This is a genomic window from Micromonospora coerulea (assembly GCF_016598485.1).
Classification (GTDB): Bacteria; Actinomycetota; Actinomycetes; order Mycobacteriales; family Micromonosporaceae; genus Micromonospora; species Micromonospora coerulea.
On record NZ_JAEMUW010000001.1, the window covers coordinates 1 to 455912 of the forward strand.

At 73.0% G+C, this 455912-nt stretch carries 434 protein-coding genes, 7 tRNA genes, 8 pseudogenes and 1 riboswitch (1 of these 450 running past the window's edge); of the genes and pseudogenes, 284 read left to right on the forward strand and 165 right to left on the reverse strand.

The genetic code is table 11. The features are described from left to right. The first annotated feature begins 176 nt into the window (after positions 1-176). Positions 177-1052 carry an aldo/keto reductase gene (locus tag I8N68_RS00005; RefSeq protein ID WP_200206910.1) on the forward strand — a complete coding sequence of 292 codons (876 nt, stop codon included), beginning with the start codon at positions 177-179 and terminating at the stop codon, positions 1050-1052. Between the two features lie 740 nt (positions 1053-1792). Here I8N68_RS00005 and I8N68_RS00010 read toward each other — a convergent pair. Then, a complete protein-coding gene (locus I8N68_RS00010) occupies positions 1793-4204 on the reverse strand; it encodes a M28 family peptidase (RefSeq protein WP_307812424.1) in 2412 nt (803 codons plus the stop codon). A gap of 311 nt (positions 4205-4515) precedes the next feature. Between I8N68_RS00010 and I8N68_RS00015 the strand changes: the two genes are divergently transcribed. The 7 genes from I8N68_RS00015 to I8N68_RS00045 all read left to right on the forward strand — a co-directional run bounded on the left by I8N68_RS00015 (position 4516) and on the right by I8N68_RS00045 (position 13358). Next, positions 4516-5733 carry a PP2C family protein-serine/threonine phosphatase gene (locus tag I8N68_RS00015; protein WP_234038287.1) on the forward strand — a complete coding sequence of 406 codons (1218 nt, stop codon included), beginning with the start codon at positions 4516-4518 and terminating at the stop codon, positions 5731-5733. Then, a complete protein-coding gene (locus I8N68_RS00020; RefSeq protein ID WP_200206086.1) occupies positions 5730-7586 on the forward strand; it encodes a sensor histidine kinase in 1857 nt (618 codons plus the stop codon). The genes I8N68_RS00015 and I8N68_RS00020 overlap by 4 nt, the downstream gene beginning before the upstream one ends. After that, positions 7583-8035, forward strand: a complete 453-nt coding sequence (locus I8N68_RS00025; RefSeq protein ID WP_200206088.1) for a response regulator — start codon at positions 7583-7585, stop codon at positions 8033-8035. Before I8N68_RS00020 ends, I8N68_RS00025 begins: the two co-directional genes overlap by 4 nt. Further along, a complete protein-coding gene (locus tag I8N68_RS00030) occupies positions 8028-8837 on the forward strand; it encodes an inositol monophosphatase family protein (protein ID WP_200206090.1) in 810 nt (269 codons plus the stop codon). The genes I8N68_RS00025 and I8N68_RS00030 overlap by 8 nt, the downstream gene beginning before the upstream one ends. Positions 8838-9063: 226 nt before the next feature. Continuing rightward, positions 9064-10095, forward strand: a complete 1032-nt coding sequence (locus tag I8N68_RS00035) for a coiled-coil domain-containing protein (RefSeq protein ID WP_200206091.1) — start codon at positions 9064-9066, stop codon at positions 10093-10095. 87 nt (positions 10096-10182) lie between these two features. Continuing rightward, on the forward strand, positions 10183-11685 hold the full coding sequence (locus I8N68_RS00040) for a fused MFS/spermidine synthase (RefSeq protein WP_200206914.1): 1503 nt from the start codon (positions 10183-10185) through the stop codon (positions 11683-11685). A 71-nt stretch (positions 11686-11756) separates the two neighbouring features. Continuing rightward, complete coding sequence (locus I8N68_RS00045; RefSeq protein ID WP_200206093.1) at positions 11757-13358, forward strand: serine/threonine-protein kinase; 1602 nt, start codon at positions 11757-11759, stop codon at positions 13356-13358. A gap of 53 nt (positions 13359-13411) precedes the next feature. Here I8N68_RS00045 and I8N68_RS00050 read toward each other — a convergent pair whose 3' ends face one another. Then, positions 13412-14080, reverse strand: coding sequence for a potassium channel family protein (locus I8N68_RS00050; protein WP_200206094.1), 669 nt, complete (start codon positions 14078-14080; stop codon positions 13412-13414). Then, a complete protein-coding gene (locus I8N68_RS00055; protein ID WP_200206095.1) occupies positions 14070-15404 on the reverse strand; it encodes a TrkH family potassium uptake protein in 1335 nt (444 codons plus the stop codon). The genes I8N68_RS00050 and I8N68_RS00055 overlap by 11 nt, the downstream gene beginning before the upstream one ends. Before the next feature lie 106 nt (positions 15405-15510). Between I8N68_RS00055 and I8N68_RS00060 the strand changes: the two genes are divergently transcribed. Further along, a complete protein-coding gene (locus I8N68_RS00060; protein ID WP_200206096.1) occupies positions 15511-16635 on the forward strand; it encodes a glycerophosphodiester phosphodiesterase in 1125 nt (374 codons plus the stop codon). Between the two features lie 314 nt (positions 16636-16949). Here the strand turns inward: I8N68_RS00060 and I8N68_RS00065 are convergent, their stop codons facing one another. Further along, positions 16950-17219, reverse strand: a complete 270-nt coding sequence (locus I8N68_RS00065) for a GntR family transcriptional regulator (RefSeq protein ID WP_234038289.1) — start codon at positions 17217-17219, stop codon at positions 16950-16952. Positions 17220-17469: 250 nt separating this feature from the next. Here I8N68_RS00065 and I8N68_RS00070 point away from each other — a divergent pair, with 250 nt between their 5' ends. The 7 genes from I8N68_RS00070 (at position 17470) to I8N68_RS00100 (ending at position 22958) form a co-directional block, all read left to right on the forward strand. Continuing rightward, positions 17470-17790, forward strand: a complete 321-nt coding sequence (locus tag I8N68_RS00070; protein ID WP_200206097.1) for a DivIVA domain-containing protein — start codon at positions 17470-17472, stop codon at positions 17788-17790. Beyond that, positions 17787-18041, forward strand: coding sequence for a hypothetical protein (locus tag I8N68_RS00075; protein WP_200206099.1), 255 nt, complete (start codon positions 17787-17789; stop codon positions 18039-18041). Before I8N68_RS00070 ends, I8N68_RS00075 begins: the two co-directional genes overlap by 4 nt. 237 nt (positions 18042-18278) lie before the next feature. Beyond that, a complete protein-coding gene (locus I8N68_RS00080; protein WP_200206101.1) occupies positions 18279-19481 on the forward strand; it encodes a substrate-binding domain-containing protein in 1203 nt (400 codons plus the stop codon). Positions 19482-19484: 3 nt separating this feature from the next. After that, positions 19485-20228 carry an ABC transporter ATP-binding protein gene (locus I8N68_RS00085; RefSeq protein ID WP_200206103.1) on the forward strand — a complete coding sequence of 248 codons (744 nt, stop codon included), beginning with the start codon at positions 19485-19487 and terminating at the stop codon, positions 20226-20228. Then, on the forward strand, positions 20225-20956 hold the full coding sequence (locus I8N68_RS00090) for an ABC transporter ATP-binding protein (protein WP_200206106.1): 732 nt from the start codon (positions 20225-20227) through the stop codon (positions 20954-20956). The genes I8N68_RS00085 and I8N68_RS00090 overlap by 4 nt, the downstream gene beginning before the upstream one ends. Further along, a complete protein-coding gene (locus tag I8N68_RS00095) occupies positions 20953-21843 on the forward strand; it encodes a branched-chain amino acid ABC transporter permease (RefSeq protein ID WP_200206107.1) in 891 nt (296 codons plus the stop codon). Before I8N68_RS00090 ends, I8N68_RS00095 begins: the two co-directional genes overlap by 4 nt. Next, positions 21840-22958 carry a branched-chain amino acid ABC transporter permease gene (locus I8N68_RS00100; protein WP_200206108.1) on the forward strand — a complete coding sequence of 373 codons (1119 nt, stop codon included), beginning with the start codon at positions 21840-21842 and terminating at the stop codon, positions 22956-22958. Before I8N68_RS00095 ends, I8N68_RS00100 begins: the two co-directional genes overlap by 4 nt. Before the next feature lie 69 nt (positions 22959-23027). Here the strand turns inward: I8N68_RS00100 and I8N68_RS00105 are convergent, their stop codons facing one another. Beyond that, a complete protein-coding gene (locus I8N68_RS00105) occupies positions 23028-23837 on the reverse strand; it encodes a hypothetical protein (protein ID WP_200206109.1) in 810 nt (269 codons plus the stop codon). 142 nt (positions 23838-23979) lie between these two features. On the opposite strand from I8N68_RS00105, the gene I8N68_RS00110 reads away from it, so the two are divergent. The 4 genes from I8N68_RS00110 (at position 23980) to I8N68_RS00125 (ending at position 29365) form a co-directional block, all read left to right on the forward strand. Further along, positions 23980-25857 (forward strand): AfsR/SARP family transcriptional regulator, encoded by a 1878-nt coding sequence (locus tag I8N68_RS00110; RefSeq protein ID WP_234038291.1) that lies wholly within the window; start codon positions 23980-23982, stop codon positions 25855-25857. 38 nt (positions 25858-25895) lie between these two features. Beyond that, a complete protein-coding gene (locus I8N68_RS00115) occupies positions 25896-28019 on the forward strand; it encodes a RecQ family ATP-dependent DNA helicase (RefSeq protein ID WP_200206110.1) in 2124 nt (707 codons plus the stop codon). A gap of 124 nt (positions 28020-28143) precedes the next feature. Beyond that, a complete protein-coding gene (locus tag I8N68_RS00120; protein WP_200206111.1) occupies positions 28144-28374 on the forward strand; it encodes a heavy-metal-associated domain-containing protein in 231 nt (76 codons plus the stop codon). A 31-nt stretch (positions 28375-28405) separates the two neighbouring features. Further along, a complete protein-coding gene (locus I8N68_RS00125; RefSeq protein ID WP_200206112.1) occupies positions 28406-29365 on the forward strand; it encodes a DUF8832 domain-containing protein in 960 nt (319 codons plus the stop codon). A 4-nt stretch (positions 29366-29369) separates the two neighbouring features. Here I8N68_RS00125 and I8N68_RS00130 read toward each other — a convergent pair whose 3' ends face one another. From I8N68_RS00130 to I8N68_RS00140, 3 genes are all read right to left on the reverse strand, one after another. Next, complete coding sequence (locus I8N68_RS00130; protein ID WP_200206114.1) at positions 29370-29786, reverse strand: helix-turn-helix domain-containing protein; 417 nt, start codon at positions 29784-29786, stop codon at positions 29370-29372. A 288-nt stretch (positions 29787-30074) separates the two neighbouring features. Continuing rightward, on the reverse strand, positions 30075-31241 hold the full coding sequence (locus tag I8N68_RS00135) for a class I SAM-dependent methyltransferase (RefSeq protein ID WP_200206120.1): 1167 nt from the start codon (positions 31239-31241) through the stop codon (positions 30075-30077). Between the two features lie 213 nt (positions 31242-31454). Further along, complete coding sequence (locus I8N68_RS00140; protein ID WP_200206122.1) at positions 31455-33137, reverse strand: DEAD/DEAH box helicase; 1683 nt, start codon at positions 33135-33137, stop codon at positions 31455-31457. A gap of 297 nt (positions 33138-33434) precedes the next feature. Here I8N68_RS00140 and I8N68_RS00145 point away from each other — a divergent pair, with 297 nt between their 5' ends. After that, complete coding sequence (locus I8N68_RS00145; RefSeq protein WP_200206124.1) at positions 33435-34088, forward strand: ferritin-like fold-containing protein; 654 nt, start codon at positions 33435-33437, stop codon at positions 34086-34088. A gap of 63 nt (positions 34089-34151) precedes the next feature. Here the strand turns inward: I8N68_RS00145 and I8N68_RS00150 are convergent, their stop codons facing one another. Together I8N68_RS00150 and I8N68_RS00155 are read right to left on the reverse strand one after the other, a co-directional pair. Further along, positions 34152-34379 (reverse strand): DUF3107 domain-containing protein, encoded by a 228-nt coding sequence (locus tag I8N68_RS00150; RefSeq protein WP_200206126.1) that lies wholly within the window; start codon positions 34377-34379, stop codon positions 34152-34154. 64 nt (positions 34380-34443) lie between these two features. Continuing rightward, entirely contained in the window at positions 34444-35082 is a 639-nt protein-coding gene (locus tag I8N68_RS00155; protein WP_074472473.1) for a TetR/AcrR family transcriptional regulator, read from the reverse strand. A 1483-nt stretch (positions 35083-36565) separates the two neighbouring features. Between I8N68_RS00155 and I8N68_RS34140 the strand changes: the two are divergent. From I8N68_RS34140 to I8N68_RS00185, 6 genes and pseudogenes are all read left to right on the forward strand, one after another. After that, a pseudogene (locus I8N68_RS34140) lies at positions 36566-38026 on the forward strand (hypothetical protein); the annotation flags it as partial. 44 nt (positions 38027-38070) lie between these two features. Further along, positions 38071-39045: an alpha/beta fold hydrolase gene (locus tag I8N68_RS00165; RefSeq protein ID WP_200206129.1), complete on the forward strand. Its 975-nt coding sequence runs from the start codon at positions 38071-38073 to the stop codon at positions 39043-39045. Between the two features lie 5 nt (positions 39046-39050). Continuing rightward, positions 39051-39950 carry a DUF3152 domain-containing protein gene (locus I8N68_RS00170; RefSeq protein WP_200206131.1) on the forward strand — a complete coding sequence of 300 codons (900 nt, stop codon included), beginning with the start codon at positions 39051-39053 and terminating at the stop codon, positions 39948-39950. An 87-nt stretch (positions 39951-40037) separates the two neighbouring features. Then, a complete protein-coding gene (locus I8N68_RS00175) occupies positions 40038-40856 on the forward strand; it encodes a DUF3152 domain-containing protein (RefSeq protein WP_200206134.1) in 819 nt (272 codons plus the stop codon). A gap of 70 nt (positions 40857-40926) precedes the next feature. Beyond that, positions 40927-42147, forward strand: coding sequence for an adenylyltransferase/sulfurtransferase MoeZ (moeZ, locus tag I8N68_RS00180; protein ID WP_200206137.1), 1221 nt, complete (start codon positions 40927-40929; stop codon positions 42145-42147). Between the two features lie 114 nt (positions 42148-42261). Further along, positions 42262-43089 (forward strand): annotated as a pseudogene (locus I8N68_RS00185) (hypothetical protein); the annotation flags it as partial. Between the two features lie 85 nt (positions 43090-43174). Here the strand turns inward: I8N68_RS00185 and I8N68_RS00190 are convergent. Then, positions 43175-44416, reverse strand: coding sequence for a glutamate-5-semialdehyde dehydrogenase (locus I8N68_RS00190; protein ID WP_200206139.1), 1242 nt, complete (start codon positions 44414-44416; stop codon positions 43175-43177). A gap of 52 nt (positions 44417-44468) precedes the next feature. Beyond that, a complete protein-coding gene (proB, locus tag I8N68_RS00195; RefSeq protein WP_234038292.1) occupies positions 44469-45626 on the reverse strand; it encodes a glutamate 5-kinase in 1158 nt (385 codons plus the stop codon). A 13-nt stretch (positions 45627-45639) separates the two neighbouring features. Between proB and I8N68_RS00200 the strand changes: the two genes are divergently transcribed. Genes I8N68_RS00200 through I8N68_RS00210 form a run of 3 tightly spaced genes read left to right on the forward strand, consistent with a single transcriptional unit; the run spans position 45640 to position 48989 of the window. Then, positions 45640-45951 carry an MGMT family protein gene (locus tag I8N68_RS00200; protein WP_200206144.1) on the forward strand — a complete coding sequence of 104 codons (312 nt, stop codon included), beginning with the start codon at positions 45640-45642 and terminating at the stop codon, positions 45949-45951. Between the two features lie 32 nt (positions 45952-45983). Continuing rightward, the gene (locus I8N68_RS00205; RefSeq protein WP_200206145.1) at positions 45984-47480 is read left to right on the forward strand and encodes an MFS transporter; all 1497 of its coding nucleotides are present in this window, start codon (positions 45984-45986) and stop codon (positions 47478-47480) included. A 27-nt stretch (positions 47481-47507) separates the two neighbouring features. Next, complete coding sequence (locus I8N68_RS00210; RefSeq protein ID WP_200206146.1) at positions 47508-48989, forward strand: pyridoxal phosphate-dependent decarboxylase family protein; 1482 nt, start codon at positions 47508-47510, stop codon at positions 48987-48989. A 63-nt stretch (positions 48990-49052) separates the two neighbouring features. On the opposite strand, the gene I8N68_RS00215 is transcribed toward I8N68_RS00210, so the two are convergent. The 3 genes from I8N68_RS00215 to I8N68_RS00225 form a co-directional block, all read right to left on the reverse strand. After that, on the reverse strand, positions 49053-50003 hold the full coding sequence (locus I8N68_RS00215) for a hypothetical protein (RefSeq protein ID WP_200206147.1): 951 nt from the start codon (positions 50001-50003) through the stop codon (positions 49053-49055). A gap of 278 nt (positions 50004-50281) precedes the next feature. Beyond that, positions 50282-51523 carry a hypothetical protein gene (locus tag I8N68_RS00220; RefSeq protein WP_200206148.1) on the reverse strand — a complete coding sequence of 414 codons (1242 nt, stop codon included), beginning with the start codon at positions 51521-51523 and terminating at the stop codon, positions 50282-50284. Then, on the reverse strand, positions 51516-52082 hold the full coding sequence (locus I8N68_RS00225) for an RNA polymerase sigma factor (RefSeq protein ID WP_200206149.1): 567 nt from the start codon (positions 52080-52082) through the stop codon (positions 51516-51518). The genes I8N68_RS00220 and I8N68_RS00225 overlap by 8 nt, the downstream gene beginning before the upstream one ends. 141 nt (positions 52083-52223) lie before the next feature. Here I8N68_RS00225 and I8N68_RS00230 point away from each other — a divergent pair, with 141 nt between their 5' ends. The 3 genes from I8N68_RS00230 (at position 52224) to I8N68_RS00240 (ending at position 55899) form a co-directional block, all read left to right on the forward strand. Next, positions 52224-52799, forward strand: a complete 576-nt coding sequence (locus tag I8N68_RS00230; protein ID WP_200206151.1) for an NADH-quinone oxidoreductase subunit B — start codon at positions 52224-52226, stop codon at positions 52797-52799. Positions 52800-52930: 131 nt separating this feature from the next. Next, positions 52931-54535, forward strand: a complete 1605-nt coding sequence (locus I8N68_RS00235; protein WP_200206153.1) for a D-glucuronyl C5-epimerase family protein — start codon at positions 52931-52933, stop codon at positions 54533-54535. A gap of 47 nt (positions 54536-54582) precedes the next feature. Further along, positions 54583-55899 (forward strand): DUF2252 domain-containing protein, encoded by a 1317-nt coding sequence (locus I8N68_RS00240; RefSeq protein WP_200206156.1) that lies wholly within the window; start codon positions 54583-54585, stop codon positions 55897-55899. Positions 55900-55919: 20 nt separating this feature from the next. On the opposite strand, the gene I8N68_RS00245 is transcribed toward I8N68_RS00240, so the two are convergent. Further along, entirely contained in the window at positions 55920-56966 is a 1047-nt protein-coding gene (locus tag I8N68_RS00245) for a glucose 1-dehydrogenase (protein WP_200206158.1), read from the reverse strand. Positions 56967-57083: 117 nt separating this feature from the next. Here I8N68_RS00245 and I8N68_RS00250 point away from each other — a divergent pair, with 117 nt between their 5' ends. After that, on the forward strand, positions 57084-57839 hold the full coding sequence (locus tag I8N68_RS00250; protein WP_200206160.1) for an NADH-quinone oxidoreductase subunit C: 756 nt from the start codon (positions 57084-57086) through the stop codon (positions 57837-57839). Further along, complete coding sequence (nuoH, locus tag I8N68_RS00255) at positions 57839-58801, forward strand: NADH-quinone oxidoreductase subunit NuoH (protein WP_200206162.1); 963 nt, start codon at positions 57839-57841, stop codon at positions 58799-58801. Before I8N68_RS00250 ends, nuoH begins: the two co-directional genes overlap by 1 nt. Positions 58802-58811: 10 nt before the next feature. On the opposite strand, the gene I8N68_RS00260 is transcribed toward nuoH, so the two are convergent. Further along, positions 58812-59858 carry a glutathione S-transferase family protein gene (locus I8N68_RS00260; protein ID WP_200206164.1) on the reverse strand — a complete coding sequence of 349 codons (1047 nt, stop codon included), beginning with the start codon at positions 59856-59858 and terminating at the stop codon, positions 58812-58814. 93 nt (positions 59859-59951) lie between these two features. Here I8N68_RS00260 and I8N68_RS00265 point away from each other — a divergent pair, with 93 nt between their 5' ends. From I8N68_RS00265 to I8N68_RS00310, 10 genes are all read left to right on the forward strand, one after another. Next, on the forward strand, positions 59952-60386 hold the full coding sequence (locus I8N68_RS00265) for an ester cyclase (RefSeq protein WP_200206166.1): 435 nt from the start codon (positions 59952-59954) through the stop codon (positions 60384-60386). 169 nt (positions 60387-60555) lie between these two features. Then, positions 60556-61134: a NuoI/complex I 23 kDa subunit family protein gene (locus I8N68_RS00270; protein WP_200206169.1), complete on the forward strand. Its 579-nt coding sequence runs from the start codon at positions 60556-60558 to the stop codon at positions 61132-61134. After that, positions 61131-61673: an NADH-quinone oxidoreductase subunit J family protein gene (locus I8N68_RS00275; RefSeq protein WP_200206170.1), complete on the forward strand. Its 543-nt coding sequence runs from the start codon at positions 61131-61133 to the stop codon at positions 61671-61673. The genes I8N68_RS00270 and I8N68_RS00275 overlap by 4 nt, the downstream gene beginning before the upstream one ends. Next, positions 61670-62110 (forward strand): NADH-quinone oxidoreductase subunit NuoK, encoded by a 441-nt coding sequence (nuoK, locus tag I8N68_RS00280; RefSeq protein ID WP_307812429.1) that lies wholly within the window; start codon positions 61670-61672, stop codon positions 62108-62110. Before I8N68_RS00275 ends, nuoK begins: the two co-directional genes overlap by 4 nt. Continuing rightward, positions 62110-64062: an NADH-quinone oxidoreductase subunit 5 family protein gene (locus tag I8N68_RS00285; RefSeq protein WP_200206171.1), complete on the forward strand. Its 1953-nt coding sequence runs from the start codon at positions 62110-62112 to the stop codon at positions 64060-64062. The genes nuoK and I8N68_RS00285 overlap by 1 nt, the downstream gene beginning before the upstream one ends. Continuing rightward, positions 64059-65561, forward strand: coding sequence for a complex I subunit 4 family protein (locus tag I8N68_RS00290; RefSeq protein WP_200206172.1), 1503 nt, complete (start codon positions 64059-64061; stop codon positions 65559-65561). Before I8N68_RS00285 ends, I8N68_RS00290 begins: the two co-directional genes overlap by 4 nt. Before the next feature lie 43 nt (positions 65562-65604). Continuing rightward, positions 65605-67146: an NADH-quinone oxidoreductase subunit N gene (locus tag I8N68_RS00295; protein WP_200206173.1), complete on the forward strand. Its 1542-nt coding sequence runs from the start codon at positions 65605-65607 to the stop codon at positions 67144-67146. A 131-nt stretch (positions 67147-67277) separates the two neighbouring features. Next, positions 67278-68156, forward strand: coding sequence for a zinc metalloprotease HtpX (gene htpX, locus I8N68_RS00300; RefSeq protein ID WP_200206174.1), 879 nt, complete (start codon positions 67278-67280; stop codon positions 68154-68156). Between the two features lie 138 nt (positions 68157-68294). Continuing rightward, positions 68295-69554, forward strand: coding sequence for an MFS transporter (locus I8N68_RS00305; protein WP_200206175.1), 1260 nt, complete (start codon positions 68295-68297; stop codon positions 69552-69554). Positions 69555-69638: 84 nt separating this feature from the next. Beyond that, positions 69639-69896 (forward strand): hypothetical protein, encoded by a 258-nt coding sequence (locus tag I8N68_RS00310; protein ID WP_200206177.1) that lies wholly within the window; start codon positions 69639-69641, stop codon positions 69894-69896. A 764-nt stretch (positions 69897-70660) separates the two neighbouring features. On the opposite strand, the gene I8N68_RS00315 is transcribed toward I8N68_RS00310, so the two are convergent. Beyond that, complete coding sequence (locus I8N68_RS00315; RefSeq protein ID WP_200206179.1) at positions 70661-71155, reverse strand: YajQ family cyclic di-GMP-binding protein; 495 nt, start codon at positions 71153-71155, stop codon at positions 70661-70663. Positions 71156-71303: 148 nt separating this feature from the next. On the opposite strand from I8N68_RS00315, the gene I8N68_RS00320 reads away from it, so the two are divergent. Next, positions 71304-71387, forward strand: a tRNA-Tyr gene (locus I8N68_RS00320). 379 nt (positions 71388-71766) lie between these two features. Here the strand turns inward: I8N68_RS00320 and I8N68_RS00325 are convergent. After that, positions 71767-72993 (reverse strand): acyltransferase family protein, encoded by a 1227-nt coding sequence (locus tag I8N68_RS00325; RefSeq protein WP_200206181.1) that lies wholly within the window; start codon positions 72991-72993, stop codon positions 71767-71769. Positions 72994-73169: 176 nt separating this feature from the next. On the opposite strand from I8N68_RS00325, the gene I8N68_RS00330 reads away from it, so the two are divergent. The 60 genes from I8N68_RS00330 to truA all read left to right on the forward strand — a co-directional run bounded on the left by I8N68_RS00330 (position 73170) and on the right by truA (position 117999). Continuing rightward, a complete protein-coding gene (locus I8N68_RS00330) occupies positions 73170-73526 on the forward strand; it encodes a hypothetical protein (RefSeq protein ID WP_200206184.1) in 357 nt (118 codons plus the stop codon). Next, positions 73523-73972 (forward strand): MerR family transcriptional regulator, encoded by a 450-nt coding sequence (locus I8N68_RS00335; protein WP_200206185.1) that lies wholly within the window; start codon positions 73523-73525, stop codon positions 73970-73972. The genes I8N68_RS00330 and I8N68_RS00335 overlap by 4 nt, the downstream gene beginning before the upstream one ends. Continuing rightward, positions 73956-74264: a hypothetical protein gene (locus I8N68_RS00340; protein WP_200206186.1), complete on the forward strand. Its 309-nt coding sequence runs from the start codon at positions 73956-73958 to the stop codon at positions 74262-74264. The genes I8N68_RS00335 and I8N68_RS00340 overlap by 17 nt, the downstream gene beginning before the upstream one ends. 329 nt (positions 74265-74593) lie before the next feature. Beyond that, the gene (locus tag I8N68_RS00345; protein WP_200206187.1) at positions 74594-74743 is read left to right on the forward strand and encodes a hypothetical protein; all 150 of its coding nucleotides are present in this window, start codon (positions 74594-74596) and stop codon (positions 74741-74743) included. Between the two features lie 62 nt (positions 74744-74805). Next, positions 74806-77352 carry an EAL domain-containing protein gene (locus tag I8N68_RS00350; RefSeq protein ID WP_200206193.1) on the forward strand — a complete coding sequence of 849 codons (2547 nt, stop codon included), beginning with the start codon at positions 74806-74808 and terminating at the stop codon, positions 77350-77352. A 108-nt stretch (positions 77353-77460) separates the two neighbouring features. Beyond that, positions 77461-77533: transfer RNA gene (locus I8N68_RS00355), tRNA-Thr, on the forward strand. A gap of 25 nt (positions 77534-77558) precedes the next feature. Next, positions 77559-77631: transfer RNA gene (locus I8N68_RS00360), tRNA-Met, on the forward strand. A 129-nt stretch (positions 77632-77760) separates the two neighbouring features. Continuing rightward, positions 77761-77928, forward strand: coding sequence for a 50S ribosomal protein L33 (gene rpmG, locus I8N68_RS00365; protein WP_200206195.1), 168 nt, complete (start codon positions 77761-77763; stop codon positions 77926-77928). A 122-nt stretch (positions 77929-78050) separates the two neighbouring features. Beyond that, the gene (locus tag I8N68_RS00370; RefSeq protein ID WP_200206198.1) at positions 78051-78497 is read left to right on the forward strand and encodes a MaoC family dehydratase N-terminal domain-containing protein; all 447 of its coding nucleotides are present in this window, start codon (positions 78051-78053) and stop codon (positions 78495-78497) included. A 1-nt stretch (position 78498) separates the two neighbouring features. After that, positions 78499-78891 carry a MaoC family dehydratase gene (locus I8N68_RS00375; protein WP_200206200.1) on the forward strand — a complete coding sequence of 131 codons (393 nt, stop codon included), beginning with the start codon at positions 78499-78501 and terminating at the stop codon, positions 78889-78891. Positions 78892-79018: 127 nt separating this feature from the next. Further along, positions 79019-79091 (forward strand) — tRNA-Trp (locus tag I8N68_RS00380). A 212-nt stretch (positions 79092-79303) separates the two neighbouring features. Continuing rightward, positions 79304-79696: a preprotein translocase subunit SecE gene (secE, locus tag I8N68_RS00385; RefSeq protein ID WP_200206201.1), complete on the forward strand. Its 393-nt coding sequence runs from the start codon at positions 79304-79306 to the stop codon at positions 79694-79696. A 38-nt stretch (positions 79697-79734) separates the two neighbouring features. Then, the gene (gene nusG / locus I8N68_RS00390; RefSeq protein ID WP_200206202.1) at positions 79735-80457 is read left to right on the forward strand and encodes a transcription termination/antitermination protein NusG; all 723 of its coding nucleotides are present in this window, start codon (positions 79735-79737) and stop codon (positions 80455-80457) included. Positions 80458-80640: 183 nt separating this feature from the next. Beyond that, positions 80641-81072 carry a 50S ribosomal protein L11 gene (gene rplK / locus I8N68_RS00395; protein WP_200206203.1) on the forward strand — a complete coding sequence of 144 codons (432 nt, stop codon included), beginning with the start codon at positions 80641-80643 and terminating at the stop codon, positions 81070-81072. Positions 81073-81154: 82 nt separating this feature from the next. Next, on the forward strand, positions 81155-81871 hold the full coding sequence (gene rplA / locus I8N68_RS00400) for a 50S ribosomal protein L1 (RefSeq protein ID WP_200206205.1): 717 nt from the start codon (positions 81155-81157) through the stop codon (positions 81869-81871). Between the two features lie 78 nt (positions 81872-81949). After that, positions 81950-82825, forward strand: coding sequence for an ABC transporter ATP-binding protein (locus I8N68_RS00405; protein WP_200206213.1), 876 nt, complete (start codon positions 81950-81952; stop codon positions 82823-82825). Continuing rightward, positions 82822-83511: a hypothetical protein gene (locus tag I8N68_RS00410; protein ID WP_200206217.1), complete on the forward strand. Its 690-nt coding sequence runs from the start codon at positions 82822-82824 to the stop codon at positions 83509-83511. Before I8N68_RS00405 ends, I8N68_RS00410 begins: the two co-directional genes overlap by 4 nt. Positions 83512-83822: 311 nt before the next feature. Further along, positions 83823-84368, forward strand: coding sequence for a 50S ribosomal protein L10 (gene rplJ, locus I8N68_RS00415; RefSeq protein ID WP_200206219.1), 546 nt, complete (start codon positions 83823-83825; stop codon positions 84366-84368). A 54-nt stretch (positions 84369-84422) separates the two neighbouring features. Beyond that, positions 84423-84806, forward strand: coding sequence for a 50S ribosomal protein L7/L12 (gene rplL / locus I8N68_RS00420; protein ID WP_200206220.1), 384 nt, complete (start codon positions 84423-84425; stop codon positions 84804-84806). Between the two features lie 574 nt (positions 84807-85380). Further along, positions 85381-88812, forward strand: a complete 3432-nt coding sequence (gene rpoB, locus I8N68_RS00425) for a DNA-directed RNA polymerase subunit beta (RefSeq protein ID WP_200206221.1) — start codon at positions 85381-85383, stop codon at positions 88810-88812. A gap of 80 nt (positions 88813-88892) precedes the next feature. Next, the gene (locus I8N68_RS00430; RefSeq protein ID WP_200206223.1) at positions 88893-92780 is read left to right on the forward strand and encodes a DNA-directed RNA polymerase subunit beta'; all 3888 of its coding nucleotides are present in this window, start codon (positions 88893-88895) and stop codon (positions 92778-92780) included. Between the two features lie 146 nt (positions 92781-92926). Further along, positions 92927-93295 (forward strand): hypothetical protein, encoded by a 369-nt coding sequence (locus tag I8N68_RS00435; RefSeq protein WP_200206225.1) that lies wholly within the window; start codon positions 92927-92929, stop codon positions 93293-93295. A 358-nt stretch (positions 93296-93653) separates the two neighbouring features. Then, positions 93654-94109: a hypothetical protein gene (locus tag I8N68_RS00440; protein WP_234038380.1), complete on the forward strand. Its 456-nt coding sequence runs from the start codon at positions 93654-93656 to the stop codon at positions 94107-94109. A gap of 537 nt (positions 94110-94646) precedes the next feature. Continuing rightward, entirely contained in the window at positions 94647-95021 is a 375-nt protein-coding gene (gene rpsL / locus I8N68_RS00445; protein WP_007465318.1) for a 30S ribosomal protein S12, read from the forward strand. Position 95022: 1 nt separating this feature from the next. After that, positions 95023-95493, forward strand: coding sequence for a 30S ribosomal protein S7 (gene rpsG, locus I8N68_RS00450; RefSeq protein WP_091242043.1), 471 nt, complete (start codon positions 95023-95025; stop codon positions 95491-95493). Between the two features lie 74 nt (positions 95494-95567). Next, entirely contained in the window at positions 95568-97664 is a 2097-nt protein-coding gene (fusA, locus tag I8N68_RS00455) for an elongation factor G (protein WP_200206228.1), read from the forward strand. Between the two features lie 220 nt (positions 97665-97884). Further along, positions 97885-99078: an elongation factor Tu gene (gene tuf, locus I8N68_RS00460; protein WP_200206230.1), complete on the forward strand. Its 1194-nt coding sequence runs from the start codon at positions 97885-97887 to the stop codon at positions 99076-99078. A gap of 355 nt (positions 99079-99433) precedes the next feature. Then, positions 99434-99742: a 30S ribosomal protein S10 gene (rpsJ, locus tag I8N68_RS00465; RefSeq protein ID WP_007073037.1), complete on the forward strand. Its 309-nt coding sequence runs from the start codon at positions 99434-99436 to the stop codon at positions 99740-99742. A gap of 11 nt (positions 99743-99753) precedes the next feature. Beyond that, positions 99754-100419 carry a 50S ribosomal protein L3 gene (rplC, locus tag I8N68_RS00470; RefSeq protein ID WP_200206233.1) on the forward strand — a complete coding sequence of 222 codons (666 nt, stop codon included), beginning with the start codon at positions 99754-99756 and terminating at the stop codon, positions 100417-100419. Then, the gene (gene rplD, locus I8N68_RS00475) at positions 100416-101066 is read left to right on the forward strand and encodes a 50S ribosomal protein L4 (RefSeq protein ID WP_200206239.1); all 651 of its coding nucleotides are present in this window, start codon (positions 100416-100418) and stop codon (positions 101064-101066) included. Before rplC ends, rplD begins: the two co-directional genes overlap by 4 nt. Further along, entirely contained in the window at positions 101063-101365 is a 303-nt protein-coding gene (rplW, locus tag I8N68_RS00480; RefSeq protein WP_091317975.1) for a 50S ribosomal protein L23, read from the forward strand. Before rplD ends, rplW begins: the two co-directional genes overlap by 4 nt. A 12-nt stretch (positions 101366-101377) precedes the next feature. After that, positions 101378-102217 (forward strand): 50S ribosomal protein L2, encoded by an 840-nt coding sequence (gene rplB / locus I8N68_RS00485; RefSeq protein ID WP_200206242.1) that lies wholly within the window; start codon positions 101378-101380, stop codon positions 102215-102217. Between the two features lie 12 nt (positions 102218-102229). Continuing rightward, entirely contained in the window at positions 102230-102511 is a 282-nt protein-coding gene (rpsS, locus tag I8N68_RS00490) for a 30S ribosomal protein S19 (RefSeq protein ID WP_200206245.1), read from the forward strand. Positions 102512-102551: 40 nt separating this feature from the next. Next, complete coding sequence (gene rplV / locus I8N68_RS00495) at positions 102552-103010, forward strand: 50S ribosomal protein L22 (protein ID WP_200206249.1); 459 nt, start codon at positions 102552-102554, stop codon at positions 103008-103010. Further along, a complete protein-coding gene (rpsC, locus tag I8N68_RS00500) occupies positions 103010-103882 on the forward strand; it encodes a 30S ribosomal protein S3 (RefSeq protein ID WP_200206251.1) in 873 nt (290 codons plus the stop codon). The genes rplV and rpsC overlap by 1 nt, the downstream gene beginning before the upstream one ends. Before the next feature lie 3 nt (positions 103883-103885). Continuing rightward, the gene (gene rplP, locus I8N68_RS00505) at positions 103886-104311 is read left to right on the forward strand and encodes a 50S ribosomal protein L16 (protein ID WP_200206260.1); all 426 of its coding nucleotides are present in this window, start codon (positions 103886-103888) and stop codon (positions 104309-104311) included. Then, on the forward strand, positions 104311-104547 hold the full coding sequence (rpmC, locus tag I8N68_RS00510) for a 50S ribosomal protein L29 (RefSeq protein WP_013288628.1): 237 nt from the start codon (positions 104311-104313) through the stop codon (positions 104545-104547). Before rplP ends, rpmC begins: the two co-directional genes overlap by 1 nt. After that, entirely contained in the window at positions 104544-104819 is a 276-nt protein-coding gene (gene rpsQ, locus I8N68_RS00515) for a 30S ribosomal protein S17 (RefSeq protein ID WP_200206262.1), read from the forward strand. Before rpmC ends, rpsQ begins: the two co-directional genes overlap by 4 nt. A 97-nt stretch (positions 104820-104916) precedes the next feature. After that, positions 104917-105285, forward strand: a complete 369-nt coding sequence (gene rplN / locus I8N68_RS00520; protein ID WP_007465279.1) for a 50S ribosomal protein L14 — start codon at positions 104917-104919, stop codon at positions 105283-105285. After that, the gene (gene rplX / locus I8N68_RS00525) at positions 105282-105602 is read left to right on the forward strand and encodes a 50S ribosomal protein L24 (RefSeq protein WP_200206264.1); all 321 of its coding nucleotides are present in this window, start codon (positions 105282-105284) and stop codon (positions 105600-105602) included. The genes rplN and rplX overlap by 4 nt, the downstream gene beginning before the upstream one ends. After that, positions 105602-106171: a 50S ribosomal protein L5 gene (rplE, locus tag I8N68_RS00530; protein ID WP_200206266.1), complete on the forward strand. Its 570-nt coding sequence runs from the start codon at positions 105602-105604 to the stop codon at positions 106169-106171. Before rplX ends, rplE begins: the two co-directional genes overlap by 1 nt. Before the next feature lies 1 nt (position 106172). Then, positions 106173-106358, forward strand: coding sequence for a type Z 30S ribosomal protein S14 (locus I8N68_RS00535; protein WP_074314593.1), 186 nt, complete (start codon positions 106173-106175; stop codon positions 106356-106358). A gap of 96 nt (positions 106359-106454) precedes the next feature. After that, entirely contained in the window at positions 106455-106862 is a 408-nt protein-coding gene (gene rpsH, locus I8N68_RS00540; RefSeq protein WP_007465270.1) for a 30S ribosomal protein S8, read from the forward strand. 16 nt (positions 106863-106878) lie between these two features. Beyond that, positions 106879-107421, forward strand: coding sequence for a 50S ribosomal protein L6 (rplF, locus tag I8N68_RS00545; RefSeq protein ID WP_200206268.1), 543 nt, complete (start codon positions 106879-106881; stop codon positions 107419-107421). Continuing rightward, the gene (rplR, locus tag I8N68_RS00550) at positions 107418-107807 is read left to right on the forward strand and encodes a 50S ribosomal protein L18 (protein ID WP_088960261.1); all 390 of its coding nucleotides are present in this window, start codon (positions 107418-107420) and stop codon (positions 107805-107807) included. Before rplF ends, rplR begins: the two co-directional genes overlap by 4 nt. A gap of 33 nt (positions 107808-107840) precedes the next feature. Further along, a complete protein-coding gene (gene rpsE, locus I8N68_RS00555; protein WP_088960262.1) occupies positions 107841-108455 on the forward strand; it encodes a 30S ribosomal protein S5 in 615 nt (204 codons plus the stop codon). Beyond that, positions 108455-108637 carry a 50S ribosomal protein L30 gene (gene rpmD / locus I8N68_RS00560; RefSeq protein WP_007073018.1) on the forward strand — a complete coding sequence of 61 codons (183 nt, stop codon included), beginning with the start codon at positions 108455-108457 and terminating at the stop codon, positions 108635-108637. Before rpsE ends, rpmD begins: the two co-directional genes overlap by 1 nt. Continuing rightward, positions 108637-109080, forward strand: a complete 444-nt coding sequence (rplO, locus tag I8N68_RS00565; RefSeq protein WP_200206269.1) for a 50S ribosomal protein L15 — start codon at positions 108637-108639, stop codon at positions 109078-109080. The genes rpmD and rplO overlap by 1 nt, the downstream gene beginning before the upstream one ends. Before the next feature lie 230 nt (positions 109081-109310). After that, a complete protein-coding gene (secY, locus tag I8N68_RS00570) occupies positions 109311-110639 on the forward strand; it encodes a preprotein translocase subunit SecY (protein ID WP_200206270.1) in 1329 nt (442 codons plus the stop codon). Next, the gene (locus tag I8N68_RS00575) at positions 110640-111293 is read left to right on the forward strand and encodes an adenylate kinase (protein ID WP_200206271.1); all 654 of its coding nucleotides are present in this window, start codon (positions 110640-110642) and stop codon (positions 111291-111293) included. Between the two features lie 90 nt (positions 111294-111383). After that, positions 111384-112235, forward strand: coding sequence for a type I methionyl aminopeptidase (gene map, locus I8N68_RS00580; RefSeq protein ID WP_200206273.1), 852 nt, complete (start codon positions 111384-111386; stop codon positions 112233-112235). A gap of 208 nt (positions 112236-112443) precedes the next feature. Then, the gene (locus I8N68_RS00585) at positions 112444-112980 is read left to right on the forward strand and encodes a DUF1707 SHOCT-like domain-containing protein (protein WP_234038294.1); all 537 of its coding nucleotides are present in this window, start codon (positions 112444-112446) and stop codon (positions 112978-112980) included. Between the two features lie 260 nt (positions 112981-113240). Continuing rightward, positions 113241-113462: a translation initiation factor IF-1 gene (gene infA, locus I8N68_RS00590; RefSeq protein WP_007073013.1), complete on the forward strand. Its 222-nt coding sequence runs from the start codon at positions 113241-113243 to the stop codon at positions 113460-113462. 93 nt (positions 113463-113555) lie between these two features. Beyond that, positions 113556-113672, forward strand: a complete 117-nt coding sequence (rpmJ, locus tag I8N68_RS00595) for a 50S ribosomal protein L36 (protein ID WP_014687778.1) — start codon at positions 113556-113558, stop codon at positions 113670-113672. Positions 113673-113933: 261 nt separating this feature from the next. Further along, entirely contained in the window at positions 113934-114314 is a 381-nt protein-coding gene (gene rpsM / locus I8N68_RS00600) for a 30S ribosomal protein S13 (protein WP_200206277.1), read from the forward strand. 18 nt (positions 114315-114332) lie between these two features. After that, positions 114333-114740 carry a 30S ribosomal protein S11 gene (gene rpsK, locus I8N68_RS00605; RefSeq protein ID WP_014440747.1) on the forward strand — a complete coding sequence of 136 codons (408 nt, stop codon included), beginning with the start codon at positions 114333-114335 and terminating at the stop codon, positions 114738-114740. Positions 114741-114753: 13 nt separating this feature from the next. After that, complete coding sequence (gene rpsD, locus I8N68_RS00610) at positions 114754-115380, forward strand: 30S ribosomal protein S4 (protein ID WP_200206283.1); 627 nt, start codon at positions 114754-114756, stop codon at positions 115378-115380. A 96-nt stretch (positions 115381-115476) separates the two neighbouring features. After that, on the forward strand, positions 115477-116499 hold the full coding sequence (locus I8N68_RS00615; RefSeq protein WP_007073009.1) for a DNA-directed RNA polymerase subunit alpha: 1023 nt from the start codon (positions 115477-115479) through the stop codon (positions 116497-116499). 34 nt (positions 116500-116533) lie between these two features. Further along, positions 116534-117091: a 50S ribosomal protein L17 gene (gene rplQ / locus I8N68_RS00620; protein WP_200206285.1), complete on the forward strand. Its 558-nt coding sequence runs from the start codon at positions 116534-116536 to the stop codon at positions 117089-117091. 74 nt (positions 117092-117165) lie between these two features. Further along, positions 117166-117999 carry a tRNA pseudouridine(38-40) synthase TruA gene (truA, locus tag I8N68_RS00625; protein ID WP_200206287.1) on the forward strand — a complete coding sequence of 278 codons (834 nt, stop codon included), beginning with the start codon at positions 117166-117168 and terminating at the stop codon, positions 117997-117999. Positions 118000-118137: 138 nt separating this feature from the next. Here truA and I8N68_RS00630 read toward each other — a convergent pair whose 3' ends face one another. Beyond that, positions 118138-119349: a hypothetical protein gene (locus I8N68_RS00630; protein ID WP_200206289.1), complete on the reverse strand. Its 1212-nt coding sequence runs from the start codon at positions 119347-119349 to the stop codon at positions 118138-118140. 127 nt (positions 119350-119476) lie between these two features. Between I8N68_RS00630 and I8N68_RS00635 the strand changes: the two genes are divergently transcribed. The 10 genes from I8N68_RS00635 to thiC all read left to right on the forward strand — a co-directional run bounded on the left by I8N68_RS00635 (position 119477) and on the right by thiC (position 129023). After that, positions 119477-120082 carry a class I SAM-dependent methyltransferase gene (locus I8N68_RS00635; RefSeq protein ID WP_200206926.1) on the forward strand — a complete coding sequence of 202 codons (606 nt, stop codon included), beginning with the start codon at positions 119477-119479 and terminating at the stop codon, positions 120080-120082. 41 nt (positions 120083-120123) lie between these two features. Then, entirely contained in the window at positions 120124-121803 is a 1680-nt protein-coding gene (locus I8N68_RS00640) for an ABC-F family ATP-binding cassette domain-containing protein (protein ID WP_200206291.1), read from the forward strand. Positions 121804-121857: 54 nt separating this feature from the next. Then, complete coding sequence (locus I8N68_RS00645) at positions 121858-122802, forward strand: aldo/keto reductase (RefSeq protein WP_234038401.1); 945 nt, start codon at positions 121858-121860, stop codon at positions 122800-122802. Positions 122803-123096: 294 nt separating this feature from the next. Beyond that, positions 123097-123206, forward strand: a riboswitch (TPP riboswitch). Further along, positions 123201-123827 carry a thiamine phosphate synthase gene (thiE, locus tag I8N68_RS00650; RefSeq protein WP_200206295.1) on the forward strand — a complete coding sequence of 209 codons (627 nt, stop codon included), beginning with the start codon at positions 123201-123203 and terminating at the stop codon, positions 123825-123827. It overlaps the preceding riboswitch by 6 nt. Further along, a complete protein-coding gene (gene thiO / locus I8N68_RS00655) occupies positions 123821-124915 on the forward strand; it encodes a glycine oxidase ThiO (RefSeq protein ID WP_200206301.1) in 1095 nt (364 codons plus the stop codon). Before thiE ends, thiO begins: the two co-directional genes overlap by 7 nt. After that, the gene (gene thiS, locus I8N68_RS00660) at positions 124906-125106 is read left to right on the forward strand and encodes a sulfur carrier protein ThiS (protein ID WP_200206303.1); all 201 of its coding nucleotides are present in this window, start codon (positions 124906-124908) and stop codon (positions 125104-125106) included. Before thiO ends, thiS begins: the two co-directional genes overlap by 10 nt. A gap of 5 nt (positions 125107-125111) precedes the next feature. After that, positions 125112-125882 (forward strand): thiazole synthase, encoded by a 771-nt coding sequence (locus tag I8N68_RS00665; RefSeq protein ID WP_372433654.1) that lies wholly within the window; start codon positions 125112-125114, stop codon positions 125880-125882. 107 nt (positions 125883-125989) lie between these two features. Next, on the forward strand, positions 125990-126628 hold the full coding sequence (locus tag I8N68_RS00670) for a thiamine phosphate synthase (protein WP_372433655.1): 639 nt from the start codon (positions 125990-125992) through the stop codon (positions 126626-126628). Beyond that, positions 126625-127413, forward strand: a complete 789-nt coding sequence (gene thiD, locus I8N68_RS00675; protein WP_200206305.1) for a bifunctional hydroxymethylpyrimidine kinase/phosphomethylpyrimidine kinase — start codon at positions 126625-126627, stop codon at positions 127411-127413. The genes I8N68_RS00670 and thiD overlap by 4 nt, the downstream gene beginning before the upstream one ends. Before the next feature lie 17 nt (positions 127414-127430). After that, positions 127431-129023, forward strand: coding sequence for a phosphomethylpyrimidine synthase ThiC (thiC, locus tag I8N68_RS00680; RefSeq protein WP_200206306.1), 1593 nt, complete (start codon positions 127431-127433; stop codon positions 129021-129023). A gap of 48 nt (positions 129024-129071) precedes the next feature. Here the strand turns inward: thiC and I8N68_RS00685 are convergent, their stop codons facing one another. The 4 genes from I8N68_RS00685 to I8N68_RS00700 form a co-directional block, all read right to left on the reverse strand. Further along, entirely contained in the window at positions 129072-131936 is a 2865-nt protein-coding gene (locus tag I8N68_RS00685) for a hypothetical protein (protein ID WP_200206308.1), read from the reverse strand. 74 nt (positions 131937-132010) lie between these two features. Continuing rightward, on the reverse strand, positions 132011-132319 hold the full coding sequence (locus I8N68_RS00690) for a cupin domain-containing protein (RefSeq protein ID WP_200206309.1): 309 nt from the start codon (positions 132317-132319) through the stop codon (positions 132011-132013). Beyond that, positions 132316-133266, reverse strand: a complete 951-nt coding sequence (locus I8N68_RS00695; protein ID WP_200206310.1) for an LLM class F420-dependent oxidoreductase — start codon at positions 133264-133266, stop codon at positions 132316-132318. Before I8N68_RS00695 ends, I8N68_RS00690 begins: the two co-directional genes overlap by 4 nt. Before the next feature lie 2 nt (positions 133267-133268). Next, complete coding sequence (locus I8N68_RS00700; protein WP_200206311.1) at positions 133269-134066, reverse strand: ABC transporter ATP-binding protein; 798 nt, start codon at positions 134064-134066, stop codon at positions 133269-133271. 285 nt (positions 134067-134351) lie between these two features. On the opposite strand from I8N68_RS00700, the gene I8N68_RS00705 reads away from it, so the two are divergent. Both I8N68_RS00705 and I8N68_RS00710 read left to right on the forward strand, forming a co-directional pair. Next, on the forward strand, positions 134352-135383 hold the full coding sequence (locus I8N68_RS00705) for an ABC transporter substrate-binding protein (RefSeq protein WP_200206315.1): 1032 nt from the start codon (positions 134352-134354) through the stop codon (positions 135381-135383). Positions 135384-135484: 101 nt separating this feature from the next. After that, on the forward strand, positions 135485-136333 hold the full coding sequence (locus I8N68_RS00710; protein ID WP_200206316.1) for an ABC transporter permease: 849 nt from the start codon (positions 135485-135487) through the stop codon (positions 136331-136333). Positions 136334-136413: 80 nt separating this feature from the next. On the opposite strand, the gene I8N68_RS00715 is transcribed toward I8N68_RS00710, so the two are convergent. Beyond that, positions 136414-137595 (reverse strand): ABC transporter substrate-binding protein, encoded by a 1182-nt coding sequence (locus tag I8N68_RS00715; protein WP_200206317.1) that lies wholly within the window; start codon positions 137593-137595, stop codon positions 136414-136416. 445 nt (positions 137596-138040) lie between these two features. On the opposite strand from I8N68_RS00715, the gene I8N68_RS00720 reads away from it, so the two are divergent. The 4 genes from I8N68_RS00720 (at position 138041) to I8N68_RS00735 (ending at position 142588) form a co-directional block, all read left to right on the forward strand. Further along, positions 138041-141151: a sensor histidine kinase gene (locus I8N68_RS00720; RefSeq protein ID WP_200206318.1), complete on the forward strand. Its 3111-nt coding sequence runs from the start codon at positions 138041-138043 to the stop codon at positions 141149-141151. Then, positions 141148-141555, forward strand: coding sequence for a roadblock/LC7 domain-containing protein (locus I8N68_RS00725; RefSeq protein ID WP_007465177.1), 408 nt, complete (start codon positions 141148-141150; stop codon positions 141553-141555). Before I8N68_RS00720 ends, I8N68_RS00725 begins: the two co-directional genes overlap by 4 nt. Before the next feature lie 66 nt (positions 141556-141621). Continuing rightward, the gene (locus I8N68_RS00730; RefSeq protein WP_200206319.1) at positions 141622-141984 is read left to right on the forward strand and encodes a DUF742 domain-containing protein; all 363 of its coding nucleotides are present in this window, start codon (positions 141622-141624) and stop codon (positions 141982-141984) included. Continuing rightward, positions 141965-142588 (forward strand): GTP-binding protein, encoded by a 624-nt coding sequence (locus tag I8N68_RS00735; protein WP_200206321.1) that lies wholly within the window; start codon positions 141965-141967, stop codon positions 142586-142588. The genes I8N68_RS00730 and I8N68_RS00735 overlap by 20 nt, the downstream gene beginning before the upstream one ends. 90 nt (positions 142589-142678) lie before the next feature. Here I8N68_RS00735 and I8N68_RS00740 read toward each other — a convergent pair whose 3' ends face one another. The 5 genes from I8N68_RS00740 to I8N68_RS00760 all read right to left on the reverse strand — a co-directional run bounded on the left by I8N68_RS00740 (position 142679) and on the right by I8N68_RS00760 (position 150312). Continuing rightward, positions 142679-143767, reverse strand: a complete 1089-nt coding sequence (locus I8N68_RS00740) for a uroporphyrinogen-III synthase (protein WP_200206322.1) — start codon at positions 143765-143767, stop codon at positions 142679-142681. Next, a complete protein-coding gene (gene nirD / locus I8N68_RS00745) occupies positions 143767-144114 on the reverse strand; it encodes a nitrite reductase small subunit NirD (RefSeq protein ID WP_200206323.1) in 348 nt (115 codons plus the stop codon). The genes I8N68_RS00740 and nirD overlap by 1 nt, the downstream gene beginning before the upstream one ends. Beyond that, positions 144111-146642, reverse strand: coding sequence for a nitrite reductase large subunit NirB (gene nirB / locus I8N68_RS00750; RefSeq protein ID WP_200206928.1), 2532 nt, complete (start codon positions 146640-146642; stop codon positions 144111-144113). The genes nirD and nirB overlap by 4 nt, the downstream gene beginning before the upstream one ends. A gap of 110 nt (positions 146643-146752) precedes the next feature. Next, the gene (locus I8N68_RS00755; RefSeq protein WP_200206324.1) at positions 146753-148201 is read right to left on the reverse strand and encodes an FAD-dependent oxidoreductase; all 1449 of its coding nucleotides are present in this window, start codon (positions 148199-148201) and stop codon (positions 146753-146755) included. After that, positions 148198-150312, reverse strand: coding sequence for a molybdopterin oxidoreductase family protein (locus tag I8N68_RS00760; RefSeq protein WP_200206325.1), 2115 nt, complete (start codon positions 150310-150312; stop codon positions 148198-148200). Before I8N68_RS00760 ends, I8N68_RS00755 begins: the two co-directional genes overlap by 4 nt. A gap of 147 nt (positions 150313-150459) precedes the next feature. Between I8N68_RS00760 and I8N68_RS00765 the strand changes: the two genes are divergently transcribed. The 7 genes from I8N68_RS00765 to glmM all read left to right on the forward strand — a co-directional run bounded on the left by I8N68_RS00765 (position 150460) and on the right by glmM (position 155938). Beyond that, the gene (locus tag I8N68_RS00765) at positions 150460-151155 is read left to right on the forward strand and encodes a class I SAM-dependent methyltransferase (protein WP_200206326.1); all 696 of its coding nucleotides are present in this window, start codon (positions 150460-150462) and stop codon (positions 151153-151155) included. A gap of 155 nt (positions 151156-151310) precedes the next feature. Further along, positions 151311-151568 (forward strand): DUF6364 family protein, encoded by a 258-nt coding sequence (locus I8N68_RS00770; protein WP_130340046.1) that lies wholly within the window; start codon positions 151311-151313, stop codon positions 151566-151568. Next, positions 151558-151851, forward strand: a complete 294-nt coding sequence (locus I8N68_RS00775; protein WP_200206327.1) for a type II toxin-antitoxin system PemK/MazF family toxin — start codon at positions 151558-151560, stop codon at positions 151849-151851. Before I8N68_RS00770 ends, I8N68_RS00775 begins: the two co-directional genes overlap by 11 nt. Positions 151852-151975: 124 nt before the next feature. Continuing rightward, on the forward strand, positions 151976-153349 hold the full coding sequence (locus I8N68_RS00780) for an MFS transporter (RefSeq protein WP_307812441.1): 1374 nt from the start codon (positions 151976-151978) through the stop codon (positions 153347-153349). A 192-nt stretch (positions 153350-153541) separates the two neighbouring features. After that, positions 153542-153985: a 50S ribosomal protein L13 gene (gene rplM, locus I8N68_RS00785; protein ID WP_200206329.1), complete on the forward strand. Its 444-nt coding sequence runs from the start codon at positions 153542-153544 to the stop codon at positions 153983-153985. Between the two features lie 20 nt (positions 153986-154005). Further along, positions 154006-154470, forward strand: coding sequence for a 30S ribosomal protein S9 (gene rpsI, locus I8N68_RS00790; protein ID WP_089012546.1), 465 nt, complete (start codon positions 154006-154008; stop codon positions 154468-154470). A 112-nt stretch (positions 154471-154582) separates the two neighbouring features. After that, on the forward strand, positions 154583-155938 hold the full coding sequence (gene glmM, locus I8N68_RS00795; RefSeq protein WP_200206330.1) for a phosphoglucosamine mutase: 1356 nt from the start codon (positions 154583-154585) through the stop codon (positions 155936-155938). A gap of 49 nt (positions 155939-155987) precedes the next feature. On the opposite strand, the gene I8N68_RS00800 is transcribed toward glmM, so the two are convergent. Next, positions 155988-156743, reverse strand: a complete 756-nt coding sequence (locus tag I8N68_RS00800) for an ABC transporter ATP-binding protein (protein ID WP_200206332.1) — start codon at positions 156741-156743, stop codon at positions 155988-155990. 2 nt (positions 156744-156745) lie between these two features. Beyond that, a complete protein-coding gene (locus tag I8N68_RS00805; RefSeq protein WP_200206334.1) occupies positions 156746-157102 on the reverse strand; it encodes an FtsX-like permease family protein in 357 nt (118 codons plus the stop codon). A gap of 41 nt (positions 157103-157143) precedes the next feature. Here I8N68_RS00805 and I8N68_RS00810 point away from each other — a divergent pair, with 41 nt between their 5' ends. Continuing rightward, entirely contained in the window at positions 157144-157584 is a 441-nt protein-coding gene (locus I8N68_RS00810) for a hypothetical protein (protein WP_200206337.1), read from the forward strand. An 83-nt stretch (positions 157585-157667) separates the two neighbouring features. On the opposite strand, the gene I8N68_RS00815 is transcribed toward I8N68_RS00810, so the two are convergent. The 3 genes from I8N68_RS00815 to I8N68_RS00825 are packed head-to-tail and all read right to left on the reverse strand — an operon-like array spanning position 157668 to position 160517. After that, positions 157668-158777: a threonine aldolase family protein gene (locus I8N68_RS00815; protein ID WP_200206338.1), complete on the reverse strand. Its 1110-nt coding sequence runs from the start codon at positions 158775-158777 to the stop codon at positions 157668-157670. Next, positions 158774-159970 (reverse strand): pyridoxal phosphate-dependent aminotransferase, encoded by a 1197-nt coding sequence (locus tag I8N68_RS00820; protein ID WP_307812444.1) that lies wholly within the window; start codon positions 159968-159970, stop codon positions 158774-158776. The genes I8N68_RS00815 and I8N68_RS00820 overlap by 4 nt, the downstream gene beginning before the upstream one ends. Before the next feature lie 43 nt (positions 159971-160013). Beyond that, positions 160014-160517 carry an MmpS family transport accessory protein gene (locus I8N68_RS00825; RefSeq protein WP_200206340.1) on the reverse strand — a complete coding sequence of 168 codons (504 nt, stop codon included), beginning with the start codon at positions 160515-160517 and terminating at the stop codon, positions 160014-160016. 500 nt (positions 160518-161017) lie between these two features. Between I8N68_RS00825 and glmS the strand changes: the two genes are divergently transcribed. Beyond that, on the forward strand, positions 161018-162931 hold the full coding sequence (gene glmS / locus I8N68_RS00830) for a glutamine--fructose-6-phosphate transaminase (isomerizing) (protein WP_200206342.1): 1914 nt from the start codon (positions 161018-161020) through the stop codon (positions 162929-162931). Positions 162932-163015: 84 nt separating this feature from the next. Here the strand turns inward: glmS and I8N68_RS00835 are convergent, their stop codons facing one another. Continuing rightward, entirely contained in the window at positions 163016-164716 is a 1701-nt protein-coding gene (locus I8N68_RS00835; protein WP_200206344.1) for an alpha/beta hydrolase, read from the reverse strand. Continuing rightward, positions 164713-165009, reverse strand: a complete 297-nt coding sequence (locus I8N68_RS00840) for a hypothetical protein (RefSeq protein ID WP_200206346.1) — start codon at positions 165007-165009, stop codon at positions 164713-164715. Before I8N68_RS00840 ends, I8N68_RS00835 begins: the two co-directional genes overlap by 4 nt. 237 nt (positions 165010-165246) lie before the next feature. On the opposite strand from I8N68_RS00840, the gene I8N68_RS00845 reads away from it, so the two are divergent. The 6 genes from I8N68_RS00845 (at position 165247) to ung (ending at position 170659) form a co-directional block, all read left to right on the forward strand. Further along, entirely contained in the window at positions 165247-165615 is a 369-nt protein-coding gene (locus tag I8N68_RS00845) for a holo-ACP synthase (protein ID WP_200206348.1), read from the forward strand. A gap of 46 nt (positions 165616-165661) precedes the next feature. Beyond that, positions 165662-167131 carry an NAD(P)H-hydrate dehydratase gene (locus I8N68_RS00850; protein WP_200206350.1) on the forward strand — a complete coding sequence of 490 codons (1470 nt, stop codon included), beginning with the start codon at positions 165662-165664 and terminating at the stop codon, positions 167129-167131. 80 nt (positions 167132-167211) lie between these two features. After that, positions 167212-168330 (forward strand): alanine racemase, encoded by a 1119-nt coding sequence (gene alr, locus I8N68_RS00855; protein ID WP_200206352.1) that lies wholly within the window; start codon positions 167212-167214, stop codon positions 168328-168330. Continuing rightward, on the forward strand, positions 168327-169424 hold the full coding sequence (locus I8N68_RS00860; RefSeq protein WP_200206354.1) for an alpha/beta fold hydrolase: 1098 nt from the start codon (positions 168327-168329) through the stop codon (positions 169422-169424). Before alr ends, I8N68_RS00860 begins: the two co-directional genes overlap by 4 nt. Continuing rightward, positions 169421-169903, forward strand: coding sequence for a tRNA (adenosine(37)-N6)-threonylcarbamoyltransferase complex ATPase subunit type 1 TsaE (gene tsaE / locus I8N68_RS00865; RefSeq protein ID WP_200206363.1), 483 nt, complete (start codon positions 169421-169423; stop codon positions 169901-169903). Before I8N68_RS00860 ends, tsaE begins: the two co-directional genes overlap by 4 nt. A gap of 54 nt (positions 169904-169957) precedes the next feature. Further along, positions 169958-170659 carry a uracil-DNA glycosylase gene (gene ung / locus I8N68_RS00870; protein ID WP_200206365.1) on the forward strand — a complete coding sequence of 234 codons (702 nt, stop codon included), beginning with the start codon at positions 169958-169960 and terminating at the stop codon, positions 170657-170659. On the opposite strand, the gene I8N68_RS00875 is transcribed toward ung, so the two are convergent. Then, a complete protein-coding gene (locus I8N68_RS00875; RefSeq protein WP_200206367.1) occupies positions 170648-171343 on the reverse strand; it encodes a helix-turn-helix domain-containing protein in 696 nt (231 codons plus the stop codon). The two genes, ung and I8N68_RS00875, sit on opposite strands and share 12 nt — an antisense overlap. Before the next feature lie 220 nt (positions 171344-171563). On the opposite strand from I8N68_RS00875, the gene tsaB reads away from it, so the two are divergent. The 4 genes from tsaB to I8N68_RS00895 all read left to right on the forward strand — a co-directional run bounded on the left by tsaB (position 171564) and on the right by I8N68_RS00895 (position 174128). Further along, positions 171564-172241, forward strand: coding sequence for a tRNA (adenosine(37)-N6)-threonylcarbamoyltransferase complex dimerization subunit type 1 TsaB (gene tsaB / locus I8N68_RS00880; RefSeq protein WP_200206375.1), 678 nt, complete (start codon positions 171564-171566; stop codon positions 172239-172241). A gap of 114 nt (positions 172242-172355) precedes the next feature. Then, positions 172356-172808 (forward strand): ribosomal protein S18-alanine N-acetyltransferase, encoded by a 453-nt coding sequence (rimI, locus tag I8N68_RS00885; protein WP_307812446.1) that lies wholly within the window; start codon positions 172356-172358, stop codon positions 172806-172808. Between the two features lie 5 nt (positions 172809-172813). Then, positions 172814-173860, forward strand: coding sequence for a tRNA (adenosine(37)-N6)-threonylcarbamoyltransferase complex transferase subunit TsaD (tsaD, locus tag I8N68_RS00890; RefSeq protein ID WP_200206384.1), 1047 nt, complete (start codon positions 172814-172816; stop codon positions 173858-173860). Between the two features lie 13 nt (positions 173861-173873). After that, positions 173874-174128 carry a hypothetical protein gene (locus I8N68_RS00895; protein WP_200206387.1) on the forward strand — a complete coding sequence of 85 codons (255 nt, stop codon included), beginning with the start codon at positions 173874-173876 and terminating at the stop codon, positions 174126-174128. Between the two features lie 18 nt (positions 174129-174146). Here the strand turns inward: I8N68_RS00895 and I8N68_RS00900 are convergent, their stop codons facing one another. Both I8N68_RS00900 and I8N68_RS00905 read right to left on the reverse strand, forming a co-directional pair. Further along, complete coding sequence (locus tag I8N68_RS00900) at positions 174147-174299, reverse strand: hypothetical protein (RefSeq protein ID WP_200206389.1); 153 nt, start codon at positions 174297-174299, stop codon at positions 174147-174149. Then, positions 174251-174613 (reverse strand): YbaB/EbfC family nucleoid-associated protein, encoded by a 363-nt coding sequence (locus I8N68_RS00905; RefSeq protein WP_200206391.1) that lies wholly within the window; start codon positions 174611-174613, stop codon positions 174251-174253. The genes I8N68_RS00900 and I8N68_RS00905 overlap by 49 nt, the downstream gene beginning before the upstream one ends. A 191-nt stretch (positions 174614-174804) precedes the next feature. Here I8N68_RS00905 and I8N68_RS00910 point away from each other — a divergent pair, with 191 nt between their 5' ends. Continuing rightward, entirely contained in the window at positions 174805-176511 is a 1707-nt protein-coding gene (locus I8N68_RS00910; protein ID WP_200206393.1) for an ABC transporter ATP-binding protein, read from the forward strand. After that, positions 176508-178256, forward strand: a complete 1749-nt coding sequence (locus tag I8N68_RS00915) for an ABC transporter ATP-binding protein (protein WP_200206395.1) — start codon at positions 176508-176510, stop codon at positions 178254-178256. Before I8N68_RS00910 ends, I8N68_RS00915 begins: the two co-directional genes overlap by 4 nt. Positions 178257-178294: 38 nt before the next feature. Here I8N68_RS00915 and I8N68_RS00920 read toward each other — a convergent pair whose 3' ends face one another. From I8N68_RS00920 to I8N68_RS00950, 7 genes are all read right to left on the reverse strand, one after another. After that, positions 178295-179035 carry a DUF4142 domain-containing protein gene (locus I8N68_RS00920; RefSeq protein ID WP_200206397.1) on the reverse strand — a complete coding sequence of 247 codons (741 nt, stop codon included), beginning with the start codon at positions 179033-179035 and terminating at the stop codon, positions 178295-178297. 131 nt (positions 179036-179166) lie between these two features. Continuing rightward, positions 179167-180351 carry an ROK family protein gene (locus I8N68_RS00925; RefSeq protein WP_200206399.1) on the reverse strand — a complete coding sequence of 395 codons (1185 nt, stop codon included), beginning with the start codon at positions 180349-180351 and terminating at the stop codon, positions 179167-179169. Positions 180352-180359: 8 nt separating this feature from the next. Next, a complete protein-coding gene (locus I8N68_RS00930; RefSeq protein WP_200206400.1) occupies positions 180360-181625 on the reverse strand; it encodes a sugar ABC transporter permease in 1266 nt (421 codons plus the stop codon). Next, positions 181622-182428, reverse strand: a complete 807-nt coding sequence (locus tag I8N68_RS00935) for an ATP-binding cassette domain-containing protein (protein WP_200206401.1) — start codon at positions 182426-182428, stop codon at positions 181622-181624. Before I8N68_RS00935 ends, I8N68_RS00930 begins: the two co-directional genes overlap by 4 nt. 65 nt (positions 182429-182493) lie before the next feature. Then, positions 182494-183582: a sugar ABC transporter substrate-binding protein gene (locus I8N68_RS00940; protein ID WP_200206405.1), complete on the reverse strand. Its 1089-nt coding sequence runs from the start codon at positions 183580-183582 to the stop codon at positions 182494-182496. Between the two features lie 222 nt (positions 183583-183804). Continuing rightward, a complete protein-coding gene (gene ybaK, locus I8N68_RS00945) occupies positions 183805-184284 on the reverse strand; it encodes a Cys-tRNA(Pro) deacylase (RefSeq protein WP_200206413.1) in 480 nt (159 codons plus the stop codon). Positions 184285-184328: 44 nt separating this feature from the next. Beyond that, positions 184329-185510: a class I SAM-dependent methyltransferase gene (locus tag I8N68_RS00950; RefSeq protein WP_200206414.1), complete on the reverse strand. Its 1182-nt coding sequence runs from the start codon at positions 185508-185510 to the stop codon at positions 184329-184331. A 372-nt stretch (positions 185511-185882) separates the two neighbouring features. On the opposite strand from I8N68_RS00950, the gene groES reads away from it, so the two are divergent. The 3 genes from groES (at position 185883) to I8N68_RS00965 (ending at position 189770) form a co-directional block, all read left to right on the forward strand. After that, positions 185883-186191: a co-chaperone GroES gene (groES, locus tag I8N68_RS00955; RefSeq protein ID WP_504739812.1), complete on the forward strand. Its 309-nt coding sequence runs from the start codon at positions 185883-185885 to the stop codon at positions 186189-186191. 70 nt (positions 186192-186261) lie between these two features. Beyond that, entirely contained in the window at positions 186262-187902 is a 1641-nt protein-coding gene (gene groL, locus I8N68_RS00960; RefSeq protein WP_200206415.1) for a chaperonin GroEL, read from the forward strand. Between the two features lie 122 nt (positions 187903-188024). Next, positions 188025-189770: a molybdopterin-dependent oxidoreductase gene (locus I8N68_RS00965; RefSeq protein WP_200206416.1), complete on the forward strand. Its 1746-nt coding sequence runs from the start codon at positions 188025-188027 to the stop codon at positions 189768-189770. A 131-nt stretch (positions 189771-189901) separates the two neighbouring features. On the opposite strand, the gene I8N68_RS00970 is transcribed toward I8N68_RS00965, so the two are convergent. The 3 genes from I8N68_RS00970 to I8N68_RS00980 all read right to left on the reverse strand — a co-directional run bounded on the left by I8N68_RS00970 (position 189902) and on the right by I8N68_RS00980 (position 192231). Continuing rightward, positions 189902-190645, reverse strand: a complete 744-nt coding sequence (locus tag I8N68_RS00970; protein ID WP_200206418.1) for an SDR family NAD(P)-dependent oxidoreductase — start codon at positions 190643-190645, stop codon at positions 189902-189904. Between the two features lie 143 nt (positions 190646-190788). Next, positions 190789-191694 (reverse strand): LysR family transcriptional regulator, encoded by a 906-nt coding sequence (locus I8N68_RS00975; protein WP_200206421.1) that lies wholly within the window; start codon positions 191692-191694, stop codon positions 190789-190791. Between the two features lie 153 nt (positions 191695-191847). Beyond that, the gene (locus I8N68_RS00980) at positions 191848-192231 is read right to left on the reverse strand and encodes a WhiB family transcriptional regulator (RefSeq protein ID WP_200206423.1); all 384 of its coding nucleotides are present in this window, start codon (positions 192229-192231) and stop codon (positions 191848-191850) included. Between the two features lie 255 nt (positions 192232-192486). On the opposite strand from I8N68_RS00980, the gene I8N68_RS00985 reads away from it, so the two are divergent. Further along, positions 192487-193305, forward strand: coding sequence for a helix-turn-helix transcriptional regulator (locus I8N68_RS00985; RefSeq protein WP_200206425.1), 819 nt, complete (start codon positions 192487-192489; stop codon positions 193303-193305). 43 nt (positions 193306-193348) lie between these two features. On the opposite strand, the gene I8N68_RS00990 is transcribed toward I8N68_RS00985, so the two are convergent. Beyond that, on the reverse strand, positions 193349-193759 hold the full coding sequence (locus I8N68_RS00990) for a DUF5319 domain-containing protein (RefSeq protein ID WP_200206427.1): 411 nt from the start codon (positions 193757-193759) through the stop codon (positions 193349-193351). 196 nt (positions 193760-193955) lie between these two features. Here I8N68_RS00990 and guaB point away from each other — a divergent pair, with 196 nt between their 5' ends. The 4 genes from guaB to I8N68_RS01010 all read left to right on the forward strand — a co-directional run bounded on the left by guaB (position 193956) and on the right by I8N68_RS01010 (position 199725). Next, positions 193956-195518 (forward strand): IMP dehydrogenase, encoded by a 1563-nt coding sequence (gene guaB / locus I8N68_RS00995; protein ID WP_200206429.1) that lies wholly within the window; start codon positions 193956-193958, stop codon positions 195516-195518. A gap of 28 nt (positions 195519-195546) precedes the next feature. Further along, complete coding sequence (locus I8N68_RS01000; protein WP_200206432.1) at positions 195547-196665, forward strand: GuaB3 family IMP dehydrogenase-related protein; 1119 nt, start codon at positions 195547-195549, stop codon at positions 196663-196665. A gap of 115 nt (positions 196666-196780) precedes the next feature. Continuing rightward, entirely contained in the window at positions 196781-198175 is a 1395-nt protein-coding gene (locus I8N68_RS01005; RefSeq protein ID WP_307812452.1) for a M1 family metallopeptidase, read from the forward strand. A 95-nt stretch (positions 198176-198270) separates the two neighbouring features. After that, the gene (locus I8N68_RS01010; RefSeq protein WP_200206941.1) at positions 198271-199725 is read left to right on the forward strand and encodes a M1 family metallopeptidase; all 1455 of its coding nucleotides are present in this window, start codon (positions 198271-198273) and stop codon (positions 199723-199725) included. A 5-nt stretch (positions 199726-199730) separates the two neighbouring features. On the opposite strand, the gene I8N68_RS01015 is transcribed toward I8N68_RS01010, so the two are convergent. Beyond that, entirely contained in the window at positions 199731-200858 is a 1128-nt protein-coding gene (locus I8N68_RS01015) for an LCP family protein (protein ID WP_200206435.1), read from the reverse strand. A gap of 144 nt (positions 200859-201002) precedes the next feature. On the opposite strand from I8N68_RS01015, the gene I8N68_RS01020 reads away from it, so the two are divergent. Then, complete coding sequence (locus tag I8N68_RS01020) at positions 201003-202700, forward strand: FAD-dependent oxidoreductase (RefSeq protein WP_200206437.1); 1698 nt, start codon at positions 201003-201005, stop codon at positions 202698-202700. A gap of 72 nt (positions 202701-202772) precedes the next feature. After that, entirely contained in the window at positions 202773-204326 is a 1554-nt protein-coding gene (gene guaA, locus I8N68_RS01025) for a glutamine-hydrolyzing GMP synthase (protein WP_200206439.1), read from the forward strand. Positions 204327-204333: 7 nt separating this feature from the next. Here guaA and I8N68_RS01030 read toward each other — a convergent pair whose 3' ends face one another. Further along, positions 204334-204735, reverse strand: a complete 402-nt coding sequence (locus tag I8N68_RS01030; protein WP_200206442.1) for a PspC domain-containing protein — start codon at positions 204733-204735, stop codon at positions 204334-204336. Positions 204736-204879: 144 nt separating this feature from the next. On the opposite strand from I8N68_RS01030, the gene I8N68_RS01035 reads away from it, so the two are divergent. The 3 genes from I8N68_RS01035 (at position 204880) to I8N68_RS01045 (ending at position 208107) form a co-directional block, all read left to right on the forward strand. Further along, the gene (locus tag I8N68_RS01035) at positions 204880-205827 is read left to right on the forward strand and encodes an NUDIX hydrolase (protein WP_200206445.1); all 948 of its coding nucleotides are present in this window, start codon (positions 204880-204882) and stop codon (positions 205825-205827) included. Positions 205828-205945: 118 nt separating this feature from the next. After that, on the forward strand, positions 205946-206845 hold the full coding sequence (locus I8N68_RS01040) for an NUDIX hydrolase (protein WP_200206448.1): 900 nt from the start codon (positions 205946-205948) through the stop codon (positions 206843-206845). Between the two features lie 347 nt (positions 206846-207192). After that, positions 207193-208107: a CDP-alcohol phosphatidyltransferase family protein gene (locus I8N68_RS01045; RefSeq protein ID WP_200206451.1), complete on the forward strand. Its 915-nt coding sequence runs from the start codon at positions 207193-207195 to the stop codon at positions 208105-208107. Between the two features lie 57 nt (positions 208108-208164). On the opposite strand, the gene I8N68_RS01050 is transcribed toward I8N68_RS01045, so the two are convergent. The 3 genes and pseudogenes from I8N68_RS01050 to I8N68_RS01060 form a co-directional block, all read right to left on the reverse strand. Continuing rightward, entirely contained in the window at positions 208165-209412 is a 1248-nt protein-coding gene (locus tag I8N68_RS01050; protein WP_200206453.1) for a phosphatidylserine decarboxylase, read from the reverse strand. 593 nt (positions 209413-210005) lie between these two features. After that, positions 210006-210278: pseudogene (locus I8N68_RS33805) on the reverse strand (hypothetical protein); the annotation flags it as partial. Continuing rightward, a complete protein-coding gene (locus tag I8N68_RS01060) occupies positions 210275-212077 on the reverse strand; it encodes a PspC domain-containing protein (protein ID WP_234038303.1) in 1803 nt (600 codons plus the stop codon). The gene I8N68_RS01060 and the pseudogene I8N68_RS33805, both read right to left, overlap by 4 nt. A gap of 79 nt (positions 212078-212156) precedes the next feature. Between I8N68_RS01060 and I8N68_RS01065 the strand changes: the two genes are divergently transcribed. Then, positions 212157-213506: an ATP-binding protein gene (locus I8N68_RS01065; RefSeq protein WP_234038305.1), complete on the forward strand. Its 1350-nt coding sequence runs from the start codon at positions 212157-212159 to the stop codon at positions 213504-213506. A 2-nt stretch (positions 213507-213508) separates the two neighbouring features. Next, positions 213509-214189 carry a response regulator gene (locus I8N68_RS01070; protein ID WP_200206456.1) on the forward strand — a complete coding sequence of 227 codons (681 nt, stop codon included), beginning with the start codon at positions 213509-213511 and terminating at the stop codon, positions 214187-214189. A gap of 84 nt (positions 214190-214273) precedes the next feature. On the opposite strand, the gene I8N68_RS01075 is transcribed toward I8N68_RS01070, so the two are convergent. Continuing rightward, entirely contained in the window at positions 214274-215008 is a 735-nt protein-coding gene (locus I8N68_RS01075) for a PIG-L deacetylase family protein (protein ID WP_307812455.1), read from the reverse strand. Between the two features lie 430 nt (positions 215009-215438). Here I8N68_RS01075 and I8N68_RS01080 point away from each other — a divergent pair, with 430 nt between their 5' ends. The 5 genes from I8N68_RS01080 (at position 215439) to I8N68_RS01100 (ending at position 221225) form a co-directional block, all read left to right on the forward strand. After that, complete coding sequence (locus I8N68_RS01080) at positions 215439-217082, forward strand: peptide ABC transporter substrate-binding protein (protein WP_200206458.1); 1644 nt, start codon at positions 215439-215441, stop codon at positions 217080-217082. Between the two features lie 185 nt (positions 217083-217267). Beyond that, complete coding sequence (locus tag I8N68_RS01085) at positions 217268-218194, forward strand: ABC transporter permease (RefSeq protein WP_200206460.1); 927 nt, start codon at positions 217268-217270, stop codon at positions 218192-218194. Continuing rightward, positions 218187-219164: an ABC transporter permease gene (locus I8N68_RS01090; RefSeq protein ID WP_200206462.1), complete on the forward strand. Its 978-nt coding sequence runs from the start codon at positions 218187-218189 to the stop codon at positions 219162-219164. The genes I8N68_RS01085 and I8N68_RS01090 overlap by 8 nt, the downstream gene beginning before the upstream one ends. A 26-nt stretch (positions 219165-219190) precedes the next feature. Next, positions 219191-220219 carry an ABC transporter ATP-binding protein gene (locus I8N68_RS01095; protein WP_200206954.1) on the forward strand — a complete coding sequence of 343 codons (1029 nt, stop codon included), beginning with the start codon at positions 219191-219193 and terminating at the stop codon, positions 220217-220219. After that, complete coding sequence (locus tag I8N68_RS01100) at positions 220212-221225, forward strand: ABC transporter ATP-binding protein (protein WP_200206465.1); 1014 nt, start codon at positions 220212-220214, stop codon at positions 221223-221225. The genes I8N68_RS01095 and I8N68_RS01100 overlap by 8 nt, the downstream gene beginning before the upstream one ends. Before the next feature lie 96 nt (positions 221226-221321). On the opposite strand, the gene I8N68_RS01105 is transcribed toward I8N68_RS01100, so the two are convergent. Beyond that, positions 221322-221675 carry a chorismate mutase gene (locus I8N68_RS01105; RefSeq protein ID WP_200206468.1) on the reverse strand — a complete coding sequence of 118 codons (354 nt, stop codon included), beginning with the start codon at positions 221673-221675 and terminating at the stop codon, positions 221322-221324. A 306-nt stretch (positions 221676-221981) separates the two neighbouring features. Between I8N68_RS01105 and pcrA the strand changes: the two genes are divergently transcribed. Further along, positions 221982-224486 carry a DNA helicase PcrA gene (gene pcrA / locus I8N68_RS01110; protein ID WP_234038307.1) on the forward strand — a complete coding sequence of 835 codons (2505 nt, stop codon included), beginning with the start codon at positions 221982-221984 and terminating at the stop codon, positions 224484-224486. A gap of 54 nt (positions 224487-224540) precedes the next feature. Here the strand turns inward: pcrA and I8N68_RS01115 are convergent, their stop codons facing one another. Both I8N68_RS01115 and I8N68_RS01120 read right to left on the reverse strand, forming a co-directional pair. Then, positions 224541-225314, reverse strand: a complete 774-nt coding sequence (locus tag I8N68_RS01115) for a M23 family metallopeptidase (protein ID WP_200206470.1) — start codon at positions 225312-225314, stop codon at positions 224541-224543. Positions 225315-225575: 261 nt separating this feature from the next. Next, the gene (locus I8N68_RS01120) at positions 225576-226286 is read right to left on the reverse strand and encodes a M23 family metallopeptidase (protein ID WP_200206472.1); all 711 of its coding nucleotides are present in this window, start codon (positions 226284-226286) and stop codon (positions 225576-225578) included. Between the two features lie 388 nt (positions 226287-226674). Between I8N68_RS01120 and icmB the strand changes: the two genes are divergently transcribed. The 4 genes from icmB (at position 226675) to sucD (ending at position 230755) form a co-directional block, all read left to right on the forward strand. Next, entirely contained in the window at positions 226675-227079 is a 405-nt protein-coding gene (gene icmB / locus I8N68_RS01125) for a coenzyme B12-dependent isobutyryl CoA mutase small subunit (protein ID WP_200206474.1), read from the forward strand. Positions 227080-227975: 896 nt separating this feature from the next. Further along, positions 227976-228506: a hypothetical protein gene (locus I8N68_RS01130; protein ID WP_200206476.1), complete on the forward strand. Its 531-nt coding sequence runs from the start codon at positions 227976-227978 to the stop codon at positions 228504-228506. Between the two features lie 180 nt (positions 228507-228686). Next, positions 228687-229865, forward strand: coding sequence for an ADP-forming succinate--CoA ligase subunit beta (sucC, locus tag I8N68_RS01135; RefSeq protein WP_200206478.1), 1179 nt, complete (start codon positions 228687-228689; stop codon positions 229863-229865). Between the two features lie 2 nt (positions 229866-229867). Continuing rightward, positions 229868-230755, forward strand: coding sequence for a succinate--CoA ligase subunit alpha (gene sucD, locus I8N68_RS01140; protein ID WP_200206481.1), 888 nt, complete (start codon positions 229868-229870; stop codon positions 230753-230755). Between the two features lie 58 nt (positions 230756-230813). Here sucD and I8N68_RS01145 read toward each other — a convergent pair whose 3' ends face one another. Continuing rightward, positions 230814-231080: a DUF4190 domain-containing protein gene (locus I8N68_RS01145; RefSeq protein WP_200206483.1), complete on the reverse strand. Its 267-nt coding sequence runs from the start codon at positions 231078-231080 to the stop codon at positions 230814-230816. Between the two features lie 160 nt (positions 231081-231240). Here I8N68_RS01145 and I8N68_RS01150 point away from each other — a divergent pair, with 160 nt between their 5' ends. After that, on the forward strand, positions 231241-232572 hold the full coding sequence (locus tag I8N68_RS01150) for a cell division protein PerM (protein WP_200206486.1): 1332 nt from the start codon (positions 231241-231243) through the stop codon (positions 232570-232572). A gap of 142 nt (positions 232573-232714) precedes the next feature. Here I8N68_RS01150 and I8N68_RS01155 read toward each other — a convergent pair whose 3' ends face one another. Both I8N68_RS01155 and I8N68_RS01160 read right to left on the reverse strand, forming a co-directional pair. Further along, positions 232715-233341 (reverse strand): DUF4190 domain-containing protein, encoded by a 627-nt coding sequence (locus tag I8N68_RS01155; RefSeq protein WP_200206491.1) that lies wholly within the window; start codon positions 233339-233341, stop codon positions 232715-232717. 36 nt (positions 233342-233377) lie between these two features. Next, on the reverse strand, positions 233378-233674 hold the full coding sequence (locus I8N68_RS01160; protein ID WP_200206494.1) for a CD225/dispanin family protein: 297 nt from the start codon (positions 233672-233674) through the stop codon (positions 233378-233380). 180 nt (positions 233675-233854) lie between these two features. Between I8N68_RS01160 and purN the strand changes: the two genes are divergently transcribed. The 4 genes from purN (at position 233855) to I8N68_RS01180 (ending at position 239622) form a co-directional block, all read left to right on the forward strand. Next, on the forward strand, positions 233855-234475 hold the full coding sequence (purN, locus tag I8N68_RS01165) for a phosphoribosylglycinamide formyltransferase (protein WP_200206495.1): 621 nt from the start codon (positions 233855-233857) through the stop codon (positions 234473-234475). After that, positions 234472-236043, forward strand: coding sequence for a bifunctional phosphoribosylaminoimidazolecarboxamide formyltransferase/IMP cyclohydrolase (purH, locus tag I8N68_RS01170; protein ID WP_200206497.1), 1572 nt, complete (start codon positions 234472-234474; stop codon positions 236041-236043). The genes purN and purH overlap by 4 nt, the downstream gene beginning before the upstream one ends. Positions 236044-236308: 265 nt before the next feature. Continuing rightward, positions 236309-236788, forward strand: a complete 480-nt coding sequence (locus I8N68_RS01175; protein ID WP_200206499.1) for a hypothetical protein — start codon at positions 236309-236311, stop codon at positions 236786-236788. Positions 236789-236988: 200 nt separating this feature from the next. After that, positions 236989-239622 carry a beta propeller repeat protein gene (locus I8N68_RS01180; protein WP_200206501.1) on the forward strand — a complete coding sequence of 878 codons (2634 nt, stop codon included), beginning with the start codon at positions 236989-236991 and terminating at the stop codon, positions 239620-239622. Positions 239623-239683: 61 nt separating this feature from the next. Here I8N68_RS01180 and I8N68_RS01185 read toward each other — a convergent pair whose 3' ends face one another. From I8N68_RS01185 to I8N68_RS01205, 5 genes are all read right to left on the reverse strand, one after another. Further along, complete coding sequence (locus tag I8N68_RS01185; RefSeq protein WP_200206503.1) at positions 239684-240715, reverse strand: ABC transporter ATP-binding protein; 1032 nt, start codon at positions 240713-240715, stop codon at positions 239684-239686. Further along, entirely contained in the window at positions 240699-241736 is a 1038-nt protein-coding gene (locus I8N68_RS01190; protein WP_200206505.1) for an ABC transporter ATP-binding protein, read from the reverse strand. The genes I8N68_RS01185 and I8N68_RS01190 overlap by 17 nt, the downstream gene beginning before the upstream one ends. A 7-nt stretch (positions 241737-241743) precedes the next feature. Then, positions 241744-242700: an ABC transporter permease gene (locus I8N68_RS01195; protein ID WP_200206507.1), complete on the reverse strand. Its 957-nt coding sequence runs from the start codon at positions 242698-242700 to the stop codon at positions 241744-241746. After that, on the reverse strand, positions 242693-243631 hold the full coding sequence (locus tag I8N68_RS01200) for an ABC transporter permease (RefSeq protein WP_200206509.1): 939 nt from the start codon (positions 243629-243631) through the stop codon (positions 242693-242695). Before I8N68_RS01200 ends, I8N68_RS01195 begins: the two co-directional genes overlap by 8 nt. A 197-nt stretch (positions 243632-243828) precedes the next feature. Then, positions 243829-245433, reverse strand: a complete 1605-nt coding sequence (locus I8N68_RS01205) for a peptide ABC transporter substrate-binding protein (RefSeq protein ID WP_200206511.1) — start codon at positions 245431-245433, stop codon at positions 243829-243831. A 413-nt stretch (positions 245434-245846) separates the two neighbouring features. Here I8N68_RS01205 and I8N68_RS01210 point away from each other — a divergent pair, with 413 nt between their 5' ends. After that, a complete protein-coding gene (locus I8N68_RS01210) occupies positions 245847-246707 on the forward strand; it encodes a bifunctional methylenetetrahydrofolate dehydrogenase/methenyltetrahydrofolate cyclohydrolase (protein WP_200206513.1) in 861 nt (286 codons plus the stop codon). Between the two features lie 151 nt (positions 246708-246858). After that, a complete protein-coding gene (mdh, locus tag I8N68_RS01215) occupies positions 246859-247809 on the forward strand; it encodes a malate dehydrogenase (RefSeq protein WP_200206515.1) in 951 nt (316 codons plus the stop codon). A 161-nt stretch (positions 247810-247970) separates the two neighbouring features. On the opposite strand, the gene I8N68_RS01220 is transcribed toward mdh, so the two are convergent. After that, positions 247971-248780 (reverse strand): MBL fold metallo-hydrolase, encoded by an 810-nt coding sequence (locus I8N68_RS01220; RefSeq protein ID WP_200206517.1) that lies wholly within the window; start codon positions 248778-248780, stop codon positions 247971-247973. A gap of 135 nt (positions 248781-248915) precedes the next feature. Between I8N68_RS01220 and I8N68_RS01225 the strand changes: the two genes are divergently transcribed. Further along, positions 248916-250133, forward strand: a complete 1218-nt coding sequence (locus tag I8N68_RS01225; protein ID WP_200206519.1) for an NADP-dependent isocitrate dehydrogenase — start codon at positions 248916-248918, stop codon at positions 250131-250133. Between the two features lie 376 nt (positions 250134-250509). Here I8N68_RS01225 and galT read toward each other — a convergent pair whose 3' ends face one another. The 4 genes from galT to I8N68_RS01245 all read right to left on the reverse strand — a co-directional run bounded on the left by galT (position 250510) and on the right by I8N68_RS01245 (position 254817). Beyond that, entirely contained in the window at positions 250510-251583 is a 1074-nt protein-coding gene (gene galT / locus I8N68_RS01230; RefSeq protein WP_200206521.1) for a galactose-1-phosphate uridylyltransferase, read from the reverse strand. Then, entirely contained in the window at positions 251580-252383 is an 804-nt protein-coding gene (locus I8N68_RS01235) for a DeoR/GlpR family DNA-binding transcription regulator (RefSeq protein WP_200206958.1), read from the reverse strand. Before I8N68_RS01235 ends, galT begins: the two co-directional genes overlap by 4 nt. Positions 252384-252607: 224 nt before the next feature. Beyond that, positions 252608-254137 carry an adenylyl-sulfate kinase gene (gene cysC, locus I8N68_RS01240; RefSeq protein WP_200206523.1) on the reverse strand — a complete coding sequence of 510 codons (1530 nt, stop codon included), beginning with the start codon at positions 254135-254137 and terminating at the stop codon, positions 252608-252610. A 119-nt stretch (positions 254138-254256) separates the two neighbouring features. Next, a complete protein-coding gene (locus I8N68_RS01245) occupies positions 254257-254817 on the reverse strand; it encodes a DM13 domain-containing protein (RefSeq protein ID WP_200206525.1) in 561 nt (186 codons plus the stop codon). Positions 254818-254957: 140 nt separating this feature from the next. On the opposite strand from I8N68_RS01245, the gene I8N68_RS01250 reads away from it, so the two are divergent. Genes I8N68_RS01250 through I8N68_RS01265 form a run of 4 tightly spaced genes read left to right on the forward strand, consistent with a single transcriptional unit; the run spans position 254958 to position 258415 of the window. Continuing rightward, positions 254958-255872, forward strand: a complete 915-nt coding sequence (locus tag I8N68_RS01250) for an ABC transporter ATP-binding protein (RefSeq protein ID WP_200206527.1) — start codon at positions 254958-254960, stop codon at positions 255870-255872. Then, positions 255865-256749: an ABC transporter permease gene (locus tag I8N68_RS01255; protein ID WP_200206529.1), complete on the forward strand. Its 885-nt coding sequence runs from the start codon at positions 255865-255867 to the stop codon at positions 256747-256749. The genes I8N68_RS01250 and I8N68_RS01255 overlap by 8 nt, the downstream gene beginning before the upstream one ends. Continuing rightward, the gene (locus I8N68_RS01260; RefSeq protein ID WP_200206531.1) at positions 256746-257705 is read left to right on the forward strand and encodes an ABC transporter ATP-binding protein; all 960 of its coding nucleotides are present in this window, start codon (positions 256746-256748) and stop codon (positions 257703-257705) included. Before I8N68_RS01255 ends, I8N68_RS01260 begins: the two co-directional genes overlap by 4 nt. Next, the gene (locus I8N68_RS01265) at positions 257705-258415 is read left to right on the forward strand and encodes an ABC transporter permease (protein ID WP_109800677.1); all 711 of its coding nucleotides are present in this window, start codon (positions 257705-257707) and stop codon (positions 258413-258415) included. The genes I8N68_RS01260 and I8N68_RS01265 overlap by 1 nt, the downstream gene beginning before the upstream one ends. A gap of 106 nt (positions 258416-258521) precedes the next feature. Here I8N68_RS01265 and valS read toward each other — a convergent pair whose 3' ends face one another. The 5 genes from valS to I8N68_RS01290 form a co-directional block, all read right to left on the reverse strand. Further along, a complete protein-coding gene (valS, locus tag I8N68_RS01270; protein ID WP_200206533.1) occupies positions 258522-261086 on the reverse strand; it encodes a valine--tRNA ligase in 2565 nt (854 codons plus the stop codon). 94 nt (positions 261087-261180) lie between these two features. Then, positions 261181-263052: an ABC transporter ATP-binding protein gene (locus I8N68_RS01275; protein ID WP_307812507.1), complete on the reverse strand. Its 1872-nt coding sequence runs from the start codon at positions 263050-263052 to the stop codon at positions 261181-261183. A 26-nt stretch (positions 263053-263078) separates the two neighbouring features. Beyond that, entirely contained in the window at positions 263079-264893 is a 1815-nt protein-coding gene (locus I8N68_RS01280; RefSeq protein ID WP_200206537.1) for an ABC transporter ATP-binding protein, read from the reverse strand. Between the two features lie 37 nt (positions 264894-264930). Continuing rightward, on the reverse strand, positions 264931-265443 hold the full coding sequence (locus tag I8N68_RS01285; protein WP_200206539.1) for a methylated-DNA--[protein]-cysteine S-methyltransferase: 513 nt from the start codon (positions 265441-265443) through the stop codon (positions 264931-264933). After that, complete coding sequence (locus tag I8N68_RS01290) at positions 265440-266882, reverse strand: AlkA N-terminal domain-containing protein (RefSeq protein WP_200206541.1); 1443 nt, start codon at positions 266880-266882, stop codon at positions 265440-265442. Before I8N68_RS01290 ends, I8N68_RS01285 begins: the two co-directional genes overlap by 4 nt. Positions 266883-267321: 439 nt before the next feature. Between I8N68_RS01290 and I8N68_RS32620 the strand changes: the two genes are divergently transcribed. After that, positions 267322-267780: a hypothetical protein gene (locus I8N68_RS32620; RefSeq protein WP_234038310.1), complete on the forward strand. Its 459-nt coding sequence runs from the start codon at positions 267322-267324 to the stop codon at positions 267778-267780. 77 nt (positions 267781-267857) lie between these two features. Here I8N68_RS32620 and I8N68_RS01295 read toward each other — a convergent pair. After that, positions 267858-268628: pseudogene (locus I8N68_RS01295) on the reverse strand (EamA family transporter); the annotation flags it as partial. A 91-nt stretch (positions 268629-268719) separates the two neighbouring features. On the opposite strand from I8N68_RS01295, the gene I8N68_RS01300 reads away from it, so the two are divergent. The 3 genes from I8N68_RS01300 to ychF all read left to right on the forward strand — a co-directional run bounded on the left by I8N68_RS01300 (position 268720) and on the right by ychF (position 271219). Further along, positions 268720-269220, forward strand: coding sequence for a MarR family winged helix-turn-helix transcriptional regulator (locus I8N68_RS01300; protein ID WP_307812461.1), 501 nt, complete (start codon positions 268720-268722; stop codon positions 269218-269220). 103 nt (positions 269221-269323) lie between these two features. Continuing rightward, the gene (locus I8N68_RS01305; RefSeq protein WP_200206547.1) at positions 269324-270058 is read left to right on the forward strand and encodes a Type 1 glutamine amidotransferase-like domain-containing protein; all 735 of its coding nucleotides are present in this window, start codon (positions 269324-269326) and stop codon (positions 270056-270058) included. Positions 270059-270133: 75 nt separating this feature from the next. Then, a complete protein-coding gene (gene ychF, locus I8N68_RS01310; RefSeq protein ID WP_200206549.1) occupies positions 270134-271219 on the forward strand; it encodes a redox-regulated ATPase YchF in 1086 nt (361 codons plus the stop codon). A gap of 48 nt (positions 271220-271267) precedes the next feature. Here ychF and I8N68_RS01315 read toward each other — a convergent pair whose 3' ends face one another. From I8N68_RS01315 to I8N68_RS01325, 3 genes are all read right to left on the reverse strand, one after another. Next, the gene (locus I8N68_RS01315; protein ID WP_307812463.1) at positions 271268-271696 is read right to left on the reverse strand and encodes a VOC family protein; all 429 of its coding nucleotides are present in this window, start codon (positions 271694-271696) and stop codon (positions 271268-271270) included. A gap of 250 nt (positions 271697-271946) precedes the next feature. Beyond that, complete coding sequence (locus I8N68_RS01320) at positions 271947-272219, reverse strand: hypothetical protein (RefSeq protein ID WP_200206551.1); 273 nt, start codon at positions 272217-272219, stop codon at positions 271947-271949. A gap of 23 nt (positions 272220-272242) precedes the next feature. Then, positions 272243-272413 carry a hypothetical protein gene (locus tag I8N68_RS01325; protein ID WP_200206553.1) on the reverse strand — a complete coding sequence of 57 codons (171 nt, stop codon included), beginning with the start codon at positions 272411-272413 and terminating at the stop codon, positions 272243-272245. A gap of 195 nt (positions 272414-272608) precedes the next feature. Here I8N68_RS01325 and I8N68_RS01330 point away from each other — a divergent pair, with 195 nt between their 5' ends. From I8N68_RS01330 to I8N68_RS01340, 3 genes are all read left to right on the forward strand, one after another. Continuing rightward, a complete protein-coding gene (locus tag I8N68_RS01330; RefSeq protein WP_200206555.1) occupies positions 272609-273166 on the forward strand; it encodes a dihydrofolate reductase family protein in 558 nt (185 codons plus the stop codon). A gap of 172 nt (positions 273167-273338) precedes the next feature. Then, the gene (locus I8N68_RS01335; RefSeq protein ID WP_234038311.1) at positions 273339-273842 is read left to right on the forward strand and encodes a DUF4265 domain-containing protein; all 504 of its coding nucleotides are present in this window, start codon (positions 273339-273341) and stop codon (positions 273840-273842) included. Positions 273843-274315: 473 nt separating this feature from the next. Continuing rightward, complete coding sequence (locus I8N68_RS01340) at positions 274316-274540, forward strand: hypothetical protein (RefSeq protein ID WP_200206558.1); 225 nt, start codon at positions 274316-274318, stop codon at positions 274538-274540. 130 nt (positions 274541-274670) lie between these two features. Here I8N68_RS01340 and I8N68_RS01345 read toward each other — a convergent pair whose 3' ends face one another. Both I8N68_RS01345 and I8N68_RS01350 read right to left on the reverse strand, forming a co-directional pair. Further along, positions 274671-275327 carry a GNAT family N-acetyltransferase gene (locus I8N68_RS01345; protein WP_200206560.1) on the reverse strand — a complete coding sequence of 219 codons (657 nt, stop codon included), beginning with the start codon at positions 275325-275327 and terminating at the stop codon, positions 274671-274673. A 104-nt stretch (positions 275328-275431) separates the two neighbouring features. Then, a complete protein-coding gene (locus tag I8N68_RS01350; RefSeq protein WP_200206562.1) occupies positions 275432-276172 on the reverse strand; it encodes a class I SAM-dependent DNA methyltransferase in 741 nt (246 codons plus the stop codon). A gap of 138 nt (positions 276173-276310) precedes the next feature. Between I8N68_RS01350 and I8N68_RS01355 the strand changes: the two genes are divergently transcribed. The 6 genes from I8N68_RS01355 (at position 276311) to I8N68_RS01375 (ending at position 279071) form a co-directional block, all read left to right on the forward strand. Beyond that, positions 276311-276787, forward strand: a complete 477-nt coding sequence (locus I8N68_RS01355) for a GNAT family N-acetyltransferase (RefSeq protein WP_200206564.1) — start codon at positions 276311-276313, stop codon at positions 276785-276787. 69 nt (positions 276788-276856) lie between these two features. Next, positions 276857-276982 (forward strand): hypothetical protein, encoded by a 126-nt coding sequence (locus I8N68_RS33495; RefSeq protein WP_267909497.1) that lies wholly within the window; start codon positions 276857-276859, stop codon positions 276980-276982. Between the two features lie 69 nt (positions 276983-277051). Then, on the forward strand, positions 277052-277507 hold the full coding sequence (locus I8N68_RS01360) for a hypothetical protein (RefSeq protein ID WP_200206566.1): 456 nt from the start codon (positions 277052-277054) through the stop codon (positions 277505-277507). 70 nt (positions 277508-277577) lie between these two features. Further along, positions 277578-277895: an ArsR/SmtB family transcription factor gene (locus I8N68_RS01365; RefSeq protein WP_200206567.1), complete on the forward strand. Its 318-nt coding sequence runs from the start codon at positions 277578-277580 to the stop codon at positions 277893-277895. Beyond that, positions 277895-278383, forward strand: a complete 489-nt coding sequence (locus tag I8N68_RS01370) for an SRPBCC domain-containing protein (protein ID WP_200206569.1) — start codon at positions 277895-277897, stop codon at positions 278381-278383. The genes I8N68_RS01365 and I8N68_RS01370 overlap by 1 nt, the downstream gene beginning before the upstream one ends. A gap of 25 nt (positions 278384-278408) precedes the next feature. Further along, positions 278409-279071, forward strand: a complete 663-nt coding sequence (locus I8N68_RS01375) for a DUF998 domain-containing protein (protein ID WP_200206570.1) — start codon at positions 278409-278411, stop codon at positions 279069-279071. On the opposite strand, the gene I8N68_RS01380 is transcribed toward I8N68_RS01375, so the two are convergent. From I8N68_RS01380 to I8N68_RS01390, 3 genes are all read right to left on the reverse strand, one after another. Beyond that, complete coding sequence (locus I8N68_RS01380) at positions 279058-279858, reverse strand: class I SAM-dependent methyltransferase (protein ID WP_234038313.1); 801 nt, start codon at positions 279856-279858, stop codon at positions 279058-279060. The genes I8N68_RS01375 and I8N68_RS01380 overlap by 14 nt on opposite strands. 18 nt (positions 279859-279876) lie before the next feature. After that, the gene (locus tag I8N68_RS01385) at positions 279877-280239 is read right to left on the reverse strand and encodes a PH domain-containing protein (protein ID WP_200206574.1); all 363 of its coding nucleotides are present in this window, start codon (positions 280237-280239) and stop codon (positions 279877-279879) included. A 75-nt stretch (positions 280240-280314) separates the two neighbouring features. Further along, positions 280315-280629 (reverse strand): 4a-hydroxytetrahydrobiopterin dehydratase, encoded by a 315-nt coding sequence (locus I8N68_RS01390; RefSeq protein ID WP_200206576.1) that lies wholly within the window; start codon positions 280627-280629, stop codon positions 280315-280317. Positions 280630-280814: 185 nt separating this feature from the next. Between I8N68_RS01390 and I8N68_RS01395 the strand changes: the two genes are divergently transcribed. Continuing rightward, positions 280815-281255: a (deoxy)nucleoside triphosphate pyrophosphohydrolase gene (locus I8N68_RS01395; RefSeq protein WP_200206578.1), complete on the forward strand. Its 441-nt coding sequence runs from the start codon at positions 280815-280817 to the stop codon at positions 281253-281255. A gap of 86 nt (positions 281256-281341) precedes the next feature. Here I8N68_RS01395 and I8N68_RS01400 read toward each other — a convergent pair whose 3' ends face one another. The 7 genes from I8N68_RS01400 to I8N68_RS01430 form a co-directional block, all read right to left on the reverse strand. Further along, positions 281342-282412 (reverse strand): succinate dehydrogenase/fumarate reductase iron-sulfur subunit, encoded by a 1071-nt coding sequence (locus I8N68_RS01400; RefSeq protein ID WP_200206580.1) that lies wholly within the window; start codon positions 282410-282412, stop codon positions 281342-281344. Next, positions 282412-284325 (reverse strand): fumarate reductase/succinate dehydrogenase flavoprotein subunit, encoded by a 1914-nt coding sequence (locus I8N68_RS01405; protein WP_200206582.1) that lies wholly within the window; start codon positions 284323-284325, stop codon positions 282412-282414. The genes I8N68_RS01400 and I8N68_RS01405 overlap by 1 nt, the downstream gene beginning before the upstream one ends. An 11-nt stretch (positions 284326-284336) precedes the next feature. Continuing rightward, the gene (gene sdhC / locus I8N68_RS01410; RefSeq protein ID WP_200206584.1) at positions 284337-285143 is read right to left on the reverse strand and encodes a succinate dehydrogenase subunit SdhC; all 807 of its coding nucleotides are present in this window, start codon (positions 285141-285143) and stop codon (positions 284337-284339) included. 232 nt (positions 285144-285375) lie between these two features. Then, entirely contained in the window at positions 285376-286707 is a 1332-nt protein-coding gene (locus tag I8N68_RS01415; RefSeq protein ID WP_200206585.1) for a BtrH N-terminal domain-containing protein, read from the reverse strand. A gap of 190 nt (positions 286708-286897) precedes the next feature. Further along, on the reverse strand, positions 286898-288349 hold the full coding sequence (locus tag I8N68_RS01420) for a TldD/PmbA family protein (RefSeq protein ID WP_200206586.1): 1452 nt from the start codon (positions 288347-288349) through the stop codon (positions 286898-286900). Further along, positions 288346-289782, reverse strand: coding sequence for a TldD/PmbA family protein (locus I8N68_RS01425; protein ID WP_200206591.1), 1437 nt, complete (start codon positions 289780-289782; stop codon positions 288346-288348). Before I8N68_RS01425 ends, I8N68_RS01420 begins: the two co-directional genes overlap by 4 nt. 33 nt (positions 289783-289815) lie before the next feature. After that, positions 289816-290364, reverse strand: a complete 549-nt coding sequence (locus tag I8N68_RS01430) for a Uma2 family endonuclease (protein WP_200206593.1) — start codon at positions 290362-290364, stop codon at positions 289816-289818. A gap of 286 nt (positions 290365-290650) precedes the next feature. On the opposite strand from I8N68_RS01430, the gene I8N68_RS01435 reads away from it, so the two are divergent. From I8N68_RS01435 to I8N68_RS01455, 5 genes are all read left to right on the forward strand, one after another. After that, complete coding sequence (locus I8N68_RS01435; protein WP_307812470.1) at positions 290651-291709, forward strand: ABC transporter ATP-binding protein; 1059 nt, start codon at positions 290651-290653, stop codon at positions 291707-291709. After that, positions 291706-292788 carry an ABC transporter ATP-binding protein gene (locus I8N68_RS01440; protein WP_307812471.1) on the forward strand — a complete coding sequence of 361 codons (1083 nt, stop codon included), beginning with the start codon at positions 291706-291708 and terminating at the stop codon, positions 292786-292788. The genes I8N68_RS01435 and I8N68_RS01440 overlap by 4 nt, the downstream gene beginning before the upstream one ends. Then, complete coding sequence (locus I8N68_RS01445; protein ID WP_200206597.1) at positions 292785-293792, forward strand: ABC transporter permease; 1008 nt, start codon at positions 292785-292787, stop codon at positions 293790-293792. Before I8N68_RS01440 ends, I8N68_RS01445 begins: the two co-directional genes overlap by 4 nt. Before the next feature lie 9 nt (positions 293793-293801). Continuing rightward, positions 293802-294788: an ABC transporter permease gene (locus tag I8N68_RS01450; protein ID WP_200206599.1), complete on the forward strand. Its 987-nt coding sequence runs from the start codon at positions 293802-293804 to the stop codon at positions 294786-294788. A 107-nt stretch (positions 294789-294895) separates the two neighbouring features. Next, entirely contained in the window at positions 294896-296632 is a 1737-nt protein-coding gene (locus I8N68_RS01455; RefSeq protein WP_200206601.1) for an ABC transporter substrate-binding protein, read from the forward strand. Between the two features lie 46 nt (positions 296633-296678). On the opposite strand, the gene I8N68_RS01460 is transcribed toward I8N68_RS01455, so the two are convergent. Beyond that, positions 296679-298820: a S9 family peptidase gene (locus I8N68_RS01460; protein ID WP_200206603.1), complete on the reverse strand. Its 2142-nt coding sequence runs from the start codon at positions 298818-298820 to the stop codon at positions 296679-296681. Positions 298821-298906: 86 nt separating this feature from the next. On the opposite strand from I8N68_RS01460, the gene mshB reads away from it, so the two are divergent. From mshB to I8N68_RS01475, 3 genes are all read left to right on the forward strand, one after another. After that, on the forward strand, positions 298907-299830 hold the full coding sequence (mshB, locus tag I8N68_RS01465; protein WP_200206611.1) for an N-acetyl-1-D-myo-inositol-2-amino-2-deoxy-alpha-D-glucopyranoside deacetylase: 924 nt from the start codon (positions 298907-298909) through the stop codon (positions 299828-299830). A 17-nt stretch (positions 299831-299847) separates the two neighbouring features. Next, positions 299848-300285: a hypothetical protein gene (locus tag I8N68_RS01470; protein WP_200206612.1), complete on the forward strand. Its 438-nt coding sequence runs from the start codon at positions 299848-299850 to the stop codon at positions 300283-300285. Between the two features lie 85 nt (positions 300286-300370). Then, positions 300371-300835 (forward strand): hypothetical protein, encoded by a 465-nt coding sequence (locus I8N68_RS01475; RefSeq protein ID WP_200206613.1) that lies wholly within the window; start codon positions 300371-300373, stop codon positions 300833-300835. Positions 300836-300868: 33 nt separating this feature from the next. Here I8N68_RS01475 and I8N68_RS01480 read toward each other — a convergent pair whose 3' ends face one another. Continuing rightward, positions 300869-301828 (reverse strand): GNAT family N-acetyltransferase, encoded by a 960-nt coding sequence (locus I8N68_RS01480; protein WP_200206614.1) that lies wholly within the window; start codon positions 301826-301828, stop codon positions 300869-300871. A 79-nt stretch (positions 301829-301907) separates the two neighbouring features. On the opposite strand from I8N68_RS01480, the gene fdxA reads away from it, so the two are divergent. From fdxA to I8N68_RS01505, 6 genes and pseudogenes are all read left to right on the forward strand, one after another. Beyond that, entirely contained in the window at positions 301908-302234 is a 327-nt protein-coding gene (gene fdxA, locus I8N68_RS01485) for a ferredoxin (protein WP_007464872.1), read from the forward strand. Continuing rightward, a complete protein-coding gene (gene dapC, locus I8N68_RS01490; RefSeq protein ID WP_307812509.1) occupies positions 302231-303337 on the forward strand; it encodes a succinyldiaminopimelate transaminase in 1107 nt (368 codons plus the stop codon). Before fdxA ends, dapC begins: the two co-directional genes overlap by 4 nt. Positions 303338-303352: 15 nt before the next feature. Continuing rightward, positions 303353-304390: a prephenate dehydrogenase gene (locus I8N68_RS01495; RefSeq protein ID WP_200206615.1), complete on the forward strand. Its 1038-nt coding sequence runs from the start codon at positions 303353-303355 to the stop codon at positions 304388-304390. Positions 304391-304441: 51 nt separating this feature from the next. After that, a pseudogene (locus I8N68_RS01500) lies at positions 304442-305008 on the forward strand (SIMPL domain-containing protein); the annotation flags it as partial. Further along, positions 305009-305095, forward strand: a pseudogene (locus tag I8N68_RS34145) (SIMPL domain-containing protein); the annotation flags it as partial. Beyond that, positions 305095-305742: a nucleoside/nucleotide kinase family protein gene (locus I8N68_RS01505; RefSeq protein WP_200206619.1), complete on the forward strand. Its 648-nt coding sequence runs from the start codon at positions 305095-305097 to the stop codon at positions 305740-305742. The pseudogene I8N68_RS34145 and the gene I8N68_RS01505, both read left to right, overlap by 1 nt. Here I8N68_RS01505 and I8N68_RS01510 read toward each other — a convergent pair. Genes I8N68_RS01510 through dapD form a run of 3 tightly spaced genes read right to left on the reverse strand, consistent with a single transcriptional unit; the run spans position 305719 to position 307474 of the window. Continuing rightward, positions 305719-305889, reverse strand: coding sequence for a hypothetical protein (locus I8N68_RS01510; protein WP_200206620.1), 171 nt, complete (start codon positions 305887-305889; stop codon positions 305719-305721). The genes I8N68_RS01505 and I8N68_RS01510 overlap by 24 nt on opposite strands. A 22-nt stretch (positions 305890-305911) precedes the next feature. Further along, on the reverse strand, positions 305912-306469 hold the full coding sequence (locus I8N68_RS01515; protein WP_307812477.1) for a sugar O-acetyltransferase: 558 nt from the start codon (positions 306467-306469) through the stop codon (positions 305912-305914). Between the two features lie 45 nt (positions 306470-306514). After that, the gene (gene dapD, locus I8N68_RS01520; protein ID WP_200206622.1) at positions 306515-307474 is read right to left on the reverse strand and encodes a 2,3,4,5-tetrahydropyridine-2,6-dicarboxylate N-succinyltransferase; all 960 of its coding nucleotides are present in this window, start codon (positions 307472-307474) and stop codon (positions 306515-306517) included. A gap of 24 nt (positions 307475-307498) precedes the next feature. On the opposite strand from dapD, the gene dapE reads away from it, so the two are divergent. Beyond that, entirely contained in the window at positions 307499-308572 is a 1074-nt protein-coding gene (dapE, locus tag I8N68_RS01525; protein WP_200206624.1) for a succinyl-diaminopimelate desuccinylase, read from the forward strand. Positions 308573-308657: 85 nt separating this feature from the next. Here the strand turns inward: dapE and I8N68_RS01530 are convergent, their stop codons facing one another. Then, positions 308658-308825 (reverse strand): hypothetical protein, encoded by a 168-nt coding sequence (locus tag I8N68_RS01530; RefSeq protein WP_200206626.1) that lies wholly within the window; start codon positions 308823-308825, stop codon positions 308658-308660. Positions 308826-308980: 155 nt separating this feature from the next. On the opposite strand from I8N68_RS01530, the gene I8N68_RS01535 reads away from it, so the two are divergent. From I8N68_RS01535 to I8N68_RS01565, 7 genes are all read left to right on the forward strand, one after another. Further along, positions 308981-309835, forward strand: coding sequence for an LOG family protein (locus tag I8N68_RS01535; RefSeq protein ID WP_200206628.1), 855 nt, complete (start codon positions 308981-308983; stop codon positions 309833-309835). A gap of 4 nt (positions 309836-309839) precedes the next feature. Further along, positions 309840-310385 (forward strand): LOG family protein, encoded by a 546-nt coding sequence (locus I8N68_RS01540; RefSeq protein ID WP_200206630.1) that lies wholly within the window; start codon positions 309840-309842, stop codon positions 310383-310385. 148 nt (positions 310386-310533) lie between these two features. Continuing rightward, positions 310534-314160, forward strand: a complete 3627-nt coding sequence (locus tag I8N68_RS01545; RefSeq protein ID WP_200206632.1) for an ATP-dependent helicase — start codon at positions 310534-310536, stop codon at positions 314158-314160. A 50-nt stretch (positions 314161-314210) separates the two neighbouring features. Beyond that, positions 314211-317561, forward strand: coding sequence for an ATP-dependent helicase (locus tag I8N68_RS01550; RefSeq protein WP_200206634.1), 3351 nt, complete (start codon positions 314211-314213; stop codon positions 317559-317561). A gap of 234 nt (positions 317562-317795) precedes the next feature. Continuing rightward, positions 317796-317999, forward strand: a complete 204-nt coding sequence (gene cspE / locus I8N68_RS01555) for a transcription antiterminator/RNA stability regulator CspE (protein ID WP_007464836.1) — start codon at positions 317796-317798, stop codon at positions 317997-317999. A gap of 217 nt (positions 318000-318216) precedes the next feature. After that, the gene (locus tag I8N68_RS01560) at positions 318217-319632 is read left to right on the forward strand and encodes a DEAD/DEAH box helicase (protein WP_200206636.1); all 1416 of its coding nucleotides are present in this window, start codon (positions 318217-318219) and stop codon (positions 319630-319632) included. 244 nt (positions 319633-319876) lie between these two features. Continuing rightward, entirely contained in the window at positions 319877-320068 is a 192-nt protein-coding gene (locus tag I8N68_RS01565; protein WP_200206638.1) for a hypothetical protein, read from the forward strand. A gap of 26 nt (positions 320069-320094) precedes the next feature. Here I8N68_RS01565 and I8N68_RS01570 read toward each other — a convergent pair whose 3' ends face one another. Genes I8N68_RS01570 through I8N68_RS01585 form a run of 4 tightly spaced genes read right to left on the reverse strand, consistent with a single transcriptional unit; the run spans position 320095 to position 323254 of the window. Next, positions 320095-320538, reverse strand: a complete 444-nt coding sequence (locus I8N68_RS01570; RefSeq protein WP_200206640.1) for an RrF2 family transcriptional regulator — start codon at positions 320536-320538, stop codon at positions 320095-320097. 4 nt (positions 320539-320542) lie between these two features. Beyond that, entirely contained in the window at positions 320543-321427 is an 885-nt protein-coding gene (locus I8N68_RS01575) for an ABC transporter permease (protein ID WP_200206642.1), read from the reverse strand. After that, positions 321417-322196: an ABC transporter ATP-binding protein gene (locus I8N68_RS01580; protein ID WP_200206644.1), complete on the reverse strand. Its 780-nt coding sequence runs from the start codon at positions 322194-322196 to the stop codon at positions 321417-321419. Before I8N68_RS01580 ends, I8N68_RS01575 begins: the two co-directional genes overlap by 11 nt. Then, positions 322193-323254: an ABC transporter substrate-binding protein gene (locus I8N68_RS01585; protein ID WP_200206647.1), complete on the reverse strand. Its 1062-nt coding sequence runs from the start codon at positions 323252-323254 to the stop codon at positions 322193-322195. The genes I8N68_RS01580 and I8N68_RS01585 overlap by 4 nt, the downstream gene beginning before the upstream one ends. Positions 323255-323515: 261 nt before the next feature. Here I8N68_RS01585 and I8N68_RS01590 point away from each other — a divergent pair, with 261 nt between their 5' ends. Genes I8N68_RS01590 through nudC form a run of 3 tightly spaced genes read left to right on the forward strand, consistent with a single transcriptional unit; the run spans position 323516 to position 327163 of the window. Further along, positions 323516-324826: a M16 family metallopeptidase gene (locus I8N68_RS01590; protein WP_200206648.1), complete on the forward strand. Its 1311-nt coding sequence runs from the start codon at positions 323516-323518 to the stop codon at positions 324824-324826. A gap of 55 nt (positions 324827-324881) precedes the next feature. Then, entirely contained in the window at positions 324882-326219 is a 1338-nt protein-coding gene (locus I8N68_RS01595) for a M16 family metallopeptidase (protein WP_200206649.1), read from the forward strand. Beyond that, positions 326216-327163 (forward strand): NAD(+) diphosphatase, encoded by a 948-nt coding sequence (nudC, locus tag I8N68_RS01600; RefSeq protein WP_200206650.1) that lies wholly within the window; start codon positions 326216-326218, stop codon positions 327161-327163. The genes I8N68_RS01595 and nudC overlap by 4 nt, the downstream gene beginning before the upstream one ends. A gap of 198 nt (positions 327164-327361) precedes the next feature. Here the strand turns inward: nudC and I8N68_RS01605 are convergent, their stop codons facing one another. The 4 genes from I8N68_RS01605 to I8N68_RS01620 form a co-directional block, all read right to left on the reverse strand. Beyond that, the gene (locus I8N68_RS01605) at positions 327362-327631 is read right to left on the reverse strand and encodes a hypothetical protein (RefSeq protein ID WP_200206651.1); all 270 of its coding nucleotides are present in this window, start codon (positions 327629-327631) and stop codon (positions 327362-327364) included. Positions 327632-327849: 218 nt separating this feature from the next. Beyond that, positions 327850-328089 carry a DUF397 domain-containing protein gene (locus I8N68_RS01610; RefSeq protein ID WP_200206652.1) on the reverse strand — a complete coding sequence of 80 codons (240 nt, stop codon included), beginning with the start codon at positions 328087-328089 and terminating at the stop codon, positions 327850-327852. A gap of 79 nt (positions 328090-328168) precedes the next feature. Continuing rightward, positions 328169-329152 carry a helix-turn-helix domain-containing protein gene (locus I8N68_RS01615; protein ID WP_200206653.1) on the reverse strand — a complete coding sequence of 328 codons (984 nt, stop codon included), beginning with the start codon at positions 329150-329152 and terminating at the stop codon, positions 328169-328171. A 459-nt stretch (positions 329153-329611) separates the two neighbouring features. Further along, on the reverse strand, positions 329612-329854 hold the full coding sequence (locus I8N68_RS01620; RefSeq protein WP_200206654.1) for a mycoredoxin: 243 nt from the start codon (positions 329852-329854) through the stop codon (positions 329612-329614). 91 nt (positions 329855-329945) lie between these two features. Between I8N68_RS01620 and I8N68_RS01625 the strand changes: the two genes are divergently transcribed. The 3 genes from I8N68_RS01625 (at position 329946) to I8N68_RS01635 (ending at position 332987) form a co-directional block, all read left to right on the forward strand. Next, positions 329946-332105, forward strand: a complete 2160-nt coding sequence (locus I8N68_RS01625) for an ATP-dependent DNA helicase UvrD2 (protein ID WP_200206657.1) — start codon at positions 329946-329948, stop codon at positions 332103-332105. A 158-nt stretch (positions 332106-332263) separates the two neighbouring features. Continuing rightward, the gene (locus I8N68_RS01630; RefSeq protein WP_200206967.1) at positions 332264-332491 is read left to right on the forward strand and encodes a hypothetical protein; all 228 of its coding nucleotides are present in this window, start codon (positions 332264-332266) and stop codon (positions 332489-332491) included. Between the two features lie 130 nt (positions 332492-332621). Beyond that, positions 332622-332987 (forward strand): WhiB family transcriptional regulator, encoded by a 366-nt coding sequence (locus tag I8N68_RS01635; protein WP_200206659.1) that lies wholly within the window; start codon positions 332622-332624, stop codon positions 332985-332987. 315 nt (positions 332988-333302) lie between these two features. On the opposite strand, the gene I8N68_RS01640 is transcribed toward I8N68_RS01635, so the two are convergent. The 3 genes and pseudogenes from I8N68_RS01640 to I8N68_RS01650 form a co-directional block, all read right to left on the reverse strand. Next, on the reverse strand, positions 333303-334649 hold the full coding sequence (locus I8N68_RS01640) for an ABC1 kinase family protein (protein ID WP_200206662.1): 1347 nt from the start codon (positions 334647-334649) through the stop codon (positions 333303-333305). A 153-nt stretch (positions 334650-334802) separates the two neighbouring features. After that, a pseudogene (locus I8N68_RS01645) lies at positions 334803-335874 on the reverse strand (hypothetical protein); the annotation flags it as partial. Positions 335875-336079: 205 nt separating this feature from the next. Beyond that, on the reverse strand, positions 336080-336247 hold the full coding sequence (locus tag I8N68_RS01650) for a DUF5679 domain-containing protein (protein WP_200206664.1): 168 nt from the start codon (positions 336245-336247) through the stop codon (positions 336080-336082). A 523-nt stretch (positions 336248-336770) separates the two neighbouring features. Here I8N68_RS01650 and I8N68_RS01655 point away from each other — a divergent pair. Further along, positions 336771-337301 carry a M48 metallopeptidase family protein gene (locus tag I8N68_RS01655; RefSeq protein WP_200206666.1) on the forward strand — a complete coding sequence of 177 codons (531 nt, stop codon included), beginning with the start codon at positions 336771-336773 and terminating at the stop codon, positions 337299-337301. Positions 337302-337366: 65 nt separating this feature from the next. After that, positions 337367-337984 (forward strand): hypothetical protein, encoded by a 618-nt coding sequence (locus tag I8N68_RS01660; protein ID WP_200206668.1) that lies wholly within the window; start codon positions 337367-337369, stop codon positions 337982-337984. A gap of 119 nt (positions 337985-338103) precedes the next feature. Here the strand turns inward: I8N68_RS01660 and I8N68_RS01665 are convergent, their stop codons facing one another. Next, positions 338104-339336, reverse strand: a complete 1233-nt coding sequence (locus I8N68_RS01665) for a zinc-dependent metalloprotease (RefSeq protein WP_200206669.1) — start codon at positions 339334-339336, stop codon at positions 338104-338106. A 184-nt stretch (positions 339337-339520) separates the two neighbouring features. On the opposite strand from I8N68_RS01665, the gene I8N68_RS01670 reads away from it, so the two are divergent. The 6 genes from I8N68_RS01670 to I8N68_RS01695 all read left to right on the forward strand — a co-directional run bounded on the left by I8N68_RS01670 (position 339521) and on the right by I8N68_RS01695 (position 345080). Then, on the forward strand, positions 339521-340534 hold the full coding sequence (locus I8N68_RS01670) for a YlbL family protein (protein ID WP_200206670.1): 1014 nt from the start codon (positions 339521-339523) through the stop codon (positions 340532-340534). 125 nt (positions 340535-340659) lie between these two features. Further along, on the forward strand, positions 340660-343641 hold the full coding sequence (locus I8N68_RS01675; RefSeq protein WP_200206671.1) for a UPF0182 family membrane protein: 2982 nt from the start codon (positions 340660-340662) through the stop codon (positions 343639-343641). Positions 343642-343903: 262 nt separating this feature from the next. Beyond that, a tRNA-Met gene (locus tag I8N68_RS01680) sits at positions 343904-343980 on the forward strand. A 133-nt stretch (positions 343981-344113) separates the two neighbouring features. Beyond that, positions 344114-344187, forward strand: a tRNA-Met gene (locus tag I8N68_RS01685). Between the two features lie 136 nt (positions 344188-344323). Then, positions 344324-344746 carry a hypothetical protein gene (locus I8N68_RS01690; RefSeq protein ID WP_200206672.1) on the forward strand — a complete coding sequence of 141 codons (423 nt, stop codon included), beginning with the start codon at positions 344324-344326 and terminating at the stop codon, positions 344744-344746. An 85-nt stretch (positions 344747-344831) separates the two neighbouring features. Next, on the forward strand, positions 344832-345080 hold the full coding sequence (locus I8N68_RS01695; protein WP_200206673.1) for a hypothetical protein: 249 nt from the start codon (positions 344832-344834) through the stop codon (positions 345078-345080). Positions 345081-345175: 95 nt separating this feature from the next. Here the strand turns inward: I8N68_RS01695 and I8N68_RS01700 are convergent, their stop codons facing one another. After that, positions 345176-346498 (reverse strand): ABC transporter substrate-binding protein, encoded by a 1323-nt coding sequence (locus tag I8N68_RS01700; RefSeq protein ID WP_200206677.1) that lies wholly within the window; start codon positions 346496-346498, stop codon positions 345176-345178. Positions 346499-346629: 131 nt separating this feature from the next. Here I8N68_RS01700 and I8N68_RS01705 point away from each other — a divergent pair, with 131 nt between their 5' ends. After that, a complete protein-coding gene (locus I8N68_RS01705; RefSeq protein WP_200206678.1) occupies positions 346630-347463 on the forward strand; it encodes a phosphoribosylaminoimidazolesuccinocarboxamide synthase in 834 nt (277 codons plus the stop codon). Here I8N68_RS01705 and glpK read toward each other — a convergent pair whose 3' ends face one another. Beyond that, complete coding sequence (glpK, locus tag I8N68_RS01710) at positions 347464-348948, reverse strand: glycerol kinase GlpK (RefSeq protein ID WP_200206685.1); 1485 nt, start codon at positions 348946-348948, stop codon at positions 347464-347466. A gap of 64 nt (positions 348949-349012) precedes the next feature. Between glpK and I8N68_RS01715 the strand changes: the two genes are divergently transcribed. Next, on the forward strand, positions 349013-349951 hold the full coding sequence (locus I8N68_RS01715; RefSeq protein WP_200206687.1) for a ribose-phosphate diphosphokinase: 939 nt from the start codon (positions 349013-349015) through the stop codon (positions 349949-349951). Between the two features lie 92 nt (positions 349952-350043). Here the strand turns inward: I8N68_RS01715 and I8N68_RS01720 are convergent, their stop codons facing one another. After that, entirely contained in the window at positions 350044-350511 is a 468-nt protein-coding gene (locus I8N68_RS01720) for an ATP-binding protein (RefSeq protein ID WP_200206689.1), read from the reverse strand. A gap of 121 nt (positions 350512-350632) precedes the next feature. Between I8N68_RS01720 and macS the strand changes: the two genes are divergently transcribed. Together macS and I8N68_RS01730 are read left to right on the forward strand one after the other, a co-directional pair. After that, a complete protein-coding gene (gene macS / locus I8N68_RS01725) occupies positions 350633-351757 on the forward strand; it encodes a MacS family sensor histidine kinase (RefSeq protein WP_200206691.1) in 1125 nt (374 codons plus the stop codon). After that, a complete protein-coding gene (locus I8N68_RS01730) occupies positions 351754-352413 on the forward strand; it encodes a response regulator (RefSeq protein WP_234038327.1) in 660 nt (219 codons plus the stop codon). The genes macS and I8N68_RS01730 overlap by 4 nt, the downstream gene beginning before the upstream one ends. On the opposite strand, the gene I8N68_RS01735 is transcribed toward I8N68_RS01730, so the two are convergent. From I8N68_RS01735 to I8N68_RS01745, 3 genes are all read right to left on the reverse strand, one after another. Continuing rightward, the gene (locus I8N68_RS01735; RefSeq protein WP_200206693.1) at positions 352410-352982 is read right to left on the reverse strand and encodes a DUF5709 domain-containing protein; all 573 of its coding nucleotides are present in this window, start codon (positions 352980-352982) and stop codon (positions 352410-352412) included. The genes I8N68_RS01730 and I8N68_RS01735 overlap by 4 nt on opposite strands. A 94-nt stretch (positions 352983-353076) precedes the next feature. Continuing rightward, positions 353077-353808 (reverse strand): ATP-binding protein, encoded by a 732-nt coding sequence (locus tag I8N68_RS01740; protein ID WP_234038328.1) that lies wholly within the window; start codon positions 353806-353808, stop codon positions 353077-353079. A gap of 59 nt (positions 353809-353867) precedes the next feature. Continuing rightward, on the reverse strand, positions 353868-354866 hold the full coding sequence (locus I8N68_RS01745) for an SDR family oxidoreductase (RefSeq protein ID WP_200206699.1): 999 nt from the start codon (positions 354864-354866) through the stop codon (positions 353868-353870). 251 nt (positions 354867-355117) lie between these two features. Here I8N68_RS01745 and I8N68_RS01750 point away from each other — a divergent pair, with 251 nt between their 5' ends. After that, positions 355118-356368, forward strand: a complete 1251-nt coding sequence (locus tag I8N68_RS01750) for a glycosyltransferase (protein ID WP_200206700.1) — start codon at positions 355118-355120, stop codon at positions 356366-356368. A gap of 37 nt (positions 356369-356405) precedes the next feature. Here the strand turns inward: I8N68_RS01750 and I8N68_RS01755 are convergent, their stop codons facing one another. Genes I8N68_RS01755 through aroA form a run of 4 tightly spaced genes read right to left on the reverse strand, consistent with a single transcriptional unit; the run spans position 356406 to position 360600 of the window. Continuing rightward, the gene (locus I8N68_RS01755) at positions 356406-357272 is read right to left on the reverse strand and encodes a hypothetical protein (RefSeq protein WP_200206971.1); all 867 of its coding nucleotides are present in this window, start codon (positions 357270-357272) and stop codon (positions 356406-356408) included. 60 nt (positions 357273-357332) lie between these two features. Further along, a complete protein-coding gene (gene hisN, locus I8N68_RS01760; protein WP_200206707.1) occupies positions 357333-358142 on the reverse strand; it encodes a histidinol-phosphatase in 810 nt (269 codons plus the stop codon). Between the two features lie 28 nt (positions 358143-358170). After that, complete coding sequence (gene rsgA, locus I8N68_RS01765) at positions 358171-359238, reverse strand: ribosome small subunit-dependent GTPase A (RefSeq protein ID WP_200206710.1); 1068 nt, start codon at positions 359236-359238, stop codon at positions 358171-358173. 60 nt (positions 359239-359298) lie between these two features. Further along, the gene (aroA, locus tag I8N68_RS01770) at positions 359299-360600 is read right to left on the reverse strand and encodes a 3-phosphoshikimate 1-carboxyvinyltransferase (RefSeq protein WP_200206711.1); all 1302 of its coding nucleotides are present in this window, start codon (positions 360598-360600) and stop codon (positions 359299-359301) included. A gap of 102 nt (positions 360601-360702) precedes the next feature. On the opposite strand from aroA, the gene I8N68_RS01775 reads away from it, so the two are divergent. The 5 genes from I8N68_RS01775 to rsrA all read left to right on the forward strand — a co-directional run bounded on the left by I8N68_RS01775 (position 360703) and on the right by rsrA (position 364102). Further along, positions 360703-361413, forward strand: coding sequence for an SOS response-associated peptidase (locus tag I8N68_RS01775; RefSeq protein WP_200206712.1), 711 nt, complete (start codon positions 360703-360705; stop codon positions 361411-361413). A gap of 208 nt (positions 361414-361621) precedes the next feature. Then, complete coding sequence (locus I8N68_RS01780; RefSeq protein WP_200206713.1) at positions 361622-362014, forward strand: WhiB family transcriptional regulator; 393 nt, start codon at positions 361622-361624, stop codon at positions 362012-362014. A gap of 157 nt (positions 362015-362171) precedes the next feature. Continuing rightward, a complete protein-coding gene (locus I8N68_RS01785) occupies positions 362172-362786 on the forward strand; it encodes an alpha/beta hydrolase family protein (protein ID WP_200206714.1) in 615 nt (204 codons plus the stop codon). Positions 362787-362999: 213 nt separating this feature from the next. Then, positions 363000-363812: a sigma-70 family RNA polymerase sigma factor gene (locus I8N68_RS01790; protein ID WP_200206719.1), complete on the forward strand. Its 813-nt coding sequence runs from the start codon at positions 363000-363002 to the stop codon at positions 363810-363812. 2 nt (positions 363813-363814) lie between these two features. Next, the gene (gene rsrA, locus I8N68_RS01795) at positions 363815-364102 is read left to right on the forward strand and encodes a mycothiol system anti-sigma-R factor (protein ID WP_200206721.1); all 288 of its coding nucleotides are present in this window, start codon (positions 363815-363817) and stop codon (positions 364100-364102) included. A gap of 119 nt (positions 364103-364221) precedes the next feature. Here the strand turns inward: rsrA and I8N68_RS34150 are convergent, their stop codons facing one another. Further along, positions 364222-364296, reverse strand: a complete 75-nt coding sequence (locus I8N68_RS34150; protein ID WP_372433660.1) for a 50S ribosomal protein bL37 — start codon at positions 364294-364296, stop codon at positions 364222-364224. A 231-nt stretch (positions 364297-364527) separates the two neighbouring features. Between I8N68_RS34150 and I8N68_RS01800 the strand changes: the two genes are divergently transcribed. Together I8N68_RS01800 and I8N68_RS01805 are read left to right on the forward strand one after the other, a co-directional pair. Further along, positions 364528-364743 carry a biotin/lipoyl-binding carrier protein gene (locus I8N68_RS01800; RefSeq protein ID WP_200206722.1) on the forward strand — a complete coding sequence of 72 codons (216 nt, stop codon included), beginning with the start codon at positions 364528-364530 and terminating at the stop codon, positions 364741-364743. Next, positions 364740-365252, forward strand: coding sequence for a GNAT family N-acetyltransferase (locus tag I8N68_RS01805; protein WP_200206723.1), 513 nt, complete (start codon positions 364740-364742; stop codon positions 365250-365252). Before I8N68_RS01800 ends, I8N68_RS01805 begins: the two co-directional genes overlap by 4 nt. Positions 365253-365270: 18 nt before the next feature. On the opposite strand, the gene I8N68_RS01810 is transcribed toward I8N68_RS01805, so the two are convergent. Continuing rightward, positions 365271-365840: a TetR/AcrR family transcriptional regulator gene (locus I8N68_RS01810; protein WP_307812484.1), complete on the reverse strand. Its 570-nt coding sequence runs from the start codon at positions 365838-365840 to the stop codon at positions 365271-365273. A gap of 112 nt (positions 365841-365952) precedes the next feature. Here I8N68_RS01810 and I8N68_RS01815 point away from each other — a divergent pair, with 112 nt between their 5' ends. Next, complete coding sequence (locus I8N68_RS01815; protein ID WP_200206725.1) at positions 365953-367542, forward strand: MDR family MFS transporter; 1590 nt, start codon at positions 365953-365955, stop codon at positions 367540-367542. 184 nt (positions 367543-367726) lie between these two features. Here the strand turns inward: I8N68_RS01815 and I8N68_RS01820 are convergent, their stop codons facing one another. Beyond that, positions 367727-369559, reverse strand: coding sequence for a tetratricopeptide repeat protein (locus I8N68_RS01820; protein WP_307812485.1), 1833 nt, complete (start codon positions 369557-369559; stop codon positions 367727-367729). 184 nt (positions 369560-369743) lie between these two features. On the opposite strand from I8N68_RS01820, the gene I8N68_RS01825 reads away from it, so the two are divergent. After that, the gene (locus tag I8N68_RS01825; protein ID WP_200206972.1) at positions 369744-370775 is read left to right on the forward strand and encodes an SIS domain-containing protein; all 1032 of its coding nucleotides are present in this window, start codon (positions 369744-369746) and stop codon (positions 370773-370775) included. Positions 370776-370800: 25 nt separating this feature from the next. Beyond that, complete coding sequence (locus I8N68_RS01830; RefSeq protein ID WP_200206728.1) at positions 370801-372345, forward strand: sensor histidine kinase; 1545 nt, start codon at positions 370801-370803, stop codon at positions 372343-372345. 9 nt (positions 372346-372354) lie between these two features. Here I8N68_RS01830 and I8N68_RS01835 read toward each other — a convergent pair whose 3' ends face one another. After that, positions 372355-373917, reverse strand: a complete 1563-nt coding sequence (locus I8N68_RS01835) for a glycosyltransferase family 39 protein (protein WP_307812486.1) — start codon at positions 373915-373917, stop codon at positions 372355-372357. A 467-nt stretch (positions 373918-374384) separates the two neighbouring features. Between I8N68_RS01835 and I8N68_RS01840 the strand changes: the two genes are divergently transcribed. The 4 genes and pseudogenes from I8N68_RS01840 to I8N68_RS01855 form a co-directional block, all read left to right on the forward strand. Then, positions 374385-376097: a nitrite/sulfite reductase gene (locus tag I8N68_RS01840; protein WP_200206730.1), complete on the forward strand. Its 1713-nt coding sequence runs from the start codon at positions 374385-374387 to the stop codon at positions 376095-376097. After that, complete coding sequence (locus I8N68_RS01845; RefSeq protein ID WP_200206731.1) at positions 376094-376252, forward strand: IS1 family transposase; 159 nt, start codon at positions 376094-376096, stop codon at positions 376250-376252. The genes I8N68_RS01840 and I8N68_RS01845 overlap by 4 nt, the downstream gene beginning before the upstream one ends. Then, positions 376249-377010: a phosphoadenylyl-sulfate reductase gene (locus tag I8N68_RS01850; protein WP_200206732.1), complete on the forward strand. Its 762-nt coding sequence runs from the start codon at positions 376249-376251 to the stop codon at positions 377008-377010. The genes I8N68_RS01845 and I8N68_RS01850 overlap by 4 nt, the downstream gene beginning before the upstream one ends. Beyond that, positions 376992-377759: pseudogene (locus tag I8N68_RS01855) on the forward strand (sirohydrochlorin chelatase); the annotation flags it as partial. The gene I8N68_RS01850 and the pseudogene I8N68_RS01855, both read left to right, overlap by 19 nt. Before the next feature lie 67 nt (positions 377760-377826). Here the strand turns inward: I8N68_RS01855 and I8N68_RS01860 are convergent. Beyond that, positions 377827-378084, reverse strand: coding sequence for a WhiB family transcriptional regulator (locus I8N68_RS01860; RefSeq protein ID WP_089012725.1), 258 nt, complete (start codon positions 378082-378084; stop codon positions 377827-377829). A gap of 446 nt (positions 378085-378530) precedes the next feature. Continuing rightward, positions 378531-379481, reverse strand: coding sequence for a diacylglycerol/lipid kinase family protein (locus I8N68_RS01865; protein WP_200206734.1), 951 nt, complete (start codon positions 379479-379481; stop codon positions 378531-378533). A 43-nt stretch (positions 379482-379524) separates the two neighbouring features. Between I8N68_RS01865 and I8N68_RS01870 the strand changes: the two genes are divergently transcribed. After that, positions 379525-379914, forward strand: a complete 390-nt coding sequence (locus tag I8N68_RS01870; protein ID WP_200206735.1) for a hypothetical protein — start codon at positions 379525-379527, stop codon at positions 379912-379914. Positions 379915-379965: 51 nt separating this feature from the next. Here the strand turns inward: I8N68_RS01870 and I8N68_RS01875 are convergent, their stop codons facing one another. The 3 genes from I8N68_RS01875 to sodN all read right to left on the reverse strand — a co-directional run bounded on the left by I8N68_RS01875 (position 379966) and on the right by sodN (position 381385). Further along, entirely contained in the window at positions 379966-380373 is a 408-nt protein-coding gene (locus I8N68_RS01875) for an ATP-binding protein (protein ID WP_200206736.1), read from the reverse strand. A 32-nt stretch (positions 380374-380405) separates the two neighbouring features. After that, positions 380406-380915 (reverse strand): GNAT family N-acetyltransferase, encoded by a 510-nt coding sequence (locus I8N68_RS01880; RefSeq protein ID WP_200206973.1) that lies wholly within the window; start codon positions 380913-380915, stop codon positions 380406-380408. A gap of 65 nt (positions 380916-380980) precedes the next feature. Beyond that, entirely contained in the window at positions 380981-381385 is a 405-nt protein-coding gene (gene sodN, locus I8N68_RS01885) for a superoxide dismutase, Ni (RefSeq protein WP_109804409.1), read from the reverse strand. Positions 381386-381469: 84 nt separating this feature from the next. On the opposite strand from sodN, the gene I8N68_RS01890 reads away from it, so the two are divergent. The 3 genes from I8N68_RS01890 to I8N68_RS01900 all read left to right on the forward strand — a co-directional run bounded on the left by I8N68_RS01890 (position 381470) and on the right by I8N68_RS01900 (position 384182). Next, on the forward strand, positions 381470-381820 hold the full coding sequence (locus tag I8N68_RS01890; protein WP_200206737.1) for a S24/S26 family peptidase: 351 nt from the start codon (positions 381470-381472) through the stop codon (positions 381818-381820). Positions 381821-381960: 140 nt separating this feature from the next. Further along, positions 381961-383136, forward strand: coding sequence for an NAD(P)-dependent malic enzyme (locus I8N68_RS01895; protein ID WP_200206739.1), 1176 nt, complete (start codon positions 381961-381963; stop codon positions 383134-383136). Between the two features lie 83 nt (positions 383137-383219). Continuing rightward, positions 383220-384182 carry a zinc-binding dehydrogenase gene (locus I8N68_RS01900; protein WP_200206740.1) on the forward strand — a complete coding sequence of 321 codons (963 nt, stop codon included), beginning with the start codon at positions 383220-383222 and terminating at the stop codon, positions 384180-384182. Positions 384183-384276: 94 nt separating this feature from the next. Here I8N68_RS01900 and I8N68_RS01905 read toward each other — a convergent pair whose 3' ends face one another. Together I8N68_RS01905 and I8N68_RS01910 are read right to left on the reverse strand one after the other, a co-directional pair. Then, on the reverse strand, positions 384277-385242 hold the full coding sequence (locus I8N68_RS01905) for an alpha/beta hydrolase family protein (protein WP_200206741.1): 966 nt from the start codon (positions 385240-385242) through the stop codon (positions 384277-384279). 213 nt (positions 385243-385455) lie between these two features. Next, positions 385456-386400, reverse strand: coding sequence for an alpha/beta hydrolase family protein (locus I8N68_RS01910; RefSeq protein ID WP_200206742.1), 945 nt, complete (start codon positions 386398-386400; stop codon positions 385456-385458). 156 nt (positions 386401-386556) lie between these two features. Between I8N68_RS01910 and I8N68_RS01915 the strand changes: the two genes are divergently transcribed. After that, the gene (locus tag I8N68_RS01915; protein WP_200206744.1) at positions 386557-386727 is read left to right on the forward strand and encodes a hypothetical protein; all 171 of its coding nucleotides are present in this window, start codon (positions 386557-386559) and stop codon (positions 386725-386727) included. A gap of 12 nt (positions 386728-386739) precedes the next feature. On the opposite strand, the gene I8N68_RS01920 is transcribed toward I8N68_RS01915, so the two are convergent. From I8N68_RS01920 to I8N68_RS01955, 8 genes are all read right to left on the reverse strand, one after another. Beyond that, positions 386740-387861: an acetate/propionate family kinase gene (locus I8N68_RS01920; protein WP_200206745.1), complete on the reverse strand. Its 1122-nt coding sequence runs from the start codon at positions 387859-387861 to the stop codon at positions 386740-386742. Then, positions 387858-389930: a phosphate acetyltransferase gene (gene pta, locus I8N68_RS01925; protein ID WP_200206746.1), complete on the reverse strand. Its 2073-nt coding sequence runs from the start codon at positions 389928-389930 to the stop codon at positions 387858-387860. Before pta ends, I8N68_RS01920 begins: the two co-directional genes overlap by 4 nt. Before the next feature lie 69 nt (positions 389931-389999). After that, positions 390000-390743 (reverse strand): DUF998 domain-containing protein, encoded by a 744-nt coding sequence (locus tag I8N68_RS01930; RefSeq protein ID WP_200206747.1) that lies wholly within the window; start codon positions 390741-390743, stop codon positions 390000-390002. A gap of 91 nt (positions 390744-390834) precedes the next feature. Further along, on the reverse strand, positions 390835-391014 hold the full coding sequence (locus tag I8N68_RS01935) for a DUF6104 family protein (protein ID WP_091570976.1): 180 nt from the start codon (positions 391012-391014) through the stop codon (positions 390835-390837). A gap of 90 nt (positions 391015-391104) precedes the next feature. Then, positions 391105-394842, reverse strand: a complete 3738-nt coding sequence (locus I8N68_RS01940; RefSeq protein WP_200206752.1) for a multifunctional oxoglutarate decarboxylase/oxoglutarate dehydrogenase thiamine pyrophosphate-binding subunit/dihydrolipoyllysine-residue succinyltransferase subunit — start codon at positions 394840-394842, stop codon at positions 391105-391107. A 255-nt stretch (positions 394843-395097) separates the two neighbouring features. Further along, positions 395098-395910 (reverse strand): ABC transporter permease, encoded by an 813-nt coding sequence (locus tag I8N68_RS01945; RefSeq protein WP_200206753.1) that lies wholly within the window; start codon positions 395908-395910, stop codon positions 395098-395100. After that, positions 395907-396845, reverse strand: a complete 939-nt coding sequence (locus I8N68_RS01950) for an ABC transporter ATP-binding protein (protein ID WP_200206756.1) — start codon at positions 396843-396845, stop codon at positions 395907-395909. The genes I8N68_RS01945 and I8N68_RS01950 overlap by 4 nt, the downstream gene beginning before the upstream one ends. Positions 396846-397007: 162 nt before the next feature. Beyond that, positions 397008-397664 carry a hypothetical protein gene (locus I8N68_RS01955; protein ID WP_200206757.1) on the reverse strand — a complete coding sequence of 219 codons (657 nt, stop codon included), beginning with the start codon at positions 397662-397664 and terminating at the stop codon, positions 397008-397010. 271 nt (positions 397665-397935) lie between these two features. On the opposite strand from I8N68_RS01955, the gene I8N68_RS01960 reads away from it, so the two are divergent. The 16 genes from I8N68_RS01960 (at position 397936) to I8N68_RS02035 (ending at position 416203) form a co-directional block, all read left to right on the forward strand. Next, the gene (locus I8N68_RS01960) at positions 397936-398712 is read left to right on the forward strand and encodes a GNAT family N-acetyltransferase (RefSeq protein WP_200206758.1); all 777 of its coding nucleotides are present in this window, start codon (positions 397936-397938) and stop codon (positions 398710-398712) included. After that, positions 398709-399734: a lysophospholipid acyltransferase family protein gene (locus I8N68_RS01965; RefSeq protein ID WP_200206759.1), complete on the forward strand. Its 1026-nt coding sequence runs from the start codon at positions 398709-398711 to the stop codon at positions 399732-399734. The genes I8N68_RS01960 and I8N68_RS01965 overlap by 4 nt, the downstream gene beginning before the upstream one ends. Positions 399735-399842: 108 nt before the next feature. After that, on the forward strand, positions 399843-400685 hold the full coding sequence (locus I8N68_RS01970) for a DUF4097 family beta strand repeat-containing protein (protein ID WP_200206761.1): 843 nt from the start codon (positions 399843-399845) through the stop codon (positions 400683-400685). Beyond that, complete coding sequence (locus tag I8N68_RS01975; protein ID WP_200206762.1) at positions 400682-401305, forward strand: PadR family transcriptional regulator; 624 nt, start codon at positions 400682-400684, stop codon at positions 401303-401305. Before I8N68_RS01970 ends, I8N68_RS01975 begins: the two co-directional genes overlap by 4 nt. Positions 401306-401401: 96 nt before the next feature. Then, a complete protein-coding gene (locus tag I8N68_RS01980) occupies positions 401402-402103 on the forward strand; it encodes a response regulator transcription factor (RefSeq protein ID WP_200206763.1) in 702 nt (233 codons plus the stop codon). Further along, positions 402100-403656, forward strand: a complete 1557-nt coding sequence (locus I8N68_RS01985) for a HAMP domain-containing sensor histidine kinase (RefSeq protein ID WP_200206764.1) — start codon at positions 402100-402102, stop codon at positions 403654-403656. The genes I8N68_RS01980 and I8N68_RS01985 overlap by 4 nt, the downstream gene beginning before the upstream one ends. A 62-nt stretch (positions 403657-403718) precedes the next feature. Then, positions 403719-405287 (forward strand): S1C family serine protease, encoded by a 1569-nt coding sequence (locus I8N68_RS01990; protein ID WP_200206765.1) that lies wholly within the window; start codon positions 403719-403721, stop codon positions 405285-405287. Positions 405288-405449: 162 nt separating this feature from the next. Next, entirely contained in the window at positions 405450-406121 is a 672-nt protein-coding gene (locus I8N68_RS01995) for a BON domain-containing protein (protein WP_200206766.1), read from the forward strand. Between the two features lie 88 nt (positions 406122-406209). Next, positions 406210-407313, forward strand: a complete 1104-nt coding sequence (locus I8N68_RS02000) for a glycosyltransferase family 4 protein (protein ID WP_200206767.1) — start codon at positions 406210-406212, stop codon at positions 407311-407313. Positions 407314-407474: 161 nt separating this feature from the next. Further along, positions 407475-408308, forward strand: coding sequence for a patatin-like phospholipase family protein (locus tag I8N68_RS02005; protein WP_200206774.1), 834 nt, complete (start codon positions 407475-407477; stop codon positions 408306-408308). After that, positions 408308-409330 carry a 1-acyl-sn-glycerol-3-phosphate acyltransferase gene (locus tag I8N68_RS02010; RefSeq protein ID WP_200206779.1) on the forward strand — a complete coding sequence of 341 codons (1023 nt, stop codon included), beginning with the start codon at positions 408308-408310 and terminating at the stop codon, positions 409328-409330. Before I8N68_RS02005 ends, I8N68_RS02010 begins: the two co-directional genes overlap by 1 nt. Positions 409331-409387: 57 nt before the next feature. After that, positions 409388-409708, forward strand: coding sequence for a divalent-cation tolerance protein CutA (gene cutA / locus I8N68_RS02015; protein WP_200206780.1), 321 nt, complete (start codon positions 409388-409390; stop codon positions 409706-409708). Positions 409709-409755: 47 nt separating this feature from the next. Next, complete coding sequence (locus I8N68_RS02020; protein WP_200206782.1) at positions 409756-413340, forward strand: SCO7613 C-terminal domain-containing membrane protein; 3585 nt, start codon at positions 409756-409758, stop codon at positions 413338-413340. Positions 413341-413468: 128 nt separating this feature from the next. Beyond that, positions 413469-414518 (forward strand): fatty acid desaturase family protein, encoded by a 1050-nt coding sequence (locus I8N68_RS02025; protein ID WP_200206784.1) that lies wholly within the window; start codon positions 413469-413471, stop codon positions 414516-414518. A gap of 246 nt (positions 414519-414764) precedes the next feature. Beyond that, positions 414765-415058, forward strand: a complete 294-nt coding sequence (locus tag I8N68_RS02030; RefSeq protein ID WP_200206786.1) for a 4a-hydroxytetrahydrobiopterin dehydratase — start codon at positions 414765-414767, stop codon at positions 415056-415058. Next, positions 415055-416203 carry an FHA domain-containing protein gene (locus I8N68_RS02035; protein WP_200206787.1) on the forward strand — a complete coding sequence of 383 codons (1149 nt, stop codon included), beginning with the start codon at positions 415055-415057 and terminating at the stop codon, positions 416201-416203. The genes I8N68_RS02030 and I8N68_RS02035 overlap by 4 nt, the downstream gene beginning before the upstream one ends. A gap of 60 nt (positions 416204-416263) precedes the next feature. Here I8N68_RS02035 and rocD read toward each other — a convergent pair whose 3' ends face one another. The 3 genes from rocD to I8N68_RS02050 all read right to left on the reverse strand — a co-directional run bounded on the left by rocD (position 416264) and on the right by I8N68_RS02050 (position 419381). Continuing rightward, positions 416264-417478, reverse strand: coding sequence for an ornithine--oxo-acid transaminase (gene rocD / locus I8N68_RS02040; protein WP_200206788.1), 1215 nt, complete (start codon positions 417476-417478; stop codon positions 416264-416266). After that, positions 417475-418290, reverse strand: a complete 816-nt coding sequence (ddaH, locus tag I8N68_RS02045; RefSeq protein WP_200206974.1) for a dimethylargininase — start codon at positions 418288-418290, stop codon at positions 417475-417477. Before ddaH ends, rocD begins: the two co-directional genes overlap by 4 nt. A 368-nt stretch (positions 418291-418658) precedes the next feature. Further along, positions 418659-419381: a DMT family transporter gene (locus I8N68_RS02050; RefSeq protein WP_200206789.1), complete on the reverse strand. Its 723-nt coding sequence runs from the start codon at positions 419379-419381 to the stop codon at positions 418659-418661. Positions 419382-419564: 183 nt separating this feature from the next. Here I8N68_RS02050 and I8N68_RS02055 point away from each other — a divergent pair, with 183 nt between their 5' ends. Then, positions 419565-420374 carry an Fpg/Nei family DNA glycosylase gene (locus I8N68_RS02055; protein ID WP_200206790.1) on the forward strand — a complete coding sequence of 270 codons (810 nt, stop codon included), beginning with the start codon at positions 419565-419567 and terminating at the stop codon, positions 420372-420374. Between the two features lie 9 nt (positions 420375-420383). On the opposite strand, the gene I8N68_RS02060 is transcribed toward I8N68_RS02055, so the two are convergent. From I8N68_RS02060 to I8N68_RS02075, 4 genes are all read right to left on the reverse strand, one after another. Continuing rightward, positions 420384-421256 (reverse strand): aminoglycoside phosphotransferase family protein, encoded by an 873-nt coding sequence (locus I8N68_RS02060; RefSeq protein ID WP_200206976.1) that lies wholly within the window; start codon positions 421254-421256, stop codon positions 420384-420386. 110 nt (positions 421257-421366) lie between these two features. Beyond that, positions 421367-422788: a WGR domain-containing protein gene (locus I8N68_RS02065; protein WP_200206791.1), complete on the reverse strand. Its 1422-nt coding sequence runs from the start codon at positions 422786-422788 to the stop codon at positions 421367-421369. Positions 422789-422888: 100 nt separating this feature from the next. Next, complete coding sequence (locus tag I8N68_RS02070; protein ID WP_200206792.1) at positions 422889-424265, reverse strand: FAD-dependent oxidoreductase; 1377 nt, start codon at positions 424263-424265, stop codon at positions 422889-422891. Positions 424266-424322: 57 nt separating this feature from the next. Continuing rightward, the gene (locus I8N68_RS02075; protein WP_234038337.1) at positions 424323-425462 is read right to left on the reverse strand and encodes a carboxylate-amine ligase; all 1140 of its coding nucleotides are present in this window, start codon (positions 425460-425462) and stop codon (positions 424323-424325) included. 269 nt (positions 425463-425731) lie between these two features. Here I8N68_RS02075 and I8N68_RS02080 point away from each other — a divergent pair, with 269 nt between their 5' ends. The 4 genes from I8N68_RS02080 (at position 425732) to I8N68_RS02095 (ending at position 430254) form a co-directional block, all read left to right on the forward strand. Continuing rightward, positions 425732-426028 (forward strand): DUF6412 domain-containing protein, encoded by a 297-nt coding sequence (locus I8N68_RS02080; RefSeq protein ID WP_307812496.1) that lies wholly within the window; start codon positions 425732-425734, stop codon positions 426026-426028. A 90-nt stretch (positions 426029-426118) separates the two neighbouring features. Next, positions 426119-426862: a YidC/Oxa1 family membrane protein insertase gene (locus I8N68_RS02085; RefSeq protein ID WP_200206796.1), complete on the forward strand. Its 744-nt coding sequence runs from the start codon at positions 426119-426121 to the stop codon at positions 426860-426862. A gap of 76 nt (positions 426863-426938) precedes the next feature. Beyond that, entirely contained in the window at positions 426939-428360 is a 1422-nt protein-coding gene (locus tag I8N68_RS02090; protein ID WP_200206797.1) for a carbohydrate-binding protein, read from the forward strand. 331 nt (positions 428361-428691) lie between these two features. Continuing rightward, a complete protein-coding gene (locus I8N68_RS02095; protein WP_200206800.1) occupies positions 428692-430254 on the forward strand; it encodes a cellulose binding domain-containing protein in 1563 nt (520 codons plus the stop codon). Between the two features lie 30 nt (positions 430255-430284). On the opposite strand, the gene I8N68_RS02100 is transcribed toward I8N68_RS02095, so the two are convergent. Both I8N68_RS02100 and I8N68_RS02105 read right to left on the reverse strand, forming a co-directional pair. After that, positions 430285-430956, reverse strand: a complete 672-nt coding sequence (locus I8N68_RS02100) for a DedA family protein (protein ID WP_200206801.1) — start codon at positions 430954-430956, stop codon at positions 430285-430287. Positions 430957-431044: 88 nt separating this feature from the next. Beyond that, the gene (locus tag I8N68_RS02105) at positions 431045-431656 is read right to left on the reverse strand and encodes a DUF1349 domain-containing protein (protein ID WP_200206802.1); all 612 of its coding nucleotides are present in this window, start codon (positions 431654-431656) and stop codon (positions 431045-431047) included. Positions 431657-431745: 89 nt separating this feature from the next. Between I8N68_RS02105 and I8N68_RS02110 the strand changes: the two genes are divergently transcribed. Together I8N68_RS02110 and fabG are read left to right on the forward strand one after the other, a co-directional pair. Further along, positions 431746-433398 carry an alpha-amylase family protein gene (locus tag I8N68_RS02110; protein WP_200206803.1) on the forward strand — a complete coding sequence of 551 codons (1653 nt, stop codon included), beginning with the start codon at positions 431746-431748 and terminating at the stop codon, positions 433396-433398. A gap of 133 nt (positions 433399-433531) precedes the next feature. After that, positions 433532-434290 carry a 3-oxoacyl-ACP reductase FabG gene (gene fabG / locus I8N68_RS02115; RefSeq protein ID WP_200206804.1) on the forward strand — a complete coding sequence of 253 codons (759 nt, stop codon included), beginning with the start codon at positions 433532-433534 and terminating at the stop codon, positions 434288-434290. A 135-nt stretch (positions 434291-434425) separates the two neighbouring features. Here the strand turns inward: fabG and I8N68_RS02120 are convergent, their stop codons facing one another. Then, positions 434426-434878 (reverse strand): hypothetical protein, encoded by a 453-nt coding sequence (locus tag I8N68_RS02120; protein ID WP_372433656.1) that lies wholly within the window; start codon positions 434876-434878, stop codon positions 434426-434428. Then, positions 434871-435266, reverse strand: coding sequence for a hypothetical protein (locus I8N68_RS02125; RefSeq protein WP_200206805.1), 396 nt, complete (start codon positions 435264-435266; stop codon positions 434871-434873). Before I8N68_RS02125 ends, I8N68_RS02120 begins: the two co-directional genes overlap by 8 nt. Positions 435267-435436: 170 nt before the next feature. Between I8N68_RS02125 and I8N68_RS02130 the strand changes: the two genes are divergently transcribed. Continuing rightward, on the forward strand, positions 435437-436336 hold the full coding sequence (locus tag I8N68_RS02130) for a Gfo/Idh/MocA family protein (protein WP_200206807.1): 900 nt from the start codon (positions 435437-435439) through the stop codon (positions 436334-436336). Between the two features lie 167 nt (positions 436337-436503). Here the strand turns inward: I8N68_RS02130 and I8N68_RS02135 are convergent, their stop codons facing one another. Next, on the reverse strand, positions 436504-436695 hold the full coding sequence (locus tag I8N68_RS02135) for a DUF2795 domain-containing protein (RefSeq protein ID WP_200206809.1): 192 nt from the start codon (positions 436693-436695) through the stop codon (positions 436504-436506). A gap of 148 nt (positions 436696-436843) precedes the next feature. Here I8N68_RS02135 and I8N68_RS02140 point away from each other — a divergent pair, with 148 nt between their 5' ends. Further along, the gene (locus tag I8N68_RS02140) at positions 436844-438100 is read left to right on the forward strand and encodes an erythromycin esterase family protein (protein ID WP_200206810.1); all 1257 of its coding nucleotides are present in this window, start codon (positions 436844-436846) and stop codon (positions 438098-438100) included. Between the two features lie 84 nt (positions 438101-438184). Here I8N68_RS02140 and I8N68_RS02145 read toward each other — a convergent pair whose 3' ends face one another. The 3 genes from I8N68_RS02145 to I8N68_RS02155 all read right to left on the reverse strand — a co-directional run bounded on the left by I8N68_RS02145 (position 438185) and on the right by I8N68_RS02155 (position 441623). Continuing rightward, on the reverse strand, positions 438185-440365 hold the full coding sequence (locus I8N68_RS02145) for an MMPL family transporter (protein WP_200206813.1): 2181 nt from the start codon (positions 440363-440365) through the stop codon (positions 438185-438187). Positions 440366-440395: 30 nt separating this feature from the next. Further along, positions 440396-440941 (reverse strand): TetR/AcrR family transcriptional regulator, encoded by a 546-nt coding sequence (locus I8N68_RS02150; RefSeq protein WP_200206815.1) that lies wholly within the window; start codon positions 440939-440941, stop codon positions 440396-440398. A gap of 79 nt (positions 440942-441020) precedes the next feature. Next, entirely contained in the window at positions 441021-441623 is a 603-nt protein-coding gene (locus I8N68_RS02155) for a PadR family transcriptional regulator (protein ID WP_200206816.1), read from the reverse strand. Between the two features lie 57 nt (positions 441624-441680). Between I8N68_RS02155 and I8N68_RS02160 the strand changes: the two genes are divergently transcribed. Further along, complete coding sequence (locus tag I8N68_RS02160) at positions 441681-442880, forward strand: FAD-dependent oxidoreductase (protein ID WP_200206818.1); 1200 nt, start codon at positions 441681-441683, stop codon at positions 442878-442880. 1 nt (position 442881) lies between these two features. On the opposite strand, the gene I8N68_RS02165 is transcribed toward I8N68_RS02160, so the two are convergent. Then, a complete protein-coding gene (locus I8N68_RS02165) occupies positions 442882-443256 on the reverse strand; it encodes a winged helix-turn-helix transcriptional regulator (RefSeq protein ID WP_200206820.1) in 375 nt (124 codons plus the stop codon). Positions 443257-443356: 100 nt separating this feature from the next. Here I8N68_RS02165 and I8N68_RS02170 point away from each other — a divergent pair, with 100 nt between their 5' ends. The 3 genes from I8N68_RS02170 to ligD all read left to right on the forward strand — a co-directional run bounded on the left by I8N68_RS02170 (position 443357) and on the right by ligD (position 446398). Further along, positions 443357-444796 (forward strand): MFS transporter, encoded by a 1440-nt coding sequence (locus tag I8N68_RS02170; protein WP_200206822.1) that lies wholly within the window; start codon positions 443357-443359, stop codon positions 444794-444796. 100 nt (positions 444797-444896) lie between these two features. Then, positions 444897-445376 carry a cupin domain-containing protein gene (locus I8N68_RS02175; RefSeq protein ID WP_200206824.1) on the forward strand — a complete coding sequence of 160 codons (480 nt, stop codon included), beginning with the start codon at positions 444897-444899 and terminating at the stop codon, positions 445374-445376. A 62-nt stretch (positions 445377-445438) separates the two neighbouring features. Continuing rightward, positions 445439-446398: a non-homologous end-joining DNA ligase gene (gene ligD, locus I8N68_RS02180; RefSeq protein WP_200206826.1), complete on the forward strand. Its 960-nt coding sequence runs from the start codon at positions 445439-445441 to the stop codon at positions 446396-446398. A gap of 119 nt (positions 446399-446517) precedes the next feature. Here the strand turns inward: ligD and I8N68_RS02185 are convergent, their stop codons facing one another. From I8N68_RS02185 to I8N68_RS02220, 8 genes are all read right to left on the reverse strand, one after another. Then, complete coding sequence (locus tag I8N68_RS02185) at positions 446518-447723, reverse strand: ROK family transcriptional regulator (protein ID WP_234038652.1); 1206 nt, start codon at positions 447721-447723, stop codon at positions 446518-446520. 169 nt (positions 447724-447892) lie between these two features. After that, positions 447893-448999, reverse strand: a complete 1107-nt coding sequence (locus tag I8N68_RS02190; protein ID WP_200206828.1) for a substrate-binding domain-containing protein — start codon at positions 448997-448999, stop codon at positions 447893-447895. 53 nt (positions 449000-449052) lie between these two features. Next, complete coding sequence (gene mmsB, locus I8N68_RS02195; protein WP_200206829.1) at positions 449053-450351, reverse strand: multiple monosaccharide ABC transporter permease; 1299 nt, start codon at positions 450349-450351, stop codon at positions 449053-449055. After that, the gene (gene mmsA / locus I8N68_RS02200; protein WP_200206830.1) at positions 450348-451895 is read right to left on the reverse strand and encodes a multiple monosaccharide ABC transporter ATP-binding protein; all 1548 of its coding nucleotides are present in this window, start codon (positions 451893-451895) and stop codon (positions 450348-450350) included. Before mmsA ends, mmsB begins: the two co-directional genes overlap by 4 nt. Before the next feature lie 493 nt (positions 451896-452388). After that, positions 452389-452460: transfer RNA gene (locus I8N68_RS02205), tRNA-Arg, on the reverse strand. Positions 452461-452634: 174 nt separating this feature from the next. Further along, positions 452635-453330 (reverse strand): winged helix-turn-helix domain-containing protein, encoded by a 696-nt coding sequence (locus I8N68_RS02210; RefSeq protein ID WP_200206831.1) that lies wholly within the window; start codon positions 453328-453330, stop codon positions 452635-452637. A 181-nt stretch (positions 453331-453511) separates the two neighbouring features. Beyond that, entirely contained in the window at positions 453512-454180 is a 669-nt protein-coding gene (locus I8N68_RS02215; protein WP_200206833.1) for a DUF305 domain-containing protein, read from the reverse strand. 9 nt (positions 454181-454189) lie between these two features. Then, positions 454190-454999, reverse strand: a complete 810-nt coding sequence (locus tag I8N68_RS02220; RefSeq protein ID WP_200206835.1) for a thioredoxin-like domain-containing protein — start codon at positions 454997-454999, stop codon at positions 454190-454192. A gap of 99 nt (positions 455000-455098) precedes the next feature. On the opposite strand from I8N68_RS02220, the gene argS reads away from it, so the two are divergent. Continuing rightward, on the forward strand, positions 455099-455912 hold the beginning of the coding sequence (argS, locus tag I8N68_RS02225; protein WP_200206836.1) for an arginine--tRNA ligase. Its footprint extends 854 nt past the window's final position; the window shows 814 of its 1668 coding nt (coding positions 1-814); it begins with the start codon at positions 455099-455101; the stop codon falls past the right edge of the window.

The following is a 455912-nucleotide window of genomic DNA, read 5'->3' on the forward strand; positions in this document are numbered from 1 at the left end:
CGCGACGCCGACCTGCCCCTGCCTCGGGCGCCTTGCCACCTGGGACACGCACGCAAGCACGGGGCAACACCCTCGCAGTGCTCACCGACGATAAGTAACGTAACAGTGATCTTGGCGTGGCACCATCGGGCACACGACCGACTGCGCAGGTCAGCGGCCATGACTATGTTCGTCCGATGCCTACTGACAAGATCACTGCGGCTTCGGCGGGTAAATGGCGGCTCGGCGACTTGACCATCAACCGGATCGGCTTCGGCGCGATGCGACTGACGGGCAGCGCCGCCTTCGACCTCGGCACGCCAAGTGACCGCGACCGGGTCATCGGCGTGCTGCGCCGTGCCGTCGAGCTGGGCGTGAACCACATCGACACTGCGGCCTTCTACTTCTCCTCGCTGCGCTCGGCCAACGAGCTGATCAACCGGGCGTTGGCGCCGTACCCCGACGATCTGGTCATCGCCACGAAGGTCGGTCCCGGCCGGGATCCGTCCGGCGATTGGTTGCCACTGGCCCGGCCGGATCAACTACGCGGGCAGGTGGAGGAGAACCTGCGCCAGCTCGGCCGCGACCACCTGGACGTGGTGTACCTGCGCCAGCACGGCCTCGACTCGATCGCCGAGCACTTCGGTGCGCTTGCCGACCTGCGCGACGCCGGCCTGATCCGGCACCTGGGCATCTCCAACGTCCGCCCGCAACATCTTGCGCAGGCCCAGGCGATCGCCCCCGTCGTGTGCGTGCAAAACGCGTACGGCATCGACAAGCGCATCAGCGACAAAACCCTCCGCACCTGCGGCGAGCAGGGCATCGCGTTCGTGCCGTTCTATGCGATCACCGGCGACAGACGTGAGGCCGGCGGTGTCGCCGCCAACGACGCCCTCCTCGCCGTCGCACGTGCACACCGCGCCACGCCCGCGCAGGTCCGGATCGCCTGGACGCTGAGCCGCGGGCCGCACGTGTTAGCCATCCCGGGTACGGGCAACCCGGATCACCTGTTCGAGAACGTGGCCGCCGGGGCGCTTCGCCTGTCCGCAGACGAGCTGGCCAGCCTCGAATAGCGCCACCCGGGCAGGCGACATCTCACTTACAAGGCGTTTGCCAAAGGTCGCAGCGTCCGCTGGCGTCCGCAGGGTTCGGCTCCGAGGCGACACCCGACGATACGCAGTCTCATCGCTGCCCTCCGGGTGGTATCCGATCGTGCCCGAGGCAGCGGATGCAGGCAATCGCTTGCCATCGGTCAAGCTCCGCAAATGGCGCGACAGGACGCCGAGCGGCCCAACCCCCGTACTCGCTCCCGCGGAACCATCGGCGCGGCCAGTGCCAGCCGCGGGTCCGCGCGCGGTGTGGTGTTGCGTCGCAGGTCAAATGCCGCGTCTGCTCCGATTCGTGCATGCCCGCCGGAAGTAGCGACGGCACGGCCCATGTTGGTCGAGTCTCGGCGGCCGACGCTCATGAATGACCGTTGCCTCCTCGGGTACCCGGGCTGCGAACGCGAGAAGGGAGGCTTGGGATGAAGGACCGAATCCTGCAGCGGTTGAGGAAGAAGGCAAGCACGATTGTGGTGCGACGTAGGCGCCAGGATGCCGTAATCAACAAGCCGACAAGCGCCAGAAGGCCCGGCAGGCGCTTTCAGTGACAGCAGGGCCTTGCTCCGCCCGCTGAGCACCGCCACCGGCAGCTTCTTCGCGGCCTGAGCCGTCCCGCGGTCGGCCGGAAGCTGACCCGCTCGGCCGCAAGGCGCCAGCGGGCGTTGCGCGGCGGCGGCCCCCGGTTCATCCCCGAGGACCGCCGCTGCCCGTCACAGCGGGTAGGTGCGAGCCACCGCCAGCATCTCGGAGGTGTGGGAGCCGACGATGCCGACGTCCGGTGGGCGGGGGCGGAAGCCGGGCACCCCGTCCAGGCCGTCGCTGGCGTCCATCGCGCGCAGGTTCACCTGGCCCGCCTTCGGGGTCAGGGTCAGCGTCACCTCGACGCCCTCGGGCGGCGGGGCGTGGAAGACGATCCCGAAGCCCCACCGGCCGTCGCGGGCCTTGACCGGTACGTCGCGGCCGGCCACCGTCGCCGACCGCACCGCCGCGGTGGTCGTGTCCACATGCAGCGAGGCGAGGCGGACGGGGCGCTGCGGGATCAGCCGGACCCGCAGCACCCGTTGGTCACCGGAGCGGGTGTCGGAGAGCACTTCCAGCTTCGGCGCGGGCAGGTTCGCCGCCTGCGCGGGTCCGGTCCGCAGCTCCGCATCGCCCAGGCCCGGGAAGTCGTCGGCGACCGACACCCGGCCGTCGACGTACCCGTCGGTCCACGGTTGCGGCTCGTCCTCGTGGCTGAGCCAGCGGGCCTGATCGGTGCCGGCGTCCAGGGCGTACATGAGGTGAGTGGGCGCCGGGTGGGCGGCGTCGAAGCGGTCCACCCGGAGCCCGACCCCGGCGAGGACCACGGCGGCCAGCGCCGCGGCGACGGCCGGCAGCGCGCCCAGCCGGCGGGCCCGCAGCGCGACCAGGCCGCGCTGCCCGCCGGCCTGCGGGTGCAGCAGGTCCACCACCGGCAGCGCCGCCAGCCCGAGCAGCACCGCGAAGAGCGCGGCGACGCCGCCCATCGCCATGCCGAGCGCGGGGAAGAGCAGCACCACGGTGGGCAGCAGGATCACCACGCCGACCGCGCCGGCCAGGGTGACCGCGAGCACCGGCCAGGGCCCGTCGATCCGGGTGGCCAAGGCCGCCAAGCCGGCGAGCGCGCCGGCCAGGGCGGGCAGGGTGGCGAGGTACGCCCCGCCGGGCACCAGCACCGCGAGCAGCACCCCGAGCAGGGCCAGCCAGGCCAGGCCGCCGAACGCGAGGGCGGCCGGGCCGGCCCAGCGGCGGGTCAGCGCGTACCAGGTGAAGAGGATTGCGGCGGCGAGCGCCACCACGGCCAGCCGGTACCAGACCGGCCGGTACGGGTCGAGCAGCTCGGCGTAGCCGGGGCGCAGCGCGGTGATCGCCGCCCAGAGCGCCGACGCGGCCAGCGGGGCGGCGACGACCGGCACGAGTGCCAGCCCGAAGCCGGCGGCGAGCCGGCCGGCGGTGCCCCGACCGCGCCGGCGCAGCAGCCAGCCGAGCACGCCGACCGCCGCCAGGGCGAGCAGCGCGAGCGGCAGGGTGAGCCAGCCGGGGTAACGGACCAGCCCGCCCGGCACCGGGAAGTAGGTGGCGTCGTGGCCGGAACGCAGCGCCTTCAGGTCGGTCCGGCCGAACTCGCGGGCCAGCCCGAGCGCGTTGTCGCCGTGCTGTTGGAGGCTGCCCCGGTCCATCGCCGCCGGGGTGTCCAGCGGGGTGTGGTAGACCGCGCCCCCGTCGATGTACGCGGAGTTCAACCCGACGAACTTCCGGTCCAGGAACGCGGTGAAGTCGGTGTCGTTCGGCAGCGCCCGGTAGATCTCCACCGCGAAGGAGGTGCCCACCGGGTGCGGGGCGGCCCGGCCGAAGACCTCCACCAGCTTGGCGTTGTTCCGGGACGTCTCGAACATGATCACCGGGCCGGTCGCGCCGCGGGCCTCGAGGTTGAGCACCACCCCGCCGTCGGCGGCCAGCGGATGGCTCGACGCGAACGCCGAGGCGCCGCAGAGGCACGCCTCCTCGGCGTCGGTGAGTACGAAGACGACGTCGTTGCGCGGCCGGGGACCGGCGGCCAGCGCCCGGGCCACCTCCAGGATGGTGGAGGTGCCGGCGCCGTCGTCGTTACCGCCCGGCCCCGACTGCACCGAGTCGTAGTGGGCGACCAGGAAGACCCGGCCGGTCGGGTCGGTGCCGGGCAGCCGGGCCACCACGTTGCGGACCCGGGCCAGGGTGGCCCCGCCCGCGGCCCCGCTGAGTTGCCCGGCCTCCGGGGCGACGGTGTCCTGCACCTCGGTCTCCAGGCCCAGGCCGCGCAGCACGCCCACGAGGTGCTCCCGGACCTGGTCGTTGGCCGGGCTGCCGGCGACGTGCGGCCGGGCCGCGATCACCGTGACGTTCCGGTACGCCCGGGCGGCGCTGAAGTCGGCGGCCGGCGCGTCGGCCGGGCGGGGCGCCGGGGTACGCAAATCGACCAGCACACCGGCGCCGACGGCAAGCAGCGCGGCGAGCGCGGCGACGGCGGCGAGCGGCCGGCGGCGGGGCCGGGCCAGCGCCCGGTCGGCCGGGCGGGCGGGCCAGGCCAGCGCCCGGTCGGCCGGGCGGGTGGGGGTTGCGCCCACGGGAACTCCTCGGGGGTGGGGCCAGGGGTGGCATCATCCTGCACCCCGCCGGCCCCGAACGGGACTCCGCCGTCCGCAGGTGGCCGGCGCGCGGGGCGGTGACCGGGCCCACACGTAACACCAGCCGCCCGCTTTGTCGCTATGCGGGTGGCGCGCCGGACCCGTCCCGCCGGTGCTGCCCGCGCTGGCACCGCCGTGTTGTGTGCGACCGTTGTCTAATACAGGATCAGCAGGGCACTCGGAAGGAGCCCGACATCACCAGCGAACTCCCGCGTCTCGCGGCGGTGACCCGGCCGCACCGGGGGGCCGGCATGGCCGGCTCCTCCGTCGTGCCCTATCCGCACGGCGGGCTCGGGCGGCATGTCAACCTGCCGCCCGGCGAGCGGCTGCGGGTGCTGCTGGTCGAGGACGACGAGGGCGATGCCTTCCTGGTGGGCGAGCTGCTCGCCGAGACCAACTCGATGATCGACCTGCTGGTCGCCACCAGTCTCAGTGAGGCCCGGCAGCGGGTGATGGGCGTGGACTGCGTCCTGCTCGACCTGGGCCTGCCGGACGCGCAGGGCCTGGACGGGCTGCGTCAGGTGCTGGAGATGGCCAGCGGCGCCGCGGTCTGCGTACTGACCGGCCGCTCCGACGAGCACCTGGGCATCGTGGCGGTCGCCGAGGGCGCCCAGGACTATCTGGTCAAGGGGCAGGTCGACGGGGTCCTGCTGACCCGGGCGCTGCGCTACGCCGTGGAGCGCAAGCGGGCCGACGAGAACGCCCGCCGGCTGCGCGAGGTGGAGCTGCGCCAGGCCGAGTCCGCCCGCCTGGAGCGGGGCCTGCTGCCCCAGCCACTGATGACCACCGATCAGGTGTCGGTGCACACGTTCTACCGCCCCGGCCGGCACGCCGCGCTGATCGGCGGCGACTTCTACGACGTGGTCCAGACCCGGCCGGACCGGGTCGACCTGATCGTCGGCGACGTCTGCGGGCACGGCGTGGACGAGGCCGCCCTCGGCGTCGAGCTACGGGTCGCCTGGCGGGCCCTGGTGCTGGCGGGCGTGCCGGACGACGAGGTGCTACCCGCCCTGGAACAGGTGCTGATGAGCGAGCGCCGGCTCCAGGAGATCTTCGCCACGGTGGCCACCGTCCGGCTCGACCTGGCCGCCAACCGGGCCACCGTGCGGCTCGCCGGCCATCCGCCGCCGCTGCTGCTCAGCGGGGACAAGGTCGCGCCGGTGCCAGCCAGGGGCGGTCTGCTGCTCGGCGTACGACCGCGCCGGCCCGTTGCCTTCGATCTGGAGTTCGACAGTGATGACTGGTCCCTGCTGATGTACACCGACGGCCTGATCGAGGGTCGGGTGGGCAGCGGCGACGACCGGCTGGATGTGCCGGGACTGACCGACCTGCTCGCCGACCCGGCCAACCGGGCGGTGCCCCTGGCCGAGTTGCCGGCCTGGCTGGTCGGCCGCGCGGAGCAGCTCAACGGTGGCCCGCTGGCCGACGACGTCGCGATGCTGCTGGTCGCCCGGGGCGGTGGCCGGTGACGCCGGATCGCCAGGGGTGGACCCTGCGTCGTCGCGTCGTCGCGCTGCTCACCGTGGTGCTGGTGCTGCTGCTCGGGCTCGCCGCGGCGGAGGCCGCGGTGGCGGCGAAGAACCGGCAGAACATCGACGCCGTCCTGCTCAAGACCGGTCCGTTGCGGGTGCAGGGTCAGGAGCTGCTGAGCGCGCTGCTCGACCAGGAGACCGCCGTCCGCGGGTACGCGGTGAACGGCGACCGCAACGACCTGGCCCCGTACGAGTCCGGTCTGCGGCGGGAGCGGGACACGGTCGCCGCGATGGAGAAGGTGGCCGCCGGCTACCCGGGTGTCCTGCGGGAGCTGCGGGTCGTCGAGGAGCAGGCGGCGCAGTGGCGGACGAAGGTGGCCGAGCCGGTCATCACGACGACCCAGCGCAGCGGCCCGGCCGCCGGGCAGGCGCTGATCACCGACCAGACCCGGCAGCAGTTCGACGGCATCCGCAACGCGGTGGACGAGCTCCAGGACGAGATCCTCGTCGTCCGGCAGCAGACCGCCGACCGGGTCAACCGGACCGGCAACATCCTGGTCGTCCTGCTGATCGTCGCGGCCCTCGTGGTGGCGGTCGCCGGCGCGGTCATGCTGCTCTCGCTGGACCGGATCCTGATCCGGCCGCTGGCCGGGCTGGCGGGGCAGGTGCGGGAGGTCGCCGCGGGCAACTACCAGCACCACATCGAAGGGTCGGGGCCGCCGGAGTTCCGCCAGCTCGCCGACGACATCGACGGCATGCGGCAGAAGATCGCCCTGGAGCTCGCCGAGGTTCGCGAGGCCCGGGAACGCATCGAGTGGGTCAACAGCCAGCTGCAGAAGCAGGCCGAGGAGCTGACCCGGTCCAACCGTGACCTGGAGCAGTTCGCCTACGTCGCCTCGCACGACCTGCAGGAGCCGCTGCGCAAGGTGGCCAGCTTCTGCCAGCTGCTCCAGCGCCGGTACGCCGGCCAGCTCGACGAGCGGGCCGACCAGTACATCGCCTTCGCCGTGGACGGCGCCCAGCGGATGCAGCGCCTGATCAACGACCTGCTCGCGTTCTCCCGGATCGGCCGGCTCACCACCGGCTTCACCGAGGTCGACCTGAACAAGGTGATGGGCGACGTGGCCGGTCAGACCGAGGCCGCCCGGCAGTACACCGACGCCGAGCTGACCTGGGAGGGTCTGCCGGTGATCCGCGGCGAGGAGCCGCTGCTGACCAACCTGCTGGCCAACCTGGTCAGCAACTCGATCAAGTTCCGCCGTCCCGACGTGCCGCCGAAGGTGCACGTCTCCGCCCGGCTGGTCGGCGACGAGTGGGAGATCAGCTGCCAGGACAACGGCATCGGGATCGAGCCGGAGTTCGCCGACAAGATCTTCGTGATCTTCCAGCGGCTGCACGCCAAGGACGCGTACCCGGGCACCGGCATCGGCCTGGCCATCGTCAAGAAGATCGTCGAGTACCACGGCGGCCGGGTGTGGGTGGACACCGGCACCGCGGAGGGTACCGCGATCCACTTCACGCTGCCCGCCCTCCCCGAGGACGTCGAGGCGGCCCGTGCGGCGACGGAGTCGGGCGCGACGGCGGCGGACGAGGCGGACGGAGCGGACGCGACCGTGGCGGGCGCGGCGGACGGGACCGTGGCGGGCGCGGCGGAGGGCACCGCGGCGGACGCGACGACGGCCGGCGCGACCACGGCGGGCGCGGGGTCGACCGTGGCCGCGGGCGGCGACGGCGCGGACGAGGAGCCCACCCCGGTCGGTCGGCAACCGGGCGGGTCGGTACGCGGCGAAATGGCCGGCGGCACCGCCGGAGACGGTACAACGGGTGGCATGAAGGAGGCGGTGGGATGACCGCGCCGGCAGACGGCAAGAGCCCGATCGAGGTCCTGCTCGTCGAGGACGACCCGGGCGACGTGCTGATGACCCAGGAGGCGTTCGACGAGCACAAGCTCCGCAACCGGCTGACCGTCGTCTCGGACGGCGCCGAGGCCCTGGCGTACCTGCGCCGGGAGGGCCAGTACGTCGACGCGGTGGTCCCCGACCTGGTCCTGCTCGACCTCAACCTGCCCCGGCGGGACGGGCGGGAGGTGCTCGAGGAGATCAAGAAGGACGAGCAGCTCTGCCGGATCCCGGTCGTGGTGCTCACCACCTCGCAGGCCGACGAGGACATCCTGCGCAGCTACCAGCTGCACGCCAACGCCTACGTGACCAAGCCGGTGGACTTCGAGCGCTTCATCTCGGTGGTCCGCCAGATCGACGAGTTCTTCGTCAGCGTGGTCAAGCTGCCGCCGCGTGGGTGACCCGCTGCTCGACGACGTCGGCGAGCTGCTGCGGCAGGCGGCGGCGCAGGTGGTGGTGCCACTGTTCCAGCGGCTCGACGCGGCCGACATCGCCGAGAAGGCCCCCGGCGAGGTGGTCACCGTCGCCGACCGCCGGGCCGAGGAGCTGATCTCCGCCGGGCTGCGAAAGCTGCGCCCCGGCTCCATGGTGGTCGGCGAGGAGGCCGTCGCCGACGACCCGGAGCTGCTGCGGCACCTGCGCGGCGCCGGTGACGTCTGGCTGGTCGACCCGGTCGACGGCACCTCCAACTTCGCCGCCGGTCGACGGCCGTTCGCGCTGATGGTGGCGCTGCTCACCGACGGCGTGCAGGTGGCCTCCTGGGTGTACGACCCGCTGGCGGACAACCTCGCCAGCGCCCTGGCGGGGGAGGGCACCCGCCTGGACGGCACGCGGGTGCGGACGGCGGGCCCGGTGCCGGCGGTCGACGCGCTGCGCGGCACGGCGATGACCCGCTTCCTGCCGCCTGACGCGCGGCGGGCCGTCGAGGCGGGCGGCCGCCGGATCGGCGAGCTGCTCCCCGGCCAGCACTGTGCCGGCCGGGAGTACCTCGACATCCTCACCGGCGAGCAGCACTTCGTCCTCTTCTGGCGGACCCTGCCGTGGGACCACGCGCCGGGCACCCTGCTGGTCCGGGAGGCCGGCGGGGTGGCGCGCTGCTTCGACGGCACCGACTACCACCCGGCCGACGACGGCCGGGGCCTGCTGGTGGCGGCGAGCGATGAGGTCTGGACCGAGGTCCGGGCCGCCCTGCTCGACGGCTGACCGGCCCGTCCGCCCGGCCGGCGGGGCAGCGCCGGTGACGCCTCCGCGACAGTGCCGACACGCTGTGTCGATGGTTCGCGTCGGGGGAGGTCGGGGGCCTGGCGCAACCGGCGCGGTCCGGTATCGTGACCGGCGGTTTCCGCCAGCAGGCCGCCGTCCGGCGCCGGCGGAGCCGCCGCCGCGCAGTGGTCCCCGGGGGGCCGGCGGTCGACGGAAGGACGCTTTCGTGCCCAGGACCAGGCTCAACCGGCGGCGGGTCCGCCGGTCGTTGCTCGCCCTGCTCGCCGCGACGGCCGTGCTGCTCGGCGCGGGCCTCGCCCCGGGCGCGGCCACCGCCGCGCCGGGCAGCACGCCCGACGAGGGCGGGAGCAAGCAGCTCCGCGCGGCGCTCGACGCGGCCGCCCGGGGCCACATCGAGGCCAAGGCCCGGCTGGACAACTCGAAGCGCCGGCAGGTGGCGCTGACCGGGCAGCTCAGGCAGGTCGAGCTCCGTCTGACCGAACTGAACTCGCAGGTCGCCCAGGTGGCCGCGCAGTCCTACCGGGTGGGCCGGCTGACCCCGGTGTCGATGCTGCTCGCCAGCGCCGACCCGAACGCGTTCCTCAAGCGGGCCGCCGAGCTCGACGTGATGGCCCAGCGGGACAGCAAGCGGCTGCACGCGCTCGCCGACGCCAAGGCCGAGGCGGCCCGGGCCAAGGCGGCGATCGACATCGAGGTGCGCGAGCAGCAGAAGCAGCTCGCCGTGCTGGCGAAGAAGAAGCGGGACGCGGAGATCGCGCTGGCCAAGGTCAGCTCGGGCAGCAGCTCCGGGTTCAGTGGCGGCTCGGCGTCGGCCCGGCCTGCGCCGCGCAACTCGGACGGCTCCTGGCCGTCGGAGTCCTGCTCCGTCAACGACCCGACCACCTCGGGCTGCATCACCCCGCGCACCCTGCACGCGCTCCAGCAGGCCCAGGCGGCCGGCTACAAGCGCTACGTCTCGTGCTTCCGCAGCGGCGGCGACGGCGAGCACCCGAAGGGCCGGGCCTGCGACTTCTCCGCCGCCACCGGCGGCTTCGAGGATGTGTCGGCCACCGGCGGGGACAAGGCGTACGGCGACAGCTTGGCCAACTACTTCAAGAACAACGCGAGCCGGCTCGGCGTGATGTACGTGATCTGGTACCGGCAGATCTGGATGCCGAACACCGGCTGGCGGTCGTACAGCGGCGGGGGCAGTCCCGCCGCCGACCACACAAACCATGTTCATCTTTCGATGTACTGACCCGGTCCGCCGGGCACGCTGCGTAGCATCGCGACGGTGAGCAGCTCATCCCCCGAAGTCGTGGCGGGGTCCGCGCCGACCGCGCCGATGCCGTCCACAGCCCTGCCCAACGGGCTCGCCGCGTTTCTGGTGTTCCTCTCCAGTGGGGCCGTGCTGGTCCTGGAGACCGTCTCGCTCCGCCTGGTCGGCCCGTACGTCGGGGTGACCCTCCAGGTGACCAGCTCGGTCATCGGCATGGCGCTGGCCGCGATCGCGTACGGGGCCTGGATGGGCGGGTTCCTGGCCGACCGGCGGGACCCGCGCGCCCTGCTGGCCCCGGCCCTGGTGCTGGCGGGCGTCGCCACCGCCGTCACCCTCCCCGTCGTCCGCTACGCCGGTGAGGTGCTGCGCGGAGGCGCGGCGAGCGCCGTACTGCTGCTCACCGCGGTGGCGGTGCTGGTGCCGGCGGCGCTGCTCGCCGGGATCACCCCGCTGGTGGTGAAGCTCCAGCTCGCCGACCTGCGCCGCACCGGCCAGGTGGTCGGTCGGCTCTCCGGAATCGGCACGCTGGGCGGCATCACCGCCACCCTGGTCACCGGCTTCGTGCTGGTGGCGGCGCTGCCCAGCACGGTGATCGTGCTCGGCCTGGCGGTGCTGCTCGGGGCCACCGGGCTGGCGCTCGGGGTGTACCTGCGGCGGCGGGCGGGGACCGGGCTGCCCGGTCCGTCCCGGGCGAAGGCGGCCCTGGCGGCGCTCGGCCTGGCCGGCGCGGGGCTCGCCGCCGTCGCGCCGAACCCGTGCGACGTGGAAACCGCGTACCACTGCGCGAAGGTCGAGGTGGACCCGCAGTGGGCGCAGGGGCGCACCCTCTACCTCAACTCGGCCGAGCACTCGTACGTGGACCTGGCCAACCCGACGCACCTGAAGTACGCGTACACCCAGTGGATGGGCCTGGTGGCCGACGCGGCGGCGCCGAAGGGGCAGCGGCTGGACGCGCTGCACCTGGGCGGCGGCGGCTTCACCATGCCGCGCTACCTGACCGCCACCCGGCCGGACACGGACAACCTGGTGTTCGAGATCGACGGCGGCCTGGTCGAGCTGGACCGGCGGGAATTGGGCGTGCGGACCGGCCCGCGGCTGCGCGCGGTGGTCGGCGACGCCCGGGTGCTGCTCGACGCCGAGCCGGCCGACAGTCGGGACCTGATCGTCGGTGACGCCTTCGGTCATCTGGTGGTGCCCTGGCACCTGGCCACCCGGGAGATGGCCGCCGAGATCCGCCGGGTGCTCCGGCCGGGCGGGATCTACGTGCAGAACGTCATCGACTACCCGCCGGGCCGCTTCATCCGGGCGGAGCTGGCCACCGTGGCCGCCGAGTTCCGGCACGTCGCGCTGATCGCCCCGCCGGGCGCGATCGCCGGCCAGTACGGCTCGAACTTCCTCATCGTCGGCTCGGACGCGCCGTTGCCGCTGGACCGGATCCGGCTCGGACTGCCGATGCTGCCCGAGCCGGCGGGACTGCTGCATGACACCGAGCTCGCCGCGTACGTCGGGGACGCGCTGGTGCTGACCGACGACTACGCCCCGGTGGACCAACTGCTCGCGACCGCCTGATCGGGTGACTTATGTGACCGATTCCGACTGGTCAGGTGTAGGTGGGACCACCCCGGGCAACTGGACTGACCATGGGTGCAGCACAGAGGGGCGGCGCGCAGCTGCTGGATGAGCGGTACCGGCTGATCGAGCAACTCGGTGCGGGCGGCATGTCGGTGGTGTGGCGCGGCTACGACGAAGTGCTCGGCCGCCAGGTGGCGGTCAAGGTGCTGGCCTCCCGGCTCGCCGCCGACAAGGCGTTCCGGCACCGGATCCGGATCGAGGCGCAGGCCGCCGCACGGCTCTGCCACCCCAACATCACCAACGTGTACGACTACGGCGAGTCCGAGCAGGGCGGCCTGACCGTGCCGTACGTCGTCATGGAGCTGGTCGACGGCGGCCCGCTGAGCAGCCGGCTGGGCCGCGGCGGGCAGCTGCCCTGGCGCGAGGCGGTGGTCATCGGCGCGGAGGTCGCCTCGGCGCTGGCCGCCGCGCACGCCCGCGGCGTCGTGCACCGGGACGTCACCCCGGGCAACGTCATGCTCACCCCCACCGGCGTGAAGGTCGTCGACTTCGGCATCTCGGCGCTGGTCGGGGAGAGCGAGAAGGGGCCGGACGGCGCCCTGCTCGGCACTCCCGCCTACCTCGCCCCGGAGCGGCTCGACAACGGCCAGGTCTCGCCGGCCACCGACGTCTACGCGGTCGGTCTGCTGCTGTACCGGATGCTCACCGGCCGGCTGCCCTGGCAGGCCAGCACCACCACCCAGATGCTCCGGGCGCACATGTACAACGACCCGGACCCGATGCCGCCGGTGGTCGGCCTGCCCGCCGAGGTCGAGGAGCTGGTCCGGCGCTGCCTGGCCAAGCGTCCCGCGGACCGGCCACCGACCGCCGAGGTGGCCCGGACGCTCGCCGACGTGGCCGGCATCGCGGCGATCGTGCCGGTCTCCCCGGCGCTCGGCCAGTTCGACCCGACGCTGCTGGAGAACGCCGGAACCACGATTCTGCCCTGGTCCTCGGCGACCGACGCGCTGCCCTTCTCGATCGGGCGGACGCGCACCCGCCGGGCGGCGGCGCGGCGGCGCAAGGTCGAGGCCGGGGTGGCCGCGGCGGGCCTGGTCGCGGTCACCGCCGCCATGTGGGGGCTGACCGCGCGGAGCCCGGCCAGCGGTGGGGCGGAGCCCATCGAGGCCCGGATGGGGCTGCCCCAGCCGGCGCCGTGCGAGGTCGACTACGCGCTGCGCCGGGACTCCGGGCGGGACTTCTCCGCCGAGCTGACCCTGACCAACACCGGTGACCGGGAGCTGCGGGACTGGCGGATGAGCTTCACCTTCCCCGGCCGGCAGACCGTGACCAGGGCCGAGCCGGCAGTGCGGCAGCAGGGGTCGGACGTGCTGGTGCAGCCGCCTGCCGCGGACGCCGCACTGGCCCCGGGGGCGTCGAAGAAGGTCGCGCTCAGCGGCCGTTACACCGGGAACAACCCGCTGCCGGTCGAGTTCAAGGTGGGCGAGACCGCCTGCCGGGTGCAGGTCTCCGGGGTGGCCGGGTCGACGCCCACCACCGCGCCGCCGACGACCAAGCCGTCGCCGAAGACCAGCACGGCGAAGAGCGGCGGCGGGTCGGGAAGTTCCGGTGGCGGGAAGGCCGATAGGCCGAGCAAGGGCAGGGACGGTGGCAAGGGAAAAGGAAAGTGACCAAGGGGAAGGGGGGTGACGGCGGCAAGGGCAGGTGACGGTACGCCCGGTGGTCAGCCCAGCCCGGCGAAGCGCTGCACCTGGCCGATGCTGCCCTCGACGATGAGCACGCTCTCGCGTTCCAGTACGGTGTCCGGCCCGGCGTAGCGGAACCGCTCGCCGGGCAGTTTCGCGCCGACCACCATCACGCCGTACCGCTCCGTCGGGGCGAGCTCGCGCAGCGGCCGGCCGACCATCGCCGCCGGTACGCGCACCTTGGCGATGGCGAAGTCGTCGCCGAACTCGATGAAGTCGAGCATCTTGCTGACGATCAGGTGCGCCACCCGTTCACCGGTCTCCGCCTCCGGGAAGATCACGTGGTGGGCGCCCACCGACGCGAGGATCTTCGCGTGCTTCTCGGAGGTGGCCCGGGCCCAGATCTGTGGGATGCCCAGCTCGGTCAGGGCCAGCACGGTGAGCACGCTGGCCTCCACCGAGCCGCCGATGGCCACGACCACCCGCTTGAAGTCCGCGACGCCGAGCTGGCGCAGCGCTCCCTCCTCGGTGGAGTCGGCCTGCATTACCCGGTCCAGCTGTTCGGACCAGCGCTGCACCCGTTCCGGGTTGCGGTCGACGGCGAGCACCTGATGGTCGAGCTGGAGCAGCGAGCCGGCCAGATGGCAGCCGAACCGGCCCAGGCCGATCACCACGATGCCGCTGTCGTTCGTCTTCCTAGCCGACAATGGGTTGCTCCTCCGGGTAGCGGTACAGCCGTCGCCGGGTGTTCAACGCGATCGCGGATCCGAGGGTGAGGGGGCCGACCCGGCCGATGAACATGAGGGCGGTCAGCACGTACTGGCCGGACGCCGGTAGCTGGGGGGCGAGGCCGACGGAGAGGCCGGTGGTGCTGAACGCCGAGGTCACCTCGAAGAGCGCGACGTTGGCGCGCACCCCCTCGGTGTCCAGGATCAGTCCCACCGTGCCGCCCACCACCAGCGCGACGCTGAGCAGCGCGACCGTCAGCGCCTGGCGCTGGCTGGCGGTGGACACCCGCCGGTGGCCGACCGTGACGTCCGGCTCGCCGCGCAGTTCCGCCCAGATGGCGAAGGCGAGCAGGAAGAACGAGGAGACCTTGATGCCGCCGGCGGTGCTGGCGCTGCCACCACCGATGAACATCAGCACGATCAGCAGCGGATAACTTTCCTCACTGAGATTCTCGACGTTGATCACGTCGAAGCCGCCGGTGCGGCTCAGCGCGATCTGGGTGAAGGCGGCCAGCACCTTTCCCGGCGCGTCGTACGTGCCGATGCTGGCGGGGTTGGTCCACTCCGCGAGCAGCAGGTAGCCGAAGCCGAACCCGATGAGCACCAGGCTGCCCCAGATGGTGAGTTTGGTGGCGACCGCCCAGCGGCCCGGCCGCCGCCACTCGCGGACGGCCTCGAAGAGCGCCGGGAACCCGAGTCCGCCGATGATCGCGCCGAGGGCCAGCGGCAGTGCGACCCAGGGGTCCCGGGAGAAGGCGAGCAGCCCCTCGGAGTAGAGGGTGAACCCGCCGTTGTTGAAGGCCTGGATGGAGTGGAACGAGGCGGACCAGAGCGCCCACCCCGGCGGGTAGTCGTAGACCAGCCAGAGCCGGCCGGTGATGACCGCGGTCATCACCGCCTCGGTGGCGAAGACGGTCGCCGCGATCCGGACCAGCAGCCGCCCCACGTCGCCGATGCCGAACTCGGCGGTCTCCGCCTGCACCAGCATCCGGTTGCGGAGGCCGAGCTGGCGGGAGACCACCAGTATCACCAGGGCGGCGATGGTCAGGATGCCGAGGCCGCCGAGCTGGGTGAGCACGGTGATCATGGCCAGGCCGAAGCCGTTCCAGTAGTTCGGGGTGTCGTTGACGGCCATGCCGGTGACGGAGACGGCCGAGGTGGCGGTGAAGAGCGCGGTGACGAACGGGGTGTACTCGTCTTCGCTGGTCGCCCACGGCAGCATCAGCGTCCCGGTGCCGAGCAGGATCGCCGCCAGGAACCCGAACGGCACCAGGCGCACGGGGTGACGGAGCAGCCGACGCACCAGGCAATCTTCCGCCCGGAGATTCACCGGGAGGTCAGGAACCGACCAACTGGTGGTCAACCGGAACCGGTCTGCTGGGCGCATCCCTCAACGACAGGAGACGGCGTTGCGACGTACCCTTTCGGCTCTCGGCCTGGCCGGCGCGCTGCTCGCGGCGGCCGTGGTGGTGCCGGCCATGGCCGCCCAGGCCGACCCGGAGCCCGACGCCGACGGGTCCCGCACGGCCCAGCGGCCCATCGTGATCGGTCACCGCGGGGCGAGCGGCTACCGCCCGGAGCACACCCTGAAGTCCTACCGCCTGGCCATCAGGATGGGCGCCGACTACGTCGAGCCGGACCTGGTCTCGACAAAGGACGGCGTGCTGGTCGCCCGGCACGAGAACGAGATCTCCGGTACGACCGACGTGGCCGCGCACCCCGAGTTCGCGGCCCGCAAGGCGACGAAGACCATCGACGGCGGGTCGGTGACCGGCTGGTTCACCGAGGACTTCACCCTGGCCGAGCTCAAGACGCTGCGGGCCAAGGAGCGGCTGCCGCAGGTGCGGGTGGCCAACACCGCCTTCGACGGCAAGTTCGAGGTGCCGACCTTCCAGGAGGTCATCGACCTGGCTCGCGCGGAGAGCAAGGCGCGCGGGCGGACCATCGGCATCTACCCGGAGACCAAGCACCCCAGCTACTTCGCCTCGATCGGGCTGGCGCTGGAGGAGCCGTTGGTCGCCGTGCTCCGCACGAACAAGCTGACCCACCGGCACGACCCGGTCTTCATCCAGTCCTTCGAGACGGCCAACCTGCGCAAGCTCGACGGCCTGATCGACGTGCCGCTGGTGCAGTTGATGGACGCCGCCGGCCGCCCGTACGACTTCGCCGCCGCCGGCGACGCCCGCACCTACGCCGACCTGGCCACGCCGGCGGGCCTGGCCTGGATCGCTGCGTACGCCGACGGGATCGGCGCGAACAAGAACCTGATCGTCCCCCGGGACGCGGCCGGCAGGCTGCTCGCCCCGACCACCCTGATCCCCGACGCGCACCGGGAGAAGCTGGTCGTGCACGCCTGGACGTTCCGCGCGGAGAACCAGTTCCTGCCGGTGGACTTCCGGATCGGCGCCGACCCGAACGCCCGCGGTGACATCACGTCCGAGTACGAGCTCTTCTTCGGCCTCGGCCTGGACGGCGCCTTCGCCGACCAGCCGGACACCGCCGTCGCCGCCCGCGCCGGCCTGTCTTCCCGATAACCCACCGGATCCCGTCGCTGGCCCGCCGCCCCGATCCCGGGGTAGCGGGCCGGTGAGCGTCTGTGCGCCCTGCGGACCCGAACAGCCGTCCCGTTGGCGCGGGCGGTTCCAAAGGACTTCCGGTCAGGTCCGGTTGGCGGATTCGACGGCGCCGGGTCTCGTCGCGGTGAGCTCAACCTCGACGAGGGTCCCGGTTCGGGATGTGTCGTCGCGGTCCTTTGGAGCTGATGTCGTAGATGAATCAGCCGGTGGGCCGGTTGCTGGGCGGGCCGCCTGATTCGTTTGCGACATCAGCTCCATAGGAGCTTGGCGGGTTACTGCCGGAGGGAGGGCCCGGCGACGTAGGTGCCGCGACCGGGCTGCCCGATGATCAGCTCCCGGTCGTGCAGCAGCGAGAGCGCACGGTAAACAGTGCCGGTGCTGACGTCGTAGATCTTGGCGAGTTCGCTGGTCGAGGGCAGCTTGTCGCCAGGCTTCAGTTCGCCGCTCTTAATCTTCGAGGCGATTTCCTCGACGATGCGTCGGAATGTTGGCTGTGCTGTGGGCATGGTGAGGACTCCGGTTGGTTCGGCACCTCCGATCATGCCCGACTTGCTAGAGCTACTGCAATAAGTAGAGGCCGCGTGACGCTGCGGGGTCGTCTTGCTGTAGCTGCTGTAGTAGGTTGCTCGATGTCCGGCTCCGGTTGGTTCGGCAAACCGCGGGGTCGGACCTCGGATTGGCTCCGGGGCCGTACCGCCGATGCGGGCTGCGGTCGCGAAGCCAGCGGTCCGGCCCGCGTCCCCTTTCCGCGGACCGGGCCGCCTTCCAGGGCGACTGCGGGAGGAAGGTGTCATGCGCAACGTGCTCAACGTGTTCCGGCCGGCGCGGAGGCGGCCGGCGTCGAATCGGCCGGCGTCGAGTCGGCCGCCGAACGGTGGCTGGTACCGGTCGGAGTCCTGCCGGCCGCTCAGCGTGGGGCAGATCCGCGACCGGCATTTCCGCACCGTGCGGCACGGCCTCGACCCGGCCGAGGTGCACGCCTTCCTCTACCGGGTGGCCGGCGACCTGGCGATCGTCCGCCGCGAGCTGGCCCGTACCGCGGAGGAGAACGTCCGGATCAAGCGGGCGCTGCGGAGCTGGCAGTCCCGGTTCGCCCCGGGTGCGCGCCGGTGAGCCGGGAGCGGTTCGTCGTCCACCTGCCGGTGCTCGCGGGCGACCTCGACGGGGCCCGGCGGTTCGCCCGGACCATCTGTCGAGCGCTCGGCTTCCTGGCCGACGTGGACCACGCCGAGACGACTGTCTCCGAGGAGGACGCCCAACACGTACGCCATCGGGTCTACTGCGACCTGTTGCTGGACGGCGGCCGGCGCTGCCCGCTGCCGGCCGACCACGACGGCACCTGCGGCCCGCGTCCACAGTCATAGCCGCGAAAGACCCGGTTTCCCAGCATGGCGGTGGCGGACCGCGACACACCGCCGTTGCAGGCGGTAGGGGTGGGGGCCATCAACCACCGGCCGTATCACCAGGGGGCGCAGCTGCTTGTTACAGTCGGCCACCCCATCACGATTACTTGTGTGTTTCGGCCACATAGCCCGTGCGTGACGTCACTTCTAGCGTGAGCCGACAACTGAGTTAGCTTCCTGTCCTCACCTGGAGTCGCGATGACGGTCCGGCACACGCGGCGGGTGTTTCTCTCCGCCGCCACGATGATGGCTGCGGCGCTCGCCGCCACGGCCTGCGGCAGCCCGCAGGACACCGCCTCCGGCGGTGGTGACACCGCCCCGGTCAAGGTCGGCCTGGTCTACTCCCAGTCCGGCCCGCTGGCCAGCTACGGAAAGCAGTACATCGAGGGGTTCAAGGCCGGCCTCGACTACGCCACCAAGGGCACCGGCAAGGTCGGTGACCGGAAGATCGAACTCACCGAGGTCGACGATGCGGGCGACCCGGCCAAGGCGGTCTCCGCGGCCAAGGACCTGATCGGCAAGGGCTCGAAGATCATCGCCGGGTCCACCGCGTCCGGCGTCGCTCTCCAGGTCGCCCCGATCGCCGCGCAGAACAAGGTCCTCTTCATCTCGGGCCCGGCCGCCACCGACGGGGTGACGGGCGCGAACAAGTACACGTTCCGGTCGGGGCGGCAGTCGTACCAGGACGTGGTGACCGCCAAGTCGTTCATCGGCGACGCGACCGGCAAGAAGGTCGTCGTCTTCGCCCAGGACGGCGCGTTCGGCGACGCCAACGACGCCGCGGTCAAGAAGGTCATCGGCGGGGCCGGCGCCACCGTCAGCAGCGTCCGCGCCCCCGCCAGCGCCACCGAGTTCACCCCGTTCGCCAGCCAGATCAAGGCCGCCAAGCCGGACCTGCTCTTCGTCGCCTGGGCCGGCACCACCGCCCCGGCCATGTGGCAGAACCTCGACCAGCAGGGCGTGCTCGCCTCCACCACGGTGGTCACCGGCCTGGACATCCGCGCCTCCTGGCCCACCTTCGGCGCCGCCGGCAGCAAGATCTCCTTCCTGTCGCACTACTTCGACGGGGCCAGCGACACCGAGGCCGCCAAGGCCGCCAAGGCCAAGATCCCCGGCGGGAACCTCGACCTGTTCCACCCGGACGGCTTCGCCGCCGCCCAGATGGTCGTCCGCGCCGCGTCCGAGGGCGGCGATGACGTCGACAAGATGATCAAGGCCCTCGAAGGCTGGCAGTTCGACAGCATCAAGGGCCCGATGACCATCCGCGCCGAGGACCACGCGCTGCTCCAGCCGATGTACCAGGCCAAGCTCTCCGGCAGCGGCACCTCCTTCACCGCGGCCGCCCAGAAGAGCCTGACCGGTGACGAGACCGCGCCGCCGGTCTCCCAGATGAAGGGCTGACCAGTGCTCGCCACCCGCGGTCTGACCTGGCGGATCGGTGAGGTCGCCATCGTCGACTCCGTCTACCTCGACCTCGCGCCCGGGGAGTTCCTCGGCGTGATCGGGCCGAACGGCGCCGGCAAGACCTCCCTGTTCAACCTGATCACCGGCCTGCGCCGGCCCACCGAGGGGCGGATCCTGCTGGACGGGAAGGACGTCACCGAGCTGCCGCCGCACCGGCGGGCCCGGCTCGGCCTGGGGCGTACCTTCCAGGCGTCCTCCGTCTTCGGGTCGCTCACCGTGCGGGAGAACGTCCGGCTGGCCGTACAGGCGCACCGGGGTGGCTCGATGAAGCTGTGGCGGCGGGCGGCGGCCGACCGGGAGGTCGCCGCCGCCGCCGACGCGGCGCTCGACCGGGTCGGGCTGCACCACCGGGGTACGGCGCTCGCCGGCACCCTGGCTCACGGCGAGAAGCGCAAGCTGGAGATCGCCCTGCTGCTCGCCGGGGAGCCCCGGGTGATGCTGCTCGACGAGCCGATGGCCGGCGTCAGCGCCGAGGACGTGCCCGAGCTGGTCGAGGTGATCAAGTCGCTGACCGGGGACAGTGGCCGGTCGGTGCTGATGGTGGAGCACCACATGGACGTGATCCTGGAGCTGGCCGACCGGATCGCCGTGATGCACCACGGCGCGCTGCTCGCCTGCGACACCCCGGACACGGTGATGGCCAACGCCACCGTCCAGGAGGCGTACCTGGGGGAATCGCTATGAGTGTGGAACCCGTCCTCGCCGTCGAGGACCTGTCGGTGCGGATCGCCGGGCTGCACATCCTCCAGGGAGTGTCGTTCACGGTCGCCCCGACCGGGGTGACCGTGCTGCTCGGCCGCAACGGCGTCGGCAAGACCACCACGCTGCGCGCCATCGTCGGGCTGACCCCCCGCAACGGCGAGGTGCGCGGCACCATCCGGATGGGCGCGCAGACCCTGCTCGCCCGCCCCACCCACCGGCTGGTCCGCGGCGGGCTCGGCTACGTGCCCGAGGACCGCTGCGTCTTCGCCGGCCTCACCGTCGCGGAGAACCTGCGGCTCGCCGAACGGCGGGGCACCACCCCGGCGTACGACAAGGTCTTCGCGCTCTTCCCGGAGCTGGACCGGCGCGGACGGCAACGGGCCGGTTCGCTCTCCGGCGGGCAGCAGCAGATGCTCGCGATCGGCCGGGTCCTGCTCAACGACAACCGGCTGCTGCTGGTGGACGAGCCGACGAAGGGGTTGGCGCCGAAGGTGGTGACCGAGGTGGCCGAGGTGCTGGAACGGGTGGCCGAATCCGTGCCGGTGCTGCTGGTCGAGCAGAACCTGGCCGTGGTCCGCCGGCTGGCCCGGGACGCGGTGGTGCTCTCCGCCGGCAAGGTGGCCTGGACCGGGAACGCACAGGAACTGCTGCTGGAGACCGCGCTGACCAAGTCGCTGCTGGGTGTCGGCTCCGGCGAGGTGCACGCATGAGCGCGGTCGTCCTGCTGACGCTGACCGGGCTCGGACTGGCGGCGCTCTACTTCCTGGTCGCCTCCGGGCTCTCCCTGGTCTTCGGCCTCGCCGACGTGCTCAACTTCGCGCACGGCCTCTTCCTCGGCGTCGGGGCGTACGCGACCTGGTGGGCGGCGGCCAACCTGCCCGGCGCCGGCTCGGACGGGTTCGGGTTCGTGGTCGCGGTGGCCTTCGGCGTGCTCGCCGGTGCCCTGGTCGCGGTGCTGGTGGAGCTGGTGCTGATCCGGCCGCTCTACACCCGAACCATCGAGCAGGTGCTGGTCACCGTCGGCCTGTCGCTGGCCGGCGTGGCGCTGCTCCAGGCCACCTGGGGCGCCGACGCGCGGCCGTTCCCCCGGCCGTCGTGGACCCGGGACGTGACCGGGGTGCTCGGCGCGAACGTGCCGAACGCCGGGCTGCTGCTGATCGTCGCCGCCGCGGTGGTGCTCGGCGGGCTGCTCGCCTTCCTCCGCTGGACCCGGTACGGCCTGGTGATCCGGGCCGGCGTGGAGAACCGGGAGATGGTGACCGCGCTCGGCATCGACGTCCGCAAGGCGTTCACCCTGGTCTTCGCGCTCGGCGGGGCGGCCGCCGCGCTGGCCGGCGCCCTCGGCGGGGTCTACTTCGGCACCGTGTCGCCGGGGCAGGGCGGCTCGCTGCTGATCTTCGCCTTCATCGTGGTGGTGATCGGCGGGATGGGCTCGGTGGTCGGGTCCGCGTACGCGGCGGTCGCGGTGGGGCTGCTGCAACAGTTCGTCAACTACTACGGCACGTCCGGCCTGGGTGATCTCTGCGTCGTCGGGCTGCTCGCCGTGGTGCTGCTGCTGCGTCCGCAGGGCCTGGCCGGAAAGGTGGCGACGGCATGACCGAGGTCAAGAGTCCGGAGGTTCCGGCGCCGCCGGCGGCGGTGCCCGACGAGCTGACCCCGGGGCACGCCCGCTGGCACGGGCTGCGGCCGTACCTGCCGCTGGTCGCGCTGGTGCTGGCGGCGATCGTGCCGTACTCGACGGCGAACCTGCCGGGGATCTTCGAGGGCCCGCTGAACTCGCCGGGCACCCTGCAGCTGCTCGCCATCTGCCTGGTCTTCGGCGGCCTCGCGGCCGGCTACGACCTGCTCTTCGGCCGCACCGGCATGCTCTCCTTCGGGCACGCTCTCTACTTCGCCGCCGGCGTCTACGGCACCGACGTCCTGGTCACCCGGGCCGGGCTGCCGCTGTGGCAGGCCGCGCTGTTCGCGGTGGCCGGCGGGACGATCCTCGCCGCGCTGCTCGGCGCGGTCGCGCTGCGGACCGTCGGGATCGCCTTCGCCATGGTGACCCTCGCCTTCGCCCAGGTCGGCGCGATCCTGGTGGCCCGGGACTTCGGCGGCTGGACCGGCGGTGAGGAGGGCCTGCCGCTGGACGTCTCCGGGCTGCCGTCAGCGCTGGTCGGGGTGACCAACACAGTCAACCTGTACTGGCTGGCGCTGGCGTACCTGGCGGTGGTGGTCCTCGTGGTGCACCGGGTCAGCGGCTCGCCGACCGGCCGGGTGCTGGCCGGGTTGCGCGACGACGAGCGGCGGATCGGGGTGCTGGGGCTGGACCCGTACCGGTTCAAGCTGGTCGCGTTCACCCTGGCCGGCGGGCTGGCGACGGCCGGCGGGGTGGTCTACTGCCTGATCGTCGGCGGCGCCTCCCCGCACGTCACCTCCTCCGAGCTGACCCTGTCGCTGCTGGTCATGGTGGTGCTCGGTGGTCCCGGTACCCGCTGGGGACCGGTGCTGGGCGGCATCCTCTACATGTACCTGGACCACCGCCTCACCGCCTTCGGGACCAGCGACGCCGTCGACAACCTCCCGGCCGTGCTCAGCCGCCCCCTCTCCCAGCCCCTCTTCGTCCTCGGCACCGTCTTCATCCTCGCCGTCTACTTCTTCCCCGGCGGCCTGGCCAGCCTCCGGACCCGCCTGAGTCCCCTTCTCACCTCGCTCCGCCGCCCCTCCTGACCCCTGCCCCGCCGGGTACGACGAAGGGGCGGCGACCCCCCGTGTGGCCGCCGCCCCCCGCGTCGTTGATCAGCTGTTCAACATCTCGTACGCCGTCGCCGGCGCCGTCGTCGCCGCGCTCCCGGTCGGCACGGTGATCTCCGGCGTGCTGCCGTAGCCGGTGTAGCTGACCACGTAGTCGTACGCCTTCCGCTTGCCGGCCGCCGGAATCTTCAGCGTCAGCGAGGTGAGGTGCTCGTCCGGCCCGACCAACGCCGTGAACGGCACGTGCTGGCCGGCCGCGCCGAGCGCCGCCGCCTCGCCGTCCTCCAACGCCTGGGCCGCGTTGCCGCTGGTGAGATCGATGAACCCCACGTACTTCCCGGGGCCCTGCTGCTCGACCGAGGTCGCCGCCTCGATGAGCGGCCCGGCGTTGCCCTGGTCCGCGCCGTCGTAGCTGGGCACGTCCCCGCCGCCGGTCAGCTTGGACCGGTCCAGCGCCATCCACTTGTTCGGGAACTTCGGCAGCCCGGGGTGCCCGGTGAACTTCGCCTTCATCCAGAGCTTCTCCTCGATCACCAGGAACGACATCTTCACCGTGATGCCGTCCGAGTCCGGAGCCATCGCGGTGTTGATCTCGAAGGCCTTCGACTCCGGGTCGATCCGCCCGGTGAGGGCGCTGGACGCGTCCTTGCCGCTGAACCGGAACGCGCCCTCCGTGCCGTCGGGAACCGCGTCGAGGAGGGCCTCCTTCGGGCTGGCGGTCGGGCTGGTCCCGGGCGCGGCGGCCGGTCCGGTCTTCGGCCCGCAACCCGCGAGGAGGGTGGTCGCGGCCAGTACGGCGGCGGCCGTGCCCATCGCCCGTCGGATGGTGCCTGCGCTGCCCGTTGCCTGTGTCATCACACGTCTCTTTCTCGCTGCCTGGCGTCTGCCGAGGATCATGCTGCGGGCCGCCACGGCCGTCTCGCTGCCGATATGCTGCCGTCCGGCTGCCGGGCAGTGCCGCGCGGCGACGGTGGGGGTGTCAGGAGCGGGAAGTCGCATGTCAGGAACGAAGGTGCCGCCGGGCGGGCCGGCCGGCATGCGCCCGCCGGGACCTTCGCAGCTGCGTTTCGAGATCCTCGGGCCGCAGCGGGCCTGGTACGCCGACCGGCAGCTCGACCTCGGCCCCGGCAAACAACGCGCCGTGCTGGCCGTGCTGCTGCTCTCCGCCGGCCGCCCGGTCCCCACCGGACAGATCGTCGAAGCGGTGTGGCCCGACGAGCCGCCCGCGAACGGCCCCAACGTCGTGCAGAAGTACGTCGCCGGGCTGCGCCGGGTGCTCGAACCGGAGCGCTCCCCGCGTACGCCCGGACAGGTGCTGAGCCTCACCGACGCCGGTTACCTGCTCCGGGTCGCCCCGGAGTCGGTGGACGCGGTCCGCTTCGAGCGCGGCGTCCACCGGGCCCGGCAGCGGCACGCGGCGGGGCGTACGGCGGAGGCGCTGGCCGAGGTCACGGCGGCCCTGGAGCTGTGGCAGGGGGAGCCGTTCACCGGGTTCGCCGGGCCGGTCTTCGACGCCGCCCGGCACCGGCTGGTCGAGCTGCGGGCCGTCGCCCTGGAGACCAGGGCCGAGCTGGGGCTGGAGACCGGCCGGCACCGCGAGCTGGTCGGCGAGCTGCGCGAACTGGTGACCGAGTTCCCCGTGCGGGAGCGGCTGCGGCACCAGCTCATGCTGGCGCTGTACCGCAGCGGCCGGCAGGCGGAGGCGCTCGCCGCGTACCGCGAGTTCGACGACCTGCTCCGCGAGGAGTACGGCATCGAGCCGGGGGAGGCGCTCCGGGAACTGCACCGACGCATCCTCCGCTCCGACCCGGCGCTGGCGCCCGCCTCCGGTACGACCGCCGGGCCTCCTTCCCCGGGCGTCGAGCCGGCGTCGGAGAGCGGCCAGCCGCCGTCCCCCGGGCCGGGTCCGCACTCCGGGCCAGGGCCGGACGCCGCCGCCCCGCCCGCGCCCGCCACTGCGCCGCCCGCGCCCGCCGCCCCGTCGCCCGCGCCTGCCGCCGCCGCGGCCCCGCCGAGGCCCGTACCGGCCGTCGCCCCGATCCCGTCGGCGCGGGCCCCGCACGCCAGCCCACCGCCGTACCTCGGGCCGCCCGTGCAGAGCGGGTTCGCCGCCACCATGCCGCTGGCGCTGTCGGCCCCGGCCCCCGCCCGGACCCGGGAGCCGCTGCCGACCTGGGTGAGGACCACGCTGACGGTCGCCGGGACCCTCCTGGTGCTGCTGTCGTTCGGTCTCGCGACCTGGCTGGTGATCCTCGGGTACGCGGTGCGGCGGCGCAGTTGGCGGCTCGCCCTCGCCACCGTCGGATACCTCGGCTCCGCGTCGTCGCTGCTGTACCTGTTCGGCCGGGGCGACCCGGAGGCCGAGCCGCCGGCCTCGGAGGCGTTCCTGGCGCTCGGCCTGATCGCCGTCTGCTGGCTGGTGGGCGCGGTGCACGTGATCCTGCTGAACGATCGGGTCTGGGGGGTGATCACCGGACGGCCGGTCGGGCTGCGGGCTCGCGACGCGGAGCAGCGGGTGCGCCGCGAGCAGGCCCGCTATCTGCTGCACCATCATCCGGCGGCCCGCCACCAGCTCGGCATCGGGCGACCCGACCTGCCGCGGCTGTTCGACGACGGCGGGCTGGTCGACATCAACGCCGTGACCGAACCGGTGCTCGCGACCCTGCCCGGACTCACCGACGCCCAGCGCCGGCAGGTCGCGATGGACCGCTGGCTGCGCGGGCCGTACGGGTCGATGGAGGAGTTGGCGGCGCGGTGTCCGCTACCGCCCTCGGTGACCGACGCGCTCCGCGACATCCTGGTCTTCCTGCCGCCCGACGGACCGCCCCCGGCCGCCGCCCCGCCGGGCGGGGTCGACCCCGCCGGGCGCTCATGATCGACGGAAGGGTCCGCCCGGGCTGGTAGAAATGCCGGATGGGTCAGGATCGGGTGGCGGTACGGGAACAGGCCGAGGCGGTGCTGCGGCGGTTGGCCGGCGAGCACGCCCGGCTCCGCGAGGACCAGTGGCGGGCGATCGAGGCGCTGGTGGTCGACCGGCGTCGGGTGCTCTGCGTCCAGCGCACCGGGTGGGGCAAGTCCGCGGTCTACTTCGTGGCGACCGCCCTGCTGCGCGAGCGCCCCGACGCCGCCGGCCCGACCGTGATCGTCTCCCCGCTGCTGGCGCTGATGCGTAACCAGGTCGAGTCGGCGGCCCGGGCCGGCATCCGGGCCCGCACCATCAACTCCGCCAACCTCGACGAGTGGGACGAGATCACCGCCGAGATCCACGCCGGTGCGGTCGACGTGCTGCTGATCAGCCCGGAGCGGCTCAACAACCCGGACTTCCGGGACACGGTGCTGCCGAAGCTGGCCGCCACCACCGGCCTGCTGGTGGTGGACGAGGCGCACTGCGTCTCCGACTGGGGGCACGACTTCCGCCCGGACTACCGCCGGCTGCGGACCTTCCTGGGCAACCTGCCGGAACGCACCCCGGTGCTGGCCACCACCGCGACGGCGAACGAGCGGGTGACGGCCGACGTCGCGGAGCAGCTCGGTGACGCCCTGGTGCTGCGGGGCACCCTCGACCGGGAGTCGCTGCGGCTGGGCGTACTCGAGCTGCCGAGCCCGGCCCACCGGCTGGCCTGGCTCGCCGACCACCTGGACCGGCTCCCCGGCTCGGGGATCATCTACACGCTGACCGTCGCGGCGGCCGTTGAGACCGCGGAGTTCCTCCGGGCCCGGGGCTGGTCGGTGGCCTCCTACACCGGGCAGGCCGAGGACGCCGACCGGCGGGCGGCCGAGCAGGACCTGCTCGACAACAAGATCAAGGCGCTGGTGGCCACCTCCGCGCTGGGCATGGGCTTCGACAAGCCGGACCTGGGCTTCGTGGTGCACCTCGGCGCGCCGCCCTCGCCGATCGCCTACTACCAGCAGGTCGGCCGGGCCGGACGCGCCGTCGAGCACGCCGAGGTGCTGCTGCTGCCGGGGGTTGAGGACGCCGCCATCTGGCGCTACTTCGCCTCGCTGGCCTTCCCACCCGAGGAGCAGGTCCGGGCCGTGCTGGCCGCCCTGCGCACCGACCGGCCGCTCTCCACCCAGGCCCTCGAGCCCCTCGTCGACCTGCGCCGGGCCCGGCTGGAGCTGATGCTCAAGGTGCTCGACGTGGACGGCGCGGTCCGCCGGGTCCGCGGTGGCTGGCTCGCCACCGGTGAGCCGTGGGTCTACGACGAGGCCCGGTTGCGCCGCGTCGCCGAGGCGCGCACCGCCGAGCAGCAGGCCATGCGGGAGTACGCGACCACGCCCGGCTGCCGGATGCGGTACCTGCGTGAGTGCCTTGACGACGCCGGGGCGGGCGACTGCGGCCGCTGCGACCGGTGCGCCGGCCCGCTCTTCGCCGCCGAGGTGTCGGACGCCGCGCTGGCCGCCGCGCAGACCTTCCTGGGCCGCCCCGGCGTGGAGATCGCGCCGAAGAAGCTCTGGCCGACCGGCCTGGAGGCGGTGGGCGTACCGCTGAAGGGGCGCATCCCGCCCGCGGAGCAGGCGCTGTCCGGGCGGGCCGTGGGCCGGCTTTCCGACCTGGGCTGGGGTGGGCGGCTGCGCGGCCTGGTCGGGCCGGACGCGGCGGACGGCCCGGTCCCGGACGACGTGGCCGCGGCCGTGGTGGAGGTGCTGAAGGCCTGGGCGCACGGCGACGACCCGTGGCCGCGCCGCCCGGTCGGCGTGGTCGCGGTGGGCTCCCGCACCCGCCCCGCGCTGGTCGCGTCGCTCGCCGAGCGGATCGCCGCGGTCGGCCGGCTCCCGCTGCTCGGCCGGGTCGTCCCTCACGGCCCGGCCGGTCCCGGTGGGCCGCGCGGCAACAGCGCCCAGCGGGTACGTGCGCTGGATGACGCCTTCGCCGTCCCCGACGAGTTGGCCGACGCCCTCGGCGGGCTGGACGGGCCGGTGCTGCTCGTCGACGACCTGGTCGACTCCGGCTGGACGATGACCATGGTGGCCCGGCTGCTGCGCCGGTCCGGCGCCCCCGACGTGCTGCCGCTCGCCCTCGCGGTGGCCGGCTGACCCGGTCGCGTCCGGGGGTCGTCGGTGACCGGCGAAAAGTTCCCCGGCGAACCGGAATGCGAGCGTCGCCACCGTTACCCGCCGGCCGGGGGGCGGCACCCCGTCCGGCGGTACCGTGGGGCCCATGAGCGAGCAGCGACCCGTCACCCAGACGTACGCCGTCACCGGGATGACCTGCGAGCACTGCGTGCGGGCGGTCACCGACGAACTGTCTGCGCTGCCCGGCGTGCAGGACGTCCGGGTGGACCTGGCGGCCGGCAGCGCCACCGTCACCAGCGCCGCCCCGCTGCCGGTGGAGTCGGTGCGGGCCGCCGTCGACGAGGCGGGCTACGAGCTGGCCGGCGGCGTTGCCTGAGTCGCTGCCCGCCGGACCGACGGCTCCGCGCATGCCCCCCGCGCCAGCGGCGGAGCCGGGCCTCGCGGTGCGGGAGGCGGCCGTCGGGCCGGACCGGAGCACCCTGCGGCTGGCGCTGGTCGTCGGCGGGCTGGTGCTCGCCGTGCTGCTCGGCTTCGGCCTCGGCCGGCTGAACCCGCCGCTCAGCACCGGGGCCGGCGCGGTCCCGGCGGGCGCGGGCCACACCCACCCGCCCGGCACCGGCGCGCACGCGCACGGCGGGGTGACCGTCGACCAGGGCGCGGCGCTGGACGCCGGCGGCCTGTCGGTCAGCGCGGCCGGCTACACGCTCACCCCGTCGACCGTGCAGTTCCCGGTCGGCCGGGCCGACGAGCTGCGGTTCCAGATCCGGGACGAGCGGCGCCGGGCGGTCACCCGGTTCGCCGTGGTGCACGACAAGCCGCTGCATCTGATCGTGGTCCGCCGGGACCTGACCGGCTACCAGCATCTGCACCCGACCATGGCGGCGGACGGCACCTGGTCGGTGCCGCTGACCCTGGCCGAGCCGGGGGTCTGGCGGGCGTACGCGGACTTCACCGCGGTCGCCGACGACGGCCGGCAGGCCGCCGTCACGCTCGGCGTCGACCTGACCGCACCCGGCGGGTACGCGCCCCGCCCGCTGCCGGCCGCCGCCACCACCAGCACGGTCGACGGGTGCACCGTCGACTACGCGGGCACCCCGAAGCCGGGGGAGTCGGTCCCGCTGCGCTTCCGGGTCCGGGCCGGTGCCGCCGCCGCGCCGCTGGAGCGCTACCTCGGCGCGTACGGCCATCTGGTCGCGCTCCGCGAGGGCGACCTGGGCTACCTGCACGTACACCCGGACAGCGGGCGGGACGGCGACGCCGTGGCGTTCCAACTCACCGTGCCCGGTCCCGGCCGCTACCGGATGTTCCTGGACTTCCAGGTGGCCGGCGCGGTGCACACGGCCGCCTTCACCCTGACGGTGCCCTGACCCCTCAGCCGGCCCGGCGGATCGGGCGGCGGGCCAGGTAGCGGAGCAGGTCGCGGATGTGGTGCTTCTCCTCGGCGGGAACGCTCGGATCGGCCAGCCGCTCCAGGATCACCCGGACGTCCGCCTCGACCGGGCCGTCCTCGGCACGGCGGCGCGGGCTGGGTCCCGCGTCCGGCAGGCCCAGGGCCCGGAAGGCGGCGGCCACGGGCAGATCGAGGGCGGCGCAGAAGCCGCGCACCTTGGCCAGTTCGGGGTAGTCCTGCCAGTCGCCGGCGAGCCACCGGAACACGGTGGACCGGCCCACACCGGTGTGCGTGGCCAGGTCGGTCACCGTCCACCCGCGCTCTTCGCGGGCGTCGTCGATGGCCCGACGCACGAAACGCGCGAAGGCCATCTGTGGCGAAACCTCTGCGGAACCCATCCCTGCGGGATCTTCCCTTTCCCGGCCCTCGCACCGGACGGTGCGCCTAAGAGGGTAGTACGGCTCGAGGCGGAGACAACTGACTGATCGGTCCGAAGGTCTCGTGGGCGGGACCGGCCCGGCGGCGCGCCTTCGCGGCCGCCGGCAACGCCGAGTACCAGGGCACCGTCGTGCCCCTCCCACCGCTTCGCCGGAGCACGAACGTGCCGGGAACCAGGGGCACGGCCAGCGGGTCTCCGCCTTCCAGCGGAGCGCCGCGGAGCGCAACCGCGGCACCGACCGGCGCCGCTAGGCGGCCGGCCCCTCGGCGGTCGCGTCGGACAGCAGCGTCGCCAACCGCGGCGTGATCCGCCACTGGTCGACCAGCTCCCGGTACTCGGCCTGCTGGGCCTCGGTCGGGGCGGTACCGGTCCGGCGGGCCCGGATCAGCAGGTTCCGTGGGGTGTGCCGGGAGTCGACGAACTCGACCACCTCGGCCCGGTAGCCGTGCAGCCGGAGCAGCCCGGCCCGCAGCGCGTCGGTGAGGACGTCCGCGAAGCGCTCCCGCAGGATGCCCTGCCGGGTGAGCAGCTCGTACGGCGGAGGCGCCGGCTGCGCGCGCAGCTGGGCCGCGATGTCGTGGTGGCAGCAGGGCGCGGCGAGCACCCAGCGGGCACCCCACCGGACGGCGCGGGCCAGCGCCTCGTCCGTGGCGGTGTCGCAGGCGTGCAGCGCGAGTACCAGATCCGGCGCGGGCTCGACCACCGCGTCGGCGATGGTGCCGGCGACGAAGCCGACCTGCCCCGCCCAGCCCAGCCGCTCGGCCAGCTCGGTGTTGCGCCGCCGCTGGTCCTCGCGCACGTCCACCCCGACCAGCTCCACGTCGAGCCCGCGTGCGGTGAGGTACCGGTGGGCCGCGAAGGTCAGGTAGGCGTTGCCGCAGCCCAGATCGACCACGCGCAGCGGGCCGGTCAGGTCGTCGGGGAGGGTCGCGGCCAGCGCCCGCAGGAATGCGTCCACCTGGCGGCGCTTCGCCGCCGAGCCACCGATCTCGGTGAAGATCGGGTCGCCCGGGTCGAGCAGGTAGTCCTTCTCCCGGTCGTGTCCGCCCGGCTCCGCCACCGGCCGGGTCGCCGCCGCCCGGTGCACCTGCGCCTCACCCGACTTGGTCACCCGCAGTTGCAGCGTCGCGTCGGCCGTCTCCACGTGCCAGTTGCCGAACGGCTCAGCGAGCAGTGCGTCGACCGCCGCGGCGGCCTCCGCGCCGGGCGCCACGTTCCGCGTGTACGGCCGGGCGCCGTCGGAGGTGGAGATCTGCAGGCGCGGGCCGGTCTTCAGGGTGACCTGCCGCAGCTCGGCCCGGACCACCGAGGGGTGCTGCCCCCGGCGCCGTCCGGCGGCGACCGCCCGGGTCAGGGCGGGGTCGAGCAGCAGTGCGCGCACCTCGGTCAGGGCCGCGTCCAGCGGTTCCGGCATCGTTCCATCATCCTTCCGGTCGCCGGTGCTCCGGCGCGTGCGGCGTGTGTGGGCCAGGTGTTCGGGTGGTCCTTTGCTCTGCCCGGCCGACGCGACACCGGGTGGGCGGCGGTGTCGGCGCAGAGCAGGGCGTGCGCATGGCTGCGGCCTGCCCGACAGACGACGTCCCCCGTACCGGCTCACCGGTGCGGGGGACGTCGAATGTCGTACGGGTCAGTCGGCGGTCGCCTCGGCCGGTGCACCGGCGCCCGCACCGCCACCACGGCGGCGCCGGCGGCGACGCGGCTTCGGCGTGCCCTCGCCCTCGCCGGTGGAGGTCGCGGCCGGCTCGGCCGGACCGCCCTCGGCGGTGATCACCGCGGTCGCCTCGCCGGCCATCGGCTCGCCGGCCCGGCGGCGCCGCCGCCGGCGCGGCGTCCGGGTGCCCTCTTCGGCCGACGCCTCGGCGGGCGTCTCCGCCTCGGGCGCGTCGCCCCCGTCGCGGCGACCGCCCCGACGGTCGGTCCGACCGCGGCCCTCGCCACGGCCCTCGCCGCGACCCTCGCCACGGCGCGGGCCACGGACCTCGCCGCGCCGCGGCCGGCCACCGAGGTCCTCCTCGACCTCCGCCGACAGTCCGGCGCGGGTGCGCTCGGCGGTCGGCAGGGTGCCGGTCACGTCCCGGGAGATGTCCAGGTCGGTGTAGAGGTGCGGGGAGGTGTGGTACGTCTCCGCCGGCTCCGGCATTTCCAGCCCGAGGGTCTTGTCGATGATCCGCCAACGGGGCATGTCGTCCCAGTCCACGAAGGTCACCGCGACGCCGGTCGCCCCGGCCCGGCCGGTACGACCGATCCGGTGGGTGTAGGTGTCCTGGTCCTCGGGGCAGTCGTAGTTGATGACGTGGGTGACGCCGGTGACGTCGAGCCCACGGGCCGCCACGTCGGTGGCGACCAGGATGTCGATCTTGCCGGCGCGGAACGCCCGCAGGGCCCGCTCCCGGGCGCCCTGGCCCAGGTCCCCGTGGACGGCGGCGACCGCGAAGCCGCGGAAGTCGAGGTCCTCGGCGACCCGGTCGGCGGCCCGCTTGGTCCGGGTGAAGATCATGGTCAGGCCCCGACCCTCCGCCTGGAGGATCCGCGCCACGATCTCGACCTTGTTCATCGAGTGGGTGCGGTAGACCAGTTGCTGGGTCTGCGGCGACGGGCCGGTCTCGGCGGTGTGCCCGGCGTGGATGGTCACCGGCCGGCGCAGGAAGCGCCGGGACAGGGCGACGATCGGGTCCGGCATGGTGGCCGAGAAGAGCATGGTCTGCCGGTCCTCCGGCAGCATCGCCAGGATCTTCTCGACGTCGTCGAGGAAGCCCAGGTCGAGCATCCGGTCGGCCTCGTCGAGGACCAGCGCGCGGACCCGGTCGAGTCGCAGGTGCTTCTGCTTCTGCAGGTCCATCAGCCGGCCGGGCGTACCGACCAGGATCTCGACGCCCTTGCGCAGCGCGTCGATCTGCGGCTCGTACGCCACGCCGCCGTAGATCGGCAGCACCCGCACGCCCCGGGTCTTGCCCGCGGCGGCGAGGTCCTTGGCGACCTGGATGCCCAGTTCGCGGGTGGGGACGACGACCAGCGCCTGCGGCACGCCGTCGCTGCCCTCGGCGGGGGCGAAGACGCGCTCCAGCAGCGGTACGCCGAAGCCGAGGGTCTTGCCGGTGCCGGTCGGCGCCTGGCCGATCAGGTCGACACCGCGCAGCGCGATCGGCAGCGCGTACTCCTGGATGGCGAACGCGCGGATGATGCCGGCGGCGGCCAGCGCCTCGACGGTCTCCTGGCGGGCGCCGAGCTCGGTGAAGGTGGGAGCTTCCGGACGGACCGGAGCGGTGGGGGCCAGTTCCTGGCCCGTGTTGTCCTGAATCTGCTCGCTCATGTGGATTTGGGGGTGCCCTCTCGTGGTGCGCCCCGTCATGTCCTCAGGGCGCGATCGGTATGGCGCGGGCCACACGGTCGGGGGCGGAATCGCCGAGCCGGACCGGGCCGCACGCGCGCCGTGGGTCGGATAACTCAGAATCGGACCGACGCCCACGGCAACTCTTCCATACTACCTGAACCCCCTATTGGCCCTCCCGATTCCGGTGACGGGCCGGCATCCGGGTGTGACCGGTGTGACCTGCGCCACAAGAAGCTCGGCGCTCGCCGCTTGCGGGCGGGCGGTACCCTGCCGCTCGTGCCCGCCCCCACCGCGCCCGAGCCCGCCGTCGTCGACCTGCTCGGCCTGGTGGCGTACGGGGAACTGCTCGCCTTCGACCGGCTGGCCGCCGACGCCCGCCTCGCCCCCGACCTGCGTCGCCGGGCCGCGCTGAGTGAGATGGCGGCGGCCGAGATGGGCAACTACCGGCGGATCGCCGACCGGATCGCCGCGCTCGGGACGCCACCCGACGACGCGATGGCACCGTACGTCGAGGCGCTCCAGGCGTACCACGACTCGACCGAGCCGAAGGACTGGCTGGAGGCGGTCACCAAGGCGTACGTCGGGGATGCCATCACCGACGACTTCCTTCGGGAGATCGCGGACGGCCTGGCCGAGCCCGACCGGCAGCTCGTCCTCGACGTTCTGCACGACTCCCGGTACGCCGAGTTCGCCGCCGCCGAGATGCGGGCCGCGATCGCGGCCGACCCGCGGGTGGCCAACCGGCTCTCGATGTGGGCCCGTCGGCTCGTCGGGGAGGCGCTCTCCCAGGCCGGGCGGGTCGCCGCCGCGGACCGGGGCGCACTCACTGCGCTGATCACCCGGCGGGAGGGTGTGGACGTGCCGGCGTTGTTCCGGCGGCTGACTGCCGCGCACACCGCGCGGATGACCGCCGTCGGGCTGAACAACTGAGCCGCCCCCGGCGTGCCGCGCGGCAGGGACGCCGGCGCGTCGCCTGCCGCGGCAGCCGGATCGTCAGCGGACGGTGAAGCCGACCGCGCGGGGCGAGGCCTCAGCGATCTCGACGTAGGCGACCTTGCCGATCGGCACGATCACCCGCCGGCCCTTCTCGTCGGTCAGGGAGAGAGTGCCCTCGGCCTTGGCCATCGCGTCGGTCACGATCTGCTCGATCTCGGCCGGCGACTGCGCGCTCTCCAGAACCAGCTCGCGCGGCGCGTACTGCACGCCGATCTTGACCTCCACTGTGCCTCCTCAACTGGGGCGAAAAAGCCGCCGTGGGAAGGCTATCCGATCTGGCTGCCGATGTTCAGGCTGACTCACCTTGCAGGGGAAAGCTGGCGATACCCCGCCAGGAAAGCGCGGCCACCAGGGCCTCCGCCTCCGCCTTCGGCACCTGCCGGCCGCCGGCCAGCCAGAACTGCGCCGCCGTCTCCGCCGCCCCGACCAGGCCGGAGGCGAGCAGCTCCGCGTGCGCCCGGCTGACGCCGGTGTCCGAGATGATGGTGTCGGTTATCGCGGCGATGCAGCCCTGCTCGACCCGCTCCACCCGCTGCCGGACGGCCGGGTCGTTGCGCAGGTCCGACTCGAAGACCAGGCGGAACGCCTCGCTCTCGTGGTCGACGAAGTCGAAGTACGCGCGTACCGACGCGCCGACCCGCTCCTTGTTGTCGTTGGTGCCGCGCATCGCGTCGTGCACCTTCGCCACGATGGCGTCGCAGTGCGTGTCCAGCAGCGCCAGGTAGAGCTCCATCTTGCCCGGGAAGTGCTGGTAGAGCACGGGCTTGGAGACGCCGGCCCGCTCGGCGATGTCGTCCATCGCGGCGGCGTGGTAGCCCTGGGCGACGAACACCTCCTGCGCGGCCGCGAGCAGCTGCTTGCGCCGGGCTGACCGGGGCAGGCGGGTGGGCCGGCCGGCGGTCTGTGCACCGTTCCCCACAGCGGTCATGGGAGCCTCCGAGTTCTTCGTACGAGCCGGCACTTATCACCCGTACCGGTCCGGGTTCGTGCACCCGTCCCGGAATTGGCCCGCCGCTGTAACTTATCGCCACTGTCACCACACGGTAGCCTCAGCGGGGGCGACCAAGGAGCGCGCGGTGAGTGAATCAGGGCAACCCGGAGCCGCCACCCCGGGAGAGCACGGCGACGGGACGGGTCAGCAGGACGACCTGGCCCGTTCCGTCAGCGGGTGGGCGCCCCCGGCGGCCGGCTGGTCGCGCGGCGGGGAGGCCGGCCGCGAGCCCGCGCTCGTGTGGCGGTCGCCCGACCCCGCCACCGGCTGGGGCGCCTCATCGTCCCGCCACGGTGACCTGCCGGCCCCGCTGTCCGGGCGGCCCACCGACGAGCCGCCCGGCCGGGTCAACGGCCGTCCCCACGTAAACGGCGTGCGGCACGCCGAGGAGGAGCCGCCCGTGACCCGCCCGGCGCCGGTCAGTGCCCCGCCCGCCGACGAGCCGCGCCGGGATCTCGACGCCGACCGACTGGCGGTACCGGCCCCGCGGCCGGTGCCCGCGGTGGAGCAGCCGTCCGCCGAGGCGGAGCCGGGCCCGGCCCGGCACTCCTCGGACGATCCACCCGCCCCTCGCGCGCCGCGCTGGGCGGAGGGGAACATCCCGTCGTCCGCGCCGCCGGCCGTGCAGGTGCCGCCCGTCGGCACCGCCGCCTCCGGGTTCGAGGTGCCGCCCGGCTTCCACGCGCCGACCGTCGAGCGGGGCGCCCCCGAGCCGATCCCGTCGCTGTCGGGCGGCTGGGCCGACCGGCGGCCGCCGGAGCCGCCCGCCGCCGAGCCGGTCGACGAACGCCGCGCCGCCCCGGCCGAGCAGCCGGAGTGGCCGGGCCCGAGCTGGAACCGGCCGAGCTGGGGCAGCGGCTGGGCGCCGCCCTGGTCCCGGCAGGACGAGCCGGTCGGCCGCCGCGCCCGGGACGAGCGGGCCGCCGAGTGGGCACCCGAGCCGACCCGGCCGTACGAGCCGGTGCGCGCCGAGCCGACGTCGGCGTACGAGGCGGCGCGGGTCGAGCCGGCCCGGCCGTACGAGGCCGCCCGCGGCGACGCCGAGCCCCGTCCGGCGTACGAGCGGGACGCCGACCGACCCCCGTGGGCCGGTGGGGCGCCCGCCGCCACGCCGTTCAGCGCCCCGCCGCACACCGTCCCGGCCAGTGCCCCGCCGATGCCCCGCGAGGCATCCGCCGGCGTCCGGCCGGCCAGCTCGCCGCCGTACCCCCCGCCGACCAGCGCCCCGCCGGCCAGTGCCCCGCCGTACGCCGCGCCGGCCAGTGCACCGCCGGCCAGTGCCGCGCCGTACGCCGCGCCGGCCAGTGCACCGCCGGCCAGTGCCGCGCCGTACGTCGCGCCGGCCAGTGTCCCGCCGTACGCCGCGCCGGCCAGTGCGCCGCCGGCCAGTGCCGCGCCGTACGCCGGGCCGGTGGCCCCGCGGGAGGCGCCCGCCGGCGCACCGGCGTACTCGGTACCGGCCAGCGCCCCGCCCGTCGCGTACGACCCGACGCCCGCCGGATCCGACCCGGCCTTCCCCGGCCGGTCGACCGAGGAGCCGGTGGTCCGGCCGTTCCGACTGCGTCCGGAGCCCGAGGAGGTCTTCGCGACGCCCCCCGCCGACCCGGGCGGTCATCCGCCGCCCACCACCGGCCCGGGCCCCGCGACCGCCACGAGCGGAGTGACCCGCTTCGACCGCACCCCCGCGCCCGCCCCGACGAGCGCACCTCCCTACGCGGCCCGCCGGTCCGCGCCCGAACCGCTGCCGACGGCCGAGCCGGCCGCCGACACCCGGCCCGACGACCGGGCGACGGCGATGCTGCCGCAGCGCGTCCCCGCCGAGCCGGACGTGCCCGTCGTGCCGGAGCCGCCAGCCGTGGAGCCATCCGCCGAAACTCCGGAACTCGCCCGGATCGCCACCCACCTGCGCCGCGACGACGAGCCCGCGCCGCTGCGGGAGCGGCCCGAGGGTTTCGACGTCAACGCCATCCTCGACGCCGTCCGGGAGGTCGCGGGCGTGCGCGACGCCGCCCTGCGCCGTACCCCGGCCGGTGCGCACAGCCTCCGGCTCGACCTGGCCGACGGCGCAGACCCGGCCGAGGTGAGCCGCCAGGTGGCGCGCCTGCTCCAGGAGCGGATGGGGCTGGCCGCCGCCCCGCAGAACCTGCCGGGGATGCCGGCGACTCCGCCGCCCCCGGTCCGCCGGCGCTCCGCCGAGCGGGGCGCCGAGGCCCGACCCGCGGAGGAGCGGGCCGGGCGTTCCGCCGAGGCGCCCCCGAGCGGTGCCCGGGAGCGGGCCGAGCCGGAGTCGCCGCGCCGGCGCCGTCAGGTCGCACCCCACCGGGGTCGGGCCACGGTGGAGGAGACGTCGCTCGCCGCCGCGCCGGCCGGTGCGCCCACCGGCAGCCCGGCGACGCTCGGCACGTCGTACTCCGGTGGCCAGATGACCACGACGGAGACCGCGCCCTCGCGACCGCTGGACACCGGCGGCGCACCGGGGCCGCGGGTGGTGATCGACCACGTCCAGGTGAGTACCTTCGGCCTCGACGCCACCGTCGAGGTACGCCTGATCGCCGGCGACGGGACGGCCGAGGGCCACTCGACCGGCCCGGCCGTCGACGGCTACGTGCTGCGGCTCTGCGCGGTGGCCGCGGCGGCAGCGGTGGACCAGTTGCTGCGCGGCGCGGCCCAGCCGTCGGACCGGGGGCGATGCTTCGTCGAGCACACCGCCCTGGTGCCGTTCGGCAACTGCGAGGTCGCCACCGTGGTGGTGCTGCTGGTCTGCGACGGGTGGGTGGAGCAGCTCGCCGGTTCCGCGCTGGTCGCCGGCGACCCCCGGCAGGCGGTGGTCCGGGCGACCCTGGCCGCGGTGAACCGCCGGCTCGAGGCGTTGCTGGCCTGATCCGTACCGGTGTCGGTCGGTGGTGGGGTGGGAACACTGGGAGCATGAAGCGCGCCACCCTCGGGCCGGACCATCTCCTGCCAGCGCACCACGTACCGCGGCCGTGGCCCGGCCGCGAGGTGCGCCTCGACGGGACGGCCACCTACGTACGGGAGACCCGGGCCACCGCGCCCGGCGCCGAGCCGGCGCTCTACGTGCACGGCCTCGGGGGTTCGGCCCAGAACTGGACGGACCTGGCCGGCCTGCTGGCGGACCGGCTGGACGGGCAGGCGATCGACCTGCCCGGCTTCGGGCGCAGCGAGCCGGGCCGGCGGTACACCATCCCGTCCTTCGCCGACCGGGTGGTGCGCTGGATCGAGCACAGCGGCCGGGGGCCGGTGCACCTGTTCGGCAACTCGCTCGGCGGGGCGATCTCGGTGCGGGTCGCGGCGCTGCGGCCGGACCTGGTGCGGACGCTGACCCTGATCTCCCCAGCCCTGCCGTTCCTGGACTTCCGGCGCTCGCTGCAGGGGCGGATGCTGCCGCTGCTGGCGATCCCCCGGGGCGAGCGGCTCGCCGCCTGGCGGCTGGCCCAGCTGGCCCCCGAGGTGATGGCGCAGCAGGTGATGGAGGCGTGCATCGCCGACCTGACCCGGATCAGCGAGCAGCGCCGGCAGGAGGCCGTCGAGGAGATCCGGATCCGCTACGAGGCCACGCACTACGCCGCCGCGTACGTCCGCACGTTCCGCGGCCTGGTCTCCAGTTTCCTGCGGTCGTACCTGCCCGGGTCGGGCTCGCTGTGGCGGCTGGCCGCCACCGTGCGGGCGCCCACCCTGGTCGTCGGCGGACGGCAGGACCGGTTGGTCGACGTCCGGGTGGCCTCGCAGGCTGCCCGGGTGATCCCGGACAGCCGGCTGCTGATGCTCAACGGGGTCGGCCACGTGGCGCAGCTGGAGGTGCCGCGGACGGTGGCGCGGGCGGTCGTGGGGCTGCTCGCCGAAACGGAGGAGAGCGCCCGGGGCCACGACATGGCAGGCTGAGCCGGATGCCCGCTCCTCCTCGCCCGCGCCACGGCTCCGCGCGGCCCGCTCCCGCCCCGAACGGTCGATCCGGCGCGTCCCGCTGGCGCCCGGCCATCGTGGTGCTCTCGTTCCTGCTCGCTGCCGGTGTCGCCGTCACCGTGGCGGTGCAGCGGCCGTCGGCCAGCGCCGGGGTACTGGCCGACGGCCGGTCGACCGCCCCACCGGTCGGCCAGCCGGCCGCCCAGGCCGCCCAGGCCGTCCTGCCGCCACCCCCGCCACCGTCCGTCGCGCCGCGCCCGGCCCGCCCCGCTCCGGTATTGAGCCTGCCCGGCCCGGTGCCCGCGACGGGGCGGGGCAGCTTCGGGTACGACGACCGGCAGGGCGCCGTGCTGGGCCGGTCGGGCACGCTGCGCCGGTTCCGGGTGGCGGTGGAGAGCGGGTCGGGGGAGGACGTGCACGCCTTCGGTGACGCCGTTCAGACGGCGCTCGCCGGGCCGGGGAGCTGGGTGGACAGCGGCCAGTTGCGGTTGCAGCGGGTGCCGACCGGGGCCGGCCACGACTTCACCATCTACCTGGCGACGGCCAGTACGGCGGGTCGGATGTGCCTGGCCGGGGGCATCGACATCCGGGTGGGCGGGCGCCCGTACACCTCGTGCCGGGCGCCGGGCAAGGTGATCATCAACCTGGACCGCTGGCGGCTGTCAGTGCCGCACCTGGTGAAGGCGAAGCTCCCGCTGGAGCGGTACCGGCTCTACGTGATCAATCACGAGGTGGGTCACGAGTTGGGGTACCACCACGAGCGCTGCCCGGGCGCGGGGCGGCCGGCGCCGGTGATGCAGCAGCAGACGCTCTTCCTGAACGGCTGCACGCCGAATCCGTGGCCGTACGTCGAGGGTCGGCGGTACACCGGGCCGGCGGTCTGACCATCCTGAAGAGGGCAACCCGGAGTATTTCGCGGTAAGAGCGGCAAACACGGCTGAATGCCCGAATTGACCTGGCACGCTGGTGTCATGACGCCGTCGTCCCCTTACGGCCCGCCCGCCGACCCCGGTCCGCCCGTCCGCTCGAGCCGGCGCCGGATGCGGCGGCGCCGGATGCGGCGGCATGCCGTACTGCTGCTCGCCCTGCTGGCGGTCGGCGGCGCGGCGGTCGGCCTGACCGGGCTGGTCCAGCCGCCGGCGAGGCAGCCGGCGGCGTCACGCGGTCACCTGACCGACGGGTCCGGCGCGGGCGCCCACCCCGAGCGCGGTGGTTACCCGGCCGAGGGCACCGGCAGCTTCGCCGCCGCCGACGGCCGCTCCCCCGTCCGGGGGTACGAGGGGCCGCTGCGCCGCTACCGGGTCGTGGTCGAGCAGGGCGCCGGGCAGGACGTGGACGCCTTCGCCGCCACAGTGGACGACGTGCTGGGCGACCGGCGCAGCTGGATCGGCTCCGACCAGTTGCGGATCCAGCGGGTGCCCGAGGAGGCCGCCGCCGACTTCACCATCTACCTGGCCACCCCGGCCACCTCCGAGCGGCTGTGCGCCGAGGGCGGGCTGAGCACCGAGGGGTACACCTCCTGCCGGATCCCCGGCCGGGTCATCATCAACCTGGCCCGCTGGATGGACTCGGTGCCCGACTACGGCGCGCCGCTGGTGGTCTACCGGACCTACGTGATCAATCACGAGGTCGGCCACGAGTTCGGGGAGGAGCACCAGGCCTGTCCCGGGCCGGGCGAGCCGGCGCCGGTGATGCAGCAGCAGACGTACGGCCTGGACGGCTGCGTCGCGAACGCCTGGCCGTACGTCGACGGCCAGCGGTACGCGGGCGAGTTGGTCGACGGGATCTGAGTTATTCCCGCTCCCGCATCTCGGGCGAGGTGTCCCTCCTCATGGCCGATGGCGGTGGTGGCGAGCGACAATGGCGCGGTTCACCACCGCCGATCCCGGGGAGTCCACCGTGTCGTTGCCCCCGCTCGTCGAGCCCGCCTCCGAGCTGACCGTTGACGAGATCCGCCGCTACTCGCGCCACCTGATCATCCCGGATGTCGGGGTCGAAGGGCAGAAGCGGCTGAAGAACGCCCGGGTGCTCTGCGTCGGCGCCGGTGGCCTCGGCTCGCCGGCTCTGATGTACCTCGCCGCCGCCGGCGTCGGCACGCTCGGCATCATCGACTTCGACACCGTCGACGAGTCCAACCTCCAGCGCCAGATCATCCACGGTGTCTCCGACGTCGGCCGGTCCAAGGCCGAGTCCGCCGCCGCCTCGATCCGCGAGATCAACCCGCTGGTCAACGTGGAGATCCACAACACCGCGCTGGACCGGGAGAACGTCCGGGAGATCTTCTCCCAGTACGACCTGATCGTCGACGGCACCGACAACTTCGCCACCCGCTACCTGGTCAACGACGCCGCGGTGCTGCTCGGCAAGCCGTACGTCTGGGGCTCGATCTACCGCTTCGACGGCCAGGCGTCGGTGTTCTGGGCCGAGCACGGCCCCTGCTACCGGTGCCTCTACCCGGAGCCCCCGCCGCCCGGCATGGTCCCGTCCTGCGCCGAGGGCGGCGTCCTCGGCGTGCTCTGCGCCTCGATCGGCTCGATCCAGGTCAACGAGGCGATCAAGCTGCTCACCGGCATCGGCGAACCGCTGGTCGGCCGGCTGATGGTCTACGACGCCCTGGAGATGGAGTACCGCAAGATCAAGGTCCGGAGGGACCCGAACTGCGCGCTCTGCGGCGAGAACCCGACGGTCACCGACCTGCTGGAGGACTACGAGGACTTCTGCGGCGCGGTCTCCGAGGAGGCGCAGGAGGCGGTGGTCGACGCGACCATCACCGCGCAGGAGCTCAAGGAGTGGCAGGACGCCGGCAAGGACATCTTCCTGGTCGACGTCCGCGAGCCCGCCGAGTACGAGATCGTCCGGATCCCCGGCGCGACCCTGATCCCCAAGGGCGAGATCATCTCCGGCGAGGCGCTGGCCACGCTCCCGCAGGACAAGCAGATCGTGCTGCACTGCAAGTCCGGCGTCCGCTCCGCCGAGGCGCTCGCCGCGCTGAAGGCGGCCGGCTTCCGCGACGCGGTGCACGTCCAGGGTGGCGTGCTCTCCTGGATCAAGCAGATCGACCCGTCGCTGCCCGCGTACTGAGTCGTCGGTCGAAGGGGCCCGTCCGCCGCCGGACGGGCCCCTTCGCGTACCCGCCGGTGGGCCGCGACACGTTGGCCGAGCTACCGAGGCGTAACCGGTGTTTGCGCCGGTAGCGTGTCTGTCGTGGTCGACTTGGATGCCGCGATCGGCTTCGTCGTGGCGCACGGTGACGCGGTCGACCGCGCCCGCCTCTCCCGGCTGCGCACCGGCGCCCCGGTGCCGGTCGAGCTCCTCGACGCCGCCGAGACCGGGCAGACGCCCGACGGCGGCTGGCCGGCCACGCTGGGCAGCGAGATCCCCTCGGTCGACGCGACCTGCTTCCGGCTGGGCGAGCTGGACGACCTCGGCGCGCTGGGCCGTCCGGCGGCCCGGCACGCCCTGGACTGGCTCGCCACCCGGCAGCTGTCCGACGGTGGCTGGGACGAGGACGCCGCGCTGGCCGGGTTCGCCCCCGAGTGGGCCCGCCCGGGCGACCCGGAGGCCCGCCTCTACCTGACCGCGAACGCCGGATTCTGGCTGACCGTGGCCGGGCTGGACGCCCGCGCCGCCGGGCCGCTCGACCACCGGGTCGGCGGGGCGTACGCCGGCGTGGTGCACGCGGCGGCGCAGGCGCTGGCCGCCCAGCTCGCCCCGGACGGGAGCTGGCCGTCGTTCCTCCCGGCCGGCTGGCTGAGCGCGGCGGTGCTGCACCGGCAGCAGATGTACTACGAGTCGGCGCGGATCCAGGCGGTGCTGGCCGATCGGATCCCGGAGCTGTCCCCGGCCGACGTGGCCTGGCTGGCCGCGACGCTGCGCCGGGTCGAGGTGGGCGAGGAGCAGTGGCTGCTGGTGTCGGCGCGCAAGCGGCTCACCGAGACGCAGCGCAGCGACGGCGGCTGGGACAGCGACGACGGGCACCAGTTCGACGTGCACACCACCCTGCGGGCGATCCGGGCCTGCCGGCCGGAGGTCACCGTCGCCGTCCCGCGGCAGCGCACCGCCGGGCCGTCCCAGCCCGCCGAACCGACCGCCTGAGGGCCCGCCCGGGTCAGCGCAGGTGCGCGTCCCCGGTGACCACGTACTTGGTGCTGGTCAGCTCGGGCAGCCCCATCGGGCCGCGGGCGTGCAGCTTCTGGGTCGAGATGCCGATCTCCGCGCCGAAGCCGAACTCGCCGCCGTCGGTGAACCGGGTGGAGGCGTTCACCATCACCGCCGCCGCGTCGACCCGGGCCACGAACTCCCGGGCCGCGCGCTGCGAGTCGGTGAGGATCGCCTCGGTGTGGCCGGTGCCGTACCGGCGGATGTGCGCGACCGCCGCGTCGAGCGAGTCGACCACGGCGACCGAGATGTCGGCGGACAGGTATTCGGTGCCGAAGTCCTCCTCGGTGGCGGGGAGCACCGCGGCGGAGTGGGCAGCGACCCGGGCGTCGCCGTGCACGGTCACCCCGGCCTCGGCGAAGGCGGCCAGCATCGGCGGCAGGAAGGCGTCGGCGATGCCCGCGTGCACCAGCAGCGACTCGGCGGTGTTGCAGGTGGACAGGCGCTGGGTCTTGGCGTTCAGGGTCACCGCGACCGCCTTGGCGACGTCGGCGGCGGCGTCCACGTAGACGTGGCAGTTGCCCACCCCGGTCTCGATCACCGGCACGGTGGACTCCTCGACCACGGTGCGGATCAGCGACGCGCCACCGCGCGGGATCAGCACGTCGACCAGGCCGCGGGCGCGCATCAGCTCCTTGACCGAGTCGCGCGAGCTGGCGTCGAGCAGTTGCACCGCGTCGGCCGGCAGGCCGGCGGCGGCGACCGCGTCCCGGAGCACCGCGACCAGGGCGGCGTTGGAGTGCGCCGCCGAGGAGGAGCCACGCAGCAGCGCCGCGTTGCCGGACTTCAGGCAGATGCCGGCCGCGTCGACGGTCACGTTCGGCCGGGCCTCGTAGATGATCCCGACCACCCCGAACGGCACCCGGACCTGGCGCAGCTCCAGGCCGTTGGGCAGGGTCGAGCCGCGGACCACCTCGCCGACCGGGTCGGGCAGCGCGGCCATCTGGCGCAGCGCGTCGGCGATGCCGGCCACCCGGGCCGCGTCGAGGGCCAGCCGGTCCAGCACGGCCGCGGTCAGCCCGGCCTCCCGCCCGGCCGCCAGGTCCGTCGCGTTGGCGGCCAGGATCTCCGGGGTACGCGCCACCAGCGCGTCGGCCATCGCGACCAGCGCGGCGTCCTTGACCGTACGGGTGGCGACGGCCAGCGCCTCCGCCGCGTCCCCGGCCCGCCGGGCCTGCTCGACGACGCTCATCCTGCACTCCTCGGGTGTCGGTAGGGGATCCCGTGCGGCACGGGGTTCCGGTTCACAGCAGCACCAGGTCGTCGCGGTGGACGACCTCGCGTTCGTACGCCGGGCCGAGTGCCGCGGCGAGTTCTCCGGTGGAGCGGCCGAGCAGCCCGGGCAGCTCCACCGCGTCGTAGTTGACCAGGCCACGGGCCACCGGCGCCCCGTCGGTGTCGACCAGGTCGACCGGGTCCCCGGCGGTGAACGCGCCGTCCACGGCGGTGATCCCGGCCGGCAGCAGGGACTTGCGCCGGCCCACCACGGCCTGCACCGCCCCCGGGTCCAGGTGCAGCCGCCCGCGCGGGGTGGTGGCGTGGGCGAGCCAGAAGAGCCGGGCCGCGGGCCGCCGCCGTTCCGGGTGGAAGAGCGTGCCGACCGGCTCGCCGACCAGTGCCCCGGCGGCCAGTGGGGCGGCGGTGAGCACCACCGGGATGCCGAAGCCGGTGGCGATCCGGGCCGCCTCGACCTTGGTCACCATGCCGCCGGTGCCCACCCCGGCGCGGCCCGCGCCGCCGATGTCGATGCTGGCGAGGTCCCGCTCGCAGTGCACCTCGCCGATCCGCGTGGTCTCCGGCCGGGACGGGTCGCCGGTGTAGAGGGCGTCCACGTCGGAGAGGAGGACCAGCAGGTCGGCGTGGACGAGCGCGGCCACCAGCGCGGCGAGGCGGTCGTTGTCGCCGAACCGGATCTCCTCGGTGGCCACCGTGTCGTTCTCGTTGACGATCGGCACCGCCCGCAGGTCGAGCAGCTTGCGCAGGGTCCGGTACGCGTTGCGGTAGTGGACCCGCCGGGTCACGTCGTCGACGGTGAGCAACACCTGCCCGACGGTCAGGCCGTGCCGGGCGAAGCTGGCCGCGTACCGGCCGATCAGCAGGCCCTGGCCGACACTCGCGGCGGCCTGCTGGGTGGCCAGGTCGCGGGGGCGCCGGGCCAGCCCGAGCGGGGCGAGGCCGGCGGCGATGGCGCCGGAGGAGACCAGCACCACCTCGCGGCCGTCGGCGGCGAGCGTGCCGAGGGTGTCGACCAGCGCGTCGACCCGGGCGTCGTCCAGCCCGCCGGCCGAGGTGGTCAGCGAGGATGAGCCGATCTTGACGACGATCCGCCGGGCCGCCGTGACTGCTTCGCGCACCCGACCATTCTGCGCGGTCGGGTCCGCCGCGCCCGCCGCCGTTCCCATATCGTGGCAGCTCGTGACACCTGACGAGTACGTGGAGGCGGTGCTCGACCTGGTCGAGCGGATCCCGCCGGGCCGGGTGATGTCGTACGGGGCGGTGGCCGACGCGCTCGCCGAGCGGTCGGGACGGGCGTCCGCCCGGTTGGTCGGCTCGATCATGGCCCGGCACGGGGGCGGGGTGCCCTGGCACCGGGTGGTCAACTCCGCCGGGCGGCTGCCGCCGGGGCACGAGGTGGAGGCGCGGGCCCGGCTGCGGGCCGAGGGCTGCCCGCTGCGCCCGTCCGGGGTGGACATGGCGGCGGCCTGGTCGCCGGAGGAGGGGATGTGACCCGGACCATAACGTGAGTAACATTCGGCGCCATGAACAGGCCGCCGGGAAGCCCCGCCTCATCGGATCGGCAGCCTGGTCCGTCCCCGGCCGAGGTGCCGGTGGTGCCCGCGCCGCGCGCGGTCGCCGATCCGAACGCCACCCCGATCCCGCCAGTTGCCGGGCTGCCCCGCCGGGTGCACGCCGGTTACGCGCTGGGTTCGCTGGTCACCGGCGCCTTCGGCACCGTGCCCGGGCTGCTGCTTCTGCCGTACCTGACCGACACGCTGGGCGTCGCCGCGGGCGTGGCCGCCCTGCTGGTGCTCCTGCCGAAGGCGTGGGACGTGCTGGTCAACCCGGTCGCCGGGCGGATCTCCGACCGGACCCGGTCGCGGTGGGGGGCCCGCCGGCCGTACCTGCTGCTGGGCGGGCTCGCGCTGGCCGTGCTCTTCGCCGGCATCTTCGCCGCGCCGTTCGGGACCGGGCCGGAGGCCGGGGCGTACGTGGCGCTGGCGTTCCTCGCCACCGCGACCGCGTTCGCCTTTTTCCAGGTGCCGTACGTGGCGATGCCGGCCGAGCTGACCGGTGACTACGCGGAGCGTACCCGGCTGATGAGCTGGCGGATCGCGGTGCTGGCGCTGGCCATCCTGGTCTCCGGGGCGGTGGCCCCGGCGGTGGTGACCGCGGGCGGCGACGGCGTGGCCGGGCACCGCTGGATGGGGCTCTTCGTGGCCACGCTGATCGTCGTCGGCGCGGTCGGCACGTTCCTCGGCACCCGCTCCGCCCCGACCGGCCCGGTGGGGGAGAGCGAGCCGAGCCTGCGGGCGCAGCTCAGGGTCGCCGGTCGGAACCGGCCGTTCCGGGCCCTGCTGACCTGCTTCGTGGTGCAGGCCGCCGGGGTGGCGACCGTGCTGGCCGGGGTCAGCTACTTCGCCGACCAGGTGCTGCGCGAACCGGAGACCGGACCCACCCTGCTCTTCGCCTGCTTCGTCGGGCCGGCGCTGCTGGTCATGCCGCTCTGGACCCGGGTCGGTGCCCGGGTGGGGAAGCTCGCTGCCCTGGTCGCCGCGTCGCTGATCTTCGCGGCCGGCGCGCTGGCCCTGGTCGCCGCGCCGGTGCTGCCGGCCGTCGGGATCTACCTGCTGGTCGCGTTGATCGGCGTCGGGTACGCCGGCCAGCAGGTCTTCGCGCTGGCCATGCTCCCGGACTGCATCGCGTACGACACCGCGCGCACCGGCCGCCGCCAGGCCGGCGTCTTCACCGGCCTGTGGACCGCGGGGGAGACCTTCGGCCTGGCGCTCGGCCCCGGCCTCTTCGGCCTGGTCCTCCAGCTCAGCGGATACGTCTCGTCCTCGACCGGCGTCGCCGCCACCCAGTCCGCCGGTGCCCGCCTCGGCGTCCTGCTCGGCTTCACCGTCCTCCCCGCCCTGCTGGTCGCCGCCCCCCTCGCCCTCCTGCGCCCCTACGACCTGACCCCCTCCCGCCTCGCCGCCGCCACCCCCACCCCCTCCGCCGAGCATGGAGCTGTGGTGGGGGAGGAACGCCGCTGACCGTCCCAAGAAAGGCGCCACAAGTCCATGATCGACGAGGAGAGGGCGGGTGCGCTGCCCGCCGAGGGGGTGCCTGCGGAGCGGGTGCTCGAGGAGGTCCGGGGGTTGCGTGCGCTGGACCGGCCGACGCATGGCGGACGGCTGTTCGCGTACGTGTACGACCCGGGGGTGGCCGGACTGGACGAGTTGGCGCACGCCGCGTACGCGGCGAGCGCGCACGTCAACGGCCTCGACCCGACCGCCTTCCCGTCGCTGCTGGCGATGGAGAACGCCCTGGTCGGGGCGGCGGCCCGGCTGCTCGGCGGCGGGCCCGGCACGAGCGCGCCGGACGTGGTCGGCAGCGTCACCGGCGGCGGCACCGAGTCGCTGATCCTGGCCGTGAAGGCGGCCCGGGACGCCCGGCCGGAGCTCGCCGAGCCACGGCTCGTGGTGCCGGTCAGCGGGCACGCCGCCTTCGCCAAGGCGGCTCACTACCTGCGGGTTGCCCTCGACCCGGTGCCGGTGGACCCGGTCACCCTCCGCCCGACCGCCGCCGACGTGGCCGCCGCGATCCGTCCCGAGACGGTGCTGGTCGTCTGCTCCGCCCCCTCGTACGCGCACGGCGTGGTGGACCCGGTCGCCGAGATCGCGGCGGTAGCCGCCGCGGCCGGGGTGCGCTGCCACGTGGACGCCTGCTTCGGTGGGTGGGCGCTGCCCTGGCTACGGCGCCTCGGTGCGCCGGTGCCGCCGTTCGACTTCGCCGTGGACGGGGTCACCTCGATCTCCGTCGACCTGCACAAGTACGCGTACGCCCCGAAGGGGGTGTCGGTGCTGCTGCACCGGGAGCCGGCGCTGCGCGCCCCGCAGTACTTCGCGTACGCCGACTGGCCGGGGTACACGATGATCAACTCGGTGATCGCCTCCACCCGGTCCGGCGGGCCGATCGCCGCCGCGTACGCCACGCTGCGGCACCTCGGCGAGGACGGCTACCTGCGGCTCGCGGCGCTGACCCGGGAGGCGGTGGCCGGGCTGGCCGACGCGGTGCGCCGGGTCGACGGGTTGCGGCTGATGGCCGAGCCGGAGTCCACCGTGGTCTGTTTCACCGGCACCGACCCGGGGCTGGACCTCTTCGTTCTGGTCGACGAGCTGACCGCCCGGGGCTGGCACACCCAGCCCCAGCTGTCGTACGCCGACCTGCCGGCCAGCGTGCACCTCACGGTGACCGCGGCGGTGGCCCCCCGGGTGGCTGAGTTCGGCCCGGCGCTGGCCGACGCGGTCGCCGCGGCCCGGGCCGCCGGCCCGGTTCAGCTCCCGCCCGAGCTGCTGGCGCTCGCCGGCAGCCTCACCCCGGAGGCGCTCACCCCCGACCTGATCGCCGGGCTGGCCGCCGGGCTCGGAATCGGCGGCGGCCCCGGTCCGCTGCCGGATCGGATGGCGGCCGTCAACACCCTGCTCAACGCGGCCCCGATCCGGCTGCGGGAACGGCTGCTGGTGGAGTTCGTCGCGCTGCTCCAACGCCCGACCTGGTGACATCCGCCCAGCAGACGAACGCGTCGCCCGGCCGGGCACGATTGCGGCCGGGCGACGCGTCGCTCAGCTGGCGTCCGCCGCCGTCACGGTGAACGTGGCGACGTTGTCCGTCGGGTCCGTGTCGGCCACCACGTAGCCGTCCCACTGCGTACTGAGCTGGAACGTGGCGCCGCCCAGCGCACCCGGGACGGTGCCGGGCTCGGCGCGGAGCAGCACGTCGAAGTTCCGCTGCTCGCCGGCCATGAACCGACCACCCGGCACCACAAAGTTGGTGAAGAAGCTGGGCAGGTCCTCCGGGTCGGTACCCCAGATCGCCACCCCTGCTGGCAGCGCGGTCGCGTCGACGAAGAGCAGGTCGTGCGCCGCGTCACCGGCCCACCGGACGGTCACCGGCAGCCGTCCCAGGTAGCTGCCGTCCTCCTGCCGGACCAGGGTCGCCGCGCCCGCCGTGCTGATCGACGCCCGGGCCTGGGTGTCCTGGACGTACGGCACGGGGTTGCGCAACGACCCCGAGGTGGAGCGGAAGAGCGCGGCGAAGCTCTCCTGGTCCGCGACCTCCGGGCTGCCGTCGCCGGGGTTCACCGAGACCTGGCCGCCCTGCGCGATCATCGCGACGTCCCGGGGCGTGGTCAGCGCCTGGAAGGCCACCGAGAACGACCGTCGCTCCCCCGGCCGCAGGTCGGGCCCGGGCACCAGGCAGTTGACGACCCGCCGGTTCTCCACCAGCCCCTGGAAGCCGCACGCGCTGTCCGGGGAGAGGTTGCCGATCGAACCGGCCACCGGCTCGACGATGGTGACGCTGAAGTAGGTCCCGGTCGTGCCCCTGTTGGTCACCGTGACCGGCAGCGTGCCCCGGTAGCCGCGCTCGGTCGGGTCGAGCACCAGCCGACCGACCGAGACGTCGGCGTCGAAGGTGGCGGCGGGCGCGGCCGCCGCGGGTGCGGCGAGCGCCAGCACCGCCGCGGCCGGGCCGAGCAGGACGGTCGCCAATCGCCGTCCGGTACGTGTGGTCATCTGGATGTCCTCCCGTGATTACCGTCGGCGCGACGGGTTTCCGTCGCGCTGTCGTCGGGCAGCGTCCGGCGTCGGTGCCCGATCGCGCGGCCCGCTGTCGTACTGACGGTGACGACGGCCGCTCGTCGCGGCCGGCGCCACCGTCAACCCCCGATCACGCCACCAGCGCCCGGATCCAGCACCGGAGTCCGTTCTGGTCGCGCGGAACGGACACGCGCGGGACCCGGGACCGGTTGCGCCGCCCGGGAGAAATATTCACGCCGGTCACGACACTCGGGTCAGCCGCTGAACAGCACCGGGTACGTCGTCGAGGCGACCTTCGTGCCGGGCACCTGCTCGGTGAGGTCGCCGGTGCCGGGTGCCACCTCCACAGTGGCCGCCCCGTCCGGGCCGTCGGCGGTGGTGAGGAACGGAAGGACGACGCTCCGACGCTCCCCGGGGCGCAGCGGGTACAGGGTGCAGACCGCCGCGTCGCTGCGGAAGTTGCCCACCGCGCACTCCGCCGGCCAGATGGCGTGCTCCGCGTCGTCCCGGCCGTTCATCAGCATGATCACCATCGGGTACTGGACGGTCGCGCCGCCGGTGTTGGTGACGGTGACGGTGCTGGTGCCCCGCCGCAGCCCGTCGGAGTTCGGCGCGCCGTACACCAGCTTGGTGGCGCTCACGCCCAGCGAGAGCGTCTTCGGGCCGGCGCTGGGCGTCGATGGCGGTGTCGCCGCCGGGTTGGGCGGAAAGCTGGTCGGCCCGGCGACTTGCCGGAAGCCGTCGCCGGTCCACCGGTAGGTCCGCCACTGCATGATCGACTGCTCGATCGGCCAGCCGCCGCCCGGCGCGTGGTCGGCCACCCGTACCCGGACCGCGCCGTCGTTCCGGACGGCGAGCTCCGCCAGCCACTGCGGCTTCTCCAGCTGGGTCCGGACCACCCGACCCATCGCCACGATCCGCCCCGCGGCGTCCCGGTCGAACGCCACCACCTGCGCCGGACCGCCCGTACCCAGCACGCAGCGCAGCAGGGCCACCGTCTCCGTGGCGCCGTCGCCGTCCACGTCGCCGTAATCGACGGCCGCGAGCACCACGTCCCCGTCGTCGCGCACGGCGGCGCGCAGCCGGACGTCGCCGGCGAAACAGCCGGACCCCGGCAGCCAGGCGGGGAGGTCGAGCGGGACGGTGAGCAGCTGGGCCCGGCTGATCCGCCCGTCCGGCGCGGCCGGGCTGCCGCTCGGCGTGACGGACGCGCTGGGCGCGCCCGGCGTGGGGCTGGCCGGGGCCGTCGGCGCGGGCGACGGCGATGTCGTGCCCCCCGGTGCGGGTCCGGCCTCGCGCCCGGCCGCCGCCCAGCCGGCCACCGGCACGGCGATCGCCAGGACGACCACCGTGGCGACCGTGATCGCCGCCCGCCGTCGACGCCGTCGTACCGTCTCCCGGACCGCGGTCGGGCCGGCCGGCTCGACCGCGGCGAGCAGCACGTCCCGGTACGCCGCGAACTCACCGCCCAGCAGCGCGTCCGTGGGCTCACCCATGGTCGGTCACCTCGTTCGTCACGCTCAGGTGGGTCGCCAGTGCCGCGCGGCCCCGGTGCAGCCAGGACTTCACGGTGCCCTCGGGCACCTGTTCCTGTTCGGCGATCTGGTTGACGGACAGGTCGGCCAGGTAGTGCAGGACGACCGCCCGTCGCTGGTTCGGTGGCAGTAGCCGTAACGCGGCGTGCAGCGCCACCCGGTCCGGGCTCGGGCCGGGTACGTGCTCCTCGCGCTGGCGGCGCAGGAACGACTGGGCCGTCCGGACCCGCCGCCACCGGCTCGTGGCCAGGTTCCAGGCCACCCGGCGCACCCAGGCCACCGGATCGTCGTAGCGGGACACGGCCGACCACCGGGTGAAGGCCCGGCAGAACGCCTCCTGGACCAGGTCCTGGGCCTGGGCCAGGTCCCCGCAGTAGGCCGTGAGCTGCACGGTCAGCGACCGGAAGTGGGCGTGGTAGAGCTGGTCGAACTCCACACCGAGCCGGTCGCGTGCGACGGGACGGGACGCGCCCCGCCGCGGGGGAGGCTCATCGAGCCTCGGATCCGTGGTCACCGCCACCTGTTCCTCCCCGTGAACGTCGTCGGCGTCCGCCGGCGACGCTCCTCACACGCCTGGGGGCCGGCCCAGGTTGCACGGGTCGAGGAACGGCCGCTGTGGTTGACTGACAGATCTCCGGACACGCGAGAGGGAGGCGGCGAGGTGCAGCTACCGGCGGTGCTCGGCGAGCCGATCCGGTTCGTGCTGAACTGGGGACGTCGCTATTCCCTCTGGGTGTTCAACTTCGGGCTGGCCTGCTGCGCCATCGAATTCATCGCCACCAGCATGGGCCGGCACGACTTCATCCGCCTCGGCGTGATCCCGTTCGCCCACGGGCCCCGGCAGGCCGACCTGATGGTGGTCTCCGGCACGGTGACCGACAAGATGGCCCCGGCCATCAAGCGGCTCTACGACCAGATGCCCGAGCCGAAGTACGTCATCTCGTTCGGCGCCTGCTCCAACTGCGGCGGCCCGTACTGGGACTCGTACTCGGTCACGAAGGGGGTCGATCAGATCATCCCGGTCGACGTCTACGTGCCCGGCTGCCCGCCCCGGCCGGAGGCGCTGCTGCACGGCATCCTCCGCCTCCAGGAGAAGATCGCCGCCGAGCAGTCCGGCATCGGCGGGGTCAGCCGTCCGGACCGGCTCGCCTCCCCGGTCGACGCCGGCCCCGCCGAGGCCGCGCCGCGCCCGGTCGCCTCCCTCACCGCGCCACCGGTACGCCCCCCGACCAGCTGAGGTCGATGGGCCGGCCGCCGGCGACGGCTGATCCGTTGCTCAACTGATCGGCTGCTCAAGCCAACCGTCCCGCCGCACAGTCCGGCCTTTCGCGGTCCCGCGGCGCGTCGTGCGCTCGGTAACGTGCGGTCATGTCGATGACACGGGGGGTTATCCACATGGCGCCTGTCAGGTTACTGCGCGCCCGGCGGGCGCCGGCCGTTCTCGCCGCCGGGCTACTGCTCGGTCTGGCACCCACCGCACCCGCCCAGGCGGCACCGGCCGGCCCGGACCGGTCGCCGGACGTTTCCGTCGAGGACCCGGAGTGGACCCCGGACCCGGTCGCGGAGGGCACCCCACGCCCGCCGTCCCGGGATGTCAAGAAGGTCAAGGAGCGGCAGCGGTCGTTCGGCGCCGCCGAGAGCGCCGAGCAGGCCGGGTACGTCCGGGACGGGCACCAGCCCTGGACTGTGCCGGTGGAGGCGTTGCCCTTCAACGACGAACCGGCCCGGCTGGTCGACAACGGGCTGCACGACGCGCAGGGCGTGCGGATGTTCAGTTTTCTCGGCCGGACCTGGGACCACCCGGTCGCGCAGGCGCAGTGGGGCCTGAAGAACCTCGCCAGCTACCGGTTGACCAAGGACCGGACGTACCTCGACCGGGCGATCGCCAACGCGCAGCGCAACGTGGACCGCAGGGTCGAGTCGCGCGGCGCCTGGTTCTACCCGTACGACTTCGACCTGACCCGGTGCGCGAACCGGGCCGTGCTCCAGGCGCCGTGGTACAGCGGGATGGCGCAGGGACAGCTGCTCAGCCTCTTCGTCCGGCTGTACGAAGTCACCGGCGACGCGAAGTGGAAGACGGCGGCGGACAGCACGTTCCTCAGCCTGACGCTGTCCGCCAGCTCGGCGGCGCCCTGGGCCAGCTGGACGGATCCGAACGGCTACCTCTGGCTGGAGGAGTACCCGGCCAGCGCCGGGACCACCGGTGAGCGGGTGCTCAACGGCCACATCTTCGCCCTCTACGGCGTCTACGACTACTGGCGGCTCACCGCCGACGCCCGGGCGGTCGCGGTCTTCGACGGCGCGGCGAGCACCGTCCGCCGGTACCTGCCGACCCACTTCCGGATGCCCCGGTGGGCGAGCAACTACTCCATGGGCTGCCCGACTCCCCACCTGACGTACCACCAGATCCACACCACGCAGCACCTCAAGGTCTACGAGATGACCCACTCGGCGATCTTCGTCACCAACGCCTACCTGCTGCGTTCCGACTACCCGGCACCGGCGGTGTACGGCACGGTGTCGTTCTCGGCCGGCACCCACGTCGGTTACAAGTTCAGCAGCACGGGCACCGTCACCGCCCAGAAGCCGCTGAGCCTGGGCCGGGCCTCCGGAGCCCTCGCCGACCAGCGGATCCGGGTGTACGGCCGGGGAATCTACTACCGGATCACCAACGGTGCCCTGGCCGGCTACCTGGTGTCCGAGGCGTACGGCCAGCGGATCCTGCTCGGCAAGGTGGTGGAACACCGGTACACCCCGAACCGGACGCTCTTCTTCCAGCCCGGCAGCTACACCGGATACGCCTACGACAGCAGTGGCAACGTGACGGCGTCCAGGCGGCTCAGCTTCGTGACCGCGACCTCGGCTCCGCTGGGTGCCACGGCCTGGGTGAACGGCCGGCTCAGCTACCAGGTGACCGCTGGCGCCTATCTCGGCTACTGGTTGCCGTACACCACCGGTCTCTTCTTCTCCTGAACCGCGACCGAGGCCGGCGGTGGCGGCCGGCGATTAGCCTGCGGACCATGACCGAGTCCGCGGAGAAGCGCTCCGCCTTCATCGTCGACGTGCTGACCGAGGAGTTCGGGGCGTCGATGGCGCTCGACCCGGCGGCGTTCCGCCGTAAGTTCCGGAAGATGGCCGCCTCTCCGTTCGCCTTCTACCGGGGCAGCGCCTCGCTCTTCTACGCCGACCAGCGCGCTGGGTTCGCCGACGACCGGTTCCTCGACGAGCGGACCAGCCGGGTCTGGATCCACGGCGACCTGCACGCGGAGAACTTCGGCACGTACATGAACGCCTCCGGGCAACTGGTGTTCAACGTCAACGACTTCGACGAGGCGTACGTCGGGCCGTTCTCCTGGGACCTGAAGCGCTTCGCGGCCAGCGTGGCCCTGCTCGGGTACGCCAAGGCGCTCTCCGACCAGGTGATCGGTGACCTGGTTGCCGCCTTCGCGCGGTCGTACCTGACCGAGCTGCGGGCCATCGCCGCCGGCGGGGACGACGCCATCGGCTCGATCACCCTGGAGAACGCCGACGGGGTGCTGCACCTGGTGCTCCAGCGGGCCCGGCTCAACACCCGGGTCGACCTGCTCGCCACGCAGACCACCATCGACAACTACGACCGCCGGTTCTCCCTCGGCGACGGCGTCCACACCATCGACGGCGAGACTCGGGAGAAGGTCTGCGCCGCCTACGAGGCGTACCTGGACACCCGGCCCGCGTCGGCCGCCCGGCTGCGCCCGGTGGCGTCCCGGATCAAGGACGTGGTGCTGCGTAAGGGCGTGGGCATCGGCTCGGCCGGCCTGCCGTCGTACAACCTGCTGCTGGAGGGGCACACCCAGGCGCTGGAGAACGACGTCGTGCTGTACATGAAGCAGGCGCAGGTGCCGGCGGTGGCCCGGCACATCGACGACGAGCGGGTCCGCGGCTACTTCCGGCACCAGGGGCACCGTACGGCCGAGTCGCAGCGGGCACTCCAGGCGTACGCCGACCCGTGGCTGGGCTTCACCGAGCTGGACGGCGTCGGCCAGCTGGTCGCCGAGGTCTCCCCGTACGCCGCCGACCTGGACTGGGCCGACGTCAACGAGCCGGAGGAACTGACCGGGGTGCTCACCGACCTCGGGCGGGCGGTGGCCCGGATGCACTCGGTCGCCGACGACGAGTCCAGTCACGACCTGGTCGACTACTCCACCGAGGAGGCCATCGTCGCCGCCGTGGACGCCGACGCGGCGGGGTTCGTGACGTACCTGGTCGACTTCGCGCACGCGTACGGCATCCAGGCCCGCCAGGACCACCAGCTCTTCGTGGACCTGTTCCGCAACGGCCGGCTGCCCGGCATCTGAGCCCGCGCCGGCGGAGGCGCTCAGGCGGTGAAGTCGAGCACCACCTTGATGTCGTCCGGCGTGGGGGTGTACGCCTCGGCGTACCCGCTCACCGGCACCCGGCGGGTGATCAGCGAGCCCAGCCAGGTCCGGTCGGCCCGGGCCAGCGCCTGGGCGGCCAGGTCCCAGTGCCGCCGGTTCGCGTTGACCGAGCCGAACACGACGTTGTTCTCCAGCACCAGGGCCCGGTTCAGGGCCCCGGCGTCGAAGTCCATAGTCCGGCCGCCGCTGGAGACCCCGGCCAGGCAGACGATCCCGGTCGGCGCGGCCTTGCACATCACGTCCAGCACGACCGTGGGCGCGCCGGTCGCCTCGATCACGATGTCCGGCTCGATGTCGAGCTGGTTGACCGGCACCGCGTGGTACGTCGCGCCGAGCGCGGCGACGAGTTCCGGCTTGGGCCCGCTGGTGGCCCGGTCGAGCACGTGCACGACGAGCCCGCGCTGGCTGGCGAGCAGCGCGGCCAGCAGGCCGACCGGCCCGGCCCCGGTGACCAGGACGGTCTGCGGCTTCCACTCGGCCCGGTGGCCGATCCGCTCGATGTGGTCCCAGGCCTTCGCCACCACGCTGGTCGGCTCCAGCAGCATGCCGACGTCGGTCAGCGCCGGGTCGAGGCCGACGGCGAACCGGGGCTGGACCCGCCACCGGTCCCGGGCGAAGCCGGGCAGCATCTTGATGCCGTGCTCGGTGTACTGCCCGTTGCGGCACATGTCCCATTCGCCGACGGCGCAGTTGGTGCAGGGAACCGGGTCCGGGTGGCGCACGATGCCGGCGACCAGGTCCCCCGGTTGCAGGGTGCCGGTCGGGTCCTCCAGCACCTGGCCCAGCGACTCGTGCCCCATCACCAGCGAGTCCGTGCCGGGCGGGGCTATCCCGAACTCACCCGCGATGATCTCGTGGTCGGTGCCGCAGATCCCCACCGCGAGCGCCTCGACGAGGATGGCGCCCTCCTCGGTGGCCGGCTCCGGGTGGTCGTCCTCGAGGCGCAGCGAATTGGGGACTCCGGCGGTCACACTCACAGCGCGCACGTTGCCCATCTTTCCCTGGCGCGCGGCCCACCGTCGGGAAAAGCCGGGAGTTGAAAGCGGAAGCCGGCGGCGGACTGGCCGACGCGGCCACCCACCGCCGGCCCTAGGATCAGCGGCATGACTCCGGAAGAGGTCGGCCGGCGGGTGGTCGCGCTGCTTGCGCCCGTCGAGGTCACCGCGTCGGTCTCCGGCGGTCAGGGGTACGCCCGTGCGACGGTGGACGTACCCCCGGCGAGCTGGCGGGACGCGGTGCGCGCGGCCCGCGACGACGCCGAGCTGGCCTGCGACTTCTTCGACTGGTTGTCGGCGGTCGACGAGCTGGCCGACGGTTTCGACGTGGTGGTCCACCTCTGGTCGACCCGCGGGCGGCACGGCCTGCTGCTGCGCACCCGGGTGCCCCGGGAACCGGCGACCGTGGCGTCGGTGGTCGACCTCTACCCGGGTGCCGGCTGGCACGAGCGGGAGACGTACGAGATGTTCGGCATCTCGTTCGACGGGCACGGCGAGCTGAAGCCGCTGCTGCTGCCGCCGGAGTTCGAGGGCCATCCGCTGCGCAAGGAGTTCGTCCTCGCCTCCCGGGTGGCGAAGCCGTGGCCGGGCGCCAAGGAGCCCGGCGAGTCCGAGGCCGGCGGCGGGCGCCGGCCGATCCGGCCGCCGGGCGTACCGGCCCCGGGGGAGTGGGGGACCACGCCGACCCCCGCCGGGGCGGCCGGGGCGGGCGAGGGCCCGCGCGGCGGTACGCCCGCCCGACCGGTCCGGGAACGTCCCGCCCGACCGGCACCCGGCGACCGCCCGGCCCGTCCCGCCGCCGGCGAGCGCGCCGCGCGGCCGGCGCCCGGTGCGCAACCGACCTCCGAGGAAGGCACCGCCTGATGCCCGCCTGGTTGGAGCTGATCGTCCGGGTGGTGGGCGTGCTGGTCGCGTTCCTCACCCTGCCCCTGATCGTCGGGCAGGTCGAGCACAAGGTGATGGCACACATGCAGGGCCGGCTCGGCCCGATGTACGCGGGCGGCTTCCACGGCTGGGCGCAGCTGATCGCCGACGGCGTGAAGTTCGTGCAGAAGGAGGACGTCACCCCGCGCGACGCGGACCGGCCGGTCTTCCGGCTGGCGCCCGCGGTGGCGCTGGTGCCGTACCTGCTCGCGCTGCTGGTGATCCCGCTCGGGCCGGGCGATTTGGTGGGGCAGCCGCTGGACATCGGCCTCTTCTTCGTCCTCGCCGTGGTGGGCATCGGCGTGGTGGCGGTGCTCATGTCGGCCTGGGCGTCGGCCAACAAGTACAGCCTGCTCGGCGGGCTGCGCGGCGCCGCCCAGCTGCTCGGTTACGAGCTGCCGCTGGTGCTGGCCGCCGCGTCGGTGGCGATGGCGGCGGGCACGCTCAGCCTCTCCGGCATCGTCGAGGCGTGGCGGCCCTGGTGGCTGCTGTGGCAGGCGCCCGCGATGGTGATCTTCTTCGTCGCCGGGCTCGCGGAGATCCGGCGGCCCCCGTTCGACATGCCGGTGGCCGACTCGGAACTGGTCTTCGGCTACATGACCGAGTACACCGGCCTGCGCTTCGCCTTCTTCCTGCTCGCCGAGTACGTCGGCATCGTGGTGATCGCCGCGCTGACCACCGTGCTGTTCCTCGGCGGCTGGCACGGCCCGTTCGCCGACGCCCAGCTCGGGTGGCTCTGGACCCTGCTCAAGGTCTTCGCCGTCGCCTTCGTGATCATCTGGCTCCGGGTCTCCTACCCCCGCCTCCGCGAGGACCAACTCCAGCGCCTCTGCTGGCTCGTCCTGGTCCCCCTCTCCCTCGCCCAGCTCGTCCTCACCGCCGCAGTCCGCCTCGCCCTCTGAGCGGGGCGGGTCAGCGCAGCGGCGTGTGGGCGGGGTCGACGCGCTCGGCCGGCGGGGGCGGCGGGGGTGGGGTGCCGTCGCCGAACGGACGCCCGCCGAGCTGCTCGCGGTCGTGCGGGGTGAGCCAGTTGGACAGGTCGGGGCCGAGGGGGACCACACCGGTCGGATTGATGTCCCGGTGCACCTCGTAGTAGTGCCGCTTGATGTGGTCGAAGTCGGCCGTGTCGCCGAAGCCCGGGGTCTGGAACAGGTCCCGCGCGTACGCCCAGAGCACCGGCATCTCGGCCAGCTTCTGCCGGTTGCACTTGAAGTGGCCGTGGTAGACCGGGTCGAAGCGGGTCAGCGTGGTGAACAGCCGCACGTCCGCCTCGGTGATCGTGTCACCGACCAGGTAGCGCTGCCCGGCCAGCCGCTCGGTCAGCCAGTCCAGCCGGTCGAAGAGCCGGTGGTACGCCCTCTCGTACGCCTCCTGGCTGCCGGCGAAGCCGCACCGGTAGACGCCATTGTTCACGTCGGCGAAGACCACCGCGTTGACCTCGTCGATCTCGTCGCGCAGCCGCTCCGGGTACAGCTCCGGCGCGCCCTCGCGGTGGTACGCCGTCCACTCGGTCGACAGGTCGAGGCTCATCTGCGCGTAGTCGTTGGTGACCACCTGCCCGGTCGGTACGTCCACCAGCGCCGGCACGGTGATGCCGCGCTCGTACCCCGGAAAGCGGCGGAAGTACGCCTCGGCCAGCCGCTCGATGCCGAGCACCGGGTCGCGCCCGCCCGGGTCCAGGTCGAACGTCCAGCTCCGCTTGTCGTGCGTCGGGCCGGCCACCGCCATCGAGATGGCGTCCTCCAGCCCGAGCAGCCGGCGGACGATGATCAGCCGGGTCGCCCATGGGCAGGCGCGGCTCACCGCCAGCCGGTACCGGCCGGGCTCCACCGGCCAGCCGTCCCGGCCGTCGGCGGTGATCCGCGTGGCGATGTAACGCTGGTCCCGGGTGAACTCGCCGCCCGGCTCGACGTACTTCCCGCCGGTCCGCGCCAGGATCTCGTCGCTGTCCGTACTCACGCCGCCTCCCGAGGATGTCGTCCCGGTCCATCATTGCCGCTCCGGCCGCCGCCGGCAGGCCGACCGTGGGGACCGCAGGGCTAGGCTGCCGCGGTGACCGATCTCGAGGCGGCGGCCCGACGCTTCATCGCCGACGTGTGGAACGCCGGCAACGAGCAGAGCGCGTACGACCTGGTCGCCGAGGACTGCCCGGGGCTGGGCGGGACCGGGCCGGCGGCCATGCTGGCCTGGCACCGGGACCGGCGGGCGGCCTTTCCCGACCTGCGGTACAAGCTCGTCGAGCTGGTGGCGGCCGGGGACCGGGTGGCCGTGCACTGGCGGGCGGCCGGCACCCAGGCCGGCCAGTTCGGCCCGGTGCCGCCGACCCATCAGGTGGTCAGTTACTCGGGGGCGACGTTCCTGCGCTTCGACGACACCGGCCGGATCATCGACGTGTGGAGCGTCAACGAGCTGTTCCAGCTCCTCCAGCAGCTCGGCGTGGAGATGCTGCCCCCGCTTCCCGGCGGGCTCAGCGCGACCGGGGAGTGACCCGACCGGGCGGAAGGTCGATCCGGCACGGCTCCGGCAGCGGGATGCCGTGGGACCACCGGGGCCTGCTGGCCGTGGACCCCGCCGCCCGCCGCCCGCGGCCGCCGTACCGCCGGGAAGAGCCGGGTGGTGGTCGCGCGCGCCGGGGGCACAGGGCAGGATGGGCGGCATGAGCGACCGCAGCGGTATGCCCGGCGAAGGGCTGGTGAAGGGGCTGGCGGTCACGTTGAAGACGATGACCAGCCGCTCGACCACCCAGCAGTACCCGGATGTCGCCCCCGAGCTGCCACCCCGCTCCCGCGGCGTGATCGCGTTGCTGGAGGAGAACTGCACCGTCTGCATGCTCTGCGCCCGCGAGTGTCCGGACTGGTGCATCTACATCGACTCGCACAAGGAGGAGGTGGCGGTGCCCGGCGCCGCCCGCCCCCGCCAGCGCAACGTGCTCGACAAGTTCGACATCGACTTCTCGCTCTGCATGTACTGCGGCATCTGCGTCGAGGTCTGCCCCTTCGACGCGCTCTACTGGACCCCGGAGTTCGAGTACGCCGAGTACGACATCAAGGACCTGCTGCACGACAAGGACCACCTCGGCGAGTGGATGGCCACCGTCCCGCCGCCGCCGGCGCACGACCCGCACGGCGACCCGTCGAAGGAGGAGACCACCGCCGCCCGCAAGGCCGTGGCTCCGGCCCGCCCCGCCGCCGTACGCCCCAAGCCCGGTCCCGCCGCCGGAGGCACGACCCCATGACGGGTGCGGACCTGCTGCTGCTCGCGCTCGGCGCGGTCGCGGTCGGGGCGGGTGTGCTCGTGGTGGGCACGAAGCACCTGGTCCGGGCCGGCCTCTACCTGGTGGTCTGCCTGGGCGCGCTGGCCGGCGACTACCTGGTGCTGACCGCCGAGCTGGTGGCCTGGGTGCAGGTGCTGATCTACGTCGGCGCGGTGGTGGTGCTGCTGCTCTTCGCGGTGATGCTGACCCGCGCCCCGATCGGCGCCTCCGACGACCTGGACCGGCCCGGCTGGCCGGCCGCGCTGATCGGTGGAGGCAGCGGGCTGGGCCTGGCCGTGCTGCTGGTCGACGCGTTCCGCTGGTCCCGGGTGGAGCTGCCCGCCGCGGGCACCGCCGACCGCCTCGGCGAGCAGGTCTTCCGCTCGTGGGTGCTGCCCTTCGAGGTGCTGTCGGTGCTGCTGCTCGCCGCTCTGGTCGGCGCGATCGTGCTGTCCCGCCCCGACATCGGCCGGTCGGGCCCGACTGCCGGATCCGCCGTCGAGGAGGGTGGTCGCGGGTGAGGCCCGTCGTCCCGTACGTCACCGCGGCCGTCCTCTTCGGCCTGGGCGTCTACGGCGTGCTGCGCCGCCGCAACGCGGTGCTGGTGCTGATGGCCGTCGAGCTGATGCTGAACGCGGTCAACCTGATCCTGGTCACCGCGGACACCACCGTCCGGGCGCAGCTGCCGCACGCCGGCCAGGTCTTCGCGCTCTTCGTGATCGTGCTGGCCGCCGCCGAGATCGGCGTGGGGCTGGCCATCGTGCTCCAGCTTTACCGGCTGCGGGCCAGCGTCGCCGTCGACGAGGTGCCGCTCACCGAAGCCCCGGCCGAGGCGGGGTCGCCCTCGGCGGGCCCCTCCGCCAGCTCGACCCCGGTCGGCGCGGCCGCCGGTCCCGCCGGAGCGCTCGTCGACGGTGGTCACCGTCCCGGTTCCAGCGACGGGTCGGAGGTGCGCTGATGAGCGAGGGTCTGGGGCGGCTGGCGTGGTTCGTACCGCTGCTGCCCGGCCTGCCCCTGGCTGCCGGGCTGATCGGGTTGCTGCTGCCGCCGTCGCCGCGCGGCGCGGCGACCGGCGAGGACCGGGCCCGGAAGGTGGCGATCGTCCTCGGCGTGGCCGGGGCGGCCGGGGCGCTGCTGGTGGCGCTCGCCCTGCTCAGCCGGGTTGATCACCTGGTCGAGGGCTCGACCAGCTGGGTCGACCTGGGCGGTCTGCAGGTCACCCTCGGCTACCGGCTGGACGGGGTCGCCGTGCTGGTCGCCACGGCGGTGGCCACGGTGGCCCTGGCCGTGCAGGTCTATTCGATCGGCTATCTGCGGCGCGGGCCGCACGACGACGTCGAGGTGGACCACCGCTATCCGCCGTACGCGGCGCAGATCAGCCTCTTCACCGCCGCGATGCTGGTGGTGGTGATCGCCGGCGATCTGATCATGCTGCTGGTCGGCTGGGAGGTGATGGGCATCTGCTCCTACCTGCTCATCGCGCACGACCGCCGGCTGCCCGAGGCGCCCGCCGCCGCGGTGAAGGCGTTCCTGGTCACCCGGGTGGGTGACGTCGGCTTCCTGCTCGGCATCGCGTTGCTCGGCGTCTCCGCCGGCAGCTTCAAGATCGCCGACGTGCTGGCCCACGACCACTCCACCGGTACGCTCACCGCCGCCTGCCTGCTGCTGCTCGCCGGGGTGGCCGGCAAGAGCGCCCAGTTCCCGCTGCACACCTGGCTGCCCGACGCGATGGCCGGCCCCACTCCGATCTCCGCGCTGATCCACGCCGCCACCATGGTCGCCGCCGGCGTGTACGCGGTGGCCCGGCTCTTCCCGCTCTTCGAACGCGCCCCGGTCGCGCTCGCGGTGCTCGGGGTGATGGCGGCGATCACCCTGCTGCTCGGCGCCCTCGCGGCCACCGCGCAGGACGACATCAAGCGGGTGCTGGCCTGGTCGACGGTCTCCCAGATCGGCTACATGACCGGCGCGCTCGCCGTCGGCGCCCCCACGGCCGCGCTGTTCCACCTGCTCAGCCACGCCGCGTTCAAGGCGCTGCTCTTCCTCGCCGCCGGCGCGGTGATCCACGCCGTGGGCACCACGCTGATGTCCCGGATGGGCGGGCTGCGCGCCACCATGCCGGTGACCTTCTGGTGCACGCTGGTCGGGCTCGGCGCGCTCGCCGGGCTGCCCCCGCTGTCCGGCTTCTGGAGCAAGGACGGCGTGCTCGCCGCCGCCGAGGCCGCCGCGCTGGACGGCGCCGGCCCGGCCCCGCAGTGGGTCGGCTGGCTGGTCTGGCTGGCCGGGCTGCTCGGCGTCGCCGTCACCGCCTGGTACGCCACCCGCCTGCTGCTGCGCACCTTCTTCGGCACCACCCGGATCCCGTTGGCCCACCCGCACGACCCACCCGGGTCGATGCGCTGGCCGGTGCTGCTGCTCGCCGTGCCGGCCGCGCTGCTCGGGCTGGCCGCCTTCTGGCCGCCGTTCGCCGACCGGATCTCCGCGCCGATCACCGCGGCCGAGGGGAACGACTTCGATGTCTCCCTGGTCCACCTCGGTCCGGCGCTGCTGCTGCCGCTCGTCCTGCTGCTCGTCGGCGCGGGCGTCGCCGGGGCCGGCTGGCGCCGGGACCCGGTCGCCGACCCGGCCCGCTTCCTGGGTCCGCTGCGGCCGGTCTTCGCCCGGGCGTTCCGGCTCGACGACGTCCAGCACACCCTCGTCGTACGCCCGACGACGGCGCTCGCCCGGGCCGCGCGTACCGGGGACGAGCTGGGGGTGGACGGCCTGGTGGAGGGCACTGGTCGCGCTGCGGTGGGGCTGGGCGGCGGGCTGGCCGCGCTGCACCGGGCGGCCCTGCCCCGGGCCGCGGCCGGCGTGCTCGCCGGGGCGCTGCTCATCGGCCTGGCCGTGGCCCTGATCGGAGGGGCGTCGTGAGGTTCGGACAGTTCCTGCTGGTCGCCGTGCTCGCCGTGCCGGCGCTCGGCGCGGTCGCGGTGGCGGCCATCCGGCCCGACCGGGTGGCCCGGGTGGTCGGCACGGTCGCCGCCGCGCTGACCCTGCTCGGCACTCTGCCGCTGGCCGGCGGCGACCACGGCTGGTTCGGCTACGGGCCCCGCCCCGCCGTGCAGCCCTGGCACCAGCTCGACCTGCCCTGGGTGCCCGGTCTGGACCTGCGCTTCCACCTCGGCGTGGACGGGATCTCCTGGCCGCTGGTGGTGCTCACCGCCCTGCTGACCCTGCTCTGCTGCGGGTACACGCTGTGGCGGGTCCCCGACGGCGGTAGCGGGCGGGCCCTGGTCGCGCTGCTGCTGGTGGTCGAGGTCGGCATCCTCGGCACCTTCCTCGCCCTCGACCTGGTGCTGTTCTTCCTCTTCTTCGAGGTCGTCCTGCTCCCGATGTACGTGATCATCGCCGGCTGGGGCGGCGACGACCGGCGGCGGGCCGCCCGCAAGTTCGCCCTCTACACGCTCTTCGGCTCGGTGCTGCTGCTGGTGGGCGTCTACGTGGTGGTCGCCGCGGCCGGCACCGCCGACCTGGTCACCCTGACCGGCGGGGCCGGGCTGTCTCGGGGCACCCAGCTCGCCGCGTTCACCCTGCTCGCGCTGGCCTTCGCGGTGAAGAGCCCACTGTGGCCGCTGCACTCCTGGCTGCCCGACGCGCACACCCAGGCCCCCACCGTCGGCAGCGTCATCCTCGCCGGCGTGCTGCTCAAGATGGGCACGTACGGCCTGATCCGGGTGGCGGTCGGGGTGGCGCCCGAGGGCGCCCGCTGGGCCGCCCCGGTGCTGGGGGTGCTCGCGGTCACCGCGATCCTGATCGGCTCGCTGGTCTGCCTGGCGCAGGACGAGCTGAAGCGGCTGATCGCGTACTCCAGCGTCGGGCACATGGGCTTCGTGCTGCTCGGGGTGGCCACGCTGACCGCCACCGGCATCCAGGCGGCGCTGATCGGCAACATCGCGCACGGCGTGATCACCGGCCTGCTCTTCTTCCTGGCCGGCGCGGTCAAGGACCGGACGCACACCGGCACGCTCGCCGAGCTGTCCGGGCTGCGGGAGACCGCACCCCGGCTCGCCGGGCTGCTCGGCTTCGCGGCGGTCGCCTCGCTGGGGCTGCCCGGGCTGGCCGGCTTCTGGGGTGAGGCGTTCGCCGTGGTGGCCGCCGTCCGGCGGGGCGGCGGGCTCTGGACCACCCTGGCCGTGCTGGCCGCGATCGGCGGGGCGCTGACCGCCGCGTACTTCCTGCGGTTGCTGCGGCAGGTCACCCACGGGCGGCCCAGCTCGGCGGTCGGGCGGCTGGCACCCGGGTTGGCCGGGGCCGAACTGACCGCCTGGGCCCCGCTGGTGCTGCTGGCGCTGGCCGTCGGCCTGGCCCCCGCGCTGGTGCTCGGCTACGCCTCCGGTCCGGTGGACGCCCTGGTGGGGGTGCTCCGGTGAGTGCTCGGACGAAGGACCGCCAACCCCGTGGCGAGGTGACGGCATGAGCCTGGTGCAGAGCGTGAACAACGTGGCGCTGCTGCCGGCGTACCTGGCCGCCGGCACGGCCGTACTCGTTCTCCTGGCCGACCTGCTGGTGGCCCGCGCCGGCGCGACGGTGGCCGTGGCCGCCGCGGGCGCCGTCGCCACCGCCGTCGGCGCGGCGGTGGTCGGGGCGGGCGGCGAGCGGCGCACCTTCTGCGTCGGCGCGGACTGCTCCTGGGTGTACGGCGGCCGGGCGGCCCTGGTCGCGGCGGTCTTCGCGCTGCTCACCCTCGGCGTGCTGGCGCTCTCCGGCCCGCTGCTGCGGGCGGGTCGGGCGCCGGTGGGGGAGTACGCCTTCCTGCTCGCCTGTTCGCTGACCGGCGGCGTGGTGCTCGGTGCGGCCGGTGACCTGATCACCCTGATCGTGGCGCTGGAGACGCTGACCCTGCCGCTCTACGTCCTGGTCGGGCTGCGCCGGGGCAGCCTGGCCAGCGCCGAGGCGGCGGTGACCTTCTTCGTGGTCAGCGTCGTGGCGACCACGCTCACGCTGCTCGGCGCGGCGCTGCTCTACACGGTGACCGGCGGACTGCACCTGGACCGGCTCGGCACCACCCTCACCGGGCGGCCGGAGCTGCTGGACCTGCCGCTCACCACGGTCGCGGTGGCGCTGGTGGTGCTGGGGCTGGCGTTCAAGGTGGCGGCGGTGCCGTTCCACGCCTGGGCCCCGGCCACGTACGACGGCGCGCCGCTGCCGGTGGCCGCGTACCTGTCGACCGCGTCGAAGCTGGGCGGGGTGGTGGCCCTGCTCGCCGTGGTCCAGCGGGCGCTGCCGGCGACCGTCACCGGTCCGGTGCTGGCCCTGCTCGCCGTGCTCACCATGACCGTCGGGAACCTGGTGGCGCTGCGTCAGCGGCGGGCCGTCCGGCTGCTCGCCTGGTCCTCGGTGGCCCAGGCCGGCTACATCCTCGCCCCGCTGGGCGCGCTCGCGCTGGCCGGCGGGCGCACCGCCGACGCCCGCGCCGGGGCGTACGCGGCGGCCGTCGCGTACGCGGTCTTCTTCGTGGTCCTGGAACTGGCCGCCTTCGCGGCGGTGGTGGCGCTGCGCCCAGCGGACGCCGACGGCGGCACCCTGGACGACCTGCGCGGCGGGGCCCGCCGGCACCCGTGGGTCGGCGCCGCGTTCGCCCTCGCGCTGATCGGGCTGGCCGGGCTGCCGCCCGGGCTGGCCGGCCTCTTCGCCAAGGTGACCGTGGTCCGGTCGCTGCTGGACGGCGGCGCCGGCTGGCTCGCCCTGGTGGTGGCGCTGAACGCGGTGCTCGGCCTCGCCTACTACCTGCGCCTGGCCGCCACCCTGTACGCGGCCCCGGCACCGGACGCGGCCCCGGCCCGGGAGCGCTCCGGCACCCCGGTCGCCGCCGCGGGCGCGCCCGGCGGTGCGGTTTCGGCCGTCGTGGTCGGTTCCCGCCCGGCCTGGCTGGTATCGGTGGTCCTGGCCGCGGCAACCGCCGTGGCCGTGGTCATCGGCTTCGCGCCCCAGCTCGTGCTGGACCTCGCCCGCTGACCGGGCCCGCGCACAGCGGGCGCACAGAAATCCCCAGCCAACTTTCAGTCATGAGCAGGATGGTTGACGGGTACCGGGTTGTTGAACCGGTCAGCGGCCCCCGCGCGGGTCCGCGCACCGAAGGAGCGATCGTGCATCACAACCGTCTGAAGACCGCAGCGCTGCTCGGCCTGTTGACCTCGCTGATCCTCGCGGTCGGCTACTGGTTCGGCGGGAGCGGTGGCCTGGTCATCGCCGTCGTCGCCTCGTTGCTGATGAACGGCGTCACCTACTTCTACTCCGACAAGCTCGCGCTGCGCTCGATGCGCGCGCAACCGGTCAGCGAGGCGGAGTTCCCCGAGCTGTACCGGATGGTCCGTGAGCTGGCCACCGAGGCGCGGCAGCCGATGCCCCGCCTGTACGTCAGCCCGACCTCGCAGCCGAACGCGTTCGCCACCGGCCGCAACCCGCAGCACGCGGCTGTCTGCGTCACCCAGGGCATCACCGAGATCCTCGACTACCGCGAGCTGCGCGGGGTGATCGGGCACGAGCTGTCGCACGTCTACAACCGGGACATCCTGATCTCCAGCGTGGCGGCCGGGCTGGCCGGGATCATCACCTTTCTGGCGAACATCGCCTTTTTCATCCCGCTCGGCTCCTCCGACGACGAGGACGCCCCGAACCCGGCGGTGCTGCTGCTCACCCTGATCCTCGGCCCGATCGCGGCCACCGTCATCCAGCTGGCGATCAGCCGGAGCCGGGAGTTCCAGGCGGACCAGTCGGGCGCCGAGCTGAGCCGGGACCCGCTGGCCCTGGCCAGCGCACTGCGGAAGATCCACGCGGGCACCCAGGCGCGTCCGCTGCCCGCGCAGGGTCAGCTGACCAGCACCGCCCACCTGATGATCGACAACCCGTTCAAGCGGGGTGGCGGCATCGCCGCCCTGTTCTCCACCCACCCTCGGATGGAGGAGCGGGTCGCCCGGCTGGAGCAGCTCGCCCGCAACGCCGGCCCGGTGCAGTTCCAGCGCTGACCCACGCCGACACCTCCGCCCGCGTCCGGTTCCGGACGCGGGCGGAGTTGTGTGCGGGGAACTAAACCTTTTCCCTCCCGCCGCGCGCGGCGTTAGGGTCGAAACGTCTCTCACCCGTTACACCCTCGGAGGTCGACCGTGGCCGCACTGCGCCAGTACCTGGGCGTCTGGCGGATCCCCGGCGCGCCGATGCTGCTGATCCTCGGCGTCATCGGCCGGCTCGGGATCGGCATGACCCCGCTGGCGCTGCTGCTCGTCGTCGAGCAGGTGACCGGCCGGTACTCCCTCGCCGCGGTGGCCGGGGGCATCTACGCGCTCGCCGGCGCCGCACTGAGCCCCGTCGCCGGGCGGGTCGCCGACCGGGTCGGCCCCACGCCCGTGCTGCTGGCCACCGCCGTCGCCCACCCCCTGGCGCTGTTCGGGCTGCTCGGGGCCAGCCGGTCCGCGGCCGGCAACCTCCCGCTGATCTACCTGGCCGCCGGGGTGGCCGGGGCGACCTACCCGCCGCTGACCGCCGCCATCCGTGGCGCCTGGAACGACCTCACCGGCCCAACCTCCGGCCGGTACCACCTGCGCAACACCGCGCTCGCCGCCGAGACCTCGCTGTTCGAGATCGTCTTCGTCCTCGGTCCGCTCCTGGTGGCCGCGTTCGTGCTGGTCGCCGACGCCGCCGCCGCGCTGGTCGGCGCCGCCGTGGTCACCCTGGTCGGCACCGGCGCGGTGGCGCTCGGCCGGGTGATGCGCGGCTGGCGGCCGCACCCGCGCGAGCACCACGCCAAGGGTCTCGGCCCGCTGCGGGTAGGTGGCTTTCCCGCGCTGCTGGTCTGCGTCGCCAGCCTCGGCATCGCCTTCGGCGCGGCCGGAGTGATCGTGCCGGCCTTCGCCGGCAACGCCACCGCCGACGACCCGGAGAGTCTCGCCGGCCTGCTGCTGGCGGTCTGGGGCATCGGCAGCGCAGCGGGTGGCTTCTGGTTCGGCGTACGCCGGCCGGCGGCCAACATGACCCGCCAGTTCGCCGCCCTGCTCGGCGCGGTGGCCGCCAGCTTCGCGGTCTTCGCGGTGATGCCGGGCCCGGCGGCGCTGGGCGTCGCGCTGGTGCTCGGCGGCGCGACCATCGCACCCGCGCTGACCCTGGAGAACACCCTGGTCGGCCGGATCGCCCCGGCCGGCATGCTGAACGAGGCGTACACCTGGGTGGTCACCATGTCGGTGGCGGCGAGCGCCGTCGGCGGCGCGGTGGCCGGTCTGATCGTCGACCACGCCGGCGGCGTGCCGTGGGCGTTCCTCTTCGCCGGGGCGGCGGTCGCCGTCGGGGCCGCGGTCGCCGCGCTCCCCGCCGGCCCCATCGCCCGGGCCGAGGCCACCGCGGTACGCGCCGAACAGCCCGTCGCCGCCTGACCGGCGACCAGCCCGCCCCACTTCCCGCTGGTCTACTTCACCGGCCTCCACCTCGTCGCCGGGGCGTACGCGCTGGTCTACCGGATGCTGCGGCACGACGGCCTGTGGCTGTACGCGCTGCTCGGCACCTTCTTCTACATCCTGTTCTCGCCGCAACTGCTCTGGGCGGTCGTGCGGATCAGGGACGGCAGCTGGGGCACCCGCGGCGCGGCGCCGCCGCCCCCGACCGGCACCGGTTGTCCCCCCACGCCGCCGGCCGGCGCCGGAGCCGGCGCGGTCGGTCTGCGCGGGGACAACTGCGAGTTCGAGTTCGACCAGGTCGGCGTCGTCGCGACCGAGTGATCCTGGAGGGTCTCAACCACCCTCGACGGGGTACCTCTGCGCGATGTTCCTCTTCTTCTCGAACCGGATCGGCTGTCTGGGCTCGATCCTGATCAGCGCCATCCTGACCGTCATCCTGCTGTTGATCTTCTCCCGCTGACCCGGCGCGCTCGGCACTGGCCAGATTCGTTCGCATGCGCACCATCACCAGCCAACGCCTGCGAGGAGATCGGCCTGTCGCGGGTTCTGGCCGCCAGGCGTCACGGCGAACTGCTGCGGCAGTGGCGTCAGCACCGCGGCGGCCTGGAACGCGGCAAGCTTCCGTCGAAGCGAACACAATTCGGAAGGCTCATCGGTTCCCGTGCGGAGCGCTAACGTACTCACCCGCCCGCAAACGCGGACGGCCTTCGCGGTACCAGATTGGTGCGCACCTTGAACGGAACGAGCATTCCGATCGCCGATGCGCGATCTGGGCGGGCTCGCCACAAGCTCTGGTTCTTCGTCGCATTTGCGGTGCTTGGCGTGATCGCAATTCTTGCGTCAGACGGTGCGGGCGCAAAGCCTCCGGGCGACGAGCTCAAAACGGGCGGAGGAGCGTACGGCTGGTCCACCTCGAAAGACGTCGGTTCGAAAAATTCACCGATGGGCTCAACCCTCGCGATGGGCCAGGCCGTCGCCAGGCCGTCGGACGTCAGACGGGCATGACGAACGACGGCCAGCGGCGACCACGTTTGCGCACTTCACCGCGCGTGGCTAGCTCTCCGGCCAGCGCCACGGCTTCTGGCTCAGCGGTAGTTGGTGAACTGCAGAGCGACCCCGAAGTCCTCGCCCTTCAGCAGCGCGATAACGGCCTGGAGGTCGTCCTTCTTCTTACCGGTAACCCGGAGCTGGTCACCCTGGATCTGCGCCTGCACGCCCTTCGGGCCCTCGTCGCGGATCTTCTTGCTGATCGACTTCGCCTTGTCGGTCTCGATGCCCTGGATGACCTTGGCGTCGATCTTGAAGACCTTGCCCGACGCGCGGGGGTCACCGGCGTCCAGCGACTTCAGCGAGATGTTCCGCTTGACCAGCTTCTCCTTGAACACGTCCAGAGCGGCCCGGACCCGCTCCTCGGTCTCCGCCTGGAGGCTGATCGCCTCCTCGCCCGACCAGGAGATCTCGGCCCCGGTGCCGCGGAAGTCGAACCGCTGCGCGAGCTCCTTCTCCGCCTGACGGAGGGCGTTGTCGACCTCCTGGCGGTCGACCTTGCTCACAATGTCGAACGACGGGTTCGCTGCCATACTCATGCTCCTGCTGTCCGGCGGTTTGTGGTCCTGTGTCCCCCGCTGACCAGCGGTACGACCCCCTGACGGTACCCGCTTGCACCCGTCCCGGGGGGAGCCGCTATCCTTGCTTGCGCCGCCGCGTTGCGACGCGGTGGGGTGCCCTGGCGGGTTGCCCGAGCGGCCAATGGGAGCGGACTGTAAATCCGTCGCGAAAGCTTCAGAGGTTCGAATCCTCTACCCGCCACCAGGCAGAGGCAAGGCCCTTGACCTGCGGAAACGCGAGTTAGGGGCCTTTGTCGTCTCCTGCCACGGTTGACCGTTGTTGCCTCTCCTCGACCGGCCGATCGGGCACGCGACGGGCAGGTTGGATCTTGGGGTTCCCGACAATCCTGGGTCACGCACTGGTCCTCGGGCTCGCGCGTGGCGGGGGGTGGGTCGCGGTTGACTTCCTTATCCAGTCCATCCTGTTACCCCTCGCCGTCGACGTCCTTGCCGACGACCCGCTCACCGGCCGCCGGGCGGCAGGCAACGTGGCGCAACCAGCGCGCCAAAACCGAAAACGTCATTCGCCGCCCGCTCCAAGATCCGCCACCCCGATTACCCGTTCAAGGTTGCGTGGCGTGGCACTAGGTCGTCCCGGCCGCCACCGGCTGCGGGGCCGCCGAAGCCGCCTTCTCCCCGCCCGGCCGCGGCGGCACCGCGCCTGGACCGTCGGCCGGAGTACCCACAGCAGACCGGCGCCTCCCACCGGTGAGCAGCCGCATCATCGGCAGCTCCACAACGTGATGCAGCACCATCGCCGCGGCCAACGCAAAGCAGAACGTAGCCAGGACCAACACCCCGGCAGCCACCGTCGGGCGATGAGGGTGGTCGTCGCCGAACGTGTGCCGCACCGCGTACAAGCAGATCTCGTGAACCATGTAGAACGCGAACGACACCTCACCCAGGTACACCAGCCGCCGCGCCCGCCAAATCGACCGTGACCGCCGCACGTCAGCCAGGGCACACGCCGGAAGTAGAAGCGAGTAGCCCAGCGCCGTGCACGCGGCGTCCCGGGCCAGCCCGTACTCCTCCGGCAGGAACGCCGCCACGGCCATCCCGGCAAGAACCACCACGATGCTGACCGTCATGCCGGGACCGCGCCACCAGCCGCCCCGCACCAGCAGCGCGAGGCACATGCCGAGTAGGAACTCGACCATCCGGACCGGCGGCAGGTGGTACACGATGAAGTGCTCGGACCAGCCGAACGGCTCGTGGAACACCTTGATGCCGAACGGCAGAACCGCGACGAACAGGACCGACGCCCCAGCGATGAGCCACCAGGCGGCCGGTCGGAGCCGCCGCAGCCCGGCGTACAGGAGCGGGAAGCACAGGTAGAAGAACGCCTCGCAGCTCAGCGACCACGATGGTGCGTTGAACGAGTACCAGACGTCGGCCTGTCCGGGCGGCCAGGAGTGCAGCAGCGTGAGGTTGTAGAACATCCGCTCGAAGTCGATGACCTCCATGCCCCGCCATGACAGTAGGAGGCAGGCGATCAGGAACGTGACGAAGTGGTTCGGGTAGATCTTGGAGAAGCGGCGCCACCAGAATCGGCTGGCGGTGTCCGTCGGTCGCACGGACCAGGCCAGTACGAAGCCCGACAGGATGTAGAAGAACGACACCCCGGACCGGCCCGCGGCCAGGAGCGAGTTCAACGCCTCCTGCGCGCGGCTGTCGGCGATGAAGAAGTTGCTCTCGCTCTGGATGTGCAGGCAGAAGATCATCAGGGCTGCGATCCACCGGAGCCCGGTCAGGGAGTCCAGGCGGGCCGCCGCAGACGGCGTGCTGCGGATCGTGGCGGGGGCGCTCGTCATCATCGTCCTTTGGCGGCGGGGAGACAGGGGCCGGTATCACCACGCCGGCAGGGGAGATGGCGCATCGTAGCCGGACGTCAGTTGACCTGGGGACGGCGGTGGAAGCGGTTCCACGCCTGGGCTCGACTCCTGCAGGGCTTGCATCCGGTACCTAGGTACACGCTTACCGTCTGGGTATGAGCGACCAGCAGATCACGACGGATAGCGCCTGGGTGCCGGATGCCTGCACCTTGCCGACGGCTGACCGGCCGCTGCGGCTCACCGAGTTCGATCAGTTCTTTCGCGATGCGGTGCGGGGCGTCGATCGGCTGTCGGCGCAGCATCTGCGGTTGCAGCTCGCTGGTGCCGGGCAGGTGGAGGAGACGGCGCGGGACCTGATGGCCCGTGAGTCGTCTTGCTGCTCGTTCTTTGCTTTCGCCCTTTCCCGGTCCGGCCCGGATGCGCTGACGTTGGACGTGCGGGTACCGGCGGCACACGTCGACGTGCTCGATGGCCTCGCCGATCGTGCCGCGTCAGATCAGGGCGAGCGATGACCGAATCAGGGCTACGCAGCGGCCAACTGGCCGACGCGGCCGGGGTGAACGTGCAGACCCTGCGCTACTACGAACGCCGCGGCTTGCTCACCTCTCCGCAGCGGTCCCCCGGTGGGCACCGGCTCTACCCGTCCGAGTCAGTGACCCTGCTGCGGGTCATCAAGACTGCGCAACGCCTCGGCTTCACCCTCACGGAGGTCGCCGACCTGCTCGACACCGGCGGTCACCACCACGGCAGTCGACCGGACAGGGGCCTACAAACACGGGCTGGGGAAAAGCTGGTCGAGGTGGAGCAGAAGTTGGCGGACCTGACCGTCATCCGCGACACCCTGCGCGCCGCCATCTCGGCCGGCTGTGACGACCTGGTCGCCTGCGCGGGCAGCCCCTGCTGCCCCCTGCCGTTCGCTGAACTCGCCGAAAGGAACGACCGTGCCGACCATTGCTGACCGGCTGCGCCGCCTGCTCCCTTCCGGGATGACCGGACTCGCGGCCACCGCCTGCGCCGCCTGCTGCGTGCTGCCGCCCCTGCTCGCCGCCGGGATCCTCGGCGGTGCCGGCTGGGCTGCGGCCAACCGCTTCATGCCCGGCGTCGCCGTCGCCCTGGCCGTGCTCGCCGGCCTCGCCTGGTGGTGGGCCAGCAAGCGCCTCCGCACCGCCGGCTGCGCTGGCGGCAACTGCTCCTGCGGCCGGCCCGACCAGCACGACCGGGAGGTGCTTCCGCTACGGTCCGGCGCATGAGCGGCCCGCTCGATCCTGCTGTTCCGGGCGAGGGCCGGAGGGCTGTCGGAGATCGGCCAGAGCGATCGGTGGACGACGGGTTGCGTGTCCGCTACGGGTGGTAGAGGATCTAGATGCCAATTCTGACGCTAGGTCGGATTTTGGGACTACGGCCGACGGGGGAACCGACAAAGATTCTGGCCACACGACTGACGCGGCCAACCGGACGGCTTGAGCCGTCCCTGCCAGCGTCTTGAGCGCCCTGCCGCAGCTTTCCAGGCTGAGCGGGCTGTGGCACCATCATGGAATCTCCATCGTTTTCTGCACCCCCTGCCGACAGGAGCACACTGATGTCTGGTCGTAGGTCCGGCCGGCTGCTCGGCGTGACGCTGGCCCTCGTTGCCCTTGCCGCCGTCTTCGGCGGCGTGATCGGTGACCTCGAATACCACCAGTTGGAGTACGACTGGTCCGCCGCGATCGTCACCGCGCTCGTTCCGTAACCGCCCGGGGCGCACTCGCGTCCCTGGCGGTTCGGGCCAGGCGTCACTGTCTGAGGAGCGGGATGGCAACGAGTCGACCGCCGACGCGGAGGACGACGGATTCAGCCTGGCTGATCACCGGTCCGCTCGCGCTGATCACCGTCGTCGGCCTGATCATCCTCAGCCTCGCCAGCCCGCCGACGGTGGGGGACGCCCTGGCGGCTCCCATACTGCTCTTCGCGCTGGTGGCCGCGGGCACTCAGGTTCTCCAGTTCATCGTGCTGCGGCAGGGCCTCTCCGTCACGTTGACGGAGATCCCACTCGTGCTCGCCTTTCACTATCTCCAGCCGGTGACCGTCGTCCTGGTGGCGGCGCTCGCCGCGTTGATCGGCCAGATGAGACGCCGGCTGACGCCGACCAAGGTGTGGTTCAACGTGGCGAAGGCCGGGGCCGCGGCCACGGTCGCTAGCCTGGTGCTGCTCGCCATGCCGCCGGTCGAGGGCGTCGGCCCACCGGCCTGGGGCGTGCTCTTCGTCGCGGTGAGCACGTTGACGCTGGTCACGCTCGCGGCCGTCGGGGGTGTGATCAGCCTGCTGCAGGGGTGGCAGGCCGGCTGGCAGGTGGTCCGGTCGGCGGCGCCCACGCTGCTGGCCGCGGCGGTGAACGTCGCCATCGGCCTGGTCATCCTGATCGTGCTCAGCAGCAGCGGCTGGGCGATCCTCCTGCTCGCCGCGGTGGCGGTGGCGGTGGCGTTCGTCTACCGGTCCTACTCGCGGTTCTTCCGGCAGCACCGCACCCTGGCCGACCTGTACGACCTGACCAAGGCGGTGAACCAGAGCGGCCAGGACGGCACCCTGGTCGACGCGCTGCTCGGCCGGATCCGCAGCCTGATGCAGGCCGAGTACGCCACCCTCTGGCTGCCGTCGCAGGGGCGGCATCCGGAGGTCCTGCTCACCGCCCGGGTCGACGACCCGGGCCTGCTCGACTTCGCGCCGGGGCCGACGGCGATCCGGCAGCGGGTGCTGGAGTCGGGCCAGCGCGTGGCGGCCGGGCGGAAGCTGGGCGACGACCCGGATCTGCCCCGGACCGGCGCCGGCCCCGCCAAGGACGTCCTGGTCGTGCCGCTGCGTTCCGGTCAGGCCGTGATCGGCACCCTGGAGATCGTCAACCGGCTGGGCGACACCAACCATTTGACCTCGGCCGACATCCCGGTCTTCGAGACGGTGGCCGCGCACGTCGCCGTGGCCCTGGAGAATTCCCGGCTGGTGGACCGGCTGCGCCACGACGCGTACCACGACGCGCTGACCAAGCTGCCCAACCGGCGGCGGATCACCGGCGCGCTGGACGAGGCGGTGAAGATCCGGGCGCCCGGCGAGGTGGTCGCGGTGCTGGTCTTCGACGTCGACGGGCTGCGCCAGGTCAACGAGTCACTGGGGCACGCGGCGGGCGACAAGGTCCTGGTCGAGGTGGCCGAGCGGCTGCGCGCCTGCGCCCCTTCCTCGGCCCTGGTGGGGCGGGCCGGGGGCGACGAGTTTCTGGTGACGCTGCGGCTGGAGAACGCCGAGGCCGCCCTGGAGCTCGCCGCCGAGCTGCGCGAGCAGATCCGCGACGAGATGGTCTTCGACGCGCTCACCCTGGACGTGGACACCGCCGTCGGGGTGGCCGTTCACCCCGATCACGGCAGCGACGCGGCGAGCCTGCTGCAACGGGTCGACCTGGCCGCGACGGCGGCCAAGTCGGTGCCGGGCAGCGTGCAGCTGTTCAATCCGGCGCTGGAGTCCCGGTCGCTGCGCCGCCTCGGCCTCGCCGGCGACCTGCGCCGCGCTCTTGACCAGGGCGAGCTGGAGGTCTACTTCCAGCCCAAGGTGACGTTGCGGGACCGGCGGCTGCTCGGGGTCGAGTGCCTGGCCCGCTGGGAGCACCCGACGCACGGCACGGTCGCCCCGGAGGACTTCGTCGCGGTGGCCGAGCACACCGGTCAGCTCGGCCGGCTCACCGAGGTGGTGCTCCGGGAGGGGCTGCGGCGCAGTCGGGACTGGGCCCACGCCGAGCAGCCGCTCGCCGTCGCGGTCAACCTTTCCGCGCGTACGCTCACCGACCCGGGCTTTCCGGACCAGGTTCGCGAGCTGCTCGACGAGTACGGCGTGCCGCCGCAGCGGCTCACCTTCGAGATCCGGGAGGCCGGGGTGCTGGACGGCACCGACCGGCCGATACCGACCCTGCGCCGGCTGCGGGACCTCGGTGTCCGGCTGTCGGTGGACGACTTCGGGACCGGCTCGTCCTCGCTGGCCTACCTGCGCCGGCTGCCGGTGCACGAGGTGAAGGTGGACCGCGCGTTCGTGCAGGGCATGGCGACGGACCCGGGCGACCTGGCGATCGTCAACGCGGTGGTGACCCTGTCGCAGCAGTTCGGCCTCGCGGTGGTCGCCGAGGGGGTGGAGAGCGAGCTGACCCTCGAGCTGCTCCAGGACATCGGCTGCGAGATCGGCCAGGGCTTCCTGTTCAGCCGGCCGCTGCCGTACGAGCGACTGGAGGCGTGGTTCGGCGCCCAGGTGGAGCCGGAGGCCACGGCCGCCGCGGAGGCGCCCCGGCTGCGGGTCGTGCCGGACCGCTCGGCCACCCTGCTCTGACCTGGGGGAACGCGGAACACGGCCGGTATGGGGGGATCCGATTTCACCTCGGCGAGCCCGGTCGTGTACTGTCTTTTCTGCGCGACACCCCACGGGGTGATCGGGTAGGCCCCCTTAGCTCAGTCGGCAGAGCGTCTCCATGGTAAGGAGAAGGTCTACGGTTCGATTCCGTAAGGGGGCTCACAGGGTCCGGCTGGACCCGCCACGGCGGTGTAGCTCAGATGGCAGAGCAAGCGGCTCATAATCGCTGTGTCGCCGGTTCAAGTCCGGCCACCGCTACTCTCGTCCTCTGGGCCAGCCCGGAGGTCGGTGGGATGGGCGCCACAGGCGCCCACTTTGCATGTCCGCGCGGTCAGCGCGTAGGCTGGCGCGTCGTAGTTGTTCCGTTAGCGAGGAAGGCACTCCGCCGTGGCGAAGGCGACCGATGTCCGGCCGAAGATCACTTTGGCGTGTGTGGAGTGCAAGGAGCGCAACTACATCACGCGCAAGAACCGCCGCAACGACCCGGACCGGATCGAGCTGAAGAAGTTCTGCCGCCGGGACGGCAAGCACACCATCCACCGCGAGACCCGCTGACCCGCGGCCGGCTTGGCCGGCCCGGTTCCACAGCATCCCCGAACGCCGATCCGCGCGGACGGCGGCCCCGAGTGGCCGCCCCGTACGGATCGGCGTTCGTGTCTTCCGTGTAGGTTCGCGGCATGTCTCTGGACCCGTCCTTCGTCGGCCGGACGTATCCGCCGACCGCCCCCTACCAGGTGGGCCGAGAAAAGATCCGCGAGTTCGCGACCGCCATCGGCGCCACCGACCCGGCGCACCACGACCCGGACGCGGCCCGCGCGCTGGGGCACCCCGACGTGGTGGCCCCGCCGACCTTCCCCGTGGTGGTCACCATGGCCGCCAGCCGGCAGATCATCGAGGATCCGGCCCTCGGCGTGGACTACAGCCGGGTGGTCCACGGTGACCAGCGGTTCGCGTACACCCGGCCGGTGGTGGCCGGTGACGAGCTGGTGTGCGTGAACACCATCGAGGACATCAGCAGCCGGGGCGGGCACGGCTTCCTCACCACCCGCACCGACGTGCGCACCGCCGCCGGCGAGCCGGTGGTCGCCGTCTGGTCCAAGATCGTCGTACGCGGGGAGGCCTGAGATGGAACTGCCCACCCAGACGTTCCGGGTGACCCGGGCGGATCTGGTCCGCTACGCGGGCGCCTCCGGCGACTTCAACCCGATCCACTGGAGCGACCGGTTCGCCACCAAGGTCGGCCTGCCCGGGGTGATCGCCCACGGCATGTTCACCATGGCGCTGGTCGGCCGGGCGGTGACGGCCTGGGCCGGCGCGCCGGACGCGGTGGTCGACTTCGGGGTGCGGTTCACCCGTCCGGTGGTCGTCCCGGACGACGACCAGGGCGCCGAGATCGAGGTCTCCGCGGTGGTCAGGGAGGTCACCGAGGAGGGCCTGACCAGGCTGGACGTCACCGCGACCTGCCTGGGTGAGAAGGTGCTCTCGCAGGCCCGGGCGACCATCCGGACGCCCCGCTGAGAGGTCTTCCGACGCGCAGGAGGTGGACCGGTTGGGAAAGTCGTACGACTACCCGTACACTGGTCCGCCGTGGGGCAAGTGACCCCTGCCGGGCCTGCATGGCTGGGTGGGGCGTGAGTTGTCGCACAGGGGTGTAGCTCAATTGGCAGAGCAGCGGTCTCCAAAACCGCAGGCTGCAGGTTCAAGTCCTGTCACCCCTGCGCCTCAGGCCTGACCGTTCCCGTGGGTCGCGCCGCCGAACGGCGGCGTCCGGCCCGTGGTGGTGGCACCGGCGGGGTGGTTCCGAGGCATCGGTCCCTCCCGGTCGATCCGCCGGCCGCGGCCCGTCGCGGGACGGTTTGGTCCGGCCGGCGTGACCAAACGCCGCGCACGCCTATCGGCGTGCGACCCGATACCCCGCACGGAGGGCGAAGTGGCCGAGAGCAAGCGGCGCGGCGAGGACGCCGGCGACGAGCGCCAGCGCGAAGACGCGGTCGTCGACGACGTGGCCGACGACGACGCCACCGACGCGGAGGAGCCGGTAACCCGGGGCGGCACCGCGACCCGCGCACGGGCCCGGGCCGAGTCGGCCGACGGTCGGAAGACCCGCAAGGACACCGACCGGGTGGGGCTCTTCGCCCGCATCGCGCGGTTCTTCCGCGAGGTGGTGGCCGAGCTGCGTAAGGTCATCTGGCCGACACGCAAGGAGCTGCTGACCTACACCGCCGTGGTGGTCACCTTCGTCGCGGTGATGCTGACGATCGTGGGCCTTCTCGACTTCGCGTTCGCGAAGGGCGTGCTGTGGGTCTTCGGCAACCCCAGCTGACCGGCTGACTGTGCCGATAGTGACGGAAGTGAGCGAGCGTGCCTGAGTACGACGAGACCGCCGAGACCACGGACGAGCAGTCCACGGTGGCGACGGCGGCCAACGATGAGTCGGTCGAGGCCGCCAGCGAGCCGGAATTCCCGACCACCGAGCCCGCGCCGGACGAGGAGTACGACCCGGTCGCCGAGCTGCGCCAGAAGCTGCGCTACGCGCCCGGCGACTGGTACGTGGTGCACTCCTACGCCGGCTACGAGAACAAGGTCAAGACCAACCTCGAGACCCGGATCACCTCCCTCGACATGGAGGACTTCATCTACCAGGTCGAGGTGCCGACCCGGGAAGAGGTCGAGGTCAAGAACGGCAAGCGGTCCCAGGTCCAGGCGAAGGTCTTCCCGGGCTACATCCTGGTCCGGATGGAGCTGACCGCCGAGTCCTACTCCTGCGTCCGGAACACCCCCGGGGTCACCGGCTTCGTGGGGGCGACCGACCGGGCCGACCGGCCGGCACCGCTGAGCCTCGACGAGGTGCTGAAGTGGCTGGCCCCGGCGGTCGAGGCCGTGGAGAAGAGGGCGAAGCCCGAGGTCAGGGTCCTCGACTTCGAGGTCGGCGACTCGGTCACCGTCACCGACGGCGCGTTCGCGTCGCTGCCGGCGACGATCAGCGAGATCAACGCCGACCAGCAGAAGCTCAAGGTGCTGGTGTCGATCTTCGGCCGGGAGACGCCGGTCGAGCTGAACTTCAACCAGGTCGCCAAGATCTGACGTACGGTCGCACCGGCGGTGGGGCTCCGGCCCGCCGCCGGTGCGTCGTTTCACCCGGCCGTCGGACCTCGGCGGCGAGGGTGGCGGATGTCTGCGCTACCCTAGAACGTCGGCTGTCGCACCGCGCTGACCGTGCGCGCCCGCTGCCGGCATCTTTCCCAGTTCCAAGCCCCAGGAAGAGACATGCCTCCGAAGAAGAAGCTCGTCAAGACGTTCACGCTTCAGCTGAAGGCGGGCCAGGCCACGCCGGCACCGCCGGTCGGCCCCGCGCTCGGTCAGCACGGCGTGAACATCATGGAGTTCTGCAAGTCCTACAACGCGCAGACCGAGTCCCAGCGGGGCGACATCGTCCCCGCCGAGATCAGCGTGTACGAGGACCGGACCTTCACCTTCGTCCTGAAGACCCCGCCCGCGGCCCGGCTGCTGCTCAAGGCCGCCGGCGTGGAGAAGGGCTCGGGCGTCCCGCACACCCAGAAGGTCGGCTCCGTGACCCGCGCCCAGCTGCGTGAGATCGCCGAGAAGAAGATGGTCGACCTCAACGCCAACGACGTCGACCAGGCTGCGAAGATCATCGCCGGCACCGCCCGGTCGATGGGTCTGACCGTCGCCGACTGACGTCGGACATCACTCACCCGATCAGTTCGTGGGAGGGCGCGCGGTGACCGCGGCCCGCCATAGACCACAGGAGTAAGCAGAAATGCAGCGCAGCAAGAGCTACCGCAAGGCCGCCGAGGTCATCGACCGGGCGAAGCTCTACACCCCCGCCGAGGCCGTCAAGCTGGCCAAGGACACCACCAACACCAAGTTCGACGCCACGGTCGAGGTCGCGATGCGCCTCGGCGTCGACCCCCGCAAGGCGGACCAGATGGTCCGCGGCGTGGTCAACCTGCCGCACGGCACCGGTAAGACCGCCCGCGTGATCGTCTTCGCCGCCGGCGCGAAGGCCGAGGAGGCCGCCGCCGCGGGTGCGGACGAGGTGGGCACCGACGAGCTGGTCGCTCGGATCCAGGGCGGTTGGCTGGACTTCGACGCGGCGATCGCCACCCCCGACCAGATGGCCAAGATCGGCCGGATCGCGCGGATCCTGGGCCCGCGCGGCCTGATGCCGAACCCGAAGACGGGCACGGTGACCATGGACGTCACCAAGGCCGTCTCGGACATCAAGGGCGGCAAGATCACCTTCCGGGTGGACAAGCACTCCAACCTGCACCTGATCATCGGCAAGGCCTCGTTCTCCGAGACCCAGCTGATCGACAACTACGCCGCCGTCCTCGACGAGGTGCTCCGCGCCAAGCCGTCCGCGGCCAAGGGCAAGTACCTCAAGAAGGTCGTCCTGACCACCACCATGGGCCCGGGCGTTCCGGTCGACCCGAACGTGGTGAAGAACCTGCAGGAGACCTCGACCGAGGGCTGAGCACGCCTGACGTAACGGGGCCCCGCCACCACAGGTGGCGGGGCCCCGTTCTGCTTTCCGCTGTGGCAGGCTCGCGGCATGCGGCTGGAGAACGTCTGGTTGCGGTACCACCGGCGCGGCCCGTGGGTGCTGCGAGCGGCGGACGTGCGGATCGACCCGGGTGAGGTCGCGGTGGTGCTCGGCCGTAACGGGGTCGGCAAGTCCACGCTGCTCCAGCTCGCCGCCGGAGTGCTGCGGCCGACCCGCGGGCGGGTGCTCGGCCGGCCGGCCGCCGTCGGCTGGGTGCCGGAGCGCTTTCCGGCCGACCAGCCGTTCACCGTGGACCAGTACCTCGGGGCGATGGGGCGGGTGGCCGGGCTCGCCGGCCCGGCGACCGACCGCGCCGTGGCCCACTGGGTGGACCGGCTCGGCCTCACCCCGGTCCGCGGGGTCCGGCTGCCCCAGCTGTCGAAGGGCACCGCCCAGAAGGTGGGCCTGGCTCAGGCAATGCTGCGCCCGCCGGGGCTGCTGGTGCTGGACGAGCCCTGGGAGGGGCTGGACGCCGCGGCCCGCGAGCTGGTGCCGGCGGTGATCGACGAGGTGCTCGCCGACGGGGGTGCGGTGCTGGTCAGCGACCACCGGGGCGAGACGGTCCGGCTGCCCGCCGCGCGGCGGTGGGCGGTCGCCGACGGAGCGGTCGCCGAGGAGTCCCCGTCCGGGCCGGAGGCGATGGCGGTGGTGGAGCTGGTGGTCCCGGCCGCGCGGGTGTCCGGCACCGTGGCCCGGTTGCGCGCCGACGGCCACCACATCCTCCGGGTACGCGCCGCCGCGCCGCCGGCTGCGGCGAGCATTCCTGATGGCGTTGCCGCGTCGTCGGCCGTGCCGAGCAGGGCCGAGCCCGGGGCGCCGTCGCTGAGCCTCGGCGACGGCGTCGAGCCGGGCGCGACCGGTCCGGCCCGGGAGGCCGCCCGGTGACCGCGCTGGTCCGGCTGCGGCTGGCCGGCTTCCTGCGTACCGGACGAGCGCTGGCGCCGGTCCTGGCCGGCCTGCTGACCCTCGGCGTCCTCTACGGCGGCGGTCGGGCCCAGCCGGCGGAGGCCTACGGCGTCTCGGCGGTGGTGCTCTTCCCCGTGCTGGCCTGGCAGACCAAGATCCTGCTGGACGTGGAGCCGGATGTGCAGCGCCGGCTGGCCCAGGTGGCCGTCGGTCCGGCCCGGGAGCGGGCGGCCGGGCTGCTCGCCGCGGCCCTGGCCGGGCTCGGCACGGTCGGCGTCGCGCTGATCTTCCCGTGGCTGGTCGGCGGGGTGACCGGCCCGGTCGGGCCGGGGGACCGTTCGATCGTCGCCGGGGTCGGCCTCGGCCTCTGGGCGCACCTGCTGGCGCTGCCGGCGGCGGTGGCCCTCGGCGCCCTGGCCAGCCGGGCGGTCACCGGCAGCGCCGGGTACGGCATCGCGGTGCTGGCCCTCGGCGCGGTCGGCGCCCTGGTGCTCGGCCTGAGCGACTCGGTCGCGCCGTGGCTGGCCCCGCCGGTGATGCCGACCGCCCGGGCGCTGACCGGCCCGCTGGCCGCGCCGACGGCGCTGCTGCTGTCGCTCTGGGCGGCCGCGTGGGCCGCGGTGGCGCTGGGCAGCTACGCCTGGCGACGTCGCTCGCGGGCCTGAGGGAGTGATCGGGCGCACGCCGGGGCCGATTTGGCGGTACGCGGACCCGTCGCGTAGCCTGGGGCGGTAGTTCCACCCAGAGACCGCTGGTCACCGTGCTCCGGCACGGTCGAAGGTCCCGCGATGACGGGCGACCCGCGCAGGGCGGCAAGCGAAATTCGGTTCCTCCCGTGGTCCGGACCATGGTGATCGCCGGCCCTCGCCCCGTGCGCCCTGCGCCGGGGCTTTTCGTTGTCGTGATGCCTCCGGCGCCGTCACCGAGCATCCGCTCGTCGGCGGCGACCAGCCTCGAGCAACGAGAGAGGAGGGACATGGCGGACAAGCCGATCCGGGCCGACAAGGCCACGGCCGTCGCTGAGCTGACCGAGAGCTTCCGCAACGCGGGCGCTGCGGTGCTGACCGAATACCGTGGTCTGACGGTTTCCCAGCTCACCCAGCTGCGGCGCTCGCTCGGCAACGAGACCACCTACACGATCGCGAAGAACACGCTGGCGAAGCGTGCGGCGACCGAGGCGGGGATCTCCGGGCTCGACGAGCTGTTCACCGGTCCTACCGCGCTGACTTTCGTTTCGGGCGACGTCGTCGAGGCGGCGAAGGGGCTTCGCGACTTCGCGAAGGCCAACCCGAAGCTCGTCATCAAGGGCGGTGTCTTCGAGGGCAAGGCCATTTCCGCGGCCGAGGTCACGAAGCTCGCCGACCTGGAGTCCCGCGAGGTGCTGCTGGCCAAGCTGGCCGGCGCCATGAAGGGCAACCTGAGCAAGGCCGCGGCCCTGTTCCAGGCTCCGCTCTCCAAGACCGCCCGTCTGGCGGCCGCACTGCAGGACAAGCGCGAGAAGGAGGGCGCCGAGGCGGCCTGAGGCCTCCCGGCGCACCCACGTTCTTAGTTTTCACTTTGAGAAAGGACGCCAGACATGGCGAAGCTCAGCACCGACGAGCTGCTCGACGCGTTCAAGGAGATGACGCTGATCGAGCTCTCTGAGTTCGTGAAGCAGTTCGAGGAGACCTTCGAGGTCACCGCCGCGGCCCCGGTCGCGATGGGCGTTGCCGCCGCGGGTGCCGCGCCGGCCGAGGCCGAGCCGGAGAAGGACGAGTTCGACGTCATCCTCGACGCCGACGGTGGCAAGAAGATCCAGGTCATCAAGGTCGTGCGTGAGCTGACCGGCCTGGGCCTCAAGGAGGCCAAGGACCTGGTCGAGGCCGCGCCTAAGGCCGTCCTGGAGAAGGCCAACAAGGAGACCGCCGAGAAGGCCAAGGCCAAGCTCGAGGGCGAGGGCGCCAAGGTCACCCTCAAGTGACCTTGCGTACGACCCTGACGCGCATCCGGCTCACGTGAGCTGGGGCACACCGCGTCGTGGCGGGCGGTGATCCGGGAACGGATCGCCGCCCGCTGTGGTTGTTGGGTTCCGGTGGCGGCGGCGTGAGCAGGGCGTCCGGGTCGGGCCTACCGCTCCACAGCGGGTCCTGTCGGTAGTCCGTCGGTGGGAAAGACACCCCGACCGGTAACCGGCCCTTGACGCGACACCCGGCTGACAGGCACGCTGACACCAGCAAGACCTCCGCGCTTGCAACGGCCACCTCTCGGGTAATGGCAACGGCAGCACCACCGCCCGCGACACCCGAGCGGCCCGGCAGGAACATCGCGTTCCGAGCGGCCCGGTAGACCCGGTTTTCCGAGGTCCCGAGGCGAGTTCCGCGATGACCTGCGGGGTGGGCTGGACAGCGGTTAGCCTCTCGGCTACACTGCTAGTTTGCGCTGCCTTCCGACTTGACCCCTGCTCGGATATGTCCGGTTACGGATAATTCTGGTGGGGTCATTGGAGTGCACGCGTACCAGCCGTTCTGCAGCACCGGTCCTCGGAAGGACGCATCTTGGCAGCTTCCCGCCCTGCGAAGACCAGTCGTACGTCGAGCGCTTTCGCTCCCCGCCGAGTTTCTTTCGGCAGGATCACCGAACACCTCGAGGTCCCCAACCTCCTCGCCATTCAGAACGAGTCCTTCGACTGGCTCGTCGGCAACGAGGCTTGGCAGGGCCGGTCGGCGGACGACCCGCACGCACGCTCGGGTCTCGCGGAGATCCTCGAGGAGATCAGTCCCATTGAGGACTTCTCCGGCACCATGTCGCTCTCCTTCTCGGCTCCGCGCTTCGACGAGGTCAAGGCCTCGATCGAGGAGTGCAAGGAGAAGGACCTCACCTACTGCGCGCCGCTTTTCGTGACCGCGGAGTTCACCAACAACACCACTGGCGAGATCAAGAGCCAGACGGTGTTCATGGGTGACTTCCCGATGATGACGCCCAAGGGCACCTTCATCATCAACGGCACCGAGCGCGTCGTGGTCAGCCAGCTCGTCCGGTCCCCGGGCGTGTACTTCGACAAGCAGCCGGACAAGACCTCCGACCGCGACCTCTCCAGCGTCAAGGTCATCCCGAGTCGGGGTGCCTGGCTGGAGTTCGACATCGACAAGCGCGACACGGTCGGCGTTCGCATCGACCGCAAGCGCCGGCAGGCCGTCACCGTCCTGCTCAAGGCCATCGGGTGGTCCGCGGAGCAGATCCGCGAGAAGTTCGGCTGGTCCGAGCTGATGATGACCACGCTCGAGAAGGACCACATCGCCGGCCAGGACGAGGCGCTCCTCGACATCTACCGGAAGCTCCGCCCTGGCGAGCCGCCGACCCGTGAGAACGCCCAGACCCTGCTCGACAACCTCTTCTTCAACCCGAAGCGGTACGACGTCGCCAAGGTCGGGCGCTACAAGTTCAACAAGAAGCTCGAAGTCGACGTGCCGATCACCACCGGCACGCTCACCGAGGACGACATCGTCGCCACCGTGGAGTACCTCTGCCGGCTGCACGCCGGCGAGGACGGCTACGAGGCCGACGACATCGACCACTTCGGCAACCGTCGCCTGCGTACCGTGGGTGAGCTGATCCAGAACCAGGTCCGGGTGGGTCTTTCCCGGATGGAGCGGGTCGTCCGCGAGCGGATGACCACCCAGGACGTCGAGGCGATCACGCCGCAGACCCTGATCAACATCCGCCCGGTGGTGGCGGCGATCAAGGAGTTCTTCGGCACGTCGCAGCTGTCCCAGTTCATGGACCAGACCAACCCGCTGGCGGGTCTGACCCACCGGCGCCGGCTGAGCGCGCTCGGCCCGGGTGGTCTGTCCCGGGAGCGGGCCGGCTTCGAGGTCCGTGACGTGCACCCGTCCCACTACGGCCGGATGTGCCCGATCGAGACGCCGGAAGGCCCGAACATCGGCCTGATCGGCGCCCTGTCCACCTTCGCCCGGGTCAACCCGTTCGGCTTCATCGAGACGCCGTACCGGAAGGTCGTCGAGGGTCGGGTCACCGACCAGATCGACTACCTGACCGCGGACGAGGAGGACCGGTACGTCAAGGCCCAGGCCAACGCGCCGCTGAAGGCCGACGGCACGTTCGCCGAGGACCGGGTCCTCTGCCGCCGTAAGGGCGGCGAGACCGAGGACGTGGTTCCCGGCGCCGTCGACTACATGGACGTCTCGCCGCGGCAGATGGTCTCGGTCGCGACCGCGATGATCCCGTTCCTCGAGCACGACGACGCCAACCGCGCCCTGATGGGCGCGAACATGCAGCGTCAGGCGGTGCCGCTGGTCAAGGCCGAGGCTCCGCTGGTCGGCACCGGCATGGAGTACCGCGCGGCGGTCGACGCCGGTGACGTGGTCGTCGCCGAGGTCGGCGGTGTCATCGAGGACCTCTGCGCCGACTACATCACGATCCACCAGGACGACGGCCACCGCCGGACGTACCTGCTGCACAAGTTCCGCCGCTCCAACGCCGGCTCCTGCGTCAACCAGAAGCCGGTCGTCTTCGAGGGCGACCGCGTCGAGGCCGGTCAGGTCATCGCCGACGGTCCCTGCACCGACGAGGGCGAGATGGCGCTCGGGCGCAACCTGCTCGTGGCGTTCATGTGCTGGGAGGGCCACAACTACGAGGACGCGATCATCCTGTCGCAGCGCCTCGTGCAGCAGGACGTGCTCACCTCGATCCACATCGAGGAGCACGAGGTCGACGCCCGGGACACCAAGCTCGGCCCGGAGGAGATCACCCGCGACATCCCGAACGTCAGCGAGGAGATGCTCGCCGACCTCGACGAGCGCGGCATCATCCGGATCGGCGCCGAGGTCGTCCCCGGCGACATCCTGGTCGGCAAGGTCACGCCGAAGGGCGAGACCGAGCTGACCCCGGAGGAGCGGCTGCTCCGCGCGATCTTCGGTGAGAAGGCGCGTGAGGTTCGGGACACCTCGCTGAAGGTGCCGCACGGCGAGACCGGCACGGTCATCGGCGTGCGTACCTTCTCCCGTGAGGACGGCGACGAACTGCCGCCGGGCGTCAACGAGCTGGTCCGGGTCTACGTCGCCCAGAAGCGCAAGATCCAGGACGGTGACAAGCTCGCCGGCCGGCACGGCAACAAGGGCGTCATCTCCAAGATCCTGCCGGTCGAGGACATGCCGTTCCTAGAGGACGGCACCCCGGTCGACATCGTGCTCAACCCGCTGGGTGTGCCCTCCCGGATGAACATCGGCCAGGTCCTGGAGACCCACCTCGGCTGGGTCGCCAAGACCGGCTGGAGCGTGGAGGGCGACGACGCGGCGTGGAAGAAGCAGCTGCGCTCGATCGACGCCCACGAGTCCGAGCCGGACACCAACGTGGCCACTCCGGTCTTCGACGGTGCCCGCGAGGAGGAGATCTCCGGTCTGCTCTCGTCGACCCTGCCCAACCGGGACGGCAAGCAGCTGATCGGTTCCTCCGGCAAGGCGCAGCTGTTCGACGGTCGCTCCGGCGAGCCGCTGCCGGACCCGATCGCGGTCGGCTACATCTACATCCTGAAGCTCAACCACCTGGTCGACGACAAGATCCACGCCCGGTCGACCGGCCCGTACTCGATGATCACGCAGCAGCCGCTGGGTGGTAAGGCGCAGTTCGGTGGCCAGCGCTTCGGTGAGATGGAGTGCTGGGCGATGCAGGCGTACGGCGCCGCCTACGCCCTGCAGGAACTGCTGACCATCAAGTCCGACGACGTCCTCGGCCGGGTCAAGGTCTACGAGGCGATCGTCAAGGGCGAGAACATCCCCGAGCCGGGCATCCCGGAGTCGTTCAAGGTGCTGCTCAAGGAGCTGCAGTCGCTGTGCCTCAACGTCGAGGTGCTCTCCAGCGACGGTGTGGCCCTGGAGATGCGCGAGACCGACGACGAGGTGTTCCGGGCCGCGGAGGAGCTGGGCATCGACCTGTCCCGGCGCGAGCCGAGCTCGGTCGAAGAGGTCTGAGGTGAGCGGTCGGGAGCCGGTCCGCCGGCTCCTGACCCCACCCACTAGCTAGCAGTACAGACGACGACATAGGGGACATAGTGCTCGACGTCAACTTCTTCGACGAGCTGCGCATCGGCCTCGCCACCGCCGACGACATCCGTCAGTGGTCGCACGGTGAGGTCAAGAAGCCCGAGACGATCAACTACCGCACGCTCAAGCCGGAAAAGGACGGGCTCTTCTGCGAGAAGATCTTCGGCCCGCAGCGGGACTGGGAGTGCTACTGCGGTAAGTACAAGCGGGTCCGCTTCAAGGGCATCATCTGCGAGCGCTGCGGCGTCGAGGTGACCCGTTCCAAGGTCCGTCGTGAGCGGATGGGGCACATCGAGCTGGCCGCTCCGGTGACCCACATCTGGTACTTCAAGGGCGTGCCGAGCCGGCTGGGCTACCTGCTGGACCTCGCCCCCAAGGACCTCGAGAAGATCATCTACTTCGCCTCGTACGTCGTGACGAGCGTGGACGCCGAGTCGCGTCACCGTGACCTCTCGACCATCGAGAACGAGATCCTGGCCGAGAAGCGGCAGGCCGAGAACAGCCGCGACTCGGAGATCGAGAAGCGGGCCGCCAAGCTCGAGGCCGACCTGGCCGAGCTGGAGGCCGAGGGTGCCAAGGCGGACGTCCGGCGCAAGGTCAAGGAGGGCGGAGAGCGCGAGATGCGCCAGATCCGCGACCGGGCCCAGCGCGAGATCGACCGCCTCGACGAGGTCCTCGACACCTTCCGCAAGCTCGAGCCGAAGCAGCTGGTCACCGACGAGCTGCTCTACCGCGAGCTGCGCGACCGCTTCGGCGAGTACTTCACCGGCGGCATGGGCGCCGAGGCCATCAAGGCCCTGGTCCAGAACATGGACCTGGATGCCGAGGCCGACAGCCTGCGCGAGACCATCCGCTCCGGCAAGGGCCAGCGGAAGATCCGGGCGCTCAAGCGGCTGAAGGTCGTCGCGGCGTTCCAGAACACCCGCAACTCGCCGCTCGGCATGGTGCTGGACTGCGTCCCGGTCATCCCGCCGGACCTGCGTCCGATGGTGCAGCTGGACGGTGGCCGCTTCGCGACCTCCGACCTGAACGACCTGTACCGCCGGGTGATCAACCGGAACAACCGCCTCAAGCGGCTGATCGACCTCGGCGCGCCCGAGATCATCGTCAACAACGAGAAGCGGATGCTCCAGGAGGCCGTCGACGCGCTGTTCGACAACGGCCGCCGCGGCCGGCCGGTCACCGGCCCGGGTAACCGCCCGCTGAAGTCGCTCTCCGACATGCTCAAGGGCAAGCAGGGCCGGTTCCGCCAGAACCTGCTGGGCAAGCGCGTCGACTACTCCGGCCGTTCGGTCATCGTGGTCGGCCCGAAGCTCAAGCTGCACCAGTGCGGCCTGCCCAAGCAGATGGCGCTGGAGCTGTTCAAGCCGTTCGTGATGAAGCGGCTGGTCGACCTCAACCACGCGCAGAACATCAAGTCCGCCAAGCGGATGGTCGAGCGGCAGCGGCCGGTCGTGTGGGACGTGCTGGAAGAGGTCATCGGCGAGCACCCGGTGCTGCTGAACCGCGCGCCGACCCTGCACCGACTGGGCATCCAGGCCTTCGAGCCGCAGCTGGTCGAGGGCAAGGCCATCCAGATCCACCCGCTGGTCTGCACCGCGTTCAACGCCGACTTCGACGGTGACCAGATGGCGGTCCACGTCCCGCTGTCCGCCGAGGCCCAGGCCGAGGCGCGGATCCTGATGCTGTCGTCGAACAACATCCTCAAGCCGGCCGACGGCAAGCCGGTCACCATGCCCACGCAGGACATGGTCATCGGTCTCTACCACCTCACCCACCTCACCCCGGGTGACAAGGGCGAGGGCCGGGCGTTCAGCTCGGACGCCGAGGCGCGGATGGCGTTCGACGCCGGTGAGCTGCACCTGCAGACGCCGGTCAAGATCCGGCTGCGCGGCGTCACCGATGTCGACAACGGCGCCGGCGCCGAGCCGTGGGTCGCGCCGGAGGGCTGGGTCGAGGGTGAGCCGCTGACCGTGGAGACCACCCTCGGTCGGGTGCTGTTCAACGAGACGCTGCCGCAGGGCTACCGCTTCGTGAACTACGAGATCCGCAAGGGTCAGCTCTCCGCGATCGTCAACGACCTCGCCGAGCGCTTCCCGAAGGTGGCCCTCGCGGCCACCCTGGACGGGCTCAAGGAGGCCGGCTTCCACTGGGCCACCTGGTCCGGCGTCACCATCGGCATGGAGGACGTCATCGCGCCGCCGCGCAAGCGGGAGATCCTGGCGCGGTACGAGGCCGAGGCCGACCGGATCGACAAGCAGTACCAGCGTGGTCTGATGACCGCCGAGGAGCGCCGCGGCGAGCTCATCGAGATCTGGACCAAGGCGACCAACGAGGTCGCCAAGGAGATGGACACCGCGCTGCCGCAGGAGAACCCGCTGTGGAAGATGATCAACTCGGGTGCCCGCGGTAACCTGCTCCAGCTCCGGCAGATCGCGGCGATCCGTGGTCTGGTGGCCAACCCGAAGGGTGAGATCATCCCGCGGCCCATCAAGGCCTCGTACCGGGAGGGTCTGTCCGTGCTGGAGTACTTCATCTCCACGCACGGTGCCCGTAAGGGTCTCGCGGACACCGCCCTGCGTACCGCCGACTCGGGTTACCTGACCCGTCGTCTGGTGGACGTCTCGCAGGACGTGATCATCCGCGAGGAGGACTGCGGCACCGACCGGGCCATCCCGATGCAGATCGGCGAGCGGCTCGACGGCAAGCTGGTGGTCCACACCCACGCGGAGACCAGCGTGCACGCCCGGACCCTGGCCGACGACATCAAGGGGCCGGACGGCACCGTGGTCGCCGAGCGGGGTCAGGACATCAACTCCATCGGGGTCGACAAGATCGTCGCGGCCGGGGTGGAGACGGTGCGGGTGCGCAGCGTGCTCACCTGCGAGTCGAAGCTGGGCGTCTGCGCGGCCTGCTACGGCCGTTCGCTGCCGACCGGCAAGGCGGTCGACATCGGTGAGGCGGTCGGCATCATCGCCGCCCAGTCCATCGGTGAGCCGGGTACCCAGCTGACGATGCGTACCTTCCACACCGGTGGTGTCGCGGGTGAGGACATCACCCAGGGTCTGCCGCGTGTCCAGGAGATCTTCGAGGCCCGGGTGCCGAAGGGTAAGGCGCCCATCGCCGACACCCCCGGCCGGGTCCGGATCGAGGACGGCGAGCGGTCGCGGAAGATCATCGTGGTGCCGGACGACGGCACCGACGAGATCGTCTACGACAAGATCTCCAAGCGGGTCAAGCTGCGGACCCACGACGGCGGTCACGTCGAGGTGGGCGAGAAGCTCACCGAGGGCACCATCGACCCGCACGAGCTGCTCCGCATCCTCGGCCCGCGCGCGGTCCAGGTCCACCTGACCCAGGAGGTCCAGGAGGTCTACCGCTCGCAGGGTGTGCTCATCCACGACAAGCACATCGAGATCATCATCCGCCAGATGCTCAAGCGGGTGACGGTCATCGACTCCGGCTCGACCGAGTTCCTGCCGGGTGTGCTGGTCGACCGGGCGCTCTTCGAGTCGGAGAACCGCCGACTCGTCGGTGAGGGTGGCGAGCCCGCCGCCGGTCGCCCGGTGCTGATGGGTATCACCAAGGCCTCGCTGGCCACCGACTCCTGGCTCTCGGCGGCCTCCTTCCAGGAGACCACCCGGGTGCTGACCGACGCGGCGATCAACTCGCGCAGTGACTCGCTGGTCGGCCTCAAGGAGAACGTGATCATCGGTAAGCTCATCCCGGCCGGTACGGGCATCAGCAAGTACCGCAACGTCCGGGTCGAGCCGACCGAGGAGGCGAAGGCCAAGGTCTACTCGATGACCGGCTACCCGGAGACCGACTACGGTTTCGGGCCGGCCAGCGGCCAGGCGGTGCCGCTGGACGACTTCGACTTCGGGTCGTACCGCTAAGCAGTAGGAAACGACGAGGCCCCCGGCAGCCGCCGGGGGCCTCGTCGCGTTTCGGTCGGTCCGCACCGGTTCCGGTGGCGGAGGCGGCCACCGCGACGGCGGCCGGGTCGGGCCTGCCGTCCCGGCCGGCGGGGCATGATGGAGCCATGACGATCCCACCCGGGCCGGCGCCCGTCGCCCAGCGCGGGCCGCGCCATCCGCTCGATCCTGAGCCGACCCGGTCGACGAAGGCCCGCGCGGTCTTCGCCCTGGGCCTGATCGGTGCGTTGACCGGGCTCTTCGTCGGCGGGGTGGTGCCGTCGACGATCGCCCTCCAGTTGGCCCGGCAGGCCCGCCGGGAGGCGTACGCCTCCGGTGGTTTCCTGACCGGTGGGGACCGGCTGCGGCGGGGGGAGCGGCTGGCCTGGACCGGTCTGGTGCTGGCCGCCGTGGCGGTGGTGGTGGCGGTGGTGATCGGCGTGGTCCGGCTCGCCGACGCCCCCTTCGGGCACGACTACCCCCCGAACGTCGACTGATCGCGGGGGAGCCGCCCGCGCCCGGGCCCGCTGGCAGGAGCGGCGACGGTAGCCTGGCCGGTGTCCGCCGTGCGGCGGCCACGCACGTCGACAGGAGGACCTCGTGACGGAACCGGCCCCGCCGCCGGGAGGCGACCCGACCCGGTCCGCCGCCGCGCCGGACCCCGCCGGACCGACACCGGGCACCCGCCCCGCCAGCCCCTGGGCGATGCCGGGGGCCCGGCCCGACGAGGGGCCGAGCGCGCCGCCGGAACCCGGCGGATGGGCGACGCCGGGGGCGTACCCGGGAAACGCGCCGGCACCCGGCGGCGGGTGGGCGACACCGGGGAGCCCGCCGGTGGGCGGTGGCTGGGCCCCGATGTCGCCGGCGGCGGGTCCCCGGCCGGGGCCGGTGCCGCCGCCCCCGCGCGAGCCGGCCCGCCCACCGAAGCGCGTCGACCCGGTCCCCGGCACGCCCTTCGGCGTGGTCCATCTGGACGTGCCGCCGGTGACCTCGGGTCTGGCCGTGGGCTCGCTGGTGACCGGCATCGCCGCGATCCTGGTCTCGTTCCTGGTGCTCTGCTTCGGGATCGCCGGTCCGGACTATGGCGGCGCCTGGGCCGCGGGGGCGTTCACGGTGCTCGGCGGGCTGGCCGGGACGGCGGCGATCGTCGGCGGACTGCTGGCCCGTCGGCAGATCCGGCGGCCGGCGCCGCCGCCCGCGGTTCGCTTCACCGGTCGGGGGCTCGCCGTCGCCGGCCTGAGCTGCGGCGCGGTGGGACTGTTGCTCAGCGTGCTGGGGCTCGGTGTGGCACTGCTCGTGCAACTGACGTGACCCGAGTCACCTTTTCGCCGGGTACGTCGACGACCTCGTCGGCCCGGTGCGCCCGCGGATTCGGACGCCCGGCGGAACCGGGCCCGCCGGGCCGCCTCGTGGGGAAGCCGGTACACTTGTTCCCGTAGGTGCCCATCGCGGGTGGGCAGGCACGAGGGGTCAGGCCGGCAGGCTGCGACGCAGTTCTCCCGGACCGCTCCGTTTTGACCTGCGCGGCTGTGGTAGGTACTCTTTCCTCTTGTGCCCGGGCCAGCCCGGGCAATGTGTGCGTGCGCTGGAACCGGTCCGCCGGTGATCGCGCGGAGCACGATCAAAGCCAAAGAACCGGCGCTCGGTGATCCGCGTGCCGGGGACACACACCCGGTACGACGCGTGAGCGGCGGCATCGGGACCGTGATCCGGGCGACACGCCCGACCGCGGGTGCTGGGACCGCCGTCAGGTGGCCCTGGTTGGAATGTAGGAGAGCCGTCCATCAGGCCGGCTACGAGCAGACGGCGCGGTCGCTTCGCAGCGGCCGAAGGGAGCGGAGAAACCCGGTGCCCACCATTCAGCAGCTGGTCCGAAAGGGCCGCCAGGCCAAGACGACCAAGACCAAGACCCCGGCGCTGAAGGGATCCCCTCAGCGGCGCGGTGTGTGCACCCGCGTGTACACCACCACCCCGAAGAAGCCGAACTCGGCGCTCCGCAAGGTCGCTCGTGTCAAGCTCAGCAGCCAGATCGAGGTGACCGCCTACATCCCGGGCGTGGGTCACAACCTGCAGGAGCACTCGATCGTGCTCGTCCGCGGCGGCCGGGTGAAGGACCTCCCCGGCGTGCGGTACAAGATCGTCCGCGGTTCGCTGGACACCCAGGGTGTCCGCAACCGCAAGCAGGCGCGCAGCCGTTACGGCGCGAAGAAGGAGAAGAGCTGACATGCCGCGTAAGGGACCCGCTCCGCGGAAGCCGCTGGTCGCTGACCCGGTGTACAACTCGCCCCTGGTCACCCAGCTGGTGAACAAGATCCTGATGCGCGGTAAGCGTCAGCTCGCCGAGCGCATCGTGTACGCCGCCCTGGAGGGCTGCCGCGAGAAGAGCGGCACCGACCCGGTCGTCACCCTGAAGCGGGCGATGGACAACGTCAAGCCGACCCTCGAGGTGCGCAGCCGCCGTGTCGGTGGCGCCACCTACCAGGTGCCGGTCGAGGTGCGTCCCGCCCGGGCGACCACCCTCGGGCTGCGCTGGCTGGTGACGTACTCCAAGGCCCGTCGCGAGAAGACCATGATCGAGCGGCTGATGAACGAGCTGCTGGACGCGAGCAACGGCCTCGGCGCCGCCGTCAAGCGGCGCGAGGACACGCACAAGATGGCCGAGTCCAACAAGGCCTTCGCGCACTACCGCTGGTAACACCTCGGTTCCGGCGTCCACGAGGCGCCGGAACCCCACCAGTTGTGTCTAGACGACGATAAGTAGGGATTGAAGTGGCCGCCGCAGACGCGCTCGCCAACGTACGCAACATCGGCATCATGGCGCACATCGATGCCGGTAAGACCACGACCACCGAGCGGATCCTGTTCTACACCGGTATCACGTACAAGATCGGTGAGGTCCACGAGGGCGCTGCCGTCATGGACTGGATGGAGCAGGAGCAGGAGCGTGGTATCACCATCACCTCCGCTGCTACCAAGTGTGAGTGGAAGGGCCACACGATCCAGATCATCGACACGCCCGGTCACGTCGACTTCACGGTCGAGGTCGAGCGGTCGCTGCGGGTGCTGGACGGTGCGGTCGCGGTCTACGACGGTGTCGCCGGCGTGGAGCCGCAGACGGAGAACGTCTGGCGTCAGGCCGACAAGTACCACGTCCCGCGGATGTGCTTCGTCAACAAGCTCGACCGGACCGGTGCCGACTTCTTCCGCTGCGTGCAGATGATGATCGACCGGCTCAACGCCACCCCGCTGGTGCTCCAGATCCCGATCGGGCTCGAGGGCGACCACATCGGCGTCGTCGACCTGATCGGCATGCGCGCCCTCACCTGGCGCGGGGAGACCCAGAAGGGTGAGGACTACGCCATCGAGGAGATCCCGGCCGAGCTGGCCGACTCCGCGGCGGAGTGGCGCGAGAAGCTGATGGAGACCCTGGCCGACGTCGACGACTCGGTGATGGAGAAGTACCTGGAGGGCGACGAGATCTCCGACGCGGAGATCAAGGCCGCCATCCGGCGCGCCACCATCGCCAGCAAGGCCAACCCGGTCCTCTGCGGCTCGGCGTTCAAGAACAAGGGCGTCCAGCCCATGCTCGACGCCGTGGTCGACTTCCTGCCGTCGCCGCTGGACGTCCCGGCCATCGAGGGCACCGCCACCGATGGCGAGACCCCGCTGCAGCGGAAGCCGGCGAAGTCGGAGCCGTTCTCGGGCCTGGCCTTCAAGATCCAGACCGACAAGCACCTTGGCAAGCTCACCTACGTCCGGGTCTACTCCGGCATGGTCGAGACCGGTACCCAGGTGGTCAACTCCACCAAGGACCGCAAGGAGCGGATCGGCAAGATCTACCAGATGCACGCCAACAAGCGGGAAGAGCGCGGCTCGGCCCAGGCTGGCGACATCATCGCGGTGCAGGGTCTCAAGCAGACCACCACCGGTGACACCCTGTGCGACCCGGCGAACCCGGTCATCCTGGAGTCGATGACCTTCCCGGAGCCGGTCATCGAGGTCGCCATCGAGCCGAAGACCAAGGCCGACCAGGAGAAGCTCAGCACCGCCATCCAGCGGCTGGCCGAGGAGGACCCGACCTTCCGCGTCAAGCTGGACGAGGAGACCGGTCAGACGGTCATCTCCGGCATGGGCGAGCTGCACCTGGACATCCTGGTCGACCGGATGCGCCGCGAGTTCAACGTCGAGGCGAACATCGGTAAGCCGCAGGTGGCGTACCGCGAGACGATCCGCCGCAAGGTGGAGAAGATCGAGTACACCCACAAGAAGCAGACCGGTGGTTCCGGCCAGTACGCCCGGGTGATCGTGAGCATCGAGCCGCTGCCGCTGGACAACGACTCGCCGACCTACGAGTTCGCCAACGCCGTCACCGGTGGCCGCATCCCCCGGGAATTCATCCCGTCGGTGGACGCGGGCGCCCAGGACGCCATGCAGTACGGCATTCTCGCCGGCTTCCCGCTGGTGGGTGTCAAGCTGACGCTGCTGGACGGCCAGTACCACGAGGTCGACTCGTCGGAAATGGCATTCAAGATCGCCGGCTCGATGGTGATGAAGGAGGCGGCCCGCAAGGCCGACCCCGCTCTCCTCGAGCCGATGATGGCCGTTGAGGTCACCACTCCTGAGGAGAACATGGGTGACGTCATCGGCGACCTCAACTCCCGCCGCGGGATCATCCAGGCGATGGAGGAGCGCAGTGGCGCCCGCATCGTGAAGGCTCTGGTGCCGTTGTCGGAGATGTTCGGCTACGTCGGCGACCTGCGGTCGAAGACCCAGGGCCGGGCTAGCTACAGCATGCAGTTCGACTCCTACGCAGAGGTTCCGCAGAGCGTCGCGAAGGAGATCATCGCCAAGGCGACGGGTGAGTGAAACTCACCTGAGTTGATCCGATGATTTGAGGCTGGTCGCGGGAGGGTGCTCCCCGCCCGCGGCCACCTCGGTCGGGATGCGTGAGACCGGGCCTGTAGGCTTCATCGCCGCAGAACCCACCAAGCTCTCCGGCCGTCAGGCCGGAAAGGCTGTCGACAGAGTCCTAAGCGCCGACCGGCGCGCCGGGCGTACGAACCAAGAAGTCCACAGGAGGACACCAGTGGCGAAGGCGAAGTTCGAGCGGACTAAGCCGCACGTCAACATCGGCACCATTGGTCACATCGACCACGGTAAGACGACGCTGACGGCGGCCATCACCAAGGTCCTGCACGACAGGTACCCGGATGTCAACCCCTACACGCCTTTCGACGAGATCGACAAGGCGCCGGAGGAGAAGGCCCGCGGCATCACGATCTCCATCGCGCACGTCGAGTACCAGACCGAGGCGCGGCACTACGCGCACGTAGACTGCCCCGGTCACGCCGACTACATCAAGAACATGATCACCGGTGCCGCGCAGATGGACGGCGCGATCCTGGTGGTCGCGGCGACCGACGGCCCGATGCCGCAGACCCGCGAGCACGTGCTGCTGGCCCGCCAGGTCGGTGTGCCCTACATCGTCGTGGCGCTGAACAAGAGCGACATGGTCGACGACGAGGAGCTCCTGGAGCTCGTCGAGCTCGAGGTCCGCGAGCTGCTGTCGGCGCAGGAGTACCCGGGTGACGACCTGCCGGTCGTCCGGGTTTCGGCGCTGAAGGCCCTCGAGGGTGACCCCGAGTGGACCGAGAAGCTCATGGACCTGATGAACGCCGTCGACACCGCGATCCCGCAGCCGGAGCGCGAGACCGAGAAGCCGTTCCTCATGCCGATCGAGGACGTCTTCACGATCACCGGTCGTGGCACCGTCGTGACCGGCCGCGCCGAGCGTGGCATCCTCAAGCCGAACGAGGAGGTGGAGATCGTCGGCATCCGCGAGAAGTCGCAGAAGACGGTCTGCACCGGCATCGAGATGTTCCGCAAGCTGCTCGACGAGGCCCGCGCGGGTGAGAACGTCGGTCTGCTGCTGCGTGGCATCAAGCGCGAGGACGTCGAGCGCGGCATGGTCGTCGTCAAGCCGGGCACCAGCACCCCGCACACCGAGTTCGAGGCGACGGTCTACATCCTCTCCAAGGAGGAGGGCGGCCGGCACACCCCGTTCTTCCAGAACTACCGTCCGCAGTTCTACTTCCGGACCACGGACGTTACCGGCGTCGTCACGCTGCCCGAGGGCACCGAGATGGTCATGCCGGGCGACAACACCACGATGACCGTGAAGCTGATCCAGCCCATCGCGATGGAGGAAAACCTCAAGTTCGCGATCCGGGAGGGTGGCCGTACGGTCGGCGCGGGTCGCGTCACCAACATCATCAAGTGAGCTGGGTAACCCCGATTAGCGTCGCCGTCGGTCGTACGGCATACTAGTCAGGTTGCGTAACGACGGTTGGTCACCTGCGTCCGGTGAATGCTGGACCTCCGGGAGACGAACAGTCGCGCGTTGGGTGGTTGATCGCCACTAGGCGGTCAACCACCCTCGCACGGCGTCCAGGTCGCGGAAACGCGATCGGCGCCTTGACCCACCGCGTGGTCAGAGAATCGCTCCGGAGTCCCGGGGCGGAGCCTGGTCCGAGGGCGCGACACGCCCGACCGCGGGGGTCGGCGGAAGTGGGCCTGTGCCAGCCGGTACAGGCGCCCGCAACACAGCGGCATCGAGAGAAGGAACAGAAGCCACCATGGCGGGACAGAAGATCCGCATCCGGCTCAAGGCCTATGACCACGAGGTCGTCGACTCCTCGGCTCGGAAGATCGTCGAGACGGTGACGCGTACCGGGGCGCAGGTCGCTGGCCCGGTGCCGCTGCCCACGGAGATCAACCGTTTCTGCGTCATCCGCTCGCCGCACAAGTACAAGGACTCGCGCGAGCACTTCGAGATGCGCACGCACAAGCGTCTGATCGACATCATCGACCCGACCCCGAAGACGGTCGACTCGCTCATGCGCCTCGACCTGCCGGCTGGCGTCGACATCGAGATCAAGCTGTAGGGACCGGACAAATGGACAGGCAAGTCAAGGGGATCCTGGGCGCAAAGCTCGGCATGACCCAGGTCTGGGACAACAACAAGATTGTCCCCGTGACCGTGGTTCAGGCCGGCCCCTGCGTCATCAGCCAGGTTCGTAGCGCCGAGAAGGACGGTTACTCCGCGGTCCAGCTGGCGTACGGCACGATCGACCCGCGCAAGGTGAAGAAGCCGATCAGCGGGCACTACGCGAAGGCGGACGTCGCGCCGCGCCGGCACATCGTCGAGCTGCGCACCAGCGACGCCGCGGACTACTCGCTCGGCCAGGAGATCACGGTCGAGGAGTTCCCGGCCGGTATGCCGATCGACGTCACCGGCAAGACCAAGGGCAAGGGCTTCGCCGGTGTGATGAAGCGGCACGGCTTCCACGGCCTGGGCGCCGGCCACGGTGTCGAGCGCAAGCACCGGTCGCCGGGCTCCATCGGCGGCGCCTCCACGCCGGGTCGCGTCTTCAAGGGCGTCCGGATGGCCGGCCGCATGGGTGGCGTGCGCTACACCGTGCAGAACCTGACCGTTCAGGCGGTCGACACCGAGAACAACCTCCTGCTCGTCCGTGGTGCCATCCCTGGCCCCAAGGGCGCGCTGGTCCTGGTCCGTACCGCGGCCAAGACCAAGGTGAAGAAGGGCGGTGCGGCCAAGTGACCACCGTTGACGTCCGCAACGTCGAGGGCGCCAAGAGCGGCTCCGTCGAGCTGCCGGCCGACATCTTCGACGTGCAGGCCAACCTCGCGCTGATGCACCAGGTCGTGGTGGCCCAGCTCGCGGCGGCCCGCCAGGGCACGCACAAGGCCAAGAGCCGCGGCGAGGTCTCCGGCGGCGGCCGGAAGCCGTACAAGCAGAAGGGCACCGGTCGTGCCCGCCAGGGCTCGACCCGCGCGCCGCAGTTCGCCGGCGGTGGCGTGGTCCACGGCCCGGTGCCGCGCGACTACAGCCAGCGGACCCCGAAGAAGATGAAGGCTGCCGCCCTGCGTGGCGCCCTCTCCGACCGGGCCCGCGCCGGCCAGGTGCACGTCGTCGAGGCGTTCGTCTCGGGCGAGAAGCCGTCGACCAAGGCCGCGCTGGCCACGCTGGCGAAGCTGACCGAGGCCCGTCGGGTGCTGGTCGTGCTGAGCAGCACCGACGAGCTGAACTGGGTGTCGCTGCGCAACGAGCCGCGGGTGCACCTGATCGAGGCCGGCCAGCTCAACACGTACGACGTGCTGGTGGCCGACGACGTGGTCTTCACCAAGGACGCCCTGGACGAGTTCCTGGGTGTTCCCGCCGAGACCACCGAGGAGGGTGGCAAGTGAGCACGATCGCCGATCCGCGCGACATCATCGTCGCGCCGGTCGTCTCGGAGAAGAGCTACAGCGAGCTGAACCGGAACTGGTACACCTTCCTGGTGCACCCGGACGCGAACAAGACCGAGATCAAGATCGCTATCCAGCAGATCTTCAACGTCCGCGTCCTGACGGTCAACACGCTCAACCGCGAGGGCAAGCGCAAGCGCACCAAGACCGGGTTCGGTCAGCGCAAGTCGACCAAGCGGGCGATCGTGAAGCTGGCTGACGGTGACCGTATCGAGGCCTTCGGCGGCCCGGTCAGCTGAGGGGTGTAGACAATGGCTATCCGTAAGTACAAGCCGACGACGCCGGGCCGGCGTGGCTCGAGCGTCGCCGACTTCGCCGAGATCACCCGGTCGACGCCCGAGAAGTCGCTGCTGGCTCCGCTGCCGAAGAAGGGCGGACGCAACGCCCACGGCCGGATCACCACGCGACACCACGGTGGCGGTCACAAGCGCCAGTACCGTCTGATCGACTTCAAGCGGGTCGACAAGGACGGCGTGCCGGCGAAGGTCGCCCACATCGAGTACGACCCGAACCGCACCGCGCGCATCGCGCTGCTGCACTACGCCGACGGCGAGAAGCGCTACATCCTCGCGCCGAAGGACATGAAGCAGGGCGACGCCGTCGAGTCCGGTCCGGGCGCCGACATCAAGCCGGGCAACAACCTGCCGCTGCGCAACATCCCGGTCGGTACCACCATCCACAACGTGGAGCTGCGTCCGGGCGGCGGTGCCAAGCTGGCCCGCTCGGCCGGCGTCGGCATCCAGCTGCTCGGCCGTGAGGGCCCGTACGCGACCCTGCGCATGCCGTCCGGTGAGATCCGGCGGGTCGACGTGCGCTGCCGCGCCAGCATCGGCGAGATCGGCAACGCCGACCAGTCGAACATCAACTGGGGCAAGGCGGGCCGGATGCGGTGGAAGGGCAGGCGCCCGACCGTCCGTGGTGTCGCGATGAACCCGGTCGACCACCCGCACGGTGGTGGTGAGGGTAAGACCTCCGGCGGTCGCCACCCGGTCAACCCGCAGGGTAAGCCCGAGGGCCGCACCCGTCGTAAGGGCCAGCCGAGTGACCGGCTGATCGTCCGCCGCCGCTACGCCACGCGTAAGCGCGGCTGAGGGAGATAAGACATGCCTCGCAGCGTGAAGAAGGGCCCGTTCGTAGACGACCACCTGCTCAAGAAGGTGGAGACGCAGAACGACAAGGGCTCGAAGAACGTCATCAAGACCTGGTCGCGGCGCTCGACGATCATCCCGGAGATGCTGGGTCACACGATCGCCGTGCACGACGGACGCAAGCACGTCCCGGTGTTCGTGACCGAGGCGATGGTCGGGCACAAGCTCGGCGAGTTCGCGCTGACCCGCACGTTCAAGGGTCACGAGAAGGACGACCGGAAGAGCCGTCGGCGCTGACGCCGCGGGCATACGGATAGAGGAACAAGGGGTTACAGCGATGCCAGGAAAGGGCGACGCTCCGGTGCTTCCGGGCGCGCGGGCGGTTGCGCGGCACGTGCGCATCTCGCCGATGAAGGCGCGCCGGGTGGTCAACCTCGTCCGCGGCCTGCCCGCGAAGGAGGCGCTCACGGTGCTGCAGTTCGCGCCGCAGGCTGCGAGCGAGCAGGTGTACAAGGTGCTCGCGAGCGCGATCGCCAACGCGGAGAACAACGAGCGGCTGGACCCCGATGCGCTGCTCGTCAGCGAGGCGTTCGTCGACGAGGGCCCGACCATGAAGCGGTTCCGGCCGCGGGCGCAGGGCCGGGCGTACCGGATCCGCAAGCGCACGTGCCACATCACCGTGGCGGTCGAGGCGGTCGCACCGGCCGCGCCGAAGAAGTCCGCGGCGAAGAAGGCCGCCCCGGCGCAGCAGGCCGAGGCCGCTGAGCCGGAGAGCAAGACGGAGGGTGCCGAGTAATGGGTCAGAAGGTTCACCCCACTGGGTTCCGGCTCGGCATCTCGACCGACTGGAAGTCCCGCTGGTTCGCGGACAAGCTCTACAAGGACTACGTCGGCGAGGATGTCAAGATCCGCCGGATGATGTCCAAGGGCCTCGAGCGCGCCGGCATCTCCAAGGTCGACATCGAGCGCACCCGGGACCGGGTCCGCGTCGACATCCACACCGCCCGGCCGGGCATCGTCATCGGCCGTAAGGGTGCGGAGGCCGACCGGATCCGCGGCGAGCTGGAGAAGCTCACCGGCAAGCAGGTGCAGCTGAACATCATCGAGGTGAAGAACCCCGAGTCGGACGCGCAGCTGGTGGCCCAGGGCGTGGCCGAGCAGCTGTCCAGCCGGGTCAGCTTCCGTCGGGCGATGCGCAAGGCGATGCAGTCGACCATGAAGAACCCGGTCAGCAAGGGCATCCGGGTGCAGGTCTCGGGTCGCCTCGGCGGCGCCGAGATGAGCCGGACCGAGTTCTACCGCGAAGGCCGGGTTCCGCTGCACACGCTGCGGGCCAACATCGATTACGGCTTCTTCGAGGCCCGTACCACCTTCGGCCGGATCGGTGTGAAGGTTTGGATCTACAAGGGTGACGCGGTTCCGGGCCGGGAGGCTCCGGCCGAGGCCGGTCCGTCCCGCCCGCGTCGTGGTGAGCGTGGCGACCGTCCGGAGCGTCCGCGCCGTGGTCGGTCGGGTTCGTCCGGCACGACGGCTGGTGGCACCGAGGCCGGCCGGGCTGCCGCGACCACGATCGCGCAGCAGGCCGAGACGCCGAGCGGCGAGCCGGTCGACAGCGCTGCTGTCGCCGCCAAGGCTTCCGCTCCGGCAGAAACGCAGCAGGAGGGCTGACAGATGCTGATGCCGCGCAAGCCCCCGAAGGGCTTCCGCAAGCCGCACCACCCGGACCGCCACGGCACGTCCAAGGGTGGTAACCGCGTGGTGTTCGGCGAGTTCGGGATCCAGGCTCTCGAGCCGGCGTACGTGACCAACCGGCAGATCGAGTCGGCGCGTATCGCGATGACCCGTCACATCAAGCGTGGCGGCAAGGTCTGGATCACGATCTTCCCGGACCAGGCGCTGACCAAGAAGCCGGCCGAGACCCGGATGGGTTCCGGTAAGGGTTCGCCCGAGTGGTGGGTCGCCAACGTCAAGCCGGGGCGGGTTCTCTTCGAGATGTCCTTCCCCAACGAGCAGATCGCGCGAGAGGCGATGCGTCGCGCGATCCACAAGCTCCCGATGAAGTGCCGCATTGTTACGCGCGAAGTGGGTGAATCCTGATGGCAGCGGGCGTCAAGCCTTCCGAGCTGCGTGAGCTCTCCGAAGAGGAGCTGGTCACGAAGCTGCGTGAGGCCAAGGCGGAGCTGTTCAACCTCCGCGTGCAGGCCGCAACCGGGCAGCTGGACAACAACCGGCGGCTGCAGGTCATCCGTCGGGAGATCGCCCGGATCTACACGATCATGCGTGAGCGCGAGCTGGGTCTCTCTGCCGCGCCGACTGAGGTGACTGCATCATGAGCGAGAACACCACCGCCTCCGCGCGGGCCCGCCGCAAGGTGCGTGAGGGCCTCGTGGTCAGCGACAAGATGGAAAAGACCGTTGTGGTCGAGGTCGAGGACCGGGTCAGGCACGCGCTGTACGGCAAGATCATGCGCCGGACCAGCAAGCTGAAGGTGCACGACGAGCAGAACTCCGCCGGGATCGGCGACCGGGTCCTGATCATGGAGACCCGGCCGCTCTCCGCCACCAAGCGGTGGCGGCTCGTGGAGATCCTCGAGAAGGCCAAGTAGCGAAGGCTCGAGCTCGGCCGGCATGGTCGGGCGCAGGTTCCGCCAGGCTCCGGCCGCCTCCGGGTGGCCGGAGAACCGGCAGACATAGGAGATAGACGTGATTCAGCAGGAGTCGCGACTGCGCGTCGCCGACAACACGGGTGCCCGGGAGATCCTGTGCATCCGGGTTCTCGGTGGCTCCGGTCGGCGCTACGCGAGCATCGGCGACGTCATCGTGGCAACCGTCAAGGACGCGATCCCCGGTGCCGGTGTGAAGAAGGGCGACGTCGTCAAGGCGGTCGTCGTTCGCACCGCCAAGGAGAGGCGGCGGCCGGACGGGTCGTACATCCGCTTCGACGAGAACGCCGCCGTCATCATCAAGGACGGTGGGGACCCGCGCGGTACCCGTATCTTCGGCCCCGTGGGTCGTGAGCTGCGGGACAAGCGGTTCATGAAGATCATCTCTCTCGCGCCGGAGGTGTTGTGACCGTGAAGGTCAAGAAGGGCGACACGGTCGTCGTCATCGCCGGCAAGGACAAGGGTGCCAAGGGTAAGGTCATCGCGGCCTACCCGCGGCAGGACAAGGTCCTGGTCGAGGGCGTGAACCGGGTCAAGAAGCACACCCGTATCAGCACCACCCAGCGTGGCGCCAAGACCGGTGGCATCGTCACCCAGGAGGCCCCGATCCACGTCTCGAACGTGCAGGTCGTGGACTCCGACGGAAAGCCGACCCGGGTCGGTTACCGGATCGACGACAACGGCCAGAAGGTCCGCATCGCGCGTAGCACCGGTAAGGACCTGTGATGACCACGGCTACCGAAACCAAGACCATGCCGCGCCTCAAGGAGCGGTACCGCAACGAGATCGTGGCCGAGCTGCAGAAGCAGCACAACTACGGCAACCCCATGCAGGTGCCGCGGCTGGTCAAGATCGTCGTCAACATGGGTGTCGGCGAGGCCGCTCGCGACGCCAAGCTGATCGATGGCGCGGTCCGCGACCTGGCCACGATCACCGGTCAGAAGCCGCAGGTGCGGAAGGCGACCAAGTCCATCGCGCAGTTCAAGCTCCGCGAGGGCATGCCGATCGGCGCGAAGGTCACCCTGCGCGGCGACCGGATGTGGGAGTTCCTGGACCGGCTGCTCTCGATCGCGCTGCCGCGTATCCGTGACTTCCGCGGTCTGGACGGGCGCAAGCTCGACGGGCACGGCAACTACACGTTCGGTCTGACCGAGCAGTCGGTGTTCCACGAGATCGACCAGGACAAGATCGATCGCCAGCGGGGCATGGACATCACGGTGGTCACGACCGCCACGACCGACGACGAGGGCCGGGCGCTGCTCAAGCTCCTGGGCTTCCCGTTCAAGGAGAACTGAGATGGCCAAGAAGGCGCTGATCATCAAGGCGGCCGCGAAGCCGAAGTTCTCGGTTCGCGCGTACACCCGCTGCCAGCGGTGCGGGCGTCCGAAGGCGGTCTACCGCAAGTTCGGTCTCTGCCGGGTGTGCCTCCGGGAGATGGCCCACCGCGGTGAGCTGCCCGGCGTGTCCAAGGCTTCCTGGTAATAGCCCGGCGCGCTCCGGCGCGTCAGCTGAACTGTCTCTTCGCCGTAGGCCCCGGGCCGTGCCCGGGGAACCCCGGCGAGAAAGGTTGACGAATTCATGACGATGACCGACCCGATCGCAGACATGCTCACGCGTCTGCGTAACGCCAACCAGGCGTACCACGACCAGGTGAAGATGCCCTACTCGAAGATCAAGGCGAACATCGCCGAGGTCCTCAAGGCCGAGGGTTACATCGCCACCTGGTCGGTCGAGGAGCCCGAGGAGGGCGCCGTCGGCAAGCGACTGGTCGTCGAGCTGAAGTACGGCCAGAACCGCGAGCGGAGCCTGGCCGGCATCAAGCGCGTGTCCAAGCCCGGTCTCCGGGTGTACGCCAAGTCGGACGGGCTCCCGCGGGTGCTCGGCGGGCTGGGCGTGGCGATCATTTCGACGTCCCAGGGGCTGCTCACCGACCGGCAGGCCCGCAAGCGGAGCGTTGGCGGGGAAGTCCTCGCCTTCGTCTGGTAACGGGAGACAGGTAGAAATGTCGCGTATTGGACGTAAGTCGATCCCGGTGCCAGCCGGCGTCGAGATCACGATCGACGGCCAGACCGTGAAGGTCAAGGGCCCGAAGGGCGAGCTGAGCCACGTCCTCGCTGAGCCGATCAAGGCGGAGCGGGGCGAGGACGGCGAGCTGCACGTCAACCGGCCGAACGACGAGCGCAAGGCGAAGGAGCTGCACGGCCTGAGCCGTACGCTGGTCGCCAACATGATCGTCGGGGTGACCGAGGGCTACCGCAAGAGCCTCGAGATCGCCGGTACCGGTTACCGCGTCACCGCCAAGGGCAAGGACCTGGAGTTCGCGCTCGGGTTCTCGCACCCGGTCCTGGTGCCCGCCCCGGAAGGCATCACCTTCACGGTGGAGAGGCCGACCCTGTTCCACGTGGCCGGCATCGACAAGCAGCAGGTCGGCGAGGTCGCCGCCAACATCCGGAAGATCCGCCCGCCGGAGCCCTACAAGGGCAAGGGCGTGAAGTACCAGGGCGAGGTCATCCGCCGCAAGGCTGGAAAGGCAGGTAAGAAGTGAGCGCCACGCTGCTCAAGCGCCGCCGCGGCGTCGCCGCCAAGCGCGCCGTCGGGCGTGCGCGCCGGCACTTCCGGGTCCGCAAGAACGTCAGCGGCACCGCCGAGCGTCCCCGCCTGGTCGTCACCCGTTCCCTGCGGCACATCGTCGCCCAGATCGTGGACGACACCAAGGGTCACACCCTGGCGTCGGCCTCGACCCTGGACGCCTCGCTGCGCGGCGCCGAGGGCGACAAGAGCGCCCTGGCCGGCAAGGTCGGCGCTCTGCTGGCCGAGCGGGCCAAGGCCGCCGGCGTCTCGAAGGTCGTCTTCGACCGCGGTGGCAACCGGTACGCGGGGCGGGTCGCCGCGCTTGCCGACGCCGCCCGCGAAGCCGGGCTCGAGTTCTAGAAACCCCGTCACGAGAGAGAAGGAAGGCTGCTGATGCCAGGTCAACAGCGCCGTGGCGGCGGGTCCGGTGGCAACGAGGGTGGTCGCCGCGACAACCGCCGTGAGGGCGGTCGCGGAAACGCGCCCGTCGAGAAGACCCCGCACCTCGAGCGGGTCGTCGCGATCAACCGCGTCGCCAAGGTCGTGAAGGGTGGTCGTCGCTTCAGCTTCACCGCCCTGGTGATCGTGGGCGACGGCGACGGCACCGTCGGTGTGGGCTACGGAAAGGCCAAGGAGGTGCCCGCGGCGATCGCCAAGGGTGTCGAGGAGGCCAAGAAGCACTTCTTCAAGGTGCCGCGGATCGGTCAGTCGATCCCGCACCCGGTGCAGGGCGAGGCTGCGGCCGGCGTGGTGCTGCTCAAGCCGGCCTCGGCCGGTACGGGCGTCATCGCCGGTGGTCCGGTGCGTGCCGTGCTGGAGTGCGCGGGCATCCACGACGTGCTCTCCAAGAGCCTCGGCTCGTCCAACCCGATCAACATCGTGCACGCCACGGTGGCGGCGCTGAAGGGGCTCGAGTCCCCGGAGGCCGTCGCGGCCCGTCGTGGTCTGCCGGTCGAGGATGTCGCGCCGGCCGCCATGCTGGCGTCGCGGGCGGGGGTGGCTTCCTGATGGCTCGCCTGAAGGTCACCCAGGTCCGGTCCGAGATCGGGACCAAGCAGAACCAGCGTGACTCGCTGCGTTCGCTCGGTCTCAAGCGGATCAACGACGTGGTGGTCAAGGAGGACCGTCCGGAGATCCGTGGCATGATCTTCGCGGTCAACCACCTCGTGAAGGTCGAGGAGGTCGAGTAATGACGATCAAGGTGCACCACCTGCGCCCGGCACCCGGTGCCAAGACCGCGAAGACCCGTGTGGGTCGCGGTGAGGGCTCCAAGGGCAAGACCGCCGGTCGCGGTACCAAGGGTTCCAAGGCCCGCAACAACATCTCGCCGGCGTTCGAGGGTGGGCAGATGCCCATCCACATGCGCCTGCCGAAGCTCAAGGGCTTCAAGAACAAGTTCAAGGTCGTCTTCCAGGTGGTCAACCTGGACCGGCTCGCTGAGCTGTTCCCGAACGGCGGCCAGGTCGGTCCGGCCGAGCTGGTCGACGCCGGCGCGGTCCGCAAGGGCCACCCGGTGAAGATCCTCGGCACCGGCGACCTCGGCGGGGTGGCCCTCCAGGTGTCGGCGCACGCGTTCAGCGCGTCGGCCAAGGAGAAGATCACCACCGCCGGTGGCTCCGTCACCGAGCTGTAAGGCAGACCCATGGCGCCCGCTCAGTTGTCCGCGACTGGGCGGGCGCCGTGGTCTACCGGCCCATGTGCGCCGGGTAACATCGGATTCGGTTTATGTAGCCGGGCACATCTGCCCGGACCGGGATCGGGCTGTTAGAGTCCCTTCCCAGCTATGGATATCGGGCACTCGCCCGGCACCCACCCCGCCCCGCCAGGGATCACCGGCGGCCCGCCTCGCGCAGGAGGAAGAAGTTGCTGTCCGCCTTTCTCAGTGCGTTCCGTACGCCTGACCTGCGCAAGAAGCTGCTGTTCTCAGTAGGCATCATCGCGGTCTACCGGCTGGGCGCAACGCTGCCCAGCCCAGGTGTCTCGTACGGCAACGTGCAGAAGTGTCTCGACACCATCCAGGGCAGTGGCACCGGCGTGCTGAACCTGCTGGACCTGTTCTCCGGTGGCGCGCTGCTGCAGCTCTCGGTCTTCGCGCTGGGCATCATGCCGTACATCACCGCGTCGATCATCCTGCAGCTGCTGACGGTGGTCATCCCGCGGCTGGAGCAGCTCCGCAAGGAAGGCCAGGCCGGCCAGGCGAAGATCACCCAGTACACCCGCTACCTGACGCTGGGCCTGGGCATCCTCCAGTCGTCGGCGTTCGTGGCGCTGGCCCGCTCCGGGCAGCTGTTCAACAACCAGTGTGACCAGTTCCCGATCATCCCCAAGGGCATCGGGATCCCGGACTGGCTGACCCTGACCATCGTGGTCATGACCATGACCGCGGGCACCGGCATGGTGATGTGGCTCGGTGAGCTGATCACCGACCGGGGCGTCGGCAACGGCATGTCCGTCCTGATCTTCACCTCGATCGCGGCCCGGCTGCCCAGCGAAGGCTGGAAGATCAAGACCACCTCGGGCTGGGGCAAGTTCGTCCTGGTGCTGCTCCTGGTCCTGGTGGTCATCACCGCGGTCACCTTCATCGAGCAGGCGCAGCGCCGGATCCCGGTGCAGTACGCCAAACGCATGATCGGCCGGCGGATGTACGGCGGCACCTCCACCTACATCCCGCTGAAGGTGAACCAGGCCGGTGTCATCCCGGTCATCTTCGCCTCGTCGCTGCTCTACCTGCCGCAGCTCGCGCTCCAGTTCTTCGACCCGACCAACCCGGGCAAGACCCAGGCCTGGATCCAGAACCACATCGTCAAGGCGAGCGCGCCGGAGCACATCGCGATCTACTTCCTGCTGATCATCTTCTTCACGTACTTCTACGTGTCCATCACGTTCAACCCGACCGAGGTCGCGGACAACATGAAGAAGTACGGCGGCTTCGTGCCGGGCATCCGCCCGGGCAAGCCGACGGCGGAGTACCTCGACTTCATCCTCAGCCGGATCACCCTGCCGGGCGCGCTGTACCTGGGCATCGTCGCGATCCTGCCGAACTTCTTCTTCATCTGGCTGAACAGCCAGCAGTTCCAGAACTTCCCGTTCGGCGGCACCGCTGTGCTCATCATGGTCGGCGTCGGTCTGGAGACCGTGAAGCAGATCGAGAGCCAACTCATGCAGCGGAACTACGAAGGGTTCCTGCGGTAGATGCGACTCGTTCTGGTTGGCCCGCCGGGCGCGGGCAAGGGCACGCAGGCGGAGTTCATCGCCGCCCACCTCTCGGTGCCGAAGATCTCGACCGGTGACATCTTCCGGGCCAACGTCTCCCAGGGCACGCCGCTGGGAGTCGAGGCGAAGCGGTACATGGACGCCGGCAAGCTGGTCCCGGACGAGGTCACCATCAACATGGTGCGGGACCGGCTCGCCGAGCCGGACGCCGCCGAGGGCTTCTTGCTCGACGGCTTCCCGCGCACCACGCCGCAGGCCGCGGCGCTGGACAAGCTCCTCGCCGACCTCGGCACCGCGCTGGACCTGGTGCTGGAGCTGGTCGTCGACGACGACGAGGTGATCCGGCGGCTCTCCGGCCGGCGTACCTGCCGGGGCTGCGGCAAGATCTGGCACGTCGAGTTCGACGCCACCACCCGGGAAGGCATCTGCGACCGCTGCGGCGCCGAGCTGTTCCAGCGCGACGACGACAAGCCGGAGACCATCGCCGCCCGGCTGCGGGAGTACGCGGAGAAGACCGCGCCGCTCGTCGACTACTACGGCGCCCAGGGCAAGCTCGTCGGCATCGACGCGACCGGGCCGGTGGAGGACGTGACCGTCCGCGCCATCGACGCCCTGCGCTCGTACGGCGGCTGACGTCCCGCCGGCACCCCGACGGATAGAGTGCGAACAGCGGGGTACGTCCGACGTGCCCCGCTGTTCCGCGCGACGAAAGGTAACGGCTCCATGCGTCGTCCCCAGCTGGACATCCAGCTGAAGACCCCCGACCAGATCGAGAAGATGCGGGCCGCCGGTCTGGTGGTCGCCCGCGCGCTGCGTCGGATGCGGGAGGCGGTCGCCCCCGGGGTGAGCACCGCCGACCTGGACGCCATCGCCGAGTCGACCATCCGCGAGGCCGGCGCGATCCCGTCGTTCAAGGGCTACCACGGCTTCCCGGCGTCGATCTGCTCGTCCGTCAACCAGCAGGTCGTGCACGCGATCCCGGCGTCCGCGCAGGTGCTCCAGGAGGGGGACCTGATCTCGATCGACTGCGGCGCGGTGCTGAACGGCTGGCACGGTGACGCGGCGATCACGGTCGGCGTCGGCGAGGTCGACCCGGCCCTGCTGAAGATGGCCGCGGTGGCCGAGGACGCGATGTGGGCCGGCATCGCCGCCGCCGCCCGCGGCGCCGCGAGCGGCAAGGGACGGCTCACCGACATCTCGCACGCGGTCGAGAACGCGGTCCGCAAGGGCGGCCGGTACGGCATCGTCGACGGCTACGGCGGGCACGGCATCGGCACCGAGATGCACCAGGACCCGCACGTGCTCAACCACGGCCGGCCGGGCAAGGGCCCCCGCCTGGTCCCCGGGCTGGCGCTGGCCATCGAGCCGATGATCACCATGGGCTCGCCGCGCACCGTGGAGCTCGGTGACGGCTGGACCGTGGTGACCCGGGACGGGTCGATGGCGGCGCACGTCGAGCACTCCATGGCGCTGCTGGACGACGGCGTCTGGGTGCTGACCGCCGAGGACGGCGGCCGCGCCCGGCTCGGCGACCTGGTGACCTCACGTCAGTCGGCCGACTCCCCGACGCACTGACCCCGTCCCTCGCCGACGACACGTTGAGGTCGAGGCCCCCCGCCCGCTGTTCGTGCCGGACGCTGTGGGGCTGATCACGTGAAAGAATCAGCGACCCCGGGGAAGTAACCCGGCGACACCCCCCGCCCGAGGCGGGCGTCCCCGTCCTCCGGGTCCGGCCCCGCCGGCGGGCTGGGGAAGGTGGCGCACCGGTGGCATGCTTGCCGGCATGGAGGGGCGGGACGGGATGCGGGCGGCCGACGCGGACCGGCAGGAGACGGCGGACCGGCTCCGGGCGGCGCTCGACGAGGGCCGGATCGACCTGTACGAGTACGACGAGCGGCTGCAGCGGGCCTACGGCGCGAAGACGTACGGAGAGCTGGGCGAGGTCCTGGCCGACCTGCCCGGACCGGCCCCGGCGGAGCGGTCGGCACTGGCGCCGCGCCAGCCCGGCCCGGCCGGCGTCGCGCCGGCGCCGGTCGCCCCGGCGTCCGGGGCGCCCGGCGCCGGCACCACCGGTTGGCTGCTCGAGGTGTGGACGCCCTGGCTGCGGGTGGCGGCGATCCTGACCGCGATCTGGGTGCTCTCCGCCGTCGGCGCGCGGGAGCTACTCTTCTACTGGCCGGTCTGGGCGATCGGGCCGTGGGGTGCGGTGCTGCTGATCCGGACGGCGAATGGCCTGGCGGGCGGTGAGCCGCGTCACCGGGACGAGCGGCGGGAGCGGCGCCGGGCCCGCCGGCAGGCCCGCCGGGCGGGGGAGCGGTAGCGTCCTGGCCCGTCGCGGCGGGGATGCGTGCGGGGTGTCGGTTTTCCTCGCGCGGGTGACGTGCGGGGTGGCCGGTTTGGCGACGGCCCGCAGGCGGGCGTACACTTTCTGATCGGCGCACAGCGTCCACTCCGGCATGCCCATCCTGCGCTTCGGTGGGAGTCGGAGCCGCGGCTGGCTCGGGTTCGACGACTCCCGTCGGAGCCCGTGTAAGACGTTGTGGGCCGTCCGGAGTAACCGACGTCAGGACAGCGGAGGACATGCCGAAAAAAGACGGAGCCATTGAGATCGAGGGTCGGGTCATCGAGCCCCTGCCGAACGCCATGTTCCGGGTGGAGCTCGCGAACGGTCACAAGGTGCTGGCTCACATCAGCGGCAAGATGCGGCAGCACTACATCCGCATCCTGCCGGAGGACCGGGTCGTCGTGGAACTCTCGCCGTACGACCTGACCCGCGGGCGCATCGTCTACCGCTACAAGTAAGCCTGACGGCGGCCGGGACGTCCCCGTGTCCGTCTTCGACGTCCGGTGTCGCGCGTGGTCGCGTCGCCGGGCCAGATGGGAAGTAAGGCAACCGTGAAGGTCAAGCCGAGCGTCAAGAGGATCTGCAACAACTGCCGGATTATCCGCCGGCACGGCCGGGTCATGGTCATCTGCTCCACTGACCCGCGCCACAAGCAGCGCCAGGGCTGAACCAGTCCCACCGGTCGTGACGGCCGGTCGGATCGGTCCCGGCCGCAGATCCAGACAGCACATCATCAGCTCGTTCCAGCCACGAGCGGTACGCAGCGCGTACTGAATCGTGGTTGACCCCCGGTCGGAGGCCGGGGCCCGCTCGGGCAGCGACCGATCCCGGTCGCCGGCGCGAATCGCGCCGGAAGGACAGGGACGGTCGGTAGCGGGGTGGGACGGGTCCACACCTCCGCCACAACATCACGAGGAGTACGCCCGCACATGGCACGTCTAGCCGGCGTGGATCTCCCCCGCGACAAGCGGATGGAGATCGCGCTCACCTACATCTTCGGGGTCGGCCGTACCCGCGCCCTGGAGACGCTCGCCGCCACCGGCATCTCGCCGGACAAGCGCGCTCGGGACCTCACGGATGAGGAGCTGGTCCAGCTCCGCAGCCACATCGAGGGCAACTACAAGGTTGAAGGCGACCTGCGCCGCGAGGTCGCCGCTGACATCCGCCGCAAGGTCGAGATCGGCAGCTACGCGGGTATCCGGCACCGCCGGGGCCTACCCGTCCGTGGCCAGCGGACCAAGACCAACGCGCGGACCCGGAAGGGCCCGAAGCGGACCGTCGCCGGCAAGAAGAAGCCCGGCAAGAAGTAACTAGGAGCGCACAGACTTATGCCACCGAAGGCTCGTGCCGGAGCCGCCGTCAAGAAGGTCCGGCGCAAGGAACGCAAGAACGTCGCCCACGGGCAGGCGCACATCAAGAGCACCTTCAACAACACCATCGTGTCCATCACGGACCCGACCGGTGCGGTCATCTCCTGGGCCTCCTCCGGCCAGGTGGGCTTCAAGGGCTCCCGCAAGTCGACTCCGTTCGCCGCTCAGCTGGCCGCCGAGGCCGCCGCGCGTCGGGCGATGGAGCACGGCATGCGCAAGGTCGACGTGTTCGTCAAGGGCCCCGGCTCCGGCCGGGAGACCGCCATCCGTTCGCTGCAGGCCGCCGGGCTGGAGGTCGGGCAGATCTCCGACGTCACCCCACAGCCGCACAACGGATGCCGTCCGCCGAAGCGTCGCCGGGTCTGAGAGGTAGAGAGAGATGGCTCGTTACACCGGTGCTGACTGCCGCCGTTGCCGGCGGGAGAAGATGAAGCTGTTCCTCAAGGGCAGCAAGTGCGATGGCCCGAAGTGCCCGTTCGAGTCCCGGCCGTTCCCGCCCGGACAGCACGGCCGCGGCCGCACCAAGGAGACGGAGTACCTGCTCCAGCTCCGTGAGAAGCAGAAGGCCCGCCGTGTCTACGGCGTGCTGGAGAAGCAGTTCCGCGGTTACTACGAAGAGGCCGTGGGCAAGCAGGCCAAGACCGGTGAGGTCCTCCTGCAGATCCTCGAGTCGCGGATCGACAACGTGGTCTACCGGGCCGGCTACGCCAGTTCCCGGGACCAGGCACGCCAGCTGGTCAAGCACGGCCACTTCACCGTGAACGGCAAGAAGGTCGACATCCCGTCGTACCGCGTCAAGGAGCACGACATCATCGAGGTCCGGGGCAAGAGCAAGGAGCTCACCCCGTTCGTGGTGGCGCAGGCGCAGGCCGGTTCGCGGTCGGTGCCGGCCTGGCTGGAGGCTATCCCCAGCCAGATGAAGATCCTTGTGCACTCGCTCCCGGCCCGTCAGGTGATCGACACCCAGGTCCAGGAGCAGCTGATCGTCGAGCTCTACTCCAAGTAATGGCTCGTTGCGGTGGCCCGCCCCCCGGGGCGGGCCACCGGAACAGTTTGTGTCGTGGGCGTCAAATAGCGGGCGTCCCGGAAGAGAAGAGAAGAAATGCTCATCAGCCAGCGACCGTCTCTCTCCGAAGAGTCGATCAACGAGACCCGCTCCCGGTTCACCATCGAGCCGCTGGAGCCGGGCTTCGGCTACACCCTGGGCAACTCGCTGCGGCGCACGCTGCTGTCGTCCATCCCGGGTGCGGCGGTCACCTCGATCAAGATCGACGGTGTCCTGCACGAGTTCACCACCATCCCCGGTGTCAAGGAGGACGTGGTCGAGCTCGTCATGAACATCAAGGAGCTGTGCGTCAGCTCCGAGCACGACGAGCCGGTCAGCATGTACCTGCGCAAGCAGGGCCCGGGCGACGTGACCGCGGGCGACATCCAGCCCCCGGCCGGTGTCTCGGTGCACAACCCGGACCTGAAGCTCGCCACCCTGAACGGCAAGGGCCGGCTCGACATGGAGCTGACCGTCGAGCGGGGTCGTGGCTACGTCACGGCGGCGCAGAACAAGCAGGCCGGCGCCGAGATCGGCCGGATCCCGGTCGACTCGATCTACTCGCCGGTGCTCAAGGTGACGTACCGCGTCGAGGCGACCCGGGTCGAGCAGCGGACCGACTTCGACCGGCTGATCATCGACGTCGAGACCAAGCCGTCGATGGGCCCGCGTACCGCGCTGGCCTCCGCCGGCTCGACGCTGGTGGAGCTCTTCGGGCTGGCCCGGGAGCTGGACGAGACCGCCGAGGGCATCGACATCGGGCCGTCCCCGCAGGACGCCCAGCTGGCGGCGGACCTCGCTCTGCCGATCGAGGAGCTGGACCTCACCGTCCGCTCCTACAACTGCCTCAAGCGCGAGGGCATCAACTCCGTTGGTGAGCTCATCGGGCGTACCGAGGCCGACCTCCTCGACATCCGGAATTTCGGTCAGAAGTCGATCGACGAGGTCAAGATGAAGCTCGCCGGGATGGGTCTCGGGCTGAAGGACTCGGCTCCGAACTTCGACCCGGCGCACGTCGTGGACGCCTTCGGCGAGGCCGACTACGACACCGACGACTACCGCGAGACCGAGCAGCTCTAGTCCGCGCTGCCGCCACACCTGAGGAGCACCAAGCATGCCCACGCCCACCAAGGGCCCCCGCCTCGGCGGCAGCCCCGCGCACGAGCGGCTGATGCTGGCCAACCTGGCCACCGCGCTGTTCCAGCACGGCAAGATCCAGACCACCGAGACGAAGGCCCGGCGGCTGCGTCCGCTGGCCGAGCAGCTCATCACCAAGGCCAAGCGCGGCGACCTCGCCGCGCGGCGGCGGGTGGCGGGCGTCGTCAAGGACAAGGACGTGGTCTACGCCCTGTTCGACCAGATCGCGCCCCGGTACACCAACCGCAACGGTGGCTACACCCGGATCGTGAAGACCGGTCCGCGCAAGGGTGACAACGCTCCGATGGCGATCATCGAGCTGGTCGAGGAGCTTCAGGTCGCCGAGCCCAAGGCGAACAAGAAGACCGCCGCTCGCAAGGCCGCCCAGCAGGACAAGGTCGAGGCGCTCGCCCCGGCCGAGGAGACCCCGGAGTCGACCCCGGTCGACCAGGACTCCGAGGCGCCGGTGTCGGCGTCCGGCGACACCGACGCCGCCCGCGAGGACAGCGACGAGGCCAACGAGAACAAGGCCTGAGCACAGGCACCATCGTCGGGCCCGGTATCCCTTCCTGGGGTGCCGGGCCCGACGCCGTGAACGGGAGGTACTAGGTGGACGAGCCCACCCGGCTGCGGCTGGACGTCTCGTACGACGGCACCGACTTCTCCGGCTGGGCCGCCCAGCCGACCCGGCGCACCGTCGCCGGGGTGCTGGTCGAGGCGCTGGACCTGGTCCTCGGGGCGGGCACGGCGACCGGGCTGACCGTCGCCGGCCGGACCGACGCCGGGGTGCACGCCACCGGCCAGGTCTGCCACCTCGATCTGCCCGCCGCCGTGTGGCGGGAGCACGACGGTCGGCTGCTGCGCCGGCTGGCCCGGCTGCTCCCCGCCGACGTGCGGGTCCGCGCGATGACCGAGGTGCCGGCGGACTTCGACGCCCGCTTCTCGGCGACCTTCCGCCGGTACGAGTACCGGGTGACCGACGCCCCGTGGGGCGCCGAGCCGCTGCGCCGGCGGGACACCCTGGCCTGGCCCAAGCCGCTGGACCTGGCCGCGCTGAACGCCGCGGCGGCCGGGCTGGTGGGTGAGCACGACTTCGCCGCGTACTGCCGGCGGAAGGAGAACGCCACCACGCTGCGCGAGGTGACCCGGCTGGACTGGCGGCGGGACCCGGACGGGATCCTGGTCGCCACCGTGCAGGCCGACGCGTTCTGCCAGGCGATGGTGCGCAGTCTGGTCGGCGCGATGCTGGTGGCCGGGGACGGCCGACGGCCGGTGGAGTGGCCGGCCAGCCTGCTGAGCCGCCGGGAACGGTCCAGTGCGGTGACGGTGGCCGCCGCGCACGGACTGACCCTGGTCGCGGTCGGCTATCCCGACGACGCGGCCGAGTACGCCCGCCGCGCCGACCTGACCCGCCGGCTCCGGGTGCCGGTGGTCGAGGGCTGACCCCTTCCGGCAGCTCGCGGCCCGGTACCGGCCTGGCCCGGTACCGGTCGCGCCGGTTGCCGCCGGTCGCCGCCGGACAGGGAACGACCCGCCACCCCGGTCGCGTGAGCGAGGAGCGGCGGGTCGCCGGGAAGTCGGTCAGTTCCCGGGCAGTTCCTGGCTGCCGCCCTGGCTGGCGGTGCCGTCCGCCGGGGCGTCGGTGGGCTGGCTGGCCACGCCGGCGTTCGCCCGTCGCTCCAGCACCCCGCGGTTGAGGTGGACCTCGATCAGGTCGTACAGGATGTCCCGGACCTTGGCGTCGTTGGCGCTGATCCGCTCCCCGTTGGCCCGGGTCACCACGCAGTACGCCAGGTAGTGGCCGCGAACCTGCCAGCCGACCCGGGCGGCGGCCTGGGCCACCGCCTCGGTGTCGTCACCGGCCGCCATGCCGCGGAGGCGGCCCTGCCGCTCGTCGAGCATCTGCCGGATCCGGTCCCGGGCCCGCTGGGCGCTGGCCAGGTCGGTCAGGTTGAACAGCCCGGCGGTGAGCAGGTAATCGCCGTCGGGGGAACGGAGGGTGGCCCGGACCACCTGGTTGCAGCCGAGCCGCACCAGCAGGTCGGCGATCTCACCGGTGGCCGCGATCGCGCAACTGCCACTGGAGTGCGTCTTGAGCACCTGGTAGGCCGGCTGCCCGTCGGTGACCACCACGGACTTGCCGGGGAAGACCTCCTTGACGGTCAGCGCCAACTGGTCGGTGTCCCGGGAGTTGAGGTCGGTCCCGTCCGGCGCGGCCGACTGCTCCGCCACGGTCTGACCGGTGGGAGCGGCCCCCTGCGGCGTGGCGGTCCGGTCCTGGAGCACGGCCGCGGCGGCCAGCCCGCAGAGGGCGAGCAGGACCAGGACGGCGGCACCGCCGATCAGCACCTGCCAGGCCCGTCCGCCGCGACGGTCGCGGTCGGCGCGCCGGGGCCGGGACAGGCCCGGCGGCTCGCCCGCGACGTAGACCTGGCTGCGGGGCGCCGAGGTGGGAATGCCGGACTCGGTCGCCGGCGCGGGTGGCCCGGCCGTGGGCACGGGCTGCGGCACCGGGATGGTGGGCCGGGGCGTGGCCGGGTCGACCGAGGGTCGGGCCGGGCTCGGGGCCGCCTCCGCCGCCGGCCGGGTGGGTCGGGCCGGGGCCGGGGCCGCCTCGGCGGCCGGCCGGGTCGGTCGGACCGGCCGGGCGGGCGGAGGCAGCGACGGCGTGGGGAAGCGGGACCGGGAGGGACCTGTGTGCGGAGGCGCACCGGCGCCGAGCACCGACAGGTCGGACCCGGACTCCGGGTACTCCAGGAAGGCGTCCTCATCGGACTCGTACCGATACACCATGTGGCCCACAGTAGGGCCGGTTGTCCCTTTAGGGGGTAATATTGGGAAATTCCGGCGTACGTGGCGTGGGTTGCTGTTCGTCACTCCGTTGACGGGCCGCCCCCGGGCCGGTGCGACAATGCCGGACGTGACCGGCGACCACTACTTCACCGCTGAACCAACGACCGCCGCCCAGCCGCGCGAGGTCCAGTTCTCCGCCGCCGGGCGCGACTTCACCCTCGCCTCGGCCAGTGGGGTCTTCTCCGCCAACCGACTCGACCCCGGCACCGCGGTACTGCTGCGCAAGGCCGAGCTGCCGGCCGGCGAGGTCACCGGCCCGCTGCTCGACATCGGCTGCGGATTCGGCCCGATCACCTGCGTACTGGCCACCATCGCGCCGTCCGCCACCGTCTGGGCGGTCGACGTCAACGGGCGGGCCCGCGAGCTGGCCGCCGCCAACGCCGAGCGGGTCGGCGCCGCCGAACGGGTCCGGGTCGTCGCGCCGGACGACGTGCCGGCGGACGTCACGTTCGCGCAGATCTGGTCCAACCCGCCGATCCACATCGGCAAGGCCGAGCTGCACGACCTGCTGCGCCGCTGGCTGCCCCGGCTCGCCCCGGACGGGGTCGCCTGGCTGGTCGTCGCGCGGCACCTCGGCGGCGACTCGCTGCACCGCTGGCTCGTCGACGAGGGCTGGCAGGTGGAGCGGCACGCCAGCCAGAAGGGCTACCGGGTGCTGCGGGTCACCCGGTAATCAAGTGTCGCCCGCCCCGGTCCCTCGGGCAGGATGCCGGCGTGGGATACGTGGACGTGGCAGCCGTCGGGTACATCCTCCCGGACGGCCGGGAGCTCTTCGCCGACGTGTCGTTCCGGGTGGGCGAGGGCACCAAGGTGGCCCTGGTCGGGCCGAACGGCGCCGGTAAGACCACCCTGCTGCGAATGGTCGCCGGTGACCTGCCGGTGAAGGCCGGTGCGGTCGCCCGGGCCGGTGGCCTCGGGGTGATGCGGCAGTTCATCGGCATGATCGGGGACGACTCCACGCTCGCCGACCTGGCGCTGTCGCTCGCCCCGCCGGCGCTGCGCGACGCCGGCCGGCGGCTGGTCGCCACCGAGGCGGCCATGCGGGACGCCGAGGTCCGCGGCAAGTACAGCACCGCCGCCGGCAAGGCCCAGCTCGCGTACGCGGACGCGCTCGCCGCGTGGGGTGAGGTCGGCGGGTACGACGCCGAGGTGCTCTTCGACACCGTCGCCACCATCGTGCTCGACCTGCCGTGGGACGCCGCCCGGGACCGTCCGGTGCGGACCCTCTCCGGTGGCCAGCAGAAACGCTTCGCCCTGGAACTGCTGCTCCGCGGCACCGACGAGGTGCTGCTGCTCGACGAGCCGGACAACTTCCTCGACGTGCCCGGCAAGCGCTGGCTGGAGGCCCGGCTGCGCGAGTCCGGCAAGTCGGTGCTCTACGTCTCGCACGACCGGGAGCTGCTGGCGCAGACCGCCGACCGGGTCGTCGCCGTCGAGGGCGGCAGCGCCTGGATCCACCCGGGCGGGTTCGCCAGCTGGCACGCCGCGCGGGTGGCCCGGCACGCCCGCCTCGACGAGCTGCGCCGCCGCTGGGACGAGGAACACCAGAAGCTGCGCGAGCTGGTGCTGATGTACAAGCAGAAGGCCGCGTACAACGACGGGATGGCCTCGCGGTACCAGGCCGCGCAGACCCGGTTGCGCAAGTTCGAGGAGGCCGGGCCGCCGCCCGTACCGCCGAAGGACCAGGACATCCGGATGCGCCTGACCGGCGGGCGGACCGGCAAGCGCGCGGTGGTCGCCGAGCAGCTTGAGCTCGACGGCCTGACCTACCCCTTCGACCTGGAGATCTGGTACGGCGACCGGGTCGCCGTGCTCGGCGCGAACGGTACGGGGAAGTCCCACTTCCTCCGCCTGCTGGCCCGCGGCGGCACCGACCCCGAGCCGGCCAACACCCCGGTGGACGGGGCCGGCGCGCTCGCGCCCGTCGTCCACGACGGCGTGGTACGGCTCGGCGCCCGGGTCCGGCCCGGCCACTTCTCGCAGACCCACGACCGGCCCGAGCTGATGGCGAAGACCCTGGTCGAGATCCTGTGGCGGGGCGACGAACACCGGGCCGGGATGGATCGACACGCGGCGATGGCGGCGCTCAGCAGGTACGAGCTGGCCGGCCAGGGCGACCAGCGGTTCGGCACCCTCTCCGGCGGGCAGCAGGCGCGCTTCCTGGTGCTGCTGCTGGAGCTGTCCGGGGCGACCCTGCTGCTGCTCGACGAGCCGACGGACAACCTCGACCTGGCCTCCGCCGAGGCGTTGGAGGCTGGGCTGACCGCCTTCGCGGGGACGGTGATCGCGGTCACCCACGATCGCTGGTTCACCCGCTCCTTCGACCGGTTCGTGCTGTTCGGGAGCGACGGTGAGGTGGTGGAGACGCCGGAGCCGGTGTGGGACGTGGGGTGACGGCTCCCCGGACCGGCCGTCCCCGGCCGGCATAGGGTGGATCTCGTGACTGAGATGACCTACCGCCGGCTGGGCGACTCCGGGCTCGTGGTGTCCGTGGTCGGCATCGGCTGCAACAACTTCGGCCGCAAGCTCGACCTCGACGGCACCCGGGCGGTGGTCGACGCCGCCCTCGACGCCGGCATCAACTTCTTCGACACCGCCGACATCTACGGCGAGCCGCAGGGCAGCTCCGAGGAGCTGCTCGGCCAGGCGCTCAAGGGCCGCCGGGACGACGTGGTGGTGGCCACCAAGTTCGGCATGGACATGCACGGCCTCAACGGCCCGGACTTCGGCGCCCGCGGCGCCCGCCGCTACATCGCCCGCGCGGTCGAGGCGTCGCTGCGCCGGCTCGGCACCGATCACATCGACCTGTACCAGATGCACGAGCCCGACCCGGGCACCCCGATCGACGAGACCCTCGCCGCCCTGGACGACCTGGTCCGCGCCGGCAAGGTGCGCTACCTCGGCAACTCCAACTTCGCCGGCTGGCAGATCGCCGACGCCGACTGGACCGCCTCGTCCCAGGGGCGGGCCCGCTTCATCTCCGCGCAGAACCACTACTCGCTGCTGGAGCGGTCCGTCGAGGCCGAGGTGATCCCGGCGTGCGAGCGGTTCGGCCTCGGCATGCTGCCGTTCTTCCCGCTCGCCAACGGGCTGCTCACCGGCAAGTACAAGCGTAACGAGACGCCGCCCGCCGGCAGCCGGCTCTCCGGCGGCGGCCGGTACGCCGAGCGCCTGGCCGCCGCGGACTGGGACACCATCGAGGCGATCGAGGCGTACGCCGCGAAGCGCGGGATCACCATGCTCCAGGTGGCCATCGGCGGGCTGGCCGCCCGTCCGGCGGTGACCTCGGTGATCGCCGGCGCCACCACGCCCGAGCAGGTGCGCGCCAATGCCGAGGCGGGCATCTGGCAGCCGACCGACGAGGATCTCGACGCCCTCGACGCCCTCTTCTGACCCGTCCGTACCACCCGCTCCCGACCCGATGCCCGGCCGCCCATCCGTGGGCGGCCGGGCATTGCGCTCTCCCCGGGCATCGCGCCCGCCTTGGCGGGGCCACTGTGGGCGGCCGGTGAGCGTCCGGCGATCGCAGCTCGACAGCCGTCGGGGAAGGCGCGGGGTCGAGGGCATCCGGACAGCATCGCGTGACCGGGCCGTCACGCGCTGCCCCGGCCGTCGCCTTCGGACGGTCAGTGGGAAAAGCCGGTCCCCGCCCTTGGCGGATCCGCTCCGACGTCGTACGGTAGGCCGCAAGTGACCCACGGGAGCCCGGTACACCGGGCTGAGAGGGGGGCTGAAAGCCCCCGACCGTTGAACCTGATCCGGGTAATGCCGGCGCAGGGAGGAGTGTTGCCGTGCCGTCCCTGGGACGACTGCATCTGATCACCGACACCCGGCCGGGGCGCCATCCGCTCGCCGTGCTGCGCGCCGCCCTGCCGGTGGCCGGCCCCGAGCTGGTCGTCCAGGTGCGGGTGGAGGATGACGCCACCGACCGGGAGGCGTACGAGCTGGCCCGCCGGGTGGTCGCGCTCTGCGCGCCGTACGGGGCCACGTGCCTGGTCAACGACCGGCTGCACGTGGCGCTGGCGGTCGGCGCCGCCGGCGGGCACGTCGGCGCGGACGACCTCCCGGTACGGGCCGCCCGGCGGGTGCTCGGCTCCACGGCGGTGCTCGGCGCCACCACCCGGGAGGCGGAGAGCGCCGCGGCGGCGGTCGTCGCCGGGGCCAGCTACCTGGGCGTCGGCCCCTGCCACGCCACCAGCACCAAGACCGGCCTGCCCGCGCCGATCGGCCCGGCCGGGGTGCGCGCGGTCGCCGAGGCGGTGGCGGTGCCGGTGATCGCGATCGGCGGGGTGACCGCCGCGTCGGTGCCGGCGTTGCGGGCCGCCGGGGCGTACGGGGTGGCGGTGGTCGGGGCGCTCTCGGGGGCGGCCGATCCGGCGCGGGCCACCGCGACGCTGCTCGGGGCACTGACGTGCTGACCCGACCGGACGTCGCCATCGTGGGGGCGGGACCGGTCGGGCTGGCGATCGCCTGGCGCTGCGCGTCGCGCGGGCTCCGCGTCGCCGTCCACGATCCCGCGCCGGGCTCCGGGGCGTCGCAGGTCGCCGCCGGGATGCTGGCGCCGGTCGCCGAGGCGTACTTCGGGGAGCCCGAGTTGATTGGGCTGCTCGCCGAGTCCGCCGCCCGCTGGCCGGGCTTCGCGGCCGAGCTGAGCGAGGCCAGCGACCAGGAGTTCGGCTACCGCACCGAGGGCACCCTGGTGGTCGGGCTGACCGGGGACGACCTGGCCGAGGCGCGCCGGCTCTGGTCGTACCAGGAGGGGCTGGGGCTGCCGATCACGCCGCTGCGCCCGTCGCAGCTGCGGGAGCGCGAGCCGGCGCTGGCGACCCGGGTGCGCGGCGGCGCGGTCGCCCCCGGTGACCACCAGGTCGACCCGCGACGGCTGGTCGCCGCGCTGCGGGTGGCCGCCGGGCGGGCCGGCGCGACGCTGGTGCCCGGCGCGGTCAGCCGGCTCTCCGACGTGGACGCCGGCGTCACCGTGGTCGCCGCCGGGTGCGGGGCGGCGGCACTGACCGGGCTGCCGGTCCGGCCGGTGAAGGGCCAGGTCCTCCGGCTCCGCGCGCCGGGTCGCGGCGCGCCGGGCTTCCGGCACGTGCTCCGGGGGTACGCCGACGGCGAGTCGGTCTATCTGGTGCCCCGGGACAGCGGCGAGGTGGTGGTCGGGGCGACCGTCGAGGAGCGCGCCGACACCGAGGTGACCGCCGGCGCGGTGCTGCGGCTGCTCCGCGCCGCCGTCGACCTGGTCCCCGAGCTGGCCGAGTACGACCTGGTCGAGGCCGCCGCCGGACTGCGCCCCGGCACCCCGGACAACGCGCCGATCCTCGGCCCGCTGCCCGGCCGGCCCGGGGTGCTCGCCGCCACCGGGCACCACCGGCACGGCATCGTGCTCACCCCGGTCACCGCCGACCTGGTCACCGACCTGATCGTGACGGGCCAGTCGGCCCCGCTGCTCGCCCCCTTCACCCCCGACCGGTTCACCGCCGAGGAGGAGCGCACGTGGAACTGACCGTGAACGGGGCCGGGCGGTCCATGCCCGGCGGGTCGACGGTGGCGGACCTGGTCCGCGCGGTCACCGACCAGCAGCGCGGCCTCGCCGTGGCGGTCAACGGCGAGGTGGTGCCCCGCGGCGGGTGGCCGGCGAGGCTGCTGCGCGACGGCGACCGGGTCGAAGTGCTCAGCGCCGCCCAGGGCGGGTGACCGGGGTGCTGCTCACCATCGGCGGTGAGACCTTCGGCTCGCGGCTCATCCTCGGCACCGGCGGCGCGGCCAACCTGCACGTCCTGGAGCAGGCGATCCGGGCCTCCGGTACGGAGCTGGTCACCCTCGCGCTGCGCCGGGTCGACACCGCCCCCGGTACCGGCGGTGGCCTGCTCGACCTGCTGGACCGGTGCGGGGTGCGGCTGCTGCCCAACACCGCCGGCTGCCACACCGCGACCGAGGCGGTGAAGGTCGCCCACCTGGCCCGGGAGGCGTTCGGCACCGACTGGGTCAAGCTGGAGGTGATCGGCGACGAGCGGACACTGCTCCCCGACGGGGTGGAGCTGCTGTGCGCCGCCGAGGAACTGGTCGACGACGGGTTCACCGTGCTGCCGTACACCTCGGATGACCCCGTGCTGGCCCGGCGGCTGGCCGACGTGGGCTGCGCTGCGGTGATGCCGGCCGGCGCGCCGATCGGCTCCGGGTTGGGCGTGACCAACCCGCACCACATCCGGCTGATCCGGCAGGCCGTGGACGTCCCGGTGATCCTCGACGCCGGCATCGGCACCGCCTCCGACGCGGCGCTGGCCATGGAGCTCGGCTGCGACGCGGTGCTGCTGGCCAGCGCGGTCACCCGGGCCGCCGACCCGGTGGCGATGGCCACCGCCATGCGGTACGCGGTCGAGGCCGGGCGGCTCGCGTACGGGGCGGGGCGGATCGCCCGCCGCTTCCACGCCCTCGCCTCCACCCCGGACGACGGAAGGCCCGACCTGTGACGGCGCCGTCGCCGGTGCTGGGGCGTGGCCCGGCAGATCTTGGAAGGGGGCGGCCCCTGGAGGGTCCCGATTCTTCCAAGATCTCGTCGGGCACGCGATCCGGCCTCGTGCCGTCGGGGGTGGTGGTGCTGACGGATCGATGGGTGGCGCGGAGGCCGCTGCCGGAGGTGATCGCAGCGGCCGTGGCCGGGGGAGTGCGCTGGGTGGTGCTACGGGAGAAGGACCTGCCCCGCGCCGAGCGGGCCGCCCTCGCCGCCGAGCTGCGCGCGGTCCTCACCGAGGCGGGAGGCGCCCTGATCGTCGCCGGCCCCGACCCCCTGGACGGCGACGCCGTCCACCTCCCCGCCGCCGGCCCCTACCCACCGCCGACCTGCGGACTGGTCGGCCGCTCCTGCCACGACGCGGCGGAGCTGACGAGACTTACTACTGAGGACTACGCCACCCTCTCGCCCGTCTTCCCCACCCGAACCAAACCCGGCTACGGCCCGCCCCTGCACCACGAGGAACTGCGGAAGCTGATCCGGATCAGCCCGGTGCCGGTCCTCGCCCTCGGCGGAGTGGAGAGCCCGGACCAGGTGCACGCCTGCGTCGAGGCGGGGGCCGTCGGAGTTGCGGTGCTGGGTGGCGTCATGCGCGCCGAGGACCCTACCGAGGCGGCCACCACGCTGACCAGGGCTTTCGAGCAGGCGTTCACCCCGGTGCCGCAGAGCCGGCAGCCCGCAAGCGAAACGGAGGGGGAGAAGTGACGCCGAGAACGGTCCTCACCATCGCCGGCTCCGACTCCGGCGGCGGTGCCGGCATCCAGGCCGACCTGAAGGTCTTCGCCGCCCTCGGCGCGTACGGCACCAGCGTCATCACCGCCGTCACCGCGCAGAACACCCGGGGCGTCGACGCCGTCCTGCCGCTGCCGCCCCGGACCGTCACCGACCAGCTCGACAGCGTGCTCGGCGACTTCACCGTGCGGGCGGTGAAGACCGGGATGCTCGGCACCCCGGCCGTCGCCGAGGCGGTGGCCGACGCGGCGAAGGCGGGGCGACTGCCGTACCTGGTGGTCGACCCGGTGCTGGTCGCCACCAGCGGACACCGGCTCGGCGTGGTGGAGGCGGTCGAGCGGCTGCTGCCGTACGCGATGGTGGCGACGCCGAACCGCGCGGAGGCCGCGGCCCTCACCGGACGCCCGGTGACCACGGTCGAGGAGATGGTCGCCGCGGCCGAGGCCCTCGCGGCCGGCGGCCCGGCGCACGTGGTGGTGACCGGCGGCGACGTGGACGCCGCCGGCGAGTCGATCGACGTGCTGGTCGGCGGCGGCGCGACCACGCTGCTGCGCGCGCCCCGGGTGCCGACCCGGCACCACCACGGCACCGGCTGTTCGTTCTCGGCGGCGATCACCGTCCGGTTGGCGCTGGGCGACCCGGTGCCGGTCGCGGTCGCCGCCGCCAAGGAGTACGTCACCCGCGCGCTGACCGGCGCGCGGGACTGGGAGCTGGGCGCGGGACACGGCCCGCTGGACCACTTCGGCTGGTCCCGTTGACCATCAGGGAGGCTGTCATGCAGGCACGTCGCAAGGTCTACGTGGAGGGGGCACGTCCGGACGTCCGGGTGCCGTTCGCCGAGGTGGAGCTGACCGGGGACAACCCGCCGCTGCGCCTCTACGACACCTCCGGCCCGGGCTCGGACCCGGCGGTCGGGCTGCCGCCACTGCGCGGTCCGTGGATCGCGGCGCGCGGCGACGTCGCACCCGTACGCGGTGCCGGCACGCCGCTGGCCGGGGCGGACGGGAAGCGGCCGACCCAGCTCGCCTACGCCCGGGCCGGGATCGTCACGCCGGAGATGGAGTTCGTGGCGATCCGCGAGGGCGTCACGCCGCAGTTCGTCCGGGACGAGATCGCCGCCGGGCGGGCGGTGCTGCCGCTCAACGTCAACCACCCCGAGTGTGAGCCGGCGATCATCGGCAAGCCGTTCCTGGTGAAGGTGAACGCCAACATCGGCACCTCGGCGGTCACCTCCTCGGTGGCCGAGGAGGTGGAGAAGCTGACCTGGGCCACCCGGTGGGGCGCGGACACCGTGATGGACCTGTCCACCGGCAGGCGGATCCACGAAACCCGCGAGGCGATCGTGCGGAACTCGCCGGTGCCGATCGGCACCGTGCCGATCTACCAGGCCCTGGAGAAGGTCGGCGGCGACCCGGTGAAGCTGAGCTGGGAGGTCTTCCGGGAGACCGTGATCGAGCAGGCCGAGCAGGGCGTCGACTACATGACCGTGCACGCCGGGGTGCTGCTCCCGTACGTGCCGCTGGCGGTGGACCGGGTCACCGGGATCGTCTCCCGGGGCGGCTCGATCATGGCGGCCTGGTGCCTGGCGCACCACGAGGAGAACTTCCTCCACACCAACTTCCGTGAGCTCTGTTCACTGCTCGCGCAGTACGACGTGACGTTCTCGCTCGGTGACGGGCTCCGGCCGGGGTCCATCGCGGACGCCAACGACGAGGCGCAGTTCGCCGAGCTGCGCACCCTCGGCAAGCTGACCAAGGTCGCCTGGGAGTACGACGTGCAGGTGATGATCGAGGGCCCGGGGCACGTGCCGATGCACAAGATCAAGGAGAACGTGGACCTCCAGCAGGAGTGGTGCCACGAGGCGCCCTTCTACACCCTCGGCCCGCTGACCACGGACATCGCGCCCGCGTACGACCACATCACCTCGGCGATCGGCGCCGCGATGATCGGCATGTTCGGCACCGCCATGCTCTGCTACGTCACCCCGAAGGAGCACCTGGGGCTGCCGGACCGGGACGACGTGAAGGCGGGCGTGATCGCGTACAAGATCGCGGCGCACGCGGCCGACCTCGCCAAGGGCCACCCCGGGGCGCAGGCCTGGGACGACGCGCTGTCCAAGGCCCGGTTCGAGTTCCGTTGGTCCGACCAGTTCAACCTGTCGCTCGACCCGGAGACCGCACTGTCGTACCACGACGCGACGCTGCCGGCCGAGCCGGCGAAGACCGCGCACTTCTGCTCGATGTGCGGGCCGAAGTTCTGCTCGATGAAGATCACACAGGAGCTGAAGGACTACGCGGCGCGCGGCATGAAGGACAAGTCCGCCGAGTTCATCTCCTCCGGCGGCCGGGTCTACCTGCCGCTCGCCTGAGGCCCCGTCGGCCGGGCCGCCCCGCGAGATGGGGCCGGGCCGTTCGGCTCAGTCCCGGTGGTGCCGGCCGGTACGCAGCGATCCGGAGTCGCTGTCCGGGGCCGGCCGGCCCAGGCCGGTGACCCAGTCGACGTACTCCTCGTCGTGCGCCGGCACCGGCTCCGACTCGCGGCTGTCGCGATCCGTCGCCGTCTCCTCGCCGCCCTTGGCCCGGTTCCGCCGGAACAGGCCGCGCCGGGGCTTGCCGGCTGGCGCCTCCTCGCGGTCGGCGACCGTCGGCGGCGTCTGGTCGCCCGCCGCCTGGCCGTCGGCGTCCGGCGCCCCGCCCCGATCGTCGGGGGAGGCGGTCGGGTCGACCGGGTCCGGCGCGGTGCGCCGGGCGGTGGCGGAGGCGGCCGGTTCGACCGGGTCCGGCGCGGTGCGCCGGGCGCTGGCCAAGGCGTTCCAGCTCGCGGCCCGGCCCAGGTCGGGCAGCGCACGGTGCCGGGGGCGCGGGGCCGGCTCGACCGGGCCGTCGCCGTCCGCGGTGACCGGGTCCGGGGTGGACGCCGCCGGGTTGGCGGTCTGCCGGGGCGCGGGCGGCCGGGCCGGCGCCGGGGCGATCGGCCACGCCGGCCGGACCTCGCCACGGCGGTCGGCGTCGTCGGCGAAGATCGGGAGTCGGGGGCGCGGTGAGAAGCCGTGCCCGGGCTGGGCGGCAGCGCCAGCGGTGTCCGGGTCGGCACCGGCGGGCGCCGGGGCGTCGGCCGGCGCGGGAGTGCCGGCGGGCGCCGGGGTCTCGGCTGTGGCCGGCGCGGTGACGTCGAGGGAGCTCGGCGCGGTGACGTCGGGGGAGGTCGGGGTGCCGGCGGTCGCCGTGGTGGTCTCCCCCGGCGCCGCGGTGGCGGGGACCGTCTCGGCCGGCGCTGCGGTGCCGGGGAGCGTCTCGGCCGGCGCTGCGGTGCCGGGGAGCGTCTCGGCCGCAGGGGTCGCCGCCGAGCGGGACTTGCGGGTCCGCTTCGGTCGACCCGTCGCGGGCGGCGCGGCCAGGGGTGCGGATGTCGACCCGGCCGGCGAGCCGGCCTTGTCGGCCCCGGTGCCGGCCAGTCCGGACCGGGCGGCGGCCGGCGGCGCCTGGGCTTCCGGTGCGGTCACCGCCGGCGGCTGGGTGGCCGGTTCGCGCGCGTCGTCCGCCGGCGCGCCGGCCGGGACGTCGGTGCCGCGCGTACCGGCGCCGGGCGCGGTGGCCGGCCGCCTGCCCTGCCGGCGGGATGCGGACGCCCCGCCGCCCGCGGTGCGGGCCGCCGCGACGTCCGCGGTGGATGTCGTGGTCCCGGCCGTGCCGGTCGGTGTCGCCGGGGGAACCGGCGTCCCGGCCGGGGGTGCGGGGGCCGGGGGCGCCGGAGGTGCGGCTGAGGCGGCCAGTGCCGGATCCGGTGCGGTGGTCATCGCGGGCCGCGGCGCGGCCGGCGTCCGGCCGGCGGCGACCACGTCGATGGCGGAGATGCGCCGCGCCGGCGAGAGCGGGGCCGACGCCGGCAGGCTCTGGATCGGGTCGTCGTGGTCGAACAGTGGGGCGGCCCCGCCGGGCCGGACCGGGGCCGGCGTACCGCTGGCACGGTCGCCGCCGAGAGCGTCGAGCGCCGCGGAGCCGGCGGGGCGGCCCGGGTCGTCACCGGCGGCACCGGACGCGGTTGCGGTGAGCTCGCGGCCGTCGGCGGGTACGGCGGTCGGGCTGGCGAGGGGGCGGTCGCTGTCGGGTCCGGCGCTCGGCCCGGCGACGCCGTCGTGGTCGGCGGAGCTCGCCGGCGTGCCGGCGGTGGGGTGGAACACGGTGGCCGGTGCCGGGGTGGGGGTGCCGCTCGACGTCGCCGGCCAGTCCCAGTGTGCGGGGGTGGGACGGCCGGCCCCGGCGGCTTCGGTGTGCCGGGCGGCCGGGAGATGGCCGGGATCGGCGTGGCTCGGATCGGCCGTGGTCGGGCCGTCCGCCGCCCGATCGGTCGGGCCGGCCGGCGTGGTGGCGGGACCGGCGGGAAGCGGCTGGAGGATGTCGGTCGGCTCGATGGCGTCGGTCGCCGGCGCCTGCGACGGCCGGGGCAGCACCGTGGTGGCCGCCGAGCCGAGCAGGCCGGCGGCGACCGCGATCAGCGCCCCGTAGTACGGCGCGAGCTGGTAGCGGTCCGCGGCGACGCCCGGGCCGGCGGTCAGGTAGGCGAACGCCACCAGGACCGGGCCGGCCGCGCCGGCCGCGCCGCCGACCAGCGGCGGGTGACCGCGCCGGCGGGCCAGTGCGCCGACCGCCGCGCCCGCGAGCAGGGCCACCGTGGGCAGGATCAGCATGGCCAGGGACTGCGCCGTGGCCGCGTCCAGCCAGGACGGTTCGAGCACCCCGAGGCGTACGGTGGGCAGCTGCCCGGTCGAGGCGAGCGCCGGCGCCACGGAGACCAGCGCGAGCAGCCAGACGACGCCGGCGGTGAGCGCGATGTTCCAGCCCAACGGCGGGTTCAGCAGTACGGCGAGCGCCGTCCCGGCGCCGACCACCGCGCCGAGGATCGCGCAGATGCCGACGGCCCACACCGGGTCGACGGTGCCGCCGAGTTCGGCGGCCCGGGCCGGCTGCATGCACAGCGGTGCGACGACGATCGCGCCGAGCGCGGCGGCTCCGGCGACCGAGAGCTGTTCGCCGGTGCCGCCGGAGAACCCGTCCCGGCGGGCGAGGCGTTCGGTGCCCACGGCACCGGCCACCGCGGCGACCGCCGCGAACCAGGCCACCCAGACGAGCTGGGCCGGCCACCGGTTGATCGAGCTGTCGGTGAACGCGCCGCCCAGGTGCACGATGCCGAACCCGTACGCGACGCCGAGCTGGCCGGCCCCGGCCAGCACGCTCACCCCGAGCGCCGTGAGCAGCAGCCTGCCCCACGTCCGAAAGGCCATGTCGGGCACGTTACGGCCCGGTGCGCCCGATCGCCACCTTGACGCAGCCCGGCGCGGCGTGGTTCCCTGCGGGGCTACTTCAGCTCGACCAGGCGGGCCAGATACGTGGTGTCCCCGACGTTGGTGAGCATGTGCACGGCGCCCGGGTCGCGGTAGACCACCCCGCCGGTCGGCTCGTCGGCGTCGATCCGGGTGCCGTCGATCGTCTGCACCACGTTCTTCGCGCCCTGGATCGCCACCACCAGGTACGGGTGGTCGTGCCGGTGCAGCGGCTGCCGCTCGCCCGGCTCCAGCCGGATGTGCCAGACCCGGACCCGGTCGTTCTCGTACACGATCTCCTGCCCCACCGGGCCGAGTTCGAGGTCCTGCGACAGTTCGGTCATCGGATTCCGTCCAGCTGAGGGAGCACCTCGGCGGCGATGAGCTCCAGGTGGTCGAGGTCGGCGAAGTCGATCAGCCGCAGGTGCACCCGGGTGGCGCCGATCGCGCCGAACTCACCGAGCCGGTCGACCAGCTGGGCCGGGGAGCCGACCACCGGGTCCTCCGGCGGAAGGGCGCTCTTGACGTGCAGCGGCGCGGCCCGGCGCTGCGCCTCCGCGTCGGTCCGGCCGATCGCCACCACGATTCCGGCGGAGAGCACCAGCGGCGCCCGCCCGGACTCGGTACGGCCGGTGCGGGCGCACGCCTCGGTCACCCGCTCGTACGCGGCCGCCGTCTGGGCGACGCTCTTGAACGGCATGTTGAACTCGTCGGCGTACCGGGCGGCCAGCTCGGGGGTGCGCTTGGGGCCGCGCCCGCCGACGATCACCGGCGGCCCGGGCCGCTGTACCGGCTTGGGCAGCGCGGGCGCGTCCACCAGCCGGTAGTGCTCGCCGGTGAAGCGGTAGGTCTGCCCGGGCGGGGTGCGCCACAGCCCGGTGATGATCTCCAGCTGCTCGGCCAGCCGGTCGAACCGCTCGGCCACCGGGGGGAAGGGGATGCCGTACGACAGGTGCTCCCGCTCGTACCAGCCGGCGCCGATGCCCAGCTCGACCCGGCCGCCGCTCATCTGGTCGACCTGGGCCACCATCACCGCGAGCGGACCGGGGAGCCGGAAGGTGGCCGAGCTGACCAGCGTCCCGAGCCGGATCCGGGAGGTCTCCCGGGCCAGCCCGGCCAGGGTCAGCCAGGCGTCCGTGGGACCGGGCAGCCCGGGGTCGTCGCCCATCGACTGGTAGTGGTCGGCGCGGAGGAAGCCCTCGAACCCGCCCGCCTCGACCAGCCGGGCGAACCGGAGCTGGTCGTCGTAGCTGGCGCCCCGGTGCGGCTCGGTGAAGATCGACACCCGCATGGTCAGCGTCCTCCCGTGCCGGACGCCGCCGGCGTCCCCGCCGGGCCGTCCCGTTCCATCAACAGCTCGTGCAGCTCGGCGCTGACCCGGGCGACCTCGGCCAGGTGGGCGTTGCGGCCGAGGGTGCGGGGCCGCGGGATGTCCACCTCGAGGATGTCGCGGATCCGCCCGGGACGCGGGCTGAGCACGACCACCCGGTCGGCGAGGAGCACCGCCTCGTCGATCGAGTGGGTGACGAAGACGATGGTCGCCTTCGTCTCCATGTGCACCCGCTGGAGCTCGCCGGAGAGCTCCTCCCGGGTGAGCGCGTCGAGCGCCGAGAAGGGCTCGTCCATCAGCATCACCCGGGGTTCCCCGATCAGCGACCGGCACAGCGAGACCCGCTGCTGCATGCCGCCGGAGAGTTCGTGCGGCAGGCGCTTCTCGAAGCCGCCGAGGCCGGTCAGGTCCAGCAGCTCCCGGGCCCGCTCGCGGTGCTTCGACCGGCTCCAGCCGAAGATCTCGACCGGGAGCAGGACGTTGTCCAGCACCGAGCGCCAGGGCAGCAGGGCGGGCCGCTGGAACAGCATGGCGATGTCGCGGCGGGGCCGGGTGATCGGCGCGCCGGCCACGGTGATCTCGCCCTCGGTGACCGGCAGCAGCCCGGCGATCATCCGGAGCAGCGTCGACTTGCCACAGCCGGAGCGGCCGAGGACGGCGACGAACTCGCCCTCCGCGACGTCGAGGTCGATGCCGCGGAGCGCCTCGACCCGTCCGGACCGGCCGTCGAAGGTACGGGACACCGCGGCCAGCTTGATCATGTTCCGCCGTCTCCCTCCGGTCCCGCCGATCACGAGCCCGGCAAGGGTAACCGGCGCCCGTCCCTATAGCACCGTCCGGGGTGGACGGCTGTCAGTTTCCATCACGCAACTTCGTTTCCGTTCCGCAACCGATACGCCCGGGCTGACCGAGCTGGCCTTCTCGTACGCTGTGCCCGCGAATAGTCCCCTCACGACGGTCCCGTCAGCTGTCCCCTCCTGCCGGCACCGTCGGACCCACGACCCGTCCGGGTGGCATGACCTGGTCGGAAAGGACATGGTGCACTGATGAGAAGGCTGACCCGTACGGTCGCCGCCGCCGCGCTGGCCACCGCCCTCGCCCTGGTCGCCGGGTGCAGCAGCGGCTCGGACAAGTCGGACGAGGCCAAGGGCGCGAACGGTGCCGCCCTGGAAAAGGTGACGTACCTCACGTCGTTCGGCAACTTCGGCCGGGACTCCTACGCCTGGGTGGCGAAGGAGAAGGGCTTCTTCTCCGACGCCGGCTTCGACGTGGAGATCAAGCCCGGTCAGGGCACCGGCACCGTCATCCAGACGGTCGTCGGCGGTCAGGCGGACTTCGGGCCGATCGACCTCACCGGTGGCATCCTCCAGCTCGGCAACGGCCAGGCCAAGGACTTCGTCGCGGTGGCGGCGATCCAGCAGCGCACCATGGCCGCCATCGTCTCGGTCGAGGGCAAGAACATCGCCACCCCGAAGGACCTGGAGGGCAAGAAGCTCGCCGACACCCCCAGCTCCGTCGTGCGCAACCTCTTCCCCACGTACGCCCGGCTGGCCGGCATCGACGCCAGCAAGGTGACCTGGGTCAACGGCGAGGCGCAGACGCTGATGGGCACGCTCGCCTCCGGCTCGGTCGACGGCATCGGCCAGTTCGTGGTCGGCCAGCCCACCGTCGAGGCGGTGACCAAGAAGAAGCCGGTCGTGCTCCCGTACAGCAACGTGATGCAGGACCTCTACGGCAACGTGCTGATCACCTCCACGAAGATCGCCAAGGAGAAGCCGGAGATGGTCAAGCGCTTCACCGCGGCGCTGCTCAAGGGCCTGGAGTACGCCCTGGCCAACCCGCAGGAGGCGGCGGACATCCTGAAGAAGAACGTGGACGCCACCAACCCGGCCGCGGCCGCCGCCGAGCTGCAGCTGATGGCCGCGTACGTCCGGTCCAGCAACTCCGGCACCGCGCTGGGCACCCTGGACAGCGGCCGGGTCGCCAAGAGCATCGCCCTGCTGCAGGGCGCGGGCGCGCTCAAGCAGAACCTGACCCCCGACCAGATCATCGACTTCAACCTCGCGCCGAAGGCCTGACCGGTCGACTCGGACAACGGGGGTGCGGCCCGCCGGGGTTCCGGTGGGGCGCACCCCCTTCCCGTGCCGGTCGTGGGGCCGGTCGAGCAGAGGAGGACACGTTGACGGAGTTCACCTGGACCGGGGCCGGTACGCCGGCGCCGGACCAGTCCGCGCCGGCGCCGGTCGGGTCGCGCCGGGCCGGCGTACGCCCGGCGGCGGTGGCGCTGCCGGCGCTCGGGCTGCTGATCGCGGTGACGGTCTGGTGGACGGTCACGTCGGGCCTGCACCTGGTCCATCCGGCGTCGCTGCCGCCGCCGCAGGTGGTGTGGCGCGCGCTGACCGGCACGAGCGACGTGCTGCTGCCGGCGCTGGGGATCACCACCGCGATGACCGTGCTCGGCTTCCTGCTCTCCTCGGTGGCCGGGGTGCTGATCGGCATGGCGCTGGCCGCCTCCCGGCCGGTCGAGCGGATGTTCGCGCCGCTGCTGGTGGCGGTCAACGCGGTACCGAAGATCGCGTTGGGCCCGCTGCTGGTGGTCTCGGTGGGTTGGGGCCAGAAGCCGATCCTGACCATGGTGTTCCTGCTCTGCTTCTTCCCGATCGTGCTCTCCACCGCGACCGGGCTGACCACCACCCCGGCCGACCTGGCCGAGCTGGCCCGGTCGCTGAACGCCTCGTGGTGGCAGTCGTTCCGCAAGGTGCGCTTCCCGGCCGCCCTGCCGCAGATCTTCGTCGGGTTGAAGGTGGCGATGCCGCTCGCCGCGATCGGCGCGGTGATCGGGGAGTTCTACTCGGACAAGCCCGGCCTGGGCTACCAGATCCTGCAGTACAACGGCATCGGGGACACCGCGACGGCCTGGGCGGCGATCGTGCTGATCGCGGTGATGAGCATCCTGCTCTACTCCGCCCTCGGCCTCGTCGAGCGCCTCGCCCTGCCCTGGGTCCGCGCCACCACGTCGTCCCGCTGACCCGGCGTCGGCCGGGGACGCCGGAGCTCACCCCGAAGTGTGGCCCGCCCGTCCCGGCGGGCCACACCGCACTGCCCGCCTCAGCCGGCCAGGCGCCAACGCCCGCCGCGGGCCACCAGGGTCGTCAGCGCCTGGGGCATCAGGCCGGAGTGGTTGTCCGGGGTCATCCGGATCGGGCCGGAGAGCCCGTCGAGCTGCGACGTCTCCAGGACATCGCGGAGGCCATCCCGGTTGATCCGGCCGGGCTCGCCGCCGGAGCGCAGCTCGGCGTCCGCGATGAGCTGCACCGCGTCGGCGGCGAAGGAGGAGTAGCCGTGGTAGCCGCCGAAGCGGGCGGTGTAGTCCTGGAACCACTGCCGGCGGGCGGCCTTGGCGGGGGTGGTGGCGATGACGTCGTCGATCACCATGGTCTGGGTGAAGATCAGGGTCGCCTTCTCGGTGGTCCGCGCCGACGCGCCGAGGAAGAGGTCGCCCGCGGCCGACGAGTCGAAGAAGAGCGATGGGGCGGACCTGTTCTGCCCCGCGCTGGCCGCGGCGAGCGCCGCCTGCTCCGGCGGTGTCCAGACGACCAGCGCCTGCGGCTTCCGGTCGACCAGCGCCCCGACCTGGCTGGCGACGTCGGTGTCGGTGGGGCGGACGGCCTCGGTGCGGAGCAGCCGGATGCCGGCCTTGTCGAACTCGCGGCTCAGCGCGGTCAGCCCCTCCCGGCCGTAGTTGTCGGCGCTGTGCAGCACGGCCACCTTGCGGATGTTGCGGCGGGTCAGCTCGGTGGTGAGTGCGCCGGCGCTGTCGGCCGCGTTGGGGGCCAGCTTGAACACGTACCGGCGCTGGGCGACCGGCTCGGTCACGCCCCCGGAGGAGGCGAGCGCGATGGTGGGAATGCGCTTCTCGTTGATCGTGCGGACGGCGCCCACCGCGCATTCGTTGCAGCCGCCCATGATGATCGCGGTGACCTTCGAGTCGTTGCTGAAATCGTTGATGTTGCGCAACGATTCGGCGGCGTCCGAGCGGTTGTCCTTCACCTTGAGCTCGATCTTCCGGTCGCCCAGTGCGCCGGAGGAGTTCAACTGCTCGACCTTCAGTTCCAACGCCCGCTGGTACACCTTGCCCAACGGTGCCGAGGCGCCGGAGAGTTCCAGGTCGGCGGCGATGACGATCGGGCTGGTGTCCTGCTGCTCCTCGCCGATCTGGCAGCCGGTGAGCGTGGTGGCCAGCACGGCCGAGGCGAGCGCCGCGATACTCGCGGAGCGGATGGGGCTCAACTTGGTCCTCCAGGTGCGGCGCGGGCGGGGCCCGATCACCGCCGCTTATCCGTCCTCAGTGGAAGACGGGATTGGTCTGCCGTACGGTGTGCGCGAAGCCTGCAAAACCTTGCCAATGCCGGGCCCTGTGGTCAAGCGCGGAAGCCGGGAGCTGTTTCGGGACGCTCATCCCACATGGTGGGGACGCGGAATGTTCACCGTTGCTCACTTTGCAGATTCAACCGACCACTCTGGATGCACATGCCCTGTTCAGAGGGCTGGGGAAAAGAAGGTAATAGTTGACCGGAGCCCGGGTTGAGCGCCCGCCGATCGTTTCCTGCCTCACTGCGGCTTCCCAAACAGGATCTTCTCTGATGAAATCGCGGCCGTGCCGCGCGTGGCGCTGGCCGCTGTACCAGGCACGGGTCGGCGGGTCAGGCGTGGAAGAAACGACGGAGGCGATGTCGTGAGCACCGGACCTACGACCCTGCCCGAGATTCCCGGCGCCGCCTCGCGGAACCGGCGACGACGGCTGCCCCGGCTGCGGGACGCGCGGATCCGGTCCAAGCTCGCCCTCATCCTGGTCGTACCGGTCGCCGCGGTCATCGCGCTGGCGACTATCCGACTCGTCTCGGTCGGCGAGGGCGCCTACGACGCCACCCGGATCCGGTCCCTCACCGCGCTCTCCATCGACATCTCCGCGCTCAACCAGGACCTGCACAAGGAGCGGATGGCGGCGGCGGTCTACCTGGTCGCGCCCGACCAGAAGCCGGACGACTACAACCTGCGGGTCCGCCGCACCGACGAGCGGATCGCGGCGTACCGCCAGGAGCGGGGGCAGCTCGACAACCTGCCGGCCGCGGTCCAGGACCGGCTCGAGGTCATCGACGATCACCTGGCGACGCTGAACGGCACCCGCCAGGAGGTGCTCGACCGGCAGCAGATGCCGGTGGCCGAGGCGAGCCTGCGCTACGGCGTCATCCTCGCCGACCTGGTCTCGTACGGCGACACGCTCGCGCAGCAGTCCGGCGGCGAGAGCCTCGCCGACGCCCGACGGGCGGTGGCCGCGTTCGCCCACGCCAAGGCCGCGGTCGCCGAGGAACAGGCGGTCGCCTTCACCGCGCTGGCCGCCGGTCGACTCGACGAGGAGCAGTTCTCCTCCTTCCTCGCCACCCTGACCGGACAGCAGGAGGCGCTGCTCTCCTTCGCCCGCTCCGCCGAGCCGGCACAGCGGGCCCTGGTGGACAGCACGGTCTCCGGCGACGCGGTGCAGCTCTCCGACCGGGTCGCGGCGGACCTGTCCCGCTCGGTCGGGCAGGCTCCGGTGGGGCAGGCTCCGCTGGTCACCCGGGACGACGCCGCGGCCGCCATCGGCGCGGTCGACGACCTGATGCGGTGGGCCGAGATCCAGCTCCAGGACCAGCTGCTCGCCGACGCCGACGCCGCCCGGACCGACGTCATCCGGCAGGCGATCATCGAGTCGGTGCTCGTCCTGCTCACCCTCATCATCGCGGTGTCCCTCGCTGTGGTCCTGGCCCGCTCGCTCAACCACTCGCTGCGCCGGCTGCGGGAGGGCGCCCTCGCGGTGGCCAACCACGACCTGCCGGAGGCGGTGAGCCGGCTGCAGAACGTCAACGCCATCGGCGACGGCGGCGTGGAGGCGATCGTCGAGCAGGTCCGCGACCCGATCCAGCTCAGCAACCGCGATGAGGTCGGCCAGGTGGCCGTCGCCTTCAACGTGGTCCACCGCGAGGCCGTCCGGGTGGCCGCCGAGCAGGCCGCGCTGCGGACCAGCGTGTCCGCGATGTTCCTCAACCTGGCCCGGCGCAGTCAGACCCTGGTCGACCGGATGATCGGCGAGCTGGACGCCATCGAGCGCACCGAGGAGGACCCGAAGCGCCTCGCCCAGCTCTTCGAGCTGGACCACCTGGCCACCCGGATGCGCCGCAACGACGAGAACCTGCTGGTGCTGGCCGGCGCCGACTCGGCCGTGCCGCGCCGCGACGACGCGCTCCTGGTGGACGTGCTCCGCGCCGCCCAGTCCGAGGTGGAGCTCTACAACCGGATCGAGTTCGGCACGGTCGACACCGACGTCTCGGTCGCGGCCCACGCGGTGAACGACGTGGTGCGGCTGGTCGCCGAGCTGCTGGACAACGCCACCCGGTTCTCCCCGCCGAACACCACGGTGGTGGCCGACGGCCGGCGGATCCGGGACTACGTGCTGATCCAGGTCGAGGACCGCGGTCTGGGCCTGACCGACGAGCAGTTCGACTCGCTGAACCGGCGGCTGGCCGCCCCGCCGACGGTGGACGTGGCGGCCTTCCGGCTGATGGGCCTCGCCGTGGTGAGCCGGCTCGCGTCCCGCTACGGCGTCCGGGTCGAGCTGCGGCGCAACGTCGAGGGCGGGACGGTCGCCCAGGTGACCCTGCCCAATTCGACGGTGGTGCTGCCGGCGAACCGGGGCCACGACCCGACGCCGCTGACCCGGCCGCGCCAGCCGCTGGCCGTCGAGCAGACGCCGCTGGCCACGGTGGGTCACGCGGACCCGCTGGCCGGCGCCGGGCGGGCCGGGGCGGCCACCCTGACCGACCAGTGGCGTACCTCGACGCCCGCGCCGGCCCGCTGGCAGGGGGCGACCGAGGCCCGGGACACCACCTCCGCCGTGCAGGCCGGCGGTGCGACCGGTGCGCTGCCGACCCTGCCCCCCATGCCGGCGCCCGCGCCGCCGGCCCACGTCTCCAGCGGCGGCCTGTCGGTGGGTACGCCCACCGGCGCCTACCCCACCCTCGCCCCGCTGCCCAAGCGGACCCCGGGCGGCGAGGCGGCCGATCCGGGTACCTCGGGACTCCCGGTCGGCCCGCTCACCGGGCTGGGCGGCGTCGCCACGGCCGGCCCGGCCCCGGTGGCGCCGGTGACCGCGCCCGTCGCGGCGACCCCGCCGGCCGCGGCCGTCCCGGTGGTGGCCCGACCGGCCCAGCCGGCCGAGGCGCCGATCTTCCGGGAGATGGAGGCGGTCTGGTTCCGCTCCCACGGCGACGACGAGACGACGATCTTCACCCGCCCGCGGTTCGACGACGAGCCGGCCCCGGCCGCGCCGCAGCCGGTCGCCGCGGCGTCCCGACCGCCGCTGCCGACCCGCACCCCGGGTGCCCAGGCGGCGGCCGTGTCGTCCCCGCCGCCGTACAACCCGCCGGCCGCGCCCACCGTGCCGCCCGCCGCGGCCGTACCCCCGCCGGTGCCACCCGCTGCCCCGCCGCCGTCGGCCCCCGCGCCGGCGTCGGCGCCGCCCAGGACGGACCCGGACGCGTGGCGGACGGCGGCCGACGACGGCTGGACCCGGGCGTCCCGGGCCGCCGAGCCGGCCACCGGCGGCACCACCCGCTCCGGTCTGCCGAAGCGCGTGCCGCAGGCCCAGCTCGTCCCCGGCGGCATCGAGCCGAAGGGAGGCCGGTCCCAGAGCCGGCGCACGCCCGACGAAGTACGCGGCCTGCTGTCGGCCTACCACCGCGGTGTGCAGCGGGGCCGGACGGCCGGCGCGGACCTGAACAGCACCTCTAACAAGGAGACGAACCGATGAACAGGCCAGCGGCCATGCAGGACATGGGTTGGCTGCTCACCAACTTCGCCGACAGCGTGGCGGGCATCGCCCACGTGGTGGCGGTGTCCGCGGACGGGCTGCTGCTCGCCTCCTCCCGGGACCTGCCCGGGGACCGGGCGGACCAGCTCGCCGCGATCACCTCCGGCGTGGTGAGCCTGACCGAGGGCGCGGCGCGGATGTTCAGCGCGGGCGGCGTGCTCCAGACCGTGATCGAGATGGACAGCGGCTACCTGTTCCTGATGTCGATCAGCGACGGCTCCTCGATGGCGGTGCTCGCCGCCCGCAGCTGCGACGTCGGCCAGGTGGGCTACGAGATGGCGCTGCTGGTGGAACGGGTGGGTGCGGCCCTGGTGCCGTTGCCCCGGGATGCCGTCCGGTCCTGACCGGAACCGACGTGACCAGGTGATCCGGAGCCGGCCCGGCTCCGTACGGAGGGAGGTGATCGCGAGATGGAACCACGGCGGGACCCGCGCGGGGCGCTGGTGCGACCGTACGCGGTCACCCGTGGCCGTACGGAGCCGTTGCAGAACATCGCTCTGGAGGCGGTGCTGTCGTGCACGCCCACCCAGGTGGCCGAGGCGCGGTTCGCCGGGCACGACAAGTACCGCATCGCCTCGGTCTGCGAGGGCCGGGCACAGTCACTCGCGGAGATCGCCGCGTACACCCGGATGCCGCTGGGCGTCACCCGGGTGCTGGTCGCCGACATGGTGGCCGAGGGCCTGCTGACGCTACACACCGCCGCTCCCCCCGAGGGATTCGAGGAGCGGATGAACCTGCTTGGAAGGGTGCTAAGTGGACTTCGCGAACTATGACCCCGCCGGGGCGCGCCGCAGCCGGGAGATCATCTCCGCGAAGATCGTGGTCGCGGGTGGCTTCGGCGTGGGCAAGACGACCCTGGTCGGAGCGATCTCCGAGATCACTCCGCTGACCACCGAGGCGTTGATGACGGCCGCCGGCGTGGGCATCGACGACCCGTCGAAGGTGCCCGGCAAGGAGACCACCACGGTCGCCATGGACTTCGGCCGGATCACCATGGCGCAGGACCTGATCCTGTACCTGTTCGGCACGCCGGGCCAAACGCGCTTCTGGTTCATGTGGGACGAGATCATCCGTGGTGCGGTGGGGGCGGCCGTCCTGGTCGACACCCGGCGGATCACCGACGCCTTCGCTCCGCTGGACTACTTCGAGAACCGCAACCTGCCGTACGTGGTGGCGCTGAACCGGTTCGACGACGCGCCGCATTACGAGCTGGAGGAGGTACGCGAGGCGCTGGCGATCCCGCCGGACGTGCCGCTGGTCTCGTGCGACGCCCGGCACCGGGAGTCGGTCAAGCAGGTGCTGGTGACCGTCGTCGAGCACGCCATGCTCCGCCTCCAGGCCGAGCACGGCCGCGGCTTCCCGACTCCGGTCGGCTGACGCAGTCCGCCCCGGTGTGGGGCGGTCCGGGTACGTGTCGACAGGGCGCCGTCTCCGCCACCGGAGACGGCGCCGCAGGGCCCCTCCGGTTTATTCCACCCGGAGCCGGTAGCCGCGCTTGACCACGGTCTGCACCACGCGGGGGGCGCGCAGGCCGGCCCGGAGCCGGGCCACGGCCATCTCCACCGCGTGCTCGTCGGCGCCGCGCGGCAGCGTCCGCAGCAGGGCCGTGCGGGACAGCACCCGCCCCGGCGACCGGGCCAGCGCCCGCAGCACGGCCATCGGCGCCGGGGCGAGCGGGCACAGCTCCCCGTCCACCACGGCCGCGTGCCCGCGCAGGGTCAGCAGGTGGCCCCCGGCCTTGACGCTCACCGTCCGGCGCGGCAGCTCGTCCACGATCGTACGGACCAGCGCGCCGAGCCGGGCCCGGTTCGGCGCGCTCACCGGCACCCCCCGCCGGACCAGCGGCTCGGCGGTGACCGCACCCACGCAGCTGGCGAGCACGTCGCCGCGGAGCGCCTCCAGCACCGTCTCGGTCCGGTCCCCGGCAGCCCGCAGCAGCGCCTCCGCGGCCGGCGCGGAGGTGAACGTGACGGCGTCCACCAGCCGGCCGGCGACCAGGTCAATGAGCCGGTGCAGCGGGGCCGGGTCGGTCGGCGCCGCCCAGCGGTACACCGGCACCTCGATCACGGTGGCCCCGGCGTCCTCCAGCGCGGCGGTGCACTCCGGTTGCCGGTCGCCGTGCAGCTGCATGGCGATGACCTGCCCGGCCACCCCGCGCCGGCGCAGGTGCTCGACCACCTCGTCGCAGCTCTCCGAGGCCGGCGACCACTGGTCGTGCAGGCCGGCGGCCCGGATCGCGCCGCGCGCCTTGGGGCCGCGGGCCACCACGTACGACCGGGCGAGCACCGACCGCAGCGGCTCGGCCAGTCCCCAGCCCTCGGCCGCCTCCAGCCAGCCGCGCATCCCGATGCCGGTGTTCGCCATCAGGATGTCCGGCGGCCGGTCGAGGCAGGCCCGGGTGGCCTCGCGCAGGTCGGTGTCGTCGGCGAGCGGGACGATCCGCAGCGCCGGGGCGAGCACCACCCGGGCGCCGCGCCGCTGGAGCAGCGCGGCCAGCTCGTCCCGCCGCCGGTCGGCGGTCACCCCGATCGTGAAGCCGGCCAGTTCGTCGGCCATCACTCCTCCTGTCGCAGCCGCACCTCGACCACCCCGGCCCGACAGCGCGCCTCGTGCCGCCGCAGCGTCACGTCGGGGAGGTCCAGGCAGCGCCCGGTGCGCAGGTCGTAGACCTGCTTGTGCAGCGGGGAGGCGAGCGTGGGCACGCCGCCGCGGCTGCCCACGATGCCCCGCGACATCACGTACGCGCCGCCGACCGGGTCGAGGTTGTCCACCGCGTACAGCTCGCCGCCGGTGGCGAAGAGCGCCACCTGCACGCCGTCGACCAGCGCGGCGACGCCCCGGTCGGGGTCCAGCCGGTCGAGGGGGCAGACCGGGGTCCAGTCCAGCGTGCTCGTCGGGCTCATCGGCGTACCTCCGGCAGGCCGAGCGCGACCGGCTGGCGGCGGCGTTCGGCGCCGGCCGCCAGCGGTGCCCCGCGGGCCGGTACGGGCTGGCCGCGTTCGAGGGCGAAGGTGATGGACGGGTCGGGCACGTCCGGGGCGTTGACGAAGGAGGTGAACCGGCGCAGCCGGTCCGGGTCGTCGAGGACGTCCCGCCACTCGTCCGAGTACGACGCGACGTGCCGGGCCATCGCCGCGTCGAGGTCGGCGCAGAGCCCGAGCGAGTCGTCCACGATGACGGCGCGCAGGTGGTCGAGGCCGCCCTCCATCGCCTCGATCCAGGCGGCGGTGCGCTGCAACCGGTCGGCCGTGCGGATGTAATACATCAAGAATCTGTCGATTAGCGGAATCAGCGCCTCGGTGGATAGATCAGTGGCGAACAGGTCGGCGTGCCGGGGCCGGAAGCCGCCGTTGCCGCCGAGGTAGAGGTTCCAGCCGGTCTCGGTGGCGATGATCCCGAAGTCCTTGCTGCGCGCCTCGGCGCACTCGCGGGCGCAGCCGGAGACCGCCGACTTGATCTTGTGGGGGGCGCGCAGGCCCCGGTAGCGCAGCTCCAGCGCGATGGCCAGCCCGACGGAGTCCTGCACCCCGTACCGGCACCAGGTCTCGCCGACGCAGGACTTCACCGTGCGCAGCGCCTTGCCGTACGCGTGGCCGGACTCGAAGCCGGCGTCGACCAGCCGGCGCCAGATCTGCGGCAGTTGGTCGACCCGGGCCCCGAACAGATCGATCCGCTGCCCACCGGTGATCTTCGTGTAGAGCCCGAAGTCCCGGGCCACCTCGCCGATCACGATCAGCTTCTCCGGGGTGATCTCGCCGCCGGGGATCCGGGGCACCACCGAGTAGCTGCCGTCGCGTTGCAGGTTGGCCAGGAAGTGGTCGTTGGTGTCCTGCAAGGACGCCCGCTCGCCGTCGAGCACGTGCCCGGTGCCGAGCGAGGCGAGGATCGAGGCCACCACCGGCTTGCAGATGTCGCATCCGCGCCCCCGCCCGTGCTCGGCGATGAGCTGCGAGAAGGTGCGGATGCCGCGGACCTGGACGATCTCGAACAGCTGTTGCCGGCTGGCGTCGAAGTGCTCGCAGAGGGCCGTCGACTGCTTCACCCCGGCCGCGTCGAGGAGCTGCTTCAGCATCGGCACGCAGGAGCCGCAGCTCGTGCCGGCCCGGGTGCACGCCTTCAGCGCGGGCACGTCCGCGCAGCCGTCGGCGATCGCCGCGTCGATCTGCTCGCGGGTCACCGCGTTGCAGGAGCAGACCTGCGCCGCGCCGGGCAGCGCGGCCACGCCGCCGCCGGTCTCGCCGGCCGGGGCCAGCAGCGCCAGCGGGGGAGCGGGCAGCGGCCCGCCGACGCTGGCCCGCAGCGTCGGGTAGGCGGTCGCGTCCCCGACCAGCACGCCGCCGAGCAGCGTCCGCGCGTCGTCGGAGAGGACCAGCTTCGCGTACGACCGGGTGGCCGGGTCGGTGAAGGTGACGTCCAGGCAGCCCGGGGTGGTGCCGTGCGCGTCGCCGAACGACGCCACGTCCACGCCGAGCAGCTTCAGCTTGGTGGCGGTGTCCGCGCCGGGGAAGGTGGCCGCGCCGCCCAGCAGCCGGTCGGCGACCACCTCGGCCGTCGCGTAGCCCGGAGCGACCAGCCCGTGGCAGGTGCCGTCGACCGCCGCGCACTCGCCGATCGCCCAGATCCGCTCGTCCTCCGTGCGGCACGTCGCGTCCACCAGCACCCCGCCGCGCGGGCCGAGTGCCAGGCCGGCCGCCCGGGCCAGCTCGTCCCGGGGCCGGATGCCGGCCGCCACCACGACCAGCTCGGCGGCGATCGAGCCGCCGTCGGAGAGCGCCAGCTCGGCCACCGTGCCGTCCGGGCCGGGGCGCAGCGCGTTGGTCGCCACCCCCAGGTGGGTCGTCACGCCCAGCTCCTCGACGTAGCGCCGGAGCATCGCCCCGCCCGCCGAGTCCACCTGCACCGGCATCAGCCGGGGCGCGAACTCGACCACATGGGTGGCGAGGCCGAGCAGCCGCAGCGCGTTCGCCGCCTCCAGACCGAGCAGGCCGCCCCCGATCACCGCGCCGGTCTCCCGGCCCCGGGCGTGCTCGCGGATCGCCGCCAGGTCGTCCAGCGTCCGGTAGACGAAGACCCCCGGCAGGTCCGTGCCGTCGACCGGCGGCACGAAGGCGGACGACCCGGTGGCGAGCACCAGCGCGTCGTACGGATGCTCGCCGGCCGCCGTGGTGACCACCCGCCGGACCCGGTCGATTCCGGTGGCCGGCTCGCCGAGCCGCAGCGCCACGCCGTCGTCGGGGCTGTGCAGGTTCAGCTCCTCGGCGCTGACCCCGTCGAAGAAGGCCGAAAGCCGCACCCGGTCGTACGCGGGCCGAGACTCCTCGGCCAGCACCGTGACCCGCCAGCGTCGCTCGTGGTCCCGGGCGCGCAGCGCCTCGACGAAGCGCTGCCCCACCATGCCGTTGCCGATGACGACCAGCTCGCCGTCCATCACGTCACCTCCACCGCCTCGCGGTCCCATCCCGTCACCTCCGCCGGCCCGCACCGGGTCACCGCCGGCCAGCGCGTCGCTCCCGCCGGCTCCCGGGCGCGCACCGCCGGCCGTCATCGCGTCGCCTCCGCCGGTTCCGCCCCGGCGAGCCAGTCGACGATGCCGGCGAGCGCGTCGCGGCAACCGCCGCAGCCGGTGCCGGCCCGGGTCGCCCCGGAGAGCGCCTCGACCGTCCGGGCGCCGGAGCGCCAGCAGGCCACCAGTGCTCCCTTGCTGACGTCGTTGCACTGGCAGACCGTGGCCGCGTCCGGCATCAGTGCCGGGGACGCGGCGGGCGCGGCCGGCACCGTGCCGAACGCCCGGCCCAGCAGCAGCGACCGCCGGTCCGCCGGCACCGGGGCGCCCCGGTCGAACAGCTGCACCACGGTGCCGACCGCCGGGTTGTCGCCGAGCAGGATCGCCCCGGTCAGCCGCTCGTCGCGGATCCGCAGCCGGGCGTACGTCCCCCGGGCCGGGTCGGCGAAGGTGAGCTCCTCCACCGGCGGCCCGTCGGGCGCCGGACCGTCGACCGCGTCGCCCATCGCCGCCAGGTCGATGCCGGCCGCCTTGAGCCGGGTCACCACCGGCCGGGGCCGGTAGCGGGCCAGCGGGTCGTCCCCGGTCAGCACCTGCGCCAGCACCCGCGCCTGCGCCCAGGCCGGGGCGACCAGTCCGGTCAGCGTGCCGTCGTGCTGGACGCAGTCGCCGATCGCCGAGATCCGCCGGTCGCTGGTGCGCATCCGGTCGTCCACCACCACACCCCGCTCGACGGCCAGCCCGGCGGCGGCGGCCAGCGTGGTGTCGGGGCGCACCCCGCAGGAGAGGACCAGCAGGTCGGCGGTGAGGGACCGGCCGTCGGCCAGGTCGAGGCGCACCCCGCTGCCGTCGGCGGCCACCCCGGTCGCCGGGACCGCCAGCACGGTCCGCACGCCGAGCCCCTCGAGGGTGCCGGCGAGCACCGCCCCGGCCGCCGGGTCGAGCTGCCGCTCCATCAGCCAGCCGGTGGCGTGCACCACGGTCACGGCCAGCCCGCGCGCGGCCAGCCCGCGGGCCGCCTCCAGGCCGAGCAGCCCGCCGCCGAGGACCAGGGCGCTGCGGGCGCCCTGGGCGGCCGCCAGGATGCGCCGGCAGTCGTCCAGCGTCCGGAACGGCACCACCCGCTCCGGCAGCGGGTCCAGGCCGGGCAGCGGCGGCACCAGCGCCCGGCTGCCGGTGGCCAGGACCAGGTGGTCGTAGCGGTGTCCGTCGCCGTCGTCGGTGCGTACCACCCGGTTGGCGCGGTCGATCGCGGTGACCGCCACGCCGGTCCGCACGTCCACGCCCTGTCCGGCGACCTCGGCCAGCTCCACGTCCGGCTCGGCGATCTTCCCGGCCAGCAGGGTGGAGAGCATGATCCGGTTGTACGCCCGGTGCGGCTCCGCCCCGAGCACGGTGACCTTGCGATCCCCGTCCCGGGCGTGCAGCTCGGCGGCGAGCCGCGACCCGGCCATGCCGTACCCGACGATCACGACCCGCTCGCTCACGATTCGACCCTCTCCACCCGTACCGCACAGATCTTGAATTCGGGCATCCCGGAGACCGGGTCGACGGCGTCGTTGGTGACCGAGTTGGCCCGGGCGGCGCCGGCCCAGTGGAACGGCGCGAAGACGGTGTCCGGCCGGATCGTCGGGGTGACCCGGGCGGGGGCGCGCAGCTCGCCGCGGCGCGAGACGACCCGGACCTCGTCGCCGTCGGCGACGCCGAGCCGGGCGGCCAGGTCGGGGTGCAGCTCGACGAAGGCGCCGGGTGCGGCGCGGCGCAGCGCGCCGACCCGCCGGGTCTGGGTGCCGGACTGGTACTGCGCGAGGACCCGCCCGGTGGTGAGGTGCAGCGGGTAGTCGGCGCTGACCTCCTCGGCCGCCGGCCGGTGCGTCACCGGGTGGAACCGGGCCCGCCCGTCCGGGGTGGGGAACCGGCCGGCGAAGAGCCGGGGGCTGTCCGGGCCGGCCGGGTCGGGGCAGGGCCAGAAGACGCCGGTGTCGGCGTCGATCCGCTCCCACGTCACGCCGGCGTAGTCGGCCGGCCCGCCGGCGGAGGCCCGGCGCAGCTCGGCGAAGACGGTCCGCGGGTCGGTCGGGAACTCCACCGGCGCGGCGAGCCGGGTGGCGAGGTCGGCGAGGACCGCCAGGTCGGTGCGGACGCCGGGGGGCGGTTCGCGCAGCGCCCGGCGGCGCAGCACCCGACCCTCCAGGTTGGTCATCGTGCCGTCCTCCTCGGCCCACTGGGCGACCGGTAGCACCACGTCGGCCAGCTCCGCCGTCTCCGAGCGCAGGAAGTCGGCGACGACCAGCAGGTCCAGGTCGCGCAGCCGGGACTCGATCCGGGCCGCCCGGGGGGCCGACACCACCGGGTTGGAGCCGAAGACCAGCAGCGCCCGCGGGCCGTCCGGTGTGCCGAGGGAGTCCAGCAGCCGGTACGCCGGCACTCCCGGCCCGGGCAGGTCGTCGGCCGGTACGCCCCAGACCCGCGCGACGTGCTCCCGGGCGGCCGGGTCGTCGATCCGGCGGTACCCGGGGAGCTGGTCGGCCTTCTGCCCGTGTTCCCGGCCGCCCTGGCCGTTGCCCTGCCCGGTGAGGCAGCCGTACCCGGAACCGGGGCGGCCGGGCAGGCCGAGGGCGAGCGCCAGGTTGATGAAGGCGGTGACCGTGTCGACGCCCTTGGCGTGCTGCTCGGCGCCCCGGGCGGTGAGGATGATCGCGCTGCCGGCGGTGCCGAGCGCCCGGGCGGTCGCCTCCAGGTCGGCGACCGGCACCCCGGAGAGGCGTTCCACCTCGGCGGGCCAGCAGCCGGCGACGGTGCGACGGACGGCGTCGAAGCCGTCGGTGCGGGCGGCCACGTAGTCGCGGTCGATGAAGCCCTCGGTGAGGGCGATGTGCAGCAGCGCGTTGGCCACCGCCAGGTCGGTGCCGGGCAGCGGCTGCAGGTGCAGGTCGGCCTGACGGGCGGTCGCGGTGACCCGGGGGTCGATCACGATCAGCCGGCCGCCGCGTTCCCGTTGGTCGGCCAGGTGGCGCATCAGCGGCGGCATGGTCTCCGCCGGGTTGGCGCCGACCAGCAGCAGGGTCTCCGCGCGGCCGAGATCCGCCAGGGGGAAGGGCAGCCCCCGGTCGACGCCGAGGGACCGGATGCCGGCCGCCGCCGCCGAGGACATGCACCAGCGGCCGTTGTAGTCGATGTGCCGGGTGCGCAGCGCCACCCGGGCGAACTTGCCCAGGGCGTACGCCTTCTCGTTGGTCAGCCCGCCGCCGCCGAAGACGGCCACCGCGTCCCGGCCGTGTCCGCCCTGGACGGTGCGGATGCCGGCCGCCACCCGGTCGAGCACGGCGTCCCAACTGGCCGGGCGCAGTTCGCCGCTGGCCGGGTCACGCAGCAGGGGCGTGGTCAGGCGCTCGGGGTGGTCCAGCAGCTCGGCGGCGGTCCAGCCCTTCTGGCAGAGCCCGCCACGGTTGGTGGGGAACTCCCGGGGCAGCACCTCGATCCGGCCCCGCGCCTCCCGCAGCACCATCCCGCACTGGAGGGCGCAGTACGGGCAGTGGGTGGCCGCCTCGCGGGGGGCGACCCCCGGTCGTGTCGCCAGCCGTGCACCGTCTGTCATGCCGGCAAAGCGTGCCGCCGGGCGGTTTCCGGTCCGGGTCCCTTCTGTTTCGGTCCTGTCAAGAGCGCCTCACACCGGACGGGACCACCGGGCCGGACCTCACGGTTTAGAATATGGGACAACGATCCTACATTTCGGGAGGCCGGCATGACCGTGGCGGACGCCTTCGACGCCGTGGCGGGCAGCTACGACGAGGCCCGGCGACGGCTGGTGCCCTGCTTCGACGCCTTCTACGGCACCACGGTCGAGGCCGCCGCCCCGCCGCTGCGGGCGGCGCTGGCGGCGGGGCGTACCCCGGAGGTGCTGGACCTCGGCGCGGGCACCGGCCTGCTCTCCCTGCTGCTCGCCGCCGCCGTGCCCGGGGTCCGGCTGACCCTGGTCGACGCCGCGCCCGCGATGCTCGCGGTGGCCGCCGACCAGCTCCGCGCCCGGGGCGTGCCGCACCGGGTGGTCCGCGCCGACCTCGCCGACCCGCTGCCGCCCGGGCGGTACGACGCGGTGGTTTCCGCGCTCGCCATCCACCACCTGACCGACGCCGGCAAGCGGGCCCTCTACCGGCGTGCCGTGGCGGCCCTCGTCCCCGGCGGGGTGTTCGTCAACGCCGAGCAGGTGGCCGGCCCGACGCCGGCCCTGGATCGCCGTTACGACGAGGTCTGGACCGCTCGGATCACCGAGCTGGGCTCGGACGCGACCGAGATCGCCGCCGCCCGGGAGCGGATGCGGCACGACCGCCCGGCGCCGGTGGCCGATCAGTGCGGCTGGCTCACCGAGGCGGGGCTGGTCGACGTGGACTGCTTCTTCAAGGAGTGGCGCTTCGCCGTCTTCGGTGGCCGGGCGGCCTGACAGCTCGTCCGGGCCGCAGCAGACCTGGTGACGTCGGTGCGTCCCGGCGGACGGTCTCGCCGGGAATGTCGGCGGTGGGCGTTCTTGCGCGGGGACGCGGGCGGGCGGCCCGCCGGGGATGACCGCCGGTCATACCGAACGGTAGTCTGGGCGGCATGACTGCCAAGGTGACGCTCTCGTTCTCCGACGAGACGATCGAGGAGGCACGCCGGTTCGCCAAGCGCGAGGGGCTGTCGCTCTCCGCCTGGATGGACCAGGCCGCCCGGGAGAAGGCGCTGCGCGAGGTCTTCACCGCGCACGCCGCCGCCGTCGGTCGCGCCGGGCTCGACCTGGAGTCCGCCGCACTCGCCGACGCCCACGAGGTCGCCATGGTCGACGACGTGCTCTTCGGCGGACGCCCGCGTGCTGCGTAGGGGAGAGATCTGGCGCATCGACGGCGCCCGGGAACGCCTCGGACTGGTGATCAGCTCCGACGTCTACAACTCCACCGACGTGCCCATCGTGATGGTGGCCGAGGTGGTCGACGAGTCGCTGCTGCGCGACTCGCCCCTCGCGGTGACGATGGGCCGCTGGGTGGTGATGCCCGACCGGCTCTCCTCGCCGATGAAGAAGTGGTTCACCGAGTGCGTGGACGTGGCCGACACGGAGACCATGCAGCGGGTCGGCCGGGCGCTGCGCATCCTGCAGGAGATCTGACCGCCTCACCACCGGCCCCGGGGCGACGTGCGATTCCCGTTTCCGGAACGACCCCCGACGGGCACCGCGGGGAAACCCCGTGTTCCTAGCGTCCCCCTCGTCGCAACGACGAGGAGGAGCCGCCGTGAGCACACTCGCCCCCGCCGCCACCCGGACCCCGGCCGCCGCCGGGCACCGACGGCCGATCACCGACTGGCGCCCCGAGGACCCGGAATTCTGGCGTACGACCGGCGCCCCGATCGCCCGCCGCAACCTGTACGTCTCGATCTTCGCCGAACACGTCGGCTTCTCGGTGTGGAGCCTCTGGTCGGTGATGGTGCTCTTCCTCGGCCCCGCGTACGGCATAGACCCCGCCGGGAAGTTCCTGCTCACCGCCGTGCCGGCCGCGCTGGGCGCGGTGCTGCGGCTGCCGTACACCCTGGCGGTGGCCCGGTTCGGCGGCCGGAACTGGACCATCGTCAGCGCGCTGCTGCTGCTGGTGCCGGCGGTGCCGATGGCGCTGCTGCTCGAACCCGGGGTGTCGTACGCCACGCTGATGGTGCTGGCCTGCCTGACCGGGGTGGGCGGGGGCAACTTCGCCTCCTCGATGGCGAACATCAACCTCTTCTATCCGGACCGGCTCAAGGGGCGGGCGCTGGGGCTCAACGCCGGCGGCGGCAACCTCGGCGTACCGGCGGTGCAGCTGGTCGGGCTGGCGGTGCTGGCCACCGCCGGGGCCGCGTACCCCCGCCTGGTGCCCGCGGTCTACCTGCCGCTGATCGTGCTGGCGGCGCTGGCCGCGGCGCGCTGGCTGGACAACATCCCCGGTGCCCGCAACGAGCCCGGCGCCCTGCGCGAGGCCGCCCGGGACCCGCATACCTGGGTGATGTCGCTGCTCTACATCGGCACCTTCGGCTCGTTCATCGGCTTCGGCTTCGCCTTCGGCCAGGTGCTCCAGCTCCAGTTCCACGACCGGTTCCCCACCCCGGTGGACGCCGCCTGGCTGACCTTCCTCGGGCCGCTGATCGGCTCGCTGATCCGGCCGCTCGGCGGTCAGCTCGCGGACCGGCTCGGCGGGGCCCGGGTGACCTTCTGGAACTTCGTCGCCATGGCGGCCGGTGCCGGCCTGGTGCTGTACGCGGCCCGGGAGCGGTCGTTGCCGCTCTACCTGACCGGGTTCCTCTCGCTCTTCGTCTTCTCGGGCGTCGGCAACGGGTCGACGTACAAGATGATCCCGGCGATCTTCCGCGCCCGGGCCCGCGCCGAGGCGGAGCTGACCGGCGACCGGGAGGCGGCCGACCGGCGGGCCCGCCGGCTCTCCGGGGCGCTGATCGGCATCGCCGGTGCGGTCGGCGCCTCCGGCGGCGTGCTGGTCAACGTCGCCTTCCGGCAGTCGTTCCTGACCTCCGGGAACGCGGACGCCGCCTACCTGGCCTTCATCGGCTGGTACGCGCTCTGCTTCCTGGTGACCTGGGCGGTCTACCTGCGGCCGGGGCCGCGCCGGCTGGCCGGCGTGTGACCTGTACCATCGGCATGTCGCGAGCCGCGCTGGGGTGACCCCCCGTTTTGACCTGCCGACCGGGCGGCGGGTAACGTTGCCTGCTGTTGTACGACATCCAGAGGCGTGCCGCATCAGGTACGCTTGGTCGTTCGTGCGCGCCTGGTCATCTCGGCGCGCGACCCCAGACCGACGACGAGACAAGGTAGACCTGTGCGTACGTACAGCCCGAAGCCGGGTGAGATCGAGCGTCAGTGGCACGTTATCGACGCCTCTGATGTCGTGCTGGGCCGCCTGGCCACCCACGCCGCCACGCTGCTGCGCGGCAAGCACAAGCCGACTTTCGCGCCGCACGTCGACACGGGCGACTTCGTCGTCATCGTGAACGCGGGCAAGGTGGCGCTGACCGGCAACAAGCGGCAGACCAAGGTCGCCTACCGCCACTCGGGTTACCCGGGTGGTCTGAAGCAGGTCGGCTACGACGAGCTGCTGACCAAGCGTCCCGAGCGGGCCGTCGAGCTGGCCGTGAAGGGCATGCTCCCGCACAACAAGCTCGGCCGTCAGCTGATCAAGAAGCTGAAGGTCTACGCCGGTGCCGAGCACCCGCACGGCGCGCAGCAGCCGGTGCCGTTCGAGATCAAGCAGATCGCGCAGTGAGCGCGGGCGAAGGAAGCAGCATGACCGACATCACCGAGACCGAGGTTGCCCCCGAGGCCGCCGAGGCGCCGGCGCCCGTCGCCCGCGCGCCCCGCGGTGACCGCCCGATCCAGACCGTGGGTCGGCGCAAGGAGGCCATCGTCCGGGTGCGCATCGTCCCCGGCAGCGGCAAGATCACCTGCAACGGCCGGGACCTTGAGGCCTACTTCCCGAGCAAGGTGCACCAGCAGCTCATCAAGGACCCGCTGGTCACCGCCGAGAAGCCCGAGGCGTTCGACGTCATCGCCAACCTGCGGGGCGGCGGCACCACCGGCCAGGCCGGTGCGCTGCGGCTGGCCATCGCCCGGGCGCTGATCGTCAACGAGCCGGACGACCGCCCGGCCCTGAAGAAGGCCGGCTTCCTGACCCGTGACGCCCGGGTCAAGGAGAGCAAGAAGTACGGCCTCAAGAAGGCCCGCAAGGCTCCTCAGTACTCGAAGCGCTGATCACCACCAGCACGTTGTACTTCTGACGGACGGCCGGGTCCGCCTCCCCGAACGGGAGGTGGCCCGGCCGTTCGCCTTTCCCCTGGGACCGTTACATCGGAGGTTGGCGGGTATGGGCCGGTTGTTCGGCACGGACGGCGTTCGCGGGCGGGCGAACGCAGATCTCACCCCGGAGTTGGCGCTCGCGGTGGCGGTGGCCGCCGCCCACACGCTCGCCGAGACGGACAGGAGCCATCCGCCGCTCGCCGTGGTGGGCCGGGACACCCGGGCCAGCGGCGAGATGCTGGAGGCGGCCGTGGTGGCCGGTCTCACCAGCGCCGGCGCCAACGTGGTCCGGGTCGGCGTGCTGCCCACCCCCGCGGTGGCGTTCCTCACCGCGGAGGCGAAGGCCGACCTGGGCGTGATGCTCTCCGCGTCGCACAACCCGATGCCCGACAACGGGATCAAGCTCTTCGCCGCCGGCGGGCACAAGCTGCCGGACGAGATCGAGATGCGGATCGAGGCGGCGGTCGAGGCGAACGCCACCACGGCGTGGGACCGGCCGATCGGGGCCGGCGTCGGCCGGGTGCACGACCTGCTCGACGGTGCCGACCACTACGTCCAGCACCTCGTCGGCACGGTGCCGCACCGCCTCGAGGGCATCAAGGTCGTGGTGGACTGCGCGAACGGCGCCGCCGCCGAGGTCGCCCCAGTGGCGTACCGGGAGGCGGGCGCCGAGGTGATCGCCATCCACGCCGAGCCGGACGGGCTCAACATCAACGACGACTGCGGCTCCAACCACATCGACGCGCTCCGCGCCGCCGTGGTCGAGCACGGCGCGCACCTGGGGATCGCGCACGACGGCGACGCCGACCGGTGCGTCGCGGTCACCGCCGACGGCGAGGAGGTCGACGGCGACCAGCTGATGGCGATCCTCGCGCTGGCCATGCGCGAGGCGGGCGAGCTGACCCAGGACACCCTGGTCGCCACCGTGATGAGCAACCTCGGCCTGCGGCTGGCGATGTCCGCGCAGGGCATCCGGCTGGTCGAGACCAAGGTCGGCGACCGCTACGTGCTGGAGGAGCTGCGCGCCTCGGGCCTGGCGCTGGGCGGGGAGCAGAGCGGCCACATCGTCATGCCGGCGTTCGCCACCACCGGCGACGGCGTGCTGACCGGGCTGCACCTGATGTCCCGGATGGCCGCCACCGGCAAGTCGCTGGCCGAACTGGGCTCCGTGGTGACCAAGCTGCCCCAGGTGCTGATCAACGTGCCGGTGGGCGACCGCACCGTGGGCGCCGCCGCGCCGGCCGTCCGCGCCGAGGTGGAGCGGGCCGAGGCCGAGCTGGGCGAGACCGGCCGGGTGCTGCTGCGCCCGTCGGGCACCGAGCCGCTGGTTCGGGTGATGGTCGAGGCGGCCACCGAGGCGACGGCCCGCGAGGTGGCCGAGCGCATCGCCGAGCAGGTCCGCGCCGCCAGCCCGACCGCCTGACAGGTCGGCCCGGCCGCGCGCTCGAAGTCGCGGCCGGGCATCCCGCCGTTCAGAGGCGCAGGCGGGCGGCCCGGTCGAAGGTGTCGGCGGGGTCCTCGCCGTCGGTGAGGTCGACGTCCTCCACGACCCGTCCGTCGCCGAGCCGGACCAGCCGGTCGCACCTGGCAGCGATGGACCGTTCGTGGGTGGCCAGCAGGATCGTCATGCCGTGCCGGTCGCGCAGGTCCAGCAGCAGGTCGAGGATCTGGGCGCCGGTGGTCGAGTCGAGGTTGCCGGTGGGTTCATCGGCCAGCAGCAGCCCGGGCGCGCCCATCAGCGCCCGGGCGATGCCGACCCGCTGCTGCTGGCCGCCGGAGAGCTGTGCCGGCAGGGCCCGCTCCCGCCCAGCGAGGCCGACCGCGTCGAGCAGCTCCCGGGCGCGGGTGACGTGGTCGTCCCGGCCGCGCCGCGGCAGCACCGGTGCGATCACGTTGTCCAGCACGGTCAGCGCGGGCAGCAGGTGGTAGCGCTGGAAGACGAACCCGACCCGCTGCCGGTAGCGGGCGAGGGCGGCCCGACGCAGGCCGGTGACCTCCACGTCGTCCACCGTCACGGTGCCCTGGTCGGCATGTTCGATGGCGCCGATCATGTGCAGCAGCGTGGACTTGCCGGAGCTGCCGGAGCCGCTCGCCCCGGTCAGCGCCACCACCGACCCGGCGGCGACGTCCAGCGTCACGTCGTCGATCGCGGTCAGTCGCTCGGCGCCCGTGCGGAACTGCCGGACCAGCCCGGAGATCCGGACCGTGCTGCCCCCCGTTGACTCCATCGTTACTCCTCTGCCAGTAGTCGTGCCGTCGGGATCCGCCGCAGCAGCGCGGCCGGCACCAGCGCGGCGACGCAGGTGACCAGCACACCGGTTGCCGCCACCAGGGCGGCGACCAGCACCAGCGCGGCCGGGAGGTCGCCGACCAGCCAGGCCGCCCCGGCCAGCCCCAGCGCCGCCCCGGAGAGCGCGCCGAGCAGACCGAGGGTGAGCCCCTCGTACCCGATCAGCCGGCCCAGCGCGGCGTCGGTCCAGCCGATCGCGCGCAGCGTCGCCAGCTCCGCGGCCCGGTCCCGGATGTTGAGGTAGAGCACGTCGGCGACGGCGGCGGCGCCGAGCAGCACCGTCGCGACGGCGGCCATGGTGTCCGGGCCTCGCACACTCAGGGAGACGGGACGGCCTGGTGGTCGCCGAGCGGCAGGCCCAGGCGGTGAAGCCCGACCGGGTGGTCTACGAGATCACCCAGGCGGGCCGGGCCGAGCTCGACCGGTGGCTCGGCGAGCCCAGCCCCCGCAGCGGCGGCTTCCGGGACGACTTCTTCCTCAAGGTCACCGCCGCGGCCCGCTCCGGGCAGCCGGCCACCGTCCGGACGGTGCTCGGCAACCAGCGCGGGCACCTGATGCGCGAGCTGTGCAACCTCGACGGGTTGCGCCGCCGCACCGAGGATCCCGTGGTCGGTCTGCTGCTCACCGCGGCGAGCCGGCACGTCGAGGCGGATCTCGCCTTCGTCGACGACGCCGAGGCGGTGCTGCTCGCCGATGGCGGCGCACTGCTCGACACGCTTCAGGCGGGCCGGCCCGAGGCTGCCGACCGGCGGCCCGGCCCGATCCGGGCGACGGGCTGACCGGCGGGGGTACCCCGTTCCGCCCGCCGCCTAACAGTTGGTCGAACGGCTGGGGATCCAGATCCTGTCGGCTCGCGGGTGGTTCAGGCGGCCTGGACCCGGTGCAGGAACCGCTCGGCCAGCGCGACCACCTGCGCGGCGTCCAACTCGCCCGCCGGGCCGGCCACCGTCACCTCGGCCATGGCCAGGCCCGGCACGTCGGTGTCCTGCCAGCCGCCGACGAACCACGCCTTCTCCTCCGCTGCGAGGGCGAGGTTGGCGTCGTTCAACGCGCGGGCCGGATGCGGCAGCCAGAGGCGGAACTGGTGGGTGTGCGGCGGCGCCGGATGCACCCGGGCGCCGGGCAGGGTGGCCAGCACCGCGGCCACCTCCTTCGCGTGCGCCACGTGGCCGGCCAGCCGGGGCAGCTCCCGGTCCAGGCCGGCGAGCGCGGCGAGGGCCGCCGGCCACTGCTGGAACACGTTGCCGCCGTAGCGGTGCCGCCAGGCCCGGGCGTAGCGGGCCAGGTCGGCGGAGCCGGCCAGCGCGGCACCGGAGTGGCCGCCGAGGGACTTGTAGAAGGAGACGTAGACGCTGTCGGCGAGGCCGGCGACCTCGGCCAGGGACCGACCGAGGTGGACGGTGGACTCCCAGAGCCGGGCGCCGTCGAGGTGCACCCGCGCCCCCCGGCCGCGGGCCGCCGCGACCACCGCCACCAGCTCGTCCCAGGTCGGCAGCACGAAGCCGGCGTCGCGCAGCGGCAGTTCGAGCAGCAGGGTGCCGATCGGTTCGTCGAGCGCGTCCACCTCCTCCGCCGTCGGGTTGCGCGGGGCCTGCGTGGTGAGCACCGCCCGCAGCCCGCCGAGCATCGCGTACGCGTCCCGCTCGTGCACCAGCGGGTGGCTCAGCGGGTGCAGGCCGACCGCGCTGCGGCCGGTCACCTCCGTGCCGTAGCGCATCGCGAGCTGCTGGGCCATGGTGCCGGTGGGGAAGAAGACGGCGGCCTCCGTGCCCAGCAGCCCGGCGACCCGGCGTTCCACCGCCTCCACCGCGCCGCCCTCGCCGTAGATGTCCGGCAGCAGGTCGTCGGGGACGGCGGCCCGGATCGTGTCGAGCTGCTCGGCGACCGAGGCCGGCCGGATCCCGGAGAGCACGGTGTCGCAGCCGCGCAGCGCCGTCACCCGGCGGATCCGGTCGACGTACGCGTCGGTCATCGGGGCTCCTTCAGTCGGCGCAGCCGGGTGACCGCCTGGGTCAGCACCTCCGGGCGCTTGCAGAACGCGAACCGGACCAGCCTCCGGCCCGCCTCCGGGTCGTCGTAGAAGACCTGGGTGGGCACCGCCACCACGCCGCACCGCTCGGGCAGCGACCGGCAGAACTCCACCCCGTCCCGGCCGCCCAGCGGCGTGACGTCGGCGGTGACGAAGTACGTCCCCTCCGGGGCGTACACCGCGAAGCCCGCGTCGGTGAGCCCGGCGACGAGCTGGTCGCGCCGCCGCCGCATGCCGTCGGCGAAGTCGGCGAAGTAGGTGTCCGGCAGGGCCAGCGCCACCGCCACCGCCGGTTGCAGCGGGCCGGCGTTGACGAAGGTGAGGAACTGCTTGACCCGCAGCACGGCGGAGACCAGCGGCGCCGGCCCGCTCACCCAGCCGACCTTCCAGCCGGTGCAGGAGAAGGTCTTGCCGGCCGAGGAGATCCGCAGCGTGCGCTCCCGCATCCCGGGCAGCGTGGCCAGCGGCACGTGCGGCGCGGCGGCGTCCGGGAAGACCAGGTGCTCGTACACCTCGTCGGTGACCGCGTAGGCGTCGTGCTCGTGGCACAGCTCGGCGACCAGCGCCAGCTCGTCGGGGGTGAACACCTTGCCGGTCGGGTTGTGCGGTGAGTTCAGCAGCACCAGCCGGGTCCGCGGGCCGAACGCGGCGCGCAGCTCCGCCGGGTCGAAGGCGTACCGGCCGTCGGCGGCCGGGCGCAGTGTGACCGGGCGGCGGGCCGCGCCAGCCAGCGCGATCGAGGCGGCGTACGAGTCGTAGTACGGCTCGAAGCAGACCACCTCGTCGCCCGGCTCACAGAGGGCGAGGATGCTGGCGGCGATCGCCTCGGTGGCGCCGGCCGTCACCACGATCTCGCCGTCCGGGTCGTACGCCAGCCCCCAGAACCGGCGCTGATGGTCGGCGACGGCCGCGCGCAGCGCCGGGATCCCGGGGCCCGGCGGGTACTGGTTGTGGCCGGAGCACAGCGCCTCGGCGGCCGCGGCCAGCATCTCCGGCGGGCCGTCGGTGTCGGGGAACCCCTGGCCGAGGTTGACCGCGCCGGTACGCACGGCGAGCGCGGACATCTCGGCGAAGATGGTCGTGCCGAACGGCCGCATCCGGGCCACCAGCGGGTCGACATCGGGGAGTGTCGTCACCTGCGTCAGCCTACGGCCCGGGCGGGACACCTCAAGTCCGCCGTCAGCCGCCGCAACTGACCCGCCAGGCGTGGTCGTCGGCCGACTCGGTGACGGGCCGGCCACCGCTCACCGTCATCGCGCAGGCGATGGTGCGCCCGCCCTTGTCGTCGCCCTTGTTCGCCCACACGGACGCCCGGCCGGGGTCGTCGGTGCTGATCTTCGTACGCCAGGGCAGCCGTACGCCGTGGAGTTCTACGGGAAAGCCGTCCGCGTCGTAGTACAGGATGTTGGCCGGCCCCTGACCGGTCACCTCGTACGCGACGAGGAACCGGCCCGGCCCGCTGGACGGCGTGGCGGCGGGCTTCCGGGTGGGCGTCGGGTCCGCTGCCGGCGGCCCGCCCTGGTCCGCCTCCGCGTCCGGGTCCTCGGACTCGTCCGCGGTGGTCGGCTCCTCCTGCCGCGGCTCGGCGGCCCTCGGCTCGCCGAACGGGTGGGCCGGCAGGTTGACGAGGAGCCCGGCGACGCCGAGGAACCCGCAGACCGCCAGCACGACGGCGGCGAACACCGAGAGGACGATGGTGGTCGTCCTGCCGTCCCGGCCGCGTCGGCGTCCGGCGGGTTCGGCGGGTTCCGCGAGGGGGGCGGGAGACCCGGGCGCGGGCTGGGCCACCCCGGTCGGCGGCAGCCAGGGATCGGGCCCCGGCCTGGACGGCGCCGGGGCCGGCCGGTCCGGCTGCACCCACGGCTCGGGCGCGGCCGCCGGGTCGGGCGGGACCGCGCCCGTCGACCACTGTCGGTCGGGGGGTGGCGTTGCTTCGGACATCAGCTCCGCTCGCAGGGGACGGGCCGCGGAGGCGGCCGCGGCCGGCGGCGTGCCGGGGATCGGTCGTCGCCCCGGCGTGGAAGCCTGAATCTACGTGGCCCGCCGCACCCGCCGGTGACCTGGACGGGGCCGGGTGGTATGTCCGATCCTTCGGTGGTGTTCACCTGAACGCTCAAATTCAGTGATCGATTACCGCACTTCCGAGCACGCGCGATGAGCGAAACTGGGTTAGGCTCGGGGCCATGTGTGGAATCGTGGGTTACGCCGGCGCGCGCCCGGCGCTCGGCATCGTGCTCGACGGTCTGCGGCGGCTGGAGTACCGCGGCTACGACTCGGCCGGCGTCGCCATCGTCTGCGACGACGAGCTGCTGACCGAGAAGAAGGCCGGCAAGCTGGCCAACCTGGAGAAGGTCCTCTCCGAGCGGGCCGCCAGCAACCCGGCCGACTGCGCCGCCAGCCCGATCGGCATCGGTGACGGCACCACCGGCATCGGCCACACCCGCTGGGCCACCCACGGCGGTCCGACCGACCGCAACGCCCACCCGCACCTGGCCCCCGACGGCCGGGTCGCCGTGATCCACAACGGCATCATCGAGAACTTCGCCAAGCTCCGCACCGAGCTGGAGGCCGACGGCGTCGAGTTCACCAGCGACACGGACACCGAGTGCGCCGCGCACCTGCTCTCCGCCGCGCTGGCCGACCTGCGCGCGGCCGGTGAGGTGGACAGCCCGCAGCTGCTCGCCTCCGCCATGCGGGTGGTCTGCCAGCGGCTGGAGGGCGCCTTCACCCTGCTCGCCGTCGACGCCGGCATCCCCGGCGCGGTGGTCGGCGCCCGGCGCAACTCGCCGCTGGTGGTCGGTCGCGGCGACGGCGAGAACTTCCTGGCCAGCGACGTGGCGGCGTTCATCGAGCACACCCGGGACGCGGTCGAGCTGGGCCAGGACCAGATCGTCCTGATCACCACGGACAGCATCGAGATCACCGACTTCGCCGGGCAGCCCGCCACCGGCAAGGACTTCCACATCGACTGGGACGCCTCGGCCGCCGAGAAGGGCGGCTACGACTGGTTCATGCTCAAGGAGATCGAGGAGCAGCCGCAGGCGATCGCCGACACGCTGCTCGGCCGGCTCACCGAGACCGGCGAGATCGCCCTCGACGAGGTCCGCCTCAGCGAGCAGGACCTGCGCGACGTCGACAAGATCTTCATCGTCGCCTGCGGCACCGCGTACCACTCCGGTCTGGTCGCCAAGTACGCCATCGAGCACTGGACCCGGATCCCCTGCGAGGTGGAGCTGGCCAGCGAGTTCCGGTACCGCGACCCGGTCCTCGACCGGTCCACGCTGATCGTGGTGATCTCGCAGTCCGGCGAGACCATGGACACCCTGATGGCGCTGCGGCACGCCAAGGAGCAGAAGGCCCGGGTGCTGGCCATCTGCAACACCAACGGCTCCACGATCCCGCGCGAGTCCGACGCCGTGCTCTACACCCACGGTGGCCCGGAGATCGCCGTCGCCTCCACCAAGGCGTTCCTGACCCAGCTCGTCGCCTGCTACCTGATCGGCCTGCACCTGGCCCAGGTCCGCGGAATCAAGTTCGCCGACGAGGTCGGCGCGGTGGTGGCCCAGCTCCAGGAGATGCCGGGCAAGCTGCGCGAGCTGCTCGACCGGATCGAGCCGGTCCGCGAGCTGGCCCGCGAGCTGAAGTCCGAGCCGACCGTGCTCTTCATCGGCCGGCACGTCGGCTACCCGGTGGCACTGGAGGGCGCGCTGAAGCTCAAGGAGCTGGCGTACATGCACGCCGAGGGCTTCGCCGCCGGTGAGCTGAAGCACGGCCCGATCGCGCTGATCGACCAGGGCACCCCGGTGATCTGCGTGGTCCCGTCGCCGGTCGGCCGGGGCATGCTGCACGACAAGGTCGTCTCCAACATCCAGGAGGTCCGCGCCCGGGGCGCCCGGACCATCGTGATCGCGGAGGAGGGCGACGAGGCGGTGGTCCGCTACGCCGACCACCTGATCTACGTGCCGCGGACGCCGACGCTGCTGGCCCCGCTGGTGACCACCGTGCCGCTCCAGGTGCTCGCCGCCGAGATCGCCGCGGCCCGCGGGCACGACGTCGACCAGCCGCGCAACCTGGCCAAGTCGGTCACCGTCGAGTAACCGACCGGGCCCGCCCGGCATCCGGAGCCCCCTGCGCCGCCCACGGCCAGGGGGTTCCGCCGTCTTCCGACCTGCCGCCCCTGATCACCGGCCGAGCACGATCCGGGCCATCCCGTCGAGCGCCGGGTTGCCGGGCTCCCAGTAGCCGGTGTGGCCGTACCGGCCGCTGGGGAAGCGCCGGCCGCCGAAACCCGGATCGCTCGGGTCATGCCCGAACCACAACTCGTGGTCGCCCGAATGGAGCAGCGCCGCCGCTGCGCCGAGCGGCGTGGCGCCGAGCACCGCCCGGCGGGCCAGCTCGTCGGGGGGCCGGGCCAGCCGGATCACGTCGTCCGGCGCGGTGCTCGCCCACACCTGGCCGGCCGGCATCCGCAGCTCGGCGGCGTGCGCCACCCCCACCCCGGGCGAGCCCACGAAGACCAGCGCGTCGGCAGCCAACCCGTGATCGCGGGCGGCCGTGCCCACCACCACCGACCCGTAGCTGTGCCCGAGCACGGTGTGCCGGGCCGGCGGCCCCTCGTGCGAGGCGCGCAGCCCCTCGGAGAACCGGTGCAGCGCCGGCCCCGCGTCCCGGGCCTGCCCGCCCCGCGCCGCCTCGGGCAGGAAGTCCGGGGCGTCGTAGTCGAGCCAGAGCACCGCCGCCGTCTGCTCGGTAGGGGCGAGCGCCGCGCAGCGGTCCAGCACCCGGGCCGCGCGGCCCAGCTCGCCCGGCGCGTCGGCCAGGTCGGCGGTCATCCCCGGCACGTACGTCAGCACCGCGCCCGCCCGGTCCGGATTGCCCAGCGCCACGATCGCCCGCCCGTCGCCGGCCGGGTCGAGCCCGAGCAGGTACGCCCGGGGCGGCGCCGACCTTGCCAACCGCTCGGCGAGCCCGTCCAGCCCGCGGCGGGCCGCCGCCACCCGGGCCAGCGCGGCCAGCTCCAGCGGACCCCGTGGCACCCGAGCCAGCAGCGCCCGCTCGCGGGCCAGCAGGGCCGCCTGCCGGCCGGCCAGCAGCAGCCGGTTGGCCTGGTCCCGCGCCGACACCGGCACCCCGTCGAGGCGACCGACCAGGGCCGGCTCGTGGATCACCAGCCAGCGGCGCTCGGCCGGCGTCAACCCCGCCCACCAGCGCCCCACCTCGGCCGGACCGGCACCGCCCGACGGCCGCCAGGCGGGCGGGACGCGCACCCAGCCCGCCCGGGCCGCCGCCGACAATTCGGCCAGCCGGCCGGCCGCCTCCCGGTCCGCCGCCCCGGCCAGCGCCAACGCCTCGCGCACCGCCGCCGCCACCTGGGCCACCGTCGGCCCGACCCGGTCGGCGGGACGCGGCACGGCCGGGTCGGCCCGCACCCGGCCCGACCGGTCGACCAGCAGCCGGCCCTGGTCGGCGCGGGCCACGGCGGCGGCCAGCCGGGCCTTCGCCGCGCCGAGCCGGGCGGCGAACTCGGCGAGCACCTGGTCGACCTCGATCAGCGCGGGCAGCACCTCGGTCAGCTCGCCGCGCAGCGCCGTGACCCGCGCCCGCGCTGCGTCGCCGGCCGCGCCGGACCAGGCGGGGCGGAGGGTGGCCACCCGGGCGTCCAGGGCGTCGGCCCGCCGCCGCACCGGGCCGGCCAGCCCGCGCCAGGCCGCCCCGGCACCGGCCCAGGCGGCCGGGTCCGCGGACCAGAGCTGGGCGTACCCGACCGGCTCCGGCGCACCGGGCCCGCCCACCGACGGTGCGGGCCCGCCCACCGACGGCGCGGCGGGTAGCGCCGGCGAGGCGGCGTGCCGGGCCGCCGGACGCCCGGGACGGTGGCTCATCGGGGCACCCCGGCCAGGCGGCGGGCGGCCCGGTCGTCGACCGCCTCGTAGCCCGCCGCGGCGAGTCCGACCGCGTCGGCGGTGGCCGCCACCCGGGCCGCCAGCGCCCCGCACCAGCGGTGCACCGCCGACTCCAGCTCGGCCAGCGTCACGCCGGTCCGCCAGCCGTCGGCCGTCGGCAGCAGCCCCGGCGCCCCGGCCACCCCGTGCGCCAGCGCGTACCCGTCGTCGCCCAGTGCCCGGGCGACCGCGCGGAGCAGCGCGGGCTGGACGGTGAACGGCTCCTCGGTCATCGGTGGACCCCCGGGCTCGGCCGCCGTCGGCGCGGGACGTCGGCGGCGGATCGACGGCCGACCCGGGCGGCGGGCCCGGGTCGGCGGACTACGGGGGCGACGCTAGGTGGCCCGGCGGCGGGTACGTCGGCCCTGTGGACGACGGGCGGTGGCCGTACCCCCGGGTTGTGCACAGGCGTTGCCCACCGCGGAGCCGGTGGCTAATCTGCGACCCCGGCCGCCGGTAGGGTGTGTGCCGTGATCGTGGCTGTCGGCATCGACGTCGTGCTGGTGGACCGGTTCGCCCGGGCCCTCGCGCGGACGCCGCTGCTCGCCGACCGGCTCTTCACCGAGGCCGAGCGCTACACCCGCTCGGGCAACCCGCGCTCGCCGGAGTCGATGGCCGCCCGCTTCGCGGCCAAGGAGGCGGTGGCCAAGGCGCTCGGCGCCCCCGCCGGGCTGAGCTGGCACGACTGCGAGATCGTGCCCGACCCGGACGGCCGGCCGTGGCTGACCGTCTCCGGCACGGTGGCCGCCGCCGCGGCCGAGCGCGGGATCAACCGCTGGCATCTGTCGTTGTCGCACGACGGCGGCATCGCGTCGGCGATGGTGGTGGCGGAACGGTGAGCTGACCGGCGGGCCGGCCGGCCCGCCGTCGAGGGGACGGGGTGGCATGGAACCGGTGTGGCGGGTCGGGGACGTACGCGCGGCGGAGGCGGGCCTGATGGCCACCCTCCCGCCCGGGACGCTGATGCAGCGGGCCGCCGCCGGGCTGGCCCGCCGCTGCGCGCTGCTCCTCGAAGACCGGGGCGGGGTCTACGCCGCCCAGGTGCTGCTGCTGGTCGGCGCCGGTGACAACGGCGGCGACACCCTGTACGCGGGCGCGCGCCTGGCCCGGCGCGGGGCGGCCGTCTCGGCCCTGCTGCTCACCCCCGGCCGGGCGCACGCCGAAGGGCTGGCCGCGCTCCGGGCCGCCGGTGGGCGCCTGGTCGACCGGCCGCCGGCGGTGGTCGACCTGGTGCTCGACGGCATCGTCGGGATCGGTGGCACCGGTGGGCTGCGAGAGACCGCCGACCAGTTGGCGGCGAGCCTGGTCCGGCACTGCGGGCGGGACGGCGACCGGGCCACCGTGGTGGCGGTGGACGTGCCGAGCGGCGTCGCCGTGGACACCGGGCACGTCCCGCTGACCGCGTCCGGCCGGCCGAGCGCGGTGCGGGCCGACGTGACGGTGGCCTTCGGCGCGCTGAAGCCCGCGCTGGTGGTCGGGCCGGCCGCCGAGCTGGCCGGGCACGTCGAGCTGGTCGACATCGGGCTGCGCCCCTGGCTGCGCGGGTCGCCGGCGCTGCGGGTCACCGAATGGTCGGACGTCGTCGAGTGGTGGCCGCGGCTCGGCGCGTCCTCGGAGAAGTACGCCCGGGGCGTGGTGGGGGTGGCGACCGGCTCGGCGACGTATCCGGGGGCGGCGGTGCTCTCGGTCGGCGGGGCGCTGGCCGGGCCGACCGGCATGGTGCGCTACGCCGGCGGGGCCCGGGCCGAGGTGCTGCACCAGCACCCGTCGGTGATCGCCACCGGCCGGGTCGCGGACGCCGGCCGGGTGCAGGCCTGGATCTGTGGCTCCGGGCTGGGCACCGGCGACGACTCCGCCGCCGAGCTGCGCGCGGTGCTGTCGGCGCCGGTGCCGGTGGTGCTCGACGCGGACGCGCTCACCCTGCTGGTGGACGGCAAGCTCGCCGACCGGCTGCGCGACCGGGACGCCCCGATCGTGGTCACCCCGCACGACCGGGAGTACGCCCGGCTCTGCGGCGAGACCCCGGGCGCGGACCGGGTGTCGGCCGCCCTGCGGCTGGCCGCCTGGATGAACGCGGTGGTGCTGCTCAAGGGGGATCGCACGATCATCGGTACGCCGGACGGCCGGGCGTACGTGAATCCGACCGGCACCCCCGTGCTGGCCACCGGCGGCACCGGCGACGTGCTGGCCGGGCTGCTCGGCTCGCTGCTCGCGGCGGGGCTGCCGGCGGACCGGGCGGCCGCCGCGGCGGCGTACCTGCACGGGCTGGCCGGCCGGGAGGCGGCCCGGAGCGGGCCGGTGACCGCGCCGGACGTGGCCACCGCGCTGCGCCCGGTGCTGGCCCGGCTGCCCTGACCGGCGGGCCGGGCCGCGTCCGGCGGTCCGACCGTGCGGCTGCGACCCGGCGTGATCACCGGCGGAAGTAGGCTGGGGACATGTGGCAGTCGGAGGTACGCGTCGACCTGGACGCGATCCGGGAGAACGTGACCCGGCTGAAATCGGGCACCAGCGCCGAGCTGATGGCGGTGGTGAAGGCCGACGGGTACGGCCACGGCATGGTCCCGTCCGCTCGGGCCGCGCTCGACGCGGGTGCCGACTGGCTCGGCGTCTGCACCCTGGACGAGGCGCTGAGCCTGCGCCGGGAGGGCATCAGCGCACCGGTGCTGGCCTGGCTGCTCAGCCCGGGGCTGCCGCTGCACGACGGGGTCGCCGTCGGGGTGGACCTCGGTTGCGCGAGCCTGCCGCAGCTCGACGAGATGATCGAGGCGAGCCGGCGGGCCGAACGCCCGGCCCGGGTGCACCTGAAGATCGACACCGGGCTGTCCCGGGGCGGGGCCACCGTCGCCGACTGGCCCACCCTGCTGGAGGCCGCGGCGAAGGCACAGGCCGACGGCCTGGTCGAGGTGGTCGGGGTGTGGAGCCACTTCGTGTACGCCGACTCGCCCGGCCACCCCACCACCGACCGGCAGTTGGCCGTCTTCCACGAGGGGCTGGCCATGGTCGAGCGGGCCGGGCTGCGCCCGCGCTACCGGCACCTGGCGAACTCGGCCGCCACGCTGACCCGCCCGGACACCCACTTCGACCTGGTCCGCCCGGGGCTGGCGAGCTACGGCCTCTCCCCGGTCGCGGGTGAGCGGTACGGGTTGCGCCCGGCGATGACCGCCCGGGCCCGGGTGATGCTGACCAAGCGGGTGCCGGCCGGCACCGGCGTCTCCTACGGCCACACCTACCTGACGGAGCGGGAGGCGAACCTGGCCGTGGTGCCGCTCGGCTACGCCGACGGGGTGCCGAGGCACGCCTCCAACACCGGTCCGGTGCAGCTCGGCGGCAAGCGCCGCACCATCTCCGGCCGGGTCTGCATGGACCAGTTCGTGCTGGACTGCGGCGACGACGAGATCGCCGCGGGCGACGTGGCGACGCTCTTCGGCAGCGGCGCGGACGGCGAGCCGACCGCCGACGACTGGGCCGACGCGGTCGGCACCATCAACTACGAGATCGTGACCCGGTTCGGCGGCGTGCGGGTGCCCCGCGTCTACGACGGCGAGCGGCCGTGAGCTCGTCACCCCGGTTCCGCATTCCCCGGCCCCGGACCGCGGCCGGCAAGGTCGCCGGCGTGGTCGGCGCCGCCGTCGGCGTTGCCGCCGCCGGGCTCGCCGCGGGCGTGGTGAGCGAGCGGGTCCTGGTCCGCCGGCTCAAGTCCGACCCCACCGATCCGTACGCGCATGAGGTCTTCGAACAGCTGCGGTACGACGAGTCGTACCGGTTCGAGATGCCGGACGGCACAGACATCCACGTCGAGGTGGTCGAGCCCACCCGACCGGTCGCCGGCCATCCGACCGTGCTCCTGGTGCACGGCTTCTGCCTGGACATGGGGACCTTCCACTTCCAGCGCAAGATGCTCGCCGAGCGGGGCGACTACCGGGTCGTCGCGTACGACCAGCCGGGGCACGGGCGCTCCGGCCGGCTGGAGAGCGGCGAGTACGACCTGGCCGCGCTGGGCCGCACGCTGCGCCGGGTGATCGACGAGACCGCGCCGGAGGGGCCGCTGGTGCTGGTCGGCCACTCGATGGGCGGGATGACCATCATGGCGCTCGCCGAGCTCTACCCGGAGATGTTCGGCGACCGGGTGGTCGGCACGGTGCTGATGGCCACCTCGGGCGGCCTGCTCGCGGAGACCAAGCTGGTGGCGCCCGCGCTGATCGGCCGGGTCAGCGGGCCGGTGCTCTACATGGTGAGCAACGCCACCCGGTACGGCGGCACGGTGATCGACAAGGCGCGGAAGTCGACCACGAACGTCTCCTGGCTGCTGACCCGCAAATACGGCTTCGGCACCCCGAAGCCCAGCCCGGCCCTGGTCTCGTACGTGGAGAGGATGAACTCGCGGACCTCGGCCGACACCGTGACCCGCTACCTGCGGACCCTGGCCACCCACTCCCGGTTCCCGGCGCTGGCGGCGCTGGCCGGCACGCCGGTGCTGGTGATCGTGGGGGACAAGGACATGATCACCCCCGTGACCCACTCCGAGGAGATCGTCCGGCGCCTGCCGCACGCCCAGTTCGTCAAGATCCAGGACAGTGGGCACGTGGTGATGCTGGAGCACGCCGACGAGGTCAACGCGGCGATGGAGCGGTTCTTGGAGGGGTTGTGACCGTCGTCGTCGAGCTGAAGACGGTGGACGACACCCACGAGTTCGGCCGCCGGCTGGCCGGCGTGCTGCGCGCGGGCGACCTGGTGCTGCTCAGCGGCCCGCTGGGTGCCGGCAAGACCGCGCTGACCCAGGGCATCGGCGCCGGCCTCGGGGTACGCGGCGGCATCACCTCGCCGACCTTCGTGATCGCCCGGGTGCACCGGCCGGATCCGGCCCGGGGCGGCACGGTGGCGCTGGTGCACGCCGACGCGTACCGGCTGGGGGAGTCGGCGGACCCGCGCGCCGAGATCGACGACCTGGACCTGGACGCCTCGGTGGACGAGGCGGTGACCGTGGTCGAGTGGGGCGAGGGGATGGTCGAGCAGCTGGTCGACGCCCACCTGCGGGTGCGCCTCGACCGGCGCGACGACGACACCCGGGTGGTGACCCTGGAGCCGGTCGGCGGCGACTGGGCGCAGCGGGTCGCGACCCTCGACTGACGGCTGTCGTACCCGCTGCCTACAGTGCCCGGGACCGACTGCGAAAGGCTGCCGATGCGCGACAACGCCCCGACCCTCGACCTGCTGGCGCTCCTCCCCGACGAGTGGCGGGCGGTGCTCACCCCACATCTGGACCCGGCCCGCACCGCGGCGCTGGCCGAGTTCGTCGCCCGGGAGTACGCGACGCAGACCGTCTTCCCCCCGGTCGAGGACCTCTTCTCCGCCTACCGGCTGTGCGGGCCGGCGGGGTGCCGGGTGCTGATCCTGGGGCAGGACCCGTACCACCGGGCCGGGCAGGCGCACGGGCTGAGCTTCAGCGTGCGCGAGGGGGTGACGGTGCCGCCGTCGCTGCGCAACGTCTTCAAGGAGCTGGGCGAGGACGTGGGCGTGCCGAAGCCGCGCAGCGGCAACCTGAGCGGCTGGGCGGCGCAGGGCGTGCTGCTGCTCAACTCGGTGCTCACCGTCCGCCAGGCCACCCCCGGCTCGCACGCCAACGCCGGCTGGGAGGAGTTCACCGACGCCACGATCCGCGCCCTCGACGCCCTCGACCAGCGGGTGGTCTTCCTGCTCTGGGGTGGCTACGCCCGCAAGAAGGCGGCCCTGGTCACCAACCCCCGGCACGTGGTGCTGGAGGCTGGCCACCCCAGCCCGATGAACCCGCGTGGCTTCATCGGCAGCCGGCCGTTCAGCGCCGCGAACAAGGCCCTCGCCGACGCCGGCCTGCCCACCATCGACTGGGAGCGCTCAGCCGGCTGACCGCCGCCGGTGGCGGCGGAGGAGATCGGCGGCGCGCGGGTCGGTCAGCTCCACCTGGAGCAGCGGCACGACCCGGTAAAGACGGTCGCCGTGCCGGACCTCGATCGACTCGGGCAGCTCGTCGCAGAGCTGCGCCCGGATCTCGCCGTACCGGGTCCGCCAGCGGTGCTCGCCCGGCTCCTCCGGTTCGAGCTGCAGGCCGCCGAACTCCTCCCACCGGGCGTTCCAGCGTTGCCCGTACCCGGCCCTCAGCCAGGCGGTGAAGCGGGACGAGTCACGCCAGCGCAGGGCGATCTCCACCGCGTCCACGGGGACCGGTGCGCCTTGGAGCAGCGCGGCGGTGCTGCCGGTCAGCAGGTGGGGCAGGTCGCCGAGCCGGTCGATCAACCGGTCCAGCCCGAGCTGCTCGATCCGCTCGGGGAGCGGCCGGGCGGCCAGCTCGGCCATCCTGGTGTCGAGGTGCGCGTCCAGCGGCTCGACGGCGACGGCGAGCTGGAGGTCGAGCGCGGCGAACAGCCGCTCGACGAGGGTGAGGCTGGGTAACCGGTCGCCCCGCTCGACCCGGGCGATGGCAGCCTGGCTCGTGCCGACCTGGTCGGCCAGCGCCTGCTGGGTCAGCAGCCGACCGCCCCGCTCCCGACGGAGAGCGGCGGCGATCTGCGTGGCAAGGCGACTCTCGGGCACCTCCGGATGATGAAGCACCGCATTGAGCGATATACGTGAGAGTCATATTTATGCCTCACAGGTATATCGCTCGCGGTGGTGCCGTGCCGTCCCGGATCGACACCGGCGGTGCGGGCCGGCGTCGCGGTTGACCGGCTGGCCGGCAGAACGGACCGGTCGGGTGCGTCCCGACCCGGGGGGTGACCGGGCGGGAGCGGGGTGCCGGCTAGGCTGGTTCACCGTGCTCGTACTGGTGGTGGACTCCTCGACGCCCGCGGTGACCGCGGCGCTGGTCGAGGTCTCGGCGGACGGTGTCCTGGCCCGCGCGCAGCGGTGCACGGTCGACGCCCGGGCCCACGGCGAGCTGCTCGCGCCGCAGGTCGACGCGGTGCTGGCCGACGCCGACGCCCGCCCCGCCGACCTGGCCGCGATCGTCGCCGGGCTCGGTCCCGGGCCGTTCACCGGGCTGCGGGTCGGCCTGGTCACCGCCGCCACCATGGGCCAGGTGCTCGGCATCCCCACGTACGGCGTCTGCTCGCTGGACGGCATCGGCCACCCGGTCGCAGCCGGCGAGCCGGTCCTCGCGGCCAGTGACGCCCGCCGCCGGGAGGTCTACTGGGCGGTCTACGACGGCGCCGGCCAGCGGATCGCCGGGCCTAACGTCGACGCGCCCGCGGTCGCCGCCGAGCGCGCCCGCGCGCTGGCCGTCACCGTGGCCGTGGGCGACGGGGCACACCGGTACGCCGACGTCCTCGGCCTGCCGGTCCGGGCCGAGCCGCGCTACCCGGACGCGATGGCGCTGGCCGGGCTCGCCGCCGAGCGGATCCGGGCGGGCGCGCCCGGCGAGCGGCTCACCCCGCTCTACCTGCGCCGCCCGGACGCGGTGGCGGCCACCGGCCACAAGCCGGTCCTCCCGTGAGCGCGAGGAGTGAGCCGGGTCTGCGAGCCCCGCAGTCGCGAACCGAGGCGACACCGTGAGCGCGAGGAGTGAGCCGGGTCTGCGAGCCCCGCAGTCGCGAACCGAGGCGACACCGTGAGCGCGGTCCGGGTCGGTCGGTTCCGTTGGTGGCACATCGACCGGGTGATGCCGATCGAGGCGGACCTCTTCGGCGCCGAACAGTGGTCCCCGGCGATGTTCTGGAACGAGCTGGCCAACGGCCACCACTACCTGGTCGCCACCGACGCCGCCGGTGAGCTGCTCGGCTACGCCGGGCTGGCGGTGGCCCCGCCCGACGAGGCGTGGGTGCAGAACATCGCGGTCCGCCGGGACGCCCAGCGTCGGGGCGTCGGCCGGCTGCTGCTGGAGGCGCTGCTCGCCGAGGCGGCCCGGCGCGGCGCCCGCAGCACGCTGCTGGAGGTGGCGGCGGACAACGCGCCTGCGCAGCGGCTCTACGCGACGTACGGCTTCGAGCCGATCGGGGTGCGGCGCGGCTACTACCAACCCAGCAACGTCGACGCGCTGGTCATGCGGCGCACCGAGGACTGATGAGCATGGCTGACGAACCCCTGATCCTCGGCATCGAGACCTCCTGCGACGAGACCGGCGTGGGCATCGTGCGCGGCCACACCCTGCTCGCCGACGCGCTGGCCTCCAGCGTCGAGGAGCACGCCCGGTTCGGCGGCGTGGTGCCCGAGGTGGCCAGCCGGGCCCACCTGGAGGCGATCGTCCCCACCATGGAGCGGGCGCTGGCCGAGGCCGGCGTGACCATCGCGGACATCGACGCGATCGCGGTGACGTCCGGGCCGGGCCTGGCTGGCGCGCTGCTGGTCGGCGTGGCCGCCGCCAAGGGCTACGCCGTGGCGGCCGAGAAGCCGGTGTACGGGGTCAACCACCTCGCCGCGCACGTCGCCGTGGACACCCTGGAGCACGGGCCGCTGCCGGAGCCGTCGATCGCCCTGCTGGTCTCCGGCGGGCACTCGTCGCTGCTGCGCGTCGACGACCTGGCCCGTGGCGTCACCCCGCTCGGCTCGACCATCGACGACGCCGCCGGTGAGGCGTTCGACAAGGTCGCCCGGCTGCTCGGGTTGCCCTTCCCCGGCGGCCCGTGGATCGACCGGGAGGCCCGGGCCGGCGACGGCGGTGCCATCGCCTTCCCGCGCGGCCTGACCGCCGCCAAGGACCTGGCCGCCCACCGGTACGACTTCTCCTTCTCCGGGCTGAAGACCGCGGTGGCCCGCTGGGTGGAGGCGCGGCAGCGGGCCGGCGAACCGGTGCCGGTGGCCGACGTGGCGGCGTCCTTCCAGGAGGCGGTCTGCGACGTGCTGGTCGGCAAGGCGCTGGACGCCTGCCGGACCAACGGCATCGGGACGCTGGTGATCGGCGGGGGCGTGGCCGCCAACTCCCGACTGCGGGCGATGGCCGAGCACCGGGCGGCGAAGCACGGCATCCGGGTCCGGGTGCCCCGGCCGAACCTCTGCACGGACAACGGGGCGATGGTCGCCGCGCTCGGCTCGCACCTGGTGTCCTCGGGCGTCGCGCCCAGCCGCCTCGACCTGCCGGCCGACTCGGCGATGCCGCTGACCACGGTCAGCGTCTGACGGGGGAGGGCCGATGATCGTACGGATGTGGGAGGCGCGGGCGGAGCCCTACGGCTTCGCGGAGCTGATCACCTGGGTCTGCGACACCGCGCTGCCCGAATTCGAGCACGACCCGCTGCACCTGTCCAGCGAGGTCTTCTCCTCCACCGACCACCGGCTGGTGGTGATCTCGAAGTGGCGCAGCGGCCCGCGGGACCTGCCGGAGCCGCCGATGCGGCTGGTGGCCCGGCCGCCGCACTCCTGGGACTTCACTCAGGTGGACCGCTGACCGGACGGCGGGTGCGGGTCAGCCGCCCAGCCGGCCGTGCAGCGAGGTGAAGAGCGCGTCGGACACCCGGTCGGCCTCGACCACCCGCTCCGCCCAGTCGGCCAGCCCCTCGGCGGCGGTGATCAGCAGCTGGACGTGCGAGCCGTACGTCTCCAGCGCGTGCGACAGCACCGCGGGCGCTGGGCGCCGAAGCCGAGGTCGTTGAGCAGCGGCCCGAGCCCCTGCGGCAGGGTCACCGGCTGCGCGGCGAACTGCTCCTGAAGGGCGGCCTGCAACTCGGCCCGGGCGGTGCCGAACGCCTCGCGGATCGCCGCCGCCAGGTCCTCGGAGGGCAGCCGCATGACCCGCGGGTCGAGGTCGAGGGCGAGCAGGTCACCGGTGCCGTCCAGCTCGACGTGCACGAGGCCACCCGCCGCGTCGCCGGCAGCCCGGACGGCGGTGAGGCGGCCCAACGGGCCGTCCGGTCGGTCGTACTGGTCGGTCACTGTGGCCACCCCGTTCCCGGTCGACTGTGGCGGGACCTGGACCGGCCACGCCCCGCCGGAAGCCTAGCGATCGCCGGTCGCCGGGGTGGCCCCGCCGCCGAGGCACCCGGTGCGACCTGCGTCGCAATGGCGCTGACCGGCGGGAATTGGGATGCGTGACGCGGTCGTCGCCGCCTAGCGTCGCAGGCGTCATGCGCTTCGAACCCGCCGGCGATCCCGGCACCCCCGACGCCCGGTCCGCCACCCGCTACCTGGTGTGGCTGGCCGGCCGGCACCCGTTCCTCTTCACCGCCGGCATCGGGCTGGGCATCGCCTGGATGGTCGCCCAGGCGCTGATGCCGGCCGCCGTGGGCCGGGCGATCGACGCCGGCCTCGCCCACCGCGACCCGGACGCCCTGCTGACCTGGGGCGCCGTGCTGCTGGGGCTGGGCGTGTTCCAGGCGGTGGCCGGGATCCTGCGGCACCGCTGCGCGGTGCACAACTGGCTGGCCGCCGCGTACCGGACCGTGCAGGTGACCGTCGAGGCCACCAACCGGCTGGGCGCCGCGCTGCCGCGCCGGGTCGCCGCCGGCGAGGTGGTGAGCATCGGTACGGCCGACATCGAGCACATCGGCAGCGCCGTCGACATCACCGCGCGGGGCGCCGGTTCGATCGTCGCCGTCGTCACGGTCGCGGTGATCCTGCTGGACGCCTCGGTGCCGCTCGGGCTGGTGGTGGTGCTCGGCGTACCGCTGCTGATGGGCCTGGTCGGGCTGCTGATCCGGCCGCTGCACCGGCAGCAGCAGGCGTACCGGGACTCGGAGGGGCGGCTGACCGCCCGGGCCGGGGACATCGTCTCCGGGCTGCGGGTGCTGCGCGGCGTGGGCGGCGAGCCGCTGCTCTCCGCGCGGTACCGGGCGCAGTCCCAGGCGCTGCGCGCGGACGGCCTCCGGGTGGCCCGGGTCGAGTCGCTGCTGGAGGCGGCCCAGGTGCTGCTCCCCGGCGCGTTCGTGGTGCTGGTGACCTGGCTCGGGGCGCGGTTCGCGCTGCGCGGTGAGATCAGCGCCGGCCAGCTCGTCGCCTTCTACGGCTACACCGCCTTCCTGATCAGCCCGCTGCGCAACCTCACCGAGGCGGCCGACAAGCTGACCCGGGGGCATGTCGCCGCCCGGCGGGTGGTCCGGCTGCTCCGGCTCACCCCGGAACTGGTCGACCCGCCCCGCCCGGCGACGCTGCCCGCCGGACCGGGCGAACTGGTCGACGTCCAGTCCGGGCTGGTGCTGCGGCCGGGGCGGCTCACCGCGCTGGCCGCGACGGCGCCGGAGGACGCGGCGACGATCGCCGACCGGCTCGGCCGGTTCGTCGACGGCGACGTGACGCTGCACGGCGTACCGCTGCGGGACCTGGCGGTGGCGACGGTGCGCGAGCGGATCGTGGTGGCCGACAACGACGCGCATCTCTTCACCGGCCCGCTCCGGTCGGAGCTGGACCCGCACGACGCGGCCGGCCGCGACGCGGTCGAGGCGGCCCTGGTGGCGGCGAGCGCGACGGACATCGTCGACGCCCTGCCCGACGGCTTGGCGGGCCAGGTGGCCGAGCGAGGCCGGGAGTTCTCCGGCGGGCAGCGGCAGCGGCTGCGGCTGGCCCGCGCGCTGGTCGCCGACCCGGAGACGCTGGTGCTGGTGGAGCCGACCAGCGCGGTGGACGCGCACACCGAGGCGAGGATCGCCGACCGGCTGAGCGCGGCCCGGCGGGGGCGGACCACCCTGGTCTGCACCACCAGCCCGCTCGTGCTGGGCCGGGCCGAGCACGTGGTCTTCGTGGAGGACGGCAAGGTGGTGGCCGAGGGCCGGCACGACGAGCTGCTCGCCGCGGAGCCGCGCTACGCGGCCACGGTGAGCCGGGAGGAGGAGCGATGAGCGCCGCGCTGCCGGTCGCCGACGCCGACCAGGTCCGCCGGTACGCCCGCACGCTGGTCCGCCGGCACCCGCGCGGCCTGGCCGTGGCGCTCGGGCTGCACGCCCTCGCCGCGGCGGCCGGCCTGGTGGCGCCCCGGCTGCTGGGTGACCTGGTGGAGGGGATCTCGCGGGGGGTTGCGGCGGTCACCGTCGACCGGGTCGCGCTGGCTATCGCCGGGTTCGTGGTGGTCCAGTCGGTGCTGGTCCGGTTCGCCCACCTGGCCTCGGCCCGGCTCGGCGAGCGGGTGCTCGCCGAGCTGCGCGAGGACTTCGTCGACCGGGTGCTCGCCCTGCCGCTGTCCACGGTGGAGCGGGCCGGCACCGGTGACCTGCTCACCCGCACCTCGCGGGACGTCTCGGCGCTGTCCCGCACGGTCCGGTTCGCGGTACCGGAGACGCTGATCGCGGTGCTGACGGTCGTGCTGGTCCTCGGCGCGCTGCTGCTGACCGGTCCGCTGCTGGCGCTGCCCTGCCTGCTCGCGGTCCCGGTGCTCTGGGCCGGCACCCGCTGGTACCTGCGCCGCGCCCCCGAGGGCTACCTGCGGGAGAACGCCGCCTACTCGGACATCACCGACGGGATCAGCGAGACGGTGGCGGGGGCGCGCACCACCGAGGCGCTGCGCCAGCAGGCCCGCCGGCGGGCCCGCAGCGACGCCGACATCCGGCGGTCGTACGCCGCCGAGCGCTACACCCTCCGCCTGCGTACCGTGTTCTTCCCGATCGCGGAGATCGGGTACGTCGTGCCGGTGGTCGCCACCCTGGTGATCGGCGGCTGGTTCCACCTGCGGGGCTGGGCCAGCCTCGGTCAGGTCACCGCGGCCACCCTCTACGTGCAGCAGCTGGTGGACCCGATCGACCGGCTGCTCTCCTGGCTGGACGAGCTCCAGGTCGGCGGCGCCTCGATGGCCCGGCTGCTCGGGGTGGCCGCCGACGGGGCGCCGGCACCGGCGACGCCCGCCGCGCCCGTCCCGCCGGGCGGGGAGCGTCGGCTCGCCGCCCGCGACGTCCGGTACGCCTACCGGGAGGGCCACGACGTGCTGCACGGGGTGACCCTGGTGCCCCGGCCGGGGGAGAAGCTGGCCATGGTCGGCCCGTCCGGCGCGGGGAAGTCCACCCTGGGTCGGTTGCTGGCCGGGGTGCACGCGCCGCGCTCCGGCGCGGTGACGGTGGACGGTCGGCCGCTGGCCGAGCTGCCCCTGGCCGAGCTGCGCAGCCACGTCGCGCTGGTCAGCCAGGAGCACCACGTCTTCATCGGCACCGTGGCGGAGAACGTGGCGATGGTCCGGCCGGCGGCGGACGACGCCGAGGTCCGGGCCGCGCTGGCCGCTGTCGACGCGCTGGGCTGGGCGGAGGCGCTGCCGGCAGGGCTGGCCACCCAGGTCGGTTCGGGCGGGCACCCGCTCACCCCGGCGCAGGCCCAGCAGCTCGCGCTGGCCCGGCTGGTCCTCGCCGACCCGCACACCCTGGTGCTGGACGAGGCCACCTCGTTGATCGACCCGCACGCCGCGCGGGAACTGGAACGCTCCCTCGCCGCCGTGTTGCAGGGGCGGACGGTGATCGCGATCGCGCACCGGCTCTTCTCCGCGCACGACGCGGACCGGGTGGCGGTGGTGGAGGACGGCCGGATCACCGAGCTGGGCTCGCACGACGAGCTGGTCGCCGCGGGTGGCTCGTACGCCGCCCTGTGGCGGTCCTGGCACGGCTGACGGCACGCCGGCCCCCGCGGGGCCCCCGGCGACGGGCGTCAGTTGCGGCGCAGGATGCGGTAGGTGGCGATGCCGCCGGTGCCGAGGGCGATGAGGAAGACCAGCCAGACGACGGTGGTGCTGACCTCGGTGCGGCCGCCGCTGCCGACGTTGGCCGCGGCCGCGGCGACCAGCGAGTCGCTCTGCGCCGGGGGCAGCGCGGCGGGGGGCAGCTGTTGCCAGCGGACCAGCCCGGTGCTCTCCAGCATCGCCATGTGGTCGGTGACGAACTTGTTGGCCTCGTCGGCGAGCTTGCGCACGGTGGCGTCCCGGGTGCTGGCCCGTACCGCCCCGATCACCGGGAAGATCTTGCCGTGGGCGACCCGGAGCCGGGTGACGAAGATCTGGTCGAAGCGGGTGCCGGTCGCGTTCTGCATCTCGCCCAGCCACCCCTTCTGCTCGCTGGTCGGGTCGGTCGGCAGGGTGGCGCCCAGCTTGTTGGCGGCGTCCACCACGAGCTGGTCGAGGACGCCGTGCTGCCGGGCGATCTCCGCCCCGATCTCGCGTACCCGCGGCGACCGGCCCTTCTCGGCGGCCAGCTGCCCGGCCGGCATCTCCCAGAGCCCGGCCAGCCGTACCCCGTTGAGCAGGGTCATGTCGGCGGCGTTCAGTTGCGATCCGGGCGCGGCCAAAGCGGTGCCGGGAAGGACGCCGAGCCCCGCGACGAGCGTGATGAGCAGCAGCGCCACCCGGTGGGTCCGGTGCGCTGGCCGGCGGCGTGCGGATTCCAGCGGTGCCATCGTTGCGGTGCCTCCTCGGTCCGGACCGAACGCGTGTGTCGCCGGGCGGCCGCACCTCGCCGGCCGCCCGTTCGGACACTGGTACGGATCACCGGCGCGATCGGTTCACCGGGGGCCGACAGCCCTCGTGGTCAGGAGGCGTCGAGCGGATCCGCGAGCAGCCGCTCGAAGGCCAGCTCGGCCGCCCCGATCAGCGCGGCGTCGTTGCCTAGTTGCGGGGTGCGCAGCCGGACGTGCTCCAGGCACGCCGAGAGCGCGACCGAGTTGAGCCGGCTGCGCACCTGCGCCGCCGCGGCGAGGTACAGGTCCCGCATCGTCCCACCGAAGATCACCATCTCCGGATTGAAGAGGTTGACCAGGTTCCCCACGCCGAAGCCCAGCCAGTCGCCGACCTGCCGGACCGCCGTCTGGGCGCGGGCATCACCGCGGTCGGCGGCGTCGAAGACCGCCAGCACCGCCTCCCGGCCGAACGCCTCCGGCCGGTCGGCGGCCTTGAGCAGGGCGTACTCCCCGATCTCGGTCTCCCAGCAGCCACGGGACCCGCACTCGCAGGGGGAGCCGTGCCGGTTGACCACCATATGGCCCACCTCGCCGCCGTAGCCGCCGTGCCCGGTCAGCCGACGGCCGCCGGCGATGATGCCGGCGCCCACGCCGACGTCCCCGTACAGGTAGATGACGTTGTCGCAGCCGGCCGCGGCACCGCGGGCGTGTTCGGCGAACGCGCAGACGTCGGCCACGTTGGCCACCACCACGGGCGTGTCCGCGCCCAGCTCGGTGGCGAGGGTGGCGCCGATCGGCTCGTTCACCCAGCCCGCGTGGGGGCTGAGCCGGACGAGGCCGTCCTCACGGCGCACCATGCCGCAGACCGCGATTCCGGCGCCGACGCCGATCGTCCCCGGCGGCACCGCCCGCCGCATCTCCTTGAGCGCCCCGGCCAGCAGCGGCGCGGTCTCCGCGGCGACCAGCCCGCGCGGCCGGCCCAGCTCGCGGCGGTCGAGCACGACACCGCCGAGCCCGATCCGGGCGGCCTGCAACCGGTCCACCTCGATGCTGAACGCCCAGGCGTGGACCCGGGCCGACTCGGGCCGGACGACCAGCGACGGCCGCCCGGCGCCCCGCCCGCGCTGCTTCGGGATCGCCTCGCTGACCAGGCCGGCGCTGGCCAGGTCGGCGGTCAACGCACCGATGGTGCTGCGGTTGAGCCCGAGGGCGGTGGTGAGTTCGGCCCGCGACATGGCGCCGCGGAGGTGGACGTGGCGCAGCAGCGCACCGAGATTCTGCCGGCGAATCTCCTCCTGGCTCGGCCCCGTGCGCATCAGCGGGCTCAGCGGTTCCCGGTCGCGGCGGCCCGACGCCGGGACAGCGCGTCGACCCCGGCGGCCAGCAGCAGCACCAGCCCGGTGAACAGGTACTTCACCCCGGAACTGGCGTCCATCAGCCCCATCCCGTTGTCGATCACCGCGACCACCGCGCCGCCGAGCACGGCGTCGACCACCCGGCCCTTGCCGCCGAAGAGGCTGGTCCCGCCGATCACCGCCGCGCCGACCGCGTACAGCAGGACGTCGCTGCCGCCGGTGGTGGCGTCCACCGAGCTGAACCGGCTGGCCGCCACGATGCCGCCGACCGCGGCCATCGAGGAGCAGATCACGAAGACCGAGATCCGGATCCGGTCGACGCTGATGCCGGCCCGGTGGGCGGCCTCCCGGTTCCCGCCGACCGCCTGCAGGTGCCGCCCGTACGCCGTGCGGGACAGCACGAAGCTGAGCGCGACGAACAGCACCGCGATCAGCGGCACCACGACCGGCATGCCGCGGTTCGAGCTGATCAGGCTGTTCAGGCTGCGCTCCACGTTGAGCACGTACACGGCGGCGCCGACGACCGCGGCGAGGCCGCCGATCCGGATCAGCACCACCGACAGCGGATCGGTCGCCAGGTCCCGGGTCCGCCGGGTGTGGTACCGGCGCAGCTGGGTGACGCCGTACCCGGCGACGGCGACCGCGGCCAGCAGCCAGCCGACCAGCGGCGACAGGTTCCGGTTCTCGATCGCGACGATGGGGGCGGCCTGCACCGCGACGGTGGTGCCGCCCTTGATCAGCATCAGCATGATGCCCTGGAAGGCGAGGAACGCGGCGAGCGTGACCACGAAGGACGGGATGCCGACCTTGGCCACCAGGAAGCCGAGCACCAGCCCGATGGCCGCACCGGTGGCCAGCGCGGCGGTGGTGGCCAGGTACCAGGGCCAGCCCTGGAGGGTGAGCAGGTTGGCCAGCACGGCCGCGCAGACCCCGCTGGCGAAGCCCGCGGAGAGGTCGATCTCGCCCAGCAGCAGAACGAACACCAGCCCCATCGCGATCAGCACGACGGCCGCACCCTGGGTGAACAGGTTCGCGAAGTTGCCGGCGGTGAGGAAGTTGGGCCGCAGCACCGAGAAGAACGCGCAGAGCACGACCAGGCCGAGGATCGCCGGCAGGGCACCCATGTCGCCGCCCCGCAGGCGGGCGAGGTAGCTGCGCACGTGGCCGTCGAGGGTGGTCCGGGCGGGGACGGCCGACCAGGTCTCCGGGTGGTCCGTCCGAGATTGCGTGATCATTCCAGGCCCCCCACTGTCCCGTTGCGTCGGCGACCGCCGTCGTTCCTGCCGTTGGCGCCGAGCGAGTCGCTGCGCCCGGACGTGATCAGCTCGACCACCTGGGCGTGCGTGACGTCGGTGGTCCGCACCTGGGCGACCATCTGACCCAGGTAGAGCGTCGCGATCCGGTCGGAGACGGCGAAGACGTCGTTCATGTTGTGCGAGATGAGGACGACCGCCAGCCCGTTGTCGGCGAGCCGCCGGACCAGTTCGAGGACCTGGGCGGTCTGCGCCACGCCGAGGGCCGCCATCGGCTCGTCGAGGATGACCAGCCGGCTGTTCCAGAGCACCGCCTTGGCGATCGCCACCGTCTGCCGTTGACCGCCGGACAGGCTGGACACGTGCTGGCGCAGGGAGCCGATCGTCCGGACCGAGAGCTCGGCGAGGGTCCGGGCCGCCAGTTCCTCCATGGTCGGCTCGTCGAGCACCAGGCCCGAGCGCCGCTCCCGGCCGAGGAACATGTTCTGCACGATGTCGAGGTTGTCGCAGAGCGCGAGGTCCTGGTAGACCACGTCGATGCCGAGACCGGCGGCGTCCCGGGGACCGTTGATGGTCACCGGCCGTCCCTCGAAGAAGAACTCGCCGGCGTCGGTGCCGTAGATGCCGCTGATGCACTTGACCAGGGTCGACTTTCCGGCGCCGTTGTCGCCGACCAGCGCGGTCACCTCGCCCGGGTACACCGCGAAGTCGACGTCGCGGAGCACCTGCACGGGACCGAAGCTCTTGTCGACTCCACGCAGCTCCAACAGGGGTGTCTCGGACACGGGTGTCTCCTTACTGGGTGTCCGGATGCCGGTTCGCCGGTCCGGGCCGGCCGGCCGCGGCCGGCTCAGCTGATGCCCGCCCGGGCGCAGAGCGCGGCGTACTCCGCGGTGCACACGTCGGCCTTGTCGACGAAGCCGTCGGCGATGACGTTCTTCACGGTGTCCTTGGTGATCGGTTCCGCGCCCAGCAGCACGGCGGGCACGTCCCGGCCGCCCTGGGGGTCGTGGAACCGCTGCTCGGTCTTCTTCCGCTCGCCCCGGGCCAGGCCGATCACCAGGTCGGCGGCGGCCTCGGCCTCCGCCTTGATCGGCTTGTACACGGTCATGCACTGGTCGCCGGCGAGGATGTGCCGCAGGGCCTGGGCGTCGGCGTCCTGGCCGGTGACCGGGACGCGCCCGTTGAGCTTGTTCTTCCGCAGCACCGAGATGACCGCGTTGGCCAGCCCGTCGTTGGCGGCGACGACGCCGTCGATCCGGCCGTTCGTCTGGGTCAGCATCTGCTCGAAGATCGTGCCACCGGTGGTGTTGTTCCAGCCGGGCACGTCCTGGTCGGGGCCGGCGACGTACTGACGCGCGGCGTACTTCGGCTTCAGGACCGAGTCGTAGCCCTCCTTGAACTGGGCCGCGTTGTTGTCGGTCGGCGCGCCGTTCAGCTCCGCGATCACCGGGCGCCGTACGCCCCGGTCGGCGAGGCAGGTGACCAGGCCCTCGCCCATCATCCGGCCGACGGCGACGTTGTCGAAGCTGACGTAGTACTGCGCGGAGCCGCCGAGGGTGGGCCGGTCGTAGTCGATGGTGGCGACGCCGCGCTGGGTGGCCTTGTCCAGGACCGCCTTGCCGGTGCCCGAGTCCAGGTTGGTGATCATCAGTACGGTCACCCCGTTCGTGATCATCTGCTCGGCGATGGTCACGAAGCGCGCCTTGTCGTTCTGGGCGTTCTGGATGTCGTACTCCACGCCGGCGGCCTTGAACGCCGCCTCCAGGTACTTGCGGTCGGCGGTCTCCCAGCGATTCGACGAGGCGCTGTCGGGCAGGATCACGCCGATCTTCGCTCTGGGCTGGCTCCCGGCAGCGTCGCCGGCGGCGTCGCAGGCGGTCAGGCTCCCCGCGGTCAGCACACCGACCGCGGCGAGGGTGAGGATCCCTCTGCGCATGTGCACGGTTCCTTTCGAGGGAGACGGAACTCGAGGGGGAGCGTGAAGGGGAGGTACGCGCCGGTGGGCTGCCGCATGCCGCCTCACCTGCGATTTGTTGTTCCGGGCAACGTATTGTTCACCGCCCGGTCGCACAAGAGCCGGGTCGGTCAGGACCTCGTCACCAGCGATAACAATTCCGCAACGCGGCCGACATCGATGCCGCCGCCGCGCCCCCGGCGCTCAGCGGGCGGCGAGCGGAGCGGTCACCGCGGCCGTGAGCGCGATCAGGTCCGTGGGGCTCAGCTGCACCTGGAGCCCGCGACGCCCGGCGGAGACGTACACGGTCGGGTGGTCCAGCGCCGAGGCGTCGACCACGGTCGGCAGGCGTCGGCGCTGGCCGAGCGGGCTGATGCCGCCGCGCACGTACCCGGTGGCCCGCTCGGCGGCCGTCCGGTCGGCCAGGGCGGCCCGCTTCCCGCCCGTCGCGGCGGCGAGCGCCTTGAGGTCCAGCTCGCCGGTGACCGGCACGACCGCCACCGTGAGTCCACCATCGACCTCGGTGACCAGCGACTTGAACACCCGCTCCGGCGGCACCCCGAGGGCCGCCGCGACCAGGGCGCCGTAGTTCGGCGCGTCCGGGGAGACGTCGTACGGGTGGGTGCTGTGCGCGATCTTCCGCCGCGCGAGCAGCGCGGTCGCCGGAGTGCCCTGTCCCGCCATGCCGACAAGCTAGCGCCCGGCGGGCGCCCGGGCGAGCCGGAATGTCAGGCCGGCTGGCCGATCAGCACGGTGGGCGCGCCGGCCACCCGGGTCAGCACCAGGCTCGCCGCCGCGTCACCGGAGAGCCGCAGGTCCCGGCGCAGCCGCTCCGGCTCCAGCGCCGAGCCGCGCTTGAGGATCTCCACCCGGCCGACCCGACGGTCCCGGAGCAGGGCCCGCAGCCGCTTCAGCGAGAACGGCAGCACGTCGGTCACCGCCAGGCAGCGGGCGTACGGGGTCGCCCTGGCGGTGTCGGCGTACAGGTAGGCGATGCTCGGGTCGGCGAGGGTCGCATCCAGCTCCCCGGCCAGCTCGGCGACCAGGTGCGCGCGGACCACCGCCGGGTCCGGGTCGTACAGGAAGCGGCGGGTGGGCCCGACCGGCGCCTCCGCGTCGCCGGAGCCGGTCAGCACGTGCGGGACGTCGCCGCGCAGCACGGTGGCCCGGTGGGGCACCTCGGCGAGCGGGCCGCACCAGAGCGCAGCCTCCACCAGGTCGCCGTCGACGCTGACCCATTCGGCCTCCGCGCCGGCCGGAATCAGCGCGTGGTCCAGCCCCGGGGCCACCTTGACCACGGTGCGCGGCACCCGCTCGGCCAGCCCGGTGACGAAGTCCCACGGCGGCGAGTAGGCGTTCGGGTCGAAGATCCGCCGGCCGGTACCGGCCCGGCGCCGGGCCGGGTCGCAGAAGACCGCGTCCACCCGGCGCACGTCGAAGGCGGTCGCGTCGCCGCACTCCACCGTGAACTCCTCGGCCAGCCCGGCCGCCTCGGCATTGGCGGCGGCCATCGCGGCGGTGACGGGGTCGGCCTCCACGCCGTACACCCGGATGCCGGCGCGGGCGGCGGCCAGCCCGTCCGCGCCGAGTCCGCAACCCAGGTCGGCCAGGGTGCGTACTCCGGCGGCGCGCAGCCGGGCGGCCCGCCGGTCGGCGACCACCCGGCGGGTGGCCTGCTCCAACCCGGCGCGGGTGAGGAACATGCCGGCCGCGGCGGGCCCGAACTTGCCCACGGCCCGGCGGCGCAGCTCGGCCTGGGTGAGCGCGGCGGCGGCCAGCCCGGCCGGCACGCCGGCCGAGCGGAGCGCGGCCGCCGCGGCCAGCGGGTCGCCGCCGGCCACCCGGGCCGCCGCGGCGAGCGCGGCCGACCCCTCGGCGGTACGCAGCGCGGCGAGCTGGTCGAGGTCCATCGGGCCATTCTCCCGGCCCGACCGCGACCGGGCCGGCCGGGTGTCGGCACGCCACCGACGTGGCGTGGTCCGCGAGGTCCCCGAGGCCGCGAGGTCGCGCTGTGGCGGGGATCGCGACCGGTCGGGCCGGCCGGTCCGTGGCGACGCGCCGGGTGTCGGGCTGGCACTCTCCTTGACGGAGTGCTAGCCGAGGCATAACCTGCGATTAGCACTCTCCCATCGAGGGTGCCAGCTTCCGGGCCTCGGCCCGGTCGCTGAACGCCAGGCGGACCGGCACCCGCGACGACGGCCCCGCCCGGTGGCATGTGGCAGATTGACGCCGTTCGGCTTGCCGTCCGGCAACGAAACCAAGTACCCCAGGAGGGTATGCCCGTGACTACCGCGACCAAGGTTGCGATCAAGCCGCTCGAGGACCGAATCCTGGTCCAGGCGAACGAGGCTGAGACCACCACGGCGTCGGGCATCGTGATCCCCGACACCGCCAAGGAGAAGCCGCAGGAGGGCACCGTCCTCGCTGTCGGCCCGGGCCGGATCGACGACAAGGGCAACCGGATCCCGGTTGACGTCTCCGTCGGCGACACCGTCATCTACTCGAAGTACGGCGGCACCGAGGTCAAGTACGCCGGCGAGGAGTACCTGGTGCTCTCCGCCCGCGACGTCCTCGCGGTCATCGAGAAGTAAGCAACCGATCAGTGTCGTTGCCCCGGTCCGGCTCGCCGGGCCGGGGCAACGTCGCTTCGAAGGGACATTCATGGCGAAGATCCTGAGCTTCTCGGACGACGCCCGGCACCTGCTCGAGCATGGTGTCAACGCCCTCGCGGACACGGTCAAGGTCACCCTCGGCCCGCGCGGGCGCAACGTCGTCCTGGACAAGAAATTCGGTGCGCCGACGATCACCAACGATGGTGTGACCATCGCCAAGGAGATCGAGCTCACCAACCCGTACGAGAACCTCGGCGCGCAGCTGGTCAAGGAGGTGGCGACGAAGACCAACGACGTCGCCGGCGACGGGACCACCACCGCGACCGTGCTGGCCCAGGCGATGGTCCGCGAGGGCCTGCGCAACGTGACCGCCGGCGCCAACCCGTCCGGTCTCAAGCGGGGCATCGACGCGGCGGCCGCCAAGGTCTCCGAGGCGCTGCTCGGCCGGGCCGTCGAGGTGGCCGACAAGGAGTCGGTGGCGCACGTCGCGACGATCTCCGCGCAGGACGCCACCATCGGCGATCTGATCGCCGAGGCGATGGAGAAGGTCGGCCGCGACGGCGTCATCACCGTCGAGGAGGGCTCCGCCCTGCACACCGAGCTGGACGTGACCGAGGGTCTCCAGTTCGACAAGGGCTTCATCTCCCCGAACTTCGTCACCGACGTGGAGGGGCAGGAGTCGGTCCTGGAGGACCCGTACATCCTGATCACCACGCAGAAGATCTCGGCGATCGAGGAGCTGCTGCCGCTGCTGGAGAAGGTCCTCCAGAACAACAAGCCGCTGCTGATCATCGCCGAGGACGTCGAGGGCCAGGCGCTGTCGACCCTGGTCGTCAACGCGATCCGCAAGACGATCAAGGTCTGCGCGGTGAAGGCCCCCGGCTTCGGTGACCGCCGCAAGGCGATGCTCCAGGACATGGCGATCCTCACCGGCGCCGAGCTGGTCGCCCCGGAGCTGGGCTACAAGCTCGACCAGGTCGGCCTGGAGGTGCTCGGCACCGCCCGGCGGGTCGTGGTCGACAAGGAGACCACCACCGTCGTCGACGGTGGCGGCCAGGCCTCCGAGGTCGCCGACCGGGTCGCCCAGATCCGCAAGGAGATCGAGGCCTCGGACTCCGAGTGGGACCGGGAGAAGCTGGCCGAGCGGCTGGCGAAGCTCTCCGGTGGCATCGCGGTCATCAAGGTGGGCGCGGCCACCGAGGTCGAGATGAAGGAGCGCAAGCACCGCATCGAGGACGCCATCGCGGCGACCAAGGCCGCCGTCGAGGAGGGCACGGTCCCGGGTGGCGGTGCCGCCCTGGCCCAGATCATCCCGGCGCTCGACGACGACCTCGGCTTCACCGGTGACGAGAAGACCGGCGTCTCGATCGTGCGTAAGGCCCTGGTCGAGCCGCTGCGGTGGATCGCCCAGAACGCCGGCCATGACGGCTACGTGGTGGTGCAGAAGGTCGCCGGCAAGGAGTGGGGCAACGGCCTCGACGCCGCCACCGGCCAGTACGTCGACCTGGTCAAGTCCGGCATCATCGACCCGGTGAAGGTGACCCGCAACGCGGTCACCAACGCCGCCTCGATCGCCGGCCTGCTGCTCACCACCGAGAGCCTGGTGGTGGAGAAGCCGGAGAAGGCCGAGCCGGCCGCCGCCGGCGGGCACGGCCACGGCCACGGCCACCAGCACGGCCCGGGCTTCTGACCCGACGCCGTACGGCATCGTCAGGGCACACCGTCACGCCGACGGTGTGCCCTGATCCGTATCTGGTTACGGAACGCTGACGCGGCTACCGGTCCGGCCCGGTGATCGACAAGACTGGCCCGATGACCACCACGTCCCGCGGGTACGCCGCGCTGGCCGGGATCACCGCCGCCGCCGTGGCGATCGGCGCCGCCGAACCGGTGGCCGTCCTCACCGGTGCCCGTTCGGCACCGCTGATCGCCGTCGGCGGGTTGGTCGTCGACGTCGTGCCCGCGCCGCTGAAGCAGTTCGCCATCGCGGTCTTCGGCACGTACGACAAGATCGCCCTGCTGGTCGGGACGGCCGTGCTGCTCGGGGCGTTCGCCGCGGCGCTCGGTGTGCTGGCCGCCCGCCGGCTCGGGATCGGGCTGGCCGGCATCGCCGCCTTCGCCGCCCTCGGGGTGGCCGCCGCGCTGACCCGGGCCGGCGCCAACCTCTTCGACGCGCTGCCCTCGCTGGTCGGCGGTGCGCTCGGCGCGCTTGCCCTCTGGCTGCTCCTGGCCGGTCCGCTGCAACCCCAGCTCTGGTCCTGGTCGCCAGCCGCCCCGGCCGCACCGCCGGTGCCACCCGGCCGCGAGCCCTCCCCGGAGGCGTCCGAACGCCGGCCCGTCGAGCCGTCCGGGCCCGTCGAGCCGGCCGCCGCGGAGGCTCGGTCCGCCGAGCCGGCGGTGTCGGCGGCCCGGCCCGTCGAGCGAGCCGCGCCGGAGGCCCGGCCCATCGAGCCGGCGGTGCCACCCGCGCCCGGTCGCGACGAGGTCGACCCGGAGGGACGGCGGCGGTTCCTGACCGGGGTCGGGACGCTGCTGGGTGCGGCCGCCGTGGCCGGGCTCGGCGGGCACTGGCTGGCCGGGCGGCGGGGCGTGTCGGCGGCCCGCCGGGCCGTCGCCCTGCCCACCCCGTCGGCCGCCGCGCCGGCGGTGCCGGCCGGCGCGGACCTCTCGCTGGCCCAGCTCGCCCCGTACGTGACCCCGACCTCGGGCTTCTACCGGATCGACACCGCGCTGGTGGTGCCGCAGGTGGACCCGGCGACCTGGCGGCTGCGCATCCACGGCCGGGTCCGTCGGGAACTCGAGTTGAGCTTCGACGACCTGCTCGCCCGGCCGATGGTGGAGCGGTACGTGACGCTGGCCTGCGTCTCCAACGACGTGGGCGGCGACCTGATCGGCAACGCGCGCTGGCTGGGCGTGCCGATCAAGGAGCTGCTCGACGAGGCCGGGCCGGAGGAGGGGGCGGACCAGGTGGTCGGCCGCTCGGTCGACGGCTGGACCTGCGGCACCCCGACGGCGGTGCTGCGGGACGGTCGGGACGCGCTGCTGGCGGTCGGGATGAACGGCGAGCCGCTGCCCGTCGAGCACGGCTTCCCGGTGCGGATGGTCGTGCCCGGTCTCTACGGCTACGTCTCGGCGTGCAAGTGGGTCACCGAGCTGGAGCTGACCAGCTTCGCCGACTTCGACGCGTACTGGGTGCCGCGCGGGTGGTCGGCGCAGGGTCCGATCAAGACCCAGTCGCGGATCGACGCGCCGCGGCCGCGCAACCGGCTCACCGCCGGTCCGGTCATGGTGGCCGGGGTGGCCTGGGCGCAGCACCGCGGCATCCGCAAGGTCGAGGTCCGGGTGGACGGCGGCCCGTGGCGGGAGGCGACCCTCGCCCCGACGGTCTCGGTGGACACCTGGGTGCAGTGGTCCTGGCGGTGGGACGCCACGCCGGGCGAGCACACCCTCCAGGTGCGGGCCACGGACGCCGACGGCGTCACCCAGACGCCGCAGCGCCGGCCGGTCGAGCCGGACGGCGCCACCGGCTGGCACAGCGTGCCGGTCACCGTCCGCTGACCAGCGGCGGTATCCGCGTCCGGTCGGGGTCCTCCGGTGAACCGGGCCGTGGCCCGCGCCAGCCCGGCCGGGCGGCGGCCCGCTCCCCGACAGAGCATCGGGAAGCGGGCCGCGCGGTACGGGCAACCGGCTCAGACGGCGACGCGTCCACCGTCCACCGGCAGGATCGCGCCGTGTACGAAGCTCGACCGGTCGGTGGCCAGGAAGGTGATCGCCTCGGCGATCTCCTCGGCGGAGCCGGGACGGCCGGCCGGGATCGAGGCCGCGAGCTGGTCGAGGTCCGCGCCCATCCCGGCGGTGCCCTCGGTACGGGTCGGGCCCGGGCTGACCGCGTTGACCCGGACGCCGTGCGGCCCGTACTCGGCGGCCCAGGACTTGGTGAGCAGCACCAGCGCCGCCTTGCTCGCCCCGTACAGGCCCATCCCGGCCAGGCCGAACTCGGCGACCATCGTGCTCACGTTGATGATCGCGCCGTGGCCGCGCTTCGCCATCTCCGGCGCGAGCTCGGCGACCAGGAAGTACGGCACCTTCACGTTCAGCGTGAAGACGGCGTCGAACGTCTGGTCGCTTGTCTGGTCGGTGGGACCGAACGGATAGATCCCGGCGTTGTTGACCAGGATGTCGACGTCACCGACCAGCTCCCTGGTCCGCGCGGCGAGTTCTCGGGCCGACGCCTCGTCCCGCAGGTCGACGGCCACGAAGTCCGCCCGGCCGCCGCCCGCCCGGATGTCCCGGACCACCTGGTTGCCCCGGGCCTCGTCCCGGCCGGAGATCACCACGTGTGCGCCGAGGTCGGCGAGGGCGATCGCCGTCGCCCGGCCGATGCCGCTGTTGCCACCGGTCACCAGGGCCGACCTGCCTCGCAATGCTGTCATCGTTGTGCACCCACATCTCTGAGAGAACGGTTTCGGTCGGGCGTGCCCCGACCAGTGAGTGCAAGTCGCGCGGGGGCGCACGGGTTCCCGCCGAGCTGATCGAGCGACTTATGGCCGCCATAAGCGACCCCGGCCGGCGAGGGTCAGACCCGGTCCGCTCCCCGTATCTCCAGAGCGGCGATGAGATGGCCAAGGTCGCGCCGGTGGGAACTGGCCGGCCACGCCGCCCAGGTACGCCGGACGAGGGGATGCCCGACCAGCGGCGACCAGGTGACCGAGTCCGGGATCGGCTGCGGCCAGCTGGGCGGTGCCAGCGCGAAGGCGCGACCGGCGGTGACGGCCGCGAGCTTCACCTCGGGGATCAGCTCCTGCCCTTCCGGCGCGCCGGCTCCGAGGTCCAGGCCGTGGCTGCGCAGGATCGCGGTCAGCTCGTCGTACCAGGCGGGGCTCCCGGAGCGGGGGAAGCCGACCCAGTCCAGCCCGGCGAGGGCGTCCAACCGGATCCCGTCGGGTCCCGCGAGGGCCGCGGCCGGTTCGGCGGCCAGCAGCACGCCCAGCGGCTCCGCGACGACCAGTACGGCGTCCAGGTCGGGACCGATCGGGTGTTCCCGCACGAGGCCGACGTCGATGTCGCCGGCGCGCAGCGCGGCGAGCTGTGCCGCGGTGGACAGGTGGCGGGCCTGGACCCGCGTGCCCGGGTAGGCGGTGGCGAGTTCGGCCAGCGGCCCGGACAGCAGGTCGGTGGGGAGCTCGAGCGGGATCCCGAGCCGCAGCACGCTGTCGCCCGCGCCGGTGTGCCGGGTCACGGCGGCCACCGCCTGGTCGTGCCGGGCGAGCACCGCACGAGCCTCGGCGAGCAGCGTCAGGCCAGCGTCGGTGGCTTGCACACCGGTGCTTCGGCGGGTCAGCAGCTGCACACCGAGCTGCCGCTCCAGCGCGTTCATGGTCTGGGAGAGCGCGGGCTGGCTGACGTGCAACCGCCGTGCCGCGGCGGACAGGCTGCCCTGCTCGACGACCACCACGAACGCCCGCATCTCTCGCAGTTCCACCCGCCCATCACAGCATGCGCGTCCCCGACCGGCGGCGGGGAAGCCGGCGGCCCGAGGGGTCTGCTCACCGGAGCCCGCGGGACGGCGCGGCCGGGCAACGAGACGGCGCCGCGCCCCCGAGGGGACGCGGCGCCGGTATGTCAGTGACCGGGATCAGGCGACCTTGCGCTGGTCCGGCACGGTCGACTTGTGTGGACGGCCGAGGCGGGCCTCCAGCCGGGCCACGTCGACCCGGCTCTGCCGGCGGTCGGCCAGGTCCTCCCAGCCGAGGGCGAGCAGCCGCAGCCGCTCGGACTCGCTGAACCCGCCCCACACGCCGTACGGCTCGCGGACGGAGAGGGCGTGCGCGGCACACTCGGCCCGGACCGGGCAGGTGCGGCAGACGGCCTTGGCGCCGGACTCGCGGCGCAGCCGCGACGAGCCCCGCTCGCCGTCCGGGTGGAAGAATTGGGCGCTGTCGCGGCCCCGGCAGGCACCGAGTCGCTGCCAGTCCCAGAGATCGACGATGGGTCCTGGCAGTCTACGTACGTTCGACATCAGCATCCCTCCTCCCGCGCGGCACCGCGGAGAATCCTTCGTGGCCAGCTACCGGGCGGCGGTCCGCGCAGGCGCACCGTTTCCGGCCTGGCGTCTCGGTACCCGGGCTTTCCCGCGCTCACACATCTGTGATCGAAAACCTCGGACAACATGCGCCATATGCCCCAACTGTCGGAAAAGTTCGGATGATTGACCGGAACCACCTCGCGGCGCGAGCCGGCCGTGGTCTGCTCTGAGACGGAGAGGAGACCAACTGTGCGTACCGTTCTCGTGTGCGTTCGGACACCGACCGCGGCCCAGCAGCTGACCTCCGCGGCGGCCCGACTGGGGCTGTCCGCGATCGTCCGGACAGCCGTCTCCGATCCCGAGGTGATGCTGCGGCTGGCCGAGCGTCCGGTGGACGTCGTACTCGCCGATACCGCCCTCACCCGGCCGGACAGCGCCGGCTTCGTACGCCGGGTGCTCGCCCGCGCGCCGCAGGCCGCGGTGCTGCTGCTCGGCGCCGAGGAGTCCGAGGCCGCCGCGGCCACCATCAGCGCCGGGGCGCGGGGGCTGATCCAGGGGACCGACCACGACCTCACCAGCGCGGTGGCCAAGGCGCTGCTGCTGCTCACCGCCCCCGGACGGTCGGCCCGGCACCGGGTGACCGACCCGGCCCGGGACGCCGCGGCGGTCGGCGGGTCGGCCCGGTCCACCGCGGCGGGGCGTACCCCGGGCGGGCCGGCACAGCCCTGGGTGGAGGGGGCCGGGGGTGGACCCACCGTGGTCCCGGTGCAGCGCGGCGACGACGAGGCCGAGTCGGCCGGCGGCGAGCCGGAGCCCGCCGCGCCGAGCGGTCAGCCGCGCACCGGCGTGGGCGCCCGCACCGGGCGGACCCCGGTCGGGCTGACCGAACGCGAGCTCCAGGTGCTGCTCGGCATGGCCGAGGGGAAGAGCAACGCGGAGATCGGCCGGGAGCTGTTCGTCTCTGAGGACACCGTCAAGACCCACGCCCGGCGGCTGTTCCGCAAGCTCGGCGCCCGGGACCGGGCGCACGCGGTGGCCGCCGGCTTCCGCGCCGGACTGGTCGCCTGACCCGCTCCCGACCACCGGGCCGCCGGGCGGGCTCGGCAGTCGGTCAGGCGTCGGCGGAGTCGTCCTCGTCGGTCCCCTCGGTCAGCGTGTCGTGCACGCCGTCGGCGTAGCCCCGGGCGTAGTCCCAGGTGACATAGTGGTCCGGGTCCGGGTCGTAGGCCGGCTCGTGCACCCGCGGCCGGCCTGAGGTGAGCAGGTGGCGCAGGTTGCCGCGGAGCAGGTCCCAGTCGAAGTAGTGCGGCTCGCGGCAGTCCTCGCACTCGATGACCAGCCCGCGCACCCCGATCGGCGCCAGCAGGGCCTGGTAGATCTCCAGGTCGGCGAGATCCTCCAGGACGTCCTGGCGCTCGACCTCGGTCAGCGGGTCCAGCGCGTCGTCCTCGCGCGGATCCTGCAGACCGGCGGTCGGATCGGCCGGGTCGCCGTTGAACGGGTCGATGGGCTCGTCGTGCACCCCCTCACCGTAGTCCCAACCGGCGGGGGAAGTCCGCCCCCGGCGCTCACGGTGGCGCCGCTCTCCCGCGCCGCCACTGCCGGGGCCGGCCCAGCTCAATGGGTACGATGAAGCGACGCGCCGTCACTTCGGCCTGCGTCGGTGCCCGCGCGCGCCGCCTCGCTGAAGCCCGTCCGACCAGCTCAGGAGAGCAATCGTGGAGAATTCGCCCAGCACCGACCTTCCGGCCGGCACCGACGGCGGCGAGCTGGGCGGTCACCTGCCCGAGTTGCCCGCCGGTTCGGCCCGCGTGGTGCCGCTCGGGCTGACCTTCGACGACGTGCTGCTCCAGCCGGGTGAGTCGGACGTCGTGCCCAGCCGGGTCAACACCCGCACGCGGCTCACCCGCAACATCGAGCTGACCGTGCCGCTGCTCTCCAGCGCGATGGACACCGTCACCGAGGCGCGGATGGCGATCGCCATGGCCCGCCAGGGCGGCATCGGCGTGCTGCACCGCAACCTCTCGCTGGAGGACCAGGCGCTCCAGGTCGACCTGGTGAAGCGCTCCGAGTCCGGCATGATCACCAACCCGGTGACCGCCAGCCCGGACGACACCCTTCGCGAGGTCGACGAGCTCTGCGGCCGGTACCGCATCTCCGGCGTGCCGGTGGTCGACGCCAACGGCCAGCTGGTCGGCATCGTCACCAACCGGGACATGCGCTTCGTCTCCGACCCGGCCACCCCGGTCCACTCGATCATGACCCGGACGCCGCTGGTCACCGCACCGGTCGGGGTGAGCAAGGACGCCGCGCTCGACCTGCTGCGCCGGCACAAGGTGGAGAAGCTGCCGATCGTCGACGAGTCGGGCCGGCTGCGCGGGCTGATCACCGTCAAGGACTTCACCAAGAGCGAGCAGTACCCGAACGCCACCAAGGACGACGCGGGCCGGCTCCGGGTCGCCGCCGCGGTCGGCGTCGGCGAGGACGCGTACAAGCGGGCCCGCTCCCTGGTCGACGCGGGCGTGGACGTCCTGATCGTGGACACCGCGCACGGGCACCAGCGGGCCGTGCTGGACATGGTCCGCCAGCTCAAGTCCGACGTCAGCATCGACATCGTCGGCGGCAACGTCGCCACGTACGCCGGCGCGAAGGCGCTGGTCGACGCGGGCGCGGACGGCGTCAAGGTCGGCGTCGGCCCGGGTGCCATCTGCACCACCCGGATCGTCGCCGGCGTCGGCGTACCGCAGATCACCGCGATCATGGAGGCGGCGCGGGCCGCCCGCCCGGCCGGCGTGCCGGTCATCGGCGACGGTGGCATCCAGTACTCCGGCGACATCGCCAAGGCGCTGGTGGCCGGTGCCGACACGGTGATGCTCGGCAGCCTGCTGGCCGGTTGCGAGGAGAGCCCCGGCGAGCTGATCTTCATCAACGGCAAGCAGTACAAGGCGTACCGGGGGATGGGTTCGCTCGGCGCGATGCAGTCGCGCGGCCAGGCCAAGTCCTACTCCAAGGACCGCTACTTCCAGCAGGACGTGCTCGCCGAGGACAAGCTGGTCCCCGAGGGCGTCGAGGGCCAGGTGCCCTACCGGGGCCCGCTCTCGGCGGTCGCCCACCAGCTCATCGGCGGACTGCGGGCCGCGATGGGCTACGTCGGCGCGGAGAGCATCCCCGAGCTGCACCGGCGGGGCCAGCTCATCCGGATCACCGCGGCCGGCCTCAAGGAGAGCCACCCGCACGACATCCAGATGACGGTCGAGGCGCCCAACTACCACTCCCGCTGACCATCACCCCCAACCACCTGGAGTCCCCATGCGTGACGTGGTCGAGATCGGGCTGGGCAAGACCGCGCAGCGCGGCTACCACCTGGACGACATCGCCATCGTGCCGAGCCGCCGCACCCGGGACGTCGACGACGTCTCCACGGCGTGGCAGCTCGATGCGTACCAGTTCGGCATTCCCTGCGTCGGGCACCCGTCGGACGCGACGATGAGCCCGTCGTCCGCCGTCCGGCTCGGCCAGCTCGGCGGGCTCGGCGTGCTCAACGTCGAGGGCCTCTGGACCCGGTACGAGAACCCGGCCAAGGTCCTGGAGGAGCTGGCCGGCCTCGGCGAGGACGCCCGCGCCACCAAGCGGCTGCAGGAGGTGTACGCCGAGCCGATCCGCCCCGACCTGATCGCCGAGCGGGTCCGCGAGCTGCGGGCCGGCGGCGGCACGGTGGCCGTGCGCGTCTCCCCGCAGCACACCCTGGCGCTCGCCCCGGTGATCCTCGACGCCGGCGTGGACATCCTGGTCATCCAGGGCACCATCGTCTCCGCCGAGCACGTCTCCACCACCGAGGAGCCGCTGAACCTCAAGGAGTTCATCGCCGACCTCGACCTGCCGGTCATCGTCGGCGGCTGCACCGACTACAAGACCGCGCTGCACCTGATGCGCACCGGCGCGGCCGGCGTGATCGTCGGCATCGGCGGCGACGACTGGTCGACCACCGACTCCGTGCTCGGCATCCGGGTGCCGATGGCCACCGCGATCGCCGACGCGGCCGCTGCCCGCCGGGACTACCTCGACGAGACCGGTGGCCGGTACGTCCACCTGATCGCCGACGGCGACATCCAGACCTCCGGCGACATCGCCAAGGCGCTCGGCTGCGGCGCGGACTCGGTGATGCTCGGCGAGCCGCTCTCCCTCTGCGCGGAGGCCCCCGCCGGCGGCGCCTGGTGGCACTCGGCCGCCAGCCACCCGTCGCTGCCCCGGGGCGCGTTCGAGGTGGCCGGCGAGCCGCTCGGCTCCATGGAGCAGCTCCTCTTCGGCCCGGCCGACGAGCCGGACGGCCAGCTCAACCTCTTCGGCGGCCTGCGCCGCGCGATGGCCAAGTGCGGCTACCGCGACCTCAAGGAGTTCCAGAAGGTCGGCCTCGTCCTCGACCGCTGACCGCACACCCCGCCGTCGATCATGGAGGTGTGGTTCCCGGATCGCCCCGGTGCTTCCGGTTCGCCATCTGCCACAACTCCATGATCGGCCCGGGCTGTCGGCTTAGGCTCGGCTGGTGAGGTGGCGGCGGGGCGGGGCGGCGGCGGTGCTGGGGGTGGTGCTGCTGGTCGGGGGCGGGTGCACCCACGGCGACCGGGGGTTCCGGGCGGGGGCGGCTGACGCGGGGGATCCGTATGTGCCAGGAGCCGGCAACGGCGGGTACGACGTCCAGCACTACCGGCTGAAGGTGCGCTACGACCCGGGCAGCGACCGGCTCACCGGCGAGGCCACCGTCACCGCCACCGCGACCGCCGGGCTGTCCCGGTTCAACCTGGACCTCGCCGGCCTGACCGTCGACCGGGTCCGCGTCGACGACGCCCCGGCCCGGCACCGCCGCGACGACGCCGAGCTGGTCGTCACTCCGGCGCGCGGGCTAGCCGCCGGGGCCCGGTTCACCGTCGACGTGGCGTACGGCGGGGTGCCCCAACCGCTGTCCAACGGGGAGCTGGGCAGTGGCGGCTTCCAGGCCACCGCGGACGGGGCGATCGCGCTCGGCCAGCCCGGCTCGGCGAGCACCTGGTTCCCGGTCAACGACCACCCCTCCGACAAGGCCACCTACCAGGTCGAGGTGACCGTCCCGGACGGGCTGGTCGCGCTGGGCAACGGCGTGCCGGGCGAACGGACCAGCCGGGACGGCTGGACCACCTGGCGCTGGTCGGAGGGCGCGCCGATGGCGAGCTACGTGGCCACCCTGGTGATCGGGGACTATCGGGTGGCCACCGGCACCCACGCCGGGAAGCCGATGGTCACCGCGGTGGCCGCCGCGCTGCCCGCCGACGGGCCGGCCGCCGCCTCGATCGCCCGCACCGGCGAGATCGCCGACTTCCTGGCCGGCCGCTTCGGCCCGTACCCGTTCGACGCGTACGGCGGGATCGCGGTCGCCGACGCGCGCATCGGGTACGCCCTGGAGTCCCAGTCCCGGCCGGTGTACGGGCCGGGTTTCTTCCGCTCCGGCCGGCCGGACACCGAGGTGGTCGCGCACGAGCTGGCCCACCAGTGGTTCGGCGACAGCGTCTCGGTGGCCCGGTGGAGCGACATCTGGCTGAACGAGGGCTTCGCCACGTACGCCGAATGGCTCTGGGCCGAGCACGATGGCGGTCGCAGCGTGCCGCGGACCGTGGCCGCCGAGTACGCCGCCACCGACTGGGCGCAGCCCGTGCTGGACCCGGGTCCGGCGGACCTGTTCGGCACCGCCGTCTACAAGCGTGGCGCGCTCGCTCTGCACGCGCTGCGCCGGGCCGTCGGCGACCCGACGTTCTTCCGCCTCCTGCGTGGCTGGGTCACCGAGCGCCGGGGCGGGACCGCCACCACGGCCGACTTCGTGGCGTACGCCGAACGGGTCGCCAGCCGGCCGCTGCGCCCGCTGCTCGACGCCTGGCTGGTCGGCGGCACCGCGCCGGCCCTGCCGTGAGGCGTCGCTGAGCGCCGCTCGGTAGGCTGCCGCGGGCGGAGCGGCCCGGGCGGGCCGCTGGCGGTCGTTCCCGGGAGGTCGAAGCGATGACGCGGATGCGGCGGGGCCCGTTACGGGGGCTCGGGCTGCTGGTGGTCGGGACGCTGGCGCTGGCCGGCTGCGACTCGGCCGGCCAGGAACGGACGACAACCGCGCAGGTGTCGCCCTCGCCGACAGCCTCCCGGACGTTCGCGCCCGGCGCGGCCGGTGCCGGCGACCCCTACTTCCCCAGCTACGGCAACGGCGGCTACGACGTCGCCCACTACACCGTGCGGGTCCGTTACGACCCGGCGAGGGACCGGTTGACCGGCACGACCACCGTGCGGGCCACCGCCACCGCGAACCTCTCGGCGTTCCACCTGGACCTGGCCGGGCTGACCGTGCGCTCGGTGACCGTGGACGGCGCCCCAGCCACCCACGCCCGGGCCGACGACGAGCTGATCGTCACTCCGGCCACCGGCCTGACCGCCGGCAACGGCTTCGCCGCGGAGGTCCGGTACGACGGCGTGCCGGCCGCGCTGCGCAACGAGGCGCTGGGCGAGGGCGGCTGGCTGCACACCGCGGACGGCGCGATCGCGCTGGGCCAGCCGGAGTCGGCCAGCACCTGGTTCCCGGTCAACGACCACCCGTCGGACAAGGCCACCTACGACATCGAGATAACCGTGCCGAAGGGGCTCACCGCGATCAGCAACGGGGTGCCGAAGGGGCGGACCACCCGGGACGGGTGGACCACCTGGAGCTGGTCCGAGGGCGCGCCGATGGCCAGCTACCTCAGCACCGTGGTGATCGGCCGGTTCCGGGTCACCACCGGCGAGCACAAGGGACGCCCGGTGTTCAGCGCGGTCACCACGAAGGTGGCCAAGGGCGCCCCGGACCGGTCGATCGACCGGACCGTCGAGGTGGCCGACTACCTGGAGAGCGTCTTCGGGCCGTACCCGTTCGACGCGTACGGCGGGGTGGTCGTCGCCGACGACCGGATCCGGTACGCGCTGGAGACCCAGACCCGGCCGGTCTACTCCGCCGGGTTCTTCCGGCCGGGCGACGACACCGGGGTGGTCGCGCACGAGCTGGCCCACCAGTGGTTCGGCAACAGTGTGTCGCTGCAACGGTGGCAGGACATCTGGCTCAACGAGGGGCTGGCCACCTACGCCGAGTGGCTGTGGGCCGAGCACACCGGAGAGTCCACCGTGCAGCGCGCCTTCGACCAGAGGTACGCGACGGCGTCCGGGCAGGTCTGGCGTACCCCGCCGGGCCGGCCGGGGGTGGACGATCTGTTCAGCGAGTCGGTCTACCAGCGGGGTGCGATGACCGTGCACGCGCTGCGGGTGGCCGTGGGCGACACCGCCTTCTTCCGCATCCTGCGTACCTGGGCGGCGGAGTGGAAGGACGGCAACGCCACCACCGCCGACTTCGTCGCCCTCGCCGAACGGGTCTCCGGCAGGAAGCTGGACACGCTCTTCGACGCCTGGCTCTACGGCACCGAACGCCCCGCCGAGCCGAAGCCCCGCTGAGCCGCTCAGGTCTTGACGCGCAGGGTGGGGTGCGCGGTGAGGAACGCGTCGGCGCGGCCGGCTCGCAGCTCGCTGATGAACTGTCGGCCGATCGGGCGGAGCTGCTCGCCGCGGTACGCGCCGCCCGTGCGGACCCCGTCGCCGGGGAGCCCGACCAGCACCAGGCCGTCGGCGGGCATCCCGCCGAGGGCGTACGCGAAGTCGATCACCCGCCGGCCACCGCCGACGAACACCATGGTCCTGCCGAGGGTGCGGACCACCTGCTGGACCTGGTCCGGGTCCCGGGCCAGCCCCTGGTCGAGGATCTTGCGGACCAGCGCCCGGATCAGCTGCTGCTGGTGGCGCTGCCGGGCGTAGTCGCCCCCGGCGATGTAGCGCTGCCGGGCGTAGTCCCGCGCCTGCCAGCCGTTGAGGTGCCGCTTGCCCTTCTCGTAGACCATCTGCGGCCCGACGTAGCCGCTGGCCGTGTGCGGCCGGTACTGCCCGTCGGGGCGCCGGTGGATCGAGGCGACCCGCTGGTCGATGTAGAGGTCCACCCCGCCGAGGGCGTCGACCAGCCGGTCGAAGCCGAAGAAGGTGAGCACCGCGCCGGCGTCGATGCGCAGCCCGGTGTATCGGCTGACCGTGGTGCGCAGCAGCTCGTACCCCTGGGCGGTGCTCGGGTGGAGCTTGTCGCCGGGCACCCGGCTGCCGTAGCTCATCGCGTGGGTGAGCTTGGTCCGGCCGCCGGGGTAGCCGGACTTCGGGAAGGCCGGGATGTCCACCACCAGGTCGCGGGGGAGGGAGAAGAGGTACGCCCGCTTCAGCCCCGCCTCCACGCGCATGACCATCACCGCGTCGGCGTGCGGCTCCCAGCCGGGCACCGTGACCCGGGTGTCCACCCCGACGATGAGGAAGTTCAACGGCCCCTTCAGGCCGGCGCCCGGGGGCGGGGGCGGGGTGGGGCTGCTGGTCACCGGGGCGCCCGTGGTGAGCGAGGGCGTCGGCGTCGCCGAGGCGGCGACCGGGCCCGGCCCGGACCGCGAGACCAGCCGGGTGGCCACCACCGCGCCGGCGGCGACCAGGGCCACCGCGACCAGGGCCGCCAGCCCCAGCAGCCAACGTCGACGTGGTCTTGCCGCGTCCTGCGTCATTCGATGTCCCCTTCCCCCGTACCCGGACAACGCTCCGACGGGCACTTCGCGTTGCGGCCCGCGGCGTCCGGATCGTCGAGCGTTCTGCATGATCGCGGAAAACTCGTGCTGGCGCGACCGCTACCCGTCGGTAATGATGCGTCCATGCGGTACGACGTGGTCGTCATCGGGTCCGGCTTCGGCGGCAGCGTCACCGCGCTCCGGCTGGCCGAGAAGGGCTACACGGTCGGCGTGCTGGAGGCCGGGCGGCGCTTCGCCGACGACCAGTTCCCGCAGACGTCCTGGCGGGCCCGGCGCTTCCTCTGGGCGCCGAAGCTCGGCTGCTACGGCCTGCAACGGATCACCCTGCTGCGCTCGGCGGACCGGAAGGCCGGCGGGGGAGTGATGGTGCTGTCCGGGGCCGGGGTGGGCGGCGGCTCGCTGGTCTACGCGAACACCCTCTACGAACCCCTCGACGCGTTCTACGCCGACCCGCAGTGGCGGGACATCACCGACTGGCGGGACGAGCTGGCCCGCCACTACGACCAGGCCAAGCGGATGCTCGGCGTCACCACGTACCCGATCCAGACCGGCGCGGACCGGGCGATGCGGGCGGTGGCCGAGCGGATGGGGGTGGGGCACACCTTCCACGCCACCCCGGTCGGGGTGCACATCGGCCGGCCCGGCGAGCGAGTGCCCGACCCGTACTTCGGCGGGGCCGGCCCGGAGCGGACGGGCTGCACGCACTGCGGGTCGTGCATGACCGGCTGCCGGCACGGCGCGAAGAACACCCTGGTCAAGAACTACCTCTGGCTGGCCGAGCGGCTCGGCGCGCAGGTCCAACCGCTGACCACCGTCACTGCGGTCCGGCCGGCCGCCGGCGGCGGCTACGACGTGCACACCGAGCGCACCGGGGCCTGGCTGCGCAAGCGCCGCCAGGTGATCCACGCCGACCAGGTGGTCTTCGCGGCCGGCGCGCTCGGCACCCAGCGGCTGCTGCACGAGATGAAGGCGACCGGGGCGCTGCCCGGGCTGTCGCCGCGCCTCGGCGAGCTGACCCGGACCAACTCGGAGGCCATCCTCGGCGCCTCGGTGCCCCGCCAGCGGGCCCGCGAGCGCCGGGTGGACTTCACCGAGGGGGTGGCGATCACCAGCTCGTTCCACCCCGATCCGCAGACCCACATCGAGCCGGTCCGCTACGGCCGGGGCTCCAACGCCATGGGGCTGCTCCAGTCGCTGCTGGTCGACGGCGGCCCGCACCGGGTGCGGCGCTGGCTCGGCAGCATCGTCCGCCAGCCCGGCCTGGCCGCCCGGATGTTGTCGGTACGCGGCTGGTCGGAGCGGACGGTGATCGCGCTGGTGATGCAGTCGGCGGACAACTCGCTCACCACGCGCTGGCGGCGCGGACCGCTCGGCCGCCGGTTGGTTTCCGGCCCCGGGCACGGTGCGCCGAACCCCACCTGGATCCCGGCCGGCAACCACGCGGTCCGGCTGCTCGCCGAGGAGATCGACGGCACGCCGGGCGGCGCGTTGACCGAGCCGTTCAACATCCCGATGACCGCGCACATCCTCGGCGGGGCGGTGATCGGGGCCACCCCGGCCGACGGGGTGATCGACCCGTACCACCGGGTGTACGGGCACCCGGGGCTGCACGTGGTGGACGGTGCGGCGGTGTCGGCGAACCTCGGGGTGAACCCGTCGCTGACCATCACCGCGCAGGCGGAACGGGCGATGTCGGGCTGGCCCAACAAGGGCGAGCCGGACCCGCGACCGCCGCTCGGGCGGCCGTACCGGCGGGTGGAGCCGGTCGCCCCGCACCGGCCGGCGGTCCCGGCGCACGCCCCGGCCGCCCTGCGCCCCTAGATCGTGGCGCGCCGCGCCCAGCGGCCGGCCCGCGCCCCGGGCCGGCGGTGACGGTCGGTAGGCTTTCTGCACATGAGCACGCCTCGCCCCGTCCTCGTGGTGGACTTCGGAGCCCAGTACGCCCAGCTCATCGCGCGCCGGGTGCGGGAGGCGAAGGTCTACTCGGAGATCGTCCCGCACACCATGCCGGTCTCCGAGATGCTGGCGAAGGAACCCGCCGCGATCATCCTGTCGGGCGGCCCGTCCAGCGTCTACGCACCCGACGCCCCGCAGATCGACGCCGGCATGTTCACCGCCGACGTCCCGGTCTTCGGCATCTGCTACGGCTTCCAGGCGATGGCCCAGGCGCTCGGCGGCACGGTCGCGAAGACCGGCAACCGGGAGTACGGCGGCACCCCGTTGCACGCCCGCGCCGAGGCCGGCGTGCTGCTCCGCGACCTGCCGGACGACCTGCCGGTCTGGATGAGCCACGGCGACTGCGTGACCGAGGCGCCGCAGGGCTTCACGGTGACCGCCGAGTCGGCGGGCGCCCCGGTGGCCGCGTTCGAGGACCTGGCCGGTCGCCGGGCCGGCGTGCAGTTCCACCCGGAGGTCGGGCACACCGCGCACGGCCAGGAGATGCTCACCCGCTTTCTGTACGACATCGCCGGCATCGAGCCCACCTGGACGCCGGAGAACATCATCGACGAGCAGGTGGCCCGGATCCGGGAGCAGGTCGGCGACAAGGAGGTCATCTGCGGCCTCTCCGGTGGCGTCGACTCCGCGGTCGCGGCCGCGCTGGTGCACGAGGCCGTCGGTGATCAGCTCACCTGCGTCTTCGTCGACCACGGCCTGCTGCGGGCCGGCGAGGCGGAGCAGGTGGAGAAGGACTACGTGGCCGCCACCGGCATCAAGCTCAAGGTGGTCGACGCCCAGGAGCGGTTCCTCGGGGCGCTGGCCGGGGTGACCGATCCGGAGCAGAAGCGCAAGATCATCGGCCGGGAGTTCATCCGGGTCTTCGAAGCCGCCGCCCGGGAGATCGCCGCGCACGGCGACGTCGAGTTCCTGGTGCAGGGCACCCTCTACCCGGACGTGGTGGAGTCCGGTGGCGGCACCGGTACCGCCAACATCAAGAGCCACCACAACGTCGGCGGCCTGCCGGAGGACCTGAAGTTCGCCCTGGTCGAGCCGCTGCGCACGCTGTTCAAGGACGAGGTCCGGGCGCTCGGCCTCCAGCTCGGCCTGCCCGAGGCGATGGTCTGGCGGCACCCGTTCCCCGGCCCCGGCCTGGCCATCCGGATCATCGGCGCGGTCGACCGGGAGCGGCTCGACCTGCTCCGCAAGGCCGACCTGATCGCCCGGGAGGAGTTGACCGCCGCCGGCCTGGACCGGGGTGTCTGGCAGTTCCCGGTGGTGCTGCTGGCCGACGTGCGCAGCGTCGGCGTGCAGGGTGACGGGCGCAGCTACGGGCATCCCGTGGTGCTGCGCCCGGTCTCCAGCGAGGACGCCATGACCGCCGACTGGTCCCGGCTGCCCTACGAGGTGGTCGCGCGGATCTCCACCCGGATCACCAATGAGGTGGCCGAGGTGAACCGGGTGGTCCTGGACGTCACCAGCAAGCCGCCGGGCACCATCGAGTGGGAGTGACGCCGGGTCAGGCGGCGGCCGGCGGCTGAGGCTCCGGTCGGGGCGCCGGCTCGGGCGTGGCCGCCGGTCCGGCGGTCGCGGCCGGGCGGACCGCCGGGTCGGGCGCGGGCTGCGGCCAGCCCTGCGGCGCCGGGCCGGCGGGCGGCCAGCCGAGCGGCGCGGTGCCCGCCGGGTGCGGCCAGGCGGGCGCGCCGGCCGGCTCCTCGGGCATCAGGAACCACATGATCGGGTACGCCAGCGCGGCGATGCCGCCGGTGAGCAGGGTGGCGACGGCGAAGACCACCCGGACGAGGGTGGGGTCGACGGCGAGGTAGCGGCCGAGGCCGCTGGCCACGCCGGCCAGCATGCGGTCGGTGGTCGGTCGGCGGAGCTGCTTGTACGGGGCCTGAGGAGTGCTCGTGGAGGTCATGTCCCCACGGTCGCTCGCCGGCCGGCGGATGGCCTCGGTGACCGCCCGGACTCCTACCCTGATCGATCCCTGAGGCGCCAGCGATGAGTCAGGAATCCGACTCTTTTCGATGGAGGTAACCCGGCGCGGGGAGAATTGCCTCCCGTGACCACCTTGCTGGAGCCGCTCCGCAGGATCGCGGCATACGCAGTTTGTGCTGATCAAGACGGCCGAGTGTTGCTGGTCCGCGCATCGGAGCGCTCCGGCACGCCCGGCACCTGGTCGCTGCCCGGTGGGGCGGTCGACCACGGCGAGGACCCGAAGCACACCGTCGTCCGCGAGACCGCGGCGGAGACCGGCATCTCGGTCGCCGTCTCCGGGCTGGCCGACGTGCTCGCCGACATGCGAGCGCTGCCCGAGCGCGGCATCACCCTGCACACCGACCGCCTGCTCTACACGGTCTCGGTGCGCGGCGGGACGCTGACCGACCGGGTGGACCGCCCGACCGACCTGGTGCGCTGGGTGACCCTGGACGAGGCCCGGGGGCTGCCGCTGCGGTCGTTCACCGCGCGCGCCCTGGGGCTGCCCGCCTCCTCGGCGGACGTGGTGCCCGAGGAGGTCCCCGAGTTCCCCTCCTTCTACGCGGTGCCCGGCCCGGACGGGCTGCACCGGGCGCAGCGCTTCGCCGCGTACGCCGTGGTCACCGACCCCGAGGAGCGGGTGCTGCTGACCCGGGTCTCCGACGGGTACCCGGGCGCCGGTTGCTGGCACCTGCCCGGCGGCGGCACGGACTACGGCGAGCAGCCGGATGCGGCGCTGATCCGGGAGCTGGTGGAGGAGACCGGGCAGACCGGTCGCCTGGTCGAGCTGCTCGGCGTGGCGAGCCACCGGGACGCCGCCTCGCTCGGCCCGGAGGGCTACCCGATCGACTGGCACGGCGTACGCGCGTTCTACCGGGTGGTTGTCGACCAGCCCGCCCCGCCCACGGTGGCCGACGTCGGTGGCTCCACCTGTGAGGCCCGCTGGTTCCGCCGGGAGGAGCTGACCGCCCTGTCCACCGACCGTCTCACCGAGGTGACGGCGGAGGCCGTCCAAGCCGCCCACCTCCTCTGACCCGCCCCACCCACCGGCCCACCCCGGTGCTCATGAAGTTGTTGCCCGCACGCCGCGCCGGGGGGCAATAGATTCATGATCGACGGGTGGGCCGGTTCGGTGTGGGGAGCGGGAGCTGATGGACCAGCGGCGGCGGATCGGGGCGTACGGGGTGTGCCGGGACGGCGAGCGGGTGCTCCTCGTCCGGGGGGCGGCCGGCGCGGATTTTCCCGAGGCGTGGCAGCTGCCCGGGGGCGGGCTGGAGCACGGCGAGCATGCCGAGGTCGCGGTGGTCCGCGAGGTCGCCGAGGAGACCGGGCTGACCGTGACGGTGGCCGGCCTGCGCGACGCGGTGGCGGACGTGACCCGGTACCCCGAACTCGACGTCGCCCTGCACACCGACCGGATCATCTTCGACGTCACGCCCACCGGCGGCACGCTCCGGGACGCCGCCGGCGGCACCATCGACCGGGCCGGCTGGTTCACCCCCGCCGAGGCGGCCGGGCTGCCGCTGCTGCCGTTCACCGCCGAGCTGCTCGGCCTGCCCGCCACCCCGCTGCCGGCGCGGGCCGGCCGGGAGCCGTTCGGGCCGGCGCCGACCGACCGGCGGCAACGCTTCGCCGCGTACGGGCTGGTCACCGACCCCGCCGGGCGGGTGCTGCTCACCATGATCGCGGACGGGTATCCGGGCGCCGGCAAGTGGCACCTGCCCGGTGGTGGCACGGACCACGGCGAGCAGCCGGCCGCCGGGCTGCTCCGCGAGCTGGTGGAGGAGGCCGGCCAGCTTGGTCGGGTGGTCGACCTGCTGGCCGTGGACAACCTGCACAACCCGGCCGCGCTCGGCCCGGAGCGGCGGCCGCTGGACTGGCACGCCGTCCGGGTGATCTACCGGGTACGGGTGGACGCACCGACCGAGGCGGTGGTGACCGAACTCGCCGGCGGCTCCACCGCGCGGGCCGCCTGGTTCGATCCTGAGCAGGTCAGCGGCCTGTGGCTGACGGATGTGGCCAGGTTGGCAACCGGACGCCGGGGCCGATAGCACCCGCTTCCCGAGCCGCCGTGGTGACCCTCCGGTACAGTCGTTGATTGGGGTTGGTGGAAGAAACGGGCGATGAAGCCCGAGATGGGAATAAGAGAGCGGTTCGTGCGGTTAAGAGAGTTATAAGTACCGCCGGCAGCTATCGCCAAGCCCCTTTCCCTTGTGCAATGGTGTACTCCGCAAAACGGGCTGCCGGACCAGCAAGGTCCGGCACGAGACAGCCGGACAGCCCGCCCTGGTGGCGGGTCAGCCGATCCGGTGATGGAGGAAACGTGCCGAGAGCCCCATGGCGCCGGCGTCGTACGACTGACAGTCCGCGCCCCGCAGGGCGTCGCTGGGCGGGCCGGTTGCGCCGCAGCAGCACGTTCGCCCGCCAGGTGCTGCTGGTCCGGGTCGGCCGACGGGACGACGCCGTCCCCGGCGCCGACCTGGTCGTTCCGGACCACCGCTACGCCGACCGTCAGGGTCGCCGCTACGGCCGGTTCGACCGCGCCGAGGTCGAGGCGATCATGCCGGTCAGCCCGGCGCTCGCCCCCACGTCGGCGGTCGACGACGACGCGACGGCGATGTCGATCCCGCTCCTGCCGGGCGAGCGCACCGCCGCCCGCCGGATGAAGTTCGCGCTGGTCAACGGCTGCACCCTGAGCAGCCTGATGCTCGGCATGCTGGCCATCTTCCTGGCCATGCAGGGCGAGGTGCGGGTCGCGGCGCTCTGCCTGATCGCCTGCGTCGTGTTCGACGGTCTCGACGGCGCGCTGGCTCGCAAGCTCGGCGTGGCCAGCCCGTTCGGCGCCCAGATGGACTCGCTTGCCGACATGTGCTCGTTCGGCCTCGCCGCCCCGGTGGTGGTCTACGCCTCGCTGGCCGGCTCCGTGCCGCCGGCCGCCGCCGCGGTGGCCTGCGCCCTCGTCGCGGCCTGCGCGGCGATCCGGCTGGCCCGGTTCAACGTCTCGCCGAAGGACGGCCGATTCTTCTGCGGCGTACCGACCACCATGGCGGCGGCCGTGCTGGCCCTCACCGTGGCGATCAAGCTGCCGGTCCCCGGGCTGGTGCTGATCGGCGGGGTCGCCCTGCTGGCCTTCGCGATGGTCTCCAGCTTCCCGTACGCGAAGCTGGCCCGGCTGGTGAAGCTGCCGCCGTGGCTCTGGCTGGCGCCGGTGGTCGGCGCCCTGGTCGACATCCGGCTCACCTTCGCCCTCGTGGTGGTGGGCTACCTGGTCAGCGGGCCGCTGCTCTGGCTGCACCAGCGCCATACCGCCTGATCCACCGCACGCGAAAGGGGCGCCGCAGCCGCGGCGCCCCTTTCGGTGTCTACGGGCTCAGACCCAGCGGGCGATCACGGTCGAGCCGCCGACCACCTTGTCGCCGGGGCCGACCAGCGGCTCGGCGGCCTCGACCGGCAGGTAGACGTCGGTCCGCGAGCCGAACCGGATCAGCCCGAAGCGCTCGCCCCTGGCGAGCAGGGCGCCGACCGGCGCGCGCTGCACGATCCGCCGGGCGATCAGGCCGGTACGCTGCGCGACCACCACCGTGCCGTGCTCGGTGTCCAGCACCGTGTACGCCGCCACGTTGTGCTCGGCGTCCGGCTTCATCGCGTTGACGAAGCCGCCGTCGGCGACGAAGTAGTCGACCACCTTGCCGGCCACCGGGGCGCGGTTGACGTGCACGTCCAGCACCGACAGGAAGACCGCGATCCGCAGCCACTCGCCGGCGCCGAAGCGCTCGTCGTGCAGCCGCTGCACCGACAGGACCTGGCCGTCCGCGGCGGCCACCACGGCCGACGGGTCCTCCGGCACGTCCCGCTCCGGGTCGCGGAAGAACGCGGCCACCGGTGCGGCGGCCAGCGCCGGCAGCAGCCACAGCTTCGACTTCGGCCGGGCCACCCGGGCCAACGCCGCGAGCCCGAGGCTGATGCCCGCCGCGGCGACGCCGTTCGAGTCGATGTGCATGCCCCGGGTCAGCGGCACGCTCGACGGCCGGTACGCCGGGGCCAGCCGGGCCGCCACCGCGGCACTGGCCGGCGTGAAGCGCAGGTGGTGCACCCGGACCGGCGGCGAGTTGCGCAGCACCAGGTCGGTGCGGACGCCGTGCAGCACGCCCTGCCGGTCCAGCTCGGTGCCGGCGCCCTCGGTCCGGAAGAGCGGCGCGGCCACGCTCAGCACGGCGCCCTCGGAGAGGTACTTCGACAGCCCGTCGACGGTCACCCGGGCCTCCTCGGCGGTGCCGGTGAGCGGCTCGGCGGCGATCACCACCTCGGCGGCGTCCGCCTCGGGGAGGGTGTCGACCACGCGGACCCGGTCGGCGACCCAGCGGCCCTGGGCGGACACGTGTTCGCGCAGCGCGGCGGTGGTGCACCCCTCCGCCGGTACGACGGTGAGCCGGTCGCCGGGGAGCAGCGCCTCGACCGCCGCGGCCAGCACCGCGGACGCCGGGGTCGCGCCGACCAGCAGGGCGGCCTTCGGGTCGTTGCGCCGGGCGAGCTCGGTGACGAGGGTACGGGCGGCGCGCTCGCCGAAGCGGACCGGACCGGACGCGCCGGCGGTGCGCACGGCGGGGGACTGGGTCATGTCGGACGGGCTCCTGACGGGGTAGAGACGGAAGCGGCGGGGCCGCCACGGCGAGCTGGTCGGCTGGGCCGGGGGACGCGGGCTCGGCGACCGGGACCGCCGGACCCGGGCGGGACCCGGGAGGTGTGGCGGCCAGGCCGCGGCCGAGGCCCCACGGCGTGGGCCGGCCGGCGGAGGCGAGATCTCCACCAGCCAGCATAGGCGTCGCCGGCGGAGCGCCGCACCGCCGTGGCTCAGGCCGGTGACCGCTCCTCGCCGTCCGGCCCTGGCGCCGGGCCGTCCCCGCCGCCCCGCCGTCGGTCGGCCGGGGCCTGGTCGGAACCGCCCGCCGCCACGGGGGGTTGCTCGCGGGTCGTCGGGGCCAGGTCGACGGTCGGCTGCTCACGGGTCCCCACTCCGACCGCTTCGGTCGGCTCCTCGCCGGCCGACGGGCCGACCTCGACGGTGGGCTGCTCGCGGGTGGCCGCGTCGGCCGCCGGGGTGGCCGCCGACCAGCGGGCACCCGTCCCGCCACTGACCGGTCGGTCCGTCACCGCCGCCTCGGCCTCGTCGGCCACGGCGTCCGTGCGCCACTCGTCGGCCTCCGCCGACGCCGCCGGCGTCCACCCGGTGCCGCCCTCGTACGGGGCGGGCACGGTGGCCTCCGGCTCGGGCGTGGCGGCGGGGACGTCCCGGTCGGCGTGCCGACCGGAGCGCAGCGCGCCGACCAGACCGAGCACCCCGACCAGGATGAGCGCGCTGGCCAGGAACCAGCCGACCGGCGGGATCGCGAGCCCGAGGATCCGGGCCAGCAGCCACCAGACGGAGAGGGCCAGGAAGACCAGCCCGAACGAGAACGAGACGAGATCGGTGCGGTGGGCCTTCACCGGGTCACCTCCAGGTTGCCGGCGTTGACGTGGATGAGCAGCCGCAGCTTGCCGCCGCCGGGGCCGTCCGGGCCGACGTCGGTGGTCTCCCGCAGGTTGCCGTCCAGCCCGCCGGAGCGGCGGCCGAAGATGGTGGCGTCTCCGGCGTTCACGTCGGCCACCGTGGTGACGTCGACGTTCGGCGGTACCACCACGGTTGCCTCGCCGAAGTTGATCGCCACGACGATCTGGGCCTCCTGCTTGTCGAAGTTCACCCCGCGCAGGTCGAGCACGGCGTCGCCGAAGTTGTTCTCGTACCGGGTGGCCAGGTCGCGGTAGTCGGTCGGGGCCCACGTCACGTCGCCGTCGATCCCGCGTACCCGGTCGTAGGACTCGGCCACGGTGGCCACGCCGAGCGCCGCCGCGGTCACCAGACCGAGGGCGATCAACCAGCGCGCCCGGCCGAACCACGTACCGACCAGCAGCCCGAGCCCGATCGTGGCCAGCGCCGCGGCGAAGTACCCGGCGGCCCCCACCGGGAAGACGTCGAGCAGATCGAGCACGGCGACCACACCGAGCGACAGGAAGATCAGCGAGAAGGTCACCGCGCCGAGCGCGGAGCGTTCCTTCGGCCGCTTGGGCGTCCGGGGCGCCCGGGCCGGCGGCTGCGGCGGCGCCGGCGGGTACGGCCCGGCGTACGGGCCCCGGGGGGCGAACGGCTCCCGGTAGCCGGTCGGCGGCAGCGGCGCGCTGACCGGCGGCACGGCGGCCGAGGTGGCGCCGGCGAGGCCTCCGCTCGTCGGGGCGGGCGGCCAGGCCGCCGCCCCGGGCTCCGACCACGCGGGGGCCTCGGTCGTCGGGCGCGCCGCCGACCAGCCCGAAAGATCGCTGGCGGGCGCGCCGGTCCCGGTCACCGGCCAGCCGGCCGGCTGGCCCGGCCGACCGGCCTCCGACCAGGTGGGCAGCTCGGCGGTGCCCGTTGCGGGCTCCGCTGACAGCGGCTCGCCGGCCGGCCGGGGAACCGACGCCGCCGATGGGACTGCGGTGCTGGTCTCCCAGCCGACGGGGGCCGGCTGCCCGGGCCGGGTGGGTACGCCCGCGGCCGGCGTCCCGGCCGGCGGGGTGAAGAGGCCCGGGGCCGGCCAACTGACCGGCGGCACCGGCCCGGGCGGCGTCGCGGGCGGGCCGGACGGATGATCCGGTCCCGCCGGCCCGCGGTTCTCCCGGTTGAGCAGCAGCGCGCCGCCGACCAGGATGGCCGCGCCGAGCAGGACGGCGCGGAACGCGTCGGTGACGATGTAGCCGAAGCTGACCGCGACCAGGATGCTGAGCACGATGACGGTGACCGGCGACATGCTGGACCGGCCCCGGCCGAGCATCGACTCCACCGGGGAGGCGGTGTCGCCCTCGCCGGGGATGATCAGCCAGGCGGCCACGTAGACCAGGATGCCGATGCCGCCGAAGAAGCCCAGCACGGCGAGCAGCACCCGCCAGAGCACCGGGTCGGTGTTGGTGGCCCGGCCGATCGCCGCGCAGACGCCGGCCAGGTAGCGGCCCTCGCGCGGGCGCACCAGCCCGTACCGGGAGGTGAAGCCGGCGGCGCCGGACGGCGCAGCGTACCCGGGCGGCGGGTCGCCGAACGGCTCCGCGCCGGCGGTCGGGGCGCCCGGCGGTGGGGCGCTGGCTCCGGCGGCCGACCACGACGGATCCGCGGTCGGCGCGGCCTGGGGGGTGGGCGCCGGTCCCGGCGCCGCAGGTGGCGGTGGCCCGTCCAGCGGTGCCGCCCCGGGTCGGGGCGGACGGGCAGCGTCCTCGGTCATGCTCCGATCCTGCTGCCCCGGGTGCCCGAGCGTCCTCCGGACCCGACCCTGACGGCACCCTGAGATCCGCGCCGGCCGAATGTCGGGGGCGTCCCCGTGGTCCGGGGCGGTCCGCGCGTGTGACGATCGGAGCGGCGCCGGACCGGCCGGTACCTCGTCGCACGACCGGGAGCTTCCGATCAGCAGCATCGTCACCCCGCACCCGCCACGGCTCTACCGGGCCCCCGAGCACCGGTTGGCCGCGGGGGTGGCCGCCGGCATCGCCGAGCATCTCGGCATCTCCGTGGTCCGGGTCCGGGTGGCCTTCATGGTGCTGCTCGGGCTGAGCGGCCTGGGCCTGCTGCTCTACGCGGCCTTCTGGGCGGTGGTGCCGCTGCGCCCCGGCGACGCCGTGCCGCCCCGCCGGGACCTCGCCCAGCTCCTGCCGTTCGTCGCGATCGGGCTGGGCGTGCTGCTCACCCAGGTGATGGTCTTCGATTCCGTCGGCGCGGCCGGCACCGCCGGCTGGCTGGTTGCGATCATCGCGGTCGGTGCCGGCGTGATCTGGCACCAGTCCGCTCCCGAGCGCCGCCGGCAGTGGGGCGACTCGCTGCCGGTGCCGTGGCTCGGCGCGGTGGTGGAGGAGAGCGACCGCCGGGCCTTCGTCCTCCGCTTCATCGGCGGCGGGGTGCTGGTGGCGGTCGGCATCATCGGCGTGGCGGCGGTCTACTCACCCGCGCAGAACTTCGACGCCGTGATCAACGGCGTGATCTTCGCGCTGGTCGGGCTGGCCGGGGTCGGCGTGGTCGCCGCGCCGGTGCTCTGGCGGACCTGGAACCAGCTCCGCTCGGAGCGGGAGGCGCGCATCCGCGAGCAGGAGCGGGCCGAGCTGGCCGCGATGGTGCACGACCAGGTGCTGCACACCCTGGCCCTGATCCAGCGCAACGCCAGCGACGTCAAGACGGTGCAGCGGCTGGCCCGGGGCCAGGAGCGGTCGCTGCGCAACTGGCTCTACAAGCCGACGGGGTCACCGACCGAGCGCTTCGCCGCCGCCCTGGAGCAGGCCGCCGCCGAGGTGGAGGACACCTTCGCCATCACGGTGGAGGCGGTGGTGGTCGGCGACCGGGAGACCGACGAACGGGTCGGCGCACTGGTCGCCGCGGCCCGGGAGGCGCTGGTGAACGCCGCCCGGCACGCTGGGGTCCAGACCGTCTCGCTTTACGCCGAGGTCGAGCCGGATCAGGTCAGCGTCTTCGTACGGGACCGGGGCAAGGGCTTCGACCCGGATACGGTGGAGGATCACCGGCACGGCGTCCGAGGGTCGATCATCGGACGGATGAAGCGGCACGATGGCCGGGCGGAGATCCGGTCCGGGCCGGGGGAGGGGACCGAGGTCCGGCTGATCCTGCCGATCACCGGCGCCGGCTCCGCGACGGAAAGGGACAGATGACCATGGCCGAGCACGGACCGGTCGAGGGGGCGCAGCCCCGGGACGGGCGGCTGCGGGTGTTCCTCGTCGACGACCACGCGATGTTCCGGGCGGGCGTCCGCGCCGAGCTCGGCGTCCACGTCGAGGTGGTGGGCGAGGCGAGCACGGTGGCCGAGGCGGTCACCCGGATCGCCGCCACCCAGCCCGACGTGGTGCTGCTGGATGTGCACATGCCGGACGGCGGTGGCCGGGCGGTGCTGGACGCGATGCGGCGGACCCATCCGCAGGTGAAGTTCCTGGCGCTGAGCGTGTCGGATGCGGCCGAGGACGTGATCGGGCTGATCCGGGCCGGCGCGCGGGGGTACGTGACCAAGACCATCTCGCCGGACGAGCTGACCGACGCCATCCGGCGGGTGGCCGACGGCGACGCGGTGTTCAGCCCGCGGCTGGCCGGGTTCGTGCTGGACGCGTTCGCGGCCCGGCCGGACGCGCCGGTGGCCGATCCGGAGCTGGATCAGCTCACCAACCGGGAGCGGGAGGTGCTCCGGCTGCTGGCCCGCGGGTACGCGTACAAGGAGATCGCCAAGGAGCTGTTCATCTCGATCAAGACGGTCGAGACGCACGTGTCGAACGTGCTCCGCAAGCTCCAGATGTCCAACCGGTACGAGCTGTCCCGGTGGGCGGCGGACCGTCGCCTGGTGTGAGCCGCGCCCGCCCGTGCGGCGAGGTGGACGTCCCGTGACGAGGCCCTGACCGTTTCCGCCCAGGCCGTCGGCGCCGACGGCCGGTCACTCGGTACGCAGCACGGTGAACGCCTCGGCGAGCCGGCCGGCGGGCAGGCCGGCGTTGTCCGCGACCGTGGTGAGCCGGTCGCGGATCCAGGTCTCCACGTCGAAGTGTGCGGTCTGCGAGCGGTGCGCCCGCATCGCGGCGATCTTCCGGTCGACGTGCGGGGTGATGTCCACGGCGTGGTCCGGGCCGGGGCCGCCGGCGTACCAGATCTCCCGGACCACCCACGGTTCCAGCCCTTCGGCGAGCAACTCGGGGAAGGCGAAGCGGTTGCGGGCGTCCGGGTAGACCGCGCAGGTGACGGCCTCGCCGACGGCCAGGTGGTCGGGATGGCTCGGACCGGTGAGGTGCTCCCAGCGCCGCAGCGGCGAACTGGTGAGCACCCGGTCCGGCCGGAACCGCCGGATCGCCGCGGTGATCTGTCGGCGCAGGTCGAGGCTGGGGGTGAGGAGCCCGTCGCGGTGACCGTCGAGGAAGTCGACCCGGTGCACCCCGACCGCGGCGGCCGCGGCCCGCTGCTCCCGCTCGCGTAGCTGCGGCATCTCCTCGCGCGGTGTGTCGTCGAAGCCGCCGGAGTCACCGCGGGTCACGACGAGGTAGGCGACCTCCACGCCATCCTCCACCCAGCCGGCAATGGTGCCCGCACAGCCGAAGTCGACATCATCCGGATGGGCAAATACGGCCAGTGCCCGCTGGACGTCGGGCAGCACCGGAGCGGAGGCAGGGAAGCTCACAGCGACCGAGCCTACGGGGCGGTTCCGCCCGTCGTGACCATGTCTTACCTGTTCAAAGCGCTACGAGCAGCGTGTTTCATGATCTTTTCTCAAGTATCGGCAACGTGGCAACCAACTAACGGCTTGATAACGGCACCTTCACGGAATGGGCCGGTGAGTGTCACAGTGGCAACACCTCACCCCCGGTGTGGGGCACCCCGTCGGGCCCGCCGACCACGTGACGTCGCCTTATTGTCGCCGAGCGTGGCTGTCGACCCTGCGCGGTGCCTTGTGGCGAGGGTGTGGTGCCCGGCGGATCGGTACCCCTGGGGTGTCCCGATTTCCCCTGCGGTAAACCGCCGGCCTGTGGTTCGGGCCGGTGGCGGCGTCACCCCCCATACGTGCGTGAAACCCACGACGGAACCAGGTTAGAAAGAGGAGGCCCCTCGGTATGAGAGTCTCGAAGCGGGCGAGCGGCGCCCTCGCGGTGGGCGCGGCATTCGCGCTCGTCGCGTCCGGCTGCTCGAACAGCGACGGCGGCAACGGCAGCGACGCCGGCGCCACCAAGGACGGCGCGATCACCATCCACGGCGTCCAGCCGGAGAACCCCCTGGTTCCGGCGAACACCACCGAGACCGGTGGCGGCAAGATCATCGACGACATGTGGACCGGTCTGGTCGAGTACCCGAACGACGGTGGGGCGCCGCGCAACGCGCTGGCCGAGTCCATCGAGACCAAGGACTCGAAGGTCTTCACCATCAAGATCAAGAAGGGTACCAAGTTCCACGACGGTACCGAGGTGAAGGCGAAGAACTTCGTCGACGCCTGGAACTGGGCCGCCTACACGCCGAACGGCGCCGCGAACGGCAGCTTCTTCTCCGACATCGCCGGCTTCGACCAGGTCACCTCGGTCGACCCGGACGAGGACGGCCCGCAGAAGGCCCCGAAGCCGGCCGCCGACAAGATGTCGGGCCTGAAGGTCGTCGACGAGCAGACCTTCGAGGTCACCCTGTCGGCGCCGACCGCGGTCTTCCCGACCAAGCTCGGCTACAGCGCCTTCATGCCGCTGCCGGACGTGTTCTTCACCCAGAAGCCCGAGGCGTTCGGCAAGAACCCGATCGGCAACGGCCCGGTGAAGTTCGTGTCGTGGGAGGACAACGTCGCGATCAAGCTGACGCGGTTCGACGACTACAACCTGCGCGACAAGGTGAAGGTCAAGGACGTCACCGTCAAGCTCTACCAGAGCGAGGACGCTGCCTACGCTGACCTGCTGGGCAACAACCTCGACTTCATGGAGACCATCCCGACCTCCGCGCTGGCCGGCGAGAAGTACAAGACCGACCTGGGCGACCGGGCGAAGTCGACGGTCACCCCGACGACCGCGTTCATCGCGTTCCCGATCTACGACAAGCGCTTCGCCAACCCGAAGCTGCGCCGGGCCGTCTCGATGTCGATCGACCGGCAGGCCATCTCCGACAAGATCTTCTTCGGCACCCGCAAGCCGGCCGACAGCTGGGCCAACCCGCTCACCCCGGGCGCCCCGGCCGGTAACTGCACCGCCTGCAAGTTCGACGCGACGCAGGCCAAGGCGCTCCTCCAGGAGGCCGGTGGCTTCCAGGGCGAGATGGTCTTCTACTACAACGCCGACTCCAGCCACAAGGACTGGATGGAGGCCGTTGCCCAGCAGGTCAAGACCAACCTCGGCATCAACGCTCGCGCCGAGGGCATCCCGACCTTCGCGGTGTTCCGCCAGAACATCAACGCCCACAAGATGACCGGCCCGTACCGTGCCGCCTGGCAGCAGGACTACCCGGACGTCGAGAACTGGGTGAACCCGCTCTACGTCAAGGGTGGTTCCTCCAACGACGGCCTCTACAGCAACCCCGAGGTCGACGCCCTGGCCAAGGCCGCCAGCGGTGCCGAGAACCTGGAGGCTTCGCACCAGAAGTTCGGCGAGGCGCTCCAGAAGGTCGACGCTGACGTGCCGACCATCCCGGTCTACTTCTACGGCCAGCAGTCCGGCCACTCGGAGAAGATCAAGAAGCTCGAGCTGAACAACGTCGGCGAGCTGGACCTCTCTTCGGTCGAACTCTGATCCGAACGGTCTGACCCCGGGTCGGGTCCGCCACATCCGGTGGGCCCGACCCGGGGCCGTTCCGCGAGCGGGTGTTACAACATCTCCTCGCACGCTGTCGCGAGCGGGGTGTCACCACATCCTTCCTCGCACGCTGTCACCATCGTGTCGGCCGCCGACGCACCCCTTGTCTGGAGGACCACCCCATGGGCCGCTATCTCGTGAGACGGCTGCTCCAACTTGTGCCGGTCTTCATCGGCACGACGTTCCTGATCTACTGGCTCGTCTGGGCCGTGCCCGGCGACCCGTTCGCCGGCAAATGCGGTGAGCGTCGGTGCCCGCCGGAGTACGTCGCCGCCCTCACCGAGAAGTACCACCTCAACGAGAACGTCTTCGTTCAGTACACGATCTACATGAAGAGCCTCCTCCAGGGGGACTTCGGCACGACCTACAGCGGCCGGTCGATCAACGACATCATCGCCACCGCGTACCCGAACACACTCAAGCTGGCCGTTGTCGCCCTGGCGATCGAGGCGATCATCGGCCTCACCGCCGGCGTGCTGACCGGTCTGCGCCGCAACGGCTTCCTGGACAACCTGGTCCTGGTCTCCAGCCTGTTCCTGATCGCGCTGCCGGTCTTCGTCGTCGGCTTCGTGCTTCAGTGGACCTTCGGGGTGCAGTGGAAGATCGTCACGCCGACCGTCTCCAGCGAGATGCCGTTCTCCGAACTGCTCATCCCGGGCTTCGTGCTGGGCAGCGCCTCGATGGCGTACATCGCCCGGGTGTCGCGGACGAGCATCGCCGAGAACCGGCGGGCCGACTACGTGCGCACCGCGATCGCCAAGGGCCTGCCGATGCGCCGGGTGGTCGGGGTGCACCTGCTGCGAAACTCGTTGATCCCGGTGGTCACGCTGCTCGGCACCGACCTCGGCGCGCTGATGGGTGGTGCGATCGTCACCGAGGGCATCTTCGGTATCAACGGCATCGGTCGACAGGTCTACCGGTCGATCGTCACCAAGGAGAGCGCTACCGTTGTCTCCATCGTGGTGGTGCTGGTGCTGGTCTACCTGCTGATGAACCTGCTGGTCGACCTGCTCTACGCCGCCCTGGACCCGAGGATCCGTTATGAGTGACCCCTCCGCCGCGTCGATCGTCAGCACTCCCCGCCCGGAGCAGCCGACCCAGATCGGTGCCCCCACCAACGCCGGCCTGCCGGAGAGCGCCCGCAACGAGAAGCCGCGTGGCCTCCTCGGTGACGCCTGGCGCGACCTGCGCCGCAAGCCGCTCTTCTGGATCTCTTCCGCGTTGATCCTGCTGTTCATCGTGATGGCGGCCTTCCCGTCGCTGTTCACCTCCGGTGACGCCGTGAACGGTTCGCTGGAGAACAGCCTCGGCAAGCCCTCCGCCCACGCCTTGTTCGGGTACGACGTGCAGGGCCGTGACGTCTTTGCCCGGACCATCTACGGCGCTCGGGCTTCGATCCTCGTAGCGCTCCTCTCCGTCGCCGGCACCATGCTGGTCGGTGGCGTGATGGGCGTCATCTCCGGATACCGGGGCGGCTGGGTGGACTCGCTGCTCTCCCGGGTCGCCGACGTCTTCTTCGGCCTGCCGTTCGTGCTCGGTGCCATCGTCATCCTGACGACCTTCAACGGCTCGGGCAGCAACAACAGCAAGACGAAGATCATGGGTCTGGTCATCGCGTCGCTGGTCATCTTGAGCTGGCCGGTCGTGATGCGGCTGATGCGCTCGTCGGTGCTGGCCACCAGGGAGGCGGACTACATCGTCGCCGCCCGGGCGCTCGGCGCCGGTACGGGCCGGATCATCCTCAAGCACCTGCTGCCGAACTGTCTCGCGCCGCTGCTGGTGTACTCGACGATCATGGTCGGTTCGTTCATCGGCGCGGAGGCCACGCTCTCCTTCCTGGGCGTCGGCCTGAAGAGCCCGGTGGTGTCGTGGGGCATCATGATCAGTGAGGCGCAGAACTACCTCCGCGTCGCGCCGAACCTGCTCTTCTTCCCCGCCGCGTTCCTCGTCGCCGCCGTGCTGAGCTTCGTCATGCTCGGCGAGGCGGTCCGCGAGGCCCTCGACCCGAAGCTCCGATAGGGGAGACTGAGTTGTCCGACATTCTCGTGTCCGAGCAGTCCGCGCCCGGCGCCGACGGATCCGGCCGCCCCTCGGGTCGGCTGCTCGAGGTCGACGACCTGCGGGTGGAGTTCCGCACCCGGGACGGCGTCGCCAAGGTCATCAACGGGGTCACGTACCACGTCGACGCGGGGGAGACCCTCGCCGTGCTCGGCGAGTCCGGCTCCGGCAAGAGCGTCACCGCGCAGACCATCATGGGCATCCTGGACATGCCGCCCGGCTTCGTCACCGGCGGTCAGGTCCGCTTCCACGGCAGGGACATGCTCACCATGTCCGCCGAGGAGCGCCGCCGCATCCGCGGCGAGGGCATCGCGATGATCTTCCAGGACTCGCTCTCCGCGCTGAACCCGGTGTTCACCGTCGGGTTCCAGATCGCCGAGCAGTTCCGGATCCGCCGCGGCATGGGCCGCGCGGACGCCAAGAAGCGCGCGATCGAGATGCTCGACCAGGTCAAGATCCCGAACGCCAAGGGCCGGTTCAGCAACTACCCGCACCAGTTTTCCGGCGGTATGCGGCAGCGCGCGATGATCGCGATGTCGCTGGCGCTCGACCCCGAGGTGCTGATCGCGGACGAGCCGACCACCGCGCTGGACGTGACCGTGCAGGCCCAGATCATGGACCTGCTCGGCGAGCTCCAGCGGGAGCGGCAGATGGGCATGATCCTGATCACCCACGACCTCGGCGTGGTCGCCGACGTCGCGGACCGGATCGCGGTCATGTACGCCGGCCGGATCGTCGAGGAAGCCGACGTGTACGACCTGTACGCCAAGCCGGCGCACCCGTACACCCTCGGCCTGCTCGACTCGATCCCTCGGATGGACGAGAAGGGGCAGGAGCTCCGCACCATCAAGGGCCTGCCGCCGAACCTCATGAACATCCCGCCGGGCTGCCCGTTCAACCCGCGCTGCCCCATGGCGCAGCCGGTGTGCCGGGAGAAGGTGCCCCCGCTGCTGCAGATCGGCAGCGGCCGGGCCAGCGCCTGCCACTTCGCTGAGGAGCTCGTGAACCGTGACTGAGAACATCATCGAGGTCCGTGACCTGGTCAAGCACTACCCGGTCACCCAGGGCATCGTGTTCAAGAAGACCGTGGGTCAGGTCAAGGCGGTCGACGGCGTCTCCTTCGAGCTGAAGACGGGCGAAACCCTCGGCGTCGTGGGCGAGTCCGGCTGCGGCAAGTCGACACTCGCCCGGGTCCTGATGAACCTGGAGAAGCCGACCGGCGGCAGCGTGCACTACAAGGGCCAGGACATCTCCAAGCTCTCCGGCGGCGCGCTGCGGCGACTGCGCCGGCAGATCCAGCTGGTGATGCAGGACCCGTACACCTCGCTGAACCCGCGGATGACGGTCGGTGACCTGATCGGCGAGCCGTTCGAGATCCACTCGGAGGTGGCGCCGAAGGGCAGCCGCCGGGGCAAGGTCAAGGAACTGCTCGACCTGGTCGGCCTCAACCCGGAACACATCAACCGGTACCCGCACCAGTTCTCCGGCGGACAGCGCCAGCGCATCGGCATCGCCCGGGCCCTGGCCCTGCGGCCGGAGGTCATCGTCTGCGACGAGCCGGTCTCGGCCCTGGACGTGTCGATCCAGGCGCAGGTGATGAACCTGCTGGAGAAGCTCCAGAACGAGTTCGGCCTGTCGTACGTCTTCATCGCCCACGACCTGTCGGTCGTGCGCCACCTCTCCGACCGGGTCGCGGTGATGTACCTGGGCAAGATGGTGGAGGTCGGCACCGAGGACGAGATCTACGAGCGGCCGACCCACCCGTACACCCAGGCGCTGCTCTCGGCGGTGCCGGTGCCGGACCCGACGCTGCGCGACAACAAGGCGATCATCCGGCTCACCGGTGACGTCCCGTCCCCGATCAGCCCGCCCTCGGGCTGCCGGTTCCGCACCCGCTGCTGGAAGGCGCAGGACGTCTGCGCCCAGCAGGTGCCGCTGCTGGAGATCCGGCGGGGCTCGGACCACCCGAGCGCCTGCCACTTCGCGGAGAAGCGCGCGATCGTCGCCACCCACCAGGCGTGATCCACCCGGACCGCCTGCCAGCGTCAGCCCGACGCCGGCAGGCGGTCCGTCGTATCCGGGGCCGGTCGCGCCGGCGCGCGCTCTGCGCCCGCTGCCTCACAGCGGGCCGCGGCCGGCGCGGAGCAGCAGCAGCGCGAGCTGGGTCCCGTCGGCGCCGAGCGCCTCCCGGAACCGCTCCAGGATCTCCCGCTCCCGGGAGAGCACCAGCCGGGTGCCGCCGGAGGCGAGCCGGGTGGCACCCACCTCCTGCGAGAGGGCGGCCCGTTCCTGCCACAGCGCGATGATGGTCCGGTCGATCTCGTCGATCCGTTCCCGGATCGCCACGATCCGCTCGGCGGCCGCCGAGTCGCCGGTGCCGGTCCGGGCGGTCGCGGCCGCCGTCGGACCCGTGTCGGCCCGGTCGTGGTTGCTCGCCAGGCTGCCGCTCTGCTCCGCCACGTCAGTCATCATCGTCGTACCCCTCGGGTGTCGGGCCCGGTGCCCGGATCCCGGGACGAAAAAGCCCCGGGCTCTCCGAGCCCGGGGCTTTCGCAGGTCTGTTGATCAGGCGCGACCTACGGCTGCCGGACTCCCGGTGCCGTAGTAAAAGTAGAAGCGCTGATCGAACACGCGTCGAGTATGCCGACCACCGCCGGGGCGCGCAAGGATTTCCGCCAACAGGTGGGACGGGCCGGTTCCCGCCCCGATGACGGCTTCGTCTCGTCGGGGCGTGCGCGGGCGGGAAGTGTCCGTCCGGCGGCATAGACTCGCCGTGCGATGCATCCTCTCTTCGACATCCCCGCGTCCCCGCCCGCGCCGGAGCCGACCCCGCCGCACCGGCCCGGGTCCTACGACGACTCCAGCTCGGCTGGCGGCCATAATTCGGCCTCCGCGCCGCTAGGCGGCGCTCCGGACCGAGTGAAGGCCGGTCTGTCGCCGCGCCGTGACCTGGCGCCGTCGGCCCGGCTGGATCCGCAGGCCCTCCTCGCCGGGCTGAACGGTCCGCAGCGTGACGCCGTCACGCACTCCGGCTCGCCCCTGCTGATCGTGGCCGGTGCCGGCTCCGGCAAGACCCGGGTGCTGACCAACCGGATCGCGTACCTGCTCGCCGCACGGGACGTGCACCCGGGCGAGATCATCGCGATCACCTTCACCAACAAGGCCGCCGGTGAGATGAAGGAGCGGGTGGCCGCCCTGGTCGGCCCGCGGGCCCGGCTGATGTGGGTATCGACCTTCCACTCCGCCTGTGTCCGGATCCTGCGCGCCGAGCACGAGCACGCCGGGCTGAAGTCGACGTTCTCGATCTACGACGCGGACGACTCGCGCCGGCTGATGCAGATGGTGGCCCGGGAGCTCGACCTCGACCCGAAGCGTTACCCGGCACGCGGGCTGGCCGCCCAGGTCTCCAACCTCAAGAACGAGCTGGTCGACCCGGAGGCGTTCGCCGCCCGGGCCACCGGGCCCAACGAGCGGGCGCTCGCGGAGGCGTACACGCTCTACCAGCGGCGGCTGCGCGAGGCGCACGCGCTGGACTTCGACGATCTGATCATGGCGACGGTGCACCTGCTCCAGTCCCACCCGCACGTCGCGGAGAGCTACCGGCGCCGGTTCCGGCACGTCCTGGTGGACGAATACCAGGACACCAACCACGCCCAGTACGCGCTGATCAAGGAGCTGGTCTCCGGCACCGAGGGGATCGAGCCGGCCGAGCTCTGCGTGGTCGGCGACGCGGACCAGTCGATCTACGCGTTCCGTGGCGCGACCATCCGCAACATCCTCGAGTTCGAGCGGGACTTCACCGACGCCCGGACGATCCTGCTGGAGCAGAACTACCGCTCCACCCAGACGATCCTCAACGCCGCCAACGCGGTGATCGACCGGAACACCTCCCGCAAGCCCAAGCGGCTGTGGAGCGACGCCGGGGCGGGTGAGCAGATCGTCGCGTACGTCGCCGACACCGAGCACGCCGAGGCGGACTGGGTGGCCCGGGAGATCGACCGGCTGGTCGACGACGGCGACACCCGGCCCGGCGACATCGCGGTCTTCTACCGCACCAACGCCCAGTCCCGGGTCTTCGAGGAGGTGTTCATCCGGGTCGGCCTGCCGTACAAGGTGGTCGGCGGGGTGCGCTTCTACGAGCGCAAGGAGGTCCGCGACGCGCTGGCCTACCTGCGCGCGGTGGTCAACGACGACGACACGGTCAGCCTGCGCCGGATCCTCAACACCCCGCGTCGGGGCATCGGCGACCGGGCCGAGGCGTGCGTGGAGGCGCTCTCCAGTCGGGACCGGATCTCCTTCGGGGCGGCGCTGCGCCGGGCCAAGGACGCGCCCGGCATCTCCACCCGCGCGGCCAACGGCATCGCCGACTTCGTGGCGCTGCTCGACGGCGCCCGGGAACTGGCCGAGACCGGCACCCCGGAGGAGGTGCTGGAGGCGCTGCTGACCCGCTCGGGCTACCTGACCGAGCTGGAGGAGAGCCTCGACCCGCAGGACGCCGGCCGGGTGGACAACCTCCAGGAACTGGTCAGTGTCGCCCGGGAGTACACCGAGCGGATCGAGGCGCTGGGGGAGGAGGGGGAGCGGGCCACCCTGGCCGGCTTCCTGGAGCAGGTGGCGCTGGTCGCCGACGCCGACCAGATCCCCTCCGACGACCCGGACCACCAGGGCGTGGTCACCCTGATGACCCTGCACACCGCCAAGGGCCTCGAATTCCCGGTGGTCTTCCTGACCGGCCTGGAGGACGGCGTCTTCCCGCACCTGCGCTCGCTCGGCGACACCCGCGAACTGGAGGAGGAGCGCCGGCTCGCGTACGTGGGCATCACCCGGGCCCGGCAGCGGCTCTACCTGTCCCGATCGGTCACCCGCTCGGCCTGGGGGCAGCCGGCCTACAACCCGCCGTCGCGGTTCCTCGAGGAGCTGCCGCCGGATCTGGTTCGCTGGGAGCGCACCGAGGGGTCGTACACCTCCTGGGCCGGCGGGGGCGGCGGCGTCGGCGGCCGCGCGGACCGCGTGCCCGGCGGGCGGGGCGGCTTCACCGGGGGCACCCCGAAGGCGGCGCAGCTGGCGAAGCGGCTCGGCGTGGACGGCAGCCGGTTGGCCACCGCCAGCGAGCTGCCCCAGGGGCCGAAGGTGGCGGCCGGCGACCGGGTCAACCACCAGCGGTACGGCCTGGGTCGGGTACTCGCGGTGGAGGGGCACGGCCACGGCGCCCGGGCGCAGATCGACTTCGGCGACCAGACCATGTGGCTGGTGCTCCGGCACGCCCCGATCGACAAGCTCTGAACGACGAGGCCCGGCCCGGCGACGCCGGACCGGGCCCTTCCTCGTGCGTGACCGTCAGCAGGCCACGTCGATGCCCCGGGCGCGCAGGAACGGCGCCGGGTCGATCTGGTTCCACATCGCGGCCTTGTGCACCTCGAAGTGCAGGTGCGGGCCGGTGGAGTCCCCCGTGGAGCCCTCGTAGCCGATCACCTCACCGGCGCTGACCTTCTCGCCGACGGTGACCTTCAGGCTGCTCTGGTGGGCGTAGTGGGTGAGGTAGCCGTTGCCGTGGTCGATGAAGACGGAGTTGCCGTACCCGTCGCCGGCGTCGCCGGCCTTGACCACGGTGCCCGCGGCGGCGGCGTGGATCGGGGTGCCGGCCGGCATCGCGAAGTCGATGCCGGCGTGCAGGGTGCCCCAGCGCGCCCCGTAGCAGGAGGTGATCTGGGCGCCCTTCATCGGGATCACCCAGGTGGGCTTCGGCGCGCTGGTCCTCTTCGGCTTCGGCTTGGCGGTGGCCGCCGGCTTCGACGACGTCGTGCTGGCCGCCGAGGGGCTCGGCGTCGGGCTGGCCGGGGTCGCGGACGGGGTGACCGGGGCGGTCGACTCGCGGACGGAGCGGTCGGCGCGGGCGGCGGCCTCGGCGCGGGCCTGGGCGTCGAAGTCCACGGCGGCGGGGGTCGGGGTGGCGTGGTCGGCGGTGGCGACGGAGACGCCACCGAGGCCGAGGCCGACCAGGGCCAGCGCGCCGACGAGGAAGTATGTGGTGCGCCGGCCCGTGCGCTTGGGCAACCGGTGCCGGGGGATGTCCCGGGTGTTCTCGTTCTGGACGGAGCTGTCTTCCTGCACGTCGGACCTTCACAGTCGAGGGGCACTTGACCTCGAAATACTGGTGTCGGCCCGGCCGGCGCCGGGTACGGGCTCCGGTGGACGACCGGGGCGGCTGGTGGCTCCTGCCCTGTTACATCCCGTTTCAGGTGATCTGATCCCGAAAAGGATCATGTTCGGCTATGCCTCCGGTCACAGTTGTTGATGTGACCCAGCAGACTTCGGGGCGCAAAAAACCGCCCGGATCGCGTGATCCGGGCGGTCAACGGGCGATACGGAGCGTCAGGACGCGCCTACCTCGCTGAAATATGTGTCGACCCCTAGCTGGATGTCCACTCCCCGGTCCTCCAGCCACGGCAGCGGGTCCAGTGGCTTGCCGTTGACATGGATCTCCAGGTGCAGGTGCGAGCCGTAGGAGTGGCCGGTGTTGCCGACCAGGCCGAGTTGGTCGCCCGCCTTGACCTGCTGACCCTCCTTGACGCTCACCGCGGAGGAGTGGCCGTAGATGGCCTCGCTGCCGTCCGGGTGCTGCACGATCACGGCGTAGCCGTAGCCACCGAACCAGCCGGCCTTGGTGACCGTGCCGCCGTGGATCGCCACGTACGGCGTGCCCTCGGGGACGACCAGGTCGATGCCGGTGTGCAGCTTGCCCCAACGCATGCCGTAGGAGGACTTGAAGTCGTAGCCCTGCAGTGGGAGCGTCCAGGCCTGCTCCGCGTCGGCCTTGCTGTCGGTCCGGCTGTCGCGGGTGACGGCGTCCGCCGCGTCCGCCCGGGCGGCGGCGTCCTGGCTGGTGATCGACGCCTGCTTGAGCTCGTCGAGGACCGACGGGCTGACGCTCTTGGCGTCCGGAAGGGCGTTCGCGCCGAGGGCGACGATGCCGGCACCGACGAAGGCGGTGGTGACGACCGCCGCGTAGCGGCTCCGCGGGGGGGTGGGTACGCGGCGGCGGCCGCGATATCTATCGGGCTCAGACGACAGGCGCTGGCGCACGCACACCCTCCGTTGTCGGGGTTCCGAGGCGGTCGGCTGTCGCTCCCGTGAAACTCGGGTGAACGTCGGCTGGCCGCGTCGTCACCCGTCCGTGGACCTGATGACAACCGTGGTCACGTTAGCCAACTGCCACTCCAGTCACAAGCCGAAGCGCCGAATTGGCCTTTCCTTCTGTCCCTTTCCGTCCGTTGATGTCATAGCTCGTGCCGCCGGACGGATGGCCCCACGACCGCCTATTCGTCGCGCACAGTGACCGTTCGGCGGAGGTGTCCGGCTTCCCGCCGCCGCGGTCGGAGGCTATGGGTGCAGCCCGGCTGCCGAGCCTCCGGGCGGCCGGGTTACCGTTCGTTCAGGTGATAGCCGCGGAGCCGGTGAAAGGTGTGCGCTGATGAGCTCTCGAATCCGGGTCGTCGTCGCGAAGCCTGGCCTGGACGGCCACGACCGCGGCGCGAAGGTGGTCGCGCGTGCCCTGCGGGACGCTGGCATGGAGGTCATCTACACCGGTCTGCACCAGACGCCGGAGCAGATCGTGGAGACCGCCATCCAGGAGGACGCCGATGCGGTCGGCCTCTCCGTGCTCTCCGGGGCGCACATGACGCTGTTCAAGCGCGTGCTGGAACTGCTCGCCGAGCGGGACGCCCGGGACATCGTCGTCTTCGGTGGCGGCATCATTCCGGACGCCGACATCCCCGAGCTGGAGCGGCTGGGCGTGGCCAAGATCTTCACGCCGGGCGCCACCACCCAGTCGATCGTCGAGTGGGTCCGGCAGAACGTCGCCCAGCCCGTCGGCTGAGCACCGCCGCCGCAGCACGTCGCGGTCGCGGCCCTCGTACGTCGCGGCCTCGGCCACGGCCCGGTGGGACGTGGCGCGGGTGGCTGGCGGGAGTCGGTGGGCTGACCGGATCCGGGCAGGGGGAGGGGCCGGACGCACCCCTCACACGCCCGGCCCCTCTATGCACGATGCCCCGCCGCCACCCCTCGACCGACAGGGCATCGGCCGTCTCCCGTCCTCGCGCTGAATCAGCGCTCCGACATCAGACTCAACGACGCCCTCGGGGCCGGGTTACGCACCTTCGACAACATCCCCCGGACGGCTGACCGGGGGCCTTCGCCACCCTCCCCGAGCAGGTGCGCCCTCGCGGGGTTGTCCCTGTTCCGCCCGCCGCGTTCGGCGTGGTGGCGGTGTCGCCCCGTCCGTCCGATGGGGACCGGCGAGGTGGCGGGTTGCGCCGGTCGGCCGGGCAGGCGGTCGCGGTGGGTGCGTGGGACCTCGCGGAACCCGTCCGGGCCTTACCCTGTGCCTGCCCCGTACCGCGCCACGCGGTCGACGATCTCCGCCGGGAGTCCGCCGTGACCAATCCGTCGCACCCCCAGTCCGCCAACGGATGGCCCCCCGCGGCCCAGCCGCAGGGTGCGGGGCAGTCGACGCCGCCCGCGAGCTCCGGCGGCTGGCCCCCGCCTTCGGCCGGGCAGCCGGGTGCCGGATGGCCGCCGCAGCAGTCGCCGCCACCCCCGGCGCCGCCAGGGCCTGGCTGGTCGACACCACTGCCGTCGCAGCAGGCGTACCCGGCGAACGGCTGGCCGCCGGCACAACCGCACCCCGGGGCCGGCTGGTCGGCGCCGGGCGCGCCGGCCCAACCGCCGCCGCCGTGGCAGCCCCCGGCGGCCGTGACGGCGAAGCGGATTCCGGTGGACCAGCCTTTCGTCGCCCGACCCAGCCTCCGCAAGCGGGCCCTGGCCCTGGGTGGCCTCTGTCTGCTGATCGGGCTGGTGATGGCCTGTCCGATCGGCGTCGCCGCCGGGGGCGAGAACGGCGATGCGGGACTGCTGCTCATCATCCCGGTGGTCATGCTGGCCTTCGCGCTGCCGGTGGGATTGCAGCTGTGGCTGGTCTCATCCGGTGGTCCGGTGCTCGCGGCCGGTCCGGCCGGGCTCTGGATCAAGACCCGGCCGACCCGGGGCCAGGCGATCTGGCTGCCGTGGGAGGCGGTCGAGCAGATCTATCGACGCCGGTGGGGCCTGGAGAAACTGCTCTGCGTGAAGGCGCGCGATCCGCGGGCCGGCGCCGGGTTGGGCGCGTTCACCGCGCTCGACGCCGGCATGCAGCAGGCCCTCTTCGGCACCGGCTTCACCGCCACGCTCAATTTCGCCGACCGTTCGGAGCAGGAAATCATGGCGGCGGTGCTGCGCCACTCCGCCGGCCGTTGCCGGGTGGCCTGACCGGTCGGCCCGGTGGTTGTGCATTACCGCACACCCCGCACCCGCTCGGTTGCCGCCGGTCCCCATCTCGTTAGGCTGCGGCAAATGACCTGTCTCATCTGATGACAGGCGTCAAACTGATTTTCCAACGCTGGTGGCGGCGCGACGGCGCGCCGCGGAGACGGGACGGGACGCGCAATCGTGGACCTGTACGAGTACCAGGGGCGGGACCTGTTCGAGCGGCACGGCTTGCCCGTGCTCGCCGGCGGCGTCGCCACTACCCCGGAGGAGGCCCGCGCGATCGCCGAACGCCTCGGCGGTCGGGTGGTCGTCAAGGCGCAGGTGAAGGTCGGCGGCCGAGGCAAGGCCGGCGGCGTCAAGCTCGCCGAGGGCGCGGAGGAGACGGTGGCCCGCGCCACCGACATCCTCGGCATGGACATCAAGGGTCACACGGTCCACAAGGTCATGATCACCGTGACCGCGGACGTGGCCGAGGAGTACTACTTCTCGTACCTGCTCGACCGGGCGAACCGCACCTTCCTCTGCATCGCCAGCGTCGCCGGCGGCATGGACATCGAGCAGGTCGCCGCCGAGACCCCGGACAAGGTGGTCAAGGCCCCGATCGACGCCAACACCGGCGTGGACGAGGCGAAGGCCCGCGAGATCGTGGCTGCCGCCGCCTTCCCCGCCGAGGTCGCCGACCAGGTCGTCGACATCGCGGTCAAGCTGTGGCAGGCGTTCGTCGCCGAGGACGCCACGCTGGTCGAGGTGAACCCGCTGGCCAAGAACGCGGACGGCAAGTTGCTGCTGCTCGACGCCAAGGTCACCCTGGACGAGAACGCCGGGTTCCGGCACCCGGACCACGAGGCCCTGGTGGACCAGGCGTCGGTGGACCCGCTGGAGCAGGCCGCCAAGTCCAAGGACCTCAACTACGTCAAGCTCGACGGCGAGGTCGGCATCATCGGCAACGGCGCGGGCCTGGTCATGTCGACCCTGGACGTGGTCGCGTACGCCGGGGAGCGGCACGGCGGCGTCAAGCCGGCGAACTTCCTCGACATCGGCGGCGGCGCGAGCGCCGCGGTGATGGCGAACGGCCTCGAGATCGTGCTCTCCGACCCGTCGGTGAAGAGCGTCTTCGTGAACGTCTTCGGCGGCATCACCGCCTGCGACGAGGTCGCCAACGGCATCATCCAGGCACTGGGGCTGCTCGAGCAGCGGGGCGAGAAGGTCACCAAGCCGCTCGTCGTCCGCCTCGACGGCAACAACGCCGAGGCCGGTCGGGCGATCCTCGACGGCGCGAACAACCCGCTCGTGCAGCGGGTGGACACCATGGACGGCGCGGCCGAGCGGGCCGCCGAGCTGGCAGCTGCGGGGGTCTGATCATGGCTATCTGGCTGACCAAGGACTCCAAGGTCATCGTGCAGGGGATGACCGGTTCCGAGGGTTCCAAGCACACCCGGCGGATGCTCGCCGCGGGCACCAACGTGGTCGGCGGCGTCAACCCGCGCAAGGCGGGCCAGACGGTCGACTTCGACGGCACCGAGCTGCCGGTCTTCGCGTCCGTCGCGGACGCGATGAAGGAGACCGGGGCCGACGTCACGGTCATCTTCGTGCCGCCGCAGTTCACCAAGGGCGCGGTCGTCGAGGCGATCGACGCCGGCATCGACCTGGCCGTGGTGATCACCGAGGGCGTTCCGGTGCACGACACCGCCGCCTTCTGGGCGTACAACGTGGCCAAGGGCGAGCGGACCCGGATCATCGGGCCGAACTGCCCGGGCATCGCCTCGCCGGGTGCCTCCAACGCCGGCATCATCCCGGCCGACATCACCGGCACCGGCCGGATCGGCCTGGTCAGCAAGAGCGGCACGCTGACCTACCAGATGATGTACGAGCTGCGCGACATCGGCTTCTCCACCTGCGTCGGCATCGGCGGTGACCCGATCATCGGCACCACCCACATCGACGCCCTGGCGGCGTTCGAGGCCGACCCGGAGACCGACGCCATCGTGATGATCGGTGAGATCGGCGGCGACGCCGAGGAGCGGGCCGCCGAGTTCATCAAGGCCCACGTCACCAAGCCGGTGGTCGGCTACATCGCCGGCTTCACCGCGCCGCCCGGCAAGACCATGGGTCACGCCGGCGCGATCATCTCCGGCTCGGCGGGCACCGCCGAGGCGAAGAAGGAGGCCCTGGAGGCCGTCGGCGTCAAGGTCGGCAAGACCCCGACCGAGACCGCCAAGCTGATGCGGGAGATCATGTCCGCCGGCTGAACACGTACGTGACGTGCCGAGGGGGTCGACCGGGTCCGGTCGGCCCCCTCGGGCGTCTTCAGTCGTTGTTCCAGAACGGGTAGTTGCCGCTGGCCCGTAGGATCGCGCTGCCGATGATGTTGATCACGCCGAACGCGATGGCCAGGTAACCGAGCACCGGGGACTGCCCGAAGCGCTTGGCGTCCCGCACCGACAGGTAGCCGAAGACGATGCCGAGGATGCCGCAGCAGATCAGGCCGAGGACGATGCCGAGGACGCCCCAGAGCGTGGTGCGGTCCCGGCCGGGGGTCGGCGGCGGTGGCGGCGGCGGATACGGAGCGTTCACGGCTTCCTCCGAGCGGTCGGTGCCGCGACACGAACGGTCGCGCCCTGGGCCGAGGCTAAACCCGACCGGGCCCGGTGAGTCGGTGGATCACCCGAACTCGCCGTCGTCCGGGAGCGGTATCGGACTGCCGCCGCCCGCGCGGCATGCCAGAGTAGAGCTGATGCCACCCGTCACCCCTGACCAGCCCCGCCGTCCCGCCGCCGGAGTCGCCGCCGAGACCCGGCCGCCCGGCCGCGCCCGGCCGGGATCCGGGGTGCCCGTGCCCCGGTCGGGGGAGACGCCGCGCGGCCGGGCGCCGCTGCCCGTCGCCGCCGCGGTCGCCGCCGGCTGGGCGGCCCTCACGTCCTGGTTGCCGGTGACCGTCGTACTCGGCCTGGCCCAGTTCAGTGAGGACGCCGGCTCGCTGCCGGGCGCGCTGCGCACCGGACTGGCCGGCTGGCTGCTCGGCCACGGGGTGCCGCTGGAGACCTCCGCCGGCCCGCTCGGCCTGGCCCCGCTGGCGCTGGCGGCGCTGGCTGTCTGGCGCCTGACCCGGGCCGGGGTGCACGTCAGCCGGGCCATCGGCGCCCGCGCCGGTCGCTCGCCGCGGCAGGCGCTCACCGTCGCGGTCGCGGTCGGCATCGGGTACGCGCTGCTCGGCGCCCTCGCCGCGGTGGTGGTCGGCGCGGGCGGCCCACCGGTGTCCCCGGTCCGGGCGGCGATCACCTTCGCGCTCTTCGGTGCGCTGTCGGCGCTGGTCGGCGCGTTGCGTACCACCGGTGTGTCGGGCCTGCTGGCCCGGCGCTCGCCGCCGCCGCTGCGGGACGGGGTGCGGACCGGCCTGGTCGCCGGGCTGTTGCTGTTGGGTGCGGGCGCCGGGGCGGCCGGCCTGTCGGTGGCGACCGGGGGTGGCGACGCGGCCGACATGATCGGGGCGTACCGGACCGGGGTGGCTGGTCAGGCGGGCATCACCCTGGTCAGCCTCGCGTACGCGCCGAACGCCACCATCTGGTCGGCGAGTTACCTGCTGGGCCCCGGGTTCGCCGTCGGCACCGACACGGCGGTGCGGACCAGTGAGGTCTCCGTCGGTGCGCTGCCGGCCGTACCGCTGCTGGCCGGCCTGCCGCGCGGGCCGATCGACGGGCTGGGCGCCGGGCTGCTCGCGGTGCCGGTGCTGGCCGGCATGGCCGCCGGCTGGTTGCTCGCCCGCCGGCTGCTGCGACTGGCCGCCGAGGACCGGGCAATGGTCGGCTGGGCGTCGCTGCTCGCGCCGGCAGCGCTCGCCGGGCCGGTGGCCGGCGTGCTGCTCGGGCTGGCCGCCGCCGCCTCCGGGGGGCCGCTCGGCGGTGGTCGGCTCGCCGAGATCGGCCCGGTGTCCTGGCAGGTGGCCGGGGTGGCCACCGTGGTGGTGGCGGCCGGCGCGCTGCTGGGCGCCGTCGGCACCAAGCTCCTCGCCCGCTCGCCGGGCCCCGGTCCGACCCCGCGCCGCCCCGCGCCCGCCGCCCGGCCCTGACCGCCCGCGCGCCGTTCCCGACCGCCCGCGCGCCGTTCCCGACCGCCCGTGCCGACCCGCTGCTCACGGCCACCGGCCGGCGGCGTGCCCCGGACACGGCGAGGGGCGCCCGGACGGATCCGGACGCCCCTGTCGAGCCGGGTCAGGAGAAGTTGTTCCAGTTGATGAAGACACCGGCGGTGGCGTTGATGATGCCGAGCACCACGCCGATCGCGCCGCAGATCAGACCCGCCTTGGCCTGGCCCGCGTTGCTCGCCTGGCCCTGCTGGGCCTTCTTCTGGCCGAGCACGCCGAGCACCACGCCGGCGATGCCGGCCGGGATGCCGAGCCCCGGGCAGCAGAGGCCGAGCACGATGGACGCGATACCGGCGATCATGCCGATCAGGCCGAGCGTGTTGTTCTGCCCCTGCGGCATCGGGTAGCCGGCGTTCGGGTAGGTCGGCGCGGCGCCGTAGGGCGGCTGCTGGCCGTACGGGTCCTGGTACGGCTGCTGCCCGTACGGCTGCCCCGAGGTCGGCTGCCCGTACGGCTGGCCCGAGGTGGGCTGGCCGTACGGCTGGCCCGAGGTCGGCGGCTGCCCGTACTGCGGCGCCTGCGGCTGGGCGTACGGGTCCTGCGGCTGACCGTACGGCTGGCCGGCCGGGGGCTGCTGCCCGTACTGCGGCGCCTGCGGGGGCGGGGCGTACGGGTCCTGGTACTGCGGGGCGGTCGGGTCCTGCGGCGGCTGCTGCTCGCCGTACGGGTCCTGACCGGGGTAACCGGGCTGCATTGGAGGGTGCTCCTCAGGCTGGGGGTCGGCGGTCGGTTAGTTCGTGCTGCTGCCACCCATGATCCCGGCCAGGCCCCCGACGAGGCAGCACACCACGATCAGGGCGATCCAGGCGATGCCGACGATGAGGGCCCACTTGGACCACTTGCGGGACTCGGCCGCGGCGGCCTGCGCGCCCGCGTAGTCACCCTGCTGAAGCAGCGGGTTCACCTTGGACGCATTGATGATGGCGGGAATGGCCAGCGGCCAGAACAGGAAGATCGAGACGATCGACATCGTCATGTTGTTGTTGATCGGCGGCGGCGGCTGCTGCTGCGGGTAACCGGGCTGCATGGGGGCGTACTCCTCGGTCCATCGGCACGCGGCGGTGCCGGTTCACTGACGGGTGCGGGGCCGGGCCTACGCCGGGCACCGAGCGACCGGCAGCGTATCGCGCCGGCACCACCCGGGTGATCACCCGAAACGGCGCTGCCCGACCGCTGGACGCCCTGACCTGCCCGATAGGGTGGCCGCGTGACCGAGCCCGCGTCCGTCGCCCGCCTCGTCGTCCTCGTCTCCGGCTCCGGCAGCAACCTCCAGGCGCTGCTGGACGCCGCCGCCGACCCCGCGTACGGGGCGCGGGTGGTTGCCGTGGGCGCCGACCGGGACGGGATCGCGGGCCTGGACCGGGCCGCGGCCGCCGGGGTGCCGACCTTCGTCGACCGGGTGAAGGACCACCCGACCCGGGAGGACTGGGACAAGGCGCTGACCGCGCACGTCGCGGAGCACCGGCCCGACCTGGTGATCAGCGCCGGCTTCCTCAAGCTGGTCGGCCCGCACTTCCTGGCCGCGTTCGGCGACCGTTACCTGAACACGCACAACACCCTGCTGCCGGCGTTCCCCGGCATCCACGGTCCGCGGGACGCCCTCGCCTACGGCGTGAAGATCACCGGGGCGACCCTCTTCTTCGTCGACGCCGGGATGGACACCGGCCCGATCGTCGCCCAGGTCGCCGTGCCGGTGCGCGACGACGACGACGAGGAGACGCTCACCGAGCGCATCAAGGAAGCCGAGCGCCGCCAGCTCGTCGAGCAGGTCGGTCGGCTGGTCCGTGAAGGTTGGACGATCACCGGAAGAAAGGTCACGGTCCCGTGAGTTCCACTCAGGACGAGCGCCGCCCGATCCGGCGGGCGCTGGTCAGCGTCTACGACAAGACCGGCCTGGTCGAGCTGGCCCGGGCCCTGCACGACGCCGGGGTGGAGCTCGTGTCGACCGGCAGCACCGCGTCGACGATCTCCGGCGCCGGCGTGCCGGTGACCGCGGTCGAGCAGGTGACCGGCTTCCCGGAGATCCTCGAGGGCCGGGTGAAGACCCTGCACCCGAAGATCCACGGTGGTCTCCTCGCCGACCTGCGCAAGGAGTCCCACGCCGCCCAGCTCGACGAGCACAACATCGCCGGGATCGACCTGCTGGTCTCCAATCTCTACCCGTTCCAGGCCACGGTCGCCTCCGGCGCCAGCCAGGACGAGTGCGTCGAGCAGATCGACATCGGCGGGCCGGCGATGGTCCGGGCGGCCGCCAAGAACCACGCCTCGGTGGCGGTGGTGACCGACCCGGCGGCGTACCCGGCGCTGCTGGCGGCGCTCGGCGAGGGCGGGTTCACCCTGGCCCAGCGCAAGGTGCTGGCGGCCCGCGCGTTCGCCGCCATCGCCGAGTACGACGTCGCCGTCGCCGCGTGGTGCGCGCAGGAGCTGGCCCCGGACGGCGACTGGTGGCCGGAGTTCGCCGGGCTGGCGCTGCGCCGGCAGGCGGTGCTGCGCTACGGCGAGAACCCGCACCAGTCGGCCGCCCTCTACGTCGACCCGGACAGCCCGGCCGGCCTGGCGCAGGCCGAGCAGCTGCACGGCAAGGAGATGTCCTACAACAACTACGTCGACGCCGACGCCGCCTGGCGGGCCGCGAACGACTTCGCCGACCAGCCGGCGGTGGCGATCATCAAGCACGCCAACCCGTGCGGTATCGCGGTCGGTGCGGACGTCGCCGAGGCGCACCGCAGGGCGCACGCTTGCGACCCCGTGTCGGCGTACGGCGGGGTGATCGCGGTGAACCGGCCGGTCAGCGTGGAGCTGGCCCGGCAGGTCTCCGAGATCTTCACCGAGGTGCTGGTGGCACCCGGCTTCGACGAGGGCGCCGTGGAGATCCTCCAGGGCAAGAAGAACATCCGGCTGCTGCGCGCCCCCGAGTTCCGCCCGTTGCCGGCGGAGTGGCGGCAGGTGACCGGCGGGGTCCTCGTGCAGCTTCGCGACAAGATCGACGCCGAGGGCGACGACCCGGCGAACTGGCGACTGGCCACCGGCGAGGCGGCCGACGAGGCGACCCTGCGGGATCTCGCCTTCGCCTGGCGGGCGGTCCGCGCGGTGAAGAGCAACGCGATCCTGCTGGCCAAGGACGGCGCGACCGTCGGGGTGGGCATGGGTCAGGTGAATCGGGTGGACTCGGCGCAGCTCGCGGTCAGCCGGGCCGGTGCGGAACGGGCCCGGGGCGCGGTCTGCGCCTCGGACGCCTTCTTCCCGTTCGCCGACGGGCCGAAGATCCTCATCGAGGCGGGCGTCCGGGCGATCGTCCAGCCCGGCGGTTCGATCCGCGACGAGGAGGTCATCGCGGCGGCCAAGGAGGCCGGGGTGACCATGTACCTCACCGGCACCCGGCACTTCTTCCACTGACCCGTCGTGGGAAGCGGGGCGCGGCCGGCGGGCCGTGCCCGCTTCGGCGTTGAGTCTCCACTCGGGAGCGCTCCATCGGTCGCCGCGCTGACCAGCCGAAAGTACGACCATCAACCCGTTGCCGGTCGTCAATTGGTGTTGCTAGCGTGATCCCGGCAGCAAGCGATCGACCCCCCGGTACTCCTTACCACCCGTCTCCCGCCCGCGGCCCCCGGCCGCCCGCCCGAGCGGCGTCCGACATCCCTCGTTCCGACAGGTTGGCCCCATGCGCGTGTGCGACCGGTTGAGCGCCGTCGTCGTCGCGCTGGCGTTCGTCCTGGCTGGTCTGGGTGCGCCGGCCTGCGCGGAGACCCACCTGCCCGGCGCGGCGGCCACCGCCGCGCACCGGTCGATCGGCCACGACGCGTCGCCCGTCGTCCCTCCTGGCGTACGGCGCGTCTTCGCCCCGGTCACCACGCCGCACCTTCCCGCCCCGCCGTCGGGCGACCCACGGGTCGTCGGGGAGCCCCACGCGCGCCCCGGCACTCCGTCGGAGCTGCGGGCGGAGGTGCCCGGCGGGCCCTGTGGTGACCACCGCGCCAGCGCTGGCCAGTCCGACGGACCGGACGATCTCCTCCTCGGCGCGCCCCTGCGGCTCGACGGCACGGCGGTCGCCGTCCCCGCCGCGACCCGCTACCAGCCGCCGTTCGTGCCGCTGCCGCCCCGGGGCACCCTGCCCACCCGGGCGCCACCCGCCACCGCCTGACCCTCCCCGCGCCCCGGTCCTGCCGGGTCCGGCGCGGGTGTGACCCATCCGCCGAGGTGGACGTCGTACGCGACGAGGGTCGACTCCGGACGGTTCCCGTCCGATCACCAGTCAGCAGACCATGGCCGCGCCATCCGCCGCCATGGGTTCCTCTCCCCGGGCCACCCCGCCCGGGATCCCCTGAATCCTGGAGGATTCACATGTCGAAATCCCGCTGGCGCAAGCCGGCGACAATCGCGGGCGCGCTGGTGCTGACCGCCGCGCTCGGTGGCGTCGCGGCCACCAACCACGAGGTCCTGGAGGCCCTCGGCCTCGCGCAGGAGCCCGGCGCGAACCTGCCCTGGCACGCCCGTGAGTTCGCCGAGATGGCGGCCGGGGAGAACTCCGAGGAGGCCGGCGAGGAGGCCTTCGAGGCCCGGATCATCGCCGAGCAGTTCGCCCAGGCCCGCTCCGCGCCGGGCATCGTGGCACCGGGCGCGTACGCCAACGCGTTCAGCCAGCTGGGCAGCCTGCCCGTCACCAAGGGCAACTGGCGCGAGGTCACCAAAATCAAGTACGACGGTGACGACCCGCGCTACCGCGACTACGCCTCCAACTCCTCCGGGGGCGCCGGCCTGCAGACCGGCCGGATCACCGGCCTCGCGGCCGACAACAGCGGCTATGTGTATGCGGCCGGCGCCGACGGCGGCGTGTGGCGGTCCTCGACCGGCGGCGGGAGCTGGACGCCGATCACGGACACGCTGCCCACCCTGTCCAGCGGCGACGTCGTGCTCGCCGCCGACGGCTCGCTCTGGTACGCCACCGGTGAGGCGAACACGGGTGCCACCTCCTACGTCGGCGCGGGCGTCTACCGGCTCGCCAACCCGAAGACCGGTCAGTTCACCGCGACCGACCGGGTCGGCGGCACCGAGCTGGAAAGTACGGTCATCAACAAGCTGCGCTTCTTCGACGGCAAGGTCTGGGCCGCCACCAACCGGGGCCTCTACTCGCACTCGATGACCAGCACCTCCGGGGCGTGGAAGTTCGAGTGGGCGCCGAACCCGAGCTTCCTGCCGGGCGGGGCGGACGCGGGCACGCCGAACGCGGCGTACAAGAACATCGTAAACGACGTGGCCGACGACCCGCGCAACCCGAAGCACGTGGTGGTGGCCTCGGCCTGGCGGTCGGGCGACACCTACAACGGCTTCTACGAGACCGCCGACTACACCGCGGGCGGTTGGACCAAGGTCAATCCGACCGGCTCCATCCCGGCCGACGACATCGGCTACGTGACGTTCGCCTTCTCCGCCGACGGCGGCAAGCTCTACGCGATCAACCAGTCGCCGAAGCTGCTCAACAAGCCGGCCGGCAACGTCAACAGCTACCTGGACGGCATCTACGTCTCCAACAACGGCTCGCCCGCCGGGCCGTGGAGCAAGATCGCCGACTCGGCGAAGCTGGGCAACTCCGGTTCCGCGCTCAAGCAGACCGTGATCGGCAAGGGCTACGGGCCGGGCATCCAGGCCTGGTACAACCAGTTCCTCACGGTGGACCCGGCCAACCCGAACCACGTCTGGGCGGGTCTGGAGGAGGTCTACGAGTCGACCGACGCCGGCGCCAACTGGAAGACCGTCGGGCCGTACTGGAACTTCGGCTTCTCCTGCTGGAACATCTACGACGCGCAGAACAAGTGCAACAAGACCACGCACTCCGACCAGCACTCGGTGGCGGTGGGCAACGGTTTCGTCTACGTCGGCAACGACGGCGGCATCTACCGCCGGCCGATCAACGGCAAGACCGACAAGGAAGGCCACGCCACCGACTGGCAGAGCCTCAACGACGGCACCATCGACGCCTTGCAGTACTACTCGGTCTCGGTGGGCAAGGACCCGGCCAAGGCCGGCACGGTGGTCTCCGGTGGTCTCCAGGACAACGGCGCCTCGGTGCTGCGGGCCGGCGACACCGTGATGGGCTCGAACTTCGGCGGTGACGGCGGCGACTCGCTGGCCGACCCGGCCAACGGCTGCCGGCAGGTCCAGGAGTACACCAACCTGGCCATGCGGGTGACCGAGAACTGCAACGCCAACCCCGGACCGGGCACGGCGGAGACCTCCACCTCGCGGGACATCCAGCCGTACACCTCGTCGCCGGGCGACGAGCTGGCCCGGTTCATCGCGCCGTTCGCGCCCGACGACCACGACGCAAACACCTGGGTCGCCGGTGGCCGGCACGTCTGGGTCAACACCAAGGGCTACGCGATCCAGAACGGCAAGGGCTGGAGCAACGTCTTCGACCTGGGCGCCGGTCACACCGCCACCTCGGTCGCCGTCTCCGGCGGCACCGCGTACGTCGGCTGGTGCGGTCCGTGCAACAACGCCGGCTTCACCCGGGGCGTCGCGGTCGGCAAGGTGAACGACCCGGCGAGCTGGCACCAGCTCACCCTGTCGGCGGACTTCCCGAACCGGTTCGTGCAGGGCGCCGGGGTCGACCCGGCGAACGCCGCGCACGCCTTCCTCGCGATCAACGGGTTCTCCCGGCGGTTCACCGAGGGCCCGGGCGCCGGCTTCGGCCACGTCTATGAGACGACCGACGCGGGCGCGACCTGGAAGGACGTCTCGGCGAACCTGCCGGACGTGCCGGCCAGCTCGGTCAAGGAGCTGGCCAACGGCGCGCTGGTGCTCGCCACCGACCTGGCGACCTTCTACCGGGCGCCGGGCGCCACCGACTGGCAACGGCTGGGCACCGGCCTGCCGCTGACGGTCGGCATGGACGTCGAGTACAACGCGGTGGACAACGCGCTCTACGTGGCGACCCACGGCCGCGGCATCTGGGCGTTCGACCTGGCTCAGCTCTGACGGCCGGCGGGCCGGTCGGTTTCCGAGCCGGCCGGCCCGCACCGCAGGTCGCCGGCGCCCGTCAGGCGGCGGTGGGGCGCACCTCGGCGAAGTGGCAGGCCGAGGGGTGCGGGTCGGCGGCGCGCAGGACCGTCTGCGGGTCCTGGATGGCGCAGATGTCCTGCGCCTTCCAGCAGCGGGTGCGGAAGTGGCAGCCACTCGGCGGGTCGGCCGGGCTGGGCACGTCGCCGGTGAGCCGGATCATGTTCCGGTTCTCCCGGGCGTCCGGGTCCGGCACCGGCACGGCCGAGAGCAGCGCCTGGGTGTACGGGTGGGTGGCGCGTTCGTAGATCTCCTGCTCGGTGCCGATCTCCACGATCCGGCCGAGGTACATCACCGCGACCCGGTCCGAGATGTGCCGGACCACCGACAGGTCGTGCGCGATGAAGATGTACGACAGCCCGAACTCGTCCTGGAGCTGCTCCAGCAGGTTGATCACCTGCGCCTGGATCGACACGTCCAGGGCCGAGACCGGCTCGTCGCAGACGATGACCTCCGGCCGCAGGGCCAGAGCCCGGGCGATGCCGATGCGCTGCCGTTGGCCGCCGGAGAACTGGTGCGGGTAGCGGTTGATGTGTTCGGGGTTGAGCCCGACCACATCCAGTAGCTCCTGCACCCGCTTCTGCTTGCTGCCCTTCGGCGCCGCGTCCGGGTGGATCTCGAACGGCTCGCCGATGATGTCGCCGACCGTCATCCGCGGGTTCAGCGAGGTGTACGGATCCTGCATCACCATCTGCATGTTGCGGCGCAGCCGGCGCAGCTCCGCGCCGGAGGACTTGAAGAGGTCCTTGCCCTCCAGGGTGGCCCGGCCGGAGGTCGGCGTCTCGAGCCGCATCAGCAGCCGGGCGAGGGTCGACTTGCCGCAGCCGGACTCGCCGACGATGCCGAGCGTCTCGCCCCGGCGCAGCTCGAAGCTCACCCCGTCGACGGCCTTCACCGCGCCGGTCTGCTTCTTGAACAGCACACCCTGGCTGATCGGGAAGTGCTTCACCACGTTGTCGACGGAGAGGATCGTCTCGCCGCGGACCTTGGTCGGACTAGCGGGCGCTGTCATCACGGACCTCCTGCGCGAAGTGGCACGCGCTGGTCCGGCCGTCGCCGAGGACCAGGTCGTGCGGCACCACGTCCACGCAGACCTGCTGCACGTACGGGCACCGGGGGTGGAACGGGCAGCCAGAGGGGATCCGCATCAGGTTCGGCGGCAGCCCCTTGATGGTGGAGAGCGCCTGCCCCCGTACGTCCAGCCGCGGGATCGACTCCAGCAGCCCCTTGGTGTACGGGTGGGCCGGTGACCGGTACAGCGAGCGCACGTCGGCGTGCTCGACGATCCGGCCGGCGTACATGACGGCGATCCGGTCCGCGACGCCGGCGACCACGCCGAGGTCGTGGGTGATCAGGATCATCGCCATGTCCAGGTCGCGGCGCAGGTCGGCCAGCAGGTCCATGATCTGGGCCTGCACGGTCACGTCCAGCGCGGTGGTGGGCTCGTCGGCGATCAGCACCTTGGGGTCCAGCGCCAGCGCCATCGCGATCATGACGCGCTGCCGCATGCCGCCGGAGAACTGGTGCGGGTAGTCGCCGAGCCGCTTCGCCGCGGCCGGAATCTTCACCAGGTCCATCAGCTCGACGGCCCGCCTCCGGGCGTCGGCCTTGGACATCCCCTGGCGCTGGCGCAGCGTCTCGCCGATCTGCCAGCCGACCGGGAAGACCGGGTTCAACGCGGAGAGCGCGTCCTGGAAGATCATCGCGATCTCCTTGCCGCGCACCTGCCGACGCTGCTCCTCCGACTGGGTGAGCAGGTCCCGGCCCCGGTAGAGGATCTGGCCGGAGCGGACGTGGGCCGGGGGAGTGTCGAGGATGCCCATGATCGCCTGGGCGGTCACCGACTTGCCGGAGCCGGACTCGCCGAGCACCGCCAGGGTCTCGCCGGCGTCCAGGTGGTACGAGACCCCGTTGATCACCCGGGCCACGCCCTCGTGGGTGCGGAACTCGACGTGCAGGTCGCGTACCTCGAGCAGGTGGCCGCCGGGCGGGGTGGGAGAGGCCGGCGTCGGCCGAACAGCGGACTGGGTCATGAGAGTGTCACCGCAGCTTCGGGTCAAAGGCGTCACGGATCGCGTCGCCGAGCATGATGAACGCCAGCACGGTCAGCGCGAGGAAGGTCGACGGGACGATCAGCGGGGTCGCCGACTCCCGCATGTGGATCCGACCGGTGTCGATGTCCTGGCCCCACGAGATCGTCGGCGCCTTGAGACCGATGCCCAGGAAGGAGAGCGTCGCCTCGGCGGCGATGAACGAGCCGAGCGCGATGGTCAGCACCACGATGGCCGGGGCCAGCGAGTTCGGCAGGATGTGCCGCCACATGATCCGGCCGTGGCCGGCGCCGAGCATCCGGGCCGCCGCGACGTAGTCCTGCTCCTTCGCGGTGATCACCGAGGAGCGCACCACCCGGGCGGCCGTGGTCCAGCCGAGGATGGCCAGCACGAAGATCACCGCGGTGATCCGGACCGTCGGGCTGGCGCTGCCGACCCGCTTGAGCAGCACGATCGCGGCCAGCAGCAGCGGGATGCCGAGCACCACGTCGATCACGCGGGACAGCACCGCGTCGATCCAGCGGCCGAAGTAGCCGGCCAGCATGCCGACCACCAGCGCGATCACCCCGGTGCCCAGCGCGGAGAGCGCGCCGACCAGCAGCGAGGCGCGGGTGCCGTAGACCGCGCGGGAGTACGTGTCGCAACCCTGAAAGTCGTACCCGAAGATGGCCCCGCCGGACGGCCCGGCGTGCTGCCGGGAGAGCAGGCAGTCGCTCGGGTCGTTCGTGGTGAACACGCCGGGGATCACGGCCATCAGGGTGAAGATGACCACCAGTGCCAGCGAGATCCAGAAGATCGGGCTGCGCCGCAGGTCGCGCCAGGCGTCGCCGGCCAGGCTGCGCGGCTTGTGCGCCGCGCCGATCTGGTTGGGCGCACCCGGCTCGCCGGAGGGGCCCCGGCGGGCGGCCTGATTCTCGGTCGCCGCCACCGTCTCAAAATCACTCATAGCGGATCCTCGGGTCGAGTACGGCGTACAGGACGTCCACCACCAGGTTCGAGACCAGGTAGACCACGACGAGCACGCTGACGATGCCCACCACCAGCGGCCCGTCCTCCGTACGGATGCCGCGGAAGAGGTTGAAGCCCACACCGGGGATGTTGAAGACGCCCTCGGTGATGATCGCGCCGCTCATCAGGTTGCCGAGCTCGACACCGAGGAAGGTGACCACCGGGATGAGCGAGTTGCGCAGCACGTGGACGCTGACGATCCGGCGCTTGACCAGGCCCTTGGACCGGGCGGTGCGCACGTAGTCGGCGCGCATGTTCTCCGCCACCGAGGTACGGGTCAGCCGCAGCGCGGTGGCCAGCGACAGCGAGCCGAGCACGATGCCCGGCAGCAGCAGCGCGTAGAAGGTCGGCTCGGAGCCGGCGGTGGGCGGGAAGAGCTGCCACTTGACGCCCAGGAAGTACTGGGCGAGCGGCGCCAGCACGATGGTCGGGATGCCGAGCACCAGCAGGGTGAGCACCAGCGTCGAATTGTCGAAGATGCTGGCCCGGCGGATGCCGGCGATCACGCCGGCGGTGACGCCGAAGATGATCGCCACGGCGAGCGCGATCAGCGCGAGCTTCACGGTGACCGGCCAGGCCGCCTGAAGGATGTCGCCGATCTGGCGGCCGGTCAGCGACTGTCCGAGGTCACCCTGGAGCAGGCTCTTGACGTAGTCGAAGTAGCGGTAGAAGAAGCCACCGACGCCGGTGGCGTCCAGGTGGTACTTCTCGGTCAGGTATGCCCGCTGGGCCGCCGTCACCGGTCGCTCGCCTGCGAGGGCCTGGATGGGGTCGCCCTGGCCGGCGAACATCAGCGCGTAAACGATCAGGGTGGTCCCGAAGAACGCGAGGACCATTTGCAGTAGGCGCCGCAAGATGTAGCGGAACATGCTTAGCAGTCTCTCCGGAAATGTGCGAAAGGGTCGCAGGACGGCATCTCTGGTCGTACCGGAAATATCCGGGGCGGGTGCCGTCCGGCCCGGGGGAGGCCGGCGCCGCCTCCGACGCCGGGCGCGCGGCCCGGCCGGGGTGGCGCGGTCCGGGCCACCCGGGCGTTGTCGCCCGGGTGGCCCGCACCATGGTCAGCTCAGCTGGCCGCTTCGATCTTGACGAGGTTGACCCGCTGGAACAGGTCCATCTCGACGTTCTTGACCTTGGACGAGTGGCCGAACACGTTCTCGCCGAAGCGGAGCGGGATCACCGGCATGTCCTTGGCCAGGATGTCCTCCGCCTGCTGGTACTTGGCGATCGCCTCGTCCTGCGTCTTGGCGGCCGAACCCTCCTTGACCAGCTTGTCGAACTCCGGGTTGCTGTAGCCGTAGTAGTTCGACGAGCCGTTGGTGCTGTACAGCGGGCCGAGGTAGTCCTCCATCGACGGGTAGTCCATCACCCAGCCCATCCGGAACAGACCCACCGGCTGCTTCTTCTCGACCTTGGTCAGCAGGTCGGCGAACTTCGGCTCGGCCGAGCCGACCACCTCGACACCCAGGTTGGCCTTCAGCTGGTTGGCCGTGGCGTCGACCCAGTCCTTGTGACCGCCGTCGCCGTTGTAGGAGATGACGATCTTCGACGGGCCGCCAGCGGCCTGGTAGAGCTTCTTGGCCTCGGTCGGGTTGAACTCCCCGGCCGCGCCCGCGGTGTTGTCCCGGTAGCCCGGCAGCACCGGCGAGACGAACGAGCGGGCGGACTGCTGCGATCCCTTGAAGATCGACTTGGTGATCTCATCCCGGTCGATCGCCATCGAGATGGCCTTGCGCACGTCCGGGTTGCTGTAGTCCTTGTCGAACGTCGGGAACGCGAGGAACTGGAACGACGACATCCGGCTGGTCTGGTACCGGTCACCGAGGTCGGTCGGCGCGGTGCTCAGGTTCTCGGTCGGGATCGTCGGGGCGACGTCCAGGTTGTCCGCCTGCACGTCCGCGTAGGCCGCGGTGAGCTGCTGGTAGACCCGGAACTCGACGCCGTTGACCTTGGGCTTCTCGCCCGGGTACGCGTCGTACCGCTCGACGTCGATCTTGGCGTCGTGCTGCCAGGTGCCCTTCATCTTGAACGGGCCCTGACCGATCGGCGCCTGCTCGTACGAGTCCTTCAGCACGCCGGGGGCGGAGAACGCGGCCTCGGGCAGCGGGTAGAAGGCGGTGTAGCCGAGCATCGTCTTGAAGTCGATGTACGGCTCGGACAGCGTCACGGTGAAGGTGAGGTCGTCGACCTTCTTCAGCCCGGACATCGTCTTGGCCTTCGGCTTCTCGCCCTGCAGGTCCTGGTAGCCGGCGATCTTCTCGAAGAAGTAGCTGGCGCCCTGGCCGTTGGGCGCGTACGCGCCGTAGTTCCAAGCGTTGATGTAGTCCTCGGACGTGGCCTTCTCACCGTTGTGGAAGGTGAAGCCGTCCTTCAGCTTGATCGTCCAGACCTTGTTGTCCGACGACGTCACCGACTGGGCCGCCACCTCGTACGGCTTGTTCTGCGCGTCGTAGTCGACGAGCGGGCTGAACAGGCCGGCGAGCACCTGAGAACCCGATGTCTCGGTGGTGTTCGACGGAACCAGGTGCTGCGGCTCGCTGATCTGGATGCTTACGGCCGCGTTGGGGTCGCCGCTGCCGGATCCGCTGCCTCCGCCGCTGCCGCAGGCCGCGAGGCCCAGGGTCACCGCGAGCGGGAGGGCGGTCCAGGCAGCAAGCCTACGAACTCGCATTGAGTCTCCTCATCTCCTCACGCTGCGCAGTCAGGCCCGGCATTGGGTGACGCTGCGCAACAACCGGCAACGGTAGGTCGTCGGAGGCGGCTCCGGCAACGAGAGCGTTGCGAAGGGGTAACGGAGTGGGGGGCAGGGCCTTGTCGGCATCTCGCGCCTCTGCTAGGGAGGAGACCCAAAATGCCTGCTCAGAGCCGTCGTTTCGAATGTCCGGCCGCGACTGTCGCGCCTTTTCGAAACCGGCGCGAGGTTGCGTCACCGTCATCCGCTCTGGGGTCTTGCACGATCATCCGTCCGTCTCGCCATGTGTCGCGATCCACACACTGTCACTCTGAGTGACTAACCACACGTTACGGATCGTCACCGTTTGTCGTCGTCGGCCCGCCGGCCGGCCCGCGTGAGACGATCAGGGCGTGACGGCGACGATCCTGGACGGCAAGGCCACCGCAGCGGAGATCAAGGACGAGCTCCGGGTCCGCGTCAAGGCGCTTTCGGAGCGCGGCATCACGCCCGGGCTGGGCACCGTGCTGGTCGGCGCCGACCCCGGCTCCCAGGCCTACGTCAACGGCAAGCATCGCGACTGCGCCGAGGTGGGCATCGCCTCCATCCGGCGGGAACTGCCCGCCGACGCCAGCCAGACCCAGGTCGACGAGGTGCTGGCCGAGCTCAACGCCGACCCGGCCTGCCACGGCTACCTCGTCCAGCTGCCGCTGCCGGGCCACCTGGACACCCAGCGCGCGCTCGAGACGATCGACCCGGACAAGGACGCCGACGGGCTGCACCCGGTCAACCTGGGCCGCCTCGTCCTCGGCTACGACGGTCCGCTGCCCTGCACCCCGCGCGGCATCGTCGAGCTGCTGCGCCGGCACGACGTGGCGCTGCGCGGCGCCAAGGTCGCGGTGGTCGGCCGCGGTAACACGGTGGGTCGCCCACTCGGCCTGCTGCTCACCCGGCGCACCGAGAACGCCACGGTGACCCTCTGCCACACCGGCACCCTGGACCTCGCCGCACACACCCGCGCGGCCGACATCGTGATCGTGGCGGCCGGCGTGCCGGGGCTGCTCACGGCCGACATGATCACCCCGGGAGCCACCGTGGTGGACGTCGGGATCACCCGGGTGATCGGCGCGGACGGCAAGGGCCGCTACACCGGCGACGTGGACCCGGAGGTGACCGAGGTCGCCGGCGCGTTGGTGCCGATGCCCGGCGGCGTCGGCCCGATGACCCGGGCGATGCTGCTGACCAACGTCGTCGAGCGCGCCGAGCGCGGCTGATCCCGCCCTGCGGCGCGCCTGCGCACACCGCGCGTCGGCGCGGCGTGTCGTTCCGCCCAAGCGCGTCATAACCGTCCGCCCCTGACCCGATCGGTGCCAGGATGGCTGATACGGTCCGGAAAACCGACTGGTATCAGGGAGTGGGACGACCATGGGTAAGAAGGTCACTGTCGTCGGGGCCGGCTTCTACGGCTCCACCACCGCACAGCGCCTGGCCGAGTACGACGTCTTCGACACCGTCGTGATCACCGACATCGTGGAGGGCAAGCCGGCGGGTCTCGCGCTGGACCTCAACCAGTCGCGGGCGGTCGAGGGCTTCGAGACCAAGGTCGTCGGCGTCACTACCGGCCCGAACGGCGAGGGCTACGAGGCCATCGAGGGCTCCGACGTCGTCGTCATCACCGCCGGCCTGCCCCGCAAGCCGGGGATGAGCCGGATGGACCTGCTGGCGACCAACGCCAAGATCGTCCGGCAGGTCTCCGAGAACGTCGCCAAGTACGCCCCGAACGCCGTCGTCATCGTCGTCTCCAACCCGCTGGACGAGATGACCGCCCTCGCGCAGCTCGCCACCCAGTTCCCGAAGAACCGGGTGCTCGGCCAGGCCGGCATGCTCGACACCGCCCGGTTCACCAACTTCGTCGCCGAGGCGCTGAACGTACCGGTGAAGTCGGTCAAGACCCTCACCCTCGGCTCGCACGGCGACACCATGGTCCCGGTGCCGTCCAAGAGCACCGTCAGCGGCAAGCCGCTGCGTGAGGTCATGCCGGCCGAGCAGATCGAGGAGCTGGTCGTCAAGACCCGCAACGGTGGCGCCGAGGTGGTCGCGCTGCTCAAGACCGGCTCGGCGTACTACGCCCCGTCGGCCGCCGCCGCCCGGATGGCCAAGGCCGTCGCGGAGGACTCCGGCGAGATCCTGCCGGTCTGCGCCTGGGTCGACGGCGAGTACGGCATCTCCGGGGTCTACCTCGGCGTCGAGGCCCAGATTGGCGCCGAGGGCGTCAAGCGAGTCGTCGAGACCGACCTGGACGCCGACGAGCTGGCCAGCCTCAAGGCGGCCGCCGAGGCCGTCCGCGCCAAGCAGGCCGACGTCGCCAACATGTGACCAGGTGACACCGCCGCCGAAGGGGCGGGCCGGCTCCCGCCGGCCCGCCCCTTCGACTTTTTCCCCGCCTCCGCCTCCTGCTCCCGGTTGTTGTCGGCCACCGCGGCGTGTCGCGGCAACAACTTCCTGATCACCAGGGCGGGGTGAGGGGGTGGGGCGGATCAGAGGGGGAGGAAGGGGGTGCCGAGGTGGGGGGTGGCGAGGAGGGTCGCAGGCTGCGCGGCCAGGTCGCGCAGCAGGGCCGTCCGGGAGCGCCGGGCCGTCTCCGGGTCCTCCTCGTGGGCGTACGCCAGGTCGGGGTCGACCAGTTGCACGGTGTGCACCAGCAGGTCGCCGGTGACCAGCAGGCGCTGGTGGTCGCCGGGCTCCACCAGCACCGACTGGTGGCCGGGGGTGTGGCCGGGGGTGCTCAGCACGCGTACTCCCGGGGTGAGGACGGTGTCGCCGTCAAGCAGCCGGAGCTGGCCGGCGGCGCGCAACGGACCGACCAGCCGGGCCGGCAGCTCCGGGTGGAACAGCGCCAGCGCGTCGAGTTCGGCCCGCTGCAGCAGGTAGTCCGCGTTCGGGAAGTGCGGCCGGCCGGGGCTGCCGGTCACCGCCCAGCCGACATGGTCGCTGTGCAGGTGGGTGAGGACCACGGTGCGCACGTCGGCGGGATCGATGCCGGCGGCGGCCAGCTCGGCGGGGAGCCGCCCCGGCACCGGCGCCCAGCTCGCGGCCAGCGAGTCGGCCGGGCCGATCCCGGCGTCGACCAGGGTGACCGGGCCGTCGCCGGCGCGGATCGCGAAGCTGCGGAACGGCAGCCACCACCGCCGGTCGGCGGTCACCGCGCCGGGATCACGCCGGTCCGCCTCGCGCCAGTGCGCCGCCGTGGCGTCCGGGAACGCCTCCGCGCGGGGCTGGAAGAACGGCCCCTCGCCGTCGGTGAGGGCGGTGACCGTGATAGACCCGAGGGTGCGGCTCAGTGGCATCCGGTGATGCTGCCAGCGATCTCCTGTGCCGTGCACCCCGATTCCCGGCCTACCGAGGCCGGCTCCGGCACCCAGGCCAGTTTCCAGTACGCTCGTACTGCTTGAGCACGTGTCCCCCGAGAGGAGCGCCGGCCGATGGCGAAGATCAACGTAAACAACCCGGTCGTGGAGCTCGACGGCGACGAGATGACCCGGATCATCTGGAAGCAGATCCGGGAGCAGCTGATCCTGCCCTACCTCGACGTCGACCTGCACTACTACGACCTGTCGATCCAGCACCGCGACGAGACCGACGACCAGGTCACCGTCGACGCCGCCAACGCCATCAAGGAGCACGGCGTCGGCGTCAAGTGCGCGACCATCACCCCGGACGAGGCCCGGGTCGAGGAGTTCGGCCTGAAGAAGATGTGGCGGTCGCCGAACGGCACCATCCGCAACATCCTCGGCGGCGTCGTCTTCCGCGAGCCGATCATCATGTCCAACGTGCCGCGGCTGGTCCCCGGCTGGACCAAGCCGATCATCATCGGCCGGCATGCCCACGGTGACCAGTACAAGGCCACCGACTTCGTCGTCCCCGGGCCGGGCACGGTGACCATCACCTACACCCCGGCCGACGGCGGTGCCCCGATGGAGATGGAGGTCGCCAACTTCCCCGGCGGCGGCATCGCCATGGGCATGTACAACTTCGACGAGTCGATCCGGGACTTCGCCCGGGCCTCGTTCCGGTACGGGCTGGACCGCAACTACCCGGTCTACCTGTCCACCAAGAACACCATCCTCAAGGCGTACGACGGCCGGTTCAAGGACATCTTCGCCGAGGTGTTCGAGAACGAGTTCAAGGCCGAGTTCGAGGCCGCCGGCATCACCTACGAGCACCGGCTGATCGACGACATGGTCGCCGCCGCGCTCAAGTGGGAGGGCGGCTACGTCTGGGCCTGCAAGAACTACGACGGTGACGTGCAGTCCGACACCGTCGCGCAGGGTTTCGGCTCGCTCGGCCTGATGACCTCGGTGCTGCTCTCCCCGGACGGCCGTACCGTCGAGGCGGAGGCCGCGCACGGCACGGTCACCCGGCACTACCGGCAGTGGCAGAAGGGTGAGAAGACCTCGACCAACCCGATCGCGTCGATCTACGCCTGGACCCGGGGCCTGGCCCACCGGGGCAAGCTGGACGGCACCCCGGCGGTCACCGAGTTCGCCAACACCCTGGAGCAGGTCATCGTCGACACCGTCGAGGGTGGTCAGATGACCAAGGACCTGTCGCTGCTCATCTCGCGGGACGCCCCGTGGCTGACCACCGACGAGTTCATGAACGCGCTGGACGAGAACCTGGCCCGCAAGATCAACGCCTGATTCCGCACCGCGTCATCGAGGAGGCCCGCCGGCACCCGCCGGCGGGCTTCGTCGTACCCGGGCGGCGCCCGCCGGAGGCCGCGCCGATCGGGCCCGGCGCGCGCCGGCGGGGGCGGCGTCACTGGGCGGGTGATGGGTCGTTGAACCGGGTGGACGTGATGCCAGTCGCGTCCAGGAAGGTTGACCGCGTCGCCTCGCGGCTCGAGTGCCGATCAGCCAGCCTTCCCGGCTGTCGCGAACAGCCAGCCGTCCCTTCCCTGCGGGGGGCCCTGTCCCGGGCCCCCCGCGCCCTGTTCCAGCGACTCCAGTCACGTGACATGGCGGTGTCCGGGCGTGCCGGACAACCGCCATGGCACCGTTCGCCGGACGTCGCCGGTCAGGCGCCACGCAGCAGCTCGGCGGCCCGCTCCGGGGCGATGTCGTTGATGAAGACACCCATCCCGGACTCCGAACCGGCCAGATACTTCAGCTTGTCCTTGGCGCGCCGGATGCTGAACAGCTGCAGATGCAGGTGCCCCAGCTCGCGGTCGATCCGCACCGGGGCCTGGTGCCAGGCCGCGATGTACGGCATGGGCATGTCGAACAGCCCGTCGAAGCGGCGCAGCACGTCCAGGTAGAGCGGGCCGAAGGCGTCCCGCTCGGCGTCGTCGAGCGCCGGGATGTCGGGCACCGGCCGGTGCGGGGCGACATGCACCTCGAACGGCCAGCGGGCGGCCGCCGGCACGTACGCCGTCCAGTGCTCGTTGCTCGTCACCACCCGGTCCCCGGCGGCCCGCTCGGCGGCGAGCACGTCGGCGTAGAGATTGCCGCCGGTGCGCTCGGCGTGCCGGCGTGCCGCGGCCAGCATCGACCGGGTCCGTGGCGTGACGAACGGGTACGCGTAGATCTGACCGTGCGGGTGGTGCAGCGTCACGCCGATCTCCACGCCCCGGTTCTCGAACGGGAAGATCTGCTCGACCCCGGGCAACTCGCTCAGCGCGCTGGTCCGGTCGGCGAGCGCGTCCAGCACGGTCCGCACCCGGCGGGGCGGCAGGCTGGCGAAGGAGGCGTTGTGGTCGTCGGTGAAGCAGACCACCTCGCACCGGCCCCGGCCCGGTCGGACCGGGGTGAACGGGGTGATCTCCGCCGGCTCGTCGGCCACCCGCTGGCTCAGCGCCGGGAAGCGGTTCTCGAAGACCGCCACGTCGTAGTCGGGGGCCGGGATCTCGCTGAGCCGGCCGGCCCGGGACGGGCAGAGCGGGCACTGGTCGGCCGGGGGCAGGAAGGTGCGGGTCTGCCGGTGCACCGCCACCGCCACCCACTCGTCGGTGAGCGGGTCGTAGCGCAGTTGGGAGGCGGGCGGCGGCGGGGGCAGCTCCCGCCGGTCGGGCTGGTCGCGGATCGCGTCGTCCCGCTCGTCGAAGTAGATCAGCTCACGGCCGTCGGCCAGCTCGATCTGCGTACGCTTCACTCCGCCGCCTCCTCCGTGGGTCGCCCGGTGCCCGGCACGATCACCAGCTCACCCACCTTCTCGTCGAGTACCCGTCGTGCTTCCGGTGCCAATCGGTCGTCGGTGACCAGCACGTCCGCCGCGTCCAGGCCGACGATCGAGGAGATCCCCACCGTGCCCCACTTGGTGTGGTCGGCGAGGACGACCAGTTGGTCGGCGGCCGCCACCAGGGCCCGGTCGGTGTCCGCCTCCATCAGGTTCGGCGTGGTGAAGCCGGCCCGTTCGCTGATCCCGTGCACGCCGAGGAAGAGCAGGTCCAGGTGCAGCGAGGCGATCGCGGCCACGGCCAGCGGGCCGACCAGCGCGTCGGAGGGCGTCCGGACGCCGCCGGTGAGCACGACGGTCTGGTCCGGCCGCCCGCTCGCGTGCAGGATCTCGGCGACCGGCAGCGAGTTGGTCACCACGGTCAGGCCGGGCACGTCGACGAGGCGGCGGGCCAGCTCCGCGGTGGTCGTACCGGCCGACAGGGCGACCGCGGCCCCGGGGCGGACGAGCTGGGCGGCGTGCGCGGCGATGGCCGCCTTCTCCGTGGACTGGCGGACCGACTTGGCGTGGAAGCCGGGCTCGTCGGTGGAGCCGGGACCGGCGAGCGTGGCGCCGCCGTGCACCTTGGCCAGCAGGCCCAGGTCGTGCAGGGTTTCCAGGTCTCGGCGGATGGTCATGTCCGAGACGCCGAATTCGGCGGCCAGCTCGGTGACCCGCACGCCACCGGCGCTGCGGACCCGTTCCAGGATGGCCGTCTGCCGCTGCCGCGCCAGCATCCGCCGTACCTCCGGGGGCCGCAACCGCGTCTCCACGCGGTCGAACGTGTTTCAACAAGAACGAACACTACCGCGCAGAAGGTCACGGCGAAAGCCGTCGGCGGGCGAAGCGTCGCGGCCGGCACCGGCATCGTGGATGGCCCCGGGAGAGGCGGCACCCGCCACCGGGGGAAAGACGAACGCCGCCGCCCGCGCGTGGCGGGCGACGGCGTGTCCCGGAAGGGTCAGGCGGACTGGAGGCGGGGCTCCACCCAGCCGGTCTCGGTCAGGTGGTGCAGCACCGCCTGGACCGCCGCCTCGATGCTCATGTCGGTGGTGTCCACCGTCAGGTCGGCGTCGGTCGGCTCCTCGTACGGGTCATCGATGCCGGTCATCCCGGTGAGCAGGCCGGCGCGGGCGCGGGCGTACAGGCCCTTGCGGTCCCGCTGCTCGCAGACCTCGAGCGGGGTGGCGACGTGCACCAGCAGGAAGCCGGCCCCGGCAGCCTGCGCCATCTCCCGGGCGGTCGCCCGGGCGGCGGCGTACGGGGCGATCGGACAGCAGATGCCGACCCCGCGGTGCCGGGCGATCTCCGCGGCCACCCAGCCGATCCGGCGCACGTTGAGGTCCCGGTCGGCCTTGCTGAAGGTCAGCCCGGCCGAGAGCTCCCGGCGCACCACGTCCCCGTCGAGCAGGGTGATCGTCCGGTCGCCGCCCTCGCGCAGCGCGTCGGCCAGGCCCCGCGCGATGGTCGATTTGCCCGAACCGGAAAGCCCGGTGAAGAAGACCACCAGGCCGCGGTGCCGGCGCGGCGGGCGGGCCCGGACCAGCTCCTTGGCCACCGCCGGCGGGGTGTGCCACTCGGGCAGCGGAAAGCCCCGATCCAGCAGGTCGTCGATCTCCTCCTGGGTGAGCGCCAACCGCCGGTTGCGCGGCGGGATGTCCTCCCGCCAGCGCCACTGCCCGTCCCGGTTGTCGTAGGCCAGCTCGCGGGGGACCAGCACCCGCAGGCCGGCACCGGAGAGCATCTCGCCGGTGGAGAGCAGGTGGGTCACCCCGTACGCGGCGGCGACCCGGGCCCGCAGCAGCGCGTCGCTGATCTCGTCGCGCCGCCGCGCCAGCGGCACCGCCACCAGGGTGGCCGGCGGCATCCGGTCCCGGGCGGCGAAGACGCTGCGCACCAGCGCCTCGGCCGGCAGCCCACCGGTCGCTTCCTCGCCCACCGGGATCATCACCAGCAGGTGCGCGCCGAGCGTGCGGGCGGCGTGCGCGATCTGGGCGAGCTGCGGCCGGTGCAGTGGACGGTCGGCGAACACCCCGAGCACCCGGCCCGGGGGCAGCAGCGCCTGTACCTCGTCCGGACCGCGGCGCAGCCGCTGGAACGGGCCGTGCCCGCCGTCGCCGAGCCGGCGGACCGCGCCGCCGACCCCCACCACGCCGTCCCGCACCGGCCAGACGTCGGTCACGTCCATCGCCGCCACCGGGGCGCCCTCGCCGTCGGTGAGTACCAGCGCCCGCCGCAGCGGGTCGTCCAGCGCGAGGCCGTCGGCGAGCGCCGCCGGCACGTGCAGGGTCACCGCCACCGGCCAGGGTGTGCCGTCGGCGAGCCGGCCGCGCCGGCTCAGCGAGGCCAGGTCGGCCCGGGTCATGAAGCCGGTCAGCGGCGCGTACGCCCCGGTCAGCAGCAACTCCAGATCGGCCAGTTCACCGGTGCGCGGCGCGTACGCCGGAGCGTCGCGCAGCACGTCCTCGGGCAGCACCCACCCGTTGCTCATCAAACCCCCAACTCACCGGCCGGCACACAGTTTCGCAGCCCACCGGCGATCGGTCGAGAGCGCCACTCCACCTCCCGGTCACCGGGCGTTGGGGCGACGGTCGACCGGGGCCGTCGGACTCAGCCGACCGGGGTGAGCGGGGCGGCGCCGAACGACACCGCGAACCGCTCGCACCAGATCGACACGCTGGTCAGCCCGGTCAGGTCGGTCCCGGCCGGGATCTCGTAGGCCTGGTCGCCCCGGTTGCCCTTGAGCGGCCCCAGCCGTACCCGCCGACCGTCGTCGAAGACGTTCCAACCGGACGGCCCGGTCCGCACCGGCTGGTCGGTCAGCCAGACGTGCAGATCCGGGCCGTTCGAGGTGGCCAACCCGACCAGCTCCAGCCGGAACCCGCCGTCGGCGCCCCGGACGATCCGGGCGGTGCCACTGGTGTCGTGCTCGTGGGTGACGAACTCGCCCCGGCTGACCAGCGTCGGTCCGGCCGGTGTGGACGTGGTGGCCGGCGCGCCGGACGGGCTGGGCGCGGGCTGGGCCGATTCGATCGCCGTGAGCCGCTCGTGGACCTCGGTGTCGGTGACCAGCTTCCAGGGTTGGAACCAGAACAGCCCGAACGCGGTCCCGGCGCCGACGACGGCGAGGGCGACCCAGGTCAGCGGCATGCGGAGCAGGCGGGTGCGCATGTGTCGAGTCTTCCGTCGGCGGTGGCGCCGGTCACCCCGTGCCCGGGTTACGGAACCCTTACCGGCTCCGGGCGGAATCAGGGGTATCCCCGAGCGATTCCTGGTGCCCGGGGGAGCGTCCGCTCCCTACGCTGAACGGCGTGACACTGATAGCGACCGAGTCGCTGACCAAGACGTACGGAGGCCGGGTCACCGCGCTGGCCGACCTCACGGTGTCGGTCGAGCCGGGGATCATCGGCCTGGTCGGCGCGAACGGCGCCGGCAAGTCCACCCTGATCAAGATCCTGCTCGGCCTGCTCCCACCCACCAGCGGCCGGGTCTCCGTGCTCGGCCTCGACCCGACCACCGCCCCGGCGGCGGTCCGCGCCCGGGTGGGCTACATGCCCGAGCACGACGCCCTCCCGCCCGACCTGTCCGCCGCCGAGCTGGTCACCCACCTGGGCCGGATCAGCGGGCTGCCGCGCACGGTGGCCCGCGAACGCGCCTCCGAGGCGCTGCGCCACGTCGGCCTCTACGAGGAGCGCTACCGCCCGGTCGGTGGCTACTCCACCGGCATGAAGCAACGCGTCAAGCTCGCCCAGGCCCTGGTGCACGACCCGGACCTGCTGCTGCTCGACGAGCCGACCAACGGCCTCGACCCGGCCGGCCGGGACGCCATGCTGGCCCTGATCCAGCGGATCGGCACCGAGTTCGGCATCTCCGTGCTGGTCTGCTCGCACCTGCTCGGCGAGGTGGAGCGGATCTGCGACACGCTGGTCGCCATCGACGGCGGCCGGCTGCTCCGCGCTGACCGGATCGCCGCGATGACGTCGGCCACCGACGTGCTCGCGGTCGAGGTCAGCGAGGGTACCGACGACCTCGCGGCCCGGCTCGCCGCGCTCGACCTGCCGGTGGCCCGGGAGGGGCGGCTGCTGCTCGTCCCGCTCGCCGACGACGCCACCTACGACCTGATCCTCGGCGCGGTCGCCGAGCTGGACCTGCCGCTGCACCGGCTGGACCAGCGCCGGCACCGGGTGGCCGAACTCTTCGCCACGAGGGAGCCCAGCCATGTCTGAGCCGACCGGCGTCATCCACGACATCGGCTACCAGCGCTACACCGGCCCCCGGCTGGGCCGCCGGCACGTCTTCGGGGCGCTCTACCTGCACGGCCTGCGGACCGTCTTCGGGTTGGGCCGTACCGCCAAGGCGAAGATCTTCCCCTGGCTGGTGGTCGGCATCGTCACCCTGGTCGCCGCCGGGATCACCGCGGTCCGCAGCCAGATCGGCGAGGTGGTGATGACGTACGCCCAGTTCGCCGACTCGATGAGCTGGCTGGTCATCTTCTTCGTCGCGGTGGCTGCCCCCGAACTGGTCTCCCGGGATCTGCGCAGCGGCGTGCTGCCGCTGTACTTCTCCCGGCCGCTGCCCCGCGACGACTACCCGCTGGCCAAGCTGCTGGCCCTGGTCAGCGCGATCTGGCTGCTGCTCGGCGGGCCGCAGCTGGTGATGTTCCTCGGCGCCGCGTTCACCACCGACAAGGGCATGAGCGGGGTCTGGGACGAGCTGCTCGACCTGCTGCCCGGCCTGCTCTACGCCGGGCTGTGGGCGGCGGTCTTCGCCTCGATCGGGCTGCTGGTCGCCTCGCTCACCGGCAAGCGTGCCTTCGCCGCCGGCGGGATCGTGGCGGTCTTCCTGATGACCACCCCGATCGTCGGGACGCTGTCGATCCTGCCGTCCCGGACGATCAACGAGCTCGCCTTCCTCGCGTCGCCCTCGACGCTCGTCGGCGGGGTGGGCACCTGGGCGCTCGGCGACCTGCTGGTGCCCGAGGGCCGGGGCGGCGGCGTCCCGATCGGTGACTTCGGCCCCGTCTACGGGGTGGCCGCCGTCCTGCTGGTCGCCGCCTGCGTCGCCCTGCTGTTGCTGCGATACCGAAAGGTGGCCGCCCGATGACCACGATCAGCGCCAGCCCGGAGGCGGCCGCCCCGACCGCCGCCGCCAGCACCCTCGACCTGGCCGGCGTCTCCCGCTGGTACGGCAACGTGGTGGCGGTCAACGACGTCACCATGCGGCTCGGTCCCGGGGTCACCGGGCTGCTCGGCCCGAACGGCGCCGGCAAGACCACCCTGCTGCACATGATGGCCGGCTTCCTCGCCCCGTCCCGGGGCGCGGTGACCCTCGACGGGGAGCCGACCTGGCGCAACCCGGGCGTCTACCGGCGGCTCGGCCTGGTCAGCGAGCGGGAGGCGGTGCACAGCTTCCTCACCGCCTACGAGTTCGTGCTGGCCAGCGCCAAGCTGCACCGGCTGCCCGATCCGGAGGCGGCGGCCCGGCGGGCGATCGCCCTGGTCGAGATGGCCGACGCGCAGGACCGGCGGATCGGCACGTACTCCAAGGGCATGCGGCAGCGGACCCGGGTCGCCGCGGCGCTGGTCCACGACCCGCAGGTGCTGCTGCTCGACGAGCCGTTCAACGGAATGGACCCGCGCCAGCGGCTGCACATGATGCAGCTGCTGCACCGCCTGGGCGACGCCGGCCGGACCATCCTGTTCAGCTCGCACATCCTGGAGGAGGTCGAGCAGGTCTCCGGCACCGTCCAGGTGATGGTGGCCGGCCGGCTCGCCGCCTCCGGCGACTTCCGCACCATCCGCCGGCTGATGACCAACCGGCCGCACGTGTTCGCGGTCCGCTCCACCGACGACCGGGCGCTGGCCGTGGCGCTGATGGCCGAGGTCTCGGTCACCGGCGTCGAACTGGACCGGGCCGGCCTGACCGTGCGGGCGGGTGACTACGGCGCCTTCACCCGGGCCCTGCCGAAGATCGCGCTCGCCCACGGCATTCGGGTCCGGCAGTTGACCCCCGAGGACGAGTCCCTGGAGAGCGTCTTCTCCTACCTGGTGGAGGCATGATGTCGACCGTTTCCTGGATCACCGCGCGCGGGCTCTTCGGCCGCCGCCGGTTCCTGATGCTGCTGCCCCTGCCGCTCGTGCTGGTGGCGTTGGCGGTGCTCTGCCGGTCGCTGGGGGTGGACCCGGGCCAGTGGGGGCCGCCGGTGCTGGTCGGTCTCGGCCTGGCCGTGGTGCTGCCGGTGGTGGCGCTGATCGTCGGCACCGGCGTGCTCGGCGCCGAGATCGACGACGGGACGGTGGTGCACATCCTCACCAAGCCGCTGCCCCGCTGGCAGATCGTGCTGCCGAAGCTGGCGGTGGCCGTCGGGGTCAGCGCGGCCACCGTCGCCGTGCCGCTCTACGTCGCGGGCGTGCTCGCCGATTCGGTACGCCTCGGCCTGGCGCTCGCCGCCGCCTCGGCGCTCGGCGCGCTGGCGTACTCGGCGCTGTTCCTGGCGCTCAGCCTGGTCACCCGGCGGCCGGTCCTGCTCGGGCTGGTCTACGTGCTGATCTGGGAGGGGCTGCTCGGCAACTTCGTCAGCGGCACGAAGGTGCTCTCGATCCAGCAGTGGGTGATCGCCCTCGCCGATCGGATGGCCCCGACCGAGCTGCTCTCCACCACGGTCTCCGTCCCGGTCGCCGGGGTGCTCACCGCCCTGGTCAGCGTCGGCTTCACGGTGCTGGCCATCGACCGCCTCCGGTCGTTCTCGGTGGCTGGCGAAACGAGCTGACCTCGCGCCTGTCCGGGGCCGCTGTTTCCCGGAAAGAGTGGCGTCTGCGGCGCGAATGGCCACTCTTTCCGGGAAACTGCGCGGGTCCGGGCGGGTGGGGGGCGGGTCAGAAGGCGCAGGCGATGACCAGGTCCGGGGTGCGGTCGGGAAGCAGGTCGAGCTTGGCGATGCGGCCGGCGGCGCGGAGGTCGTCGGCGATCAGCGTCAGCTTCTCCAGCAGGGGGGCGGGGCCGAGCGCCTCGGCCAGCGGCACCTCCGCCTTCATGGACAGCTTCCGCTCCGACTTGGCCCGGCGCACCTGGCTCAGCGCGTCCGCGGCCAGCCGCAGCAGTTCCGGGTCGGCCGGACCCTGGACGGCCCGCCCCACCTCGTACGTCGTCGGCCAGGTCGACCGGTGCACCGAGCCGTACCGCCACCACGACCAGACCTCCTCGGTGACGAAGGGCAGCACCGGCGCGAAGAGTCGCAGCTGCACCGAGAGCGCGGTCGCGAGGGCCGCCCGGGCCGAGTCGGCCCTCGGCCCGGTGCCGTAGGCGCGCTCCTTCACCAGCTCGATGTAGTCGTCGCAGAACCGCCAGAAGAACGCCTCCGTCGCCATCAGCGCGGCGGTCTGGTCGTACGAGGCGAAGGCCGACGTCGCCGCCCCGACCACGCCGGAGAGTTCGGCGAGCATGGCGGTGTCCAGCGGCTCGGTGGCCGGCGCGCGCAGCGCGTCGGCGGCGCCCAGGCCGAGGGCGAACCGGGACGCGTTCAGTAGCTTGGTGGCGAGCCGCCGACCCACCTTGATCTGGGCCGGGTCGAAGGCGAGGTCCATGCCGGGCTTGCCGTTGGCCGCCCAGTACCGGACCGCGTCGGAGCCGTGCTCCGCCAGCAGCCCCATCGGGGTGGTCACGTTCCCCTTGGACTTGGACATCTTCTTGCGGTCCGGGTCGAGGATCCAGCCGGAGAGCACCGCGTCGCGCCAGGGCAGCACGCCGTGCTCCAGGTGGGCCCGGACCACCGTGGCGAAGAGCCAGGTCCGGATGATCTCCTGCCCCTGCGGACGCAGGTCCATCGGGAAGACCCGGCCGAACAGGTCCGGGTCGGTCTCCCAGCCACCGACGATCTGCGGGGTCAGCGACGAGGTGGCCCAGGTGTCCAGCACGTCCGGATCGCCGATGAAGCCACCCGGCTCGCCGCGCTGCGATTCGGTGAAGCCGGGCGGGGGTTCGCTGGACGGGTCGATCGGCAGCATCGACTCGTCCGGTGTGAGACGCTGGGACCAGTCCGGCTCGCCAGCGTCGTCGAGCCGGTACCACACCGGCACCGGCACCCCGAAGAAGCGCTGCCGGCTGACCAGCCAGTCACCGGTCAGCCCGCCCACCCAGTGGTCGTACCGGTGCTTCATGTGCTCCGGCACCCAGCCCAGCTCAACGCCGCGGGCCAGCAGCTCCTCCCGCAGCCGCGGCTCCCGGCCACCGTTGCGCAGGTACCACTGCCGGGTCGAGACGATCTCCAGTGGGCGGTCGCCCTTCTCGTAGAACTTCACCGGGTGGGTGATCGGCCGCGGCTCGCCGACCAGGTCGCCGGCGTCGGCCAACAGCTGCACCAGCGTCCGCCGGGCGCCGTTGAGGGTCTGCCCGGCCAGCGCCGCGTAGGGCTCCGCCGGCACGCCGGCCGGCGGCTCGCGCAGCAGCCGGCCGTCCCGGCCGAGCACCACCCGGGTGTCCAGAGCGAGGTCCCGCCACCAGGCCACGTCGGTCAGGTCGCCGAAGGTGCAGACCATCGCGATGCCGGTGCCCTTGGCCGGGTCCGCCAGCGAGTGCGCGCGCACCGGCACCTCGACCCCGAAGACCGGGGTACGCACCACCGCCCCGACCAGGTCGGCGTACCGCTCGTCGTCCGGGTGGCAGACCAGCGCCACGCAGGCCGGCAGCAGCTCCGGTCGGGTGGTGTCGATCAGCACCTCGCGCCCGTCCGGCCCGGTGAAGCGCAGCCGGTGGTACGCCCCCGGCCGTTCCCGGTCCTCCAGCTCCGCCTGGGCCACCGCGGTGGCGAAGCCGACGTCCCACAGCGTCGGCGCCTCCGCCTGGTACGCCTCGCCGCGGGCCAGGTTCCGCAGGAAGGCGCGCTGGCTGGTCGCCCGCGCCAGCCGACCGATCGTGGTGTACGTCAGCGACCAGTCCACCGACAGCCCGAGCCGCCGCCACAGCGCCTCGAAGACCTGCTCGTCCTGCGCCGTCAGCTGCTCGCACAGCTCCACGAAGTTGCGCCGGGAGAGCGAGACCGGGTCCTTCCGGGCCGCGTCGCTGACCGGCGCGGCCGGCGGGGTCCAGTCCGGGTCGTACGGCAGGTTCGGGTCGCAGCGCACCCCGTACACGTTCTGCACCCGGCGCTCGGTGGGCAGGCCGTTGTCGTCCCAGCCCATTGGGTAGAACACCGTCCGCCCGCGCATCCGCTGGAACCGGGCCACCGTGTCGGTGTGCGTGTACGAGAAGACGTGGCCCATGTGCAGCTCGCCGGATACCGTCGGCGGCGGGGTGTCGATCGAGTACACGTCCGCCCGCTCCTTCGCGCGGTCGAACGCGTACGTGCCGTCCTCCTGCCAGCGGCGCGCCCAGGTCTCCTCGATGCCGTCCAGGGTCGGACGTTCGGGGACGCCGGCGCGGGCCGTCCTCGCGGTATCGGTCATCAGCCGATCCTAGGCAGCGGGTGACGGCGCGACCACGGCTTGAGCGTCGTGCCGCCCGACGGGTGTCATCGACGGGACAGCAGGTGCCACCCGGTCAGATCAGCGAGTCCCGCCACTGGCGGTGCAGGGCGGCGTACCGGCCACCGGCGGCGGCCAGTTGGGCCGGCGGGCCGTCCTCCACGATCCGACCCCCGTCGAGCACGAGCACCCGGTCGGCGATCTCCACGGTGGAGAGTCGGTGCGCGATGACCAGGGCGGTCCGGTCCCGCAGGATGCTGCCGAGGGCCCGCTGCACCAGCCGCTCGGTCGGCACGTCCAGCGACGAGGTTGCCTCGTCCAGGATCAGCACCCGTGGGTCGGCCAGGAACGCCCGGGCGAACGCGACGAGCTGGCGCTGCCCGGCGGAGAGCCGGCCGCCGCGGCGGTGCACCTCGGTGGCGTACCCGTCGGGGAGCGTGGCGATGAAGTCGTGCGCGCCGATGGCCCGGGCGGCGGCCTCCACCGCCGCGTCGTCCGCGCCCGGCCGGCCGAACCGGATGTTCTCCGCCACCGAGCCGCTGAACAGGTGGTTCTCCTGGGTGACCAGCACCACCGCCCGGCGCAGCTCGGCGTCGGCCAGGTCCCGCAGGTCCACCCCGTCGAGGGTGACCGCGCCGGTGGCCGGGTCGTGGAACCGGGCCAGCAGCTTGGCGATCGTCGACTTGCCGGCGCCGGTCGGGCCGATCAGCGCGACGGTCTGCCCGGCCGGCACGGTCAGCTCCAGCTCGGTCAGGATCGGCGCGTCCGGCCGGTAACCGAAGGAGACCCCGCGGAAGGCCACCGCGCCCCGGCCCGGCCCGGTCGGCAGCGCGACCGGCCGCTCCGGCTCGGCCACCGCCGGCCGCTCGTCGAGCACCCCGGCGAGCTTCTCCAGCGCCGCGGTGGCCGACTGCAGGGAGTTGGAGAACTGGCTCAGCTCCTGCATCGGCTCGAAGAACCGGCGCAGGTAGAGCAGGAACGCCGCGAGCACGCCCACCTCGGTCCGGCCGCCCAGCACCCGGGCGCCGCCGTAGGCCAGCACCACCGCCACGGTGAGGTTGCCGATCACCTTGATCCCCGGCGAGTAGACCGCGATCAGCCGGAACGCCTGCAGGCTGGCCTCGCGGTAGTCGTCGTTCACCGCGGCGAAGATTTGCTGGTTGCGCTCCTCCCGCCGGTACGCCTGCACCGCGCGGATGCCCCGCAGCGACTCGACGAAGTGCACGATGACCAGCGCCACCGCCTCCCGGGTGCGCCGGTACGCCCCGGCGGAGGCCCGGGCGAACCAGCGGGACAGCCAGAACAGGAACGGGAAGGCGAGCAGGGTCACCGCGGCCAGCGGCAGGTCCAGCCAGAGCAGGATGCCGGCCACCGACAGCACCGACAGGGCGGCGACCACCAGATTGTCGATCCCGCCGTCGACCAGCTCGGCGATCGAGTCGAGGTCGCTGGTCAGCCGGGAGACCATCCGGCCGCAGGTGTACCGCTCGTGGAAGGCGACGTCCAGGCGGAGGAAGTGACCGTAGACCCGCTGGCGGAGGTCGAGCAGGACGGCCTGGCCGATCCGGCCGGTGAGGGTGAGGAAGCCGCGGCGGGCCAGGTACTCGGTCAGGCTCGCGGTGGCGAACGCGGCGGCGACGGTGACCAGCGGTTCAGGGTCGCCGGCCCGCAGCGGCGCGATGGCGTGGTCGATGCCGAGCATGACCAGGTACGGGCCGGACATCGCGGCGGCGTTCTGGGCCAACAGCAGCGTCACGGCCAGCCCGAGCCGGCGGCGGTGCGGGCGGAGGAGCTGCCCGAGCAGGGCCCGGCTGCGAGCCCTCAGCCGGGCGACGGCCTCCGGCGTGGCGTCCTCGGCCCGGCTGCGGTCGGCGTCCGGGTCGGTGGCCCGGCCCCGCCACCGCTTCAGGTCGAGCCCGCCGTCCGGGGCGACCCGCGGCCGGGGCACCCGGCGTGACCCGTCCGGTGCCTCCGTCACGAGCGCACCAGGCCGGCGCCGTCGTGCCGCTGGACCGGCCCGGCCGACAGCACCGCCCGGTACGCCGGCACGGTGGCCAGCAGCTCGGAGTGGGTGCCGACGGCGACGATCCGGCCGCCGTCGAGCAGGGCCACCCGGTCGGCGAGCGCCACGGTCGACGGCCGGTGCACCACGAGCAGAGCGGTGGTGTCCCGCAGCACCCGCCGCAGCGCCGCCTCGACCAGCGCCTCGGTGTGTACGTCGAGCGCGGAGAGCGGGTCGTCCAGCACGAGCAGCGCCGGCCGGCCGAGCACCGCCCGGGCGAGCGCGAGGCGCTGCCGCTGCCCGCCGGAGAGGGAGAGCCCCTGTTCGCCGACGCGGGTGGCCAACCCCCACGGCAGGTCGTACGCGAACTCGGCCTGGGCGAGGGCTAGGGCCGCCCGGACCTCCTGCTCGCCGGCGTCCGGCCGGCCCAGGGTCAGGTTCTCCCAGACCGACATGGAGAAGAGCGTCGGCTCCTCGAAGGCCACGCCGACCAGCCGGCGCAGCGAGGAGAGTCGCAGGTCCCGCAGGTCGTGCCCGTCCAGGGTGATCCGCCCACGGGTCACCTCGTGCAGTCGCGGGACCAGGGACAGCAGGGTGCTCTTGCCGCAGCCGGTGGCCCCGACCAGGGCCAGGGTTTCGCCGGGCTCCACGGTGAGGTCCACCTCGTCGAGCACCGGGGCCTGGCTGCCGGGGTAGCGGAAGGAGACCCGTTCGAAGCGGAGCCGGCCGCGTACGCCGGCGCGGTCGAGCAGCCGGGCGCCCGGAGCATCCACGATGGTCGGTGGGGTGTCCAGCACCTCCTGGATCCGGTCCGCCGCGGTCGCCGCCTCCTGCCCGTTGGCGATGATCCAGCCGAGCGACTGCACCGGCCAGACCAGCATCAGCTGGAGGCTGACGAAGGCGACCAGCTCACCGATGGTCAGCGCACCCCCGGCGGCGGCCGCCGTGCCGGCCACCAGCACCATCCCGAGGGTCAGGTTCGGGACCAGGTCGAACAGCGCCGCGGTGCGGGCCAGCAGCCGGGCCTTGCGTACGCCGGTGTCGTGCAGCGTGCGCGCGCCACCGGCGAACCGGGCCGCGAGTTCGGGCCCCCGGCCGTACGCCCGCATGGTGCGCAGCCCCTGCGCGGTCTCCTCGACCAGCGTGGCCACGTCGCCCTGCTGGTCCTGCATCCGACGGGAGGCGGCGTGGTAGTGCCGGGCGAACCGGCGGCTGATCAGGAACAGCGGCACCGCGCTGGCCGCCACCAGCAGTCCCAGCGCCGGGTGCAGGCGGATCAGCAGCACCACCACGGCCAGGTAGGTGACCACGTTGAGCACCAGGAAGAGCAGGCCGAAGGAGAGGAACCGGCGGATCACCGACAGGTCGCTGGTGATCCGGGAGAGCAGCTGGCCGGACTGCCACCGGTCGTGGCAGCCGGCCGGAAGGCGTTGCAGGTGGGCGTAGATGTCGGCGCGGATGGCCGCCTCCATGCCGACCGACGAGGAGGACTGGGTCCACCGCCGGATGAAGATGAGCACGGCCTCGGCCAGGCCGAGGACGAGGGCGAGGGCGCCGAGCCGGAGCAGCCCGGCCACGTCGTGCCGGGCCACCGGCCCGTCCACCACCCGCTGCACCACCAGCGGTACGGCCAGGCTGGCCGCCGTGGCCGCGAGGGCCAGGACCAGCAGCCAGCCGAACTCCGGCGCGTACGGACGCAGGTAGGGGCGCAGCCGCCAGAGGTTGCGCAGCGGATGCGGGCGGCGGTCGTCACGCGCCGCCGGGTTGCCGTCGCTCTGCGCAGGCACTACCCGACGGTAGCGTCAAATGGGAGCGGTGCCGCTGTCAGCTTGCCGTCAACCGCCGCTCATGACCGAGAAGCCACTTCTTCACGTCCAGCCCCCAGCGATAGCCGCCGAGCGTCCCGTCGGTGCGCAGCACCCGGTGGCAGGGGACGAAGAGGGCGGCCGCGTTGCGGGCGCAGGCGGCCGCGGCGGCGCGTACCGCGGCGGGGCGGCCGGCCAGGCCGGCGAATCCGGTGTACGTCACCGGGTCGCCCGGCTTCACCTCGCGCAGCACCTGCCAGGCGTACGTCAGGAAGGCGCCGCCGCTGTGCTGCTCGACCGGCACCGCGTCGATCGCGGTCAGGTCGCCGTCCAGGTAGGAGCGGACGGCGGCGCTGACCGGGCCGAGGTCGGCCCGGTCCCGCAGCGCACCGCGCAGGCTCGGGTGGGTCAGCGGCAGCAGGCTGGCCGGGTCGGCGGTGAAGCCGGCCGCCCGGACGGCGCCGTCGGGTCCGGTGAGGATGGCGAGCGGGCCGGTGGGCGTGTCGATGACGGTGCTGTCCAGTGTGGTCATGCTGCTCTCCAGAGTCGGATCACCGCGTACGAGCGCCAGGGGCGCCAGCGGTCGGCGTACGCGTCGAGGGTCTTCGGGTCGGTGGGCAGGCCGAGCGCGGCGGCGCCCCGGCGGACGGCGAGGTCGGTGGGGAGGAAGACGTCCGGGTCGCCGAGGGCCCGCATCGCCACGTAGCCGGCCGTCCACGGACCGATCCCCGGCAGGGCGGTGAGCCGTCGCACGGTCTCCGCCCGGTCCCCACCCGGCTCCAGCTCCAGTGACCCCTCGGCGACGGCCCGCGCGAGCGCCCGGATCGTCTCCCGTCGCACCCCCGGCATCCGAAACGCCGAAGCCGGCAACCCCACCACCTCCTCCGCGCTGACAAACCCCCGCAACTGACCATCGCCACCGGGGTGAGCGCCCGGGGTGGCGACGGTGAGGAGGTGGGTGAGAGTGGTCTTGGCGGAGGCCAGGGAGACCTGTTGGGTGGTGATGGCGCGGAGGGCCATCTCGAAGCCGTCCACCGCGCGGGGGAGGCGGACGCCCGGTTCGGTGGCGACGGCCTTCGCCAGGGCGGGATCCTGGGCCAGGGTGTCGTCGACGGCGGTGGGATCGGCGTCGAGGTCGAGCAGGCGGCGGCAGCGGGCGACCGCGGGGGCCAGGTCCCGCATGTCGGCCAGGCGCAGGGTCGCCGACACGTGGCCGTCGGCCGGGGTCAGCGCGACCTCGCCGGGCCCGTGCGGCAGCCGCAACCCCCGGCGGTACGTCCCGTCGCGGACCTCCTCCACGCCGGGCAGCGCCCGCAGCGCGAGGAAGTCCAGCAGCGCCGCCGCGTGCAACGGCGGCCGGTACGCCAGCCGCAGCGTGATGGTGCCCGCCCCGCCCGCCGCCGGTCGGCCGCCCCGGGTGGCCCGCAGGTCCGACGGGGCTGCCGCGTACACCTCGCGGACGGTGTCGTTGAACTGCCGGACACTGCCGAACCCGGCGGCGAACGCGACCTCGGCCATGCCCAGGCCGGTGGTCTCGATCAGGATCCGGGCGGTCTGGGCGCGCTGGGCGCGGGCCAGCGCCAGCGGCCCGGCGCCGAGCTCGGCCCGGAGCATCCGGTGCAGGTGCCGCTCGGTGTAGCCGAGCCGGGCCGCCAGCCCCGGTACGCCGTCCCGGTCGACCACCCCGTCGGCGATCAGCCGCATCGCCCGCCCCACCACGTCGGCCCGGACGTCCCACTGCGGGGAGCCCGGGGCCGCGTCGGGACGGCAGCGGCGGCAGGCCCGCAGCCCGGCACCCTGCGCCGCGGCGGCGGACGGAAAGAACCGGACGTTCTGCCGCTTCGGCGTCATTGCCGGGCAGGACGGCCGGCAGTAGATCCCGGTCGAGGTCACGCCGGTGTAGAACCAGCCGTCGAACCGCTGGTCTCGGCTGTCCACGGCCCGGTAACACCGTTCGAAGTCCAACTCCACGCCACCGATACTGCCTCGCTGGTGGCGGCGGTGGCTGGCGGGATTCGGACGCCGCCGTGACGGACCCGGCGGGGCCCCTGCCCAGCGGCGGGCGCGGCGGGTGCGCGAGCCCCGGTCCACCCGCCGGGGAGGTCGCGACTCCGGGCGGGTGGCGCGGTCAGCGTGGGTGACCGAGGCAGGCCGGGCGTCGACGGGTGACCCGCATCAGCGCCGGGGTCCGGCTCGCCACGAAGTCGGCCAGCCGGGCCCGTTCGTCCTCGTCCACCCACCCTCCCGCAGCTCACCGTCACAGCTACAGACGCCCCAGCTCAGGCCAGCTATCCCTGGCGTGGCAAGGGATTCCGGCGGCGAAAGTGTCGGTAGTGGTGGGTACCGTCCGGCCACCAACTCAAGAAAAGGTGCGGGGGATGGCGAGCGTGGCCGGGCGAGGTGCCCGCTGATGCGGTCGGGACGGGTACGGCTGGACCGCACGGTGGTGCAGGGCTTCTACGACCGGATGCGGCTGGTGGCGCCGGCTGCCTACGGCGCGATCGAGCGGGACCGCGCGGACGATCCGGGGCGCGCCTTCCCCGAGACCGCCTGCGGCCGGCTTGCCGGTTCGTTGGACGCGGCGGGGCTGCGCGCCCTCGGCATGTGGGCGCACCACTGGTGCGTGCGCTTCTACGACGACGACACCCGGGTCGGCCTGCGGCTGGTCCGGGAGATCGCCGGCCGGACGGGGCTGGGGTGGACCGTCGACGAGGTGCGCTGGATGCTCGACGAGTCGTACGCGGCCGGCGCGGCCGCCGCCCACCGGTTCGTGCTGCCGCGCGCCGCAGCCGCCGAGCTGCCCGCCGGGGCGCTGTCCGAGCGCCGGGATGGCCCGGCCGGCGACTGGTGGCGGCAGCTGGCCGGCTGACCGGGGAGCTGGCCGACCACCATCGCGGTGACCGCCACGGCGAATCCGGCGAGCTGCACCGGGCCGAGTGCCTGGCCGAGCACCAGCCAGCCGAGCGTGGCGGCGGTCAGCGGGCTGAGCGCGCCCAGCACCGACACCCGGGTCACCGGCAGCCGCCCGACCCCCCGGAACCAGAGGGCATACGCGCCGACGGTGCCGACCAGCCCGAGCCAGGCGTACCCGAGCAGAGCGGCCGGGTCCGGCGCGGGCGGCGCGCCCTCGACCGCGGCGGCCAGCGGCACGATCAGCAGGCCGCCGGCGACGAGCTGCCAGCCCGTCGCGGCGAGGGTGCCGACTCCGGCGGGGCGGCCCCAGCGCCGGGTGAGCACCAGCCCGGTGGCCATCGCGGCGGTGCCCGCGAGGCCGGCCGCGACGCCGAGCGGGTCGAGCGCCACGCCGGGGCGCAGCACCACCAGGGCGACCCCGGCGGGCGCGGCCAGCGCGGCGAGCAGCACGGGCCGGCGGGGCCGGTCGCCGAGGGCGACCACGCTCAGCGCGGCGACCAGCAGTGGTTGCGCGGCGCCCAGCACGGCGGCGGGTCCGCCGGGCAGGCGGTACGCGGCGACGAAGAGCAGCGGGAAGAAGGCGCCGATGTTGAGCGCGCCGAGCAGGGCCGACCGCCACCACCAGGCGCCGGAGGGCCGGCGGCGGGTCAGCGCGAGCAGCAACAGCCCAGCCGGCAGGGCCCGGATCGCGCCGGACCAGAGCGGCCGGTCGGCCGGCAGCAGCTCGGAGGTGACCAGATACGTGGTGCCCCAGGCGGTCGGGGCGGCGGCGGTGAGCGCGACGTCGGTCCAGCGGCGGGCCATCGGACCTTCTTTCCTCGCGGCTAAGTAGCTTACTGCTAAGATAATTAGCGTCGAGCGAAAGGGGAAGGGCGACGTGCGGCACAATCCGGCTGTGGCAGCGAGCGACGAGGTCGACGCGATCGTCGAGCAGTGGCGCCGGGAACGGGCCGGGATGCGGCCCGAGCCGATGGCGGTCTTCGGCCGGATCTACCGCCTGGCCCGGCTGGTCGGCGATCGCCAGGAGAGGGTGTACGCCGACTGGGGGATCGGCCGCGGCGAGTTCGACGTGCTCGCCGCGCTGCGCCGCGCCGGGGAGCCGTACACCCTCGCGCCGAAGGCGCTGGCCGCCGGGCTGATGCTCACCTCCGGCGGGATGACCGGCCGGCTCGACCGACTGGAACGGGCCGGCCTGGTCCGCCGGGCCCCCGACCCCGCCGATAGGCGGGGGCTGCGGGTCACCCTCACCGAATCCGGCCGCCGGGTGGTCGAGGAATCGGCCGAAGCCGGGCTGGCCGTGCAGCGGCGGATCCTGGACGCGCTGCCGCCGGCGGACCAGGAGCGCCTGGCCGACCTGCTGCGGACGCTGCTCGCCGCCGCCGAGTCGGACGCCTGAGCGGTCGGCCCGGCGGCCGGCCTCGAGGTGCCGGGCTGCGCGGGCCGGCCCTGGTGGCGGAGGATGATCGTGACCGCCCACCATCCCACCGGGGAGGACGACCATGCCCGCCAGCGAACCGACCATCGTCGCCACCAGCATGGGCTTCTCCAGCCGGCGCCGCGGCCCCTACGACGCCCAGCCCGGCCCCGTGTTCGACCTGATGGCCGACCTGGCCCAATCCGGTGACGCGCCGCGGATCTGCTACCTCAACCAGGCGGTCGGCGACCAGCCCACCTCGTTCACGCTCTTCTACGGCGCGTTCGCCGGCACCCGGTTCCGCCCGTCCCACCTGGCGCTCTTCCCGATGCCCACCGTCGAGGACGTGCGGGGCCACCTGCTCGCCCAGGACATCATCTGGGTGGGTGGGGGCAGCGTGGCCAACCTGTGCGCGGTCTGGCGGGTGCACGGCCTCGACGAGATCCTGCACGAGTGCTGGCAGGCCGGCGTGGTGCTGGGTGGAGTCTCCGCCGGGTCGATCTGCTGGCACCTCGGCGGCGCCACCGACAGCTTCGGCCCGACCCTGCGCGGTTTCACCGACGGGCTGGGCTGGCTGCCGTACGGCAACGGCGTGCACTACGACGGCGAGGAGCAGCGGCGTCCGCTGATGCACAAGCTGGTCGGCGACGGCACGCTGCCGGTGAGCCACTGCACCGACGACGGGGTGGGGCTGGTCTACCGGGGCACCCGCCTGGTCGAGGCGGTCGCGGATCGCGAGGGCGTGGCGGCGTACGAGGTGAGCCGGGCCGAGGACGGCAGCGTCCGGGAGACCCGGATCGAGCCCCGGCTGCTCGGCTAGACCCGATCCTCGAAGGCGGCGCAGACGGATGCCGGTCGGAAGGGGTGGGCCGGGGGCCGCGTAGACTGGCCGCCCGTGAGCCTCACCATCGGGATCGTCGGCCTGCCCAACGTCGGCAAGAGCACCCTGTTCAACGCGTTGACCAAGAACGACGTGCTCGCGGCGAACTACCCGTTCGCCACGATCGAGCCGAACGTCGGCGTGGTCGGGCTGCCGGACGAGCGGCTGGGCACGCTCGCGGAGATCTTCTCCTCGCAGAAGGTGCTGCCCGCGCCGGTGTCGTTCGTCGACATCGCCGGCCTGGTCCGCGGCGCCTCGAAGGGGCAGGGTCGGGGCAACGCGTTCCTGGCGAACATCCGCGACGCCTCGGCGATCTGCCAGGTGGTGCGCGCCTTCTCCGACCCGAACGTGGTGCACGTCGACGGCAAGATCTCCCCGGCCGACGACATCGAGACGATCAACACCGAGCTGATCCTGGCCGACATCCAGACCCTGGAGAAGGCGCTGCCGCGGCTGGAGAAGGAGGCCAAGCTCCGCAAGGACCGGGCCGCCGCGGTCGAGGCCGCGAAGAAGGCCGTCGACGTCCTCGACGGCGGCACCACCCTGTACGCCGGCGCGGCCGCCGCCAAGATCGAGCTGGAGCACCTGCGCGAGCTGCACCTGCTCACCACCAAGCCGTTCCTCTACGTCTTCAACGTCGACGAGGCCGAGCTGGGCAACGCCGAGTTCCTCGACGAGCTGCGGGCGCTGGTCGCCCCGGCGGAGGCGGTCTTCATGGACGCCAAGATCGAGTCTGAGCTGGTGGACCTGCCCGAGGAGGAGGCCCGCGAGCTGCTGGAGTCGATCGGCCAGCATGAGCCCGGCCTGAACCAGCTCGTCCGGGTCGGGTTCCGCACGCTCGGGCTCCAGACGTACCTGACGGCGGGCCCCAAGGAGGCGCGGGCCTGGACCGTCCCGGTCGGCGCGACCGCCCCGGAGGCCGCGGGCGTCATCCACTCCGACTTCCAGCGCGGCTTCATCAAGGCCGAGGTGGTCTCCTACGGCGACCTGGTCGCGGCCGGATCGATGGCGGCGGCGAAGGCCGCCGGCAAGGTCCGGATCGAGGGCAAGGAGTACGTCATGCAGGACGGCGACGTGGTGGAGTTCCGCTTCAACGTCTGAAGCCGACCCGTTCCCGTTCGGCTACCACGATGACCGACTCGCCCTGCATCAGCAGGAGAGAGGCGTAGTGGTGGCGGAGATCGTGCGTGGTAAAAGCTCCTGGACAGGACGGGACAGCAGGCAGAACTCGTTGCCTTCAGGATCAGCAAGCACGACCCAGCTCACGTCGGAGGGCTGTCCCACATCGACGCGTCGTGCACCGAGGGTGAGCAACCGGTCAAGCTCCTCCGCGGTGGACACGCCGTCGGCACGCAGGTCGAAATGCAACCGGTTCTTGATCACCTTGCCCTCTGGCACAGCCACCACGTCGATCATCGGCCAGGAACTGTCGGAGGCTGCGATGGTGATCACCTCAGCATCCTCATCAACAACCTGCCAGCCGAGAACCGAGCACCAAAAGTCGGCGATCAGGTGTGGTCGGATGGCGTCGATGGCGATGACGGCAAGACGGCTCGGCATGCCGTCATTCTCACCCACCCGCGGCGATGCACCTGCCCCAGCGCGGCGCTCGTCTCGACACAGCCGACCAGATCAAGCACCACAGCCGACGAGTTCGATGCAGGCTCTAGACGGCCTTGTCCGGGCATTCATGCTCCAAGTCATCGACGCCGGCGCATGAGCCCTGCAGGTCCCGAGATCGACACGCCTCCACCAGAATTGTCGTGTCTCAGGACCTCCGTGACAGATTGGACGCTCCTATTTCCTCAAGTGGGGCGGGTTGCCCGGCTCAGGCGAGTCCGTAGAGCCGGTTGAGGTCGAGTAGGTGGTGACCGAGGACCGAGGAGGCATGTAGGTCGAGCACGAGGACCAGGAACACGTTGGGTGTCTCGCAGTCGACCAGGACGTGTTGGTGTGCCCCGTCTGACTGCCAGGCGTAGGTGACGCGGCCTTCGGAGAAGTCGTGCCCGTTGAAGTCGTCTTCGGGGATGGAGTCGAAGTAGGGCCAGAAGTCGAAGGGGGGTTCCTGGTCCGGGCCCACTCTTGTGGGGTGGGGTCCCATCGTTGCCTTGTATTCGTCCTCAGTCAGTAGCGGTGGCACCAGGCAAGGATGCCTGGTCCAGAGGTGGCGACGCGAGCGAGGTGGAAGGTTTCACGTGCGATGTAACGCTTGAGGCATCGCATGATCTCGGTCTTGGTCTTGCCCTCTGCGGTTCGGCGGGTCACGTAGTCCTTGGTGGGCTGGTGGCAGCGCATGCGGACGAGGGTGATGCGACGGGATGGGCAACTCACCGCCCACTCCTCCGCAGGTCAGCGGCCCTGACCGGGATCGCTGTTGCCGCGATCAGGGCCGGTACAGCAGGGCCGGTACCAAACCCGTCCAGAGGCGGCCGTCCCGGTCTGGTCGCGGTTGTAGTAGTTGAACGTGGTGGGCAGTGGCAAGATTGCGCGATGGCCAACCTCATCTACTCGGCGATCGCCTCGCTCGATGGCTTCACCGCTGATGGCAACGGCGACTTCGACTGGGCGGCGCCCGACGAGGAGGTGCACGCCTTCGTCAACGACAAGGAACGGCCGGTAGGCACCTACCTTTACGGGCGCCGGATGTACGAGACGATGGTCTACTGGGAGACCGCCTCCACCGGCGAGGACCAGCCGGCCGTCGTGCGTGACTACGCGCGGATCTGGCAGGCGGCCGACAAGGTCGTCTACTCGTCGACGCTGGACGCGGTCTCCAGCGCGCGGACCCGGCTTGAGCGGGAGTTCGACCCGGACGCCGTCCGCCGGCTGAAAAAGGCTGCGGGGCGGGACGTCACCGTCGGGGGTCCGGGGCTCGCGGCGCACGCGCTCGCGGCCGGCCTGGTGGACGAGTGCCAGCTCTTCCTCAACCCCGTCGTGGTGGGCGGGGGAACGCGCGCGTTGCCCGCCGGTCTCCACCTTGAGCTGGAACTGCTGGAAGAGCGCCGGTTCGGCAACGGCGTGGTCTACCTGCGATACCGGGTCGGCTAGATCAGCACAGCAGCCAAGTACAGCAACGACCACGCCGAACCAGACCCCCGGGGGACAGGCGGGGAGAGTGCAGGCGTAGCCGAATGTCAGCGGCACCTCCGTGACACGATCGGCCAGAGCGCGTTCGGCAGGGAGCTGGAGGCCGTGGCTTCCATGAGGAACCATGTCGGCCATGACCTCACCTACACCCGACAGGGACCGACCTGCTGGCGACCAGCACATCAAAATCTGGTTCCGGTTCGTCCCTCGGGAGGGGTGGCTCCCCTACGACAGAGAGGGCCTTTGGGCGGTTGCTGTCGGCGCTGACACAGCTCGTATCAGCAACGTCCCCTTTCTTCAGGAGGGCGTGGCCGAGGGGGATGTCGTGCGCTTCACGACGGACCCCGACGGAGTCCATTGGGCGACCGAGCGAGTCGAGCCGTCGGGCAACTGCACAGTCAGAGTTCTGCCGATTCCTCATGGCCCGCTCGGGCGCAGTGCCCGAGCGGTACACGACCGCCTGGCGCCCTTCGGCCTCGGGGGCGAGGCCTTCAGCCATGAGCTGCCGCTTGTCGCCCTCAACGTGCCGGCGGATGCCGACTTCACGGCGATCAAGGCGACGCTGCTTCGTGGCCAGGCGGAGGGCTGGTGGCACTTCGAAGCCGCTTGCGTGACTGACAACTGGCGAGCCGCCTGAACGCCCCGACATGTCACATGTCACGCAGGTCCTGATACCAACCCGGGCGGCGACGGACCAACGGCCGAGGTGGCAGACGGGCGCGGACCGGCCCGGACGAAGCGACCAGAACTCACAAGCGAGGGGCCGAGCGGCGGACGCCTGGCTCGTCGCCCGACCATCTCGCGCCGGGCGCGATCAGCGCTGACAGGCCAGACCTTGCTCCTCGACGAAGCCTGGACGCTGGTTAGGCCCGGTTTAGTGCCCGAACCGACCTTCACGCAGACCGGGGAGCGCATCGGTCTAGCCGCCGAAAGCCTTGGCCATCAGCGTAAGGCGGTCGGCCGGCGCTTCTGGGTGACGAGGGCTGTGCTGGTTGAGGCAGGCGAGCAGCCTCTGCTCTCGGTCGATCGCCGTCGCCCCCGAATCGATGGCTTGCGCTCCTAGTGGTCGCTGTACGCCGGATGGTGTCCGGATCGCCATAGGATTCGTGGGTGGAAGAAGAGATCGTCCTCCATCTCGACCGGACGACAGCGAAGTACTTGGCGTACATGCTCTACGACGTTGGCGAGCACTCGGCGGCCGGAGCGCGCATTGCCCCCATGTCCACCGACGAGAGTGTCCGGCTCGGGGAAGTTCTCCGGGCGCTCTGGCGTGAGCTCGGTATCCCGCAGCCGTACGTCACGGACAGCGTCGCCGAGAGGCCGAGACGCATCTGACGTCGTGTGCAGGGAAGCTGCTACACAGGACAACCGGACGGAAGCGAGTTCAGGTGTAGCGCAGCTGCGGTGAGCAGCGCGAGCGCGGGAACGAGACTCAGGACCAACCGGACAAGACAGCGAGCCCTCGTCACCGCCTTCTTTGAGACGTAGCGCGGCGGGGCTGGAAGTCGAGTCGCATCACCACGCGCCGGCGGGTCGGCCGGCTCACCTCGGCGAACCCGGCGTCGGCGAAGATGCCGCGGCTGCCGACGTATAGCTCGCCCCAGGTGATCGTCTTGCCGGGCACCGTGATCATCGGATAGCCCTCCACGGCTCGGGCGCCACGCTCCCGGGCGAAGTCGACGGCCGCGGCGGCGAGCGCGCCGCTGACGCCGCGCCGGCGGAAACCGACGCGGGTGACGAAGCAGGTCACCGCCCAGACGCCGTCGTCGGCCGGGTCCTCGTCGCGGCCGGCCCACACGACCCGGCTGCCCAGCAGGTGCACGTAGACGGAGCGCGGCTGGACGGCGCACCAGCCGGCGGGCTCGCCGTCGAGGTAGGCGACCAGGCCGCTCGTCGTGCGGGCCCGGGGCTGGCCGCACCGGGTCTCCTCGCGCTGCCGCCGGGTGCGTTCCTCGACCGACTGCGCCCGCCACTCGGCCGGGGTGCTCTGGAACCACTGGCACTGGCACTCCGCCGCGCTGCCCCGCGTGCCGAAGACGGCCTGGAGGTCCTGCCAGCTCGCCTTGTTGGCGGGCACGACGGTGATCGCGGCGTCCCCGGCCTTCCCGGTCGTGTCCGCCATGGTCGCCGCACCGTCCCTTCGGATTCGGCCGCGCCCCGGCGACGCCACGACGAAGAGGTTGCCCACGGGGTGCCCGGACGTCAAGAAGGTCGCGACGGCGTCGGTCAGTCGGCCGGCCTCTCCCACACCGAGACGTGCTGCCGGCTCTCGCTGGTGAACGGCTCCCCGGTCCACCCGTCCCAGCGGTCGCACAGGCGGAGCCCGGCGAGCTGCGCCATCAGGTCGAGCTCCGCCGGCCAGACGTACCGGAACGGAATCGAGCGGTGTTCGGCGCGACCGTCGACCACCCGGACGTAGTTGGAGCTCGTCGCCTGGGTGGCCACGTCGTAGATGTCGTAGGCCCAGCCGGTCGGGCCGACCCGGAACGGCACGACGTTCTGGCCGGGCGGGAGCCGGCGCAACTCGGGGACCAGGACCTCGATGACGAAGCGACCACCGGGCGCCAGATGCGCGGCGACGTTTCGGAAGCAGCCGACCTGGGTCTCCTGGCTGGTCAGGTTCATGATGGTGTTGAAGACCAGGTACGCCAGCGAGAACGTCCCGTCCACCCTGGTCGTGGCGAAGTCGCCGATCGTCACGTCGATCGCGTCGCCGCCCGGCTTGGCCCGCAACCGGGCGACCATCGCCCGGGACAGGTCGATGCCGTGGACGGGCACGCCGCGACGGGCGAGTGGCAGCGCGACGCGCCCAGTGCCAATGCCCAGTTCGAGGGCACGGCCCGCACCGGCGAGGTCCGCGAGCACGTCCACCGTCGTCGCCACGACGTCGGGGTCGAACATCTCGATGGTCCGGTCGTCGTAGGCCGCCGCCACTTGCTCGCCGAAGTATCCATCCGTGTCGTGCATCGCCGGACCGTACCGCGCGGGCCGCGCCGACGCCGCCGATTAACCCGCGCCTGTGGATCCGAGCGCCGTCGACCGGTTGTGGCGGCAGCCCTCCGAACGCGGGCGGCGTGATCCGGGCCGGTGCAATATCGTACCGGCGTGCTGACGCCGAAACTCGAACCGATGACCGACGAGCAGTATCTGCGCTACCGCCAGCGAGCCGAGGCGAAGTACGCGCAGGACATCGCCGACTCGGGCGCGATGCCGCTGCCGGAGGCGCAGGAGAAGGCGCGCGAGGACTACGAGCGCCTCCTGCCGGACGGGCTGGCGACGGAGGGCCACCGGCTGTGGACCGCCTACGACGGCGATGACGAGGTCGGCATGCTCTGGCTGCACCTGGAGCAGAAATCGGACGGCCTGCACGCCTTCGGCTACGACTTCGAGGTGCGGGAGGACCTGCGCCGGAAGGGCTACGGCCGGGCGATCATGCAGACCTCCGAGCAGGTGTGTCGCGAGCTCGGCGTGGTCTCGATCGGTCTGAACGTCTTCGGTTTCAACCTCGGCGCCCGCGCGCTCTACGAGCAGATGGGGTACGAGGTCACCGCAATCAAGATGCGCAAGCGCCTGCAGCCCTGAGGCCTCCCACCGGTCGAGGGCCACCTCTCGGACTGGTCACCGCACCAGTCCGCGTGCGGGGAGACCACCGTGTCGGCCGAAAACGACCAGGGCGTACGGCATCGGGTCTTCTGTGACCTGTTGCTGCCCGGCGGCCGGCGCTGCCTCGTCCGCGCCGACCACGACGGGCCGTGCACCCGCCGCCTGGTCCGCTGACCGCTAAACCTCCGTCAATGTCGGGGCCCGCGGTTAGCGTGGATCTCGACCGTCGGAGGGGGTAGGGCAATGAAGGAGCGGCATGCCGCGCTCGCGCGGCTCGACGTGCTCGTCGGGCACTGGACCGTGCAGCCGAAGGTCGAGGGCCTCGGCACCGGGTGGACGGACATCGACTGGGTCGAGGACGGCCGGTTCCTCCGGCAGGTCTCCGACGCCGAACCGGTGCCGGAGACGGCGCCGCAGGCCTGGCGGGAGAACAACCCGTTGCCGGTGACGTCGCTGATGGGCCTCGACGATTCCGCCGACGAGTTCTCCATGCTGTACGCCGACGCGCGCGGCGTGCACCGGGTCTACCGGATGACGTTCGCCGACGGCGTGTGGCGGATCTGGCGGGAGGCGCCCGGGTTCCACCAGCGCTTCACCGGCACGCTGAGCGCCGACGGCGACACCATCGACGGCCGGTGGGAGCGGTCCACCGACGGCGTCGACTGGACGCTGGACTTCGAGCTGACGTACCGCCGCTGACGGTGCTTGCGACCTGGCGGGGCTACGTCGCGCCTTGACATGTGACCAAATGGTCACCTATATTGAGGTCGTGCCCGATGACGACCTCGTGTTCAAGGCGCTCGCCGACCCGACCCGGCGCTTCCTGCTCGACCTGCTCTTCGCCCGGGACGGCCGCACCCTCACCGAGCTGGAGTCCGAGTTGGCGATGACCCGGTTCGGCGTGATGAAGCACCTGCGCGTGCTCGAGGAGGCGGGTCTCGTCGTGTCCCGCCGGTCGGGCCGGGAAAAGCTGCACTTCCTCAACCCCGTGCCGATCCGCCAGATCCACGACCGGTGGATCGACAAGTACACCGCGCAGCACGCGTCGGCACTCGTCGGCCTGAAGACCGAGTTGGAGGACCAGTGATGACCAGCACCACGCGTACCGTCCAGGTCTACCGGATCTACATCCAGGCCACGTCGGAAGCGGTCTGGACGGCGATCACCGCTCCGGAGTGGAGCGAGCGGTACGGCTACCGCTCGCCCGCCCACTACGAGCTGCGCCCCGGCGGCCGGTACCGCGGCCTCGCGAGCCCGGAGATGACGGCCGCGGGCGTGCCGGAGGTGGCCGTCGAGGGCGAGGTCGTCGAGGTCGACCCGCCGCGGCGACTGGTGCAGACCTGGCACCCGGTCTGGGGCCCGGAGGCCGCCGCCGAGCCGGCCACCCGCCTTACCTACGAGATCGACGAGACCAGCCCCGGCGTCACCCGGCTGACGGTGCTCCACGACGTCACCGACGCGCCCAGCGTGGAAGCGATGGTCGCCGGGGAGGTGCCGAACGCCGGCGGTGGCTGGAGCGAGGTGCTCAGCGACCTCAAGACGCTGCTGGAGACCGGCAAGCCGCTGGCCGGCTGATCTGGGTCCAGGCGAGGAGCCGGTGATGAGCAGTCAATCAACGAGAACGCGCGATGCCCGTCCCGCCTTGTCGGCGGCCACCCGGACGCTGCTGGTCTGCGGCGCCCTGGCTGGGCCGGTCTTCGTCGGGACGGTGGCCGCCCAGGTCCTCACCCGCGATGGCTTCGACCTCCGCCGGCACCCGATCAGCCTGCTCACCCTCGGCGCCCAGGGCTGGATCCAGGTCGCCGCGTTCATCGTGGCCGGTCTGCTGAGCCTGGCGTACGCGGTGGGGTTGCGGCGGGTGCTTCGTGCCGGCCCGGCGGGGACCTGGGCGCCGCTGCTGGTCAGCGTCTTCGGCCTTGGCCTGGCCCTGGGTGGGATGTTCCGCCCGGACCCGGCGCTCAATTTCCCGCCCGGTGCGCCGGCCGGAAATGCGGACCCGATGAGCTGGCACGGCACGCTGCACGCCGTCGCCGCACCGCTCGCCTTCAGCGCGCTGGTGCTGGCCTGCTTCGTCGTCGTCCGCCGGGCCGTCGTCCTCGGGCAGCCTGGGTGGGCGGCCTACAGCGCGACGACCGGTGTGCTCGCCCTGGTGCTGGTCGCGTGGCCCGGTCAGGAAGGGCTCAGCGTACGGCTCGCCGTCGCGGTGACCATCGCCTTCTCCTGGACCACCGCACTGGCCCTCGGCCTGCTCACCTCGGAGTGATCGCCGCCCCGGCGCGGGCCACGACGATCAGTTCTCCGTCGTCACTCGCGCCCACCGGCTTCCGGTCCCAGCCGCCGTGGATCTGCTCGACGGTGAAGCCGGCGTCGGCCAGGGCCGCCCGCAGTTCCTCCTCGGTCCGGAAGCGCAGCGTCCCCGGGCTGCGCAGCTCGTCGCCGTCCGGCAGGAGGTAGTGGTGGACGAAGCTGACCAGGTCGTCGCGCACCTCGGTCAGCTCGGTCCAGGCCTGCACCACCGTGCCGTCCGGCAGGGCGATCCGGCGCCGCGAGTCGCGGGGGTTCCAGCGCTCCCACCGGCGGGCCGCCGGGTCGCGGGAGTCGAAGATCAGCCTGCCGCCGGGCACCAGCGCCCGGCGCAGGTCGGCCAGGGTCCGCGTCCAGTCGGCCTCCGCGCGGATCTCCTGCGCCACGTGGCTGGTCAGCACCGCGACGTCGTACGCGGCGTCCGGCAGGACCACGGACGTGCCCTCGATCCAGGTGACCCGGTCGGCGCCCGGCTTGGCCCGCGCGACGTCGAGGGAGGCGCGGTGCGGGTCGACGCCGGTGACGGTGTGGCCGGCGGCGGCCAGGGCCAGGGTGAGTCGCCCCGTGCCGCAGCCGAGGTCGAGCACCCGGGCCGCCGGGGTCTCGTCGACCGCCGCGAGGAAGAAGTCGTCGTCGCGGCCCCACGGGTTCTCCACGTCGTAGAGGGGCCCGACGCGCTGGTCCATTGAGGCCCCCTCGTCACCGCGGATGATCTCGCGCGGCCGCTGTGCGTGGAGGTCCGCCATGAGTGATCAGGATAGGGGTCAGGAGATGTGATGGAGGATCACGTTGTGCACGTGGTGGCTCTTCTGCGCGCCGCGGAACTCGACCTCGTAGGTGTGCGTGCCGACGTGGATGGCGATCGCGCCGGTGGAGAAGAACGCCCCGCCCCACGACTTGTTGCTGACCACGCTGACGCTGGTGATCTTCGAGTACGGGATGCTGGTGATGGCGTACCGCTTACCGACGAACGAGCGGTCCTGGATGATCACCCGCCGGTCGGTCAGGCCGATGAATCCGGTGCCCGCGCCGACCGCGTCGTAGACGGCGATGATCTGCTCGCCGTCCAGGAGCCCACTCTGGATCTGCTGAAACTGTTCCTTGCGGTCGTACGTCACGTTCACCATGCGGCCCACGGTAGGCAGGGCGCGCCAACAGCCGGCGGACTGCAAAAGGAGCCCCGGCCGATCAGACGACCTGGGTCAGGCGGGGGCGTCGGTGACCGCGCGGAAGGCGTCCTCGATGCGGGCCGCGAGCAGGACCTCGCCCTCGGTCAGCGGCTCGCCGTCACCGTGCCCGACCCGGATGTGGGTCCGATCCGCCCGCCGGCTGATCTCGGGGCGCAGGCGCAGCGCGTCCGCGACCACCTTGACCCTTTCGGTCAGGGCCGCGTGCTGGGTGTCGTCGAGGACCATGGTGCGGCGGATCTGCTCACCCTCCCGGGTCCACCCGGACAGCAGGGTGAGCGCGTCGTCGAGGTAGTCGTGCTTCGCCCGGCCGTTGAACAGCACGCGCATCACCGCACCCTCCCAGGCGTCGTTGCCGGCTTGTGGCCAAATCGTCGCCGTCCCGTGTCCTCGTAGACGACCTCTAGTTTGTCGTCGCACGAATGGTGTGTCCACGCCCACACTTCCGTGTTCTGTTGGCCTGACGGCCGGCTCCGCTACCCAAACCGCCGATTGATCTGGCACGCTGGACGGCCGTGCGGACCGAATGGGTTAGCGGGAACGGACAGGCCGACCGGCGCGAGCCGAAGGTTGTCGTCGGAGCGGCGATCATCGCGGACGGGCGGGTCCTGGCCTGCGCGCGCGCCGCGCCGGCTGAGGTCGCCGGCAAGTGGGAGTTCCCGGGTGGCAAGGTCGAGCCGGGGGAGAGCGAGACCGCCGCGCTGATCCGGGAGTGCGCCGAGGAACTCGCCGTACGCGTGGAGATCGGCGGCCGGGTCGGCCGCGACGTCCGGATGGCGCACGGCCGCTCCGTCCTCAAGGTGTACGCGGCCCGCCTGCTCCACGGCGACCAGCCCGAAGCGCTGGAGCACTCGGAGCTGCGCTGGCTCACCGCCGCGGAACTGGACACCGTGACCTGGCTCCCCGCCGACGCTCCGATCGTCGCCGCCCTCCGCCCGCTGCTCGCCCACCCCTGACCAGGGAAGCGGACACGGGGGCGAAAACGGGACGGGGGCCGGCGGCAGTTCGCCGCGGCCCCCGTCTTCGGTGTTTGTCGTCGTGCTCAGTGCTTCGGCTCGTCCTGGCTCGGGTGAGCGAAGTTGAGGTGCTCGGGCGGCAGCGGGAAGGTGATGTCGTCGCCGAACGGAGACGGCGCCGCCGCCCGGTCGAAGGTCAGCTCCGTCAGCGGCAGCTTGCCGTTTGCGTCGGTCGCCGGGGCGGTCGGGTGCGGCACCTCGCGGCGCCAGTTCACGCCGCGCTGCGCCTCCACCTCGTGCGGCGCGTCATGCGAACCGCCCGCGTGCGAATGCACCCCGCCGTGGGGGGCGCTCGAATGCACCGCGCCGCCGTGCTGGGCGCTGGTCACGAAGGTCTGAGGCACCTGACCCCTCCGGAAGATCTTGCTACCAAGCCACACGAGGGGATCGTACCTGTGGTCGACGACCCGCTCCTTCATGGGGATGATCCCGTTGTCGGTGATCTTGATGTGCTCGGGGCAGACCTCGGTGCAGCACTTGGTGATGTTGCAGAAGCCGAGCCCCTGCTCGGCCTGCGCGTACTCCTTGCGGTCCGTCCTTGCGTCGAGCGGGTGCATGTCCAGCTCGGCGGCCCGGATGAAGAACCGTGGACCGGAGAACGCCTGCTTGTTCTCCTCGTGGTCGCGGATCACGTGGCAGACGGTCTGGCACAGGAAGCACTCGATGCACTTGCGGAACTCCTGCGAGCGCTCGACGTCGACCTGCTGCATCCGGTAGTCGCCCGGGGCGACGTCGGCCGGCGGCGCGAAGGCCGGGGTCTCCCGGGCCTTCTCGTAGTTGAACGAGACGTCGGTGACCAGGTCCCGGATCACCGGGAACGTCCGCAGCGGCGTGACGGTGACCGTCTCCGCCTCCTCGAAGGTCGACATCCGGGTCATGCAGCTCAGCCGCGGCTTGCCGTTGATCTCCATCGAGCAGGAGCCGCACTTGCCGGCCTTGCAGTTCCAGCGGCAGGCCAGGTCCGGCGCCTCGGTGGCCTGGAGCCGGTGGATCACGTCGAGGACCACCTCGCCCTCGTTGACCTCGACCGTGTAGTCCTGGAGGTCGCCGCCGTTCTCGTCGCCCCGCCAGATGCGGAACTCACGCTTGGTTCCCATTACTTGCTCGCCTCCTCAGCGAGGGCGTCGAACTCCGCGAGCTCCTCGTCGGTCAGGTATTTGGCCAGCTCCCCGCGGTCGAAGAGACCGATCAGCTCCCCGCGCATCTTCGGCAGCGGCTTCCGGGTCAGCCGGACCGTGTCGCCGTCCAGCGAGCAGACCAGGTTGACCTGCCGCCACTTCGGGTCCATCCCCGGATGGTCCTCCCGGGTGTGTCCGCCGCGCGACTCCTGCCGCTCCAGCGCGGCCTTCGCGGTGCACTCCGAGACCACCAGCATGTTGCGCAGGTCCAGCGCCAAGTGCCAGCCCGGGTTGTAGCGCCGGCCGCCGGCCGCGCTCACCTTGGCCACCCGCTCGCGCAGCTCCGCCAGCCGGGCCAGCGCGTCGACCAGCTCGTTCTCCCGTCGGATGATGCCGACCAGATCCCCCATCACGGCCTGGAGATCCTGCTGGAGGGTGTACGGGCTCTCCCCGGTGTCCCGCTGCAGCGGGGCCAGCGCCGTCTCCACCGCGGCCTCGACCGCCGCCACCGCCACCGCCGGGCGCGCGGTGAGCTGATCGGCGTACGAGGCGGCGTGGCCGCCCGCCCGCTTGCCGAAGACCAGCAGGTCGGACAGGGAGTTGCCGCCCAGCCGGTTTGACCCGTGCATGCCGCCGGAGACCTCACCCGCGGCGAAGAGCCCCCGCACGGTGCCGAACGCGGCGCCCGAGTCCGGGTCCACCTCGACGCCGCCCATCACGTAGTGGCAGGTCGGGCCGACCTCCATCGGCTCCTTGGTGATGTCGACGTCGGCCAGCTCCTTGAACTGGTGGTACATCGACGGCAGTCGGCGCCGGATCTCCTCGGCCGAGCGCCGGGAGGCGATGTCGAGGTAGACGCCGCCCGCGGGCGTACCCCGGCCGGCCTTGACCTCGCTGTTGATCGCCCGGGCGACCTCGTCGCGGGGGAGCAGCTCCGGCGGGCGCCGGTTGTTGTCCGGGTCGGTGTACCAGCGGTCCGCCTCCTCCTCGGTCTCCGCGTACTGCTTGCGGAAGACGTCGGGGACGTAGTCGAACATGAACCGCTTGCCGTCGGAGTTCTTCAGCACGCCGCCGTCGCCGCGCACCGACTCGGTGACCAGGATGCCCTTCACCGAGGGAGGCCAGACCATGCCGGTCGGGTGGAACTGGAGGAACTCCATGTTGATCAGGGTGGCCCCGGCGCGCAGCGCGAGCGCGTGACCGTCCCCGGTGTACTCCCAGGAGTTCGAGGTGACCTTGTAGGACCGGCCGACGCCGCCGGTCGCGAGAACCACCGCGGGGGCCTCGAAGAGAATGAACTCCCCGGACTCCCGGTAGTAGCCGAACGCGCCGGCCACCCGGTCCCCGTCCAGCAGCAGCTCGGTGATGGTGGTCTCGGAGAAGACCCTGATCCGGGCCTCGTAGTCGCCGTGGTCGCGCTTGTCCTCCTGCTGAAGGGAGACGATCTTCTGCTGGAGGGTGCGGATCAGCTCCAGGCCGGTCCGGTCGCCGACGTGCGCCAGCCGCGGGTACTCGTGGCCGCCGAAGTTGCGCTGCGAGATCTTCCCGTCCTTGGTCCGGTCGAAGAGCGCGCCGTACGTCTCCAGCTCCCAGATCCGGTGCGGCGACTCCTTCGCGTGCAGCTCGGCCATCCGGAAGTTGTTGAGGAACTTGCCGCCGCGCATGGTGTCGCGGAAGTGCACCTGCCAGTTGTCCCGGCTGTTCATGTTCCCCATCGCCGCCGCCGCGCCGCCCTCGGCCATCACGGTGTGCGCCTTGCCGAAGAGCGACTTGGAGATGATCGCGGTCTTCTTGCCGGCGAGCCGAGCCTCGATCGCCGCGCGCAGGCCGGCGCCGCCGGCCCCGATCACGACGACGTCGTAGTGGTGTCGTTCGATTCGCGTCTCAGTCATGTTCAGGGCCCTCAGTTGATGAAGCGCAGGTCGTTGAACCAGCCGGCCGCGACGGCCATCACGTAGAAGTCGGTCAGGGCCAGGGTGCCGAGGGTGATCCAGGCGAGCTGCATGTGCCGGACGTTCAGCCAGGACACTCCCGTCCACGCCTGGTAGCGCAGCGGATGCTTCGAGAAGTGCTTGAGCCGCCCGCCGATGATGTGCCGGCAGGAGTGGCAGGAGATGGTGTACGCCCAGAGCATCACCACGTTGGCCAGCAGGATCAGGTTGCCAAAGCCGAAGCCGAAGCCCTTCGGCGAGTGGAACGCGTAGATCGCGTCGTACGTGTTGATCAACGAGATGATCACGGCGGCGTAGAAGAAGTAGCGGTGCAGGTTCTGGCCGAGCAGCGGGAAGCGGGTCTCCCCGCCGTACGCCTGGTGCCCGTCCGGCACCGCGCAGGCCGGCGGCGACAGCCAGAACGACCGGTAGTACGCCTTGCGGTAGTAGTAGCAGGTCAGCCGGAACAGCAGCAGGAACGGCAGGGTCAGCGCCGCGTCCGGGATGATCCACCAGCCGGGCAGGAAGCTGCCGAAGTGCGAGGAGCCCTCGGTGCACCGCTCGGTCACGCAGGGGGAGTAGAACGGGGTCAGGTAGTGGTACGCGTCCACCCAGTACCACTTGTGCATGAAGACCCGGACCGTCGCGTACGCGACCCAGGCGGTGAGCCCGGCGAAGGTGAGCAGTGGGGCGAGCCACCAGCGGTCAGTGCGCAACGTCTTCGCCGCGATCGCGGCGCGTGTCCGCGCCCCCCGCGGCCTCGTTGCCGATGATGTCATTCGAGTCGTCTCCCTGACGGGGCCCTCGCGGGCGGCGGATCAGTCGTACCGGTCAGCGGACCGGCGAGACCGCGTCCACTGCCACGTCTTGCGCACGCAGGCGACCGCACCGGCGTACCGGCGCAGCTAAGTGACACACGTTACGCCGATCTTCGCGGCCCGGCCGCGCAACGCAGTGTCCCGTGTGTCCCGCACGTTGGAAAGACCTTGGCGCATGATCGATGTCCGCCCGTTAGGAAAGATCGCCGCCCAACGCCGTCACCGCGTCCCGTTCGAGTTCCAGGCAGGACTCGACCAGATGGGCCATGGCGGCGAACAGCTCCCGGCGGCCCGCCTCGCCGAGCGGGTCGGCGGCGGCGTGCTCCTCCGCGAGCTGGTTCAGCCGCCGGGTCAGCCTCCGGATCTCGGGTTCGGCGTCCCGCCCCCGGCTGAAGACCAACGCCATGCGCTCCTCGGCCACCTCGGTGTACGCGCCGAGGCCCTGCACGGTGTCCAGGGCGAGCGCCGCCAGCCGCGACCACTGTTCGCCGGAGCGGCGGAACAGCTCGGCGGCCTCGGCGAACCGGCTGCCGCCGACCACGCGCCCGGTCTCGTCGAGGAAGTCGGCGTAGACCGGGCGGGTCGCGCCGGGCGCGGTGTACTCCAGCTCCAGGCACTCGTACAGCCGGCGTACACCGTGGAAGAAGGGGACGGGGGCGCCGAAGCGCCGGACCCACCCGTTCCTGGTCCGGACGTCCCGCAGCTGTTCGGCGAGCTTCGCCATGCCCCGGAAGCCGAAATTGGCGTCGAAGCTGTTGCCGAGCACCGGGCCGGTCAGGTGCGCCACGGTGGTGGCCACGGCGTCGCGGATCGCGTCCGGCAGGTCCACCCGCTGGTGCGGGTCGCCGAGCGTGATGCCCTGGTGGCGGCCCTTGCGGTGAGCCGACCAGGCCGCGGCGAATTCCGGTATTGGGAGTGGGCGCGGCTGCGGACCCTCGTCGTCGAGCAGCAGGATGTCCCCGTCGGCACCGGCAACCACCACCGGGTACGGGTCGGTACCGGGCCCGGGTTCGAGGCCGTGCCACGGCAGTCGGCTGCGGTCGACGGTGGCGAAGACCGGCCGTCCGGCGCCCAGCGCCGCCCGGAGCCGGTTGAGCGCGGGGCCCGCCGTCGCGCTGTGCTCGTCGGAGTAGGTCAGGCCGAGCCGGTCCAGCGCGGCGGGCACCCAGGGCTGCGGGTGGTGCTGCGCCACGATGGTCAGCAGCGGGGGAAGGTCCCGGTACTCGAAGACCGCGTACATGAAGCCGACGCCACCGCCGAGACCCGCGAGCATCGCCTCCGTGTACGGCGCGCCGGTGTGCGGGGCGCGTACCCCCTGGGCCTCCAGCACGTGGGCGAGCAGACCGGACTCGCGGTGGTGCCGCGCGCCGAAGGTGCGGTAACCCGGCACGATGCCGGGCGGCAGCGGCCGGTCGGCCGACGTCTCGCCACTGGCCAGCACCTGGCGGCGTGCGGTGGTGTAGCTCTCGCCGGTGGCCGCCATGCGCGCCCGGATCCGCTGCTTCAACTTTCGCTGCTCGGTCATGATCTACGCCTTCTGGACAGCGCGACCGCCGTACCCCACGCCAGCGTCGCGTCCATCCGGCGGATCGCACTGAACGGAACGCACAGCCCGCGATGGCAATGTGCCACCTTCGCCTCCGCGCCGCCCGGCGGCGTGGGCGCCAGGTCAGGAGGTCCGGCACGCGAGCGTGCCGACGACCACCATACCGGCTTCAGCCGGAGGCACCGCCGGTGAAGTTCCAGGCGGCCAGCCGCACCGGCGGGGCCTCCCACCAGACGCCGTCGATTCGATCCGGCTGCCGCACCGACCACCGCCCCAGGCCGAGCACCGCGCCCGGGCCGAGCGCCCGGGGGTACGACTCGGTGAACCGGAAGTCGCGGACCGGCCGGGTCGGCACGCCGTCCTCGACCAGCCAGACGCCGTTGCGGGTCAGGCCGGTGATGACCAGGCTCTTCGGGTCGAGCACCCGGGTGTACCAGAAGTCGCTCACCAGCAGCCCGCGCTGCACGTCGGCGAGCAGCTCGGCGGTGTCCGGGTCCGCCACCGCGCCCGTCACACCGGTCGCCACCGAGCCGCCGCCGGTCGCGCCACCGGCTGCGGTGCCACCGGTCGCGGCCGCGCCGACGCCCCCGCCGGCCGCGTCTGCGGACGCGGGTGCGGCGAGCAGGCGGATGTTGCGGGGGGTCGGGCCGAAGGTGGACGCGCCGATCATCCCGTGACCGGTGGACCCGGTGCCCAACTCGGCGCCGCTGCGCCGGTCGTGGGCCACCGCGCGGGTGGTACCGGCGTCGACCAGGGTCAACGCCCGCCGGGGGCTGCCCTCCAGGTCGTACGGGAAGGCGGAGCCGTGCAGCGGGTCGTCGACCAGGGTCACCGAGCGGTCGAACTGCTCGGCCCCCGGCTCGGCGAAGGACTGCCGCTCGGCGTACCGCTTGCCGTTGAAGCCGTACCAGGAGAGGTTCTGCAGCAGGTCTGCCACGGCCGCCGGCTCGAGCACCACCTCGTAGCGCCCCGGGGGTAGCTCGACCGGGTCGGCCGCGGCCCGTGCCTTCGCCGCCGCCCGGGCGCCGAGGGCGGCGCCGTCGAGGTCGGCGAGCCGGTCGGCGCAGTGCCGGGCCACCCCGTCCGACCCGCCGATGCGGGCGATGCCGTCCATCGCCGCCTCGGTGGTGCGGCCGAGCGCCGAGTGGCCGGCCGAGTTGGCGAAGGCCCCGGACCGGTACGACGTGCGGCAGTAGCCGGCCGCCTCCAGCCCGCCCACGGCGTCCACGAAGTCGCGGACCCGGGCGGCCCGCTCGTCCGGCTCGGCGAACGCGGTGGACTCGTCGAAGACGGCGCTGGCGACGATCGGGGAGGGCGGGGTCAGCCCGGGCCAGGCCGGGTCCGGCGGGCAGAGCCGCGCCGCGGCGAGGGTCCGCTCCACCAGCGCGCGCAGGCCGTCGTCGTCGACCAGGCTGCCGCTGCCGGCCGCGGTGCGCCCGTCGACGTGCACGCGCAGCCGCACGCCGACACCCGACTCCGCGACGTTCTGATGGATGAACGAGTTGGCGAACCGGGTGAGCGCCAGATCCGCCCGGGTCACCACGGCCTCGGCCTGGGCGTCCGGCCCGGCGAGCCGGCGGATCAGCTCCACCACCCGACCGGCGATCTCCAGCTCGGTCATGCGCGTACCCCCACTCGGACGTTGCGGAAGCGGGCCGGGGCGGCCGGGTGGCCGGTGTGCCCGGTCTGGCCGGGCTGGCCCTTGCCGCAGTTCGGCGTGCCCCACGGGACGATCTCGGCGGAGAGCATGTCCATCGAGCGCCAGAAGAGCGGGCCGATCCCGGTGTAGGTGGGGTTGCGCAGCATCCGCCCGCGCCGGCCGTTGCGCACCTCCCAGCCGATCTCGCAGCCGAACTGGAAGTTGAGCCGCTTGTCGTCGATGGACCAGGAGCGGTTGACGTCCATCAGCACCCCGTCGTCGGTGGCGGCGATGATCTCGTCGAGCGTGTGCGGGCCGGGCTCCAGGCCGACGTTGGTCATCCGCACCATCGGCAGCCGGGCCCAGCCGTCGGCGCGTACGCTGCCGCCGTAGTCGAGACCGGCGACGGCGGCCGAGTCCCGGCCGGCGAGCACGCCCACCCACCGCCCCTCGCGGACGGCGTCCCGCCGCACCGCCGGGGAGCCCTCGTCGTCGTAGCCGAAACTGCCCAGCGCGCCGGGGATGGTCGGGTCGATGGTGACGTTCATCAGCTCGGAGCCGTAGCGCAGCGTGCCGAGCTGGCCCAGGTCCAGCCAGGACGTGCCGGCGAAGGCCGCCTCCCAGCCGAGGATCCGGTCCAGCTCGATGGCGTGGCCGACCGACTCGTGGATCTGCAACGCGAGCTGCTCGCCGCCGAGGATCAGGTCGGTCTCGCCGGCGGGGCACTCGGGGGCGGTGAGCAGCTCCCGGGACTCCTCGGCGATCCGGGCGGCGTGCGCGGCCAGGTCCAGCGAGGTGACCAGCTCCCAGCCGGTGGTGCCGTACTGCCCGCGGTAGCTCGGGTAGGACCGGCGCTGCGTCTCGCCGTCCCCGATGGAGGTGGCCGAGATGCCGCCGCCGCACTCGCGGATCCGCTGGTCGATCCGGTGCCCCTCGCTGGAGACGAACCACTTGGCGGTGTCCCAGATCTGGTAGAGCCCCTCGGCCAGGTCGGCACCGTGCTCCCGGATCGTCCCGGTGGCCTGGACCAGCAGGTCGCCCTTGCCGGACAGCGGCACGCCGAGCGGGTCGACCGCGCAGCCGGAGGACCAGCTCGCCACGGTGGGCTCGCTGGGGACCAGGTCGACGGGCGGGCCGGGGACCCGCGCACTCGCGGCGGCGATCCGCGCGGCGCGCCGGCCGGCGTCGCGGGCCGCGGCGTCCGACAGCTCCGGTACGGCGTGGAAGCCCCAGCTCGACCCGACCAGCGCCCGGACGCCCAGCCCGACGCTCTCGTCCTGGGTCAGCTCCTCGATGTCCCCGTTGCGGGCCGACATCGACTCGTAGCGGCGGTGCATCACCCGGACGTCCGCGTACCGGGCGCCCGCGTCGAGGGCGGCCTGGACGGCGGCGCTCGCCGTGTCGAACTCGGTCATGCGACCGACCCTAGGCGAGCCGACCGACATCCGTCAGGGGACGAGATCCTCGGGCCGGATCGTCGCCTGCACCGGCTCGGTCAGGGTGAGAGTTTGACCCCTCGTCGTTGTCGAGTGTTCGGCGTAGTGGCTGCCCTGTCGACGGTAGAGCCGCAGGGCGCCGGTTTCCTGCTCGACCAGTAGGTACCACTCGATGCCGGCGGCAGCGTAGTAGTGCATCTTGAGCACCTTGTCGGTGGCCGCGTTACTCGGCGAAATGATCTCGCAGACCAGGTGAACGGCGTTCGCCTCGATGACGAGTTCGTCGAGGTCGACCGGATCGGTGACGACCAGGTCGGGGATGGGGATCCGGCCCGGCCGGAGCCGGACGTTGACCGCCTCCAGCAGTTCCAACCCGACGGCCTCGGCCGCCGTTTCGAAGATGTTTCCCAGCTTGCGTGAGATCCGCTGGTGCCGGGGGGTGGGGGCTGGGGTCACGTGGAGGCTCCCGTCGAAGAGTTCGACGCGTTGCTGCGTCTCGCCGAGGGCGAGGTACTCCTCTTCGGTCCACGGTCCGTCATGGCCGAACACCGCCGCGGTCATGGTCACCTCCACCTCGTGCCGGCGGGAATTCTCACTCGGTCACCCCGACCCATCGTCGCACCCGACGTGCGATCGAGGCGGGGTGACATCGAGTTGTGGCCGTGGATGTCCAGGTGAGGACTGTTCACGCCCGATGCCGAGTCGTTACGCTGAGCGCCGCTGACAGCTCCCCACTTGTAGCTTATTTTCGCCCTCAGAAGTTTGCTGTAGGTTCTCTTCATCACTGAGGGAGGCGGTCGTGGGCAGGTCGGATTCGGCGCCGTCCGGGGAACCGGACCGTCCCGAGGTGCCGGAGCAACGCGCCGGCGAGGGACAGCCCTATCTGCGGGTGAACGACCTGCGGGTCCGGTTCGACACCGAGGACGGCGTGGTCCGCGCGGTCGACGGGGTGTCGTTCGCGGTCGAGCGCGGCCGCACGCTCGGCATCGTCGGCGAGTCCGGCTCGGGCAAGAGCGTCACCTCGCTGGCCATCCTGGGCCTGCACCACACCAAGCGCGCCACCATCACCGGCGAGATCTCCGTCGGCGGCCGCCAACTGGTCGGGCTGCCCGAGGAGCAGGTACGCCGGCTGCGCGGCCGGGACATGGCGATGATCTTCCAGGATCCGCTGTCGGCGTTGCATCCGTACTTCACGGTCGGTCGGCAGATCGCCGAGGCGTACCGGGTGCACCATCCGCGGGCGGGGAAGCGCGAGGCCCGGTCGCGGGCGGTGGACATGCTCGGCCGGGTGGGGATTCCGCAGCCGGCGCGGCGGTTCGATCAGTACCCGCACGAGTTCTCGGGCGGGATGCGGCAGCGGGCGATGATCGCGATGGCGTTGGTCAACGATCCGGATCTGCTGATCGCCGACGAGCCGACCACCGCCCTGGACGTGACGGTGCAGGCGCAGATCCTCGACCTGTTGTCGGACCTGCAGGCGGAGTTCCGGTCGGCGATCATCCTGATCACCCATGACCTCGGCGTGGTGTCCCAGGTGGCCGACGACGTGCTGGTGATGTACGGGGGCCGGGCGGTCGAGCAGGGCAGTGTCGAGCAGGTGCTGCGCCGGCCGCAGCATCCGTACACGTGGGGGTTGTTGTCGAGCGTGCCGTCGTTGCACGGTGACGCGGACGCGGACCTGGTCCCGATCAAGGGCAACCCGCCGTCACTGATCAACCTTCCGTCGGGGTGTGCGTTCCACCCACGCTGCCGCTACGCCGGCCGCAACGGCGATCGGTCGTTCACCGAGGTCCCCGAGCTCCGCCCGGCGGGGGAGGCCGGCCACCTGGCCGCCTGTCACCTGCCGGTCGACGAGCGGACCCGGCTCTACCAGGAGGACGTCGCACAGGTGGGAGTCGCCCAGTGAGCAGCCCGTCGACGGCCACGCAGACTCCGCCGGTGTCCCCGGCCGAGCCGCTGCTGCGGGTCCGGGGCCTGGCCAAGCACTTCCCGGTCCGTGCCGGGTTCCGATCGAGCGGCGCGGTCCGGGCGGTGGACGGGCTGGACTTCGACGTGCGCCCCGGCGAGACCCTCGGCCTGGTCGGGGAGTCCGGCTGTGGGAAGACCACGACCGGGCGGATGCTGGTGCGGTTGCTGCAGCCGACGGCCGGCACGATCGAGTTCGCCGGGCGGGACATCACGCACGCGCGGCGGGGTGCGTTGCGGCCGCTGCGGCAGGACCTGCAGATCATCTTCCAGGACCCGTACGCGTCGCTGAACCCCCGGCACACGGTCGGCCGGATCGTGGCCATGCCGTTGCAGGTCAACGGGATCACCCCGCCCGGCGGGGTGAAGAAGCGGGTGCAGGAGTTGCTGGAGCTGGTCGGGTTGAACCCGGAGCACTACAACCGGTATCCGCACGAGTTCTCCGGCGGGCAGCGCCAGCGCATCGGCATCGCCCGCGCGCTGGCCCTGCGGCCGAAGCTGATCGTGGCCGACGAGCCCGTCTCCGCCCTCGACGTCTCCATCCAGGCGCAGGTGATCAACCTGCTCCGTGACCTGCAACGGGACCTGGACCTGGCGTTCGTGTTCATCGCCCACGACCTGGCCGTGGTGCGGCACTTCTGTCACCGCGTCGCCGTCATGTACCTCGGCAAGATCGTCGAGATCGGCGACCGGGACGACATCTACCAGCGCCCGCAGCACCCGTACACCCGGGCGCTGTTGTCGGCGATCCCGGACGTGACCACCCTCGGCCCGGCCGGCCGGATCCGGCTCACCGGGGATGTGCCGACGCCGCTGAACCCACCCTCGGGCTGCCGGTTCCGCACCCGGTGCTGGAAGGCCCAGGACCGCTGCGCCACCGAGGAACCCGCCCTGACCAACCGCGACGGCGGCCGCCAGCTGACCGCCTGCCACTACCCCGAACAGGGGCCGGTCGGCGCGGGTCCCGAGCCGGGGCCGGACGCCCCGGCGACGAGCGGAACCGTGGAGGTGTCGCAGTGAGCCTGTCCCCGGTCGAGGGCGCGGCGCGGGCCGAGATCGAGCCGGCCGCCGACCCGGTCACGCCCGAGGAGAAGTCGATCGTCGGCCGCTCACCCGGCCAGCTAGCCTGGGCCCGGCTGCGCCGGGACCGGACGGCGACGGTCAGCGGCGTGGTGCTGGTGATCGTCATCGTGCTGGCGCTGGCCGCGCCGCTGGTCTCGAAGCTGTACGGCGTCGGTCCCGACGAGCAGTTCTCGGACCGCCTCGACGGCAACGGCATGCCGCTGGGCTACGTCGGCGGGATCACCGGCGACCACTGGTTCGGCCTCGAACCCCGACTCGGTCGCGACATCTTCATCCGGATGATCTACGGGATGCGGACGTCGCTGTTCATCGCGTTCGCCGCCGCCCTGGTCACCACCGCGATCGGCGTGGTCGCCGGCATCCTCGCCGGCTTCCTGGGCGGGATCGTGGACACGGTGATCAGCTGGATCACCGACGTGGCGCTGGCCCTGCCGTTCCTCATCTTCGCCCTCGCCGTGGTGCCGACCGCGTCGCTGCGCTTCTACGGCCCGCGCGAGGAGGTGCCGCCGGCGTTCCAGGTGGCCGTCCTGATCGTCATCTTCGCCGTGTTCGGCTGGACCAGCACCGCCCGGCTGGTCCGCGGACAGGTGATCTCGCTGCGCGAACGGGAGTTCGTGGAGGCGGCCCGGGCCAGCGGCGCCGGGCTGGGGCACATGCTCTTCCGGCAGCTCCTGCCGAACCTCTGGGCGCCGATCCTGGTCGCCTTCTCGCTGGCGGTGCCGCAGTACATCACCGGCGAGGCGGCGCTGTCCTTCCTGGGCATCGGCATCCTGGAGCCCACCGCCGACTTCGGTCGGATGATCTTTCAGAGCATCCCGTACCTGCAGACCGACCCGGCGTACGTCTTCTTCCCCGGCGTCACGATCTTCATCCTCGTGCTCGCCTTCAACCTGCTCGGCGACGCGCTGCGTGACGCGCTCGACCCGAAGTCGTCCCGGTAGGGGTTTGCCATGACACGTTTCCTCGTGCGGCGGCTGCTCTCCGCCGTGCTCACCCTGTTCGCGGTGAGCGTGCTCAGCTTCCTGATGTTCTTCGGCCTGCCGAAGGACCCGGTCAGCGGCATGTGTCCGAAGAACTGCAACGCGGAGCGGCTGGAGCGGGTCCGCGAGGAGCTGGGCCTGCGTGACCCGCTGCCGGAGCAGTACGCCAACTACATGAAGGGCATCGTGACCGGCCGGGACCTGGGCAGCTCCCAGGGCGGCCGGTGTGACGCCCCCTGCCTCGGCTACTCCTACGTCAACAGCGAGGCGGTCACCGACACCCTGGCCCGGGTGCTGCCGGTGACGCTGAGCATCGTCATCCCGGCAGCGGTGCTCTGGCTGGTGCTCGGCGTCGGGCTCGGCATCATCTCGGCGCTGAGACGGGGCACCGCGCTGGACCGGCTGGCGATCGGCTTCTCCCTGGCCGGCGCGTCGCTGCAGCTCTACTTCGTCGGCGCGGTGCTGCTGCTGATCTTCACGTACAACCTGCGGATCACCCCGGTGCCCAGCTACACCTCCATCTTCGACAATCCGCTGAAGTGGGCCAGCGGGCTGGTGCTCGCCTGGGTGGCGCTGGCCTTCCTCTTCTCCGCGATCTACGCCCGGCTGTCGCGGGCGCAGATGCTGGAGACGCTGTCGGAGGACTTCGTCCGCACCGCACGGGCCAAGGGCCTGGCCAAACCCGCGGTGTACGGGCGGCACGCGCTGCGCGCGGCGATCACCCCGGTGGTGACCATCGCCGGCCTGGACGTGGGCAGCGCGCTGGGCGGCACGGTGATCACCGAGACCACCTTCGGCATCCAGGGGCTCGGCCGGACCGCCGTGGACGCGGTCAAGGCGGGGGACCTGCCGACCATCATGGCCACCGTGCTGATCTCGGCGGTCTTCATCGTGGTCGCCAACATCGTGGTGGACCTCCTCTACGCCGCCATCGACCCGCGGGTCCGGTTGCGATAGCGCAACGGCGGCGGGCTGGGCATGGAGAAATCCACCGCTCTCTGTTACACAAACCGTAGTTTTCCTACGTCGTCTGACGAGGCTCCAGATAGGGGAGGAGGGCGCAGATGCGCCTGAAGAGGGCAGCCGCCGCTGGCGGAGCGCTCGCACTGCTCGTGGTGATGGGGGCGTGCAGCGAGAACAAGGGCACCGGTGGTGGCGATGAGGCCGACCGGGTGCAGAGCGGTTCGATCGCCACCGACCCGAAGGAGTCGATGGGTCCGGCCGCCGAGGTTCCGGGCGCCGCCAAGGGCGGCACCTTCCGGGTGATCCGGGAGACCAAGATCTCGCACCTCGACCCGCAGCGGGTCTACTCGTTCGCCGGTCTGATGAACGCGCCGCTCTACAGCCGTTTCCTGACCACCTTCAAGGACGACGGCGCGGGCAAGGTGACCCTGGTCGGCGACCTCGCCGAGACGCCGGGCACGGATGTCAACAAGGACTGCAAGGTCTGGGAATTCAAGATCAAGGACGGGGTGAAGTTCGAGGACGGCAGCGCGATCACGGCCAAGGAGATCGCGTACGGCATCGCCCGCTCCTTCGACCCGGACCTGACCGGCGGCCCCACCTACCTGCAGGAGTGGCTGGCCGACAGCCCGCAGTACGACACCAAGTGGAACTTCAAGGCGAACAAGAGCTCGCTGCCCCCGGGTCTGACCACCCCGGACGCGAAGACGATCAAGTTCGAGTTCGCCAAGCCGCACTGCGACCTGCCGTTCGCCGCGTCGCTGCCGTACACCGCTCCGCTGAAGCCGGAGAAGGACACCGGCGTCAACCTGGACAACCAGCCCTTCTCCTCGGGCCCGTACAAGATCACCAAGAACACCGCCGGTGTCGAGCTGGTGATGGAGCGCAACGAGAACTGGGACCCGAAGACCGACCCGGTGCGCCACGCGTACCCGGACAAGGTCGTCTGGACCTACGGCCCGGACGCCGAGGCGGGCGCCAACCGGGTCATCGCCGACAACGGCGACGACCAGACGGCGCTGGCCTGGAACGGCGTCCCCTCGGCGCTGGTCGCCAAGGTCTCCGGTGACGCGGCGCTCAAGCCGCGCTCGGTGCAGGGCCAGACCCCCAGCCTCTGGCGGCTCACCATCAACACCAGCCGGGTCACCGACCTGACGGTGCGCCAGGCGCTGAACTACGCGATCGACCGGGACGGCTTCATCAAGGCGTACGGCGGTGAGGCGAGCGCCAGGGCCGTCACCACCCTGATGCCGCCGTCGACGATCGGCTTCGAGAAGTACGACGCCTACCCGGCCGGCCCGAGCGGCAACATCGAGAAGGCCAAGGAGCTGCTCGCCGGCAAGACGCCCGAGCTGGTGCTCGGCATCAGCGACGACTCACCGGAACTCGCCACCCAGCTCAAGGGCAACCTGGAGAAGGCCGGCTTCAAGATCACGGTGAAGACCATCCCGACCGACGCCAAGCTCGACGAGGTCGGCAAGAAGAACAACCCGTGGGACCTCTACACCGACCAGTGGGCCGCCGACTGGCCCAGCGGCGCGGCGATCCTGCCGGTGCTCTTCGACGGCCGCACCATCAAGGCCGAGAACAACAGCAACACCGCGTACGTCAACAGCGACGAGATCAACAAGGAGTTCGACCGGGTGCTCGCCATGCCCGCCGCCGAGCAGGGCAAGGAGTGGGCCAAGCTCGACAAGCGGATCATGACCGAGCTCGCCCCGGCCGTGCCGCTCTTCGTCGAGCAGGGCTACTACCTGCACGGGTCGAAGGTGGGCGGGATCTACCTGTCCAGCATCTTCGGCTACCCGGCGCTGACGAACGCGTACGTCAAGCAGTAACCGCAGTGCGCGCAGCGGCCCCGGTCCACGACCGGGGCCGCTTCGTTCACAGGTGCCGGCGCAGGAAGTCCAGCTCCAGCCGGAGCAACCGCTCGGCGGTGCCGTCGGAGGCCAGATGGGTCGCCCCGGTCAACGGCAGCACCGCGTGCGGCCGGCCGGCGGCCAGCAGCGCCGCCGAGAGCCGCAGGGTGTGCGCGGCCAGCACGTTGTCGTCGGCCAGCCCGTGCACCAGCAGCATCGGCCGGGCCTGCTCCGGGCCGCCCACCGGCTCGGCGGCCAGCTCCACCAGTGAGTGGTGGGCGTACACGTCCATCCCGTCGTCCGGCAGGCCCAGGTAGCGCTCGGTGTAGGCGGTGTCGTACAACGTCCAGTCGGTGACCGGCGCGCCGACGATGGCGCACCGGAACAGCTCCGGGTGGCGCAGCACCGCCAGCCCGGCCAGCCACCCGCCGAACGACCAGCCCCGCACGGCCACCCGGTCCAGGTCCAGGTCCGGGTGCTTGCCCGCCAGGGCGGTGAGCGCGTCCACCTGGTCGGCGAGGATCACGTCGGCCAGCCGCCGGTGGATCGCCTTCTCGAACGACGGCGCGATCCCCGGGGTGCCCCGGTTGTCGATCGTCACCACCGCGAAGCCCGAGTCGGCCCACCACTGCCGTTCCAGCCACGCCGCCCGCGCCGCGATCACCTCCTGGTGCCCCGGGCCGCCGTAGACGTCCAGCAGCACCGGCAGCCGGGTGCCCTTCACGTGGTCGGTCGGGTAGAGCACCGCGGACGGCAGCCGCCGGTCGGTCACCCGGACCAGCGTCGGCCGCGGCGCGTAGGGCGGGTTAGCGGCCAGCGAGCGGAGCTGCGCCACCTCCCGGTCGCCGTGCCAAACCGTCCACCGGGTCCCGGGGTGCTCCAGCGAGGCGGTGCCGACCACCAGCGTCGCGCCGCCGATCGCGGCGGTGTGCCAGCCCGGGTCGCCGCTCATCCGGCGGGCGTCCACGCCGCCACCGATCGCCGTTCGGACCCGGAACAGGTGCCGCTGGCTCGGTTCGCCCTCGCTCGCCTCGACCAGCAGGTCCGCCGGGCCGTTGCCGGCGGGCAGCCGGCCCACCACGCGGCGTACGTACAGCGACGGCGGGGTGAGCAGGGTGCCGTCGGCGAAGAGGCAGCGGGCGTCGTACCCGTCGTGGGCCAGCTCCCCGCCGACCAGCACCCGCCCGTCCGGCAGGTGCGCCGGGGTGCCCGGAATCGGCTCCACCCAGCGCGGGTCGGCCAGCTCGGCGTGTACCTGCGTCTCCCCGGTCCGCGGGTCCACGGCGAGCACCAGGCCGTGCTGCTGGGAGCGGCGCAGCACGGTGATCAGCGGACCGCCGTCCGCCCAGTCGACCGAGGTCAGGTACGGGTAGGTCTCGCGGTCCCAGTGCACGTCGACCCAGCCGTCGTCCAGGTCTAGCAGGTGCAGGCTGACCTGCGCGTTCTGCCCGCCCGCCCGGGGGTAGGCGACGGTCGTCGGCGGGCTCGCCGGGTCGGCCGGGTCGTGCAGGTACCAGCGCGGCAGCCGGGACTCGTCCACCCGCGCGGCCAGCACCGAGCGCCCGTCCGGGGCCCACCAGTAACCGCGGAACCGGTCGAACTCCTCCGCCGCGACGTGCTCGGCCAGCCCCCAGGTGACGCCGCTGTCCTCGCCGGCGAGCAGGGTGTCCGTGCCGTCGGACTCGACCACCCGCAGCTGGCCCCGGCGCACCCCCTCCGCGGCGTCGGTCACGTAGGCCAGCCGCTCCCCGGTCGGGTCCGGCCGCGGGTCGATCACCGGGCCGACGGTGTCCACCTCGATCACGTCGCCGTGCACCAGGTCCGCCCGGAACAATCGGCCGGCCAGCGCGAACACCGCGATCCGGCCGGCCGCGTCCAGGGCGTACGAGCCGATGCCGGCGGCGCTGAGCCGCAACCGTTCGCGCAGCGCCCGCTCGCCGGGGGCCAGCGCGGCCGGGTCGGCGTCCGCCTCGAGCAGGGTGGCCGGGTCGGCGATCAGCCGTTCCTCGGCGGTGGCGACGTCCAGCAGCCACAGCGCGTCGGCGGGATCCTCCGGACCGGACGAGCGCAGGAAGATCACCCGGGAGCCGTCCTCGGCGACGCTGACGGCGCGCGGCGCCCCGTGGCTGAACCGGCGGGTACGGGCGGCCAGCTCGGGAAAGTCCACAGTTCGGATCGTAGAGCCGCGCCGGGCGTGATGTGGCCGACCTGCGCGGACGCGTCAGGCTCGGCGGGGGACGACCGCCGGTTAGAGTGACGATCGTGACGACGCTGCCCGACCGACGCCTGCTGCTGGTCCACGCGCACCCCGACGACGAGTCCATCGGCACCGGTTCCACGATGGCGCACTACGCCGCGTCCGGCGCCCAGGTCACCCTGGTGACCTGCACGCTGGGCGAGGAGGGCGAGATCCACGTGCCGGAGCTGACCCAGCTCGCGGCGGCGGAGGCCGACCAGCTCGGTGGGTACCGGATCGGCGAGCTGGCCGCCGCGTGCGCCGCGCTCGGCGTCACCGACCACCGCTTCCTCGGCGGCGCCGGCCGCTACCGCGACTCCGGCATGATGGGCCTCGCCACCAACGAGCACCCCCGCGCCTTCTGGCAGGCCGACCCCGACGAGGCCGCCGGGCACCTGGTGGAGATCATGCGGGAGGTACGCCCCCAGGTCATGATCACGTACGACCCCAACGGCTTCTACGGGCACCCGGACCACATCCAGGCGCACCGGGTGGCGATGCGCGCCGTCGAGCTGGCCGCCGTCGAGGGCGTCGCCCCGGCCAAGGTCTACTGGACGGCCATGCCGCGCAGCGTGCTGGCGGCCGGCCTGGACCACTTCGTCGACTCGTCGGACAACCCTTTCGCCGGCATCGAAAGCGCCGACGAGCTGCCCTTCGGTACCCCCGACCCGGAGATCGCGGCGCGGATCGACGCCACCGAGCAGCACGCCGCCAAGGAGGCGGCGATGCGGGCGCACGCCACCCAGATTCCGGCCACCTCCTGGCTCTACTCCATCGCCGGCAACTTCGGCGCGGAGTTCATGGGGGTGGAGTACTTCACCCTCGCGGTCGGCGAGAAGGGCCCGGGCAACGGCCCGTACGGCTGGGAGGACGACCTCTTCGCGGGCCTGGCGCTGGACGGGCCGGACCGGTCCCCGGTCGCGGCGGCCGGCCTCCGGTGACCCTGCCGGCCGCGCCGATGTCGGTCGTACCCGAGCAGGAGCCCGCCACGCCGCCCGCCCGCCCGCGGCCGGCGCTCGACCTGGCGCTGCGCGTCGCCGGCGGCGTGGTCGCCGTGCTGGCCGGGGTGCTCTCGGCGGTGCTGGAGCTGCTGCTGGCCACCGTCCGGATCGGGGGTCAGCTGATCGGCGTGTCGGCGCTGGTGGCGATCGGCGCCGGGATCGCGCTGAGCTGGTTCGCCCACGAGGCGGTCGGTACCCGGTGGGCGGTGGCGCTGCCCGCCGTGCCGTGGTTCGCGGTGATGGCGGTGGCGTCGCTCCGGACCACCGAGGGGGACCTGCTCGTCTCCGGCGACAACTGGGTCGGCCTGGCGATGATCGTCGCCGGCGCGATGACCTTCGCCGTGATGGGCTTCCGGCAGGTCCTCGCGCCGCCACCGGTCCGACGCGACGGCTGATGACGCCACCCAGCTCGCGGTGGTAGATATTCCTGCCAGGGAGTCCCGCCCGCGCGGGGGCGGGCGGTACGGCGGGAGGCGTGCGATGAGGGAGCGGTGGGGCGCGGTCGGTGCGCTCACGGGGGCGCTGTTCGCGGTGAACGTGGCGGCCCGGCTGGTCATCAGGTTCGGCTTCGAGGGCGACGACGGCGCCGCCGACCGGGTGTCGCTGGTGATGTTCGTGGTGATCGGGCTGGTCCTCGCCGCGGTGGCGTTCCGGTGGGGCCGCGACCGTCCGGTCTCCCACTGGGCCGGTGACCTCGCCGTCGCGGTGGTGCTGGCGCTGGCGCTGACCGTGTTCGTCGCCCCGCTGCTGGTGGGGGAGAACCCGTTCGGCGGCGGCGCCGGGCTCTTCTTCGCCCAGATCTGGCTCTACCTGGCCGCCGCCGGCGCCGGGGTGCTGGTCGGCTACCTGATCCTCACCGCGCTCGGCCGGGATCACCGCTCCCAGCAGCTCAAGCGCTACGCCCAGCTCAAGGCCGCCAAGCCCCGCCGCGTCGTCCGCCGCTGACCCCGCCACCGGCCCGGCCCCAGAACCCGCGGCTCAGTGCGGGGCGACCCGGGTGAGGTAGGTGTGGTGGGTGGTGAAGCCCAGCCGCTGGTAGAGGGCCACCGCCGGGGTGTTGCGCTGCTCCACCTGGAGGAAGGCGTGGCTGGCCCCCTGCGCCGTACCCCAGTCGACCAGGGACCGGATCACCCGGCCGGCCAGCCCCTGCCGGCGGGCCGCCGGCAGCACCTCGACCAGGGTGAGGCCGAGCCATCGCCCCTGCCCGGTGACCGTGCCCCGGCCGACGGCGACCAGCGTGCCGTCGGCGTACACCTGGGCGAACCGGACCCGGTCCACGGCGGTGAGCACGTGCCGCGCGGCGTCCGGCAGGCCACCCTTGCGGCCGGCGGCGACGGCCAGCCAGTCGTCCGACGGCGCGGCGGCCAGCTCCACCGGTGGCAGGCCGGCGCGGGCCGGCGCGGCCGGCGACAGCGCGGCGAGCGCGACGGTCTGCACCAGCACCGGCGGCCGGGCGCCCCAGCCGCGCGCGTCCAGCTCCGCGCCGACCGGGGCGGCGAGCGGCAGCGGGGTGTTGACCATGGCCGGCTGGCCCCGCTCGGCGTACCACCGCACCACGGCGTCCAGGGCGGCGGACAGCGGGCGGTCCGGGTCGCCCACCGGAAGCGCCGAGTTCGCCCGGCCGGTCCAGCCGGCGGCGCTGCGCAGCAGCCAGTCGCCGAGCCGGCCGCGGACCGGGGCGGGCCAGGCCTCGTCGGCGGCCAGTTCCAGGGCGACCACCGCGGCGGCCGTCGGCCGTCGGGCCGGCGGCACCCGCTTGGCCCGGTGCACCTCGCCCACCGGCACCCGGAGCCGGCCCTGGGTGGTGGCCAGCGTGATGTGGGTCTCGCTCAGCTCGACCAGCTCCCCGAGGGCGTCGGAGAATAGCGGCCGGCCTTCGCGAATCCCCACAATTCGCCGGACCACGATCCGGTGTCCCACATCCTGCTGTCGGAGCACGATCGACCCCCTCCCCGGCGAGATACTAGGCTCTTACCGTCGCGGGTGATCGCGACGAGTCTTGCGGAGGAGAAGACCGGTGACCTACATCATCGCCGAGCCGTGCGTGGATGTGCTCGACAAGGCATGCATCGAGGAATGCCCGGTCGACTGCATTTACGAGGGCAATCGGATGCTCTACATCCACCCCGACGAGTGCGTCGACTGTGGTGCCTGTGAGCCGGTCTGCCCGGTCGAAGCGATCTTCTACGAGGACGACGTTCCGGAGCAGTGGAAGGACTACACCGGGGCGAACTACGAGTTCTTCGAGGACCTCGGCTCGCCGGGTGGCGCCTCCAAGATCGGCAAGGTGGAGAAGGACGCGACGTTCGTCGCGGCTCAGCCGCCGCGCGGAGAGGGCCACTGAACCGGCCCGCGCCGGTCTCGGCGCGGCTGCCCGACTTCACCTGGGACACCCTGGACGCCGCAGCCGCGACGGCCGCGGCGCACCCGGACGGTCTGATCAACCTCTCCATGGGGACGCCGGTCGACCCGGTGCCCCCGGTGATCCGGCAGGCGCTCGCCGACGCGTCGAACGCCCCGGGCTACCCGCTGACCGCGGGCACCCCCGCGCTACGGGACGCCATCGCGGCTTGGGTGGCCCGCGCCTGCGGCGCGGGCGTCGACGGCCTCGGTGTGCTGCCCACGATCGGCTCCAAGGAACTGGTCGCCTGGCTGCCCACGCTGCTCGGGGTCGGTCCCGGTGACGTGGTCGTGGTGCCGTCCGTCGCCTACCCGACGTACTCCGACGGGGCGCGGCTGGTCGGCGCCACCACCGTGCGCACCGACTCGCTGACCGCGGTGGGTCCCACCTCGCGGGTCCGTCTGGTCTGGGTGAACTCGCCCGGCAACCCGACCGGGCGGGTGCTGCCCGCCCGCCACCTGCGCAAGGTGGTGGACTGGGCCCGGGAGCGCGGCGCGGTGGTCGCCAGCGACGAGTGCTACCTGCCGCTGGGCTGGGACGCCGAGCCCGTCTCCGTGCTCTCGCCCGAGGTGTGCGGCGGCTCGTACGACGGGGTGCTGGCGGTGCATTCGCTCTCCAAGCGCTCCAACCTGGCCGGCTACCGGGCCGGCTTCGTGGCCGGCGACCCGGCGCTGGTGGCCGAGCTGCTCAAGATCCGTAAACACGCCGGCATGATCGTGCCCGCGCCGGTCCAGGCGGCAATGGTGGCGGCGCTGAGCGACGAGACGCACGCCGACGCGCAGCGGGAGCGCTACCGGGCCCGCCGCGCGCAGCTGCACGCCGCGTTCACCGGCGCTGGCTTCACGGTCGAGCACTCCGAGGCCGGGCTCTACCTCTGGCTGACCCGCGACGAGGACTGCTGGGAGACGGTCGACTGGCTGGCCCGGCGGGGCATCCTGGTCGCCGCCGGGGTGTTCTACGGCCCGGCCGGTTCCCGGCACGTGCGGGTGGCGCTGACCGAGTCCGACGAGCACGTCGCGGCGGTCGCCGGCCGACTGCGCGCCTGACGCCGGGGCCGCGCGATGACCGACGGGGTGACCGACGGCCGCCCGGTCGTCGCCGAGCGGACCGCGGCGGTGGTCGGCACGGGGCTGATCGGCGGGTCGGTGCTGCTGCGGCTGCGTGCCGCCGGGCTCGACGTCACCGGCTGGGACCCGGACCCGGCCACCCGCGACTACGCCCACGAGCAGGGCGTCGCCGCTCCGGACACCCTGGAGGAGGCGGTCGCCGGCCGGGACGTGGTGTTCCTCTGCGGTCCGCTGCCCAGCCTGCCGGAGACGCTGGCCCGGGTGGCCGGCGCCACCGACGAGCACTGCGTCCTCACCGACGTGGGCAGCACCAAGGCGGCGGTGGCCGCCGCCGCGACCGCGCAGGGGCTGGGGCACCGGTTCGTCCCCGGTCATCCGATGGCCGGCGCCGACCGGGCCGGTCTCACCGCCGCCACCCCGGTGCTGCTGGACGGCGCGGCCTGGGTGCTCTGCCCGACCGGGTCGGGAATGGCCGCGTTCCGGCGGCTCGCCGCGCTGGTCATCGACGTCTTCGGGGCCCGCGTGGTGCCCCTGTCCGCGCCGGAGCACGACGTGGTCGCGGCCCTCTCCTCGCACGTGCCGCACCTGCTGGCCGGGGCGCTGGCCGGGGCGGTGCAGCGGTCCGCGCTGCGCGAGGCGGTGCTCGCCCTCGCCGCCGGCAGCTTCACCGACGGCACCCGGGTGGCCGGCGGCCCGGCCGAGCGGACCGCGAACATGCTGCTGGCCAACCGCGGGCCGGCGCTGGCCGGGCTGGAGGCGGTCCGCGCCGTCCTCGACGAACTGGCCGACGCGGTGCGGGCCGGTGACCGGGCGGCCCTGACCGCCCTGCTCGACGAGGGTCGGACGGCCCGCGCCGCGGTGCGGGGTCGTACCTTCGCCGCCCACCGGCGGGAGTTCCCGGCCGTCGTCGACCACGCCGGGGAACTGGCGTACCTGCGGGAGCTGGGCGCGGCCGGGGGGCACCTGACGCAGTGCCGGGTCGAGGCCGGCGCTGTCGTCTACACCGGCCACCTGCCGGCGTCGCCCGGCTGAACCGCGACCCGCACCCCCGCACGCGGGTGGGCGCGCGGTTAGGGTGAGGGCATGGCGGACGCACCGGTCGTGGCGGTACGCGGCGAGGCGTACCGGGAGGTCGCCCCCGAGCTGGCCGAGTTCACGGTGACCGCGACCGCCCGGGACCGGGACCGGGAGACGACGCTGACCCGGCTGGCCGAGCGGGCCGCCGCGGTGCGGGTGCTGCTCGACTCGGCCGGCCCGGCGATCGCGCACCGGGAGACCGGTCAGCTGCGGGTCTGGCCCGAGACGAAGCGGTCCGGCGAGCGGGTGGTGGCGTACCACGGCAGCGTCGGCACCACCGTCACCGTCACCGACTTCACCGCACTCGGCGAGCTGATGCTGCGCCTGGCCGACCAGGACCAGGTCGAGGTGGCCGGCCCGTGGTGGTCGCTGCGGCCGGACAGCCCCGCGTACCGGGAGGCCCGGCACGCCGCGATCGCCGACGCGCTGGCCCGCGCCGGGGAGTACGCGGAGGCGCTCGGCGCCCGGGTGACCGCGCTGCTGGAGCTGGCCGACACCGGGACGGGTGGGCAGCCGAAGATGGCCCGCCGCGCCGCGTTCGGCAAGGGCGCCGGCGGGCCGGCGGGTGCCGCGCCGGAGCTGGAGCTCGATCCGCGTCCGCAGACCGTGCAGGCCGCGGTCGAGGCGCGGTTCACCATCAGCGAGCCGGTGCTCGGCTGATGCCCGTGGCGCGGGTGCTGTCCTTCGACGAGCTGGCGACCCGAGCGCGCGCCCTGGCCGGCGCCGGCCCGCGGCAGTTGCTGGGCATCGCCGGCGCGCCCGGGGCGGGGAAGTCGACCCTGGCCGAGCGGATCGTCGCGGCGGTCGGCCCGGCCGCCCGGCTGGTGCCGATGGACGGTTTCCACCTCGCCCAGTCGGAGCTGGTCCGGCTCGGTCGGGCGGACCGCAAGGGCGCACCGGACACCTTCGATGCCAACGGGTTCGTCTCGGTGCTGCGCCGGCTGCGGCGGCTGGAGCCGACGTCGGTCTGGGCGCCCGCGTTCCGGCGGGACCTGGAGGAGCCGGTCGCCGGGGCGATCGAGGTGCCGCCCGAGGTCCGGCTCGTGGTGACCGAGGGCAACTATCTCCTGGTGCGGGACGAGCCGTGGGAGGAGGTGCGGACGCTGCTGCACGAGATCTGGTTCCTCGACCTGGACGCGGAGCTGCGGCTGCGCCGGCTGACCGCCCGGCACGAGGCGTACGGCAAGTCGCCGGAGCAGGCGCGGGACTGGGCGCAGGGCAGCGACGAGGCCAACGCCGCCCTGGTCTGTCCGACCGCCGACCACGCCGACCTGGTGGTACGCCTAGCCGAGCCCCCGCCGGCGTGACGGCACCGTCCGGCGGAGCAGCCAGGCGACCCGGGTCCGCTCCCGGTCGAACTCCGACGCCCCCGGGTAGCCGCTGTGATTGCGGATCGGCGGGTCGGCGACCTCGCCGGCGCTGGGGTGCAGCGCCTCGGGGTCGCGGACGGGCACATTGTTTCGGCAGCTCAGGCGGCTATTCGAGGGTGCGTACCACCCGGGCGGGGTTACCGAGGGCGACCGCGTTGGCCGGCAGGTCCCTCGTCACGACGGCACCCGCGCCGACCACCGTGTTCGCGCCGATGGTGACGCCGGCGAGCACGATGACGCCGCCGCCGAGCCAGACGTTGTCCCCGATGGTGATCGGCTCGGCCGCCTCCCACCTGGCCCGGCGCGGCTCCGCCTCGACGGGGTGGGTGGCAGTGAGGAGTTGGACGTTCGGCCCGATCTGGACGTCGGCGCCGATGGTGATCCGGGCGACGTCGAGGAAGACCGCGTTGAAGTTGACGAAGCTGCGCGGGCCGATGTGCGTCTGCCAGCCGTAGTCGCAGTGGAGGGGCGGCCGGACCCAGACACCCTCGCCGAGCGAGCCGAGCAGCTCCCGCAGCGCCGCGAGGCGGCCGTCGGGGTCGTCGGCGGTGGTGGCGTTGAAGCGTTCGGTCCGCCGGGCGGCGCGGTCCAGGTCGGCGGTGATCTCGGGGTCGTCGGCAAGGTACGCCTCGCCGGCGAGCATGCGTTCCCTCATGGAGCTCACCGGACGATCATGCCCGGTCGATCCGCGATTTCCCCCCGGCCCCGGTCAGTCGTTGGCGTGCAGGGCGGCGTTCAGCTCGATGCCCCGGCCGCTGCGCTGCTTCGCCTCCAGCGCGCCGGTCACCGAGTTGCGCCAGAAGAGCAGCCCGCCGACGCCGGACAGCTCGCGGGCCTTGACCACCCGGCCGTCCCGCAGCGTGATCTTCGAGGCGGCGGTGATGTAGCAGCCGGCCTCGACCACGCAGTCGTCGCCGAGCGAGATGCCGACGCCGGCGTTCGCCCCGATCAGGCTCCGCTCGCCGATGCGCACCTTCTCCGTGCCGCCACCGGACAGGGTGCCCATGATGGACGCCCCGCCGCCGATGTCGGAGCCGTCGCCGACCAGCACGCCCTGCACGATCCGCCCCTCGACCATCGAGGTGCCCAGGGTGCCGGCGTTGAAGTTGACGAAGCCCTCGTGCATCACGGTGGTGCCGGCGGCCAGGTGCGCGCCGAGCCGGACCCGGTCCGCGTCGGCGATCCGCACCCCGGCGGGGACCACGTAGTCGGTCATCCGGGGGAACTTGTCCACCCCGTACACGGCCAGGTGGCGGCCGGCGGCCCGCTCGATCACCCGCAGCTCGTCCACCCGCTCCGGCGGGCACGGTCCGGCCGAGGTCCAGGCCACGTTGGCCAGCTTGCCGAAGATGCCGTCCAGGTTGAGCTCGTTGGGCCGCACCAGGCGGTGGGAGAGCAGGTGCAACCGGAGGTACGCGTCGGCGGCGTCCTTGATCGGGTCGTCGAGCGAGCCGATCACGGTGACCACCTGGACCGTACGCAGACCGGGCAGCGCCCGCTCGCCGACCGCCCCCGGCGGCAGGTCGAGCACGTCGGCCTGATCCTCCCCGGGGACCAGCGGCAGCTCGCCGAGGCCCAGCTTGCCGGTCGGGTACCAGGTGTCCAGCACCTGGTCGTCAGCGGTGATCGTGGCGAGGCCGATGCCCCAGGCAGACTGTGCGTTGGTCACGATTTTGACGGTACCGTGCCCAGCATGGAGAACCCGTTGACCCCCGAGGTCTTGGCTGATCCGGTGGCGCTCACCCGTGCCCTGGTCGACATAGAGTCCGTCTCCCTCAACGAGAAGGCCATCGCCGACTGCGTCGAGGAGGTGCTGCGGGGCGTGCCGCACCTGACCACCTTCCGGCACGGCAACACGGTGATGGCGCGTACCGACCTGGGCCGGGCTACGCGGGTGGTGCTCGCCGGCCACCTGGACACCGTCCCGCTGAACGACAACTTCCCCTCCACCATGCGCGGCGACCTGATGTACGGCTGCGGCACCTCGGACATGAAGTCCGGGGTCGCGTTCGCGCTGCACCTCGCGGTGACCCTGCCGGACCCGCGCTACGACGTGACGTACTTCTTCTACGAGGCCGAGGAGATCGAGTCGAAGTACAACGGCCTCACCCTCGTCGGCCAGGCGCACCCGGAGTGGCTGCAGGCCGACTTCGCGGTGCTGCTCGAGCCGACGTACGGCATCGTGGAGGCCGGTTGCCAGGGCACCATGCGGGCGATCGTCACCACCCACGGCGAGCGGGCGCACGCGGCGCGCTCCTGGCACGGGGTGAACGCCATCCACGGCGCGGGCGGGGTGCTGGACCGGCTGCGGTCGTACGAGGCGCGGCGGGTCACCATCGACGGCTGCGACTACCGGGAGGGCCTGAACGCGGTCCGGATCACCGGCGGCGTGGCCGGCAACGTGATCCCGGACCGGTGCGAGATCGAGATCAACTACCGGTACGCCCCGGACCGCGACCCGGCGGCCGCCGAGGCGCACCTGCGGGAGGTCTTCGCCGGCTTCGACCTCGAGGTGACCGACGCGGCGGCGGGGGCGGCCCCCGGCCTGGACGCACCGCCGGCGCAGGAGTTCCTGGCCGCGGTGGGTGCGGCCCCGATCGGCAAACTGGGCTGGACGGACGTGGCCCGGTTCGCGGCGATGGGCATCCCGGCGCTGAACTTCGGCCCCGGCGACCCCAACCTGGCCCACCACAAGGACGAGCACGTCGAGCTCACCAAGATCCGCGACGGCGCCGCCACCCTGCACCGCTGGCTGGCTTCGGCCTGACCGCCGTTGAAAACGATCAAGAGGTTTGCGTCACCGGATCCCGGTCCGGGTGACGCAAACCTCTTGATCAACGTGTGTCGACCGGTCAGCCGGCCGGGGTGAGGGACTGGTCCGGCGCGGGGCGGGACTCGGCCGGCTCACCGGTGAGGTCGTGGGCTTCCAACTGGCGGGTGCGGCGACGCTCGGCCACCACGTCCCGGATCCGCCGCTGCATCTGACGGCGGATCCGAATCATCTCGCTGTTGCTGATCACGCTTGCTCCTCCCCCGAAGGCGCGCGCCGGGGCATACCCGGTATGTGAATAGTAAGACGTACGAGCGACAGAATTAGTTGCCCAAGATCGCGAACTATTTCCCCGGCTCGCCGGCCCGCACACCCAGCGGCCCACGCTCCACTACGGTGGCTCCCATGAGCCAGAGCAACGGGCGGCAGCAGCCCGCCCCGGACCGGGGGCGCGAGCGGCACCGGGGCGCCGTCACCCTGCGCCGCGGCGCCATCCCCACCAGCACCGCCGACCAGCGGCTGCTGGACTCGCGCGGGCGCGGCGACTGGAAGACCAAGGACGCCTGGCGGGCGCTGCGCATCCTGTCGGAGTTCGTCGAGGGCTTCGACACGCTGGCCGACCTGCCGCCCGCGGTGAGCGTCTTCGGCTCGGCCCGGAGCATGCCGGAGAGCCCGGAGTGCCGGCTGGCTGAGGAACTGGGCGCCGCCCTGGCCCGCGCCGGGTACGCGGTGATCACCGGCGGCGGCCCAGGCGTGATGGAGGCGGCCAACCGGGGCGCGAGCGAGGCCGGCGGGCTCTCCGTCGGGCTCGGCATCGAGCTCCCGTTCGAGCAGGGGATCAACGAGTGGGTCGACCTCGCCATCGACTTCCGTTACTTCTTCGCCCGCAAGACCATGTTCGTCAAGTACGCGCAGGCGTTCGTCGTGCTCCCCGGGGGCTTCGGCACCATGGACGAGCTGTTCGAGGCGCTCACCCTGGTGCAGACCGGCAAGGTCACCCGCTTCCCGGTGGTGCTGATGGGCGCGGACTACTGGCGCGGCCTGCTCGACTGGCTGCGCGAAAGCATGGCCGCCGAGGGCAAGATCGGGCCGGCCGACCTGGAGCTGATCTGCTTGACCGACGACGTCAACGCGGCGGTCCGGCACATCGTGGAGGCCGAGGCGGTGCTCTCCGCCGAACAGGAGGCGATCCGGGGGGAGTCGGTCGCGCGCACCGAGGCGGATCAGCGTGCCGCCGCCGACGAGGGCGGGAAGGGCTGAGCGGATGGCCGCCATCTGCGTGTTCTGCGCGTCCTCCCGCACCCTCGACCGGCGCTGGCTGGACCTGGCGGCCGAGACCGGTGCGGAGCTGGCCCGGCGCGGGCACACCGTGGTCAGCGGTGGTGGCTGCGTCGGGATGATGGGCGCGCTGGCGGACGGGGCGCGGGCCGCCGGGGGGCCGACCCTCGGCGTGATCCCGCAGGCCCTGGTCGACCTGGAGGTCGCCGACCTGGCCTCCGACGAGCTGCTGGTCACCGACGGCATGGCCAGCCGCAAGACGCTGATGATCGAGAAGTCGGACGCGTTCCTCACCCTGCCGGGCGGCCTCGGCACCCTGGACGAGCTGTTCGAGGTCTGGACCACCGCCACGCTGGCCATGCACACCAAGCCGATGGTGTTGGTCGACTCCGACGGTTTCTACCGGCCGCTGGTCGACTGGCTGCGCAGCCTGGCCGACCGGAACTTCCTCAAACCCGCCGGCCTCGACCTGCTCACCGTGGTCGACTCCGTCCCCGCCGCCCTGGACGCCCTCGAATCCCGCCTCACCTGACGCCCACCCCCGCCCACCCCGCCGATCATGAAGTTGTTGCTGTCGATTTCGGCGTGTCGTGGTGACAACTTCATGATCAACGTGGGCTGGGGCGCGAGGGTGAGGTGGTGGCGCGGGAGGTGTCGTACGGGCGTGGTGGGATGAGCTGATGCAGGCGTACCGGCTGGTGCGTCGGCCTGCCGAGGCCGCCCCGGGGGACGGGCGGTCCGGCGGGGTGGCGCGGGGGGACGGTCGGTCCGAGGGGACGACCGCGGCGGCCCGCCGGCCCGAGGGGGCGGCGGGTGATGACGCGCACCCGGCGACCCGGCTGGCCGACCCGGCGCAGGCCGAGGTGGTGGCGCACACCGACGGGCCGATGCTGGTCGTCGGGGGTCCGGGCACCGGCAAGACCAGCACCCTGATCGAGGCGGTCGCCGCCCGGGTGGCCGAGGGGGTCGATCCGGAACGCGTCCTGGTGCTCACCTTCGGCCGGCGCGGCGCCAATGACCTGCGGCACCGGATCGAGGCGCGGATCGCCGGGGACGGCCACCGGGTGGTCCGCGAGCCGCTGGTGCGGACCTTCCCCGCGTACGCGTTCGGCCTGCTCCGCCGGGCCGCCGCCGAGCGGGGCGAGCCCTCACCCCGGCTGCTCACCGGCCCCGAGCAGGATCTGATCATCCGCGAGCTGCTGGACGTGGTCGGCGAGGAGCCCGGGGACGACCAGGTCGGCTGGCCGGAGGACCTGCGCCCGGCCCTGCGCACCCGGGCCTTCGCCGCCCAGCTCCGCGACCTGCTGATGCGCGCCGCCGAGCGCGGCGTCGGCCCGGTCGAGCTGGCCCGGCTCGGGGAGAAGCTGGGCCGCGCGGACTGGCCCGCCGCCGCGCGCTTCCTCCGGGAGTACGTCGCCGTCCTCGCCCTGCGCGACGTCAGCAACCGCGGCTCGGTGGCGTACGACCCGGCCGAACTGGTCCGGGCCGCCACCGGGATGCTGCTCGACGATCCGGAGCTGCTGGCGGCCGAGCGCCGCCGGCTGGCCCACGTCTACGTCGACGAGCTCGCCGACACCGACCCCGCCCAGCTCGACCTGCTCGCCGTGCTCGCCGGCGGCGGTAAGTCCCTGGTCGCGTTCGCCGACCCGGATTCGTCCACGTACGCCTTCCGCGGCGCCGACCCGGCCGGAGTGGCCACCTTCCCGCACCGGTTCCGCACCGCCTCCGGTGCGCCGGCCGCGCAGGTCCTGCTCACCACCTCGTACCGGGCCGGTCCCGCGCTGCTCGCGGCGACCGCCCGAGTGGGCCGGCGGCTGCGCGGCCCGGCGGCGCACCGCCGGCTCCGCCCGCTGGCCGACGCGCCGCCCGGCGCCGTCGAGGTCCGCACGTTCCGGTCGGCCACCAGCGAGTCGGCCTGGCTGGCGCACGCCCTGCGCGAGGCGCACCTGCTCGACGGGGTGCCCTGGTCCCGGATGGCGGTGCTGGTCCGCTCGACCGGCCGGCAGCTGCCGTCGCTGCGCCGCGCCCTGCACACCGCCGGCGTGCCGACCGTCGTGCACGGCGAGGACCTGCCGCTGCACCTGCAGCCCGGGGTGGCGCCGCTGCTGCTCCTGCTCCGCTGCGCCCTGGAACCGGAGCGGCTGGACGAGGAGGCGGCGGTCGCCCTGCTGCACTCGCCGCTCGGCGGCGCCGACCCACTCGCCGAGCGGCGGCTGCGCCAGGGGTTGCGCGCGCTCGCGCTGGCCGGCGGCGACCGGCGGCCCTCCGGCGAGCTGATCGTGGAGGCGCTGCGCGACCCGGCCGAGCTCGCCGCGATCGACCGGCGCTGGGCGGCGCCCGCGCAGGCGGTGGCGGCCCTGCTGGAGACCGCCCGGCAGGCCGCGGCCGCCCCCGGCGCCACCGCGGAGAACGTGCTCTGGGCGGTCTGGCGGGACAGCGGCCTGGCCGAACGCTGGACCGGGGCGATCACCCGCGGGCGGGCTGCCACCGGGGAGCACGAGACCGCCCAGCGCTGGCGGGCCGAGGCCGCCGACCGGGACCTCGACGCCGTGCTGGTGCTCTTCGACGCGGCGGCCCGGTTCACCGACCGGCTGCCCGGCGCGCGCACCGAGGTCTTCCTCGACCACGTGCTCGGGCAGGACCTGCCGGCCGACACCCTGGCCGCCAGCGCCGACCGGGGCGACGCGGTCCGGCTGCTCACCGCGCACGCCGCCAAGGGCCTGGAATGGGATCTGGTCGCGGTCGCCGGGGTGCAGGAGGGGGTCTGGCCGGACCTGCGGCTGCGCGGCAGCCTGCTCGGCTCCGAGCGGCTGGTCGACGTGCTGGCCGGCCGGGCGGACGGCGCCGGCACCCGGGCCAGCCTGGTCGGGCAGACCTCGGCGCTGCTGGACGAGGAGCGCCGGCTCTTCCACGTCGCGGTCAGCCGGGCCCGGCACCGGCTGCTGGTCACCGCGGTCGCCTCGGCCGCCGTCGGCGGTGACGACCACGAGGAGCAGCCCAGCCGCTTCCTGCACGAGCTGGCCGTCACCGAGCCGCCCTCGGTCGGCGGCGGTGGTGCGGTCCCCGCCGGGCCGGATCCGTCGCCGCGCCCGGCCGGTCCCGGCGCACCCGAACCGGCCCACGGCGCGTCCTCGACCGGCGGCACCGCGGGGGCCACGGCGGCGGATCCGGCCGGCCGGGCCGCGCGGCGGGGCCGGCCGGGCGACGGTGCCGCGCTGGCGGTGCCCGGGACGTCGGACGGGCCGGTGCCGACCGGCGACGAGGACCCACAGGACGGGCCGCCGGGCGCCCTGCCGGTCACCCTGCCGCCGCGCGGGCTCACCCTCTCCGCGCTGGTGGCGGAGCTGCGTACCGCGGTCACCGACCCGGCCGCCCCGCCCGCCCGGCGGCACGCGGCGGCGGGCGAGCTGGCCCGGCTGGCCACCGCCGGGGTGCCCGGCGCCCACCCCGACGACTGGTGGGGGCTGCGCGGCCTCTCCGACGACCGGCCGCTGGTCGACGAGGGCGAACCGGTCCGGGTCACCCCGTCCGGGATGGAGAGCGCGCTGCGGTGCAGCCTGCGCTGGCTGCTGGAACGACACGGCGGCAGCGGCCCGGCGAGCGCCGCGCAGGGGGTGGGCAACCTGGTGCACGCCGCCGCGATGCTCGCCGAGGACGCCAGCGCCGACCGCACCGCCCTGCTGGAGTACGTCGCCGCCCGGTTCGACGCGATCGAGCTGGCCGCCCGTTGGATGGTCGGTCCGGAACGGTCCCGCGCCGAGGCCATGGTGGACAAGCTCCTCCGCTGGCTCGCCGGCAACCCGCGCCGGCTGCTCGCCATCGAGCACGAGTTCGCGGTCCGCCTCGACGACCCGCAGCGCCCGGTCGAGCTGACCGGTCGGGTGGACCGGCTGGAGGTCGACGCCGACGGCCGGCTCGTGGTGATCGACCTGAAGACCGGCAAGTCGACGGCGGTCACCGAGCGGGAGGTCGCCGAGCATCCGCAGCTCGGGGCGTACCAGGCGGCGGTGGAGGCGGGGGCGTTCGCCGAGTTCGGCGAGGAGTCGGGTGGGGCGGCGCTGGTGCAGCTCGGCACCGGGGCGAAGGAGGCCAAGGAGCAGGCCCAGGCCGCGGCCGGGGAGGGCCCCGAGGCCGGTTGGGCGACCGCGCTGGTCCGGCGTACCGCCGATACGATGGCGGCCGCCACCTTCGCCGCGGTCGCCAACTCGAAGTGCCGGGTCTGCCCGGTGCGCACGAGCTGCCCGGTGTCCGGCCAGGGGCGCCAGGTCGTCGAGCCGCCGACCACCCGTCCTCCGGACACCCGGTGAGCGCGAGGAGTGAGCTTGCGAGCCCCGCAGTCGCGAACGAGGACGGCATCGTGACCCAGCCGACCCTGTTCAGCGCCGCCACCCCGGCGCCCCGGGCGGCCGACTCCGGTCCCCGGTACACCCCGGTGGAGCTGGCGAAGCTGCTCCGCCTGCCCGCGCCCACCCGGGAGCAGGCGGCGATCATCGCCGCGCCGGTGGAGCCGCTGCTGGTGGTCGCGGGCGCCGGCTCCGGCAAGACCGAGACGATGGCCGCCCGGGTGGTCTGGCTGGTCGCCAACTCGTACGTCCGGCCGGAGCAGATCCTCGGCCTGACCTTCACCCGCAAGGCCGCCGGCGAGCTGGCGCACCGGGTGCGTACCCGGCTCGACCAGCTCATCCGTCGCGTCGGCCGGCAGGGCCGGGACCCGCACGAGGACCCCCTCGCGGGCGAGCCGACCGTCTCCACCTACCACTCGTACGCCGGCCGGATCGTCACCGAGCACGGGCTGCGCGCCGGGTACGAGCCCACCACCCGGCTGCTCACCGAGGCATCCCGCTGGCAGCTCGTCGACCTGCTGGTGCGCAACTACGACGGCGACATGTCCGACGTGGAGCGAATGCCCAGCACGATCACCGACGCGGTCCTGGCGCTGGCCGGCGAGCTGGACGAGCACCTGGTCGACCCGGACACCCTCGCCGCCTGGACCGGCCGGTTCTTCGCCGACGTGCAGGCCCGCCCCGGCCGGGTCTACGCCGACGTGCGGAAGGCGCTGCGACTCCAGCAGACCCGGCTGAAGCTGCTCCCGCTGGTCCGGGCGTACGCCCGCCGCAAGGACGACTTCGAGGCGATGGACTTCGCCGACCAGCTCGCCCGGGCGGCCCGGGTGGCCCGCGACCACCCCGGCGTCGGGGTGATCGAGCGGGACCGGTTCCGGGTGGTGCTGCTCGACGAGTACCAGGACACCAGCCACGCCCAGGTGGTGCTGCTCAACGCGCTCTTCGGTGGCGGCCACCCGGTCACCGCGGTTGGCGACCCCTGCCAGTCGATCTACGGCTGGCGGGGGGCCAGCGCCGGCACCCTGGACCGCTTTCCCGGCGAGTTCGCCCGCGCCGACGGCACCCCGGCCGAGGTGCTGAGCCTGACCACGAGCTGGCGCAACCGGCCCGAGATCCTCGGCGTGGCCAACGCGCTGGCCACCCCGCTGCGGGCCGCCGGCGCACAGGTGCCGGAGCTGCGCGCCGCGCTCAGCGTCGCCGAGCCGATCCCGCACCGCAGCCCGCGCGGCGCGGCCGGCGGCACCGTGCACTGCGCGCTGCTGCACACGTACGCCGACGAGGCCGAGTGGATCGCCGACAGCGTCCTCGCCGCCTGGCGCGGGGCGGCCCGGATGCCGGCTGCGCTGCCCGAGCACATCCCGGTGCCCCAGCGACCCACCACCGCCGTGCTGGTCCGGCTGCGCAGCCAGATCCCGGCCATCGAGTCCGCGCTGCGCGCCCGGGGCCTGCCGGTCGAGGTGGTCGGGCTGGGTGGGCTGCTGGACACCCCCGAGGTGCGGGACGTGGTCTGCACGCTCCGGGTGCTCGCCGACCCGACCGACGGGGCGGCGCTGCTGCGGCTGCTCACCGGCGCGCGCTGGCGGATCGGCCCGCGCGACCTGGTCGCCCTGCACCGCCGGGCCCGGGCCATCGTCCGGTCCCGCCGCGAGCTCACCGGCGACGACGGGCCGGAGATCACCGTGGACGCGCTCGACGAGGCCACGCTGGTCGAGGCGCTGGCCGACCTGGGACCGGCGCAGGCGTACTCGGCGGAGGGGTACGCGCGGCTGCGGGCGTACGGGATGGAACTGGCCCTGCTGCGTTACCGGCTGGACCAGACCCTGCCGGAGCTGATCGCGGACATCGAGCGGACCATCGGCCTGGACGTGGAGGTGGCCGTGCGGGCCGGCCGGGACGGCACCGGTGACGCCGGCCTGGCCCGCGGCCACCTGGACGCCCTCGGTGACGTGGCCGCCCGGTTCAGCGGGGAGACGCCGGGCGCGACCCTGGCCGGCTTCCTGTCCTTCCTCGCCGCCGCCGAGGACGAGGAGCGCGGGCTCGCCCCCGGCGAGGTCGAGGTGGTGGTGGGGGCGGTGCAGATCCTCACCGCGCACGCGGCCAAGGGCCTCGAGTGGGACGTGGTGGCGGTCGCCGGCCTGACCCGGGGCGGCTGGCCGGGGCCGGTGCGCAACTCCGACCACTGGCTGGGCGGTCTGGGCGTGCTGCCCTTCCCGCTGCGCGGTGACGCCGACGGGCTGCCCGAGCTGGGCCTGGCCGCCGCCCAGGACCAGCGCGGGGTGGCCCGGGCGGTGGAGGACTTCACCGACGCCTGGCGGGCGCACGACGAGCGGGAGGAGCGCCGGCTGGCGTACGTGGCGGTGACCCGGCCCCGGCGGCTGCTGCTCTGCTCCGGGTACTGGTGGGGGGAGGGGACCAAGCGGTTCCGCGGGCCGTCGGTCTTCCTCCGGGAGGTGCACGACGCCTGCCTGGACGGCGCGGCCGGGCACCTGGTCGACGAGTGGGCGCCGGAACCGCCGGGCGACGCCGTCAACCCGACCACCGAGGTGGTGCTCCGCGCGGAGTGGCCGGCCGACCCGCTCGGCGCCCGCCGGCCGGCGCTGGCCGACGCCGCCGCCCTGGTCCGGCGGTTCCTGGCCGACCCCGAGCCGGCCCGGCCCGAGGATCCCACCGCCGGCGACCCGGACGTGGCGCGGTGGCGGCGGGAGGCGGACCTGCTCCTCGCCGAGCGCGCCGAGCTGCTGCGGTGGTCCGAGGCGGTCGAGGTGGAGCTGCCCGGGCACCTGTCGGTGACCCAGCTGGTGGCGCTGCGCCGCGACCCGGCGGCCCTGGCGCGCGCCCTGCGCCGCCCGATGCCCACCGAGCCCAACCCGTACGCCCGCCGGGGCACCGCCTTCCACACCTGGCTGGAGCAGCGCTTCGGCGCCGACCGGCTGCTCGACGTGGACGAGCTGCCCGGCGCCGCCGACGAGGACGCCGCCCCCGACGAGGCGCTCACCGAGTTGCAGGAGCGCTTCCTGGCCAGCGAGTGGGCCGACCGGGTACCCCAGGAGGTGGAGGTGCCGTTCGCCACGGTGCTCGCCGGGGTGGTGGTGCGGGGCCGGATGGACGCCGTCTTCGCCCGGCCGGGTGGCCGGTTCGACGTGGTCGACTGGAAGACGGGCCGGCAGCCCACCGGGCGGGAGGCCGAGGTGGCGGCGGTGCAGCTGGCCGTCTACCGGCTGGCCTGGGCCGAGCTGGCCGGCGTGCCGGTCGAGCGGGTCGGCGCCGCGTTCCACTACGTCCGGGACGGGGTCACCATCCGCCCGGCCGACCTGCTCGACGCGGACGGGTTGACCGCGCTGATCGCCGGAGTACCGGAAATTTAGCCGGACCTCCCGTCGTTGGAAGATCCGTGGTAGGTTAGGCGCGTTGCAGTTTTGGTTTCCAGAGACTCTGTGTGCGCCTGGCGGATTGTGGCCCCAGGCGCTCTTTGTTGTGTCCGGAGTTCTCCGGGCGGGGCGACCAGCAGCGACAGGCGATTCGCGCATTCCCGCGCGGAGCGCTCCTCTTCGAGTCCGCAACAAGTGCGGGTTCGACGTTCCGTCAAGGAGACAGAACACATGGCTATTGGCACCGTCAAGTGGTTCAACGCTGACAAGGGCTTCGGCTTCATCACCCCGGACGGCGGCGGCGCCGACGTCTTCGCCCACTTCTCGGCGATCCAGTCCTCCGGCTACCGGAGCCTGGACGAGAACCAGCGGGTCGAGTTCGAGGTGACCCAGGGCCAGAAGGGCCCGCAGGCGGAGAACATCCGCCCGCTCTGATCTTCGGATCAACCCAGCACCATCCATCGCGCCGTCTCCGGCGCGGTGACGGGACCGGCCCGCCGCGCCGCCCCCGCTCCGGCGGGTGGCGCGCTGCGGCGGGCCGGCCCGTACCCCATCGGTTCGTGCTTGTGAGTCGTGGCGGTCTCCGCCGGCGACAGCGCCGCTCTGCGGCGCCCTCCCTCGACACGTGCCGCGTCGAGGAAGGCATTTGTGCATGACCATGACCATTCCCACCTTCGCCGCCACCGGGCTCGCGCCCGCGCTGCTCACCGAGCTGACGACGCAGGGCATCATCGAGCCGTTCCCGATCCAGTCGGCGACCCTGCCGGACTCGCTCGCCGGTCGGGACGTGCTCGGCCGGGGCCGTACCGGCTCCGGCAAGACGCTCGCTTTCGGGCTGGCGCTGCTGCACCGCACCGCCGGCCGCCGGGCCCGCCCCGGCCGTCCGCTCGCGCTCGTGCTGGTGCCGACCCGGGAGCTGGCCCAGCAGGTCACCACCGCCCTCGCCCCGTACGCCCGCGCCCTCGGGCTGCGCTGCGCCACCGTGGTGGGCGGCCTGTCCCTGCAGCGGCAGGCGGACGCGCTGCGGGCCGGCGCCGAGGTGGTCGTGGCCACCCCCGGCCGGCTGCACGACCTGATCAACCGGGGTGACGCCCGTCTCGGCGAGGTCGCCATCACCGTGCTCGACGAGGCCGACCAGATGGCCGACATGGGCTTCCTGCCCCAGGTCACCAAGCTGCTCGAGCAGGTCGCCCCGGACGGGCAGCGGATGCTCTTCTCCGCCACCCTGGACGGCGGCGTGGACCGGCTGGTCCGGCGCTTCCTGAGCAACCCGGTGTCGCACTCGGTCGACCCGGGCACCGCCACGGTGACCGCGATGACGCATCACGTGCTGCACGTCGAGGCGGCGGACAAGCCTGCCGCGCTCACCCAGATCGCCGCCCGCCATGGCCGCACCATCCTGTTCATGGGGACCAAGCACCGCGCCGACCGGCTGGCCCGTCAGCTGCTCTCCAAGGGGGTACGCGCGGCCGCCCTGCACGGCGGCAAGTCTCAGCCCCAGCGCACCCGGATCCTGGAGCAGTTCCGTACCGGCCAGGTCACCGCCCTGGTGGCGACCGACGTGGCGGCCCGTGGCATCCACGTCGACGGCCTGGACATGGTGGTCAACGTGGACCCGCCGACCGAGGCGAAGGACTACCTGCACCGCGGTGGTCGTACCGCCCGGGCGGGCGAGTCCGGCACCGTCGTCACCCTGGTCCTGCCGGAGCAGCGTCGGGACGTGTCCCGGCTGATGACCGTGGCCGGGATCAAGCCGCAGTTGACCCAGGTGCGCCTCGGCGACGAGGCGCTGGCCCGGGTCACCGGTGCACGCGAGCCGTCCGGCGTGGCGGTGACGATCACCGTGCCCCCGCCGGCGGCCGCGCCGCGTGGCGGGTCGGGCCGGGGTCGGCGCGGCGCCGGCGGTGACGGTGCCCGCATGGCCGACAGTGGTCGTCGGGTCGCCGGCGAGGCTGGGCGGTCCGCCGACGGTGGTCGTCCGGCCGGCGACGCCGAGGGCTCCGGCCCGCGCCCGGCACACCGGGCCTCCGGCCGCCGTCGTCGCCCCCAGCGGCCCCGCACCGCCTGACGCCACCGCCCCGCTTTCTTCCCGGTCCGCCCGGTTCCACCGGGCGGACCGGTTTCGTTTGAGGGTGGCAGGGACCGGCCTGTCCGAGGGCCGTCCGCCCCAAGATCCACCACCGCGCCCACCGTTGAGTCGGGGATCAGCGAGCGTTGCGTCCGATGGGCGACTGTCCGCCGCGCCGATCTCGCCCAGGCTGGCATCGGGGGGAAGAGGTCGGGCCGGGTGGCCGGGCGCGGGAGGGGTGACCATGGCGAGCGAGACCGGCTCGGGGGCGCTGCGCGAGCTGCTGCTGGTCGTCGCGGTTGCGGGGGCGGGCCTGGTGCTCGCGGTGGTCGCGGCGTTCGGCCACTGGTACCCGACCTCGGACCAGGCTGCCCGGGCCGGGCTGGTCGAGACGCACAGCACGATCGGGCAGCCGGGTGGACCGACCGCGAGCTGAGTATTGGTGCGGCGCGTACCGGCGGGTCAGCGCGTCGTGGCGCCGTCCACCAGTAAATCGGCCAGGGTGGTCCGGTCGACCACCAGGGCGATTGCTCCGTCCACCGCCAGCCAGACGTCCCGCAGCCCGGTGGCCACCCCGTGATAGCCGGCGCGGTCCGTCGGCAGGCCGCGCACGCTGGTCAGCGAGCCACCGACCGCGCGCAGGACGTCACCCACACTGATCTCGTCCGCCGCGCGGGTCAGGGCGTACCCGCCCTCGGTGCCGCGGTGGCTGTGCAGCAACCCGGCCCGGCGCAGGTCCAGCAGGATGCCCTGGAGAAAGCTGAGTGGGATGTCCTGGCGTTCGGCCAGGCTCGCCGCCTTGACCAGCTCGCCGCCGCCGGACCCGCCGTCGCCGGTGGACCCGGCGGCGTCGGCGACGGCGAGCATGGCCCGGAGCGCGTAGTCGGCTCTCGCGGAGACGTACACGGGCTCAGTTGCCGGCCTGGTCCAGCACGCCCCAGCGACGCCGGATCGCCTTGTCGGCGGCGCCGAACGCGGCGTCCACCACCAGGCCCACCACCAGAATGACGATCATGATGGCCATCAGCCGGGGCGAGTCGGAGAAGTCCCGGGCGTAGGTGAGCTGCGCGCCGATGGAGGTGCGCTCGGCGATGACCACCAGCAGCTCGCCGGCCATCAGGCTGCGCCAGGCGAACGCCCAGCCCTGCTTGAGCCCGGCCACGATGGCGGGCAGCGCGGCGGGCGCGATGACGTACCGGTAAAGGTTGAGCCCCCGGGCGCCCATGTTGCGGCCGGCCCGGATCAGCAGCGGCGGCACGTAGTCCACGCCGTGGATGACGCCGTTGGCGACGGACGGGGCCGCGCCGAGCACCACCACGAAGAAGATCGCCTGCTCGGTGAGCTGGAAGAGCACGATGGCGAGCGGGAACCAGGCGATCGACGGCATGGTCTGCAACGCGGTGATCATCGAGCCGAGCGCGGCCCGGAGCACCTTCACCCGGGCCACGCCGAGGCCGAGCACCAGCCCGACCGCGACCGCGGCGGCGAAGCCGACGGCGGCCCGCCGGCCGGTGGTGGCCAGGCCCTCCCAGAGTGCGGCGCTGCCCAGGTATCGGCCGAGGTCGGCGAAGACGGTACCCGGTGCGGGCAGGGCCCACGGGTCCTTCCAGCCGGTCCAGAACACGACCTGCCAGATGCCGATCACCAGCGCCAGCGCGGCCAGCTTTGGCCAGGTGGCCGACCAGAAACGCCGGGCCCGCGAGCCGGGCCTCTCTCGGCCCGCGATCTCCAGCGCGTCCAGGCCGGAGATCTCCGCGTCGGTACGCGGGGTCGCGGCGAGCGTGTCACTGGCCATGGCGGCCCACCTCCGTACGCAGCCGGTCGGTGACCTCGGCGGCGATGTTCGCGATCTCCGGGGAGTCGATCCGTCGGGGCCGGGGCACGTCGACCCGGGTGGAGTAGATGATCCGGCCGGGCCGGCTGGAGAGCAGGATGATCCGGTCCGCGAGGCGGGCCGCCTCGCGGACGTTGTGGGTCACGAAGAGCACGGTGAGCCGGCGCTCGGACCAGATCCGCTCCAGTTCGTCGTGGAGGATGTCCCGGGTCATCGCGTCGAGCGCGCCGAACGGCTCGTCCATCAGCAGCACCGGGGTGTCCAGGGCGAGGGTGCGGGCCAGCGCCACCCGCTGCCGCATGCCGCCGGAGAGCTGGTGCGGCCGCTTGCGGCCGAACTCGGCCAGGTGGACGGTACGCAGCAGCTCGGCGACCTTCTCCCGGCGCTCGGCCCGGGGCAGCCCGCGCAGCTTCAGCGGCACCTCGACGTTGGCCTCGACGGTCAGCCACGGGAAGAGCGCCGGTTCCTGGAACATCAGGCCCGGGTTGACCCCGTCACCGAGGTCGATCTGCCCGCCGCTGGACCGGTCCAGGCCGGCGACCAGGTTGAGCAGCGTGCTCTTGCCGCAGCCGGAGGCGCCGACCAGGCAGACGAACTCACCGGGAGCGACGTCCAGCGACACTCCGTCCAGGGCCAGGACGGCGTTTTCGCCCTGGCCGTACACCTTGGTCACGCCCCGCAGCGCGACCGAGCCGGTAGCGCTGCGGGGGGTCGTCGTGGTCGAGGTCACGGCTGGCTGACCTCGGGCTTGCCCCCGGCCTTCAGGACCTCGTTGAGGAACTTCAGGTCGTAGAGGCCGTCGAGGTCGACCGGCTGGGTCAGCTCGACGGCGACGGCGTGGTCCAGGCCGGTCTTCAGCGAGCCCGCGATGGGGTCGTTGGTGAACTCCAGGGTCGGCCACGCCTGCTTGATCAACTTGACGTCCAGCGGCTTGCCGGTGATCTTGGCGATGTGGTCGGAGATGGCCTGCTGCGCCTCGTCCGGCTTGGTGTTGACGAACTCGTTCGCCGCAACCTGCCCCTCGACCAGCTTCTTCACCACGTCCGGGTGGGCCTTGAGGAACTTGGTGCTGACGATCAGGTTGGTGATGACGAACTTCTTGTCCGGCCAGAGGTCGCGCTCGTCGACCAGGACCTTGCCGCCGGCGTTGACCAGGCGCGAGACGAACGGCTCGGGCACCCAGGCGCCGTCGATCGCGCCGCTGGTGAAGGTCTCCACCGTCTGCGCGTTCTCCTGCGGGACGATCTTGACGTCGCCGCCGCCCTCCTTGGTGGTCTTGAGGCCCTTCTCCTTGAGCCAGTAGCGCAGCGCCACGTCCTGGGTGTTGCCGAGCTGCGGGGTGGCGATCTTCTTGCCGCGCAGCTGCTCCACCGTGGTGATCTCCGGCTTGACCACCAGGGCCACGCCGCCGGAGGCGGCGCCGGAGATGACCCGGACCGCCTGGCCCTTGGACTTGGAGAAGGCGTTCACGGTCGGGTTCGGACCGATGTACGTGGCGTCCAGCGCGCCGGAGAAGATCGCCTCCACGGCGGCCGGGCCGGCGTTGAAGGTCTTCGTCTCCAGCGTGACGTCGCTGCCCAGCTTCTCCTTGAAGATCCCCTTCTCGACGCCGACCACCGCCGGCGCGTGGGTGATGTTGGGGAAGTAGCCGAGGCGCAGCGTCACCGGGCCGGACTTGCCGGCGGCGTCGGTGTCGTCGCCGCACGCGGCGGTGCTGCCCAGGGCGGCCACGCCGACGACGGCGAGGGTGGCGAGGGAGACCAGCCGACGGAAGGGGAGCCGTCTCATCGTTGTCCAATCCGCAGTATTCCTACTTAGTTGGTAGGAAGACTGGGGCACGGTGCGGGCGGCGTCAAGACCGGTTCACCATCCGGGATGGCCCGTCCCGGAATTCTCGGCAATTCCCACCTGTTCGGAGGAGTTTCGGAGGCCGGTCCGGTCACCTCTGACCCCACCCTGCGGGCCGTCAGCGGATTCCGCCGGGCACGCCGCCCACCGCTGCCCGGAGGAGCCGGGTACGCGGGGTGCCGACGCGCTAGGGTCGATCTCGTGCCGACGCGCAGAGCGAAGATTCCAGCGACGAAGTACCCGGTCGAGCGGTTCACCCTCGACAACGGCCTGCGGGTGGTGCTCACCCCCGACCGCAGCGCCCCGGTGATCGGGGTGGCGGTGGTCTACGACGTCGGCATCCGCTCCGAACCGGAGGGACGCACCGGCTTCGCCCACCTCTTCGAGCACCTGATGTTCCAGGGCTCGGAGAACCTCGAGAAGCTGGCCCACTTCCGGCACGTCCAGGGCGCCGGGGGCACCTTCAACGGCTCCACCCACCTGGACTACACCGACTACTTCGAGACCCTGCCGAGCAATGCGCTGGAACGCGCGCTGTTCCTGGAGGCCGACCGGATGCGCGGCCCCCGGCTCACCGAGGAGAACCTGCGCAACCAGGTCGACGTGGTCAAGGAGGAGATCCGGGTCAACGTGCTCAACCGGCCGTACGGCGGGTTTCCCTGGCTGACCCTGCCCCCGGTCATGTTCGACACCTTCCCCAACGCGCACGACGGGTACGGCTCCTTCGACGACCTGGAGTCGGCCACCGTCGCCGACGCGGCCGACTTCTTCCGCCGCTACTACGCCAGCGGCAACGCCGTCCTCGCGGTCAGCGGTGACGTGGACGTGGCCGAGGCGACCGAGCTGATCACGCGGCACTTCGGTGACGTGCCGGCCCGGCCCGCGCCGAAGCGTCCGGACTTCGCCGAGCCGGACCTGACCGCCGAGCGGCGCACGTCGTACACCGACAAGCTGGCGCCGCTGCCGGCGGTGGCCGGAGCCTGGCGGGTGCCCGACCCGGTGACCGACTTCGCCGGCTACCTGCCGTACGTGGTGCTGGCCGAGGTGCTCACCGACGGCGACGCGTCCCGGCTGGTCGAGCGGCTGGTCCAGCGCGACCGGTCGGTCACCAGCCTCGGTGGCTACCTCGGCTTCATGGGCGACCCGTTCGACGTGCGCGACCCCACCGCGCTGCTGCTCCAGGCCCACCTGCCGCCCGGCGGGGACGTGGACAAGGTGCTGCGCACCATCGACGAGGAGCTGGACCGGCTGGCCACCGACGGGCTCACAGCGGGCGAGCTGGAACGCACCCAGGCCCGGATGGCCACCCACCTGCTGCGGGAGACCGACGCGGTGCTCGGCCGGGCGCTGCGGATGGCCGTGCTGGAACAGCAGCGCGGCGAGCCCGGGCTGCTCAACGAGCTGCCCCGGCTGGTCGGCGAGGTCACCGAGGAGCAGGTCCGCGTCGCCGCCGCCACCGTGCGGCCGGAGCGCCGCGCGTCCATCGAGGTCATCGCCGGAGGTGCCCGGTGAGCGCGAGGAGCGAGCCGGGGTTGCGAGCACCGCAGTCGCGAACGGAGGAGGGTCAGTGACGGCCACCGTGGAGACCGGGACGCGGCCGCTGCCGCCGCTCGGCCCCAACCGCAAGCTGAAGCTGCCGAAGCAGGCCGAGCGCACCCTCGCCAACGGGCTCACCGTGATCGCCGTACGCCGGCCGGCGGTGCCCCTGGTCGAGCTACGGCTCTGGATGCCGTTCGGGCGGACCCACCTGGCCCGTGGCGCGATGCTCGCGGAGACCATCCTCTCCGGCACCGAGACCCACACCGCCACCCAGATCGCCGCCGAGCTGCAGAAGGTTGGCGGCGGGCTCTCCGCCGGGGTCGACCCGGACCGGCTGATGCTCTCCGGCGCCGGCCTGGTCACCGGGCTGGACCGGATGCTGGAGATCCTCGCCGACGTGCTGACCGGGGCCACCTACCCGGGCGACTGGGTCGAGACCGAGCGGGACCGGCTGGTCGACCGGATCCAGGTGGCGCAGAGCCAGCCGGCGCACCTGGCCCGCACCGCGCTGCTCAAGCGGATCTACGGCAAGCACCCGTACGCGATCCAGACCCCGGAGCCCGGCCAGGTCCGGGCGGTCCGCCCGCCGGTCCTGCGTACGCTGCACGCCGAGCGGGTGCATCCGGCCGGCGCGGTGCTGGTGCTGGTCGGCGACATGCAGCCCGAGCGCGCGCTGGACGCCGCCGAGCGGGTGCTCGCCGGCTGGAACGGCGACGGGCACACCGCCGAGCTGCCGCCCGCGCCGCCGCTGGAGCCCGGCCCGCTGCTGCTGGTCGACCGGCCCGGCTCGGTGCAGTCGTCGCTGCGGATCGCGCTGCCGGCGATCCCGCGCACCCACCCCGACCACGCCGCCCTGCAACTGGCCAACCTGGTCTTCGGTGGCTACTTCTCCTCCCGCTGGGTGGAGAACATCCGCGAGGACAAGGGCTACACCTACGGCCCGCACTCGCTGGTCGAGCACTCGGTGGCCGGGTCGGTGCTGGTCGCCGCCGCCGAGGTGGCCACCGAGGTCACCGCCCCGGCGCTGCTGGAGACGACGTACGAGCTGGGCCGGTTGGCGTCGCTGCGGGTGAAGCCGGAGGAGCTGGAGCAGGCCCGCCAGTACGCCCTCGGCACGCTCCAGCTCGGCATGTCCACCCAGGCCGGGCTCGCCTCGCTGACCAGCGCGTACGCCGGCAACGGGCTGCGCCTGGACTTCCTCGCCGAGCACGCCGCCCGGCTGGCGAAGGCCACCGTCGACGACGTCGCCGAGGTGGCGGCCCGCTACCTGGCCCCGGCGAAGGCGGTCATCGTGGTGCTGGGCGACGCCGAGCGGGTCGCCGGGCCGCTGTCGGCGCTGACCCCGGTGCGGACGGAGCCGGCGTGACCGGTGAGGCCGCCCCACCGTTGGCCCGGTCCACGCTGGACCGGGCGGCGCACCGGCGTACCGATCCGGGCTGGCTCGCCGAGGCGTGGGAGCGGGCCCGGGTGCTGGTGCTGGACTCGGCCGACGGCGGCCGCGCCCTGGTCCGCGGCGAGGGTGCCCCGCCGGAGCTGGTGCTGCTCGACTCCGGCGCGCTGCCCGAGGTGCCCCGGTCGGTGCCGATGTTCCTCGGCGTCGAGCCGGACGGCGTGCCGGTTTTCGCGGTGGACGGTCCGCTGCCGGCCGTGCCGGGCGCCCGGGCGGTCAACCTGCGCGAGGTGGGTCACCTCCTCCTCGACCGGGACGCCGGCATCTTCACCACCGCGCTGGCGCTGCTGAACTGGCACCTACGGCACGGCTACTCGTCGGCCACCGGCCACCCCACGGAGGTGGACGAGGCCGGCTGGTCGCGGGTCGACCCGGACGGTGACCGGGCCTGGCCGCGTACCGACCCGGCGATGATCGTGCTGGTGCACGACGGGGTGGACGGGCCGGAGGGGCGCTGCCTGCTCGGCAACAACGCCACCTGGCCGAGCACCCCGGGCCAGCGGCGGTTCTCCTGCCTCGCCGGCTACGTCGAGCCGGGGGAGTCGGCCGAGGCCGCCGTGCTGCGCGAGGTCCGCGAGGAGGTCGGCGTCGGGGTCGAGGAGATCGCGTACGCGGGGAGCCAGTCCTGGCCGTTCCCCGGCTCGCTGATGCTCGGCTTCCTGGCCCGCGCCGACGCCGACGACCCCGTCCGGGTCGACCCGGCGGAGATCGCCCACGCCCGCTGGTTCACCCGGCGTGAGATCGGCGCCGCACTGGCCGGGCGTCAGGTCGACGCGGGCGAGGGCACCCGGCTGGTGCTCCCGCCGCCCTCGTCGATCGCGCTCTTCCTGATCCACCGCTGGCTCGACGGCCACTGCTGACCGTCCGCCCGCAAGCCCCGCGGCGGCGCGGGGTCAGCGGCCCACGAAGGGCGGCGAGCGGGGTGGACTGGACGTGCGCCCGGCCCGGACCGTCGTTGCCGCGACGGTCACGGGCCGGGAACACGGGCCGTCGTGGTCGGCTGGGGCAAGGAACGCGGCGGGGGAGCCGGTCCGACCACGACGGACGTCCGGGACGGATCAGGTGCGGCCCCATCGGTACGCGTGCCCGGGGTCTGGCTCGGAGATGGGCAGTACCTTGACCCGTTGCCGGCCGGAGCGGACCGCGCCGACCGTGGCGAGGGCCCGGGCCAGCAGCAGCGCGGCGTCCCGGTCCTCGGCGTGTACGACCTGGCGGCGGGGTTCCGGCGTGGTCGTCTCGTCCCGCAGCCGGCCACCGTCGGCCCAGGCGGCCGCGATGTCGATGTCGGCGGCGGTGCGGATGTCGGTGCGAACGATAAGGAACCGCATGGGTGTCCCCCGGACGGATCGCGACGGACGAGTACGCGCTGGAACTTTCACGTCACTCTCTCGTCATGTTACGCCCGGCGGTCGTCCCAGCAAGTGAAACCCGACGATCCGCGGAGCGCGTAGACCGATCGGGGAACCCCTGCTCAGGACGGTTGTCGGGGGTGGACACGCGAGAGGGGCCGCCGGCCTCAGCCGACGGCCCCCGGGTCCTCGCCGGATCAGTTCAGATCGAACTGCCCGTTTTTCGCGCCGGCGATGAAGCCCAGCCAGCCGGCCCGGTTGAACAGCAGCACCGGGCCACCCCGGTCCTTGCTGTCGCGCAGCGCGACGGCGGCGGGCCCGGTCCGCAGCGGGGCGACCTCGACGCAGTTGGAGGTCTGGCTGCGGCTGCTGGTGCGCCACGGCGCGCCGGCGAGCTGCTGGGCGAGCCCGGCGGGGCTGTTGCGGATCTCGTTCATGGTCCTGCTCCTGCTCTGGAGTGCTCCGATGGGGGCGAGTGGCGCCGCAGGCCGGACGGGCCCGGCCCCTCGTGGGGTGTCACCGGTCCGTCGTCAGGCGCCCCGTGCCCCGGCGGCGCTGGACCGGCGCCGTTGCCGGGCTGGACGCCACTGTGGACTCGGGAGCCGTTTCGGTCAGCCGTCCCGTCGCCTCGATGAGCCAGGAGAGGGTGTCCGATGCGGAGAGCGCCGCCGAGCATAGCCACTCGAACGCCACTTTATAGCGATTTAGGGCGTTTGGCTCGGTTGACATGACGTCGGTGAAGCCACCTTCTATGGCGAGCGTCTCCGGGTCGAGCGGATCGGCGAACCGGTAGACCGAGAAGGCGGTCGGCGGCAGGTACCAGTCGGCGATCCGGGTGTCCCGCAGCAGCAGGTGCAGCGTCACGTTCGGCAGCATGGCCAGCTCGCAGAGGTGGACGATCTGCTCGTGCAGCACCTCGGGCGGGCCGGCCCGCCGGCCGAGGGCGGCGTCCTCCAGGACGGCGGTGTAGCGCGGCGCGTCGGGGGAGCGGGTCAGCAGCGACTGCCGGGACTGTCGGGCGCGTACCTCGGTCTCCGGGTCGTCGCCGGTCTCCGGGTCGCCGGCCTCCTCGGCGACCTGGGCCGCGGAGATGATCCGGTGCCGGGCGTAGCCCGGGGTCTGCAACAGCCCGGGCACCATCACCGGGTTGTACTCGAAGATCTCCGCGCAGCCCGCCTCCAGCTCGGCGAAGCCGCGCTGCTGCTGGGTCATCACCGGGAAGTTGCGCAGCCAACCACGCATGTCGCCGGCCTCCAGCGTGATTCCCAGCAACTCCTCGTGCAGCTCGTCGTCGGCCTCGTAGAGGACGAGCAGGTCCCGGACGTCGTCCGGGTCCGGTCGGCTGCGGCCGTTCTCCAGGCGGGACAACTTGGACGCGGAGGCCCAGCCGATCCGCTCGATGACCTGGTCCCCGGTGAGACCAGCCGCCTCGCGCAACCGGCGCAGCTCGGTGCCGAGCCTGCGCCGGCGCAGGATCGGGCTCGGTACGGCAGGAGGCACGATGTCCTCTTCTCCGTCGACCGCCGCAGGAGGCGACGGTAACTGTATGAAATTCGCCCCCCACGGTCAGTATGGACGGCGTGAACGGTGCCGGAGGTTCCGGCGAGGGCGTGTCTCGCGACAAAAAGAGCACCGTGGAGAGGTGCCGGCCGCCCGACGACGGCGTCCCGGCGGCACCGCCCCGACGCGCCCGCCCGGGCGCCGCCCGGCCGGAGGGAACCCCATGCGCACCGTCCCGCGCCGCCCCGACTTCCGCCGGCGGCTACCTCTGGCACGGCCGCCGCCTGACCCCACCCCCCGGCCCCACCCGGGCCAGCGCACGCCCACCCGCACCCCCGCGTGCCGCCCGCATCCCGTCCCCCCGCCTCCCGACAGACCCCGCTCTCAGGAGACGAAAAGAGCGGCCGGCCCCCGGAGGGGCGGCCGCTCTTTTCGTGAGGGGGTGCTGGGGTGCTGGGGTCAGACGTTCAGGCCGGCGAGGTGCTGCTTGACCTGGATGATCGAGGGGTTGGTGAGGGCGCTGCCATCGGCGAAGCGCAGGGTCGGGACGGTCTGGTTGCCGCCGTTGACCTTCATCACGAACTCCGCGGCCGTCGGGTCCTGCTCGATGTCGACCACCTCGTACCCGATGCCCTCCCGGTCGAGCTGCGACTTCAGCCGGTGGCAGTAGCCGCACCACGAGGTCGAATACATCGTCAGCATGGTCAGGTCCTCCAAGGGATGGCTCGGGCCCGGTCAGATCAGGCCAGGCTAATCGCTGCAACATCGCCGACGGCTGGAATGATTCCTGGCTGTGGTGGTTCACTCAGCGGCGGAGCGGGTGCTGGCCGGCCTCGACCCGGAGCAGCGGTCCGCGGTGACCGCCCCGGCCGGGCCGGTCTGCATCCTGGCCGGTGCCGGCACGGGCAAAACCCGCGCGGTGACCTCCCGGATCGCCCACCGCGCGCTCACCGGGGAGATCTCGGCCCGGCACGTGCTGGCGGTCACCTTCACCGCCCGGGCCGCCGCCGAGATGCGGGCCCGGCTCACCGCGCTCGGCGTGGCCGGCGTGCAGGCGCGCACCTTCCACGCCGCGGCGCTGCGCCAGGTGCGTTACTTCGCCCCCCGCCTGCTGGCCGGGCGGGCCATGCCGGAGCTGCTGGACAGCAAGGTGCGGGTGGTCACCCTGGCCGCCGCCAAGGTGGGCCTGCGCACCGACCGGGCCGCCGCCCGGGACCTCGCCGGCGAGATCGAGTGGGCCAAGTCGTCCCTGATCGAGCCGGGGGAGTACGTGGTCGCCGCGGCCAAGGCGCTGCGGGACACCCCGCACGAGCCGGCCAAGGTGGCCGAGGTCTTCGCCGCGTACGAGAGGCTCAAGCGCGGCAACGGCGTGATCGACTTCGAGGACATGCTGCGCGCCGCGGTGTGGGGGATCGAGGAGCATCCGGACGTCGCCGAGCAGGTACGCGGCCAGTACCGGCACTTCGTCGTCGACGAGTACCAGGACGTCAACCCGCTCCAGCAGCGGCTGCTGGCGGCCTGGCTCGGCGGCCGGGACGACCTCACCGTGGTCGGCGACGCCAGCCAGACCATCTACTCGTTCACCGGGGCCACCTCGTCGTACCTGGTCGACTTCCCGCGCCAGCACCGGGGCGCGACCGTGGTCCGGCTGGTCCGCGACTACCGCTCCACCCCGCAGGTGGTCGGCCTGGCCAACGCGGTGATCTCGCAGGCCCGGGGGGCCGAGGCCCGGCTCCGGCTGGAACTGGTCGGGCAGCGTCCGCCCGGCCCCGAGCCGGAGCTGCGGATCTTCACCGACGAGCCGGCCGAGGCGTCGGCGGTCGCGGCCCGCTGCCGGGCGCTGGTCGACGGCGGTACCCCGGCCCGGGAGATCGCCGTGCTGTTCCGCACCAACGCCCAGTCGGAGGCGTACGAGAAGGCGCTCACCGAGGCCGAGGTGCCGTACGTGGTGCAGGGCGCCGAGCGCTTCTTCGAGCGGACCGAGGTACGTCAGGCGATGGTCGCGCTGCGCGCCGCCACCCGCTCGATCCCGGGGGAGACCCCGCTGCCGGTCGCCGTGACGGAGGGTCTCGCCGCGGTCGGCTGGGCGCCGGACGCGGCACCGGCCGGCGGCGCCGCCCGGGAACGCTGGGAGGCGCTCGCCGCCCTGGTCCAACTCGCCGAGGAGTACGCCGCGACGCCGGAGGTGCTGCCGGTCGGCGAGGCCGCCGCGGTGGAGCGGCCGGTGACGTTGAGCGACTTCAACGACGAACTGGCCCGCCGGGCCGCCCAGCAGCACGTGCCCACCGTCGACGGGGTAACCCTGGCCTCGCTGCACTCCGCCAAGGGCCTGGAGTGGGACGCGGTCTTCCTGGTCGGCCTCGCCGAGGGCACCCTGCCCACCACGTACGCGAAGACCCCCGAGCAGGTCGAGGAGGAGCGGCGGCTGCTCTACGTCGGGATCACCCGGGCCCGGGAGTGGCTCTGGCTGTCGTACGCCACGGCACGCTCGCCCGGCGGCCGGGCCCGGCGGCCGTCCCGCTTCCTGCCGCAGCTCGACCGCTCGGGTGGCGCCGAGCGGGCCGGCACCGGCGCGGCCCGGCGGACCGAGCGGCGGCGGACCCAGGTCGTCTCCTGCCGGATCTGCGGCGCGACCCTGCTCGCCGGGGCGGACCGCAAGCTGGGCCGCTGCCCGACCTGCCCGTCGGACATCGACGAGGAGCTCTACCAGCGGCTGCACGAGTGGCGGCGGCGGGTGGCCGGCGCGCAGAAGGTCCCGGCGTACGTGGTCTTCACCGACGCCACGCTGACCGCGCTGGCCGAGCGGCAGCCGGGCCGGGTCGAGGAGCTGATCGCGATCGCCGGCATCGGTCCCCGCAAGCTGGGCCTTTACGGCGAGACCGTGCTCGCCCTCGTAGGGGGCGCGGCGGTCGACGATGTCTGCCCGGAGAAAACTTTCAAAATCGAGTCGTAAATTCGTTTGCCCTCGCCCCGGGGCGAGGAATAGCCTCAGGACACACCTCGCGAGCGGCGCTATTTCGGCTGCTCACGGGGGTTGGGTCCATGGTCGGTACGAGGAACGTGAGGGAGGTGGCACCCGTGGAGATCTTCACCTATGAGCGTCTGGCGGCGATGCCAGCTGCCTGCGCTCCGCACTCGGCCGTCCGGGTGGCCCTTGGCGCTGCGCGACCGTCGGTTCCGCAGGTGCACCAGGTCCAGGTTCAGGCCGAGCTGACCCTGACCGTCGCGCCCACCGGAATCCGGATCCAGGGGACCAGTGGCTTCACGGGCAAGGGCATCGATGGCGCCAAGAAGCGCATGGATGTCCGCGGCGTTCCACCTCGAGGTAGACCGGTCTGATCACAGACCACCGGCTCACCTCGAGGCCGCGGAACCCGTACACCGGGATCCGCGGCCTCAGTTTTTTGCCCCGCCGAAGTACGTCGGAATTGCGATCCACGAGATCGAAGTGAGAGAGAGGTGACCGGGCATGAGTCTGGCGTTGGCCCCACTCGACGTGAGCGTCGAGGTGGAGGCGAACCTGCCCTGCCGGAAGTTCGACCCCGACCTGTGGTTCTCCGACTCGCCTGCCGAGCTCGAGCTGGCCAAGTCGCTCTGCGGGGACTGCCCGCTGCGCGTCGAGTGCCTCGCCGGTGCGGTGGAGCGGGCCGAGCCCTGGGGCGTCTGGGGCGGCGAGATCTTCGAGCGTGGCGCGGTCGTCCCGCGTAAGCGGCCCCGTGGCCGTCCGCGCAAGGAGGACCTCGCCCGTGACGCCGCACTGCGGGTCGAGGCCGAGGCGCGACTGGCGGCCAGTGGGCTGTCCGACTCGCGGAACACGGTCCGGCTGGCAGCCTGACAATGCACCCGATCCGTACCCAGGCCGGCCGAAAGCCGGTTGTCAGCCGGTTGTCAGAGAGATGAATCAGATGCTGCTGTACGTACCCACTGGAGCCGTCGAAATGCAACTACTCCACGAAGCGTTGTCCCGGGCCCGAATGCCCCGGCCTCAGGCCGGTCGCACCACCACGAGCACTGAGGCAACCCGTTCCGCCCGTACCGTCGCGATGAGCAGCCGCAACCAGTCGGCTCGCGACCTGGGCGTTCTCTAGTCCGTTCGGATACGCGGGGGCGGTGGCCGGAACTCCGGCCACCGCCCCGCGGCGTCTCCCGGTCAGGCGACCGGGGCGAAACCGGGCAGCCAGCGCTCCAGGATCGCCCGGTACGGCGCCTTCGCCTCCAACTGGCAGAGCACCCCGATCGAGCCGAGCGTCACGCGGTGGATCATCAGGTACGACGGCGGCAGGTTGAGCTGCCGGCTGAGCTGGAAGGTGGGCGATCGAGGGCTGGCCAACCGGGTCGCCTCGCCCCGCAGCCAGGCCCGGGTGAACCGGAACTCCTCGGCGGCGATGGGCTCCAGCATCGGACGGAGGAAGTCGAGCACCGCCTCGGCATCGATCGACTCGGTGGGGCTGACGAAGCCCTCCTCGCGCAGGCCGGCCACCACCGCTTCCGCGTCGCCCCGGAGCGCCAGCGCGGCGATCCGGCCGATCGGCTCGGGGGTGCCGCCGGGCATCCGGGCCACCGCGCCGAAGTCGATCACGCCGAGCCGGCCGTCCGGCAGCAGCCGGAAGTTGCCCGGGTGCGGGTCGGCGTGCAGCAGTCCGGCCCGCATCGGGGCCGACAGGTGCAGGACGGCCATGAGCCGACCCGCCTCGTCGCGTTGCTCCTCGGTGCCCTCGCGGATGATCGCCGAGAGCGGCGTCCCTTCGATCCACTCGGTGATCAGTACCCGGGGCGAGGAGTCGAGCACCTCGGGGATGAAGATCTCCGGGTCGTCCGCGTACGCCGTCGCGAAGGCGCGCTGCGATTCGGCCTCTAGCTCGTAGTCCAGCTCCTCGGTGATCCGCTCGCGCAGCTCCACCAGGAGCGGCTTGACGTCCAGCCCGGGCTGGATCGCCCGGAACATCCCACCCAGCCGGGAGAGCTGCTTGAGGTCGGCGAGCAGGGCGTCCCCGGCACCCGGGTACTGGATCTTCACCGCGACGTCCCGGTGCTTCGGGCCGCCGGCCGGTCCGTACCCGGGATCCCGCCAGACCGCGCGGTGGACCTGGCCGATGCTGGCCGCCGCGGCGGGGGTGTCGTCGAACTCCACGAAGCGGTCCCGCCAGTCCGGGCCGAGTTGCTCGGCGAGCACCTTGTGCACGGTCGCCGCGGGCAGCGGCGGGGCGGCCTCCTGGAGCTTGGTGAGCGCCTGCCGGTAGGGCGCGGCGATCTCCTCCGGCAGGGCCGCCTCGAAGACCGACAGCGCCTGACCGAACTTCATCGCCCCGCCCTTGAGCTGGCCCAGCACGCTGAACAGCTGCTCCGCGGTGCGCTGCTGGATCTCCGCGGAGATGACGTCGGACGCGAGCCCGGTGACCCGCTTGCCCATCCCGAGGACGGTCCGGCCGGCGAAGCCGAGCGGCAGGGCGGCGAGCTTGGCGGTCCGGGACACGGCCCGGCGCGGGATGTCGGTCACCCGGTCATTGTTACCGACTCGGGGGGCCCGCTGCTGCTACGAAGCCGGGAGCCGGTCGGCTCGAACCGGATCCCGCGGCCTTCCGGGCATCCTCGGGACGACTGTGCGGACGCGCGGACCGGATTCGACCGCCGCCCGGGCACCCGCGGGACCGGTGCGGGGAGGCCGTGACCGGATTCGGCGGCTCCCCGAGCACCCGCAGGACGGGTGCGGGGACCAGACCCGGCGGCGGAACCGGCCGGCCCCACCAACCTCGACCGCGCAGCCGAGCGTCTCCGGGGTGCCGCCGTCGAGGTGGGCCAGCACCTCCGCCGCCGCGTACGCCACCGCCGCGAGCAGGGTGGTCGCGGCGCAGGTCTGGTCGGCGTCGTCGGCGGCGAGTTGGGCGGCGAGCGCCGGCCAGTCCGGATCCCGCTCGACCCGATGGCGGTCGAGGCAGTTCAGGCAGGGACCGACCGGCGGCCGGACGAGCGGGCCGACCACCGGCACCCCGCCGCGCAGGCCGAGCAGCAGGTGGGGCTGGCGGCGCTGGGCGTACCGAGCGGCGAGCACGGCGGCGGGCCGGTCCGGGCCGAGCTGGACGACCAGGTCGATCCGGCCCCGCCGCAGGGGCCCGGTCTCGGTGCCGGGCGCGGAGCGCGCCAACTGGTCCCGGAGCGCCGCGGCCAGCGGCCGGCCCACCTCCGCCGCGGTCAGACCGGTGCCGACCAGGTCGAGCGGGCGGACCGGGCCCGCCAGGTCGGGATCCAGGTGGCCGACGCCGGCCTGGGCCAGCGCGACGGTGAGCGCCGCCGAGCCGGCCGCCGCCGGTGACCAGCACCCGCGCGTTCCGCCGGCGGCGCAGCACCTGCGCGGGCGTGCCGGGCAGCCCGGGCGCGGCCAGGGCCAGCGCCCCGGCCTCCGCGGTGAGCCGGGCCCGGGCCGGCCCGGCGAGGTCGCGGGGAAGCAGGGTGTGCGCCGGTACGACCAGCCCGGCGGCGTGCAGCGTGTCGAGCAGGACGCGAGCCTCGTCGGGCGGCACGTCCGCCGTCGTCGCGTACGCGAGCACGTCGCGTTCGCTGCGGGTGCCGTCCAACAGGTCGAGCAGCCGGGCGGCGCGGGGGTTGGCCACCTCCACCAGGACGGCTCGGCCCGGCTCCACCCCGAGCTGCAGGGTGTGCCGGTCCCGCCAGAGGCGGGTCAGCCCGGGCAACAGGGTGGGACGGGGTAGGGGCGGGACGGTCATGACACGCATGGTGACCGGGTCCGTGCCCTCCGTCGATCGTTGTCCACAGGTGCGCCGGCCGCTGCCCAGGGTTGTCCACAGCGAAAGGCCGGTTGTCCACAACCGGCGGGTAGCCGTGTCGGCCAGCCGACAGTTGCTTCTCCACCGGGACGCGAAACGGGGGAGGGGTGGCCGTCGGCCACCCCTCCCCCGGAACCCGTACGGGTCAGACCTTCGCCTTGCCGAGAATGCGGTTCACTGTTGTCCCGCACACCGGGCACTTGCCCTTGGCCATGTTCATGCCGGTCTTCGAAACCTCGATGTGCCCCTCGAAGTCCCGCTTCTCCTTGCACTTGACGCAGTAACCGTTGTAGGTCTGGGCCTGCTCGGCCACGGTAGCCTCCTCGTCTCGTCCGCCGGACACGCCGTCCCAGCGGGTTCCCGGCGGCGGGCCACGGCGGGCGCCGGCGCTGGGTCGTTCTCCGCGGCCACGCTCATGACCGCTGGTTGGCGGACCCTACCCAGGTACGGGCAGTTCCATGTCAGATGTGCATCGACACTGTGAGGAAGTCGACGTCGAGAGTGTGCATGCCGAATTACGTCGGATAAGTCAGTTTGGCGGGGACACGCCGGGTGAATGCCCACAGATCCCCCTTCTGGCGGCCCTCGCGCGGCGCTTCACCGGCTGATCACCTAACGTGGGCGGGACCGGCGGTGATGCGCCCCGGCCCCGCACTCGGCCACCACGAAGGGTGACCGGAGGCTCCCGGACGACCCCCGCAAAGAAATTTTTCAGGACGCCTGGCGACCAACCACCATTTTCCGGGCGCGTGTCGCCGTGTTGACTCTTGCGGACCCCTGGTCAGTACGCATTAGCTTTCCTTCGTGACAGTCATCCGAGGCTGCGCGGACCGATGATGGCCGGGACGCGGAAGCCCGTCGTCGAGGTACGGCGCAGTCAGCGCCGGCGACGCACGGTGTCCGCGTACCGCGACGGTGAGCGCGTCGTGGTGCTGATCCCGGACCAGTTCTCCCGCGCCGAGGAGAGCGAGTGGGTCGACCGGATGTTGGCCCGGCTCGCCGCCCGCGAGGGGCGGTTGGCCCGCTCCGACGCGGAGCTGCTCGCCCGGGCCGCCCGGCTGGTCGACCTCTACCTTCCCGACCAGCGCGCCGAGACCGCCGCGGCCAGCGTCCGCTGGGTCACCAACCAGAACGGCCGCTGGGGCTCCTGCACCCCGGTCGACCGGACCATCCGCATCTCCCACCGCATCCAGGACATGCCGGACTGGGTGATCGACTACGTGCTCCTGCACGAGCTGGTACACCTGATCGTGCCCAGCCACAACGCCCGGTTCTGGGGCCTGGTCGGCCGCTACCCGAGGGCCGAACGCGCTCGCGGCTACCTGGAGGGCGTCGCGGCCGCCTCCGGCGTCCCGCTCTCCGACTGAACCACTCCGTCTGGCCCGGCGGGCGCGGTCGGGCGGGGAGTGGAGGGCCGGGCTAGGGTCGGGGCGTGGCCCGACGCGTGGTGGTGGCGTTGCTCGGCCCGGTGGTCTGGACGCCGCCGGGCATCGACCCGACCCGGTGGCGCACCGCCCTCGCCGAGGACGTGGTGGACCTGCTCGCCACGCTGAACGAGGTGGAGACCGCGGTCGCGGTGACGCCGGGCGACCGGGGGCTGGCCGACGCGGTGGTCTGGCCCGACATGGCCGTGTACGAGGTGCCGGCGCCGACCGTCAACGCGGTGTTCGCCGCGCTGGCCGCCGACGAAGGGACGGGGTACGACCAGGCCGCCGTGGTGGCCGCCGACGCGCCCGACGTACCCGGCCTGACCCTCGGCAAGCTGCTGCGCCCGCTCACCAGTCGGCCGGTCGCGGTCGCCCCGGTCGAGGGCACCGGGCCCGGGCTGCTCGGGGTCGCGGCGCGGCTACCCGCGCCGGAGTGGTTGCCGCCGGTGGACCTGGACACGGCCGTACCCGCGGACGTGAGGGCCGGCGCGCCGCGCCCGGGCGACGTCGCGGTGACCGCCGGCTGGCGACGGCTACGCGGGCCGGCCGACCTGGCCACGCTCGACCCGGCGTTCGAGGGTTGGGAGGCAACCCGCGCCCTGCTCTCCGGCCACCCCGCCTGACCTGCCGTTCGCGACGGCCCGGCACGCGCTCGGACGCCGGCCGGACCCCGACGGCCCCTGCGACGGATGCCCCCGCCGGCGCCGGGTGCCCCCACGCGGTGGGAGCACCCGGCCGGCGGTCAGGACTTGTCGGTGTCGTCGCCCTCGTCGGAGCGGGGCGGGGTGTCCCCGCCCGGCGCCTTCTCCTGCGGGCCACCGGGCGCGCTGAAGTCGAAGGAGGCCAGCTCGTCGTCGAGGTCGAGCCCGCCGGCGGCGAAGGCCACCGGGTCGGCGAAGTCGTCGTCCGAGGGAAGCAGGTCCGGGTGGCCCCAGACCGCGTCCCGGCCGGCGATGCCCCGGTGCTCGGTGAGCGCCGCCCAGAGCACGGACGCCTCGCGCAGCCGGCGCGGCCGCAGCTCCAGGCCGACCAGGGCGGCGAAGGTCTGCTCGGCCGGCCCGCCGGCGGCCCGGCGGCGCCGGAACGCCTCGCCGAGGCGGACGACGTTGGGCAGCCGCTCGCCGGCGGCGCTGTCCACCACGTGGCAGACCCAGCCCTCGACCAACGCCAGCACCGTCTCGAGACGGGCCAGGGAGGCCTTCTGCGCCGGGGTGTCCTCCGGGGTGAAGATCCCCTCCAGGGCGATCGCCTGCATCGACTCCGGGTCGGTCGGGTCGACCCGGCCCATCGCCTCCTCGATCGCCTCCCGGTTGACCCGGATGCCCGCCGCGTAGTTCTCCACGGCGGCGAGGACGTGCCCGCGCAGCCACGGGACGTGCTGGAAGAGCCGCTGGTGGGCCGCCTCGCGCAGGGCGACGTAGAGGCGTACCTCGTCCTCGGGCAGCTCCAGGCCCTCGCCGTACGCCCGGATGTTGGCCGGGACGAGCGCGGCCGTGCCGGCCGGGCCGAGCGGCAGGCCGATGTCGCCGGCCGAGAGCACCTCGGCGGCGAGTGAGCCGAGCGCCTGGCCGAGCTGGCCGCCGAAGAGGGCCCCGCCCAGCGTGGCGACCATCGACTGCATCGGGCCGAGCTGGGCCCGGGCCTCCGGCGGCACCAGGTCGCCCATCGCGCCGACCATCCGGCTGGCCACCGGGTCGCACAGCTTGCGCCACACGTCGAGGGTCTTGAAGATCCACTCGTTGCGGTTCCAGGCGACCGACGTCCGGATGCCGGTGGGCCACGAGGTGGCCGGCTCCAGCCAGAGGTCGGCGATGCGCAGCGACTCCTCCACCGCGTTGCGCTCGAACGGCGAGACCGCCGGGTCGCCCGCGGCGGCGAGCTGGCTGGCGGCCACCTGCCGGGCGAGGTCCCAGTTCACCGGCCCGCTGCCCGGCGCCGAGAGCAGGTGCTGCAACTGCGACATGAACTGCTGCATCTGCGCGGGATCGTTGGGGTCTGGTGGTTGCCCACCCGGGAGCGCGAATCCGAACGGAATATCAGGCACGACATCTACGGTACGCGTGCCCCGCCCCAGGTCGCCGCCGCTGGCGTTGCGCTGAGGGCGAAGTCCCGCGGTCACCGCGCCGGACGCCGCCCGGCCGATCGGTACGCTCTGGCCCATGAGACGTCGCGGCGTGACCGTCCTTCTCGGTGCCCTGCTCACCGCCCTGCTCAGCGTCGGCGTGCTGACCGTGCCCATCCCGTACGTGGTGCTGGGGCCCGGCCCGACGGTCAACACCCTCGGCACCTCGGACGGCAAGGAGGTCATCCAGGTCACCGGGCGGGCGACGTCCACCTCCGCCGGGCAACTGCGACTCACCACGGTCGGCGTGCAGCCGACGGTCAAGCTCCGCTCGGCGCTGGCCGGCTGGTTCTCCTCCGACGAGGCGGTGGTGCCGCGCGAGCTGGTCTACCCGCCGGGCGAGTCGCAGGAGGAGGTCGAGAAGCGCAACGCCGAGGACTTCCAGAACTCGCAGACCAGCGCGGAGACCGCGGCGCTGCGCGAGCTGGGCTACCCGACCCAGGTGCTGGTGAAGGCGGTCACCGCCGGCGGTCCGTCGGCCGACGTGCTCAAGGCCGGCGACGTGCTCACCTCGGTCGACGGCCGGCAGGTGACCAGCGCCGGCAAGCTCACCGAGCTGATCCGGTCCAAGCCGGCCGGCACCGCGCTGAAGATCGGTTACACCCGAGCGGGCGTCGCCGACACCGCCACCGTGACCAGCCGGGAGCAGGACGGCCGGCCGCGGATCGGGATCGAGATCGACCAGCAGCAGCCGCACCCGTTCACCCTCAAGATCGACCTGGGCGACATCGGCGGGCCGAGCGCCGGGCTGATGTTCGCCCTGGGCATCGTCGACAAGCTGCAACCGGCCGACCTGACCGGCGGGAAGGTCATCGCCGGCACCGGCACCATCGACGACGAGGGCCGGGTCGGCCCGATCGGTGGCATTCCCCAGAAGCTGGTCGGCGCCAAGGAGGCGGGCGCGAAGGTCTTCCTGGTGCCGGCCGACAACTGCGCCGAGGCGGTCCGCAACCCGCAGCCGGACCTGCCGCTGCTCCGGGTGGCGTCGCTGGACGACGCGTTGACGGCCCTGGAGACGCTGCGCGCCGGAGGGCAGCCGACCCGCTGCTGATCCGCGGCTCACCGGACCGCCCGACGATCGTGACGTGACCTTGACCCGACCTGGTCAGGAACACCCCGTACTCTGGGTGCCTGGTCGAGGCCGATCACATCGAGCGTGCGGAGCCAACAGTGGTCATGCGTAGCAGCCCCCTGCCGAGGATGAGCCGGCGCGGACGCGTCACCATCGGGGTCCTGATCGGGGTGTTCGTGCTCTTCACCCTGCTCGGATGGGGGGTCAACGCCTGGACCGACTGGCTCTGGTTCGACGAGGTCCGCTACACCCAGGTCTTCACCGGGGTGCTCGCCACCCGGCTGCTGCTGTTCCTGCTGGTCGGGCTCGGCATGGCCGCCGTCATCGCGGTCAACCTCTGGTTGGCCCACCGGCTCCGGCCCAGGATGCGGCCGCACTCCATGGAGCAGGCCACCCTGGAGCGGTACCGGATGCTGCTGAGCCCCCGGCTCGGCACCTGGATCGCCGTGGTCGCCGCGGTGATCGGCCTCTTCGCCGGGCTGTCCGCCCAGAGCCGGTGGGGCCAGTGGCTGCTCTTCCGCAACGGCGGGGACTTCGGCGTGAAGGACCCGGAGTTCGGCGTCGACGTCGGGTTCTACGTCTTCCAGCTACCGTTCCTGCGGTACCTGCTGGGCGTCGGCTTCACCGCGGTGGTGCTGGCCCTGCTCGGCGCGCTGGCCGTGCACTACATCTTCGGCGGGGTCCGGTTGCAGGGCGTCGGGGACCGGATGACCAACGGCGCCCGGGCCCACCTGAGCACCCTGGTCGCCATCTTCGTCCTGCTCAAGGCCATCGCGTACGTGCTGGACCGGCGGGCGATGCTGCTGGAGTACAACGAGGGCGCGAAGCTCTACGGTGCCGGCTACGCCGACGTCAACGCGCTGCTGCCGGCGAAGGAGATCCTCGCCTACATCTCCATCGTGGTGGCCATCGCGATCATCGTGTTCTCCAACGCGGTGATGCGGAACCTGGTCTGGCCGGGCATCGCGCTGGCCCTGCTCGGCGTCTCCGCCGTGGCGATCGGCGGCATCTACCCGTGGGCCGTGCAGACCTTCGAGGTGAAGCCGAGCGCCCGGGACAAGGAGGCGCCGTACATCTCGCGCAGCATCGAGGCGACCCGCGCCGCGTACGGGCTGGGCGCGGCGAAGACCGCCGGATACGCGGCGAGCAACCTGACCCCGCCGCCCAGCCTGGCCACCGACACCTCGGTGGTGTCGAACGTCCGGCTGCTCGACCCGCAGCTGGTCTCCGAGACGTACACCCAGCTCCAGCAGGTGCGCGGCTTCTACGACTTCGGCCCGAAGCTGGACATCGACCGGTACGCGGTCAGCGGCAAGACCTCCGACTACGTGGTCGGCGTCCGGGAGATCAACTATGACGAGCTGACGACCCAGCAGAACAACTGGATCAACCGGCACACCGTCTACACCCACGGGTACGGGCTGGTCGCCGCGCCGGCCAACCAGATCTGCGGCAATGGCACGCCGTACTTCGTCTCCGGCTTCCTCGGCGATTCGGACAAGGCGGCGCAGGGGTGCGCCTCGCAGACCGAGCAGATCCCGGCGCAGCAGCCGCGGATCTACTACGGCGAGCGGATCAAGGCCGACGACTACGCGATCGTCGGAAAGACCGGGGACCGCAACGTGGAGTTCGACCGGCCGACGTCGACCGGCGGGGAGCAGTACTACACCTACACCGGTGAGGGCGGCGTCAAGATCGGGTCGTTCACCCGCCGGTTGCTCTACTCCATCAAGGAGCAGGAGTCGAACTTCCTGCTCTCCGAGGCGGTCAACGACAACTCGAAGCTGCTCTACGTGCGCAACCCGCGCGACCGGGTGGAGAAGGTCGCCCCGTTCCTCACCCTGGACGGTGACCCGTACCCGGCGGTGGTGAACGGCCGGGTCCAGTGGATCATCGACGGCTACACCACGGCGGCGACCTACCCGTACGCCGAGCGGATCAACCTCCAGGCCGAGACCACCGACGAGCTGACCAACCGGGGCACCTTCCAGCTGGCCCGGGAGAACGTCAACTACATGCGCAACTCGGTGAAGGCCACCGTCGACGCGTACGACGGCACCGTCCGGCTGTACCAGTTCGACGACACCGACCCGGTGCTGAAGGCGTGGAACAAGGCCTTCGGCGGGGACCTGGTGCTACCGAAGTCGGCGATCCCGGCCGAGCTGGCCGAGCACTTCCGCTACCCGGCCGACCTGTTCAAGGTGCAGCGCAACCTGCTCACCAAGTTCCACGTCACCGACCCCGGCGACTTCTACTCCGGCCAGGACTTCTGGCAGGTGCCGAACGTGCCGGACGCGCCGGACAGCGGGCAGAAGCAGCCGCCGTACTACCTGTTCACCGAGTTCCCCGGGCAGGAGGGACCGCGCTTCCAGCTCACCTCGGCGGTCACCCCGAACGGCCGGCAGAACCTCGCCGCGCTGATCTCCGGGTCGTACGTGGACGGGCAGCCGCGGCTGGAGGTGCTGGAGCTGCCCGACCAGACCCGGACGGGCGGCCCGGTCCAGGTGCACCAGCAGATGACCAACAACGGCGACATCCGGCAGCAGCTCAACCTGCTCTCCTCCAACCAGGCCCAGGTGCAGTACGGCAACCTGCTCTCGCTGCCGTTCGCCGACGGGATGCTGTACGTCGAGCCGGTCTACGTGAAGAGCAACCAGCAGGACGCGTTCCCGCTGCTGCAGAAGGTGCTGCTGTCCTACGGTGACGGCGGTTCGTACGTGGTGCTGGCGAACAATCTCAGCGACGGCATCAAACAGCTCGTCGAGCAGGGCAAGCGGGCGGGCCAGGGCGCTCCGCCGCCGAGCGGCGGAACCCCGCCGCCGGCCCCTGGGCCGACGAACCCGCCCGCGCTCACGGGCGCGCTGGCCGACGCCGCCGCGAAGGTGCAGTCCGCCATCACCGAGGTCAAGGCCGCGCAGGCGTCCGGCGACTTCGAGCGGTACGGGCGGGCCCTGAAGGCGCTGGACGAGGCGATCACGGCGTTCCAGCAGGCGCAGTCGGCGGCCAACCCGTCGGCGTCCCCGGCGCCGAGCGGCAGCCCGTCGGCGTCCCCGCCGGTGTCACCGTCCGCCTCGCCGAACGGCTGACCGTCGCCCGCAGCACCCATCTCAGCCCGTCATCGCCGGTCTCCGCCGGCGGTGGCGGGCTGAGGTCGTCCGGACCGCAACCCGCCGGGCCGCTCGCCCGTCAACCGGGCGGGGGATCAACGGGAGGCGGGATCGTGGGCCCTCGTGCCCAGGTGGACGCGGGCAGCCGGCGGGCGGTGGCGGCCATCCGGCGCTGGTTGGGGTGCGGGTCCGGGCTCGTTTTGCGGGCCGGGGGGTCGGTAGGCTACGGTTGTCATACCGACGCGGGGTGGAGCAGCTCGGTAGCTCGCTGGGCTCATAACCCAGAGGTCGCAGGTTCAAATCCTGTCCCCGCTACCACACCGGAACGGCCCCGAGGATCTGATCCTCGGGGCCGTTCCGCTTGTCCGCACCGGTCGTTCCCGGCCGCCCGGCGTGATCGGGGGACCCGGCTGATCTCCGTGCCGGAGGTGCGCTAAGCTTTGTGAGTCGACGCGGGGTGGAGCAGCTCGGTAGCTCGCTGGGCTCATAACCCAGAGGTCGCAGGTTCAAATCCTGTCCCCGCTACTCGTCACGAAGGGCCCCGGAGGAAACTCCGGGGCCCTTCGCCGTTTCCCGCCCGGGGCCGGGGGGCGTGTCCGGGCCAGTTCTGAGACAGTCCGGCACGTGCTGATCATGCCGTGATGCCCGAGGCGGAAGAGCGGTGAGCGGCGCGGGGGAGGTGCGCCGCCACCTGCTGCGGCAGCCCCGCTTCCGGTCGTTCTTCGTCGCGCACACGATCTCGCAGTTCGGTGACCGGATCTCCGAGCTGGCCTTCCCGCTCCTGGCGGTACTGGTGCTCGACGCCACCGCCGCTCAGGTGTCGGTGCTGACCGGGGACGGGCTGCGCAGCCGGGTGGCCGGGGCGTACGCGGCGGTGAACTACGGGGTACGGCCGCTGGGCGCGCTGACCGGCGGCGCGCTCGGCAGTTGGCTCGGCCTGCGCCCCACGCTCTGGGTCGCGGCGGTCGGCGGGACCATGTGCGTGCTCTGGCTGCTGCCCTCGCCGATCCCCGGGCTGCGTTCGCTGGACCAGGTCGACGGGGCGGACCGGCCCGCGCCGGATCTGACCGGGGCCGCCGGGTGAGCGAGTCCCGCCGCTGCCGTCGCGCGGGCAGGTGAGTAGTCGCGTCCACCGTGCCCCGGTTGCGCTCCTCGGCGAGGATGGGGACATGTCTGCTTGGAGCAAGTGGTGGGGCCGGCTCAGCGCGGTCCTCGGTGCGGTCGTGCTCTCGGTGTTCGTACCGGTCGCGGCCTGGGCGTCCACGGGAAGCGGTGAGCTGGTGGTGGAGGCCGCCCGGCGGCGCCGGGGCGGCGGCGGCTTCCTCGGCCTGCTCTGCTGTCTGGTGGTGGTCGTGGCGATCGTGCTGCTGGTGCTGCGGCTGATGCGCAACCGGCGGGGTGGCCGCCCGCCGGGCTGACCCGGTCCGGTCCAGCCCGGCGCGGCGGTCGAGGCCGCGCCGGGCCGGCGGTCCGGGGTCCGGGCCGGAGACGTGTCGCCCGCGCGACGGAGCGGTCACTCGGCCAGGGCCGCGTTGCCCTCGGCGATGAACCGGGAGGTGGCCGCGCGGGCGCCGGAGCGGCCGGAGCGCACGCTCTCGGCGGCGGCGATGAGCAGGGCCCGGACCCGGGCGTGCCCCTTCGGCGGCGGCGCGGGAGCCGGCCCGAGCAGGTCGTCCAGGGCGGTGCCGAACGCGACGACCTGCTTCTGCGCCCGATCCGTCACGCCGTCGGCGACGAACCGGCGCACCGCCGTGCTGGCGTTCAGACCCCGCTCGACGCCGAGGATCCGCCCGGCCGCCACGTTGGTGGTGAGGAAGTTGAGCACGTCGACGACCACGCCGGGGTGCCGGGTGCCGCGGAACGCGGACCAGTACATGGACGCGCGGGCCCACTGGGCCGCCGGGCTGCCCGGCAGGCCGACGAGGCCCAACTCGTCGTCGGTGTAGCGCTGCAGTTCCGGCAGCTGGTGCGACCAGGCGAACGACGCCGCGGTGTGCCCGGTGACCACGAGCTGCCGGCTCAGGTCGCGGGTGTCCGCCTGCTCCACCAGCGCGGCGCTCGGGGTGGCCCGGCGGGACCGGGCCACCTGCCACAGCTCGAACCAGTCGAGCAGTTCGGCGGTGCCGAAGCCGAGCTGCCGGCCCTGGTACAGCTCGCCACCCTGGCCCCGGAGCCAGAGCCAGAGCGCGCGGTAGTCCCCGGAGGGGTCCATCGTCCCGGCCACCCGGCCGCCGGAGGCCCGGGTGACCCGGCCGGCCCACTCGACGTACTCCCGCCAGGGCATGCCGGTGCGCGGTTCCGGGACCCCGAGGCGGTGCAGCAGGTCCCGGTTGAACACCAGCGCGGCGCCGGTCTGGGCGGCGGCGACGGCCACCGTACGGTCGTCGACCTGGCCGTAGCGGGCCAGACCCGCGGGCAGGCCGGCCAGGTCGAGGCGCTTGTCGGCGACGTAACGGCTGAGGTCGAGGACGATCTGGCGCTGCGCGTACTCGGCGAGGACGGTGTCGTCGATCTGGAACAGGTCCGGCACGTTGCCGCCGGTGGCCTGGGTGGCGAGCCGGTCGTAGTAGCCGGTGAGGCCCTGCCAGGTCACCCGGAACCGGACCCGGGGGTTCTGCTGGGAGTAGAGGCGCAGCGCCTTCTCGGTGGCCTCGGCCCGCAGGGCGCCGCCCCACCAGAAGACCGACAGCTCGATCGGCCCGTCGTCCACCGGGGCCCGCTCCTCGGGGTCGCAGCCGGCCAGGCCCCCGGCCACCAGCGGCAGGCCGCCGAGCGCGCCGAGGAACCGCCGCCGGTCGACACCGGGACGGGGCGGGGCGGGGTGCTGGGCGCGCACGGGTACTCCTGGGGCGCTGGCGGGCTGCTGCGGACGGACCATTTACACAGGCCCCACGCGGAGGTGTCAACGGCAGGGGCTCTCCGGTGGTGGCACCGGGCGGTCCAGGGTCCCATGGTGTACTAGGCGCCGTGGAACTTCTGCACTCCGGCAAGGTCCGGGACGTCTACGCCGACGGCGACGACCTGATCCTGGTCGCCTCGGACCGGATCTCGATCTACGACGTGGCGCTGCCCACCCCGATTCCGGACAAGGGTCGCCTGCTCACCGCGCTCTCGCTGTGGTGGTTCGAGCAACTCACCGACCTGGTGCCGAATCACGTCATCTCCGCCACCGACGTGCCGGCGGAGTTCGCCGGTCGGGCGATCCGCTGCCGCCGGCTGGACATGGTGCCGGTCGAGTGCGTGGCGCGTGGCTACCTGACCGGCGGGGGCCTCGCCGAGTACCAGCGCACCGGCGCGGTCTCCGGTGTGCCGCTGCCCCGCGGCCTGGGGGAGGCGTCGATCCTGCCCGAGCCGATCTTCACCCCGTCGACCAAGGCGCCCAAGGGCGAGCACGACGAGCCGATCACCTACGACCAGGTCGTCGACAAGGTCGGCGCGGAGGTCGCCGAGCGGCTCCGGCAGATCACCATCGACGTCTACCGGCGCGGCGCCGAGATCGCGGCCGACCGGGGCATCCTGGTCGCCGACACCAAGATCGAGCTGGGCTGGGCGCCGGACGGCACCCTGGTCCTCGCCGACGAGGTGCTCACCTCCGACTCGTCCCGGTTCTGGCCGGCAGAGTCGTACCAGCCGGGCCGCGCCCAGTTCTCCTACGACAAGCAGTACGTCCGGGACTGGGCCACCAGCAGCGGCTGGGACAAGCAGTCGCCCGCGCCGGAGGTGCCGGCCGAGGTGGTCGAGGCCACCCGGGCCCGCTACGTCGAGGTGTACGAGAAGCTGACCGGCAACACCTGGGCGTAGTCAGTCCACCCAGTCGAGGGTGCGCTGCACCGCCTTGCGCCAGTTGCGCAGCTCCCGGTCGCGCAGCGCCGGGTCCATCGCCGGCGTCCACCGGGCGTCGGAGCTCCACTGCTCGCGCAGGGTGGCCAGGTCCGGCCAGAAGCCGACCGCCAGGCCGGCCGCGTACGCCGCGCCGAGACAGGTGGTCTCGGTGATCCGGGAGCGGACCACCGGGACGTCCAGCACGTCGGCGAGGAACTGCATCAGCAGCGCGTTGCCGGTCATCCCGCCGTCCACCCGCAGCCGGCGCAGCGCCACGTCGGAGTCGGCGTTCATCGCGTCGACCACCTCGCAGGTCTGCCAGGCGGACGCCTCCAGCACCGCCCGGGCCAGGTGCCCCTTGGTGATGTAGCCGGTCAGCCCGGCGATCACGCCCCGGGCGTCGCTGCGCCAGTGCGGCGCGAAGAGCCCGGAGAAGGCCGGCACCACGTAGCAGCCGCCGTTGTCGTCGACCGTGCGGGCCAGCTCCTCGACCTGCGGGGCGGTGGAGATCAGTCCCAGGTTGTCCCGCAGCCACTGCACCAGCGAACCGGTCACCGCGATCGCGCCCTCCAGGGCGTACACGGGAGGGTGACCGTCGATCTGGTACGCCACCGTGGTGAGCAGGCCGTGCCGGGAGGGCACCGGGCTGGCCCCGGTGTTGAGCAGCAGGAAGCTCCCGGTGCCGTAGGTGCACTTCGCCTCGCCGGGCTGGAAGCAGGTCTGCCCGAACAGGGCGGCCTGCTGGTCGCCGAGCGCGCTGGCCACCGGCACCCCGGCGAGCACCCCGCCGGCGGTCCCGTAGACCTCGGCCGAGCAGCGGATCTCCGGCAGCATCGCCGCCGGCACCCGCAGCGCGTCCAGCAGCTCCGGGTCCCAGTCCAGGGTCTCCAGATCCATCAGCATGGTCCGGCTGGCGTTGGTCACGTCGGTGACGTGCCGGCCGGTCAGCTTCCAGATCAGCCAGCTGTCCATCGTGCCGAACAGGACCTCGCCGCGCTCGGCGCGCTCGCGCAGCCCGTCGACGTGGTCGAGCAGCCAGCGCAGCTTCGGGCCGGCGAAGTAGGTGGCCAGGGTGAGGCCCGTGCGGGCGCGCAGGCGCTCCTCGTCGTACGCCTCGGCCAGCTCGCGCAGCAGCGGGCCGGTGCGGGTGTCCTGCCAGACGACGGCGTTGGCCACCGGCCGACCGGTGGCCCGGTCCCAGACGACGGTGGTCTCCCGCTGGTTCGTGATGCCGACGGCGGCCAGCCCGTCCGGCCCCGTCCCGGCGGCCGCGAGCGCCTCCCGCACGACCTGCTGGACGTTCGCCCAGATCTCCTCGGCGTCGTGCTCGACCCAGCCGGGCTGCGGAAAGATCTGCCGGTGCTCCCGCTGGGCGACGGAGACGATCTCCCCGGCCCGGTCGAAGACGATGCACCGCGACGAGGTGGTGCCCTGATCGATGGCGGCGACGAACTCTCCGGTCACGGCAGCACCGTACCCGGAGGGAGCCTGCCCCGCCTCCCTCCGCCGGTCCGTACGATCAACAGGCGTGCGTGACATTGCCGTCTTCAGCGGAACCGCCCACCCCGAACTCGCCGCCGAGATCTGCGCCCACCTCGGCGTTCCGCTGCACCCGGCCCGGGTGTCCCGGTTCGCCAACGACTGCCTCGAGGTGCAGTTGCAGGCGAACTGCCGGGAACGTGACGTCTTCCTGATCCAGCCGCTGTCGCCGCCGGTGCAGGAGCACCTGGTCGAGCTGCTGTTGATGGTCGACGCGGCCCGGGGCGCGTCCGCCGGGCGGATCACCGTGGTGCTGCCGCACTACGCGTACGCCCGCTCGGACAAGAAGGACGCGCCACGCATCTCCATCGGCGGGCGGCTCGTCGCCGACCTGCTCACCTCCGCCGGCGCGGACCGGGTGCTGGCGATGACCCTGCACTCGCCGCAGGTGCACGGCTTCTTCAGCGTCCCCGTGGACCACCTGCACGCGCTGCGCGAACTGGCCGGCCACTTCCGCCGCTACGACCTGACCAACGCCGTGGTGGTCTCGCCGGACCTGGGCAACGCCAAGGAGGCGGCCGCCTTCGCCCGGATGCTCGGCACCCCGGTCGCGGCCGGTGCGAAGCAGCGGTTCAGCGATGACCGGGTCAAGATCAGTACGGTGATCGGTGACGTCACGGACCGGGACGTGATCGTGCTGGACGACGAGATCGCCAAGGGCAGCACGGTGATCGAGCTGATGTCCCACCTGCGCGAGCGGCAGGCCCGCTCGATCCGGCTGGCCTGCACCCACGGCCTCTTCTCCAGCGGCGCGCTGGCCCGGCTCAGCGCCCAGGAGGGCGTGCTGGAGATCGTCTGCACCAACACCGTGCCGATCCCCGCGGAGAAGCGGGTGCCGAAGCTGGAGGTGCTCTCGGTGGCGCCGGCGCTGGCCGAGGCGATGCGGCGGATCCACAACGGCGAGTCGGTCAGCGCCCTCTTCGGCTGACCCGCCCGACGGGGCCCCGCCCGCTCCGGCCGAGCGTCGTCCGGGTCGGAGCCCTGAGCCGGCGGCCTGTGCCAGGGGGCCGGCGGTCGGCGTTACTCGGTGGGGCGGCGGCCGGCGTGTTCGGGGGAGGCGACGGCGGCGCTGATCCGGACGGTCGTGCCGGCCTCGCCGGTCTGGACCTCCATCCTGTCGCTGAGCTCCCGGGCCAGCCAGAGGCCCCACCCGCCGGCCGTGTCCGGGGCCGGGCGGCTGTGGTCGTCCAGCCGGCGCGCGCTGATGCCGCCGCCGTGGTCGGCGACCTCGCAGACCACCTCACCGGCCCGCCGCCACAGCCGCAGGGAGCCCTGGCCACCGCCGTGCCGTACGGCGTTGGTGATCAGCTCGTTGACCGCCAGCACGAAGTCGTCCAGCCGCTGGCCGCCGAGCCCCGCGGCGTGCGCGCAGGAGGTGACCGAGTGGCGCAGCTCGGTCACCTGTGCCTGGTCGAAGGCTTCGGCGATGAGTAGGGAGGATTCGATGGGCACAACGGTACGCGGTGCGCGGGCATCTGCATTCGTCATGGCCCCGTCCCGGCGGTGGATCTGGGAGTTGTTCGCGGCATTTCCACCGTACGTCAGGGTTTCTCGGGTCGCCTCCACCGCCGTCCCCGGCGTCCCTTCGGACTGTGGCATGGTGTCGGCCATGCCGACGTCTCCCGGCGGCCTCGAAGGGCCGCTCTGGCGGTCCATCGCGGTGTTCCGGTTCGCCTCGCTGGCGTACGTCGCGGTGCTGGTCCTGCGGAACGCCGACCGGTACGCGCACCCGCTGGCCGCCGGCGGCGTACTGCTGGTGATGCTGGCCTGGTCCGGGGCGACCGCGGCCGGCTACGCCCGCCCGGCCGGACGGCGCTGGCCGCTGCTCGTGGCCGACCTCGGCGTGGTCCTGGCGATCATGCTGGCCACCCCTTGGGTGGTGGGCCGGGCGGCCCTCGCCGCCGGCGTGTCCACCCTGACCGTGGCCTGGCTGGCCGGGCCGGTGCTGGCCTGGGCGGTATCCGGTGGCCGGCGGCGGGGCGCGGTCGCCGCCCTGGTCCTCGGCGGCATCGACCTGGCCACCCGGGAGCGGATCAGCCAGTCCTCGCTGACCGGCGTGATCCTGATGCTGCTCGCCGGGGTGGTGGTCGGGCACGTCGCCCGGCTGGCCGTCACCGCCGAGGAGCGGCTGCAACGGGCCGTCGAGCTGGAGGCGGCGACCCGGGAACGGGAGCGGCTGGCCCGTGACATCCACGACTCGGTGCTCCAGGTGCTGGCGCTGGTGCAGCGGCGCGGCGCCCAGCTCGACGGCGAGGGCGGCGAGCTGGCCCGGCTGGCCGGGGAGCAGGAGGCCGCGCTGCGGGCGCTGATCGGCCGGTCCGGCGACCCCGGGGACTCCGAGGGTGGCATTCGGGACCTGCGGGACCTGCTCGACCGGTACGCCACCGCGACGATCGCGGTCTCCGCGCCCGCCACCGGGGTCCCGCTGCCCGCCCGGGTGGCCCGGGAGCTGGCCGCCGCCACCGGCGCGGCGCTGGACAACGTGGCCCGGCACGCCGGCGGGCGGGCCTGGGTGCTGATCGAGGACGAGGGGGAGATGGTGACGGTCTCGGTACGCGACGAGGGCCCGGGGATCCCGGAGGGCCGGCTGGTCGAGGCCGTGGCGCAGGGCCGGCTCGGGGTGGCCCAGTCCATCCGGGGCCGCATCGCCGACCTGGGCGGCGAGGTCCGGATCGTCTCCATCCCCGGCCAGGGCACGGAGCTCGAGCTGGTGGTGCCGAGGAGCGGGCGATGAGCGGCGGGATCCGGGTGATGGTGGTCGACGACCACCCGATGTGGCGCGAGGGAGTGGCCCGCGACCTCACCGAGGCCGGCCACCTGGTGGTGGCGACCACCGGCGAGGGGCGGCAGGCCGTGCGGGTGGCCGCCGCCGCCCGACCCGACGTCGTCGTGCTCGACCTGCAACTGCCGGACGTCTCCGGGATGGCGGTGATCCGGGGGCTGCGCGCGGCGCTGCCCGAGGTGCGGGTGCTGATGCTGTCGGCCAGCGGGGAGCCCCAGAGCGTGCTCGACGCGGTGAAGGCCGGCGCGACCGGCTACCTGGTCAAGTCGGCCGCGCCGGCCGAGTTCCTGGACGCGGTCCGGCGCACCGCCGCGGGCGAGCCGGTCTTCACCCCGGGCCTCGCCGGCCTGGTGCTCGGGGAGTATCGGCGGCTGGCGGCCGGACCACCCGCCGGGCCCACCGACGACTCAGCACCCCGGCTCACCGAGCGGGAAACCGAGGTGCTGCGTCTGGTGGCGAAGGGGCTGTCGTACCGGCAGATCGCCGAGCGGTTCGCGCTCTCCCACCGGACGGTGCAGAACCACGTGCAGAACACCCTCGGCAAGCTCCAGCTGCACAACCGGGTGGAGCTGACCCGCTACGCCATCGAGCGGGGCCTGGACGACTAGTGCGCCCCCGGGGGCCGGGTCTCGTGGATGGCCAGCTCCTCGGCGGTCGCGCCGCCGCCGGCCGCGCCGGCGTCGTACGCGACGTTGTCGGTCTCCTGGTCGGTGTGGGCGCCCTCGTCCGGCTCGACGAGCCGGCCCACCTGGGCGTCCGCGACGCTGCCGAGCTGCCCGTGGTCGTAGATCGAGACCGGCGAGTTCGGGTCCGAGGTGGGGCCCGGGTCGATCACGTCGGCGTCGAGCTGAGCCTGCGCGGCGGCCTCGTCGCTGGTGGCCTCGGCGGCGATGTCCGGGTCGATCGTGCCCGCGAGCGGGTCGTCGGACGGGCGCTCGTAGCTCTCCCGCTGGAGCTTGTAGTCCAGGGACTCGCCGTCGAGCTGCTCCTCGGCCGTGGTGCCGAACCGGTCCACCGCCACCGGGGTGCGATCCCCGGGCAGCTGGGCCGGCTCCGGGCCGTCCGCCTCGCGGCCGGTCTGTACGTCGTCCTTGGCGGTCGAGTCGTCGTCGGCGGTGCCGGGCAGCCCCTCCGCCTCGGGGTCGGACAGGGGGGTCGGGTACTCGTCGTCGCGCATGCCTGAGCACTACCCACTGCGCTGCCCGGATTAACCGGATCGGGGGCCGGCGATCGGGAGCAAAGGGAAGAAACGCCCCGCCGGGGCGGCCGGCTCAGCTCCGGTGGGCCGCCTCGTCCTCGGCGTGCAGGACGCACCAGACCACCTTGCCGTCCGGCAACACGGTGCTGCCCCAACGCCGGGCCACCGTGTCGATCAGCAACAGACCGCGCCCGCCGGTCGAGGTCAGCGGGGCCAAACCCGCGTATACCGGCAGCCGGCGCGAGTGGTCCCGCACGGCCAGGTGCAGGGCGCTGTCCTGCGGCGCCACCCGGACGGTCAGCGGGGTGCCCGCGTGGGCGACCACGTTGTTCACCATCTCGGTGACCGCGATGCTGGCCGGTTCCGCCAGCTCCGGGACCCCCCACCGGTCACAGCCGTCGGTCACCAGCGCCCGGGCCTCCCGGGCCGAGCCCGCCGCCGGCGGCAGGTCGGCGTTGCGCACCGCGGCCAGCGGTGTGGCGGCCAGCGTGGCCTGCGCCTGGTCCAGAGTCGCCCAGACCGGCGCCCCGGCACCCTGCTGGGCGGCCGACGGATCGAGGATCAGCAGGTCCGCGGCGGGCCACTCGGCGACCAGCCCGCGCACCTCGTCGAGGACGCCCCGGGCGGCGGGCTCGTCGACCCGGAGCCGGGAGAGGTCGGCGATCACCGGGCCGGGCCGGGCCCAGAGCCGGGCGAGCAACGCGTCGCGGACGGCCTCGACGCCGGCCAGGTCGAGGACGCCGGTCAGCCGGACGACCGCAGACGATTCGTCCGGTTCCACCAGGCATCGTACGTCCGTCGGCATGATCGTCCCATTGTGCCTGCCGCGTCCGGCCGGCGCATCCGGCCGGTTGATTCGGCTCATCAGCGATCCAACCGTGATCGGCGGTTCATCGCGGCCAGCGTGCCGACCGCGGTGCCGGCCGCCGCCAACCCGAACGCCGCGGTCACCCGGACCAGCTGCCGGCGCCGCCCGTGCCAGCCGCCGGAGCGCTCCGCCTCCGCGTCCGCCCGGAAGACGTTGCCGGTGCTGTCCAGCCGCACGCCCGGCCCGAACTGGGTCCGGTGGGCGTACCAGCCGAGCGCCCGCTCGGCCAGCGCCGGCGCCAGCCGCCACTGCAGGCCGAGCAGCCGGGCGGCGCCCCCGGCGTACGCCTCGCGGCGCGGCCGGCGCAGCAGTCGCACGATCGTCTCGGCCACCATCTCGGGCGGGTACACCGGCGGCGGCGGGGTGAGCTCGTGCCCGCTGTGGTTCGCCGCGTGCCGGAAGAACGGGGTGTCGATGGTGGCCGGCAGCACGGTGCAGATGGAGATGTTGCCCCGGCCGGTCACCCGGAGCTCCTGCCGCACCGTGTCGGCCAGTCCGCGGATGCCGTGCTTGGTCGCGTTGTACGCCGACTGGTAGGGCATCGCCACCTCGGCCAGCACCGAGGCGTTGTTGACCACGACCCCGCCGCCGGCTGCGGCGAGCCACGGCAGCGCCGCCTTCGTCCCGTACGCCGTGCCGAGCAGGTTGACCGCCACCACCCGACGGAACTCCGCCACCGGGATCTCGTCGAAGAGCCCGACCGCGCTGACCGCGGCGTTGTTGACCCAGCCGTCGATCCGGTCGAACTCCGCCGCCGCCCGGGCGGCCAGCCGCTCCACCGCCGCCGGGTCGGTCACGTCGGTGGGTACCACCAGCGCCCGGCCGCCCAACTCCCGGCAGTGCTCGGCGACCCGCTCCAGGGCCTCCTCGCTGCGGGCCGCGAGCACCACGTCGGCGCCCCGCCGGGCCAGGGCGTACGCGGTCGCCGCACCGATGCCGCTGGAGGCGCCGGTGATGACGACCGTGGCGTCATCGAGATTGCGGGTGAGAGGCATTCTTCGCCGGTACCCCCGGTCCGGGTGGGTCATGCGGCTTTGGGGGCCCGGATCACGGCTGCTGACCAGGTGGTTTTGGGGGTGGTCGGCGCGATGTCGACTAATGGTCATGCCGCGTCGGGCTGGGTCGCCCCGACGCCGCTCCGCCGGACCGATCCCGATCTGCCAGGTTTCGGCGCACCGGGCCCAGGTTAATGGGACCCTCTGACCGGGAAGGACCCACCGCTCGCTAGATCGCATGGAGGTGCACCATGCGCGTCGGCCTTGTGTGCGCGCACGCCGGCCCGTCCAGGCAGGTCGACGGCCCGACCGTCGGCACGCATCAGCACATCGCCCGGGTCGCCGCCGAGCTCGCCGGTCGGGGCCACGACGTGCGGGTCTACGAGCGCCGCGACGAGCCCGGGCAGCCGGAGTGCGTCGAGCTGGACGGCTACCGGCTGGAACGGGTGCCGGTCGGCCCGCCCAGCCCGATCCCCACCGCCGAGCTGGTGCCGTACGTCTCCGAGTTCGGCCGCTGGCTGGCCGAGCGGTGGTCCGGCGACTGGGCCCCGGACGTGGTCCACGGGCACTACTGGATCGGGGGCGTCGCCGCCGCCCACGCGGTCCGCGAGACCGACATCCCGGTGGTGCAGACCTTCCACTCGCTGGGCGTGGAGCAGCTGCGCCACCTCGGCCAGCAGTACGACGGCCCGGGCGAGCGGATCCCGCTGGAGCGGGCACTGACCCGGGCGGTGGACATCGCGGTCGCGCAGTGCAACGACGAGGTCGACGAGCTGACCCGGATGGGCCTCCAACGCACCTCGGTGGCGATGGTGCCGACCGGGGTGGACACCGGGCAGTTCCACCCGGACGGCGAGGCCGCCCCCCGCGACCAGCGGGCCCGGATCCTCTCGGTCGGCGGGCTCTCGCCCGGCCACGGCCAGGAGGACCTGATCCGGGCGATGCGGCTGGTCGGCGACGCCGAGCTGGTGATCGCGGGCGGGCCGCCCGCCGAGCAGCTGGCCGACCACGCCGAGGCGCGGCGGCTGTGGGAGCTGGCCGAGCGGACCGGGGTGGCCGACCAGGTGAAGCTGGTCGGCGCCGTCCCGCACGATCAGATGGCCACCTGGTACCGCTCCGCCGACGTGGTCGCCTGCACCCCGCGCTACTCGTCGGCCGGTCGGGTGTCGCTGGAGGCGATGGCCTGCGGCGTGCCGGTGGTCGGCTACGCGATGGGCGGCATCGCCGACGCGGTGGTGGACGAGGTGACCGGCAAGCTGGTGCCGCCCGGGGACGTCCGGACGCTCGGGGTCACCCTGCGCCGGCTGCTGGCCGACAACGCCGGCCGGTTCGCGTACGGGCACGCGGCGGTCGACCGGGTCCGGTGCAGCTACACCTGGGAGCGGACGGCCGGCGCCCTGGAGCGGCTCTACGAGCGGGTGATCGGGCGGCGCAAGCCGGTCGAGAAGCCGGTCGAGAAGCCCGTCGAGAAGCCGGTCGAGAAGCCCGTCGAGGCGGCCTGACGCCGGTACGGCGGGCCGCCTCCGGCGGCGTGCTCGGTCAGCGGTGGGGACGGGCGGCCGTGCCGGCAGCGATCATCGGGCGCTCCCGCTCCCGGGCCACGGCGTGGTGGTGCTGCGGTTCGGCGTACCGGGTGAGACCGACCACCGCGGCCAGCGTGATCAGGAAGCCGGCCGCGGCCAGCCACTCCCGGCCCGGCCAGATCCGGTCGTTGAGCAGCAGCAGCCCGACGATCGCTGCGGGCACCGCCCCGGCGGCGTCCATCGCGGCCACGGCCGCCGTGGTCGACCCCCGCTGCATGGCCAGGCCGAGCAGCAACTGCCCCACCACCGAGTGGACGATCAGCAGGTAGAGCAGCGGATCCCGAACGAACGCCTCGGCGGAATCGGCGGAGGCCAGCGGGCGGGCGGCCACCGCCGCGGCGGAGAAGGCCATTCCGGCCAGCGAGCCCAGCGCCACCGAGCCCGGCGCGCCGTGCAGCCGGGCCGCGAAGAAGCCGGCCACGGCGATCACCCCGAGCGCGGCGGTCAGCCCGATCAGGCCGGCCGTGCCGAGCTGACGTGAGGGCGCCGGCTGGGCGGCCAGCACCAGCGCGGTGATCCCCCCGAAGAGCAGCGCCAGCAGCGCCACCTCCGCGGCCGGCAACCGCCACTTGAGCACGAGCACGCCGAGCACCGCGGTCACCCCCAGCCCGGCCGCCACGCTGGCCTGGACCAGGAAGAGCGGCAGGTCCCGGCGGGCCAGGAAGGCCAGCACGAAGCCGGTCACCTGGCAGAGCAGCCCGATCAGGTACGTCCGGTGGCTGGCCAGCCGCAGCAGCAGTCCCGGGTCGAAGGTGTGGTGCACGGTGGTCCGCGCCGCGGCGACGGACTGGAGGAGGTTGGCGAAGCCGTACGCGACGATCATCGCCGCGAGGAAGCACCAGCCGGAGGACACCACCTGGCGAGGATAGAGGCAACCGGTCGGTCAGCGCGCGGCTGGCCGACCGAGCCGGCCGAGGATGTCGCCGTGCAGCAGGCCGTTGGTGGCGACCGCGCTGTTCTCCCCGCCGGCCGGCGCCGGTCGCCCGGCCAGGTCGGTCACGGTGCCGCCGGCCTCGGTCACGATCGGCACCAGCGCGGCGAGATCCCAGAGCGACAGCTCCGGCTCCACCATCACGTCCAGCGCCCCCTCGGCCAGCAGCATGTAGCCGTAGAAGTCCCCGTACGCCCGGCTGCGCCAGGTGTCCCGCATCAGTTGGAGGACGGCGTCCAGCCGGCCGCCGGACTCCCATCCGGACAGCGACGAGTAGCAGAAGCTCGCGTCGGCGAGGTCGCGCACTCCGGAGACCCGGATCGGCGTGCCGGCGGCAAGATCCGGCCCGGCGTACGCGCCCGCGCCGGTCGCGCCCCACCAGCGCCGGCCCAGCGCCGGAGCGGAGACCAGACCGAGCACCGGCCGGTCGTGCTCCAGCAGGGCGATCAGGGTGGCCCAGACCGGCACCCCGCGGACGAAATTCTTGGTGCCGTCGATCGGGTCGACCACCCAGCGCCGCCCGTCCGGCCCGGCCGCCGGCTGCTCGCCGTACTCCTCGCCGAGCAGGCCGTCGCCGGGTCGGTGGCGGGCCAGCAGTGCGCGGATCTCGCGCTCGACCGCGGTGTCCGCGTCGGAGACCGGGGTCAGGTCCGGCTTCGACTCGACCCGCAGGTCGAGGGCACGGAACCGGGCCGTGGAGATGGCGTCGGCGGCGTCGGCGAGCAGGTGGGCGAGGCTGAGGTCGTCGGCGTACCCGGTCATGCCGGACACGGTAGCGGCGGCGGGCGGGTCAGGATCCGGCGGCCGGCGCGTCCGGCCCGCGCTGGTCCCCCTCGCCGGGCCCGCGGTGGTCGGGCTCGCGGGCGTCGCCCTCGCCGCTGCGGGAGGAAAGCAGCCGGCGGTACGACGCCAGCCGGCGCGGGTCGGCCTTGCCGGCCGCCACCCAGGCGTCCAGCGCGCAGTCCGCCTCCTCGGCGGTGTGCTGGCAGTTCGCCGGGCAGTCGACCGTCGCCTCCACCAGGTCGGGGAAGCCGTGCAGCAGGCTCTCCGCGGAGACGTGCGCCAGCCCGAAGCTGCGCACCCCGGGGGTGTCGACGATCCACCCGGGGTCGCCCTTCGCGCCGGGCGTGGGCGGCAGCCGCAGCGCCACCGCGCTGGTCGAGGTGTGCCGGCCGCGGCCGATCGCGCTGACCACCCCGACCGCCCGGCCGGCCTCCGGGACGAGGCGGTTGACCAGCGTCGACTTGCCGACCCCGGAGTGCCCCACCAGCACCGACACCCGGCCGGCGAGCAGCGCGCGCAGGGCGGCCAGGTCCGAGTCCGGCCGGATCAGCACGTACGGCAGCTCCAGCTCGGTGTAGTAGCCGAGCACCGCCTCCGGGCCGGCCAGGTCGGCCTTGGTCAGGCAGAGCAGCGGCTCGATGTCCGCGTCGTACGCGGCCACCAGGCAGCGGTCGATGAACCCGGTGCGCGGCGGCGGGTCGGCCAGCGCGCTGACGATCACCAACTGGTCGGCGTTGGCCACCACGACCCGTTCCAGCCGGCCCTCGGCGGTGGTCGCGTCGTCCTCGGCGGTGCGCCGGAGCACCGAGCTGCGTTCGGCGATCCGGACGATCCGGGCCAGCGCGCCGGGCGCCCCCGAGGTGTCCCCGACCAGCCCCACCCGGTCGCCCACCACCACCGACTTGCGCCCCAGCTCCCGGGCCCGCATCGCGGTCACCGTCGGGTCGTCCGGGCCGGCGTCCGGCCAAACGCAGGTGTAGCGGCCCCGGTCCACGGCGATCACGAAACCGTCGACCGCGTCGGCGTGCCGGGGGCGGGTGCGCGTACGCGGGCGCGAGGACTTCCCGGGTCGCACCCGTACGTCGTCCTCGTCGTACTCGCGCCGTTTGGTCGCCAGGACCTGCCCCCCTCCGCCTCAGCTCTTGCCGGTCACCATTGCTGACCATAGCGCTGGGAACTCGGGCATGGTCTTCGACGTGCACGCCACGTCGTCCACCTCGATGCCCGGTACGGCCAGCCCGGCCACCGCGGCGGCATGCGCCATCCGGTGGTCCGCGTACGTCCGGAAGGTCCCGCCGCACAGCGGGCGCGGGCGGATCTCCAGCCCGTCGGCCGACTCGGTGATGTCCGCGCCGAGCGCCGCGAACTCCCGGGCCAGCGCGGCGATCCGGTCGGTCTCGTGCCCCCGGATGTGGCCGACGCCGGTCAGCCGGGACGGCGAGTCGGCGAGCATGGCCAGCGCGGTCAGCGCCGGGGTCAGCTCGCTGACGTCGGACAGGTCGGCGTCCAGGCCGTGCACCACGCCGGTGCCGCGGACGGTGAGGCCGCTGGTGGTCAGCGTCACCTCGCCGCCCATCCGGTGCAGCAGCGCGCGGAGCTGCTCGACCGGCTGCATGCTGCTGCGCGGCCAGCCCAGCAGGGTCACCTCACCGCCGGTGACCAGCGCGGCGGCGAAGAACGGCACCGCGCCGGAGAGGTCCGGCTCGATCTTCCAGCCGCGCCCGGTCAGCGGCCCCGGCTCGACCGTCCAGACGTCCGGGACGCTGTCGTCGACCGCCGCCCCGGCGGCCCGGAGCATCTGCACCGTCATCCGCAGGTGCGGCGCGGAGGGGACCGGCGGGCCCTCGTGGCGGACCACCACCCCCCGGTCGAAGCGCGGACCGGCCAGCAGCAGCCCGGAGACGAGCTGGCTGGAGGCGGAGGCGTCGATGACCACCGCACCGCCGGTGACCCGGCCGGCGCCGAGCACCGCCAGCGGCAGGCCGCCGGAGGGTGGCGTGTCGATGCGTACGCCGAGGGAGCGCAACGCCCCGATCAGCGGGCCGAGCGGACGGACCCGGGCCTGCGGGTCGCCGTCGAAGGTGACCCGCCCCTCGGCCAGCCCGGCCACCGGGGGCAGGAAGCGCATCACCGTGCCGGCGAGGCCGACATCGACGTGGGCCGGACCGACCAGCGGGCGCGGCCGGACCAGCCAGCGCGCGTCGTCGGAGATCGACATGTGCGCACCGAGGGCGCGCAGGCCACCGGCCATCAGCTCGGTGTCCCGGGCGCGCAGCGGCCCGTCCAGCGTCGACGGGCCACTGGCCAGGGCGCCGAGCACCAGGGCCCGCGCGGTCATCGACTTGGAGCCGGGCAGGCGCAGCGTCGTCGCGACCGGGTCGCTGGCGGTCGGTGCGGTCCACGGCTGCGGCGGCCGGGTCGCGGTCAGATTCCCCACGGTCACATTCTGCCAAGTCCGGCGGCGCGCGGACCCGGCCATCGGGTCGACTCCCGGTTGGCGGGACAGCCGGAAGGCCCCGGGCGCGTTAGCGTGGGCGCCATGTGCGGGAGGTACGCGACGACCCGGAGCGCGGGCGACCTGAGCGCGCTGTTCGAGTCGTACGACGAGACCGACGGCGGGGTCGGGCCGGACTTCAACGTCGCCCCGACCGACCCGGTGCCGCTGGTCCGGCTGGCGCCGGAGGGGCACCGGGCGCTCTCGGTGGGCCGCTGGGGCCTGGTCCCGCACTGGTCCCGCAGTGCGGGCGGCGCGGCCCGCATGATCAACGCGCGCGCCGAGACCATCGCGACCAGCCGGGCGTACGCCCCGTCCTTCGCCCGCCGCCGCTGCCTGGTCCCCGCCGACGGCTGGTACGAGTGGGTCCGGGGCCCCGGCGGTCGCCGGCAGCCCTTCTACCTGACGCCGGCGGACGGCTCGGTGCTCGCCTTCGCCGGCATCTGGTCGCTCTGGGAGGCGGCCGGCAGCCCGCTGCTCACCTTCAGCGTGCTCACCACGCCGGCGGTCGGCGAGCTGGCCGAGGTGCACGACCGGATGCCGCTGCTGCTGCCCCGGGAGCGCTGGGCGGGCTGGCTCGCCCCGACCGACGATCCCGCCGCGCTGCTCGCCCCGCCGCCGGCGGACTGGCTCGCCGGGCTGGAGGTCCGGCCGGTCTCCCCGGCGGTCGGCGACGTCCGCAACGACGGTCCCGGGCTGACCGCCCGGGTCCCGCTCGCGCGCGAGGAGGCCGACACGGAAATGACCCTGTTCTGATCACTGTCAGCACATTGTCGTGTGCTGATTTGCCGGGTTGGCCTGAAACGTCGCCCGGCCGTTTAGTCATCTTTGCCGAAGACCCTTGTCCCCGTGTCCGCAAGTGCGATAGAACACAGCGCCGGTGGTGGGCGTCGATTCGCACGGGGCGGATGGCACCCATCGATCCTTTGTGATCTTGCCGGTCCCACGGGGGAGGTGGGTGGATTTGACACGGGCACGCATGCCCCGCCCGCACGAGGTGGCTGCCGCACGACGAGATCCGCGACTGCTGCGGGCGTTGCGCGAACGGCGCCAGGACGATGCGTGGCGGACCAGAGGGACCTGCCAGAGCGTGGACCCGGAAACGTTCTTTCCGGCACCCAACGAACCGGCCGACGCGGCCGTGACGCTCTGCCGCAGTTGTGACGTCCAGGGCTCCTGCCTCGCGTGGGCGCTCGAGGTGGGGGACTGCCACGGCGTCTGGGGTGGCACCACCCCGCGCGAGCGGCGGGCGATGCTCGTCGCCTGGCGCAGCGAGGTGCAGCCGGATCCGGACGCGCTCGACGAGGCCGGTCCGCCGGTCCGCGACCGCCTGCTCACGCTGGTGCCGCTGAGCTGACCCGCTCGCGGTGACCGTCGCCGCCCGCATTGCCCCGGTGGGGCAGCGGGCGGCGTCGGCGTCTCCGCGTGCCGGGCGTCGCCGGCGCGCGGTGCCGGACCCGACGGGCGAGGGGGACGGCGGGAGCGGCGTACCAGCCGGGACGCAGAATGGGTCGGTGCGGCACCGCGACGAGATCGAGACCCCCCGGGGACCGGCCCGGGTGGACACCGACCTGCCGGCGGGAACGGCGTCGACCCTGCTCGTACTCGGGCACGGCGCCGGCGGCGGGGTGGACGCGCCGGACCTGCTGGCGGTCCGCGACGCGCTGGTCGGCGCGGGACTGGCGGTGGTGCGGGTGACCCAGCCGTACCGGGTGGCCGGTCGCCGTGCGCCCGCGCCGGCCGGGCAGCTCGACGAGGCATGGACGGCGGTGCTGTCCGCGCTGCGGCAGCGCCACCCGGCGATCACCCGGTGGTTGGTCGGTGGTCGGTCCAGCGGGGCGCGGGTCGCCTGCCGGACGGCGGAGGCGGTCGGCGCGGCGGGGATCGTCGCGCTGGCGTTCCCGCTGCACCCGCCGGGCCGCCCGGACCGCTCCCGGGCGGCGGAACTGGCGACCGGCCTGCCGACCCTGGTGGTCAACGGCGACCGGGACCCGTTCGGGGCGCCCGACCGGGCGGCCGGCGTGGAGGTGGTGCTGCGCCCCGGCGAGCGTCACGACCTGCGCCGCGACCCGGCCGGCACGGCCGACGTGGTGCTGGGCTGGCTGCGTACCCGGGGCTGGGTGGACTGAGCGCCGGGCGTGACCGCAGGTGCCGACGGGTCGTTGATCGGGTGGTGTCGGGCGTCCGGTTCGGGCGGTCGACGCCATCCTCCCAGGCCCTTCCTGGTCCCAGCGCCGGTCGCGGCCGGGGCCGGGACCAGGAACGGCGGGGTCGGTGGAATGTGCCGCCCCACGGCGCGGTTACTACCCCTGGATGACATTTCCAGCCGAGGGGGGTGACCGGTGCCGACCGAGACACGGAGCCGGGAGCGGGACGAACAGGACGCGCGGCAGCTGAGGCGGCTGTTGGACGCGCCGGAGTGGCCCGCCGAGGCGTCGGCCGTGGTGAGCACCAGCACACCCGCCGGAAGTGAATCTGCGGACAGGTCCGTACGCGTATCCTCGGCGGGAAAGCATCCGACGCGAGGGGATGTGCGGTTGACCACCGAGAAGACGGACGAGCGCAGGGCCCGCTTCGAGCGGGACGCGATGCCATTCGTCGATCAGCTCTACGCTGCCGGACTGCGGATGACCCGCAACCCGGCGGATGCCGAGGACCTGGTCCAGGAGACGTACCTGAAGGCGTACTCCGCCTTCCACCAGTTCGAGCAGGGCACGAACCTGAAGGCCTGGCTCTACCGGATCCTGACCAACACCTACATCAACTCCTACCGCAAGCGGCAGCGCCAGCCGATTCAGGCGCCGACCGAGGAGATCACCGACTGGCAGCTCGCCGAGGCCGAGTCGCACACCTCCAGCGGGCTGCGCTCGGCGGAGACCGAGGCGCTGGACCGCCTGCCGGACAGCGACGTCAAGGAGGCCCTCCAGCAGTTGCCGGAGGAGTTCCGCATGGCGGTCTACCTCACCGACGTCGAGGGCTTCTCCTACAAGGAGGTCGCCGACATCATGGGCACGCCGATCGGCACCGTGATGTCGCGGCTGCACCGCGGCCGTCGTAATCTGCGCAAGCTGCTCGAGCAGTACGCCGCGGAGCGGGGCTTCAGCTCCGCGCCGTCCTCGAAGGGTTCGACCGCCGCCGCCGGCCGGGAGGTGTGACCGTGAGCTGTGGAGAGCCGCACGAGACGGACTGCCGCGAGGTGCTCGCGGAGGTCTACCTCTACCTGGATCTGGAGTGCGCCGACGAGCGCCGGCTGCTGATCCGGCACCACCTCGACGAGTGCGGGCACTGCCTGCGCGAGTACGGCATCGAGCAGGAGGTGAAGGCGCTGGTGGCGCGCTGCTGCGGCAACGAGACCGCGCCGGCGCAGCTGCGCGAGCGGCTGCGGGTCCGCCTCACCGAGCTGGTGGTCTTCGAGAGCACCGAGTCCCGCGAGCTGGCTGACTGACCAGCGTCTCAGCCGTACGTACACCGGTGGCCCGGGTCGATTCCGACCCGGGCCACCGGTGTTTCCGGCCCTGGGCCGGGGGAGCTGCCGATCATCGAGGCGGGCGCACCCGCCGACGATCAGGAGTTGGGGCGCTTGCCGTGGTTCGCGGCGCTCTTCCTCCGGGCCTTCTTTCTCCGGGACTTCTTCGCCATGCTGTGCCTCCTTGTGCTGGTCACGGTCCGACCGCGGGCAGGCGCGGCGGAGGTCGCGTGCCGATCCGCCGGGCGTGGCGGGGACCGACGGACCTGATGCTAGTGCCGGTGGGGTGGCCGGTGGTCCGGCGGGGGCGAAACCGGCGTGGTGGGCGCTCCGCGTCCGCCGGTGACCCGGTTCATGATTGGATACCGTTCGCAGGAACACCGGTGGAGAGGGAGGGCCGTGACATGGCCGAGGAGATCCGCGCCGAGATGGTGGCGAACGTCTGGAAGGTCGTCGCGTCGGCCGGGGACACCGTGTCCGAGGGGGACACGCTGGTGATCCTGGAGTCGATGAAGATGGAGATCCCGGTCGTCGCCGAGGCGGACGGCGTGGTCAAGCAGATCGCCGTCAACGAGGGCGACGTCGTGCAGGACGGCGACCTGATCGCGGTGATCGATTGACCGGCCTCGCCGTCCGTCGGGCCGAGCCGGCCGACTACCCGGCGGTGGCCCGGCTGACGGTCGCCGCCTACGAGGCCGACGGGCAGCTCAAGGGCGAGAACGGGTACGCCGTGACGCTCGCCGACGTGGCCACCCGGGCGGAGACCGGCGAGGTGCTGGTGGCCACGGACGAGGCCACCGGCCAGGTGCTCGGCGCGGTGACCTTCGTGCTGTCCGGCACCCCGTACGCCGAGCTCTCCGGGCCGGGTGAGGCGGAGTTCCGGATGCTGGCCGTGGATCCGGCCGCGCAGGGCCGGGGCGCCGGGGCGGTGCTGGCCCGCGCGTGCGTGGCCCGAGCGACCGCGCTGGGCTGCACGGCGGTGGTCATCTGCGTACGCAGCGGGATGGCGGCCGCGGCGCACCGGCTCTACGAGCGGCTGGGCTTCGTCCGGGTGCCGGAGAAGGACTGGTCCCCGCTGCCCGGGGTGGAACTGCTCGGCCTGCGCCTGGAACTCGCCGCGCGCCGCTGACCGACCTGCCCGGCCCGGTCAGTCGGCGTTCCCGATCTTCGCCAGCAGCTCGTCGGCGACCTCGAGGGCGATCCTCTTCCGCTCCTCGTCGGTGATGTGCGGGGCGCGCACCGCGAACCAGCTGGTGTGCACGGCGAACAGGGTCAGCGCGGCGCGCAGCTGCGCGGCGGGGGAGTCGTCGCCCCGACACAGCTGGTCGGCGAGGCCCAGCATCCGTTCCCGCATCTGCATTCCCGCAGCGAGGCTCTTCAGCACCGTCTGGTTCTGCTCGAAGAAGCGCATCACCGACGGCTGCTCGCCGGCGAACATGGCGTCCGCGTACCGGGTGATCAGCGCTCGGCGGGTGGCCAGGGTGGCCGGCTGCGACCGGGCCCAGGCGATCAGCTCGTCCATCCGGCGCAGCCGGTCCTCGACGAAGCTGTTGACGATCTCGTCCTTGCTCTTGAAGTGGTAGTAGAGGGCGGCCTTCGTCACGCCCAGCCGCTCGGCGATCTCCCGGAGCGAGGTCTTCTCGTACCCCTGCTCGGTGAAGAGCTCCAGCGCGACGGCCTGGATGCGTTCCCGCGTGCCGCCTGTGCTCTCCCTCACCTGTACCACCCAACTCGCTTGACGGTTTTCTGCTGTCCAACTTACCGTGCGGCTAGTAAGGTGACTAGCCGGGCGGCAAGTAAGTGCGACACATCTCCGGGGGAGCTTACCCATGACTCAGGAAACGCAGGCGGCTACGAGACCCAACGTACGGGTCGTCCTGTTCGGCCTCATGATCGCGATGATGCTCGCGATGCTCGACAACATGATCGTCAGCACCGCGCTGCCGCGGATCGTCGGTGAGTTCGGCGGCGTCGACCACTTCACCTGGGTGGTCACCGCGTACGTGCTGGGCACCACCGTCTCCACCCCGATCTGGGGCAAGCTGGGTGACCTCTACGGCCGCAAGACGGTCTTCCTCACCTCAGTGGTCATTTTCCTGGTCGGCTCGGCCCTCTGCGGCATGTCCGGCTCCGACATGTTCGGCGGTTCCGGGAACGGCATGATCGAGCTGATCGCCTTCCGCGCCGTCCAGGGCCTCGGCGCGGGCGGCCTGATGGTCGGCGTGATGGCGATCATCGGCGACCTGGTACCGCCCCGCGAGCGTGGCCGGTACCAGGGCATGATCGCCGGCATCATGGCCATCGCCATGGTGGCCGGCCCGCTGGTCGGCGGCTTCATCACCGACAACCTCTCCTGGCGCTGGGCCTTCTACGTGAACCTGCCGCTCGGCGGCGTCGCACTGCTGGTCCTCGCCACCACCATGCACCTGCCGAAGTACCGCACCGAGCACAAGATCGACTGGCTGGGCGCGGCGCTGCTCTCCGTCGGCATCACCGCGATCGTCCTGGTCACCACCTGGGGCGGCAACTCCTACGACTGGACCTCCCTGCCGATCCTCGGCCTCGCCGTCCTCGCCGCGGTCGCGCTGGTGGCCTTCGGGTTCGTCGAGCGGCGGGTCCCCGAGCCGATCCTGCCGCTGGCGCTCTTCGCCAACCGCAACTTCGCGCTGATCTCGGTGATCGGCTTCCTGCTCGGCTTCGCGATGTTCGGCGCGATGAACTTCCTGCCGCTCTACCAGCAGACCGTGCAGGGCGCCTCGGCCACGAACAGCGGCCTGCTGCTGCTGCCGCTGATGTTCGGCATGCTGGTGGTCTCGCTGGTGGTCGGCCGGGCCATCACCAGGACCGGCCGGTACCGGATGTTCCCGATCGTCGGCGGCGTGGTGATGGCCGCCGGCATGGTCCTGCTCAGCCGCCTCGACGTGGACACCAGCAAGGCCATGTCCTCGCTCTACATGGTCGTGCTCGGCGTCGGCATGGGCTTCCTGATGCAGACCTCGATGCTGATCGCGCAGAACAGCGTCGAGCAGAAGGACCTGGGCGCGGCCAGCGGCGCGGCCACCTTCTTCCGCTCCATCGGCGGCTCCTTCGGCATCTCGCTCTTCGGGGCGATCTTCGCCAACCGGCTCGCCGACTCCGCCGCCGGCGGCGCGTTCAGCGGCGGTGGCGGCGAGGGCCGCGGCCTGGACCTGGAGAAGCTCAAGGAGTTGCCGGCGCAGGCCCGCGAGCTGGTGCTCGGTGGCCTCTCCGACGCCATCTCGCACGTGTTCCTCTGGGCGGTGCTCTTCACCATCGTGGTGCCGGTGCTCGCCTGGTTCATCAAGGAGGTCCCGCTCCGCTCGGCCAACGACGTCCCGCCGGCGGACGCCACCCCGGAGGAGCAGGCCGAGGCAGCCCTGGGCAAGGCCGGGGTCGCCTGACGCACCCGCCGCGGCCACGCCGACCCGACCCCGGGTACGGCGTGGCCGCGCCGCGTTCCCGGCCCACCCCGCCGACTCCGGCCGGTGGCGCGCCGCCCGCCCTCCCGCACCGCTGGCCGTCCTCGCGCTCGCCGTCCACTGTGCGCACCCCGCCAGGCGCCGTCCCGGTCGGCTGGAGGCCGGGTCAGCGGCGGCGGAAGGGTCCGGTCAGGCGGTGCCAGAGGCGGGCCAGCCGGCCCGGTCGGGCGGTGCCGGTGGCCGGTGCACCGGTCAGCTCGTGGGCCAGGGCGGTGGTCGCCGGGTCGAGATCCGGGGTGGCGAGGGCCAGGTGGGCCACGGAGGTGGCGATCGGGACCCGGCGCTCGCGGGCCACCGCGGCCACGTCGGCGAGGCGTTCGGCCATCACCCGGGCCACGTCGGGGCGTACCGCGGGGTCGACCCAGGCGGCGGTGACCAGGGCGAAGAGCGCCGCTTCGGTGGTCCAGTCCTCGACGCCCCAGACCAGTTCCAGCAGCACCCGCCGGCGGGTGGACCCGGCCCACGGTTCGTCCGTGCGGTGGTGCAGCAGGCCGAGGCAGGCCCAGACCTGGACGCACCGGACCCAGAGTGAGGGGTCCTGGCCGGCGAGCACCCGGCCCAACGCGGTCGGTGGCGCCTCGGGCGGGTGCACCAGCAGACCGAGCAGGTCGGCCAGTTCCAGCGTGGCCAGCCCGACCGCGGCGTCGTACGCGGCCGGCGGGTGCGGCCACGCCGGGTGGGCGAGCTGCCGGATCCGGTCCGCCGCCGCAGGCGAGGGGACGGGCAGGGCGGGCGCGGCGGTGGTGCCGTCGTACCGCCAGAGCTGACAGGTGGTGGCCCGGCGGGGCTCGCGCGGGTCCGGGTCCGCCACCGCGGCGACCTCCACGTCGATCCCGGGCACGGCCGTGGCGACGGTATGCATCGCGCTGGGCGGCTCCAGCGCGTCCAGCCGTACCGCGATCCGGGCGGCGCCCTCGGCGGTGAGGGCCTGCCGCAGCGCGTCCAGCATCGGGCCGCCGGCCGGGGTGACCTGGCCCAGCCAGGGCCGGCTGCGGCAGCTCTCGGCGAGGTCGCCGTGCTCGTGGGTGTCGTCGGGATGGTCGCGGGCGAAGTCGGCCAGGGCGACGAGGTGCAGCACGTCCCCGTCGCGCTGGAAGCGCAGCCGGTGCGCGGTGTGTACCGCGCAGTCGAAGGTGGGGTCACGGGCCAGGGCGCGGTCGATCCAGTCCAGCGCCTCGTCGAGCCGACCGGTGTCGGCGAGCGTGCCGGCGATGTCGGCGTAGACCGCGAGGTCGTCGGGGTCGTGTTCGACGGCCCGGCCGAGCGCGGCCAGGGCGTCGCGGGTCCGGCCGGCGCTGCGGTAGGCGTACCCGAGCCAGACCTCGCCGAGCTTGGACGGCTCCGCGCGTACTCCCCGAGCGGCCCAGGTGACGGCGAGGGCGACCTCGCCGATCCGCCGGGCCAGCGCGGACGCCGCGCCCAGCAGCAGCGCGTGCCCGGGGTGCACGGCGACCGCGTTGCCGGCCAGGGTGAGGTACGGCCGCAGCGGGTCGCGGAACTGCCGGGGAACCGGGTCCGGCACGGCCGCGCAGATCTGCATGAGGATCCGGGCGGTCCGCTCGGGATCGAGGCGTGCCGGCAGCTCGGGGGCGGTCACCCAGGGCACGCCCGCCCAGTCGGCGCCGGGCGCGTAGCCGGTGGCGGCCGCGAGCAGGTCGAGCCCCTCGGCGGGGCGGCCGGCGGCGGCGAGCAGGTGCGCGCGGGCCACCACCGCGCCGACGAATGCGTGGTGCCCGAGCGGGAAGAGATCCAGGTCGCCGCCGCTGGCCGCGGCGAGCCGGGAGAGGGCCTCGTGCACCTCGGGCCGGGTGGGGGCCTGGACGAGGGCGGCGGCGACGTGGTCGGCGGCGTGCTGGAGGTCCCCTTCGCCGAGCGCCAGGCGGGCGAGCGCGAGTTCCTCCTCCGCGGAGAGCGCGGGGTCGTCCGTTCCGTCGGGCACGTCGTCCTCTCGGTGAGTCGGTTCGCCGGCCGAGCAAGCGTAGGGGATGGTGCACCGATTCGGTGATCCACTGCGCATTGCTGCTCGTTCGATTGCTCGTGTGGGCGCAATGATGCAAGACTGAGCACCGATTGCGCGGCAATCGCGCAGAGGGGAGTTCTCCGTGACCCGTCCAGGCGCCGGCATGGCCGCCGACATCGACGAGCAGCCGGCCGGCTACGACCGCCTGCTCTCCGCCGAGCACGCCGGGGCGATCGCCCAGGTGGCGGCGGTGATCGCCGAGCGCCGGCCCCGGCACGTGGTCTTCACCGCCCGGGGCACCTCCGACCACGCGGCCCTCTACGCGGCGTACCTGACCGAGATCCGCCTCGGCCTGCCCGCCGGCCTGGCTTCGCCGAGCGCGGTCACCGTCTACGGCGCCCGCCCCGACCTCTCCGACGCCCTGGTCGTCGGGGTCAGCCAGAGCGGCGGCTCGCCCGACCTGGCCGAGGTGCTCCGGACGGCCCGGGCCTCCGGCGCGCTCACCCTCGCCGTCACCAACGCGCCCGACTCGCCGCTGGCGCAGACCGCCGAGCTCTCCGTCGACATCGCCGCCGGGCACGAGCGGGCCGTCGCGGCCACCAAGACGTACACCGCCGAGCTGCTCGCGCTGCTGCTGCTCATCGAGGGGGTACGCGCCGGCGACGGCGTGCTGCCGGCCGAGGAGCGGGCCGCGCTCGCCGCCCTGCCCGAGCTGGCCGAGCGCACCCTCACCGACCCCACCCCGGCCCAGCTCGCCCCGCGCTACCGGTTCGCCGCCCAGCTCGTCACCACCGGCCGCGGGTACGCCTACCCGACCGCGCGGGAGGCGGCGCTGAAGCTGATGGAGACCTCGTACCTGCCGGCGCTCGCCTTCTCCGGCGCCGACCTGCTGCACGGCCCCCTCGCCATGACCGACCCGGACGTGCCGGTGCTCGCGGTGGTCGGCTCCGGCCCGGGCGGCCGGTCGATGGGGGAGGTGCTGCCCCGGCTCGGCGAGCGCCGCGCCGACGTGGTGGTGGTCGGCTCCGCCGACGTCGAGGGGGCCACCCGGATCGCCGTCCCCGAGGTCGACGAGCGGTACGCCCCGCTGCTGGACATCCTTCCGTTGCAGCGGCTCGCGCTGGCGCTGGCGCTGGCCCGGGGCGAGGACCCGGACGCCCCGCGCGGGCTGAAGAAGATCACCGCGACGATGTGACCTCCGACGTGTCACGCTGTGTCTCGTGTCCACGCTGCGCGACCTCGCCGAGGAGCACACCCAGCTCCGCCCGGCCGACATCGACCACCTGCACCGGATCGCCGGGGACTGGCAACTGCTGTCCGACCTCTCCTTCGCCGACCTGCTGCTGTGGGTGCCGGTGGACGGCGACGGAACGTTCCTCTGCGTGGCCCAGGTCCGCCCGACGACCGCCCCCACCGCGTACCTCGATGACCAGGTGGGGCGGATCGTCGGCGGGCCCGAGGTGGCGCACCTGGAGGTCGCCCACCGGCAGGGCCGGATCTGGCGGGAGGGCGACCCGGTCTGGTACGGCGACGTGCCCGCCCGGCACGAGGCGATCCCGGTGCGGCTGCGTACCGCCGACGGGGAGGCCGGCGAGGTGGTCGCCGTGGTCGGCCGGGACACCAACCTCTCCACCGCCCGCACGCCCAGCCAGCTGGAACTGAACTACCTGACCACCGCCGACGACCTGGCCCAGATGATCGCCGACGGCACCTTCCCGCCGCCCCGGCATCCCGGCGAGACCACCTCCGCGCCCCGGGTCGGCGACGGCCTGGTCCGGCTGGACGCCAACGGCAAGGTCACCTACGCCAGCCCGAACGCGCAGTCCGCGTACCGCCGGTTGGGCTACGCCTCCCACCTGGTGGGGGAGGATCTGGCCAAGCTGCACCGTCGGCTGGCCGGCGACCCCCTGGAAGGCACCGACGCGGCCAACGCCATCCTGGCCGCGCTGCGCGGGGACGCCCCGCCCCGGCGGGAGGTCGACGCGCGCGGCGCCACCATGCTCACCCGGGCGCTGCCGCTGATGCCGGCCGGCGTGCCGATCGGGGCGCTGGTGCTGGTCCGCGACATCACCGAGGTACGCCGCCGGGACCGCGCCCTGATCACCAAGGACGCCACCATCCGGGAGATCCACCACCGGGTGAAGAACAACCTTCAGACCGTGGCCGCCCTGCTGCGCCTCCAGGCCCGCCGGGTCGCCATGCCGGAGGCCCGGGTGGCCCTGGAGGAGTCGGTCCGCCGGGTCGCCTCGATCGCGCTGGTCCACGAGACGCTCTCCATGTCCAGCGACGAGGCGGTGGAGTTCGACGGCATCGTCGACCGGGTGGCCAGCGCGGCCACCGAGGTCGCGGCGACCGAGGTGACGGTCGGCATGCGCCGTACCGGCAGCTTCGGCGTGCTGCCCGCCGAGATCGCCACCTCGCTGGTGATGGTCCTCAACGAGCTGCTGCTCAACGCCGTGGAGCACGGCTTCCCGCCCGGGGAGGAGGGCGCGGCCGCCGCCGAGGGGGACGGGAAGCCCGAGGTGGTGGTCTCGGCGCACCGGTTCCGCAAGCAGTTGCACGTCTCCGTCGCCGACAACGGGCGTGGCCTGCCCGAGCAGTTCGACGCCGAACGCGGCGGCCGGCTCGGCCTGCAGATCGTCCGGGCTCTGGTGACCGGGGAGCTGCGCGGCACCATCGAGCTGCGCAACGGCGCCACCGGCGGCACGGAGGCCGTGCTGGTGGTCCCCCTCGCCCGCGGCTCCGCCGACCGCCTGACCCCCTGACCCGGGGGGTCAGCGGGTGAGCAGGGCGACGGTGAGGCCGGGGTGGGGCCAGACCTGGCGGACGGTGAAGGCGTTGCGCAGGGCGGCGCCCTTCGCCCCGGGCACGGTGGCCAGCGGGTCGGCCGGCCGCCCGGCGACCACCAGCCAGACCCGCCGCACGCCGGCCAGGCACTCCGCCGGCCGGTCGCACTCGCTGGCCCAGAGGTCCGCACGCTGCCGCTGGTCGCGCACCACCAGCACGTCGCGGGGCCGCCGCGACCCCAGGTGGTACGCGACGCCGAGGTCCAGGAAGAGCCAACTGTCCCGGGGCGAGTAGACGATCACGTCGCCCGGCTGCTCCCGCTCCCCGATCACCCGGGCCACGCCCCGGTAGTCGACGGTCGCGCTGCGCGGCCACTCGTGGGTGCGGCGCAGCGCCGCCTGGTCGGGCAGGCCCAACAGTCCGGCCAGCGTCACCACGGCGAGCGCCGGGGCCAGCCGTACGCCTGCCAGCGCCACCCCGGCCAGCAGGCAGGCGAACGGCACGATGAACACGAGGTACCGGGGCACCCACAGCGGCACCACGGTTCCGGCGGCGAAGAGCAGCAGCACCGGCAGCAGCGCGGCGGCGGACGGCAGCAGCGCCCGCCGCCCGAGCCGGCCGGCGCCCAGCGCGGCGAGGCCGAGCAGCAGCCCACCCACCGCGCCGCTCTGCGCCACCCCGCCGGGTAACGCCGCCAGATCGGTCAGCCGGGCCGGGTCCACCCAGTCGAGCTGCCGGGACCGCTGCCCCCGAGCCACCAGCACCAGCGGACCGACGAGCAGGACGGCCGGCGCCAGCGCCGCCAGCCACCACCGCAGGACGTGGCGATCCGCCGGGCGCACGCCGCCCGCTCCGCCGTTCTCGCCACGGTCGCCCGGGGTGCGCTCCTCGGCGGACGGCCCGGCGTTGGACGGCGGTTCGAGGCCGGCGGCGGCCGGTCCGCGCCACCGGGCGAGGAGCACCGCCACGGCGTGTGCGACGAGCAGGGTGAGCGCGATCAGGTGGGTCAGGCCCAGCGCCGAGACGGCGGCCGCGTAGCCCGCCCAGCGGATCCCCGACGGCCGGCGCAGCGCGCCGACCAGCAGCAGCGTGGCGAGCACCGCGAACAGCGTGGCCAGCGCGTAGGGGCGGGCCTCCTGGGCGTACCGGGAGGTGCCGGGCAGGACGGCGAAGAGCAGGCCGGCGAGCAGCCCGGCCCGGGCGTCGACCAGCCGCTCGCCGAGCCGGGCGGTGAGCGCGGCGGCGGCGGCCATGGCGAGCGCGGAGGGCAGCCGCAGGGCCGTCGGCGACGTCCCGGCCAGCCCGGTCCAGCCGTGCATGACCAGGTAGTACGGTCCGGTCGCGGCGTCGATGGTGCCGGCCAGCCGGACCAGGTCGCGGGCCGGGCGGGTGGCGGCGCTCCAGGTCGCCAGCTCGTCCCGCCACGGCTGGGCGTGACCGATTCCGGTGCCGGTGACGAGCAGGGTGAGCAGCGCCGGCCCCGCCCAGACCAGCCACGTCCGGCGGTCACCGGTCGTCCCGGCCGGTCCGGAGGCGGAGGCTGCGGTCACATCCCGCAGCGTCACACAGCGCAACCCGCCCGTCGGGCGGTCCGCCGATCCGCGCCGCCGGACTGCGCCGGGACGGTGACCCGGGTGCGGCGCGGCGACCAGCCGCGGAACGGCCGTCTGCCGCCGGCCGGGATACAGCAGCACCAGGGGGCAGGCCCGTACGGCCTCCACGACGGCCCGGCGGGTGGCCCGTGATGTGGGATGGCACACGCAGTCATTGGTCGGCGCCGCACCGGTGTGGGAGCATGCACTCATGACCGCCGCTGTCGTCCGCCGCTTCGTGGCCCGTCGCCACGTTGATTACGGCCGCGTGCGCAGCGCCATCTGTCCGGCCTACTGACGACGCCCGACCCATCCGTCTCGGGCGCGTTCCGCGCCGGCCGTCGAAGACATCGCCGTCCACCGCCCTTCCCAGGGTCAGCCGCCGCGTCCGCGTCCAGGCACAGCAGACAACGGAGGACGCCGCGATGGCGGTCAGCAGCACCCCGACCCGGCCTGAGACCCCGGCGGCGCCCGCCGCCCGGGCACCCCGCCGGCCGCGTGGTGAGGGGCAGTGGGCGCTGGGGCACCGCGAGCCGCTCAACGCCAACGAGCGGATCAAGAAGGACGACGACCCGCTGAACGTCCGGGCCCGGATCGAGAACATCTACGCCCACCGGGGCTTCGCGTCGATCGACCCGCAGGACCTGCGCGGCCGGTTCCGCTGGTGGGGGCTCTACACCCAGCGCAAGGCCGGCATCGACGGCGGGCGCACCGCCGTGCTGGAGCCGCACGAGCTGGAGGACGAGTTCTTCATGCTCCGGGTCCGGGTCGACGGCGGCCAGCTCAACCTGGCCCAGCTCCGGGTGATCGCCGACATCTCCCGGGAGTTCGCCCGGGACACCGCCGACATCACCGACCGGCAGAACGTCCAGTTCCACTGGATCCGGGTCGAGGACATGCCGGAGATCTGGCGCCGGCTGGAGGCGGTCGGCCTGCAGACCACCGAGGCCTGCGGCGACTGCCCGCGCATCGTGCTCGGCAGCCCCGTCGCCGGGGTGGCCGAGGCCGAACTGCTCGACCCGACCCCGGCGATCGACGAGATCGTCAGCCGGTACGTCGGCGACAAGCAGTTCTCCAACCTGCCCCGCAAGTTCAAGACCTCGATCTCCTGGCTGGTCGACACCCCGTACGAGGCGAACGACATCGCGTTCCTCGGCGTCGACCACCCGGAGCACGGCCCCGGCTTCGACGTCTGGGTCGGCGGCGGTCTCTCCACCAACCCGATGCTGGCCCAGCGGCTCGGCGTCTGGGTGCCGCTCGGCGAGGTGCCGGACGTCTGGGCCGGCGTGGTCGGCATCTTCCGCGACTACGGCTACCGCCGGCTGCGCAACCGCGCCCGGCTGAAGTTCCTGGTAGCCGACTGGGGTGTGGCGAAGTTCCGCGAGGTGCTCGAGAAGGAGTATCTGGGCCGGACGCTGCTCGACGGCCCGGCGCCGGAGCTGCCGAGCAAGCCGGTCGACCACATCGGCGTGCACCTACAGCGCGACGGGCGTAACTACGTCGGGGCCGCCCCGGTGGTCGGGCGGGTCTCCGGTGCGCAGCTCGCCGAGCTGGCCGACTCCGTCGAGGCACATGGCAGCGACCGGGTGCGGCTCACCCCGTACCAGAAGCTGCTGGTGCTCGACGTGGCGCCGGAGCGGACGGAGTCCCTGGTCAGGGCCCTGCGCCGAATCGGCCTGGAGGCGCGGCCGTCGGCCTGGCGGCGCGGCACCATGGCCTGCACCGGCATCGAGTTCTGCAAGCTCGCCATCGTGGAGACCAAGGCCCGCGGCGAGGAGCTGGTGGCCCGGCTGGAGGAGCGGCTGCGCGACTTCGACGCCGACATCTCCATCCACCTCAACGGCTGCCCCAACGCCTGCGCCCGCACCCAGGTGGCCGACATCGGCCTGAAGGGCCAGCTGGTGGTCGGCCCGGACGGCCGGCAGGTGGAGGGCTTCCAGGTGCACCTGGGCGGCGGCCTGGGCATGGCGCACGGGCAGACCGCCGGCTTCGGCCGCAAGCTGCGCGGCCTGAAGACCACCGCCGAGGAGCTTCCCGAGTACGTGGAACGGCTGGCCCGCCGCTACCTGGCCGGCCGGACCGAGGGCGAGACGTTCGCCACCTGGGTGATCAGGGTCGACGAGGAGGAACTCCGATGAGCGATGCCAGATCCGCGCCGCTGTACTGCCCGTACTGCGGCGAGGAGGACCTGCGGCCGAGCGAGGCCGGGCACGGTGCCTGGGAGTGCCACGCCTGCGCCCGGGTCTTCACCGTCAAGTTCACCGGCCTGCTCGGCAGGGCGGTGACCCGATGAACCTCGTCTCCGCCACCAACCTGGGCCTGGTCGGGGTCGGCGGGCCGACGCCGGCCGACCCGGCGCGGCGCGATCCGGAGGAGCTGCGCGCGCTCGCCGAGCGGGCCGGGCGGGAGCTGGAGGGCGCCCCGGCGCTGGAGATCGCCCGCTGGGCCGCCGAGACCTTCGGTGACCGGTTCTGCGTGACCAGCTCCATGGCGGACGGCGTGCTGGCGCACCTGGTCTCCCGGGTGGCGCCCGGGGTGGACGTGGTCTTCCTGGACACCGGGCTGCACTTCCCGGAGACGCTGCGGGTCCGCGACGAGGTGGCCCGGCGGCTGCCGGTGAACGTCCGCTCGATCCGCCCCCGGATGACCGTCGGGCAGCAGGACGGCCAGTACGGCCCCCGGCTGTTCAACCGGTCTCCGGACGACTGCTGCCAGCTGCGCAAGGTCGAGCCGCTGGAGCGGGCGCTGACCGGGTACGACGCGTGGGCGGCGGGGCTGCGCCGGGACGAGTCGCCGACCCGGGCCAACACGCCGGTGGTGACCTTCGACGCCCGGCGCGGCAAGGTGAAGGTCAACCCGATCGCGACGTGGACGCAGCGGGATGTGGACGCCTACCTCGCCCGGTACGACATCCCCGTCAACGAGCTGCTCGGTCGCGGGTACGGCTCGGTCGGCTGCTGGCCGTGCACCCGGCGGACGAAGGCGGGGGAGGACCCGCGGGCGGGCCGGTGGGCCATGTTCGAGAAGACCGAGTGCGGCCTGCACGTGTGACCTCGACGGGCGCCGGGACGGTCGTCGGGGCCGCCCCGGTGGTCCTGGTCGCCCACGGCAGCCGCGATCCGCGGGCCGCCGAGGCGACCCGCGCCCTGGCCCGGGCGGTCGAGGCGGCCCGTCCCGGCACCACCGTCCTGCCGAGCTGGCTGGACCACACGGAGCCGGGACCGACCGGCGTGCTGGGTGAGCTGGCCGCCGCGGGACACTCCCGCGCGGTGCTGGTGCCGTTGCTGCTGACCGCCGCGTACCACCGGAAGGTGGACATCCCGGCGGCGATCGCCGCGGCGCGGGAATCGGGGCCGCCGATGGACGTCCGGATCACCGACGTGCTCGGGCCGGCCGACGGGACCGTCGACGCGGCGCTGCTGGCCGGGCTGCGGCGGCGGCTCGCGGAGGCGGAACCGGGCCGGTTCGACGCCCTGGTGCTGGCCGCGGCGGGCACCCGGGATCATCGGGCGCGCGGCTCGGTGGGCCGGGTGGCCGCCGCGCTGGGCGCGGAGCTGGGCGTGCCGTGCCGGGTGTCGTACGCCTCGGCGGCGCCGCCGGCGGCCGGTGTCGCGGTGGCGAAGCTGCGCGCGGCGGGCGCCCGACGGGTCGCGGTGGCCGCCTATTTCCTGGCGCCGGGCCTGTTCCACGACGGTGTGGTGGCGGCGGCCCGGGACGCGGGGGCGGTGGCGGCGGGGGACCCGCTCACCGACACTCCCGAACTCGCCGATCTGGTGCTGCGCCGGGTCGATGCCTCGGCCGTCGACCCCGGACAGCACAACGCCCCGGCGGGTGACCCTGCCGGGGCGTTCAGCTTGTGTGGTGAGATCAGGCGGAGTGAGCGCGCAGCACCCGGAGACCGCCGCGGCGCTTGACCGCACGGCGCTCCTCTTCGCTCATCCCGCCCCAGACGCCGGCGTCCTGACCCGACTCGAGCGCCCACTTCAGGCACTCGTCGGTGACGGAGCAGCGCCGGCAGACGGCCTTGGCCTGCTCGACCTGCAGGAGAGCCGGACCGGACGTCCCGATCGGGAAGAACAGCTCCGGGTCCTCGTCGCGGCAGACAGCATGGTGACGCCAGTCCATGGCGGCAACACTCCTCATTCTGGATGGGTGGCAGATATCGCTTTCGTGCTTTTCCTATATGCATCCGCGATGCCGATCAGTGACGGTCAGCGTCCATCAATTCGGCACTGCGTGAGCAGGCTGCGGGCCCTGGACCTGCTGGAACAGCTCAACCTGCCGAGCATATCCAGGCAATGTCCCGGTAACACAAGTTCGCTTGTGAATACTTTCACGAACTGTCGCGATGTCAAGGGTGACGCTCGGAAAAACTCCGAGCAGTGAGCGAGCTCACCACCCTTTTGTCCGGGTTTCAGACCGCTCTGGTTACCCGGCGTGCCACAGTCGAGGATCAATATAGTACAGTCTGCGTGACATTGCTGACATTTCCGGCACCTACCCCTCGGGTGTGGCGGCCACCGCGAAGCTGCGGCGGGGTGACCACGTCAACCGACGGGAGTACCCGAGACCTAGCAGATTACTCTCAGTGCGGCCGGAACGGATGTGAATCTAACTTTCTCCCGCTCCCCGAGGTAGTCCCCGTCGAGCTGAAAAGCCTGCGGACGGGCCGAGAGCAGGGTGAACTCCGGCACGTCGTGCAGCCGCAATACTTGGCGGCCACGGGGATCGGGCTTCCGGGAGAAGGATTGCGTTACGGTTCGTGCCGTACTGGCGACCCGGAGTTGACGCATCGCCAGCACGTCCAGGCCCAGGTCGAACGAGGCCTCCGGGTTCGGATTGATCTCGCGCTCGCCCAGGTACGTCCACGGCGCGGTGTTCTGGATGATCACCGTGGCTAGGTCGCCCTCGGCCTGCTCGCCCGGGCGTTCCAGGCTGATCGCCGGGTGGCGGCGGTCCGAACCGAGGAAGTACTGCGCCACGGTGGACCGCAGATAGAGCCCGGGCGTCGAAACCCGACCCTTCCGGCGCGCCTGCTCGACCCGGTGGATCACCGCGGCGTCGACGCCGAAGCCGGCGCAGAAGGTGAAGTACCGGTCGTCCGCCCGGCCCAGGCCGATCGTGCGGGAGCGGCCCAGGCGCAGCCCCTCCAGGATCATGCTGGTTCCCTCCGGCCACTCCCGGGGCAGCCCCAGCGCGCGGGCGAAGACGTTCGTCGACCCGCCGGGGACGGTGGCCAGCGCGGGCAGCCGCTCCGCCGGGATGGCACCGGTCCGGAACGTCGGCGGATCGGCCGTCATCAGGCCGTTCACCACCTCGTTGACGGTGCCGTCGCCACCCAGGGTGACCACCAGGTCGACGCCCTCCTCGGCGGCCTCCCGGGCGAGGTCCGTGGCGTGGCCCCGTCGGCGGGTGTACCGCACCGACAGGTCGACTTCGCTGCGCAGCGCCCGGACCAGGACGTCACGGCTGCGTTCGCTGGTGGTGGTGGCCTTCGGATTGACCACCAGGACGGCCCGCATGGGCGGCACTGTACCGCGCCTACCCACGGGTATCGTGTCGCGCGTGACCATCGACTCCGCGCCGATCCCCACTACGCTCCGTTGGGCGGTACGCCTGCTGCGCGCCGAGGCGGTGGCGCTCGGCCTGGTCGCGGTGTGGCTGATCTGGTCCGACCTGACCGCCACCACCACCGACCTCACCTCGGCGCTGCTGGTCACGGCGTTCGCGGTCGCCGGGGTGGCGGCGCTCTGGGCGCTCGGCGGCGCGCTGGCCCGTTGCAAGGCCGGCGCGCGGGCCCCGGCCATCGTGCTCCAGCTGATGCTGCTGCCGGTCGGCTGGTACATGATCCAGGGCGGGCTGGGCTGGCTCGGGCTGCCGCTGATGGTGCTCGGGCTCGGCGTCACCGGCCTGCTGGTCAGCCCCGCGACCAACCGGGCGCTCGGCTTCCACTGATCCACCGCCCGCTCACCCCGCTGCAGCGCAGCGGGCGGCGGAGCCGGTCGGTCAGTATCCGGAGGCGCGGCGGGTGAGCAGCGAGATGGTCGCCCGGCCGTCGGCCGCTGTCGCCGCCGCCGACGTGGTCAGCGCGGTGAGCACCTTCCAGGCGAAGGACGACTCCGAGGGGAGCGTGGCGCCCCGGACGGTCGGCACGGTCACCTCGACGGTGAGTGCGTCGTCGGTGACCGCGAACCGGCACTCCAGCTCGGCGTTGCGGGTGGCGATCGCGAGCAGCATGGCGCACGCCTCGTCGACGGCGATGCGCAGGTCCTCGATCTCGTCGAGGGCGAACTGGAGGCGGGCCGCGAGACCCGCCGTGGCGGTGCGGAGCACGCCGAGGTAACCCCCGTCGGCGGGCACGGTGAGGTGCACCACGTCGTCGTCGGTCGTCGGCTGGCCGGTCAGTTGAGTCACGCCTCATCCCCCCGGTGCGGGACTCTACCCGGTCAGTCGGCCGGGTGCGTGGGCGCGGCAGTCGCCTGGGCGGCGAGGCCGTGCAGCGCCGGACCGGTGAGCCGGTACGGCACCCACTCGTCCATCGCGGTCGCCCCGATGGCGGCGTAGAAGCCGGCCGCCGGGTTCCAGTTGATCATCCACCAGTCGAGCCGCCGGTAACCCCGTTCGACGCAGATCGCGGCGAGGGTGGCCAGCAGCAGCCGGCCCGCTCCGCTGCCCCGGGCGGCCGGGCGGACGTACAGGTCCTCTAGGTAGATGCCGTGCACGCCTTCCCAGGTGGAGAAGTTGAGGAACCAGAGCGCGAAGCCGAGCGGGGTGTCCCGGTCGTCCACCGCGACGTGGCCGTACAGCGCCGGCGCCGGGCTACGACTGCTCCAGCTCGGCGCGTCTGACGCCGCGCCGAGACCTGGAGCAGTCGCGAACAGGGCGGCGGTCAACTGCTCGGCGGTCAGGTGGCACTGCTCCGGGGCGCGCTCGTACTCGGCGAGTTCGTGCACCATCGCGACGACGGCCGGCACGTCCTCGGGACGCGCCGGCCGGATCGTCGGTGCCTGGGCGGGCAGGGTCACGCCTTCTTGGTCTCCCAGAAGATCTTGGAGATCTCGTCGATCTTCTGCAGCAGCTTGTCGGCCACGGCCGGGTCCACGCTGCCCTTGGCGCCGCTGCCGCCGGCGAGCTTGGTGGCCTCGTTGAAGAGCGTGTGCAGGTTCGGGTACTTCTCGAAGTGCTCCGGCTTGAAGTAGTCGGTCCACAGCACCCAGAGGTGGTGCTTGACCAGCTCGGCCCGCTGCTCCTTGATGATGATGGCGCGGGTGCGGTACTCCGGGTCGGTGTTCGCCTGGTACTTCTCGGAGATTTTCTTGACCGACTCGGCCTCGATCCGGGCCTGCGCCGGGTCGTACACGCCACACGGCAGGTCGCAGTGCGCACTGGCGGTCACGCGGGGCGAAAGGATGCGGGGAAGGCGCATCAGGGTCCTCCATGGGATGTTTGCGATGATCCAAGCCGACATTACTCCTGGACATGCTCCCCGGCGGGCGGGAGGTGAAACCCGATGCGCGCCACAGGCGACTCCGCCGCGCCCGAGCTGCGCGGCCCGTTGGTGACCGTCCTGGTCACCGGACCCTCCATGGTCCCGACGCTGCGGCACGGGGACTCGGTGCTGGTACGCACGGGCGGTCGGGCCGTGCGTGCCGGCGACGTCGTGATCGCGGTCTTCCGCAGCCGCCCCGACCTGCTGGTCGTCAAGCGCGCGGTCCGTCCGCAGGACGGCGGTTGGTGGGTACGCGGCGACAACGACCTGATCACCGACGACTCCCGGGCGTACGGGGTGGCCGACGTCCGGGGCCGGGTGGTGGCCCGGTACTGGCCCCGGCCCGGCCGGGTGCGCCCCCGCTCGATATGACCCCGCTCACATCGGCGCTCCGCGTGCGCCACTATGCTCGGAAAGTGCCCGGGTGACCCCCCGCACCGCCCGCCCCGCTCGCCGCTGACCTCGCGCCCGAGCCGGCCGGTCCGTCTGCTCGACAGATCCTGGAGTCACCAATGTCTTCGTCCACCGTGGACCCCGCTGATCCCGTCTTCCGGCTGCACGTCGGCGGCAAGATGGCCGTCACCTCGACCGTGCCGCTCACCAGCCGGGAGGACCTCTCCCTCGCGTATACCCCCGGCGTGGCCCGGGTGTGCGAGGCGATCGCCGCCGATCCCGCCCTCGCCGACGACTACACCTGGGTGTCGCACACCGTCGCCGTGGTGACCGACGGTTCCGCCGTACTCGGCCTGGGCAACATCGGCCCGCGCGCGGCGCTGCCGGTGATGGAGGGCAAGGCGGTGCTGTTCAAGCAGTTCGCCGGCGTGGACGCGGTGCCGATCTGCCTGGACACCCAGGACGTGGACGAGATCGTGGCGACGGTGAAGGCGCTCGCCCCGTCGTTCGGCGGGATCAACCTGGAGGACATCAGCGCGCCGCGCTGCTTCGAGGTGGAACGCCGGCTCGACGAGGAACTGCCCATCCCGGTCTTCCACGACGACCAGCACGGCACCGCGATCGTGGTGCTGGCCGCGCTGCGTAACGCCGCCGCCCTGCTCAACCGGAAGCTCGGCGACCTGCGGGTGGCGGTCAGCGGCGCCGGTGCGGCCGGGGTGGCGGTGACCAAGATGCTGATCGCCGGGGGAGTGAACCCGGACCAGGTCGTGGTCTGCGACTCCAAGGGGATCATCGGCCGGCACCGCGAGCTGACCGGGACCAAGGCGGAGCTGGCGGAAATCACCAACGCCGAGGGCCGCCAGGGGGACATCACCGAGGCGCTGCGCGGCGCGGACGTCCTGATCGGCGTCTCCGGCGGGCAGATCCCGGAGGCGGCGGTGGCCGGGATGGCGCCCGCTGGCATCGTCTTCGCGCTGGCCAACCCCACCCCCGAGGTGCATCCGGAGGTGGCGGCCCGGCACGTGGCGGTGGTCGCCACCGGGCGCAGCGACTACCCGAACCAGATCAACAACGTGCTCGCCTTCCCCGGCGTGTTCCGGGGCGCGCTGGACGCCCGGGCCACCCGGATCACCGAGGGGATGAAGGTGGCCGCCGCCGACGCGATCGCCGGTGTGGTCGCCGAGTCGCTGACCGCCGAGGCGATCGTGCCCTCTCCGCTGGACCCGCGGGTCGCCCCTGCGGTCGCCGAGGCGGTGGCCGAGGCGGCCCGCCGCGACGGGGTCGCCCGCCGCTGAGCGGCACCGAGCCGTACCGGGGGCCCTTTCTATCGCCTTTTGGTGGGAAGGGCCCCTTCTTAACGGGCGCGCGGCTTGTTACCGTGCCGATCATGCGTGCCGCCTTTGCTTCGAGCCTCGACGCCGACAACCCGCTCGCCGCGCTCAGCGTCGGCGACCGCCCCGAGCCGACCCATCCGCAGGACGACTGGGTCACCGTGCAGGTGCGGGCCAGCTCGCTCAACCACCACGACCTCTGGTCGCTGCGCGGGGTGGGGCTGGGCCCGGACCAGCTGCCGATGATCCTCGGCTGCGATGCGGTCGGCACCGACCCGGACGGCAACGAGGTGGTCATCTACCCGGTGGTGCCCACCCCCGGCGACCCCCGGGGCGTGTCCATCCTCTCCGAGCACTTCGCCGGCACCTTCGCCGAGCGGGTGGCCGTACCCCGGATGAACCTGCTGCCGCTGCCGGACGACCTGGCGGCGACCGACGCGGCGTGCCTGCCTACGGCCTGGCTGACCGCGTGGCGGATGCTGACCACCAAGGGCCGGGTCGGCGAGGGCGAGTCGGTGCTGGTCCAGGGGGCCGGCGGCGGCGTCGCCACCGCGGCCGTCGCGCTCGGCGTCGCCCTCGGCAAGCGGGTCTACGCGACCAGCCGGGACGCCGCCAAGCGGGAGCGGATCAGCGAGCTCGGCGCCACCGCGCTGGAGCCCGGCGCCCGGCTGCCCGAGCGGGCCGACGTGGTGATCGAGACGGTCGGGGCGGCCACCTTCGACCACTCGCTGAAGTCGGCCGCGCCGATGGCCCGGATCGTCGTCTCCGGCGCCACCGCCGGGCACGAGCCCAAGGTCAACCTGCGTCGGGTCTTCGCCATGCAGCTGGAGATCCTCGGCACCTCGATGGGCACCCCGGACGAGCTGACCGAGCTGCTCGCGTTCTGCGCCGAGCGCGAGGTGCGCCCGGTGATCGACGAGGTGGTTCCGTTCAGCCGCATCGAGGACGCCTTCGCCCGCCTCGCCTCCGGCGACGTTTTCGGCAAGGTGGTCATCGACCACACCGCCTGACCGCCCCGCACCAGGATTCGGGCAAGTTCAGCGAAAGCGTGGCCAGGCTCCAACCGATGGCCACGCTTTCGCTGAAAGCGGCTGGGAGCCGGGGTCAGAGGTGGTCGTCGAGGGTGGCCAGGTTGCCGCGGGTGGCGTCGGTGGGGAGGCGGTCCTTCGCCTTCGTGTCGCCGTACAGGGTCCAGCGGAGGAACTCGACCGTGGTGTCGGCGACCACCCGCAGGGCTCTGCCGTCGGCCAGCAGGGCCCGGCCGTGGTCGCCCTTGGGCAGGCTGAGCATCGCCTTCGGCCAGGGCACCGCGTCGTAGACCGCCTTGCCGGCCGCGTAGTCCACCACCTCGTCGGCCTCGCCGTGCACGAAGAGCTGCGGTGCGGCGGCGCCGGCGAAGGCGGTGCCCACCCCGAGCGCCGTACCGGCGAAGACGATGCCGGCGTCCAGCCGTTCGTCCCGGCCGGCGGTGAAGAGCCCGATCGTGGTCACCCCGCCGGCGCTGTGCCCGGCCGCGGCCACCCGCTCGGCGTCCAGCCGGCCGCGCAGCGGATCATCGGCCTTCGTGTCGAGGGCGAGCACCTGGGTCAGCGCGTACGACACGTCCGCCGGCTGGTTGAGCACGTCGAGCACGTTGCCGTCGCTGCCCGTGCCGGTGTGCGGGAACCGCGGCGCGGCCACCACGAAGCCGGCCGCCGCCCAGCGGCTCAGCAGGAGCTGGTAGTCCTCCGGCCGGGCGCCGAGGCCATGGCTGAACATCACCACCGGGAACCGGCCGGTCGCGGCCGGCGCCGAGCGCTCCGGCGTGCCGCCCGCCGCGCCCCGGGCCGGGTACCAGAGGGTCACCGGCAGCGGGCGGTCGCCGTCGCGGTTCAGCTTGAGCTGCCGTACGCCGACGGCGAAGGTCTCGGTGGGGGCGTTGCCGGCGGGTACCCGGGGCGCCGGGGTGGTCGCCTTCGGCGGCGGGGTCGGGATGCCGCGCACCGCCGGCGCGGCACCGCTCGAGCAGCCTGCGACAGTCATGGCGAGCAGGGCGGCGACGGCCAGTGCGGGGGTTGGGCGACGGGACATGAAGACGATTGTGCCTCGCGCCGCGCGGTAACCGGTCCCACATCGCCCGGAGGGTGACCCGCTCACTCGCTCGCCCGGCTGGCCTCGGGACGGCGGCCGGCCGGCGCGGCGAGCGGGTGGGCATTCGGCGCGCCAGGCCGGCGCCAGGTCGCCGAGGGGACGGGATGCCGCCACCTCGCGGAACCGGCCTCGGCCGCGGGCCGCGCCGAGGGGTCAGCGGGGGAGGCGGCTGGTGAGGGTGGTGACCGGAGGACCGTGGGCGTCGGCAGGGAGGCGGTGCAGGGCCGCCCGATCGTCGTAGAGGGTCCAACGGAGGAAGTCGGTGGTGGTGGCGAGGACCTGGGTGAAGCCGGGGTGGCCGGGGGACAGGAAGTCGCCGTGGCCCTGGCCGGGCAGGCTCAGGAACGCGGCCGGACCGGTCGCCCGGGCGTACGCGGCGCGGCCGGCGGACTCGGGCACGATCGGGTCCGCGCTCCCATGCACGAAGAGCAGCGGCGCGGGCGGGCCGGCGAAGCTGCCGGCCAGGCCACCGCCGGCGATGACGATGCCGGCGCGCAGCCGCGCCGAGTGTCCCGCGGTGAACATGCCGGCCGTGGTGAAGCCGCCCGCCGAGTGACCGGCCGCGGCGATCCGGTCGACCGCCAGGTGCCCGGCGAGCGGGTCGTCCCGGCGGGCGTCGAGGCGGACCAGGTGCCGGATCAGTCGCCACCCGTCGGCGGGCTGGTGGCGCACGTCGGCTCGGGTGAAGTCCGTCGCCCGCAGGTTCGTACGCGGGTAGGTCGGCGCGACCACCACGAAGCCGGCGGCGGCCCACCGGGTGGTCAGCGGGGCGTGCAGCTCGGGGAGGCTGCGCAGCCCGTGGCTGTAAACGACCACCGGGAAGCGTCCCGCCGCCACGGGCGCGCCGGCCACCGGTACCGGGCCGACCGCAGGTACCGGGCCGGCGGACGGGTACCAGATCGTGACCGGGAGCGGCCGCGGGCCGGTCGGGTCGACGGTGAGCTGCCGGACCCCGACCGGGAGGCTCCACTGCGGGGCCGGCCCGAAGGAGCCCGGGCGACCGCTCCCGGGCGGTGGCCCGCCGGACGCGGCGGTGGCCGGGCCGCAGCCGGCCAGCAGCGCCGTCAACAGCGCGGCGACCAGCCGCTGCACCCCCACCGTTCCACGGTAGGTCGCCCGGCGGTCGGGGCGGCCCCGCCGTCCGGACCGGCCGCCGTCACCACCCGGTCGGTACGCCTCCGCCGGCCGGCCCGACCTGCCGCCACGGCCCCGGCGGGACGGTCGGCCTCGACGGGCTTCGCTAGGGTCACCGGCATGTCTGAGAACTACAGCGACCCGAGCGGCAACACCGAGCAGTTCCGCGCCTTCGTTCACGCGCCCGAGGCCGCCGCCCCGGCCGCCGCGCCGTCCCGACTCCCGCTGATCATCGGCGCGGTGGTCGTGGTGGTGCTGGTGGCCGTGGTCGCCTGGCTCGCGCTGGGCTGACACCCACCCGGGTCAGTGGTGGGCGGCCACCACGGCCCGGGCCTCCCGGGCGATCTCCCGCTCCTCGTCGGTGCCGACGACGCAGACGCTCACTTCGCCCCCGTCCGGTGAGATCACCCGGTCCCCGCTGCCGTCGTTGCGGGCCGGGTCGACGGCGATGCCGAGCCGGTCCAGGCCGGCCAGCGCCGCCGACCGGACCGCCGGCGCGTGCTCGCCCACCCCGGCGGTGAAGGTGATCGCGTCGACCCGCCCGAGCAGGGCGTAGTACGCGCCGACGTACCCGGTGATCCGGCGGCAGTAGACGTCGAAGGCGAGCGCGGCGGCGGTGTCCCCGGCATCCCGGCGGGCCAGTACCTCGCGCATGTCGTTGGCCCCGGTCAGGCCGAGCAGGCCGCTGCGGTGGTTGAGCAGGTCGTCGATCTCGTCGACGGTCAGCCCGCCCTCGCGGCGCAGGTGGAAGATGACCGTCGGGTCGAGGTCACCGCTGCGGGTGCCCATCACCAGGCCCTCCAGCGGTGACATGCCCATCGAGGTGGCCACGCTCCGGCCGCCGGAGACCGCGCAGGCGCTGGCCCCGTTGCCCAGGTGCAGGGTGATCACGTTCAGCGCCTCGTACGGCCGCGCCAGCAGCTCGGCGGTGCGCTTCGAGACGTACGCGTGCGAGGTGCCGTGGAAGCCGTACCGCCGGATGTCGTACCGATGGGCGGTGTCCCGGTCGATGGCGTAGGTGGCGACGGCCTCCGGCAGGGTGTGGTGGAATGCGGTGTCGAAGACGGCGACCTGCGGGACGTCCGGCAGCGACTCCCGGGCCACCCGGATACCGGCCAGGTTGGCGGGGTTGTGCAGCGGGGCGAGCGGCACGAGCTCCTCGATCGCGGCGAAGACCGCGTCGTCGATCAGCACCGGCGCGCTGAACCGGCGACCGCCGTGCACCACCCGGTGCCCGACCGCGGCCAACCCGGTCAGGTCCAGCCGGTCGAGGATCTGCCGGACCGCGCTCTCGTGGTCGGCCGGTCCGCCGCCCGGTCCGCCGACCCGCTCGACCGTGCCCTTGTCGGTCACGGTCTCGCCGTCGTACAGCCGGTACTTCACCGACGAGGACCCACAGTTCAGCACGAGCACCCGGTCGGTCACGCGACCTCCTCCGACGACGCGGCGGCCTGGATGGCGGTGATGGCGACGGTGTTGACGATGTCGGGCACGGTGGCGCCCCGGGACAGGTCGTTGACCGGCCGGCGCAGGCCCTGCATCACCGGGCCGACCGCCACCGCGCCGGCCGAGCGCTGCACCGCCTTGTACGTGTTGTTGCCGGTGTTCAGGTCCGGGAAGATGAAGACCGTGGCCCGCCCCGCCACCGGGCTGTCCGGCAGCTTCGTCGCCGCGACCTGCGGATCGATCGCCGCGTCGTACTGGATCGGGCCCTCCACCAGCAGCTCCGGCCGGCGCTGGCGGACCAGCGTGGTGGCCGCCGCGACCTTCTCCACGTCCGCGCCCGCGCCGGAGCTGCCGGTCGAGTACGACAGCATCGCCACCCGCGGCTCGATGCCGAACCGGGCCGCCGTGTCGGCCGACGAGATGGCGATGTCGGCGAGTTGGGCGGCGTCCGGATCGGGGTTGACCGCGCAGTCGCCGTAGACCAGCACCCGGTCGGCCAGCAGCATGAAGAAGACGCTGGAGGCGACCGAGACGCCCGGCACGGTCCGGATGATCTCGAACGCCGGGCGGATGGTGGCGGCGGTGGTGTGGGTGGCTCCGGAGACCATCCCGTCGGCGTGACCCGTCTGCACCATCATCGTGCCGAAGTAGTTGGGTTGGGCGACGATGTCGTGGGCCAGTTCCAGGGTGACGCCGCGGTGCGCGCGCAGCTTGGCGTACCGGGCGGCGAAATCGTCGCGCCAGTCGCTGCGGATCGGGTCGACCACCTCGGCGTCGCCGATGTCGATGCCCAGCTCCCGGGTGCGCCGCACGATGTCGTCGGGGCGGCCGAGCAGGGTCAGGTCGGCGACGCCCCGGCGCAGCAGGACCTCCGCCGCGCGCAGGATCCGCTCCTCGGCGCCCTCCGGCAGCACCAGCCGGCGACGGTTCGCCCGGGCCCGGTCGATCAGGTCGTTCTCGAACATCAGCGGGGTGACCCGCTCGGAGCGGCTGACCCGCAGCCGGCGGGCCAGGTCGTCGGTGTCCACGCAGCGCTCGAAGGCGCCCAGGGCGGCCTCCACCTTGCGCGGGTTGTCGACGCTGGGCCGGCCCTCGATCCGGCTGGACGCGGCCACCGTGTCGTAGCTGTCACTGGTCACCGAGAGCACGGCCAGCCCGGTGTTCAGCCCCTCGACCAGCCGCATCGCCCGCGGGTCGGGCTGCTCGCCGAGGGTGAGCACCAGCCCGGCCACCGAGACCTGCCCGGCGACGTGCGCCGCGCTCGCCGCGACCAGCAGGTCGGCCCGGTCTCCGGGGGTGATCACCAGCGCGCCGTCGGTGAGGTGGCCGAGCAGCGTGGGCACGTGCGCGGCACCCACCACGTAGTCGAACACGTCCCGGTCGAGCGCGGCGTCGTCGCCGGCCAGCAGGGTGGCCCCGAGCGCCGCCGCCACCTCGGCCACCGTCGGCGCCGACACGGTCGGCACCTCCGGGATCGCGTACGCGGGGACGGGCAGCTCCGGCAGCGTCATCGGGCCGGGCACCCGGTTGGCGATCACCGCCAACACCGTCGCGCCCAGGTCCTCCAGATCGTGGTACGCCCCGCGCGCCGCCGCCGCGATCGCCTCCGGCTCCTGCCCGAAGCCGTCGATCACGGGCACCACCACGCTGCCGAACTCGGTGGCCAGCCGGGCGTTGAAGGCCAGCTCACGCGGGCCGGCGCCGTCCCCGTCGGCGAAGTCGCTGCCCACCACGACCACGGCGGGGCAGCGCCGCTCGACGTCCCGGTAGCGGGCGACGATCCGCGAGATCAGCTCCTCCCGCCGGCCGTCCGCGACCAGCGCCGTCGCCTCCGCGTACGTGCTGCCGGAGAGCTCGGCGACCGGCAGGTCCACCCGGTACCGGTCGGTGAGCAGGGCGAGGATCGGGTCGGGGCCCTGGCCGGCGACCAGCGGCCGGAACGCGCCGATCCGCTCGACCTGGCGGGAGAGCAGCTCGGCCAGCCCGAGGGCGATGGTCGACTTCCCCCCGCCCGAACCCACGCTGGTCAGGTACACGCTGCGCGCCACGACCTCACGCTACAAGATCGTGGTGCGCCTCGCCCGGGTCCTTGGGCCCGGGCCCGCCGACCCGGTAGGTCATCCGGTGCTCGGCGCGGCGGGCGTGGCCCGCTCCGCCTCCGGGCCGGCCGAACCGTCGCGGTTGCCGGGCGGGCCGGCCGAACCGTCGGGGGCGCCGGCTGACCGGAAGAGCGCGTCGCTCTTCGCCACCCAGGCGGCCCCGAAGGCGAAGACGGCCACCGACTCGCACCACAGCACCGGCTTGAGCGTGTGGCGTACGTCGGCGGGCAGCGCGGTGCTCGCCAGCGCGGCCGCGATCGCCACCAGGATGAGCAGGCCGCAGGCGCGGTAGAACCGGTTGGCGGTGCGCCCCGGCGGCCGGCCGGCCCGGTCGCTCCGGGTGAACAGGAGGAAACAGAAGACGGCGAGAAGCACGAACAGGGCCGCGGCGGCGATCTGGTGCACCACCCCGACGGTCCGGTCGGTGCCGCTCGTGCTGCCGGCCGGGGCGCCGACCGTGGTCGGGAAGAGGGCCACCGCGACGGCCAGCGTCCCGGCGACGGTGCTCAACGCGTCGTCCGGCCACCGGTAGCGGTAGCTGATGAGGAAGACGCCGATCGCGCACAGGCTGCCGACGAAGATGTCCCGCATCTCGGTGTGGTAGTACCCGCTGAGCGAGTCGAGCAGCGTCAGCCGACGGGTGGCGACGAGGTGACCGACCACCAGCACGATCGGCAGCGCGATGCCGACGGAGCCGATGCCGAGGCGGAGTCGGCGGACGGTGACCGCGTCCTGCGGCGGCTTGCGGGCTTCGGGCTGCACGTCCGTCTCCTGGCGTCCCGCGGCTCGGGTGGGACTCGGGGCGCTGCCTCCAGTTGACGGGACGGAACCCTCCGGCGTCAACCGATGACGATCAGTCCTCGTCCTCGTCGTCGAGGCGGGCGAGCCACGTCGCGAAGCGCTCGATCGGGGTCTCGAACTCCGGGTTCAGGTCGACGAAGTCGCGCAGGCGCTCGCCCAGCCACTCCAGGCTGACCTGCTCGTCGCCCCGGCGTTCGACCAGTTCCTCGATGCCGCGGTCGGTGAAGTACATCGGTGTGTCCTCTCGGGGACGGTGCCGCCACGCGCGGCGGGGCAGCGGCCGTCGTACGGTCGCTGCCCCGCCGCGGGCGGTGCGGTCAGGTCACGGGCGGGGGAGGGCCGCCTCGATCAGCGCCTTCTGCTCGACGTCGTGCATCTTCGCCGAGCCGACCGACGGGGCGGCGGCGGCCGGGCGGGAGATGCGGCGCAGCCGGACGTCGGTCAGGTGCTCCAGCAGGTTGAGCGCGACGAACGACCAGGCGCCCTGGTTGGCCGGCTCCTCCTGGACCCAGGCGAAGTCCGCGGCGTTCGGGTACTGCGCCAGGGCGGCCCGGATCTCCTCGACGGGCAGCGGGTAGAGCTGCTCCATCCGGATGATCGCGGTGTCGGTGACGCCCCGCTCGGCGCGGGCCTGGAACAGGTCGTAGTAGACCTTGCCCGAGCAGAGCAGCACCCGCTTCACCTGCTCCGGCGCCGGGGCGGCGGTGTCCCGCAGCACCGGCTGGAAGGTGCCGGTCGTGAAGTCCTCCACCGGGGAGACGCAGAGCTTGTGCCGCAGCAGCGACTTCGGCGTGAAGACCACCAGCGGCTTGCGCTTCGACGACAGGGCCTGACGGCGCAGCAGGTGGAAGTAGTTCGCCGGGGTGGTCGGGATGGCCACCCGCATGTTGTCCTCGGCGCAGAGCTGGAGGAACCGCTCCGGGCGGCCGGAGGTGTGGTCCGGGCCCTGGCCCTCGTGGCCGTGCGGCAGCAGCAGGGTGACCGCGGAGCGCTGGCCCCACTTCACCTCGCCGGAGGAGATGAACTCGTCGATCACCGACTGGGCGCCGTTGACGAAGTCACCGAACTGGGCCTCCCAGCAGACCAGCGCGTTGACGTTCTCCACCGAGTAGCCGTACTCGAAGCCCATCGCGGCGTACTCAGACAGCAGCGAGTCGTGCACGAAGAACCGGGACCGCTCGCCGTCGCCGGTCAGCGACTTCAGCGGCAGGTAGTCGTCGCCGGTCTTCGCGTCGACCACCGAGGCGTGTCGCTGGACGAAGGTGCCGCGGCGGGAGTCCTGCCCGGCGAGCCGGACGGTGACCCCGTCGTGCAGGAGCGCGCCGAACGCGATGATCTCGCCGTAGCCCCAGTCGATGTTGCCCTCGACGGACATCTTCGCCCGCCGGTCCAGCAACTGCTGGATCCGCTTGTGCGGGGTGAAGCCCTCCGGCAGGTTGACGTGCGCCTCGCCGATGGCCTTGACCACGGCGGCGTCGGTGGCGGTCTCCACGAGCGGCTCCGGCTCATCCTGGCGGGGCGGCCGGCTGAGCTGGCGCGGGGTGGTGGCGGCGTCGCGGGTGGCCTTGAAGACCCGCTCCAGCTGCGACTGGTAGTCGCGCAGCAGCTCCTCCGCGTCCTCCACGGTGATGTCACCCCGCCCGATCAGCTCCTCGGTGTAGAGCTTCCGCACCGAGCGCTTCGAGTCGATGATCTTGTACATCTGGGGGTTGGACATCGACGGGTCGTCGCCCTCGTTGTGCCCGCGCCGGCGGTAGCAGACCATGTCGATCACGACGTCCTTGTTGAACGCCTGCCGGTACTCGAAGGCCAGCCGGGCGACCCGGACCACGGCCTCGGGGTCGTCGCCGTTGACGTGGAAGATCGGCGCCTGGATCATCCGGGCCACGTCGGTGCTGTAGAGGCTGGACCGGCTGTACTCCGGGGCGGTGGTGAAGCCGACCTGGTTGTTGTGCACCACGTGCACGGTGCCGCCGGTGCGGTAGCCGCGCAGCTGGGAGAGGTTGAGCGTCTCGGCGACCACGCCCTGGCCGGCGAAGGCGGCGTCACCGTGCACCGCCAGCGGCAGGACGGTGTAGCCCTCCAGCTTGAGGTCGATCCGGTCCTGCTTGGCCCGGACGATGCCCTCCAGCACCGGGTCGACGGCCTCCAGATGCGACGGGTTCGCCACCAGCGAGACCTTGACCGCGTGCTCGCCGTCCGGGGTGGTGAACTTGCCGTTCTGGCCGAGGTGGTACTTCACGTCGCCGGAGCCCTGCGTCGAGCGCGGGTCCAGGTGCCCCTCGAACTCGGAGAAGATCTTCTCGTACGGCTTGCCGACGATGTTGGCCAGCACGTTGAGCCGGCCGCGGTGGGCCATGCCGATGACGACCTCGTCGAGCCCGCCCTCGGCGGAGCACTCCAGGATCTCGCCGAGCAGCGGGATCAGCGACTCGCCGCCCTCCAGCGAGAAGCGCTTCTGCCCGACGTACTTGGTCTGCAGGAAGGTCTCGAACGCCTCGGCGGCGTTGAGCCGGTTGAGCACGTGCTTCTGCTCTTCCGGGTTCGGCTTCTCGTACTTGCGCTCGATCCGCTCCTGGATCCAGCGCCGCTCCTCCGGGTCCTGGATGTGCATGTACTCGATGCCGACCCGGCGGCAGTACGAGTCGCGCAGCACGCCGAGGATCTCGCGCAGCTTCATCCGCTGCTTGCCCGCGAAGCCGTTGACCGGGAACGTCCGGTCCAGGTCCCACAGGGTCAGCCCGTGCTGGAGGACGTCCAGGTCCGGGTGCTTACGGATCTTGAACTCGAGCGGGTCGGTGTCGGCCATCAGGTGACCACGGACCCGGTACGCGTGGATCAGCTCGTGCACCCGCGCGGTCTTGTTGATCTGACCCTCGGAGTCGACGGCGACGTCGCGGACCCAGCGCACCGGCTCGTACGGGATGCGCAGCGAGGTGAAGATCTGGTCGTAGAAGCCGCGCTCGCCGAGCAGCAGCTCGTGCATGACCTTGAGGAACTCGCCGGACTGCGCGCCCTGGATGATCCGGTGGTCGTAGGTGCTGGTCAGCGTGATGATCTTGCTGACCGCCAGCTCGGCCAGGGTCGCCTCGCTCATGCCCTGGTACGGCGCCGGGTATTCCATGGCGCCGACGCCGATGATCGCGCTCTGCCCCTGCATCAGCCGCGGGATCGAGTGCACGGTGCCGATGCCGCCCGGGTTGGTCAGCGAGATCGTCGTGCCGGCGTAGTCCTCCATGGTCAGCTCGTTGCGGCGGGCGCGCCGGACCACGTCCTCGTACGCCTGCCAGAACTGCCGGAAGTCCATCCGCTCGCAGCCCTTGATGGACGGCACCACCAGGTTGCGGGAGCCGTCCGGCTTGGTCAGGTCGATGGCGATGCCCAGGTTGACGTGCTCCGGGCGGACCACCGCCGGCTTGCCGTCGACCTCGGCGAAGGAGTTGTTCATCTCCGGGTGCTCGACCAGCGCTCGGACCAGCGCGTACCCGATCAGATGGGTGAAGCTCACCTTGCCGCCGCGCCCGCGGGCGAGGTGGTTGTTGATCACGATGCGGTTGTCGACCAGCAGCTTGGCCGGGACCGCGCGGACGCTGGTCGCGGTCGGGACGGCCAGCGAGGCGTCCATGTTCTGCACGATCTTGGCGGCCACGCCGCGCAGCGGGGTGGTGCCCGCGGCGGTCGCGGTCGGCGCCTTGGCGGCCGGCTTGGCCGGGGCGGCCTTCGCAGCCGGGGCCGGCTTGGCGGCGGTCGGCTTCGCGGGCGCCGGGGCGGCCTTCGCGGCCGGGGCGGTGGGCTTCTCGGCGGCCGGCTGCTGGGTGACGGCGGCGACCGCCTCCTGCTGCTCGGCCGGCTCCGGCTGGGCGGCCGGCTTGGCCTTACCCTCGGCGGGACGCGGGGTGGCGGCGCCGGGCGCGGGTCGGTAGTCGGCGAAGAAGTCGTGCCAGGCCGAATCGACGCTCGAGGGATCGGCGAGGTAGCGCTGGTACATCTCCTCGACGATCCATTCGTTCGGGCCGAAACCCGCCAGTGGGTTCTCCTGCGAAGTCTGCTGGGTCGACACGGCCGGTAATCGCCTCTTTCACGCGGGTTCGTAATGTCACGCGGTGTCCCCCGTGCCGGATTGGGGGCGCACGGAGACGCGTCCCAGGCTACGCCGTACGAATGCCACCGGCATTCTCGGCTCCGGCTGGTGGTCCGTTTCACAGAAGATGCCAGAAGTTCGGCAAACGCTGCGTGTCCCGTCGACCCCTGCTAGACGCCGAACGGCCCCGGCCCGGCGATCACCGCCGAGCACCGGGGCCGTCCGGCGGATGCGTCAGGAGATGTCACGCCGCCGGGTGATCAGGACCCCGAAGACGCCGCTGACCAATGCATAGCCGACCAGCACCAGGGCGCCTACCCACCAGTCGGGGGTCAGCTCGGTACTGCTTCCGCTGATCATCACCTGGGAGGCCACGGCCGGCCAGACCACCTGCCACTTCACCACCGCCTGGCTGTCCAGCCAGTTGGAGAGCAGGAAGAACAGCAACTGCACCACCTGGGTGCCGACCAGGTAGAGCACCGCCGCGGTGATCACCGCGCCGAGCTGGTTGGGGATCAGCGTGCCGATGCCCACCCCGAGGATCGTCCAGATCGCGTACGCCAGCAGATTGAGCAGCAGCGCGCGGTGCACCGGCCACTCGCTCAGCTGGGTGCCGTGCCCGTCGACGGTCAGGAAGATCGTTCCGGCGACCAGGTCGATGACCGTGGTGGCCAGCCAGAAGCCGAAGCCGAGCAGGGAGGCCGCGCCGAGCTTCGACAGGATCACCGAGGTGCGCCGCGGCGTGGTGAGGAAGGTGGTGGTCGCCGTCTGGTGGAAGAACTCGTTGGTGACCATCAGGATGCCGATCAGCATCACGAAGAGCAGCCCCAGGTACTGACCCGAGGTGTAGAGGTTGGCCGCCTGCCCGGCGGCGCTCGCCTGCTCCCCGCTGACCCCGAAGTCCTCGGCGTTGCCGCTGAGCACCTGGTGGGCGAGCCAGGCGTTGATCGCGAAGGCCAGGGCGGTCGCCAGGAACGCCCCGATGCCGAGCAGCCACCAGGTGCTGGTCGTACGGATCTTGAGCAGTTCGGACCGGACGAGGTTCATCGGATCTCCGCCTTTCCGGCCGTCAACTCGAGGAAGACCCCTTCCAGGTCGGGGCGCTCGGTGGTCAGCTCGTGCAGCTCCACCTTGGCGGCCAGCGCGGTCCGACCCACGGTCGGCGCGTCCATTCCGCTCACCAGCAGGGCGCCGTGCCCGTCGGTGTCCACCGTGGCGGCCTGCTCGCGCAGCGCCGCGGTCAGCTCGGCCGCCTGCGGGGTGCGGACCCGCACCCGGACGCCGTGCGCCATCGAGCCGATCACCTGCTCGACCGGCCCCTGCCGGACCAGCTTGCCGGCCGCGATGATCACCACGTCGTCGGCGAGCAGTTGCATCTCCGACAGCAGGTGGCTGGAGACCAGCACGGTCCGGCCCTCGGTCGCGAACCCCTTGAGGAAGCCGCGCATCCACCGGATGCCCTCCGGGTCGAGACCGTTGGCCGGCTCGTCGAGGATCAGCACCTGCGGGTCGCCGAGCATCGCGGCGGCGATGCCGAGCCGCTGCTTCATGCCCAGCGAGTAGCCCTTGAACTTCCGATTGGCCGCCGGGGTCAGGCCGACCAGCGCCAGCGCCTCGTCGGCCCGGGACGCCGGGAGGCCCGCCGCCGCGCAGATCACCCGCAGGTGGTTGCGGCCGGTGCGGCCCTTGTGCGCGCTGGACGCCTCCAGCACCGCGCCCACCGAGCGCAGCGGGTCGGTCAGGTCGGCGTACCGCCGGCCGCCGATGGTCGCCGTGCCGGCCGTCGGGGTGACCAGGTTGAGCAACATCCGCAGGGTGGTCGTCTTGCCGGCACCGTTGGGGCCGAGGAAGCCGGTCACCCGCCCCGGCTCGACGGTGAAGGACAGGTCGTCGACCGCCCGCACGTTCTTGTACTGCTTGGTCAGTCCGGACACCACGATCTGGCCGGTACCGGCGCTGGGGCTCCTTTGCCCGTCGGACATCGTTCTCCTCTCCTGCCACGACGCGCGGGCGCGCCGGTGGGGGCGCCGTTGCGGTGGGCGCCGGGCCCAGCCTGGCAAGGCGGCGCAAGCCGGTCAATCAGGCGGGGTCCGGATCCGGGTCTCCCTCCTGAGCAGGAGGTGATCATCCCCAGGGAGGAGAGGTCAGGCCCGGGGCAGCGCGATCCAGGTGGCCCGGGCGTACCCGAGCAGGGTGCCGTCCGGGCCGTACAGGCTGGAGTGGACCTCCGCCTTGCGCCCCTCGCCGCCGACCATCGCCCCGGTGACCACGCACTCGTCGCCCGGCGCGGGCAGCCCCGCCACCACCGCGGCGATCCGACCGAGGACGTACGGGCGACCCGGCGCGATCACCGCCCAGCCGCCCGGGCAGTCCAGCGCGGCCCAGACGGTCGCCGGCACCACCCGCTCCGGCGCGCGGAACGGGGCGGCCGTCCGCCCGTCGGGCAGTCGGCCCGGGAAGATGCGCAACCCGTCCGGGTTCGCCGGCCCGCAGACGTAGCAGCCGGGGAAGGGGTGGTCCACCAGACCGGGGTACGCCCGCGCCGCCACCGCCGCGGTCGGCCGGTCCACCGGCGGCACCACGGCGGTGAACGGCTCGACCCGGCGTACCTGGGCCACCAACTGTCCCTCCGGGTCGCGGATCTCGCCGTCGACCGGATCCAGCGGGGTCTCCAGGGGCGGCGGTCGGCGCAACGTGACCTCCACCGCGCCGTTTTCGTCGAGCGCCGCCGCGAAGATCCCGGCGCTCCAGCCGCCGTTGCCGGAGCCGGGCGGGCCGGCGAAGCGGGAGTCGATGATCATGTACGTCCTCCGGGCTGGTCCGGGCGCCGGCCGCGTCACCGGGCACCGCCCCGGCAGCCTCGCACGCCGGTGCCCGCCCCACCGCACCGGCACGTCGCCCCGCCGCCCCGGCCAACGTCGCCCCGCCGGCGTCGCCCGCTGCCGGGCGCGGTGCCGGGCGACGCGGCGGCCCGCCGCCGGTGAGCGCCCGACCCGAGCGCCGGGTGGCGTTCACCGGATCGACACCACTCACCCCCGCAGCCGGCAACCCGCGGACCTTACACAGATACCCATGGCCGTACTGCACGCCGCTGGCGCACCCCTCACGACCAGCGGATACACCCTGCTGATCGCCGACGACCCAACCCTGGTCGCGGCCGCCCAACGCCTGCGCCACCAGGTGTTCGCCACCGAGCTCGGCGCCACGCTGCACCCGGGTGCCGCCGGGCTGGACACCGACGACTTCGACGCCCACTGCGACCACCTGGTCGTGCGGCACGAGAGCACCGGCGAGGTGGTCGGCACGTACCGGCTGCTGCCGCCCGGTCGCACCGACCGCCGGTACGCCGACGGCGAGTTCGACCTGGCCGCCCTCGACCCGCTGCGCGACGACCTGGTCGAGGTCGGCCGGTCCTGTGTGCACCCGGACCACCGGTCCGGCGCGGTGATCAACCTGATGTGGGCCGGCATCACCCGGTACCTGCACCTGCGCGGGTCGCGCTGGCTCGGCGGCTGCGCCTCGGTGCCGGTGGCCGACGGTGGGACGGCCGCCGTCGAGGTGTGGGCCCAGGTCGCCGCCCGGCACCTGGCACCGCCGCCGCTGCGGGTCCGCCCGCGGCGCCCCTGGTTCGCCGAGGCGCCGGTCGCCGTCGACCCGTCGACCCTGCCGCCGGCCGAGCGCCGGGCACTGGTCCCGCCGCTGCTGCGCGGGTACCTGCGGCTCGGCGCGTGGGTCTGCGGCGAGCCGGCGTACGACCCCGACTTCGAGGTCGCCGACTTCTACGTGCTCTTCTCGCTGGACCGGATGAACCCCCGCTACCTGCGGCACTTCCTGGGCGGGCAGCGGTGACGACCGCCGACGGCCTCTGGCGGCCCGCCTCCGGCTGCGGCCCGGACTGCCTGCCGGTCGCGGTGGAGCCGGCGGTGCCGGCGCTGCGGCGGGCCGGCCGGCTGGCCGGCGTACTCGGCATGCTCCTGCTGGGTGCGGGTCTGGCCGGGCTGCTGCCGGTCATGCCCGCCCGCGGGCGGGACGCCGCGATCCGCGGCTGGGCCCGGGGGACCCTGGGCGCCCTCGGTGTCCGGCTGGTGGTCCGGGGCCGGTTGCCGCGCCGGCGGGCCCTGGTGGTCGCCAACCACGTCTCCTGGCTGGACGTGCTCGCGGTGCTCGCCGTGGCGCCGGCCCGGTTGGTGGCCAAGCGTGAGGTCCGTGGCTGGCCGCTGGTGGGTCAGCTCGCCGCCGCGGCCGGCACGGTCTTCGTGGACCGGGCCCGCCCGCGCGAGCTGCCGGCCACGGTCGGCCGGGTGGCGGCCGCGCTGCGCGCCGGTCACCGGATCGCCGTCTTCCCGGAGGGCACCACCTGGTGCGGCGAGGCGGCGGACTGCCGGCCGGGCCGGGGATTCCGGCCGGCCGTGTTCCAGGCGGCGGTGGACGCCGGGACGCCGGTGGTGCCGCTGCGGATCGGCTACCGGTGGGCCGCGACCGGCGCCACGACGACCGCGCCGGCCTTCCTCGGCGACGAGACCCTCTGCGACTCGGTACGCCGGGTGCTGGCGGCCCGCGACCTGACCTTGGCGGTCTCGGTGACCGCCGCGCTGCATCCGGCCCCGGGCGCCGACCGGCGGCTGCTGGCCCGGGCCGCCGAGTCCGCGGTGCACCTGGTCCCGGCCGCCCGGCGTCCGGTGCCCGCGGGGTTGGTACGGCCCGGCCAGCTCGCCCCGACCCGCGCCCGGGCCGGCCTGTCGATGCCGGTGCCGGCCGGCCGGGTCCTCCCCGCCGCGTCGGGCGCTTCCCCCGAGGGCTTCGCCGCGCCGGTTGTCCGGTCGGTGCCGCCCACCGGCGACCAGGGGAGGGAGCTGGACCTGGCGGCCTGACGGAAACGCGACTCGTGGCAGTCTTGATACGTCGCGATGTATCGCGTTACTCTTCCCTCGTCACTGGACGTGCCGTCGATCGGCGCGTCGCCGAGGGGAGGACACCCAATGGCCAGCTGGACCGTCGACAGCCCGCAGCGGATCACCCTGGAGGAGCCGGTCACCCGGCTCGACGTACGACTGATCACCGGCCGGCTCAACGTGGTCGGCACCGACGGTCCGGCGCGGGTGGACGTCACCCGGGTCAGCCGGCGGCCCGTCATCGTGGAGCACCGCGACGGCCGGCTGCACGTCGGCCACGAGCGAATCCCGCGCTGGCCGGGGTTCCTCTGGTGGCTCGGCCAGCTCGGCCGCCGGTTCCGGGCCGAGGTCTCCATCGCCGTGCCGGCCGACGTACTGGCCGACCTGCGCCTGGTCGACGGCTCGCTGGTCGCCTCCGGCCTGCGCCGGGACACCCAGGTGGACGTCACCTCCGGCCAGATCACCCTGATGGGGCTGCGCGGCCGGACCGCCGCGAAGATCATCTCCGGGCCGGTCGAGGCGCTCGGGGTGGCCGGGGACCTGACCTTGGAGACCGTCTCCGGCGAGGTCATCCTCGCCGACAGCGCCGCCGGGCGGGTGCAGGCCAACACCGTCTCCGGGGCGATCACCTGCGACCTCGACAACCCCCGGCGCAGCGAGATCCGGCTCAGCACCATCTCCGGCAGCGTCACCGTGCGGGTCCGCGAAGACAGCGACCTCGCCGTCCACCTGCACACCACGTCCGGCCGGATCACCAGCGGCTTCCCCCAGGTTCGCGGGGACGGCGGGTTCGGCGCGACCAAGGACAGCCACGGGGTCCTCGGCGCGGGCGAAGGTAAGCTCTGGGCGTCCGCGACGTCGGGCAGCATCGCGCTGCTGGCCCGACCGGTCGACGACACCGACGAGGCCGATGAGGAGGAGCTGCCGTGACCGCCGTGTTCAGTCACGGGCGGCTCCGGCTCTACCTGCTCAAGCTCCTCGACGACGGCCCCCGGCACGGTTACGAGCTGATCCGGCTGCTGGAGGACCGCTTCCTCGGGCTGTACGCGCCGAGCGCGGGCACCATCTATCCCCGGCTGCAACGGCTGGAGGTCGAGGGCCTGGTCACCCACACCGCCGCCGGCGGCCGCAAGGTCTACGACATCACCGACGCGGGCCGCGCGGAGCTGCGGCAGCGCGCCGGCGAGCTGGCCACCCTGGAGTCGGACATCACCGCCTCCGTCGAGGACCTCTCCGCCCTGGCCGGTGAGATCCAGACCGAGGTACGCGGCTCGGTGCGCGACCTCAAGCGGGAGCTGCGCGAGGCGACCCGGCAGACCCGGCAGACCCGGCCGGGCCGGTGGGAGCAGCCGCCGCCCCGGCCCGCCGCCAACGGCGCCCCGTCGACCGCCGAGTCGCCGCTGCTCGCCGAGTTCGACCAGCGGCTCGCCGCGTTCACTGTGGAGGTCGGCGCGCTGGTCCGGGCCGGGCGGCTCAGCGACAGCCAGCTGCGTACGGCGATCCGGGTGCTGGACGGGGCGCTGGACGGGCTGCGCCGGCTGCTCCGCTGAGCGGGTCCCCGGCCCCCCGTGGGCCGGGGGCCGGCTCACAGGTTGTTTTCAGGAACCGCCCAGCGCAGCCGCAGCGAGAGCGCGGATGATGGGCCCATGGTGGCTACCCAGACCGAGGCGCGACTGCTCGTCGTCGAGGACGATCCCAACATCCTCGAACTGCTCTCCGCCAGCCTGCGCTTCGCCGGCTTCGACGTGGCCACCGCGACGAGCGGCAGCGCGGCGCTGCACGCCGCCAAGGACCACCGGCCCGACCTGGTGGTGCTCGACGTGATGCTGCCCGACCTGGACGGCTTCGAGGTCATCCGGATGCTGCGCGAGGGCGGCACGCGTACCCCGGTGGTCTTCCTCACCGCCCGGGACGCCACCGACGACAAGATCCGCGGGCTGACCCTGGGCGGCGACGACTACGTCACCAAGCCGTTCAGCCTGGAGGAGCTGACCGCCCGGATCCGGGCCGTGCTGCGGCGTACCGCGACCGGCGAGCACGCGCCGTCCCGGCTCACCTTCGCCGACCTGGAGCTGGACGAGGAGACCCACGAGGTGCACCGGGCCGGCCAGCGGGTGCAGCTGTCCCCGACCGAGTTCAAGCTGCTGCGCTACCTGATGCTGAACGCCAACCGGGTGCTCTCCAAGGCGCAGATCCTCGACCACGTGTGGAACTACGACTTCCGGGGCGACGACAACATCGTCGAGTCCTACATCTCGTACCTGCGGCGCAAGGTCGACAACACCCAGCCGCGGCTGATCCACACCCTGCGCGGGGTCGGCTACGTGCTCCGCAAGCCGGCGGCGTGAACACGGTCCAGCAGGCCAAGGGGCGGCTGCGGAGCGTCCCGCTGCGGGTCAAGCTGGTCGCCTCGGTCCTGGCCCTGGTCGCCGCCGCGCTGGTGGTGATCAGTTCGCTCACCACGTACTTCCTGCGCAACTACCTGATCGGGCAGGTGGACGGGGAGTTGCAGGTAGCCAGCCTGCAGGTCGGCCGGGTGCTGCCCGACCTGGAAAGTGGCCGTGCCCGGGCGGCGCTGCCCACCGACTATGTCGTCGCGCTGGCCGACGACGAGCATGGCGGCAGGATCATCGGCTACGACCCCACGCTGAAGTCGGACGACCTGCCCCGGGTGCCCGCGGACGTGGCCGGGTTCCGCAACGAGGAGGGCGCGCCGTTCATCGTCCGCTCAGCGGACGGCCACGATCGCTGGCGGATGTTCTATCGGGAACTGCCCGACGGTCGGGTGCTCGGCGTCGGGCAGCACCTCACCGACGTCGACCTGGCGGTGAAGCGGCTGGTCTGGATAGACCTGCTGGTCGGCGGAGCGGTGCTGATCATCCTGGCGTCGGTGGGCGCGGCGATCGTCCGGACCAGCCTCAAGCCACTGGTGGAGATCGAGCGCACCGCGGCGGCCATCGCCGGCGGCGACCTGACCCGACGGGTGCCCGACCCGGAGGAGGGCCTCGACTGCCCCACCTCCGAGCTGGGCCGGCTCTCCCGGGCGCTGAACGCGATGCTCGCCCAGATCGAGGCGGCCTTCACCGCCCGCGCCGCCTCAGAAGCGGCGGCCCGCAGCGCCGAGGTCAGCGCCCGGGACGCCGCGGCAGCCGCGCAGGCGTCCGAGGCGCGGGCGCGGCGCTCCGAGGAGCGGATGCGGCAGTTCGTCGCGGACGCCTCGCACGAGCTGCGTACCCCGCTGACCACCATCCGGGGCTTCGCCGAGCTGTACCGGCAGGGTGCGGCCCGCGCGCCGGAGCAGACCGCCGGCCTGCTGCGCCGGATCGAGGACGAGGCGGCCCGGATGGGGCTGCTGGTGGAGGACCTGCTGCTGCTCGCCCGGTTGGACCGGGAGCGGCCGATCACGCTGGCCCCGGTGGAGCTGCCGGTGCTGGCGAGCGACGCGGTGCAGGCGGCCCGGGCGGTCGCCCCGGACCGCCGGATCGAGCTGGAGATCGAGCCGGGCTCCGGCACGCTGGTGGTGCACGGTGACGACGCCCGGCTGCGCCAGGTGATCGGCAACCTGATGACCAACGCGCTGACCCACACGCCGCCGGACGCCTCGGTGACCCTGCGGTTGCGTACCCAGCCGGGCAACCTGGCCGTGGTGGAGGTCGCGGACACCGGCCCGGGGCTGACCCCGGAACAGGCCGAGCGGGTCTTCGAGCGGTTCTACCGGGCCGACGCGGCGCGGACCCGGCGGGCCACCGGGGTCACCAGCACCGGACTCGGGCTGGCCATCGTCGCGGCGTTGGTCGGCGCCCACCACGGCACCGTCGAGGTGGCCGAGACGCCGGGCGGCGGGGCGACCTTCCGGGTCAAGCTGCCGCTGCTGCCGGACGCCCCGGACCAGGCCGACTGACTTTCAGAAAACATTCAGGCACGTTCCAGGCTGGTCGCAGTGCCAGGGGAGAAGGTGGTTCCATGACCGAGTACGAGACCGACCCACAGCGGTCGCCGGCTCCCGCCGACGCCGAGCCGTCGCATTCCACCGCCGAGCTGCCCCCCGTCGAGCGCGGGCAGTCCGACTCCACCACGCCGGCCGCCGCGCCGGTTCCGGCCGACTCCCCGGCCGCCGGAACCACCGCCGCCGCAGCGCCCGACCCCACCGCCGCCACCGAGGCCGGCCGGCCGGCGACCCCGGCCCCCGCGAGCCCGTACGGTCCGCCGACGGCGACCCCGTCCGCCCCGCCGTACCCGGTCTCCGGGCAGCCGCAGCACCCGGTCTCCGGGCAGCCGCAGCCGGGTACGCCCTGGTACGGCGGGCAGCAGCAGACCGGCTGGCCCGCCGGGACGCCGCACCCGGGTGGTACGGGCTACCCGCACACCGGCGGGCCGGTCCCGCCGTACCAGGGGCACCAGCCCTACCAGCCGCACCACCTGGGCCAGCCGCACCAGCCCGGCCAGCCGGTCCCGCCGTGGGCCGCCGCGCAGCCGGCCCGGCCGAGCCGGGCGGGCAAGTTCGTCGGCGCGGGCGCGCTGGTGCTGGCGCTGATGTTCGGCTCCGGCGTGGCCGGCGGCGCGCTCGCCCTGGCCCTCGACGGGGACAGCGGGGTCACCCGCACCTACACGGCGGCGCCCGTGCTCAACAGCGCCGACCTGCCGAAGATCGCCGCCGCCGTCCAGGACAGTGTGGTCTCGATCATCACGGACAGCGGTGAGGGCTCCGGGGTGATCCTCAGCGCCGACGGGTTCGTGCTGACCAACAACCACGTCGTCGCCTCCGCCAGCGGCGACACCGTGCGGGTGGTCTTCGCCGACGGCAAGACGGCGCAGGCCAAGATCGTCGGCACCGACCCGAAGACCGACCTGGCCGTGGTCAAGGCCAGCGGGGTCAGCGGGCTGAAGGCGGCGAAGTTCGGCGACAGCGACGGGATGCAGGTCGGCGACCAGGTGCTCGCCCTGGGCAGCCCGCTCGGCCTGCAGGGCTCGGTCACCGCGGGCATCCTCAGCGCCCGGGACCGCACCATCCAGGCCGGTGCCGAGGGTCAGCAGCAGAACCCGCAGCAGGCCGCCAGCTCCATCTCCGGCCTGCTCCAGACCGACGCCCCGATCAACCCGGGCAACTCGGGCGGCGCGCTGGTCAACACCCGGGGCGAGGTGATCGGCATCAACACCGCGATCGCGACCGCCGGGCAGGGCAGCAACGGCAACATCGGGGTCGGCTTCGCCATCCCGAGCAACAAGGCCAAGAACGTCGCGGAGAAGCTCCAGCGCGGCGAGAAGGTCAGCCACCCGTCGCTCGGGGTCAGCGTCAACGCCGCCGAGGACGGCGGGGCGCTGGTCGCGGCGGTCACCCCGGGCAGCGCCGCCGAGAAGGCCGGCCTCCAGCGGGGCGATGTGATCACCAAGTTCGGCGACAAGGTGATCAACGACTCCAACGACCTGGTCGGCGCCGTCCAGGCCGGCAAGGTGGGCGACCGGGTCGAGGTGCAGTTCAAGCGGAACGGATCGGCGCAGTCGGCGACCGTGACGCTCGCCGAGACGTCCTGACGGACACGGACCTTCCTCCGCCAGGCGGCGGGTGACGGAGCCAAGGGGGTTGGCTCCGTCGCCCGCCGCCTTTCCGTGCCCGCTCACCCCGGTCGGGTGAGCCGGACTCACCCCGGGCGGCGACACCCTCGACGGACGGGAACCGTACGGGGAGGGGACGCCATGACCACCGCAGCCGCTGTCCGCACCGATCCGGAGATCCAGCGGGACGTGCTCGACGAACTCGACTGGGACGCCCAGACGCGGCCGACGGAGATCGGCGTGACGGTGTCCGGGGGCGTGGTGACGCTCACCGGCTGGGTGGACAGCTACGCCCGCCGCTGGGCGGCCGAGCGCTGCGCGCACCGGGTCCGCGGGGTCCGGGCGGTCGCCAGCGACATCGAGGTACGCCTCGCCGGCACGGACAACCGCACCGACGGGGAAATCGCCATCGCGGCCGGTCGGGCGCTGGAATGGGACAGCTTCGTGCCCGCCGAGCGGCTGGACGTCACCGTCGCGAACGGCTGGGTGATGCTCCGCGGCGAGGTCGAGTACGGCTTCCAGCGGCGTACCGCCGAACGGGAGCTGCGCCGCCTGCGCGGCGTACGCGGGCTGACCAACCTGGTGGAGGTGCGTGCACCGAGTCCGCCCACCGACGAGCAGATCCGCCGGGACCTGCAACGGGCGCTGATCCGGCGGACCGGTACGGAACGCATCGAGGTGCGGGTCAGCGGGGACACCGTGCTGCTCGCCGGGGTGGTCCGCTCCTGGTGGCACCGGGACGAGGCGGAACGCGTGGCCTGGGCCATGCCCGGCGTCCGGGAGGTGCACGACCGGCTCGTGGTGGCCGGGTGACGCCCGGCTCGCGTCGTTTACCGCAATCGGGGCCGGGAAAGCGCCGCCGATCACGTTCGCCGGGGACCAACGGGGAGGACTTGTGGCCATGAACCACGCGTCGGACCGCGCGCGGCCGTTGCGGATCGCGATGCTGGCGCCGCCGTGGCTGTCGGTGCCGCCACCCGGCTACGGCGGCCTGGAACAGGTGGTGGCCGGGCTGGTGGACGCCCTGGTCGGGATCGGTCACGCGGTGACCCTGTTCGGCGCCGGCACGGAGCACGGCACCACCGCCGACTTCGTCTCCACGGCGCCCGACCTGCAGTACGAGCGGCTCGGCGAGGCGCTGCCCGAGCTGGCCCACCTGGCCCGGGTCAACCAGCTGGTCTCCGCCGCCGACTTCGACGTGATCCACGACCACACCACCATCGGCCCGCTGGTCGCCAGCCGGCGGGCGGTGCCCACCGTGGCGACCGTGCACGGCAACCCGGTGGGGGAGTACGGCGCCGTGCTCAGCGGCACCGACCGCGGCGTCGGCCTGGTCGCCATCTCGCACACCCAGCGGCGGGCGAACCTGGGGCTGCCCTGGGTGGGCACGGTGCACAACGCGATGCCGGCGCAGGACTTCCCGCGCAAACGCGCGCCCGGGCGGGGGCCGGTGCTCTGGCTCGCCCGGTTCAGCCCGGACAAGGGCCCGGACCTGGCGATCCGGGCCTGCCGGGCAGCGGGGCTGCCGCTCACCTTGGCAGGCAAGTGCAACGAGCCGGCCGAGCGCCACTATCTCCAGCAGGTGGTCGAGCCGATGCTCGACGAGGACGTGAACCTGGTGCTGAACGCCGACCGGCAGGCGACGTTGCGGCTGCTGCTCGACGCCCGGTGCCTGATCATGCCGATCCAGTGGGAGGAGCCGTTCGGCATGGTGATGCTGGAGGCGATGGCGACCGGTACGCCGGTGGTGGCGCTGCGCCGGGGCGCGGTGCCGGAGCTGGTCCGCCCCGGCCTGACCGGGCTGATCTGCGACCGCCCCGACGAGCTGCCACAGGCGCTGCGCGAGTCGTCCCGGCTGGATCCGGCCGACTGCGTCGCGCACGTCGCGGAGAACTTCTCGGTGGAGCGGATGGCGCGCGGCTATGAGGCGGTGTACCGGAGCTTCCTCGGCGTCGGCACAACGGAACCCGGCGCGCGGGTGCCGGTCCGGTTGGCGGCCGGCTGACCGGTCAGGTCCGCGCCGGGGCCAGCGCGGCGGCCGCGGCGTCGAGCTGACGGACGTACGAGGTCGCACTCGGCGACGGCTCCGGCCCCCTGGGTGATCGCGGCGCCAGGGCCGGGCGGCGGCGGCGGGCCGGTTTCGGCACGCGTGCCAGGATGAACGTCATGAGTGGCGGTCCGGTGGCGTTCGTGCTCGGCGGCGGGGGAGTGCTCGGCGCGGTCGAAGTGGGCATGCTGCGGGCGCTGTTCCGGGCCCGGATCCGCCCCGACATGGTGCTCGGCACCTCGATCGGCGCGGTGAACGGCGCCCTGGTGGCGGCCGACCCGACCGAGGCGGTGACCGACCGGCTGGTCCGGCTCTGGGCCTCCCCGGAGGCCAGCGAGGTGTACGGCGACTCGGTCGCCCGGCAGCTGCGCCGCTTCGCCGCCCGGACCCACCTGCACTCGCCCCGACCGCTGCGCCGCCTGCTCGAGAGCGAGCTGGGTGAGGAGACCACCTTCGCGGACCTGAAGGTGCCGTTCCGCTGCTGCGCGGCGAACATCGAGCGGGCCGCCGAGCACTGGTTCCACAGCGGACCGCTGGTGCCCGCGGTGCTCGCCTCGGCGTCGGTACCGGGGCTGCTGCCGCCCACCCAGATCGACGGCCAGCACTACATCGACGGCGGGATCGTCAACTCGATCCCGATCGGGGAGGCGGTCGCCGCCGGCGCCACGCGGATCTTCGTGCTCCAGGTGGGCCGGATTGAGCGGGAGCTGGTCCCGCCCCGGCGGGCCTGGGAGATCGCCCAGGTCGCCTTCGAGGTCGCCCGGCGGCACCGGTTCGCCCGCGAGATGGCGGCCCTGCCCGACGACGTGGAGGTGCACGTGCTGCCGACCGGTGGCGGGGGGCCGCGGGACGACAGCCCGTGGGCGTACCGGGACATGGCGGCCGTGGGGCGGCGGATCAGCCGGGCCTACACCGCGTCCCGGCACTACCTGGCGACCCAGCTGGACCACTGATGCCGCTGCCGCCCCGGTGGGTACGCCGGTTGCTGCTGGCCCCCGGCGTGGTGCTGCTCGCCGTGGCGGTGGTGACCACGCTGCCGGTCTGGGCGCTGCTCGCGCTGGCCGCCTCGCCGCTGGTGCCCGGCCGGCTGCGCCCGCTGCGCCTGCTCTGGATCGGCACGGTCTACCTGGTCTGGGACGCGGCCGCGCTGCTCGCCCTCTTCCTCCTCTGGCTGGCCTCCGGCTTCGGCGTCCGGAAGCGGTCACCGGCCTTCCAGCGGGCGCACTACGTGCTGGCCGGGCGCTTCCTCCAGGTGCTGTTCTGGCAGGCCCGCTGGACGCTGCGGCTGAGCATCGACGTGGTCGGCACCGACCCGGACACCGCGCTGCCCGGCCGACCCGAGCTGGTGCTCTGCCGGCATGCCGGGCCGGGTGACTCGTTCATCCTGATCCACGCGCTGGTGAACTGGTTCCACCGGGAGCCCCGGATCGTGCTCAAGGAGAGCCTGCAGTGGGACCCGGCGATCGACGTCCTGCTCAACCGGCTGCCCAACCGGTTCATCGCCCCCGGGCCGGACGGCCGGGACACGATGATCGCGCAGATCGGCCACCTCGCCAGCGGCCTGGACGACGACGACGCGTTCGTGATCTTCCCGGAGGGCGGCAACTTCACCCCCAGCCGGCGGTTGCGGGCCATCGCCCGGCTCCGGGCGCTGGGGCTGGAGCGGATGGCGCTGCGCGCCGAGCGGATGCAGCACGTCCTCGCGCCGCAGCCGGGCGGGCTGCTCGCCGCCCTGGACGCCGCCCCCGACGCCGGGATCATCTTCGTGGCGCACACCGGGCTGGACCGGATGCTCACCGTGACCGACGTGTGGCGCGAGCTGCCGATGGACAAGCGGATCGTGATGCGGTTCTGGTCGGTGCCGCCGGAGGAGGTGCCCACCGGCCGGCAGGAACGCATCGACTGGCTCTTCGACTGGTGGGCGCGGATCGACGGCTGGATCGCGGCCAACCGGGACGGCGTCCCGACCGGCTGACCCTGCGCCGGCCCGCCGATCCAGCCGATCGGCAGGAATGCCACGTAGGGTGCGCTGGTGGAGCAGATCTGCGTGGTGACGACGGTGGTGGACGCGCGCGGCGTCGCGGACGTGCTGGCGGCCGCGGCCGTCGCCGGGCGGCTGGCGGCGTGTGCCCAGGTCGGCGGGCAGGTGGACAGCACCTACTGGTGGCAGTCGGCGATCCAAACCACCGCCGAGTGGTCGGTGCAGTTCAAGACCGCCCCGGACCGGGTGACCGCCCTGGTCGACCAGCTCCGGGCCAACCACCCGTACGAGGTGCCGGAGATCCTGGTGATCCGGGTGGAGAGCGGCAACCCCGACTACGCGGCCTGGGTGCACGAACACACCCGTCCCTAGGTACTCCTACTCTGGGCAGCCGGCCGCCCGGGCACGATGCTGTGCCGGTGGAGAACACCGGCTACCCCTGTCCCGGCTGTGGCGCGCCCGCCGACCTCGGCTCCGGCTGCCCCGGCTGCGGTCGCCCGCCGTACCCACCCGCGGCCGAGGTGGTCCGGCTGGACCGCGAGATCGCCGCGCTGGTGCCGGAGGTGGAGCGGGCCCGGGAGACGTACCAGGACCTGCTGGACCGGCTCGGGTCGGTCCGACAGCGCCGGACGGAGCTGGCCGCCCGGATCCGCCGGGAGATCCCGCCGCCGCGCCCGGTCCCGGTGGCGGTCCCGCCGCCGGCCGTGGTCCGGCCCGGCCGGCCCGAGGCCTCGACCCGCACCGTGCAGGGGCTGCTCTTCGTCCTCGGTGGACTGCTGCTCGGCACCGCGGCGATCGTCTTCACCGCCGTCGCCTGGGCGGCCGTCGGGGTCGCCGGGCGGGCGCTGATCCTGGCCGCGGTCACCGTGCTCGCGCTGGCCGTGCCGCTGGTCGCGACCCGGCGGGGGCTGCGCGGCACCGCCGAGACGTTCGCCGCGGTGGGACTGCTGCTGGTGCTGCTGGACGGATACGCCGCCTGGACGGTCGACCTGTTCGGGGTGGCCGGCTGGCCGGGGACCCGGTACGCCGCGCTGGTCGGGGGGATCGGCGCGGCGGTGGCGGCCGGCTACGCCCGGCTGAGCCGGCTGACCGTGCCGTGGTTCGCGGCGCTGCTGGCCGCGCAGCCGGTGCTGCCGCTGGCCGCCGCGGCGGCGCGGCCGTCCGCCGCGGGCTGGGCGCTGGTCTGCACCGCGGTGGCGCTGGGCGACCTCGGGGTGGTGGTCGCCCTGCGCCCCCGGGTGCCGGCCCCGGCCGCGTCGGTGCCGGGCGGGACCGGGGTGGCCGGTGGGGGGCCGGTCACCCCGGCGGCGCGGAGCGGGGGAGCGGTGGCCGGCGGGGGGCCGGTCGCCGCGCCGCACCCGGCGGTGGTCGCCGGGTGGATGCTCGGCTGGCTCGGTCACGCGATCGCGCTCGCCGTCGCCGCCGGCTGCGCGCTGGTGCCCCTGGCCTGGGGCCGGGCGGCCGGCACCCCGCTGCTGGCCGGCGGACCGCTGCTGGTGGTGGCGCTCGCCCTGCTCGGCGGGGCGCTGGCGGCCGGTGGCCGGACCTACCGGTCGATCGCGGCCGGGCTGTTGGTGCCGGTGCTCGCCACGGCAGTGCTCCGGCCGGTGGCCGAGCTGCGTCCGGGGCTGCTGCTGGCGGCGGCCGGGGCGGTGGTGGCCGGGCTGGCCGGGGCGGTGCGGACGGTGCCGGCGCGGGCGCGTACCGGGCCGCGGATGGGGGCGCTGGTGGTGGCCGGCGGGCTGGCCCTGGTGGTCACGCTGGCCACGGTCGTGCTCGCGGTTGGCGCCGTCCTCCGGTCGCTGCCGCCGTGGCGGGGCGCCGCCGCCGGACCGGATACGCACTGGGGCTGGCAGTTGCCCGTCGCCGTGCTGCTGACCGCTGCGGCGGTGGCCCTGCTGCTGCCCCGGGCCGCCCGGTCGGCCGTCGCGGTGCCGGGCGGGGCGCTGGCCGTGCTGGCCGCCCCGGCGGTCGCGGTCACCCCGTGGCCCGTGGTGGTGGCGGCCGACGTGCTCGTGGGCGCCGCGCTGCTGGCGGCCGCCGTGTACCGGCCGCGCCGGGGGTACGCCACCGTGCTCGTCCCGGCCGTCGCCGGGGCCGTCCTGCTCGGCCACGGGCTGCTGGTCGGGCTCGCCGAGCCGGTCGCGGCGGGCGCCGCGCTCGCCGTCGTGGTCGCGGCCGGCGTGCTGACGGCGGCGTGGGGCCGGCGGGGCGCCGGCGTGCAGCCGACCGTCGGCGGGGTGGCGCTGGCGGCGGCGATGCTCGCCGCGCCGGCCGGGGTGGCCGTCGGGCTGCTCGGTGCCGGGGCGCCGCCCTGGTGGCAGCTGCGCGGGGCGTTCGCCGCCGTCGGGGTGCTGGTGGTCGCCGTCCTCGCCGTCCGTCGCCGGTGGCCGGAGCTGCCCGGGTACGCCAGCACCGGGTTCGCCGCCGCGCTCGCGCTGGTCGGTACCGCGCCGCTGGTCGTACCGGGGGACGAGCGGGTGTCCCGCTATGCCGGCCTGGGCGTGCTGCTGGCGCTGGCCACGGGTGGCGGTGCCCGGCCGGGCACCGCTGCGCGCCTGGTCGGGGCCGGGCTGTCCGGGCTGGCGTTGCTCGCCGTCGCGCCGGCGACCCTGCGGGTGCTCGTCGACCTGCCGGTGCCGACCTTGTCCGGGGCGCCCGCCGTGGACCAGGTGCCGGGCGCCGCCGACGCCGGCCTGACCCTGCTGCTGCTCGGTGCCGCCGCGGCGGCGTACGCCCGGATCGTGCGCGGCGGGCGGTGGGTGCCGGCGCTGGCCGGGCTGGCCTTCGCCGCGGTCGGGCTGCCGGTGCTGCTGGTGGCGGCCGGCGCGCCCTGGCCGGTGCCGCCGGCGGCGGCGTTCGGCGCCGGGCTCGCCGCGCTGCTGGTCGCCGCGATCGCCGCGCCGCGCCCGCCGCTGCTCCCGGTCACCCTGCCGGTCGGGCTGGCACTGACCGTCCCTGGGCTGGGCGGGCTGCTCGCCACCCGGGCCGGGGCGCTCGCCGGGCTGGGTGCGCTGGTGGTGGCGGCGGCCGTCGTCGGCGTGGCCGGGCGGCACGCCGACACCCGGCTGGCCGGCTGGCTGTCGGGGGTGGTGGCGGCGGTCGGCTTCGCGCTGACCGCGGCGCTGGCCGGCGGCCTGCCGCTGCGTCCCGCCGCCTTCGGGGTCCTCGCGGTGGCGGCGCTGGTGCTGTTCGCCGCGCCGCTCCTCGCCGCCCGGGAGACCACCGCGCGGGAGGCTGTCGGCGGGGAGGCCACCGCTCGGGAGGCCGCCGCCGGGGAGGCCGTCGCCGGGGAGGCCGTCGCCGGGGTGGCCCGACGGGCGGCGGCCGGTCGCGAACCGGCGTTCCGGGTGGCGCTGGAGGCGGCGGCCCAGGCGGTCGCGTTGCTGGCGCTGCTGTTGACCGGGGGCGCGGCGCGGTACGCGGCGACGGTCTGCGCCCTCTGGGGCGTTGCCGTGGCCCTGCGGGTGCTGCGCCGTGCCGAGTCGCCGGCGCGGCGCTGGATCCTCGCCGGCATCGCCGGCGGCAGCGAGCTGCTCGGCGGGTGGCTGCTGCTGGCCGCCGGCGGGGTGGTGCTGCTGGAGGCGTACACGGCGCCGGCGGCCGGCCTGGCCCTTGCCGCCGGCCTGGTGGCGCTGCGCACCCGGCCCGGGCTGAACAGCTGGCTGGCGCTCGGCCCGGGGCTGGCCGCGGCGCTGCTGCCCAGCCTGGTGTCGGTACTGGTGGCGGCGGAACCACAGCCGTGGCGACGGCTGGTGCTCGGCGTCGTCGCGCTCGGCGCGGTGCTCGCCGGGGCGGTCCGGCGCTGGCAGGCTCCGGTCCTGCTGGGGTCGGCCACCCTCGTCCCGCTCGCGCTGCACGAGCTGGCTCGCGGCTGGGACCTGCTGCCCCGATGGATCTACCTCGGCCTCGGCGGGCTGGCGCTGATCGCGCTCGCCGCCACGTACGAACGGCGCCGGCGGGACCTGGCCCGGCTGCGGCTGATGGTGGGCCGGATGAGCTGAGGGTGGGGTCAGCCCCACCCCCAGTTCGGGGGGGTACCGTATTACTCAGCGCAACCGTGCCGACCAGACTCGGTACGCGGGCCCCGCCACCGGGTGGGGTCCACACGACCGAGGAACGGGGAGCGCGGATGACGTCTTCGACGCTGGCGGCACCATCGGAACGGCGAGGCAGTGATTACGCACGGTTGTCCCGCCGGGTCGCCGAGGCGGGCCTCTTCGCCCGCCGCCCGGGCGGGTACGCGCTGCGGATCGCGCTCACCCTGGGTGTCTTCCTCGCCGGCTGGGCGGTGGTGGTCGCGATCGGCGACTCCTGGGCGCAATTGCTGTTGGCGGTGGGAATGGCGGTGGCCACCACGCAGGTGGCGTTCCTCGGCCACGACGCCGGGCACCGGCAGATGTTCCGCCGGCGCGGCCACAGCGAGGCGGCCGGGCTGATCGCCGGCAACCTCGCCGTCGGGATCAGCTACGGCTGGTGGGTCGACAAGCACAACCGGCACCACGCCAACCCGAACCACGAGCACGAGGACCCCGACGTCGGCGCGGGCGCGCTGGTCTGGACGTACGAGCAGGCGGCGGCGACCCGCGGCATCCGCCGCTGGATGGCCCGGCGGCAGGCCTGGCTGTTCTTCCCGATGCTGCTGCTGGAAGGGCTGGCGCTGCACGTGTCGAGCGTCCGGGCGCTGGTCGGCCGGGAACCGGACGGGCGGTGGCGCACCCCGGTGCGGCACCGGGCGGTCGAGGCGTTGCTGCTCGGCGCGCACGCGGTCGGCTACCTCGGGCTGCTCTTCACCGTCATGTCGCCGGCGAAGGCGCTGCTCTTCCTCGCCGTCCACCAGGGGCTCTGGGGGTTCTACATGGGCTGCGCGTTCGCCCCGAACCACAAGGGCATGCCGATGCCGTCCGCCGACGACGACCTCGACTTCCTGCGCAAGCAGGTGCTCACGTCGCGCAACGTGCGCGGCGGCCACGTCGTCGACCTGGCGCTCGGGGCGCTGAACTACCAGATCGAGCACCACCTCTTCCCGAACATGCCCCGGGCCAACCTGCGCCGGGCGCAACCGATCGTCCAGGCGTACTGCGCCGAGCAGGGTATCGGGTACGCGGAGACCGGGCTGGTCGAGTCGTACCGGCAGGCGCTGGGCCACCTGCACGAGGTCGGCCGCCCGCTGCGGGCGTGAGCGGGTCCGGGGCGGGGACGGCGACCGTCCCCGCCCGGCGTGACGCTCAGGAGCCGAAGGCCGTGGCCAGCTCCGCGGGCGCCTCCTCGGTCTCCGCCGCGGGTGGCCTGCGCACCGCCACGGGCGCGCCGAAGTCGAAGTAGCTGCGGGCCGGCGGTCAGCGTAGCGGCTCGCCACCAACAGGTGCGGTTCGATTTCCGGCGTGCGTCGACCGGCCCCGATGAGCGCTCCCGGTAGGGTCGACGCATGGCAGACGTGCTCACCGCCGAGGCGGTACGGGGCGAGCTGGACGGGCTGGCGGGCTGGTCGGGGGATCCGGCCGGGATCAGCCGCACCGTCGAGCTGGGCAGTTTCCCGGACGCCATCGCGGTGGTCGACCGGGTCGCCATCGCGGCCGAGGAACTCGACCACCACCCCGACATCGACATCCGATGGCGGACCCTGACCTTCCGTTGCGTCACGCACTCCGCCGGTGGGGTGACCCACCGTGACGTCGCGTTGGCCCGGCGGATCGACGACATCGTCCGGAGCGCCCGATGAGATTCGAGATCAGCAAGGTGCTGGACGCCATCGAGGGTCGGGTCTGCACCGATCCGTCGTTGGCCCGCGCCGTGGTGGACCTGGCCGAGGTGATCCGCTGGCAGGATCTCGACGGCGGCCGGCCGGGCAGCCTGCTCCGGCTCGGCATGGTGATCGACGCCCTGGCCCGGCAGCTGGAGGAGGACAGCGTCCCGGTCTACGCGATCGTGCACCGGGCCCTGCTCTCCGACGCCGACCTGACCTCGAACGAGCGGATGGTGGTCCGCCGCTGGGCCGACGACGGCCTGGTCGAGGTGCTCGACAACCCGGGCGACCGGATGCTGGAGGTGGCCGACCTGCTCGGCCTGCCGGTGCTCAGCCGGGTCCGCTTCGACGGGCAGGGTGGTCGGTTCCCCTGGCTCGGGCAGCCCGGCCGGGTGCTCGCCCCGGTGCCCGGGGCCGGCGGGCCGGTCTTCATCGCCCACGTCGGCGGCGGGCAGAGCCCGGCCACCGGCACCCCGTCGCCGGTCGGCGCGAAGCTGCTCGGCCGGCAGTGGCGCTGCCCCGAGCCGGGCTGCGCGCTCTTCGGTGTGGGCGGTGGCGGCGGCGCCTTCGCCGACCTGGCCCGGGTGGACCGTGCCCCGGCCGGCCAGCCGCCACCCACGCTGCGGGGCGGCGTGCCCACCTGCCCCCGGCACGGTGTCCGGCTCGGCGACGCCGGACCGCGACCCCGCACGGAGGTGCTGGCGGTGCGGATCGGCGGGCTGGTCCGGCGGCGCTTCGTGCTCACCGAGACCCAACCGGTGCTGGTCGGGCGGGCCCCGGAGCAGGCCGAGGGGATCACGCTCGGGCAGTGGCTCAACGACGAGTCCCGGCGCTGGATCAGCCGCAGCCACGTCCGCTTCGAGCTGCGGGTCGGCGAGGTGGTGGTGACGGACACCAGCACCAACGGCTCGGGCATCCGCCCGAAGGGCTCGATGGCGGAGCCGGACCGACTCCCGCTCGCCCCGCAGCAGTCCCGGGTGCTGGGCGAGGGTGACATCGTCGAGCTCTACCCGGGCGTGCAGATCGGTCGGCCCGATGAGCTGCCGACCGGCGCCCCGTTCACCCCCGCCTCGGTGATGGCCGAGGCCCCCACCATGGCGATGCGACTGCCGCGCCCCTGAAACCCACGAAAAAGGGCGCCGGGACCGTGCGGTCCCGGCGCCCTTTCGCGTACCCGTGGCTCAGGCGGCGAGCACGGCGGCGAGCTGGGCCACCGCGTGGTCGATCTCCTCGCCGGTGATGACCAGCGGCGGGGCCAGGCGGATCGTGGAGCCGTGGGTGTCCTTGGCCAGGACGCCCCGCTCCATCAGCCGCTCGCAGGCCTGCCGGCCCGTCATCAGCGCCGGGTCGATGTCCACGCCGGCCCAGAGGCCGCGCACCCGGACGGCGACCAGGCCCTTGCCGACCAGCCCCTCCAGGCCGGCCCGCAGCCGCTCGCCCAGCTCGGCGGAGCGGCGCTGGAACTCGCCGGTGGCCAGCAGCCGGACCACCTCGATGGCGACCGCGCAGGCCAGCGGGTTGCCGCCGAAGGTCGAGCCGTGCTGGCCCGGCTTCAGCACGCCCAGCACGTCCGCGTTCGCGGCGACCGCGGAGACCGGCACGATGCCGCCGCCGAGCGCCTTGCCCAGCAGGTACATGTCCGGCACGACGCCCTCGTGGTCGCAGGCGAACGTGTGACCCGTCCGGCCCAGGCCGGACTGGATCTCGTCGGCGATGAAGAGGACGTTGTTCTCGGTGCAGAGCCGGCGGACGCCCGGCAGGTAGCCCTCCGGCGGCACCACGACGCCCTGCTCGCCCTGGATCGGCTCGAGCAGCACCGCGACGGTGTTCTCGTCGATCGCGGCGGTCAGCGCGTCCAGGTCACCGTAGGGGACGACCGTGAAGCCCGGGGTGTACGGCCCGAAGTCGGCCCGCGCGTCCTCGTCGGTGGAGAAGCTGACGATGGTGGTGGTCCGGCCGTGGAAGTTGCCCTCGGCCACCACGATGTTGGCCTGGCCCGGGGTGACGCCCTTGACCTGGTAGCCCCACTTGCGGGCCACCTTGATCCCGGTCTCCACCGCCTCGGCGCCGGTGTTCATCGGCAGCACGAGGTCCTTGCCGCAGAGCTCGGCCAGCTCCTTGCAGAAGTCGGCGAACTGGTCGTGGATGAACGCCCGGCTGGTCAGGGTGAGGCGGTCGAGCTGCGCGTGCGCGGCCTCGATCAGCTTCGGGTGCCGGTGGCCGAAGTTCAGCGCGGAATAGCCGGCCAGGCAGTCGAGGTAGCGCCGGCCGTCCACGTCGGTCAACCACGCGCCCTCGGCGGAGGAGACCACCACCGGCAGCGGGTGGTAGTTGTGCGCCGTCCAGCGCTCCGCGTCGCGGACCGCCCCCGGCGTCCGCAGCATGTCCTCGATCACTTGCTTGCCTTTCCCTGACGGAGTCGCAACGTGCAGCACTTGGGTCCGCCGCCGGCCTTGCGCAGCTCGGACAGGTCGATCCCGATGGTCTCGTAGCCCCGGTCGCGCAGCTTGGCGGCCAGGTCGGTGGCCTGGGCAGGCAGCACCACGTGCCGGCCGTCGCTGACCGCGTTCAGGCCCAGCACCTCCGCGTCGGCCATGGTGGCGTGGATCGCGTCGGGGAAGAGCCGGCGCAGCACCGCGCGGCTACCGGGCGAGAACGCCTCCGGCAGGTACGCCACGGTCCGCTCGTCGAGCACCGTCAGCGCGGTGTCCAGGTGGTAGAAGCGCGGGTCCACCAGCTGCATGGTGATCACCGGGTACCCGAAGACCTCCTGGAGCTGGGCGTGCGAGGCGTGCGCGGTGCGGAAGCCGGTGCCGGCGAGCAGGTGATCCCCGACCAGCAGGACGTCACCCTCGCCCTCGTTGACGTGCTTCGGGTCGTACATCTCGAAGCCCGCGGCCTCGAACCAGGCGCGGTAGGCGGGGGCCTCGTCGGCGCGCTGCGGGTCGCGGAACTGCACCGCCATCGCCTTGCCGTCGATCACCGTGCCACCGTTGGCGGCGAAGACCATGTCCGGCAGGCCGGCGACCGGCTCGACCAGCTCGACCTCGTGGCCCAGGTCCAGGTACGTCCGGCGGAGCTGCTCCCACTGCCGGATCGCCAGGTCGGCGTCGACCGGCGCGGTCGGGTCCATCCACGGGTTGATCGCGTAGTCGACGGCGAAGTACGTCGGCCGGCACATCAGAAAACGCTGCCTGATGGCGTCCATCGTCATTGTCCTGCTCCCAGCGGTCGGGCGCGCCCGGCCACCGTGGCCCACGGGCTGGCGCCGTTGGTCAACGGTATGCGGCGCAGGCCAACGACATCCACCGCCGGAAGTTGCGTTGGACGCCGGATCGTTGCGTGTGGGCTGTAGGAGTCGGCGATTCGTTGCGTCTGGTCTTCACCGGCCCGTCGACGTGGCGCGCGGGCCGTCCGCCGCCGGCCGACTGCCGGTCGGGGCGACGCCACCGGCCGCCGCCGAAAACGCTTCGGGGGCGGCGAATCGCCGCCCCCGAAAGAGGTGTTGCCCGGCCGGTGAACCACCGGAGCTGATCGGGCGTGCCGGCGCACCGCCGGCGAGCCGGGAAGTGCCCGTCAGAACAGGTCGGCAAACTGTGAGTCGAGCCACTCGCGGAACCGGCCGACCCAGTCTCCGTCGGTGGTCGGCCAGTCGAACTGGCCGGTCAGCGCGACGATGCCGAGCACCACGGCGGCCACGCCGACGGTGATGCCGATCAGCGCGTCCAGCTTGCCGGCGACGTGCCGGCGGCGGGTCGCGATCAGGCCGAGCACCGCGAGGACCGCGCCGACCGCGCCGAGCCCGACGCCGTACCCGGCGAGGGTGCCGGTGAGCACGAAGAGCGCGCCCGCCACGGAGACGATCAGGCCCAGGGTGGCGAGCAGGCTGGCCCGGGGCTTCGGGCCGACGGCGACCGGCTCGGCGCGGCCGTCGAGGTCCCGGTCCACCGGCCGCTCCACCACCCGGTCCCGGCTCCGATCCAGGTCGACGGTCTGCTCCTGGGCCGGGCCCGGGCCCACCACGGCGCCGGGCTGCGCGGTGTCCGAGGCCACCGGCCGCACGGTGGCGGCCCGCGCGGTCGCCGACCGGCGCCCCGCGTCGGAGACGCGGTCGTCGTCGGTGGCGGTCGGGGTGCTCCGGTACGTCGCCCCGTCGTCGTCCCGGTCGGTGACCGCCGGCCGTTCCGCCGTGCCGTCCACCCGGTCCCTCGTCGCGGCGCGGTCCCGCTCGTCGACGTGCCCGTCGCCGTTCACGTCCCCGCTCTGCGCCGGTCCGTTCCGGCGCGACAAGATCTTCACTTCACACCTCCTGGTCAAGGGCGTGGAGGCCGCGGAAGCGCAGTGGCAGCCACGCGTAACAGAGAGGACGTACCCCGTCGCGGCGCCGCCGACACCCATCGACGGTCGCCCGTCCCCGAGTGAGCCGGCGCGGGCGGCGGCCGGCCTCGGCGGGCGGACCGGCGCCGGGCTACCGTTGCCGTCGTGCCAGAGGGACACACCATCCACCGCCTGGCGGCCCGGCACGCCGAACTCTTCGCCGGCGACAAGGTGCACGCCGCCAGCCTGCAGGGCCGCTTCGCCGAGGGTGCGGCCCGGCTCACCGGCACCGTCCTGGACGGCACCGAGGCGTACGGCAAGCACCTGCTGCACCACTACGCCGGCGAGCTGACCCTGCACGTCCACCTCGGGCTGTACGGCAAGTTCGCCGACGCTGCCGGCGAGCCGCCGCCGCCCGTGGGTCAGGTGCGGCTGCGGCTGACCAGCGACCGGCACTGGCTGGACCTGCGCGGCCCGACCGCCTGCGAGCTGCTCACCCCGCCCGAGGTGGCGGCGCTACGGGACCGCCTCGGCCCGGACCCGCTGCGCGCCGACGCCGATCCGGACCGGGCGTACGCCCGGATCTCCCGCAGCCCGACGCCGCTCGCGGCGCTGCTGCTCGACCAGTCGGTGGTGGCCGGCACCGGGTTGATCTTCGTGACCGAGGCGCTGTTCCGGGCCGGCCTGCCGCCCACCCTGCCCGGCCGCAAACTGACCCCGGCCGGCTGGCGGGAACTCTGGGCCGACCTGGTCGCGCTGATGACCGTCGCGGTCGAGCGGGGCCGGATCGACACCGTGCGCGACGCCCACCTGCCGGAGGCGATGGGCCGCGCCGCCCGCGTCGACCGGCACGGCGGCGAGGTGTACGTCTACCGCCGCCCCGGCGCGCCCTGCCATGTCTGCGGCACCGGGGTCAGCCGGGGCGAGCTGGCCGGCCGCAACCTCTACTGGTGCGCCACCTGCCAGGCCCGCTGACGGCTACTGTCACTCCCCGCCCAGCAGCCAGCGGACCACCTCGACCTGGCGGGGGAAGACCTCGCCCTCGCCGACGCTCCAGGCCAGGGTGTGCACGATCGCCCAGCCGCGGACCCGCTCCCGGTCGAGCCCCAGCTCGGCGCTGAGCCGGTCCAGCCGGTGGCGCACCGCTGCGGGGGAGTGGCCCAGTTCGGCGCCGCGCACCATCGGCATCGGCGCGAACTCGCGCTCGCCGACCAACGGCTTCGGGTCGATCACCAGCCACGGCTCCCGACTGGCCCGCAGCACGTTGCCGGCGTGCAGGTCCTGATTGACCAGCACCTGCTCGCCCTGGCTCGGCACCAGGTCGGCGAGCAGCCCGAGCGCGGCGTCGAGCAGCCGCCGCTCGTACGGCCGATTGGCCCGCTCCCAGTTGACCGGCATCCGCTCGGCCCAGCCGGCGGCCTCTTCGGCGAGCGGGGTGAACGGCGGGCCGGCCGGCACCTGGAGCCGGGGCAGCAGCTCCACCACCGCGTCGAGCGCCCGGTCGGCCGGGAGCTGGTGCAGCGGGGTGCCGGGCACGCACCGCTCGACCAGCAGCGCCCGGCGCTGCGCGTCGTGGGCCAGCACCCGGATCGCGCCCCGGCCGGCCCAGTGCGCCAGCGCGGTCGCCTCGTGCACGCTGTCGCCGTCCGGGTACTGCAACTTCAGCACCGCCGGGGTGCCGTCCGGCAGCTCCGCCGGCATAGCCAGGGACGCGAAGGCGTACGGGTAGGGCGGCCCGACCCGCAGCTCCCAGCGCTCGACGCAGCCGGCCAGCCGGTCCGGCAGCGTCGCCAGCCACGCCCGGCCGGCCGGCATCCGCTCGGTCCAGCGCAGCCCCTCGGGGATCTCCAGCTCCACGGCCATCCGACCATCCTGGGCGCCACCGGGTCCGCGCGCCCAACCGATTCCGGCTGGGTGCCGGGAGCATGAGGTCGGCGGAGGGCGCGACCGACCACCGACCGTGCCGGTCAGCGGAGCCGGCGGATGTCGCCGTACGCCCGGTAGAAGCCGCCCCGGCCGGACTCGCGGACCTCGGTGACCAGGTAGCGGGCGCCCGGCTCGCGGATGCCCTTCGGGAACTGCACCGACCAGTCGCGCCGGTAGCCGGTGGAGAGCACGTGCACCCGCAGCCGCCCGCCGTCCTCGACGCACTGCACCACCACACCGTCGCGGTCGTCGGTGGTCACCTCGACGGTCGTCCAGGCCGCCGGTTCGGGCATCCGGGCCGGGGCCTTGACGTCCACCACCTCCGGCACGCTGCCCGCCTCGGCCGCCCGGATCGCCGGCTCGCTGGCGTCGACGCAGGCCAGATAGCCGCCGGTGGTCACCACGTAGAGGCGCTCGTCGTGGTACTGCATCGAGTACGCCGAGCCGCAACCGGTGCCGAGCTTCCACAGCCGGGTGCCGTCGGCGTCGAAGCAGTAGATCGAGGACTGGCTGTCCCCGGCGAAGACGTACCGGCCGCCCTCGGCGGTGGCGCAGGAGAAGACCGGTGCGTCGCAGCGGTACGACCGCTCGGCGCGCCCGTCCTTGCGCAGGCGGACCACCTCCCGGGTGCCCGTGCCCGCGAACACCGTCTCCCGCTCCTGCCAGCCGAAGAGCACCGACCCGGTCCGGGTGTGCCACAGCTCTCGCCCGGTCCGCCAGTCGTAGCCGGTCACCCCCTGCGAGTGGCCGTGGTAGAGCGCGCCGGCGTCGCAGCGGACCATCCACGCGGCCCGGCCCCGCCCCGCCCGCCGCCAGAGGAACTCGTCCTCGTGGTCGATCGCGGCGATGCCGCCGTCGGCGTCGGAGACGCCCAGCACCCCGTCGTGGATGTCCAGCCAGTAGATGTCGATCTCGGGGGCGATCGCGTACGCCGCCCGGGGCACCTTGCCCGACAGGTCGTAGACGTTGCCGTCGTCGCAGCCGGCGTAGATCCAGGCGTCGTCGGCCACGATGCACTTCACCCCGTCGGGGAGGCGCACCTGGTTCAGCACCCGGGCGTCGTGGCCGAGCGTGGTGATCACCCCGCGCTCGTTGCCGACCATGCAGCTCTGCCCGTCGATGAAGATGCCGAACGCGGGCGCGCCCGAGTCGTACCGCCAGAGGACCGGGGCGGTGCGGGCGGTGGAGCGGGTGCTGACGATCTGCCGGCGGGAGACCGACCGCTTCTGCCGGACGCCGGGCACCGCCGGGGCGTACCCCTTGCGGATCTTCTCCCCGATCTTCTTCGCGGCGGCGGCGCGGGCCCGGGCGTTGTCCGGGTAGTTGCTGGTCTTGACCTGGCCCCGGTCACCGATCCGGCCGTAGCGCACGGTCAGCGCGGTGTCCGCCACCACGATCTCGTAGAACTTGTGCGCACTACCGTCCACTTCGGACAGTTCGAGGTAGGTCGTCTCCTGCGACATGGGGATGCCTCCGAGGGGATCTGCGCCGGAACCGGCACTGCGACAGCGCGCACACGCTAACCGCGCCCCCCGACAAAGATCGGCCGCCGGCGGGGGAGGCCTAGCTGGTGGCCGCGAGGGCGTCGACGGCCTTGCGGGCGGCGATCAGCACCGGATCCCAGACCGGCGCGTACGGCGGGGCGTAGCCCAGATCCAACGCCGTCATCTCGTCCACCGTCATGCCGTTCCAGAGCGCCACGGCCAGGGTGTCGATCCGCTTCGCCGCCTCGGACCAGCCGACGATCTGCGCCCCGAGCAGCCGGCCGCTGGGCCGCTCCGCGATCAGCTTGACCGTCATCGGCCGGGCACCCGGGTAGTAGCCGGCCCGGTTCGTCGACTCGGCGATCACCGAGACGAACTCGAAGCCGGCCGCGGCGGCGTCCCGCTCCCGCAGGCCGGTCCGTCCCACCTCCAGGTCGCAGACCTTGGTCACGGCCGTGCCGATGACGCCGGGGAAGGTGGCGTACCCGCCGCCGATGTTGATGCCGGCCACCCGGCCCTGCTTGTTGGCGTGGGTGCCGAGCGGCAGGTGCACCGGCATCCCGCTGACCCGGTGCAGGGTCTCGACGCAGTCCCCGGCCGCCCAGACGCCGGGCAGCCCGGGCACCCGCATCCGGCGGTCGGTGCGGATCCCGCCGGTGGGGCCGAGCGGCAGGCCGGCTTCCTCGGCCAGCCGGGTGTTCGGACGTACGCCGAGACCGAGCACCACCACGTCGGCGGGGATCGGCCCCTCGGCGGTGACCACGGCGCTGACCCGCCCGTCCCGCTCCTCCAGCCCGGTCACCGCCAGGCCGGTGCGGATCTGGATGCCGATGCCCCGCATCGCGTCGGCGACCAGCTCGGCCATGTCCCCGTCCACCGTGGACATCGGCTGGTCGGCCCGCTCGACCAGGTTGACGGAGAGGCCGCGCTGGATCAGCGCCTCGGCCATCTCGACACCGATGTAGCCGCCGCCGATCACCACCGCCCGGCGGGGCTTCGGCTCGCCGTCCAGCCAGTCGCGCAGCGCCGCCCCGTCGTCGAGGGTCTGCATCCCGAAGACCCCGCCCCCCCGGATGTGCGCCCATGCCGGCTTGATCGGCATTGCGCCGGCCGCGTACACCAGGGTGTCGAAGCCCTCGCGGACCTCGCCGCCGCCCGCCAGGTCCCGGGCGACCACCTCGCGCCGCTCCAGGTCGATGCCGGTGACCTCGTGCCGGAGCCGGACCTGGATGTCGAACTCGTCCTGGAAGGTGGCCGGGTCGCGGGCGATGAGCTGGTCCCGCTCGGGCACCACCCCGCTGATCCAGTAGGGGATGCCGCAGGCCGAGTAGGAGGTGAAGTGCCCCCGCTCGAAGGCGACGATGGTCAGGTCGTCGCGGTCGCGGCGGCGCCGGGCCTGGGACGCCGCCGCCATTCCGGCGCCGTCCCCGCCCACGACGATCAGTCGTTCCGCCACGGGGTCCATCCTGTCACGGGCAAATCGGGCGCGGGCCGGTCACGGCACGTCCGCCGGTCAGCCACGGGTCTGCCGGGCCACGTCCTCGACCACGTCGATCATGCGGCCGGTGCGGGCGAAGACGGCCCGCTGCCGGGCCGCGCCGGTGCCGTGCCGGCGCAGCCCGCCCAGCAGGTCGGTGACCTGGTCGAGGTCGTCGTGCCGCGCCAGTTCCGGGCGGACCCGGTCGACCAGCTTGTCCAGCAGCTCCCACGCGGGTCGCAGCTCGCCGTCGGTCAGGTCGACGCCCTGGCCCGCCAACCCGTCGTGGGCGGCCCGCCAGTGCGCGGCCACCAGCAGGTGGTGGTCGGTCCGCAGCGGCGGCCGGCCCGCGGCGATGTCGGTCATGGCGGTCGCCACCAGGGCCCGGACCAGCGCGGCGACCAACACCGCGTCGTCCACCGACGGGCAGACGTCACCGATCCGGATCTCCACCGTCGGGTACTTCGCCGACAGCCGGGCGTACCAGTAGAGCATCCCCTCGTCGAGCATCACGCCGCTGGCGATCAACTGCCGGATCAGCCGTTGGTAGTGCGCGTGGGACTCCAGGAAGGGGGTGGGTGCCACCGACGGCCAGTGTTCCCACTCCACCGACCGCCAGCTCGCGTAGCCGGTGTCCTCGCCCTTGGCGAACGGCGAGTTGGTGGTCACCGCGTGCAGGATCGGCAGCCAGGGCCGGACGTGGTTGAGCACCTGCACCCCGGTGTCCGGGTCCGGGATCCCGACGTGCACGTGCATGCCGTTGTTCCCGGGGCCGGGGACCAGCAGCCGGAAGCGTTCGATCATCCGGTCGAAGCGCGGCTTGTCGACCACCGGTGGGACCGGGCCGTCCACCGGACCGGTGCCGATGGCGAGGACCCGTACGCCGGCCCGCTCGGCGGCGTCGGCCAGCGCGGCGCGCAGCACCCCCAGCGAGTGCCGGATGGACGACAGCTCCAGCGCGGGCGGGCTGCCGATCTCGATCTGGCTGGTCTGGAACTCCCGCTCCACCTGCCCGCGCAGCTCGGCCGGCACCTGTTCCATCACTAGATCGACCGCCGGTACGGCGGCGCCGGTGTGCGGGTCGACGAGCAGGAACTCCTCCTCGACGCCGACGGTGAACAGGTCGGTGCCGCCCGGTGCGGCGTGCCGTTCCCGCTCCGCCAGGGACCCGCTCATCACCCTCACCGTCCGTTCCGTGCCGGCCGCGGCGCCGTGCCGCGTCGTCGACGGCCCATTACCCACCGTGTCGGCGGGAGGAAACGCCGGCCCGGCGTGTCGGCCGGGGACCTCCCTCCGCTTGCCGCCTGGTCTTCCTCGGCATCCTCGCCTCGGCGCTGCTGCGCCGTCGGACACCGCGACCTCGGCGACCGAAGCCGATCAGGCGCGGGCGGGGGAGTGCCGCGATCGTCGCCACGCGGCGTGACACGGGGTCCTAGGCTGGCGGCGTGCCGGGATTGCTGATGGCGGTGGCGGGGACCTGGGCGTACGCCCTCGCCCAGTTCGCCGTGCTGGCCGACCGCCCGGTCGAACTGCTCGCCGGCGCGGCGGTCGCCGCCGCGCTGCTGCTGGCCACGCTGCTCGCTCTCCGGTCCCGGGCGCTGCCGGGGGCACCCCGGTCCGGCCAGCTCGCCTCCGCGCTGCGGGCCCGCGCCCGTGGTCGTCGGGTGCCCCGCCAGGCCGACCCGGACGCGGCGGGCCGGCCGCGACCGCGCGCCCCCGGCCCGCACCCCTCGGCCGCGTAGCGCTGTGCCGCCGCGCGGCCGGTTCCGTCGTCAGCCGTCCCGCGGGACGTGTCGTCCCGGGGACCTTCCGGAATCGGACCGAGGGGTTCCATGTTCGCCTTCGCACCACTGCACGCCGCGGCGTCCGCCGCCGCCTCCGTCGTCACCTGGCTCGCCGGCCTGCTCGAGCCGCTGACCGGCGGGGCGGCCACGGCCGCCGCCATCGTCCTGTTCACCATCGGTGTCCGCCTGCTGATCTCGCCGTTGACCCTGGCGCAGGTCCGCGGGGAGCGGCGCCGCGCGGCGCTCACCCCTGAGGTCCGCGACCTCCAGCGCCGGCACGCCGACGACCCGGCCACGTTGCAGCGCGAGCTGTTCGCGCTGTACCGGCGGGCCGGCGCCAACCCGGTCTCCGGCTGCCTCCCGGCGCTGTTGCAGGCACCGTTCTTCCTGGTCATGTACCGCCTCTTCGCCACGGGCGACGGTGGCCCGACGTTGCTCGACGAGCGGCTGGCCGGGGTGCCGCTGGGCTGGCACCTCGGCGACGGGCTCACCGGGCCGGTGGCCGGGGTCTTCGGGGCGCTGCTGGCCGCGCTGCTCGTGCTGGCCTGGTTCACGTCGCAGCGGGCCCGGCGCGCGGCCCGCGAGACCGGCACCGTCGCCGGCACGCCGACCGAGGGTCCGGGCGCGGCGACGCTGGGCCGGCTGCTGCCGTTGCTGCCGTACACCACGGTGCTGGTCGCGTTGGTGGTCCCGCTGGCGGCGGTGCTCTACCTGGTCACCACGACCGGGTGGACCGCGCTGGAGCAGGTGGTGTTGCGCCGGTCGCGCCCGGCAGACATCGACGGACGTTGACAAGTGCCCGTCGGGCGCGTAGAAAACGCTCTCAGAGAGCGCTCTCTGACACCCGTCCCCGCAGAGAGGCACCCCGATGAGTCCTGTCCCGGCGGCGTCCGCCGCCCCGTCCACCCGGCGCCGATCGCGCCGTCGGCTCGCGCTGGCCGCGACCGCGCTCGCCGCCACCACCGCGCTCGCCGCCGTCTCGATGACCGCCCACGCCGCTGTCCCACCGCCCGCGAGCGGCTGGAGTCTGGTGTGGAGCGACGACTTCGCGGGCGCGGCCGGCACCCTGCCCTCCTCCGCCAATTGGATCATCGACACCGGCACCAGCTACCCGGGCGGTCCGGCGAACTGGGGCACCGGCGAGATCCAGACCTACACCGCCAGCACCGCCAACCTCAGCCACGACGGGGCCGGCAACCTGCGGATCACCCCGCTGCGGGACGCCACCGGCCGCTGGACCTCGGCCCGGATCGAGACGGTCCGCACCGACTTCACGCCGCCGGCCGGTGGAGTGCTCGCCCTGGAGGGGCGGATCCAGATGCCGAACGTCACCGGCGCCGAGGCCGCCGGCTACTGGCCGGCGTTCTGGGCCCTCGGCTCGCCCTACCGGGGCAACTACCAGAACTGGCCGGGCATCGGCGAGTTCGACGTGATGGAGAACGTCAACGGGCTAAACCAGGTCTGGGGTGCGCTGCACTGCGGGTACGCGCCGGGCGGCCCGTGCAACGAGTTCAACGGGCTGGGCAACACCCGGGCCTGCCCGGGCAGCAGCTGCCAGTCCGCGTTCCACACCTACCGCTTCGAGTGGGACGCCTCGGTCAGCCCGCAGCAGCTCCGCTGGTACGTCGACGGCCAGCTCTTCCACACGGTCAGCCAGAGCCAGGTCGGCGACCCGTACTGGGGGCAGATGACCAACCATGCCGGCTACTTCCTGCTGCTCAACGTCGCCGTCGGCGGGTCCTTCCCGAACGGCGTCGCCGGCTACGGCACGCCCACCGCGTCGACGGTCTCGGGCCGACCGATGTTGGTCGACTACGTGGCGGTCTACCGCCGGGGCGGCACCGGTCCGTCGCCGACCCCGACCACCCCGCCGCCCGGCGGGACGGTGGACGCGTACGGGACCATCCAGGCCGAGGCGTTCGCCGGGCAGAACGGGGTGATCGTCGAGGCGTGCGCCGAGGGTGGGCAGAACATCGGCTACCTGCGCAACGGCGACTGGGCCCGGTACGACAACGTCGACTTCGGCGCCACCGGGCCGCGTGACTTCGTGGCCCGGGTCGCCTCCGGCGCGTCGGCCGGGGTGAGCGGGCTGGTCGAGGTGCGGCTGGACAGCCCGACCAGCGCGCCGATCGGCAGCTTCGCGATCGCCAACACCGGCGGCTGGCAGAGCTGGCGCTCGGTGCCCGCCAACGTCGCCGCGGTGACCGGCCGGCACACGGTCTACCTCACCTTCACCAGCGGCCAGCCGGCCGACTTCGTCAACGTCAACTGGTTCACCTTCCGTCGCTGAGTCGGGCCGCGCGGGTCAGCTCCGGGTCCAGCACCGGCCAGCGCCCGCTGAACCGGTAGCCGTCCCGGCCCCGCGCGGTCCGGTGCGGGCCCCTCCTGTCGCGGTCGGGGACAGGAGGGGCCCTTTTCCCTGTCCGCGCCCTCTGGACAGAAACAGTTAACAGTCTTAATAATGAGCGCTGACGTTGACGTGTATGGATGCCCGCGTTGGCCGCCGCGACCCGGCGGGCCGGACCCGCACCCGTCGGCCCACCCCGCCGGCCGACCCGCCAGGCGTCACCGGCCCGTCAGGGCCGGCCACCCCCCACCACATCAGGTCCCTGGAGGACACCGTGAAAGTCCGCCCCACCCGGGTGGCGACGTTCGCCGCCGCGCTCGTCGCCGCCCTGGTCGCGGCCACCGTCGTGGCCGCGCCCCCCGCCTCCGCCGCCACCGCCGCCTTCGTCCGCACCTCCAGCTGGGGCAGCGGGTACGAGGCCAAGTTCACCGTCACCAACAACAGCTCGGCGAGCATCTCCTCGTGGAACGTGCAGTTCGACCTGCCCGCCGGCAGCAGTGTGGGCTCGTTCTGGGACGCCCTGCTCACCACCTCCGGCCAGCACGTCACCGCGGTCAACCAGTCCTGGAACGGCACCCTGGCCGCGGGCGCCAGCACCACGTTCGGGTTCATCGTCAGCGGCACCGGCGACCCGACCAACTGCACCGTGAACGGCGGCTCCTGCACCGGCGGCGGCGGCAACCCGTCCGCGCCGGCCACGCCGGGCGGGTTGCGGGTCACCGGCACCACCAACACCTCGGTCTCGCTGGCCTGGAACGCCGTCTCCGGCACGGTCACCGGCTACCGGGTGTACGAGGGCAGCACCGTGAAGGCCACCGTCACCGGCACCTCGGCCACCGTCTCCGGGCTGGCCGCCTGCACCGCGCACAACTACACGGTGGCCGCGTACAACTCCGCAGGCGAGTCGGCGAAGTCGGCGGCGGTGTCGGCCAGCACCACCGGTTGCACCGGTGGCGGGAGTGGCCCGATGGCCGCCGCGCCCTACCTCTACCCGGGCTGGGGCGACCCGCCCGCGCCGTCGACCGTGATGGGCGCGACCGGGATCAAGTGGTTCACCATCGCCTTCGTCCTCTCCGGCGGCGGCTGCACGCCGGCCTGGGACGGCAGCGGCCCGCTCACCGGCGGCACGCACGCCAGCACCATCGCCGCGATCCGGGCGGCCGGCGGCGACGTCATCCCGTCGTTCGGCGGGTGGAGCGGCAACAAGCTCGGCCCGAACTGCTCCTCGGCCAGCGCCCTCGCCGGTGCGTACCAGCAGGTGATCAACGCGTACGGGCTGAAGGCCATCGACATCGACATCGAGAACAGCGACGAGTTCGAGAACGAGGTGGTGCAGGACCGGATCCTGGGCGCGCTGAAGATCGTCAAGCAGAACAACCCGGGCATCAAGACGATCGTCACCTTCGGCACCTCGACCACCGGGCCGGCGTACTACGGCACCCGGCTGATCAACCAGGCCGCCGCGCTCGGCGCGAACATCGACACCTTCACGATCATGCCGTTCGACTTCGGCGGCGGCGCGAACATGTACCAGAACACGGTGAACGCGGCCGAAGGGCTGAAGAACGCGCTGAAGACCGCGTTCGGCTGGTCCGACGCCACCGCGTACGCGCACATGGGCATCTCCGGCATGAACGGCCTCTCCGACCAGCAGGAGCTCACCTCCCCGGCCACCTGGACGCAGATCCGGGACTGGGCGAAGGCCCGGGCGCTGTCCCGCTTCACCTTCTGGTCGGTCAACCGGGACCGCCCCTGCGCAGGCGGGGGAGTGGTGTCCAACTGCTCCGGCATCGCCCAGAACACCTGGGAGTTCACCTCGATCACCGCGCAGTACTGAGCCGGAGAGCTGAGGAGCGTGTCGTCGCGGTCAGCGGCCGGCGGTCATCGACTGCCGGCCGCGCCGCGCGCGCCGCTTCCGGATCTTCTTGGCCACCCAGCTGACGATCATGAAGGCGAACACCGCGAAGATCGCGTAGTTGAACCAGTGGCTGTACCGGCCCACCTCCTGCCACCGGGAGCCCAGCGCATAGCCGAGCCCGACGATCACCGCGTTCCACACCCCGCTGCCAATCGTGGTGAGCAGGACGAACTCGCCCAACGGCATCCGGTTCGCCCCGGCCGGGACCGACACCAGGCTGCGTACCACCGGCACCACCCGGCCGATCAGCACCGCCCACCGGCCGTGCCGCTCGAACCAGCGGTCGGCCCGTTCCAGATCGTCCCGGTCGACCAGCGGGATGTGGTCCAGCCAGCGCTTCAACCGCTCCTCGCCGAGCGCCGCGCCGAGCCAGTAGAGCACCAGCGCCCCGAGCAACGAACCCGCGGTGGCGGCGAGCACGATCAGCACCACGTTGAACCGGCCCTCGGCGGAGAGGTAGCCCGCCATCGCCAGCACGATCTCGCTCGGGATCGGCGGGATGATGCTCTCCAGCGCCACCAGGACGGCCACCCCGAGCGCGCCCAGCGAGTCGATGACGCTCGCCACCCACCCGGTCAGCCCGCTGAATTGGTTCGGGTCGACGTTCTGGGCGAGAGCCATGGGCGTCCTTCCGGGCCGGGGATCGGACACTGGTACCCCGCCCGTGTCCGGTCACACCTGCCGGTGACCCGGCCCACTGATCAGCCGGTCAGTCCTCCGGGTGCAGCGCGGCGTCGGCCGGCCCGCTCCGCCAGCCGGTGAACCGGACGGTCAGCCCGTCGCGGGTCGGCGAGCAGCAGAACGGTCCGGCCGAGGCCACCGCCTCCGGAGGGAGCGGGGCGAGCCGGACCAGCCGCCACGGCTCCTCGTCGACCCGCGCCCGGACGGTCAGCGCGTCACCGGACCGGCTGACCCGCACGGTCACCTCCCGCCCGAACCACTCCGGCACCGGGGCCAGCGACCAGTCCGACAGTTCCCGGGTCACCACCGCGCCGAGCTGTGGCAGCCCGTCGCTCAGTTCCAACCCGGTCTTGACCCAGTTCCGCTCGTCCACGTGGACCAGCACGCCGGCCTGGTCGAACTGGCTGGTGTAGTCGAGCAGGAAGCTCACCTCGACCGCGCTCCCGCCGGGCAGCGGGGCGAGCAGCGCCGGGCCGTTGTCGCGCACGAAGCCGTAACTGGTGTGCCGCCACATGTCGGTCTCCGGACCCGGCTCCACCAGCAGGTGCCCCTCGGCGGTCCGGTCCACGCGTACCGGCGGGTGCAGCCACCGGCCAGCGTCCCAGTCCATCTCGTGCGGGGCCACCTCATGATCATCCATGTCCGCACCGTACCCCGGCCGGGACCGGCGCCGACATCGTCGAACATCGCGGGTTTGCCGGGCGCGTCGGTCGGAGACATAAGCCGGACATGGGTGACAGGTGGTACCAGGAGGCGGTCGTCTACTGCCTCGACATCGACACGTACGCGGACTCCGACGGCGACGGGGTGGGTGACATCCGCGGCCTCCTCGGCCGGCTCGACTACCTCGCCCGGCTCGGCGTGACCTGCCTGTGGCTGCATCCGATCCATCCGTCGCCGAACAAGGACGACGGGTACGACGCCACCGACTTCTACAACGTGAACCCGCGCCTGGGCACGCTCGGCGACTTCGCGGAGCTGCTGCACCAGGCGCGGAACCGGGGCATCCGGGTGATCATCGACCTGGTGGTCAACCACACCTCGGACGAACACCCGTGGTTCCAGTCCGCGCGGTCCTCACCGGACTCGCCGTACCGGGACTGGTACGTCTGGGCGGACGAGGAGCCGCCGGACCGCTACCAGGGCATGGTCTTCCCGGGCGAGCAGACCGAGACGTGGAGCTACGACCGGATCGCCAAGGCGTGGTACTACCACCGGTTCTACAAGTTCCAGCCCGACCTCAACATGGCGAACCCGAAGGTCCGCGAAGAGGTCAAGAAGATCATGTCGTTCTGGCTCCAGCTCGGCGTCTCCGGTTTCCGGATGGACGCGGTGCCGTTCATCATCGAGCTGACCGAGGCCGGCAACCCGGACTCCCCGAAGGACATGGACTTCCTCACCGAGCTGCGCCAGCACGTCCAGTGGCGCCGGGGCGACGCGATCCTGCTCGCCGAGGCGAACGTCGAGCCGGACCAGCTGCCGGTCTACTTCGGCGACAGCGGCGGCTCGGCCAACCGGCTGCACATGCTCTTCGATTTCATGCTGAACGGGCGGCTGATGCTCGCCCTGGCCCGGCAGGACCCGGAGCCGGTGATCGAGGCGCTGCGGGACACTCCGAAGTTGCCACAGGGTGGGCAGTGGGCGACGTTCCTGCGCAACCACGACGAGATCGACCTGTCCCGGCTGACCGCCGAGCAGCGCAACCAGGTGTACGAGCAGTTCGGCCCCGACGAGGACATGCGCCTCTACGGCCGGGGTATCCGCCGCCGGCTCGCCTCGATGCTCGGCAACGACCGGCGGCGCATCGAGCTGGCGTACGCCCTGCAGTTCTCGCTGCGCGGTACGCCGGTGCTCCGCTACGGCGAGGAGATCGGCATGGGCGAGGACCTGTCGCTGCCCGGGCGGGAGGCGATCCGGACCCCGATGCAGTGGTCGTACAAGGAGAATGCCGGCTTCTCCACCGCGGAGCCGGAGAAGCTGGTCCGCCCGGTGATCGACAAGGGTGAGTTCAGCTACGAGAAGGTCAACGTGACCGCCCAGCGGCGGGATCCCCGCTCGCTGCTGGCCTGGTTCGAGCGGATGATCCGTACGCTGCGGGAAGCCCCGGAGATCGGCTCGGGCACGACCACCCACATCGACGTGCCGATGCCGCCCGGGGTGCTGGCGCACCGCGCCGACGGTCCGACCGGGACGATGGTCTTCCTGCACAACCTGGGCACCGAGGACGCCGAGGTGGACCTGAGCAGCCTCCAGCCCGAGGCGGACCTGCCGATCGACGTGCTCGCCGACCGAGGGTACGGCGACGTGGGCAAGCTGGAGCGGCTGAAGGTCTCCGGCTACGGGTACCGCTGGATCCGGCTCTGCCGGGGCCAGCCCGTCTGACCACGGGCCGGCGCCGCGTGCCGAGCGGCGCGGTGCCCGGTCCCGCGTCACGGCCGGCCGCAGCCGCTTCTTACGCCCGGCGGTGGGCGGGGTTAAGCTCCTTCGATCAAGCCCAAGTTACCGGGAGGTAATCATGTCGGAGGAGCCCCGCGTCGCCATCGTCACCGGAGCCGCGCGCGGTATCGGCGCGGCCACCGCCCGCCGGCTGGCCGCCGACGGCATGGCCGTCGCCGTGGTCGACATCGAGGAGTCGGCGACGAAGGAGACGGTCGACGCGATCGCCGCGGCGGGTGGCCGGGCGCTCGGCGTGGGTGCGGACGTCGCCGATCGGGCCCAGGTGGAGGCGGCCGTCGAGCGGGTCGCCGCCGAGCTGGGCGCGCCGACCGTGCTGGTCAACAACGCCGGCGTGCTCCGCGACAACCTGCTGTTCAAGATGACCGACGCCGACTGGGACACGGTGCTGGGCGTGCACCTGCGCGGCGCGTTCCTGTTCAGCCAGGCCGCCCAGAAGCACATGGTCGAGCGGAAGTGGGGCCGGATCGTCAACCTCTCCAGCACCTCGGCGCTGGGCAACCGGGGGCAGGCGAACTACTCGACGGCCAAGGCCGGCCTCCAGGGCTTCACCAAGACCCTCGCCATCGAGCTGGGCCCGTTCGGGGTGACCGTGAACGCGGTCGCGCCCGGCTTCATCGTCACCGACATGACCGCCGCCACCGCCGCCCGGATGAAGGTCGACTTCGAGGCGTTGCAGCAGCACGCCGCCGCCGAGATCCCGGTCCGCCGCCCGGGCCGGCCGGAGGACGTGGCGCACACCATCTCGTTCCTGGCCAGCGAGGGCGCGTCCTTCGTCTCGGGCCAGATCATCTACGTGGCCGGCGGCCCCAAGGCCTGACCCCGACCGCGCCCCGCGCCCCCCGCCCGCGTGAAGATTGGCCACTCTTTCCCGGAAAGAGTGGCCAATCCGCGTGCCATTTCCACTCTTTCCGGGAAAGAGGGCCGTCGCGGCACCCACGGGGTGGGGTGGGGGTCAAGCGGTGGCGTGGCGGGTGCGCCAGAGCCAGAGCAGGCCGAGGACCGGCAGCACCAGCGGGATGTAGCCATAGCCGCTGCCGAAGCCGGACCAGACCGTCTCGTCGGGGAAGAGTTCCTTGTCGGCCAGGCTGAGGATGCCGACCGCGACGACCCCGACCAGCTCCACCGAGCAGCAGGCCAGCGCGACCCGTCGGCCGGCGTGCCCGGCGCGGCCCAGCCCGACGGCGGCCACGATGTAGATCAGCGCGGCCACGGCGGAGAGCAGGTACGCCACCGGCGCCTCGTCGAACTTGGTGGCGATCTGCAAGCCGGCGCGCGAGGTCGCGGCGATGGCGAACAGGATGTAGACGGCGATCAGCAGCCGGCCCGGCCCCTTGTTGGTGGCGCGTCGCGGCGCGGGCGCCGGGCCGCCGGCCTCGTCCGGGCGCACCCCGACCGGCTCAGCCACCGAGCACCTCCCAGGTCTGGCCGAGCCGGACCACCACGACCGGCGTCACCAGGCAGATCGCGCAGACGATCGCCGAGCCCCAGCGGGTGGGCTCCATCCGGGCCAGCACCCAGGCCAGCGGCGGCAGGCAGACCAGCGTCACCAGGTAGCCGAAGAAGGCGCCGGGCTCGCCCGGCCGTTCCCCGCCGCTGAGCGCGACCAGCGCCACCACGGCCAGCGCCAGCAGCGCGACCTCCAGCACGGCCAGGCCCACGAACTGCACCCGGTCCGGCGGCCGGTGGCGCAGCGCGGCCACCAGCGCCCATCCCGCCAGTACGAGCGACAGCACGATCGTCGTCGTCGCGAGCAGACCGTCCACCGGCGAGCCGGCCGCCGCCGCGCTGGTCATCGGCGGCATCCCGCCGGAGTCCCGTTCACCGGGACAGCCTACTAACCCGCGTAGTACTCCCCGCCGGCCGGCTCTGAAGTGACGTCGCCTGCGCCGGGCCGGACCGGACGACTACAGTCGATCACGGCCACGACAGTCGCCGTGGCGGACGACGACAGCGGGAGTACCTCGTGCTGCGGTTCGGCTTGTTCGGCACCGGTCACTGGGCGGCGGAGACGCACGCCGCGGCCATCGACGCGCACCCGCGCGCCGAGCTGGCCGGGGTCTGGGGTCGGGACCCGGAGCGGGCCGCCGCGCTGGCCGGCCGGCACGGCGTGCCGGTCTTCTCCGACGTGGACGCGCTGATCGAGGCGTGCGACGCGATCGCCGTGGCGCTGCCCCCGGACGTGCAGGCCGACATCGCCGTCCGGGCCGCCTCCGCCGGCCGGCACCTGCTGCTGGACAAGCCGCTGGCGCTGAGCCTCGCCGACGCCGACCGGGTGGTCGCCGCCGCCCAGGCGTCCGGGGTGGCCTCGGTGGTCTTCTTCACCCAGCGGTACCACCCGAACGTCACCGGCTTCCTCGCCGCGACCGCCGCGGTCGGCGGCTGGCAGCACGCGCGGGCCACCATGTTCGCCTCCATCTACCAGCCGGGCAACCCGTACGGGAACTCGCAGTGGCGGAAGGAGCGCGGCGCGCTCTGGGACATCGGCCCGCACGCGCTCTCCCTCATCCTGCCCGTGCTCGGCCGGGTCAGCCGGGTGGCCGCGATGGACGGCCCGAGCGGCCTGGTGCACCTGCTGCTCACCCATGACGGCGGGGCGACCAGCACCCTGTCGCTGACCCTGGACGCGCCGCCGGAGGCGGTGACCCGGGACTTCGTGTTCTTCGGCGAGAACGGCACCGAGACCGTGCCGCCCGGCGACGGCAATGTGCTGTCCGCGTTCGGCACCGCGATCGACCAGTTGTTGGAGGAGATCGACGCGGGCACCCGGGACCACCGCTGCGACGTCCGCTTCGGCCGCGAGGTGGTCGCGGTGCTCGACGCCGCCGCGACGGCCCGCGCCGAGGGGCGCACCGTCGACCTCTGACCCCGCCGCGCCGTCCGCCGCTCGTGCCGCCTCCGTCGCCGGCCGTTCGACACCGGCGGAGCGGCCGGGCGGGACGCCCACCGCGCCTGACCTGACCGCCGGTCGCCCTGCGCGCGCTCCGGCCCAGCGCCGACCCGCGGGTCGGCGCCGAGTGGCGCACCCCCGCCTCAGGCGAGGGTGTTCATTGCCTCGGCCAGCTCCACGGGGGAGTCGAACTGCTCCGCGGGCAGTGCCCTCAGCATCTGCAACATCTCGGTGCTGGCCCCGTTCTCCTGGCCCCAGCGGACCAGGTCCTCCCGGGAGACCGGGTAGTCGAGCCCGGCCAGGTACTCCTGCAACTGCACGCCGGTAACGGTCATGCCGATCGGCTACCCGCTCCGCCCGCCGCCATGCCGCCCACACCCCCCCAGTACCGGCCTGGCGCGCCGCCGACGTGCCGGTTTGCCCGAGCGGGGGCCGGCCGCGGACGTGCCGGTTTGCCCACGCGGGGCCCGGGTAGCCGCGGGCATGCTGGTACAGCGGCTCGGCGCGCCGAGCGACTTCGACCCGTTGCTGGAGCGTGTCCGGGACGCCCGGATCGTGATGATCGGCGAGGCGACGCACGGCAGTTACGACTACTACCGGCTGCGCGAACAGCTGACCCGGCGGCTCGTTGCCGAGCAGGGCTTCGACTTCGTCGCGGTGGAGGGGGACTGGCCGGACTGCGACCGGGTGCACCGCAGCGTGGTCGGCGCCCCGGGCGGGCTGGCCGACCCGCAGACCGCGCTGGAACGTTTCGAGCGCTGGCCCACCTGGATGTGGGCCAACGCCGAGGTGGCCCGCTTCTGCCGCTGGTTGCGGGCGTGGAACATGGAGCAGCCGGAGGGCGGGCGGGCCGGCTTCCACGGGCTGGACGTCTACAGCCTCTGGGAGTCGATGCAGGCCATCTTCGACTACCTGGGCGAGGAGGACCCGGCTTCGCTGGAGGCCGCCCAGGAGGCGTACCGCTGCTTCGAGCCGTACGGCAAGCGGGTCGAGGAGTACGGCATGGCCAGCCGGTTCGTCTCCGCGCGCTGCGAGGAGGAGGTGGTGCGGCTGCTGGCGCGTACCCGGGAACAGGCCGCCGCGGACGGCCCGGACTGCTTCTCGGCCTGGCAGAACGCGGAGGTGGTGGCCGGCGGGGAGCGCTATTACCGGGCGATGGTCGGCGGCGGCCCGGAGTCGTGGAACGTGCGGGACATCCACATGGCCGACACGCTGGACCGGCTGCTGGACCGGTACGGCCCGGACGCCCGGGGGATCGTCTGGGCGCACAACACGCACATCGGCGACGCCCGGGCCACCGACATGGCCGCCGATGGCATGATCAACATTGGTCAGCTCGCCCGGGAACGGCACGGCCGGGACGCGGTGACACTCGTCGGGTTCGGCAGCTACCGGGGCAACGTGATCGCGGCGCCGCGCTGGGGCTCTCCGGCGGAGGTGATGGTGGTGCCCCCGGCCCGGGAGGGCTCGGTCGAGCGGCGGCTGCACGAGCTGATGCCGGAGCGGGCGGTGCTGGTCTTCGGCGGCCCCGACCAGCCTGGCTGGGTGACCGGCGAGGCCGACCACCGGGCCATCGGTGTGGTCTACGACCCCACCTTCGAGTCCTGGGGCAACTACGTGCCCACCCGGCTGGCCGACCGCTACGACGCCTTCATCTGGTGCGACGAGTCGACGGCCCTGCACCCGCTACCCGCCCACACCACCCCCGGCGAGATGGAAACCTACCCCGCCGGCGTCTGACCCCCGCTCCCGCCGATCATGGAGTTGTGGCGCCCGTCGCGCTTGCGGCATTCGTGACGTGCCACAACTCCATGATCGGCCGGGTCAGGTGCGGGCGGGGATCTTTTCCGCGAGGTGGGCGCGGAGGCCTTCGCCTTCGATGTCGACGTTGGGGAGGGCCTTGCCCAGCCAGCGGGGTAGCCACCAGGCGGCGTTGTTGAGCAGCGACATCACGGCCGGGACGATGGTCATCCGGACCACGAAGGCGTCGATGGCGACACCGACCGCCAGCGCGAAGCCCATCGACTTGATCACCGGGTCGTCGAGGAAGACGAAGCCGCCGAAGACCGAGATCATGATCAGCGCGGCGGCGGTGACCACCCGGGCGCCGTGCCCCATCCCGTTGATGGTGGCCTGCCGGGCGGTGTCGCCATGCACGAAGTCCTCGCGCATCCGGGAGACCAGGAAGACCTCGTAGTCCATGGCCAGGCCGAACAGGATGCCGATGAGCAGGATCGGCAGGAAACTGATCAGCGGCCCCGGGGTGTCCAGCCCCACCAGGTCGGCGAGGTGCCCCTGCTGGAACACCGCGACCGTGATGCCGAAGGTCGCCGCCACGGTGAGCAGGAAGCCCAGCGCCGCCTTGACCGGCACCAGGATCGAGCGGAACACCAGCATCAGCAGCAGGATCGACAGCCCGACCACCAGCAGCAGGTAGACCGGGAGCGCGTCGGAGAGTTTCTCCGACACGTCGATGCCGATCGCGGTGACGCCGGTCAGCAGCACGTCCACCTCGCCGATGCCGGCGACCTGGCGGCGGATGTCGTGCACCAGCGTCTCGGTGGCCTCGTCGGTCGGGCCGGTCTTCGGGATCACCCCGAGCAGCGCGGTCCGGCCGGTCGGGTCAAGCTGCGGCGGGGCCACGGCCAACACCCCGTCGGTCTTCTGGATCAGCGCGGTGACCTGCGGTACGGCCGCCGCGGTGGCCTGCGCGGAGTCGGCGGTGACGACCACCGCGAGCCGGCCGGTGAAGCCGGGGCCGAACCCCTCCTGGATCAGGTCGTTGCTGACCCGGGCCGGGGTGCCCGCCGGAGCGGCGCCGGCGTCCGGCAGCGCGAGCCGCATGTCCTGGGCGGGCAGCGCGAGCAGCCCGAGGCCGAGCAGGCCGACCAGGATGACCGGGATGCGCAGCCGGGTCACCCAGTGCGCCCACCGGAAGCCGAAGCCGGAGCGGTCCTCCGAGCCCGTGGTGTCGGACTCGACGGCCGCGCGTCCGCGCAGCTTGCGGGGGAGCACCCGGCGGCCGGCGAAGCCGAGCAGGGCCGGCGCGAGGGTGATCGCGACCAGCACCGCCACGGTCACCGTGCCGGCGGCGGCCAGACCCATCACGGTCAGGAACGGGATGTCCACCACCGCCAGCCCGGCGAGCGCGATCACCACGGTCGCCCCGGCGAAGACCACGGCGGAGCCGGCGGTGCCGACGGCCCGGCCGACCGCCTCCTCGGGGGAGAGCCCGTCGAGCAGGTTCTGCCGGTGCCGGGAGGTGATGAAGAGCGAGTAGTCGATGCCGACGGCCAGACCGAGCATCAGCGCCAGGATCGGCGCGGTGCTGGTCAGCTCCACCGCGCCGCTGAGCGCGAACAGACCGGCCATGCCGACACCGACGCCGATCAGGGCGTTCAGCATGGTCATGCCGGCCGCGACCAGCGAGCCGAAGGTGACCACCAGGACGATCGCGGCGACCAGCACGCCGAGCGCCTCGGTCGAGCCGACCTCGGGCTCCGCGTTCAGCACCTCGCCGCCGGGGGCGATCTGCCACCCCTGCGCCTCGGCCCGCGCGCCGACCTTCTCGTACGCGGTGCGCTGCTCGTCGGTCACGTCGTCGGCGCGACCTTGGAACTGCACCTGGATCAGCGCGTACCGGCCGTCCGGGGACAGCGCCTTGACCTGGTACGGGTCGACCGCGCCGACCACGCCGGGCAGGGTGGCCGCCTCCTGGGTGACCTGCCTGACCACCGTCTGCCCCTCAGGGCTGAGCAGTTGGCCGGCCTGCGGCGCCTTGACCGCGATGGTGCCGGTGGCCCCGCTGGCGGCCGGGAACCGGTCGGCGAGCAGGTCGATCGCGCGCTGGGATTCGGTGCCGGGCATGGTGAAGTTGCTCGCCGTCGGGCCCTTGAGGGTCGCCGCGGCGATGCCGAGCCCGACGAGTACGACGAGCCAGGCGGCGGCGACGAGTCGCCGCCGGCGCATCGAGGCCCGGCCGAGCCGGTACAGCAGGGTCGCCATGAAGGGCTCCTTGTCCTCGTAGAACTGGGGTCAGGTGGTGGTGTCGAGGGCCCGGTGGGCCACGGCCAGCAGCGCGGGACGCAGCTCCTCGTCGGGGATGTCGGCGAACTCGGCGCACGCCTCGGGGATTCCGGCGAGCACGACGAGCGCGGCGATCCGGGCGGCCGGCCGGTCGGAGTGGCCGGCGAAGGCGGCGAGCAGCCGTTCGGAGATCTGCTGGATGTGCGCGAAGGCAGGCTGCTGGAGCAGGTCCGGGAACTCGCCGCGGAGCAGCGCGATCTCCCGCCGGAAGCGCACCGCGAGGTCGACGAAGCCCTCGGCGGCGACCCGCCGGGCGTCCGCACCGGTGTGCGCGGCGATCCGCTCGTCGAGGGCGTGGAGCACCGCGATGGCCGGGGCCATCAGCTCGCCGAGCAGGGCCTCCTTGTTGGCGAAGTGGTAGAGCACCGTGGCCTTGGAACAGCCCACCTCGCGGGCGATGTCCTGCAACGAGGTGCCCTTGTAGCCGGTCACGGCGAACCGCCGCGCCGCCGCGGCGAGGATCTCGTCGTGGGTCTGGAGTACCGGGCGCGCCATGCCTTCCAGCATGCCTGACCGATCGGTCAGCACCTGACCGATCGGTCAGAATGATCCGGTGGCATTCGCCACAGCGGCCTCAGTCGGCCCGCTCGCCGGTCCAGTCGGCCAGCCACTCGCCCGACCAGGTCAGCGTGCCGGCCCGCAGTTCGGCCGCCAGCCGCCGGACCCAGTCCAGCTCGGTGCGCAGCAGCGCCAGCCGGTACTCGTCCTCGATCAGGAAGAGGCGGGGCAGCGCCACCGCGGCGAGCACCGCCTCGCGTTCGGCCAGCCGGGCGGCGAGCGTCTCGGCCCGCCGTTCGAGCTGCCGGGTCGCCTCGGCCGGCGGCAGGATCGGCAGGAACGACAGCGCCGCGGGGAATTCCGGGAACTCCCGTGCCGGCGTGGCCAGCGCGTCGGCGAGCCACTCGTCGAGGGTCTGCCGCCCGGTGTCGGTCAGTTCGTAGACCGTCCGCTCCGGCCGGCGCTCGTCGCGGGCGGTGTGCGCCACCCGGATCAGCTCGTCCCGACGCAGCCGGTCGATCGTCTGGTAGATGCTGTTGCGCTGCGCGACGTTGACCACGTCCTGCTTGTCGCGCTCCCGGATCAGCTGCTGCATCCGGTACGCGTGCATCGGCTCCTCGACCAGCAGCGCCAGCACCATCATCGCCAGCGGGGAGCGGCGGTGCGCGCGGGCGGCCATGCCATCACCTTAGGTGACGGGGTGTCCATTGGTAGTCATTTTATGTATAGTCATCTTATGACTAAGGCTCTCATCATCGGCGCCGGCCTGGCCGGGCCGGTCGCCGCCATGGCCCTGCGCCGCGCCGGCATCGACGTGGTGGTGCACGAGGCGTACGAGCGGGACGCGGTCGGCGTCGGCGCGTTCCTCACGCTGTCGGTCAACGGGGTCGACGCGCTGCGCGCGATCGGGCTCGACGGCCTGGTGGCCGGCCTCGGCCACCCCACCCCCCGGATGGCGCTGGCCAACCACCAGGGGCGCCGGCTGGGCGAGTTCGGCACCAGCGGCACCCGGACGCGGGGCTTCGGCAGCAGCACCGTCGGCCGTTCGGACCTCTACCGGGCGCTGCGGGACGAGGCGCTGCGCCGGGGCGTCGAGATCGTGCACGGCGCCCGGCTGGTGGACGCCGAGCCGACCGGCCGGGGGGTGCGCGCCCGGTTCGCCGACGGCCGGGTCGCCGAGGGCGACCTGCTGGTCGGGGCCGACGGGCTGCGCTCACGGACTCGGACGATCATCGACCCGGCCGCGCCCGCCCCCCGCTACGTCCCGCTGCTCAACGCCGGCGGTTTCGCCAAGGGGGTGCGGCCACCCGGCGAGCGTGGGGTGATGCACATGATCTTCGGCCGGCGGTGCTTCTTCTGCTGGATGCCGGTGGGCGCCGAGGAGGTGTGGTGGTTCGCCAACCCGCCGCAGCCCACCGAGCTGACCCGCGAGCAGCTCGCCGCGATCCGCCCCGAGCAGGCCCGGGTCCGGCTGCGCGAGCTGCTCGCCGGGGACGCCGGACCGGCGCTCGCGATCCTCGACGCCACCGAGCGGATCGAATACGGCTGGCCCACCTACGACCTCCCGTCGGTGCCCACCTGGCACCGGGACGGAATGGTCATCATCGGCGACGCCGCGCACACCGCCACGCCCTCCTCCGGGCAGGGTGCGGCGATGGCCTTCGAGGACGCCGTCCAGCTCGCCCGCTGCCTGCGCGACCGGCCGGACACCCCGGCGGCGTTCAGGGCGTACGAGCGACTGCGCCGTGAGCGGGTGGAGCGGGTGGTCGCCCAGGGGAAGCGGACCAGCTCGACCAAGGTGGCCGGGCCGGTCGGCCGGCTGGTACGCGACCTGGCCCTGCCGATCTTCGCCCGCCGGGTGGCCCGGGACGACGGCGCCTCGCTGGCCTGGCTCTACGACCACCACATCGACTGGGAGGCGCCGGTGAAGGAGTGACTCAGTCGGCCGGCGCGCCGTGCTCCCGGTCGTACGCGGCCCGAGCCTCGGTGATCGCCGTCCGGTGCCGTTCCGCCCAGGCGGTCAGCGCCACCAGCGACTCGTAGAGCTCCAGGGCCATCGGGGTGGCGGTGTACTCCACCTTCGGCGGCACGGTCGGGTAGACCCTGCGGTGCAGCAGGCCGTCGCGTTCCAGGTTGCGCAGGGTCAGCGTGAGCATCCGCCGGCTGATCCCCTCGACCTGCCGTTCCAGCTCGGTGAAGCGGACCGGGCCGTGGGAGGCGGCCACCAGGATGCCGATGCTCCACTTTCCGCCCACCCGATCGAGCGCCTCCCGGACGGTGCAGGCCCGGGCCTGTCCGGCCGTGATGGACACACAGCTGTTCCTCTGGGACACCACAGTGCCTCCTTCCGCTCCACCTCATGGTCACAGACCATGGTCTCAGTAACAAACCGTGCACCAAGGAGGCACTTCCATGACGGGGACCAAGCGCTGGCCGGCGCTGCTGGTGCTCTGCGCCGGCAGCTTGATGATCATCCTGGACGGCAGCATCGTCGCGGTGGCGCTGCCACCGATCCAGCGCGACCTGGGCTTCCCGGCCGCCGGGCTGGCCTGGGTGGTGAACGCCTACCTGGTGGCCTTCGGCGGCCTCCTCCTGCTGGCCGGCCGGCTCGGCGATCTGCTCGGCCGGCGGCGGGTGTTCCTCACCGGGGTCGCCCTGTTCACCCTGGCCTCGCTGGCCTGCGCGCTGGCGGCCGGCCCGGCCACCCTGGTCATCGCCCGCTTCACCCAGGGCGTCGGTGGCGCGCTGAGCACCGCGGTCAGCCTCGGCATGATCGTCCGCCTCTTCCCCGAGCCGGGCGAGCGGGCCCGGGCGATCGCCGTCTTCAGTTTCACCGGCGCGGCCGGCGCTTCGGTCGGCCTGCTGGCCGGGGGCGTCCTCACCGACGTGGCCGGCTGGCGGTCGATCTTCCTGATCAACCTGCCGATCGGGGCGGTCATCCTGGTCGGCGCCGTACGCCGGGTCGCGCCGGACCACGGCGTCGGCCTGCGCGCCGGCCTGGACCTGCTCGGCGCGGGGCTGGTCACCGCGGGCCTGATGGCCGCCGTGGTGGCCATCGTCGGTGCCGGCGAGCACGGCTGGACCGCACCTCGTACGGCCGGCGCGGCCGGACTGGCGGCGCTGCTGCTCGCCGGCTTCGCCGCCCGCCAACGCACCGCCGCGACCCCGCTGCTGCCGCCCCGGGTGCTCCGGGCGCCCGGCCTGGTCGCCGCCAACGTCGTGCAGTTCCTCATGGTCGCCGCCTACTTCGGCTTCCAGTTCCTGCTCGCCCTGTACCTGCAACTCGTCCTCGCGCTGGACCCGGCGGCCACCGGCGTCGCCTTCCTGCCCACTCCGCTGGTGATCGCCGCCGTGTCGCTCGGCGCGGCCGGCCGGCTGGCCGCCCGGTACGGCGCGCGATCGGTGCTGCTCGGCGGGCTGGTCCTCGCCGTGGCCGGGTTCCTGCTGCTGGCCCGGCTGCCGGTCGCGGCGGACTACGCCACCGACGTGCTGCCGGCGCTGCTGGTCTTCGGCGTCGCCGGTGGGCTGACCCTGCCGGCGGTGACCACCCTCGCCATGGCCGGCGCGCGGCCCGCCGACGCCGGACTCGCCTCCGGCCTGGCCAACACCACCCAGCAGGTCGGTGGCGCGCTCGGCCTGGCCGCCCTCGCCACCCTGGCCGCCGCCCGCACCGACGCGTTGGGCGCAGCCGGCACGGACCAGGTCACCGCCCTTGCCGCCGGCTACCGGGCCGCGTTCGCCGTGGCCGCCGCACTGGTCGCCGCCGCCCTGCTGGTCGCGCTGGTCACCCTGCGGCGCCGCCCGGCCCGCCGGCCGGCGCCGGTAGCCGCGGAGCCGAGCCCGGCCCGCTGAGGACGCGCCGACGCGGGATGTACGCGGCGGCCCGGGCCCGTACCGTCGAGATGCTCGCCGCGATCGGGGCGGGCGACAGGATATGGCGAGAGGAGGCACGGTGACCTACCCACCACCACGTCACGTCGGGGACGGGGAGAAGTCGACCGCCACGTACCGGCCGGCGGACCATCCGCCGGAGCTGGTTTATCCCACCGGCGGTACGGCGCACTACCTGGCCACCGGCGAGTCGACCAACGGGCAGTTCGGGCTCTACCGCTGGGAGATGGGGCCGCGGCCGAGCGGCCCGGAGCCGCACTTCCACCGGTCCATCTCAGAGTCCTTCTACATCCTGGCCGGCACGGTGCGCATCTACGACGGCCGGCGGTGGATCGACACGGTGCCCGGCGACTTCGTGCACGTCCCCGAGGGTGGAATCCACGCGTTCCGGAACGAGTCCGGCGAGCCGGCCTCCATGCTGCTGCACTTCGCGCCCGGCGCGCCCCGGGAGGGGTACTTCGAGGGCCTGCTCGACTTGGCCGGGCGGAGCGAGGAGGAGCGCACCGAATTCTTCCTGCGGCACGACACGTTCTGGGTCTGAGCGGGCCTCGCGACCGTCGTGTCGGGTTGCCCCGGTGAGCCCGGAGGCGGGAAGGTGGGCGGATGGGTGCCGCTGACGAGACCCGCGACGGGGTGTCGCTGACCAACCTCGACCAGCCGCTGTTCGACGGGGCCGGGGCGACCAAGCGCGAGCTGGTCGACTACCTGGACGCCGTCCGCGACCGGATCCTGCCCGGCCTGCGGGACCGGCCGCTCTCGGTGATCCGGCTGCTGCGCGGGCAGGACCCGTTCATGCAGAAGAACCTGCCGAAGTACACGCCGGAGTGGGTCCGCCGTACCGCCGTCTGGGCCGAGGCGTCGCACCGGCAGGTGTCGTACGCGCTCTGCGACGACCGGCGCACCCTGCTCTGGTTCGCCAACCAGCGGGCCATCGAGTACCACCCGACGCTGGGCACGGCGACGCACCCCGACCGCCCCACCCACCTGGTGCTGGACCTCGACCCGCCGGAGGGGGCCGCGTTCGAGGCGGTCGTCCGGACCGCCGGGCTGGTCCGCCGGGCGCTGGCCGGGGTCGGCCTGATCGGGGCGGTGAAGACCAGCGGCGCGAAGGGGCTGCACGTGTTCGTGCCGGTGGTGCCGGAGACGACCGCGGAGGAGGCGGCCGCCGCCACCCGAGCTCTCGCGGTGCACACCGAGCGCCTCGACCCGGCACTGGCCACCACCGCCTTCATCCGCGAGGACCGGGGCGGGCGGGTCTTCGTCGATGCGACCCGGGCCGGCGGGGCGACCGTGGTCGCCGCGTACAGCCCGCGGATCCGGCCCGGCCTGCCGGTCTCGTTCCCGGTGGCCTGGGACGACCTGCCCGCGGTCACGCCGGGGGACTTCACCGTGCGGACCGTCCCGGCGCTGGTCGCCGAGCGGGATCCGTGGCGCGCGGCGATGCCCGCACCGCAGCCGCTCCCCGCCGACCTGGTCGCCGAGGGGCGGACCATCCCGGTGGCCCGGGTGCAGGCCATGCACGAGGGAAAGCGCCGCGCCCGGGCCCGTCGCGAGGCCGGCTGAACCGGTACGCCGCGGTCCCGGTCCGTCCGGCCGCGCGCCACGGCCCCGTCCGGCCCGGCTGCCGCCGGAGGTTGCCGCGGCTCCGTCGGGCCCGCCCCGGCTGCCGCCGCGGTCGACGGTCAGGCCGGGGGTTCGGTGGGCCCGGTCGCCAGTTGGCCGGCGTTCAGCGGATCCGCCAGCAACTTGTCGAAGGCCAGCTCGGCGGCGCCGATCAGAGCGGCGTCCCGGCCGAGCGCCGCCGCCTGCAACCGCACGTGCTCGCGGGAGGCCGGTAGCGCCATCTCGTCCAACCGGCGGCGGACCGTTTCCGCGCCGGCCAGGTAGACCTCGCGCAGCGACCCGCCGAACACCACGGTGTCCGGGTTGACCACGTTGACCAGGTTGGCCACGCCGAAGCCGAGCCAGTCGGCGACCTGCTCGACCGCCGACCGGGCGGTGGGGTCGCCGTCGGCCGCCGCGCGCAGTACGTCGAGGACGGCCTCGCGCTCCGTTGGCTCCCGGCCCGCGTGCCGCAGCAGCGCCGCCTCGCCGATCTCGGTCTCCCAGCAGCCGCGGGAGCCGCACCCGCACGGCAGGCCGCGCGGGTTGACCACCATGTGGCCGACCTTGCCGCTGTGCCCCCGGTGGCCGACGACCAGCCGGCCGCCGATGATGATGCCGGCGCTGACGCCGACGTCCCCGTGCAGGTAGACGAGGTCGTGCACGCCGGCCGCCACGCCCCGGACGTGTTCGGCCAGGCCGGCGATGTCGGCCATGTCGCCGACGGCGAACTCCGCGCCGGCGGCCAGCTCGGCCCCGAGTGCCGCGCCGAGGGAGTCGTCGGCACCGCCGATCCGGATCCTGCCGGCGGGATCGCGGATGGTGTCGGTGACGGCGACCGCGCCGCCGACGAAGAGCGCGTCCGGGGCGACGGCGCGTTCCATGTCGCGGACAAGGTCGGCCAGGGGGCCGACGGCGTCGATGGTCGCCATGCCGCAGGGGCGGGTGGCCTCGCGCAGGTCGAGGATGCGCCCGCCGAGGCCGACGCGGGCGGCGCGCAGCCGGTCCGCGTCGATGCTCAGCGCGTGCGCGTAGACGCGATCCGAGCGGGGGCTGACCACCAGCGACGGACGTCCCGCCCGGCGGGCGGTGGTCGGCACCTCCTCGGTGACGAGCCCGGCGGTGGCGAGATCGGCCGCGAGCGCGCCGATGGTGCTCCGGTTGAGACCGAGCCGGCTGGTCAGTTCGGCCCGGGAGGTCGGACCGTGCACGTGGACGTGGCGCAGCACGGCCCCGAGGTTCTGCCGGCGGATCTCCTCCTGGCTGGCGCCGGGCGCCGACGGCAGGGGGAGCGCCGGGTTGCGACCGGGCCGGGGGAGGCCGGACTGTACGGGTGTCGTCACGATGGGCCTCCCTCCGGTCGGTTCCGCGTCGGTCGTCGGGCGCCTCACGACGAAGGGTCCCGGAAGTAGGACTCCCGGGACCCGACGGTCGTCGATGACTACCCTGTGGTGCTTACTTGGTGAGCGGCGCGAGCTTCGGGTCGTTCGCGTACGCCTCGGCCGCGTTGGCCTTGGTCACGGCCACCGGCGGGAGCAGGTAGGTGTCCACGACCTTGCTGCCGTTGTTGTAGGACTTGGTGTCGTTCACCTCGGGGGTGTTACCGGCCTGCAGGGCCTTCACCATGGCGATGGTCTGCTTGACCAGGTTCCGGGTGTCCTTGTTGATCGTCATGTACTGCTCGCCAGCCATGATCGACTTGACCGACTCGACCTCGGAGTCCTGGCCGGTGACGACCGGGACCGGCTTGCCGGCACCCTTGATCGAGGTGATGATCGCGCGGGCCAGCGTGTCGTTCGGGGAGAGGACGCCGTCCAGCTCCTTGCTGCCGTAGGTCGAGGTCAGCAGCTGGTCCATGCGGGCCTGCGCACCCTCGGCCTTCCAGCCCTGGATGGCGGTCTGCTTGACGTCGGTCTGCTTCGAGGTGACGACCACGTTGCCCTTGTCGATCTCCGGCTTGAGCACGCTCATCGCGCCGTCGAAGAAGACACCGGCGTTGTTGTCGTCCGGCGAGCCGGAGAAGAGCTCGACGTTGTACGGGCCGTTCGGCTTCTTGGCCTTCATGCCGTCCAGCAGGGCCTGGCCCTGGAGCTGGCCGACCTTGAAGTTGTCGAACGCGACGTAGTAGTCGAGGTCCGGGGTGTTGGTGATCAGCCGGTCGTAGGCGATGACCTTCACGCCGGCCTGGTGCGCCGCGGCGACCTGGGTCGACAGCTGCGCGGCGTCGGTCGCGCCGATGACGATGACCTTGGCGCCCTTGGTCACCATGGCGGTGATCTGCGCCTGCTGGTCGGCGACCGTGGTGGACGCGCCGGCGTACTGGACGTCGCTCTTGAAACCGGCCTCCTTGAGGCCGTTGGTGAACAGGTCACCGGCGAGGACCCAGTTCTCCGAGGTCTTCGACGGCAGGGCGACGCCGATCAGGGAGTCGGACGCGAAGCCCTTGGTGTCACCCTTCGAGCCGCCGGAGTCCCCGTCGCGGCCGGAGCCGCAGGCGGTCGCGGTGAGAGCGAGCGCCGCGATGGCACCGATGGCCACCGACTTGCCAATGAGATTACGCATGACTGGGTAGAACCCTTCTGGAGAGGTGATACGGGGGAGAGGTCTGGTGACCGTCAGCCGGACACCGCCGTCCGGGCGGGCTCGCGCTCCGCGTCGGACGATGACGTGGGTGGGGTGGGTGTGTCACGACGGAACGAGCGCGTGATGCTCCCGATGACCGAGAAGCGTCCCTGGCTCTTGTTGTAGACGTCGAGCGCGACGGCCAGCAGCAGGACCAGGCCCTTGATGATCTGGACCCGGTCGGTCCCGACGCCGAGGAGCTGGAGGCCGTTGTTGAGCACGGCCATGACCAGACCACCGACGATGGAGCCGCTGATGGTGCCGATGCCGCCGGCGACGGCCGCGCCACCGATGAAGACCGCGGCGATCGCGTCCAGTTCCCAGCCGTTGCCGTCCTGCGGCCCGGAGGCCGCCGAACGGGCCACGAAGATCATGCCGGCCAGGGAGGCCAGGACGGCCATGTTCATCATGACGAAGAAGTTGACCCGCTTGAGCTTCACACCGGAGAGCTCCGCGGCCCGGGAGTTGCCACCGACGGCGTAGATGTGCCGGCCGCCGGCGGTGTTCCGGGTGTAGAAGGAGTAGGCCAGGACCAGCACCACCAGGATGATGCCGGAGACCGGGAAGCTGGTGCCGACCCGGCCGCTGGCGAAGCGCAGCGACGCGAAGACGATCACACCGACCATCACGGCCAGCCGGAGCAGCGAGATCCACATCGGGGCCGGGTCGGCGTTCATCTCCCGGCGGGTCTTGCGCGCCTGGAACTCCCGCCACACCACGGCCACGCAGGAGGCGAGGCCGAGTAGCAGGGTCAGGTTGTTGTAGCCGGTGCTCGGCCCGACCTCGGGCAGGAACCCGGAGCCGATCAGCCGGAAGCCCTCGGGCACCGGGATGGTGTTCGCGTTGCCGATGAACTGGTTGCCGCCGCGGAAGAGCAGCATGCCCGCCAGGGTGACGATGAACGCCGGCACCCCGATGTAGGCCACCCAGAAGCCCTGCCAGGCGCCGATGATCGCTCCGATCACCAGGCCGAACAGGATGGCGACGGGCCACGGCAGCGACCACTCCGCCATCGACTTGGCCACCAGGATGCCGGTGAAGGCGGCGATCGAGCCGACCGAGAGGTCGATGTGCCCGGCGACGATCACCATCAGCATGCCGATGGCCAGGATCAGGATGTACGAGTTCTGGTTGAACAGCGCGATCAGGTTGTCCGATCGCAGTGTCAGGCCGTCGGTCAGGATCTGGAACAGGACGACGATCGCGACCAGTGTGAAGATCATCCCGAACTGACGGGCGTTGGACGTGGTACCTCCGAAGAGGTTCTTCTGCAGGTCCTTCAATCGGCTCATCGTGTCTGCATCTTCTTCGTCGAGGTCATCTGCTTCATGAGGGTTTCCGGGTCCGCGTCCTGCCGGGCGATCTCGCCGGTGATGGTGCCTTCGAACACGGTGTAGATGCGGTCGCAGAGCCCGATCAGCTCAGGCAGCTCCGAGGAGATGACGACGACGCCCTTCCCCTGGTCGGCGAGCCGCTGGATGATGCCGTAGATCTCGTACTTGGCGCCCACGTCGATGCCGCGGGTCGGCTCGTCGAGGATCAGCAGGTCCGGGTCCGTGAACATCCACTTCGCCAGCACGACCTTCTGCTGGTTGCCGCCCGAGAGCTTGGAGACGCTCTCGTCGACCGACGGGGCCTTGGTCCGCAGTTCCTTGCGGTACGCCTCGGCCGCCTGGTACTCCGCGACCTCGTCGAGGACGCCGTGGCGCGAGATCTTCGACAGCTTGGCGGCCACCGTGGACGCCTTGATGTCGTCGAGCAGGTTGAGGCCGATCGCCTTGCGGTCCTCGCTGACGTACGCGAGCCCGTGGGCGATCGCGTCCGCCACCGACTTCAGGACGATCTCCTTGCCGTCCTTGATGATCGTGCCGGACTCGTAGACGCCGTAGGAGCGGCCGAAGACGCTCATCGCCAGCTCGGTGCGGCCCGCGCCCATCAGCCCGGCGAAGCCCACGATCTCGCCGCGGCGGACGACGAAGCTCTCGTTCTTGCAGACCTGCCGCTCCGCCGAGATCGGGTGCCGGACGTTCCAGTCGCGGACCTCGAAGAAGACCTCGCCGATCTTCGGGGTGTGGTCCGGGAACCGGCTGCTCAGCTCGCGACCGACCATGCCCCGCACGATCCGGTCCTCGTCGGCGCCGTCGGCCTTGACGTCCAGCGTCTCCACCGTCCGGCCGTCGCGCAGGATGGTGATCTGGTCGGCGATCGCCTCGATCTCGTTCAGCTTGTGCGAGATCATGATCGAGGTGATCCCGCGGGACTGGAAGCCCCGCAGCAGGTCCAGCAGGTGCCGGGAGTCGGCCTCGTTCAGCGCCGCGGTCGGCTCGTCCAGGATGAGCAGCTTCACGTCCTTGGCGAACGCCTTGGCGATCTCCACGAGCTGCTGCTTGCCGACCCCGATGTCCTTGATCAGGGTGTCCGGGTCCTCCTGCAGGCCGACCCGGGCCATCAGGTCCAGCGCCATCCGGTTCGCGGCCTTCCAGTCGATCGCCCCCCGCTTGCGGGGCTCGTTACCGAGGAAGATGTTCTCGGCGATCGACATGTGCGGAATGAGCGCGAGCTCCTGGTGGATGATCACGATTCCGGCGTGCTCGCTGGAGCGGATGTCGGAGAACCGGGTCTCCGCACCCTGGTAGATGATCTGACCGTCGTACGTGCCGTACGGGTAGACCCCGCTGAGGACCTTCATCAGCGTGGACTTGCCGGCACCGTTCTCACCGCAAATGGCGTGGATCTCGCCGGCGCGAACCACCAGGTTGACGTCGGAGAGGGCCTTGACTCCGGGGAACTCCTTGGTGATGGAGCGCATCTCCAGGAGGATGGGCACGTCGCTCATCGTTCGCACCACCTCGCCAACGTCATGGATGCCTCCGGTTGGATGGCCTTCACTGTTTTTGTTGCCGTCGGCAACGTATTCCGATCTGAAGGCCATTCGCAAGTGCTGGGAGGCGCCGGCATGTAACAATCCGGCAATATGGGCGTGCTCTCCGTCACCATGGCGTCACGCTGCCATCACCAGTCACTGCGGCATCCCAGGCCCCGCCCGCAGGCCCCCGCCGGACCGGATCCCAGCAGGTGGGCGTGCACCTCGCGGGCCGGCGTGGACTCGCTGGACTCCACTTCGCCGGGCCGGAGGATCGGGGGGCCGCCGATGCCGCCGTGCCGCGACCTCGCGGGACGCGCTCCGCAGGTGCCGTACCGCCGGCGGCCCGGGGCAGGACCACCCGCGCCGCCTTCGACCGGCCCCCGCCGACGCGTCCTCCGCCACGGTCGGCCCACGAAAAAACGCCCCGGCACGCGCCGGGGCGTTTTTCGTTCGTCTTTACCTGTGCCCCCGGCAGGATTCGAACCTGCGCCCCCGCCTCCGGAGGGCGGTGCTCTATCCCCTGAGCTACGGGGGCTCAGCGACCCGAGAAGAGTAGCAAACCCCTCGCGCGATCGCCGAATCGGTATCCATCCACCGCTACCGTGTCCCGCCGCGCCCCCGCCGACTGCTTGATCATGAAGTTGCCGGGGGCGCGGAGATCCACTCGCCCGCCAACCTCAGGATCAACCGGCTCGGGACCGGGGTGGGGTCAGGCGGCGGCTACGGGGCGGCCGCAGCTCGGGAGGGGGTGCAGGACGATGCGACGGGGGAGGCGGCGGGGCCACTCGTTCTTCGGCCAGGAGCCGTCCACGATGAGGTGCGCGGTGCGCTCCTCGGCGCCGCTGAGCCGCAGCACGAAGTCCCGGGGGAGGGGCGGGTCGACCGTCGGCGTGGTGATCATGAAGCGGACCCGGCCCCGGGACGAGACCGCGGAGATCACATCCGCCGCCGGCATGGTGCCTCGCAGGCGGACCCGGCCGATCCAGTAGACCTCGGCGAGGTGCTCCTGGGCGGCCCGGGTGATGGCCGGGTACTCCAGCCGCACCCAGCGCTCGACCGCGCCCACGCAGAGCCCGCAGGCCCGCTCCCGGGGCTCCCGCGGACCCAACCCCCAGGCCCGCAGGTACGCCCCCACCGTGCCGGCGTCCATCGCCAGGTCGAACCGGCGCTGGATGAGGGTGGTCAGGCTCTGTCGCGTCCAGAGCTCCTCGTCCAGGCCGAACTCGTCGGGGTGGACGCCCCGCAGCACGTCGATCAGTTCGAGTTCCTGCTCGCGGCTGAGCGTTCCCGACTCGCCCTGCCGCAGTCCGCGACGGACGGCTGCCACCGCCCCGTCACCGCCGATGGTGTGGCGCCGGCACCAACTGGTGACCGAGCGCCCTGCGTCTCTGAGTGCAACCCCCACGTCCTGCGCAACGAGCCCGAATCGCAACTGGTCACGATATGTGGGGAGAAAAGTCTCCAAGCAACGTAATGGGTCTCATAACCCAAACCGTTATAAAGCGGCATAACGGACAGGTTGGCCCTGGGATGTGGGAGGGCCCGCGTCGCGGTACGACGCGGGCCCTTCGCAGCGGTACGACGGCTCAGCCGCCCAGGCGCTTGAGCGCCGCCTGGAGGTTCGTCAGATCCGTCTGCTGGGTGTTCTTCATGGTCTGCGCGACCGTCAGCACGTCGGCGTCGTGCCCCTCGTCGAGGATGCCCTGGATCATGTGGATCCCGCCGAGGTGGTGCCGGATCATCAGCTGGAGGAAGAGCACGTCGAACGCGCGCCCCCGCGACCCGCTCAGCTTGCTGATCTCCGCCGGGGTGGCCATGCCGGGCATCAGCCCGTCCCTCACCAGCCCGGCGCCGTCCGGCATCCAGGCCATCGCCGGCTGCTCGCCGGTCGGGTCCAGGTGCCACAGCCGCAGCCAGGTCTGCATGGTGCCGATCTCGCCCTGCTGCCCGGTGGCGATGTCGCCGCCGATCTGCCGGACCTCGGAGTCCTCGCCCTGCTGGAAGGCCATCAGCCCGAGCTGCACCGCCTGCGCGTGGTGGCTGCTCATGTCCCGGGCGAAACCCGCCTCGGCCGAGTTCTCCCCCGGCCGGGTGACCGACGGGGTGAGCAGGCCGCCCGCGTACCCGAGGAGGAGGCCGACCACGACGGCCGCGGCGAGCGCCAGCGTGCCGAACCGGCGCGCGGCCCCCCGGCCGCCCTTGGCGGCGACCGGGGTCTCGTCGGGCGTGCTGTCCGTCGTGACCGATGCAGTCATCCGGGTCCTTTACTGGGTGGGCTGCTGCAGGTTGTCCCGCGGCGTGGTGCCGGTGGCGGTGATGCCCTGGGCGCAGTTGGCGTTCGGGCCCTCGATCGAGGCGTTCACCCGCAGCGTCTTGATGAACTCGTCGATCCGGCTGTCGTCGGCGTTGTCGACCTTGAGCTGGAAGCCCCAGGCCTGCAGCGAGATCGGCTTGTCCAGCCCGTCGAACGGGCTGAGCATCAGCTTGTCCTTGCCCTGGACCTTGCTCTTGAGCGTGGCCACCTGGTCGGCGGGCAGGTCGGGGCGGTAGGTGATCCAGACAGTGCCGTGCTCCAGGCTGTGCACCGCGTGCTCGTTGGCGATCGGGGCGTCGTAGACGTCGCCCATGCAGTTCTGCCAGGCCGGGTTGTGCGGGCCGGCGACCGGCGGGAGGACGTCGTACTTGATCACGCCCGGCTGGTGCTTGCCGCCCTCGACCAGGGCCTTGTCCTTCTTGCGGAAGTCGACGACGCCCTTGATGGCGTCGGCCCGCTCCTGCCACGGCTGGGAGCCGCGGTAGGCCGCGAAGGCGCCGTAGCCGATGATCCCGGCCGCCAGCAGGCCGACGGCGACGAAGAGGGCGATCGGACCCCACGAGCGGCCCTGGCTCACCTTGACCGGCGCGATCGGCTTGCGGCCCTTGCCGCCGACGGTCGGCCGCGGGGTGCCCTTGCCGGCTCCGGCCTTGCCGCCGGACGGCTTGTCGGCAGCGGACGGCCGGCCGGCGGCCGGCTTCTTGCCGGTGCTGACCACGGTCGGGCGGCGTTCCGGGCCGCCCGGGGTGCTGATGCTCATCGTGCCTCGTCAGGTCGGTCGGTCAGGGAGCTGGCGGGCCGGGTTCACATGCTGGGTCGCCGCCGCGGTGCCCGAGTCTACCCCCGATAACATGGTTCGGTGACTCCCGCAGAACTCGCCGAGGTCGTCCTCTCCGCAGCCCACGCCGTCTTCATCGACCGGGGGCTGGATTCGTCCGCGCTGCCCGCGCAGACCGTCGTCGAGCGACCCCGTAACCCCGAGCACGGCGACTACGCCTCCACGCTGGCGCTGCAGCTCAGCAAGAAGGTGGGGGTGCCCCCGCGGGAGCTGGCCGCCGCCCTGGCCGAGCAGCTCGGCCAGGCGCCGGGGATCAAGTCGGTGGAGATCGCCGGCCCGGGCTTCCTGAACATCCGGCTCGACGCCGCCGCCGCCGGGCAGCTCGCCAAGGTGATCGTCGAGTCCGGCCCGGAGTACGGCCGCAGCGACACCCTCGCCGGGCAGAAGATCAACCTGGAGTTCGTCTCGGCGAACCCGACCGGACCGGTGCACATCGGCGGCGTCCGCTGGGCGGCCGTCGGCGACGCACTCAGCCGGCTGCTGCGGGCCACCGGCGCCGAGGTCGGCACCGAGTACTACTTCAACGACGCCGGCTCCCAGATCGACCGGTTCGCCCGGTCGCTGCTCGCCGCCGCCAAGGGCGAGCCGGCCCCGGAGGACGGCTACGGCGGGGCGTACCTCGCGGAGATCGCCGCCGAGGTGGTCAAGCGCCGGCCGGACGTGCTGGGGCTGGACGACGCCGCCGCCCAGGAGGTGTTCCGGGTCGAGGGCGTGCAGCTGATGTTCACCGAGATCAGGTCGTCGCTGCGCGACTTCGGCGTCGAGTTCGACACCTACTTCAACGAGAAGGACCTGCACGACCGGGGCGAGCTGGACCAGGCGCTGGCCCGGCTGC

Excerpts from the sequence above, each read along its gene's own strand:
- I8N68_RS00005 (WP_200206910.1), top strand. The coding sequence starts at position 177 with ATGCCTACTGACAAGATCACTGCGGCTTCGGCGGGTAAATGGCGGCTC.
- I8N68_RS00015 (WP_234038287.1), top strand. The coding sequence starts at position 4,516 with ATGGCCGGCTCCTCCGTCGTGCCCTATCCGCACGGCGGGCTCGGGCGG.
- I8N68_RS00025 (WP_200206088.1), top strand. The coding sequence starts at position 7,583 with ATGACCGCGCCGGCAGACGGCAAGAGCCCGATCGAGGTCCTGCTCGTC.
- I8N68_RS00040 (WP_200206914.1), top strand. The coding sequence starts at position 10,183 with ATGCCGTCCACAGCCCTGCCCAACGGGCTCGCCGCGTTTCTGGTGTTC.
- I8N68_RS00045 (WP_200206093.1), top strand. The coding sequence starts at position 11,757 with ATGGGTGCAGCACAGAGGGGCGGCGCGCAGCTGCTGGATGAGCGGTAC.
- I8N68_RS00065 (WP_234038289.1), bottom strand. The coding sequence starts at position 17,219 with ATGATCGGAGGTGCCGAACCAACCGGAGTCCTCACCATGCCCACAGCA.
- I8N68_RS00070 (WP_200206097.1), top strand. The coding sequence starts at position 17,470 with ATGCGCAACGTGCTCAACGTGTTCCGGCCGGCGCGGAGGCGGCCGGCG.
- I8N68_RS00080 (WP_200206101.1), top strand. The coding sequence starts at position 18,279 with ATGACGGTCCGGCACACGCGGCGGGTGTTTCTCTCCGCCGCCACGATG.
- I8N68_RS00090 (WP_200206106.1), top strand. The coding sequence starts at position 20,225 with ATGAGTGTGGAACCCGTCCTCGCCGTCGAGGACCTGTCGGTGCGGATC.
- I8N68_RS00095 (WP_200206107.1), top strand. The coding sequence starts at position 20,953 with ATGAGCGCGGTCGTCCTGCTGACGCTGACCGGGCTCGGACTGGCGGCG.
- I8N68_RS00100 (WP_200206108.1), top strand. The coding sequence starts at position 21,840 with ATGACCGAGGTCAAGAGTCCGGAGGTTCCGGCGCCGCCGGCGGCGGTG.
- I8N68_RS00105 (WP_200206109.1), bottom strand. The coding sequence starts at position 23,837 with ATGACACAGGCAACGGGCAGCGCAGGCACCATCCGACGGGCGATGGGC.
- I8N68_RS00110 (WP_234038291.1), top strand. The coding sequence starts at position 23,980 with ATGTCAGGAACGAAGGTGCCGCCGGGCGGGCCGGCCGGCATGCGCCCG.
- I8N68_RS00115 (WP_200206110.1), top strand. The coding sequence starts at position 25,896 with ATGGGTCAGGATCGGGTGGCGGTACGGGAACAGGCCGAGGCGGTGCTG.
- I8N68_RS00120 (WP_200206111.1), top strand. The coding sequence starts at position 28,144 with ATGAGCGAGCAGCGACCCGTCACCCAGACGTACGCCGTCACCGGGATG.
- I8N68_RS00125 (WP_200206112.1), top strand. The coding sequence starts at position 28,406 with ATGCCCCCCGCGCCAGCGGCGGAGCCGGGCCTCGCGGTGCGGGAGGCG.
- I8N68_RS00130 (WP_200206114.1), bottom strand. The coding sequence starts at position 29,786 with ATGGGTTCCGCAGAGGTTTCGCCACAGATGGCCTTCGCGCGTTTCGTG.
- I8N68_RS00135 (WP_200206120.1), bottom strand. The coding sequence starts at position 31,241 with ATGCCGGAACCGCTGGACGCGGCCCTGACCGAGGTGCGCGCACTGCTG.
- I8N68_RS00140 (WP_200206122.1), bottom strand. The coding sequence starts at position 33,137 with ATGAGCGAGCAGATTCAGGACAACACGGGCCAGGAACTGGCCCCCACC.
- I8N68_RS00155 (WP_074472473.1), bottom strand. The coding sequence starts at position 35,082 with ATGACCGCTGTGGGGAACGGTGCACAGACCGCCGGCCGGCCCACCCGC.
- I8N68_RS00165 (WP_200206129.1), top strand. The coding sequence starts at position 38,071 with ATGAAGCGCGCCACCCTCGGGCCGGACCATCTCCTGCCAGCGCACCAC.
- I8N68_RS00170 (WP_200206131.1), top strand. The coding sequence starts at position 39,051 with ATGCCCGCTCCTCCTCGCCCGCGCCACGGCTCCGCGCGGCCCGCTCCC.
- I8N68_RS00175 (WP_200206134.1), top strand. The coding sequence starts at position 40,038 with ATGACGCCGTCGTCCCCTTACGGCCCGCCCGCCGACCCCGGTCCGCCC.
- moeZ (WP_200206137.1), top strand. The coding sequence starts at position 40,927 with ATGGCGCGGTTCACCACCGCCGATCCCGGGGAGTCCACCGTGTCGTTG.
- I8N68_RS00190 (WP_200206139.1), bottom strand. The coding sequence starts at position 44,416 with ATGAGCGTCGTCGAGCAGGCCCGGCGGGCCGGGGACGCGGCGGAGGCG.
- proB (WP_234038292.1), bottom strand. The coding sequence starts at position 45,626 with ATGGGAACGGCGGCGGGCGCGGCGGACCCGACCGCGCAGAATGGTCGG.
- I8N68_RS00205 (WP_200206145.1), top strand. The coding sequence starts at position 45,984 with ATGAACAGGCCGCCGGGAAGCCCCGCCTCATCGGATCGGCAGCCTGGT.
- I8N68_RS00210 (WP_200206146.1), top strand. The coding sequence starts at position 47,508 with ATGATCGACGAGGAGAGGGCGGGTGCGCTGCCCGCCGAGGGGGTGCCT.
- I8N68_RS00215 (WP_200206147.1), bottom strand. The coding sequence starts at position 50,003 with ATGACCACACGTACCGGACGGCGATTGGCGACCGTCCTGCTCGGCCCG.
- I8N68_RS00220 (WP_200206148.1), bottom strand. The coding sequence starts at position 51,523 with ATGGGTGAGCCCACGGACGCGCTGCTGGGCGGTGAGTTCGCGGCGTAC.
- I8N68_RS00235 (WP_200206153.1), top strand. The coding sequence starts at position 52,931 with ATGTCGATGACACGGGGGGTTATCCACATGGCGCCTGTCAGGTTACTG.
- I8N68_RS00240 (WP_200206156.1), top strand. The coding sequence starts at position 54,583 with ATGACCGAGTCCGCGGAGAAGCGCTCCGCCTTCATCGTCGACGTGCTG.
- I8N68_RS00250 (WP_200206160.1), top strand. The coding sequence starts at position 57,084 with ATGACTCCGGAAGAGGTCGGCCGGCGGGTGGTCGCGCTGCTTGCGCCC.
- nuoH (WP_200206162.1), top strand. The coding sequence starts at position 57,839 with ATGCCCGCCTGGTTGGAGCTGATCGTCCGGGTGGTGGGCGTGCTGGTC.
- I8N68_RS00270 (WP_200206169.1), top strand. The coding sequence starts at position 60,556 with ATGAGCGACCGCAGCGGTATGCCCGGCGAAGGGCTGGTGAAGGGGCTG.
- I8N68_RS00275 (WP_200206170.1), top strand. The coding sequence starts at position 61,131 with ATGACGGGTGCGGACCTGCTGCTGCTCGCGCTCGGCGCGGTCGCGGTC.
- I8N68_RS00285 (WP_200206171.1), top strand. The coding sequence starts at position 62,110 with ATGAGCGAGGGTCTGGGGCGGCTGGCGTGGTTCGTACCGCTGCTGCCC.
- I8N68_RS00295 (WP_200206173.1), top strand. The coding sequence starts at position 65,605 with ATGAGCCTGGTGCAGAGCGTGAACAACGTGGCGCTGCTGCCGGCGTAC.
- I8N68_RS00310 (WP_200206177.1), top strand. The coding sequence starts at position 69,639 with ATGCTGCGGCACGACGGCCTGTGGCTGTACGCGCTGCTCGGCACCTTC.
- I8N68_RS00315 (WP_200206179.1), bottom strand. The coding sequence starts at position 71,155 with ATGGCAGCGAACCCGTCGTTCGACATTGTGAGCAAGGTCGACCGCCAG.
- I8N68_RS00325 (WP_200206181.1), bottom strand. The coding sequence starts at position 72,993 with ATGACGAGCGCCCCCGCCACGATCCGCAGCACGCCGTCTGCGGCGGCC.
- I8N68_RS00330 (WP_200206184.1), top strand. The coding sequence starts at position 73,170 with ATGAGCGACCAGCAGATCACGACGGATAGCGCCTGGGTGCCGGATGCC.
- I8N68_RS00335 (WP_200206185.1), top strand. The coding sequence starts at position 73,523 with ATGACCGAATCAGGGCTACGCAGCGGCCAACTGGCCGACGCGGCCGGG.
- I8N68_RS00345 (WP_200206187.1), top strand. The coding sequence starts at position 74,594 with ATGTCTGGTCGTAGGTCCGGCCGGCTGCTCGGCGTGACGCTGGCCCTC.
- I8N68_RS00350 (WP_200206193.1), top strand. The coding sequence starts at position 74,806 with ATGGCAACGAGTCGACCGCCGACGCGGAGGACGACGGATTCAGCCTGG.
- I8N68_RS00370 (WP_200206198.1), top strand. The coding sequence starts at position 78,051 with ATGTCTCTGGACCCGTCCTTCGTCGGCCGGACGTATCCGCCGACCGCC.
- I8N68_RS00375 (WP_200206200.1), top strand. The coding sequence starts at position 78,499 with ATGGAACTGCCCACCCAGACGTTCCGGGTGACCCGGGCGGATCTGGTC.
- rplK (WP_200206203.1), top strand. The coding sequence starts at position 80,641 with ATGCCTCCGAAGAAGAAGCTCGTCAAGACGTTCACGCTTCAGCTGAAG.
- rplA (WP_200206205.1), top strand. The coding sequence starts at position 81,155 with ATGCAGCGCAGCAAGAGCTACCGCAAGGCCGCCGAGGTCATCGACCGG.
- I8N68_RS00405 (WP_200206213.1), top strand. The coding sequence starts at position 81,950 with ATGCGGCTGGAGAACGTCTGGTTGCGGTACCACCGGCGCGGCCCGTGG.
- rplJ (WP_200206219.1), top strand. The coding sequence starts at position 83,823 with ATGGCGGACAAGCCGATCCGGGCCGACAAGGCCACGGCCGTCGCTGAG.
- rplL (WP_200206220.1), top strand. The coding sequence starts at position 84,423 with ATGGCGAAGCTCAGCACCGACGAGCTGCTCGACGCGTTCAAGGAGATG.
- I8N68_RS00435 (WP_200206225.1), top strand. The coding sequence starts at position 92,927 with ATGACGATCCCACCCGGGCCGGCGCCCGTCGCCCAGCGCGGGCCGCGC.
- I8N68_RS00440 (WP_234038380.1), top strand. The coding sequence starts at position 93,654 with ATGTCGCCGGCGGCGGGTCCCCGGCCGGGGCCGGTGCCGCCGCCCCCG.
- rpsG (WP_091242043.1), top strand. The coding sequence starts at position 95,023 with ATGCCGCGTAAGGGACCCGCTCCGCGGAAGCCGCTGGTCGCTGACCCG.
- rpsJ (WP_007073037.1), top strand. The coding sequence starts at position 99,434 with ATGGCGGGACAGAAGATCCGCATCCGGCTCAAGGCCTATGACCACGAG.
- rplC (WP_200206233.1), top strand. The coding sequence starts at position 99,754 with ATGGACAGGCAAGTCAAGGGGATCCTGGGCGCAAAGCTCGGCATGACC.
- rplB (WP_200206242.1), top strand. The coding sequence starts at position 101,378 with ATGGCTATCCGTAAGTACAAGCCGACGACGCCGGGCCGGCGTGGCTCG.
- rpsS (WP_200206245.1), top strand. The coding sequence starts at position 102,230 with ATGCCTCGCAGCGTGAAGAAGGGCCCGTTCGTAGACGACCACCTGCTC.
- rplV (WP_200206249.1), top strand. The coding sequence starts at position 102,552 with ATGCCAGGAAAGGGCGACGCTCCGGTGCTTCCGGGCGCGCGGGCGGTT.
- rpsC (WP_200206251.1), top strand. The coding sequence starts at position 103,010 with ATGGGTCAGAAGGTTCACCCCACTGGGTTCCGGCTCGGCATCTCGACC.
- rplP (WP_200206260.1), top strand. The coding sequence starts at position 103,886 with ATGCTGATGCCGCGCAAGCCCCCGAAGGGCTTCCGCAAGCCGCACCAC.
- rpmC (WP_013288628.1), top strand. The coding sequence starts at position 104,311 with ATGGCAGCGGGCGTCAAGCCTTCCGAGCTGCGTGAGCTCTCCGAAGAG.
- rpsQ (WP_200206262.1), top strand. The coding sequence starts at position 104,544 with ATGAGCGAGAACACCACCGCCTCCGCGCGGGCCCGCCGCAAGGTGCGT.
- rplE (WP_200206266.1), top strand. The coding sequence starts at position 105,602 with ATGACCACGGCTACCGAAACCAAGACCATGCCGCGCCTCAAGGAGCGG.
- I8N68_RS00535 (WP_074314593.1), top strand. The coding sequence starts at position 106,173 with ATGGCCAAGAAGGCGCTGATCATCAAGGCGGCCGCGAAGCCGAAGTTC.
- rpsH (WP_007465270.1), top strand. The coding sequence starts at position 106,455 with ATGACGATGACCGACCCGATCGCAGACATGCTCACGCGTCTGCGTAAC.
- rplF (WP_200206268.1), top strand. The coding sequence starts at position 106,879 with ATGTCGCGTATTGGACGTAAGTCGATCCCGGTGCCAGCCGGCGTCGAG.
- rpsE (WP_088960262.1), top strand. The coding sequence starts at position 107,841 with ATGCCAGGTCAACAGCGCCGTGGCGGCGGGTCCGGTGGCAACGAGGGT.
- rpmD (WP_007073018.1), top strand. The coding sequence starts at position 108,455 with ATGGCTCGCCTGAAGGTCACCCAGGTCCGGTCCGAGATCGGGACCAAG.
- rplO (WP_200206269.1), top strand. The coding sequence starts at position 108,637 with ATGACGATCAAGGTGCACCACCTGCGCCCGGCACCCGGTGCCAAGACC.
- I8N68_RS00575 (WP_200206271.1), top strand. The coding sequence starts at position 110,640 with ATGCGACTCGTTCTGGTTGGCCCGCCGGGCGCGGGCAAGGGCACGCAG.
- map (WP_200206273.1), top strand. The coding sequence starts at position 111,384 with ATGCGTCGTCCCCAGCTGGACATCCAGCTGAAGACCCCCGACCAGATC.
- I8N68_RS00585 (WP_234038294.1), top strand. The coding sequence starts at position 112,444 with ATGGAGGGGCGGGACGGGATGCGGGCGGCCGACGCGGACCGGCAGGAG.
- infA (WP_007073013.1), top strand. The coding sequence starts at position 113,241 with ATGCCGAAAAAAGACGGAGCCATTGAGATCGAGGGTCGGGTCATCGAG.
- rpsM (WP_200206277.1), top strand. The coding sequence starts at position 113,934 with ATGGCACGTCTAGCCGGCGTGGATCTCCCCCGCGACAAGCGGATGGAG.
- rpsK (WP_014440747.1), top strand. The coding sequence starts at position 114,333 with ATGCCACCGAAGGCTCGTGCCGGAGCCGCCGTCAAGAAGGTCCGGCGC.
- rpsD (WP_200206283.1), top strand. The coding sequence starts at position 114,754 with ATGGCTCGTTACACCGGTGCTGACTGCCGCCGTTGCCGGCGGGAGAAG.
- I8N68_RS00615 (WP_007073009.1), top strand. The coding sequence starts at position 115,477 with ATGCTCATCAGCCAGCGACCGTCTCTCTCCGAAGAGTCGATCAACGAG.
- rplQ (WP_200206285.1), top strand. The coding sequence starts at position 116,534 with ATGCCCACGCCCACCAAGGGCCCCCGCCTCGGCGGCAGCCCCGCGCAC.
- I8N68_RS00630 (WP_200206289.1), bottom strand. The coding sequence starts at position 119,349 with ATGGTGTATCGGTACGAGTCCGATGAGGACGCCTTCCTGGAGTACCCG.
- I8N68_RS00645 (WP_234038401.1), top strand. The coding sequence starts at position 121,858 with ATGACCTACCGCCGGCTGGGCGACTCCGGGCTCGTGGTGTCCGTGGTC.
- thiC (WP_200206306.1), top strand. The coding sequence starts at position 127,431 with ATGCAGGCACGTCGCAAGGTCTACGTGGAGGGGGCACGTCCGGACGTC.
- I8N68_RS00685 (WP_200206308.1), bottom strand. The coding sequence starts at position 131,936 with ATGGCCTTTCGGACGTGGGGCAGGCTGCTGCTCACGGCGCTCGGGGTG.
- I8N68_RS00690 (WP_200206309.1), bottom strand. The coding sequence starts at position 132,319 with ATGACCGAACTGTCGCAGGACCTCGAACTCGGCCCGGTGGGGCAGGAG.
- I8N68_RS00695 (WP_200206310.1), bottom strand. The coding sequence starts at position 133,266 with ATGCGGGTGTCGATCTTCACCGAGCCGCACCGGGGCGCCAGCTACGAC.
- I8N68_RS00700 (WP_200206311.1), bottom strand. The coding sequence starts at position 134,066 with ATGATCAAGCTGGCCGCGGTGTCCCGTACCTTCGACGGCCGGTCCGGA.
- I8N68_RS00705 (WP_200206315.1), top strand. The coding sequence starts at position 134,352 with ATGAGAAGGCTGACCCGTACGGTCGCCGCCGCCGCGCTGGCCACCGCC.
- I8N68_RS00725 (WP_007465177.1), top strand. The coding sequence starts at position 141,148 with ATGAACAGGCCAGCGGCCATGCAGGACATGGGTTGGCTGCTCACCAAC.
- I8N68_RS00730 (WP_200206319.1), top strand. The coding sequence starts at position 141,622 with ATGGAACCACGGCGGGACCCGCGCGGGGCGCTGGTGCGACCGTACGCG.
- I8N68_RS00740 (WP_200206322.1), bottom strand. The coding sequence starts at position 143,767 with ATGGCCGACGAACTGGCCGGCTTCACGATCGGGGTGACCGCCGACCGG.
- nirD (WP_200206323.1), bottom strand. The coding sequence starts at position 144,114 with ATGAGCCCGACGAGCACGCTGGACTGGACCCCGGTCTGCCCCCTCGAC.
- I8N68_RS00760 (WP_200206325.1), bottom strand. The coding sequence starts at position 150,312 with ATGACAGACGGTGCACGGCTGGCGACACGACCGGGGGTCGCCCCCCGC.
- I8N68_RS00765 (WP_200206326.1), top strand. The coding sequence starts at position 150,460 with ATGACCGTGGCGGACGCCTTCGACGCCGTGGCGGGCAGCTACGACGAG.
- I8N68_RS00770 (WP_130340046.1), top strand. The coding sequence starts at position 151,311 with ATGACTGCCAAGGTGACGCTCTCGTTCTCCGACGAGACGATCGAGGAG.
- rpsI (WP_089012546.1), top strand. The coding sequence starts at position 154,006 with ATGACCGACATCACCGAGACCGAGGTTGCCCCCGAGGCCGCCGAGGCG.
- glmM (WP_200206330.1), top strand. The coding sequence starts at position 154,583 with ATGGGCCGGTTGTTCGGCACGGACGGCGTTCGCGGGCGGGCGAACGCA.
- I8N68_RS00800 (WP_200206332.1), bottom strand. The coding sequence starts at position 156,743 with ATGGAGTCAACGGGGGGCAGCACGGTCCGGATCTCCGGGCTGGTCCGG.
- I8N68_RS00805 (WP_200206334.1), bottom strand. The coding sequence starts at position 157,102 with ATGGCCGCCGTCGCGACGGTGCTGCTCGGCGCCGCCGCCGTCGCCGAC.
- I8N68_RS00815 (WP_200206338.1), bottom strand. The coding sequence starts at position 158,777 with ATGACCGACGCGTACGTCGACCGGATCCGCCGGGTGACGGCGCTGCGC.
- glmS (WP_200206342.1), top strand. The coding sequence starts at position 161,018 with ATGTGTGGAATCGTGGGTTACGCCGGCGCGCGCCCGGCGCTCGGCATC.
- I8N68_RS00835 (WP_200206344.1), bottom strand. The coding sequence starts at position 164,716 with ATGAGCCACCGTCCCGGGCGTCCGGCGGCCCGGCACGCCGCCTCGCCG.
- I8N68_RS00840 (WP_200206346.1), bottom strand. The coding sequence starts at position 165,009 with ATGACCGAGGAGCCGTTCACCGTCCAGCCCGCGCTGCTCCGCGCGGTC.
- I8N68_RS00850 (WP_200206350.1), top strand. The coding sequence starts at position 165,662 with ATGGAACCGGTGTGGCGGGTCGGGGACGTACGCGCGGCGGAGGCGGGC.
- alr (WP_200206352.1), top strand. The coding sequence starts at position 167,212 with ATGTGGCAGTCGGAGGTACGCGTCGACCTGGACGCGATCCGGGAGAAC.
- ung (WP_200206365.1), top strand. The coding sequence starts at position 169,958 with ATGCGCGACAACGCCCCGACCCTCGACCTGCTGGCGCTCCTCCCCGAC.
- tsaD (WP_200206384.1), top strand. The coding sequence starts at position 172,814 with ATGGCTGACGAACCCCTGATCCTCGGCATCGAGACCTCCTGCGACGAG.
- I8N68_RS00895 (WP_200206387.1), top strand. The coding sequence starts at position 173,874 with ATGATCGTACGGATGTGGGAGGCGCGGGCGGAGCCCTACGGCTTCGCG.
- I8N68_RS00910 (WP_200206393.1), top strand. The coding sequence starts at position 174,805 with ATGCGCTTCGAACCCGCCGGCGATCCCGGCACCCCCGACGCCCGGTCC.
- I8N68_RS00915 (WP_200206395.1), top strand. The coding sequence starts at position 176,508 with ATGAGCGCCGCGCTGCCGGTCGCCGACGCCGACCAGGTCCGCCGGTAC.
- I8N68_RS00920 (WP_200206397.1), bottom strand. The coding sequence starts at position 179,035 with ATGGCACCGCTGGAATCCGCACGCCGCCGGCCAGCGCACCGGACCCAC.
- I8N68_RS00925 (WP_200206399.1), bottom strand. The coding sequence starts at position 180,351 with ATGCGCACGGGGCCGAGCCAGGAGGAGATTCGCCGGCAGAATCTCGGT.
- I8N68_RS00930 (WP_200206400.1), bottom strand. The coding sequence starts at position 181,625 with ATGATCACGCAATCTCGGACGGACCACCCGGAGACCTGGTCGGCCGTC.
- I8N68_RS00940 (WP_200206405.1), bottom strand. The coding sequence starts at position 183,582 with ATGCGCAGAGGGATCCTCACCCTCGCCGCGGTCGGTGTGCTGACCGCG.
- ybaK (WP_200206413.1), bottom strand. The coding sequence starts at position 184,284 with ATGGCGGGACAGGGCACTCCGGCGACCGCGCTGCTCGCGCGGCGGAAG.
- I8N68_RS00950 (WP_200206414.1), bottom strand. The coding sequence starts at position 185,510 with ATGGACCTCGACCAGCTCGCCGCGCTGCGTACCGCCGAGGGGTCGGCC.
- groL (WP_200206415.1), top strand. The coding sequence starts at position 186,262 with ATGGCGAAGATCCTGAGCTTCTCGGACGACGCCCGGCACCTGCTCGAG.
- I8N68_RS00965 (WP_200206416.1), top strand. The coding sequence starts at position 188,025 with ATGACCACCACGTCCCGCGGGTACGCCGCGCTGGCCGGGATCACCGCC.
- I8N68_RS00970 (WP_200206418.1), bottom strand. The coding sequence starts at position 190,645 with ATGACAGCATTGCGAGGCAGGTCGGCCCTGGTGACCGGTGGCAACAGC.
- I8N68_RS00980 (WP_200206423.1), bottom strand. The coding sequence starts at position 192,231 with ATGTCGAACGTACGTAGACTGCCAGGACCCATCGTCGATCTCTGGGAC.
- I8N68_RS01000 (WP_200206432.1), top strand. The coding sequence starts at position 195,547 with ATGCGTGACGTGGTCGAGATCGGGCTGGGCAAGACCGCGCAGCGCGGC.
- I8N68_RS01010 (WP_200206941.1), top strand. The coding sequence starts at position 198,271 with ATGCGGCGGGGCCCGTTACGGGGGCTCGGGCTGCTGGTGGTCGGGACG.
- I8N68_RS01015 (WP_200206435.1), bottom strand. The coding sequence starts at position 200,858 with ATGACGCAGGACGCGGCAAGACCACGTCGACGTTGGCTGCTGGGGCTG.
- I8N68_RS01020 (WP_200206437.1), top strand. The coding sequence starts at position 201,003 with ATGCGGTACGACGTGGTCGTCATCGGGTCCGGCTTCGGCGGCAGCGTC.
- guaA (WP_200206439.1), top strand. The coding sequence starts at position 202,773 with ATGAGCACGCCTCGCCCCGTCCTCGTGGTGGACTTCGGAGCCCAGTAC.
- I8N68_RS01030 (WP_200206442.1), bottom strand. The coding sequence starts at position 204,735 with ATGACCTCCACGAGCACTCCTCAGGCCCCGTACAAGCAGCTCCGCCGA.
- I8N68_RS01040 (WP_200206448.1), top strand. The coding sequence starts at position 205,946 with ATGGACCAGCGGCGGCGGATCGGGGCGTACGGGGTGTGCCGGGACGGC.
- I8N68_RS01050 (WP_200206453.1), bottom strand. The coding sequence starts at position 209,412 with ATGACCCAGTCCCCCGCCGTGCGCACCGCCGGCGCGTCCGGTCCGGTC.
- I8N68_RS01060 (WP_234038303.1), bottom strand. The coding sequence starts at position 212,077 with ATGACCGAGGACGCTGCCCGTCCGCCCCGACCCGGGGCGGCACCGCTG.
- I8N68_RS01065 (WP_234038305.1), top strand. The coding sequence starts at position 212,157 with ATGTCGGGGGCGTCCCCGTGGTCCGGGGCGGTCCGCGCGTGTGACGAT.
- I8N68_RS01070 (WP_200206456.1), top strand. The coding sequence starts at position 213,509 with ATGGCCGAGCACGGACCGGTCGAGGGGGCGCAGCCCCGGGACGGGCGG.
- I8N68_RS01080 (WP_200206458.1), top strand. The coding sequence starts at position 215,439 with ATGAGAGTCTCGAAGCGGGCGAGCGGCGCCCTCGCGGTGGGCGCGGCA.
- I8N68_RS01085 (WP_200206460.1), top strand. The coding sequence starts at position 217,268 with ATGGGCCGCTATCTCGTGAGACGGCTGCTCCAACTTGTGCCGGTCTTC.
- I8N68_RS01090 (WP_200206462.1), top strand. The coding sequence starts at position 218,187 with ATGAGTGACCCCTCCGCCGCGTCGATCGTCAGCACTCCCCGCCCGGAG.
- I8N68_RS01105 (WP_200206468.1), bottom strand. The coding sequence starts at position 221,675 with ATGATGACTGACGTGGCGGAGCAGAGCGGCAGCCTGGCGAGCAACCAC.
- pcrA (WP_234038307.1), top strand. The coding sequence starts at position 221,982 with ATGCATCCTCTCTTCGACATCCCCGCGTCCCCGCCCGCGCCGGAGCCG.
- icmB (WP_200206474.1), top strand. The coding sequence starts at position 226,675 with ATGAGCTCTCGAATCCGGGTCGTCGTCGCGAAGCCTGGCCTGGACGGC.
- sucD (WP_200206481.1), top strand. The coding sequence starts at position 229,868 with ATGGCTATCTGGCTGACCAAGGACTCCAAGGTCATCGTGCAGGGGATG.
- I8N68_RS01150 (WP_200206486.1), top strand. The coding sequence starts at position 231,241 with ATGCCACCCGTCACCCCTGACCAGCCCCGCCGTCCCGCCGCCGGAGTC.
- I8N68_RS01155 (WP_200206491.1), bottom strand. The coding sequence starts at position 233,341 with ATGCAGCCCGGTTACCCCGGTCAGGACCCGTACGGCGAGCAGCAGCCG.
- I8N68_RS01160 (WP_200206494.1), bottom strand. The coding sequence starts at position 233,674 with ATGCAGCCCGGTTACCCGCAGCAGCAGCCGCCGCCGCCGATCAACAAC.
- I8N68_RS01175 (WP_200206499.1), top strand. The coding sequence starts at position 236,309 with ATGCGCGTGTGCGACCGGTTGAGCGCCGTCGTCGTCGCGCTGGCGTTC.
- I8N68_RS01180 (WP_200206501.1), top strand. The coding sequence starts at position 236,989 with ATGTCGAAATCCCGCTGGCGCAAGCCGGCGACAATCGCGGGCGCGCTG.
- I8N68_RS01185 (WP_200206503.1), bottom strand. The coding sequence starts at position 240,715 with ATGACAGCGCCCGCTAGTCCGACCAAGGTCCGCGGCGAGACGATCCTC.
- I8N68_RS01190 (WP_200206505.1), bottom strand. The coding sequence starts at position 241,736 with ATGACCCAGTCCGCTGTTCGGCCGACGCCGGCCTCTCCCACCCCGCCC.
- I8N68_RS01195 (WP_200206507.1), bottom strand. The coding sequence starts at position 242,700 with ATGAGTGATTTTGAGACGGTGGCGGCGACCGAGAATCAGGCCGCCCGC.
- I8N68_RS01200 (WP_200206509.1), bottom strand. The coding sequence starts at position 243,631 with ATGTTCCGCTACATCTTGCGGCGCCTACTGCAAATGGTCCTCGCGTTC.
- I8N68_RS01205 (WP_200206511.1), bottom strand. The coding sequence starts at position 245,433 with ATGCGAGTTCGTAGGCTTGCTGCCTGGACCGCCCTCCCGCTCGCGGTG.
- mdh (WP_200206515.1), top strand. The coding sequence starts at position 246,859 with ATGGGTAAGAAGGTCACTGTCGTCGGGGCCGGCTTCTACGGCTCCACC.
- I8N68_RS01220 (WP_200206517.1), bottom strand. The coding sequence starts at position 248,780 with ATGCCACTGAGCCGCACCCTCGGGTCTATCACGGTCACCGCCCTCACC.
- I8N68_RS01225 (WP_200206519.1), top strand. The coding sequence starts at position 248,916 with ATGGCGAAGATCAACGTAAACAACCCGGTCGTGGAGCTCGACGGCGAC.
- I8N68_RS01235 (WP_200206958.1), bottom strand. The coding sequence starts at position 252,383 with ATGCTGGCGCGGCAGCGGCAGACGGCCATCCTGGAACGGGTCCGCAGC.
- cysC (WP_200206523.1), bottom strand. The coding sequence starts at position 254,137 with ATGAGCAACGGGTGGGTGCTGCCCGAGGACGTGCTGCGCGACGCTCCG.
- I8N68_RS01245 (WP_200206525.1), bottom strand. The coding sequence starts at position 254,817 with ATGCGCACCCGCCTGCTCCGCATGCCGCTGACCTGGGTCGCCCTCGCC.
- I8N68_RS01255 (WP_200206529.1), top strand. The coding sequence starts at position 255,865 with ATGTCTGAGCCGACCGGCGTCATCCACGACATCGGCTACCAGCGCTAC.
- I8N68_RS01260 (WP_200206531.1), top strand. The coding sequence starts at position 256,746 with ATGACCACGATCAGCGCCAGCCCGGAGGCGGCCGCCCCGACCGCCGCC.
- I8N68_RS01265 (WP_109800677.1), top strand. The coding sequence starts at position 257,705 with ATGTCGACCGTTTCCTGGATCACCGCGCGCGGGCTCTTCGGCCGCCGC.
- valS (WP_200206533.1), bottom strand. The coding sequence starts at position 261,086 with ATGACCGATACCGCGAGGACGGCCCGCGCCGGCGTCCCCGAACGTCCG.
- I8N68_RS01285 (WP_200206539.1), bottom strand. The coding sequence starts at position 265,443 with ATGACCACACTGGACAGCACCGTCATCGACACGCCCACCGGCCCGCTC.
- I8N68_RS32620 (WP_234038310.1), top strand. The coding sequence starts at position 267,322 with ATGCGGTCGGGACGGGTACGGCTGGACCGCACGGTGGTGCAGGGCTTC.
- I8N68_RS01305 (WP_200206547.1), top strand. The coding sequence starts at position 269,324 with ATGCCCGCCAGCGAACCGACCATCGTCGCCACCAGCATGGGCTTCTCC.
- I8N68_RS01320 (WP_200206551.1), bottom strand. The coding sequence starts at position 272,219 with ATGGGACCCCACCCCACAAGAGTGGGCCCGGACCAGGAACCCCCCTTC.
- I8N68_RS01325 (WP_200206553.1), bottom strand. The coding sequence starts at position 272,413 with ATGCGCTGCCACCAGCCCACCAAGGACTACGTGACCCGCCGAACCGCA.
- I8N68_RS01330 (WP_200206555.1), top strand. The coding sequence starts at position 272,609 with ATGGCCAACCTCATCTACTCGGCGATCGCCTCGCTCGATGGCTTCACC.
- I8N68_RS01335 (WP_234038311.1), top strand. The coding sequence starts at position 273,339 with ATGACCTCACCTACACCCGACAGGGACCGACCTGCTGGCGACCAGCAC.
- I8N68_RS01345 (WP_200206560.1), bottom strand. The coding sequence starts at position 275,327 with ATGGCGGACACGACCGGGAAGGCCGGGGACGCCGCGATCACCGTCGTG.
- I8N68_RS01350 (WP_200206562.1), bottom strand. The coding sequence starts at position 276,172 with ATGCACGACACGGATGGATACTTCGGCGAGCAAGTGGCGGCGGCCTAC.
- I8N68_RS01360 (WP_200206566.1), top strand. The coding sequence starts at position 277,052 with ATGAAGGAGCGGCATGCCGCGCTCGCGCGGCTCGACGTGCTCGTCGGG.
- I8N68_RS01370 (WP_200206569.1), top strand. The coding sequence starts at position 277,895 with ATGACCAGCACCACGCGTACCGTCCAGGTCTACCGGATCTACATCCAG.
- I8N68_RS01375 (WP_200206570.1), top strand. The coding sequence starts at position 278,409 with ATGAGCAGTCAATCAACGAGAACGCGCGATGCCCGTCCCGCCTTGTCG.
- I8N68_RS01380 (WP_234038313.1), bottom strand. The coding sequence starts at position 279,858 with ATGGCGGACCTCCACGCACAGCGGCCGCGCGAGATCATCCGCGGTGAC.
- I8N68_RS01385 (WP_200206574.1), bottom strand. The coding sequence starts at position 280,239 with ATGGTGAACGTGACGTACGACCGCAAGGAACAGTTTCAGCAGATCCAG.
- I8N68_RS01390 (WP_200206576.1), bottom strand. The coding sequence starts at position 280,629 with ATGCGCGTGCTGTTCAACGGCCGGGCGAAGCACGACTACCTCGACGAC.
- I8N68_RS01400 (WP_200206580.1), bottom strand. The coding sequence starts at position 282,412 with ATGGGAACCAAGCGTGAGTTCCGCATCTGGCGGGGCGACGAGAACGGC.
- I8N68_RS01405 (WP_200206582.1), bottom strand. The coding sequence starts at position 284,325 with ATGACTGAGACGCGAATCGAACGACACCACTACGACGTCGTCGTGATC.
- sdhC (WP_200206584.1), bottom strand. The coding sequence starts at position 285,143 with ATGACATCATCGGCAACGAGGCCGCGGGGGGCGCGGACACGCGCCGCG.
- I8N68_RS01415 (WP_200206585.1), bottom strand. The coding sequence starts at position 286,707 with ATGACCGAGCAGCGAAAGTTGAAGCAGCGGATCCGGGCGCGCATGGCG.
- I8N68_RS01420 (WP_200206586.1), bottom strand. The coding sequence starts at position 288,349 with ATGACCGAGCTGGAGATCGCCGGTCGGGTGGTGGAGCTGATCCGCCGG.
- I8N68_RS01425 (WP_200206591.1), bottom strand. The coding sequence starts at position 289,782 with ATGACCGAGTTCGACACGGCGAGCGCCGCCGTCCAGGCCGCCCTCGAC.
- I8N68_RS01430 (WP_200206593.1), bottom strand. The coding sequence starts at position 290,364 with ATGACCGCGGCGGTGTTCGGCCATGACGGACCGTGGACCGAAGAGGAG.
- I8N68_RS01450 (WP_200206599.1), top strand. The coding sequence starts at position 293,802 with ATGACACGTTTCCTCGTGCGGCGGCTGCTCTCCGCCGTGCTCACCCTG.
- I8N68_RS01455 (WP_200206601.1), top strand. The coding sequence starts at position 294,896 with ATGCGCCTGAAGAGGGCAGCCGCCGCTGGCGGAGCGCTCGCACTGCTC.
- I8N68_RS01470 (WP_200206612.1), top strand. The coding sequence starts at position 299,848 with ATGTCGGTCGTACCCGAGCAGGAGCCCGCCACGCCGCCCGCCCGCCCG.
- I8N68_RS01475 (WP_200206613.1), top strand. The coding sequence starts at position 300,371 with ATGAGGGAGCGGTGGGGCGCGGTCGGTGCGCTCACGGGGGCGCTGTTC.
- I8N68_RS01495 (WP_200206615.1), top strand. The coding sequence starts at position 303,353 with ATGACCGACGGGGTGACCGACGGCCGCCCGGTCGTCGCCGAGCGGACC.
- I8N68_RS01505 (WP_200206619.1), top strand. The coding sequence starts at position 305,095 with ATGCCCGTGGCGCGGGTGCTGTCCTTCGACGAGCTGGCGACCCGAGCG.
- dapE (WP_200206624.1), top strand. The coding sequence starts at position 307,499 with ATGGAGAACCCGTTGACCCCCGAGGTCTTGGCTGATCCGGTGGCGCTC.
- I8N68_RS01535 (WP_200206628.1), top strand. The coding sequence starts at position 308,981 with ATGAGCCAGAGCAACGGGCGGCAGCAGCCCGCCCCGGACCGGGGGCGC.
- I8N68_RS01540 (WP_200206630.1), top strand. The coding sequence starts at position 309,840 with ATGGCCGCCATCTGCGTGTTCTGCGCGTCCTCCCGCACCCTCGACCGG.
- I8N68_RS01545 (WP_200206632.1), top strand. The coding sequence starts at position 310,534 with ATGCAGGCGTACCGGCTGGTGCGTCGGCCTGCCGAGGCCGCCCCGGGG.
- cspE (WP_007464836.1), top strand. The coding sequence starts at position 317,796 with ATGGCTATTGGCACCGTCAAGTGGTTCAACGCTGACAAGGGCTTCGGC.
- I8N68_RS01560 (WP_200206636.1), top strand. The coding sequence starts at position 318,217 with ATGACCATGACCATTCCCACCTTCGCCGCCACCGGGCTCGCGCCCGCG.
- I8N68_RS01565 (WP_200206638.1), top strand. The coding sequence starts at position 319,877 with ATGGCGAGCGAGACCGGCTCGGGGGCGCTGCGCGAGCTGCTGCTGGTC.
- I8N68_RS01575 (WP_200206642.1), bottom strand. The coding sequence starts at position 321,427 with ATGGCCAGTGACACGCTCGCCGCGACCCCGCGTACCGACGCGGAGATC.
- I8N68_RS01585 (WP_200206647.1), bottom strand. The coding sequence starts at position 323,254 with ATGAGACGGCTCCCCTTCCGTCGGCTGGTCTCCCTCGCCACCCTCGCC.
- I8N68_RS01605 (WP_200206651.1), bottom strand. The coding sequence starts at position 327,631 with ATGCGGTTCCTTATCGTTCGCACCGACATCCGCACCGCCGCCGACATC.
- I8N68_RS01610 (WP_200206652.1), bottom strand. The coding sequence starts at position 328,089 with ATGAACGAGATCCGCAACAGCCCCGCCGGGCTCGCCCAGCAGCTCGCC.
- I8N68_RS01620 (WP_200206654.1), bottom strand. The coding sequence starts at position 329,854 with ATGCTGACGATGTATTCGACCTCGTGGTGCGGCTACTGCCACCGGCTG.
- I8N68_RS01630 (WP_200206967.1), top strand. The coding sequence starts at position 332,264 with ATGCCAGCTGCCTGCGCTCCGCACTCGGCCGTCCGGGTGGCCCTTGGC.
- I8N68_RS01635 (WP_200206659.1), top strand. The coding sequence starts at position 332,622 with ATGAGTCTGGCGTTGGCCCCACTCGACGTGAGCGTCGAGGTGGAGGCG.
- I8N68_RS01655 (WP_200206666.1), top strand. The coding sequence starts at position 336,771 with ATGGCCGGGACGCGGAAGCCCGTCGTCGAGGTACGGCGCAGTCAGCGC.
- I8N68_RS01665 (WP_200206669.1), bottom strand. The coding sequence starts at position 339,336 with ATGCAGCAGTTCATGTCGCAGTTGCAGCACCTGCTCTCGGCGCCGGGC.
- I8N68_RS01670 (WP_200206670.1), top strand. The coding sequence starts at position 339,521 with ATGAGACGTCGCGGCGTGACCGTCCTTCTCGGTGCCCTGCTCACCGCC.
- I8N68_RS01675 (WP_200206671.1), top strand. The coding sequence starts at position 340,660 with ATGCGTAGCAGCCCCCTGCCGAGGATGAGCCGGCGCGGACGCGTCACC.
- I8N68_RS01695 (WP_200206673.1), top strand. The coding sequence starts at position 344,832 with ATGTCTGCTTGGAGCAAGTGGTGGGGCCGGCTCAGCGCGGTCCTCGGT.
- I8N68_RS01720 (WP_200206689.1), bottom strand. The coding sequence starts at position 350,511 with ATGACGAATGCAGATGCCCGCGCACCGCGTACCGTTGTGCCCATCGAA.
- macS (WP_200206691.1), top strand. The coding sequence starts at position 350,633 with ATGCCGACGTCTCCCGGCGGCCTCGAAGGGCCGCTCTGGCGGTCCATC.
- I8N68_RS01730 (WP_234038327.1), top strand. The coding sequence starts at position 351,754 with ATGAGCGGCGGGATCCGGGTGATGGTGGTCGACGACCACCCGATGTGG.
- I8N68_RS01735 (WP_200206693.1), bottom strand. The coding sequence starts at position 352,982 with ATGCGCGACGACGAGTACCCGACCCCCCTGTCCGACCCCGAGGCGGAG.
- I8N68_RS01740 (WP_234038328.1), bottom strand. The coding sequence starts at position 353,808 with ATGCCGACGGACGTACGATGCCTGGTGGAACCGGACGAATCGTCTGCG.
- I8N68_RS01745 (WP_200206699.1), bottom strand. The coding sequence starts at position 354,866 with ATGCCTCTCACCCGCAATCTCGATGACGCCACGGTCGTCATCACCGGC.
- I8N68_RS01750 (WP_200206700.1), top strand. The coding sequence starts at position 355,118 with ATGCGCGTCGGCCTTGTGTGCGCGCACGCCGGCCCGTCCAGGCAGGTC.
- I8N68_RS01755 (WP_200206971.1), bottom strand. The coding sequence starts at position 357,272 with ATGATCGTCGCGTACGGCTTCGCCAACCTCCTCCAGTCCGTCGCCGCG.
- hisN (WP_200206707.1), bottom strand. The coding sequence starts at position 358,142 with ATGACCGGGTACGCCGACGACCTCAGCCTCGCCCACCTGCTCGCCGAC.
- I8N68_RS01775 (WP_200206712.1), top strand. The coding sequence starts at position 360,703 with ATGTGCGGGAGGTACGCGACGACCCGGAGCGCGGGCGACCTGAGCGCG.
- I8N68_RS01800 (WP_200206722.1), top strand. The coding sequence starts at position 364,528 with ATGGCCGAGGAGATCCGCGCCGAGATGGTGGCGAACGTCTGGAAGGTC.
- I8N68_RS01815 (WP_200206725.1), top strand. The coding sequence starts at position 365,953 with ATGACTCAGGAAACGCAGGCGGCTACGAGACCCAACGTACGGGTCGTC.
- I8N68_RS01825 (WP_200206972.1), top strand. The coding sequence starts at position 369,744 with ATGGCCGCCGACATCGACGAGCAGCCGGCCGGCTACGACCGCCTGCTC.
- I8N68_RS01840 (WP_200206730.1), top strand. The coding sequence starts at position 374,385 with ATGGCGGTCAGCAGCACCCCGACCCGGCCTGAGACCCCGGCGGCGCCC.
- I8N68_RS01845 (WP_200206731.1), top strand. The coding sequence starts at position 376,094 with ATGAGCGATGCCAGATCCGCGCCGCTGTACTGCCCGTACTGCGGCGAG.
- I8N68_RS01850 (WP_200206732.1), top strand. The coding sequence starts at position 376,249 with ATGAACCTCGTCTCCGCCACCAACCTGGGCCTGGTCGGGGTCGGCGGG.
- I8N68_RS01860 (WP_089012725.1), bottom strand. The coding sequence starts at position 378,084 with ATGGACTGGCGTCACCATGCTGTCTGCCGCGACGAGGACCCGGAGCTG.
- I8N68_RS01865 (WP_200206734.1), bottom strand. The coding sequence starts at position 379,481 with ATGCGGGCCGTCCTGGTGGTCAATCCGAAGGCCACCACCACCAGCGAA.
- I8N68_RS01880 (WP_200206973.1), bottom strand. The coding sequence starts at position 380,915 with ATGGTGCACGAACTCGCCGAGTACGAGCGCGCCCCGGAGCAGTGCCAC.
- sodN (WP_109804409.1), bottom strand. The coding sequence starts at position 381,385 with ATGCGCCTTCCCCGCATCCTTTCGCCCCGCGTGACCGCCAGTGCGCAC.
- I8N68_RS01890 (WP_200206737.1), top strand. The coding sequence starts at position 381,470 with ATGCGCGCCACAGGCGACTCCGCCGCGCCCGAGCTGCGCGGCCCGTTG.
- I8N68_RS01895 (WP_200206739.1), top strand. The coding sequence starts at position 381,961 with ATGTCTTCGTCCACCGTGGACCCCGCTGATCCCGTCTTCCGGCTGCAC.
- I8N68_RS01905 (WP_200206741.1), bottom strand. The coding sequence starts at position 385,242 with ATGTCCCGTCGCCCAACCCCCGCACTGGCCGTCGCCGCCCTGCTCGCC.
- I8N68_RS01915 (WP_200206744.1), top strand. The coding sequence starts at position 386,557 with ATGTCTGAGAACTACAGCGACCCGAGCGGCAACACCGAGCAGTTCCGC.
- I8N68_RS01935 (WP_091570976.1), bottom strand. The coding sequence starts at position 391,014 with ATGTACTTCACCGACCGCGGCATCGAGGAACTGGTCGAACGCCGGGGC.
- I8N68_RS01945 (WP_200206753.1), bottom strand. The coding sequence starts at position 395,910 with ATGAACCTCGTCCGGTCCGAACTGCTCAAGATCCGTACGACCAGCACC.
- I8N68_RS01950 (WP_200206756.1), bottom strand. The coding sequence starts at position 396,845 with ATGTCCGACGGGCAAAGGAGCCCCAGCGCCGGTACCGGCCAGATCGTG.
- I8N68_RS01955 (WP_200206757.1), bottom strand. The coding sequence starts at position 397,664 with ATGATCATCGACTCCCGCTTCGCCGGCCCGCCCGGCTCCGGCAACGGC.
- I8N68_RS01960 (WP_200206758.1), top strand. The coding sequence starts at position 397,936 with ATGGCCGTACTGCACGCCGCTGGCGCACCCCTCACGACCAGCGGATAC.
- I8N68_RS01970 (WP_200206761.1), top strand. The coding sequence starts at position 399,843 with ATGGCCAGCTGGACCGTCGACAGCCCGCAGCGGATCACCCTGGAGGAG.
- I8N68_RS01980 (WP_200206763.1), top strand. The coding sequence starts at position 401,402 with ATGGTGGCTACCCAGACCGAGGCGCGACTGCTCGTCGTCGAGGACGAT.
- I8N68_RS01990 (WP_200206765.1), top strand. The coding sequence starts at position 403,719 with ATGACCGAGTACGAGACCGACCCACAGCGGTCGCCGGCTCCCGCCGAC.
- I8N68_RS01995 (WP_200206766.1), top strand. The coding sequence starts at position 405,450 with ATGACCACCGCAGCCGCTGTCCGCACCGATCCGGAGATCCAGCGGGAC.
- I8N68_RS02000 (WP_200206767.1), top strand. The coding sequence starts at position 406,210 with ATGAACCACGCGTCGGACCGCGCGCGGCCGTTGCGGATCGCGATGCTG.
- I8N68_RS02005 (WP_200206774.1), top strand. The coding sequence starts at position 407,475 with ATGAGTGGCGGTCCGGTGGCGTTCGTGCTCGGCGGCGGGGGAGTGCTC.
- I8N68_RS02010 (WP_200206779.1), top strand. The coding sequence starts at position 408,308 with ATGCCGCTGCCGCCCCGGTGGGTACGCCGGTTGCTGCTGGCCCCCGGC.
- I8N68_RS02025 (WP_200206784.1), top strand. The coding sequence starts at position 413,469 with ATGACGTCTTCGACGCTGGCGGCACCATCGGAACGGCGAGGCAGTGAT.
- I8N68_RS02030 (WP_200206786.1), top strand. The coding sequence starts at position 414,765 with ATGGCAGACGTGCTCACCGCCGAGGCGGTACGGGGCGAGCTGGACGGG.
- I8N68_RS02035 (WP_200206787.1), top strand. The coding sequence starts at position 415,055 with ATGAGATTCGAGATCAGCAAGGTGCTGGACGCCATCGAGGGTCGGGTC.
- ddaH (WP_200206974.1), bottom strand. The coding sequence starts at position 418,290 with ATGGACGCCATCAGGCAGCGTTTTCTGATGTGCCGGCCGACGTACTTC.
- I8N68_RS02065 (WP_200206791.1), bottom strand. The coding sequence starts at position 422,788 with ATGTCGCAGGAGACGACCTACCTCGAACTGTCCGAAGTGGACGGTAGT.
- I8N68_RS02075 (WP_234038337.1), bottom strand. The coding sequence starts at position 425,462 with ATGAGCGGGTCCCTGGCGGAGCGGGAACGGCACGCCGCACCGGGCGGC.
- I8N68_RS02085 (WP_200206796.1), top strand. The coding sequence starts at position 426,119 with ATGTTCGCCTTCGCACCACTGCACGCCGCGGCGTCCGCCGCCGCCTCC.
- I8N68_RS02090 (WP_200206797.1), top strand. The coding sequence starts at position 426,939 with ATGAGTCCTGTCCCGGCGGCGTCCGCCGCCCCGTCCACCCGGCGCCGA.
- I8N68_RS02100 (WP_200206801.1), bottom strand. The coding sequence starts at position 430,956 with ATGGCTCTCGCCCAGAACGTCGACCCGAACCAATTCAGCGGGCTGACC.
- I8N68_RS02105 (WP_200206802.1), bottom strand. The coding sequence starts at position 431,656 with ATGGATGATCATGAGGTGGCCCCGCACGAGATGGACTGGGACGCTGGC.
- I8N68_RS02110 (WP_200206803.1), top strand. The coding sequence starts at position 431,746 with ATGGGTGACAGGTGGTACCAGGAGGCGGTCGTCTACTGCCTCGACATC.
- fabG (WP_200206804.1), top strand. The coding sequence starts at position 433,532 with ATGTCGGAGGAGCCCCGCGTCGCCATCGTCACCGGAGCCGCGCGCGGT.
- I8N68_RS02125 (WP_200206805.1), bottom strand. The coding sequence starts at position 435,266 with ATGACCAGCGCGGCGGCGGCCGGCTCGCCGGTGGACGGTCTGCTCGCG.
- I8N68_RS02135 (WP_200206809.1), bottom strand. The coding sequence starts at position 436,695 with ATGACCGTTACCGGCGTGCAGTTGCAGGAGTACCTGGCCGGGCTCGAC.
- I8N68_RS02140 (WP_200206810.1), top strand. The coding sequence starts at position 436,844 with ATGCTGGTACAGCGGCTCGGCGCGCCGAGCGACTTCGACCCGTTGCTG.
- I8N68_RS02145 (WP_200206813.1), bottom strand. The coding sequence starts at position 440,365 with ATGGCGACCCTGCTGTACCGGCTCGGCCGGGCCTCGATGCGCCGGCGG.
- I8N68_RS02150 (WP_200206815.1), bottom strand. The coding sequence starts at position 440,941 with ATGGCGCGCCCGGTACTCCAGACCCACGACGAGATCCTCGCCGCGGCG.
- I8N68_RS02155 (WP_200206816.1), bottom strand. The coding sequence starts at position 441,623 with ATGGCCGCCCGCGCGCACCGCCGCTCCCCGCTGGCGATGATGGTGCTG.
- I8N68_RS02160 (WP_200206818.1), top strand. The coding sequence starts at position 441,681 with ATGACTAAGGCTCTCATCATCGGCGCCGGCCTGGCCGGGCCGGTCGCC.
- I8N68_RS02170 (WP_200206822.1), top strand. The coding sequence starts at position 443,357 with ATGACGGGGACCAAGCGCTGGCCGGCGCTGCTGGTGCTCTGCGCCGGC.
- ligD (WP_200206826.1), top strand. The coding sequence starts at position 445,439 with ATGGGTGCCGCTGACGAGACCCGCGACGGGGTGTCGCTGACCAACCTC.
- I8N68_RS02190 (WP_200206828.1), bottom strand. The coding sequence starts at position 448,999 with ATGCGTAATCTCATTGGCAAGTCGGTGGCCATCGGTGCCATCGCGGCG.
- mmsB (WP_200206829.1), bottom strand. The coding sequence starts at position 450,351 with ATGAGCCGATTGAAGGACCTGCAGAAGAACCTCTTCGGAGGTACCACG.
- mmsA (WP_200206830.1), bottom strand. The coding sequence starts at position 451,895 with ATGAGCGACGTGCCCATCCTCCTGGAGATGCGCTCCATCACCAAGGAG.
- I8N68_RS02215 (WP_200206833.1), bottom strand. The coding sequence starts at position 454,180 with ATGACTGCATCGGTCACGACGGACAGCACGCCCGACGAGACCCCGGTC.
- I8N68_RS02220 (WP_200206835.1), bottom strand. The coding sequence starts at position 454,999 with ATGAGCATCAGCACCCCGGGCGGCCCGGAACGCCGCCCGACCGTGGTC.